407 protein-coding genes, 4 tRNA genes, 5 pseudogenes and 2 riboswitches (2 of these 418 running past the window's edge) are annotated in these 451,852 nt (G+C 66.6%); of the genes and pseudogenes, 189 read left to right on the forward strand and 227 right to left on the reverse strand.

Annotated elements, in window-relative coordinates; all coding sequences use genetic code 11:
• On the forward strand, positions 1-275 hold the 3' end of the coding sequence (locus tag ACZK3W_RS18955; RefSeq protein WP_049463230.1) for a carbohydrate kinase family protein. Its footprint begins 664 nt before the window's first position; the window shows 275 of its 939 coding nt (coding positions 665-939); its start codon lies beyond the left edge, outside the window; its stop codon occupies positions 273-275.
• Positions 276-412: 137 nt separating this feature from the next.
• Here ACZK3W_RS18955 and ACZK3W_RS18960 read toward each other — a convergent pair whose 3' ends face one another.
• The 4 genes from ACZK3W_RS18960 to ubiE all read right to left on the reverse strand — a co-directional run bounded on the left by ACZK3W_RS18960 (position 413) and on the right by ubiE (position 4,804).
• A complete protein-coding gene (locus ACZK3W_RS18960) occupies positions 413-1,036 on the reverse strand; it encodes an HAD family hydrolase (protein WP_125893461.1) in 624 nt (207 codons plus the stop codon).
• Complete coding sequence (locus tag ACZK3W_RS18965; protein ID WP_019337678.1) at positions 1,036-1,767, reverse strand: hypothetical protein; 732 nt, start codon at positions 1,765-1,767, stop codon at positions 1,036-1,038. The genes ACZK3W_RS18960 and ACZK3W_RS18965 overlap by 1 nt, the downstream gene beginning before the upstream one ends.
• 123 nt (positions 1,768-1,890) lie before the next feature.
• Positions 1,891-3,819 (reverse strand): M1 family metallopeptidase, encoded by a 1,929-nt coding sequence (locus tag ACZK3W_RS18970; RefSeq protein WP_125893445.1) that lies wholly within the window; start codon positions 3,817-3,819, stop codon positions 1,891-1,893.
• Between the two features lie 223 nt (positions 3,820-4,042).
• Positions 4,043-4,804: a bifunctional demethylmenaquinone methyltransferase/2-methoxy-6-polyprenyl-1,4-benzoquinol methylase UbiE gene (gene ubiE / locus ACZK3W_RS18975; protein ID WP_005411082.1), complete on the reverse strand. Its 762-nt coding sequence runs from the start codon at positions 4,802-4,804 to the stop codon at positions 4,043-4,045.
• An 80-nt stretch (positions 4,805-4,884) separates the two neighbouring features.
• Between ubiE and ACZK3W_RS18980 the strand changes: the two genes are divergently transcribed.
• The 4 genes from ACZK3W_RS18980 to ACZK3W_RS18995 all read left to right on the forward strand — a co-directional run bounded on the left by ACZK3W_RS18980 (position 4,885) and on the right by ACZK3W_RS18995 (position 6,683).
• The gene (locus tag ACZK3W_RS18980) at positions 4,885-5,337 is read left to right on the forward strand and encodes a nucleoside deaminase (protein ID WP_125893443.1); all 453 of its coding nucleotides are present in this window, start codon (positions 4,885-4,887) and stop codon (positions 5,335-5,337) included.
• A 198-nt stretch (positions 5,338-5,535) separates the two neighbouring features.
• Positions 5,536-5,796: a hypothetical protein gene (locus ACZK3W_RS18985; protein ID WP_329894140.1), complete on the forward strand. Its 261-nt coding sequence runs from the start codon at positions 5,536-5,538 to the stop codon at positions 5,794-5,796.
• Positions 5,797-5,871: 75 nt separating this feature from the next.
• Complete coding sequence (locus ACZK3W_RS18990) at positions 5,872-6,198, forward strand: hypothetical protein (RefSeq protein WP_014038526.1); 327 nt, start codon at positions 5,872-5,874, stop codon at positions 6,196-6,198.
• 62 nt (positions 6,199-6,260) lie between these two features.
• Entirely contained in the window at positions 6,261-6,683 is a 423-nt protein-coding gene (locus ACZK3W_RS18995) for a low affinity iron permease family protein (RefSeq protein WP_032129005.1), read from the forward strand.
• 142 nt (positions 6,684-6,825) lie between these two features.
• Here ACZK3W_RS18995 and smeF read toward each other — a convergent pair whose 3' ends face one another.
• From smeF to smeD, 3 genes are all read right to left on the reverse strand, one after another.
• Positions 6,826-8,226, reverse strand: a complete 1,401-nt coding sequence (gene smeF / locus ACZK3W_RS19000) for a multidrug efflux RND transporter outer membrane subunit SmeF (protein ID WP_478450184.1) — start codon at positions 8,224-8,226, stop codon at positions 6,826-6,828.
• 110 nt (positions 8,227-8,336) lie between these two features.
• Positions 8,337-11,459 (reverse strand): multidrug efflux RND transporter permease subunit SmeE, encoded by a 3,123-nt coding sequence (smeE, locus tag ACZK3W_RS19005; protein ID WP_049399247.1) that lies wholly within the window; start codon positions 11,457-11,459, stop codon positions 8,337-8,339.
• A 12-nt stretch (positions 11,460-11,471) separates the two neighbouring features.
• Positions 11,472-12,656: a multidrug efflux RND transporter periplasmic adaptor subunit SmeD gene (gene smeD / locus ACZK3W_RS19010; RefSeq protein WP_032129008.1), complete on the reverse strand. Its 1,185-nt coding sequence runs from the start codon at positions 12,654-12,656 to the stop codon at positions 11,472-11,474.
• A 227-nt stretch (positions 12,657-12,883) separates the two neighbouring features.
• On the opposite strand from smeD, the gene smeT reads away from it, so the two are divergent.
• The 3 genes from smeT to ACZK3W_RS19025 are packed head-to-tail and all read left to right on the forward strand — an operon-like array spanning position 12,884 to position 15,077.
• Positions 12,884-13,543 (forward strand): efflux transporter SmeDEF transcriptional repressor SmeT, encoded by a 660-nt coding sequence (gene smeT, locus ACZK3W_RS19015; protein ID WP_032129009.1) that lies wholly within the window; start codon positions 12,884-12,886, stop codon positions 13,541-13,543.
• The gene (locus ACZK3W_RS19020; RefSeq protein ID WP_049399243.1) at positions 13,540-14,049 is read left to right on the forward strand and encodes a MepB family protein; all 510 of its coding nucleotides are present in this window, start codon (positions 13,540-13,542) and stop codon (positions 14,047-14,049) included. The genes smeT and ACZK3W_RS19020 overlap by 4 nt, the downstream gene beginning before the upstream one ends.
• A 35-nt stretch (positions 14,050-14,084) precedes the next feature.
• Complete coding sequence (locus tag ACZK3W_RS19025) at positions 14,085-15,077, forward strand: Gfo/Idh/MocA family protein (protein ID WP_478450185.1); 993 nt, start codon at positions 14,085-14,087, stop codon at positions 15,075-15,077.
• Positions 15,078-15,131: 54 nt separating this feature from the next.
• On the opposite strand, the gene hslU is transcribed toward ACZK3W_RS19025, so the two are convergent.
• From hslU to ACZK3W_RS19070, 9 genes are all read right to left on the reverse strand, one after another.
• Positions 15,132-16,505, reverse strand: a complete 1,374-nt coding sequence (gene hslU, locus ACZK3W_RS19030) for an ATP-dependent protease ATPase subunit HslU (protein WP_014038532.1) — start codon at positions 16,503-16,505, stop codon at positions 15,132-15,134.
• A 102-nt stretch (positions 16,506-16,607) separates the two neighbouring features.
• A complete protein-coding gene (hslV, locus tag ACZK3W_RS19035) occupies positions 16,608-17,159 on the reverse strand; it encodes an ATP-dependent protease subunit HslV (protein WP_005411093.1) in 552 nt (183 codons plus the stop codon).
• 173 nt (positions 17,160-17,332) lie between these two features.
• Positions 17,333-17,533 carry a DUF3079 domain-containing protein gene (locus ACZK3W_RS19040; RefSeq protein ID WP_032129030.1) on the reverse strand — a complete coding sequence of 67 codons (201 nt, stop codon included), beginning with the start codon at positions 17,531-17,533 and terminating at the stop codon, positions 17,333-17,335.
• 77 nt (positions 17,534-17,610) lie between these two features.
• Positions 17,611-18,501: a tyrosine recombinase XerC gene (gene xerC / locus ACZK3W_RS19045; RefSeq protein WP_478450186.1), complete on the reverse strand. Its 891-nt coding sequence runs from the start codon at positions 18,499-18,501 to the stop codon at positions 17,611-17,613.
• Between the two features lie 13 nt (positions 18,502-18,514).
• Complete coding sequence (locus ACZK3W_RS19050) at positions 18,515-19,189, reverse strand: DUF484 family protein (protein ID WP_032129013.1); 675 nt, start codon at positions 19,187-19,189, stop codon at positions 18,515-18,517.
• Positions 19,186-20,037, reverse strand: a complete 852-nt coding sequence (dapF, locus tag ACZK3W_RS19055) for a diaminopimelate epimerase (protein ID WP_478450187.1) — start codon at positions 20,035-20,037, stop codon at positions 19,186-19,188. The genes ACZK3W_RS19050 and dapF overlap by 4 nt, the downstream gene beginning before the upstream one ends.
• Positions 20,030-20,302 (reverse strand): LPS translocon maturation chaperone LptM, encoded by a 273-nt coding sequence (gene lptM, locus ACZK3W_RS19060; protein WP_049399234.1) that lies wholly within the window; start codon positions 20,300-20,302, stop codon positions 20,030-20,032. Before lptM ends, dapF begins: the two co-directional genes overlap by 8 nt.
• Before the next feature lie 82 nt (positions 20,303-20,384).
• Positions 20,385-20,810 carry a YbaN family protein gene (locus ACZK3W_RS19065; protein ID WP_180838451.1) on the reverse strand — a complete coding sequence of 142 codons (426 nt, stop codon included), beginning with the start codon at positions 20,808-20,810 and terminating at the stop codon, positions 20,385-20,387.
• Between the two features lie 54 nt (positions 20,811-20,864).
• Entirely contained in the window at positions 20,865-22,976 is a 2,112-nt protein-coding gene (locus ACZK3W_RS19070; protein ID WP_134951027.1) for a S9 family peptidase, read from the reverse strand.
• 192 nt (positions 22,977-23,168) lie between these two features.
• Between ACZK3W_RS19070 and ACZK3W_RS19075 the strand changes: the two genes are divergently transcribed.
• On the forward strand, positions 23,169-24,356 hold the full coding sequence (locus ACZK3W_RS19075) for a pyridoxal phosphate-dependent aminotransferase (RefSeq protein WP_125893421.1): 1,188 nt from the start codon (positions 23,169-23,171) through the stop codon (positions 24,354-24,356).
• Positions 24,357-24,492: 136 nt separating this feature from the next.
• Here ACZK3W_RS19075 and ACZK3W_RS19080 read toward each other — a convergent pair whose 3' ends face one another.
• Positions 24,493-26,589, reverse strand: a complete 2,097-nt coding sequence (locus ACZK3W_RS19080; protein WP_125893419.1) for a prolyl oligopeptidase family serine peptidase — start codon at positions 26,587-26,589, stop codon at positions 24,493-24,495.
• 69 nt (positions 26,590-26,658) lie between these two features.
• Positions 26,659-26,985 (reverse strand): hypothetical protein, encoded by a 327-nt coding sequence (locus ACZK3W_RS19085; RefSeq protein ID WP_125893417.1) that lies wholly within the window; start codon positions 26,983-26,985, stop codon positions 26,659-26,661.
• Positions 26,986-27,112: 127 nt separating this feature from the next.
• Between ACZK3W_RS19085 and ACZK3W_RS19090 the strand changes: the two genes are divergently transcribed.
• Complete coding sequence (locus ACZK3W_RS19090; RefSeq protein WP_197615757.1) at positions 27,113-27,715, forward strand: lipocalin family protein; 603 nt, start codon at positions 27,113-27,115, stop codon at positions 27,713-27,715.
• 40 nt (positions 27,716-27,755) lie between these two features.
• On the opposite strand, the gene ACZK3W_RS19095 is transcribed toward ACZK3W_RS19090, so the two are convergent.
• From ACZK3W_RS19095 to ACZK3W_RS19115, 5 genes are all read right to left on the reverse strand, one after another.
• Positions 27,756-28,055 carry a HigA family addiction module antitoxin gene (locus ACZK3W_RS19095; RefSeq protein WP_049463234.1) on the reverse strand — a complete coding sequence of 100 codons (300 nt, stop codon included), beginning with the start codon at positions 28,053-28,055 and terminating at the stop codon, positions 27,756-27,758.
• Positions 28,056-28,065: 10 nt separating this feature from the next.
• Positions 28,066-28,344 (reverse strand): type II toxin-antitoxin system RelE/ParE family toxin, encoded by a 279-nt coding sequence (locus ACZK3W_RS19100; RefSeq protein WP_080356578.1) that lies wholly within the window; start codon positions 28,342-28,344, stop codon positions 28,066-28,068.
• 263 nt (positions 28,345-28,607) lie between these two features.
• Positions 28,608-29,297: a methionine ABC transporter permease gene (locus ACZK3W_RS19105; RefSeq protein WP_049399224.1), complete on the reverse strand. Its 690-nt coding sequence runs from the start codon at positions 29,295-29,297 to the stop codon at positions 28,608-28,610.
• Positions 29,294-30,301, reverse strand: a complete 1,008-nt coding sequence (locus tag ACZK3W_RS19110) for a methionine ABC transporter ATP-binding protein (RefSeq protein ID WP_032129022.1) — start codon at positions 30,299-30,301, stop codon at positions 29,294-29,296. The genes ACZK3W_RS19105 and ACZK3W_RS19110 overlap by 4 nt, the downstream gene beginning before the upstream one ends.
• A 200-nt stretch (positions 30,302-30,501) precedes the next feature.
• On the reverse strand, positions 30,502-31,398 hold the full coding sequence (locus ACZK3W_RS19115; RefSeq protein ID WP_071229057.1) for a DMT family transporter: 897 nt from the start codon (positions 31,396-31,398) through the stop codon (positions 30,502-30,504).
• 369 nt (positions 31,399-31,767) lie between these two features.
• Here ACZK3W_RS19115 and ACZK3W_RS19120 point away from each other — a divergent pair, with 369 nt between their 5' ends.
• Together ACZK3W_RS19120 and ACZK3W_RS19125 are read left to right on the forward strand one after the other, a co-directional pair.
• Positions 31,768-32,730, forward strand: coding sequence for an IS110 family transposase (locus ACZK3W_RS19120; protein WP_132808894.1), 963 nt, complete (start codon positions 31,768-31,770; stop codon positions 32,728-32,730).
• Positions 32,731-32,818: 88 nt separating this feature from the next.
• Positions 32,819-33,301 (forward strand): YajQ family cyclic di-GMP-binding protein, encoded by a 483-nt coding sequence (locus ACZK3W_RS19125; protein WP_006471121.1) that lies wholly within the window; start codon positions 32,819-32,821, stop codon positions 33,299-33,301.
• A 35-nt stretch (positions 33,302-33,336) separates the two neighbouring features.
• On the opposite strand, the gene ACZK3W_RS19130 is transcribed toward ACZK3W_RS19125, so the two are convergent.
• From ACZK3W_RS19130 to ACZK3W_RS19140, 3 genes are all read right to left on the reverse strand, one after another.
• Positions 33,337-34,431, reverse strand: coding sequence for a helix-turn-helix domain-containing protein (locus ACZK3W_RS19130; protein ID WP_317216858.1), 1,095 nt, complete (start codon positions 34,429-34,431; stop codon positions 33,337-33,339).
• Between the two features lie 157 nt (positions 34,432-34,588).
• The gene (locus tag ACZK3W_RS19135; RefSeq protein WP_423162471.1) at positions 34,589-35,716 is read right to left on the reverse strand and encodes an NAD(P)-dependent alcohol dehydrogenase; all 1,128 of its coding nucleotides are present in this window, start codon (positions 35,714-35,716) and stop codon (positions 34,589-34,591) included.
• A 17-nt stretch (positions 35,717-35,733) separates the two neighbouring features.
• A complete protein-coding gene (locus ACZK3W_RS19140) occupies positions 35,734-37,200 on the reverse strand; it encodes a benzaldehyde dehydrogenase (protein ID WP_032129026.1) in 1,467 nt (488 codons plus the stop codon).
• 193 nt (positions 37,201-37,393) lie between these two features.
• Between ACZK3W_RS19140 and ACZK3W_RS19145 the strand changes: the two genes are divergently transcribed.
• Positions 37,394-37,960 carry a DUF1415 domain-containing protein gene (locus ACZK3W_RS19145; RefSeq protein ID WP_032129027.1) on the forward strand — a complete coding sequence of 189 codons (567 nt, stop codon included), beginning with the start codon at positions 37,394-37,396 and terminating at the stop codon, positions 37,958-37,960.
• A complete protein-coding gene (locus ACZK3W_RS19150; protein WP_478450188.1) occupies positions 37,957-38,760 on the forward strand; it encodes an SDR family oxidoreductase in 804 nt (267 codons plus the stop codon). The genes ACZK3W_RS19145 and ACZK3W_RS19150 overlap by 4 nt, the downstream gene beginning before the upstream one ends.
• Positions 38,761-38,928: 168 nt before the next feature.
• On the opposite strand, the gene ACZK3W_RS19155 is transcribed toward ACZK3W_RS19150, so the two are convergent.
• Complete coding sequence (locus tag ACZK3W_RS19155; RefSeq protein ID WP_478450189.1) at positions 38,929-40,959, reverse strand: M3 family metallopeptidase; 2,031 nt, start codon at positions 40,957-40,959, stop codon at positions 38,929-38,931.
• 170 nt (positions 40,960-41,129) lie between these two features.
• On the opposite strand from ACZK3W_RS19155, the gene ACZK3W_RS19160 reads away from it, so the two are divergent.
• Entirely contained in the window at positions 41,130-41,534 is a 405-nt protein-coding gene (locus ACZK3W_RS19160) for a hypothetical protein (protein WP_049460886.1), read from the forward strand.
• A 58-nt stretch (positions 41,535-41,592) separates the two neighbouring features.
• Here ACZK3W_RS19160 and ACZK3W_RS19165 read toward each other — a convergent pair whose 3' ends face one another.
• Positions 41,593-42,705 carry a PLP-dependent cysteine synthase family protein gene (locus ACZK3W_RS19165; RefSeq protein WP_285301735.1) on the reverse strand — a complete coding sequence of 371 codons (1,113 nt, stop codon included), beginning with the start codon at positions 42,703-42,705 and terminating at the stop codon, positions 41,593-41,595.
• Between the two features lie 121 nt (positions 42,706-42,826).
• Here ACZK3W_RS19165 and gloA point away from each other — a divergent pair, with 121 nt between their 5' ends.
• Positions 42,827-43,345 carry a lactoylglutathione lyase gene (gene gloA, locus ACZK3W_RS19170; RefSeq protein ID WP_478450190.1) on the forward strand — a complete coding sequence of 173 codons (519 nt, stop codon included), beginning with the start codon at positions 42,827-42,829 and terminating at the stop codon, positions 43,343-43,345.
• Positions 43,346-43,437: 92 nt separating this feature from the next.
• Positions 43,438-43,866: a VOC family protein gene (locus tag ACZK3W_RS19175; RefSeq protein ID WP_478450191.1), complete on the forward strand. Its 429-nt coding sequence runs from the start codon at positions 43,438-43,440 to the stop codon at positions 43,864-43,866.
• A 67-nt stretch (positions 43,867-43,933) separates the two neighbouring features.
• Here ACZK3W_RS19175 and ACZK3W_RS19180 read toward each other — a convergent pair whose 3' ends face one another.
• Positions 43,934-44,365: a CBS domain-containing protein gene (locus ACZK3W_RS19180; protein WP_006394252.1), complete on the reverse strand. Its 432-nt coding sequence runs from the start codon at positions 44,363-44,365 to the stop codon at positions 43,934-43,936.
• Between the two features lie 447 nt (positions 44,366-44,812).
• Positions 44,813-46,651, reverse strand: coding sequence for a glutamine--fructose-6-phosphate transaminase (isomerizing) (gene glmS / locus ACZK3W_RS19185; RefSeq protein ID WP_478450192.1), 1,839 nt, complete (start codon positions 46,649-46,651; stop codon positions 44,813-44,815).
• 203 nt (positions 46,652-46,854) lie between these two features.
• On the opposite strand from glmS, the gene ACZK3W_RS19190 reads away from it, so the two are divergent.
• The 6 genes from ACZK3W_RS19190 to ACZK3W_RS19215 all read left to right on the forward strand — a co-directional run bounded on the left by ACZK3W_RS19190 (position 46,855) and on the right by ACZK3W_RS19215 (position 54,313).
• On the forward strand, positions 46,855-48,132 hold the full coding sequence (locus ACZK3W_RS19190) for an efflux RND transporter periplasmic adaptor subunit (protein WP_049399200.1): 1,278 nt from the start codon (positions 46,855-46,857) through the stop codon (positions 48,130-48,132).
• A gap of 35 nt (positions 48,133-48,167) precedes the next feature.
• Positions 48,168-48,893, forward strand: coding sequence for an ABC transporter ATP-binding protein (locus ACZK3W_RS19195; RefSeq protein ID WP_032129038.1), 726 nt, complete (start codon positions 48,168-48,170; stop codon positions 48,891-48,893).
• A gap of 10 nt (positions 48,894-48,903) precedes the next feature.
• Positions 48,904-50,205 carry an ABC transporter permease gene (locus ACZK3W_RS19200; protein ID WP_197616699.1) on the forward strand — a complete coding sequence of 434 codons (1,302 nt, stop codon included), beginning with the start codon at positions 48,904-48,906 and terminating at the stop codon, positions 50,203-50,205.
• 21 nt (positions 50,206-50,226) lie between these two features.
• A complete protein-coding gene (locus tag ACZK3W_RS19205) occupies positions 50,227-51,441 on the forward strand; it encodes an ABC transporter permease (protein WP_285301738.1) in 1,215 nt (404 codons plus the stop codon).
• 176 nt (positions 51,442-51,617) lie between these two features.
• Positions 51,618-52,964 carry a sigma-54-dependent transcriptional regulator gene (locus tag ACZK3W_RS19210; protein ID WP_032129058.1) on the forward strand — a complete coding sequence of 449 codons (1,347 nt, stop codon included), beginning with the start codon at positions 51,618-51,620 and terminating at the stop codon, positions 52,962-52,964.
• Positions 52,961-54,313, forward strand: coding sequence for a sensor histidine kinase (locus ACZK3W_RS19215; protein WP_049399192.1), 1,353 nt, complete (start codon positions 52,961-52,963; stop codon positions 54,311-54,313). The genes ACZK3W_RS19210 and ACZK3W_RS19215 overlap by 4 nt, the downstream gene beginning before the upstream one ends.
• A 47-nt stretch (positions 54,314-54,360) precedes the next feature.
• Here the strand turns inward: ACZK3W_RS19215 and ACZK3W_RS19220 are convergent, their stop codons facing one another.
• Together ACZK3W_RS19220 and glmU are read right to left on the reverse strand one after the other, a co-directional pair.
• On the reverse strand, positions 54,361-54,894 hold the full coding sequence (locus tag ACZK3W_RS19220; protein WP_478450193.1) for a GNAT family N-acetyltransferase: 534 nt from the start codon (positions 54,892-54,894) through the stop codon (positions 54,361-54,363).
• Entirely contained in the window at positions 54,863-56,230 is a 1,368-nt protein-coding gene (gene glmU / locus ACZK3W_RS19225) for a bifunctional UDP-N-acetylglucosamine diphosphorylase/glucosamine-1-phosphate N-acetyltransferase GlmU (protein WP_478450194.1), read from the reverse strand. Before glmU ends, ACZK3W_RS19220 begins: the two co-directional genes overlap by 32 nt.
• Positions 56,231-56,313: 83 nt before the next feature.
• Here glmU and ACZK3W_RS19230 point away from each other — a divergent pair, with 83 nt between their 5' ends.
• Positions 56,314-56,697, forward strand: a complete 384-nt coding sequence (locus ACZK3W_RS19230) for a GtrA family protein (RefSeq protein WP_164080126.1) — start codon at positions 56,314-56,316, stop codon at positions 56,695-56,697.
• A 198-nt stretch (positions 56,698-56,895) separates the two neighbouring features.
• Here ACZK3W_RS19230 and ACZK3W_RS19235 read toward each other — a convergent pair whose 3' ends face one another.
• From ACZK3W_RS19235 to ACZK3W_RS19275, 9 genes are all read right to left on the reverse strand, one after another.
• Positions 56,896-57,318 (reverse strand): F0F1 ATP synthase subunit epsilon, encoded by a 423-nt coding sequence (locus ACZK3W_RS19235; protein WP_005419509.1) that lies wholly within the window; start codon positions 57,316-57,318, stop codon positions 56,896-56,898.
• 113 nt (positions 57,319-57,431) lie between these two features.
• The gene (atpD, locus tag ACZK3W_RS19240; RefSeq protein ID WP_032129045.1) at positions 57,432-58,838 is read right to left on the reverse strand and encodes a F0F1 ATP synthase subunit beta; all 1,407 of its coding nucleotides are present in this window, start codon (positions 58,836-58,838) and stop codon (positions 57,432-57,434) included.
• A gap of 38 nt (positions 58,839-58,876) precedes the next feature.
• On the reverse strand, positions 58,877-59,740 hold the full coding sequence (atpG, locus tag ACZK3W_RS19245; RefSeq protein WP_094001056.1) for a F0F1 ATP synthase subunit gamma: 864 nt from the start codon (positions 59,738-59,740) through the stop codon (positions 58,877-58,879).
• Between the two features lie 97 nt (positions 59,741-59,837).
• On the reverse strand, positions 59,838-61,385 hold the full coding sequence (gene atpA, locus ACZK3W_RS19250; protein WP_032129047.1) for a F0F1 ATP synthase subunit alpha: 1,548 nt from the start codon (positions 61,383-61,385) through the stop codon (positions 59,838-59,840).
• A 44-nt stretch (positions 61,386-61,429) separates the two neighbouring features.
• A complete protein-coding gene (locus ACZK3W_RS19255; RefSeq protein WP_005411131.1) occupies positions 61,430-61,957 on the reverse strand; it encodes a F0F1 ATP synthase subunit delta in 528 nt (175 codons plus the stop codon).
• A gap of 2 nt (positions 61,958-61,959) precedes the next feature.
• Positions 61,960-62,430: a F0F1 ATP synthase subunit B gene (locus ACZK3W_RS19260; RefSeq protein WP_005419512.1), complete on the reverse strand. Its 471-nt coding sequence runs from the start codon at positions 62,428-62,430 to the stop codon at positions 61,960-61,962.
• Between the two features lie 106 nt (positions 62,431-62,536).
• Positions 62,537-62,842: a F0F1 ATP synthase subunit C gene (gene atpE / locus ACZK3W_RS19265; protein ID WP_005411133.1), complete on the reverse strand. Its 306-nt coding sequence runs from the start codon at positions 62,840-62,842 to the stop codon at positions 62,537-62,539.
• A gap of 73 nt (positions 62,843-62,915) precedes the next feature.
• The gene (gene atpB / locus ACZK3W_RS19270) at positions 62,916-63,716 is read right to left on the reverse strand and encodes a F0F1 ATP synthase subunit A (RefSeq protein ID WP_010481316.1); all 801 of its coding nucleotides are present in this window, start codon (positions 63,714-63,716) and stop codon (positions 62,916-62,918) included.
• A gap of 31 nt (positions 63,717-63,747) precedes the next feature.
• A complete protein-coding gene (locus tag ACZK3W_RS19275) occupies positions 63,748-64,113 on the reverse strand; it encodes a hypothetical protein (protein WP_006394654.1) in 366 nt (121 codons plus the stop codon).
• Between the two features lie 461 nt (positions 64,114-64,574).
• Between ACZK3W_RS19275 and ACZK3W_RS19280 the strand changes: the two genes are divergently transcribed.
• Complete coding sequence (locus tag ACZK3W_RS19280) at positions 64,575-65,393, forward strand: hypothetical protein (protein ID WP_010481314.1); 819 nt, start codon at positions 64,575-64,577, stop codon at positions 65,391-65,393.
• 444 nt (positions 65,394-65,837) lie between these two features.
• On the opposite strand, the gene lpdA is transcribed toward ACZK3W_RS19280, so the two are convergent.
• The 3 genes from lpdA to ACZK3W_RS19295 form a co-directional block, all read right to left on the reverse strand.
• The gene (gene lpdA / locus ACZK3W_RS19285; RefSeq protein WP_125893388.1) at positions 65,838-67,646 is read right to left on the reverse strand and encodes a dihydrolipoyl dehydrogenase; all 1,809 of its coding nucleotides are present in this window, start codon (positions 67,644-67,646) and stop codon (positions 65,838-65,840) included.
• Between the two features lie 107 nt (positions 67,647-67,753).
• A complete protein-coding gene (gene aceF, locus ACZK3W_RS19290; protein ID WP_478450195.1) occupies positions 67,754-69,472 on the reverse strand; it encodes a dihydrolipoyllysine-residue acetyltransferase in 1,719 nt (572 codons plus the stop codon).
• 113 nt (positions 69,473-69,585) lie between these two features.
• Positions 69,586-70,155: a DNA-deoxyinosine glycosylase gene (locus ACZK3W_RS19295; protein WP_478450196.1), complete on the reverse strand. Its 570-nt coding sequence runs from the start codon at positions 70,153-70,155 to the stop codon at positions 69,586-69,588.
• Between the two features lie 186 nt (positions 70,156-70,341).
• On the opposite strand from ACZK3W_RS19295, the gene ACZK3W_RS19300 reads away from it, so the two are divergent.
• The 3 genes from ACZK3W_RS19300 (at position 70,342) to glpK (ending at position 74,219) form a co-directional block, all read left to right on the forward strand.
• Positions 70,342-70,977 carry an OmpW/AlkL family protein gene (locus ACZK3W_RS19300; protein WP_032129052.1) on the forward strand — a complete coding sequence of 212 codons (636 nt, stop codon included), beginning with the start codon at positions 70,342-70,344 and terminating at the stop codon, positions 70,975-70,977.
• A 184-nt stretch (positions 70,978-71,161) separates the two neighbouring features.
• Positions 71,162-72,640, forward strand: a complete 1,479-nt coding sequence (glpD, locus tag ACZK3W_RS19305) for a glycerol-3-phosphate dehydrogenase (protein WP_478450197.1) — start codon at positions 71,162-71,164, stop codon at positions 72,638-72,640.
• A gap of 79 nt (positions 72,641-72,719) precedes the next feature.
• Positions 72,720-74,219, forward strand: coding sequence for a glycerol kinase GlpK (gene glpK, locus ACZK3W_RS19310; RefSeq protein WP_180837281.1), 1,500 nt, complete (start codon positions 72,720-72,722; stop codon positions 74,217-74,219).
• A gap of 95 nt (positions 74,220-74,314) precedes the next feature.
• Here the strand turns inward: glpK and ACZK3W_RS19315 are convergent, their stop codons facing one another.
• Entirely contained in the window at positions 74,315-75,109 is a 795-nt protein-coding gene (locus ACZK3W_RS19315; RefSeq protein WP_049399178.1) for a MetQ/NlpA family ABC transporter substrate-binding protein, read from the reverse strand.
• Between the two features lie 26 nt (positions 75,110-75,135).
• Positions 75,136-76,107, reverse strand: coding sequence for a helix-turn-helix transcriptional regulator (locus ACZK3W_RS19320; RefSeq protein WP_010481302.1), 972 nt, complete (start codon positions 76,105-76,107; stop codon positions 75,136-75,138).
• Between the two features lie 81 nt (positions 76,108-76,188).
• Between ACZK3W_RS19320 and ACZK3W_RS19325 the strand changes: the two genes are divergently transcribed.
• Entirely contained in the window at positions 76,189-76,791 is a 603-nt protein-coding gene (locus ACZK3W_RS19325) for a LolA family protein (protein WP_049399177.1), read from the forward strand.
• A gap of 107 nt (positions 76,792-76,898) precedes the next feature.
• Positions 76,899-77,675: a DUF481 domain-containing protein gene (locus ACZK3W_RS19330; RefSeq protein ID WP_010481298.1), complete on the forward strand. Its 777-nt coding sequence runs from the start codon at positions 76,899-76,901 to the stop codon at positions 77,673-77,675.
• A 115-nt stretch (positions 77,676-77,790) separates the two neighbouring features.
• Here the strand turns inward: ACZK3W_RS19330 and hemC are convergent, their stop codons facing one another.
• The 5 genes from hemC to mdoH form a co-directional block, all read right to left on the reverse strand.
• Positions 77,791-78,702 carry a hydroxymethylbilane synthase gene (gene hemC, locus ACZK3W_RS19335; protein ID WP_125893382.1) on the reverse strand — a complete coding sequence of 304 codons (912 nt, stop codon included), beginning with the start codon at positions 78,700-78,702 and terminating at the stop codon, positions 77,791-77,793.
• A gap of 641 nt (positions 78,703-79,343) precedes the next feature.
• Entirely contained in the window at positions 79,344-80,075 is a 732-nt protein-coding gene (locus tag ACZK3W_RS19340; RefSeq protein ID WP_125892358.1) for a LytR/AlgR family response regulator transcription factor, read from the reverse strand.
• A 10-nt stretch (positions 80,076-80,085) separates the two neighbouring features.
• Entirely contained in the window at positions 80,086-81,129 is a 1,044-nt protein-coding gene (locus ACZK3W_RS19345; RefSeq protein WP_185749935.1) for a sensor histidine kinase, read from the reverse strand.
• A 3-nt stretch (positions 81,130-81,132) separates the two neighbouring features.
• The gene (locus ACZK3W_RS19350) at positions 81,133-81,792 is read right to left on the reverse strand and encodes an alpha/beta hydrolase (protein WP_080291776.1); all 660 of its coding nucleotides are present in this window, start codon (positions 81,790-81,792) and stop codon (positions 81,133-81,135) included.
• 50 nt (positions 81,793-81,842) lie between these two features.
• Positions 81,843-83,768, reverse strand: coding sequence for a glucans biosynthesis glucosyltransferase MdoH (mdoH, locus tag ACZK3W_RS19355; protein WP_032128590.1), 1,926 nt, complete (start codon positions 83,766-83,768; stop codon positions 81,843-81,845).
• A 493-nt stretch (positions 83,769-84,261) separates the two neighbouring features.
• Between mdoH and ACZK3W_RS19360 the strand changes: the two genes are divergently transcribed.
• Entirely contained in the window at positions 84,262-86,307 is a 2,046-nt protein-coding gene (locus ACZK3W_RS19360; RefSeq protein ID WP_478450198.1) for a TonB-dependent receptor domain-containing protein, read from the forward strand.
• A 60-nt stretch (positions 86,308-86,367) separates the two neighbouring features.
• Here ACZK3W_RS19360 and ACZK3W_RS19365 read toward each other — a convergent pair whose 3' ends face one another.
• The gene (locus tag ACZK3W_RS19365; RefSeq protein WP_165929944.1) at positions 86,368-86,538 is read right to left on the reverse strand and encodes a hypothetical protein; all 171 of its coding nucleotides are present in this window, start codon (positions 86,536-86,538) and stop codon (positions 86,368-86,370) included.
• Positions 86,539-86,755: 217 nt separating this feature from the next.
• On the opposite strand from ACZK3W_RS19365, the gene ACZK3W_RS19370 reads away from it, so the two are divergent.
• Positions 86,756-87,142: a DUF2628 domain-containing protein gene (locus ACZK3W_RS19370; RefSeq protein ID WP_071227807.1), complete on the forward strand. Its 387-nt coding sequence runs from the start codon at positions 86,756-86,758 to the stop codon at positions 87,140-87,142.
• A gap of 95 nt (positions 87,143-87,237) precedes the next feature.
• Here ACZK3W_RS19370 and ACZK3W_RS19375 read toward each other — a convergent pair whose 3' ends face one another.
• The 3 genes from ACZK3W_RS19375 to ACZK3W_RS19385 all read right to left on the reverse strand — a co-directional run bounded on the left by ACZK3W_RS19375 (position 87,238) and on the right by ACZK3W_RS19385 (position 91,883).
• The gene (locus ACZK3W_RS19375; protein WP_125892354.1) at positions 87,238-89,769 is read right to left on the reverse strand and encodes a methyl-accepting chemotaxis protein; all 2,532 of its coding nucleotides are present in this window, start codon (positions 89,767-89,769) and stop codon (positions 87,238-87,240) included.
• A gap of 210 nt (positions 89,770-89,979) precedes the next feature.
• On the reverse strand, positions 89,980-90,873 hold the full coding sequence (locus tag ACZK3W_RS19380; protein ID WP_478450199.1) for an NAD-dependent epimerase/dehydratase family protein: 894 nt from the start codon (positions 90,871-90,873) through the stop codon (positions 89,980-89,982).
• A gap of 98 nt (positions 90,874-90,971) precedes the next feature.
• Complete coding sequence (locus ACZK3W_RS19385; protein ID WP_346485198.1) at positions 90,972-91,883, reverse strand: S41 family peptidase; 912 nt, start codon at positions 91,881-91,883, stop codon at positions 90,972-90,974.
• Between the two features lie 50 nt (positions 91,884-91,933).
• Here ACZK3W_RS19385 and ACZK3W_RS19390 point away from each other — a divergent pair, with 50 nt between their 5' ends.
• Positions 91,934-92,398, forward strand: coding sequence for a MarR family winged helix-turn-helix transcriptional regulator (locus ACZK3W_RS19390; RefSeq protein ID WP_032128584.1), 465 nt, complete (start codon positions 91,934-91,936; stop codon positions 92,396-92,398).
• Between the two features lie 5 nt (positions 92,399-92,403).
• Here ACZK3W_RS19390 and ACZK3W_RS19395 read toward each other — a convergent pair whose 3' ends face one another.
• Positions 92,404-93,888: a DUF4434 domain-containing protein gene (locus ACZK3W_RS19395; RefSeq protein ID WP_478450200.1), complete on the reverse strand. Its 1,485-nt coding sequence runs from the start codon at positions 93,886-93,888 to the stop codon at positions 92,404-92,406.
• Positions 93,889-94,095: 207 nt separating this feature from the next.
• Here ACZK3W_RS19395 and ACZK3W_RS19400 point away from each other — a divergent pair, with 207 nt between their 5' ends.
• The 3 genes from ACZK3W_RS19400 (at position 94,096) to ACZK3W_RS19410 (ending at position 96,460) form a co-directional block, all read left to right on the forward strand.
• The gene (locus ACZK3W_RS19400) at positions 94,096-95,352 is read left to right on the forward strand and encodes a M24 family metallopeptidase (protein ID WP_180837301.1); all 1,257 of its coding nucleotides are present in this window, start codon (positions 94,096-94,098) and stop codon (positions 95,350-95,352) included.
• Positions 95,345-96,019, forward strand: coding sequence for a CerR family C-terminal domain-containing protein (locus ACZK3W_RS19405; RefSeq protein ID WP_346485205.1), 675 nt, complete (start codon positions 95,345-95,347; stop codon positions 96,017-96,019). Before ACZK3W_RS19400 ends, ACZK3W_RS19405 begins: the two co-directional genes overlap by 8 nt.
• A 135-nt stretch (positions 96,020-96,154) precedes the next feature.
• Positions 96,155-96,460, forward strand: coding sequence for a KGG domain-containing protein (locus ACZK3W_RS19410; protein ID WP_032128582.1), 306 nt, complete (start codon positions 96,155-96,157; stop codon positions 96,458-96,460).
• Between the two features lie 10 nt (positions 96,461-96,470).
• On the opposite strand, the gene ACZK3W_RS19415 is transcribed toward ACZK3W_RS19410, so the two are convergent.
• Positions 96,471-97,943, reverse strand: a complete 1,473-nt coding sequence (locus tag ACZK3W_RS19415) for an MFS transporter (protein WP_478450201.1) — start codon at positions 97,941-97,943, stop codon at positions 96,471-96,473.
• A gap of 126 nt (positions 97,944-98,069) precedes the next feature.
• Between ACZK3W_RS19415 and ACZK3W_RS19420 the strand changes: the two genes are divergently transcribed.
• On the forward strand, positions 98,070-98,690 hold the full coding sequence (locus ACZK3W_RS19420; RefSeq protein ID WP_125892340.1) for a TetR/AcrR family transcriptional regulator: 621 nt from the start codon (positions 98,070-98,072) through the stop codon (positions 98,688-98,690).
• 15 nt (positions 98,691-98,705) lie between these two features.
• Here ACZK3W_RS19420 and ACZK3W_RS19425 read toward each other — a convergent pair whose 3' ends face one another.
• A complete protein-coding gene (locus ACZK3W_RS19425) occupies positions 98,706-99,056 on the reverse strand; it encodes a VOC family protein (protein WP_049423747.1) in 351 nt (116 codons plus the stop codon).
• A gap of 61 nt (positions 99,057-99,117) precedes the next feature.
• Positions 99,118-99,438: a thioredoxin gene (gene trxA, locus ACZK3W_RS19430; protein ID WP_125892338.1), complete on the reverse strand. Its 321-nt coding sequence runs from the start codon at positions 99,436-99,438 to the stop codon at positions 99,118-99,120.
• A 121-nt stretch (positions 99,439-99,559) separates the two neighbouring features.
• Between trxA (ACZK3W_RS19430) and ACZK3W_RS19435 the strand changes: the two genes are divergently transcribed.
• Entirely contained in the window at positions 99,560-100,183 is a 624-nt protein-coding gene (locus tag ACZK3W_RS19435; RefSeq protein WP_125892336.1) for a TetR/AcrR family transcriptional regulator, read from the forward strand.
• A gap of 77 nt (positions 100,184-100,260) precedes the next feature.
• On the opposite strand, the gene ACZK3W_RS19440 is transcribed toward ACZK3W_RS19435, so the two are convergent.
• Positions 100,261-100,461 (reverse strand): hypothetical protein, encoded by a 201-nt coding sequence (locus ACZK3W_RS19440; RefSeq protein ID WP_125892384.1) that lies wholly within the window; start codon positions 100,459-100,461, stop codon positions 100,261-100,263.
• 188 nt (positions 100,462-100,649) lie between these two features.
• On the opposite strand from ACZK3W_RS19440, the gene ACZK3W_RS19445 reads away from it, so the two are divergent.
• Complete coding sequence (locus tag ACZK3W_RS19445) at positions 100,650-104,006, forward strand: autotransporter domain-containing protein (RefSeq protein ID WP_478450202.1); 3,357 nt, start codon at positions 100,650-100,652, stop codon at positions 104,004-104,006.
• Positions 104,007-104,072: 66 nt separating this feature from the next.
• Here ACZK3W_RS19445 and cml read toward each other — a convergent pair whose 3' ends face one another.
• Positions 104,073-105,260 carry a CmlA/FloR family chloramphenicol efflux MFS transporter gene (gene cml, locus ACZK3W_RS19450; protein WP_125892332.1) on the reverse strand — a complete coding sequence of 396 codons (1,188 nt, stop codon included), beginning with the start codon at positions 105,258-105,260 and terminating at the stop codon, positions 104,073-104,075.
• Between the two features lie 198 nt (positions 105,261-105,458).
• On the reverse strand, positions 105,459-106,364 hold the full coding sequence (locus ACZK3W_RS19455) for a LysR family transcriptional regulator (protein ID WP_032128595.1): 906 nt from the start codon (positions 106,362-106,364) through the stop codon (positions 105,459-105,461).
• Positions 106,365-106,471: 107 nt separating this feature from the next.
• Between ACZK3W_RS19455 and ACZK3W_RS19460 the strand changes: the two genes are divergently transcribed.
• Positions 106,472-107,962 carry an MFS transporter gene (locus tag ACZK3W_RS19460; RefSeq protein WP_478450203.1) on the forward strand — a complete coding sequence of 497 codons (1,491 nt, stop codon included), beginning with the start codon at positions 106,472-106,474 and terminating at the stop codon, positions 107,960-107,962.
• An 85-nt stretch (positions 107,963-108,047) separates the two neighbouring features.
• Here the strand turns inward: ACZK3W_RS19460 and ACZK3W_RS19465 are convergent, their stop codons facing one another.
• Positions 108,048-108,500: a PA2169 family four-helix-bundle protein gene (locus ACZK3W_RS19465; protein WP_005419568.1), complete on the reverse strand. Its 453-nt coding sequence runs from the start codon at positions 108,498-108,500 to the stop codon at positions 108,048-108,050.
• Between the two features lie 554 nt (positions 108,501-109,054).
• On the opposite strand from ACZK3W_RS19465, the pseudogene ACZK3W_RS19470 reads away from it, so the two are divergent.
• Both ACZK3W_RS19470 and ACZK3W_RS19475 read left to right on the forward strand, forming a co-directional pair.
• Positions 109,055-111,891 (forward strand): annotated as a pseudogene (locus ACZK3W_RS19470) (TonB-dependent receptor).
• Positions 111,892-112,149: 258 nt separating this feature from the next.
• Complete coding sequence (locus ACZK3W_RS19475; protein WP_478450204.1) at positions 112,150-113,178, forward strand: hypothetical protein; 1,029 nt, start codon at positions 112,150-112,152, stop codon at positions 113,176-113,178.
• 8 nt (positions 113,179-113,186) lie between these two features.
• Here ACZK3W_RS19475 and ACZK3W_RS19480 read toward each other — a convergent pair whose 3' ends face one another.
• On the reverse strand, positions 113,187-114,080 hold the full coding sequence (locus ACZK3W_RS19480; RefSeq protein ID WP_253143463.1) for a DMT family transporter: 894 nt from the start codon (positions 114,078-114,080) through the stop codon (positions 113,187-113,189).
• A gap of 65 nt (positions 114,081-114,145) precedes the next feature.
• Here ACZK3W_RS19480 and ACZK3W_RS19485 point away from each other — a divergent pair, with 65 nt between their 5' ends.
• Positions 114,146-114,949 carry an AraC family transcriptional regulator gene (locus tag ACZK3W_RS19485; RefSeq protein WP_478450205.1) on the forward strand — a complete coding sequence of 268 codons (804 nt, stop codon included), beginning with the start codon at positions 114,146-114,148 and terminating at the stop codon, positions 114,947-114,949.
• Between the two features lie 7 nt (positions 114,950-114,956).
• On the opposite strand, the gene ACZK3W_RS19490 is transcribed toward ACZK3W_RS19485, so the two are convergent.
• Positions 114,957-115,373 (reverse strand): hypothetical protein, encoded by a 417-nt coding sequence (locus tag ACZK3W_RS19490; RefSeq protein ID WP_478450206.1) that lies wholly within the window; start codon positions 115,371-115,373, stop codon positions 114,957-114,959.
• A gap of 127 nt (positions 115,374-115,500) precedes the next feature.
• Between ACZK3W_RS19490 and ACZK3W_RS19495 the strand changes: the two genes are divergently transcribed.
• A complete protein-coding gene (locus ACZK3W_RS19495) occupies positions 115,501-116,142 on the forward strand; it encodes a glutathione S-transferase family protein (RefSeq protein WP_049461990.1) in 642 nt (213 codons plus the stop codon).
• Positions 116,143-116,163: 21 nt separating this feature from the next.
• On the opposite strand, the gene ACZK3W_RS19500 is transcribed toward ACZK3W_RS19495, so the two are convergent.
• Together ACZK3W_RS19500 and ACZK3W_RS19505 are read right to left on the reverse strand one after the other, a co-directional pair.
• Complete coding sequence (locus tag ACZK3W_RS19500) at positions 116,164-116,571, reverse strand: hypothetical protein (RefSeq protein ID WP_197615586.1); 408 nt, start codon at positions 116,569-116,571, stop codon at positions 116,164-116,166.
• A gap of 49 nt (positions 116,572-116,620) precedes the next feature.
• Positions 116,621-117,040, reverse strand: coding sequence for an H-NS histone family protein (locus ACZK3W_RS19505; protein ID WP_012512202.1), 420 nt, complete (start codon positions 117,038-117,040; stop codon positions 116,621-116,623).
• 118 nt (positions 117,041-117,158) lie between these two features.
• Between ACZK3W_RS19505 and ACZK3W_RS19510 the strand changes: the two genes are divergently transcribed.
• Positions 117,159-117,551, forward strand: coding sequence for a DoxX family protein (locus tag ACZK3W_RS19510; RefSeq protein ID WP_121504312.1), 393 nt, complete (start codon positions 117,159-117,161; stop codon positions 117,549-117,551).
• A gap of 24 nt (positions 117,552-117,575) precedes the next feature.
• Here the strand turns inward: ACZK3W_RS19510 and ACZK3W_RS19515 are convergent, their stop codons facing one another.
• The 6 genes from ACZK3W_RS19515 to dtd all read right to left on the reverse strand — a co-directional run bounded on the left by ACZK3W_RS19515 (position 117,576) and on the right by dtd (position 123,283).
• On the reverse strand, positions 117,576-118,262 hold the full coding sequence (locus tag ACZK3W_RS19515; RefSeq protein WP_329913775.1) for a hypothetical protein: 687 nt from the start codon (positions 118,260-118,262) through the stop codon (positions 117,576-117,578).
• A gap of 60 nt (positions 118,263-118,322) precedes the next feature.
• Positions 118,323-118,970 (reverse strand): hypothetical protein, encoded by a 648-nt coding sequence (locus ACZK3W_RS19520; RefSeq protein WP_369353370.1) that lies wholly within the window; start codon positions 118,968-118,970, stop codon positions 118,323-118,325.
• A 69-nt stretch (positions 118,971-119,039) separates the two neighbouring features.
• Positions 119,040-119,115 (reverse strand) — tRNA-Ile (locus ACZK3W_RS19525).
• A gap of 124 nt (positions 119,116-119,239) precedes the next feature.
• Positions 119,240-120,640: a type II toxin-antitoxin system HipA family toxin YjjJ gene (yjjJ, locus tag ACZK3W_RS19530; protein ID WP_285303466.1), complete on the reverse strand. Its 1,401-nt coding sequence runs from the start codon at positions 120,638-120,640 to the stop codon at positions 119,240-119,242.
• Positions 120,641-120,898: 258 nt separating this feature from the next.
• A complete protein-coding gene (rpoD, locus tag ACZK3W_RS19535) occupies positions 120,899-122,752 on the reverse strand; it encodes an RNA polymerase sigma factor RpoD (RefSeq protein ID WP_032128565.1) in 1,854 nt (617 codons plus the stop codon).
• A gap of 90 nt (positions 122,753-122,842) precedes the next feature.
• A complete protein-coding gene (dtd, locus tag ACZK3W_RS19540; protein WP_049401012.1) occupies positions 122,843-123,283 on the reverse strand; it encodes a D-aminoacyl-tRNA deacylase in 441 nt (146 codons plus the stop codon).
• A 60-nt stretch (positions 123,284-123,343) separates the two neighbouring features.
• Between dtd and ACZK3W_RS19545 the strand changes: the two genes are divergently transcribed.
• The 4 genes from ACZK3W_RS19545 (at position 123,344) to ACZK3W_RS19560 (ending at position 127,605) form a co-directional block, all read left to right on the forward strand.
• On the forward strand, positions 123,344-124,264 hold the full coding sequence (locus ACZK3W_RS19545) for a lauroyl acyltransferase (protein ID WP_049461974.1): 921 nt from the start codon (positions 123,344-123,346) through the stop codon (positions 124,262-124,264).
• Between the two features lie 87 nt (positions 124,265-124,351).
• The gene (gene ribA / locus ACZK3W_RS19550) at positions 124,352-125,488 is read left to right on the forward strand and encodes a GTP cyclohydrolase II RibA (RefSeq protein WP_032128562.1); all 1,137 of its coding nucleotides are present in this window, start codon (positions 124,352-124,354) and stop codon (positions 125,486-125,488) included.
• Between the two features lie 75 nt (positions 125,489-125,563).
• Entirely contained in the window at positions 125,564-126,064 is a 501-nt protein-coding gene (locus ACZK3W_RS19555; protein WP_032128561.1) for a PH domain-containing protein, read from the forward strand.
• Positions 126,061-127,605: a PH domain-containing protein gene (locus tag ACZK3W_RS19560; protein ID WP_336685172.1), complete on the forward strand. Its 1,545-nt coding sequence runs from the start codon at positions 126,061-126,063 to the stop codon at positions 127,603-127,605. Before ACZK3W_RS19555 ends, ACZK3W_RS19560 begins: the two co-directional genes overlap by 4 nt.
• 97 nt (positions 127,606-127,702) lie before the next feature.
• Here the strand turns inward: ACZK3W_RS19560 and ACZK3W_RS19565 are convergent, their stop codons facing one another.
• On the reverse strand, positions 127,703-128,761 hold the full coding sequence (locus ACZK3W_RS19565) for a CDP-glycerol glycerophosphotransferase family protein (RefSeq protein WP_049461970.1): 1,059 nt from the start codon (positions 128,759-128,761) through the stop codon (positions 127,703-127,705).
• Here ACZK3W_RS19565 and ACZK3W_RS19570 point away from each other — a divergent pair.
• Together ACZK3W_RS19570 and ACZK3W_RS19575 are read left to right on the forward strand one after the other, a co-directional pair.
• On the forward strand, positions 128,760-129,578 hold the full coding sequence (locus ACZK3W_RS19570) for a glycosyltransferase family 2 protein (protein ID WP_049401006.1): 819 nt from the start codon (positions 128,760-128,762) through the stop codon (positions 129,576-129,578). The genes ACZK3W_RS19565 and ACZK3W_RS19570 overlap by 2 nt on opposite strands.
• A 43-nt stretch (positions 129,579-129,621) precedes the next feature.
• Entirely contained in the window at positions 129,622-130,743 is a 1,122-nt protein-coding gene (locus tag ACZK3W_RS19575) for a glycosyltransferase family 4 protein (protein WP_032128558.1), read from the forward strand.
• 18 nt (positions 130,744-130,761) lie between these two features.
• Here ACZK3W_RS19575 and ACZK3W_RS19580 read toward each other — a convergent pair whose 3' ends face one another.
• The 4 genes from ACZK3W_RS19580 to def all read right to left on the reverse strand — a co-directional run bounded on the left by ACZK3W_RS19580 (position 130,762) and on the right by def (position 135,398).
• Positions 130,762-132,483: an ArnT family glycosyltransferase gene (locus tag ACZK3W_RS19580; RefSeq protein WP_478450207.1), complete on the reverse strand. Its 1,722-nt coding sequence runs from the start codon at positions 132,481-132,483 to the stop codon at positions 130,762-130,764.
• A 23-nt stretch (positions 132,484-132,506) separates the two neighbouring features.
• Complete coding sequence (gene rsmB / locus ACZK3W_RS19585) at positions 132,507-133,838, reverse strand: 16S rRNA (cytosine(967)-C(5))-methyltransferase RsmB (RefSeq protein WP_010481181.1); 1,332 nt, start codon at positions 133,836-133,838, stop codon at positions 132,507-132,509.
• A gap of 3 nt (positions 133,839-133,841) precedes the next feature.
• Entirely contained in the window at positions 133,842-134,765 is a 924-nt protein-coding gene (gene fmt, locus ACZK3W_RS19590) for a methionyl-tRNA formyltransferase (protein ID WP_032128555.1), read from the reverse strand.
• A gap of 120 nt (positions 134,766-134,885) precedes the next feature.
• Positions 134,886-135,398 carry a peptide deformylase gene (gene def / locus ACZK3W_RS19595; protein ID WP_008267110.1) on the reverse strand — a complete coding sequence of 171 codons (513 nt, stop codon included), beginning with the start codon at positions 135,396-135,398 and terminating at the stop codon, positions 134,886-134,888.
• 126 nt (positions 135,399-135,524) lie between these two features.
• On the opposite strand from def, the gene ACZK3W_RS19600 reads away from it, so the two are divergent.
• From ACZK3W_RS19600 to ACZK3W_RS19640, 9 genes are all read left to right on the forward strand, one after another.
• Complete coding sequence (locus ACZK3W_RS19600; protein WP_285303472.1) at positions 135,525-136,658, forward strand: LysM peptidoglycan-binding domain-containing protein; 1,134 nt, start codon at positions 135,525-135,527, stop codon at positions 136,656-136,658.
• A 130-nt stretch (positions 136,659-136,788) separates the two neighbouring features.
• Positions 136,789-137,916: a DNA-processing protein DprA gene (gene dprA / locus ACZK3W_RS19605; protein ID WP_329893346.1), complete on the forward strand. Its 1,128-nt coding sequence runs from the start codon at positions 136,789-136,791 to the stop codon at positions 137,914-137,916.
• A 43-nt stretch (positions 137,917-137,959) separates the two neighbouring features.
• Positions 137,960-138,433: a DUF494 family protein gene (locus tag ACZK3W_RS19610; protein WP_005411195.1), complete on the forward strand. Its 474-nt coding sequence runs from the start codon at positions 137,960-137,962 to the stop codon at positions 138,431-138,433.
• A 39-nt stretch (positions 138,434-138,472) separates the two neighbouring features.
• Positions 138,473-139,231 (forward strand): pilin, encoded by a 759-nt coding sequence (locus ACZK3W_RS19615; protein WP_049423390.1) that lies wholly within the window; start codon positions 138,473-138,475, stop codon positions 139,229-139,231.
• A 49-nt stretch (positions 139,232-139,280) separates the two neighbouring features.
• Positions 139,281-140,213 carry an RDD family protein gene (locus tag ACZK3W_RS19620; protein ID WP_049461963.1) on the forward strand — a complete coding sequence of 311 codons (933 nt, stop codon included), beginning with the start codon at positions 139,281-139,283 and terminating at the stop codon, positions 140,211-140,213.
• Positions 140,214-140,406: 193 nt separating this feature from the next.
• Complete coding sequence (locus ACZK3W_RS19625; protein ID WP_336685182.1) at positions 140,407-142,893, forward strand: DNA topoisomerase I; 2,487 nt, start codon at positions 140,407-140,409, stop codon at positions 142,891-142,893.
• A 139-nt stretch (positions 142,894-143,032) separates the two neighbouring features.
• Positions 143,033-143,623, forward strand: coding sequence for an L-threonylcarbamoyladenylate synthase type 1 TsaC (gene tsaC / locus ACZK3W_RS19630; RefSeq protein WP_478450208.1), 591 nt, complete (start codon positions 143,033-143,035; stop codon positions 143,621-143,623).
• Between the two features lie 43 nt (positions 143,624-143,666).
• A complete protein-coding gene (locus ACZK3W_RS19635) occupies positions 143,667-144,344 on the forward strand; it encodes a DUF4124 domain-containing protein (protein WP_049401000.1) in 678 nt (225 codons plus the stop codon).
• Positions 144,345-144,379: 35 nt separating this feature from the next.
• Positions 144,380-145,126, forward strand: a complete 747-nt coding sequence (locus tag ACZK3W_RS19640) for a hypothetical protein (RefSeq protein WP_478450209.1) — start codon at positions 144,380-144,382, stop codon at positions 145,124-145,126.
• Positions 145,127-145,219: 93 nt separating this feature from the next.
• On the opposite strand, the gene ACZK3W_RS19645 is transcribed toward ACZK3W_RS19640, so the two are convergent.
• Positions 145,220-145,996, reverse strand: coding sequence for an SDR family oxidoreductase (locus tag ACZK3W_RS19645; RefSeq protein ID WP_010481164.1), 777 nt, complete (start codon positions 145,994-145,996; stop codon positions 145,220-145,222).
• 111 nt (positions 145,997-146,107) lie between these two features.
• Between ACZK3W_RS19645 and ACZK3W_RS19650 the strand changes: the two genes are divergently transcribed.
• Positions 146,108-146,320 (forward strand): hypothetical protein, encoded by a 213-nt coding sequence (locus tag ACZK3W_RS19650; protein ID WP_125892184.1) that lies wholly within the window; start codon positions 146,108-146,110, stop codon positions 146,318-146,320.
• A 73-nt stretch (positions 146,321-146,393) separates the two neighbouring features.
• On the opposite strand, the gene sppA is transcribed toward ACZK3W_RS19650, so the two are convergent.
• The 4 genes from sppA to ACZK3W_RS19670 form a co-directional block, all read right to left on the reverse strand.
• Positions 146,394-148,316: a signal peptide peptidase SppA gene (gene sppA / locus ACZK3W_RS19655; RefSeq protein ID WP_049400998.1), complete on the reverse strand. Its 1,923-nt coding sequence runs from the start codon at positions 148,314-148,316 to the stop codon at positions 146,394-146,396.
• A 116-nt stretch (positions 148,317-148,432) separates the two neighbouring features.
• On the reverse strand, positions 148,433-149,797 hold the full coding sequence (locus tag ACZK3W_RS19660) for an MATE family efflux transporter (RefSeq protein ID WP_110713888.1): 1,365 nt from the start codon (positions 149,795-149,797) through the stop codon (positions 148,433-148,435).
• 239 nt (positions 149,798-150,036) lie between these two features.
• On the reverse strand, positions 150,037-150,615 hold the full coding sequence (locus ACZK3W_RS19665; RefSeq protein WP_293794621.1) for a DUF3106 domain-containing protein: 579 nt from the start codon (positions 150,613-150,615) through the stop codon (positions 150,037-150,039).
• Entirely contained in the window at positions 150,608-151,612 is a 1,005-nt protein-coding gene (locus tag ACZK3W_RS19670; RefSeq protein WP_293794623.1) for a hypothetical protein, read from the reverse strand. The genes ACZK3W_RS19665 and ACZK3W_RS19670 overlap by 8 nt, the downstream gene beginning before the upstream one ends.
• A gap of 412 nt (positions 151,613-152,024) precedes the next feature.
• On the opposite strand from ACZK3W_RS19670, the gene ACZK3W_RS19675 reads away from it, so the two are divergent.
• Positions 152,025-154,202, forward strand: coding sequence for a primosomal protein N' (locus tag ACZK3W_RS19675; protein WP_478450210.1), 2,178 nt, complete (start codon positions 152,025-152,027; stop codon positions 154,200-154,202).
• Between the two features lie 80 nt (positions 154,203-154,282).
• On the opposite strand, the gene ACZK3W_RS19680 is transcribed toward ACZK3W_RS19675, so the two are convergent.
• Positions 154,283-154,903: a glutathione S-transferase family protein gene (locus ACZK3W_RS19680; RefSeq protein ID WP_032129683.1), complete on the reverse strand. Its 621-nt coding sequence runs from the start codon at positions 154,901-154,903 to the stop codon at positions 154,283-154,285.
• A gap of 145 nt (positions 154,904-155,048) precedes the next feature.
• On the reverse strand, positions 155,049-155,828 hold the full coding sequence (locus ACZK3W_RS19685; protein ID WP_010481148.1) for an NYN domain-containing protein: 780 nt from the start codon (positions 155,826-155,828) through the stop codon (positions 155,049-155,051).
• Positions 155,829-155,951: 123 nt separating this feature from the next.
• On the opposite strand from ACZK3W_RS19685, the gene ACZK3W_RS19690 reads away from it, so the two are divergent.
• Positions 155,952-157,232: an NAD(P)/FAD-dependent oxidoreductase gene (locus tag ACZK3W_RS19690; protein WP_180837432.1), complete on the forward strand. Its 1,281-nt coding sequence runs from the start codon at positions 155,952-155,954 to the stop codon at positions 157,230-157,232.
• A 99-nt stretch (positions 157,233-157,331) separates the two neighbouring features.
• Here the strand turns inward: ACZK3W_RS19690 and ACZK3W_RS19695 are convergent, their stop codons facing one another.
• The 3 genes from ACZK3W_RS19695 to ACZK3W_RS19705 all read right to left on the reverse strand — a co-directional run bounded on the left by ACZK3W_RS19695 (position 157,332) and on the right by ACZK3W_RS19705 (position 158,552).
• The gene (locus ACZK3W_RS19695; RefSeq protein ID WP_121504292.1) at positions 157,332-157,769 is read right to left on the reverse strand and encodes a hypothetical protein; all 438 of its coding nucleotides are present in this window, start codon (positions 157,767-157,769) and stop codon (positions 157,332-157,334) included.
• Between the two features lie 4 nt (positions 157,770-157,773).
• The gene (locus ACZK3W_RS19700; RefSeq protein WP_293794626.1) at positions 157,774-158,205 is read right to left on the reverse strand and encodes a nuclear transport factor 2 family protein; all 432 of its coding nucleotides are present in this window, start codon (positions 158,203-158,205) and stop codon (positions 157,774-157,776) included.
• A 71-nt stretch (positions 158,206-158,276) separates the two neighbouring features.
• Entirely contained in the window at positions 158,277-158,552 is a 276-nt protein-coding gene (locus ACZK3W_RS19705) for a GIY-YIG nuclease family protein (RefSeq protein WP_032129686.1), read from the reverse strand.
• Positions 158,553-158,592: 40 nt separating this feature from the next.
• A riboswitch (glycine riboswitch) is annotated at positions 158,593-158,682 on the forward strand.
• A 13-nt stretch (positions 158,683-158,695) separates the two neighbouring features.
• A riboswitch (glycine riboswitch) is annotated at positions 158,696-158,799 on the forward strand.
• Between the two features lie 84 nt (positions 158,800-158,883).
• On the opposite strand from ACZK3W_RS19705, the gene ACZK3W_RS19710 reads away from it, so the two are divergent.
• The 4 genes from ACZK3W_RS19710 (at position 158,884) to ACZK3W_RS19725 (ending at position 167,082) form a co-directional block, all read left to right on the forward strand.
• Entirely contained in the window at positions 158,884-159,501 is a 618-nt protein-coding gene (locus ACZK3W_RS19710) for a trimeric intracellular cation channel family protein (RefSeq protein WP_005411215.1), read from the forward strand.
• A 284-nt stretch (positions 159,502-159,785) separates the two neighbouring features.
• Positions 159,786-160,952, forward strand: coding sequence for an MdtA/MuxA family multidrug efflux RND transporter periplasmic adaptor subunit (locus ACZK3W_RS19715; RefSeq protein WP_125892169.1), 1,167 nt, complete (start codon positions 159,786-159,788; stop codon positions 160,950-160,952).
• Complete coding sequence (locus tag ACZK3W_RS19720; RefSeq protein ID WP_293794628.1) at positions 160,949-164,026, forward strand: multidrug efflux RND transporter permease subunit; 3,078 nt, start codon at positions 160,949-160,951, stop codon at positions 164,024-164,026. Before ACZK3W_RS19715 ends, ACZK3W_RS19720 begins: the two co-directional genes overlap by 4 nt.
• Positions 164,023-167,082 carry an efflux RND transporter permease subunit gene (locus tag ACZK3W_RS19725; RefSeq protein WP_293794629.1) on the forward strand — a complete coding sequence of 1,020 codons (3,060 nt, stop codon included), beginning with the start codon at positions 164,023-164,025 and terminating at the stop codon, positions 167,080-167,082. Before ACZK3W_RS19720 ends, ACZK3W_RS19725 begins: the two co-directional genes overlap by 4 nt.
• 43 nt (positions 167,083-167,125) lie before the next feature.
• Here the strand turns inward: ACZK3W_RS19725 and ACZK3W_RS19730 are convergent, their stop codons facing one another.
• From ACZK3W_RS19730 to ACZK3W_RS19765, 8 genes are all read right to left on the reverse strand, one after another.
• Complete coding sequence (locus ACZK3W_RS19730) at positions 167,126-167,437, reverse strand: DUF5076 domain-containing protein (protein WP_080356512.1); 312 nt, start codon at positions 167,435-167,437, stop codon at positions 167,126-167,128.
• Positions 167,438-167,889: 452 nt separating this feature from the next.
• Positions 167,890-168,963: a 3-deoxy-7-phosphoheptulonate synthase gene (locus ACZK3W_RS19735; protein WP_049462798.1), complete on the reverse strand. Its 1,074-nt coding sequence runs from the start codon at positions 168,961-168,963 to the stop codon at positions 167,890-167,892.
• 295 nt (positions 168,964-169,258) lie between these two features.
• A complete protein-coding gene (locus ACZK3W_RS19740; protein WP_005414620.1) occupies positions 169,259-169,516 on the reverse strand; it encodes a hypothetical protein in 258 nt (85 codons plus the stop codon).
• Positions 169,517-169,628: 112 nt separating this feature from the next.
• Positions 169,629-169,967: a DUF6616 family protein gene (locus ACZK3W_RS19745; protein WP_049400985.1), complete on the reverse strand. Its 339-nt coding sequence runs from the start codon at positions 169,965-169,967 to the stop codon at positions 169,629-169,631.
• A gap of 63 nt (positions 169,968-170,030) precedes the next feature.
• Positions 170,031-170,774, reverse strand: coding sequence for a DNA alkylation repair protein (locus tag ACZK3W_RS19750; RefSeq protein ID WP_125892161.1), 744 nt, complete (start codon positions 170,772-170,774; stop codon positions 170,031-170,033).
• On the reverse strand, positions 170,771-171,271 hold the full coding sequence (locus ACZK3W_RS19755; RefSeq protein ID WP_293794630.1) for a MarR family winged helix-turn-helix transcriptional regulator: 501 nt from the start codon (positions 171,269-171,271) through the stop codon (positions 170,771-170,773). The genes ACZK3W_RS19750 and ACZK3W_RS19755 overlap by 4 nt, the downstream gene beginning before the upstream one ends.
• Positions 171,272-171,326: 55 nt before the next feature.
• Positions 171,327-172,355, reverse strand: a complete 1,029-nt coding sequence (locus ACZK3W_RS19760) for an LLM class oxidoreductase (protein ID WP_293794631.1) — start codon at positions 172,353-172,355, stop codon at positions 171,327-171,329.
• A 13-nt stretch (positions 172,356-172,368) separates the two neighbouring features.
• Positions 172,369-173,004, reverse strand: coding sequence for a glutathione S-transferase family protein (locus ACZK3W_RS19765; RefSeq protein ID WP_049462802.1), 636 nt, complete (start codon positions 173,002-173,004; stop codon positions 172,369-172,371).
• Positions 173,005-173,249: 245 nt separating this feature from the next.
• Here ACZK3W_RS19765 and ACZK3W_RS19770 point away from each other — a divergent pair, with 245 nt between their 5' ends.
• Positions 173,250-174,173 (forward strand): LysR substrate-binding domain-containing protein, encoded by a 924-nt coding sequence (locus ACZK3W_RS19770; protein WP_293794632.1) that lies wholly within the window; start codon positions 173,250-173,252, stop codon positions 174,171-174,173.
• 88 nt (positions 174,174-174,261) lie between these two features.
• Here ACZK3W_RS19770 and groL read toward each other — a convergent pair whose 3' ends face one another.
• Together groL and ACZK3W_RS19780 are read right to left on the reverse strand one after the other, a co-directional pair.
• Positions 174,262-175,911, reverse strand: coding sequence for a chaperonin GroEL (gene groL, locus ACZK3W_RS19775; protein ID WP_014038666.1), 1,650 nt, complete (start codon positions 175,909-175,911; stop codon positions 174,262-174,264).
• A gap of 81 nt (positions 175,912-175,992) precedes the next feature.
• Entirely contained in the window at positions 175,993-176,280 is a 288-nt protein-coding gene (locus tag ACZK3W_RS19780) for a co-chaperone GroES (RefSeq protein ID WP_006396661.1), read from the reverse strand.
• A gap of 357 nt (positions 176,281-176,637) precedes the next feature.
• On the opposite strand from ACZK3W_RS19780, the gene ACZK3W_RS19785 reads away from it, so the two are divergent.
• The 5 genes from ACZK3W_RS19785 to ACZK3W_RS19805 all read left to right on the forward strand — a co-directional run bounded on the left by ACZK3W_RS19785 (position 176,638) and on the right by ACZK3W_RS19805 (position 184,922).
• Entirely contained in the window at positions 176,638-178,428 is a 1,791-nt protein-coding gene (locus tag ACZK3W_RS19785) for an endonuclease (RefSeq protein WP_293794633.1), read from the forward strand.
• 68 nt (positions 178,429-178,496) lie between these two features.
• Positions 178,497-178,835 carry a divalent-cation tolerance protein CutA gene (gene cutA, locus ACZK3W_RS19790; RefSeq protein ID WP_006396762.1) on the forward strand — a complete coding sequence of 113 codons (339 nt, stop codon included), beginning with the start codon at positions 178,497-178,499 and terminating at the stop codon, positions 178,833-178,835.
• Positions 178,832-181,213: a protein-disulfide reductase DsbD family protein gene (locus ACZK3W_RS19795; RefSeq protein ID WP_125892151.1), complete on the forward strand. Its 2,382-nt coding sequence runs from the start codon at positions 178,832-178,834 to the stop codon at positions 181,211-181,213. The genes cutA and ACZK3W_RS19795 overlap by 4 nt, the downstream gene beginning before the upstream one ends.
• Positions 181,210-181,773 carry a TlpA family protein disulfide reductase gene (locus ACZK3W_RS19800; protein ID WP_107433205.1) on the forward strand — a complete coding sequence of 188 codons (564 nt, stop codon included), beginning with the start codon at positions 181,210-181,212 and terminating at the stop codon, positions 181,771-181,773. Before ACZK3W_RS19795 ends, ACZK3W_RS19800 begins: the two co-directional genes overlap by 4 nt.
• 626 nt (positions 181,774-182,399) lie before the next feature.
• Positions 182,400-184,922 (forward strand): PepSY domain-containing protein, encoded by a 2,523-nt coding sequence (locus tag ACZK3W_RS19805; protein ID WP_478450211.1) that lies wholly within the window; start codon positions 182,400-182,402, stop codon positions 184,920-184,922.
• A 78-nt stretch (positions 184,923-185,000) separates the two neighbouring features.
• On the opposite strand, the gene ACZK3W_RS19810 is transcribed toward ACZK3W_RS19805, so the two are convergent.
• The gene (locus ACZK3W_RS19810; protein ID WP_478450212.1) at positions 185,001-187,538 is read right to left on the reverse strand and encodes a methyl-accepting chemotaxis protein; all 2,538 of its coding nucleotides are present in this window, start codon (positions 187,536-187,538) and stop codon (positions 185,001-185,003) included.
• Between the two features lie 202 nt (positions 187,539-187,740).
• Between ACZK3W_RS19810 and ACZK3W_RS19815 the strand changes: the two genes are divergently transcribed.
• On the forward strand, positions 187,741-188,580 hold the full coding sequence (locus tag ACZK3W_RS19815; RefSeq protein ID WP_478450213.1) for an arylamine N-acetyltransferase family protein: 840 nt from the start codon (positions 187,741-187,743) through the stop codon (positions 188,578-188,580).
• Between the two features lie 91 nt (positions 188,581-188,671).
• Here ACZK3W_RS19815 and ACZK3W_RS19820 read toward each other — a convergent pair whose 3' ends face one another.
• The 3 genes from ACZK3W_RS19820 to ACZK3W_RS19830 are packed head-to-tail and all read right to left on the reverse strand — an operon-like array spanning position 188,672 to position 190,801.
• Entirely contained in the window at positions 188,672-189,043 is a 372-nt protein-coding gene (locus tag ACZK3W_RS19820; RefSeq protein ID WP_164081274.1) for a VOC family protein, read from the reverse strand.
• 22 nt (positions 189,044-189,065) lie between these two features.
• Positions 189,066-189,704, reverse strand: a complete 639-nt coding sequence (locus ACZK3W_RS19825; protein WP_478450214.1) for a response regulator transcription factor — start codon at positions 189,702-189,704, stop codon at positions 189,066-189,068.
• Positions 189,701-190,801 (reverse strand): sensor histidine kinase, encoded by a 1,101-nt coding sequence (locus ACZK3W_RS19830; protein WP_478450836.1) that lies wholly within the window; start codon positions 190,799-190,801, stop codon positions 189,701-189,703. Before ACZK3W_RS19830 ends, ACZK3W_RS19825 begins: the two co-directional genes overlap by 4 nt.
• Before the next feature lie 156 nt (positions 190,802-190,957).
• On the opposite strand from ACZK3W_RS19830, the gene ACZK3W_RS19835 reads away from it, so the two are divergent.
• The 3 genes from ACZK3W_RS19835 (at position 190,958) to ACZK3W_RS19845 (ending at position 193,709) form a co-directional block, all read left to right on the forward strand.
• Entirely contained in the window at positions 190,958-191,380 is a 423-nt protein-coding gene (locus tag ACZK3W_RS19835) for a DUF2141 domain-containing protein (RefSeq protein ID WP_277778249.1), read from the forward strand.
• A gap of 26 nt (positions 191,381-191,406) precedes the next feature.
• The gene (locus tag ACZK3W_RS19840) at positions 191,407-192,930 is read left to right on the forward strand and encodes a carotenoid oxygenase family protein (RefSeq protein WP_478450215.1); all 1,524 of its coding nucleotides are present in this window, start codon (positions 191,407-191,409) and stop codon (positions 192,928-192,930) included.
• A gap of 62 nt (positions 192,931-192,992) precedes the next feature.
• Complete coding sequence (locus tag ACZK3W_RS19845; protein ID WP_478450216.1) at positions 192,993-193,709, forward strand: ABC transporter substrate-binding protein; 717 nt, start codon at positions 192,993-192,995, stop codon at positions 193,707-193,709.
• Between the two features lie 72 nt (positions 193,710-193,781).
• Here ACZK3W_RS19845 and ACZK3W_RS19850 read toward each other — a convergent pair whose 3' ends face one another.
• Positions 193,782-194,681 (reverse strand): LysR substrate-binding domain-containing protein, encoded by a 900-nt coding sequence (locus ACZK3W_RS19850; RefSeq protein ID WP_478450217.1) that lies wholly within the window; start codon positions 194,679-194,681, stop codon positions 193,782-193,784.
• A 98-nt stretch (positions 194,682-194,779) separates the two neighbouring features.
• Between ACZK3W_RS19850 and ACZK3W_RS19855 the strand changes: the two genes are divergently transcribed.
• Positions 194,780-194,965 (forward strand): hypothetical protein, encoded by a 186-nt coding sequence (locus ACZK3W_RS19855; RefSeq protein ID WP_478450218.1) that lies wholly within the window; start codon positions 194,780-194,782, stop codon positions 194,963-194,965.
• Here ACZK3W_RS19855 and ACZK3W_RS19860 read toward each other — a convergent pair.
• Positions 194,962-196,509, reverse strand: coding sequence for an alkaline phosphatase (locus ACZK3W_RS19860; protein WP_478450219.1), 1,548 nt, complete (start codon positions 196,507-196,509; stop codon positions 194,962-194,964). The genes ACZK3W_RS19855 and ACZK3W_RS19860 overlap by 4 nt on opposite strands.
• A 120-nt stretch (positions 196,510-196,629) precedes the next feature.
• Between ACZK3W_RS19860 and ACZK3W_RS19865 the strand changes: the two genes are divergently transcribed.
• A complete protein-coding gene (locus tag ACZK3W_RS19865; RefSeq protein ID WP_478450220.1) occupies positions 196,630-197,424 on the forward strand; it encodes a D-alanyl-D-alanine carboxypeptidase family protein in 795 nt (264 codons plus the stop codon).
• 5 nt (positions 197,425-197,429) lie between these two features.
• On the opposite strand, the gene ACZK3W_RS19870 is transcribed toward ACZK3W_RS19865, so the two are convergent.
• Positions 197,430-198,023, reverse strand: coding sequence for a TetR/AcrR family transcriptional regulator (locus ACZK3W_RS19870; RefSeq protein ID WP_032129566.1), 594 nt, complete (start codon positions 198,021-198,023; stop codon positions 197,430-197,432).
• 16 nt (positions 198,024-198,039) lie between these two features.
• The gene (locus ACZK3W_RS19875; RefSeq protein WP_478450221.1) at positions 198,040-198,636 is read right to left on the reverse strand and encodes an NAD(P)H-dependent oxidoreductase; all 597 of its coding nucleotides are present in this window, start codon (positions 198,634-198,636) and stop codon (positions 198,040-198,042) included.
• A 126-nt stretch (positions 198,637-198,762) separates the two neighbouring features.
• On the opposite strand from ACZK3W_RS19875, the gene ACZK3W_RS19880 reads away from it, so the two are divergent.
• A complete protein-coding gene (locus ACZK3W_RS19880) occupies positions 198,763-199,296 on the forward strand; it encodes a hypothetical protein (protein ID WP_478450222.1) in 534 nt (177 codons plus the stop codon).
• 73 nt (positions 199,297-199,369) lie between these two features.
• On the opposite strand, the gene ACZK3W_RS19885 is transcribed toward ACZK3W_RS19880, so the two are convergent.
• Positions 199,370-200,197, reverse strand: coding sequence for an isocitrate lyase/PEP mutase family protein (locus ACZK3W_RS19885; RefSeq protein WP_478450223.1), 828 nt, complete (start codon positions 200,195-200,197; stop codon positions 199,370-199,372).
• A gap of 165 nt (positions 200,198-200,362) precedes the next feature.
• On the opposite strand from ACZK3W_RS19885, the gene ACZK3W_RS19890 reads away from it, so the two are divergent.
• From ACZK3W_RS19890 to accC, 5 genes are all read left to right on the forward strand, one after another.
• Positions 200,363-201,091, forward strand: a complete 729-nt coding sequence (locus ACZK3W_RS19890; RefSeq protein ID WP_049401742.1) for a DOPA 4,5-dioxygenase family protein — start codon at positions 200,363-200,365, stop codon at positions 201,089-201,091.
• Between the two features lie 350 nt (positions 201,092-201,441).
• A complete protein-coding gene (gene aroQ, locus ACZK3W_RS19895) occupies positions 201,442-201,891 on the forward strand; it encodes a type II 3-dehydroquinate dehydratase (protein WP_478450224.1) in 450 nt (149 codons plus the stop codon).
• Complete coding sequence (locus tag ACZK3W_RS19900; protein ID WP_080355197.1) at positions 201,888-202,313, forward strand: lysozyme inhibitor LprI family protein; 426 nt, start codon at positions 201,888-201,890, stop codon at positions 202,311-202,313. Before aroQ ends, ACZK3W_RS19900 begins: the two co-directional genes overlap by 4 nt.
• Before the next feature lie 53 nt (positions 202,314-202,366).
• Positions 202,367-202,846: an acetyl-CoA carboxylase biotin carboxyl carrier protein gene (gene accB / locus ACZK3W_RS19905; RefSeq protein WP_032129560.1), complete on the forward strand. Its 480-nt coding sequence runs from the start codon at positions 202,367-202,369 to the stop codon at positions 202,844-202,846.
• A gap of 10 nt (positions 202,847-202,856) precedes the next feature.
• Positions 202,857-204,224 carry an acetyl-CoA carboxylase biotin carboxylase subunit gene (gene accC / locus ACZK3W_RS19910; RefSeq protein ID WP_032129559.1) on the forward strand — a complete coding sequence of 456 codons (1,368 nt, stop codon included), beginning with the start codon at positions 202,857-202,859 and terminating at the stop codon, positions 204,222-204,224.
• Positions 204,225-204,353: 129 nt separating this feature from the next.
• Here the strand turns inward: accC and ACZK3W_RS19915 are convergent, their stop codons facing one another.
• Both ACZK3W_RS19915 and ACZK3W_RS19920 read right to left on the reverse strand, forming a co-directional pair.
• Entirely contained in the window at positions 204,354-204,728 is a 375-nt protein-coding gene (locus ACZK3W_RS19915; protein ID WP_010481078.1) for a hypothetical protein, read from the reverse strand.
• Entirely contained in the window at positions 204,725-205,690 is a 966-nt protein-coding gene (locus tag ACZK3W_RS19920; RefSeq protein ID WP_032129558.1) for a hypothetical protein, read from the reverse strand. The genes ACZK3W_RS19915 and ACZK3W_RS19920 overlap by 4 nt, the downstream gene beginning before the upstream one ends.
• 163 nt (positions 205,691-205,853) lie before the next feature.
• On the opposite strand from ACZK3W_RS19920, the gene prmA reads away from it, so the two are divergent.
• The 3 genes from prmA (at position 205,854) to fis (ending at position 207,977) form a co-directional block, all read left to right on the forward strand.
• Positions 205,854-206,774 (forward strand): 50S ribosomal protein L11 methyltransferase, encoded by a 921-nt coding sequence (gene prmA / locus ACZK3W_RS19925; protein WP_049463300.1) that lies wholly within the window; start codon positions 205,854-205,856, stop codon positions 206,772-206,774.
• A 42-nt stretch (positions 206,775-206,816) separates the two neighbouring features.
• Positions 206,817-207,587: a DUF3426 domain-containing protein gene (locus tag ACZK3W_RS19930; RefSeq protein WP_478450225.1), complete on the forward strand. Its 771-nt coding sequence runs from the start codon at positions 206,817-206,819 to the stop codon at positions 207,585-207,587.
• A gap of 114 nt (positions 207,588-207,701) precedes the next feature.
• Positions 207,702-207,977 (forward strand): DNA-binding transcriptional regulator Fis, encoded by a 276-nt coding sequence (fis, locus tag ACZK3W_RS19935; RefSeq protein WP_006397198.1) that lies wholly within the window; start codon positions 207,702-207,704, stop codon positions 207,975-207,977.
• A 185-nt stretch (positions 207,978-208,162) separates the two neighbouring features.
• Here fis and ACZK3W_RS19940 read toward each other — a convergent pair whose 3' ends face one another.
• The 6 genes from ACZK3W_RS19940 to ACZK3W_RS19965 are packed head-to-tail and all read right to left on the reverse strand — an operon-like array spanning position 208,163 to position 213,966.
• Complete coding sequence (locus tag ACZK3W_RS19940) at positions 208,163-209,161, reverse strand: phosphatidate cytidylyltransferase (protein WP_293799144.1); 999 nt, start codon at positions 209,159-209,161, stop codon at positions 208,163-208,165.
• Complete coding sequence (locus ACZK3W_RS19945) at positions 209,158-209,787, reverse strand: lysophospholipid acyltransferase family protein (RefSeq protein WP_032129554.1); 630 nt, start codon at positions 209,785-209,787, stop codon at positions 209,158-209,160. The genes ACZK3W_RS19940 and ACZK3W_RS19945 overlap by 4 nt, the downstream gene beginning before the upstream one ends.
• 13 nt (positions 209,788-209,800) lie before the next feature.
• Positions 209,801-210,238: a hypothetical protein gene (locus tag ACZK3W_RS19950; RefSeq protein WP_293799146.1), complete on the reverse strand. Its 438-nt coding sequence runs from the start codon at positions 210,236-210,238 to the stop codon at positions 209,801-209,803.
• On the reverse strand, positions 210,235-211,563 hold the full coding sequence (locus ACZK3W_RS19955; protein ID WP_478450226.1) for a phosphatase PAP2/dual specificity phosphatase family protein: 1,329 nt from the start codon (positions 211,561-211,563) through the stop codon (positions 210,235-210,237). Before ACZK3W_RS19955 ends, ACZK3W_RS19950 begins: the two co-directional genes overlap by 4 nt.
• Complete coding sequence (locus ACZK3W_RS19960) at positions 211,563-213,314, reverse strand: bifunctional alpha/beta hydrolase/class I SAM-dependent methyltransferase (protein ID WP_293799148.1); 1,752 nt, start codon at positions 213,312-213,314, stop codon at positions 211,563-211,565. The genes ACZK3W_RS19955 and ACZK3W_RS19960 overlap by 1 nt, the downstream gene beginning before the upstream one ends.
• A 34-nt stretch (positions 213,315-213,348) precedes the next feature.
• Entirely contained in the window at positions 213,349-213,966 is a 618-nt protein-coding gene (locus ACZK3W_RS19965; protein WP_478450227.1) for a CDP-alcohol phosphatidyltransferase family protein, read from the reverse strand.
• Positions 213,967-214,189: 223 nt separating this feature from the next.
• Here ACZK3W_RS19965 and purH point away from each other — a divergent pair, with 223 nt between their 5' ends.
• Genes purH through purD form a run of 3 tightly spaced genes read left to right on the forward strand, consistent with a single transcriptional unit; the run spans position 214,190 to position 218,010 of the window.
• The gene (gene purH / locus ACZK3W_RS19970; protein WP_478450228.1) at positions 214,190-215,773 is read left to right on the forward strand and encodes a bifunctional phosphoribosylaminoimidazolecarboxamide formyltransferase/IMP cyclohydrolase; all 1,584 of its coding nucleotides are present in this window, start codon (positions 214,190-214,192) and stop codon (positions 215,771-215,773) included.
• A 16-nt stretch (positions 215,774-215,789) separates the two neighbouring features.
• Complete coding sequence (locus tag ACZK3W_RS19975) at positions 215,790-216,668, forward strand: hypothetical protein (protein ID WP_071229356.1); 879 nt, start codon at positions 215,790-215,792, stop codon at positions 216,666-216,668.
• Between the two features lie 58 nt (positions 216,669-216,726).
• Complete coding sequence (gene purD, locus ACZK3W_RS19980) at positions 216,727-218,010, forward strand: phosphoribosylamine--glycine ligase (protein WP_478450229.1); 1,284 nt, start codon at positions 216,727-216,729, stop codon at positions 218,008-218,010.
• Positions 218,011-218,149: 139 nt separating this feature from the next.
• Here purD and rpoH read toward each other — a convergent pair whose 3' ends face one another.
• From rpoH to rhlB, 6 genes are all read right to left on the reverse strand, one after another.
• On the reverse strand, positions 218,150-219,025 hold the full coding sequence (rpoH, locus tag ACZK3W_RS19985; RefSeq protein WP_006397457.1) for an RNA polymerase sigma factor RpoH: 876 nt from the start codon (positions 219,023-219,025) through the stop codon (positions 218,150-218,152).
• A gap of 278 nt (positions 219,026-219,303) precedes the next feature.
• Complete coding sequence (ung, locus tag ACZK3W_RS19990) at positions 219,304-220,017, reverse strand: uracil-DNA glycosylase (RefSeq protein ID WP_478450230.1); 714 nt, start codon at positions 220,015-220,017, stop codon at positions 219,304-219,306.
• Between the two features lie 9 nt (positions 220,018-220,026).
• Entirely contained in the window at positions 220,027-220,869 is an 843-nt protein-coding gene (locus tag ACZK3W_RS19995; RefSeq protein ID WP_032129540.1) for a response regulator, read from the reverse strand.
• A gap of 7 nt (positions 220,870-220,876) precedes the next feature.
• Complete coding sequence (ftsX, locus tag ACZK3W_RS20000; protein WP_010481047.1) at positions 220,877-221,824, reverse strand: permease-like cell division protein FtsX; 948 nt, start codon at positions 221,822-221,824, stop codon at positions 220,877-220,879.
• A gap of 3 nt (positions 221,825-221,827) precedes the next feature.
• On the reverse strand, positions 221,828-222,514 hold the full coding sequence (gene ftsE, locus ACZK3W_RS20005) for a cell division ATP-binding protein FtsE (RefSeq protein ID WP_032129538.1): 687 nt from the start codon (positions 222,512-222,514) through the stop codon (positions 221,828-221,830).
• Between the two features lie 178 nt (positions 222,515-222,692).
• Complete coding sequence (gene rhlB, locus ACZK3W_RS20010; RefSeq protein WP_032129537.1) at positions 222,693-224,417, reverse strand: ATP-dependent RNA helicase RhlB; 1,725 nt, start codon at positions 224,415-224,417, stop codon at positions 222,693-222,695.
• A 510-nt stretch (positions 224,418-224,927) separates the two neighbouring features.
• Between rhlB and trxA (ACZK3W_RS20015) the strand changes: the two genes are divergently transcribed.
• The 3 genes from trxA (ACZK3W_RS20015) (at position 224,928) to ACZK3W_RS20025 (ending at position 229,012) form a co-directional block, all read left to right on the forward strand.
• Positions 224,928-225,257 carry a thioredoxin gene (gene trxA / locus ACZK3W_RS20015; RefSeq protein ID WP_005411275.1) on the forward strand — a complete coding sequence of 110 codons (330 nt, stop codon included), beginning with the start codon at positions 224,928-224,930 and terminating at the stop codon, positions 225,255-225,257.
• A gap of 228 nt (positions 225,258-225,485) precedes the next feature.
• The gene (rho, locus tag ACZK3W_RS20020; protein WP_029379723.1) at positions 225,486-227,228 is read left to right on the forward strand and encodes a transcription termination factor Rho; all 1,743 of its coding nucleotides are present in this window, start codon (positions 225,486-225,488) and stop codon (positions 227,226-227,228) included.
• A 209-nt stretch (positions 227,229-227,437) separates the two neighbouring features.
• A complete protein-coding gene (locus tag ACZK3W_RS20025) occupies positions 227,438-229,012 on the forward strand; it encodes a sensor domain-containing diguanylate cyclase (RefSeq protein ID WP_125895641.1) in 1,575 nt (524 codons plus the stop codon).
• A 34-nt stretch (positions 229,013-229,046) separates the two neighbouring features.
• On the opposite strand, the gene ACZK3W_RS20030 is transcribed toward ACZK3W_RS20025, so the two are convergent.
• From ACZK3W_RS20030 to ACZK3W_RS20080, 11 genes are all read right to left on the reverse strand, one after another.
• Positions 229,047-229,937: an energy transducer TonB gene (locus ACZK3W_RS20030; RefSeq protein ID WP_032130286.1), complete on the reverse strand. Its 891-nt coding sequence runs from the start codon at positions 229,935-229,937 to the stop codon at positions 229,047-229,049.
• A 61-nt stretch (positions 229,938-229,998) separates the two neighbouring features.
• A complete protein-coding gene (gene aceK / locus ACZK3W_RS20035) occupies positions 229,999-231,729 on the reverse strand; it encodes a bifunctional isocitrate dehydrogenase kinase/phosphatase (RefSeq protein WP_180838254.1) in 1,731 nt (576 codons plus the stop codon).
• A 168-nt stretch (positions 231,730-231,897) separates the two neighbouring features.
• Entirely contained in the window at positions 231,898-232,257 is a 360-nt protein-coding gene (locus ACZK3W_RS20040; protein WP_005419760.1) for a hypothetical protein, read from the reverse strand.
• Between the two features lie 53 nt (positions 232,258-232,310).
• Entirely contained in the window at positions 232,311-232,727 is a 417-nt protein-coding gene (locus ACZK3W_RS20045; protein WP_049401646.1) for a roadblock/LC7 domain-containing protein, read from the reverse strand.
• A complete protein-coding gene (locus ACZK3W_RS20050) occupies positions 232,720-233,268 on the reverse strand; it encodes a GTP-binding protein (protein WP_125895948.1) in 549 nt (182 codons plus the stop codon). The genes ACZK3W_RS20045 and ACZK3W_RS20050 overlap by 8 nt, the downstream gene beginning before the upstream one ends.
• The gene (locus tag ACZK3W_RS20055) at positions 233,261-234,226 is read right to left on the reverse strand and encodes a hypothetical protein (protein WP_125895949.1); all 966 of its coding nucleotides are present in this window, start codon (positions 234,224-234,226) and stop codon (positions 233,261-233,263) included. The genes ACZK3W_RS20050 and ACZK3W_RS20055 overlap by 8 nt, the downstream gene beginning before the upstream one ends.
• A gap of 308 nt (positions 234,227-234,534) precedes the next feature.
• Positions 234,535-236,757, reverse strand: a complete 2,223-nt coding sequence (locus tag ACZK3W_RS20060; RefSeq protein ID WP_125895950.1) for an NADP-dependent isocitrate dehydrogenase — start codon at positions 236,755-236,757, stop codon at positions 234,535-234,537.
• A gap of 916 nt (positions 236,758-237,673) precedes the next feature.
• Positions 237,674-238,186 (reverse strand): hypothetical protein, encoded by a 513-nt coding sequence (locus ACZK3W_RS20065; RefSeq protein ID WP_125895952.1) that lies wholly within the window; start codon positions 238,184-238,186, stop codon positions 237,674-237,676.
• A 44-nt stretch (positions 238,187-238,230) separates the two neighbouring features.
• Positions 238,231-238,524 (reverse strand): LysM peptidoglycan-binding domain-containing protein, encoded by a 294-nt coding sequence (locus ACZK3W_RS20070; protein ID WP_005419771.1) that lies wholly within the window; start codon positions 238,522-238,524, stop codon positions 238,231-238,233.
• A gap of 219 nt (positions 238,525-238,743) precedes the next feature.
• A complete protein-coding gene (gene queF / locus ACZK3W_RS20075) occupies positions 238,744-239,562 on the reverse strand; it encodes an NADPH-dependent 7-cyano-7-deazaguanine reductase QueF (protein ID WP_478445133.1) in 819 nt (272 codons plus the stop codon).
• Positions 239,563-240,181: 619 nt separating this feature from the next.
• Positions 240,182-241,501, reverse strand: coding sequence for a M20 family metallopeptidase (locus ACZK3W_RS20080; RefSeq protein ID WP_125895789.1), 1,320 nt, complete (start codon positions 241,499-241,501; stop codon positions 240,182-240,184).
• Between the two features lie 187 nt (positions 241,502-241,688).
• On the opposite strand from ACZK3W_RS20080, the gene ACZK3W_RS20085 reads away from it, so the two are divergent.
• From ACZK3W_RS20085 to ACZK3W_RS20130, 10 genes are all read left to right on the forward strand, one after another.
• Positions 241,689-242,930, forward strand: coding sequence for an efflux RND transporter periplasmic adaptor subunit (locus ACZK3W_RS20085; protein ID WP_125895790.1), 1,242 nt, complete (start codon positions 241,689-241,691; stop codon positions 242,928-242,930).
• 74 nt (positions 242,931-243,004) lie between these two features.
• A complete protein-coding gene (locus ACZK3W_RS20090; protein WP_125895791.1) occupies positions 243,005-246,238 on the forward strand; it encodes an efflux RND transporter permease subunit in 3,234 nt (1,077 codons plus the stop codon).
• A gap of 31 nt (positions 246,239-246,269) precedes the next feature.
• Positions 246,270-249,392: an efflux RND transporter permease subunit gene (locus ACZK3W_RS20095; protein WP_125895792.1), complete on the forward strand. Its 3,123-nt coding sequence runs from the start codon at positions 246,270-246,272 to the stop codon at positions 249,390-249,392.
• A 337-nt stretch (positions 249,393-249,729) separates the two neighbouring features.
• Positions 249,730-251,787, forward strand: coding sequence for a TonB-dependent siderophore receptor (locus tag ACZK3W_RS20100; protein ID WP_248858381.1), 2,058 nt, complete (start codon positions 249,730-249,732; stop codon positions 251,785-251,787).
• 129 nt (positions 251,788-251,916) lie between these two features.
• Positions 251,917-254,094, forward strand: coding sequence for a YccS family putative transporter (gene yccS / locus ACZK3W_RS20105; RefSeq protein ID WP_125895794.1), 2,178 nt, complete (start codon positions 251,917-251,919; stop codon positions 254,092-254,094).
• Between the two features lie 141 nt (positions 254,095-254,235).
• A complete protein-coding gene (locus tag ACZK3W_RS20110; RefSeq protein ID WP_125895795.1) occupies positions 254,236-255,030 on the forward strand; it encodes an SDR family NAD(P)-dependent oxidoreductase in 795 nt (264 codons plus the stop codon).
• Positions 255,031-255,169: 139 nt separating this feature from the next.
• On the forward strand, positions 255,170-257,059 hold the full coding sequence (locus tag ACZK3W_RS20115) for an MFS transporter (protein WP_125895796.1): 1,890 nt from the start codon (positions 255,170-255,172) through the stop codon (positions 257,057-257,059).
• A 183-nt stretch (positions 257,060-257,242) separates the two neighbouring features.
• Positions 257,243-257,530 (forward strand): CD225/dispanin family protein, encoded by a 288-nt coding sequence (locus ACZK3W_RS20120; protein ID WP_005419784.1) that lies wholly within the window; start codon positions 257,243-257,245, stop codon positions 257,528-257,530.
• A gap of 34 nt (positions 257,531-257,564) precedes the next feature.
• Positions 257,565-257,843 (forward strand): CD225/dispanin family protein, encoded by a 279-nt coding sequence (locus ACZK3W_RS20125; protein WP_032127177.1) that lies wholly within the window; start codon positions 257,565-257,567, stop codon positions 257,841-257,843.
• Between the two features lie 43 nt (positions 257,844-257,886).
• A complete protein-coding gene (locus tag ACZK3W_RS20130; RefSeq protein WP_006473646.1) occupies positions 257,887-258,312 on the forward strand; it encodes a DUF2752 domain-containing protein in 426 nt (141 codons plus the stop codon).
• A 583-nt stretch (positions 258,313-258,895) separates the two neighbouring features.
• On the opposite strand, the gene ampE is transcribed toward ACZK3W_RS20130, so the two are convergent.
• The 5 genes from ampE to ACZK3W_RS20155 all read right to left on the reverse strand — a co-directional run bounded on the left by ampE (position 258,896) and on the right by ACZK3W_RS20155 (position 262,606).
• Positions 258,896-259,783, reverse strand: a complete 888-nt coding sequence (ampE, locus tag ACZK3W_RS20135; protein WP_032127176.1) for a regulatory signaling modulator protein AmpE — start codon at positions 259,781-259,783, stop codon at positions 258,896-258,898.
• A gap of 134 nt (positions 259,784-259,917) precedes the next feature.
• On the reverse strand, positions 259,918-260,823 hold the full coding sequence (gene nudC / locus ACZK3W_RS20140; protein ID WP_125895843.1) for an NAD(+) diphosphatase: 906 nt from the start codon (positions 260,821-260,823) through the stop codon (positions 259,918-259,920).
• A gap of 146 nt (positions 260,824-260,969) precedes the next feature.
• Positions 260,970-261,362: an iron-sulfur cluster insertion protein ErpA gene (gene erpA, locus ACZK3W_RS20145; RefSeq protein WP_005419789.1), complete on the reverse strand. Its 393-nt coding sequence runs from the start codon at positions 261,360-261,362 to the stop codon at positions 260,970-260,972.
• Between the two features lie 31 nt (positions 261,363-261,393).
• Complete coding sequence (locus tag ACZK3W_RS20150; protein ID WP_006398829.1) at positions 261,394-261,858, reverse strand: bactofilin family protein; 465 nt, start codon at positions 261,856-261,858, stop codon at positions 261,394-261,396.
• Between the two features lie 4 nt (positions 261,859-261,862).
• On the reverse strand, positions 261,863-262,606 hold the full coding sequence (locus tag ACZK3W_RS20155) for a DUF6776 family protein (RefSeq protein ID WP_019336613.1): 744 nt from the start codon (positions 262,604-262,606) through the stop codon (positions 261,863-261,865).
• Positions 262,607-262,785: 179 nt separating this feature from the next.
• Here ACZK3W_RS20155 and ACZK3W_RS20160 point away from each other — a divergent pair, with 179 nt between their 5' ends.
• Genes ACZK3W_RS20160 through ACZK3W_RS20170 form a run of 3 tightly spaced genes read left to right on the forward strand, consistent with a single transcriptional unit; the run spans position 262,786 to position 267,534 of the window.
• Positions 262,786-263,403, forward strand: coding sequence for a DUF4126 domain-containing protein (locus ACZK3W_RS20160; protein ID WP_005411305.1), 618 nt, complete (start codon positions 262,786-262,788; stop codon positions 263,401-263,403).
• Positions 263,404-263,447: 44 nt separating this feature from the next.
• Positions 263,448-265,334 carry an EAL domain-containing protein gene (locus tag ACZK3W_RS20165; protein WP_049424052.1) on the forward strand — a complete coding sequence of 629 codons (1,887 nt, stop codon included), beginning with the start codon at positions 263,448-263,450 and terminating at the stop codon, positions 265,332-265,334.
• Position 265,335: 1 nt separating this feature from the next.
• The gene (locus tag ACZK3W_RS20170) at positions 265,336-267,534 is read left to right on the forward strand and encodes an ATP-binding protein (RefSeq protein WP_125895842.1); all 2,199 of its coding nucleotides are present in this window, start codon (positions 265,336-265,338) and stop codon (positions 267,532-267,534) included.
• A 58-nt stretch (positions 267,535-267,592) separates the two neighbouring features.
• Here ACZK3W_RS20170 and bfr read toward each other — a convergent pair whose 3' ends face one another.
• From bfr to ACZK3W_RS20185, 3 genes are all read right to left on the reverse strand, one after another.
• Positions 267,593-268,063 carry a bacterioferritin gene (bfr, locus tag ACZK3W_RS20175; protein ID WP_005419804.1) on the reverse strand — a complete coding sequence of 157 codons (471 nt, stop codon included), beginning with the start codon at positions 268,061-268,063 and terminating at the stop codon, positions 267,593-267,595.
• A gap of 143 nt (positions 268,064-268,206) precedes the next feature.
• On the reverse strand, positions 268,207-268,416 hold the full coding sequence (locus tag ACZK3W_RS20180) for a (2Fe-2S)-binding protein (RefSeq protein ID WP_005411309.1): 210 nt from the start codon (positions 268,414-268,416) through the stop codon (positions 268,207-268,209).
• Between the two features lie 108 nt (positions 268,417-268,524).
• On the reverse strand, positions 268,525-269,145 hold the full coding sequence (locus ACZK3W_RS20185; RefSeq protein ID WP_032127170.1) for an RNA pyrophosphohydrolase: 621 nt from the start codon (positions 269,143-269,145) through the stop codon (positions 268,525-268,527).
• A gap of 120 nt (positions 269,146-269,265) precedes the next feature.
• Between ACZK3W_RS20185 and ACZK3W_RS20190 the strand changes: the two genes are divergently transcribed.
• Both ACZK3W_RS20190 and ACZK3W_RS20195 read left to right on the forward strand, forming a co-directional pair.
• A tRNA-Met gene (locus ACZK3W_RS20190) sits at positions 269,266-269,342 on the forward strand.
• A gap of 55 nt (positions 269,343-269,397) precedes the next feature.
• Positions 269,398-269,472: transfer RNA gene (locus ACZK3W_RS20195), tRNA-Gln, on the forward strand.
• A gap of 283 nt (positions 269,473-269,755) precedes the next feature.
• Here the strand turns inward: ACZK3W_RS20195 and rpsI are convergent.
• Positions 269,756-270,148, reverse strand: a complete 393-nt coding sequence (gene rpsI / locus ACZK3W_RS20200) for a 30S ribosomal protein S9 (RefSeq protein ID WP_005411311.1) — start codon at positions 270,146-270,148, stop codon at positions 269,756-269,758.
• Between the two features lie 2 nt (positions 270,149-270,150).
• Positions 270,151-270,579 carry a 50S ribosomal protein L13 gene (gene rplM, locus ACZK3W_RS20205; RefSeq protein ID WP_005414692.1) on the reverse strand — a complete coding sequence of 143 codons (429 nt, stop codon included), beginning with the start codon at positions 270,577-270,579 and terminating at the stop codon, positions 270,151-270,153.
• Between the two features lie 197 nt (positions 270,580-270,776).
• On the opposite strand from rplM, the gene coq7 reads away from it, so the two are divergent.
• A complete protein-coding gene (coq7, locus tag ACZK3W_RS20210; protein ID WP_032127169.1) occupies positions 270,777-271,421 on the forward strand; it encodes a 2-polyprenyl-3-methyl-6-methoxy-1,4-benzoquinone monooxygenase in 645 nt (214 codons plus the stop codon).
• 82 nt (positions 271,422-271,503) lie between these two features.
• Here coq7 and ACZK3W_RS20215 read toward each other — a convergent pair whose 3' ends face one another.
• Positions 271,504-271,824: a DMT family transporter gene (locus ACZK3W_RS20215; RefSeq protein WP_125895840.1), complete on the reverse strand. Its 321-nt coding sequence runs from the start codon at positions 271,822-271,824 to the stop codon at positions 271,504-271,506.
• A gap of 168 nt (positions 271,825-271,992) precedes the next feature.
• Positions 271,993-272,787 (reverse strand): adenosylmethionine decarboxylase, encoded by a 795-nt coding sequence (gene speD / locus ACZK3W_RS20220; RefSeq protein ID WP_006473908.1) that lies wholly within the window; start codon positions 272,785-272,787, stop codon positions 271,993-271,995.
• Between the two features lie 149 nt (positions 272,788-272,936).
• On the opposite strand from speD, the gene crp reads away from it, so the two are divergent.
• Both crp and ACZK3W_RS20230 read left to right on the forward strand, forming a co-directional pair.
• The gene (gene crp / locus ACZK3W_RS20225) at positions 272,937-273,626 is read left to right on the forward strand and encodes a cAMP-activated global transcriptional regulator CRP (protein ID WP_010482649.1); all 690 of its coding nucleotides are present in this window, start codon (positions 272,937-272,939) and stop codon (positions 273,624-273,626) included.
• Positions 273,627-273,688: 62 nt separating this feature from the next.
• Complete coding sequence (locus ACZK3W_RS20230; protein ID WP_014038735.1) at positions 273,689-274,450, forward strand: sulfite exporter TauE/SafE family protein; 762 nt, start codon at positions 273,689-273,691, stop codon at positions 274,448-274,450.
• Positions 274,451-274,618: 168 nt separating this feature from the next.
• Here ACZK3W_RS20230 and ACZK3W_RS20235 read toward each other — a convergent pair whose 3' ends face one another.
• The 7 genes from ACZK3W_RS20235 to ACZK3W_RS20265 all read right to left on the reverse strand — a co-directional run bounded on the left by ACZK3W_RS20235 (position 274,619) and on the right by ACZK3W_RS20265 (position 282,697).
• Complete coding sequence (locus ACZK3W_RS20235) at positions 274,619-275,335, reverse strand: haloacid dehalogenase-like hydrolase (protein WP_125895884.1); 717 nt, start codon at positions 275,333-275,335, stop codon at positions 274,619-274,621.
• Positions 275,332-276,126 carry an indole-3-glycerol phosphate synthase TrpC gene (gene trpC, locus ACZK3W_RS20240; RefSeq protein ID WP_049401666.1) on the reverse strand — a complete coding sequence of 265 codons (795 nt, stop codon included), beginning with the start codon at positions 276,124-276,126 and terminating at the stop codon, positions 275,332-275,334. The genes ACZK3W_RS20235 and trpC overlap by 4 nt, the downstream gene beginning before the upstream one ends.
• Positions 276,127-276,200: 74 nt before the next feature.
• Positions 276,201-277,232, reverse strand: a complete 1,032-nt coding sequence (trpD, locus tag ACZK3W_RS20245; RefSeq protein ID WP_049401667.1) for an anthranilate phosphoribosyltransferase — start codon at positions 277,230-277,232, stop codon at positions 276,201-276,203.
• 16 nt (positions 277,233-277,248) lie between these two features.
• The gene (locus ACZK3W_RS20250) at positions 277,249-277,836 is read right to left on the reverse strand and encodes an anthranilate synthase component II (protein ID WP_125895885.1); all 588 of its coding nucleotides are present in this window, start codon (positions 277,834-277,836) and stop codon (positions 277,249-277,251) included.
• A gap of 2 nt (positions 277,837-277,838) precedes the next feature.
• A complete protein-coding gene (locus ACZK3W_RS20255; protein ID WP_049461246.1) occupies positions 277,839-278,618 on the reverse strand; it encodes an SIMPL domain-containing protein in 780 nt (259 codons plus the stop codon).
• Positions 278,619-278,685: 67 nt separating this feature from the next.
• The gene (gene trpE / locus ACZK3W_RS20260; protein WP_049424043.1) at positions 278,686-280,161 is read right to left on the reverse strand and encodes an anthranilate synthase component I; all 1,476 of its coding nucleotides are present in this window, start codon (positions 280,159-280,161) and stop codon (positions 278,686-278,688) included.
• Positions 280,162-280,339: 178 nt separating this feature from the next.
• Positions 280,340-282,697 carry a Tle-like phospholipase domain-containing protein gene (locus ACZK3W_RS20265; protein WP_125895886.1) on the reverse strand — a complete coding sequence of 786 codons (2,358 nt, stop codon included), beginning with the start codon at positions 282,695-282,697 and terminating at the stop codon, positions 280,340-280,342.
• Positions 282,698-282,802: 105 nt separating this feature from the next.
• Between ACZK3W_RS20265 and ACZK3W_RS20270 the strand changes: the two genes are divergently transcribed.
• Entirely contained in the window at positions 282,803-283,666 is an 864-nt protein-coding gene (locus tag ACZK3W_RS20270) for an ankyrin repeat domain-containing protein (RefSeq protein WP_260467381.1), read from the forward strand.
• Positions 283,667-283,681: 15 nt separating this feature from the next.
• On the opposite strand, the gene yegS is transcribed toward ACZK3W_RS20270, so the two are convergent.
• From yegS to ACZK3W_RS20290, 4 genes are all read right to left on the reverse strand, one after another.
• Positions 283,682-284,617, reverse strand: a complete 936-nt coding sequence (gene yegS / locus ACZK3W_RS20275) for a lipid kinase YegS (protein WP_032127162.1) — start codon at positions 284,615-284,617, stop codon at positions 283,682-283,684.
• A gap of 324 nt (positions 284,618-284,941) precedes the next feature.
• Positions 284,942-285,424: a GNAT family N-acetyltransferase gene (locus tag ACZK3W_RS20280; protein ID WP_125895888.1), complete on the reverse strand. Its 483-nt coding sequence runs from the start codon at positions 285,422-285,424 to the stop codon at positions 284,942-284,944.
• 59 nt (positions 285,425-285,483) lie between these two features.
• On the reverse strand, positions 285,484-286,158 hold the full coding sequence (gene rpe, locus ACZK3W_RS20285) for a ribulose-phosphate 3-epimerase (protein WP_032127160.1): 675 nt from the start codon (positions 286,156-286,158) through the stop codon (positions 285,484-285,486).
• Between the two features lie 30 nt (positions 286,159-286,188).
• A complete protein-coding gene (locus ACZK3W_RS20290; RefSeq protein WP_005411327.1) occupies positions 286,189-286,518 on the reverse strand; it encodes a J domain-containing protein in 330 nt (109 codons plus the stop codon).
• Between the two features lie 144 nt (positions 286,519-286,662).
• On the opposite strand from ACZK3W_RS20290, the gene ACZK3W_RS20295 reads away from it, so the two are divergent.
• The 8 genes from ACZK3W_RS20295 to ACZK3W_RS20330 all read left to right on the forward strand — a co-directional run bounded on the left by ACZK3W_RS20295 (position 286,663) and on the right by ACZK3W_RS20330 (position 294,861).
• Complete coding sequence (locus ACZK3W_RS20295) at positions 286,663-287,589, forward strand: phosphoribosylaminoimidazolesuccinocarboxamide synthase (protein ID WP_032127159.1); 927 nt, start codon at positions 286,663-286,665, stop codon at positions 287,587-287,589.
• A gap of 527 nt (positions 287,590-288,116) precedes the next feature.
• Positions 288,117-288,602, forward strand: coding sequence for an Mpo1 family 2-hydroxy fatty acid dioxygenase (locus ACZK3W_RS20300; protein WP_032127158.1), 486 nt, complete (start codon positions 288,117-288,119; stop codon positions 288,600-288,602).
• Between the two features lie 333 nt (positions 288,603-288,935).
• A complete protein-coding gene (locus tag ACZK3W_RS20305) occupies positions 288,936-291,767 on the forward strand; it encodes a monovalent cation/H+ antiporter subunit A (RefSeq protein WP_032127157.1) in 2,832 nt (943 codons plus the stop codon).
• On the forward strand, positions 291,767-292,159 hold the full coding sequence (locus ACZK3W_RS20310; protein WP_032127156.1) for a Na+/H+ antiporter subunit C: 393 nt from the start codon (positions 291,767-291,769) through the stop codon (positions 292,157-292,159). Before ACZK3W_RS20305 ends, ACZK3W_RS20310 begins: the two co-directional genes overlap by 1 nt.
• Entirely contained in the window at positions 292,156-293,691 is a 1,536-nt protein-coding gene (locus tag ACZK3W_RS20315; protein ID WP_049401675.1) for a monovalent cation/H+ antiporter subunit D, read from the forward strand. The genes ACZK3W_RS20310 and ACZK3W_RS20315 overlap by 4 nt, the downstream gene beginning before the upstream one ends.
• Positions 293,688-294,194 carry a Na+/H+ antiporter subunit E gene (locus tag ACZK3W_RS20320; RefSeq protein WP_049401676.1) on the forward strand — a complete coding sequence of 169 codons (507 nt, stop codon included), beginning with the start codon at positions 293,688-293,690 and terminating at the stop codon, positions 294,192-294,194. The genes ACZK3W_RS20315 and ACZK3W_RS20320 overlap by 4 nt, the downstream gene beginning before the upstream one ends.
• A complete protein-coding gene (locus ACZK3W_RS20325) occupies positions 294,191-294,475 on the forward strand; it encodes a K+/H+ antiporter subunit F (RefSeq protein ID WP_005411334.1) in 285 nt (94 codons plus the stop codon). Before ACZK3W_RS20320 ends, ACZK3W_RS20325 begins: the two co-directional genes overlap by 4 nt.
• Positions 294,472-294,861 carry a Na+/H+ antiporter subunit G gene (locus ACZK3W_RS20330; RefSeq protein ID WP_049401677.1) on the forward strand — a complete coding sequence of 130 codons (390 nt, stop codon included), beginning with the start codon at positions 294,472-294,474 and terminating at the stop codon, positions 294,859-294,861. Before ACZK3W_RS20325 ends, ACZK3W_RS20330 begins: the two co-directional genes overlap by 4 nt.
• 617 nt (positions 294,862-295,478) lie before the next feature.
• Here ACZK3W_RS20330 and ACZK3W_RS20335 read toward each other — a convergent pair.
• Complete coding sequence (locus ACZK3W_RS20335) at positions 295,479-296,444, reverse strand: sodium:calcium antiporter (RefSeq protein ID WP_032127153.1); 966 nt, start codon at positions 296,442-296,444, stop codon at positions 295,479-295,481.
• Positions 296,445-296,517: 73 nt separating this feature from the next.
• A complete protein-coding gene (locus ACZK3W_RS20340; protein ID WP_125894221.1) occupies positions 296,518-297,174 on the reverse strand; it encodes a hypothetical protein in 657 nt (218 codons plus the stop codon).
• A 125-nt stretch (positions 297,175-297,299) separates the two neighbouring features.
• On the opposite strand from ACZK3W_RS20340, the gene ACZK3W_RS20345 reads away from it, so the two are divergent.
• Positions 297,300-297,848 (forward strand): hypothetical protein, encoded by a 549-nt coding sequence (locus ACZK3W_RS20345; protein WP_125894223.1) that lies wholly within the window; start codon positions 297,300-297,302, stop codon positions 297,846-297,848.
• An 81-nt stretch (positions 297,849-297,929) separates the two neighbouring features.
• Here ACZK3W_RS20345 and hmgA read toward each other — a convergent pair whose 3' ends face one another.
• Together hmgA and hppD are read right to left on the reverse strand one after the other, a co-directional pair.
• A complete protein-coding gene (hmgA, locus tag ACZK3W_RS20350) occupies positions 297,930-299,237 on the reverse strand; it encodes a homogentisate 1,2-dioxygenase (RefSeq protein ID WP_125894225.1) in 1,308 nt (435 codons plus the stop codon).
• A gap of 104 nt (positions 299,238-299,341) precedes the next feature.
• On the reverse strand, positions 299,342-300,454 hold the full coding sequence (hppD, locus tag ACZK3W_RS20355) for a 4-hydroxyphenylpyruvate dioxygenase (protein ID WP_182266825.1): 1,113 nt from the start codon (positions 300,452-300,454) through the stop codon (positions 299,342-299,344).
• A gap of 129 nt (positions 300,455-300,583) precedes the next feature.
• Here hppD and ACZK3W_RS20360 point away from each other — a divergent pair, with 129 nt between their 5' ends.
• On the forward strand, positions 300,584-301,078 hold the full coding sequence (locus tag ACZK3W_RS20360) for a MarR family winged helix-turn-helix transcriptional regulator (protein WP_125894227.1): 495 nt from the start codon (positions 300,584-300,586) through the stop codon (positions 301,076-301,078).
• A 380-nt stretch (positions 301,079-301,458) separates the two neighbouring features.
• Positions 301,459-302,514 carry a PDDEXK nuclease domain-containing protein gene (locus ACZK3W_RS20365; RefSeq protein WP_125894229.1) on the forward strand — a complete coding sequence of 352 codons (1,056 nt, stop codon included), beginning with the start codon at positions 301,459-301,461 and terminating at the stop codon, positions 302,512-302,514.
• Between the two features lie 31 nt (positions 302,515-302,545).
• Here ACZK3W_RS20365 and ACZK3W_RS20370 read toward each other — a convergent pair whose 3' ends face one another.
• The 4 genes from ACZK3W_RS20370 to ACZK3W_RS20385 form a co-directional block, all read right to left on the reverse strand.
• Positions 302,546-303,685, reverse strand: coding sequence for a hypothetical protein (locus tag ACZK3W_RS20370; RefSeq protein ID WP_293793575.1), 1,140 nt, complete (start codon positions 303,683-303,685; stop codon positions 302,546-302,548).
• Positions 303,686-303,900: 215 nt separating this feature from the next.
• On the reverse strand, positions 303,901-304,506 hold the full coding sequence (locus tag ACZK3W_RS20375) for a thioredoxin family protein (RefSeq protein WP_125894233.1): 606 nt from the start codon (positions 304,504-304,506) through the stop codon (positions 303,901-303,903).
• A 19-nt stretch (positions 304,507-304,525) separates the two neighbouring features.
• Positions 304,526-306,025: a peptide MFS transporter gene (locus ACZK3W_RS20380; RefSeq protein ID WP_032127146.1), complete on the reverse strand. Its 1,500-nt coding sequence runs from the start codon at positions 306,023-306,025 to the stop codon at positions 304,526-304,528.
• A 181-nt stretch (positions 306,026-306,206) separates the two neighbouring features.
• Complete coding sequence (locus ACZK3W_RS20385) at positions 306,207-307,082, reverse strand: tryptophan 2,3-dioxygenase (protein WP_125894235.1); 876 nt, start codon at positions 307,080-307,082, stop codon at positions 306,207-306,209.
• Positions 307,083-307,417: 335 nt separating this feature from the next.
• On the opposite strand from ACZK3W_RS20385, the gene pdhA reads away from it, so the two are divergent.
• From pdhA to ACZK3W_RS20410, 5 genes are all read left to right on the forward strand, one after another.
• On the forward strand, positions 307,418-308,500 hold the full coding sequence (gene pdhA / locus ACZK3W_RS20390; protein ID WP_049461216.1) for a pyruvate dehydrogenase (acetyl-transferring) E1 component subunit alpha: 1,083 nt from the start codon (positions 307,418-307,420) through the stop codon (positions 308,498-308,500).
• The gene (locus tag ACZK3W_RS20395) at positions 308,493-309,560 is read left to right on the forward strand and encodes an alpha-ketoacid dehydrogenase subunit beta (RefSeq protein WP_019338598.1); all 1,068 of its coding nucleotides are present in this window, start codon (positions 308,493-308,495) and stop codon (positions 309,558-309,560) included. The genes pdhA and ACZK3W_RS20395 overlap by 8 nt, the downstream gene beginning before the upstream one ends.
• A 1-nt stretch (position 309,561) precedes the next feature.
• Complete coding sequence (locus ACZK3W_RS20400; protein WP_005411349.1) at positions 309,562-309,915, forward strand: SH3 domain-containing protein; 354 nt, start codon at positions 309,562-309,564, stop codon at positions 309,913-309,915.
• Positions 309,912-311,297 carry a dihydrolipoamide acetyltransferase family protein gene (locus tag ACZK3W_RS20405; protein ID WP_478450231.1) on the forward strand — a complete coding sequence of 462 codons (1,386 nt, stop codon included), beginning with the start codon at positions 309,912-309,914 and terminating at the stop codon, positions 311,295-311,297. The genes ACZK3W_RS20400 and ACZK3W_RS20405 overlap by 4 nt, the downstream gene beginning before the upstream one ends.
• A 216-nt stretch (positions 311,298-311,513) precedes the next feature.
• Positions 311,514-312,551 (forward strand): hypothetical protein, encoded by a 1,038-nt coding sequence (locus tag ACZK3W_RS20410; RefSeq protein ID WP_478450232.1) that lies wholly within the window; start codon positions 311,514-311,516, stop codon positions 312,549-312,551.
• Between the two features lie 28 nt (positions 312,552-312,579).
• On the opposite strand, the gene ACZK3W_RS20415 is transcribed toward ACZK3W_RS20410, so the two are convergent.
• The 3 genes from ACZK3W_RS20415 to ACZK3W_RS20425 form a co-directional block, all read right to left on the reverse strand.
• Positions 312,580-312,966 carry a VOC family protein gene (locus ACZK3W_RS20415; protein ID WP_107432650.1) on the reverse strand — a complete coding sequence of 129 codons (387 nt, stop codon included), beginning with the start codon at positions 312,964-312,966 and terminating at the stop codon, positions 312,580-312,582.
• A gap of 242 nt (positions 312,967-313,208) precedes the next feature.
• Positions 313,209-313,916: a helix-turn-helix transcriptional regulator gene (locus tag ACZK3W_RS20420; protein ID WP_478450233.1), complete on the reverse strand. Its 708-nt coding sequence runs from the start codon at positions 313,914-313,916 to the stop codon at positions 313,209-313,211.
• Positions 313,916-314,551 (reverse strand): Rossmann-fold NAD(P)-binding domain-containing protein, encoded by a 636-nt coding sequence (locus ACZK3W_RS20425; protein ID WP_478450234.1) that lies wholly within the window; start codon positions 314,549-314,551, stop codon positions 313,916-313,918. Before ACZK3W_RS20425 ends, ACZK3W_RS20420 begins: the two co-directional genes overlap by 1 nt.
• 105 nt (positions 314,552-314,656) lie before the next feature.
• Here ACZK3W_RS20425 and ACZK3W_RS20430 point away from each other — a divergent pair, with 105 nt between their 5' ends.
• Positions 314,657-316,195 (forward strand): GGDEF domain-containing protein, encoded by a 1,539-nt coding sequence (locus ACZK3W_RS20430; RefSeq protein WP_253144325.1) that lies wholly within the window; start codon positions 314,657-314,659, stop codon positions 316,193-316,195.
• A gap of 64 nt (positions 316,196-316,259) precedes the next feature.
• Here ACZK3W_RS20430 and ACZK3W_RS20435 read toward each other — a convergent pair whose 3' ends face one another.
• Positions 316,260-317,186, reverse strand: coding sequence for a DUF808 domain-containing protein (locus ACZK3W_RS20435; protein ID WP_180838785.1), 927 nt, complete (start codon positions 317,184-317,186; stop codon positions 316,260-316,262).
• A 244-nt stretch (positions 317,187-317,430) separates the two neighbouring features.
• Between ACZK3W_RS20435 and ACZK3W_RS20440 the strand changes: the two are divergent.
• A pseudogene (locus ACZK3W_RS20440) lies at positions 317,431-319,077 on the forward strand (ABC1 kinase family protein); the annotation flags it as partial.
• A gap of 245 nt (positions 319,078-319,322) precedes the next feature.
• Positions 319,323-321,428: a phosphoglycerol transferase I gene (locus ACZK3W_RS20445; protein ID WP_478450235.1), complete on the forward strand. Its 2,106-nt coding sequence runs from the start codon at positions 319,323-319,325 to the stop codon at positions 321,426-321,428.
• Positions 321,429-321,947: 519 nt separating this feature from the next.
• On the opposite strand, the gene ACZK3W_RS20450 is transcribed toward ACZK3W_RS20445, so the two are convergent.
• Complete coding sequence (locus ACZK3W_RS20450; protein ID WP_125894249.1) at positions 321,948-324,317, reverse strand: DUF3772 domain-containing protein; 2,370 nt, start codon at positions 324,315-324,317, stop codon at positions 321,948-321,950.
• A 147-nt stretch (positions 324,318-324,464) separates the two neighbouring features.
• Entirely contained in the window at positions 324,465-324,713 is a 249-nt protein-coding gene (locus tag ACZK3W_RS20455; protein WP_006399378.1) for a hypothetical protein, read from the reverse strand.
• 182 nt (positions 324,714-324,895) lie between these two features.
• Here ACZK3W_RS20455 and ACZK3W_RS20460 point away from each other — a divergent pair, with 182 nt between their 5' ends.
• The 3 genes from ACZK3W_RS20460 to ACZK3W_RS20470 all read left to right on the forward strand — a co-directional run bounded on the left by ACZK3W_RS20460 (position 324,896) and on the right by ACZK3W_RS20470 (position 327,220).
• Positions 324,896-325,390: a lipocalin family protein gene (locus ACZK3W_RS20460; protein ID WP_125894251.1), complete on the forward strand. Its 495-nt coding sequence runs from the start codon at positions 324,896-324,898 to the stop codon at positions 325,388-325,390.
• Positions 325,391-325,402: 12 nt separating this feature from the next.
• Positions 325,403-326,611, forward strand: a complete 1,209-nt coding sequence (locus ACZK3W_RS20465) for an NAD(P)/FAD-dependent oxidoreductase (protein ID WP_125894253.1) — start codon at positions 325,403-325,405, stop codon at positions 326,609-326,611.
• A gap of 126 nt (positions 326,612-326,737) precedes the next feature.
• Positions 326,738-327,220, forward strand: coding sequence for a hypothetical protein (locus ACZK3W_RS20470; protein WP_049400799.1), 483 nt, complete (start codon positions 326,738-326,740; stop codon positions 327,218-327,220).
• Positions 327,221-327,348: 128 nt separating this feature from the next.
• Here the strand turns inward: ACZK3W_RS20470 and ACZK3W_RS20475 are convergent, their stop codons facing one another.
• Positions 327,349-327,783, reverse strand: a complete 435-nt coding sequence (locus ACZK3W_RS20475; RefSeq protein ID WP_125894255.1) for a PepSY domain-containing protein — start codon at positions 327,781-327,783, stop codon at positions 327,349-327,351.
• Between the two features lie 151 nt (positions 327,784-327,934).
• Between ACZK3W_RS20475 and ACZK3W_RS20480 the strand changes: the two genes are divergently transcribed.
• The 3 genes from ACZK3W_RS20480 to ACZK3W_RS20490 are packed head-to-tail and all read left to right on the forward strand — an operon-like array spanning position 327,935 to position 330,200.
• A complete protein-coding gene (locus ACZK3W_RS20480) occupies positions 327,935-328,225 on the forward strand; it encodes a PepSY domain-containing protein (RefSeq protein ID WP_005411366.1) in 291 nt (96 codons plus the stop codon).
• Complete coding sequence (locus tag ACZK3W_RS20485) at positions 328,225-328,884, forward strand: response regulator transcription factor (protein WP_125894258.1); 660 nt, start codon at positions 328,225-328,227, stop codon at positions 328,882-328,884. The genes ACZK3W_RS20480 and ACZK3W_RS20485 overlap by 1 nt, the downstream gene beginning before the upstream one ends.
• Positions 328,881-330,200: a sensor histidine kinase gene (locus ACZK3W_RS20490; protein ID WP_125894260.1), complete on the forward strand. Its 1,320-nt coding sequence runs from the start codon at positions 328,881-328,883 to the stop codon at positions 330,198-330,200. The genes ACZK3W_RS20485 and ACZK3W_RS20490 overlap by 4 nt, the downstream gene beginning before the upstream one ends.
• 163 nt (positions 330,201-330,363) lie before the next feature.
• Here ACZK3W_RS20490 and ACZK3W_RS20495 read toward each other — a convergent pair whose 3' ends face one another.
• Positions 330,364-330,684, reverse strand: a complete 321-nt coding sequence (locus ACZK3W_RS20495) for a DUF6122 family protein (protein ID WP_019661547.1) — start codon at positions 330,682-330,684, stop codon at positions 330,364-330,366.
• A gap of 43 nt (positions 330,685-330,727) precedes the next feature.
• Positions 330,728-332,617, reverse strand: a complete 1,890-nt coding sequence (gene speA, locus ACZK3W_RS20500; protein WP_012512349.1) for an arginine decarboxylase — start codon at positions 332,615-332,617, stop codon at positions 330,728-330,730.
• A 191-nt stretch (positions 332,618-332,808) separates the two neighbouring features.
• On the opposite strand from speA, the gene speE reads away from it, so the two are divergent.
• Entirely contained in the window at positions 332,809-333,660 is an 852-nt protein-coding gene (gene speE / locus ACZK3W_RS20505) for a polyamine aminopropyltransferase (RefSeq protein WP_032127130.1), read from the forward strand.
• Between the two features lie 113 nt (positions 333,661-333,773).
• Here the strand turns inward: speE and ACZK3W_RS20510 are convergent, their stop codons facing one another.
• Positions 333,774-334,679 (reverse strand): aspartyl/asparaginyl beta-hydroxylase domain-containing protein, encoded by a 906-nt coding sequence (locus tag ACZK3W_RS20510; RefSeq protein ID WP_024957655.1) that lies wholly within the window; start codon positions 334,677-334,679, stop codon positions 333,774-333,776.
• Positions 334,680-335,115: 436 nt separating this feature from the next.
• On the opposite strand from ACZK3W_RS20510, the gene ACZK3W_RS20515 reads away from it, so the two are divergent.
• Positions 335,116-335,775, forward strand: a complete 660-nt coding sequence (locus ACZK3W_RS20515) for an RIO1 family regulatory kinase/ATPase domain-containing protein (RefSeq protein ID WP_125894262.1) — start codon at positions 335,116-335,118, stop codon at positions 335,773-335,775.
• Between the two features lie 157 nt (positions 335,776-335,932).
• On the opposite strand, the gene ACZK3W_RS20520 is transcribed toward ACZK3W_RS20515, so the two are convergent.
• Complete coding sequence (locus ACZK3W_RS20520) at positions 335,933-336,271, reverse strand: P-II family nitrogen regulator (RefSeq protein ID WP_005411374.1); 339 nt, start codon at positions 336,269-336,271, stop codon at positions 335,933-335,935.
• 155 nt (positions 336,272-336,426) lie between these two features.
• Here ACZK3W_RS20520 and ubiK point away from each other — a divergent pair, with 155 nt between their 5' ends.
• Both ubiK and arr read left to right on the forward strand, forming a co-directional pair.
• A complete protein-coding gene (gene ubiK / locus ACZK3W_RS20525) occupies positions 336,427-336,678 on the forward strand; it encodes a ubiquinone biosynthesis accessory factor UbiK (protein WP_049421110.1) in 252 nt (83 codons plus the stop codon).
• A gap of 126 nt (positions 336,679-336,804) precedes the next feature.
• A complete protein-coding gene (gene arr, locus ACZK3W_RS20530) occupies positions 336,805-337,239 on the forward strand; it encodes an NAD(+)--rifampin ADP-ribosyltransferase (RefSeq protein ID WP_125894264.1) in 435 nt (144 codons plus the stop codon).
• Positions 337,240-337,500: 261 nt separating this feature from the next.
• Here arr and ACZK3W_RS20535 read toward each other — a convergent pair whose 3' ends face one another.
• Both ACZK3W_RS20535 and ACZK3W_RS20540 read right to left on the reverse strand, forming a co-directional pair.
• On the reverse strand, positions 337,501-337,878 hold the full coding sequence (locus ACZK3W_RS20535; protein WP_125894266.1) for a hypothetical protein: 378 nt from the start codon (positions 337,876-337,878) through the stop codon (positions 337,501-337,503).
• Between the two features lie 75 nt (positions 337,879-337,953).
• Entirely contained in the window at positions 337,954-338,556 is a 603-nt protein-coding gene (locus tag ACZK3W_RS20540; protein ID WP_125894268.1) for a DUF998 domain-containing protein, read from the reverse strand.
• Between the two features lie 255 nt (positions 338,557-338,811).
• Between ACZK3W_RS20540 and ACZK3W_RS20545 the strand changes: the two genes are divergently transcribed.
• The 5 genes and pseudogenes from ACZK3W_RS20545 to ACZK3W_RS20565 form a co-directional block, all read left to right on the forward strand.
• Positions 338,812-339,672, forward strand: coding sequence for an OST-HTH/LOTUS domain-containing protein (locus ACZK3W_RS20545; RefSeq protein WP_293792092.1), 861 nt, complete (start codon positions 338,812-338,814; stop codon positions 339,670-339,672).
• Positions 339,673-340,146: 474 nt separating this feature from the next.
• The gene (locus ACZK3W_RS20550; RefSeq protein WP_125894272.1) at positions 340,147-340,503 is read left to right on the forward strand and encodes a hypothetical protein; all 357 of its coding nucleotides are present in this window, start codon (positions 340,147-340,149) and stop codon (positions 340,501-340,503) included.
• Positions 340,504-340,703: 200 nt separating this feature from the next.
• Positions 340,704-341,366, forward strand: coding sequence for an imm11 family protein (locus ACZK3W_RS20555; protein WP_071227692.1), 663 nt, complete (start codon positions 340,704-340,706; stop codon positions 341,364-341,366).
• Between the two features lie 41 nt (positions 341,367-341,407).
• A complete protein-coding gene (locus ACZK3W_RS20560) occupies positions 341,408-344,083 on the forward strand; it encodes an XVIPCD domain-containing protein (RefSeq protein WP_125894274.1) in 2,676 nt (891 codons plus the stop codon).
• A 206-nt stretch (positions 344,084-344,289) separates the two neighbouring features.
• Positions 344,290-344,502: pseudogene (locus ACZK3W_RS20565) on the forward strand (magnesium chelatase domain-containing protein); the annotation flags it as partial.
• 57 nt (positions 344,503-344,559) lie between these two features.
• Here the strand turns inward: ACZK3W_RS20565 and ACZK3W_RS20570 are convergent.
• The 6 genes from ACZK3W_RS20570 to ACZK3W_RS20595 form a co-directional block, all read right to left on the reverse strand.
• A complete protein-coding gene (locus ACZK3W_RS20570; protein ID WP_125894276.1) occupies positions 344,560-345,774 on the reverse strand; it encodes an ABC transporter permease in 1,215 nt (404 codons plus the stop codon).
• Between the two features lie 11 nt (positions 345,775-345,785).
• Positions 345,786-347,105 carry an ABC transporter permease gene (locus ACZK3W_RS20575; protein WP_478450236.1) on the reverse strand — a complete coding sequence of 440 codons (1,320 nt, stop codon included), beginning with the start codon at positions 347,103-347,105 and terminating at the stop codon, positions 345,786-345,788.
• 55 nt (positions 347,106-347,160) lie between these two features.
• Positions 347,161-348,765, reverse strand: coding sequence for an ABC transporter transmembrane domain-containing protein (locus tag ACZK3W_RS20580; protein ID WP_125894280.1), 1,605 nt, complete (start codon positions 348,763-348,765; stop codon positions 347,161-347,163).
• Entirely contained in the window at positions 348,762-351,503 is a 2,742-nt protein-coding gene (gene lanKC, locus ACZK3W_RS20585) for a class III lanthionine synthetase LanKC (protein WP_478450237.1), read from the reverse strand. Before lanKC ends, ACZK3W_RS20580 begins: the two co-directional genes overlap by 4 nt.
• 106 nt (positions 351,504-351,609) lie before the next feature.
• On the reverse strand, positions 351,610-351,732 hold the full coding sequence (locus ACZK3W_RS20590; protein WP_197573012.1) for a class III lanthipeptide: 123 nt from the start codon (positions 351,730-351,732) through the stop codon (positions 351,610-351,612).
• Positions 351,733-352,160: 428 nt separating this feature from the next.
• Positions 352,161-352,283: a class III lanthipeptide gene (locus tag ACZK3W_RS20595; RefSeq protein ID WP_221740460.1), complete on the reverse strand. Its 123-nt coding sequence runs from the start codon at positions 352,281-352,283 to the stop codon at positions 352,161-352,163.
• Positions 352,284-353,347: 1,064 nt separating this feature from the next.
• On the opposite strand from ACZK3W_RS20595, the gene ACZK3W_RS20600 reads away from it, so the two are divergent.
• A complete protein-coding gene (locus tag ACZK3W_RS20600; RefSeq protein WP_125894284.1) occupies positions 353,348-354,847 on the forward strand; it encodes a YifB family Mg chelatase-like AAA ATPase in 1,500 nt (499 codons plus the stop codon).
• Between the two features lie 221 nt (positions 354,848-355,068).
• Here the strand turns inward: ACZK3W_RS20600 and ACZK3W_RS20605 are convergent, their stop codons facing one another.
• From ACZK3W_RS20605 to yidA, 3 genes are all read right to left on the reverse strand, one after another.
• Positions 355,069-355,455 (reverse strand): hypothetical protein, encoded by a 387-nt coding sequence (locus ACZK3W_RS20605; RefSeq protein WP_121504208.1) that lies wholly within the window; start codon positions 355,453-355,455, stop codon positions 355,069-355,071.
• Positions 355,456-355,574: 119 nt separating this feature from the next.
• A complete protein-coding gene (locus tag ACZK3W_RS20610) occupies positions 355,575-357,893 on the reverse strand; it encodes a TonB-dependent receptor (RefSeq protein ID WP_125894286.1) in 2,319 nt (772 codons plus the stop codon).
• Between the two features lie 519 nt (positions 357,894-358,412).
• The gene (gene yidA, locus ACZK3W_RS20615) at positions 358,413-359,246 is read right to left on the reverse strand and encodes a sugar-phosphatase (protein ID WP_125894288.1); all 834 of its coding nucleotides are present in this window, start codon (positions 359,244-359,246) and stop codon (positions 358,413-358,415) included.
• A gap of 149 nt (positions 359,247-359,395) precedes the next feature.
• Between yidA and ACZK3W_RS20620 the strand changes: the two genes are divergently transcribed.
• Positions 359,396-360,058 carry an exopolysaccharide biosynthesis protein gene (locus tag ACZK3W_RS20620; RefSeq protein WP_049400821.1) on the forward strand — a complete coding sequence of 221 codons (663 nt, stop codon included), beginning with the start codon at positions 359,396-359,398 and terminating at the stop codon, positions 360,056-360,058.
• A 140-nt stretch (positions 360,059-360,198) separates the two neighbouring features.
• On the opposite strand, the gene ACZK3W_RS20625 is transcribed toward ACZK3W_RS20620, so the two are convergent.
• On the reverse strand, positions 360,199-361,509 hold the full coding sequence (locus tag ACZK3W_RS20625) for a PQQ-dependent sugar dehydrogenase (RefSeq protein WP_125895545.1): 1,311 nt from the start codon (positions 361,507-361,509) through the stop codon (positions 360,199-360,201).
• The gene (locus ACZK3W_RS20630) at positions 361,502-361,942 is read right to left on the reverse strand and encodes a DUF2231 domain-containing protein (RefSeq protein ID WP_049400823.1); all 441 of its coding nucleotides are present in this window, start codon (positions 361,940-361,942) and stop codon (positions 361,502-361,504) included. Before ACZK3W_RS20630 ends, ACZK3W_RS20625 begins: the two co-directional genes overlap by 8 nt.
• 310 nt (positions 361,943-362,252) lie before the next feature.
• On the opposite strand from ACZK3W_RS20630, the gene ACZK3W_RS20635 reads away from it, so the two are divergent.
• Both ACZK3W_RS20635 and ACZK3W_RS20640 read left to right on the forward strand, forming a co-directional pair.
• Positions 362,253-364,019, forward strand: a complete 1,767-nt coding sequence (locus ACZK3W_RS20635; RefSeq protein ID WP_125895546.1) for a S8 family serine peptidase — start codon at positions 362,253-362,255, stop codon at positions 364,017-364,019.
• Positions 364,019-364,612 (forward strand): S8 family serine peptidase, encoded by a 594-nt coding sequence (locus ACZK3W_RS20640; RefSeq protein WP_006399785.1) that lies wholly within the window; start codon positions 364,019-364,021, stop codon positions 364,610-364,612. Before ACZK3W_RS20635 ends, ACZK3W_RS20640 begins: the two co-directional genes overlap by 1 nt.
• Positions 364,613-364,739: 127 nt before the next feature.
• Here the strand turns inward: ACZK3W_RS20640 and ACZK3W_RS20645 are convergent, their stop codons facing one another.
• From ACZK3W_RS20645 to cyoA, 5 genes are all read right to left on the reverse strand, one after another.
• Entirely contained in the window at positions 364,740-365,330 is a 591-nt protein-coding gene (locus ACZK3W_RS20645; protein ID WP_478450238.1) for an SCO family protein, read from the reverse strand.
• A gap of 222 nt (positions 365,331-365,552) precedes the next feature.
• Positions 365,553-365,885: a cytochrome o ubiquinol oxidase subunit IV gene (cyoD, locus tag ACZK3W_RS20650; protein ID WP_006399830.1), complete on the reverse strand. Its 333-nt coding sequence runs from the start codon at positions 365,883-365,885 to the stop codon at positions 365,553-365,555.
• A 1-nt stretch (position 365,886) separates the two neighbouring features.
• Complete coding sequence (gene cyoC, locus ACZK3W_RS20655; protein WP_005414759.1) at positions 365,887-366,522, reverse strand: cytochrome o ubiquinol oxidase subunit III; 636 nt, start codon at positions 366,520-366,522, stop codon at positions 365,887-365,889.
• On the reverse strand, positions 366,519-368,495 hold the full coding sequence (gene cyoB / locus ACZK3W_RS20660) for a cytochrome o ubiquinol oxidase subunit I (protein WP_006474876.1): 1,977 nt from the start codon (positions 368,493-368,495) through the stop codon (positions 366,519-366,521). Before cyoB ends, cyoC begins: the two co-directional genes overlap by 4 nt.
• Positions 368,496-368,500: 5 nt before the next feature.
• Complete coding sequence (cyoA, locus tag ACZK3W_RS20665; protein WP_125895547.1) at positions 368,501-369,406, reverse strand: ubiquinol oxidase subunit II; 906 nt, start codon at positions 369,404-369,406, stop codon at positions 368,501-368,503.
• 183 nt (positions 369,407-369,589) lie between these two features.
• On the opposite strand from cyoA, the pseudogene ACZK3W_RS20670 reads away from it, so the two are divergent.
• From ACZK3W_RS20670 to ACZK3W_RS20685, 4 genes and pseudogenes are all read left to right on the forward strand, one after another.
• A pseudogene (locus ACZK3W_RS20670) lies at positions 369,590-371,007 on the forward strand (aminotransferase-like domain-containing protein).
• Positions 371,008-371,062: 55 nt separating this feature from the next.
• Positions 371,063-371,341: a hypothetical protein gene (locus ACZK3W_RS20675; RefSeq protein ID WP_253144116.1), complete on the forward strand. Its 279-nt coding sequence runs from the start codon at positions 371,063-371,065 to the stop codon at positions 371,339-371,341.
• On the forward strand, positions 371,341-371,940 hold the full coding sequence (locus ACZK3W_RS20680) for a DUF6436 domain-containing protein (protein WP_125895549.1): 600 nt from the start codon (positions 371,341-371,343) through the stop codon (positions 371,938-371,940). Before ACZK3W_RS20675 ends, ACZK3W_RS20680 begins: the two co-directional genes overlap by 1 nt.
• A gap of 9 nt (positions 371,941-371,949) precedes the next feature.
• A complete protein-coding gene (locus tag ACZK3W_RS20685) occupies positions 371,950-373,464 on the forward strand; it encodes an aminotransferase-like domain-containing protein (protein ID WP_293792186.1) in 1,515 nt (504 codons plus the stop codon).
• Between the two features lie 223 nt (positions 373,465-373,687).
• On the opposite strand, the gene ACZK3W_RS20690 is transcribed toward ACZK3W_RS20685, so the two are convergent.
• Together ACZK3W_RS20690 and ACZK3W_RS20695 are read right to left on the reverse strand one after the other, a co-directional pair.
• Entirely contained in the window at positions 373,688-374,989 is a 1,302-nt protein-coding gene (locus ACZK3W_RS20690) for an aminotransferase class V-fold PLP-dependent enzyme (protein WP_293792188.1), read from the reverse strand.
• Complete coding sequence (locus ACZK3W_RS20695) at positions 374,989-377,391, reverse strand: TonB-dependent receptor plug domain-containing protein (protein ID WP_478450239.1); 2,403 nt, start codon at positions 377,389-377,391, stop codon at positions 374,989-374,991. The genes ACZK3W_RS20690 and ACZK3W_RS20695 overlap by 1 nt, the downstream gene beginning before the upstream one ends.
• A gap of 201 nt (positions 377,392-377,592) precedes the next feature.
• Between ACZK3W_RS20695 and ACZK3W_RS20700 the strand changes: the two genes are divergently transcribed.
• The 3 genes from ACZK3W_RS20700 to ACZK3W_RS20710 are packed head-to-tail and all read left to right on the forward strand — an operon-like array spanning position 377,593 to position 380,239.
• On the forward strand, positions 377,593-378,420 hold the full coding sequence (locus tag ACZK3W_RS20700; protein ID WP_125895553.1) for an AraC family transcriptional regulator: 828 nt from the start codon (positions 377,593-377,595) through the stop codon (positions 378,418-378,420).
• A 13-nt stretch (positions 378,421-378,433) separates the two neighbouring features.
• The gene (locus ACZK3W_RS20705) at positions 378,434-379,513 is read left to right on the forward strand and encodes an alpha/beta hydrolase family protein (RefSeq protein WP_478450240.1); all 1,080 of its coding nucleotides are present in this window, start codon (positions 378,434-378,436) and stop codon (positions 379,511-379,513) included.
• Positions 379,514-379,567: 54 nt separating this feature from the next.
• Positions 379,568-380,239 (forward strand): VOC family protein, encoded by a 672-nt coding sequence (locus ACZK3W_RS20710; protein WP_293792195.1) that lies wholly within the window; start codon positions 379,568-379,570, stop codon positions 380,237-380,239.
• A gap of 1 nt (position 380,240) precedes the next feature.
• Here the strand turns inward: ACZK3W_RS20710 and ACZK3W_RS20715 are convergent, their stop codons facing one another.
• From ACZK3W_RS20715 to ACZK3W_RS20725, 3 genes are all read right to left on the reverse strand, one after another.
• Positions 380,241-381,647, reverse strand: a complete 1,407-nt coding sequence (locus tag ACZK3W_RS20715; protein WP_478450241.1) for a TPM domain-containing protein — start codon at positions 381,645-381,647, stop codon at positions 380,241-380,243.
• Positions 381,648-381,649: 2 nt separating this feature from the next.
• Positions 381,650-383,488, reverse strand: a complete 1,839-nt coding sequence (locus tag ACZK3W_RS20720; protein WP_478450242.1) for a M3 family metallopeptidase — start codon at positions 383,486-383,488, stop codon at positions 381,650-381,652.
• Positions 383,489-383,561: 73 nt separating this feature from the next.
• Complete coding sequence (locus ACZK3W_RS20725) at positions 383,562-384,074, reverse strand: hypothetical protein (RefSeq protein ID WP_478450243.1); 513 nt, start codon at positions 384,072-384,074, stop codon at positions 383,562-383,564.
• 82 nt (positions 384,075-384,156) lie between these two features.
• Between ACZK3W_RS20725 and ACZK3W_RS20730 the strand changes: the two genes are divergently transcribed.
• Entirely contained in the window at positions 384,157-384,783 is a 627-nt protein-coding gene (locus tag ACZK3W_RS20730) for a YiiX/YebB-like N1pC/P60 family cysteine hydrolase (RefSeq protein ID WP_478450244.1), read from the forward strand.
• A 54-nt stretch (positions 384,784-384,837) separates the two neighbouring features.
• Here ACZK3W_RS20730 and ACZK3W_RS20735 read toward each other — a convergent pair whose 3' ends face one another.
• The 3 genes from ACZK3W_RS20735 to ubiA form a co-directional block, all read right to left on the reverse strand.
• The gene (locus tag ACZK3W_RS20735; RefSeq protein ID WP_167796845.1) at positions 384,838-384,999 is read right to left on the reverse strand and encodes a hypothetical protein; all 162 of its coding nucleotides are present in this window, start codon (positions 384,997-384,999) and stop codon (positions 384,838-384,840) included.
• Between the two features lie 273 nt (positions 385,000-385,272).
• Positions 385,273-386,697: a short-chain fatty acid transporter gene (locus ACZK3W_RS20740; RefSeq protein WP_478450245.1), complete on the reverse strand. Its 1,425-nt coding sequence runs from the start codon at positions 386,695-386,697 to the stop codon at positions 385,273-385,275.
• Positions 386,698-386,863: 166 nt separating this feature from the next.
• Positions 386,864-387,757 carry a 4-hydroxybenzoate octaprenyltransferase gene (gene ubiA, locus ACZK3W_RS20745; RefSeq protein WP_111178112.1) on the reverse strand — a complete coding sequence of 298 codons (894 nt, stop codon included), beginning with the start codon at positions 387,755-387,757 and terminating at the stop codon, positions 386,864-386,866.
• 149 nt (positions 387,758-387,906) lie between these two features.
• Between ubiA and ACZK3W_RS20750 the strand changes: the two genes are divergently transcribed.
• Positions 387,907-387,983, forward strand: a tRNA-Arg gene (locus tag ACZK3W_RS20750).
• A 51-nt stretch (positions 387,984-388,034) separates the two neighbouring features.
• On the opposite strand, the gene ACZK3W_RS20755 is transcribed toward ACZK3W_RS20750, so the two are convergent.
• The 5 genes from ACZK3W_RS20755 to ACZK3W_RS20775 form a co-directional block, all read right to left on the reverse strand.
• Positions 388,035-388,496: an adhesin gene (locus tag ACZK3W_RS20755; RefSeq protein ID WP_125895559.1), complete on the reverse strand. Its 462-nt coding sequence runs from the start codon at positions 388,494-388,496 to the stop codon at positions 388,035-388,037.
• Positions 388,493-388,912: a hypothetical protein gene (locus ACZK3W_RS20760; RefSeq protein WP_125895560.1), complete on the reverse strand. Its 420-nt coding sequence runs from the start codon at positions 388,910-388,912 to the stop codon at positions 388,493-388,495. The genes ACZK3W_RS20755 and ACZK3W_RS20760 overlap by 4 nt, the downstream gene beginning before the upstream one ends.
• 154 nt (positions 388,913-389,066) lie before the next feature.
• Positions 389,067-390,422 (reverse strand): Gfo/Idh/MocA family protein, encoded by a 1,356-nt coding sequence (locus tag ACZK3W_RS20765; RefSeq protein WP_125895458.1) that lies wholly within the window; start codon positions 390,420-390,422, stop codon positions 389,067-389,069.
• Positions 390,423-390,487: 65 nt separating this feature from the next.
• The gene (locus tag ACZK3W_RS20770) at positions 390,488-393,463 is read right to left on the reverse strand and encodes a TonB-dependent receptor domain-containing protein (protein ID WP_293792221.1); all 2,976 of its coding nucleotides are present in this window, start codon (positions 393,461-393,463) and stop codon (positions 390,488-390,490) included.
• A 133-nt stretch (positions 393,464-393,596) separates the two neighbouring features.
• A complete protein-coding gene (locus tag ACZK3W_RS20775) occupies positions 393,597-396,956 on the reverse strand; it encodes a TIM-barrel domain-containing protein (RefSeq protein ID WP_293792223.1) in 3,360 nt (1,119 codons plus the stop codon).
• A gap of 322 nt (positions 396,957-397,278) precedes the next feature.
• Between ACZK3W_RS20775 and ACZK3W_RS20780 the strand changes: the two genes are divergently transcribed.
• The 6 genes from ACZK3W_RS20780 to ACZK3W_RS20805 all read left to right on the forward strand — a co-directional run bounded on the left by ACZK3W_RS20780 (position 397,279) and on the right by ACZK3W_RS20805 (position 404,693).
• On the forward strand, positions 397,279-398,433 hold the full coding sequence (locus ACZK3W_RS20780; protein ID WP_125895461.1) for an SIS domain-containing protein: 1,155 nt from the start codon (positions 397,279-397,281) through the stop codon (positions 398,431-398,433).
• Positions 398,426-399,364 (forward strand): ROK family protein, encoded by a 939-nt coding sequence (locus ACZK3W_RS20785; RefSeq protein WP_125895462.1) that lies wholly within the window; start codon positions 398,426-398,428, stop codon positions 399,362-399,364. The genes ACZK3W_RS20780 and ACZK3W_RS20785 overlap by 8 nt, the downstream gene beginning before the upstream one ends.
• Positions 399,365-399,380: 16 nt before the next feature.
• A complete protein-coding gene (locus ACZK3W_RS20790; RefSeq protein WP_346485373.1) occupies positions 399,381-400,715 on the forward strand; it encodes a D-tagatose-bisphosphate aldolase, class II, non-catalytic subunit in 1,335 nt (444 codons plus the stop codon).
• Between the two features lie 33 nt (positions 400,716-400,748).
• On the forward strand, positions 400,749-401,525 hold the full coding sequence (locus ACZK3W_RS20795) for a DeoR family transcriptional regulator (protein ID WP_012512390.1): 777 nt from the start codon (positions 400,749-400,751) through the stop codon (positions 401,523-401,525).
• Complete coding sequence (gene nagA / locus ACZK3W_RS20800; RefSeq protein WP_125895464.1) at positions 401,522-402,649, forward strand: N-acetylglucosamine-6-phosphate deacetylase; 1,128 nt, start codon at positions 401,522-401,524, stop codon at positions 402,647-402,649. The genes ACZK3W_RS20795 and nagA overlap by 4 nt, the downstream gene beginning before the upstream one ends.
• A gap of 241 nt (positions 402,650-402,890) precedes the next feature.
• Positions 402,891-404,693 (forward strand): MFS transporter, encoded by a 1,803-nt coding sequence (locus ACZK3W_RS20805; protein ID WP_125895465.1) that lies wholly within the window; start codon positions 402,891-402,893, stop codon positions 404,691-404,693.
• A 51-nt stretch (positions 404,694-404,744) separates the two neighbouring features.
• Here ACZK3W_RS20805 and ACZK3W_RS20810 read toward each other — a convergent pair whose 3' ends face one another.
• The 5 genes from ACZK3W_RS20810 to ACZK3W_RS20830 form a co-directional block, all read right to left on the reverse strand.
• Positions 404,745-405,161, reverse strand: a complete 417-nt coding sequence (locus ACZK3W_RS20810; protein ID WP_219630880.1) for a SecDF P1 head subdomain-containing protein — start codon at positions 405,159-405,161, stop codon at positions 404,745-404,747.
• A 50-nt stretch (positions 405,162-405,211) separates the two neighbouring features.
• Positions 405,212-405,763, reverse strand: coding sequence for an HdeD family acid-resistance protein (locus ACZK3W_RS20815; protein WP_049461697.1), 552 nt, complete (start codon positions 405,761-405,763; stop codon positions 405,212-405,214).
• A 58-nt stretch (positions 405,764-405,821) separates the two neighbouring features.
• Positions 405,822-406,517 carry a ComF family protein gene (locus ACZK3W_RS20820; protein WP_125895467.1) on the reverse strand — a complete coding sequence of 232 codons (696 nt, stop codon included), beginning with the start codon at positions 406,515-406,517 and terminating at the stop codon, positions 405,822-405,824.
• Between the two features lie 97 nt (positions 406,518-406,614).
• Positions 406,615-407,277: a hypothetical protein gene (locus ACZK3W_RS20825; protein ID WP_125895468.1), complete on the reverse strand. Its 663-nt coding sequence runs from the start codon at positions 407,275-407,277 to the stop codon at positions 406,615-406,617.
• Positions 407,274-408,617, reverse strand: a complete 1,344-nt coding sequence (locus ACZK3W_RS20830) for a chloride channel protein (protein WP_125895469.1) — start codon at positions 408,615-408,617, stop codon at positions 407,274-407,276. Before ACZK3W_RS20830 ends, ACZK3W_RS20825 begins: the two co-directional genes overlap by 4 nt.
• 341 nt (positions 408,618-408,958) lie before the next feature.
• On the opposite strand from ACZK3W_RS20830, the gene ACZK3W_RS20835 reads away from it, so the two are divergent.
• The 6 genes from ACZK3W_RS20835 to bioC all read left to right on the forward strand — a co-directional run bounded on the left by ACZK3W_RS20835 (position 408,959) and on the right by bioC (position 415,361).
• Entirely contained in the window at positions 408,959-410,365 is a 1,407-nt protein-coding gene (locus ACZK3W_RS20835; protein ID WP_125895470.1) for a hypothetical protein, read from the forward strand.
• 158 nt (positions 410,366-410,523) lie between these two features.
• On the forward strand, positions 410,524-411,567 hold the full coding sequence (gene bioB / locus ACZK3W_RS20840) for a biotin synthase BioB (RefSeq protein WP_125895471.1): 1,044 nt from the start codon (positions 410,524-410,526) through the stop codon (positions 411,565-411,567).
• A 67-nt stretch (positions 411,568-411,634) separates the two neighbouring features.
• Complete coding sequence (gene bioF, locus ACZK3W_RS20845) at positions 411,635-412,858, forward strand: 8-amino-7-oxononanoate synthase (RefSeq protein WP_125895472.1); 1,224 nt, start codon at positions 411,635-411,637, stop codon at positions 412,856-412,858.
• Between the two features lie 17 nt (positions 412,859-412,875).
• Complete coding sequence (gene bioH, locus ACZK3W_RS20850; RefSeq protein ID WP_125895473.1) at positions 412,876-413,655, forward strand: pimeloyl-ACP methyl ester esterase BioH; 780 nt, start codon at positions 412,876-412,878, stop codon at positions 413,653-413,655.
• A 29-nt stretch (positions 413,656-413,684) separates the two neighbouring features.
• Positions 413,685-414,464 carry an SDR family oxidoreductase gene (locus ACZK3W_RS20855; RefSeq protein WP_125895474.1) on the forward strand — a complete coding sequence of 260 codons (780 nt, stop codon included), beginning with the start codon at positions 413,685-413,687 and terminating at the stop codon, positions 414,462-414,464.
• Between the two features lie 12 nt (positions 414,465-414,476).
• Complete coding sequence (bioC, locus tag ACZK3W_RS20860; protein ID WP_125895475.1) at positions 414,477-415,361, forward strand: malonyl-ACP O-methyltransferase BioC; 885 nt, start codon at positions 414,477-414,479, stop codon at positions 415,359-415,361.
• 256 nt (positions 415,362-415,617) lie between these two features.
• Here the strand turns inward: bioC and ACZK3W_RS20865 are convergent, their stop codons facing one another.
• Together ACZK3W_RS20865 and ACZK3W_RS20870 are read right to left on the reverse strand one after the other, a co-directional pair.
• Positions 415,618-416,262 carry a YdcF family protein gene (locus tag ACZK3W_RS20865; RefSeq protein WP_185749975.1) on the reverse strand — a complete coding sequence of 215 codons (645 nt, stop codon included), beginning with the start codon at positions 416,260-416,262 and terminating at the stop codon, positions 415,618-415,620.
• The gene (locus ACZK3W_RS20870) at positions 416,247-417,209 is read right to left on the reverse strand and encodes a pyridoxal-phosphate dependent enzyme (protein WP_125895476.1); all 963 of its coding nucleotides are present in this window, start codon (positions 417,207-417,209) and stop codon (positions 416,247-416,249) included. The genes ACZK3W_RS20865 and ACZK3W_RS20870 overlap by 16 nt, the downstream gene beginning before the upstream one ends.
• 159 nt (positions 417,210-417,368) lie before the next feature.
• Here ACZK3W_RS20870 and ACZK3W_RS20875 point away from each other — a divergent pair, with 159 nt between their 5' ends.
• The 9 genes from ACZK3W_RS20875 (at position 417,369) to ACZK3W_RS20915 (ending at position 427,945) form a co-directional block, all read left to right on the forward strand.
• Entirely contained in the window at positions 417,369-417,854 is a 486-nt protein-coding gene (locus ACZK3W_RS20875; RefSeq protein ID WP_019337023.1) for a hypothetical protein, read from the forward strand.
• A 548-nt stretch (positions 417,855-418,402) separates the two neighbouring features.
• Positions 418,403-420,292: a tRNA uridine-5-carboxymethylaminomethyl(34) synthesis enzyme MnmG gene (mnmG, locus tag ACZK3W_RS20880; protein WP_049400865.1), complete on the forward strand. Its 1,890-nt coding sequence runs from the start codon at positions 418,403-418,405 to the stop codon at positions 420,290-420,292.
• A gap of 255 nt (positions 420,293-420,547) precedes the next feature.
• Positions 420,548-421,078 carry a gamma carbonic anhydrase family protein gene (locus ACZK3W_RS20885; RefSeq protein ID WP_032129113.1) on the forward strand — a complete coding sequence of 177 codons (531 nt, stop codon included), beginning with the start codon at positions 420,548-420,550 and terminating at the stop codon, positions 421,076-421,078.
• A 123-nt stretch (positions 421,079-421,201) separates the two neighbouring features.
• Complete coding sequence (locus ACZK3W_RS20890) at positions 421,202-421,891, forward strand: RDD family protein (protein ID WP_049400866.1); 690 nt, start codon at positions 421,202-421,204, stop codon at positions 421,889-421,891.
• Complete coding sequence (locus ACZK3W_RS20895; RefSeq protein ID WP_032129115.1) at positions 421,888-422,880, forward strand: stage II sporulation protein M; 993 nt, start codon at positions 421,888-421,890, stop codon at positions 422,878-422,880. Before ACZK3W_RS20890 ends, ACZK3W_RS20895 begins: the two co-directional genes overlap by 4 nt.
• Positions 422,870-424,486: a DUF4129 domain-containing protein gene (locus ACZK3W_RS20900; RefSeq protein WP_125895415.1), complete on the forward strand. Its 1,617-nt coding sequence runs from the start codon at positions 422,870-422,872 to the stop codon at positions 424,484-424,486. The genes ACZK3W_RS20895 and ACZK3W_RS20900 overlap by 11 nt, the downstream gene beginning before the upstream one ends.
• Positions 424,483-425,667 carry a DUF4350 domain-containing protein gene (locus tag ACZK3W_RS20905; RefSeq protein ID WP_049461684.1) on the forward strand — a complete coding sequence of 395 codons (1,185 nt, stop codon included), beginning with the start codon at positions 424,483-424,485 and terminating at the stop codon, positions 425,665-425,667. The genes ACZK3W_RS20900 and ACZK3W_RS20905 overlap by 4 nt, the downstream gene beginning before the upstream one ends.
• Positions 425,664-426,650: an AAA family ATPase gene (locus ACZK3W_RS20910; protein ID WP_005411535.1), complete on the forward strand. Its 987-nt coding sequence runs from the start codon at positions 425,664-425,666 to the stop codon at positions 426,648-426,650. The genes ACZK3W_RS20905 and ACZK3W_RS20910 overlap by 4 nt, the downstream gene beginning before the upstream one ends.
• Positions 426,647-427,945 (forward strand): DUF58 domain-containing protein, encoded by a 1,299-nt coding sequence (locus tag ACZK3W_RS20915; RefSeq protein ID WP_125895414.1) that lies wholly within the window; start codon positions 426,647-426,649, stop codon positions 427,943-427,945. The genes ACZK3W_RS20910 and ACZK3W_RS20915 overlap by 4 nt, the downstream gene beginning before the upstream one ends.
• 253 nt (positions 427,946-428,198) lie before the next feature.
• On the opposite strand, the gene ACZK3W_RS20920 is transcribed toward ACZK3W_RS20915, so the two are convergent.
• Both ACZK3W_RS20920 and ACZK3W_RS20925 read right to left on the reverse strand, forming a co-directional pair.
• Positions 428,199-429,377 (reverse strand): glutathionylspermidine synthase family protein, encoded by a 1,179-nt coding sequence (locus ACZK3W_RS20920; RefSeq protein ID WP_125895413.1) that lies wholly within the window; start codon positions 429,375-429,377, stop codon positions 428,199-428,201.
• Between the two features lie 7 nt (positions 429,378-429,384).
• Positions 429,385-429,957, reverse strand: a complete 573-nt coding sequence (locus tag ACZK3W_RS20925) for a DUF1190 domain-containing protein (protein ID WP_125895412.1) — start codon at positions 429,955-429,957, stop codon at positions 429,385-429,387.
• A gap of 312 nt (positions 429,958-430,269) precedes the next feature.
• On the opposite strand from ACZK3W_RS20925, the gene ilvD reads away from it, so the two are divergent.
• Positions 430,270-432,108 (forward strand): dihydroxy-acid dehydratase, encoded by a 1,839-nt coding sequence (gene ilvD / locus ACZK3W_RS20930; protein ID WP_049424111.1) that lies wholly within the window; start codon positions 430,270-430,272, stop codon positions 432,106-432,108.
• A 138-nt stretch (positions 432,109-432,246) separates the two neighbouring features.
• Positions 432,247-432,864 (forward strand): hypothetical protein, encoded by a 618-nt coding sequence (locus ACZK3W_RS20935; protein WP_125895411.1) that lies wholly within the window; start codon positions 432,247-432,249, stop codon positions 432,862-432,864.
• Between the two features lie 151 nt (positions 432,865-433,015).
• Here ACZK3W_RS20935 and dinG read toward each other — a convergent pair whose 3' ends face one another.
• The 3 genes from dinG to aroE all read right to left on the reverse strand — a co-directional run bounded on the left by dinG (position 433,016) and on the right by aroE (position 436,488).
• The gene (gene dinG / locus ACZK3W_RS20940; RefSeq protein WP_071228543.1) at positions 433,016-435,118 is read right to left on the reverse strand and encodes an ATP-dependent DNA helicase DinG; all 2,103 of its coding nucleotides are present in this window, start codon (positions 435,116-435,118) and stop codon (positions 433,016-433,018) included.
• A 167-nt stretch (positions 435,119-435,285) separates the two neighbouring features.
• A complete protein-coding gene (locus ACZK3W_RS20945; protein ID WP_006400655.1) occupies positions 435,286-435,639 on the reverse strand; it encodes a hypothetical protein in 354 nt (117 codons plus the stop codon).
• A 3-nt stretch (positions 435,640-435,642) separates the two neighbouring features.
• Positions 435,643-436,488, reverse strand: a complete 846-nt coding sequence (gene aroE / locus ACZK3W_RS20950) for a shikimate dehydrogenase (RefSeq protein ID WP_180838706.1) — start codon at positions 436,486-436,488, stop codon at positions 435,643-435,645.
• A gap of 48 nt (positions 436,489-436,536) precedes the next feature.
• Between aroE and ACZK3W_RS20955 the strand changes: the two genes are divergently transcribed.
• Positions 436,537-437,409 carry a TolB family protein gene (locus tag ACZK3W_RS20955; RefSeq protein WP_180838705.1) on the forward strand — a complete coding sequence of 291 codons (873 nt, stop codon included), beginning with the start codon at positions 436,537-436,539 and terminating at the stop codon, positions 437,407-437,409.
• Positions 437,410-437,559: 150 nt separating this feature from the next.
• On the opposite strand, the gene ACZK3W_RS20960 is transcribed toward ACZK3W_RS20955, so the two are convergent.
• The 4 genes from ACZK3W_RS20960 to ACZK3W_RS20975 form a co-directional block, all read right to left on the reverse strand.
• Positions 437,560-437,829 carry an SHOCT domain-containing protein gene (locus ACZK3W_RS20960; RefSeq protein ID WP_478450246.1) on the reverse strand — a complete coding sequence of 90 codons (270 nt, stop codon included), beginning with the start codon at positions 437,827-437,829 and terminating at the stop codon, positions 437,560-437,562.
• A gap of 32 nt (positions 437,830-437,861) precedes the next feature.
• Complete coding sequence (gene hemB, locus ACZK3W_RS20965) at positions 437,862-438,851, reverse strand: porphobilinogen synthase (protein ID WP_032129123.1); 990 nt, start codon at positions 438,849-438,851, stop codon at positions 437,862-437,864.
• 19 nt (positions 438,852-438,870) lie between these two features.
• A complete protein-coding gene (locus tag ACZK3W_RS20970; protein ID WP_010482217.1) occupies positions 438,871-439,788 on the reverse strand; it encodes a bestrophin family protein in 918 nt (305 codons plus the stop codon).
• 122 nt (positions 439,789-439,910) lie between these two features.
• Complete coding sequence (locus ACZK3W_RS20975) at positions 439,911-440,159, reverse strand: hypothetical protein (RefSeq protein ID WP_006475755.1); 249 nt, start codon at positions 440,157-440,159, stop codon at positions 439,911-439,913.
• A gap of 184 nt (positions 440,160-440,343) precedes the next feature.
• Here ACZK3W_RS20975 and ACZK3W_RS20980 point away from each other — a divergent pair, with 184 nt between their 5' ends.
• Positions 440,344-440,808: a hypothetical protein gene (locus ACZK3W_RS20980; protein ID WP_014038879.1), complete on the forward strand. Its 465-nt coding sequence runs from the start codon at positions 440,344-440,346 to the stop codon at positions 440,806-440,808.
• A gap of 1,014 nt (positions 440,809-441,822) precedes the next feature.
• On the opposite strand, the gene ACZK3W_RS20985 is transcribed toward ACZK3W_RS20980, so the two are convergent.
• From ACZK3W_RS20985 to ACZK3W_RS21000, 4 genes and pseudogenes are all read right to left on the reverse strand, one after another.
• Entirely contained in the window at positions 441,823-443,622 is a 1,800-nt protein-coding gene (locus ACZK3W_RS20985) for a DUF885 domain-containing protein (RefSeq protein ID WP_180838682.1), read from the reverse strand.
• 206 nt (positions 443,623-443,828) lie between these two features.
• Entirely contained in the window at positions 443,829-444,344 is a 516-nt protein-coding gene (locus ACZK3W_RS20990; RefSeq protein ID WP_293798438.1) for a cytochrome c oxidase assembly factor Coa1 family protein, read from the reverse strand.
• 25 nt (positions 444,345-444,369) lie between these two features.
• Positions 444,370-446,596: pseudogene (locus ACZK3W_RS20995) on the reverse strand (S9 family peptidase).
• A gap of 144 nt (positions 446,597-446,740) precedes the next feature.
• On the reverse strand, positions 446,741-447,430 hold the full coding sequence (locus ACZK3W_RS21000) for a glutathione binding-like protein (RefSeq protein ID WP_032129128.1): 690 nt from the start codon (positions 447,428-447,430) through the stop codon (positions 446,741-446,743).
• A 110-nt stretch (positions 447,431-447,540) separates the two neighbouring features.
• Here ACZK3W_RS21000 and ACZK3W_RS21005 point away from each other — a divergent pair, with 110 nt between their 5' ends.
• Both ACZK3W_RS21005 and ACZK3W_RS21010 read left to right on the forward strand, forming a co-directional pair.
• Positions 447,541-448,170: a TIGR00645 family protein gene (locus tag ACZK3W_RS21005; protein ID WP_032129129.1), complete on the forward strand. Its 630-nt coding sequence runs from the start codon at positions 447,541-447,543 to the stop codon at positions 448,168-448,170.
• 201 nt (positions 448,171-448,371) lie between these two features.
• Complete coding sequence (locus ACZK3W_RS21010) at positions 448,372-449,373, forward strand: energy transducer TonB (protein ID WP_125895406.1); 1,002 nt, start codon at positions 448,372-448,374, stop codon at positions 449,371-449,373.
• An 84-nt stretch (positions 449,374-449,457) separates the two neighbouring features.
• On the opposite strand, the gene ACZK3W_RS21015 is transcribed toward ACZK3W_RS21010, so the two are convergent.
• On the reverse strand, positions 449,458-449,712 hold the full coding sequence (locus tag ACZK3W_RS21015) for a hypothetical protein (protein ID WP_125895405.1): 255 nt from the start codon (positions 449,710-449,712) through the stop codon (positions 449,458-449,460).
• Positions 449,713-449,789: 77 nt separating this feature from the next.
• On the opposite strand from ACZK3W_RS21015, the gene ACZK3W_RS21020 reads away from it, so the two are divergent.
• Together ACZK3W_RS21020 and ACZK3W_RS21025 are read left to right on the forward strand one after the other, a co-directional pair.
• Complete coding sequence (locus ACZK3W_RS21020) at positions 449,790-450,587, forward strand: AraC family transcriptional regulator (RefSeq protein ID WP_071228552.1); 798 nt, start codon at positions 449,790-449,792, stop codon at positions 450,585-450,587.
• A 101-nt stretch (positions 450,588-450,688) separates the two neighbouring features.
• On the forward strand, positions 450,689-451,387 hold the full coding sequence (locus ACZK3W_RS21025) for a transposase (protein ID WP_125895403.1): 699 nt from the start codon (positions 450,689-450,691) through the stop codon (positions 451,385-451,387).
• 34 nt (positions 451,388-451,421) lie between these two features.
• Here ACZK3W_RS21025 and ACZK3W_RS21030 read toward each other — a convergent pair whose 3' ends face one another.
• A protein-coding gene (locus ACZK3W_RS21030) for an ABC transporter permease (protein ID WP_125895402.1) crosses the window boundary here: on the reverse strand, positions 451,422-451,852 show its 3' end. The gene runs 754 nt beyond the window's last position; only the last 431 of its 1,185 coding nucleotides appear in the window; its start codon lies off the right edge, out of view — the gene reads right to left on this strand; it ends in the stop codon at positions 451,422-451,424.

Genomic DNA, 451,852 nt, shown 5'->3' on the forward strand with positions numbered 1-451,852 from the left:
CGAAGGGCGCGGTCATCCACACCCCGGAAAAGAGCTACGACATCCCCCCGGCGCACGAGCGCCGCGTGGTCGACCCGACCGGCTGTGGCGACGCATTCCGCGCCGGCCTGATCTACGGCATCCAGAAGGGCTACGACTGGCTGACCATCGGCCGCATGGGCAACCTGATGGGCGCGCTGAAGGTCGAGCACCCGGGCACGCAGAACCAGCGCTTCACCTTTGACGAGTTCAACGAGCAGTTCAAGCAGCAGTTCGGTTACGCGCTGGGCGCGTAAACGAACTGCCCGCGCACCCGCTCGGTGGGTGTCGACCTTGGTCGACACCCTGTGCCCTGGTAGGTGTCGACCTTGGTCGACACCCTGTGCCCTGGTAGGTGTCGACCTTGGTCGACACTGCCGGCCAGCGGCCGGCACTACCCCTTCTGCTGCCAGGCGGCCAACAGTGCACGGCAATCAGCGAAATGCCAGTCGGCACTGCCCGGCCACGGGTTCTCCGGCAGGTTGACAAGCACGGTATGGGTGCCCGCGGCGCGGCCGCACTCCAGGTCGTAGGCGTGGTCTCCCACCATCACCGCCTCTGCCGCCGCGATGCCCCAACGCTGCAGGTGCTGCTGCAGGCCATCCGGCGACGGCTTGGGCACCGCTTCATCGCGGCCGATGATGTCGGCATCGTCGAACAACGCCCCGACCCCGATCGCGTCCAGGGTCAGCTTCGCCAGCGCATGATCGTTGCGGGTCAGGATGCCCAGCCGGCAGCCCGCCGCCGACAGCGCGCGCAGCAGCTTCACCGCACCCGGCGCCGGCAGTGCCTCCTCGGCCAGCGCACGTTCGTGATCCAGCAGCCACTCGCGCTTGGCCTGCGCCGGCGCATCCGGCAGCGCTGCGATATGGTCGAGGATATCTTCCTCCGCGGCGATCTGCAGCGCGCGGCGGATCGCGGCGAAGTCATGCACGGCCACCGTCAGTGTGCCGTCCATGTCGAACACCCAGTGCCGGATCGCGGACAACGCGTGCACTGCGCTGCCCGCCGCAACCATCACTGCCACCACTGCGGCATGCGGCTGGCGTCGACACCACCGGTTTCGAACACGGCAGTACGCGTGCCGCCGGCCTTGACCGGGAACTCGATGCTGATCGACTTGCCCTTGCGCGCCAGCTTCCACAGTGCCTTCTGGTCGGTGATGAACAGCGCGATGGCTTCATCGGTCTTCGGGCGCCAGGCCGCCATGGAAATCGGCTTGCCGTCGTCCACGGTTACTTTCACCGTGCACTGCGGGCAACGGAAATCGCCGGCCTGCAGCACCAGGTAGGCATGCCGCTTCCACTCCGGATGATCGCGGAACACCAGCTGCACCGGCTTGGCACCGCTGCCATCCACGTCCACCCGTTCCTTGCTGTAGATCTGCGCCGAGACCTGGTTGCCCTTGTTGCCCACCGGGATCTGGTTGTACTGCCACAGCGCCTGCATGCGGCGCAGGTCGCGCGCAGCATCGCCCTTGGCCTTGACCTCGTCGAAGCCGGCGGCGATGCGCTCGGCGGCGGCGGTGTCCTTGTACTGGTCCAGCAGCGAGGCGCCATGCAGGCGCGCACGCTCCCAGTCCTGTGCTGCCACGGCCATGTCGTACTGCTTGGCCACGTCTTCGGCCTTGGCTTCCTTCTGTGCCTGCACGGCGGCTGCGGCGGCTTCCTGCGCCTTGCGCTCTTCCTCGGGGTTGCTGCAGGCAGCCAGGGCCAGGGTGCAGGCGGTGAGCAGGATCAGTCGTTTCATGGCGGAGGTCCTTCGTGTTTTCGCATTTCTGTAGAGTCGAGCCATGCTCGACTGGCGCTTCAACAGCAGTCGAGCATGGCTCGACTCTACAAAAAAGCGCCGGGGGGTGCCCGGCGCTTTTTCTTACTTGGCTTCAGCCTTGGACAGCATGTCCTGCACCGAGCCGGTGGTGATCGGGTGGTATCCCGGCTTGGCCTTTTCGAAGGCCTGCTTGGCCAGCTCCAGCCCCTTCGGCGTCTTCACCAGTTCAGCGTAGATCGGCATGATCAGCTTGCGACGGCCGACGCGCTCGATGAACGCAGCGGCCCCTTCGTTGGCCTGCTCGTAACCGCTGCGGATTGCCAGCGGGTACCAGCGCATGGCGATCTCGCCATTCGGGGTGCCGGTGAAGTGGAACGCCTTGTCCAGCGTGGCCAGCTTGTCCAGCGGCTGGGTCGCGCCCAGGCCGTCGATGAAGCGCACCCATTCCTGCGTGCTCCAGTCGGCGATGACCTGGCTGCTCGGCACGGTGCCGGCGCTGGCAAACGCGATGCGCGCGGTATCGACGCTGCTGAAGTTGCGCGACTGCGCCTTGGCCGCGAACGCCGGGATGCCCGGCTCGTCCAGCCATGCCTTCAGTTCGGCCTCGGTCACTGCCGACGGATTCTTCGGCAGCAGGTTCTTCTTCAGGTACTCGACGAACTGGTCGGTGTTCGCGCTCTGGAAGGCGTGGTCATCGAACCAGCCACGCAGGAACGGATCGAAGGTTTCGCGGCCGAAGCGCTGCTCCAGGAATTCCAGGAACCACGAACCCTTGACGTAGGCGACCTGGCTGAGGGCTTCGTCGGGGTCACGCTCGTTCAGCGGCGGCAGCGCCAGCGCCTGGTCGGCCGGGCTCATGTCCTTCACTTCGGCCAGCAGGTCGGTCTGGTCGATCTGCTTCTCCATCTCGGCCATCTCCTTGCCGTACAGAGCTTCGGTGATGCGGCCCTGGACGTAGGTGGTGAAGCCTTCATTGAGCCAGATGTCCTTCCAGCTGGCGTTGGTCACCAGGTTGCCCGACCAGCTGTGCGCCAGTTCGTGGGCGACCAGCGAGACCAGCGACTTGTCACCGACGATCACGGTCGGGGTGGCGAAGGTCAGGCGCGGGTTCTCCATGCCGCCGAACGGGAATGACGGCGGCAGCACCAGCATGTCGTAGCGGCCCCAGCGGTATTCGCCGTACAGCTTCTCGGCGGCACCGATCATCTTCTCGGTGTCTTCGAACTCCTTGGCGGCCTTGTTGACCATGGTCGGCTCGGCCCAGACGCCGGAGCGGCCGGAGATCGGCTCGAACACCAGGTCGCCGGCGGCGATGGCCAGCAGGTACGACGGAATCGGCTGCGGCATCTTGAAGGTGTAGTCACCGTCACGCGCGGCCTTCGGATCGTTGTCGGCGCTCATCAGCACCATCACGTCCGGGCGCGAGACCACGTGCGCGCTGTAGGTGAAGCGCACGCTCGGGGTGTCCTGCAGCGGCACCCAGGAACGGGCGTGGATGGCCTGCGACTGGCTGAACATGAAGGGCAGCTTCTTACCCTCGGTCATCGACGGTGCCAACCACTGCAGGCCCGAGGCGGTCGGCGCGGTGTGGTAGGTCACTTCCACCTTGGCCGGCTGTTCCGGGGCTTCGATGGTCAGCTTGCTGCCGAACACCTTGTCAGCGGCGGCCAGCTCGAACTTCAACGGGCTGCGCGCGCCATCGGCAGCGACGGCCTCGACCTTGGACACGGTCAGCTCGCGGGTGTCGAGCACCAGCTGCTTGGCGTCCTTCTGCTTCCATTCCAGGGTGTAGGTGGCGGTGCCGCCGATCTGCTTCTGGTCGAAGTCCAGCTTCAGATCCAGCGCGATGTCCTTGATGACGACCTTGTCCGGCTCGGCGTACGAGCTTTCGTCGTGGCTGCGGTTCTCGGCGTTCACGGGGGCGGCGGGGGCCTTGGCGGCAGTCGGGGCGGCGGCGGGTGCAGCCGCCTCCTGGGAGCAGCCGGCGGCCAGGGCCACGGCCAGCGGAAGGAGCATCAGCGGATTACGCATGAATCGGGACCGTTACGGGGATCAGACCCCCAATGGTAACTCCCTCCGGCCCCGCAGGCGTTGCGCGGTGCGGGGTAATGGCGGGCGGGGCCGATCCTGCGCCTCCGGCGCATGCCAACCAAGGTTGGCTTCTACAGGTAGGTGCCAACCTTGGTTGGCACGGATCTTTCATCGCTCGCGGCCGGCGTGTGCCAACCAAGGTTGGTACCTACCAGAGCAGGAACTACAGCTTGTAGCCGGAGTGGATCGAGACGATGCCGCCGGTCAGGTTCTTGTAGTGGCAGCGCTCGAAGCCGGCCTGCCCCATCATCGCCTTCAGCTCATCCTGCGGCGGGTGCTTGCGGATGCTCTCGGCCAGGTACTGGTAGCTGTCCGAATCATTGGCGAACAGCTTGCCCAGCTTGGGCAGGATCTTGAACGAGTGGAAGTCGTAGATCGGCTTGAACCAGTCGGCGGTGACTTCGGAGAATTCCAGCACGCGGGCCTGGCCACCCACCTTCAGCACGCGGTACATCTCGCGCAGGCCAGCGTCCTTGTCGGTCACGTTGCGCAGGCCGAAGGCGATGGTCACCAGGTCGAAGCTGTTGTCCGGGAACGGCAGGGCTTCGGCGTTGCACTGCACATAGTCCAGGCCGAGCACGAGGCCGCGGTTGGTCAGGCGGTCGCGGCCGACCGACAGCATGCCGGCGTTGATGTCGCCCAGCACCACCGAGCCCTCGGCGCCGACGCGCTCCTTCAGCAGCGCGGCGATATCGCCGGTGCCGCCTGCCAGGTCGAGCACACGGTCGCCCGGCTTCACCTGCGCGGTCGCCACGTAGTAGCGCTTCCACGCCCGGTGCACGCCCAGGCTCATCAGGTCGTTCATCAGGTCGTAGTTGCGCGCGACCGAGGTGAACACCTGGCCGACCAGCTTCTGCTTGTCCTTGGCGGCGACGTCGCGGAACCCGAAATGGGTGGTACCGGCTTTGTAGGGGGATTCGCTCATGGCCCCGATTATCGCACCGCCGGGGGCCAGCGGCCACCCCTGCCCGTATCATGGCGGGCCACGACTTACCGGAGCCCCGCATGATCACCACGCCCGACTACCAGGCCCTGCTGCAGACCGCCATCGCCGAAGCCCGCCAGGGCCTGGCCGAGGGCGGCGTGCCGATCGGCGCGGCGCTGTACCACAACGACGGCCGCCTGCTCGGCTGCGGCCACAACCGCCGGGTGCAGGAAGGCGACCCGTCGGTACACGGCGAGACCGATGCGTTCCGCAAGGCCGGCCGCCAGCGCCGCTACCAGGACACCATCATGGTCACCACCCTGGCGCCGTGCTGGTACTGCTCGGGCCTGGTGCGCCAGTTCAACATCGGCACCGTAGTGGTGGGCGAATCGCGCACCTTCCAGGGCGGCATCGACTGGCTGCGGGAAAACGGCGTCAACGTGATCGACCTGGACAGCCAGGAATGCGTGGACCTGCTGGGCGGCTTCGTTGCGCAGTACCCGGAGATCTGGAACGAAGACATCGGTGAATGATCACCACGCAGTGTGCTGTTGAACCCGCTTAATGAACGCTTCAGTGCCGGCACGCCCTAGTGCTGGCAGCGTTTGCGGCCAATGCCGTGAACCTGTGCACAGTCAGCTGCGCTGCGTGCACACGCTGCGGTAACACCCCACCCGGCTGCCGCGCCTAGGGTGGGGTTACCGGGACTTCCTTCCCCGGCGGAGCCAGCCATGTGCGCGCACGCCGTACGCCCCACGCCCGAACCGATCCTCGACGCCATCCGCAAGCGCCTGCAGCAGCAGTACGCGCTGCACCAGCGTGGCGCCCTGTTCTGGACTGCCTACCAGGGCCTGCAGCTGGAACTGGTGCGCGGCCACCCGCTCGACCATGAGCGCCTGTGCAATGCAATGGCCGACATGGCCGAAGACCTCGGCGCGGTCGAGCATGCGCAACTGGTAGGCAATCGCAACGCCAGCTGCACATCGCGCTGACGCGGCTTCCACTGCCCCATCGGCCACACTCGGATGAACCCCCACTCCCTCTCCACTCAACCGAACTGGATTGTCATGCACGCCGAAGTTCCCACCATTCCCCCGGTCATCAACGTTGACGCCGAGCTTGACCACTGGCGCCGCCAGCATGCCGACGGCGCACTACCGCACAACTCGTTCGGCTCCTACGTGCCGTGGATCAAGTTCGCCTGTGATTCGCTGATCACCCAGCCGCGCGCCAGCAATGCGCAGCGCGACGAGATGTTCCAGACCCAGTACGCCCTGCAGATCATGCCGCGCCTGAGCGAAGCCCAGGCCCGCGAATTCGTCGACCGTTGCTGGCAGCACGTCTACCAGACCAGCCCGGTGCGCCTGCAGGACGCCCCGCGCCTGCGCGCCTGAGCTGCACAGCCCCTGCACGAGCCGCTGCCGATCATCCTCGTCACCTGAGTGGGACGACGACGATGAAAGCACGCAACCTGTTCAATACGATCGCCAAGAAGGCCGCGGCCGCCACCGGCTCGCCGTGGACCTTCCTGGCCGCGGTAGCGATCGTGGTGATCTGGGGCATCAGTGGCCCGGTATTCGGTTTCAACGACACCTGGCAGCTGGTGATCAATACCGGCACCACGATCATCACCTTCCTGATGGTGTTCCTGATCCAGCACACGCAGAACGCAGATACCGCCGCGATGCAGATCAAGCTGGACGAGCTGATCCGCGCGACGGCCGAAGCCAACAACGAACTGTTGGATCTGGAAGAACTGGACGAGGAGCGGCTGGAAGAGATCCGGCGCGAGTACGAGCAGATGGCGCGCGAAGCTGGCGACGCGCTGGCGCGGGTGCGCGCCTGCCACGCAGCGCGGCGCGACGATGAAGCGGTGTAGCAGCTCCTGAAATGACAATGCCGGCCCGCGGCCGGCATTACCCTCGATCTCCAGGTAGGTGCCAACCTTGGTTGGCACAGGGCCAGCCGCCTGCGCTGACGCATCCGTGCCAACCAAGGTTGGCACCTACCAGAAGCACTGCTTACCCGCGCTCGTGCCAGCCGCCGCCCAGCACCTTGTACAGGGTGATGCGGTTGGCCTGCTGGGCCAGCTGCGCCTGCAGCTGGGTCTGCTGCGCGTTGTAGGCGGTACGGCGCGCATCAAGCAGGGTCACGAAGCTGTCCAGGCCAGCGTCGTAGCGTGCCTGCGACAGGCGGTTGGCCTGTTCGGCCGCTTCCACCAGGCGCTGCTGTGAACTCACCTGCTCATCCAGGCTGACGTTCAACGCCAGCGCATCGGCGGTTTCGCGGAAGCCCACCTGGATCGACTTCTCGTACTGCGCCAGCGCAATGTCACGGTCCGCATTGGCGATGGCCAGATTGGCGCGCAGCTTGCCGCCCTGGAAGATCGGCAGCGTGATCTTCGGCAGGAAGCTCCACACGCGGGTGCCACTGTCGAACAGGTTGGACAATTCGCTCGAACCACTACCGATGCTGCCGGTCAGCGAGATGCTCGGGAAGAACGCCGCGCGTGCCGCACCGATGTTGGCGTTGGCCGCCAGCAGCTGGTGTTCGGCGGCCATGATGTCCGGGCGCTGCAGCAACACGTCGCTGGGCAGGCCGGCCGGCGGCGGTGCCAGTGCCAGCAGCTGCGGTTCGATGCTGTCCGGCAGCAGTGCCGGATCCAACTGGCCACCGGCCAGCAGCGCCAGCGCATTGCGGTCCTGGGCCAGCTGGCCACGCAGACGTGCAGCATCCGTACGTGCGGTCTCGACCAGGGTACGGGTCTGGGTCAGCTCCAGCGCCGAACTGCCACCACGCTCGTGGCGGGCCTCGGCCAGGCGCAGCGAATCCTCGTAGGTCTTCAGCGTGGCATCGGCGATCTTCAGCCGCTGCGCATCAGCCCCGTAGGTCAGCCACGCCGTGGCGGTCTCGGCCACCAGGCTCAGCTGCGCGTTGCGGCGGTTGGCGGCCACGGCGAAGTACTGCTGCAGCGCCGCTTCACTGAGATTGCGCACGCGGCCGAACAGATCCAGTTCGAACTCGGCTACGCCAACACCGGCGGTGAACTGCTCGGTGACACCGGCGTCGGTACCACGGCGGTCCATCTGGCCGGTGACGGCCACGCCGGGCACACGGTCGGCGCGCTGTACGCGGTACTGGCCGCGCGCGCGTTCAACGTTGAGTACGGCCACGCGCAGGTCGCGGTTGTTCTGCAGCGACTGGTCGATCACCTGCTGCAGGCGCGCATCGGTGAAGAAGTCGCGCCAGCCGACGGCGGAGACATCGGCCACCTCGCCCTGCGCGGCCTCGGCCGGCCACTGCGCCGGAATGGCCGGAGCAACGGCGGTGTTCTTCGGCACCAGGGTGGAGCAGCCGGCGAGCGCGAGCGCGGCGGCAATGGAAACAAACAGGGATGCACTTTTCATGGGAATGACTTCCATCGGTACTGCCGGATGGCAGGAGGTAGTGCCGGCCGCTGGCCGGCAACCTCGTTGGATTCACATCACGCGGGCAGTAGGTGCCGGCCAGCGGCCGGCACTACCGTTTCAGGTCACGTCGTGGACTTGCGCTTGAACACGCGCTGCACCACCACGAAGAACAGCGGCACGAAGAACACGCCGAGCACGGTGCCGACGATCATGCCGCCGAGCACACCGGTGCCGATCGCCTGCTTGGCACCGGAGCCGGCACCGGTGGAGATTGCCAGCGGCACCACGCCCATGCCGAAGGCCAGCGAGGTCATCACGATCGGGCGCAAGCGGTCGCGCACGGCGTGCATGATCGACTCGATCAGGCTGGCCCCCTTCTCCAGGTTTTCCTTGGCGAACTCGACGATCAGGATCGCATTCTTGCTGGTCAGGCCCACCGTGGTCAGCATCGCCACCTGGAAGTAGATGTCGCGTTCCAGCCCCTTGAAGGTATTGGCCAGCACCGCGCCGAGGATACCCAGCGGGGCCGCCAGCAGCACCGCGGTCGGCACGCTCCAGCTTTCATACATCGCGGCCAGGCACAGGAACACGATCATCAGCGACAGGGTGTACAGCAGCGGCGTCTGCGAGCCGGCCTGGCGTTCCTGGTAGGACATCGCCGTCCACTCGATGCCGAAGCCCGCCGGCAGCTGCTTGGCCAGCTGTTCGATCTCGGCCATGGCATCACCGGACGCGACACCCGGGGCCGGTTCGCCCTGGATTTCCATCGCCGACACACCGTTGTAGCGCTCAAGACGCGGCGAACCGTAGTCCCAGTGCTTGGTGGCGAACGCGCTGAACGGCACCATCTCGCCCTTGTCGTTCTTCACGGACCACAGATCGAAGTCCTCCGGCACCATGCGGAACGGCTGGTCGGCCTGCACGAACACACGCTTGACGCGGCCACGATCGACGAAGTCGTCGATGTACGAGCTGCCCCATGCGGCGGCCAAGGTACCGTTGATCTGGTCGATCGACAGCCCCAGCGAGGTCGCCTTGGCTGCATCGATGTCGATGCGGAACTGCGGCGTGTCTTCCTGGCCGTTCGGGCGCACGTTGGCCAGCTTCTTGCTGCCGGCGGCGAGGCCCAGCAGCTGGTTGCGCGCGGCCACCAGTGCCTCGTGGCCCTGGCCGCTGTTGTCCTTCAGGAAGAAGGTGTAGCCCGACGCGGTACCCAGTTCCGGAATGGCCGGCGGCGGGAAGGCGAAGATGAAGGCATCCTTGATCTGGCCCAGTGCCGCCATCGCGCGACCGGTGATCGGCATCACGCCATTGTCGGCGTCACGCTCGCTCCAGTCCTTCAGCTTGACGAATGCCATGCCCGCGTTCTGGCCCATACCGGCGAAGCTGAAGCCCTGCACCGAGAACACCGAGTCCACCGCATCCTTCTCGTTCTGCAGGAAGTGGTTTTCCAGTGCCGCGATCGATTCCAGCGTACGTTCCTGGGTGGCACCGACCGGCGCCTGCACCAGCGCCATCAGCACGCCCTGGTCTTCATTGGGCAGGAACGAGCTGGGCAGGCGCACGAACAGCACGCCCATCAGCACGAACAGTGCCGCCACGATGCCCATGAAGCGCCACGGACGGTGGATGATGCCGCGCACACCGCGCTGGTAGCTTTCGCTGGTGCGGTCGAAGCCGCGGTTGAAACCATTGAAGAAACGACCGGACCAGCCCTTGTGTGCGACGTGGTGCTCACCCTTCTTCAGCGGCTTGAGCATCGTCGCGCACAGCGCCGGGGTCAGCACGATCGCGACCAGCACCGACAGCGCCATCGCCGAAACGATCGTGGCCGAGAACTGGCGGTAGATCACGCCGGTGGAGCCGCTCATGAAGGCCATCGGCACGAACACCGCCGACAGCACCAGGCCGATACCCACCAGCGCGCCGGTGATCTGGCCCATCGACTTGCGGGTGGCCTCAAGCGGCGACAGTCCTTCCTCGGACATGATGCGCTCGACGTTCTCCACCACCACGATGGCATCGTCCACCAGCAGGCCGATCGCCAGCACCATCGCGAACATGGTCAGCATGTTCACCGAGAAGCCCAGCATCGCCAGCACGCCGAAAGTACCCAGCAGCACCACCGGCACGGCGATGGTCGGGATCAGGGTGGCGCGGAAGTTCTGCAGGAACAGGTACATCACCACGAACACCAGCACGATCGCCTCGATCAGGGTCTGCACCACGCCCTTGATCGACACGCGCACGAACGGGGTGGTGTCGTACGGGATCTCGGCCTTCAGGCCGGCCGGGAAGAAGCTCTTCATGTCCTGCAGCGCGGCATCCACGCCGGCCGCGGTATCCAGCGCGTTGGCGCCGGTGGCCAGGGTGACCGCCAGGCCGCTGGCCGGCTGGCCGTTGTAGCGGGTGACGAAGTCGTAGGACTCTGCACCCAGTTCGACACGGGCGACATCGCCCAGGCGCAGCTCGGCACCGTCCTGCGCACCGCGCACGATGATGTTGCGGAACTGTTCCGGGGTCTGCAGGCGCGACTGCGCATTGATGGTGGCGTTGAGCTGCTGGCCCTTGATCGACGGCGCGCCGCCGAGCTGGCCGATGGCCACCTGGGCGTTCTGTGCCTTGACTGCTGCGGTCACTTCCGCAACCGACAGGCCGTAGGTGTGCAGCTTGTTCGGGTCCAGCCAGATACGCATGGCGTACTTGCCACCGAACACCTGGATGTTGCCCACGCCCGGCACGCGGCTCAGACGGTCGACGACATTGGAACCGACGTAGTCGGCGATGTCGTTGGCGTCCATGCTGCCGTTCTCGGACACGAACGCGATGACGTTCAGGAAGCCCGAGCTGGACTTGGCCACGTTGATGCCCTGCCGCTGCACTTCCTGCGGCAGCAGCGGCATGGCCAGCTGCAGCTTGTTCTGCACCTGCACCTGGGCGATGTCCGGGTTGGTGCCGCTCTCGAAGGTCAGGGTGATGGTGGCCTGGCCGTTGGATGAGCTGTTGGAGGAGAAATAGATCAGGCCATCAAGGCCCTTCATGTTCTGCTCGATGATCTGCGTCACCGAGTCCTCGACCACCTTGGCCGATGCACCCGGGTAGGTGGCGCTGATTTCCACCGCCGGCGGTGCGACGTTGGGGTACATCGAGACCGGCAGCTTGAACAGGGCCAGGCCGCCGGCGAGCATGATGATGATGGCGATCACCCATGCAAAGATGGGTCGATCGATGAAAAAGCGTGCCATGGGGTTCTCCGCTTACTTCGCGTCGCCGGCCGGAGCGGCAGGCTGGGCGGCCGCTGCCGGCTTGGCCGGAGCAGCGCCCTTCTCGGTGGCCTTGACCGGCATGCCGGGGCCGATCTTCTGCAGGCCTTCGACAATCACCTTGTCGCCGGCCTTCAGACCGTCCTCGACCAGCCACTTGTCGCCGACCGTGCGGCTGACCTTGACCGGGCGCACTTCGACCTTGTTGTCCTTGTCGACCACCATCGCCGAGGTGTCACCCTTCGGATCGCGGGCGATGCCGGCCATCGGCACCAGCACTGCATCGCTGCGCACGCCGCCGCCGATCACCGCGCGCACGTACGTGCCCGGCATCAGCAGGCCGTCCGGATTGTCCACCTTCACGCGCAGGCCGAAGCTGCCAGTGGCCGGGTCGACGCTGACTTCGGAGAACTCCAGCGTGCCCTTGTGCTCGAAGGTGCTGCCGTCTTCCATCAGGATGCTGACCGGCAGCGTCTGGTTGTCCTGCAGGCGGCCCGCGGCCAGCTCACGGCGCAGCTGCAGCAGCTCGGCCGAGGACTGGGTCAGGTCGACATAGATCGGGTCCAGCTGCTGCACGGTGGCCAGCGCATTGGCCTGGCCGGCGCTGACCAGCGCACCCTGGGTGACGCTGGACTTGCCGATGCGACCGCTGATCGGCGCGGTGATGCGGGCGTAGCCCAGAGTGACGTTGGCCGCATCCAGCGAGGCCTTGGCGGCGCCGACGTCGGCCTCGGCCTGCTTCTGCGCGGCCACCGCGTTTTCCAGGTCCTGCTGGCTGACCGCATCAACCTTGGCCAGCTCGGTGATGCGCTTGGCGCTCAGGCGCGCGGCGTTGGCGGTGGCCTCGGCACGCGCCAGCTGGGCACGGGCACTGTTGGCCTGTGCGCGGTAGCTGGCGTCCTCGATCTGGTACAGCGGCTCGCCGGCCTTGACCATGCCGCCCTCGGTGAACAGACGCTTGGCGACGATGCCGTTGACCTGCGGACGCACTTCGGCGACCAGGAAGGCGTTGGTACGGCCCGGCAGCTCGCGGGTGAGGCCCACGGTCTCGGACTTCAGCGTGACCACGGTGACGTCACCCGGGCCCTGTTCGGGGGCCTGGGGTTGGCCGCCGCAGGCAGCCACGGTCGCGGCGATTGCCAGCGACAGTGCAAAGGGTCGGATTCGGCTCAGCAACATGACGGAAAGGCTCTTGAAGGAAAGGGTCTCAGCCAGCGCTGATACGGCGGACCCTCCACCAGCGAAGGTGAAGACCGTGCGAACAGCGCCCACCCGGGTGGAGTGGGAGCCGGACGGGCCTGCCACGCACACGACGGGAATGATGGGTGCGAAATATACATACATGCTTGTTTGTTTGTAAACCGGTACAATTCAGCCACGTTTCACCCGCACTCGTACCCACACCCATGGCCCGCAAGACCAAAGAGGACACCCAGGCAACCCGGGAAGGCATCCTTGACGCCGCCGAAGCCTGCTTCCATGAACACGGCGTGGCCCGTACCACGCTGGAGATGATCGGTGCCCGCGCCGGCTATACCCGTGGCGCGGTGTACTGGCACTTCAAGAACAAGAGCGAGGTGCTGGCCGCGATCGTCGAACGGGTGCACCTGCCCTTCATGCAGGAACTGGAGCGCACCTCCACCGACCAGCGCGACACACCGGTGCACGACCTGCGCGCAGTGATGATCCACTCGTTCATCGAGCTGTCCGAGGACGAACGCCTGCGCAAGACCATGGAGATCATGCTGCGCAGCGACGCCTCGGCCGATACCAAGGTGCTGACCGAAATGCAGCAGGCCGGCTTCCGCGATGCGCTGGACCGGATGGAGCGCGCCCTGCGCCGGGCCCAGGACCTGGGCCAGCTGCGCGAAGGCGCGGACCCGAAGATCGCCGCGCGCATGCTGCACGCCACTGTGCTGGGCGTACTGCATGGCGCGATGGTCGAACCGGAACTGATGGACCTCAAGCGCGACGGCATGCTTGCGCTGGACATGACCCTGGCCGCCTACGTGAAAGAAGGCGTGTTCGTGCCCGGAACGGTGCCCGAGCCGCTGCCGGAAGCATGAGCGGCATTGCTGCCGCCACTGCGGCACTGCACGATCTCTACCTGCCCGCAGGGCTGCAGTTGACCGGACCGATCGTGGCGGAAGCGGAAAGCGCAGAGTACGGTGCCTGCCGCTTTGCCCTTGAGGGTCACAGCATCGTGTTCCGCGTCGCGAAGATCACCCCCACCAAGACCGGCCAGTTCGTAACCCTGTGGAAGCGCCCCGCCCCCGGTTCTGATATCGCTCCATTGGATGCAGCCGATGCTGTGCACTTCGTGGTGATCGCGGTCTTCGACGGAACACAGCGCGGGCAGTTCATCTTCAGTCGTGACCTGCTGATCGAGCGCGGCGTGATGTCGCGCGATGGCGAGGGCGGAAAGCGCGCCCTCCGTGTCTATCCGCCGTGGAGCACGCCGACCGCAAAGGACGCGATCCGGACCCGGCAGTGGCAGCTTCGTTGCTTCCTGCCCACCGGCGCCGATGTCTCCGCCTCCGCCGGTGATCGATTACGCTCACTGTTGGGTTGAACCCGGCGGACCTTCCCTTTTCTGGACGCATCGTGATGATCCTGGACAACGTGGTATGGGGCTTCATCGGCTGCGGCAGCGTCACCGAGAAGAAGAGCGGGCCGGCCCTGGCCAACACGCCGGGCTCACGGGTGGCGGCGGTCATGCGCCGCAATGCGGCGTTGGCCGAGGATTATGCGCGGCGCCATGCGATTCCCCGCTGGTACGCGGACGCCGATGCACTCATCGCCGACCCGGAAGTGAACGCGATCTACGTTGCGACGCCGCCCTCCACGCACATGCACTACGCGTTGCAGGCGATTGCCGCGGGCAAGCCGGTCTACATAGAAAAGCCGATGGCCATGGATCACGCGGAATGCGAACGCGTGCTGGAGGCCAGCGCGCGCAGTGGCGTGCCGGTGTTCGTGGCCTATTACCGCCGCGCCCTGCCCCGCTTCGCGCAGGTGAAGCAGCTGCTGGACAGCGGCACGATCGGCACGCCGCGCAGCGTGCGCGCCACCCTGCACCGGCCACATTCGGCGAACGCTGCATCGCCGGACTTCTGGCGGACCAATCCAGCAATCTCCGGCGGCGGCCTGTTCGTCGATCTGGGCTCGCACACCCTGGACCTGCTCGATCATCTGCTCGGGCCTTTGACCGATGTGCGTGGCCTGGCCAGTTCGCAGGCAGGCGCGTATGCCGCCGAGGACAGCGTCTCGATGTGCTTCCGCACCGGGACGGGGGCGCACGGCATCGCGCAATGGAGTTTCTGCGCGTTCCGCCGCCAGGATGAAATCGAAATCACCGGCGATCGCGGACAACTGCGCTTTGCCACCTTCGAGGACGTCCCGGTGGTTCTGGAGACCGAGGCCGGCGTGCAGGCGTTCGACATCCCGAACCCGCCGTCGATCCAGCAGCCGTTGATCGCCACTCTGGTGGATGAGCTGCGCGGCAACGGCCACTCGCCATCGAACGGCATCAGCGCCGCCCGCACCAGCGCGGTGATCGACCAGGTGCTGCAGGCCTACCGCACACGGCACTCGCGCTGACTGCCAAAGCAGAAGGCCGCCTTTCGGCGGCCTCATGCTTTGCAGCGTCGGGCGTTACAGGATGTAGCGGCTCAGGTCCGGGTCCTGCACCAGCTCACCCAGGTGCGCATCGACGTAAGCGCTGTCGATGGCCAGGGTTTCGCCGTCGCGGTCCGGTGCCTCGTAGCTGAGCGAATCCAACAGGCGCTCCAGTACGGTGTGCAGGCGACGGGCACCGATGTTCTCCTGGCGCTCGTTCACCTGGAAGGCGATCTCGGCCAGACGATCAATAGCATCGGCAGTGAAGCTGACCTTGACGCCTTCGGTGGCCAGCAGCGCTTCGTACTGCTTGGTCAGCGCGGCCTTCGGCTCGGTCAGGATACGCACGAAATCACCCTTGCTCAGCGCACCCAGCTCCACGCGGATCGGGAAGCGGCCCTGCAGCTCCGGAATCAGATCGCTGGGCTTGGCCAGGTGGAACGCGCCCGAAGCAATGAACAGGATGTGGTCGGTCTTGATCGTGCCGTACTTGGTCGACACGTTGGAGCCTTCCACCAGCGGCAGCAGGTCGCGCTGCACGCCTTCGCGCGAGACGTCGCCACCACCCACGTTGTCACCACGCTTGGCAACCTTGTCGATCTCGTCGATGAAGACGATGCCGTGCTGCTCGCAGGCCTCGATCGCGGCAGTGCGGATGTCGTCCTCGTTGACCAGCTTGCCGGCTTCTTCCTCGATCAGCAGCGGACGCGCGGCCTTGATGGTCAGCGTGCGCTTGTGCGCCTTGGCGCCGCCGCCGAGGTTGGCGAACATCGACTTCAGCTGCTGGCCCATTTCCTCCATGCCCGGCGGGGTCATGATGTCCATGCTGACGTTGGCAGCCAGGTCGAGCTCGATCTCGCGCTCGTCCAGCTCACCGTTGCGCAGCATCTTGCGGAACTTGATGCGGGTCTCGTTGTCCTGCGCCGACGGTTCGTTGCGGGCGACTTCCGGATCGAAGCCGATGCCACCGCTTCGGCGCGGCAGCAGCGCATCGAGGATGCGGTCTTCGGCGCGTTCTTCGGCCTGGGTACGCACGCGCACCTTGGCCTGTTCGCGGTACAGCTTGACCGCGGTATCGGCCAGGTCGCGGATGATCTGCTCAACGTCCTTGCCGACGTAGCCGACTTCGGTGAAGCGGGTGGCTTCAACCTTGACGAACGGCGCGTTGGCCAGCGTGGCCAGTCGACGCGCGATCTCGGTCTTGCCGACGCCGGTCGGGCCGATCATCAGGATGTTCTTCGGCATCACTTCATTGCGCAGCTCGGGCACCAGCTGCATGCGGCGCCAGCGGTTGCGCAGGGCAATGGCCACGGCGCGCTTGGCGTCGTGCTGGCCCACGATATGCCGGTCCAGTTCCTGCACGATCTCGCGCGGGGTCATGGTGGCGGAGGAAACTTCGATCTTCGACATGGATGTGCTCACGGATTCATTGTCGGTAGTGCCGGCCACTGGCCGGCAACCAGGCACGCGTGCGGGGATCATGAGGTTGCCGGCCAGCGGCCGGCACGACCCTCACAGCTCCTCGACCACCACGTTGCGGTTGGTGTAGATGCAGATGTCGCCGGCAATGCCGATCGCTTCGCTGGCAATGGTGCGCGCATCCAGTTCGGTGTGCGCCATCAGCGCGCGCGCGGCCGACAGTGCATACGAACCGCCCGAACCGATGGCGATGATGCCGTCCTCCGGCTCGATCACATCACCGGTGCCGCTGATGATCAGCGAGGTTTCCTTGTCGGCCACCGCCAGCAGGGCTTCGAGCTTGCCCAGACGGCGCTCGGTGCGCCAATCCTTGGCCAGCTCGACCGCAGCGCGCTGCAGCTGGCCGTGCTTTTCCAGCTTGGCCTCGAACAGCTCGAACAGGGTGAAGGCATCGGCGGCGGCACCGGCGAAGCCGGCCAGCACCTGGCCGTCTCGGCCGAGACGGCGCACCTTGCGTGCATTGCCCTTCATCACGGTGTGGCCCAGCGTGACCTGGCCGTCGCCGGCAATGGCCACGTGCTCGCCGCGACGGACGCAGACGATGGTGGTGGCGTGGAAAACGTTGGGATTCTGACTGGGGTCCATGCGGCCTCCGATAGCTGTTCCCGGGACATGGGGACAGCGCCGGGTGCGATCAAGCCTGTGCGGATGGCTGCCGTTCAGCGCTTGGCCGCGCCCCATCGACAGGAGGGCGTCTTTCTGACGAGCGCATCGCAATGCGCGCGGATCCCACCGCCCGAACGTGGAACACCTGCCGTTCAGCGTTTTGCCTGCGACGGCCGATCCGGATTCGGCTCGATGCCCCAGGCGAGGTACCAGTCTTCACCCTGCGTCTCGATCGGATGCTGGGTGCGGCCGGAGCCATTGCCGCAGGCCAGGGCGTCAGCCGCGCAGTAGCGGTCGCAGCCCCAGCAGATGCGCTCGGGGTGTTTGGGATGCAACGGTATGGGCTTCGCCATGGTGGCGGTGTCCTCGTGGCCTGCGGCCACGATGCGCCGGTAGCGCCCGCCCTGCCCTGATCCAGATCAAGGACGGTCTATTCAGCCTTGTCGTCCTTGCTGCGACGCTTCGCACGTGGATGCGCGGCGTCGTAGACCTTGGCCAGGTGCTGGAAATCAAGGTGGGTGTAGATCTGGGTGGTTGCGATGTCGGCATGGCCAAGCAGTTCCTGCACACCGCGCAGGTCGCCGGACGATTCCAGGATATGGCTGGCAAAACTGTGCCGCAGCATGTGCGGATGCACGTGCTTGAACAGGCCCTGGCGCTGCGCCAGCTGGCGGATGCGGATCTGCACCGCACGCTGGCTGATCGGCCCGTTGCGACCGGGAAACACCGGTGAGGCCGGGCCGCCGCCACTTTCCGCACGCCACGCCTGCAGCGCTTCGCGTGCCGGCCGGCCGAACGGTACCCGGCGCTGGCGATTGCCCTTGCCCAGCACGTTGACCAGGCCGCTGTCGAAATCCAGATCCCGCCAGGTCAGCGCGCAGACTTCGCTCAGGCGCAGGCCAGAGGAATAGAACAGTTCCAGCAGCGCGCGATCACGGCGGCCGAGTTCACCTTCCGGTTCCAGCTCGACCAGCTGCACGGCTTCGTCGGCATCGAGCACCTGCGGCAACCGGCGCGGTGCGCGTGGCGCCTTCAGCGTCGCCGCCGGGCTGACCTCGATGCGTCCATGCTTCAACAGCCAGGCGTAGAAGCTGCGGCACGCCGACAAGCGGCGCTGCAGGCTCTTGGCCGACAGGCCTCTGCGGTGCTCATCGGCAACGAACTGGCGCAGCGCCTCGGCATCGAGTGCGTCCACCGCAACACCGCGCGGCTCGGCCCAGACCGACAACGCGTCCAGGTCACGGCGGTAGGCATCGAGCGTATGCACCGACATCCGCCGCTCTACCTGCAGATGCTGCAGGAAGGCCTGTACCGCGCTCATCGTCGTATCCTGCTCAGCCCGGGAAGCGCTTCAGGCCGGTGGCCAACGCATCGCCCATCATGCGCAGGAACAGCGTGCCCATGCCCGGGTAGAAGCGGTTCGGGTCGTGGCTGCCCACAGCAATCAGGCCCACGCCCGGCAACGGCAACAGCGCGGTGGTCTGCACTTCTTCGCTGCGCACGCCGTACAGGACGGCATTCTTTTCCGGCTGCAGGCGCCCGCAGATCGGCTCGCCGTCCTTCAGGCAGTCGCGGAACGGGCCCAGCTGCGCATCATCGGCGGCGATCACCTGCAGCCAGTCGGCCTGTTCCAGCCCGGCCACCGGTGTGTGCACCACCAATCGCACCAGGTCGCCGGCGAAATCTTCCTGCAGCGAGGCAGCCATCGCACGCAGGGTGTCGGCGGCGTTGTCCTGCTTCATCAGCGCCAGGGTCAGCTGATGCGTGCGCACTGCCAGGCGTTCATTGACCTGGGCGGTGGCACCCAGATCGGCCAACCGTCGTGCCAGCTCGCGGTTCTTCTCGCGCAGCACTTCCAGCTGGTAGCTGGCCAGCGACGCGGTCGGGCCATCGTCGCGTGGCACCACCAGGGTCAGGGCTAGGTCCGGGAACTGCTTGAGGAAGCCGGGATGTCGCCGCAACCACGCAGCGACTTCATGGGCCCCGAGCTTGTCGACGGTTTCGGTCATGCGATCCACTCCCCTTCGAAGACGAATGCGGTCGGGCCGGCCATCACCACCGGCTGGCCATCGCCCGGCCACTGGATGCGCAGGTCACCCCCGGGCAGGCTGATGCGCGCATCGCGCTGCAGGCGGCCACGCTGCATCAGGGTCACCGCAGCGGCGCAGGCGCCGCTGCCGCAGGCCAGGGTTTCGCCGACGCCACGTTCATTCACACGCAGACGTGCATGCGCCGGGTCCATCACCTGGGCAAAACCCACGTTCACCGAGCGCGGGAACGAGGCATGCTGCTGCAGCAGCGAACCGACGCGCTCGACCGGTGCTGCATCGATCAGGCCCACTTCGATCACCGCATGTGGATTGCCCATCGACACCGCGGCGAAGCGTATGCTCTCGCCCTGCAACGGCAGCAGGTACTCCTCGCGTGCATGGGCGAAGCCCACCAGCGGCACGTTGACCGGCTCGAACGCAGGCACGCCCATGGTCACCGCGAACTGGCCATCGCCCAGGGCCTTCACCCCATGACTGGCCAGCGGGCTGTCGATGACGAACTGATCCCCCTGCGCACTGCCCTCACGCACCAGCCAGGCCGCGATGCAGCGCGCGCCGTTGCCGCACTGCTCGGAGTTGGAACCGTCGGCATTCCAGATGCGGTACGACGCCACCGAGCCTTCCGCGCGCGGCGCTTCGATGGTCAGGATCTGGTCGCAGCCGACGCCGGTGTGGCGGTCGGCCAGGCGCGCGGCCAGTTCAGGCGTGGGCGGCGCAGTGCCGTCACGCAGGTCGATCACTACGAAATCATTGCCCGCGCCATGCATCTTGCTGAAGCGCAGCGCCTTGGAACCGGCCTTACTCATTCCCGCCGCCCACCTTCTTCGCAGGCGCAGGCGCCGGTTGCGTGGTCGGTGCAGCCGGCTCCACGGTCGTGGCCGGGGTGCCGCTGCCTTCGGTCTGCGCCGGGGTCGCTTCGGTAGCGGGCTCGGCAACCGGTTCGACGGTTTCTTCCACCGGCACCGGCTTCTGCGGCAGTACCAGCGGGCCCTTGTTGCCGCAGGCGGCGAGGAGCAGCAGCGAGGCCGCTGCCAGCGGAATCAGGATGGCGTTTCGATGGGGGATCTTCATGCCCCGAGTATAGCCATTGGCGGCTGAGCGGTTGGTGCAGGGGATCGGGTTGCCGGCCAGCGGCCGGCACCACCGCAGGCGTTCAATCTGCAGGCGGCGGCAGCGGCCGGGTCCACAGCCAGATCGCCACCACGGTCATGCTGCCGATCGAGAACCACTTCACCCAGGCGATCGGCACGCACCACAGCATGATGCCGGCGCACACTGCCATGGTGATCGTGGCCATCCACTTGCCGTAGCGGCTGACCGCCCCGTGTGCCTGCCAGTTGGCGATGGCCGGGCCGAAGCGCGGGTGCTGCAGCAGCCAGGTGTGCAGGCGCTCGGAACCACGCGAGGCAGCCCAAGCCGAGATCAGGATGAATACGGTGGTGGGAAGACCCGGCACGAAGATGCCGACGATACCGGTGCCCAGGCTGACGTAGGCCAGCAGCCACCACGCCCAGCGGAAACGCACCACGCGCGGTGGCGTGGCAGCATCGCGGGGTGCGGAGGGGTCGGACTGGCTCATGGCCGCAAGGATACCGGTTCGGGGTGCCAGGCAACGCCCGGCACCCCTGCACCATTACGGCTGGGCGATGCCCAGCTGCTGCAGCACGAACGCGTACGACTCGGACAGCTCGCGGTAGCGCTGGAAGCGCCCCGACTTGCCGCCGTGGCCGGCTTCCATGTTGGTGCGGAACAGGATCGGGTAATGGCCGGTGTTGTCGTCACGCAGCTTGGCCACCCACTTGGCCGGCTCCCAGTACTGCACCTGCGAATCCCACAGGCCGGTGCCCACGAACAGCGCCGGGTACGCCTGCTGCTTCACGTTGTCGTAGGGCGAGTAGGACAGCATGTAGTCGTAATACTGCTTCTGCTCGGGGTTGCCCCACTCGTCGTATTCGTTGGTGGTCAGCGGAATGGTCGGGTCGAGCATGGTGGTGACCACGTCGACGAACGGTACCTGCGCCACCATCACCCGGTAGTCCTGCGGCGCCTGGTTGGCCACGGCGCCCATCAGCAGGCCACCGGCGCTGCCGCCGGACGCGGCGACGCGATCCTTCGCCGCCCAGCCCTGTGCGACCAGGCCGCGGGTGACGTCGATGAAGTCGTTGAAGGTGTTCTGCTTGTGCAGCAGTTTGCCGTTCTCGTACCAGTCGCGGCCCATCTCCTGGCCGCCACGGATATGGGCGATGGCATACACCACGCCACGATCGAGCAGGCTCACCGCGGTCTGGTTGAAGTACGGATCCATCGACATGCCGTAGCTGCCATAGGCGTACTGGAACAGCGCGCCCTTGCCGTCCTTCTGGTAGCCCTTGCGGTAGACCAGCGACACCGGCACCTTCACGCCATCGCGTGCGGTGATCCAGACACGATCGGTTTCGTACTTCGACGCGTCATAGCCGATCACCGGCTGCACCTTCAGCTGGCGACGCTCGCCGGTGGCGGTGTTCAGCTCGAACACGGTGGTGGGGGTGGTCATCGAGGTGTAGACGTAGCGCAGCCACGGCGTATCGGCCTCGGTGTTGTCGCCCAGGCCCATCGAGTACGCCGGCTCATCGGCCTTCACGTAGTCGCTGCGGCCATCCTTGAACAGCAGGCGGATGCGTTCCAGGCCCTCGGAACGTTCGGCGATGGCGGTGTACGCATCGAACAGCTCGAAGCCTTCGATGAAAACCGCATCGTCATGCGCGATCCAGTCCTTCCACTGTGCGCGCGAGGTCGCATCGGTCGGTGCGGTGACCAGCTTGAAGTTCTTCGCACCGTCGTTGGTGCGGATCACCCAGCGGCCGTCGTAGTGGTCAGCGTCGTACTCCACATCGCGCTGGCGCGGCGCCAGTACGGTGAACGTGGTCGGGTCGCTGGCCGGCGCGTAGCGCTCTTCCGAGGACACAGTGCTGTGCACGCCGATGGTGATGAAGCGATCGTCGCGGGTGCGGCCGATGCCCATGTAGAAGCTGTCGTCCTTCTCTTCGTAGACGACGGTGTCGGCACTGGCCGGGGTGCCCAGCACGTGCTTCTTCACGCGTACGGTCAGCAGCGTTTCCGGATCGTTCTCGACATACAGCACGGTGCGGTTGTCGTCGGCCCAGACCAGGTCGCCGGAGCTGCCGGTGATCACATCGGGCAGCACCTTGCCGGTAGCCAGGTCCTTGAAGCGGATGGTGTACTGGCGGCGACCGACATCGTCATCGGCCCAGGCCAGCAGCTGGTTGTCCTGGCTGACTTCCATCGAGCCGACGCTGAAGTAGCCCTTGCCGGCGGCCATCGTGTTGACGTCCAGCAGGATTTCCTCGGCGGCATCCATGCTGCCCTTGCGGCGTGCGTGGATCGGGTAGTCCTGGCCGGTCTCGAAGCGGCTGTAGTACCAGTAGCCGCGCTCGCGCGCCGGCACACTGGAATCGTCCTGCTTGATGCGGCCGACGATCTCCTTGTACAGGGTGTCTTCCAGCGGCTTCAGCGGCGCCAGCAACTGGTCGGCGTAGGCATTCTCGGCCTGCAGGTAGGCCAGCATGTCCTTGTTCTCGCGCTTGTCGTCGCGCAGCCAGTAATAGTCGTCGTTGCGGGTCGCGCCGAACGGCGCCTTGACCACATGCGGATGCTTGGCGGCATCCGGCGGAACGGGCGGCGTGGCGGCGGTGGCAGTGGTGGTCATCAGGCTGGCAAGCAACAGGCAGAGGGTGGATTTCATGAGATAAGGCTCCTTGAGCCGCAATGCAATGGCGTCCTTGTGCTCGAGTCTGGGTTGCAGGAGGGTTGCGGGCAACCCTGCGGATCGTCATGGGTCGTGCTTGCCGCTGGCCGGCAACCTTGGGATAAACAGAGGCGGGTGGTTGCCGGCCAGCGGCCGGCACGACCAGGACGCGCGGCGTACCATGGGCACATGAGTACCCTGCCCCACACGCCGGGCTACAGCCGGCGCAGCCATGAAATCGCTCCGTTCCACGTGATGTCCCTGCTGGCCCGCGCGCAGGCGCTGGAACAGGCGGGCCACGATGTGATCCACCTGGAAATCGGCGAACCGGACTTCACCACGGCCGAACCGGTCGTGCGTGCCGGCCAGGCCGCATTGGCCGCCGGCCATACCCGCTACACCGCCGCACGTGGCCTGCCGGCCCTGCGCCAGGCGATCAGTGGTTTCTATCGCAGCCATTACGGGCTGGATATCGATCCCGAACGCATCCTGGTCACTCCCGGCGGCTCCGGTGCGCTGCTGCTGGCCAGCAGCCTGCTGGTCGATCCGGGCCGCCACTGGCTGCTGGCCGACCCCGGATATCCCTGCAACCGTCATTTCCTGCGCCTGGTGGAAGGCGGTGCACAGCTGGTTCCGGTCGGCCCGGACACCGCCTACCAGCTCACACCGTCGCTGGTGGAACAGCACTGGAATGCCGACAGCGTCGGCGCACTGGTGGCCTCCCCCGCCAATCCGACCGGCACCGTGCTGTCCGCCGACGAACTGGCAGCACTGTCGCAGGCCCTGCACGCGCGTGGCGGCCATCTGGTGGTGGACGAGATCTACCACGGCCTGACCTACGGCCTGGATGCACCCAGCGTGCTGCAGGTGGATGACAGCGCGTTCGTGCTGAACAGCTTCTCAAAGTATTTCGGCATGACCGGCTGGCGGCTGGGTTGGCTGGTGGCGCCGCCGGCGGCGGTGCCGGACCTGGAGAAGCTGGCACAGAACCTGTACATCAGCGCGTCGAGCATCGCCCAGCATGCCGCACTGGCCTGCTTCAGCGAGGAATCGATGTCGATCTTCGAACAGCGCCGCGAGGCGTTCCGCCAGCGTCGCGACTATCTGCTGCCGGCGCTGCGCGAGCTTGGTTTCCGCATCGAAGTGGAACCGCAGGGTGCGTTCTACCTGTACGCCGACGTCAGCGCGTTCACCGATGACGCGCAGGCGTTCTGTGCGCACTTCCTGGAAACCGAACACGTGGCGTTCACCCCGGGCCTGGATTTCGGTTTCCATCGCGCCAACCAGCATGTGCGCCTGGCCTATACCCAGGAAGTGCCGCGGCTGCAGGAGGCGGTGGCGCGGATTGCACGCGGGTTGAAGAGCTGGGGCGCCTGATCGATCTGCGCGAACGGCATCCACGCATGGCGTGGATCTACTGACCCAGCGCACGATACGTAGGTAGATCCACGCCATGCGTGGATACGTGAACCCAACGAAAAACGCCGCCCTGGGGCGGCGTTTTCCGTTCTGCTTACTTGCCGCCCAACCGCTCCCACAGGAAGCTGTAGGCCAGTGCGGACATGTGTGCGGCCTGCGCGTTGTTGGCTGCGCCGCCGTGGCCACCTTCGATGTTCTCGTAGTAGGTCACGTCCTTGCCGGCGTCGATCATCTTCGCCGCCATCTTGCGGGCATGGCCCGGGTGCACGCGGTCATCGCGGGTGGAGGTAGTGAACAGCACCGGCGGGTAGTTCTTCTTCGCGTCGAACAGGTGGTACGGCGAGAAGGTCTTGATGAACTCCCAGTCGCTGGTGTCCGGGTTGCCGTATTCGGCCATCCACGAGGCACCGGCCAACAGGTGGCTGTAGCGCTTCATGTCCAGCAGCGGCACCTGCACCACCACTGCACCGAACAGCTCCGGGTACTGGGTCAGCATGTTGCCGGTCAACAGGCCACCGTTGCTGCCACCCTGCACGCCCAGGTGCTTGGCGCTGGTGATCTTGCGCTTGACCAGATCGCGCGCCACCGCAGCCATGTCTTCATAGGCCTTGTGACGGTTCTGCTTCAGCGCTGCCTGGTGCCAGCGCGGGCCGTACTCGCCACCACCACGGATGTTGGCGACCACGTACACACCGCCCTTCTCCAGCCAGGCGCGGCCCATGCCACCGGAGTAATTCGGGGTCAGCGAGATCTCGAAGCCACCATAGCCGTACAGCAGGGTCGGGTTGGAGCCGTCCAGCTTCATCGCCTTGTCGTGCACCACGAAGTACGGCACGCGGGTGCCGTCCTTGCTGGTGGCGAAGTGCTGCTCGATCACCTTGCCCTTGGCATCGAAGAAGGCCGGCATGGTCTTCAACGTTTCCGGCGCCTGGCCGATCTCGGCCAGAGCCAGCGTGGTCGGGGTCAGGTAGTCGGTGGCGGTCAGCCACACCGCATCGCTGTCGTTGCTGTCCACTGCGCCCACCGCCAGCGTGCCAAAGGCCGGCGCGCCGACGAAGCGGCTGGTCTGCCAGCCATCGGCGCCCGGGGTCAGCACCGACAGGCGGTTCTTGACGTCATCCAGCACGTTCAGCACCAGGTGGCTCTTGGTCCAGGTGGCGCCGGCCAGCGAGGTGGTCGCGGTCGGGGTGAACAGCACCTCGAAGTCGCGCTTGCCGGCCAGGAAGTCGTCCAGCTTCGTCGCCAGCAGCGAACCGGACGCGTAGGTCTTGCCGCCCACGGTCCACGGATCGCGCAGTTCCAGGGTCAGCCACTGTTTGTGCAGGCCCTTCTCGGCCGAGTTCGGCGCGTCGATCTTGGTCAGCGTGCCATCGTCGCCACGCAGGTAGAGCTCGTTGTTGTAGAACGCCAGCGTGCGGCTGACCAGGTTGCGCTCGAAGCCCGGGGTGTCATCGTGCATCGCCGCGATGTACATGTCTTCCGGCTTGCCTTCGTACACCACGGTGGCCGAGGTCATCGGCGTGCCGCGCTTCCACAGCTTGGCCACGCGCGGGTAGCCGGAGGTGGTCATCGAGCCCGCACCGAAGTCGGTGTAGACGAACACGGTGTCGCGGTCGACCCAGTTGAGGCCGCCCTTGGACTCGGGACGGAAGAAGCCGTCCTTGATCCAGGTCTTGTTGGCCAGGTCGAACTCACGGGTGACGTCGGCGTCGGCGCCGCCGCGCGACAGCGCGATCAGGCAGCGGCTGTAGTCCGGGCGCAGGCAATCGGCGCCATGCCAGACCCAGTTCTCACCCTCGGCCTTGTTCAGCGCATCCAGGTCGAGCACGGTTTCCCACTGCGGCGAGGCCTTGCGGTACTCGGCCAGGGTGGTGCGCCGCCACAGGCCGCGCTCGTGCTGCTGGTCCTTCCAGAAGTTGTAGTAGTAGTCGCCGATCTTCTGCACGCCGGGGATCTTGGCATCGGAGTCGAGCACCTCGCGGATGCTGGTCTCCATCTGCTTGAAGGCCGGGGTCTGCGCCAGGCGCGCCTCGGACTTGGCGTTCTGTTCCTTGACCCAGGTCAGCGGCTTGTCGCCGGTGACATCTTCGAGCCAGGCGTAGCGATCGGTGTCTTCAGCGGCCACGGCGGTCCCCACCGAGGCAGCGGTCATCATGCCGGCCAGCAGGCAGGCGGAAGCGAGTCGAGACATTGCAGCTCCAGGCAGTCATAAGCCGTGGAACGCTAGCATGGATCGCCGCGGCCGCCCCCGTGTCGAAGGTCAGGCCGCGGCGGTGGAGCCGCGACGGCCTCGCGCCGTCCCGCCGCTACGGCGACGTGCCTGTCCACCGGTACGACGCGCCAGCCGCAGCCACGACAGGCGCGGCAACGGAAAGCGCAGCAACGCCCACCAGGCCACCAGCGGCATGCCCACCAGCCACATGGGTAGCCAGCCCAGCCAGGCACTGCTGCCGCGCGCGGCCGGCCAGACCAGTACCAGCGCCATACCGGCCAGGGCCAGCTGCTGCACGCTGCGCAGCAGGCGCGGGTCGGCACGCTCGAGAATGACGCGTTCAGTTGCAGAGCGGCGGACGGAACGTGCGTTCATGGGGCTTCTCCGGTGGACAATGCAACACAGCATGGGCAACCCCCTTCTCACAGGTTGCGACACCATTGACGGATCGCGTGCACACAGTCGACCATGCGCGTGCAAGCCCACTGGAGCCCGCTCCCGCATGACTTCGATCCGCCCGCTCTGCGCCGCGCTGCTGGCCCTTTCCCTGGCCGGCCCCGCCGTGGCCGCCAGTGAGCCGCCGTCGCCCCGTACCAGCGCCTCTGGTGCGGCTGCCCTGGACGCACCGATCGACCTGAAGCGCTTCATGGGTACCTGGTACGTGATCGGCCGCGTACCGAACTTCATCGAGCGCGGCCATGTGGCCAGCGTCAATAACTACGAACTGCGCGACGAGCACAAGGTCGGCATTACCTACCGCTACCGTGATGGCTTCGGCGAACCGCTGCAGGAAGTGCGTGCCCGCGCCAGCGTCGACCCGGACAGTGGCAACCACGGCTGGCGCACCTGGTTCTACCGCGTGGTGCCCACCCATTCGAGGGTGCTGGAAGTAGCGCCGGATTACTCGTGGGCGCTGATCGGCTATCCCGGCCGTGAAATGGCCTGGATCTTCTCGCGTACGCCGGACATGGACAAAGCCCTGTACAAGGAGCTGGCCGAGCGCCTGCGCGACGAGTACGGCGTGAACACCGACAAGCTCAAGCGCGTGCCGCAGCACCCGGAGCAGGTCGGCAAGCTGGGCTACGAAGTACCGAACGTGCGTTGACTGGATTGTGGCCGCGGACCTCGGTCCGTGCGCCCCGAATTCACGCTGCCCGCGGCTGTACCCGTCGCTCGATCTCGCTGCGCGTTGGCAATGTCTTGAGGTCGTAGGCCGCCTGCATCGCAAGCCAGGACGCGGCATCCCCACCAAAATGTCGCGCCAGCCGTGCCGCGGTATCGGCCGAAATACTGCGCTCCCCGTGCACGATGGCGTGCAGCCGTGTTGCGGGAACATCCAAGGCCCTTGCCAGCGCGTTCACGCTCAACGCCAGAGGCATCAGGAACTCTTCGCGCAGGATCTCGCCAGGATGGATGGCGCGCATGCCGTTGTGGGGACGCTTCATGGCGGGCACCTCAGTGATAGTCAACAATTTCCACGGCATCGGCACCGTTGTCAGTCCAGGTAAAGCACAGCCGCCACTGGTCATTGATACGCAAGCTGTACTGCCCTCTCCGATCACCTGACAGCGCCTCGAGTCGGTTCCCGGGCGGGCTGCGCAGGAATGCCAACGTCTGTGCCGAGTCGAGCAGCTGCAGCTTGCGCTCGGCAGCCCGCCGGATCGAAAGCCAGGCACGTGGACAGGTTCCTTCAAACAGGGCACGGGTCTGCTTGCAGCGGAATGAACGGATCATTCCGTAAAACGTATTACGTTGAACGGAACATACCAAGGAACGGGGTGTGCTGCCAGTCCCAGTCTGGCGATATCGATTCCTGATGGGTGTGGCGGCTTCCAGAGCCTGGCGCTATGACAGGCACACTGTTGAAGTTCTGCAGGTTCTGCAGGCTCTGCCGGCCAGCGGCCGGCACTACCGTTTCCAGGCAATGGGGTAGAGCCGGCCGCTGGCCGGCAGAGCGATGCACCGGGCGACGCCGGGGGCAGCGCCCCGGCGCCTCGTCATTTGCGGCTGTAATGCGCGACCAGGCGGTCGCCGAGCATCTGCAGCAACTGCACCAGGATCAGCAGCAGGACCACGGTAACCAGGGCCACGTCGGTGTGCGAACGCTGGTAGCCATCGCGGAACGCCAGGTCACCAAGGCCGCCGGAACCAATCGCACCGCCCATCGCGGTGAAGCCGATCAGCGCCACGGTGGTGACCGTCGCACCGGCGATCAGGCCGGGGCGCGCCTCGGGCAGCAGCACGCGGGTGACCAGCTGCCAGGTGGTGGCACCCATCGACTGGGTCGCTTCGATCACGCCACGGTCCACTTCGCGCAGTGCGGTTTCGACCAGGCGCGCGTAGAACGGCGCGGCACCGATCACCAGCGGCACGATCGCACCGCGTACCCCCAGCGACGTCCCCATCAGGAACAGGGTGACCGGGATCAGCACGATCATCAGGATGATGAAAGGCACCGAGCGCAACAGGTTCACCACCAGCGCCAGCACGCCGTAGGCGAACGGACGGCGCTTCATCTGCGGCGCGCCGAACAGGTACAGCAGCACGCCCAGCGGCAGGCCGATGGCCAGGGTCAGCGGCAGCGAACCGAGCAGCATCAGCAGGGTGTCGATGGTGGCCTGGCCGATGTCGGCCCACTTGCCCGCATCCAGGTGGCGGAAGAATCCGCCGGCAGTGGCGATGATCATCGACGCAGCTCCTCAACGTGCACGCCGGCAGCCACGAACGCGGCCTGCGCGGCGGACTGGTCACCGCCCACCAGGGCGACCACCAGCTGGCCATACGGGGTGTCCTTGATCCGGTCGATACGGCCGGACAGGATGTTGTAGTCGACCCCGGTCTCCCGCGCGACACTGCCGAGCAGGGGTTCGTAGGTGTCTCCGCCGAGGAAGGTCAGGCGCACGATGCGGCCACCGACAGCATCGAAATCACGGTGCAGCGCGCCTTCATCCACGTGCTCCGATTCGCTGACGAAACGGCGCGTGGTCGGGTGCTGCGGGTGCAGGAACACCCGGGTGACCGGCCCGGTCTCGACCATCTGGCCGGCGTCGAGCACGGCGACACGGTCGCAGACACGGCGGATCACGTCCATCTCGTGGGTGATCAGCACGATCGTCAGGCCCAGCTCGCGATTGATCTTCGACAGCAGCGACAACACCGAGGCGGTGGTCTGCGGGTCCAGCGCACTGGTGGCCTCGTCGCACAGCAGGATCTGCGGGCGTGTCGCCAGCGCACGGGCGATGCCGACGCGCTGCTTCTGGCCACCGGACAGCTGTGCGGGGTACTTCTGCGCATGCGCCTCCAGGCCCACGGTCTGCAGCAACTCGGCCACGCGCGCGTCGATCTCCGCCTTCGGCGTGCCGGCCAGCTCCAGCGGGAAGGCGACATTGCCGGCCACCGTGCGCGACGACAGCAGGTTGAAGTGCTGGAAGATCATGCCGATGCGCCTGCGCAGCGCGCGCAGGCCATCCGCGTCCAGTGCGGTGACATCCTCGCCACCGATCAGCAGGCGACCACCGCTGGGCTCTTCCAGGCGGTTGATCATGCGGATCAGGGTCGACTTGCCGGCGCCGGAATGGCCGATGATGCCGAATACCTCACCGGCCTCGATGGTCAGGTCCAGCGGCTGCAGCGCGCTGACTGCGCGGCCGGCAACGGCATAGGATTTGTGCAGGCGCTGGAACTCGATCACGGGCGTGGCTCACCGGCTGGGTGACGGAAGGGGGCGTGCAGCCTACCAGCGCAGGCGGTCGCGCGCCCGCGCCATGGGCCAGAATGTTATTCCTTTTGGTTCTAAGTCGCCCGCACCCGGTAGTGTCGGCCGCTGGCCGGCACCTGCAGCGATCCCTCCGGGGCAAGGAGTTGCCGGCCAGCGGCCGGCACTACCCCGGCTCAGGGATGATCCAGCGGCTTCGGCGGTTCCTGCCGGTTCACCCGCTCACGGTGCAGCAGGTACAGCCCCGAGGCGACGATGATCGCCGCGCCCACCCAGGTATAGCTGTCCGGCAGCTGGCCCCAGAAGGCCAGGTCCCAGCCGATCACCCACACCAGGCCGCTGTACTCCAACGGCGCGATCATCGACGCCTCGCCCAGCTGGAAGGCCTTGGTCAGTGCGATCTGACCGAGCGCTCCGGCCAGACCCATGCCGGCGATCAGCGGCGCATGCTCCAGCTGCAGCGGCACCCAGCCGGGAAGGGCCAGCAGGCCGGCACCGATGGCCATGATCACCAGGAACCAGACCACCATCGACTGCGAGGTATCGGTGCGGGTGAGCAGGCTGACCGTGATCGCCGCCACCGCATACGCGGTGGCCGCGGCCAGCACCATCAGCCCCGGCACCGAAATGAAGCCGTCCACGCCCGGCCGCAGCACCACCAGCACGCCGACCAGGCCGATGCCGATGGCCACCCAGCGCCGCGGGCCAACCCGCTCACCCAGCAACGGCACCGACAGCGCGGCGATCAGCAGTGGGGCAACGAAATAGATGGTGTAGGCGGTGGACAGCGGCAGGTCACGCAGGGCGAACACGAAGCAGCCGATCATCGCCATGCCGAGCCCACCACGCAGCAGGTGCAGGCCCCAGCGGCGCGGGATCAGCGAGCGCGGGCCGGCGCTGACCAGCACCCAGACCAGCACGAACGGCAACGAAGCCGCACCACGCAGGAAGGTCACTTCCAGGGTCGGATAGCTGGCCGACAGCTGCTTCATGCCAGCATCCATCAGCGAGAAACAGGCGACCGCAGCGACCATCCAGGCCACCGCACGCGAAGGGGAGCGTTGCACATTCATGGCCCATTATCGCCGACAGCACCGGTTTGTAGAGTCGAGCTTGCTCGACTGGCCGTTTTGTAGAGTCGAGCTTGCTCGACTGCTCTTCACAAAGCCGCCGAGCATGGCTCGGCGCTACAAGGGAGGGAGCCAGTCGAGCATGGCTTGTATGTTCCTCCCGGCTCCTACGAGGTATGTAGGAGCCAGGGTGGAGGGACCGTCAAGCATGCATCTGCGGATACTAGCCGACAGACGAGTCGAGCGATCCCCATCCCGCACACGAACGTCGATAAAGGATCGTACGGCCCCCAAAGGGAATCGTCGATGTAGGCAAGCTAACGTCGGTGCGGTACCACCCCAGCCCCTTAAAGATAGCTGGGAGCCGTACAAATGTCTGATTCTCTCGATATTGGCGTGGACGTGGACTCCAAGGAGTTCGTACCGGCAGTGGCCGACCGCAAGGCCGGCGACAGGATCGCCAACACCCGGGCCGGCATAGCCCAGTGGCTCAACACCTTGCCCCAGCGATGCCGGATTGGCATGGAGGCGACGGGGCGGTACTACGAGTTGTTGGCTCGGATGGCTGGCCAGGCAGGCCACGTTGTCTATGTGATCAATCCACGTCTGATCAAGCACTACGGCCGGGCGACGGGCTCGCGTGGCAAGACGGACGCCATGGACGCCGAAGCGATCGCCCGGTACGTGAAGAAGGAGAACGATCGCCTGCGTGAATACGTACCGCGTACCGATGAGCAGCAGCAGATGCACGATTTGCTGCGCAAGCGGCAGACGCTGGTAAAGACACGCGCGCGCCTGGAGCAATCCTTCGGGGTAAGCAAAAGTGCCCCCGGGGAGCTGTCAGATCTGTTCTGCGCTCTGGCTGGGACGCTGTCCGAGCTGGAAAGCGAACTGCAGCGCTTGGGTCGCGATGGAGAGCATGGCACGCTCTACAAGCGCCTGTTGACCATCCCTGGTATCGGCCCCGCCGTCGCCGCTCACCTGATTTACTACATGACGCGCTGGCCGTTGGCCAACGCCAACGCGTGGATCGCCTGCACCGGCCTGGATCCCCGGCCTAACGAGTCTGGCGGCAGAACGGGACGGCGTCGGCTGTCCAAACAGGGCGCGCCAGTGCTGCGCCAGATGCTCTACATGGCCGCCATGGGGCTCAAGCGGTGTCGTCGGGGGCAACCGCTCTACGACGAGCTGTCAAAACGCGGTCACCCCAGCACCGCCGTCTTCAACATCCTGGCCAGAAAGCTGGCCAGGATCGCCTGGGGTGTCTTCAAAAGCGGCCGGGACTTCGATCCGGCCATGCTGAAGGTGGGTCAAGCCTGCTTCCAGCAGGCTTGACCACGAACATAGGATCTCGACTCTACAAAGCGGGCATGCAGGCCGGCACGATAGAATGGCCACCACTGAATCCTGCGGAGCCTCGCCCATGCCTTCCTTCGACGTCGTGTCCGAAGTCGACACCCACGAGCTGACCAACGCCATCGACCAGGCCAACCGCGAACTGGCCACCCGCTTCGACTTCAAGGGCGTGGACGCCAAGTTCGAACGCGATGGCGATGTCATCAACCAGACTGCGCCGACCGAGTTCCAGCTCAAGCAGATGAACGACATCCTGCGCGCACGCCTGGCCGCGCGCGGCATCGACGTGCTCAGCCTGGAGTTCGGCGACATCGAAACCAACCTGGCCCAGGCCCGGCAGAAGATCACCGTCAAGCAGGGCATCGAGCAGAAGATCGCCAAGAAGATCGCGGCGGCACTGAAGGACGCCAAGCTGAAGGTGGAAAGCCAGATCAACGGCGACAAGCTGCGCGTGCAGGGCAAGAAGCGCGACGATCTGCAGGACGCCATCGCCGTACTCAAGGCCGGCAAGTTCGAGCTGCCGCTGCAGTTCAACAACTTCCGCGACTGATGCCCCCGCCGGGCCCTGCCCGGTGGACTACGCGGTCAATCGCGCAGCAGCTTGTACAGCGTGGTACGCGAGATTCCCAACTGGCGTGCGGCCAGGCTGAGGTTGCCGTCAGCGGCCAGGGCCGCGCGACGCGCGGCCTCACGCTGCTGGTCACGCAGCAGCGGCGCGCCTGGATCTGCCGGGGTGCTTCGCACAGTAGACCGGTGCGCCGCGCCCCGCGGCCCCTGCAGACGCTGCAGGTAGACCGCACTGCCCTCGCCCAGCCGGACCCGATGCGCTGCGCCCGGTTGCAGCAGCCGACGCCGTTGCGCCGCACTGGCACCGGCAAACAGCGCTTCCAGACCCAGCAGCGGCAACGGCCCGCGCCGTGGCAGGCCCAGCAGGCGCCGTGCAACGCGGTTGGCTGCACGCAGCTGGCCATCCTCCTGCACCGCCAGCAGTCCCTGCAGCGGTGACGCCAGCCAGCGCGGATCATGTTGCACGGCGAGCAGATGCACGTCGGTGAGGCTGTGGAACAAGCGATTTTCGCTGGCCAGCGCAGCCTGCCGGAAATAGCCCTGCAGCAGCGCGGGATCGCGCTCGCCAAGACCGGTGATATCGATCACTCCGCAGACCCGACCGTCGAGATCGTGCAGTGGCTCGCTCAGGCAGAACACCGGCGCGAACCGCTGCAGGTAGTGTTCGTTGCCGCGCACCAGTGCCGGCACATCGTCGGCCAGGCTGACCGCTGGCGCGGTGGTGCCGATCTCGGTCTCGCCCAGCTGTCGCCCGACCTGGATCGGCCGCAGCAAGGGAGCATCTTCCAGCCCGTGGGCCTGCTGCGCGATCACCATGCCGTCGCGGTTGGCGCAGAACATCGTCCAGCCACGCCCACCGAAGGCCGCCCAGAGCTGTTCCAGCTCCGGCTGCACGCAACGCGCCAGGCGCCGGTCATCGGGATGGGACAGATGGCGGCCATCGCCCAGCAGCGGCCGATAGTCCGGCTCCTGCCCCGGCTGCAGGCCCGCCGCGCGCGAACGCAGCCATGACTGCTGCAGCGGCAGCGGCAACACGCCCAATGAGCGCGCATCGCCGTCGGCGAAAGCGGCACGTGCCGCCACCAGTTGTTGCTGCCCGACTGTCGTGGCCATCATGGACGCAGCGTACACCCGCCAGCGGCAACGCCATGTTACGTCTCGGCAACGGAGCGTTTCCGTTTCAAGACGCGTTCAAACAAAGGGGCAGAGCCGTTATGGAAAACGGATCTGCCCCATGCCGGCCAGCGGCCGGCACAACCAACAGGGGAAACTACGCCGCGATGCGCAGCACCGGCTTCAGGGTGATGCCACGGGTGCTGTCTTCGGCCGCCTGGTTGATCTGTTCCAGCGGATAGAACTTCACCAGTTTGTCGAACGGGAAGCGTCCCTGCTGGAACAGGGTCACCAGCTGCGGAATGAACACCTGCGGCACACTGTCGCCCTCGACGATGCCGCGGATGCTGCGACCGCCGAGCAGCAGGTTGTTCACATCGAAACTGGCGGTGGTGCCCAGCTTCGGCGCACCGACCACGCCCATCATGCCCAGCCCACCGAGCGCTTCGATGCCAGCGGACAGCACGTCCGGACGACCGGTTGATTCCAGCGCGAAGTCAGCACCCCCACCCGTGATCGCACGCACCGCCTCGACCACATCGGTCTCCCGGCTGTTGACCACGTGGGTGGCCCCCAGCTCCAGAGCAAGCTCCAGGCGCGAAGGCACCACGTCGATGGCAATGATGGTGGTGGCCCCGGCCACCTTGGCCGCCATCACCGCGCTCAGGCCCACCGCACCGGCACCATAGCTTGCAAAACTGCTGCCCGACCGCACCTGCAGCGAGTTGAGCACCGCACCGGCACCGGTCTGGATGCCGCACCCCAGCGGGCCCAGCAGTTCCAGTGGTGCGTCATCAGGCACCTTGATCGCATTGATCTCGCGGGCCAGCGCGTAGGTGGCAAACGAGGACTGGGCGAAGAAATGATCGTGCAGCGGCTGGCCCTGCGCATCGGTGATCGCGGTATGGCCGTGGCCATCATCGCCACCGAAGTTCAGGGCGAAGAAATCCCTGCAGTAAGCACCGTGCCCCCCCCGGCAGGGATTGCAGTGACCACAGGCGCCGTAGGTCAGCACCACGTGATCCCCCGCCTTGAGGTCGCGCACGTTCGGGCCAACCGCTTCGACGATGCCCGCCCCCTCATGGCCCAGCACCGCCGGCAGCGGCACCGGATAGTACTGATCGCGCACGATCAGGTCGGTATGGCACAGGCCGGTGGCCACCACCTTCACCAGCACCTCGTCGTCCTGCGGACCGCGCAGCGTCGCCTGCTCGATGACGAAGGGCTGCTCCTTGCCGCGTACCACGGCGGCGGTGATCTCACGCGTTGCGTTGTTGTCGTTCATCGTGATGGCTCCTTCGATCAGATCGGGTAAGCGGGCGCTTCGCCCTTGACGGTCAACCACTGCCACTGGGTGAACTCCTCGCCGTTGGCCGGGCCACCGATGCTGGTGCCGTTGCCGGACGCGCCGACGCCGCCGAAGGGGTTGATCACCTCGTCATTCACGGTCTGGTCGTTGATGTGCAGCAGACCGGTACGCAGGCGCTCGCCGATCTTCAGCGCGCGGCCGACGTTGCTGGACACGATCGCCATCGACAGCCCGTACTCGCTGTCGTTGGCCAGGCGCACGGCTTCGTCGTCATCGTCGAACGGCACCACCACCGCTACCGGCGCGAAGATTTCCTCGCTGAAGGCCGGATTGTCGGCCGCAACGTTGCCGAGCACGGTGGGTGCGAAGAACAGCTCCCGGTGCGTGCCGCCCGCTTCCAGCGTGGCACCGGCCTGCACCGCCTGCTCGACCACGCGTGCAGCATGGTCGCGCTGGCCAGCATTGATCAGCGGGCCGATCGCCACGTCCTCACGTGCCGGGTCGCCTACCTTCAGCGCGTTGGCCTTGGCCACCAGTTTCTGCAGGAACGTGTCATGGATCTTCCGGTGCACCAGCACGCGGCCGGTCGCCATGCAGATCTGGCCCTGGTGCAGGTAGACGCCCCACGCGGTGTTGGCCACCGCCAGGTCCAGGTCCGCATCGTCCAGGATGATCAACGAATTCTTGCCACCCAACTCCAGCGAAACCTTTTTCAGGTGCTTGCCCGCCGCTTCGCCGACCTTGCGCCCGGCGGCGGTGGAACCGGTGAACTGGATCATCGCCACGTGCGGGTCACTGGTCAGCGCGGCCCCGGCCGCGCCATCGCCGGGCAGCATGTGCAGCACGCCTGCCGGCAGGCCCGCCTGCTCGAACAGGCGTGCGATCACCGCGCCACCACACACTGCCGTACGCGGGTCCGGCTTGAGAACCACAGCGTTGCCCAGCGCGATCGCCGGGGCCACCGCACGCATCGCCAGGTAGAGCGGGAAGTTGAACGGCGAAATGACCCCGACCACACCCAGCGGGCGGCGCCGCGCCAGATTCAGCTTGCCCGGCTCGGAGGGCAGGATCTCACCCGTGCTGCGCGACGGCAGTGCGGCGGCCTCGTGCAGCGCCTTGATCGTCACCTTGGCCTCGAAGCCGGCCTTCAGGCGGGTCGAGCCGCTTTCGCGCACCAGCCACTCGACCAGGGTGTCGATGTTTTCTTCGGCCAGACGCGCGGCCTTGCGCAGCACGTCGGCACGCTGTTCGTAGGGCGCCGCCGCCCAAGCCTGCTGCGCCTGTGCCGCGGCAGCCGCCGAACGCGCGATCTGCGCCGGGTCGGCCAGGCCGATCTCGCCCAGCTCCCGGCCAGTGGCCGGTTCAATCACCGGGTGCCGTTGCGGGGCAGCCTGCCAGTGGCCATCAAAGAAGGCGCCGGCCCAGAGGGCGTCCGGCAGCCACGGGGAAGATGCAGTCATGGGTGTCCTCCTGTGTCGTGCATCCATTCCACGCCCGTCGCCCCGGACTGGCAATCGGCCATCCATCGGTAGCGCGCAACGGTTTGAATCTTCAGGAATTTCCAGCTTCGCCACTGTCCAGTTCCTGCACAGTGGACAGCGCAGCACCGGCACACTGCCTACAATGGCGGCCCCGCCAGCCCACGTGCCCGCCATGACCGATTCCCACCTGCCCACCGATGACCCGATCGCCGCCACCCGCCTGTGGCTGGAGCGCATCGTCATCGGCCTGAACCTGTGCCCGTTCGCCAAGGCGGTGTACGTGAAGGACCAGGTCCGCATCGTGCTCAGCGATGCGACCACGCCGGAAGCGCTGGTTGAACAGCTGGCCGAGGAGCTGGTGCTGCTGCGCGATACGCCGGCCGAGCAGATCGACACGACGCTGATCGTGCATCCGCAGGTGCTGACCGATTTCCTCGACTACAACGATTTCCTCGACAACGCCGATGCGGCGATCGAGGCACTGGACCTGCAGGGCATCCTGCAGGTGGCCAGCTTCCACCCGGACTACCAGTTCGATGGCGTGGCCGCGGACGACGCCAGCAACTACACCAACCGCGCACCCTTCCCCACCCTGCACCTGCTGCGCGAAGACAGCGTGGCACGCGCGGTGGATGTCTATCCGGACCCGGACGTGATCGTCGAGCGCAACATCCAGACCCTGGACCGCATCGGCGTGGACGGCTGGCATCGCCGCCTGCGCGGCGAAGACCTGACGTGAGCACGGTGCCGCCGATCGCCGCATGGCCGGCCGCGCCACTGTCGGGCAAGGTTGTGCTGGTCACCGGCGGTGCCAACGGCATCGGCCGTGGTATTGCCCAGGCCGTACTTGGTGCCGGTGGACGCGTGCTGATCGGCGACCTGGACGTGGAGGCCGGAGAAGCGTGTCTGGCGGAATGGCAGCGCGGCGAGGATGCCGCGTTCCAGCGCCTGGACATCACCGACGAAGCCAGCGTGCGCGACTTCATCGCCGTGGCCCTGCAGCGTTTCGGCCGTATCGACGGACTGGTGAACAACGCGGGCATCGCCGGTCCACACGGCACAGAGTTGCAGGATATGGACTGGGACGAGTGGCAGCGCCGGCTGTCGTCACTGCACGGTGCATTCCTGTGCAGCAAGCACACGTTGCCAGCACTGATCGCCAGCGCCGCCGGTGCGATCATCAACATCGCCTCCACCCGCGCCTGGCAATCCGAAGCACACAGCGAAGCCTACGCGGCAGCCAAGGGTGGGCTGGTGGCCTTCACCCATGCACTTGCGATCAGCACCGGCCCGGCGGTGCGGGTGAACAGCATCAGCCCCGGCTGGATCGGCACCACTGCGTGGCAGGCACCCTCACGGCGCCACGCGCCGGAATACTCAGCCATCGACCATGCGCAACACCCGGTCGGCCGGGTCGGCCGCCCCGAAGACATCGGTGCACTGGCGGTGTACCTGCTGTCGTCGCTGTCCGGTTTCACCACCGGCCAGGACTTCATCGTGGACGGCGGCATGACCCGGAAGATGATCTACGCCGAATGACCCCAAGGCGCGACGCCCGGTAGAGGCCAACCTTGGTTGGCCTGGGCTTTTCGCCAACCAAGGTTGGCGCCTACCAAGGCGTTACGCCATGTCCGAACATTCCGGTAGATCCACGCCATGCGTGGATCGCGGTAACGTGCCAACCAAGGTTGGCACCTACCAAACACCTTACGCCATGCCCGAGTGGCGCAGCAGCGCGTCGATCTGAGGCGCGCGGCCGCGGAAGGCCTTGAAGTTCTCCGCCGCCGGGCGGCTGCCACCACGCGACAGGATCTCTTCGCGGAAGCGCGCGCCGGTTTCAGCCAGCGCCTGCGGCGCCTCCTCGAACGCCGCATAGGCATCGGCGCTCAGCACCTCGGCCCACTTGTAGCTGTAGTAACCGGCTGCGTAGCCGCCGGCGAAGATGTGGCTGAACTGATGCGGGAAGCGGTTCCAGACCGGCGGGTGGTTCACCGCCACTTCCGCGCGCACACGATCGAGCAGTGCCAGCACGCTGTCCTGCGCCGGCTCGAACTGGCTGTGCAGCAGCATGTCGAACAGGCCGAACTCCAGCTGGCGAACGGTGGCCATGCCGCTGTGGAAATTGCGCGCGGCCAGCATGCGCTCGTACAGCGCGCGCGGCAGCGGCTCACCCGTTTCAACATGCGCGGTCATGCCCTGCAGGTGGTCCCATTCCCAGCAGAAGTTCTCCATGAACTGGCTGGGCAGCTCCACCGCGTCCCATTCCACGCCGTTGATGCCGGCCACACCCAGTTCGCCGATGCGGGTCAGCAGCTGGTGCAGGCCGTGGCCCATCTCATGGAACAACGTGGTTACTTCGTTGTGGCTGAAGGTCGCCGGCTTGCCGTGGGCACCACGGCCGAAGTTGCACACCAGGTAGACCAGCGGCGTCTGCACGCTGCCATCCCCACGCACGCGACGGTTGCGGCAATCGTCCATCCACGCGCCACCGCGCTTGCCTTCGCGCGCGTACAAGTCCAGGTAGAACTGGCCAACCAGCGCGCCCTGCGCATCGACCAGGCGGAAGAAGCGCACATCCTCGTGCCACACCGGCGCGCTGTCCTCCTGCACGCGCAGGCCGTACAGCTGCTCGATTACCGAGAACAGGCCGCCCAGCACCTTCGGTTCGGTGAAGTACTGCTTCACTTCCTGTTCGGAATAGCTGTAACGCGCCTGCTTCAGGCGATCGGCAGCGAATGCCAGGTCCCAGGCCTGCAGGCTGTCGATACCGAGTTGCTCGCGTGCGAACTGTTCCAGTTCAGCACGGTCCTTGGCCGCGAACGGCTTGGCGCGCGAGGCCAGGTCGCGCAGGAAACCGAGCACCTCGGCCGGGTCCTGCGCCATCTTGGTGGCCACCGAATAGTCACCATACGAACCGAAGCCGAGCAGTGCGGCGAGTTCCGCGCGCAGGGCGAGGATGCGGTCGATGTTGCCGCTGTTGTCCAGCGTGTCATCGCCGAATTCGGACGCACGCTGTGCGCTGGCACGGTACAGGATCTCGCGCAGGTCGCGGTCCTCACCCCAAGTCTGCACCGGCAGGTAGCACGGCATCTGCAGGGTCAGTTTCCAGCCAGACTTGCCGTCCTTCTGTGCTGCGGCATGCGCGGCGGCCTTCACGTCTTCCGGCAGGCCGTTCAGTCGCGCTTCGTCCTCGATGATCAGCGACCACGCGTCGGTAGCGTCGAGCACGTTCTGCGAGAACTTCGCCGACAGTGCCGACAGCTCCTCCTTGATCGCCGCGAAGCGCTGCTGTGCCTCGGGCGCCAGCTCGGCACCGCCAAGGCGGAAGTCACGCAGCGTGTTGTCCAGCACCTTGCGCTGGGCCTCGTCGAAGCCCGCGGCCTCCGCGCTGGCGGCCAGCGTCTGGTACTGCCGGTACAACGCCAGGTTCTGGCTGAGCGCGCTGGCGAAGCGGGTCACCCGCGGCAGGTTGCTGTTGTAGGCCTCGCGCAGTTCCGGGGTGTTGACCACGCCCTGCAGGTGGCCGACCAGGCCCCAGGCGCGCCACAGGCGCTCGGTGGCATCGTCCAGCGGGGCAACGAAGGTCTCCCAGCGCACCGGCTGCACCTGCTCGGCCGTGCTGACGGCGGCTTCGGCCTCGGCCAGCAGCACGTCCAGCGCCGGCGCCACGTGCTCGGGGCGAATCGCCTCGAAGCGCGGCAGGCCGGAAAAATCGAGCAGGGGGTTGGCAACGGTCACGGCAGATCTCCAGGGTACGGGCCCGGCGGGCGGGCAGCATGCAGGATATGGCGCTGGCAGGCGGGGCTGACAAGGGGGCACGGCCCGGCATTCACGTCGGCCTTACGGTCCCGCGCTGAAGCTCTGGCTGCGGGGGAGTCCGCAGCGGTACGCACCGAACGAGGCCCTACATGGAAGGTCTGGCTGCAGTTGCATCCGCCTCACCGGCCCGGTCACTGGCATTGTCCGCCAGCCCGGCCGAACTGACCTGGATCGCCGCATTGTGCGATGCCGGCGACGACGCCCCGCGTCACCTGCATCAACTGCAGGCAGTGCTGCAGCAGGGCGGCACGTTCAACGATGCCCAGGAGTGGTACCCGTTCGAGGTGATCGAGCGCGGCGCCAGCCAACTGCGGCTGGGCCATGAGCGCGAGTTCGTGATCTGCGTGCTGCTGTGGCTGCAGGCGCTGGCCCAGGGCCGTGCCAGCATCCTGGACCCGAGCCTGCATCTGGATGATCGCGCGATGGACATCGAGGCCTTGCCCGATGCGCTGCGCGATGCAGTACTGGATGCGTTCACCGCGGCGGGGTACTGATCGGGGTACGACACACCGCTGCGCTCGCCGGGCATGGCCCGGCGGAAACGCCTGCCGGCTACAACGCTTCCAGGCTGCACCACGGCAGTTCGGGCAGTCCCTGCCCAGCCACCGCCGCTGCCAGCTGTGCATCGGCGCCGTCGACATCGATGCCCTGGCGCGCGTACCACGCCGGGTCGTAATAGCTCTGCGCGTAGCGCTCGCCACTGTCGCACAGGATGCTGACAATGCTGCCCTGGTGGCCCGCGTCTCGCATCCACTGCGCGGCCTGCAGCACACCGATGAAGTTGGTGCCGGTGGAGCCACCGACACGGCGGCCGAGCTGGCGGCTGACATGGCGCATCGCGGCCAGGCTCAGCGCGTCGGGCACCTTCACCATCGCATCGACGCTGGTCGGGATGAAGCTCGGCTCCACCCGCGGCCGGCCGATGCCTTCCACGCGCGAACCACCACTGCAGGTCAGGCCACGCCAGTCCTGCTCACCGGCCACGGCGGCCTGGTAACCGTCGAAGAACACCGACACTTCCGGGTCTGCACAGAGGATGCGGGTGTCGTGCCGGCGGTAGCTGACATAGCGGCCCAGCGTGGCCGCAGTACCGCCGGTACCGGGGCTGCACACGATCCATTCCGGAACCGGGCTGGGCTCCTCGGCCATCTGCTTGAAGATGGACTCGGCAATGTTGTTGTTGGCGCGCCAGTCGGTCGCCCGCTCGGCATAGGTGAACTGGTCCATGAAGTGGCCACCGGTTTCGCGGGCCAGCTTCTCCGATTCACCGTTGAGTTCGCAGGCGCGCTCGACCAGGTGGCAGCGGCCCCCGTGGAACTCGATGGCGGCGATCTTCTCCGGCGAGGTCGTGGCCGGAATCACCGCGATGAACGGCACCCCCAGCAGGCGCGCGAAATAGGCTTCGGAGACGGCGGTCGAGCCGCTGGAGGCCTCGATCACCGGCCGTCCTTCGCGCAGCCAGCCGTTGGTCAACGCATACAGGAACAGCGAGCGCGCCAGCCGGTGCTTGAGGCTGCCGGTGGGATGGCTCGATTCATCCTTCAGGTACACATCGATGCCCGCGAACCCGGGCAGCGCCAGCGGGATAAGGTGGGTATCGGCGGAACGGTTGAAATCGGCTTCGATCTTGCGGATGGCGGCAGCCACCCATTCACGCTGCGACATGGCGGGCAATGCTCAGAACGGAACGGTGCGATCCGCCCATTGTACGTCGCGGTGCCGTCAGGTAACGGCCGGTAGAATGGCCCATCCGGCCAGCAACGGCCCTGTCTGAAGGACCTCCCCCATGACCATTCCCGCCCTGCGCGATGTCCCCGGCGTCGCCGCCCAGGCCCCGGCCGAGACCACCGGCTTCGTGTTCAACCACACCATGCTGCGGGTGAAGGACATCACCGCCTCGCTGGACTTCTACACCCGCGTGCTCGGCTACCAGCTGATCGACAAGCGCGACTTCCCGGACGCCCAGTTCAGCCTGTACTTCCTGGCCTACGTACCGGCCGGCGCGGTGGTGCCGGAAGACGACAGCCAGCGCCGCGTGTGGATGGCCGGCCTGCCGGGCGTGCTGGAACTGACCCACAACCACGGTACCGAGAGCCAGGACGGCGCGGTCTACCACGACGGCAACAGCGACCCGCGCGGCTTCGGCCACATCTGCGTGTCGGTGCCGGACATCGAGGCGGCCTGCCAGCGCTTCGAGGACCTGGGCGTGACCTTCCAGAAGCGCCTGACCGACGGCCGCATGAAGAACCTGGCCTTCATCAAGGACCCGGACGGCTACTGGGTCGAGATCATCGCCAACGTCTGACCCAAAAAGGGGACGGAGGGGATTAAGTCGTTTCTGGCACTATTGGCTGGAAGCGACTTAATCCCCTCCGTCCCCTTTTTTGCGAGGTTCGTATGGAAACGATGGAACTGCACCGCGGGCGACTGATCGACCACATCCAGCTGGTCGTACGCGACCTGGCCGCCAGCCGGCGCTTCTACCAGGCGGTGTTCGACACGATCGGCATCCCGATCGCCGGCGAAGGCGAGGATTACTTCTGGGCCGATGAGCTGTTCATTTCCAGCGCCAGCAGCGAGGCCGCCGCCGGCCAGCTGACCGGCCGCCACCACCTGGCATTCCAGGCGCGCGACAGCGCCACCGTCGATGCCTTCCACACCGCGGCCACCGCCGCCGGAGGCAAGGACAACGGCGCACCCGGCGAGCGCCCCTACCATCCCGGCTACTACGGCGCCTTCGTGCTCGATCCGGATGGCAACAACATCGAAGTGGTCTATCACGGTCCGGCGAACTACAGTGCCGATTCGGTGAAGGTCACTTTCTGATATCACCGAAGCCGTGAACGAAGAAGCCGGGCAATGCCCGGCTTCTCTGCTTCCAGCGCTGCAGCCCTCAGTGGGCGGCCATGTAGATGTCCTGCAGCACGGCCTTTTCCAGCTCCAGCTCGCCCAGCAGGTTCTTCACGATGTCGCCCAGGCTGAGGATGCCAACCAGCAGGGTGCCTTCGGTGACCATCAGATGACGGCGCCGCGAGTAAGTCATCAGCGACATGGCCTGCTTCAGGGTCGCTTCCGGCGCAATGCCTTCCAGACCGGTGGACGGCAGGCTGGAAATCACCCGGCGGCCGGCCTGCGGGCCGTCGTCGGCCAGGGTGCGCACGATGTCCTTCTCGGAAATGATGCCGACCGGGGCATCGTCCTTCATCACCACCAGCGCAGCGATCTTGTTCGCGCTCATCTTGTGGGCGGCGGCACCGATGGTGTCTTCGGCGTCGATGGTGATGACAGCTTCTTTCTTGGATTGCAGGAGTTCGCGGACGTTCATTCTTGTTTCCTGGTGCAGGTCACTGAAGTCAAAAAAGTGTGCTCTTCCGATACGCCCCCTCCCCGGGAACAGACCTTTCAGCGCACGTCTGGCGCACCCGGCTGCCGCTTGGAATGGATCGGCAGACGATGTGCTGCAACGCGAACGAGGTGGGTTCAACCGCTCAACCCGGCCCTCGGTCAAATCGATTCTACGACTGCGACCATCGGTCACTACCGGCATCGATAGGACAGTTCGTCGTGGGAACCAACTGACGATTCAGAGAATGGCACCGCGGCTGAAACCGCCGCTGAATACAGGCGATGTCGCGCATTAAAGATTGATTGCCTGCTGCCGACAGCGGACAGAACACCCGGCGGCTGTCCCACTTGGCACGACCACCGGCGCAAACGAAAGGGGCCCACGTGGGGCCCCTTTCGCATGCAGCTTCCAGCGGTTCCGGCGGAGTTACTCCACCGTCACGCTCTTGGCCAAGTTGCGCGGCTTGTCCACGTCGGTGCCACGTGCCAGTGCGGTGTGGTACGCCAGCAGCTGCACCGGGATGGTGTGCACGATGGGGCTGAGCACGCCGGCATGGCGCGGCGTACGGATCACATGCACGCCTTCGGACTCGTTGAAGTTGCTGTCCTGGTCGGCGAACACGAACAGCTCGCCGCCGCGCGCGCGTACTTCCTGCATGTTCGACTTCACCTTCTCCAGCAGGCTGTCGTTGGGCGCGATCACCACTACCGGCATGTCCTCGTCCACCAGCGCCAGCGGGCCATGCTTCAGCTCGCCCGCCGGATAGGCCTCGGCGTGGATGTAGGAGATTTCCTTGAGCTTGAGCGCGCCTTCCAGCGCGATCGGGTAATGCAGGCCACGCCCCAGGAACAGTGCGCTGCTCTTGCGCGCGAAACGCTCGGCCCAGGCGGCGATCTGCGGCTCCATGTTCAGCGCGTGCTGCACGCTGCCCGGCAGGAAGCGCAGCTGCTCCAGGTAGTCCGCTTCCTGCGCCGCGTCGATGCGGCCATGCAGCTTGCCCAGCACCACGGTCAGCTGGAACAGTGCGGCCAGCTGGGTGGTGAAGGCCTTGGTCGACGCCACGCCGATCTCGGCGCCGGCACGGGTATAGCAGACCAGCTCGCTGGCGCGCGGAATCGCGCTTTCCGGCACATTGCAGATCGACAGCGTGTGCTTGTGGCCCAGCGACTTGGCGTACTTCAGCGCTTCCATCGTATCCAGCGTTTCGCCGGACTGGGAGATGGTGACGATCAGGTGCTTCGGGTTGGCATACGCGGCGCGGTAGCGGTACTCGCTGGCGATCTCCACGCTGCACGGCAGCCCGGCGATGGCTTCGATCCAGTAGCGCGCGGTCAGGCCGGCGTAATAGCTGGTGCCGCAGGCGATGATCTGCACGCCTTCGATGCCTGACAGCACGGCCTCGGCATTCTTGCCGAACAGTTCGGCCGGGAAACCACCGGCGTCGATCGCTGCCTCGATGGTGTCGCCCAGCGCGCGCGGCTGCTCGTGGATTTCCTTCTGCATGAAGTGGCGGTACGGGCCCAGCTCCAGCGATGCCAGCGATACGTCGGACAGGTGCACCTCGCGCTCGATCGGCTGGTCATGCTCATCGAAGATGCGCACGCCGTCGCGGCGGATTTCGGCGGTGTCGCCCTCTTCCAGGAAGATCACCTTGCGGGTGGCCGAGATCACCGCCGAAACGTCGGACGCCACGAAGTTCTCGCCCTCGCCCAGGCCGATCAGCAGCGGGCAGCCCATGCGCGCGCAGACGAAGCGTTCCGGCTCGGCGCGGCTGACCACAGCCAGTGCGTAGGCACCGGTCAGCTCCTTCACCGTGTGCTGCAGCGCCACCAGCAGGTCGTCGCCGTCCTTCAGGTGGTGATGGATCAGGTGCGCGATGACTTCGGTGTCGGTCTGCGACTCGAAGGTGTAACCCAGGGCACGCAGCTTCTCGCGCTGCTCCTCGTGATTTTCAATGATGCCGTTGTGCACCAGTGCCACGCCGTGGCTGATGTGCGGATGCGCGTTGGCCTCGGTGACACCACCGTGGGTGGCCCAGCGGGTGTGGCCGATGCCCAGCACTGCATTGAAGCCCTTGGCCTCGGCCGCAGTGGCCATTTCCGACACACGGCCGGTACGACGCACGCGGCGCACATCCGGCCGTTCGGCATGGTCGATCACCGCGATGCCCGAGGAATCGTAACCACGGTACTCAAGGCGCTTCAGGCCTTCGATCAGCACCGGCACTACGTCGCGATCAGCGATCGCACCCACGATTCCACACATGTCACGCGTTTCCTTGAAGACGATCGCCGCATTCTAGCCTGCGGGCCCGCGCTCCCCCTCCTGTCCGCTTAATGAAAGTGTCCGGAAAGGTGTCCGCGGACACCCGGACACTTCAGGGCGCCTCCCAACCCATTGACCCACAAGGAAATAAAGTTGGCACGCTACGTGCTTGGTACCCACTACCACCGTCAGGCACGCACCCGATGATCCGCGACACCTCCGCACAGGACCAGATCGTTTCCTCCGCCCCGGCCGGCACCACCCGCGCCAACTGGCAGCGTTACCGCTGGCCGGCACTGGGCGCCATCGCGCTGCTGGCCGGCATCGGCTGGGCCGTGTACGCCTGGTCCAACGCCAGCCGCTCCTACGACAGCAGCCGCGTGCGCATCGCCGAAGTGAAGCGCGGTGACCTGGTCCGCGACATCGCCGCCGACGGCCGCGTGATCGCCGCCAACAGCCCGATCCTGTACGCCATCTCGGCCGGTACCGTGGACCTGAAAGTCGTTGCCGGTGACGTGGTCAAGAAGGACCAGGAGCTGGCGGTCATCGACAGCCCGGAACTGCGCAGCAAGCTGGCCCAGGAGCAGGCCACCCTGGCCGGCCTGGAAGCCGAGGCCAGCCGCGCCGCGCTGGACGCCACCCTGGCCCGCGCCAAGTCGCGCAAGGAAACCGACCAGGCCACCATCGAGCGCCAGGCCGCCGACCGCGACCTGCAGCGCTACCAGCGCGGTTACGACGGCGGTGCAGTACCGCAGATCGATCTGGCCAAGGCCAAGGACTCGCTGAAGAAGGCCGATATCACCCTGGCCAACGCCACCACCGATGCCCGCCTGCAGAGCCAGGGCGCGGACCTGGACGCCCGCAACAAGCGCCTGCTGGCCGACCGCCAGAAGGCGGTGGTGGCCGAGGTGCAGCGCCAGGTGGACGCGCTGACCCTGCGCGCACCGTTCGACGGCCAGGTCGGCCAGGTGCAGGCCGTCCAGTCCACCAACCTGGCCGCCAATGCGCCCGTGCTGGGCGTGGTCGACCTGTCCAAGTTCGAGGTCGAGATCAAGGTGCCGGAGAGCTTCGCCCGCGACCTGGCGATCGGCATGCCGGCGCAGCTGACCGGCGGCAACGGCAAGCCGTTCCCGGGCGAGATCAGTGCGGTGTCGCCGGAAGTGGTCAACGGCGAGGTCAACGCCCGCGTGCGCTTCGCCAGCGCGCAGCCGGAAGGCCTGCGCCAGAGCCAGCGGATGTCGGTGCGCGTGCTGCTCGACACCCGCAAGGACGTGCTGAAGGTTGAGCGCGGCCCGTTCGTCGAACAGGGCAACGGCATCGCCTACGTGATGGATGGCCGCACCGCAGTGCGGCGTCCGGTGGAACTGGGCGTCAGCAGCCTGGGCGAAGTGGAAATCAAGTCGGGTGTGCAGCCGGGCGACCGCATCGTGGTCTCTGGCAGCGACCTGTTCAAGGACGCCGAACGCGTCTCCGTCAACTGATACCTGATACCTGAATCCTGGAGAGAGGACACCCCATGTACATGCTCGAAATGCGTTCGGTCGCCAAGGTCTTCCGCACCGAACAGGTGGAAACCCACGCACTGCGCTCGCTGGAACTGCAGGTCAAGGAAGGCGAGTTCGTCGCCGTCACCGGCCCGTCAGGCTCCGGCAAGACCACCTTCCTCAATATCGCCGGCCTGCTGGAAACCTTCACCAGCGGCACCTACATGCTGGACGGCCAGGACGTGAGCACGCTGGGCGACGACGCCCGCAGCCGCCTGCGCAACCAGAAGATCGGCTTCATCTTCCAGGGCTTCAACCTGATCCCCGACCTGAACCTGTTCGACAACGTCGACGTGCCGCTGCGCTACAGGAAGATGAGCGCCAACGAGCGCCGCGAACGTATCGAGAAGGCGCTGAGCCAGGTCGGCCTCGGCTCGCGCATGAAGCATTATCCGAATGAACTGTCGGGTGGCCAGCAGCAGCGCGCGGCCATCGCGCGTGCGCTTGCCGGCAGCCCGCGCCTGCTGCTGGCCGACGAACCGACCGGCAACCTGGACACACAGATGGCCCGCGGCGTGATGGAACTGCTGGAGGAGATCAACGCTGCCGGCACCACCATCGTGATGGTCACCCACGACCCGGAACTGGCTGCGCGCGCGCAGCGCAACGTGCACATCGTCGATGGCCAGGTGACCGACCTGGTGCGCGAGCCGGTGCTGGCCACCCCGCCGCGCCACATCGTCGCCGTCAACGAGTGAGGGCCCGACCATGTTCGCCTACTACGCCCGATTGGCGGTGCGCAGCTTCCGCCGCAACAAGGTACTGACCGCGCTGATGGTGATCGCTATCGCGCTCGGCATCGGCGCCTCGATGACCACGTTGACCGTGTTCCACGTGCTGTCCGGTGACCCGATTCCCGGCAAGAGTGACCAGCTGTTCTATGTGCAGGTCGAGCCGCGTCCGCGTGGCGGCTATACCCCGGGTGAGGAGCCTGAGGAACAGATGACCCGGCGCGATGCCGAGACCCTGCTGCGCGAGAAGCGCGGCGTCCGCCAGGCGATGATGAGTGCGGGCGGCGGCACGGTGGAACCGGAGCTCAGCACGCTCAAGCCGTTCTCGGTGGATACGCGCTGGACGTCGGCTGATTTCTTCCCGATGTTCGACGTGCCGATGCAGTACGGGCGCGCCTGGAGCAGCAGCGACGATGAGAGCCGCAGCCGCGTGGTGGTGCTGTCGAAAGCGATCAACGACAAACTGTTCCAGGGTGCCGACAGCACGGGTCGCGAGATCCGCCTGAGTGGCCATTCACTGCGGGTGATCGGCGTGATGAAGAAGTGGAACCCCGAACCCCACTTCTTCGATCTGACCACCGGCAACTACGGCAAGGATGAAGACCTGCTGGTGCCGTTCTCGACCGCGATGGACCTGGAGTTCGGCAGCAACGGCAACATGAACTGCTTTGGCGAGAATCCCGATGGCAGCAGCAACTCGATCAGCGCGCCGTGCAGCTGGATCCAGTACTGGGTAGAGCTGGACCCTGCCAAGGTCGAGGACTACCGCAGCTACCTGGTCAACTACTCGGACCAGCAGCGTGCAGCAGGGCGTTTCGAGCGTCCCACCAACGTGCGGCTTCGCCCGGTAATGGAGTGGTTGACGTTCAAGAACGCCGTGCCCAGCGACGTGCGCCTGCAGATGTGGCTGGCACTGGGCTTCCTCGGCGTCTGCCTGGTCAACACGGTGGGCCTGCTGCTGGCCAAGTTCCTGCGCCGCAGCGGCGAAATCGGCGTGCGTCGCGCCCTCGGCGCCAGCCGGGGGCAGATCTTCCTGCAGTGCCTGGTGGAAGCTGGTGCAATCGGCGTTGCCGGCGGTGTGCTCGGCATCGGCCTGGCCCTGCTTGGACTGTACGCGGTACGCCAGCAACCCGTGGACTACGCGGATCTCGCCCACCTGGACGGCAGCATGCTGCTGCTGGCCATCGGCCTGACCCTGTTCGCCAGTCTCGCCGCCGGTTTCCTGCCCGCCTGGCGCGCGATGCAGGTCACCCCGGCCATCCAGCTCAAGTCGCAGTAAGCACGAGTACGAGGACCTCCCATGGATATCCGCCCCATCCTCAGCACCCTGCGCCGGCACAAGACGGCCGCCGCCCTGATCGTGCTGGAAGTCGCCCTGACCTGCGCCATCGTCTGCAACGCCCTGTTCCTGGTCACCCAGCGCGTGGAACGGATCAGCCAGACCAGCGGCCTGGCCGAGAACGAACTGGTGTTCGTCCGGGTCAGCGGCATCGGCAAACAGACCAACGGTCAGTCCCGCACTCTGGAAGACCTGTCTGCCCTGCGTGCGGTGCCCGGCGTGACTGCCGCAGCCAAGGTCAACCAGCTGCCGTTCCGCCCGAACTCCTCCAATACCAGCGTTTCGCTTAAACAGGAGCAGGAGCGTCCGACCGCCTTCGTCACCATGTACATGTTCGGCGAAGGCGGACTGCCCACGCTTGGACTGCAGCTGACCGCCGGCCGTGACTTCCAGTCCAGCGAGTACAGCAACTTCGAGGACGCACAGAAGAACGCCTCGTCCAATACGGCGTCCTCGGTGATCATCAGCCGCACCCTCGCTGACAAGCTGTACCCGGGCGAGAATGCACTGGGCAAGACGTTCTACATGGGCAAGCAGCCGCTGCACGTGGTCGGCATCGTCGCCGCACTGGCAACGCCCACCGACTACAACAACAACACCACGCTGTCGATGGTGCTGCCGGTGCGAACTGATTTCACCCAGGGCCCCTATGTGCTGCGTACCGCCCCGGAACGGCGCGAGGAAGTACTCAAGGGTGCGATCGCCGCGCTTGAACGCAATGACCCCAATCGACTGGTGCGCGAGAAGGAGACCTACGAGGATCAGCGCAAGGACTACTTCAAGAACGACCGCGCGATGGTCGGTCTGCTGATCACCGTCTGCGTCTCGTTGCTGGTGGTCACCGCGCTGGGCATCATCGGCCTGGCCAGCTTCTGGGTGCAGCAGCGCAGCAAGCAGATCGGCATCCGCCGTGCGCTGGGCGCGACCCGCGGGCAGATCCTGCGCTACTTCCAGACCGAGAACTTCCTGCTGGCCACGCTGGGCATCGTGCTGGGCATGCTGGCGGCCTACGCGATCAATCTGGCCTTGATGAATCTGTACGAGCTGCCGCGCATGCCGCTGCTGTACCTGCCGCTGGGTGCACTGCTGCTGTGGGCACTGGGCCAGATCGCCGTGTTCGGCCCGGCCCGCCGGGCTGCGGCTGTCCCGCCGGCGGTCGCCACCCGGGGCACCTGAGGCTCCGCTCCAGACAGGCCGGGCCGTGTCGATGGCCCGGCCTCCGGCCTTCCCCGAGGGCCGCTCCTGCACAGCCACGGGTTTCGCTATGCTTGATGGGTGGCGCCGGGCTCTCCCGGTGCGTGGACACGAACGGCTCCAACGGCGCCGCCCATCCCTTTCTGCAGAACCGCTTGATGCCTGCGATCCTGATCATCGACGACAACGCCAGCGTGGGTACCGCGCTGGACGTGCTGTTCTCCCTGCACGACATCGACACCCTGCAGGCGCAGAGCCCGTCCGAAGGGCTGGCCCTGCTGGAGTCGCAGCCGGTCGACCTGGTGATCCAGGACATGAACTTCAGCGAGGACACCACCTCCGGCGAAGAAGGCGAGGCCCTGTTCGCGCAGATCCGCGCGCGCCATCCCGATCTGCCGGTGATCCTGCTGACCGCCTGGACCCACCTCAGCAGCGCGGTGGATCTGGTCAAGGCCGGTGCGGCCGACTACCTGGCCAAGCCCTGGGACGACCGCAAGCTGATGACCACGGTCAACAACCTGCTGGAACTGTCCGAGGCGCGCCGCGAACTGGACCGGCGCCGCAGCCGTGAACTGCGCCAGCGCAATGCGCTGGAAGAGAAGTATGACCTGTGCGGCGCGGTCTTCGCCGACCCTGCCAGCGAGCGCGTCATCGCTCTCGCCTGCCAGGTCGCACGCTCGGAACTGCCGGTACTGATCACCGGCGCGAACGGTGCCGGCAAGGAGAAGATCGCGCAGATCATCCAGGCCAATTCCCTGGTGGCCAAGGGTCCATTCGTGGCGGTCAACTGTGGCGCGCTGCCTTCGGAACTGATCGAGGCCGAACTGTTCGGTGCCGAGGCCGGTGCGTATACCGGCGCCAACAAGGCGCGCGAAGGCAAGTTCGAGGCCGCCGATGGTGGCACCCTGTTCCTGGATGAGATCGGCAACCTGTCGCTGGGCGGGCAGATGAAGCTGCTGCGTGTGCTGGAAACCGGCCGCTTCGAGCGCCTGGGCTCCAACCGCGAACGCCAGGTCAAGGTCCGCGTGGTCAGCGCGACCAATGCCGACCTGCCGGCGATGATCCGCGACGGCACCTTCCGCGAAGACCTCTACTACCGCCTCAACACGGTGGAACTGGTGCTGCCGCCGCTGGCCGATCGCCCGGGCGACATCGTGCCGCTGGCGGAGCGCTTCCTGACCGCTGGCAAGCCCCTGTCCAGCGCCGCCACCGCCGCCCTGCAGCGGCACCCGTGGCCAGGCAACGTGCGCGAACTGCGCAACGTGATCCAGCGCGCCGAACTGCTGGCCACCGGCAACCGCATTGAAGTGGCCGATCTCAATCTGCCGCGCGCAGCCGCCGCACCGCGCCCGGCCCCCAGTGCGGGCAATGACCCCGACCGCGCGCGCATCGAAGAGGTACTGGCGCGCAACCATGGCGTCATCGCCCAGGCCGCCGCCGAACTCGGCCTGAGCCGCCAGGCGCTGTACCGGCGCATGGACCGCCACGGTATCCCGCGCGAATGAAACGGCGCTCGTTCACTTTCCGCCTGTTCCTGCGCCTGCTGCCGGTGCTGGCGCTGGCCGCCGCGTTGCCGTGGCTGCTGGCCTACTGGATGGACCATGGTTGGGTGGTGACCACGGTGTCGGCGTTGATCCTGCTGTCGCTGATGTGGTGGACCCTGCGTCGCGCTACCGCCCCGGTGCGGTCACTGATGCGGGCCCTGGCGGGCACCACCAGCAGCTATCGCGACGGCGAATACAACTTCGGCGTGCACTGGCCCGGCAATGACGAGCTCGGCGACCTGGTGCAGGCACACCGCGAACTGGGCGATGTGCTGCGTGCACAGCGGCAGGGCCTGGTGCAACGCGAACTTCTGCTGGACACGATGGTGCAGAACACGCCGGTGGCGATGCTGCTGATCGCCTCGGGCGGTGATGGCATCGCCCGCGTGGTGTTCTCCAATCTGGCTGCGCGCAAGCTGCTGCATGGCGGCTGGAAGCTGGAAGGCCAGCGCTTGGAGGACGTGCTGGAACAGGTGCCGGTGGAGCTGCGCGATGCCATCGCCCGCGGTGGCGACAGCCTGTTCGCGGTGCATGCCGAGGGCGAGGACGGCGATGAGGACGACGAGCAGGTGTACCACCTCTCGCGCCGCGCCTTCCAGCTCAATGGTCGTCCGCACGACCTGCTGCTGGTGCGCCTGCTGACCGCCGAGCTGCGCCGCCAGGAAGTACAGACCTGGAAGAAGGTGATCCGGGTGATCAGCCACGAGCTCAACAACTCGCTGGCACCGATTGCCTCGCTGGCCCACTCCGGCGGTGTACTGGTGCAGCGTGAGCGCTTTGACCGGCTGCCGGAGATCTTCACCACCATCGAGGATCGTGCACGCCACCTGGAAGGCTTCATCCGCGGCTATGCGCGCTTTGCCAAGCTGCCGCAACCGCAGTTGCAGACCGTGCACTGGGCCCCCTTCCTGTCCAGCCTGCGCCAGCAGATCCCATTCGGCATGGAACGTGAGCCGGACGAGGAACTGAGCAGCCGCATCGACATCGCCCAGTTCGGGCAGGCACTGCTGAACCTGTTGAAGAACGCGCACGAAGCCTGCGCCGAAGCAGAACCGCCCAACGACGACGTACAGGTGCAACTCACGCGGCTGCCGCAGTGGCTGCGCCTGGACGTACTGGATCGCGGCAAGGGCATGAACGAGCAGGTGCTGCAGAATGCGCTGATGCCGTTCTATTCGACCAAGCGCAATGGTACCGGGCTGGGCTTGGCCTTGACCCGCGAGATCGTGGAAGCGCATGGCGGCCGGGTATCACTGCAGAATCGCGGCGATGGCGGGTTGTGCGTGTCGATCCTGTTGCCGGTGGGTTGAGCGGGTAGGTCCACGCCATGCGCGGATGTGCCGACCAAGGTCGGCACCTACCAAACCTGCCGCATCGCCACCCGCAGGTGCATCGGGAACCCGAGCGCAGCCTCTTCGGCCATCACCGCGCGCAGGCCATCGTTCCACTGCGCCTCGGGCACTACGTCGAATCCTTCGCTGGCATAGAAGGCCGCATTCCACGGCACATCGGACAGCGTGGTCAGCACCGCGGCCGCGTAGCCTCCCACCCTCGCCTGCGCCAAGGCATGGCGCAGCAAAGCGCGGCCGTGGCCACGCCGCGCGTGTGCGGGATCCACGTCCATCTGCAGCACATGGAATTCACCGCAGAGTTCGCCGGCCAGCAGGTAACCCGCGATACCACCGTCAGCCGCATCCACCACCCACAACTGGCCACGTTGAAGGCCATCCTGCAGCGTCTGCAGGTCCAGCCCATGGCCGGCGAACACCGTGTAGGCCGGGTGGCCCTTCAGCAGTTCGCCGGCACGTTGTTCAATTGCCGGCAGCATGCCGAGTTCGTCGGCATGCGGGATGCGTGGCTCAGGACTTCTTGAGCGGGCGCTTCCAGCCATCGATGGTTTCCTGTCGTGCACGTGCCAGTGTCAGCTTGCCATCCGGAGCGTCGCGGGTGATGACCGAACCGGCGGCAATCGTCGCGCTGTCGCCAATGGTCACCGGCGCTACCAGCGAACTGTTGGAACCAATGAAGGCGTTGTCGCCGATGGTGGTGGTCGACTTGTTCACGCCGTCGTAGTTGCAGGTGATGGTGCCGGCACCGATGTTCACCTTGCTGCCGATCACCGCATCGCCCAGGTAGGTCAGGTGGTTGGCCTTGCTGCCAACACCGAGGGTGACCTTCTTGGTCTCGACGAAGTTGCCCACGTGCACGCCGTCTGCGAGCACGGTCCCCGGACGCAGCCGCGCGAACGGTCCTACCAGCGCAGCACCTTCGGTGACCACGCCTTCAAGATCACAATGCGCGCGCACTTCGGTGCCCGGGCCAAGATTGACGTCCTTCAGCCGGTTGAAGGGGCCCACGGTGACGCCGTCGCCGAGCACGATGTGGCCTTCCAGAACGACATCGACATCGATCAGCACGTCACTGCCCACGGTGACAGTGCCACGGATATCGAGACGTGCCGGATCGCGTACGCGCGCGCCCTGCGCGCACAGCGCTCGCACCGCGCGGCGCTGCCAGGCACGCTCCAGCTGCGAAAGCTGCCAGGGATCGTTTGCCCCTTCGGCTTCCTGTGCGTCGGCCACCAGCGCCATCTCGGCCGGGGTGTACTCGTGCGCGGCAAAGGCGAACACGTCGGTCAGGTAGTACTCGCCCTGTGCATTGCTGTTGGACAGCTGCGACAACCAGCGCCGCAACGCGGTCGACTCGGCGGCAATGATGCCGGTGTTGATCGTGCGCACGCGCAGCTGATCGTCATTGGCATCCTTCTGCTCGACGATCGAACCCACCTTGCCTTCGGCATCGCGCAGCACGCGGCCATAACCGGTCGGGTCATCGACATCGGCGACCAGCACCGCCAGGCGACCCGGCTGCGCCAGCAGGTCGCGCAGGGTCTGCGCGCGGATCAGTGGCACGTCGCCGTACAGCACCAGCACCTGCGCGGCGTCAGGCACCTGCGGCATCGCCTGGGCCACCGCATGGCCGGTGCCCAGCTGCCGTGCCTGCTCAGCCCATTGCAGGTCGGGCTGGTCGGCGAAGTACTGGCGCACCGCTTCACCACCATGGCCGTAGACCACGTGGATCGCCGAGGGCTGCAGTTCGCGGGCCGCATCGATCACATGCGCCAGCATCGGCTGGCCGGCGATCGGCTGCAGCACCTTCGGCAGCACCGACTTCATGCGCTTGCCCGCGCCAGCGGCGAGGATGATGACGTGCAGGGGTTGGGTCATGGAAACGGCAGTCCGTGGTTCGTTGCCGATGATTCTAGAGCGTGGGCCGTTAACATGTGCATCCCACCTCCTTCACCGCACTGATGGGCCTCGTCCGCCAGGGAAGCACCTATCTCATCATCGGGCTCGTGCAGCTGCTGCTCGACTGGCTGGTGTTCGTCGCCGCGACCGCGCTGGGCCTGCCGGTGGTGCCTGCCAACATTGCCGGACGCCTGGCCGGGATGCTGCTGGGCTTCTGGCTCAACGGCCGTTACACCTTTGCCAACGCAGGTGATGCGCGCCTTGGCTGGCGTCGATTTTCACGCTTCTTCGGGCTGTGGCTGCTGCTGACTGCGACAAGCACGTTGCTGGTGAGCCTGGTCGACCACGCGCTGGGCCTGCAGTACACCTGGCTGGCCAAGCCGCTGGTGGAAGGCGGGCTGGCGTGCGTTTCCTTCCTGCTGATGCGCTACGTGGTCTACCGCTGATACGGCGCTGGGATCGGGATCGGGATCGGGATCGGTAGAGTCGACTGTTGGTCGACTGCTCTTCCATCAGACTGCGGAAATCCCGCGCTGCGCGCGATAGTCGACTGACAGTCGACTCTGCCCAGCCGACACTCTACCCCGCACAAACAAAAACGCCGGCACAGGGCCGGCGTTCTCGTGGATGCAGCGCGAGAAACCTCAGTGCTTGAGGTTCTTGCGCAGGCGCTCCAGCGCCTGCAGCTGGACGACGGCTTCGGCCAGCTTCTGCTGGGCTTCAGCCACTTCCATCGCTTCGCCGCGGTTGGCCAGGATGCGCTCGGCTTCTTCCTTGGCCTTGCGGACCGAGGCTTCGTCGATGTCCTGCGCGCGGATCGCGGTGTCGGCCAGCACGGTCACCACCTGCGGCTGCACTTCCAGGATGCCGCCGGAAATGGCGAAATCCAGCTGCTCGCCGTTCGGCGTGGTCACCACCACCTTGCCCGGCTTCAGGCGGGTGATCAGCGGCGCGTGCTTGGGCGCGATGCCCAGTTCGCCCAGCTCACCGGTGGCCACGACCAGGGTCGCTTCGCCACGGAAGATTTCCTGCTCGGCGCTGACGATGTCGCAACGGATCGTGCTCATGCAAATCTCTTCGCTGTTCGCGGCGGCGCAATGCCACCGTGGGAGTCCACCGGCGCGGGCGGTTGCCCGGCGCCGGCGTCAGGTCGGGCAGGATCGCTCCCGCCCGTCCCGGATCAGGCCTTCTCGGCCATCTTCTTGGCCTTCTCGACCGCTTCTTCGATGCCGCCGACCATGTAGAACGCCTGCTCCGGCAGGTGGTCGTACTCGCCATCGACGATGGCCTTGAAGCCACGGATGGTGTCCTTCAGCGGCACGTACTTGCCCGGCGAACCGGTGAACACTTCGGCCACGTGGAACGGCTGGCTGAAGAAGCGCTCGATCTTACGGGCGCGCGACACGGCCTGCTTGTCCTCTTCGGACAGCTCGTCCATGCCCAGGATCGCGATGATGTCCTTCAGTTCCTTGTACTTCTGCAGGGTCTGCTGGACGCGCTGGGCGGTGTCGTAGTGCTCGTGGCCGATGACCAGCGGATCCATCTGGCGGCTGGTGGAATCCAGCGGATCGACGGCCGGGTAGATACCCAGCGAGGCGATCGAACGCGACAGGGTGACGGTCGAGTCCAGGTGGGCGAAGGTGGTCGCCGGCGACGGGTCGGTCAGGTCGTCCGCGGGAACGTAGACGGCCTGGATCGAGGTGATCGAACCGTTCTTGGTCGAGGTGATGCGCTCCTGCAGGACGCCCATTTCCTCGGCCAGGGTCGGCTGGTAACCCACGGCGGACGGCATACGGCCCAGCAGTGCCGACACTTCGGTACCGGCCAGGGTGTAACGGTAGATGTTGTCGACGAACAGCAGGACGTCCTTGCCCTTGCCGTTTTCGTCCTTCTCGTCGCGGAAGTACTCGGCCATGGTCAGGCCGGTCAGGGCGACGCGCAGACGGTTGCCCGGCGGCTCGTTCATCTGGCCGTACACCATCGCCACCTTGTCGAGGACGTTGGAGTCCTTCATTTCGTGGTAGAAGTCGTTGCCCTCACGGGTACGCTCACCCACGCCGGCGAACACGGACAGACCGCTGTGCGCCTTGGCGATGTTGTTGATCAGTTCCATCATGTTGACGGTCTTGCCGACGCCGGCGCCGCCGAACAGGCCGACCTTGCCGCCCTTGGCGAACGGGCACATCAGGTCGATGACCTTGATGCCGGTTTCCAGCAGCTCGGTAGCCGGGGACTGGTCTTCGTACGACGGGGCCGCACGGTGGATTTCCCAGCTGTCGCTGGCGGCCACCGGGCCGGCTTCGTCGATCGGACGGCCGAGCACGTCCATGATGCGGCCCAGGGTGCCAGCGCCGACCGGCACCGAGATACCGCGGTCGGTGTTGGTGGCGACCAGGTTGCGCTTCAGGCCGTCGGTGGAACCGAGGGCGATGGTACGCACCACGCCGTCGCCCAGCTGCTGCTGGACTTCGAGGGTGATTTCGGTGTTGTCGACCTTCAGTGCGTCGTACACCTTCGGCACCGACTCACGCGGGAATTCGACGTCGACGACCGCGCCGATGATCTGAACGATCTTGCCCTGACTCATTGCTGCATCCTCTAAATGTGTGCTTTGAACGAACGCGGTCAGACTGCTGCCGCGCCGCCGACGATTTCGGAGATTTCCTGGGTGATCGCTGCCTGGCGCGCCTTGTTGTAGACGAGCTGCAGTTCGCCGATCAGCTTGTTGGCGTTGTCGCTCGCCGCCTTCATCGCAACCATGCGTGCGGCATGCTCGGAGGCGACGTTTTCCAGCAGTGCCTGGTACACCAGCGACTCGATGTAACGCGTCATCACGTGCTCGAGCACGGTCGCGGCATCGGGTTCGTACAGGTAGTCCCAGTCGTGGTGAGCGACCTGCTTCTCAGCCGGCGGCAGCGGCAGCAGCTGATCGAAGCTGGCCTTCTGCACCATGGTGTTCACGAAGCGGTTGTAGACCAGGTACACGCGGTCGATCTTGCCTTCGGTGAAGGCGTCGAGCATGACCTTGATCACACCGATCAGCGATTCCAGCTTCGGCACGTCGCCGATGTGGGTCACGCTGCCGACCATGTTGACCTTCACGCGGCGGAAGAAGGTCGAAGCCTTCTGGCCGATGGTCACCAGGTCCACTTCCGCACCCTTGTCCTGCCATGCCTTGGCTTCGCCCAGCATCTTGCGGAACAGGTTGTTGTTCAGGCCGCCGGCCAGGCCGCGATCGGAGGAGATCACGATGAAGCCGACCCGCTTGACCTGCTCACGCTCGACCAGGAACGGATGCTGGTAGTCGGTGCTGGCCTGGGCCAGGTGACCGATCACCTGCTTCATCGCCTGCGCGTACGGACGCGAGGTCTTCATCCGATCCTGCGCCTTGCGGATCTTGGAGGCCGAGACCATTTCCAGGGCGCGCGTCACCTTGCGGGTGTTCTGCACGCTCTTGATCTTGGTTTTGATTTCGCGTCCGCTTGCCATCTCTTGTTTCCCGTGGCGCGGGGCTGCTGCCCCGCGTTGTTCAACCGTTTGTCATCTGGTCCAGCGGAGCCAGAGGCTCCGCTCTACAGGACCGCGATTACCAGCTGCCGGTGGTCTTGAACTCGGCGATGCCCTTCTTGAAGGCACCTTCGATGTCGTTGTCCCAACCGCCGGTGGCGTTGACCTTGCTGACCAGCTCGCCCTGGGTGTTGGCGAAGTGGGCGTGCAGGCCTTCTTCGAACGCCAGCAGCTTGTTGACCGGCACGTCGTCGAGGTAACCCTCGTTGACGGCGTAGATCGACAGCGCCTGGTTGGCGATCGACATCGGCGCGTACTGCTTCTGCTTCATCAGTTCGGTGACGCGCTGGCCACGCTCCAGCTGCTTGCGGGTGGCTTCGTCCAGGTCCGAGGCGAACTGCGCGAACGCAGCCAGCTCGCGGTACTGGGCCAGCGAGATACGGATGCCGCCCGACAGCTTCTTGATGATCTTGGTCTGGGCCGAGCCACCGACGCGCGACACCGAGATACCGGCGTTCACGGCCGGGCGGATGCCGGCGTTGAACAGGTCGGTTTCCAGGAAGATCTGGCCGTCGGTGATCGAGATCACGTTGGTCGGAACGAAGGCGGACACGTCGCCGGCCTGGGTTTCGATGATCGGCAGCGCGGTCAGCGAACCGGTCTTGCCGGTGACCTTGCCTTCGGTGAACTTTTCGACGTATTCCTCGGACACGCGGGCAGCGCGCTCGAGCAGACGGGAGTGCAGGTAGAACACGTCACCCGGGTAGGCTTCACGGCCCGGCGGGCGCTTCAGCAGCAGCGAGATCTGGCGGTAGGCGACGGCCTGCTTGGACAGATCGTCGTACACGATCAGCGCGTCTTCGCCGCGGTCCATGAAGTACTCACCCATGGTGCAGCCCGAGTAGGCGCTGATGTACTGCATGGCAGCCGATTCGGAAGCAGTCGCGGCCACCACGATGGTGTGGGCCAGCGCGCCGTTCTCTTCCAGCTTGCGCACGATGTTAGCGATGGTCGAAGCCTTCTGGCCGATCGCAACGTACACGCACTTGATGCCGGTGCCCTTCTGGTTGATCACCGCATCGATCGCCATCGCGGTCTTGCCGGTCTGGCGGTCACCGATGATCAGCTCGCGCTGGCCACGGCCGATCGGGATCATCGAGTCGACCGACTTGTAGCCGGTCTGCACCGGCTGGTCGACCGACTTGCGCCAGATCACGCCCGGCGCAACGCGCTCCACCGGAGCGGTCAGGTCGGTGCCCAGCGGGCCCTTGCCGTCGATCGGCTCGCCCAGCGCGTTCACCACGCGGCCCAGCAGTTCCGGACCGACCGGCACTTCCAGGATGCGGCCGGTGGTCTTGGCGACGTCGCCTTCGCGCAGGTTTTCGTAGTCACCCAGGACCACGGCGCCGACCGAGTCGCGCTCCAGGTTCAGGGCGAGGGCGAAGGTGTTGTTCGGCAGTTCGATCATTTCGCCCTGCATCACGTCGGCCAGACCGAAGATGCGCACGATGCCGTCGGACACGCTGGTCACGGTGCCTTCGTTGCGCGATTCCGCGGCCAGCTTGACCTTCTCGATGCGGTTCTTGATCAGTTCGCTGATTTCGGAGGGGTTGAGCGTGGTTGCCATCGTCAAGTCCTAGTGCCGGCAGCGGGGCCGGACGTTAAATGAATTCAGTTAGCGAGCGCGGTCTGCAGACGGGCCAGCTTGCCCTTCAGCGAACCATCGATGACCACGTCGCCGGCGTCGATCACGGCGCCGCCGATCAGCGAGGCATCGACCGCGGTGGTCACGTCGACCTCGCGGTTGAAGCGCTTGCGCAGCGCGACCTTGATCGCGTCCAGCTCACCGGCCGACAGTTCGGCGGCCGAGGTGACGGTGGCCTTGACCACGTGCTCGGCTTCGGCGCGCAGGGCGTCGAACATGCCGGAAATCTCCGGCAGCAGCGGCAGACGATGCGATTCGGCCAGGATGGCCAGGAAGCGCGAGTAGGTCTCGCCGTGGGACACCGGCGCCAGCAGGGCGACGGCGTCGTCACGACCCAGCTCCGGGTTGGCGAGCAGGGCCGCCACGCGCGGGTCGGCGGCGACGTGGGCGGAGAACGCCAGGGCGTCCGACCACGGCGCGAACGCGCCTTCGTCGCGCGCGGTCGCGAACGCGGCGCGGGCGTACGGGCGGGCAAGCGTGAGGGCCTGGCTCATCCTTAGATCTCCGAGGCCAGCTCGTCGAGCAGCGCCTTGTGGGCGTTGGCGTCGATTTCGCGCTTGAGCAGCTTTTCGGCACCGGTCACGGCCAGCGCGGACACCTGCTTGCGCAGATCTTCACGGGCACGGTTGGCGGCGGCGTCGATTTCAGCCTGGGCCAGTTCCTTCTGACGGGTGGCTTCGGTGATCGCTTCGTTACGGGCAGCATCAACGATCTGGTTGGCACGTGCGTGGGCCTGATCGATGATCTCGTTGGCCTTGGTACGTGCTTCCTTCAGCGCTTCGTTGACCTTCTCCTGCGCCTGGGCCAGATCTTTCTGGCTGCGGTCGGCAGCAGCGAGGCCTTCAGCAATCTTCTGCTGGCGCTCTTCGATCGCGTTCATCAGCGGCGGCCAGATCTTGGTCGCGATGATCCAGATCAGACCAGCGAAGGCCAGCGCCTGCGCAAGAAGGGTGAAATTGATATTCATGGTTAGCTCGATCGCTGGTTTCGGGGTGGACGCGCCGCCGTAGCGGCGCATCCGGCCTTCATCCGAAACCGGGTGCATCAGCACCCGGTCGTCTCAAACCGCTGTATCAGCCGGCCAGAGCCTTGGTGACGGCGCCAGCGAAGGCAGCCGACAGCGGGTTGGCGAAGGCCAGCAGCAGGCCGACGGCGACCGAGATGATGAACGCGGCGTCGATCAGGCCGGCGGTGATGAACATGCGGACCTGCAGGACCGGGATCAGTTCCGGCTGGCGGGCGGCCGACTCCAGGAACTTACCAGCCATGATGGCCAGACCCAGACCGGCGCCCAGCGCGGCCAGGCCGATCATGATGCCGACGGCAAGGGCGGTGGAGCTCTGAATCTGCGCGAAGTTGGTCAGGACGGCGAAGTACATGGTTATCTCCAGGAACTTAAGTTGCTAAGGGTGATGAAACGGATGAAGGTTGAAACGCGTTGAAGCTTGAAACTCAGTGAGCGTCTTCCGACAGGCTCAGGTACACGATCGACAGCATCATGAAGATGAAGGCCTGCAGCGGGATCACCAGCAGGTGGAACAGCATCCAGCCGAGGCCGAACACACCACCGGCAATGGCACCGAAGAAACCGGCACCACCCAGCACCCAGATCAGCAGGAACACGATTTCGCCGCCGAACATGTTGCCGAACAGTCGCATCGCCAGCGAGATCGGCTTGCTCAGCCACTCGACGATGTTGAGGATCAGGTTGAACGGCATCATCCACTTGCCGAACGGCGCCGTCAGGAATTCCTTGATGAAGCCGCCCAGGCCCTTGGACTTGAGCGCGAAGAACAGCATCAGGAAGAACACGCTGATGGCCATGCCCAGGGTGGCATTGACGTCAGCGGTCGGGACCGGCTTCCAGTAGTGCACGCCCACCCATTCCAGCGGCTTGGCGATGAAATCGGCCGGGATCATCTTCAGCAGATTCATCAACAGGATCCAGAAGAAGATCGTGATGGCGATCGGCGTGACCAGCTTGCTCTTGCCGTGGTAGGTGTCCTTGGCCTGGCGGTCGACGAACTCCAGGCAGATCTCGACGAAGGCCTGCCACTTGCCCGGCACGCCGGCGGTGGCCTTGCGGGTGCCCAGCCAGAACGCGACAACGATCACCAGGCCCATCAGGACCGCGGTGAGGAAGGTATCGACGTGGATATGCCAGAACATACCCTCACCCTTGCCGACCGGCGCGGTCAGGTTGTGCAGGTGATGCTGGATGTAGCTGGTAGGGGTTAGAGCCTCGCCCGCCATGTGTCCGGAACCTTCAGTTAATTGAATTCTGTCAACGCCTGGCCATCGCCAGGACCTGGAACATCAAGCCGACGGCGATACCGGCCAACAGCGCCAATGCAGGCAGCTTGAAGACCAGGAACCCCACCAGCAGGACGCCGAAAACCACCACCCACTTGGCCACGATCGCAATGATCAGGCGAGCCATCGCCGAACCTGCGGCCAGTGCCCCACCGCCCAGTGCCATCCGTGCCGCCACCCAGCCACCGGCCGAAATGGCCACACCGGACGCCAGCGCGCCGAGGGCATATTTCGGACCTACCAGCAGGAAGGCCAGGGCCAGGACAGCCACTGCGGCCAGCGGGTAGACCGCGGCGCGCAGCATCAGTCGCCGACCCGCATCAACGGAGTTCAGCACAGGACGTCCCGCGTGGTTACAAGTGGAGGGCTGAGGCGACTACAGCAGGGGGGGCCTCATCGAGCCGCCAAATTATAGCAATGGGACAATTTGCGAGACAACCGCTCCCTGTTCATCCCGGGAGGCCGCAAGTTGCGGTAACGGTTACATTTTTGCGTGCCACCCCAGGGGACAATGACGTCCGTATGATGTTGCAGCGCAGCATTGAACTTTGGTCGCAGGCCGCGGAACTTTCACCGAATGCGCCGGTCCGATCTTTCGACCTGCCTGCAGCAACCTCGTCGACGCTCCGCCCCGCAGGTCCCACGATGGCCCCGAAGCCCGGCTCCGGGGCCATCTTTTTGCATCGTCGCGACAGCGCTGAACCGTGCACACTTCGTGGACCATACGTTCACGGATGGTGGACGGGCCTGTCCGGCACAGTGGTCTTCATTCTGATGAACCACTGCAAGGACTCTTCGATGCGCCCCGTACCCACTCTGCTCGCCCTCTCCCTGCTCGCCGCCGGCGCTTCGTTCGCCACTGCCGCCCACGCCGCTGAAGGCGACGACCGCTTCGCCCTGCGCCTGGGTGCGATGAACATCGACTCGGACAACACCCTTCGCGGCAAGACCAACGTCGCCGGCCAGGACATCGGCTTCTCCGAGGACTTCAAGCTGGGGGGCAAGGAATGGGAGCCGCGCATCGACGGCATGTTCCGCATCAGCAACCGCCAGCGCCTGCTGTTCAACTACTTCAAGTACGACAAGGACCGCCGCGAGACCCTCGGCCAGGACATCTCCTTCGGTGACGTCAACGTGCCATCCGGCAGCTTCGTCAAGGGCGAACTGAAGTACCAGGTCGCCAGCCTGGTCTATGACTACTCGGTGGTGGACACCGATACCTTCGACCTCGGCCTGCAGCTGGGTGCCGAGTACGCCAAGGTCAGCACCAAGGCCTACGCCGATCTGGGTACCGTCTACGAAGGCCAGTTCCTCAATGAGAAGACGGACGGCGTGGCGCCGGTGGTCGGTGCGCGCCTGAGCTTCACCCCGTCGGAAAAGTGGATGATCACGCTGCAGGGCCAGTATCTCAACACGCGCTGGGGCAGCTTCGATGACTACAAGGGTGACCTGAGCCGCGCCAACGCCATCGTCGATTACCGCTTCACGAAGAACTTCGGTGTGTTCGCTGGCTACGACTGGTTCAAGCTCGACGCGGACAAGAAGGGCAGCGATGGCACCATCGGCCTGAAGCAGGAATTCAAGGGCCCGGTGGCCGGCGTCAGCTTCGTGTTCTGATCCCCCGCCCCTTCCACGGCACACTCTCTCCTGGCGCGGCCTCCGGAACATCGGGGCCGCGCTTTTTCTTTGCATCGTCGAGCAGAGAAGCAGGTTGGTCGAGCGCTGGGGGAAGAGGGGCTTGCGTGCGAATGTCCCCCGGCACCGGCCTGCGGCCGTCACCTCCTCCTTTACTTCGCACGCAAGCCCCTCTTCCCCCGCGTGTCAGGCATCCAGGCGGGCCAAGCTGTGGCTCTCGACTATCCGCAAGCCGAGCCGCTGCGCGGGTGGCAGGCGTTTGGACAAAGTAAAGGAGGAGGCGACCGCCGCAGGCGGACGACGGGGGACATTTGTCCAAACGCCTGCCACCCGCGCAGCGGCCCCACCGCTCGCAAAAATCCGGAGCGGAGAAACAAAAAACCCCAGCAGATGCCGGGGCTTCTCGTTCGCGAAGGCGCGGGCGCCTTACTTCTTCTTCGGCATGTACAGATCGGTGATCGTGCCGTCGTAGATTTCCGAGGCCATCGCCACCGACTCGCTCAGCGTCGGGTGGGCATGGATGGTGTGACCGATGTCTTCCGCCTCCGCACCCATCTCGATGGCCAGGCCGATCTCGGCCAGCAGGTCACCGGCATGCACACCAACGATGGCACCACCGATGATGCGATGGGTCTCTTCGTCGAAGATCAGCTTGGTGAAGCCCTCGGTGCGGCCGATGCCGATCGCGCGGCCACTGGCGGCCCACGGGAACTTGGCCACGCCGACCTTCAAGCCCTTGGCCTTGGCTTCGGTTTCGGTCACGCCGACCCAGGCGATTTCCGGGTTGGTGTAAGCCACCGACGGAATCACGCGGGCCACCCACTCCTTCTTGTGGCCGGCAGCCACTTCGGCAGCCAGCTTGCCCTCGTGCGTGGCCTTATGGGCCAGCATCGGGTTGCCGACGATGTCGCCGATGGCAAAGATGTGCGGCACGTTGGTGCGCATCTGGCGGTCGACCGGAATGAAGCCGCGGTCGGTGACCTGCACGCCGGCCTTCTCGGCATCGATCTTCTTGCCGTTCGGCGAGCGGCCCACGGCCACCAGCACGCGGTCGAAGGTGCCCTGCGCCAGGGCCGGCGACTGGCCTTCCTCGGCGGCGTCGAAGGTCACGGTGATGCCCTTGGCATCGGCGGTGACGCCCGAGGCCTTGGTCTTCAGGTGCACTTCGATGCCCTGCTTCTTCAGGCGGTCAGCCAGCGGCTTGACCAGGTCCTTGTCGGCGCCCGGCATCAGCTGGTCCATGAACTCGACCACGGTCACCTTGCTTCCCAGCGCACCGTACACGGTGGCCATTTCCAGGCCGATGATGCCGCCGCCGACAACCAGCAGCGAGCCCGGCACTTCGGCCAGTTCCAGCGCGTCGGTAGAGTCCATCACGCGCTTGTCGTCCCACGGGAAGTTCGGCAGCTTCACCGCCTGTGAACCAGCAGCGATGATGCACTTCTGGAAGCGCAGCAGCTGGGTGCTGCCATCAGCCGCAGTGATTTCCAGCTCGTTGGCCGAGACAAACTTGCCGACGCCCTGCACGCTGCGGACCTTGCGCTGCTTGGCCATGCCGGCCAGGCCCTTGGTCAGCTGGTTGACGACCTTTTCCTTGTACTCGCGCAGCTTGTCCAGGGTGATGGTCGGCTTGCCGAACTCGACGCCGAAATCACCGGCGTGGGCCACTTCGTCGATGACCGCTGCAGCGTGCAGCAGCGCCTTGGACGGAATGCAGCCCACGTTGAGGCAGACGCCACCGAGGCTGGCGTAGCGCTCGACCAGCACCGTATCCAGGCCGACGTCGGCAGCGCGGAAAGCGGCGGTGTAGCCGCCCGGGCCAGAGCCCAGCACGACCATTTCGCATTCGATGTCGGCAGGCTTGCCGCTGGACAGCGCCGGCTTCGGCGCAGCCGGTTCAGCCGGGGCGCGGTGCGACGGGGTCACCGGCGGCTTGCTGGCCGGAGCGGCCGCTGCCGGGGCCGGCGCGGCGGCCTTGGCCGGGACTTCGGCGGCACCTTCGGCGTCCAGCACCACGACCACGGCGCCTTCGGACAGGGTGTCGCCCAGCTTGACCTTGATTTCCTTGACCACGCCGGCAGCCGAGGACGGCACTTCCAGGGTGGCCTTGTCCGATTCCAGGGTCACCAGACCCTGATCCTTCTTCACCGTGTCGCCGACGGCGACCAACACTTCGATCACCGGCACATCGCTGTAATCGCCGATGTCGGGAACCTTGACTTCAATCGTGGCCATGGTGGGTTTTCCTCGTGCCCGCGCGGCGGTACCGGCGGGCTGTCACTGCATCTGTTCACGCGGCCGCGCCAGGGGCGGCGGCCGCACGGTGGGGGCGAAGCGGTGCCTTACAGCAGCACGCGGCGCATGTCGGCCAGTACCTGCGACAGGTACGTGGTGAAGCGTGCGGCCAGGGCGCCATCGATGACGCGGTGGTCGTAGCTCAGCGACAGCGGCAGCATCAGCTTCGGTGCGAATTCCTTGCCGTTCCAGACCGGCTGGATGGACGACTTGGAGACGCCGAGGATGGCCACTTCCGGTGCATTGACGATCGGGGTGAACGCGGTGCCGCCGATGCCGCCCAGCGAGCTGATCGAGAAGCAGCCGCCACTCATGTCGGCCGGGCCGAGCTTGCCGTCGCGCGCCTTCTTGGCCAGTTCGCCGGTTTCCTGCGCGATCTGCACCACGCCCTTCTTGTCCACGTCGCGGATGACCGGCACGACCAGGCCGTTCGGCGTGTCGGCGGCAAAGCCGATGTGGAAGTACTTCTTCAGGGTCAGGTTTTCACCGCTGGCATCGAGCGAGGCGTTGAACTCCGGGAACTTCTTCAGCGCCGCGGCGCTGGCCTTGATCAGGAAGGCGAGCATGGTCAGCTTGATGCCGGCCTTCTCGTTTTCCTTGTTCAGCGCCACGCGCAGGCCTTCCAGGTCGGTAATGTCGGCCTGTTCGAACTGGGTGACGTGCGGGATCATGGCCCAGTTGCGGGCCAGGTTCGCACCCGAGATCTTCTTGATGCGCGACAGCGGCTGGACTTCGGTCTCGCCGAACTTGCTGAAGTCGACCTTCGGCCACGGCAGCAGGTTCAGGCCACCACCGGCAGCAACAGCAGCACCGCCGGCAGCCGGCACGCCACCGCTGAGTGCGGCCTTGACGAACTTCTGCACGTCACCCTTGGTGATGCGGCCACCCTTCTCGGTGCCGTTGATCTGCAGCAGGTCCACGCCCAGTTCGCGGGCGAACACACGCACCGCCGGGGTGGCATACGGCACCTTGGCCGGCAGCACGCCATCGGCGTTGAACTGCACCGGCGGGCTGGACGGGGTACCGGCCGAGGCGACCTCGCGGGCCGCCAGCTTGTCCGGCTGCGCCGGCACAGCGACCGGCTCGACCTTGGTGGCGGTCTCGGCGGCAGCCGGAGCGGCAGCAGCGGCTGCCTTGGTCGGCGCCGGCGCGGCAGCGCCCTCGGCCTCGATGATGGCGACCACATTGCCCTGCGACAGAGTGTCGCCGACCTTGACCTTCAGTTCCTTGACCACGCCAGCCACCGACGACGGCACTTCCATGGTGGCCTTGTCGCTTTCCAGCGTGACCAGGCCCTGGTCCTTCTTGACCGTGTCGCCGACGGCGACCAGCACTTCGATGACCGGAATGCCGGAATAGTCGCCGATATCCGGCACCAGCGCTTCAACCGCACCACCGCTGGCAGCCGGAGCGGCCGGCGCAGCTGCGGCCGGGGCCGGCGCGCTCTGGGTGGCGGCAGCCGGGGCAGCGGCCTTGGCCGGTGCCGGGGCGGCAGCCGCCGGCTTGGCGGCTTCGGCTTCACCTTCGGCCACTTCGATCAGGGCCACGACCTTGCCTTCGGACAGGCTGTCGCCAACCTTGACCTTCAGTTCCTTGACCACGCCCGCCACCGAGGACGGCACTTCCATGGTCGCCTTGTCGCTTTCCAGCGTCACCAGGCCCTGGTCCTTCTTGACCGTGTCGCCGACGGCGACAAGCACCTCGATTACCGGGATATCGCTGTAGTCACCGATATCGGGGACAAGTGCTTCCTTGATTTCGGCCATGGGGATAACTCCGGCAATCTGGTGTAGGGAAACGTCTATTGTGCGGCCAGCGGGGTCCAGCGCCAACCGTTACAGGTGTTTTCAGTACGCACGCAGCCGGGACACGCTGTTGCTCATGGGTTGCGGCCATGACCAGTCGGTAGCGTATTGTCCGGACGATGTCCGCTTGATGTCGCCAGTGCGTCGGCCACCGGCTGCCAGGCCTGGCGCAGGCGCGGCAGCGACCACGCCGCATTGGCCGGGCTGGTGGACGGCAGTGCCAGCAGCCTGGGCGGGGCCTCCAGCCGTGGCAGCACCCAGCGCTGGAACGCCTGCAGTGACGCAGCACCATTGCAGCCGATCAGCGTCAGCTCAGGGAGGGTGGCGATCAGTTCGGGCAGCGCATTGGCCACTTCCGTGCCACGCACGATGTCCGCATCCAGGCTGCCACGCCGCTCGCACTGACCGATCACATCCCACAGACCGATACCTGCGGCGTTCAACGCCTGCAGCCGCTGTGCATAGGCCAGATCCGCATCGAAACCGCAGATATCCGCCATCAGCGGCCAGAAGCGGTTGCGCGGATGGGCGTAGTAGCGCTGCTCCTGCAGCGACGCCACGCCCGGCATCGAGCCCAGCAGCAGCACCCTGCAATCCACGTTCACCTGCGCTTGCAGGCCGATGCACATCGTCGCCGCGCTCACATCTTCTCCAACTGAATGAATGCCACTGATGGCCGAAAACTCCATGAATACAGGCTTTTCGAGCTGATCGCTGAACAAGGAAAACTATTTTTTAACGTGCGTCGGATTCGATTCATGTTGGGGCGACTACGGTGTGCTCGCCCCGCAACCGGGGGCCCAAAACAAGAAACATTAGGAGATACCCCCATGCGCTCCATCCGTATCCTGAGTCTCGCCCTGCTGACCTCCGCCGCCTTCGCGCCGGCCGCTTTCGCCCAGGACAGCAGCAGCACCGACACCGCTTCGGGCAAGCATTTTGCCGTTGTTGGCGGCATCTCGCTGCTGGAACCGAAGAACGACCCGATCACCGGCGTGAAGAAGACCGATGGCGGCCCGGCGCCGACCGTCAGCTTCAGCTACTACATCAACGACAACTGGGCCGTTGAACTGTGGGGCGCCGCCGACAAGTTCGACAACAAGTTCAAGGGCCCGAACAACGCCCGCCTGGGCTCGGTCGAGCAGCAGCCGATCGCGCTGAGCGGCCAGTACCACTTCGGCCAGGCTGACAACGTGTTCCGTCCGTTCGTGGGCGTGGGCTACTACCAGTCGAGCTTCAGCAACGAGAAGCTGGGCAACGGCGCTGACACCGACATCCGCTTCAAGGATGCCAAGGGCGTGATCGGCACCGTCGGCGTGGACATGAACATCAACTCCACCTGGTTCGCCCGTGCTGACGCCCGCTACATGCGCGCCCGCCCGGACGTGAAGGTTGGCGGCGAGAAGATCGGCGAAGCCAAGATGGATCCGTGGACCGTCGGCTTCGGCATCGGCGCCCGCTTCTGATCCAGGCTGCAACTGCTTCACTGATGTAACGCGACGGGCCCTTCGGGGCCCGTCGTCGTTTCCGTCACCCGCGTTCTGTAGAGTCGAGCTTGCTCGACTGCCTTTCGTAGAGTCGAGCTTGCTCGACTTTTGCAAGAGCAGTCGACTGACAGTCGACTCTACACACACAGGATGCGGAGGCGCGATGCACGACGTCGACCTGCTGGTGATCGGTGGCGGTATCAACGGTGCCGGCATCGCCCGTGATGCCAGCGGCCGCGGCCTGCGCGTGCTGCTGTGCGAGCAGCACGACCTCGCTGCGCATACCTCCAGCGCCAGTAGCAAGCTGATCCACGGTGGCCTGCGCTACCTGGAACAGCGCGAGTTCGGTCTGGTACGCAAGGCCTTGGGCGAACGCGAGGTGGTACGCCGGCAGGCACCCTATCTGGTCCGCCCGCTGCGTTTCGTGCTGCCGTGGGAACCGCACCTGCGCCCACGCTGGATGCTGCGCGTGGGACTGTGGCTGTACGACCACCTGGGCCCACGCAGCCCGGCATTTCCCGCCTCGCGCGCCCTGGACCTTCAGCATGATCCGCTCGGCCCCTGGCTCTCCCCGGATCTGCGGCAGGCCTTCAGCTACGCCGACGCACAGGTCGATGACGCGCGTCTGGTACTGCTCAATGCCCTGGATGCTGCCTGGCGTGGCGCACAGGTACATGTGCGCAGCCGCTGCATCGAACTGCGCCCTGTGCAGGGCCGTTGGCAGGCCGTACTGGAATCCGCCGATGGCCAGCAGCATGTGACCGCGCGCGCCGTCGCCAACGCGGCTGGCCCATGGGCCGGTGGCCTGCTGGAGCAGATGGAGGCCCGCAGCGGCGGCCCCGCGCTGCGGCTGGTACAGGGCAGCCACATCGTGCTGCGCCGCCCCTGGCCCGATGACAGTGCCTGCCTGCTGCAGCAGCCCGATGGCCGCGTGGTGTTCCTGCTGCCGTTCACCCACGATCATCTGCTGATTGGCACCACCGACACCGACTACCGCGGTGACCCGGCGCGCTGCAGCGTGCTGCCTTCCGAGGTGAGCTATCTGTGCGCGGCCGCCAGCCGCTATCTGCGTGAGCCGATCACTCCGGAAGACGTGGTCTGGCAGTTCGCCGGTGTACGTCCCCTGCTGGCCGACCCGGACCCGCGTGCGGCAACGCTGAGCCGCGACTACCGCCTTCAGCTGCAGTCCAGCCCGGCGCCGGCGCTGCATGTGCTGGGCGGCAAGCTGACCACCTACCGGGTGCTGGCCGAGGAAGCGCTGAACCTGCTGCGCCCTGCCCTGCCACAGATGGGACCGGCCTGGACGGCAGGCGGAGACCCGCTGCCGGGCAGCGACTGGGGTGACGCCACACAGGCGCGCTCCCGCCTGCAGGCGCTGGCACCGTGGTTGCCCGTGGAGATCGCACGGCGTTGGGCCGAAGCCTACGGCAGCCGCAGCGCCGCCCTTCTGCAGGGTGCACGGGGCATGGACGATCTTGGAGAGGACTTCGGCGGCGGCCTGCATGCGCGGGAAGTGGCTTTCCTGCGCGACCACGAATGGGCCTGGGACGCCGAGGACGTGCTGTGGCGGCGGAGCAAGCTGGGGTTGCGGCTGGATGCTGCGCAGGTGGCGCGGCTGCAGGCGTGGATCGATAGACGGTAGAGTCGAGCTTGCTCGACTGACATGAAAAGCAGTCGAGCAGGCTCGACTCTACCAACACCATCGCTACCGGAGACGCTGCATGACGCCCCGCTACGTGCTGGCCATCGACCAGGGCACCACCAGTTCGCGCGCGATCCTGTTCGACCGCGCCGGCGACATCGTCGGCAGCGCGCAGCGCGAATTCGCGCAGATCTTCCCGCAGCCGGGTTGGGTCGAGCATGACCCGCGCGAGATTCTCACCAGCGTCTATGCCACGCTGACCGAACTGCTCAGCCGCGGGCAGATCGACCCGCGCCACATCGCCGCACTGGGCATCACCAACCAGCGCGAAACCACCGTGGTCTGGGACCGTGCCACCGGACAGCCGATCCACAACGCCATCGTCTGGCAGTCGCGGCAGAGCCACGCCATCTGCGAGCGGCTGAAGTCCGAAGGGCATGAGGCGCTGATCCGCGAGCGCACCGGCCTGCTGATCGATGCCTATTTCTCCGCCACCAAGGTGCGCTGGATCCTCGACCACGTGGAGGGCGCGCAGCAGCGTGCCGAGCGCGGCGAGCTGCTGTTCGGCACCATCGACAGCTGGCTGGTCTGGAACCTCAGTGGTGGCCAGGCGCATGTGACCGACTACAGCAACGCGGCGCGCACGCTGCTGTTCAACATCCACACGCTGGACTGGGATGACGACCTGCTGGCGCTGCTGGACATCCCGCGCGCGATGCTGCCGCAGGTGCGCGATTCCAGCGCGGTGTACGCGCATACCCGGCCGCAGTTCTTCTTCGATCACCCGATTCCGATCGCCGGCATCGCCGGTGACCAGCAGGCGGCGCTGTTCGGCCAGGCCTGCTTCCAGCCGGGCATGGTCAAGAACACCTATGGCACCGGCTGCTTCATGCTGATGCACACCGGCGCGCAGGCGGTGCGTTCGCGCAATGGACTGCTGACCACCATCGCCTGGGGCCTGGACGGGCGCGTGGAATATGCGCTGGAAGGCTCGATCTTCATCGCCGGCTCGGTGGTGCAGTGGCTGCGCGATGGGTTGCGCATGATCGAACGCGCCAGCGACAGCCAGGCGCTGGCCGCGCAGGTGCCCGACAGCGGCGGTGCTTACCTGGTACCAGCATTTGTCGGCCTCGGTGCGCCCTATTGGCGAAGTGATGTGCGCGGCGCGATGTTCGGCCTGACCCGTGGCACCCGCAAAGCGCACTTCGTGCGTGCCGCGCTGGAGTCGATGGCCTACCAGACCCGCGACGTGCTCGATGCGATGCAGTCCGATGCCGGTATCGCGCTGACCGAGCTGCGCGCCGATGGCGGTGCGATCGGCAACGACTTCCTGGCCGGATTCCAGGCCGACATCCTTGGCGTGCCGCTGCTGCGGCCGCGGCTGACCGAGACCACCGCACTGGGTGCGGCCTACCTGGCCGGCCTGGCGGTGGGGTTCTGGACCAGCCGCGAACAGATCGCCACGCAATGGGGCCTGGACCGGCGCTTCGAGCCACAGATGGAGGTGGCGCGGCGCGAGAAGCTGTATGCGGGATGGCAGCAGGCCGTGGCGGCCACCCTCGCCTTCCACGTCGACTGACGGTAGTGCCGGCCGCTGGCCAGCAACCCTATGATGTTTGGGGGCGCCTGGAGATTGCCGGCCAGCGGCCGGCACTACCACATGGCCAGCGGCCGTCAGAACGCCGGCAGCACCGCGCCCTTGTACTTGGTCTCGATGAAGGCCTTCACCTGCGGGCTGGTCAGGGCCTTGGCCAGCTTCTGCACGCGGGCGTCGTCCTTGTTGTCCGGGCGTGCGACCAGGAAGTTCACGTACGGCGAGTCCTTGCTCTCGATCGCCAGTGCATCCTTGGTCGGGTTGAGGCCAGCGTCCAGTGCGTAGTTGGTGTTGATCAGGGCCAGGTCGACCTGGTCCAGCACGCGCGGCAGCATCGCCGAGTCCAGCTCGCGGAACTTCAGGTTCTTCGGATTGGCGCTGATGTCACGCTGGGTCGACAGCGCGTTGGTCGGATCCTTCAGCTCGATCACACCGGCCTTGTGCAGCAGGATCAGTGCACGGCTGTTGTTGCTCGGGTCGTTCGGGATCACCACGTCGGCACCTTCGCGCAGCTCGGCCAGCGACTTGATCTTGCGCGAATACGCACCGAACGGCTCGATGTGCACGCCGATCACCTTCACCAGATCGGTCTTGCGATCGCGGTTGTAGGCATCCAGATACGGCTCGGTCTGGAAGTAGTTGGCATCCACCTGCTTCTGCACCAGCTGGTCGTTGGGCTGCACGTAGTCGTTGAACACGCGCACGTCCAGGTCCACGCCTTCCTGCTTGAGGATCGGCTTGACCACTTCAAGGATCTCGGCATGCGGCACGGCCGTAGCGGCCACCACCAGCTTCTGCGAGGGCTCGCCGGACTTGCCGCAGGCGGTCAGGGCCAGCGCAGCGGCGAGCAGGGGCAGCAACAGGGTCTTCTTCATGGGCGGAAGGGTTCTCGGGGGGAGTGTCAGGAGTTGTCGTAGTTGCTCAGGGCGAGCTCAAGCAGCGCCTTGGCCTGCTCGCGCAGCATCACCGGCTCGACGATCTCGGCATCCGAGCCGTAGTGCAGCACGTCCATCAGCAGCTCGCGCGAGACGCTGTACGGCACCTTCAGTTCATAGCGGCCATCGGCCAGGAAGCGGCCCTGCTGCTTGGAATGCCAGTGCTCGTCGGCCACCCAGCGGGCGGCCTTGGCGCTGAACAGGATGGTCGCCCAGCCCTTCGGCGCACCGGAGAAGATGCCGTAGCTGGCCCCGAGCTGCTCGTCCAGCTCGCTGTCGGCCACGTCGCGGGCGGTGCTGTCGATCACCCGCGCCTTGTGGATGCGATCCACGGCAAAGCTGCGCAGCGCCTCGCGGTCATGGTCCCAGGCATCCAGGTACCAGTTGTCGCGATAGTGGGTCAGGCGCTGCGGCGAAACGGTGCGCTTGGTCGGCTCGTCGGTGGAACGGGCGCGGTACTCGAACGCCAGCTGGCGGCGCTCCAGCACCGCCGAAGCCACGCTGCGGAAGCTGCCTTCATCGAACTTGCGGCCACGGTGCGGAATCACCCGCACCCGGTCCACCGGCCAGCTGGAAACGCCAGCCTGGGCCGCCAGCAGGCTCTCGATGCGCTGCTGCAGCGGTGCCAGCACCGAGGACAGCACGCCGCCGCCGGTCCGCGCCAGCAGGTGCTGCGAGGCCAGCAGGGCGTGCAGTTCCTCCGAACTCAGCCACAGGCCGGGCAGCTCGAAGCGGTCGCTCTCGTCGGCCTGGTAACGGAAGCCGGCTTCGCCGTCGCCCTCGATCGGTGCCATCAGCGCATCGCGCAGGAAGGCCAGATCGCGGTAGACGGTGGCACGGGAGCAACCGAGCTTGTCCTGCAGGGTCGCCACCGTCACCGGATAGCGTGCGGACTTGAGCAGACGATGCAGGGCGGTGATGCGTTCGTATCGGTCCATACCCCCGATTATGTCCGAGTCGCGGGTCTTGTGTGGGACGTTTGGGCTATCGTGGTCGCCCCCACCCCTCTGGAACACCCGATGCGCCGGTTGCCTGCCCTGTCCCTGCTGGCCTGCCTGCTGCTGGCCGCCTGTGATCGCGCGCCCGCGCCGGCCAGCACCGAAGCGCCCGTGCCTGCGGCGGATCCGGCGCAGGCGGTGCTGGGCGCCAGCCAGCGCTTCTCGGCCCTGCGCAGCTTCCACGCCGAACTGGAGGTGCTGGGCGCGCCCCAGCCGGTGCGCAGCGCCATGGACTTCGTCGCCCCCGACCGCTTCCGGGTGCAGACCCCGGCCGGTCCGCAGACGATCATCGGCGACACCATGTTCCTGCAGGCCGACGACGCGATCCGGCAGGTGCCGACCCCGCCGGGCCTGCTCGAGCAATGGCGCAACCCGCTGCCGGCCGATGCCCTGCCCGCCGATCTGCAGGCCGAAGACCTGGGCAGCCAGTCGCTGGACGGGGTCGAGACGCGTCACTACCGCCTGCGTGGCGCGCAGCCCGGCGAACGCCTGGAGTACTGGGTGGACGCGCAGGGCCTGCCGCGGCAGATCGTACGCAGCGGCAGCAGCAATGGCCGCAGCTTCCAGCTGCGCCTGCGCTATTCGCGCTTCAACGACCCGGCATTGCGCGTCGATCTGCCCTGAATAGGCGATCGCGGCAACGCCTGCTGAAGAAACCGTTTGGATCGATTCGGACCGCCATCACGCTTCCAGTATCATCACCGGCTGTCAACCGCTTCGGAGAAGCCCCGATGTCCCTGCGCGTGTCCCTGCTGATCCCCCTGCTGCTGTGCGCACCGCTCGCGTATGCGCAGGATGCCTCCGAACTGGCGGCGATGTCCTCGCCGTGGAGCGGCAGTGGCGGCGAGCTCGGTTTCGCTTCGGCACGCGGCAACAGCAGCACCGAGAGCTTCAACGGCCGCCTGCGCCTGCGCTACACCGATGGCGACTGGGTGCACAGCATGGACCTGGCTGGCCTGCGCTCCAGCTCCAAGGTGATCGAGACCCGCGACGACGGCTCCACCAGCCGCCGCAACAACACCACCGCCAACCGTTATACCGGCAGTGCCGGCAGCGCGCTGCAGCTGGGCGAGCACCGCCAGCTGACGGCCACGGTGCGTACCGAGCGCGATGACTTCGCCACCTACGACCGCCAGAGCTCGTTCGGTCTGGGTTACGGCACCCGCCTGTGGAACACCGAGCGTTTCTCGTTCGACGCGCAGATCGGCCCCGGTGTGCGCCGCACCCACAGCACCGAGGACGACCGCACCCGCACCGGCATGATCGGCCGCGGCCTGTTCGACATGAAGTACTCGCTGACCGACAACACCGACCTGGTCAACACCCTGCTGGTCGAGTCGGGTTCCTACAACACCTTCGGCCAGAACGACTTCGGTGTTTCGGTGAGCATGAACGAACATCTGGCGCTGAAGGCCGGCTGGCAGGCGCGTTACAACAGTGACGTGGCCGAGGACAAGCGCAAGACCGATACGCTGACCACGATGAACGTGGTCTACAAATTCAAATAAGAAACGGGCGCCAAAGGCGCCCGTTCTTCTTTCGGTAGTGCCGGCCACTGGCCGGCAACTGCATTCAATCGGAGCACGAGGTTGCCGGCCAGCGGCCGGCACTACCTGCGATGGCTCAGACGTTCAGCAGTTCGCCGGCACCGGCATCCAGCAGCATCTTCGCCACGCGCTGGCCCAGTGCTTCCGGGTCACTGGCCGGGCCGATCGCCTCGGCACGCACCGCACGACCATCGCTGGCACTGCCGACCAGGCCCTGCAGGTGCAGGTCGGTGCCCTGCCACTGCGCGATCGCCGCCACCGGCACGTGGCAGCTGCCATGCAGCGCGCGGTTCATTGCCCGCTCGGCTTCCACACAGGCGCGCGTTTCCGTGTCATCCAAGCCCGCAAACAGCGCCATCAGGCGCGCATTGCCACCGTCGCACTCCACCGCCACCGCGCCCTGCGCCGGGGCCGGCAGCCACTGCGGCGGTTGCAGGCGCGCGACGATGCGCGCGCCCAGGCCCAGACGCTCCAGGCCGGCCACGGCCAGCACGATGGCGTCGTAGCCACCGTTGTCGAGCTTGGCCAGGCGGGTGTTGACGTTGCCGCGCAGGTCCAGCAGTTCCAGGTCCGGGCGCAGCGCGCGCAGCTGGGCCTGGCGGCGCAGCGACGAGGTACCGACCCGCGCACCGATCGGCAGCGCATCCAGCGAGGCGTACAGGTTGGAGACGAAACCATCGGCCGGATCGTGGCGGGTCAGCATCGCCGGCAGCGCGAAGGGTTCATCCAGTTCCATCGGCACATCCTTCAGCGAATGCACGGCGCAGTCGGCCTCGCCACGCAGCATGGCCAGCTCCAGTTCCTTCAGGAACAGGCCCTTGCCACCGATGGCGGCCAGCGAGCGGTCCAGCACCTCGTCACCGCGGGTGCTCATCGGCACCAGTTGCACATGCAGGCCGGGGTGGGCCTGGCGCAGGCGATCGGCGACGTGTTCGCTCTGCCAGAGGGCGAGCGGGCTCTTGCGGGTGGCGATGCGGACGGTTTCCATCCGGTCATTATCGCGCCTTCGGCGCGGATACGGCCAACGGCGGAGACCCTCGTGGCTGGTGCGTCGGCTGGATCTATCGCGCTTGGCCGGGCGGGGTGGGTTCGCGGGGGACGCCGTGAATCCGTCCATGGAGGCTTGGCCGCGGCATCCATGCCGCGGACACCACCGCGAACCCACCCCGCCCGGCCTATGACAGTTTCCGTGCGCGCCAGCCACGGAAGATTAAAAGAAGAGCAGAGCAACAGCGGGTCGCTTCGCTCTGAGTCGAGCATGGCTCGACTCTACATTTCTCTCCCCACCCGATAACAACAATGCTTTTGCTGTCCGATGCAGTGGAGAACGAGAGGGTTGGGCCGGGGTGGGGTGGCGGGACCGTTGGCGCCATGGGCCCGAGGCATGCCTCGGGCGGGTTGGGCAGGACGCCCTACCCCGGTCTTGCCGTGTGCGCAGGATTGCGCACACGTGCAAGGCGCCATCGAGCTTACAGGGATGTACTTGCAGCGTGTCCCGCCACCCCACCCCGGCCCGACCCAGCACGTAGAAATACCGAGCCATGACCCGCTGTTGCTTTTGCTGTTGCTGTTGCTGTTGATCTTGATGTTGATCTGTAAGCAGTCGCGGCCGCAGGCCGCGCGGAACACTCACAGATGCCGCAGTTCCTGCTTCAGCGTCGCCACGCAGCGGCGGCTGACTTCCAGCGGTTGCTTGCCATGGCGCAATATCGCCTGCACCTGCCCACCCGTGCCACGACGCAGCTCGACCAGTTCGTGGCGCGCCACCAGGCAGTTGCGATGGATGCGGATGAAGCGGCTGGCGAACTCTTCTTCCAGCGACTTCAGCGACTCTTCGATCAGGTCTTCTCCGCGCGCGTGGTGCACCACCACGTACTTCTCTTCGGCCTGCAGGTAATGGATGTCGTCCAGCGGAATCAAGCGCAGGCTGCCGCGCAGGCGCGCGCACAGCATGCTGCGCGCCTGTTGCCCGCGGTGGTCCTGTGGCTGGCCATCGCGGCCGGCAAGGAACGTGCGCGCGCGCGCGATGGCCGCGGCCAGACGCTCGGCGCGTACCGGCTTCATCAGGTAATCAATCGCGGCCGCCTCGAACGCCGACAGCGCATGCGCATCGTAAGCGGTGCAGAACACCACCGCCGGCCGTGGCTCGAAGCTGGCCAGGTGGCGGGCGGCTTCCAGGCCATCCAGCCCGGGCATGGCGATATCCAGCAGGACCAGGTCCGGCTGCAGCTCCGCGCACGCGTGCAGGGCCTGCTCGCCGTTGCCGGCTTCGGCCACCACATCCACGCCGTCCTGCGCGGCCAACAGGCTGCGCAGGCGCTCACGCGCCAGCGGTTCGTCATCGGCGATGACTACCCTCACGATCGCTCCCTCACTGGATCGGCACTGTCACCTGGCAGGCATAGTAGCCCTCGCTCCAGCCAGCCGTCATCCGCGCGGCGCTGCCGAAGCGCCAGGCCAGCCGATGGCCGATGCTGTGCTGGGCATGGCCGGCACCGCGCGCCAGGGCCAGCCCGGGGGCCTGCGGGTCGGGCGCCGGATTGCGCACGCAGATCTGCAGTTCATTACCCTCGCGCATCAGCTGCAACTCGATGGTGCCACCCTCGGGCAGCCGCGAGATGCCATGCAGCACGGCGTTCTCCACCAGCGGCTGCAGTACCAGGCGAGGCAGGGGAAGATCCCAGGGCAGCGGTTCGTCGCGCTGCCAGCGCACCTGCAGGCGCTCGCCCAGGCGCAGTGATTCGATCGACAGGTAGCGCTCGGCCAGCTCGCATTCGTCACGCAGGGTGGAATCACCCTCGCCCGCCCCCAGCGCGGCACGGAACAGATCGGACAGGTCCAGCACCGCACGCTCGGCCACGACCGGGTCGCGATGCAGCAGGCTGGCGATCAGGTTCATGCTGTTGAACAGGAAGTGCGGGCGGATCCGCGCCTGCAGGGCATCGGCCTGTGCGCGTGCGTTGGCCTGTACCTGCGCGGCCCAGCGATCACTCACATAGAAGTAGCGCAGGGCCAAGGCAGTGATCAGCGCCGTCGTCGCCGCGCTGCCCAGCGTGAAGCGCCAGAAGCTGATGCCGCGGGCGAAGTTGTCGCCAAGCACCGCGTACAGGGCATGCACGATGCCCGCGCAGACCACCGCGATCAGCGTCGCCAGTGCGATGGCCGAGACCGCCCCCAGAACCTGTGGCAACCTCGACAACGCGTTCCGCAGCAGGCACAGGCTGGCCGTTACGGCCAGCGCCAGCCACAACGCGAAACCACTGGCCGACAGCAGTTCTCCCACGGTCCAGTGGCGGCTACCATCCGGGGCCAGGGCCAGCACCACCACCACCAGTTCGGCCAGGCCGAGCATCGCCGCCAGCCGCGGCAGGCGGCACAGTTCCGGCATCCAGGGCGGGGCGCTGGCCGGCGGCATGGGTCAGGCAGCGCCCAGGCGTTCCTGCAACCAGTCACCCAGCGCCTGGATCTCTTCGGCGCAGACCTGGTGGGCCATCGGGTAACTGTGCCATTCCACCTCCAGGCCCAGCGCCTGCAGTGCCTGCGCACTGTGTGCGGCCACCGCCTGCGGAATCACCGGATCGCTGCTGCCATGGGCCATGAACACCGGCACCTGCACGGCGCCTTCAGCGCGCTTTGCGCCGTCGGCTTCGGGCAGGTAGGTGGACAGCGCGATCAGGCCGGCCAGCGGCGCAGTGCGTGACAGCGCGGCGGTCAGGATGATCGCGCCCCCCTGCGAGAAACCGGCCAGGAAGATCTTCTCCGGCGCGATGCCACGCTCGATCTCGCGCGCGATCAGCGCATCCAGCTGCACCACCGATTCCTGCACGCCCACCATGTCGGCGCGCGATCGGAAATCCATGCCGACGATGTCGTACCAGCCGCGCATCGGCACGCCGTTGTTGATCGTGATCGGCCGTACCGGTGCATGCGGGAACACGAAGCGCAGCGCCGGCCAATGCGGACGCACCAGCTCCGGCACGATCGGCGCGAAGTCGTGGCCATCGGCACCGAGGCCGTGCAGCCAGATCACCGACCACTGCGGCGAGGCGCCGGTCTCCTGTTCCACCGTTTGCAGCATGATGCGGCTCCTTCAAGTTCGAGCCGCATTATGCCGCTGCCGCGGGACGATCAGTACAGCGGCGGTTGTTCGGCCGCTTCCCGGCGCAGCTGCGCGGCGCGTACCAGCACCGGCGGCGGGATGTTCTCCTCGGGGATATCAAGCAGGCCAAGACGGTGCAGGAAGGCGCCGGGGCCACGCGAAGACGTCAGTGCCACCACCGGTACCGCCAGCACCATGCCGATCACTACCGGCGCCATCCACGCGGCCAGCGATGGCGACACCGCCCAGGCCAGCATGCCCATGAAGGCGCCGAACACCCCCAGCCCACCGTAGCCACGGATCAGCGCCAGCCACGAAATGCCACCATCGTCACGCTGCTGCGCGTCCCACCCCGAATCGCGGCCGGACAGCACTTCGGCCACGCCGCGCGACTGCACGTACATCACCACTGGCGCCATCAGCGCGGCCAATACGGTTTCCACCAGCATCGAGACGAACGCGCGCAGGGCACCGCCACACCCGCGGCGGTCGACCGGGTCCAGCAGCATCGCCAGGTAACCCAGCACCTTGGGCAGCAGCAGCACCGCCATGGTCGCCGCGAACAGGCGCACCACCTGTTCCTCGTCCTGGGCCCGCCAGTACACGCTGGGCGACAGGTGCAGCAGCGCGTTGAAATCGATGCCTTCCTGGAACAACGGGATGGCGATGCCGATCAGCATCAGCATCGCCCACATCGGCGCGGTGAAGTAATGACCGATGCCGATCAGCATGTGCATGCGGCTGATCCAGTGCAGGCCACGGCTGCCGACCACCTTGCCGTGCTGCAGGTTGCCCTGGCACCAGCGGCGGTCGCGCACCAGCAGGTCGGTCAGGGTCGGCGGACCTTCTTCATAGCTGCCGCCCAGGTACGGCACCATGTGCGCGGCCCAGCCGCCACGACGCATCAGCGCCGCTTCGACGAAGTCATGACTGAGCACGTGGCCACCGAACGGCTTGCGCCCCGGCAGCGCCGGCAGCCCGGCCTGATCGGCGAAGGCGCGGGTGCGGATGATGGCATTGTGGCCCCAGTAATTGCTCTCGGCACCGTGCCACCAGGCCACGCCACGGGCGATCACCGGACCGTACACACGGCCGCCGAACTGCTGCATGCGCGCGAACAGGGTGCGCCCGCCGATCACCGACGGCAGGGTCTGGATCAGGCCGACGTCGGCGTTGTGCTCCATGCCCGCGACCAGGCGCACGATGCTGTCGCCGGTCATCAGGCTGTCGGCGTCGAGGATCAGCATCTGCGGGTAGGCACCGCCGAAGCGGCGGACCCAGTCGGCGATGTTGCCGGCCTTGCGCCCGCTGTTGTCGCCACGGCGGCGGTAGAACAGCCGCGCCTGGCCATCGGGCACGCGCTCGCGCAGTTCGGCGAACACCTGCTCCTCGGCCCGTGCGATGTCTTCGCGCCGGGTATCACTGAGCACGAAGAAGTCGAACCGGTCGAGCTGGCCGGTGGCGGCCACCGACTCGTAGATCGCCTGCAGGCCGGCCAGCAGCCGGCGCGGATCTTCGTTGTAGGTCGGCATCAGCAGCGCGGTGCGGCTGTGCACTGTCGGCAGTGGCTTGTCCGGGTCGATGCCGAGGCGATACCCCCGGTCGAACACGGCAGTCAGGAAGCCGGCCACGGCGCTGGCGAAAGACAGCGCGATCCAGGCGAACAGGCCGACAAACAGCACCAGCAGGCAGGCCTCGAGCACGCTGATGCCATTGGCCGACAGCACCCGCCACATCATCCGGGTAGCGATGGCGGTCATCGCCAGCGTGCCGCCGAAGATATAGAACCGGCGCAGGCCGATCAGCCGCGGCGAGGTGCGGTGGCGGCGAACCTTCAGTTGGCCTTCGCGCAGGGTCTGCTCGGGCATCTGCAACGGCGATTCGGCCGGCAGCAGCGTCCAGCCGGCATCAAGCCGGGACGTATCTGCTTCCGCATGGATGGTCTGCACCTCCATTGCCGCCTACTCCGCGCAGTCGGCACGGCCGGCCATCCCGGCCGGGCTGCATGCACCAAGGTTCCCGGCGCGCTTTCCCGGCGCCCGCACTTGTCCTGGCTGCGTCGGCGTCACGCCACGCAGTCGCTGTCTGTCACTACCGGAACCCACACGATCTCCAACGGGGCGGAATCGAAAATGCGGCTCAGTCTAGGGCGCCGGATGTAAGCCGAGTGCGAAGGTCTACGCCGGGATTTGTCCCCATTCAGCAAACAGCAGGCGAGTGCCGGGGCAGGGGAACGGATGTCACTTGGTCGCCCCAGGTACTGGATCGTAACAAACGCGAACGGTTATCATTTAATTAACCAGGCAGGTCACCGTCTTCCGCACGGCCGAGACCCACCCAGCTGCGCCGGTTCCAACCCAGCGCCCAACGACCCATGGAAGGGGGCTGCCTGCTGTCTGCGTGCGCCTGCTGCTTCCACCGGGTCCCCCTCCTCCGATGGAAGCCGTCATGTCCCTGTCGTTCCGTACCCCTTCCGCGCGCCTGCCGCGCACCCGCTTGGCCTGCGCTCTGGCCACCGCCTGCCTGCTGGCCCTGCCCGGCCTGGCCGCCGCAGAGGCCAGCGCCGATGCCTCCACCAAGGATCTGGATACCGTGGTGGTCACCGCCTCGGGCAACCAGCAATGGATCAAGGATGCACCGGCCAGCATCAGCGTGATCAGCCGCGAGGACATCGAGCGCCAGCCGGTGCACGACCTGGCCACCCTGCTCAGCCGCGTGCCGGGCGTGACCGGTGGCCTCAGCGCGGTCGGCGAGCAGTCCAAGATCAAGCTGCGTGGCATGCCGTCCAATTACACGCTGGTGCTGGTGGACGGCAAGCGCATGGGCAGCTCGGCCTCGACCAACTACCGTCCCGACCTCGGCCGCCAGGATCTGAACTGGATCTCGCCCGACCAGATCGAACGCATCGAGGTGGTGCGCGGACCAATGTCGTCGCTGTACGGCTCCGACGCCATGGGCGGCGTGATCAACATCATCACCAAGCGCATCGGTGATGACTGGAACGGCAGCGCCACCCACAGCTATACCCGCCCGGGTGATGGCAAGCGCGGTGATACCCAGCAGATCGGTGCGACGTTCTCCGGCCCGCTCGGCGACCGCTTCGGCCTGCGCATCGGTGCCAACAGCATGCGCCGCGACTCGGACCGCTCCAACGGTGGTGTCTATGGCAATGCCTACGCCGGCGAGAAGGACCGCAATGTCGACGCGCTGCTGCAGTGGAAGCTCAGCGATGCGCAGGAACTGTCGCTGGAAGCCGGCCACGGCGTGCAGCAGGCCTTCATCGACGCATCGCTGGAAAAGCAGGACGAAGGCGCCTGGGGTGCCAGCGAACTCAAGCGCAGCTCGCTGGCACTCAACCACGATGGCAAGTGGAGCTTCGGCAACTCGAAGCTCAGCGCGTACTGGACCGAGTACAAGAACGACATCGGTGCCACCGGCCGCTCCGAGGCCACCGATACCATCATCGAAGGCAGCCTGACCACGCCGTTCACCCTGGGCGTTGAACACCAGTTCGCCGTCGGTGGCCAGTGGAAGCGCCAGGAACTGACCAACACCGATACCATCGGCCGCGCGCCGATCGACTATGCCGGCAATGCCGTCAGCGGCTCCAACCTGGAAGTGGATACCTGGGCACTGTTTGTCGAGGACGAACTGAAGCTGCACCGCACGCTGGCGCTGACCCTGGGCGCACGCCTGGATCATCATGAGAAGTTCGGCAGCCACGTCAGCCCCCGCGCCTACCTGGTCTGGCACCCGGCCGAACAGTGGACGATACGTGGTGGTGTTTCCAAGGGCTTCCGCGCGCCCAGCCTGACCGAGAACTCGCCCAGCGCGGCCACCCAGTCCGGCGGCCGCGGCTGCACCTCGCTGATCCCGCTGGGCTATACCCGCGGTGGCTGCTACATGGCCGGCAACCCGGACCTGGACCCTGAAACCAGCACCAACCGAGAGATCGGCATCAGCTTCGACAATGACCTGTTCGATGCCGGCCTGACCTACTTCCATACCGACTTCAAGAACAAGATCGAGTACGCGCCCCTGGGCAAGTTCAACGGCATCTGGTGGACGCGCATGAGCAACGTGCAGCGCGCGCGTACCAGCGGCATGGAAGGCAACCTGAACTTCCGCTTCGGCGAGCAGTGGCGCTGGCGCACCTCGGCCACCTGGATGAAGGAAGCCAAGAACCTGACCACCGGCAGGAATCTGATCGATACGCCGGAGTTTTCCGGCTATTCGTCGCTGGACTGGACGCCCAATACGGTGTTTTCCAGCAGCCTGTCGGCGCAGTACACCGGCAAGCAGACCGGTACCGCCACGACCTTCCTCAAGGCCTACACCCTGTATGACCTGACCGCAGCCTGGAACGTCAACGAGGTACTGACCCTGCGCGGCGGCGTCAGCAACCTGGCCGACAAGAAGCTGTATGCGGAAGGCTCCACCGACTACTTCGTGGCCGGGCGCAGCTACTTCATGAGCATGACCGCGCGGTTCTGACCGGCGGCGCGCGCCGCGATCGCGCTGGCAGCACGCCAGCGCGATCGGCGGTGTTGCGGATTACTCGCTTTCCAGCGCGGCCGCGGCCGCGTTCTGCGTAGCGGCCGTGCGTGCACGGTCCATCGCTACCGCCAGTTGCTGGCGTGCGAGCAGTTGTTGTGCCTGCACCACTTCAGGTGTCGGCAGGAGCACCGGTCCCGGTGCGTTTTCCGGTATAGCAGGTGTGGTCATGCAACCTCCATGGACATCCCGCCGCCGCCCGGGTTCAGCTGGGGCGGCAGCGGAACTGCGCACCCTATCCTAAAAACAAGGCGGATGGGTGACGGTGCGGCGCCCCGCCGCAGGCCTGCACATGCCGGGCGCGTCACATTTTTGACGGTTGAGGGTAGTTTCCTGAACCGTCGGCCTCGTATCATGTAACCGTTTTCCTACAAGGACGTAATCGTCAATGAACGCCGTCGACCTCTCCCGCTTCAGCCCGAAGTGGCAGTTCCGCTTCAATTTCTTCCAGCAGCACGGCGCTCCGAAGGAGCCGCGCTTCAAGGAAGCCTGGAAGGCGCTGTCCTTCGGCGACCGCCTCAAGATCAACATCAACTTCTTCGCCTTCTTCTTCGGCTTCATCTACCTGTTCATTCTGGGCATGTGGCGCAAGGCGCTGGTGGTGATCGGCATCGGCCTCGTGCTGGGCATCGTGTCCCTGTTCCTGCCGGACATCATCGCGCGCCCGCTGTTCATCGCCATGAACTTCCTGGTTGCCGCCAGCACCAACTACAGCTACTACCTGGAGCAGGTGAAGGGCAAAGCCAGCTGGAATCCCTTCGAAGGCATGTTCTGACGCGATGCTGCCGCCGCACTCCGGCTTGGCATAGCATCAAGCAGAAATGAAGACGCCCGGCCTTGGCCGGGCGTCTTCATGTGCGCGCAACAGGATCAGGCCGCGCGGCGGACCGTAGCCACCGGCTCGGCCTGCAGGCGGAAGCGCGAGACCGCCACCGCCAGCTGCTCGGCCTGTTCTTCCATCGCACGCGCGGCGGCACTGGCCTCTTCCACCAGTGCGGCGTTCTGCTGGGTGGTCTCGTCCATCTGCACCACGGTCTGGTTGACCTGCTCGATGCCCGCCGACTGCTCGCGCGAGGCTGCCGAGATCTCGGCCATGATCTCGTTCACTCGGCCGACCTGGCCGACGATTTCCTGCATGGTGCGGCCCGCGCCGTGCACCAGCTGTGCACCGGCGCCGACCTGCGCCACCGAAGCGTCGATCAGCTCCTTGATCTCCTTGGCCGCACCTGCCGAGCGCTGGGCCAGCGCGCGCACTTCGCTGGCGACCACGGCGAATCCGCGGCCCTGTTCGCCGGCACGCGCCGCTTCCACCGCCGCGTTCAATGCCAGGATGTTGGTCTGGAACGCGATGCCATCGATCACCGAAATGATCTCGGCAATGCGCTGCGAGGAGGCCTCGATCTGTTCCATGGTCTGCACTACCTGGCTGACCACCTGCCCGCCTTCGCTGGCCACGCCCGCTGCGGAGCCGGCCAGGGTGTTGGCCTGCAGCGCGTGGTCGGCATTCTGGCGCACCGTGGAGGTCAGCTCTTCCATCGAGGCCGCGGTCTCTTCCAGGTTCGCCGCCTGCTGCTCGGTGCGGCGCGACAGGTCACTGTTGCCGGCGGCAATCTCACCCGCCGCCAGGCGGATGCTGGCCGCCGACTGCTGGATCTGGCCAACGATCTGGGTCAGCTGCTGCACGGTGCTGTTGGCATCGTCGCGCATCACCGCGAACACGCCGTGGAAGTCGCCCTGCATGCGCGCGCTGAGGTCGCCTGCGGCAATCGCGCGCAGCAGCGTCGACAGCTCGGCCAGGTTGTGGTCGCTCACCTGCATCATGGTGTTGAGGGTTTCCACCATGCGGCGGAAGTCGTGGTCGAAGCGCAGCGTGTCGCCGCGCACCGCGAAATCACCGGCTGCTGCGGCAGCGGCCAGCTGCTGGATCTGATCGTTGATCGCCGCCAGGTTGCTCTTGGTGGTGGCCATTGCAGCGGTGAACACCGCCTTCTCGCCCGGCAGCGCTTCCATGTCCACGCTCAGGTCACCCACCGCATAGCGCTGCATCACGTCGACCAGGCGCTGGGTGACGGCGTTGCTGGAGGCCACCAGCTGGTTGCTGTCAGCCACCATCCGGCCGTACTCACCCGGGAACGCCGAGGCGTCCATGCGGTAGCTGATTTCACCGGCGTCATGGCGACGCGCCATTTCCGCCTGCGCCGCCATCACCGACTGCAGCTGCCCCCGCATGCCCTGCATCGCGTCCAGCAGGCGGCCCACTTCGTCGTTGCTGCGTGCCGGCAGGGTGCTGTCCAGCTTGCCCGCGGCGACGTCGCCGGCCACGCGCACGGCTTCGGCCAGTGGGCGGATCGCCAACCGGCGCAGCAGCACATAGACACCGGCACTCAGCGTCAGCGCGGCCACCACGCCAACCAGCAGGGTCAGCCACAGCAGCTGGCGCGCCTCGGCCACGATCACCGCGTGCGGCATCACCACACCCAGTGCAAAGCGCTGCGGCGCATCGCCCACACGAAGCGGCACGTATACGCGCACGTTGCCGGCGGCATCCGGAGTGAAGGCTTCGAACCGGCGGTCGGCGGCGATGTCTGCCAGCATGCTGCGGGTCAATGCGTCGCCACGTGGCTTGCCGATTTCGGCGGCATTGGCCGAGGCCAGCACTACGCCATTCGGCGAGAGCAGTTCGACGCGCCCGGCGCCCATCGGCTTCAGCGTGGCCAGGTGCTTCTGCAGCGCCGCCAGCGAGAAGTCCACAGTGAATACACCGAGGAACCGGCCGTTTTCGATGATCGGCGTGCTCAGCGTGCTCATCAGCACCTGCTGGCCACCGATGTCGTAGGCATAGGGCTCGCTTACCTTCGCCAGCTTGTCGCGGCTGGGCACCATGTACCAGTCACCGGAGCCACTGGCCGTCTCGGTGTAGTCGGTCATCGTCGACTGCTGCGGCTTGCCATCGTGCCAGGCCCAGTAGCTCATGTAACGACCGGTGGCATCGTGCGCTTCAGTGTTGACGTACTCGGCATCCTTGCCATCGAAGGCGTCGGCCTCCCACATGGTGCTCTTGCCCAGCCACTCGGGGTGGGTGCGCAGCTGCTCGCCCAGCACGGCAGCCAGGCTGGCACGGTCCGGAACATCGCCGCGCGCGCGCTGGGCGAGCACGGCCTCGACCATGGCGTCGTTGCTGGCAAAGGCGGTGCCCAGATCGGCCGCGACCTGGCGGGCTTCGGCGGTGGCTTCGCTGGCCATGGTCTGGCGCGAGGCGTCGATCAGGCTGGCGCTGGCCTGGCGGTAGATCAGGAACGCAGTCAGGCCGAAGCACAGCAGCGCGATCGCAGCGGTGCCCAGCATCAGCTTGTGGGCGATGCTGCCCGGGCGGCGGGCAGCGGCGGAACGGGGAGAAGGCATGGAAGGATCCGCAAGGCAGTTCAGGACGACCGGCACCGCGAGGGCACCGCGCAGGTGCGCGATCCGTCGCGCAGGCCACCGGCCGCCGGGACACGCCCGGCGCTGGAAGCGCACCGGGTTAGCGGCCGCCTGCGAACGAGGTTGAGGCGGTCCATCTGCACATTCCTGAACCTGCTCAGGGTCGGGTCAGGAACCCGCCCCGCTGCCGCCCTACTCGGCCACGCGGTCCTTGATCCATTCCGCCCGCGGCAGCACCTCGATACTGCCAACCGCGTACTGCTGCAGCACGTCGTCCGGGCCGAAGCGCGGCTGCCAGCCCAATGTGCTGCGCACCAGTGCACTGTCGTAGACGCGGTCAATGCTCAGCGGCAGCGGCCAGCCACGGCGCTCGAACTCGGCCAGCAACTGCGGGGCGCGGCGGGCCAGCACCCTGCGCGGCTGGGTCGCCAGTTCCAGGCAATCCTCACGCAGGAACGGCGTCGGTGCGCAGGCAATGTAGCGTGCGAAGGCAGCGCCCTCATCGTGCAGCAGCGCGGCATGTGCGCTGGCCACGTCGCGCGCGTCGATGCCGCGGTGCAGGCGGAACATCGCCATCCGCTCCGGTGGCTCGGGGAAACAGCGGGCCATGCGCAGCACGCGCACGCTGAAGCCCGGCGCCGCAGCGGCTTCAGCCAACGCCTCGGCCTGCAGCTTGCTGCGATGGTAGATGGTGCGTGGCAGCGGCTCGGTATCTTCATCGATCCAGCGGCAACCGCCCGCCACCACCGCATGGCCATACAGCGCCGTGGTGCTGGTCAGCACGAAGCGGCGTGCACCGGCCTCGCGGGCAGCCTGCAACAGGTGTGCGGTCGCCTCCACATTGATCTGCTGGAATACCGCATCCGGCACCAGGCCGACATGGGGTGCATGCAGGGCGGCGGTATGGATCACCGCATCGACGCCCTGCACTGCCCGCATCACGGCCTGATGATCGGTGACATCGGCAATGATGCGGGTGGTGGCGAATGGGCTGCGATCCAGCCCCACCACTTCGTGGGCCGCCGCCAGCGCGCCGAAGATCGCACGCCCGATCCGCCCGGAACTGCCGGTCAACAGAATCTTCATTGAGTCCATTCACTCGAAGCGCCCGGGAACTACCGGGATGCATCGATTCTAGGCACGCTGCATGTCGTCTGCGATAGGGCGCGGTTGCAATTGTGCGTTCATTCTGGCGATGCCGATCGGGCGAGCAGCTGGCGGGCGACGAACAGCGGATCGTCACCGCCTGCTGCGTCAGGCGTGACGCCGGTGCGTTCCCAGTTGGTTCCGGTACGGAGGTTGATCGGCTGCCGGTCGGGAATGCTGATCTGATAGCCATCCGGCAGCAGCACAGGATCATCGAACATATGTGCCGCACCGCCACTTCGACTACCAACGACACGTGCCCGCCCCTGCGCCTGCAGCGAGTACGCGACGAATTCGGCAGCCGACCCGGTGCGGCGGTCGATCAGCACCACCAGCGGCTTCAGGTACACCCCCAGGCTCGCCGGTGGCAACGGTACCGGACTGCGCTGGCCACGGCGTTGCAGTGACTGCACCTGGGTGATCTCCGCCGCCAGCAGGGTCCGCACCAGCAGGTCCGCACTGCCGTCATCGCCACCACCGTTCTGGCGCAGGTCCAGCACCAGGCCGTCGGTGTCGGCCAGCAGGGTGAAGGCAGCAGCCAGCTTCGGCTGGGCCAGATCGAGCGGATAGAAGGTGCTCAGGCGCAGGTAACCGATGTTGCCTTCCAGCACCCGCACCTCGCGCACGCCCGCACCATTGCTGCGCGCATCCGCGCGCCAGGCCATCAGCCAGTCGTCCTGGCCGGCGCGGGCATCCACCCGCTCGACATGGAAGTGGCCATCGAACACGTCCAGATCCTGGCTCAAGCGTGCGCTGAACGCCTTAGGGTCCGCGCAGCTGTCCACATAGCGCTGCTGGGTGGACCAGCCGCGCACGGCCTCGGCAATGCGCGCGCCTTCGGCCACGTCCAGGTACTGCGCCTGTATCGCCGTGGCCGCCGCCTGCAGCACCGCGTCCTGGGCCGGGCAGGACGCCGCCAGCAGCGCGCCCAGCATCCACGAAACCGCCATGACCGCACCCCATGTTGATGATATGTAAGTGCTTATATATCATCGCCACCATGGATCTCCAACATGCCACCCTGGGAACACTGCTGCGGGCCCTGCTCGACCAGCTCGACCCGGCGGTCGAGCAGGCCTACCGCGACCTGAAACTGGACTACCGGCCGCGCTACACCCCGGTGCTGCGCACGCTGATGGCGCAGGGACCCTGCCGCATCAAGGATCTCGCACTGGCCTGCGGGCTCAGCCATTCGGCGCTCAGCCAGACGGTTTCAGCAATGGTGCGCGACGGCTGGCTGCACGCTGCGGTCGGTGAAGACAGCCGCGAGCGCATCCTGCAGTTGAGCCCGCGCGCGCTGCAGGCGTTGCCGGCGCTGCAGGCGCAGTGGCAGGCCACGGCACGCGCGGCGCGCAGCCTCGATGCCGATCTTGGACAGTCATTGGAGCAGGTGCTGCGCGACGCACTGCAGGCGCTTGAACAGCGGCCGTTCGCGCAGCGACTGCGTGGCACGCCCCAACGCTGAGGCGCTTACTGCTCGGCCGCCATCTCGATTTCACTGAGGAACGTCCAGCTGCCATTGGCCAACCGCAGCTCCAGCGTGCGGCACTGCGCGGCCAGCGGCGCGGCGTTGCCCAGCACGTATTCCTCTTCGGTCGAATCGCTCAGTCCGGCCTGGGTGAATGGCGCCGACAGCACACCGATCTTCACCGCAGCGGCGCCCGGCTCGGCACACATCACCTCCACAGCTGTCGGCGTGACGATGCCCCACGCCGGGCGGGTCATCGTATGCAGGCCGATCCAGTCCACCCTCCGGCGCTGGCCCAGGTCGATGGTGATGCTGGCGTTGCCATGCACGCCTACCCAGCCTGCATCCATCGGGTTGCGCGGATCCCCCACCCGACGATCGAACAGCTCGTGGCCACTGCTGTCCGGATAGTTTGCATCCGGCGCCACGCTGTAGCTGTAGGTGGTCTGCACCGGATCGACACTGTAGGACGCACCGAGCCCATACAGCCCGCGATAGGTGTTCATCAACCGCGGAGATTCGGCATAGCCCTGGCCGGGGCCGACCACCTCGGACATGTGGTACTGGTTGAGCCAGGCAACGCGCTTGCCGGCCGAACGCGCGCTCCACAACTGCTGGTTGATGCGCTGCACCGACGCGGAGCGATAGGCACCGGACAATCCGTTGCCGGTTTCCAGGAACAAGGGACTGCCATGGTTGAACAGTTCGATGTCGGCCCACAGGCCGCTGGCCCCCAGCGCCGCCGACAGCGCCTCGTAATACGCCTCGGTGGAATGACCTGGGCGATCCCACTGGAACAGGCGTGCATGCGAGGCGGCGCCGAGGCCGTCCTGCCAGATCTGCACATCCACGCCGGTGGCCGTACGGAACTGTGCAGCAGCCCGGCCCACGCTGGCCGGATCCACGCTGGATGACGCCAGGTAGGGGGCCACCATCACCGGCCGCGAGGGTGTACTGCCTTTGAGCGCCGTCACGATCGCACGGTAGAACGGCGCGCGATCAGCCGGCACCTGTGCTGGCTCGTCGGTGATGTACCAGCCAGCGAACGCCGGATGCGATCCGTACTGTTGGCCCAGCTGGGCCAGCGACTGCGCCGCATCCTGTGCCACGGCCGTTGCGTTCTGCCCCTGCCAGAAGGTGGCGCACTGCCCCGAGCTGTAGGTGGTGCCGACCACGACCTTCATGCCGCGCGCGGCCGCCGCATCGAGCACGGTGCCGAGCTTGCCGGGAAAGCCGGCAATCCATTCGAAATCCTGCACGCCGCTGGCGCAGCCGACGCCGGCACGGGTGGCACGCACCTGACCGAGGATGATCGTGTCGTTGCCCAGGTCCTGCAGTTCATCCAGGAACAGCGGCAACTGCGCGGCCGGCAGTTGTTCGTCGCTGCCCGAGTAGCCAACGTGGACGAAGCTGCCGGACAACAGGGGGCTGGCTGCATGGACCGGAGCGGTACAGGCCAGCACTGCGATCAATCCAATCCTGTTCATGTTCTACGTCCCTGTCGTGGCCAGGCGAGTGGCGTTGTTGCGCATCCTATCAACAGCAACGGTGGCCCCATCATGATCACCGACAACGCTGCGCAATCGCCGACTTCAGCTGCCCCCGCAGCAGCGCACGTGCAATGCCGATTCAAGCGGTTGATTCATTCAACTGCGTGATCGAGCCTGCGCGCTCCTTCCCCTGGAATACTCCTCATGCGCACGCCGCCCGCACCGCTCAGCCTGATGGAACGCGACCGCCGCTGGGCCCTGGCCCGCGACCTCATGGCCAGTGAACGCCTCGATGCCCTGGTTGTGCATGGCGACCGGGAAGCCGCCGCACCGGCCGGGTTCTCGCCGGACTGCTACTTCACCAATGACCGGCCCGGCTCGATCGTGGTGTTCGTCGGCGACCAGCCGCCACGGGTGTTCACCTTTGCCTCGCTGATGATTGCCGACCACCTGCAGGCCTGCCTGCGCGGCGACCTGCAGTGGATCGCACCCGAACAGCTGTGGGTTGGAAAATCCGGTCTGGAGGTTGGCCGCTGGCTGCAGCAATGTGGCCTGCACACGGCACGTATCGGCGTGCTGGGGCTGGAGCCCTATCCACCGTTCTACTTCGACGGCGCGATGCCCGCGCGCACCCTGCAGGGCATGCAGGCGGCGGTGCCGAACGCGGAATTCGTACCGGTATATCGTGCGTTCTTCCAGCGCGCCTCGGTAAAGAGCCAGGAGGAACTGGCGCTGATTGCGCATGCCGCCTGGATCGGTGAATCCATGAGCGAGGCGCTGCGTGCCACTGCTCGCCCCGGTGTTTCGGAAGCCGAACTGGTTGCCGCAGTGACCGCCGACTGTTTCTCGCTGGGGGGCTATACCGCCGAGGTGTTGCTCGGCTCGGGTCCGGAGTATGTGGGCTGGGGACCACCCGCCTGGCAGTATCGTGCGCAGCCGCCGCGCATTCTGCGCGATGGTGATCTGGTGTTGTCGGAGATCTTCGCACTGTACGGGCTGATGGAAACCCAGCATCAGGCCGCGGTTGCCATTGGCGAGGTGCACGACGACATCCATCGCGCCGCTGCCGTCGCACGCAGCAGCTACGAAGCAGGCCTGTCCGCACTGCGCGTGGGCAATACCTTCGGCGATGTCGTCGACGCGATGGAAGCGCCCCTGCTGGAGGCGGGTGGCTGGCACGTGCACCCGTTGGTCCACAGCCTCAACCCCTATGGACCGATTGGCTTCGGCCGTGCACCGGGCATCGAAGCGCTGCCGGAGGCCGCGCGCTATGCGCACATCGCGCCGCTGCCGACTGTCGGGCGCGAACTGCCCCTTCAGGCCGGCATGTGCTTCGCCTTCGAACCGAACTGTGCATTCGGCCGGCACATGGCCAACATCGGCGGTACGGTCATCGTCGGCGCTGACGCGGGTACCGCGCTCAATGAAAACTCGACACGGCTGATGCAGGCCGATGCCTGAGTTCATCGCCCATCTGCAGACACCGGCACGGCGGCGCGCGGCCGAGACGCGCAGCGGGCAGACCCGAGCCCGACTGCTGCACGCGGGGCTGCAGCTGTTCAGCGCGTTCGGCGTGGAGGGTGTGCGTACCCGCCAGCTGGTGGACATGGCCGGCTGCAGCCAGTCAGCCATTCCCTATCACTTCGGTGGCAAGCAGGAACTGTATGCCGCCGTACTGCAGCGCTGCGCTCAAGCCATTGCCGAGCGATTGCCGCTGCCGGCAACGCCACCCAACGGCGCGCGGCAGGCCGCGCAGCAGCTGCAGCAGTTGATGCGGGCATTCGTCCAAGCCTTGCTGTCGGCGCCGGATGCGGGTCCACGCACGCTGCTGTTGGCGCGCGAACAGATCCAACCGACGGCCGCGTTCGCCAGCGCCCACCGTACGCTGTTCGAACCCTTGCACACGACGCTGGCCGCGTGCGTAGCGTGCCTGCGCGGCAGCGAACCATCCAGTGTCGAGACGGTGCTGCGTACCCACGCCCTGCTCGGCCAAGCGATCGTCTTCGCGGTCTCCCATGGGGCTCTGCAGGCGCGACTGAACCAGGGAGCTCCCTTGGCAGACGTAGAGACGATCGCGTCGGTGGTCAGTGGCATGGCACTGGCGGCAGCGAAGGCAGCACCTGACTGAATGGCTGCGTGATCAGCCCCGTGCGCAGGGCGCGTGAAAACCGGGGCGAAGATGGCGACCTGGACTTAGCGTGCGATGGCCAAGCATGGATGCCGTCGTCTACGAAGGCGACGCCCACACCGCAGGAGATTTCACATGACTGAGCAGAACCCGCGCAGCTCCAACCGGGGTTTCGCATCAATGGACCAGGAAAAGCAGCGCGCGATCGCTGCCAAGGGCGGGCGCGCCGCACATGCCTCCGGCAACGCGCATGAATTCAGTCCGGCCGAGGCACGTGTCGCAGGCCGCAAAGGCGGCGAGGCGATCAGCCGCAACCGCCAGCACATGGCCGAGATCGGTCGTGAAGGTGGACACGCTCGCCACGCCAATGCGCGCCAGCAGCAACAACAGCCTCAGGAGATCGAACGCACGGCAGCGGGTCCGCAACGCCAGCAGGGCTGAATGCAGCGCGTCAAGCCGGTGCGCGCTGCCGATACAGCCCGAGCGCCGCAAGCAGGGCCAGCGCACCGGCCACAGCCATCGCCCATCCGAAACCACTGGCCATCGCACTGCGATACCACGTCAGCATCTGCGGCGTGGCGTGCATCGAGCCTGGTTGCAGGATCAGTTCGCGCGCCTGTGCCGCCAGCTCCCGCTGCCCGGCCGCCTGCGCGGACGCGGCGAACTGCTGCACGGCGCGCTGGCCCATCAGGCTGCCCAGCAGCGCGATGCCCAGGCTCATGCCTGCCTGACGTAACGCGTTCATCGTGGCTGAGGCAATACCCGCGCGCTCGACCGGCGCGCTGGCCATGACCGCCATGCCGGTCGCCGGCACTGCCAGCCCCATTCCAATGCCAAGCAGCACCAGCACAGCACTGGAATAGGCGTGCGAAGTAGCCGGTTCGAACGTGGCCATCGCGCACAGCGCCGCCCCGGCCAGGGCATAGCCCAGCACCAGCGCGGCGTGCAGCCCGAGGTGGGCGACCAGACGCCCGAACAACAGCGAGACGGCACCCATCAACAGGAACTGCGGGGCCAACTGGGAGCCTGCCAGCGCAGCGTTGTGCCCCTGCGCCTGCTGGAAGAACAGCGACAGGAAGAACAGGCTGGCATAGGCAGTGAAGCCCAGCACGAACGAGGCCAGGTTGAACATGCCGAAGCGGCGGTCGGCAAACAGGTCCAGCGGCAGCAATGGGCGTGCCACCCGGCGTTCGACGATGCCGAACAGGATCAACCCGGCAGCTGCCACGCCCAGCGCCAGCAGCGTCACCGGGGCCAGCAGGCCATGCGCGCCGATCGCGATCAGGCCATAGCTCAGCGCACCCAGGGCGATGACGCTGAGCAGCTGCCCGGCAGGGTCCAGCGCAGCGTGCTGCGGATGCCGCCGCTCCGGAATTCCCCAGGCGCCCAGCGCCAGTGCGAGCAGGCCCAACGGCAAGTTGATCAGGAAGATGCTGGGCCATCCGACGCGCTGTACCAGCACGCCTCCCAGCAGCGGGCCAAGCACCAGGGCCAGCGCACTGAACGCCGACCAGCCACCGATCGCACGTGCACGTTGGCGCGCGTCGGGAAACGCGTGGCTGAGGATCGGCATTGCGCTGGGAATCAGCAGCGCGCCCGCGATGCCCTGCACCGCGCGTCCAGCCACCAGCGTCGCAAGATTGCCGGCACAGGCACAGAGCAACGAGCCAAGAGTGAAGGTGGCGACGCTGAGCAGCCACATCCGCCGATGACCGTAACGGTCCCCGAGCGGCCCCGCCGACAGCATCAGCGCCGACAACGCGATCGCATACGCATTGATCACCCACTGCAGGCCGGCCATGTCGGTATTCAACGCCTGCTGCAGGGTCGGCAGCGCGACGTTGACGATGCTGATGTCCAGCGACGCGAGGAACGTGCCGAGGTAGGCGGCCAGCACCAGGGCCGGACGTTGGAAACGCTGCATGGGTGGATCCCGGGGGAGGACGTCCGCGCATCGTAGCCATTGACTGACCGTCGGTCAATGACTGGCGGTCAGTCAATGCCGTAGGACAGCTAGAATGGCCACCGTCGCACCCGGACCTTGCCCACCATGCAGACCCCAGCTGTCGCCAGGCCTCGCACCAAGCCCGCGGAAACCCGTCAGGAAGAACTGATGGACGCCGCGCAGGCACTGTTCCTGTCAAAGGGGGTAGACGCCACCACCATCAGCGACATCGTCGCCGCGGCTGATGTGGCCAAGGGCACGTTCTATACCTACTTCGCCTCGCGCACCGAGATCCAGCAGGCGCTGGCACAACGCTACACGCGGCAGTTCATGGAAGCGGTCGACCAGACGGTGCAGCAGCAGCCCGACGGCGATGGCGTGGCACGCCTGCGTGCCTGGATCCGCGCCAACATCGAGCTCTACGTGCGCACCCATGCACTGCACGATGTGGTGTACGCCAACCATCACCACCACCAGCGCGGCAATGCCGAACGCAATGCGATCCAGCAGCAACTGCTGGGCATCCTCGAGGCGGGCAACGCCGCTGGACTGTGGCAGCTTCCAGCGCCGCAGGTCACCGCCTCGCTGATCTACGCCGGCGTGCACGGCGCCGCCGACGACCTGATCGCCACGCCGACACAGGATGCCGATGCGTTCATCGAAGCCGTGCAGGCCGATTGCCTGCGCATGGTCGGCGTGCCACCAACCGGTGCCAAACGTCGCTGACGGGCTTTCTGCTGCTCAGATGTGGGCGAGGATGTTCAACAACCGCCCGAACGGGTCACGGACGAAGAAGCGGCGCACCCCCCAGGGCTCATCGGCGGGGCCATATTCCAGCGGGATGCCGGCCGCGCGCATGCGCTCCAGTACCTGTTGCAGATTGTCCACTTCTATCGACAGGTCCGGCACTGCGGTGCCGGATCCCCCTTCAGTGGCAAAGCTGACCTGCGCCAGCGCGCTACCCTCGCCGCCATGGGTGACGATCCAGCCGTGGTCCATCACCACCGGCATGCCCAGTAGCTCGCCATAGAACGCTGCGGCACGCGCAGGGTCAGGCGTGGCGATGTTGGCGACGACACGTTTGACGGCCATGTGCGGCGGCTCCGATGCGATTCCCCATCCTCGCCGCTGCGTGCATGGCCTGCAAGCGTGCTCAGCCCAGATGGCTCATCGCAAGCTGGGTGATCGCGCTCTTCGGCAACGCGCCAACGGTGCGGGCCACCGGCTTGCCATCGCGCACCACCACCATGGTCGGAATGCTCATCACGCCGAACTCGTTGGCCAGCGCCGGCGATTCGTCGATGTTCACCTCAGCGAAATGAACCAGTCTGTTCAACTCATCCGCTGCCTGCTCGAACATCGGCTGCATCACCCGGCATGGGTGACACCACTCGGCCCAGAAACGGATTACGTGCACGCCCGGCGCGTTGCGTACGGCCATGTCGAAGTTGCCGCTGGTCAACTGGCTGATCATGTTCAAACTCCCTGCATCAGTTATGGAATGGACGCTCCATAAGTTGAGTGCCACCGGCTGACTTGTCAATGAATTCTGGAATGACTAGTCTTTAAGTCATTCCCCTGACCCTGGCTTACTCATGGCGCGCACTGGCCGCCCCCGCGAATTCGACCGCGACGACGCTGTGGAACAAGCGATGCTGTTGTTCTGGGAACGCGGCTACGAGGCAACCACGCTCAACGACCTGCGCAGCGCGCTGGGAGGGCTTTCGCCTGCAAGCTTCTATGCGGCGTTCGGCTCCAAGGAGGCGTTGTTCGGCGAATGCCTGTCGCTCTACATGCAGTCCTGCGGCCAGTTGGCCACTTTGCTGGCGGACACCACCGACGGCCCACGCGAGGCGATGCGACGCACCCTGCATGCCGCTGTGACCGCACAGACCTCGCGCACCCGCCCGCGCGGCTGCATGGCGGTACTGTCCGGCCTGAACTGTTTCGAAGGCCATGAGGACATCGCCGCACAGGTCGAGCAGGCGCGCCGGCAGACCAGCCAGGCCATCACCGCCTGCGTGCAGGCTGGCCGTGATGTGGGCGAACTTTGCCCGGACGTCGACTGCACCGCGCTGGCCACCGCCTTCGACGTGTTCCTCAAGGGCATCGCCATCCAGGCCCGGGATGGGCGCCGTGCCACCGAGCTGCATGCTGCCGTGGATGCGCTGATGGCGATCTGGGACTGCAACGCACTGCGGGCCGCGCGCCAGCACTGATCGCAGGCGTCCGTTGCACTGAAACAGAAGAGCCCCGTCAATGACGGGGCTCGCCATCAGGTCTGCGTTGCCACTGCTTACACGGCGCCGCAGCGATCCATGACGCAACGATCGTATTCGTACTGGCATTCCATCGCGTCACCGCCACCGGACAGACAGGCCTGGTAAGCCTTCCAACAGGGAAGATCGCATGGCGGAATCGGCCCAGCCACAGCAACCGAACCGCTGCAGGTCAAGGCGAACACCGCACCCACGATCATTTTCCTGAAAGTACGCATCGACATCACTCCTTGATAAGCCTGGTGAGCCCAGGCCGGGCCACGGTAGCGAGGCCCTCGGGAGATGGAGTGAACGCCCGTGTCACGGAACATTAACCTGTTCATTAAATTTCCTTAACACCACTGGGGGTGATCGGCGCGCTGCGGGGTTAACGGCCTTGTTGTCCGTCAATCAAGGAAGTTGTCCGATGAATCACCCGCTGCACGGCCGTTCGTCCCACTCCCGTTCTCCCCTGCACAGCCGCCTCGCGCTGGCGGTCACCAGCACATTGCTGCTTGCCAGCACGTTGCCCGCCATGGCCAACGACTCATTCGAGGTCTGGCAACAACAGCGCCAGTTGCAGGCGGCCTGGGCGCAACCAGGCGTCGGCGCGTCCGCAGCACCGACGGCCACCACGCCAGCGGCGGCCAACACGTCCGTTCTCGGCAACCCCGGCGATGCAGCCAGTTGGCGCAGCGATGAATTCAACGCTGACTGGGGGCTGGGTGCGATGGGGGCCGATTACGCCTATGCACGTGGACTGACCGGCCAGGGCGTACGTCTTGCCCTGTTCGATTCGGGCTCGGCACTGGCCCATCAGGAATTTGCGGGGCGCAATACGTCCAGCATCACCATCGGCGCGGACTGCGCCACGCCAGGCGTGGTGGCCGGTACCGGTGCCTGCGAACAAACCCGTGGCGAGCAGCCAGGCTACAACTACTACGGCCTTGGCCCCGGCGTTCCCGCCGCACTGGCCGCACGCCTGATCGCGGCAGGCCAGCCCTATGGCTTCAGCTACGCCGACCACGGCACCCACGTGCTGGGTACCATCGGTGCCAACCGCGATGGCAAAGGCATGCATGGCGTAGCATTCGGTTCGAACCTGACCGCAGCCCGTGTGTTTGGTGATACCTACTATGAGTGGCGCCTGGATCCGGACAACTTCTATCGTCCGCGCGCGCTATATCGCACCGATCCCGATGACACCGCTACCTTGGATATGTATGCGCAGATCCAGGCGCAGGGCGTGCGCGCCATCAACCACAGCTGGGGTATCTCTACCCGCAACATGACTGCTGCCGCGCTGGATGCACAGTATGCAGCGATCGGTGACGGCTACGGCGTGTATGGCAGCATCTACGCCAACGATGGCGATGCCCCCTCCTCCACCCTCATCCAGGTGTGGTCGGCTGGTAACGGCAGTGGCGCCGTCGCCGGAATCACGGCCGCCATGCCGCGCTGGAGGCCGGAACTTGAACCGTACTGGCTGGCCGTGGCCAACGTCCGCCGGCCCAACGCTGCTGCGGGCGAAACCGACTACGTGATCGATGGCAGTTCCAGCATCTGCGGCGTTGCCGCCAACTGGTGCATCTCGGCACCGGGCACCGACATCCTGAGCACCATTGTGTCCGGTGATATCCAGGGTCGCGTCGAGAACACTTCCGCCTATGTCCGCCTGATCATCGACAGCGAGAGCACCCAGTACGTCTATGGCACCAAGACGGGCACGTCGATGGCGGCGCCACACATCACCGGCGCGCTCGGCCTGCTGATGGAGCGCTTCCCCTATCTGGACAACGCCCAGGTCCGCGACGTGTTGCTGACCACCGCACGCGACCTGGGTGCAGCAGGCATCGATCCGATCTACGGCTGGGGCATGGTCGACCTGCGCAAGGCCATCGAAGGCTACGGTTCGCTGCGCGTGGATACCAACGTGGTGATGAACCAGAAGGCCGGTGGCCTGAAGGTGTGGGAAGGCGATGCCTGGGATGACTGGACCAACGACATCGGCGGCCCCGGCAAGCTGACCAAGTCCGGCATCGGCTGGCTGCGCCTGAGTGGTGGCAACACCTTCAACGGCGCAGTGCTGCAGGACGGCACGCTGGAATTGAACGGCACCAACACACTCACGTCAGCGGTCGAAGTCCAGGGTGGCCAGTTCCTGCTCAACGGCTCGCTGGTCTCCACCGCCCTGAACACCACCGGAGGCGTGAGCACGGTCAGCAGCAGCGGCCTGCTGAAGGGCAGCAACCTGACCGTCAACGGTGGCGTGGTGTCCTTCAACGGCACGCAGACCGGCGGCACCACCACGGTCGGTGCCAACGGCCTGCTGAAGGGCATCGGCACGCTGGGCAACACCCGTGTGGACGGCATCATCGCGCCCGGCAATTCGATCGGCACGCTGACCATCAACGGCAACTACGTGCAGGGCGCAACCGGCGTCTATGCCGCCGAACTTGCCCCGGGTGGCCGCAGTGACCAGTTGCACGTAACCGGCACCGCCACTCTCGGCGGCACCCTGGTCGCACTGCCGGAGCCGGGTACCTACTACCTCGGCGAGCAGTTCAATTTCATCCGCGCCGACGGCGGTGTCAGCGGCCAGTTCGCGAAAACCGACTTCAGCGCGTTCTCGCCGTTCCTGCAGTTCAGCCTGGCCTACGGTGCCAATGGCACCCGTATCGACGTGGCCCGTGGCGCCTCGCTGGCCAGCGCCGCCACCACGCCGAACCAGCGTGCGGCCGCGGCGGTGGCCGATGGACTGGCGATCAACCAGGGCCTGCCCAAGCCGCTGACCCAACTGTTCCCGCAACAGGTGGGTGGCGTGCTCGATGGCCTCAGCGGCGAGCTGCATCCGGCCACGGCGCTGGCCCTGGTCGAGGGCAGCCGCTATGTGCGCGATGCCGCACTGTCACGTCGTGCCGGTGCCACCGCACCCGGTGCCGATGCGGGTGATGCCACCGGCGCCTGGGTGCAGGCACTGGGCGGCAACAGCAAGCTGGATGGCAACAGCAACACCGCGCGCACCGACGCCAACAGCAACGGCCTGCTGGTCGGCATCGACCGCGAGTTCGGTGGCTGGCAGATCGGCGTGCTGGCCGGTACAGGCCGCACCGACGTGAAGCAGCAGGAGCGTCGTGCCAAGTCGAAGATCGACAACACGCACTTCGGCGCCTATGCCAGCCACACCTGGGGCGGCTTCGGCCTGCGTGGTGGCGTGGCATGGAGCCGCAACGAAGTGAAGAGCACGCGTGATGTTGCCTTCGCCGGCTTCAGCGACAGCCTCAGCGCGCGCTACAACGCACGTACGCGCCAGGCCTTCATCGAAGCGGGCTACCGCTTCGGCAATGCGGAAGGCGGGCTGGAGCCGTACCTGCAGGTCGCCCGCGTGGAAGTGGACCTGAAGCAGATCAACGAGCGTGGCGGCGCGGCCGCACTGCACGGCAAGGTGGACGACACCGGCACCACCATCGCCACCGCTGGCCTGCGCTTCGACAAGGGCCTGAAGGCATCGTTCCAGCAGGACAGCTGGCTGCACCTGCGCGGTGGCGTGGGCTATCGCCGCGCCTTCGGTGACCGCAGCCAGGTGGCCAACCTGGCCTTCGCCAACAGCAGCAACACCTTTGCAGTCGAGGGCGCACCGATTGCCGACAACGCCGTCGTGGCCGAGCTGGGCCTGGCGGCGTGGCTGACCCCGCGGCAGCAGCTGGAGCTGGGCTACAGCGGCCAGTTCGGCAGTGAAAGCCGCGACCATGGCGCCACCGCACGCTGGTCTGTGCGCTTCTAAACACGTGCTCTCTTGACGGGTTGGGGCGGCCTTGCGGCCGCCCCCTTTTTTGCCCGCCACCCAGCGTTATGCGCGATGCCGCAGCGCGGCGGCACCTGCCAGGCTGGCAAGTGGCAACAGCAACCCATAGGCCACCAACGGCCACACGGTATCGCCGGGCAGCACGAGGGTAACCAGCGTGCCGATGCCTGCCACGATCAGGCTCTGCACGGCGTAGTACAGGGCCACCGCCGTACCTGACGCATCGGCGAAATCACGCAGCGCGCCGCTTGCAGCCACCGAAACCACCATCACCAGCCCCACCGCGATGCCCCACATGGGCAGCACCACTCCGACGAACGAGGGAGGCCGCGCTGCGGCCAACGCCATCAGCAGTACCCCGGCCACCATCACCCACAGGCCACGCAGGAAGGTACCGCGCACGTTCCAGCGGGCAATGCACACGTTCGCCATCCGCGCCGTGACGATCATCACCAGCGCCACCGTGGCGAAGGCCAGGCTGAACGACAGCGGCGAGTACTGCATGCGCCCGACCAGCAGCCGGGGCGCGACCGAGAAGAACACGAAGAACGTGCCCATGCCCGCACTGAAGCCCAGCGTGTAGACCCAGAACGCGCCGCTGCCGAGGATGCGTCGTACCGCGGGTCGCGACGCGTCCCGGCACTGCGGGCGGGTTTCCTGCCAATGCCGTACCGCGCGCATGCCGGCGATCATGCCCAGTACGCCGAGCAGAACGAAGATCGCGCGCCAGCCGAAGGCGCCTGCCAGCAGCGCGCCGAGGATCGGTCCCAGCGCCGGCACGAAGGCCAGCATCGAGGCAAACAGCCCGTACAGCGACGCGCCTTCGGCTGTATCAGCATACACATCACGCACCGTGGCAAAGGTCGCCACCAATGCCGCCGACGCCCCCACCGCCTGTACGGTTCGCCAGGCCAGGAATGCCGCGCCACTGCTGGACATGGCCAGCGCGAACGACGAAAGCGCGAACAGCAACGCCCCCAGCAACAGGACCGGCCGCCGCCCGATGCGGTCGGACAACGGGCCGAACAGCAACTGGCCGAGGCCAAGTACCAGCAGGTAGATGCTCAAGGTGAGCTGCACCAGCGTCGGTGATGTCTGCAATGCCTGCGGCATCACCGGCACCACAGGAAGATAGATGTCCATGGCCAGCGAGGCCAGGAGGTCGAACGGCGCCATCAGCACAATGGCCGATGGCAGCGGGTGGGCCCAACGCGGGGCCTGTCGATTGAACATGGGGAGTCTCCGCCCAGAGTGAATCCGGCGGTGATCCATCCAATTCGCGTGCATCGCAGGGATGATCACCGCAACAACGTCTGCATCGTTGTTGCGGCTCAGCGAACTGTCTGCGGACCGTTCCCGTTGTTCATGGTGTCCATCGAATGCGAATGCAGGTGGCACCAGTGTAGCAATCGTCCACCTGCCGCGCGGCGCTCAGGCCAGGGGCAACATGTCGATGCGCCTGCACGGTGTCTCCTTCACCTGCTCGATCAGCCGCCGCACCACTGGCGAAGTCTCTGCCCGCCGGTACTGCACAGCGATGGTCGAGACGATGGTGGGGCCCGCCAGTGGCAGATAGATCATTCCGGGCAGCACCAGCGTGCGTTGCAGTACCGATGGCACGATCGCCACCGAACCAACGCCGACCGACACCTCGGCCAACACCGCCGCCAGATGCCCGGGCTGGGAACGGATACGTGGAATGAACCCGCCGCGGCGCCCGACTTCCATTGCGCCCACCGGCTGCTCCGGCATGACGAAACCCTCCCGGGCCAATGACGCCGGCTGCACCGGCGACCGGGCCTGCGCCAGCGGATGGGTTTCCGGCAGGGCCACGCAGAACTGGTCTTCGACCAGGGTGTGTTCGCCGAAACTGTCGGGCACATCCATCGGAGGCCGGCAGAACACCACATCCACCCGTCCTTCCTGCAGCAGCTGCGGGAGCTCGCCCATCGGCCATTCGCTCACCTGCAGTTCCACGCCCGGGTAGCGGCTGCGGAACCGGCTGAGCTGATCCTGCAATGCTCCGGCATACAGCGCCGAGCCGACGTAGCCGATCTCGATCTTGCCGATCTCACCCCGCCCCGCGCGCCGGCCCAGGGTTTCGGCCTGTTCGAACCGGCGCAGCACATCACGGGCTTCCGCCAGGAACACCTCGCCTGCCGAGGTCAGCAGCACCTCGCGCCGGCCGCGGTCGAACAGGCGCGTGCCGAGCCGACGCTCGATGTCCTGGATCTGCACGCTCAGCGTGGGAGTGGCAATTCCCAGGCGCAGGGCCGCACGACCGAAGTGCAGTTCCTCGGCCAGGGTGACGAAGTACTCCAGGTGACGGCGTTCCATGGGCGGCATTTCGTTAGGTTAAAGCTAACGTAACCAGAAAACACCGAGAATGAAACAAACACCGATCATTGATGGAATGGCCGTCCTCCCCTTCCTGCGAGTGACCGGTGCCGCCCTCTCCTCCCCCTTCGCCTGCACGGCACACGCTGCCTGACGCGGTCCTGCTGGTGGCCTCGCTGGGCTGCACGATGACCGTGCTGGAGACCAATGCCGTCGCGGTCGCATTGCCCAGCATCGCGCGTGACCTGCACGCTGGATTCGCGGATATCGAGTGGGTGATCAGTGCCTACATCCTGTCCTTCACCTCACTGCTGCTGCCCGCCGGTGCTGTCGCCGACCGCTACGGCCGCCGCCGGGTGCTGCTGATCGGCATCAGCCTGTTCGCCCTCACCTCTCTGCTCTGTGCACTGGCGCCCGGTGCTGCCCTGCTCTACCTGGCGCGGGCTCTGCAGGGCATTGGCGCGGCCTTTCTGCTGGCACCCTCGCTGTCGATCATCGGCCACACGTACCACGAGGGGGCCGCCAAGGACACTGCATGGGCGTTCTGGGGCACAGCCATGGGCGTGATGATGGTGCTCTCACCGCTGATCGGCGGCGTGCTGTCCGCACTCTGGGGCTGGCGCGCGGTGTTCGTCGCGATCCTGCCGTTCCTGGGCCTGCTCGGCTACGGCACGCTGCGCTGGATACCCGAGTCGTCAGACAGCGTGGTCCGCCCGCTCGATCCACCCGGCATCATCACGTTCAGCGCTGCCATCTTCGGCATCGTGTTCTTCCTGGTGGAAGGACTGGCAGAAGGATGGACATCGGCCCCGGCGCTGATGGGGCTGGGCCTGGCCATCATCATGGCTGTTGCCTTCGTCATCGTTGAACGGGCACGGTCACATCCCATGGTCGATCTCGGGCTGCTGGCCAGTCCGCGTTTCGTCGGCGCACTCATTGCCATGGTCGGCTATTCGGTCAGCGCACAGGTGATGGCATCGATGCTGCCGCAGTACCTGCAGAACGGCATCGGCCTGAGCGTACTGGCTGCCGGTGCTGGCATGCTTCCGTTCGCTGCGGCGATGCTGCTGTTTCCCAGCGTGGGCCGGCGGCTCGGTCGCCATCTGACCAGTCCGGCGGTGCTGGCGATCGGGCTGTCGGTCACCGCCGCGGGCAATGCCGTGGCCGGACTGGCCGCGTGGCAGCACCTGCCGTGGCTGGCACTCGTCGCAATGGTGGTGATCGGTGCCGGCGGCGGCATCCTCAATGGCGAGACATCCAAAGCCATCATCGGCGCGGCACCGCGCGAGCGCGCCGGCATGGCCTCCGGCATCAGCGCGACCACGCGCTTTGTCGGCATCCTGCTCGGATTCACCGTACTGTCCAGTGCCTTGAGCCTGGGCATCCGCAGCGCACTGTCCGCGGCGGTTCCCGCGCGCAACGTACTGCCCATGGCCGATGCGATCGCTACCGGCACCTTCGCCGATGCGCGCACCGCCGCCTTCGCACAGGCGATCTACAGCCATGGATTTGCCAGTGCACTGTGGACGTCGGCCATCGCCGCGCTGCTGGCCAGCCTTGCGGTGTTGCTGCTGGGCCGTAGCACCACGCGGCGATGATGTTGGAGCGCTGGTTGCAAAGATGGCCGGGGCAGCCACGCTGCCCCGACCGTGGCGGCCCCGGGGAGAAGGCCGCCGATGATCGTCAGGCCGCCTTCATGGCGTGCTTGCGAGCACGCATCACGTTATGGCACTCCTGCACTTCAGGCAGAAGCTGGGTGACTTCCTGGCGCACGGCCGGCGGCAGTTCGTTATCCTTCAGCACGTCCTTGAACGCGCCAAGCAGCCGGTCTTCGGACTCTTCCAGCTCGGCCACGTAACCATAGTTGGTGTCGCCGAATGCAGCGCGGACCTTGCCATAGAACTGCTGCATCGAACCGACCACGGTGCCGTGCTCGGCCGGCTTGCCACCGCTGGCAGCAACGGAGCCACTCAGTGCGGCGACGATGCGGCCCTTGACGCCGGCAATACGAGTGAACAGGGCCGACAGTTCGGCATCCTTCACCTTGGTCGCAGCTTCCTCGTAGAACGACTTTCCGTCGCGGGCGATCTCGATCAGATCGTTGAGGCGGTGTTCGATGGTGGACTGGGTGCTCATGGAATCGCTCCTGTGTGCTCGATGGTCTATGGAGAATGACAGCGCGAGTGCGTTGCCTTCGGGACCACTGTGGAGGTTTGAATGTGCCGATTGGGTGAGTACGAATTGATGCATGCATCACCACCCTCAACGCGCCCTGACTCCTTCATCCCGTCGCATTTCCGCGTTCACAGTACCTGAGCAGAACGCCGACGATTCACCATGGCGCGATGACGATGATCAGCGTCACCAACAGTGCGATGGCAAGCACCAGCAACAGCACATGCCACTGCTTCCACGTGGGTCTTGGTTTGCCGGGGGTATTCATCGGATGTCTCCTGGAGTCTGTCATCAGCCCGCAGCCAGACTGAAGCAGAGCACCCTTGGTGCGCGTCGCGGTTTCGTGCATGGCCTGTGCATGAACGCTGTATCCGGCGCGCGACGATAACGCGTCCATAACGTAATCGAGTTGTAAACGGAGTGTTAGGTTCCTTCCGATTCCGCACAGCGGGATTTCAGATCGGTTTCCACGCAGCGATGCGGAAACCCATTCAACTGGATTTGGAGAGAGCCAAATGCACTACAAGTACACCCTGCTTTCCCTGGCAGTGGGCACGGCCTTGGCCGCGGCCTGGTCACCGGCCGCGCATGCGCAGGATGACAGCGATAGAACACCGAAGAACCTCGATCGCATCCAGGTTACCGGTTCGGCCATCCGCAGCGTGGATATCGAAACGCAGCAGCCGATCATCGCCATCACCCGCGCGATGATCGAGCAGCAGGGCTTCACCACCATCGCCGACCTGCTGCAGAACCTGACCTCCACCGGCGCGCCGACCATCTCTCGCGTGCGCGCGCGTTGGCGTCCGGCGAGAACGTTGGCGGCTACTACGTCAACATCCGCAATCTGGGTGCCACGCGCACCCTGGTTCTGGTCAACGGCAAGCGGCTCGGCGCGACCACCAGCGGCCTGCAGGATCTCAGCCAGATTCCGATGAGCGCGGTGGAACGCATCGACGTGCTGAAGGACGGCGCCTCCTCGCTGTACGGCTCGGATGCAATCGCTGGCGTGGTCAACATCATCACCCGCAAGAACTACGAAGGCCTGGAAGTGTCCATGCAGCACGGGCAGTTCAGCCAGGGCGATGGCAAGGACAGCACGTTCTCGCTGGTCACCGGCGCCCGTGGGGAGCGTGGCGGGTACACGCTCGCACTGGAATACCAGAAGTCAGACCCGGTGTTTGCCCGCGACCGGGAGTTCTCCCGGTACGGCGGCGCCGGCCCCAACTACCCGGGCGCGGACTGGAGCAACATCAGCCAGAACGGTTCGTGGTGCGACCCGGCGCTCTACAAGTGCAATACCGGTGATGCCGTATTCAAGACCCTCAATCGTGGCGGCGATCCGAAGAATCCGAACGACTACCACCCGATCACGCCGGCCGAGTTCGCCAACGGCAACGACCAGATGCACCTGCAGACCGGCATCGAGCGCCGCTCGCTGTTCCTGAGCACGGACTATGCGCTGACCGACCAGATCAAGTTCACTGCCGACATCGGCTACAACGAGCGCACCACCGACCAGCAGATCGCGGGCTACCCGTACCAGTCGACCAAGTTCGGCACGCCCCTGGACGCGGCCAGCGTATTCAACCCGCTCGACCACGGCATCGCGTTCAATCGCCGCCTGTGGGAAGTGCCGCGCACGACCGAAAGCAAGCTGAAGTCGCTGCGGGTTGCACCCAGTCTGTCCGGCTACTTCGAGCTGGGGACCAAGACGTACGACTGGGAAGTCGGCGCGTTGTTCAACCGCAATGAAGTTACAAAAACAGGCCGTGGCGACATGAGCCTGATCGCTTCCCGGCAGGCATTGGGGCCCTCCTACCTCGATGCCAACGGTGTGGCCCGGTGTGGCACGGCGGCATCGCCGGTCTCGGGTTGTCTGGCCTGGAATCCTTTGCTGCCGTTCGGGGTCGCGGGGGCTGGCTCTCTCTCCGATCCCGAACTGCAGCGCTTCTTGTTCCCGACGTTCAACGATACCGGCATCACCAAGACCCGCAGTTACTTCGCCAACATCTCCGGCCCGGTGATCGAACTGCCTGCCGGTGACCTGTCCGTCGCCCTGGGGTATCAGTACCGCAAGGAAGAAGGCCGCTTCGTGCCCGATGCCTTCGCCCAGTCGCGCCAGAGCACTGCACTGGGCGCATCCACCACCGCCGGTGACTACAGCCTCAACGAGTTCTTCGCCGAAGTGAACGTGCCGATCCTGCGCGACCTGCCGTTCGCCAAGGAACTGACCGTGAACCTGGCTACGCGCTACTCCGACTACAGCAACTTCGGCAGCACCACCAACTCCAAGGCGAGCTTCGCCTGGCGTCCGATCGAAGAGCTCATGATCCGTGGCACCTTCGCCGAAGGCTTCCGCGCACCGAGCATCTCCGATCTGTATGGCGGCCTGGGAACCAGCTTCGAAACCTATGTCGACCCGTGCGGCATCGGCGCCACCAACAGCGTCAACGGCAATGCCGCCTGCAACGCCGCCGGCGTCCCGCTGGGCTACCAGCAGCTGAACCAGAGCCTGAAGCCCTGCGCCAGCTATCCGTGCGCCACGCCTGACGAGTTCACCACCGGCTCCGATCCGAAGCTGCGCCCGGAAGAGTCCAAGAGCAAGACCGTGGGCGTGGTCTGGAGCCCGCGCTGGGTGGACGGGCTGGACATCAACCTCGACTGGTACAGCTACAAGATCACCAACATGATCATCCAGGACAGCGTCGACCGCATCCTGCGTGACTGCTACGTGCTCGGCAACGCTTCGCGTTGTGGCAGCGTCAAGCGCGCTGGCGATGGCCACATCACCAGCATGTTCTACGGTCTGGCCAATCTGGGCTCGATGGAAACCGAAGGCTGGGACCTGGGTATCCGCTACCGCCTGCCCGAGTTCTCGTTCGGCCGCTTCACCATCGACCTGCAGAACAGCTATGTCTCCAAGTACGACGAGGAGAACCAGAACTCGGCCGGCGATACGATCATGATGGGCCGGATCGGCCAGCCGGGCATTTCCCGCCTGCGCTCGAACCTGGGTGTGAACTGGCAGCTCGGCAACTTCAGCACGCAGTACACCGTGCGCTACTACTCCGGCATGGTTGAAAACTGCGTACCGAACCGTCCGTGCACCCTGCCCGACCGCTACGCCTACGGTGAACCGGATGCCCTGCGCAAGGTCGGCTCCAATGCCTTCCACGACATCCAGGTCAGCTACAAGCTGCCGTGGGACGGCACCGTGGCGCTGGGTTCGAACAACGTGTTCAACCACCAGGGCCCGATCATGTTCTCCAAGCCGTCCAGCTCCTTCCCCTATTACGGCGGCTTCGATATCGGCCGCACCGTGTACGTGAAGTACTCGCAGCGCTTCTGACGGGCAGGTCCGTGCTCGTGGCCGGCGGAAGGGGAGTCCGCCGGCCACGATGCACACCGCCTCCACCCAATCTCCATCGTTTTTCGACGGAATCTCCAAGGTTCCCGGCAACACTTGATGTCATGACGGCTAAGGAGCAGGACCGCATGGATCGCCACGCGCCCCGACACTGCACACCCGTCTCCAGGTTCACCACTGAATGTGACGGTGTGGCCGGGTTCCGATCTTCCGGACATGCCGCCGCAAGGGAAGTACGAGATGACGACGGCAGTTCGCACCGGCCTGACCGACCTGGTCGCTGACGCGCAGCGGTACCTGCGCAGGATTCTTCCCGGGCTCGCCTCGGCAGTGCATCCACTTGCTTCATTGCATGCCATTCCCCACGCGATGGCATCGCGCTACCACCTCGCCGGGCTGATGCTGTACGGGGAAACCCCCGCCATGCTCGCCGTGGCCCGCGAGCCGGGCGAATCCAGCACCCGTGTGATCCAGGATGTGCGCTGCCTGCGCTCTGCAGCGAATGCACTGGTGCTGTACGTATCGCCCTATCTCACGCCGACCCAGCGCCGCTTCCTGGTCGAGAACCACATCGACTTCGTGGTCCCGCACACCCAGTTGTTCGCGCCGAGCCTGGCCATTGAGTTCCGCGACGACCCCGATCATGAGAAGAAAGCCATCTCGCTGCTGCCTTCGGCGCAGGCCGTACTGATCCACGTGCTGCTGAGCGGCCAGTCGCGCTGGTGGTCGCCGCGCGAGATCAGTGCCGTCGCCGGCTACACCTCGATGACGGCGTCGCGCCTGTCTGCCGAACTGGTCGGTCGCGGCCTGGTTGAACGCTCCACCGGGGGCCGCGAGCGCTTCCTGAAGCTGGCCGGCAACCGCGACGAGGTCTGGGCCAGGGCACAGCCGTTCCTGCGTTCCCCCATCCTGAAGGAAGTGGATGTCTGCTGGGGCTCGACCGCCGAGGCACTCCGCGATGCGGGGCATCCGGCGCCGATGGCAGGCCTCGATGCGCTTGCTGAAACGTCACCGCCCCCGATCGGTGGCACCCGCGCACTGCACATCGATGCGTGGCGGTTGCTGGGCGCACTTCCCATGCCCGGCCCGGACTGCCTTCAGAGCGCACGGCTGCAGATCTGGGCCTATCCGCCGGCATTCACCAGTATTGGCGATGTGGTGGATCCGCTTTCGCTGTATCTCAGCCTGCAGGGCAAACGCAGCCATGATGCAGACGCGCTGCAACAGCGGGTGGAACAGGCGCTGAGCGGAGACACGTATCCCGCATGACCGAAGCCCTATGCGGGCTGCTCGCTCGGCACTGCGGCGGCGCGCCTGGCGCTGTACTCGGCGAACACCACGCCGGACACCGCCAGCAGGCCACCGCCCAGTACCCAGCCACTGAGCGATTCTCCCAGCAGCAGTACAGCCAACGCGGCGGTCACGATTGGCACCAGGTTGAAGAAGCCAGAGACGCGCGCAGCGCCCAGGCGTGACAGTCCGGTCATCCAGGTCAGCGGCGCCAGGATCGAAGCGCACACGGCGGCGAAGCCGATGCAGCCGACCGCCGTGAGGTTGTTCACCCCGGTGCCGACCAGCAGCTGTACCGGCAACAGGATCAGCGATGCAGCGATGGCCTGCAGGAACAGCGACTCCAGCACCGACAGCGGAATCTTCCAGCGCTGCATCAGCACGTTGTAGGCGGCGAAGGCCAATGCGCCGATCAGCATGATCGCGTCGCCGCGGTTCAGGCCCTGCGCCGCCAGCCGTGCCAGGTCGCCCTGCGAGACCACCGCCACCACACCGGCAGTGGAGATCACCGCGCCAAGAATGGAAGTGCCTCGCACCGGATGGCCCATGAACACGCGCGACAGCGCCAGCGCGATCAACGGAATCAGCGCCTGGATCACCCCCATGTTGGTGGCCGAGGTGAAGTGCGCCGCATAGTAGGCCAGGCACTGGTACATCACCCCACCCAGGCAGCCCAGCACCAGGAAGCGCCCGAGATTGGCGCGCACGGTCGGCAGGTTTTCGCGCAGACGTGGCAGCGCCAACGGCAGCAGGACCACCGCCGCGACCAGCCAGCGGAAGAAGCCGATGTCGATGGGACCGACCGAGCCCGAAGCAAGCTTGGTAACGATGGTGTTCGCGCCCCACAGCAGGCAGGCGAGGATCGGGAAAAGATAGTTCACGGAACGCGGGTGTACGTGGGGGATTGCCCAGCGTACGCTTGGCGCATATCGAGGACATCCCGAAAATGCGCCACACCGACCCCGGCTTGCGGCAACCGATGGAGCCAATCCCCACCTTCTGCCAGCTGCCCGGTCCGATCTACTTCCGGCAGGGTGCGATGGAGCCCACGGACTGGGGCACGCACAGCCATCCGTGGGGCCAGTTCAACTTCGTCGCGCAGGGTGTGATGGAGATGAAGATCGACGGCGAATGGATGGTGTCCCCGCCGTACTACGCGATCTGGATTCCACCGGGAATGGCCCACTACTCGCGCAACCGCTCGCAGCTGGCCTACCGCTCGGCCTATCTGTCGCCGGCCTTGTCACGCCGCTTGCCTGATCGCTGCCGTGCACTGGAAGTCAGCCCGCTGCTGCGCGAGCTGCTGCACGAACTGGCACGGCAGGGCGTGACCGATCCGCAGACCCCGGCCCAGCGGCGCATGGCCGCCGTGGTGATCGACCAGATCGTCAATGCCGCCGTACTGCCCAGCTTCCTGCCGATCGCCAGCAGCGATGCACTGAAGCAGGTGATGGCGTACATGGAGAAACACCTGTCGATGGCCGAATCGGTTGCCGAAATCGCGCTGCGCCACCACATGAGCGTGCGCAAGCTCGAACGCCTGGCACGTAGCGAGCTGGGCATGTCGCTCGGCGACTGGCGTGGACGGGTGAAGTTCGTGCGCGCCACCGAGGCGCTGTGCACCCGCCGGCCGATCAGCCGGATCGCCGAGGAGCTGGGCTATTCCGGCGTCAGCGCCTTCGCCGAGATGTTCAAGCGGCACGCGCAGTGCACGCCGGATCAGTACCGGAAGCTGCATCGGGCGGGGTGAGGCCGGCCTAGAGAGCGATCAGCAGGTCCACAAGCAGCCTCGGCAGGAACAAGGCGGCCAGAACGCAGGCAAACAGGATGAGAATGACCTTTGCCGTCAATGGGCGACGGCGGGGATTGCTGAAATAGAGGTGCAGATCGCGCAGTTCATCTTCCAGTCCCCTCCGCACGCCTGCGTTCTGTGTACCGGGTTCGAGCAGCTGTCGCTCAAGCGCCTTCAGGCGCTTCATCAGCTCACGCGGCGGTGTAGCCCGCAGGATCAGCTGATTGAGCTCCTGAAGCCGGCGCGACTGCGGCATCAGCGCTGCCACGAGATCATCCGGCGGAAGCTGTGAGACCCATCGCTGGGCGTCCGCATCCATCTCAGCCTGCAGCACATCGCGTTGCTGCTGCAGTTCGGCCAGGGAAGTGCGGCGCTGCCACATGAGGAGGCACAGGTGTGGTGGGTGGCGGGCAGTGTATCGCCCGCCGTCCCGGGAAGGGTGTCGATTTCCCGCCCCGTCGTTCGTCGGAACAGGAAAGGCAGGCCCTTCGACCTGCAGGAGTGCCACGATGTGCCCGATCCTCACCGCCTTCGCCACTTCCCCGGACCGCGGCCAGGGCCTGGCCCGTGACATGCGCGTGCGCTGGGCGCTGGAGGAGCTGGGCGTGCCCTACAACGTGCAGCTGCTCGGCTTTGCCGAGCTGAAGCAGCCCGCGCACCTGGCCCGCAACCCCTTCGGGCAGATCCCCACCTGGCAGGACGGCGGCCAGATCCTGTTCGAATCCGGCGCGATCGTGCTGCACCTGGCCGAGCAGCATGCCGGCCTGCTTCCTGCTGATCCAGATGCACGCATGCGCGCGATCATGTGGGTGTTCGCTGCATTGAATACGGTGGAGCCGCCCATCGTCGAGCGCTCGATGGCCTGGGTGCTGGAGCACGAGCAGCCCTGGTATGCGCAGCGCCTGCCGATGCTCGATGAGCGTGTGCGTATGCGGCTGGCGCAGCTGTCCGCCTGGTTGGGATCGGCGTTGTGGCTGGAGGGCGAGTTCAGCGCCGGCGACCTGATGATGGTTTCGGTGCTGCTGCGCCTGAAGAGCAGCGGCCTCCTCGATGAGTACCCGCAGGTGGTGGCCTATGTGGGCCGTGCAACGCAGCGCCCCGCCTACCAGCGTGCGTTTGCTGCGCAGCTGGCGGTGTTCCAGAACGCCTGACGCTACGCCCGTGGGCAGGCTTCAGTGCAGACTACGCCGACATGCGGCCTGCACCAGCATCAGCTGCGCCACCAGGATCAGCATCGCGCAACCTGACAGCAGCCACGGGTCGATATACCACTGCGCGTTGAAGCTGAAATCTCCGGCGGAAATACGCTTCCAGCCGTTGAAGTGCTGCATCGCCGCGACCACGAATGCGAAGCCGCCCGCGGTATACGACAACCACGGCACGATGAGGCCGCCCGGTCGTGCAAACAGCGTCAGCACACCCAGCACGCCGATGACCGTGCGCTGCACGCGGCAGTACGGGCAGACATAGGCCATCCCGCTCCATTCCACCGCCCAGGCCAGCAGGCTGACCAGCACCGCCGCGCCTGCCGCGATGTAGAGGACTCTGGGTGAGATCGTCATGCTGCCATCGTGTGCCATCCCGTGTTCCTTCGTTCAAAGACCCCGGCAGGGTAGCAGCGCGGCAGGTTCAATCCTTCTTGAAAACCGTGCGCTTGCCGATCGGGCTGCTCTTGCGCGCCGTCGGCCGGGCCAGGCCGGGAATCAGGAAGTCGGTCACCTTGTGGCCCTTCTGCACCTTGGACGCCAGCCAGCGCGGCATGCGCCCGCGGCCGGACCAGGTCAGGCGTTTGTACTCCGGGTCACGGTACTTGGCAGCCACTTTCCCGGTTCTGCGCCGTGCCGGTTTCCGGCGCGGTGCGGCCTCTTCGTTCGCCTCTCCGCCGAACAACTCTTCGAGGGTATACCCCGCTTCTGCTGCTGCGGCCTTCAACATCCGCCGTACCGCACTGGCCGGACGGCGGCTGGATATCAGCTGTTTCCGCTGTTCAGCGGCAACCACCAAGGCGCCCAGCTCCCGAAGGCTGAGCGATTCAATATCAATCGTCATGGGAGAAAGGTCTCCTGCGGACGGCCAGCTGTCAAGGCGCCTTGCCCTTGGCGTAGACACGGGCTTCACTGCCCGTGGGCTCCGATCGCCTTCGCCGGCCATCTCCGAGGACACCGACGTGAGCCACTCATCCCATTCGCTCGCTTACCTGCTTGCACGCATCCTGCTGATGGCGCTGTTCCTCATCTCCGGCCTGGGCAAGCTCGGTGATCTCAGCGGCACCCAGGGCTACATGGAAGCGATGGGCGTGCCCGGCATCCTGCTCTGGCCGACCATCGCCTTCGAGATCGGCAGCGGACTGTGCATCCTGCTTGGCTTCCAGACCCGGCTGGTGTCGATCGTGCTGGTGGGTTTCAGCCTGGTCACCGCTTTCATCTTCCATCACAACTTCGCCGACCAGACCCAACAGATCATGTTCCTGAAGAACCTGGGGCTGGCCGGTGGCTTCCTGCTGCTGGCCTGCACCGGGGCCGGGCGGTACAGCATTGATGGCAGGGGGCGGCGCGGGTAAGCGCCGATCGGCGACCCGCACGTGCTAGCGCCGAAGTTCAGCCTCCGGCGCCAATGCGTGGATCACCTTGCCCTGCGCATCGAGGAACTCGATCGCGCCGTAGCCTTCCGCAGTGACAGTCAGCCGCAGTCGCGTGCGGTCTGCCTTGTCGTTCAAGGCAATGGCCGGCGTGCCGTCAGGCCCGACCACCAGACCGATGCGGGTCGGTGCTTGCACCCCAGGAATCAGCTTGTTGCCCAATGCAGGCTCACGGATCAGTTTCGGCGCCTGGTTGATCGAAAAACTCACCGCACCATCGGGTGATACCCGCCAGCCGATCGCATCCATCGCCGGATGGTCCAGCGCAAGCACCGCCATGCCGCCGTCGACATCGGCGGTGCCGAAGCCACCGCGTTCGCTGCCTTGGTCGTCGTACAGCACCATGCCGGCCACATTGAAGGCGCGCTTGTACTGCAGGCCATCGATGATCGGTGCCGGTGTCTTTCCGGACAGCGTCATGCGGATCACCCCCGTGTCATCGACGATATCGATGCGCCGTGCGGTGATGCGCTCGTGGTCCGGTGTTGCTACGCGCGTCTGCGGTGCCTTGTCGACGATCAGGCGTTGCAGGGTGTCAACCGACGGGCGCTTGGGTGAGTCGGACGGCTCGGCAGCGGCAGGCAGTGCCGCAAGGGTAGTCAGGGCGACGAACATACGGGCACTGCGCTTCATGCGGGCTCCTTGTCGTACGGATCGGCGGAAGCCGCATCATGCCACCCTTGCAGCGCCCTCTCATGAGGGAGGCGGAGTTTCCGGCAGCTGGAGCCCCTGTGCCAGGGCGAATGCACGTGACGCGCGCCAGTACGCCTCAGGCGGCCTCTGCAGTTCGGGCCGGCTCCAGTAGTCATTGATGTGCAGCACGCTCATCACGTCGACCCATGCAGCGCGCGCATCGTGGACGCACATGCGCCAGCGATGATGCGGCGGAAAGTACGCGTAGTACTCAAGCGCCTGCCGCTGTGCCTGCTCTTCGTCAATCCCTGCCTGATGGATCAACGTCCACGCATGCATATGGCGCGCGTGCGCAAGCGCACCGAGATACTCATCCTCATCCAGCAAGGGAATCGGCTCGCCGCGCGCCAGGCACAGCGCGTCCGATTCGGTGTCGTACTCCAGCGACGGCTGCAACAGTTCCGGGTTCTGGTGCCAGTACCCTTCGCCCAGCACATGCAGCATCGCCCAATGCCAGGGCTCGTCGTGGAAGAGCAGTTCGTGCTCGTATTCGTGGCCGGCGGCCTGGTCCGGATAGCGTTCGCGTGCCTGTTCGATTGCCAGCGCTTCGGGAATCTGGCCGTAGCGCACCAGGCACCAGGCGAACAGATGCCGGCTGTCTTCGATTTCAGTGGTGAAGTCTTCCACCGGGGCGCGGGTGTCGGGCATGTTCGATCCTTGCGTGTGGATCAGATGTTGCCTTGAAGGCAGACCAGCAGCCGTTCATGCATGCTGGGTTGGTGGGCCCACCAGGATTCGAACCTGGAACCAAGGGATTATGAGTCCCCTGCTCTAACCGTTGAGCTATAGGCCCTGCGCAGCTTTACAGTGTAGTGGAGCCTGCGCTCAACCGGCTACCCGCCGGCGCCAAGACACACTGAAAAACCCTCAGCCATCGCTGCGCAACGCCACGCGCCCAGGCTTGCGCAACAGCTGGCTCACCCAAACCGCGCGCCCATCTCCCGCACCCGCTCGGCGTTCGCCCCCGCCAACGACCGCATTGCCGGCGACTGGATCCGCCCGTCAACAGCCACGCACTGCCAGAATGCTTCAGCCACCGGTGCCGCCCAGCGCAGATGCTGCAGATCACCACTGCCCAGCGGCGCGACCGGCGACAGCGGCTCGTCCGCGCGCAACACGCCCAGCTTTGACGGCGCCAGCGACATCGGCAGCATGTCGTAGACCGGCGCCAGCGGCAGCGGGCCGCGATCAATGAAGTGGAAGGCGATGTTGCCGTGGTGCATGTCGCTGTTGCCGATCAGCCGCCCGAACGCATGGCGTCGACCCATCGCCTGCACGGTGTCGGCCGTCAGCCAGCCTTGATCACGCAGTTCGGCGCCTGCAACCGGCCACGCTGGGGTGACCTCGCCGGTGAACGCAGACGATAGCGACAGCAGCGAGACCAGGCCTCGCCGCCCCAGCAGATCGGGCGTGCGGTCGAAGCGCTCGATTTCCAGGAAGGTGTGCGTGGGCGACTGCAGCAGTTCGCTGGACGCCGCGGCTTGTCCGGACTCGCGCAGGGCCTCAAGCGCCAGATGTTCGCAGACCAGCAGATCGCTCCAGCGCTGGGCGGCGGCGCCTTCATCGGGCTGCGCGAACTTGACCAGGACCGAGCGGCGCCTGCCGTAGTCCTCTACGGTGGCGGTGAACTTGGGTTGCTCGCCACCCGGCGAGGAGCCCACGTCCTCTCCGTCCAGCGCAGCACGCGCACGCTCGCGATACTGTGCAAGACGATCGTCGGCCGCAACCCGATCGATCGGCACCTGCAACGTCTCCATCGCCGCCTCCACGGCGGCGGTACCGAGCAGCAGATCGCCCGCTTCAGTCCCGCCAGCGGTTACCAGGGCCATCAACACATCGTCCGGTTGCCAGCTCTTGAGGTCCTTCGGCAGGCCGAGCGCCTGCGCACGGCCATGGGCGAAGCTGCGACCAAGAAATCCCTGCGGTCGCAGGTCATCCAGGTACCACGGCAAGTCAGGAAAGAAGGCGGCAACGTCACCTTCGGGCGCGCGTCGCAGGTTCGGGCAGTCAGGCCCGGCATCGACGTGGAAGCCGCCTCCTACCAGCGCAATTACCCGCCCCAGCTCCTCCAGCGTCGCATCTTCGCGCAACCGGTACAGCGGCCATTCGCTGCCGGCCCGGGTGGGCCGCCGCAGCGCATAGGCGGTTGCCCGGGTGCTGCCCATGCGCACCACCTGCGGGCCACTGGCGGCCACCAGCCGGCTGAGCGCCATCCGGTCCACCCCCAGACGTTCGGCCAGCGCCGCGGCAGGTAGCGGCTGGCCGGGGGCCAGCTGAGCGATCAGATCCAGTACCTGTGGGCGTTGAGCGCGTGGCATGTGCATTACGTAATACGAAATTTGTTACGTAATTAGCATCAAAAAAGCGGGACTGCAAGCGCGGCCGTGCACCTATGAGCTTGAAAATAATGGGCATATTCACGAAGAGCCAGCTTCGACGCGGGCCTTCCGTTACATTACTTGTTACGTAATCATAAGCCTCAGCCGAGCATGGGCCGGGCTTTGCAGGGATATGGTGGGCAAAGAAAAACCCCGCCGAAGCGGGGTTTCTCTCAACGCTTCAACAGCCGCTGGAAATCAATCGATATCCAGGAAGCTGCGCAGCTGCTCCGAGCGGCTCGGGTGACGCAGCTTGCGCAGGGCCTTCGCTTCGATCTGGCGGATGCGCTCGCGGGTCACGTCGAACTGCTTGCCGACTTCCTCGAGGGTGTGGTCGGTGTTCATGTCGATGCCGAAGCGCATGCGCAGCACCTTGGCTTCCCTCGGGGTGAGGCCGGCCAGCACATCGCGCACGGTTTCAGACAGGTTGATGTTGGTGGTGTTCTCGATCGGGGACTCCACGTTGGTGTCCTCGATGAAGTCGCCCAGATGGGAATCCTCGTCGTCGCCGATCGGGGTTTCCATCGAGATCGGCTCCTTGGCGATCTTCATCACCTTGCGGATCTTGTCTTCCGGCATGTCCATTTCCTTGGCCAGCTCCTCCGGCGTAGCCTCGCGGCCGTACTGCTGGAGCATCTGGCGGGAAATGCGGTTCAACTTGTTGATCGTCTCGATCATGTGCACCGGAATACGGATGGTGCGCGCCTGGTCGGCGATCGAGCGGGTGATCGCCTGGCGGATCCACCAGGTGGCGTAGGTCGAGAACTTGTAACCGCGGCGGTACTCGAACTTGTCCACGGCCTTCATCAGGCCGATGTTGCCTTCCTGGATCAGGTCGAGGAACTGCAGGCCGCGATTGGTGTACTTCTTGGCGATCGAGATCACCAGGCGCAGGTTGGCCTCGACCATTTCCTTCTTGGCCTTGCGCGCCTTGGCTTCACCGTAGGCCATGGCGCGGCTGATTTCCTTCAGCTCTTCCAGGTCCAGCTGGGTCAGCTTCTCGATGTCGATCGTCGCCTGCTGTTCGGCGATGATCTGGTCCTTCACTTCGCGCAGGGCCGAAGACCACTTCTGCTTGCGCTTCAGTGCGTCTTCCACCCACTCCAGGTTGGTCTGGTTGCCTTCCCAGGAGCGGATGAAGTCCTTGCGCGGCATGCGGGCGGTGACGGTGGCCAGGTTCAGCACGCGGCGCTCATGGGCCTTGATCGACGCCATGGTGTCGCGCAGCTGCTTGGTCAGCACGTCGGTCAGCGGCAGCGGCAGCTTCAGGGTGACGAACACCGCCGACATCTCTTCGCGCAGGCGCGGCAGGTTCTTCTTGTCGCCCTTGGTGGCGGCCTTCTTGAAGGCATTGAAGGCATCGCTCAGCGCCTGCATGCGCGCAGCGACTTCCTCCGGATCCGGACCGGTCGGTGCGGCTTCTTCCTCGCCACCCTCGACATCATCGTCCTCGTCCTCGTCGCCTTCGGCGTCGGCATCATCGCTGTCATCGGACGCGGCAGCGGCGGGCGCAGGCACTTCATCGGCCAGATCGTTGAAGCCGACGATCACTTCGGCCAGGCGCTTCTTGCCTTCCTTGTGGGCTTCGTAGTCGGTCAGCAGCGACTCGACCGAGACCGGGAACTGGCCCAGGGCGGCCTGGACCTGCGAAAGGCCTTCCTCGATGCGCTTGGCGATGGCGATTTCGCCTTCGCGGGTCAGCAGCTCGACGGTGCCCATTTCGCGCATGTACATGCGCACCGGGTCGGTGGTACGGCCACCTTCGGTGTCGAGCGCGCTCAGCGCGGCGGCAGCTTCTTCGGCCGCGGTGTCATCGACTTCGCGGTTACCGGTGTTGCCATCGTTGAGAAGCAGGGTTTCCACATCCGGCGCAACTTCATGGACATCGATGCCCATGCCGTTGATCATGCCGATGATGTCTTCGATCTGTTCCGGGTCGACCATGTCGTCCGGCAGATGGTCATTGACTTCGGCGTAGGTCAGGTAGCCCTGTTCCAGGCCCTTGCTGATCAGTTGCTTGATTTCGGATTGGGCAGGACGTTCGTTGGCCATGTAGTGCTCGCGCCACCGGCTAGGGAGAAATAGGGAACGTAGCATTATACCAGCCCGGGGCCCCGCCTGCCGGGCGGTGGTCCCGCAGGCTCAGGGCCTGAGAAGGAAGGTCACGGGACCGTCATTGACCAGGCTGACGACCATATGGGCACCAAATCGGCCCGTTTCCACCCCTGGCGCGTGATTTTCACGACAGATCTCGACAAATCGATTGAACCCGCGTTCAGCCTCGTCCGGCGGTGCGGCGCTGGTGAAGCTGGGCCGCATGCCCGAACGGGTATCGGCCGCCAGGGTGAACTGGCTGACCAGCAGCAGGCCGCCGCCGGTGTCGCGCAGCGAGCGGTTCATCTTCCCGGCCTCGTCGGCGAACACCCGGTAGCCCAGCAGGCGCTCGGCCATGCGCCGCAGCTGGGCCTCGGTATCGCCCGGTTCCATGCCCACCAGCGCCAGCAGGCCCGGACCAATCTGGCCGACCGCTTCGTCATCGACGTGGACGGCAGCCTGGCTGACACGCTGGATAAGGACGAGCATCGTGGGCTCCAATGAACGGGGCCGGCCACGATAGCAGCGCCCTTGGCTAAACTGGCGCAGATGAATCCGCAACGCAAAGCCCGGCTGGTCTACCGCGCCACCACCCTGTTCGCCCGCCTGCCCTGGCCGCTGCTGCGGGGAATCGCCCGTGCCCTGTCCTGGACCTGGATCAGTCTCAACGCCCGTGAGAGCCGCGTCACCCGACGCAACCTGGAGCTGGCCTACCCGGACCTGGACCGCGCCACGCGCGACCGCCTGCACCGGGAGCTGCTGCGCTCCACCGCCCTGCAAGCCATCGAGACCCTGCGCCTGTGGAGCCAGGCGCCGGCCGACAACCTGCGCCTGCACCTGAAGCAGCGCCACGGCGAGGCCCTGTACGACGCGGCCCTGGCCAGCGGCAAGGGCGTGATCGTGGCCGCACCTCACTTCGGCAACTGGGAGCTGCTGAACCAGTGGCTGGCCTCGCGCGGGCAGATCGCCATCGTCTACAAGCCACCGGAGGACGAGGCCAGCGATGCCTTCCTGCAGCTGGTGCGGGGCGGCCAGAACGTACAGCAGGTGCGCGCCGAAGGCCCGGCCGTGCGCCAGCTGTTCAAGGTGCTCAAGGACGGCGGTGCCACCGGCATCCTGCCCGACCAGCAGCCCAAGGCCGGCGATGGCGTGTTCGTGCCGTTCTTCGGCGTGCAGGCGCTGACCATGACCCTGGTCAACCGGCTGGCCGAGCGCACCGGCGCCACCGTGCTGTATGGCTGGTGCGAGCGCATCGGCCCGGACATGGAATTCGCCCTGCACATCGAACCGACCGACGCCGCCGTGGCCGACCCCGACCCGCAGGTGGCCGCCACCGCGCTCAATGCCGGCATCGAGCGCATTGCCCGCCGCGATCCGGCGCAGTACCAGTGGACCTACAAGCGCTATACGCTGCGGCCACCGGGCAGCGGCGAGGAAGACCCGTACGCGACCGAAGAGCATCCGCACTGACGGCCGCCGCACCCAGGCCCATCCGGCCCCTGCGACCGGCGGCCGCACCACGTTGAATACGACGCCGGCGCCCCCATAGAGACTGCGATGTCCGACTCCCCCGGTCCTGCCATGTCTGCTGCTTCTTCCCTGTTCGGCGATCCGGCCGCGATCCGCTGCGAGCGCGCGGTGGCCGAACTGCGTGCCGGTCGCCCGGTGCTGCTCCACGATGGCCAGGGCCAGCGCCTGGCGGTGATCGCGCTGGACAGCGCCACGGCCAGCAGCTTCGCTGCCTTCGCCAATGCCGCCCGCGAGCGGCACTACCTGTTCCTGACCGCCACCCGCGCCCGCGTGCTTGGCGTGGAGGCCCCGCAGGGTGCGCGCCTGCCGCTGGCCGGTGTTGCCTTCGATGCCCTGCCCTCGCTGGGCTACCTGCGTGAACCGGGCCCGATGCCGGACGGCTGGAGCGCCGGTGACGCCTTCGATGCAGGCGCGGTGGAACTGGCCCGCCTCGGCCTGTTGCTGCCGGCGATGGTGGCGGTGCGCCTGGACGCCGAAGACCACACCTTCGATGGCGCGGCCGAGGTTGCGCTGTGCGACCTGGCCGAGGGCGCAGCACATGCCGCGCATGACTACGAACTGGTGGCGCGTTCGCCGGTACCGCTGCGCGATGTCGGCATGACCACGTTCGCGGTGTTCCGTGGTGGCGTCGCCCAGCGTGACCAGGTCGCGATCATCGTCGGCGAACCGGATCTGTCGGCGGTGGTACCGGTACGCGTGCACTCCTCGTGCCTGACCGGCGACCTGTTCGGTTCGCTCAAGTGCGACTGCGGCGACCAGCTGCGGCGCGGCCTGCGCAAGCTGAAGGAACTGGGCGGCGGCGTGCTGCTGTACCTGGACCAGGAAGGCCGCGGTACCGGCATCGCGGCCAAGATGCGTGCCTACGGCTACCAGCATGACGGCCTGGACACCATCGATGCCGATGCACAGCTCGGCTTCGGCGCCGACGAACGGCGCTACGGCAGCGCGGTGGCGATGCTGCGCGGCCTGGGCATTTCGCGCGTGGCCCTGCTCAGCAACAACCCGACCAAGGCGCAGCGCCTGCGCAACGCTGGCATCGAGGTGCTGGACTGCATTCCGGTCACCGGCGAGATCACCGCCGAGAACGAGCACTACCTGCGCACCAAGGCTGATCGTGCCGGCCACATGCTGGATGTGGACGCGCTGATCCAGGCTGCCCAGTAACGCAGCCGACCTGCTACCGTCTGCGCGGTGCGGCCACGGCCGCCACCGCCCGCCCTGCCACCTGACGGAGCCCGCGTGACCGACGTTCCCCTTACTGCTCCGACCACCGATGCCTGGCAGTCGCTGCCGCGCCGCGCCGCGCGGCTGGCCGCACTGGAAGGTGCCTTCGGCGGCCTGTTTGTGCCGGGCCTGCCGCTGGCCGCAGCCGCGTGGTTCTTCGACCTGCCCGGCGGCCTGTGGACGGCCGCCCTTGGGCTGCTGATCGGCATCGTCTTCGGCGCCTGGCTCGGCCGCCGGCGCTTGACCCGCACCCGCTGGCGGCTGGATGCCCAAGGGCTGGGCCTGCGCCGCGACCTGATGTGGCAGCTGGAAACGCGCATCCCCATTTCGCGCGTGCAGCACCTGGACCTGCGCCGCGGCCCGCTGGAACGCCGTGCCGGCCTGGCCACGCTGATCGTGCACACCGCCGGGACCCGCATGAGCGCGGTGACCGTCAGCGGCCTGGACGAGGCGGATGCCGAGCGCCTGCGCGATACCCTGTCCCACCAGCTCGACCAGGACGCCGACGCCCTGTGAGCCTGCCACCGCCTCTGCCTGCAGCACTGCCCGCCGGTGGCGAGGACCACCGCCTGCATCCGTGGTCGTGGTTGTTCGTACTGTTGATGCAGTTGCGCCATTACTTCCTGCCGCTGGTCGCACTGCTGGTGTTCGGCCAGCGCGGCGACCGCGACCCGATGTGGGCGCAGCTGATTCCGCTGACGGCAATTGCCGCACTGGTACTGGTGTCGGTGCTGCAGTACCTCAGCTACCGCTACCGTATCGGCAGTGATGCGATCACCGTGCGCAGCGGCCTGCTCGCGCGCAACCGGCGCGAGATTCCGTTCGCGCGCATCCACAACGTGGAGGTGCGGCAGAACCCGCTGCACCGCCTGTTTGGTGTGGCCGAGCTGCGCCTGGAATCGGCCGGTGGCGTGCGTCCGGAAGCGGAGATGCGGGTGCTGAAGCTGGACCAGGCGCTGGCGCTGGAACGGCTGGTCCGCCAGCGCGGGCAGGCGCCGCAGGCCGCCGGCATCACCGAGCCCGACCCGGTTGCCAGCACCGCGACTGAGAACGAGCAGGTACTGCTGCGCCTGTCGAGCTGGGACGTGGTACGCATGGGCCTGCTCTCCAACCGCGGCTGGGCGCTGGCGATCGCCGCGTTCGGCGTGCTGTTCCAGACCGTGCCACGGCCGGTGATGGACGATGCCCTCCAGCGCGGTGGACGCGAAGCCTTTGGCTACGCCAGCCATCTGCACCCCGGCGTGACCGGTGCGTTTCTGCTGCTGGCTGCCGCGCTGCTGCTGGGCTGGCTGGCGCTGCGCGTGCTGTCGGTGGTGCTGACGCTGCTGCGCTACCACGGCTTCACCCTCAGCGAGCAGGACCGACGCCTGACCGTATCGGCCGGTCTGCTCAGCCGCACCCGCAGCAGCGTGGCGCGCCGGCGCATCCAGGCCTGGACGCTGCGCGAAGGTACTTTGCAGCGCTGGTTCGGGCTGCGTCAGCTGCGCATCGACAGTGCCGCCGGTGGCCCCGCGCGCGATGAGGACCGCGCCCTGCGCGAACTCGCGCCGCTGGCGTCCAGTACACGTTGTGAGCAGCTGGTGCAGCACCTGCTGCCGCAGCTGCAGTGGCCTCCGCTGCAATGGCAGTCCATTCCGCAGCGCGGCTGGTGGCGGCTGTGCCTCGGCGCACTGGTGCTGGTGCCGCTGCTGGCTGCGGCCGCGTACTGGCGCTGGGGCCCATGGGGCCTGCTGGTGCTGGCGTGGCTACCGGTGGCGCTGCTGGTCGCGCACCGGCAGATGGCACGCATGGGCTGGTACCTGGACGAACACTATGTGGCGGTGCGCGGCGGCTGGTGGAAGCGCTGGTGGCGCTGGGCCGAGCTGGACAAGGTGCAGGGCCTGCGCCTGCAACGCTCGCCGCTGGACAAACTGCTGGGCACCAGCAGCCTGCAGCTGGATACCGCCGGCGCGCATGGTGATGTGGCGCTGACGCTGCATCATCTGCCGCAGGCACAGGCCCAACAGGTGTTGGATCAACTGGCCGCGGCGCTGGCGCGGCGCAAGCTGCGCTGGTAAGCACTACAGGTCGTGCCGATCGCCGGCCGGCAACTGTCGCCATTCCCGAGGTTGCCGGCCAGCGGCCGGCACTACCGCGAACGGGGTCAGCGAGGCATCAGCGCTGCGACGGGCCCCAATACCCCAGGTCCTTGCGGATCTGCAGATCGCGCACCCAGCTGCCGAATGGCTTGCGCCGCAACGCACCCATTTCACCGGACAGGAAATCCTCGGTGGCCGCGATCACCCGTTCACTGGAGCGGCCATCGCGGTAAGGGTGGATGGCATCGGCGTAGCGCACGATTTCCGCCTGCAGCGCGGCGTCCGGGTGCAGCGCGCGCTGCAGCATCGCCTGCAGCTGCGCAGGATCATCGAAGTCGATCATGTGCGGCTTCGGCACGCGGTTGCGGAAGGTCACCACCGGCTTGTGCTGCACGATGAACTCCGAAACGATCGATGAGGTGTCCGACACCAGCACATCGGCGGCACGCTGCGCGGCCATCACCTGCTCCGGCTCGATGAAGCGGGCATTGGCACCGGCCAGCGCGCGGTAGCGTTCGAACAGTTCCGGTGGGCACTTCGGGTGCAGGGTCAGCAGCCAGTAGTGGTCACCGGCGGCGATATCAGCGGCGATCTGCGCATGCAGGTGCGGAGCCGCGCTGAGCCGCTCGGTGAAGGTGGAACCGAACAGGATCACCGGGCGGTCACCGGCCGGTGCGCGCAGCGCGGAACTCTCGCCTCCGTCATCGCGGAACAGCGGGTCCAGCTTCGGCCAGCCAGTCTCGGCCACGGCGAAGTGGCCCTGCAGGCTGGCGATCTCGCGGAACGGTGCGGTCGTGGCCGGCCCCTGCGTGCAGTACAGGTCGAACATGCCGCGCACCCGGAAGTGGCCGCGCGCACTGTCCCGCTTCTCCACGTTGAAGCCATGGAACAGCTGCACCTTGGCCCCCGAAAGGAAGGTCGGCACCCAGTTGGCCGCGCTGAACACCGCCCGCGGACGCATTGCCAGGGCCTGCTTCAGGCCCACGTTGGGCACCCCCGGCAGGCTGCTGCCGGCCGCGCCGTCCTCGAACCAGGCCGCCACCTCCTGCCCGGACGCGTGCAAGGCCTGCGCCAACGGGGCGAGAATAGGCAGCGCATAGCGCTCCGTCGCAAACAACAGGTACCCGGCCATCATGTCCTCCACGACCGCTCCCATCGAACGGCCTCGCATCTCGGCGTGCATTATCGCGTTCAACGAGGCCGGGCGCATCGGCGACTGCCTGGCCTCGCTGGCCTTCTGCGATGAGATCGTGGTGGTGGACTCGCAGTCCACCGATGCCACCGTAGCCATCGCCGAGTCCGCCGGTGCCCGCGTGCTGCAGCGCCGGTTCGAGGGCTTCCGCAGCCAGAAGGCGTTCTGCGTCGAGCAGGCCAGCCACGACTGGGTGCTGTGCCTGGACGCCGACGAGCGCATCAGCCCCGAGCTGCGCACCGCCATCGAGCAGGCCCGCGACGGTGGCTTCGGCGGCCAGGCCGGCTACCGCTTCGCCCGCCTCTCGGAGTACTTCGGGAAGTTCCTGCGCCATGGCAATGCCTACCCGGACCGGGTGATGCGCCTGTTCGACCGCCGCCGCGGCGGCTGGCGCGGCAAGCGCGAGATCCACGAGGCGGCCAGTGTCGACGGCAGTGTGGGCACCCTGCGCGGCGACCTGATCCACTATCCGTACCGGTCATTGCAGCAGCAGCTGGCCAAGACCGAGAAGTACGCGCGGATGATGGCCGAGCACGAGTTCGCACGCGGCAAGCGGGCCACGCTGGGCAAGCTGGTGCTGGCGCCGGCCTGGCGGTTCTGGCGCGGCTTCCTGTTCCGTGGCGGCTTCCGCGACGGCTGGCACGGCCTGGTCTACGCCTACGTCCGCGCCAACTACGTGCGGCAGAAGACCATCATGCTGTGGATGCTGGGCAATGGACAGGCGGTGGCCGACCCGGCGCCTTCCGCGGACCGGCCTTGACCACGCTGTGTCACACTGCGCGTGCGTTGCCTGAAGACCCCCCATGAAAATCCTGTACACCAACTTCCACTACGGCGACGGTGGCGGCCACACCACGTACATCGTCTCGCTGGCGCGTGCGCTGCACGGCCAGCACACGCTCCACGTCGCCGCGCCGGCCGACAGCCGCCTGCTGCGGACCATGGCCGATGAAGGCATTGCCCGCACACTGCCGGTTGCGTTCGGCAGCGGCCTGCCAACGCTGCCCCGGCAGCTGGCCGAACAGCGCGCGCTGCGCAGGCTGGTCCACGATGAAGGCATCGACCTGATCCATGTCAACGGTGCACGCGACCACCGCTTCGTGATGCAGGGGCTGCTGGGCATGCGCCGCCCGCCGATCGTGCTGACCAAGCACAACAGCAAACCCACCAATACCTTTGGCAATGCGCTGCGCGCACGCTGGGCCACCGATCGACTGATCGCGGTCTCGGCCGACACCAAGCGCCTGCTGGAACAGGGCCCGTACCGTCGCTGCCCGATCGACGTGGTCCGCAATGGCGTTGACCTGGAGCGCTACTCACCGCAGCCGGCCGGCACCGGCAGCGCGCTGCGCCAGCAATGGACGCAGGATCCACAGGCGCTGGTGCTGGTCAGCAATGCCGGCACCGACGATTACAAGGGCTGGATCGACCTGGCCCGGGCCATCGCACGGCTGCCCGATGCGGTGCGTCCGCATGTGCACATGGCCGTGGCCGGCCACCTGCCCAGCGCGCAGCAGCGCGAACAGGTGCAGGCGCTGGGCGAGGTGGCCGCGCAGGTGCACTTCACCGGCCTGCTGGCCGATACCCGCGTCCTGATCGCGGCCGGCGATGCTGGCTTCGTACTGTCCCATGACGTCGAGACGATCTCCTTCGCCTGCCGCGAGATGATGGCCAGTGCCAAGCCGATGCTGGTCAGCGACTACGCAGGCCTGCCGGAGAACATCGAACAAGGCGTCGATGGCTGGGTGGTTGCCACACGCGACATCGACGCCATCGCCGCCCAGGTACAAGCGCTGTACGCACAGCGCGATGCGCTGCCGGAACAGGGCCGCGCAGCACGCCGCCATGCACAGCGGGAGTTCGGCCTGCAGACATTCGCCGACGCCACGCTGGCCAGCTACCACGCCGCCCTGGCCAGCACCTGAGCCACGCTCCCCGAACGCTCAATCGGTGATGCCGGGCCCCTGCAGGCGGCGCTCGTGCTCGAGTTCCGCCGCTGACGGCCGGCAGTCGCCGGCGACCGCATCGGCAGGCACCAGCCACCAGCGGCGACGATTGGAAATGCCCGCCATCTCGGCCCGCGCACGATCGATGCAGGCCTGCATCGCATCCTCGTTCACCAGCAGCCAGCGTTGCTGCGGAACCAGCCGCTGCCAGCGCACGGCCGCCTGCAGCTGTTGATGCCAACGTGCTTCGAATCCAAAGGTGGCCGCCGGGCGATCGGCCATCAGCAGGTTCTGCTCTTTCCATGCCACCAGTCCCAGCTCGGCCTGCGGACCGATGCGTGCACTCACTTCACGCATCAGGCCACGGGCCGAGCTGGAGTCGTTCAATACCGGATAGCCGACCAGGCTGTACAGCACCCAGACTCCTGCCAGGGTAGAGGCCAGGGCAACGTGCCGACGCTGGCGCCCGCACACCCACAGGCTCAAGGCCGACCAGACCGCCATCGCCAGCGCCGCCCAGGCCAGCGCATCGGTGGCACCGGGAAGCAACCCGCGGCCATGGGTAAGGCGCACTTCGAAATCCGGATCACCCAGCAGCGCCAGCGCACCCACCAGCCCCAGCGCCAGTGCCAGCAACGCGGTGAATGCGCCCAGCACGCGCTGCACATCGCGCCGCCTCAGCAGCCCGGGCAGCAACGGCGCCAGCGCCAGGCAGAACATCGGCAATGCCGGCAGGATGTAGACGTCGCGCTTGCCGTGCGGAAGCGAGAAGAACAGCACGACCAGCAGCCACCAGGCCAACGGCAGCAGGTAGCGCGCATCGCGCCGGCGCAGCCGCCGGAACCAGGCCGGAAGCGCCCAGGGCAGCAGCAGGAACGCGGGAACCCACATCGACGGCATGATCGCCAGGAAGTACCACCATGGCTGGTGATGGTCCCAGGACTGCGTATAGCGCCGCGCGGTCTGCCGGAACAGGATGTCGTCCATGTAGGCGCGGTACGGCTCCGAACCGGTGGCGAAGCCTGCCAGCAGCATCGGCGCCAGCCACAGCGACACCGCCAGCAGGAAGGCCAACGGTGCCAGCCAGAAACGCAGGTCGCGCACGTGCAGGCGTACCCGCGGCCAGTGCAGCACGGATGCGACTGCCGCCGGCGCGATCATCATCAGCGCCAGCACGCCTACGCCCTTGGTGATCACACCGATGCCGGCAAAGAACCAGCCCAGCCACCACCAGCGCCAGGCCGGACCCAGCAGCAGATGGCGCAGCAGGCCGTAGTTGGCCAGGGTGATGAACAGCACCACCAGCGGATCGATCTGCGCCTTCTTCGCCTGGAAGGTGAAGTGCAGCGCGAACAGCAGTGCCCAGCCCGCGTACAGCCCCACCTGCCGCGTCCACAGGCGGCGGCCGAGATCGACCACGCACCACAGCGTGCCCAGCGCGGCCAGCAGCGAGGGCAGCAGGAACGCCACCCGCCAGTGGCCGACCAGGCTGTACATCGCCGCCTGCAACCACATCAGCATCGGCGGCTTGTCCGAATAGAGCTCGGGGCCGCGATGCGGGAACAACCAGTAGCCACTGTCGACCATCTGCTTGGCCACCAGCGCGAAACGTGGCTCGTCCGAGGGCCACGGATCACGGAGGCCCAGGCCGGCCCCCAGCACCAGCAGGGCCATCACCACCAACAACCACGTCTGGCGCGACGCGTGGGTTTTCAGCATGGGACTCGAAACGGCAGCGGGGGTCAGGCTGCTTTTAACAGACGCGCGTAGAAGAAACCGTCAGCATCGTTTTCACCCGGCAGCCGCTGGCGCGCCACCCCTTCGCAATCCACGCCGAATGCATCGCCCAGCGGCTGCGCCACGGCATCCGGATGCCACTTCAGGAACGCGCGCACCTGATCGATGTTCTCGGCGCGCAGGATCGAACAGGTGGCATACAACAGCACGCCGCCCGGGCGCAGCATCGACCAGCAGGCTTCCAGCAGGCGGGCCTGCACGCCGACCAGTGCATCGATGTCTTCGGCGCGACGGTGGAACATCACATCCGGCTGGCGGCGGATCACGCCGGTCGCCGAGCACGGCGCATCAAGCAGGATCGCGTCGAACGGCACGCCATCCCACCAGGCGCCCGGATCACTGGCATCTGCCGCCAGGGTCTGCGCATGCTCGCCCACGCCGGTACGGGTGTAGGTATCGCGTGCACGGGCCAGGCGGCGCGCGTCGATATCCAGCGCCAGCAGGCGCAGGCTGGGGTCGCGCTCGAGCAGGTGCGCCGACTTGCCGCCGGGGGCCGCACAAGCGTCCAGCACGCGGGCACCGGCCACCGGGGCCAGCGCATCGGCGGCACACTGCGCCGACAGGTCCTGCACCGAGATCGCGCCCTCGGCGAAGCCGGGCAGCTGATTCACGGCAACCGGAGAGGCCAGGCGCAACGCGTCGGCACTGAGCGGACTGGCTTCTGCGGCAATGCCGGCTTCGGCCAGCGCGGCCAGTGCCTTGTCACGACCGCCCTGCTGGCGGTTGGCGCGCAGCCACAGGGGCGCCGGTTGCAGGCTGGCGCTGAAGATCGCGTCGGCCTGTGCCGGCCAATCGCGTTCCACCGCATCGGCCAGCCATTCCGGGAAGGCATCGCGCGCTGGCTGCTCCGGGAAACCTTCGCGCTGCGCGCGGCGCAGGATCGCATTGACCAGGCCCGCCTGGCGCTCACGGCCCAGTGCACGCGCGGCATCGACGGTGGCCGACAGCGCCGCGTGCGCCGGCAGCTCCAGCACGTCCAGCTGGGCGAACCCGACCATCAGCAGCGTGCGCAGATCGGCATCACGCGCCGACAGCGGCTTCTGCATCCACGACTGCAGCGCCGCGTCATAGGTGCTGCGGCGGCGCAGGACGGCGAAACACAGGGCTTCCAGCAGCGCACGGTCGCGGCTGTCGGCCAGCTTCGGCAGCGCCCAGGCCAGTTCGGCCTTCAGCGAACGGCCACGGGTGAACACCTGTGCCAGCACACGTGCGGCCAGCATGCGCGTGGCCGCGCCCGGCGCCGCCTTGGCGACGGAGAAATCGTTCTGCTTCGACACCGCTTATGCCCCCACGCGCAGATCGCGGCGGGCGTTGAGGTAGTCGGCCGCAGTAATCGCCTTGCCACCTTCCCGCTGCAGCACACGCAGGCGCAGTGCGCCCTGGCCACAGGCGATGTCGATGCCATCGCGGCTGGCCGCCAGCACCGTGCCTGGCGCCTGGCCGTGGGCCTCATCCAGCGCCACCGCGCCATGGATGCGCACCCGCTCGCCAGCCAGCGTCGCTTCAGCGATCGGCCACGGATTGAAGGCGCGCACGGTGCGTGCCAGCGCCCCTGCATCCAGCGCCCAGTCCAGACGGGCCTCGGCCTTGTCCAGCTTGTGCGCATAGGTCACGCCCTGCTCCGGCTGCGGCCGCGCGATCGGCTTGATGCCGGCCCGCAGCAGGCCCAGGCCGTCGGACAGCACCTGCGCGCCCAGTTCCGCCAGCTTGTCATGCAGCTGGCCACCGGTATCGGTGGCCGCGATCGGCAGCTCCTGGTGCAGCAGCACCGGGCCGGTATCCAGGCCGGCCTCCATCTGCATCAGGCAGACGCCGGTCTTCGCATCGCCGGCCTGGATCGCGCGCTGGATCGGCGCGGCACCGCGCCAGCGCGGCAGCAGCGAGGCATGCACGTTCCAGCAGCCGTGGGTCGGAATGGCCAGCACCGCCTTGGGCAGGATCAGGCCATAGGCCACCACCACCATCAGGTCCGGCTGCAGGTCGCGCAGCTGCTGCTGGGCGGCTTCATCCTTCAGCGATTCGGGCTGGTAGACCGGAATGCCACGGGCCACGGCTTCAAGCTTGACCGGCGACGGCGCCAGGCCACGGCCACGGCCGGCCGGACGATCAGGCTGGGTGTAGACGGCCACGACCTCATGGTGGCGCGCAGCCGCGCGCAGCGACGACACCGCGAATTCCGGCGTACCGGCAAAGACAATCCTCATGGCTACCCCACTTGCAGGATGGATTCGTGCAGGAAAGAAAACGGCGCCGTCGGCCGGCGCCGTACAGCCCGCGCGCGTCGCGCAGGCACGGGCCACCCGATGGGCGGCCCGGATTGGCGATCACGCCACGTGCTTGCGCTGCTTGGCCAGCTTCTTGCGCACCATCTCGCGCTTGAGCGGCGACAGATAGTCGATGAACAGCTTGCCGTCCAGGTGATCCATCTCGTGCTGGATGCAGGTGGCCAGCACTTCGCCGGCTTCCAGCTGCTGTTCCTGGCCGTTGCGGTCCAGGTACTTCACGGTGATGGTATCGGCGCGGGTCACGTCGGCGAAGATGCCCGGAACCGACAGGCAGCCCTCCTGATACACCCGGCCTCCGTCCTTGGCGACGATTTCCGGGTTGATGAACACATGCGGTTCATTCTTTTCTTCGCTGACGTCGATGACCATGAAGCGCTTGTGCACGTCCACCTGGGTGGCGGCCAGGCCGATGCCCGGGGCGTCGTACATGGTCAGGAACATGTTGTCGATCAGTTCCTGGAAGGCCGGCGTGGTGACTTCGGCGGCTTCGATCAACGCAGCCTTGGTACGCAGGCGCGGATCGGGGAACTCGAGAATGGGGAGAAGGGCCATGGCTGTTTCCGGATAGGGGGCCGGCACGCCGGCATACGTCGCAGATTCTAGCTCCAACGCTTGCCTTGCGCCCCGGTTTCTGGACTATAGTGCGCGGACCTGTTGGGGAATCAGGGCTTCACACCTATGTTGCTTCGTTTTCGTACGGTCGTCGCCGCGGCGATGCTGACCGTGGCTGCCTATGCTACCGCCGTGGAAGTGAATGGCGGGCACCCGGACACCTATGTGGTCCGAAAAGGGGATACGTTGTGGGATATCGCCGCACGTTTCCTGCAGAAGCCGTGGCTGTGGCCGGAGATCTGGCAGGCCAATCCGCAGATCGCCAATCCGCACCTGATCTATCCCGGTGACGTGCTCAGCCTGGCCTATCTGGACCGGGTGACCGTCGCTGCCAAGCCCGGCCCGCGCCAGGAAACCCCGATCGATGCCATTCCGCTGGCCCAGGTCGAGCCGTTCCTGAAGCAGCTGAGCGTGGTCGACAGCATCGAGCAGCTACCCTACGTGGCCGGCCTGGAAGAAGAACGCCTGCGCGTCACCAGCGGCAGTGCGGTCTACGTGCGCCTGGCCGATGCCCAGCTGGGCCAGCGCTGGGCCGTGGTCCGCCCGACCGTGCGCTACGCCCAGCCCAAGCCGACCGAGGACCTGACCGCCAACGGCGACGTCACCCCCGGCAGCGGCAACCTGTGGCGGGCCTACAACGCCCCCAACCACCGCCGCGGCATACTCGGCTATGAGCTGGCCCAGGTCGCCACCGGCACCATCACCCATGTCGCCGGCGGCAAGGTCGAGGCGTCCACCCTGGTGCTGGACAAGAACGAAGGCGGCCGCGAGGTGCGTGCCGGCGACCGCCTGGTCCCGGTCGAGGCCAAGCCGTACGACCTGCAGTTCGTCCCCCATGTCCCGGCCGCCGGTGTCGAGGGCGTCGATGTGCGCGTGCTGGCCGTCACCGACATGTTCACCGCCGCTGGCCCGCGCGATGTGATCGCGATTTCCGCAGGTCGCGCACAGGGCGTGGACAACGGCACCGTGTTCTCGCTGTGGCGCCCGGGCCGCCACGTGGCGCACCGCATGAAGTACCCCACCTCGTCGCGCATGGACGATTCGCTCAGCACCGGCGCCGGCCGGGTTTCGCTGCCGGACGAATACGCCGCGCACGCCATGGTGTTCCGTACCTTCGACAACGTCAGCTACGCGCTGGTGATGCAGGGCGTGAAGCCGGTGCGCGTGGGGTTCAACGCACTGCACCCGGACGCGAAGTAACCAGTCCCGGGTTGCCCGGGCACTGCAGGTAGTGCCGGCCGCTGGCCGGCAGGCACCTCCGGCAAAACCTGACAGCCACATGCGAAGGCGCCCTAGGGCGCCTTTGTTGTATGCGCTCGATAGTGGGGAGATGACCAACCAAGCTGACGAGGCGCTGCTGCGCCTGTTGATGGCAGGCGGCGCGCTGGCGCCACGGCGGGCCCTGCTGCAGGCCGCAGGCAGCGCGGAGATTGCGATCGCGCAGGGCGCCGCGAACTGGCGCGCGCACGGCTGCACGCCCGAGCAGTGCGCCGCGCTGGAACGCCCGGACACCCGGGCCTGGGCCGCGGCACGGCGCTGGCTGGAAGACGACAACCAGCACCTGCTGGCCTTCACCGATCCGGCATTCCCCCCGCCCCTGCTGGATGTCCCCAACCCACCCCTGGCGCTGTTCATCGCCGGCGACCCCAGCCTGGCCTGGCGCCCGTCGGTGGCGCTGGTCGGCAGCCGCTCGCCGACGCCGGGCGGACGCGCCCTGGCCGCCCGGTTTGCTGGCTGCTTCGTCGAAGCGGGCCTGGCGGTGACCAGCGGACTGGCGGCAGGCATCGACGCGGCCGCTCACCAGGCCACGTTGGACGCCGGGGGCTGCACCGTGGCGGTGATCGGCACCGGCCCGGACCGGACCTACCCGGACAACCATGCCCGGCTGCAGGCCCGCATCGCCGCCGAAGGCGCGGTGCTCAGCGAGTACCTGCCGGGCATACCGGCACGCCCCGGTCACTTTCCAGCCCGCAACCGCCTGGTGGCCGGGCTGGCGCTGGCGACGGTGGTGGTCGAGGCCGCCCAGCGCTCCGGCGCATTGATCACCGCACGCCTGGCCGCCGAGGCCGGCCGCGAGGTCTGTGCCCTGCCCGGTTCGGTACTCAACCCACGCGCCGCGGGCTGCCACCGGTTGATCCGCGAGGGTGCCGCACTGGTCGAGCGCCCGGAGGAGGTCCTTGAACTGCTGGCGCCCGCCCTTCGCCAGCAGCTGCCGGGCTTGCAATCACGGCTCGCCACCCCCACTGAACAGGCACCGCCGGTACTCCTGCCGGCGCGCTGGGCCGACGACCCTGACTACCAGTGCTTGTGGCGGGCCCTGGACCACAACCCAAGCGGTATGGATTCACTGATCACGCGCTGTGGATTGACGGCGCCCCAGGTGTCCTCCATGCTGCTGGCCATGGAACTGGCGGGAATCGTGGTGTGCGTACACGGCCGCTACTGTCGAACTCCCTAGTTTCTTCACCTCCACAGCGTCGCGCGACGCAGGCCGAGGGGCAATGAAAGAGAGCATCCTGGACGTACTGCTGTACCTGTTTGAACACTATTTCAGCGAAGATGCGGACCTGATCCGTGACCGCGATTCGCTCCAGAACGGCCTGATCCAGGCCGGTTTCAGCCCAACCGAGATCAACAAGGCATTCGACTGGCTCGATGCCCTGGCCGCGCAGCGGCCGAGCGTGGCCCAGGCACGGGTCGATGGCCCCGTGCGCGTCTACCACGGCCCCGAGCTGGACAAGCTGGACGTGGAATGCCGTGGTTTCCTGCTGTACCTGGAACAGCACGGCATCCTCGACGCCGACCAGCGCGAGCTGGTGCTGGACCGGGCCATGGCCCTGGACCAGGACGAACTGGACCTGGACGACCTGAAGTGGGTCGTGCTGATGGTGCTGTTCAACCAGCCCGGCTCCGAGGCGGCGTACGCCTGGATGGAGACGCAGATGTTCATGGACGAGCCAGAACCCCTGCACTGACCGTACACTTGGGGGCATAGCGCATTCAGGAGCGTCCCCGTGAGCGAGTGGTTCCATGCAGAAGGCAACCGGCAGCAGGGTCCGCTGCCGGCGGAACAGTTGGTCGAGTTGTTCCGCAACAACCAGATCTCCCTGGACACCCTGGTCTGGCGCGACGGCCTGCCGCAATGGCAGCCGTTGCGCACCGTGGTCGACGAACTCGGCCTGATCGTGCCGGCGCTGGACGCTGCCGCACCGCCGGTGGAACCCGAGCCCGATCCGGAACCGGTGGCACCGCCTCCGCCGCAGCCGCCGGTACTGCCGCCGTCCACGCCCTACACCACCAGTGCATCGGCCACCGCCCTGCCGGCGCCGAAGAAGAAGCTGTCCGGCTGCGCCCTGACCGCCATCATCGGCGGCGGCCTGCTGCTGGTGCTGGTCCCGATCGTGGCCATCCTGGCTGCCATCGCGCTGCCCGCCTACAACGACTACACCGTGCGCGCCAAGGTCGCCGGCGCAGTGACCGCGCTGCAGCCGTTGAAGGACCAGGTGCAGCATTTCGCCGATGACGAAGGCCGTTGCCCCGGTGCCAACGACGCCGGCTTCCCGGCCCCGGGTGACTTCGCCCATGCAGGGCTGTCGGCGGTGAACATCGGTCGCTTCAACAATGGCCACTGCGGCATCGAAGCCACCCTGGCACTGCCCGGCAAGAGCCTTGATGGCGACCTGCTGTGGCTGGAATACGATCGCGACAGCGGCCGCTGGGAATGCAGTGGCGAAAGCAACGACAAGTACCTGCCGCCGACGTGCCGCGGCTGAGCCACGCGCACGTCAGCACCTCCAAGGATGATTCAACAGGGAACATGCAATGACTGAGTGGTACTACGCCGAAGGACAGCAACGCCAGGGCCCGCTGCCGGTCCAGGAGATCCGCCAGCGCTTCCAGCGCGGCCAGCTGAACCTGGACACCCTGGTCTGGCGCGAAGGCATGGCGCAGTGGGCTGCGCTGCGCCAGGTGGTCGACGAACTGGGACTGCAGACACTGGCCGACGCCAGCACGGCCACCGGCAGTGGCGGCTTCGACCTGCGTGGCGACTATGCCGCGATCGACAACGGTACGGCGCCACTGCCTGGCACCGGCGCGCTCAGCAGTTCGCCCTACAGCGCCCCTGCGGCGCTCGGCGGCGGCGGCCATGCCCAGCCGGTGATGGGCGGCGAAGTGGTCTACGCGGGCTTCTGGAAGCGCGTGGCGGCCTACATGATCGACTACTTCGTGCTGGCCATCCCCGGCGGTATCATCGGCGCCATCCTCGGTGTGGCGCTTGGTGCCAGCATGGGTGCGGTGGGCAGCGGCGAATCGGCCATCGAAATCGTGGCCCAGCTGGCCAGTGCCCTGATCAACCTGGCCATCGGCATGGCGTACTACACCTGGTTCCATGCCTCGCAGGGCGGTGCCACGCTGGGCAAGATGGCGGTCGGCATCAAGGTCGTGCGCAGCAATGGCGAGCGCCTGACCAAGGCCCGCGCATTTGGTCGCTACTGGGCCGCGGTGCTCAGCACCTTCACCCTCGGTATCGGTTTCCTGATGGCCGCCTTCACCGAGCGCAAGCAGGGCCTGCACGACATGATCTGCGACACCCTGGTGGTCGATCGCTGGGCCTACACCGACCAGCCGCAGCTGCAGCGCCGGGAGCTGGGCACGGTGACCGTGCTGGTGCTCGTACTGACCGGCCTGCTGTCGCTGGTGGGCCTGGCGCTCATGGTGTTCGCGGTTGGCTTCATCGCCAAGATGGCCTCATGAACGGCCATCCTCACGCCTGGCTGCTTGACATGGGCTGGCCGGGCGTGATTCCTCTAATAAGGTGAAACCTGAACGCCCGGCACATTACCGGGCGTTCAGTTTATGGATTTGCCCGTGGCCGCTTCACTAATGCGGCCGTTTGCTCCACCCTAGCGGCCCCTCTCCCCCGGTCCGCCCACAGACCTTTCCTGACATGCCCAAGCACCTGCTCATCGTCGAATCGCCGGCCAAGGCCAAGACGATCAACAAATACCTCGGCAAGGACTACACGGTCCTGGCCTCGTATGGGCACGTGCGCGACCTGATCCCGAAGGAAGGCGCAGTCGACCCGGACAACGGGTTCGCCATGCACTACGACGTGATCGACAAGAACGAAAAGCATGTCGATGCGATCGCCAAGGCCGCCAAGGGCGCCGACGACATCCTGCTGGCGACCGACCCGGATCGCGAGGGTGAAGCGATCAGCTGGCACATCGCCGAGATCCTGAAGGAACGCGGGCTGGTCAAGGACAAGCCGATGCAGCGCGTGGTGTTCACCGAGATCACCCCGCGCGCCATCAAGGAAGCGATCAGCCAGCCGCGCGCGATCGCCAGCGACCTGGTCGACGCCCAGCAGGCGCGCCGCGCGCTGGATTACCTGGTCGGTTTCAACCTGTCGCCGGTGCTGTGGCGCAAGGTCCAGCGCGGCCTGTCCGCCGGCCGCGTGCAGAGCCCGGCGCTGCGCATGATCGTCGAGCGCGAGGAAGAGATCGAAGCCTTCATCGCCCGCGAATACTGGTCGATCGCCGCCGAGTGCGCGCACCCGTCGCAGCACTTCAACGCCAAGCTGATCAAGCTGGACGGGCAGAAGTTCGAACAGTTCACCATCACCGACGGCGACACCGCCGAGGCCGCCCGCCTGCGCATCCAGCAGGCCGCGCAGGGCTCGCTGCATGTCACCGATGTGGCCAGCAAGGAGCGCAAGCGCCGCCCGGCGCCGCCGTTCACCACCTCCACCCTGCAGCAGGAAGCCTCGCGCAAGCTTGGCTTCACCACCCGCAAGACCATGCAGGTGGCGCAGAAGCTGTATGAAGGCGTGGCGATCGGTGACGAAGGCACCGTCGGCCTGATCTCGTACATGCGTACCGACTCGGTGAACCTGTCGCAGGACGCGCTGGCCGAGATCCGCGACGTGATCGCCCGCGACTACGGCATCGCCTCGCTGCCGGACCAGCCGAACACCTACCAGACCAAGTCGAAGAACGCCCAGGAAGCGCACGAAGCGGTGCGCCCGACCTCGGCGCTGCGCACGCCTGCGCAGGTGGCGCGCTACCTGACCGATGACGAGCGCAAGCTGTACGAGCTGATCTGGAAGCGTGCGGTGGCCTGCCAGATGATTCCGGCCACCCTCAACACCGTCAGCGTCGATCTGTCCGCCGGCAGCGAACACGTGTTCCGCGCCAGCGGCACCACCGTGGTGGTGCCCGGCTTCCTGGCCGTGTACGAAGAAGGCAAGGACAACAAGAGCGCCGAAGACGAGGACGAAGGCCGCAAGCTGCCGGCGATGAAGCCCGGCGACCGCGTGCCGCTGGAACGCATCCAGGCCGAACAGCATTTCACCCAGCCGCCGCCGCGCTACACCGAAGCGGCGCTGGTGAAGGCGCTGGAAGAGTACGGCATCGGCCGTCCCTCGACCTACGCCTCGATCATCCAGACCCTGCTGTTCCGCAAGTACGTGGAAATGGAAGGCCGCAGCTTCCGCCCGTCCGACGTCGGCCGCGCGGTGTCCAAGTTCCTGTCCAGCCACTTCACCCGGTACGTGGACTACGACTTCACCGCCAAGCTGGAAGACGAGCTCGACGCCGTCTCGCGTGGCGAAGAAGAGTGGATCCCGCTGATGGCCCGCTTCTGGGAGCCGTTCAAGGAGCTGGTGGAAGACAAGAAGGAATCGGTCGACCGTGCCGAGGCCAGTGGCGCGCGCGAGCTCGGCACCGACCCGAAGACCGGCAAGCCGGTCAGCGTGCGCCTGGGCCGCTTCGGGCCCTATGCGGCCATCGGCAGCACCGCCGAGGACGCCGAGGAGAAGCCGAAGTTCGCCTCGCTGCGCCCCGGCCAGTCGATGCACACCATCTCCCTGGAAGACGCGCTGGAACTGTTCCTGATGCCGCGCGCGCTGGGTGAGGACAAGGGCGAGCCGGTCAGCGTCGGCATCGGCCGTTTCGGCCCGTTCGCCAAGCGCGGCAGCACCTATGCCTCGCTGAAGAAGGAAGACGACCCGTACACCATCGACCTGGCCCGCGCCGTGTTCCTGATCGAAGAGAAGGAAGAGATCGCGCGCAACCGGATCATCAAGGAGTTCGAGGGCAGCGACATCCAGGTGCTGAACGGCCGTTTCGGCCCGTATATCAGCGACGGCAAGATGAACGGCAAGATCCCCAAGGATCGCGAACCGGCCTCGCTGACCCTGGCCGAAGTGCAGCAGCTGATGGAAGAAACCGGCAAGCCGGTGCGCAAGGGCTTCGGCGCCAAGAAGGCTGCCGCGAAGAAGGCCCCGGCAAAGAAGGCCGCGGTGAAGAAGGAAGCGGCGCCGAAGAAGGCCGCTGCAAAGAAAGCGCCTGCCAAGAAGGCCGCGGCAAAGAAAGCGGTGAAGAAGGCTGCCGCGAAGAAAGCCCCGGCGAAGAAGGCCGCTGCAAAGAAGTAGATCCACGCCATGCGTGGATGAGGGGGCGGACCAACGGTTCGCACCCACCATAAGCAGTCATTACCTACCGCTGATGCCGGCCAGCGGCCGGCACTACCGGGTGCCAGGGTCCACCCCTTCTGCACGCGGCAGGGGGATAATGAAGGCCCACGCCGGGCCGGTCGCCGCCATGAAAGAACTCACCCTGGACTCTGCTGTCGCCACGCTCCGCGCGGGCGGCGTGATCGCCTACCCGACCGAAGCGGTCTGGGGCCTGGGCTGTGATCCCTCGCACGAAGCTGCGGTGCACATGGTGCTGCGGCTGAAGCAGCGCCCGATCGAGAAAGGCATGATCCTGGTCGCGGCCGAACTGGCGCAGCTGGAAGGCTGGGTGCGGCTGCAGGTGCTGCCCGACGCCCGCCAGCGCGCGGTGTTGGCCAGCTGGCCCGGTGCCAACACCTGGATCCTGCCTGCCGGCCCGCGCGCGCAGCCCTGGGTCACCGGCGAACACAGCGGTATCGCGGTGCGCATCAGCGCGCACCCGCTGGTGGCCGAACTCTGCCGCGCCTGGGGCGGCCCGCTGGTCTCCACCAGCGCCAACCTGGCCGGCGAACCACCGGCACGCAGCCGCGAAGAACTGGACCCGCGCCTGCTGCGCCTGCTCGACGGCATCCTCGATGGGCAGACCGGCGGCCTGGCCCAGCCCACCCCGATCCGCGACGCGCTCAGCGGCAACGTGCTGCGCTCCTGAGCCGGCGATTGCGCTGCTGCGGACAATCACGCACCCTGCCGCCATGACCCTGCTGCGCGCCACCTTGAGCCTGTGCCTGCTGCTGCCGTGGACGGCACCCGCGGCCGAGGACGTGCGTGTCTACCGCTGCGTTGCCAGCAACGGTGCCGTCGCCCTGCAGGACAGGCCGTGCAACAGCGGCCGCCAGCAGGTGCGCGACCTGCAGCGCCCGCGCGATCCCGCTCCACGGGTGGTGCGCAGTGATGCCACGCCTCCGCCGCCCAGCGAAACCCCGGTCATCCGCGAGCGCGAAGTCCGCCACGTCTACATCCAGCCGCCGCAGCCGATGTACGAGTGCGTGAGCGAGGACGGACGGCGCTATACCAGCGACAACAACGAAGGCAATCCGCGCTGGGTGCCGCTGTGGACCAGTGTCTGGCTGCCGCACGGCCATCGTGGTCCAGCCTATCCCGGACCACGCCCGGCCATCGGCACGCCGATCGGCGAAGGCACGGGTTATCGGCGCCCCTCGATCGGCATGGACGTGCAGGTGCCGGCCGGCAGCGTGCTGGTCCGCGACAGCTGCCATGCGTTGCCACCACAGGAAGTCTGCGCACGGCTGAGTGACCGCCGCTGGGAGCTGGATCGCCGTTACAACAGCGCGCTGCAGAGTGAACGCACCGCCATCAGCAACGAACAGCGCGGTATCGATGCGCGCCTGTCGCGCGATTGCGAACGCTGAGCGCAGCACGCCGTCGCAGCCTGTACGCTGTGCGCATGAACCGAGTGATCTGGCTGCTCCTGGTGCTGCTGCCCGGAAGCGCGTTGGCCGAAGAGGGCGTGATCTACCGCTGTACCTCCAGCAGCAGTGACGTCCCTACCCTGCAGCGCACGCCGTGCGCCACCGGCAGCAAGCAGCAGGTGCTGCGCATCCCCGACCCGGCCAACTCGCAGCCGGCCGCCGCTGCGCCTGTAGCCGCCGAACCTGCATCCGCGCCCGTTGAAACACCCGCGCCGGTGCCGTCCGGACCGGCCGTTGCCCCTGCGGCCCCAGCACAACCACGACGCGCGGACGAAGGACGCACGATCATGGAAGCAGGCATGGTCGAACACGCAGGAGACGACCAGATCCTCGACAGCGCGACGCTGCGCCGCGATGCCGAGGCCCGCGCCGCGGCAGGTGACGGCCCACCGAAGCCGCCGCTTCCTCCGATCTTCCAGTGCACCGACAGCCAGGGCGGCGGCTACCTGTACGAGTACGAAGCCGCGCCCGGCCGCTGCGAGCTGATGACGGTACAGGGCCTTGGCGGAGTGACGCCGGTGAATGCCGCCAGCTGTGAAGTGGTGCGCGACCACTGCGAAGCGCTTCCCGAAGCGCAGCGCTGCGGTGGTTGGCAGCAGCGCTTCCGCGATGCCCGCGGCCGTGAGCGCTTCGCCGCGCCGGAGAACCGCGATACCGCGCGCGGTGAACGCGAACGGCTGCAGGGCGTGCTGGAGGCCAGCAACTGCCCGGTACCAGGGTGAGACCCACCGGTAGTGCCGGCCGCTGGCCGGCAACCACAGGATCTTCAGATGGTTGCAGTTGCCGGCCAGCGGCCGGCACTACCTGCTGAAAGATCAGAACCCGTAGCGCAGGAAACCGCCGTCCACCGCGATGCACTCGCCGGTGACATAGCTGGCCGCCGGCAGGCACAGGAAGCCCACGGCTGCGGCCACTTCCTCCGGCTCGCCGATACGACGCATCGGTGTGCGGTTGATCACTTCCTCGTAGTAGTCCGGGTCCGCCAACGGACCGGACGTGCGCCGCGTGCGGATGTACCACGGCGCCACCGCGTTGACCCGGATGCCATCCTCGGCCCACTCGACGGCCAGGTTGCGGGTCATCTGATGCATCGCCGCCTTGGTCATGCCGTAGACCACGCCGCTGCGCACATGGGTCAGGCCGGACACGCTGCCGACGTTGACGATGGATGACGACGCGTGGCGTGCCAGCAACGGATGTGCATAGCGCGACAGCTCGAAGGCCGAGAACAGGTTGGTCTCGAAGATCTTCCGCCATTCGTCCTCGGAATACTCCGTGGCCGCCTTGGTGACATTGCCGCCGGCGTTGTTGACCAGGATGTGCAGGCCATCACTATGATCCTCCACCCAGTCCAGGATCTGGCGGCGGTCCTCGTCGTCGGAGACATCGGCGGCCAGCGCATGCACCTGCATCTGCGGATACACGTCCAGCAGTTCGTCGCGCGCGGTCTCCAGCATGTCGATATCACGGCCGACGATCATCAGATCGGCGCCGAAGCCAGCCAGTTCATGCGCGATGGCCAGGCCGATGCCGGCGCTGGCGCCGGTGATCAGGGCGGTCTGGCCGTCCAGGCGCCACCGTTGCTGGGTCATGTGTTCTCCCGGGCCGCGCCCGCTGTGTTTCGATGCGGCAAGGATACGCGCTCACGGCCGCCCCCTACCGAGGATGCGACACTGCCCGCACGCCCATCACGGAGTGCCGCCATGCGCATCCTGATCCTGTTCACGTCCCTGCTGGCCACCGCGCTGCTGGCGGGCTGCCAGCGCCCACCGGCGCCGAACCCGGAAAAGCCACCGGTGCCCCGGGCGATGTCGCGCGCAATCAACGAACCGCTGGACCGCGCCAAGGGCGTGCAGAAGACCGTGGACGATGCCGCCGCGCGTGAGCGCAAGGCCGAGGCCGACGCGACGCAGTAACCCCGCAGACGAAAACGCCCGGCCGAGGCCGGGCGCTTCCAGTAGATCCACGCCGTGCGTGGATGGCTTCCGATCAGAACCCGCAGAAGCAGTACGCCAGCGCCTTCACCGGCGTGCCGTTGCCCTTCTCGCGGGCCGCGTTCTCGACAAAGCGCAGCTGCGTATCCACTTCCGGCATCGTGCGCGCCAGCACCATCCGCGCCATGCCCGAGTCGGACAGCATCCAGGCACCTGCACGGCTGCCGGCGAAACCGCTGACGAACTGCGCGAACGGCGTTGCCGCCTTCTCGATGTAACGCACGCGGTAGGCGTCAGCCTTGCCCAGCTTGGCGCGGCTGGCGGCATCGGCCACCGCATCCTTCAGGCCACCGAAGGCATCGACCAGGCCACGTTCCTTGGCCTGCGCACCGCTCCACACGCGTCCACGGGCCACTTCGTCGACGGCCTCGACCGGCTTCTTGCGGGCGTCGGCGACGCGGCCGGTGAAGTCGGCGTAACCCTTGTTGATCACCGACTGGATGACCTGGCCCACGGCCGGATCCATCGGGCGGGTGACATCGAACGCACCGGCGAAACGGGTGGTGCCGACACCGTCGGTGTGCACGCCGATCTTGTCCAGCGCGCGGCTGAAGTTCGGCACCATGCCGAAGATGCCGATCGAACCGGTGATGGTCGACGGATCGGCATAGATGCGATCGGCATTCATGCTGATCCAGTAGCCACCGGAGGCGGCCAGGTCGCCCATCGACACCACCACCGGCTTGCCGGCGGCCTGCAGGGCCACCACTTCGCGGCGGATCTGCTCGGAGGCGAACACTTCACCACCCGGCGAATCCACGCGCAGCACCACGGCCTTCACGTTCTCGTCGTCACGCGCGGCACGCAGCAGCGCCGAGGTCGATTCGCCACCGATGCGGCCGGCCGGCAGGTCGCCACCGCTGATTTCGCCAGCAGCCACCACCACCGCCACCTGCGGACGGCTGTCGACCGGGTTGCGGCGCGCATCGAGCTGGCCCAGGTAGGAGCCGAAGTCGATGTTGCGGAAACCACCGTCGGCATCGTCGTCAGCCACGCCGCGCTCGATCATCAGATCCTCGAATTCCTCGCGGGTCTTCAGCGACGTCACCAGCTTCTGCTGCAGGGCGAACTTGGCCAGGTCACCACCGGCAGCGGCGATGCCTTCCGGCAGCGTGTCGATGCCGGCGGCCAGCTGTGCCGGATCCAGGCGGCGGGCCTTGGCGATGTCGCCCAGGTAGCGCTGCCACACGTCGTTCATCCAGAACAGGTCGGCTTCCTTGGAGGCCGGCGAAGCGGCGTCGAGCACGTAGGGTTCGGCGGCGGACTTGTACTCGCCCACCTTGAACAGGTGCACGTCCACACCCAGCTTGTCCTGCAGGCCGGTGCGGAAGTACTGGCGATAGCGGCCCAGGCCCTCGAGCACCACCGACCCCATCGGGTCCAGGTAGACCTCGTCGGCCTGTGCGGCCAGCAGGTACTGCGACTGGCCCATGCTCTCGCTGTAGGCCACCAGCTGCTTGCCGGACGCACGCAGGTCCTGCAGTGCCGCGGCCACTTCACGCAGCGAAGCGAAGCCCGACGGCTGCAGCTTGTCCAGCTCCAGCACCACGCGCTCGATCTTCTTGTCTTCCTTGGCCGACTCGATCACCCGCAGCAGGTCGCGCAGCTGGATCTCTTCGGCACCGTTGTCGCCCACCGCCTTGGCCAGCGCGCGGCTGACCGGGTCAGCGCTGAACTGCTCGACCAGGCGGCCTTCCGGCGCGATCACCAGGGTAGTGCGGTCCTGCAGCGATTTGCTGGCACCGGCGCCCATGCCGGCGGCGATGACGAACATCACCAGCAGCAGGAACAGCAGGCCGAAGAACACCAGGTTGAGGATCAACCGGCGGGTGAAGTTCATGACGTCCCACAGCCCGATGAAGAAACTGGCGACGGGGTTGCGACGCGCCGGGGGCAGCGGGGGCACGGGTTGATTCATGGAACGCTCCGGATGGCTTCTTGCCGTGGTGCCAGCATAGCCGGTGCCGTGTGATGCGGCATCGGACACAAGTCAGGGGATCGCCCGCCACGGGTCATCGCGGCGGGCGGGGCGGATCAGGACAGTGCCGACTGGCCGATGCGCAGGCTGCTGCGACGCAGGCGCCAGCCCATCAGGATGGCGGCGGCGGTCAGGCCGACGATCAGGCCGATCCACATGCCCTGCGGGCCCATGCCCAGCCCCAGGCCGAGCCCGGCGCCGAGCGGCATGCCCAGGCCCCAGTACGCGAACATGGCGATGAACATCGGCACGCGGGTGTCCTTCAGGCCGCGCAGCGCGCCCGCCGACAGCACCTGGATGCCATCCGGGAACTGGAAGGTGGCCGCGTACAGCAGCAGGGTGGAGGCCAGGCCGGCCACCGCCAGGTCGTTGGTGTAGACACCGACGATGGCGTCATGGCCGAACAGCAGCACCGCTGCCGACAACGTCTGCGTACCCATGATGATCGCGTAGCCGGCCCAGGCCGCGCGCCGCACGCCGAAGCCATCGCCACGACCGACCGCATGCCCGACGCGCACGGTGGTGGCCTCGGCCACGCCCATCGGGATCATGAAGCACAGCTGGGCGACGTTGATCGCGATCTGGTGCGCGGCCGCTTCATTGGCACCGAGGCGGCCGATCAGCAGCGCGGTGACGATGAACAGGCCGCCCTCCATCAGCACGGTGATGCCGATCGGCAGGCCGGTGCGCAGCAGGTCCCAGATCGCCTTCCAGCGCGGTCCTTCGAAGTGCGAGAACAGCTGCAGGTGGGCGAAGCGCTTGGTGAACCACAGGTAGGTGGCGAAGGCGATCGCCTGCAGCCACATCATCACCGCCGAAGCGATGCCCAGGCCCTCGGCGCCCATTTCCGGGAAGCCGAGCTTGCCGTTGGCCAGCACGTAGCCCATCGGTGCCAGCACCAGCAGGCCACCGAAGCCGAGCAGCATGGTCGGCAGGGTCCAGTGCATGCCCTCGCTGAGATAGCGCATGCAGAAGTACAGGGTCAGCGCAGGTCCGCCCCAGCGCACCGCGTGCAGGAACGCGGTGGCCCCCGGCACGATGTCCGGTGCGATGCCGAACGCAGGCAGCAGCGGCGGCACCACGGTGAGGAAGGTGAACATGATCAGGCCCAGGCCCAGCGCCAGCCACAGTGCCTGGCGGAACAGCGGGCCGATCTCGCGCTCGCGGCCAGCGCCATGCAGCTGCGACACCGAGGCGGTGAGTGAGATCAGGGTGCCGATCGGGATCAGCATCGGCAGCCACAGCAGGGCGGTGCCGATGGTCACCGCGGCCAGGGTCGCCGTAGCGTGGTGGCCGGCAATGACGTTGTCGACGAAGGAGATCAGACCGGTGGACACATGCCCGAGCACAAGCGGCAGGGCGAGCAGACCGGTAGCGCCTACTTCCTTGCTGAAGCGCGGCGTGGAGGTTGCAGTAGACATAAGGTGCTTGACGCGAACTACGGTTGCGCGCGAAGGGCACAGGCACCGGGTTGCGGCCGGTCATCTTACGCGCGCAGCGCGCGCATTCCCATGACATGGCGTGAATGCTGGGTTCCGGCAGGCCCCGGCATCACGCGTTGCGATCGCGTTACGAACAGAAAAAGGGGACGGAGGGGATTAAGTCGTTTCAAGCCCGACTGTGCCGAATACGACTTAATCCCCTCCGTCCCCTTTTCTTTCTACTGCCCGGCCTGGCGCTTGAGCCAGGTATCGCGCTCGGCCGGCGGCACCGCGAGGAACGCGCCGCGGACCTTGTCGCGCTCCTGCGGTGGCGTGCGCTGTGCCACCAGGGTCAGTTGGGCCAGCTGCGCCGGGCTGAGCTGGCGCAGCACGGCCAGCGCGGCCTCGCGCTGTTCCGGCGGCACGAAGCCGAACAGGCCGTGCAGCTTGGGGAACTCCAGGCCCAGCTGCGGGCCCAGCCGCCAGCCTTCGCGGAAGGCCTGGTCCTGCGCCTGGAACTGCTGCCGCAGGCGCTGCTGCTGGTCGGCCGGCAACGCATTGAATCGCGCAGCGGCCTGACGGATCCGCTCACGCTCGCCCTCCGGCAATGCCCGCCATGCGGCGTAGTCGGCGCGGCGCTGGCGCTGCTGCTGGGCATCGAGCTGGGCGAACGTAGCGGGCGTCGTACCTGTGGTGGCCGGGGCCGCCGGTGAACTGCCCGGCACTGGCGGCGGCAGCGGCACGTTCAAGGTCTGCGGCGCGGCGGACAGCGACAACGGCAGGGCCAGCAGCAGGCTGGCGAATACGGTCTTATTCATCGGCAGCAGCGGTTTCCAGCGTGGCGCTGGCCGGCTCCGGCCGGCTCGGCTTGGATTGCGACTCGTCCACCGGCAGCGGGCCGCCCGCGGCGGTCCATGCATACAGATCGGCATCGGCCACCAGCGGATAGTCGCGGTCGGCCAGCATCGTGGCGTCGTCCGTCGCCTGCGCAGGGGTCGCGTCCGGCGTGGCATTGACCTTGCTCGGCGGCAGTGCTTCCACCGTGACGGGACCCGCCTCACCAACCACGCCTTCCGGCAGCGGTGCGTCGCTGCCGAACGAATGTCGCTGCCAATGGCGCCAGCCCAGCGCGGCGGCCAGCAGTACCACCACGGTTATCAGCAGGATCAACGGACCGCGCCAGCGCGGCTTGGCATTGGCGCGGCGGCGCTTGCCAGTGGCTGCAGCCCGCTCGTCGCGCTGCGGGGTGCGCCAGCTGGAGGTCGGCGCTTCACTGCTGTTCGTCGGTGCGGCCGGCTGTTGCAGCTGCTGCAGGCGTTTGACGGGCAGATCGCGGATGCGCAGCTGCACCTGTTCGGCCAGCTGGCGCCAGGCCGAGGCGTCGGGCTGGCCGTGCGCGTCACGCGGGCAGGCATCGGCCAGCAGCTGCTGGTAGCCGGCTTCGTCCTGGTCGAGCACGCGCGTGGCGATACCTTCATCCAGGCTGCCGCCCACCCGCAGCAACAGCGCCAGGCGCGGCAACGGTCCCATCTGGCCCAAGGCGGCAAGCGGCGGCTCCCACTGGCCGCCCACCGGCTCACGCAGCGCCTGGCGCTGGCCCAGCAGGGTCCAGAAGCGGGTTGGCCACTGCGCCATCGGCAGGTCACTGGCGACCGCCGCAAACGCGCGCATCACCGCCACCAGTGTCTGTTCGGCCCGGGCAGCATCGCCGCACTGCAGTTCAGCCACCACCAGGGCGCGGCGTTCAACACCTCGCAGGAACGCCGACAGCGCACCGGCCGCGGTCGAGGAAACAGGGGCGGGCACAGCCGTCATCGATCACTCCAAAGGTCTGCCCGCATGATAGCGGCAGGCCATCGGCGCCCGTAGGACTTGCGCCCACAGGCACTTCGTGCTGCAGGTTGTGCACAGCACCACGCTGCCTGCGCAGGAAACTGTGGCATCCAGCTGAATTCACTCTGTTTCAGCACTGTTTCACACTTAAGTAATTGATTTTGATGGATTTTAAAGTATGGCGATTTTTTGACCAACCGGAGCGTGAGGCCGTCGCCATCGGCCTCCTGCGCGCCCGCCGACCGGTAACGCACAGCGTTATCCACAGAACATGTGGATAAGACTGAATCTCCAATGGACACCGATATTTAGGTGACATTTATGATTCAACGGGCGCCGTCCCGCCGCCGCCCACCCCGCCATTCGCGCGCGCATGGCCCGGTACACTGGCCCGATGCTTTCACCGATTCCGACCCTGCAGGTCGCCCTGCCCGTCCCCCTGCCCCGCCTGTTCGACTACCTGTCGCCGGAGGGCGTGGCCCCCACGGTTGCGGTCGGCTGCCGCCTGAAGGTGCCGTTCGGCAACCGTGAGCTGGTCGGTGTGGTGGTGGGACACGGCCAGACCGACGACGGCCAGGGACTCCGCCAGGCGTTGGCCTGGTGCGACCCGCAGCCGCTGCTGCAGGGTGAGCTGTGGCAGAGCCTGCAGTGGCTGGCGCGCTACACCCACGCGCCGTTGGGCGAAGTACTCAGCACCGCCCTGCCCGGCCCGCTGCGCCACGGCGAGGCCCTGCCCGACACCCATCACTGGGGCTGGCAACTGACACCCGAAGGCCATGCCCAGCGCGGGAAGCTGCGCGCCGGCAGCCGCCCGCGGCAGCTGGCCGAACTGCTGGCCGAGGCCGTGGTGGATGAAGACGTACTGGGCGAACGCATGGAGGACTGGCGCACCGCCGCACGCAGTCTGTCCAAGCGTGCACTGGCCGAGCGCGTGGCGATGACGGTGGCACCGCAGCATGCGCAGCCGTTGCCCGGGCCCACGCTCAACCCGGACCAGGCCGAGGCCGTGACTGCGATCAACGCCGCCGACGGCTTCCAGCCTTTCCTGCTGGATGGCGTGACCGGCAGCGGCAAGACCGAGGTCTACCTGCAGGCGATCATCCATTGCCTGGCACAGGGCAGGCAGGCGCTGGTGCTGGTGCCGGAAATCGGCCTGACTCCGCAGACCCTGGCACGCTTCCGCGGCCGCCTCGGCATCGCCGTGCATGCGCTGCATTCGGGCTTGAACGATAACGAGCGCGCTCGCGTCTGGGCAGCCGCCTCACGTGGTGAAGCACGCGTCATTGTCGGCACCCGCTCGGCAGTGTTCACGCCGCTGCCGCAGGCCGGTCTGCTGATCATCGACGAGGAACATGACGGCAGCTACAAGCAGCAGGACGGCATCCGCTACCACGCGCGCGATTTCGCCCTGGTGCGCGCCAAGGCGCTCGGCATTCCCGTGCTGCTCGGCAGTGCCACGCCCTCGCTGGAAACACTGCACAACGCCTATGCCGGGCGCTACGCCCACCTGCACCTGAAGCAGCGTGCCGGCGATGCACGACCACCGCGCGTGCGCATCCTCGATGTGCGCAAACGGCCATTGCACGATGGCCTCTCGGCCGATGTTCTGGCCGGCATCGGCGAGCACCTGCAGCGTGGCCAGCAGGTGCTGGTGTTCAAGAACCGCCGTGGCTATGCGCCGGTGCTGCTGTGCCACGACTGCGGCTGGACCGCACCGTGCAACCGCTGCGATGCACCGATGACCGTGCATGGTGGCGGCCGCCGGCTGCAGTGCCACCACTGCGGTGCGCGGCAACCGGCGCCGCTGGCATGCCCGGCCTGCGGCAGCCTGGCGCTGCAGCCACAGGGCATCGGTACCGAACGCCTGGAAGAGCACCTCACCGCCGCCTTCGCCGATTTTCCGGTGGTACGCATCGACCGCGGCACCACCTCACGACGCGACGCACTGGAACAGCAGCTGGCGAAACTGGGTGACCAGCCCGGCATCCTGGTCGGCACGCAGATCCTGGCCAAGGGCCACGACCTGCCGAAGCTGACACTGGTGGTGGTGGTGGGCATCGACGAAGGTTTGTTCTCCGCGGACTTCCGCGCCAGTGAAAAACTGGCACAGCAGCTGATCCAGGTCGCTGGCCGCGCCGGCCGTGCACGTGATCCTGGTGAGGTCTGGCTGCAGACTCATCACCCCGGGCATCCGCTGCTGGAAACCCTGGTGAGCGGTGGCTACCACCCGTTCGCGCAGGCCGAGTTGAACCAGCGCCAGGCCGCCGGATTCCCGCCGTTCGCGCATCTGGCACTGATGCGCGCCGAGGCACAGCAGGTCGAGCATGCCAATGCGTTCCTGCTGGCGGCGCGGCAGTTGCTGGGCGAACAGAACGTGGTCGAGGCCTATGGGCCGATGCCGGCGCCGATGCCGCGGCGTGCCGGTTACCAGCGCACGCAGCTGTTGCTGTCCGCGCTTCAGCGGCCACCGCTGCATGGCGTGCTGGCCCAGCTGGTGCCGCAGCTGTATGCGCTGCCGGAGGCACGCAAGGTGCGCTGGTCGCTGGATGTGGATCCGACGGATCTGTATTGAGGCAGACGAACGCTAGCGCCGGGCCATGCCCGGCGGTCCTCCGCATACCACGCTCGCCGGGCATGGCCCGGCGCTACCCCTCAGGTCAGCGGCGACATCACGCCGCGCTGGTAGGCCGGGCGTTCGCGCAGGCGGGCGTACCAGTCGGCCAGGTGCGGCAGTTCCGGGCGCTGGATGGGCAGTTCGAACCAGGCATAGATCAGCGAGCCCAGCGGGATGTCACCCATCGCGAACGTCTCGCCCGACAGCCACGGCTGTCTGGCCAACGTGGCATCGGCCATCGCCAGGTAGTCACCGGCACGCACGATGGCGGCATTGATGCGCGCTTCGTCGCGGTCAGCTGGGGCGGTGCGCATGATGCCCCAGATCAGGTCGGTGTACAGCGGCGCCATGCGCGAGGTGCTCCAGTCCATCCACTTCTCGGCCTGGGCGCGTTCCATCGGGTCTTCGGCGTACAGCGTGCCCAGCGCGTAGCGCGCACTCAGATAGCGCACGATGGCATTCGATTCCCACAGCGGCAGGCCATGGTCTTCGATCACCGGCACCAGGCTGTTGGGATTCATCGCCAGGTACTCCGGCGTCTGCGTGCCGCCATGGCTGCCACCAACCTCGATGGATTCATACGGCAGGCCGATCTCCTCGGCGCACCACAGCACCTTGCGGACGTTACTGGAATTGCGGCGGCCCCAGATCTTCAACATGCGGGTTTTTTCCTTGCTGGCAATGCGAGCGGCAACGATACGCCTGATCGGAGTGGAGATGTGCGTGCCGGATGCGGGATCTGGCATCTGGGGCTTGCGGGCCAGCGGCCGGCACTACCGGTTCTTTTCCGGCCAGCGGCCGGCACTACCGGTTTTTCTTCGGCAGCGCGCGCACGTAGGAGGATTTGCCGTCCTTCTTCAGCTCGAACAGCCCGATCGCTGCCAGCAGGTCACTGAGCTTGCCGTAACCGTAGTTGCGCGGATCGAACGAGGCCTGGTTGCCGATCTGGCTGCCGACCGGGCCAAGGTGCGACCAGCCATCCTCGCCCTCGGCCGAGGACACCGCACGGCGCAGCATCTTCACCAGCCGCGTATCGCTGCGCATTTCCGCACCGCTCTTGCGTGGCCGGGCATCGTCGTTGGCAACAGGCTCGTTCGATGCCTGTTCGCTGGACGCCTGTTCGGTATCCGGCACGCTGGCATGGGTCTGGCCCAGCGCTTCCAGATAGGTGAACTTCGAGCACGCGTTGACGAACGGCTCCGGGGTTTTCTTCTCGCCGAAGCCATAGACCTTCACACCGTCGGTCAGCAGGCGCATCACCATCGGGGTGAAATCGGCATCGCTGGACACGATGGCGAAGCCATCGAGATTGCGCGCGTACAGCAGGTCCATGGCATCGATCACCATCGCCATGTCCGAGGCATTCTTGCCCTTGCTGTAGGCGAACTGCTGGATCGGGCGGATCGCATATTCGTGCAGCACGGCCTCCCAACCCTTCAACCGCGGGCTCTTCCAGTTGCCATAGGCGCGGCGCACGTTGGCCACACCGTAGCGGGCGACTTCGGCCAGGACCTCGTCGATCTTCGAGGCCGGCGCATTGTCGGCGTCGATCAACAGGGCGATGCGCTTTTCCGGTTCGCTCATGGGCTCCTCACGGGCGGTTGCCTGAACCCGAGTATCGCCGATCCATGCGGGCGCTGACGTGACAGGGCGCCATCGTGCGAAGATGCCAGGCGCTTCCCCCAATGCCCCCACTGGAGTGAGTCGATGAGTCGCGAGCGCGTTCCCCACCTGGTTGTTGTCGGCGGCGGTTTTGCCGGCCTCTGGGCCACCCGTGCCCTGGCCCGCGAGCGCATACGCATCACCCTGGTCGACCGCCGCAACCACCATCTGTTCCAGCCACTGCTGTACCAGGTGGCCACCGCCGGCCTGTCCGCGCCGGACATCGCCGCGCCGCTGCGCCACATCCTCGGCCACCAGCGCAATGTGGAAGTCCGCCTCGGCGAAGTGGTGACCATCGACAAGCAGGCCCGGCAGATCCGCATGGCCGATGGCAGCACGCTGGACTACGACAGCCTGCTGCTGGCTACCGGCGCCACCCACGCCTACTTCGGCAACGACCAGTGGGCCGATGATGCGCCCGGTCTGAAGACGCTGGACGATGCCATTGCGTTGCGCCGCAAGCTGCTGCTGGCGTTCGAGCGCGCAGAGGCGGAACCGGACCCGGCGAAGAAGGCCGCATGGCTGAGCTTTGCCGTGGTTGGTGGTGGACCTACCGGCGTCGAACTGGCCGGCACTCTGGCCGAGATCGCGCGGCATACGCTGCGCAACGAGTTCCGCCACATCGACCCGGCCAGCGCCAAGGTGCGGCTGGTCGAAGCTGGCCCACGCGTGTTGTCCTCGTTCCCGGAAGTGCTTTCGCTGAAGGCGCGCCGGCAGCTGGAAAAACTGGGAGTGGAAGTGCTGACCGGTACCCCGGTGAGCGACATCGACAGCCAGGGCTTCAAGCTCGGTGAGCATTTCGTGCCGGCACGCACGGTGGTCTGGGCCGCCGGTGTGGCCGCTTCACCCCTGGCGCGCACGCTGGACGTGCCGCTGGACCGCGCCGGCCGCGTGCAGGTGCAACCCGATCTCACCCTGCCCGGCCACCCGGAACTGTTCGTGGCCGGCGATCTGGCCGCACTGAACCAGGCCAACGGCAAGCCGGTACCCGGCGTGGCCCCTGCCGCCAAGCAGATGGGCAAGTACGTGGCCGAGGTGATCCGCGCGCGCCTGCACGGCAAGGCAGTCCCCGGACCGTTCAAGTACGCCGACTTCGGCAACCTGGCCACCATCGGCCGCATGGCCGCGATCGTGCACCTGGGCCGGCTGCAGTTGTCGGGCATCCTGGCCTGGTGGTTCTGGCTGGCCGCGCACGTGTTCTTCCTGATCGGCTTCCGCAACCGCATCGTGGTGCTGCTGAACTGGGCGGTGGCGTACTGGAGCTACCAGCGGAGCGCGCGCATCATCTTCGGTGATGATCAGGAAGACCGGCGACCCCGACGGTAGTGCCGGCCGCTGGCCGGCTGCTGCGCGGTCGGATCCCTTTCCGCAGGAAAGGGCTCTGACCCCGTCAACACCATCCACGCATGGCGTGGATCTACCGGTTCATCGGGCCACCCGCCGTTTCGACCAGGTGCGGCAGAAATCCTCCTTCCTCGCGGCATCAGCAATCTGCGCGGTACTCCAATGCCGGGTGATCCAGATTGTCAGTGCGGTACTGCTGAGATGCCAGCGCAGCATGTCGTGCCTTGGCTGCCGCATCAGGTGGCGGCGTGCAACCCAGAACGCTTCGCGCTCGACATCAGTCGCCTTCTTCAACGCTTCAGGATCGAAGAACCGCGTCGTGAAGCTCCAGGGATTCATCGGCTGGTATCCCGCCCGCGGTTCGCTGCTGCACGCGGCCACACCACTGGGCGTGCGGTCGGCCAAGTTCGGCCGGCCTTCCACCAGCGCCAACCCGAGCAGGTACAGCAGGCCAGGCAGCAGCGCGATGCCGGCGACCAGCATGACGACGCAGATCCATGCTTTGCCGGCGGCACGCATCGCTCTACTGCGCCTTTGGTTTCGCGTACCACAGTGCGTTGACGATGACCCAGCGCTGGTCGAAGCGCCCCATGTGGAAGTAGTCGACGAACCATGGGGTTTCCAGTCGCACCGAGGCGGCGTTGCCGGTCACGTCCAGCACCGTGCAGCGGCGGTCCCATTGATCCTTCGGGGTCTTCAACGCGCCCTGCTTCGTCAGCGCCACCAGTTCTTCCTTCGACATGCGGCGCAGGCCCAGGCGTTCGTCGGGCGTATCGCCGAGGACCGCGCGCTTGGCCAGGTCCGGGTGCAGGGAGCGGGCGACGCGCTGCGGGTCGGCTTCCAGCTGGCCGTCGACGTAGTCGTGGCAGGTGGCTTCAATGGCCTCGAGGGTGGCCGGATCGGCAGTGGGGCTCGTTGCTGCGGAAAGAGCGAACAGCAGGGCAATCGTGGACATCCGGGGCTCCAGCTCTGGGCGCGGGGTGATCATGGCATGGGCCAAGTGGCCCATCCACGCATGGCGTGGATCTACAGAAGCGTCTCGGCCGGTTCCTGCAGCCAGGCCAGCTTGCGTTCGCGCGGCTGCTGCTTGAGCTGCCACTCGGCCCGCGAGGCGGCAGCCCGGTCCGGGTACTCGCGCACGGCCAGCACGCGCAGCGGCGGCCGCGCCCGGGTGTAACGCGCGCCCTTGCCGGCCTGGTGGGCGGCGAAGCGCGCGTCCACGTCGGTGCTGATGCCGGCGTAATAGCTGCCATCCCGGCATTCGAGCAGGTACAGGAACCACGGGCGGAGGGACGGGGCCATGCCCGGATTATGCCGTGCTGCACTGCAGCGGATATACTGGCGCCCGAATGCAGGAGAGAGGCGCCGCGCTGGCGCCCGCCGAAGGCGCAGGCTCCCATGATCGCTCAGGCCGGTGGGCTGGAATCCCACCAACCATGCATTCGACTCGCCGAGCTGGAGAGAGGTCACCGGGCACGCCCGGGACGATCCGCCGAAGGGGCACGCGGCCTACGCCGCTGAACTCTCAGGCAAAAGGACAGCGGGAGCGGCACCGGTCATCGTCATCCCGTCATTGCGCAGGCAGTGGCGGTAGTCGCGCATGGCCGGCCCCACCGCGCCCGGAGCCTGTCCCATGCTGCTGTCCATCATCTACCTGATCGCCATTTCCGCCGAAGCCATGACCGGCGCGCTGTCCGCCGGCCGCCGCCGCATGGACCTGTTCGGGGTGGTCATGATCGCCTGTGTCACCGCCCTCGGGGGCGGTTCGCTGCGCGACATCCTGCTCGGCCACTACCCGTTGGGCTGGGTGAAGCATCCCGAGTACCTGGGCTTCACCGTGTGCGCGGCGCTGATCGCCACCTGGGTGGCGCGCTGGATGCACCACTTCCGCCGCACCTTCCTGGTGCTCGATGGCCTGGGCCTGATCGCCTTCACCCTGATCGGCTGTTCGATCGCGCGCGAGGCCGGCCATGCCATGCCGATCGTGCTGATCGCCGGCATGCTGACCGGCGCGTTCGGCGGCGTGCTGCGCGACATTCTCTGCAACGAGGTGCCGCTGATCTTCCAGAAGGAGCTGTACGCGATCATCGCGCTGCTGACCGGCGCGGCCTACCTGTTGCTGCTGCACTGGGGCGTGGCCGACGCCACCGCGATCCTGTGCTGCCTCGGCGGCGGCTTCGCGCTGCGCCTGCTGGCGATCCACTACCGCTGGGAAATGCCGAAGTTCGTCTATCACGACGAAGTGCATTGATTGTTTGTCGGTAGTGTCGGCCGCTGGCCGGCAACACGGCACACGCCCGCAGATTCCGGCAGGTTGCCGGCCAGCGGCCGGCACTACCGAATGCGTTGCATGACCATGGTCATACGGCATTGGCCGGGGTGATTGGCTACCATTGTCACCCCGTCGCTGCCGCGACGGCATCCAGCCACGCCGCGCCCGCGGCCCCGCCAGACAACTCCCTCCCCGCTGCCCGTGGTGCCGGAACGCGCCGACGGGCCCGCATGTCCCTGCGCGCGCAGGGCGCAGGATGCCCCATGTCTGTCGCCGAAAATTCCCGCTTCCGTCGTGCCCGCCTGTTGTGGGCGGTGCTGGCCATCGCCCTCGCCGCCCTTCTGGCGTGGTGGCTGTGGTCCCGGAATGGTGCCGGCAGCAGCGACGATGCACCCGGCAAGACGGTGCCCGTGCGCATCGCCCGCGCCAGCGCCGAGCCGCTGGTGCTGCGCCTGAAGGCGGTCGGTACGGTCACCCCGCTGCATAGCGTGGTGGTACGCAGCCGCGTGGATGGCGAACTGCTACGGCTGCATTTCCAGGAAGGCCAGCAGGTGAAGGCCGGCGATCTGCTGGCGCAGATCGACCCGCGCCCGTATGAAGTGAAGCTGGCACAGGCGCAGGGTACCCAGCAGCAGAATCTGGCCGAGCTGGAAAACGCCGAGCGCCAGCTGCAGCGCTACCGCGAACTGCAGAAGCAGAACTACGTGTCCGGGCAGGAACTGAGCGACCAGCAGAGCAAGGTGCGCCAGCTGCAGGGCCGCCGCCTCAGCGATCAGGCGTCTGTTGATGAAGCGCGCCTGCAGCTGCAGTACACCCGCATCACCGCGCCGGTCAGTGGCCGCGTCGGGCTGCGCCGGTTGGACGTGGGCAACCTGGTGCGCGCCAGCGATGCCGAAGGCCTGGTGACGCTGGCGCAGACCGCGCCGATCAGCGTGCTGTTCACCGTGCCCGAACCCGAGCTGCCTGCGCTGCTCGATGCCGTGCAGGCGCAACCGGCACTGGCGGTGGAAACCTGGGACCGCGAAGAACGCCGGCAGCTGGCCCGCGGCTCGCTGTCCAGCGTCGACAACCGCATCGATACCACCACCGGCACGTTGAAACTGCGTGCGCACTTCGACAACCACGATCTGGCGCTGTTCCCCAACCAGTTCGTCAACGTCCGCCTGCAGCTGGGCGAGCAGCCCGCGCTGCTGATTCCCGATGCCGCCGTGCAGTTCGGCAGCCAGGGCAACTACGTGCATATCGTCGACAAGGACAGCAAGGCACAACGCCGCACCGTGGTGCTCGGTCCAGCCGATGATGGACGCGTGGCCGTGCGCTCCGGGCTGGCCGCAGGGGACAAGGTGGTGATCGAAGGCATCGACGGGCTGGAAGACGGCACGGCGGTGGAGATCATCACCGAGGAGGCCGCGACCAAGGCCGGCGCATGAACCTCTCGCGCCCGTTCATCCTGCGCCCGGTCGCAACGACTCTCCTGATGGTGGCGCTGCTGCTGTCCGGCGTGCTGGCCTATCGCCTGCTGCCGGTGGCGGCGCTGCCGCAGGTCGATTACCCGATCATCCAGATCACCACGCTGTATCCGGGGGCCAGCCCCGAACTGACCACACGCACCATCACCGCACCGCTGGAGCGCCAGCTCGGGCAGATTCCCGGCCTGAAACAACTGTCGTCGACCAGTTCCGGTGGCGCCTCGGTCATTACCCTGCAGTTCGGGCTGGAGGTGTCGCTGGGTGTGGCCGAGCAGGACGTGCAGGCCGCCATCAACGCGGCGGGCAGCTTCCTGCCCGACGACCTGCCGGTGCCGCCGGTGTACCGCAAGGTCAACCCCGCCGACACCCCCATCCTGACCTTGGCGGTTACCTCGCAAGGCCTGTCGCTGCCGCAGGTGCACGATCTGGTGGATACGCGCATTGCCCAGCGCCTGGCGCAGTTGCCCGGCGTCGGCCTGGTCAGCCTGGCCGGTGGCCAGCGCCCGGCGGTGCGCATCCAGGTCAATCCAGCGGCGCTGGCCGCCAACAACCTGGGCATGGACCACATCCGCACCGCCATCGCCGCCGCCAACGTCAACCTGCCCAAGGGCAGTTTCGACGGCCCGATCCGCGCGGTGATGCTCGATGCCAACGATCAGATGCGCAGCGTGGATGAGTACCGTGCCCTGGTACTGGCCTGGCGCGACGGCGCACCGCTGCGGCTGGGCGATGTAGCCACCATTACCGATGGCGCCGAGAACCGGCAGCTGGCCGCCTGGAGCGGTACCACGCCGGCAGTGCTGGTGAACATCCAGCGCCAGCCCGGCGCCAACGTGATCGCCGTGGTCGAGCAGGTGCGTACGCTGCTGCCGCAGCTGCAGGCCACGCTGCCCGCCGGCGTGCAGATGAATGTACTGAGCGACCGTACCGAATCGATCCGCGCGTCGGTGCGCGGCGTGCAGAAAGAACTAGTACTGGCCATCGGCCTGGTAGTGCTGGTCACCTGGGTGTTCCTGCGCAATCTGCCGGCCACGCTCATTCCCAGCGTCGCGGTACCGCTGTCGCTCATCGGCACCTTTGCGGTGATGCTGCTGGCCGGCTACTCGCTCAACAACCTCACGCTGATGGCGCTGACCATCGCCACCGGCTTCGTGGTGGACGATGCCATCGTGATGCTGGAGAACATCGCCCGCCATCTGGAGGAAGGTGAAAGCCCCCGCGATGCAGCGCTGAAAGGCGCAGCCGAGATCGGCTTCACCCTGGTGTCGCTGACTGTTTCGCTGATCGCGGTGCTGATCCCGCTGCTGTTCATGGCCGGCCTGGTGGGTGCACTGTTCCATGAGTTCGCAGTGACACTGGCTGTAGCCATCGGCATTTCGCTGGTGGTCTCGCTGACGCTGACGCCGATGCTGTGCGCGCGGTTCCTGAAGCCGCACGCGAAGACTGCACATGCGCCCGATGTCTTCGACCGCGTCATCGGCCTCTACGACCGCCAGCTGCGCTGGGTGCTGCAGCGCCAGCCGCTGATGCTGCTGGCCACCGTTGCCACCCTCGCACTGACCGTGGCGCTGTACTTCGCCGTGCCCAAGGGCTTCTTCCCGGTGCAGGATGCCGGCCTGGTGCAGGGCATCAGCGAGGCACCACAGGCGATCTCGTTCCAGGCCATGCGCGAGCGCCAGCAGGCGCTGTCCACGGCCATCGAAGCAGACCCGGCGGTGGCCAGTGTGTCCTCCTACATCGGCGTGGACGGCAACAACGCCACGCTCAATACCGGCCGCCTGCTGATCGAGCTGAAACCGCACGGCGACCGCGATAGCGCCGCCGTAGTGATGGCGCGCCTGCAACAGCGCGTGTCGAAGATCCCCGGCATCACCCTGTACCTGCAGCCGGTACAGGAGCTGGGCATCGAAGACCGCATCAGCCGCACCCAGTACCAGTTCACCCTGACCACGCCGGATCTTGAAACACTGGAACGCTGGACCCCGAAGCTGCTGCAGGCGCTACGCCAGCAACCTGCACTGCGCGATGTCGCCAGCGATCTGCAGATGCAGGGCCGGCAGGCGCGCGTGGCGATCGACCGCGATGCGGCGGCGCGCCTGGGCGTAAGCGTGGAAGCAGTAGCCGATGCGCTGTACGACGCCTATGGGCAGCGCCAGATTTCGACCATCTTCACCCAGGCCAGCCAGTACCGGGTGGTGCTGGAGGCCGATCCTTCACGACAGCCCGGGCCGGAGGCGATCACGGGCCTGCGTGTGCGCAGCAGCAGTGGGCAGACCGTGCCGCTGGGTGCGGTGGCACGCGTGGATCTGGGCCCGACCGCCCTGCTGCGCAACCATGTCGGCCAGTTCCCGGCGGCCACGCTGTCGTTCAACCTTGCCCCGGGCGCATCACTGGGCGAAGCGGTGGAGGCTGTGCACGCCGCGCGCGCACAGGTGAACCTGCCGCAGAGCATCGAACTTCGCCTGCAGGGTGCCGCAGCGGCCTTCAGCAGCTCGCTGTCGTCCACACTGTGGCTGATCCTGGCTGCGGTGGTGGTGATGTACATCGTGCTGGGCGTGCTCTACGAGAGCTTCATCCACCCCATCACCATCCTCTCCACCCTGCCCTCGGCCACCGTCGGTGCGCTGGCGGCACTGTGGGTAAGCGGACGCAGCCTGGACCTGATCGCGGTGATCGGCATCGTGCTGCTGATCGGCCTGGTGAAGAAGAACGCGATCATGATGATCGACTTCGCGCTGGACGCGCAGCGCACACGCGGCATGTCACCGCGCGAGGCGATCCATCAGGCCGCGCTGCTGCGCTTCCGGCCGATCCTGATGACCACGCTGGCCGCGCTGTTCGGCGCAGTGCCGCTGATGCTGGCCAGTGGTTCCGGCGCCGAGCTGCGGCAGCCACTGGGCTGGGTGATGGTGGGGGGGCTGCTGGTCAGCCAGGTACTGACCCTGTTCACCACGCCGGTGATCTACCTGGCCTTTGATCGCCTGCAGCGTGGCCGTGCGACGTCCCCGGTGGCCGTTGACGAGGCGCGCGCGTGACCCCCATCGCGCGCCTGGCGCAGGCCTGCGTGCAGCGCCCGGTAGCGACGATCCTGCTGGCGGTGGCGCTGGTGCTGGCCGGCCTGCTGGCATTGCGCCTGTTGCCGGTGGCGCCGCTGCCGCAGGTCGATTACCCGGCCATTGAAGTCAGTGCCAGCCTGCCCGGCGCCTCGCCCGAGTCGATGGCAGCCACCGTCGCCACGCCGCTGGAGCGCGCACTGGGCAGCCTGCCCGGCATCTCACGCATCGACTCGGCCAGCACCCAGGGCCAGACCCAGATCGAACTGAAGTTCGTACTCGGCCGCGACATCGATGAGGCAGCGCGTGAAGTGCAGGCCGCCATCAATCTTGCACGCGGGCAGTTGCCCAGTGGTATGCCCGGCATGCCGCAGTACCGCAAGGTCAATCCCTCACAGGCACCGATCCTGGCGCTGGCACTGACCTCGGACACGCGTTCGCCAGGCCAGCTGTATGACCTGGCCTCCACCGTGCTGGCGCAGAAGCTGTCGCAGGTACCGGGCGTGGGCGAAGTGCAGGTGGGCGGCAGCGCCTTGCCCGCCGTGCGTGTCTCGCTGGACCCGAATGCACTGAACCATGCAGGCCTGGCGCTGGAGGACGTGGCCCAGGCCATCGGCCTCGCCAACGCCATGCGCCCGCTGGGTGCCGTGGGCGATGACCGCCAGCAGTGGCAGCTGGAAGCGCCGCTGCAGCTGCGCCAGGCCGCGCAGTACCGCGAACTGGCTCTGAAGGTGAGCGACGACCGCACGCTGCGGCTGGGCGATGTCGCCGCCGTTGCCGATGGCGTGGAAGACCGTTACGCCAGCGGCTTCCACAACGAACGCCCCGCCGTGCTGCTGATCGTCAGCCGCCAACCCGGCGCCAACATCATCGCCGCCGTTGATGCCATCCAGGCGCAGCTACCGCAACTGCATGCGCTGTTGCCCTCCGGCGTGGACATGCGGCTGGTGATGGACCGCTCGCCGGTGATCCGCGCCACCCTGCACGAAGCAGAGCTCACGCTGGTGCTGGCGATCGTGCTGGTGGTGCTGGTGGTGCTCGGCTTCCTCGGCCACTGGCGTGCAGCGCTGGTGCCCAGCGTGGCGATTCCGGTGGTGCTGTTCGGCACGCTGGCGCTGATCGCGCTGATGGGCTTCTCGCTCAATACGCTTTCATTGATGGCGCTGATCGTCGCCGCCGTGCTGGTGGTGGACGATGCCATCGTGGTGCTGGAGAACATCGCCCGCCATCGCGAACTGGGCGCCGACCGCTGGCAGGCGGCAGTACGGGGTGCATCGGAAGTCGGTGCCACGCTGCTGTCGATGAACGTTGCACTGGCCGTGGTGTTCGTCTCCATCCTATTCCTGGACGACTTCGTCGAACGCCTGTTTCGCGAATTCTCGTTGACCCTGGTGGCGGCCATGACGGTCTCTGTGCTGGTCGCGCTGAGCCTGGTGCCGATGCTGTGCGCACGATTGTTCGTGGATGCCGCACAGCAACCCTCGCGTTGGCAGCGCGGCAGCAACGCACTGTTCGAGCGCCTGCGCGGCGCCTACCTGCGCACCCTGCAGGCCAGCCTGCGCCGGTTGCGCTGGCCGCTGCTGGCGTTCGTGGCCGTGATCGCCCTCAACGCCTGGTTGTTCCAACAGGTGCCCAAGGGCATCGTGCCCAAGCAGGACACCGCGCAGCTGCGTGGCTTCGCGCGCGGCGATGACGGCCTGTCCTTCCAGGCCATGCAACCGAAGATCGATGCGTACAGGAAGCTGTTGCTGTCCGATCCGGCCATCGAGGACATCATCGGCTACATCGGTGGCAGCAACGGGGTCAACAACGCCTTCATCATGATCAAGATGAAGCCGCTGGCCGAGCGCAAGGTGTCCAGCCAGCAGGTGATCGACCGCCTGCGCGCGCGGCTGCCCAAGCTGCCCGGCGGCAATCTCTATCTGTGGGTGGACCAGGACATCCGCCTGGAGGGCGCCGGCAGCAGCGGCAAGTACGAGTTCCAGCTGCTTTCAGCCGATACAGCGCCCCTGCGCGAATGGGCACCGAAGGTGGCTGCCGCCCTGCGTGGCCTGCCCGAACTGGTTGACGTGGAAGCACAGGGTGAAGCGGGCATGCGCCAGGTGGTGCTGGATATCGACCGCGAAGCAGCCGCGCGCCACGGCGTGGACCTGCGCACGGTGGCCAACATGCTCAACAACTCCTTCAGCCAGCGCCAGGTCGCCACGCTGTACGACAGCCTCAACCAGTACCGCGTGGTGATGGAGCTGGACCCGAAGCACACCCAGGACCCGGGCACGCTGTCACGCCTGCAGGTGATCGATGGCAACGGCCAGCGCATTCCGCTGTCGAGCATCGCCAGCTGGCGCTATGGCATGGCACCGGACCGGGTGTACCACAGCGAGCAGTTCGCCTCGATCTGGATCGAGTTCGCACTGGCACCGGGCGTAGGATTGGAACAGGCCACGCTGGCGATCGATGGTGCGATGTCGAAACTGATGCTGCCGCGTTCGGTCCAGGGAAAACTGTCCGGTGAAGCCGGCGGGCTGGATCAGCTGCGCGCGCGCCAGCTATGGCTGGTGCTGGGCGCCACGCTGGCGGTCTACCTGGTGCTGGGCATCCTCTACGAGAGCTTCCTGCAGCCGCTGGTGATCCTGTCCACCCTGCCCTCGGCCGGTGTCGGTGCGCTGCTGGCGCTGTGGCTGTTCGGCAACGAACTGAACCTGATCGCCCTGCTCGGCCTGTTCCTGCTGGTGGGCGTGGTGATGAAGAACACCATCCTGCTGGTGGATTTCGCGCTGGCCGGCGAGCGACGCGGGCTGAGCGCGCAGGATTCAGTGATGGAAGCCGCACGGTTGCGCCTGCGGCCGATCCTGATGACCTCGCTGGCAGCGCTGCTGGGCACGCTGCCGCTGATGCTGGCCAATGGCGAAGGCTGGGAGCTGCGGCAACCGCTGGGCATTGCGATTGTCGGAGGTTTGCTGGTCAGCCAGTGGCTGACGCTGTACACGACCCCGGCGATGTATCTGGCGTTGGCGAGGATTCGGGCGAAGCAGTGAATGTGGGGCGGGGAATTCATCCACGCGTGGCGTGGATCTACCGTCAATGCCGCACGACGAACCCGCCGGACCGGCCGCTGGATGGCGCCTGCAGCTCCTCGTTGAAGGCTGCCTTGATGGCCTCGACCACCACGTCACGGTCCATGCCCTCACTGGTCACCAGCGCGTCGGCAACGTGCTGGGCAACGTCGGCAAGAATTCGCCCCCAGGCACGTTCTTCGCGGATGTCGGGGCGATCCTCGTACAGCCCCACTTTCAATGATGCATGCAGCCCGCGCTCAGCGATCCACACGCGAATCATCTCGACCGAAGATTCGTCGCGTTGGGCAGCTTCAGGGATGATCAGTTCTTTCATGGCGGCAGCCGCAAGGAGAAGTGATCGCGTTGTGGCCCACATCCATGCATGGCGTGGATCTACTGCGGACCTTGAGTAGAGTCGAGCTTGCTCGACTGCCGTTGGTGCACGTTTTTCCGCAGTCGAGCAAGATCGACTCTACGTGTCCAAGGCGGATCATCGCACTGTGCGGACTGGACCACTTGGCGTGCCGGGTGCGACCCGACGGGCCCGCGACAAATGTGGCCTCCAGCGGGTCGTAGCCGTCATTGCCGGGGACGGCGAATCGTCCACGCATGGCGTGGATCTACTGCCACCCCGGCGATGTACCTGGCGCTGTCGCTCATGCGCAGCGCCAGGCGCATCGCCGGTGCAGATGGGCCGGTCTCCAACTCCGACCGGCCCTGATCGCGGCCGCACCCCCGCAGGCGCTGGCCGCCATCCACACACGTGCCGCACTCAGGCGGCTTCCATCAAGCTGCTTCGGACACCTTCACGTCGCGACGGGCGCGCACGGCCGCAGCCAGTCGCTCCAGCACCGTCACGGTGGTGTCCCAGTCGATGCAGCCATCGGTGATGCTCTGCCCATAGACCAGCGGCTGGCCTTCCACCAGTTCCTGGCGGCCACCGACCAGATGGCTCTCGATCATCACGCCAACGATGCGCTGTTCGCCGTCTTCCAGCTGAACGGCGATGTCCTCGATCACCTTCGGCTGGTTCTCCGGGTTCTTCAGGCTGTTGGCATGGCTGGCGTCGATCATCAGACGCGTCGGCAACTTGGCCTTGGCCAGCACCTGGCAGGCCTCGGCAACACTGCCTGCGTCGTAGTTCGGTTGCTTGCCGCCGCGCAGGATCACATGGCAATCCGGGTTGCCGGTGGTCGACACGATGGCGGTACCGCCCTGCTTGGTGACCGACAGGAAGTGATGCGGATTGGACGCGGCACCCACCGCGTCAGCGGCGATCTTCACGTTGCCATCGGTGCCGTTCTTGAAGCCGACCGGGCACGACAGCCCCGACGCCAGCTCGCGATGCACCTGGCTTTCGGTGGTGCGTGCGCCGATGGCGCCCCATGCCACCAGGTCGGCGATGTACTGCGGCGAGATCACGTCGAGGAATTCGACACCGGCCGGCAGGCCGAGTTTGTTGATGTCGCGCAGCAGGCCGCGGGCGATGCGCAGGCCCTTGTCGATCCTGAAGCTGCCGTCCAGGTCCGGGTCGTTGATCAGGCCCTTCCAGCCCACCGTGGTGCGCGGCTTCTCGAAGTACACGCGCATGACGATTTCAAGTTCTCCGGCCAGCGCGTCACGCAGCGGCTTCAGGCGCTGGGCGTATTCAATGGCAGCGTTCGGGTCGTGGATCGAGCACGGGCCAACCACCACCGCCAGGCGGTCGTCACGGCCATGCAGGATCTGGTGCAGGGCCGCGCGCGAGGCGCTGACGGTGTCGGAGGCTTCATCGTCACAGGGCAGCATCGCCAGCAGCTGGGCAGGCGGTGTCAGCGGTTCGATGGTGCGGATACGCAGGTCGTCGGTGTGCGGGGGCATTGCAGGAGATCTCCGGAACGTTGGGGGTCCCCAGCGTGGCGGCATGAAAAAAGCCGCCAGGTTCGCTGGCGGCTTTCGGGAATGCGTCTGAAGCTTTCTTCAGGGTGAGCGCAGTCCTTCCTCCGCCAGTGGCTTCGGAAAGTAATACCAGTAAAAGCTGGTGGGGGCTGCGTTCATGGGATCTATTGATAGCACAGCTTTTGCGCAGTGCAAAATGTTTCATCCGCAACTGGGGACGCGGTTCAGCGAGGTGCGCACCAGCCATGCCTACGCGGCGGCAGCCACGCGAAGTTGCTCATTTACCATGCACTTCCACGTCCAGCAGCAGGCCCTCATGGATGTCGGCCCAGCGCTCCAGCACGCGATCCAGTTCCTGCCGGGCTTCGTCCAGCTGCTCGGGGTTGAGCAGGGAACGCGCGGTGTAGAGGTCGGAAACCAACCGCCGCAGGGCCGATTCCGGGATGGCCACCGACGGCCCCTCCAGGCCCGGCAACTGCAACGCCGGGCTGTCGCCAAGAGGGCCGAACAGCGTGACCTGGAGCGTGCTCTGCATGATCAACTTCCCTGCGGATGGACATGGGCAATGCACTGTTTACCGTGTCTGGGTGACAGGCGCATGTGCCTCCCATGCCGAGGCCCGGGATCTGCCGGCGTCTGCCGCCCCGCTACAGGGCGGCCAGGTCGGCCAGGTGCTGGGCCATGCTGTCCATCGCGCCTACCGCATGGGTGGTGGTGAAGTACGCATGCCAGCCGGTCGCGGCGATGCCGGCCACCAGCGCATCGACCTCCTCGCGGCTTGCACAGCGCCAGACCGCATAGAACTGCTCATCGCTGCCGTGCGGTACGTCCGTGGCAATGCGGCCCATCGCCAGCGGCGTGATGCGGGCTGGATCGAACTGCTGCATGCCGGCGCCAATACGGGCGAAGAAGGCATTCCGCTGCTCGGGCGGGAGTGCGGTCCAGGCAGGTGTGGCGGTGTAGAGCTCGATGAAGGTGTGCGACATGGTGGTTCTTCCTTGAGGTTTACGAGGTTGCGGGGTTGCGGGGTTGCCGGCCAGCGGCCGGCACTACCGGAACGAGCGCAATGCGCGTTTGCGGATGTAGGCGTTGGCGTCGCTGTGGCGCTCGTGCTGCCAACGCGTGCACAGCTCGCGCAGCCACTGCGGCTGAGTCTTGCCGGCGTCATTGAGCCAGTTGCCGACCGAATCCTGCACATAGCGCTCCGGGTCGTCAGCCAGTGCTTCCAACATGGGTAACGCAAGTTCCGGATGCTGCTTGAACAGTGCGATATGCGTGGCCCAGACACCGCGTGGGCGAAGCGCTTCACAGGCGAAGCGACGCAGGTACGGCGATGTTTCCTGTGTCCAGGGTTGCAGGTACTCAAGCGCCTGCATCGGCGCGGCAACGATGTCCGTGCGTAGCGCCAGCCACGCCCATTCGCGCACACCGAAGTGTGGGTCATCGGCCAGCGTGCGCATCTGCTGCAGCTTCTCTGCCAACGTTGCGCGGGCATCGCTGCCGACCAGATAGCAGGCCCAGCCACGCACGGTATCGGAGCTGTGATCCTGCCAGAACTCAGGCGCACCCTGCCCCGCCTCACGCAGCAGTTGCGCGGCCAGGGCCATGCGCAGCGTGATGCCCTTCTTGCCTGAGGCATCCCGCATGCGTTGCAGCGCTTCCGGTGCAGGCGCAGGCGCCACCACCTGCAGCAACGCGGCGAAATCCACTGCCAGGCATTCGGCCAGATGGGTGGTGGCAACGCGACCGGTGTTGAGTTCATGCAGGCGTTGCGCCGCAATCGCCGGGCTCATGCTGCAGACTCTCGTCCAGCATCGGTGTGCTGCCAGACCTTGTGCAGCAACCGCGACAGCTGCTGCTGTTCATCGGTATCCAGACCATTGAACAGGCCACCGATCCACTGTGTGTGCTGGTCAAACAGTGTCTCGGCCAAGCGTTTTCCCCGTGCGGTCAATACGATCTGCAGGCGACGGCCATCCCCAGCATCGCTGCGACGCTGCAGCAGTTCTTCGCGCTGCAGGCCATCGAGCAGGCCGCTGATGGTGGCGCGGGTCACGCCTGCGCGTTCGGCCAGCTCGTGGGGCGACAACGTGCCACCGGCCCCATGCAGCAGGAACAGCACGATGAAGCGACCCTCACTGAGCCCGTGTGGCGCCAGCCGGGTGGCGCAATCGTGGTCGATGGACGACGACAACGAGAGCAGCTGGAAGCACAGGCGCAGCTGCGCGACGTTGGCGTGGCCGCGTCGCTGCGCCTCATCCATCAGGGCATGGTGCTTGGTTTCGATCATCTCGTGATGAGCATATGATTAGGCGCCTAATCATATGCCATCCCCTTCGGCGTGGCTACCAGTCCATCACCTTCGCCGCCGGCCCGGGATGCGACGGGAACAACGGCAGTACCTCCTCGGCCAGCTCCTGCAGCACCTCGCCGGCAGGCCGCTCGGCGAACTGGATCCCCAGTGCGGCATGGTTGACGCCGGCCCGCTGCCAGGCCTGCAGCAGATCGATCAGACCCTTGCGGCCGGTGCGCAGGGTGAAGCCACCCCGCAGCGGCATGCGTGGATGATCCGGATCGTCCACCAGGTCGATCCATTCGTTGGTCATGTGCGGACGGAAGCCGCCGTCCGGAATCAGCGCGCGCCAGGCGCCGATCTTCGCGGCCAGCCGCTGCGGACCAGCGTTGTCATGGGTGGCCTCTGGGTAGGTCAGCCAGCCATCGGCATGCTGGCCGATCCATTCCAGTGGCTGGCGTGCGCCACCGGTGACGATCAGCGGAACGCGGCCACTGACCGTGGGCGGCAGCAACTGCACGCCCTGCCCGGCACCGGCATGTGTCATCCGCCCATCCGTGCCCGGTTGCAGCCAACGGCGCATCTCGTTCATTGCGGTGGCGAAACGCTCTCCGCGCGCCGCGTGCTCCAGTCCATAGGCAGGGAACTCCAGCGGTCGATCACCGGACGCCACACCCATCACCAGCCGCCCACCGGACAGCTGATCGATCGACGCCGCGGCCTTGGCCAGATCGATCGGATGGCGCAGTGGCAGCACCACGCTGCCGGTGGCCAGGGCCACGCGCTGTGTGCGCGCTGCCAGCCACGCAAGGTAGGTGAATGGATCGAACAGCTGCCCCGCATCGCCGAACAACGGATCGAACAGCGGTACGTCACGCACCCATACCGCAGCGAAGCCATGGCGGTCGATCTCCTCCACCAGCCGCGCCTGGCCCTGCAGCACGGCCATGTCGCCCTGGTAGAAGCGCAGCGGCAGGTAGATGCCCAGGGTCAGCGCGTCGGCGCGGAACATGCGCTGGTAGCCCGGATGCGTGGCAAAGACCGGCGCCGACGCGCCCGGCACTGCAATGGTATCGTTCATATGCGTCGCCTCCTTACGGTCCGGTGGCCGGCTCGGGCAGCTGCACGCCGCGCTGTACCGCAGGGCGTGCGGCAACCCGTGCGTACCACGCATCCAGATGGCGATGCCGCGACAAATCGATGTCGATGATGCGGGCGATGTGCAGCCAGCCGAAGTGGGCGATGTCGGCAATCGAGTAGTGATCGCCAGCCAACCACTCGCGTCCCTGCAGGCGCTGGTCGAGTACGCCGAACAGCTCGTCGCTCAGGCGGCGGTAGCGTTCGATTGCCGCGGAATCGGGCTGTTGTGCGAAATGCTCGAAGTGCACGCGCTGGCCGAGGATCGGGCCGACGCTGGCGGCATGGAACATCAGCCAGGTCAGCGTCTCCCAGCGCGCAGCCGGTTCGGAAGGCAGCAACGCATTGCCCTGTTCGGCCAGGTACATCAGGATCGCCGCCGACTCGAAGACAACGATGCCGCGCGCGCGATCTTCCAGCACGGGAATGCGGCCATGCGGGTTGAGCCGCAGGAAGTCGGGATGGCGATGTTCGCCATCGGCGATGTGGACGTGGTGAAGGCGATAGGGAAGACCCAGCTCTTCCAGTGCGATGGTGGCCTTGAAGCCATTGGGAGAACTGTCGGAGTACAGGTGCAGCGAAGGTTCGTTCATGGGAATCCTGGACGCAGGGAGCGACGGCATGCACCGGCCGTTGAAGGTGGCCGGGCGATGCGGGAACGGGCGCTGCAGCAGCCGTGCAGGCAGTCTAGGAAGGGCCTGAGTCGCGGGGAAACGATGTCTTCTGCACGGGGAGTTGAGCGGGGCTCAACGTGCGCGACGCGCGCGCGACAGGCTGCAGTGCGGTCGATATGCTGTCGCAGCGCGGCGCGTGCCGACGCGGTTACAGGAGAGTGGAGATGGGTGCGGTGCTGCCGCTGCTGAGCCTGCGGGCCTTCGTTGAAACCGGCCGACATGGCAGCCTGACCGCTGCCGCCGATGCGATGGGGGTGACACCTGGTGCAATCAGCCAGCAGCTTCGACAGCTGCAGGAGCGGCTGGGCGTGAGCCTGTTCGACCGCACCCGGCATGGCGTGGTGCTCAGTGCAGCCGGCGCGCGCGTGTATCCGGAGCTGCTGCAGGCCTTCGATCAGATCGCACAGAGCCTGCAGACACTCGAACGCTGGGAAACACGGTGCACGCTACGCATCAGCGCGGCACCGAGCTTCGCCGCACAGTGGTTGGCGCCGCGACTGGGCGGGTTCAGTGCGTTGCATCCGCAGGTGGACGTTCAGCTGGACTCGAGCGCGGCGTTGGTCGACCTGCGCCGCGACGGCGTGGACATCGCGATCCGTCATGGACTGGGCCGCTACCCTGGCCTGCATGCCGAGCATCTTCTGGCGCCGGTACTGCTGCCGGTGGCCAGTCCAGCATTGTTGGCCGGCGCACCGACGGTCAGCTCGGTACAGGATTGCCTGCAGCTGCCGCTGCTGCAGGACGCCGACCGCAGCGACTGGCGGCTGTGGTTCCAGGCACTGGATCTGCCCGTCGATGAACGACTGGAGCGCGGCCCTGCGTTCGATGACGACCTGTTGCTGATCCGCGCGGCGGTGGCCGGGCAAGGCATCGCCCTGGTGCGCGACATCCACGCGGCCGAAGAACTCGCCAATGGCCGGCTGCAGGTGGTGATCGACCAGCCCTGGCCACAGGCCTTCGCCTACTACGCGGTGACGCGTGCGGACGGCGAGGCCAACGCTGCGATACCTGCTTTCATGACCTGGTTGCATGCAGCACTGATGACGCCGCAGGAAGCAGGCACACACACCCTGCAGGACGCAGGATAAGTCGCTCGAAAAGCGATGCCATTGCAGCCGGCCACAAAAAAACCCCGCCTTGCGGCGGGGTTTTTCATTGCGGGGCGAACGTGGGGACTTAGAAGTCCATGCCGCCCATGCCACCCATGCCGCCCATGCCACCGGCGCCACCCATGGCCGGCTCGTCCTTCTTCGGAGCTTCGGCAACCATGGCTTCGGTGGTGATCATCAGGCCAGCGATCGAGGCCGCGTTCTGCAGCGCCGAACGGGTCACCTTGGTCGGGTCCAGGATGCCGAACTGCAGCATGTCGCCGAACTCGCCGGTGGCGGCGTTGTAGCCGAAGCTGCCGGTGCCTTCCTTGACCTTGTTGATGATGACCGACGGTTCTTCACCGGCGTTGGCCACGATTTCGCGCAGCGGGGCTTCCATCGCGCGCAGGGCGATCTGGATGCCGTGGTTCTGGTCTTCGTTGGCACCCTTCAGGCCGGCCAGTGCGGTGACCGCACGGACCAGGGCCACGCCGCCGCCCGGGACCACGCCTTCTTCAACGGCTGCACGGGTGGCGTGCAGGGCGTCGTCGACGCGATCCTTCTTTTCCTTCATTTCGATTTCGGTCGAAGCACCGACCTTGATCACGGCAACGCCACCGGCCAGCTTGGCCACGCGTTCCTGCAGCTTCTCGCGGTCGTAATCCGAGGAGGTGTCCTGGATCTGGGTCTTGATCTGGCCGACGCGTGCGTCGACGGCAGCCTTGTCACCCACGCCATCGATGATGGTGGTGTTTTCCTTGGAGACCTGCACCTTCTTGGCGCGGCCCAGGTCCTTGATGGTGGCCTTTTCCAGCGACAGGCCCACTTCTTCGGAGATCACGGTGCCGCCGGTCAGCACGGCCATGTCTTCCAGCATCGCCTTGCGACGGTCGCCGAAGCCCGGAGCCTTGACGGCCACGACCTTGACGATGCCACGGATGGTGTTGACCACCAGGGTCGCCAGCGCTTCGCCTTCAACTTCTTCGGCAACGATCAGCAGCGGCTTGCCGGCCTTGGCGACGCCTTCCAGCACCGGCAGCAGGTCACGGACGTTGGAGATCTTCTTGTCGTGCAGCAGGATGAACGGGTCATCCAGGTCAGCGGTCTGCGACTGCTGGTTGTTGATGAAGTACGGGGACAGGTAGCCGCGGTCGAACTGCATGCCCTTGACCACGTCCAGCTCGTTGTCCAGGCCCGAGCCTTCTTCAACGGTGATCACGCCTTCCTTGCCGACTTCCTTCATCGCGTCAGCGATGATCTGGCCGATCGACTCGTCCGAGTTGGCCGAGATGGTACCGACCTGGGCAATCGCCTTGTCGTCGGCGGTCGGCTTGGAGATGGTCTTCAGCTCGGCAACGGCGGCCACGACGGCCTTGTCGATACCACGCTTGAGGTCCATCGGGTTCATGCCGGCGGCAACAGCCTTGGCGCCTTCGCGGATCAGGGCCTGGGCCAGCACGGTGGCGGTGGTGGTGCCGTCGCCAGCGTCGTCGTTGGTGCGGGAAGCAACTTCCTTCACCATCTGCGCACCCATGTTCTCGAACTTGTCAGCCAGTTCGATTTCCTTGGCGACGGAGACGCCGTCCTTGGTGATGGTCGGTGCGCCGAAGCTCTTTTCCAGCACGACGTTGCGGCCCTTCGGGCCCAGGGTGGCCTTGACGGCATTGGCGAGAACGTTGACGCCGCGCACCATGCGCGAACGGGCGTCTTCACCGAAACGAATATCCTTGGCAGCCATTGCAATTACCTCATTGGTAGCGCCGGACGATGCCCGGCGGCTGGGATTTGGGGATCAGGTTGAAACAGGTCGCACCGAGGCTCAGCCGATGACGGCGAGCACGTCGTCTTCGCGCAGGACCTTGTACTCGACGCCTTCGCTCTTGTAAGAGCTGCCGGCGTACTGGCCGTAGATGACCTTGTCGCCGACCTTCAGCGACGGCGCGCGCACGCTGCCGTTGTCCAGCGGCTTGCCCGGGCCGACGGCCACGACTTCACCCTTGGTGGACTTTTCCTTGGCCGAATCCGGAATGACGATGCCACCGGCGGAGATTTCGTCGGCTTCGATCGGCTTGACCACAACGCGGTCGTGCAGCGGCTTTATGCTCATGAGAGACCTCTTAAGTTATTGATTGGTCTGAAAAAGTCTGGCGATGTTAGCACTCACCCCAGGTGACTGCCAGCATTGCTCGCGAAAAAGCCCGATGAATCGGGAGCAGGACAGAGATGGAGCTGGCCCCGGACCTTTCAAGGCCGCTCGCGGAAAAAATTTCTCTGCCCCGGGCCCACTCGATCTGCGCCCATGTGAAGGCCTGGATGCCGGTGCAACGCGGCAACCCTGTCTCTGGAATCCTCGACTTTTGGTGACTCGCGTCGCACTGTCAGATATCTGACGTTCATTTACGACAAAGTGTCACTGGATCGGCCTTAGGCTCGGCCGCGCATTCCCAATCACAAGGAGTAGTCGATGCGATTGCTGTCCCCGCTTGCCGCCGCCTGCCTGCTGGCGCTGGCCGCCGCGCCGGCCCAGGCCGAAGTCTTCATCAACGAACTGCACTACGACGACAGCACCGCCGCCGGTGACGTCGGCGAAGCCATCGAAGTGGTCGCTACCGCGGGCGAGGACCTGTCCGGCTACCGCCTCTATCTCTACAACGGCAGCAATCCTTCGGCCGCCACGGTCTACGCCAACAATCCGGTCCCGGCCGGCACCGCCGCGGGTTGCGGCAGCGCCACCCTGGCCGTGGTCAGCTACCCGACCAACGGCCTGCAGAACGGTCCGAACGACGGCATCGCCCTGGTCGATGCCAGCGGCAAGGTGGTCCAGTTCCTCAGCTACGAGGGCGCCATCACCGCCTCCGGTGGCCCTGCCGCCGGCATGACCAGCCAGAACATTCCGGTGGCCGAGACCAACAGCACGGCCCCGGGCACCTCGCTTCAGCTTGCCGGCAGCGGCAGCCAGTACGCCCACTTCACCTGGGCCGAATCGGCCAAGCAGACGTTTGGCAGCTGCAACAACGGCCAGACCTTCAGCGGGGGTGGCACCCCGGGCCAGAACACGCCGCCGTCGGTCTCCACCACCACCCCGGCGCAGGGCAGCAGCACCTTCCCGGCCGCCGCCGACCTGGAAGTGGTGTTCAGCGAGACGGTGAACCTGGCCAGCGGCGCCTTCGCCCTGAGCTGCGGCACCTCCGGCAGCGTGCCGTTGACCTACCCGGCCAGCGGCCGCAGCGTGAAGCTGTCCACCAACACCGCGCTGGTGGCCGGTGAAGCCTGCCGCTTCGACATCCGCGCCGCGCGCATCACCGACCTGCAGGGGGCGCACCCCGCCGCCGACAGCCGCATCGCCTTCACCGTGGCCAGCACCGGCGGCAATCCGGACCCGGGCAACCCGGGCGTGCCGGCCGGTTACTACTCCAAGGTCAATACCAGCAGCCCCAGCCAGCTGCGCTGCTCGCTGCACGCCACCATCAAGGGCCACACCGCCTACCCGTACAGCGGCTCGGGCACCAGCACCTGGACCATCCTGGAAATCGCCGACGAGGATCCGAACAACAGCGGCAGGATCCTGGATGCGTACCGCAACCGCAGCTACGCCAAGGTGACCGACCGCGCCGGCAGCGGCGGCGGCCTGAAGTACAACCGCGAGCACACCTGGCCGAACTCGCTGGGCTTTGCCAGCACCACCGGCGACAAGGGCCTGCCGTACGCGCCGTACACCGACACCCACATGCTGTACCTGACCGACGCGCAGTGGAACGCCGACCGTGGCAACAAGCCGTTCGGCAAGTGCGACGCCAACTGCGGCGAACGCGCCACCGAGGCCAACAACGGCCAGGGCGGCGGCAGCGGCGGCTACCCGGGCAACTCCAACTGGGTGCGCACGCCGGACGGTAACACCGGCACCTTCGAGGTGTGGGGCAAGCGCAAGGGCGACATGGCGCGTGCGGTGATGTACATGGCGATCCGCTACGAGGGCGGCAAGGATGCGGCCACCGGCCAGTCCGAGCCGGACCTGGAGCTGACCGACGACCGCAGCAGGATCGTCAAGACCAGCAGTTCGCCGGCCTACATGGGCCTGCTCTCGACGCTGATCGACTGGCACCTGTCCGATCCGCCGGATGATGCCGAGCGTGCCCGCAACGACGTGATCTACAGCTTCCAGGGCAACCGCAACCCGTTCATCGACCACCCCGAGTGGGCCACCCCGGCCCTGTTCACCTCGGCCAAGCCGGCCACCTGCCAGCTGGCCAACTGACCGCGCAACGCAGCGGTCCATTGCCGCCGCCGGGCCCTGACCCGGCGGCGGCCCTATACTCGACGGTCATGTCGACCGTCGATCCCGTCCTGCTGCTGTTGACCACCTGCCCGGACCGGGCCAGTGCCGAGCGCATCGCGCACGCGCTTGTTGGCGAGCGCCTGGCCGCGTGCGTCACACGGCTGGAGGGCGCGCAGTCGACCTACCGCTGGCAGGGCGAGGTCACTACCGACACCGAACTGCAGCTGCTGGTGAAGACCACCGCGAGCCGCGTCGATGACGCAATCGCCCGGATCGTCGAACTGCATCCGTATGAACTCCCGGAGTGCATCGCGGTCGAAACCCGGGCCGGCCTGCCGGCGTATCTGGACTGGATCCGGGCACAGACCCGGGAGGACACTGATTGAAGACTTTGTTTGCGCGTGGCGCCGCCCTGTGCGCCCTGTTGTGGCTCTCGCTGCCGGCCTTCGCGCTGGATGAGAAGGACCTGCTGCCGGTGGACCAGGCGTTCGCGCTGACAGCGACCGCCCCCGAACGCGGCCAGGTGCAGCTGCAGTTCAAGATCGCGCCGGGCTACTACCTGTATCGCCACCGCACCAGCGTCAAGGCCGACCCGGCCTTCAACGCCGGCGCGCTGCAGATGCCCAAGGGCGACAAGCACCACGACGATTTCTTCGGCGAGGTTGAAACCTATCGCGAGCGGCTGCAGGCCACCCTGCCCGGCACGCCGACCGACGCCGCCGGCACCATCAGCCTGGAAGTGCGTTACCAGGGCTGCGCCGATGCCGGTGTCTGCTACCCGCCGCAGAAGCGCGTGGTGCAGGTCACCCTGCCCGGTGCCGGTGCACAGGCCAACGCCCCGGCTGCACGCACCGGTGCGGCCAGCCCGTTCAACAACCCGCTGGCCGGTGCCGGCAACAGCGGCGGCCTGCGCCTGCCGGGTGCGGCCAGCAACAGCCAGGCGCTGCCGCTGCCGTCGGAGCAGGCGTTCGGCTTCGACGCCATCGCCAGCGACGGCAATACCCTGCTGCTGCGCTTCAGCCCGGCACCGGGCTACTACCTGTATCGCGACCGCACCTCGCTGAAGCTGGAAGGCAGCACCGGTGTGCTGGCCGACAAGCCGCGCTGGCCGGCCGCGCAGTCGCATCGCGACGAGCACTTCGGCGATGTCTCGGTCTACTTCAACCAGGTGGAAGTGCCGCTGCCGCTGCGCCGCTCCGTCGCCGATGCGGTCGACAGCACCCTGGTGGTGACCTTCCAGGGCTGCCAGACCGATGGCATCTGCTACCCGCCGATGACCCGCCGGGTGAAGCTGTCCATTCCGGCCGGGAAGGTCAGCAGCAGCGCCGACCAGGCGCCACCGCGCAATGAAGTGATCAGCCCGCTGCCCGCTGCCAACGGCGCACCACGCGAAGCCGCCAACGGCGCACCGCTGCGCCTGCTGCCAACCGTGCCCAATACGGATGCAACGGCCCCTGCTGCAGGTGACGGCACCGCCAGCCGTGAGTTCGCCGCCGATGCACAGGGTGACAACGCGCTGCGCACGCGACCGCCGGTGACCACGCCGAATCCGGACCGTTCGTTCGTATGGGTCCTGCTGCTGGCGCTGGCCGGTGGCCTGGTACTGAACCTGATGCCCTGCGTGCTGCCGATCCTGTCGCTGAAGGTCCTGAGCCTGGCGCAGAGCGGCGAAAGCCCGCAGCGCGCGCGCAGCCATGCCCTCTGGTACACGCTGGGCGTACTGGTCGCGTTCGCGGTGATCGGTGCGTTGATGGTTGGCCTGCGCGCGATCGGCAACGCCGTCGGCATCGGCTTCCAGCTGCAGCACCCGGGCGTGGTGGCGGCGCTGGCCTACATCATGTTCGCGGTGGGCCTGAGCCTGTCCGGCGTGTTCACACTGGGCGGCGGCATCGGCAACCTCGGCCAGTCGCTGGCCAGCCGCAGTGGCCCGGCCGGTGATTTCTTCACCGGTGCGCTGGCCTGCGTGGTCGGCAGTGCCTGCGTCGGCCCGTTCATGGGCGGCGCGATTGCCTACGCGTTCATTGCCCCGCCGCTGAAGGCGATGACCGTGTTCCTGTTCCTCGGCCTGGGCCTGGCGCTGCCGTTCCTGCTGATCGGCTTCGTGCCGGCGCTGGCGCGCCGCCTGCCCAAGCCGGGCCCGTGGATGGAAACGCTCAAGCACGTGCTGGCCTTCCCGATGTATGCCACCGTGCTGTGGCTGCTGTGGGTGCTGGGCAAGCAGCGCGGCGTGGACGGCATGGCGCTGGTGCTGGGTGGCCTACTGCTGCTGGCCTTCGGCCTGTGGCTGTTTGAACGCAACCGCTGGACCGGCTCGCGCGCCGTCACCCTGCTCGGCGTGCTGCTGGCGATCGGTGCACTGGTTCCGGCCTGGGGCGTGACCCAGCTGGCAGCGCCGGCGCGTGCCGCACAGGCGGCCACTGACAACGTGGTCGAATACTCGCCGCAGCTGCTGGATCGCCTGCGCGCCGACAACCGCGTGGTGTTCGTGAACATGACCGCCGACTGGTGCGTGAGCTGCAAGGCCAACGAGCGCGCCGTGCTGTCGCGCCCAGAGTTCAAGGAACTGCTCAAGCGCACCAACGCGGTGTACATGCGCGGTGACTACACCAACGTCGATCCGCAGATCACCACGTTCCTGGAAGAGCACAAGGCCGTGGGCGTGCCGCTGTACGTGGTGTACGGCCCCGGCGCACCGCCGACCGTGCTGCCGACCCTGCTGACCCAGGCGGTGGTCGAGGAAGCGCTGCTGCGCACCGCACGATGAAATGGCAACGGCCAGCGCTGCTGTGGACAGCGGTGCTGGCCGCCGGCCTCGGCCTGTGGGCCGGGCATCGATTGGCTCCCGCGCCGGCTGCGCCTGAGGCCATGCCAGCGGCGCCTGCGGTGGCGGCGGTGGCACCCGCCCTGCAGGTCGGCGACAGCCTGCCCGCGCTGTCGCTGCCCGATCTTGAAGGCCGACCGCTGGACCTGCGCCAGCACGCTACCGGCCGCCCGCTGTTGATCAATGTCTGGGCCAGCTGGTGCGCGCCCTGCGTTGAAGAAATGCCTGAACTGGCGCGCTTTGCCCACACCCAGGGCGACAACGGTGTGCAGGTTCTTGGCCTGGCGCTGGATACGCCGGAAGACGTGCGCGGTTTCCTGCAGCGGGTACCGGTGGATTACCCGATCGTGATCGAGACACCCGGGCCACGCGATGCCAGCGTGCAGCTGGGCAATACGCAGGGCCTGCTGCCCTACAGCGTGCTGTTCGATGCACAGGGGCGGCTGGTGAAGGCCAAGCTGGGACCGTTCGCCCACGGCGAGATCGACAGCTGGGTGAAGTGAGGGTGTTTTTTGCAGGGCTTGCAGCCCTGCACCCTGCTCAATGCAACGGCAACAGCCAAAGCCAAAGCGGGCATTCCGTGGGATGGCGGGGCGGTGTCGGAGTGCGGGGACGCTGCAAGTACGTCCCTGTAAGCTTGGCAGCCGCATCCATGCGGCTGACACCCCGCACTCCGACACCGCCCCGCCTCTGACAGATCTTCGCGGCTGTTGGTAGGTGTCGACCTTGGTCGACACATCTGTCAGATATCGATATTCAGAACGGAATCAGACCCCGTGCCGACCAACGGTCGGCACCTACCAAAGCAGAACGCCGTTCCGACAGATCGCAGGAAACTGTCGAAGGCGGGGTGGGTCCGGTTGAGGGGGCGTGAGCCGCATGGATGCGGCGACCGAGCTTACATGGACGTACTTGCAGCGTCCCCCTCAACCGGACCCACCCCGCCAACCCACGGAAAGCCAGCTTTTGACGTTGACGTTGCTCCGGCTTGTAGCGGGTGCAGGGCTGCAAAGCCCTGCAACAGAACCCTCCTTGACCGTAGCCCGTCCGCCACGGAGAATTCCGCGACTAATTCTCATTTGCTGTTGCGCAGGATGCGGGCGGCAGCCTTCCAGGCCCTCCTCCTTCGATGTTCAAGAACGTCCTGTTCCAACTGCACTGGCTGCTGGGCATCACCGCCGGTGCCGTGCTGGCCGTGATGGGCCTCAGCGGCGCCGTGCTGTCCTTCGAGGATGAACTGCTGCGGGCGGCCAATCCCGGCTTCGCCGAGATCGCCGAGCACCATGCCGACGGCCAGCTTCCGCTTGAACTCAGCGAACTGGTGCCGCTGCTGCAGACCGGCAGTGATCGCCCCCTGCAACGCCTGCGCGTGGATGCCACCGGGCAACGGCCCTCGGTGGCGCGCTTCGCCGGTGGCAAGGAACACTGGGTCTACTTCGATCCGTACACCGGCGAGCGCTTCAGCGCCCTGCGCGGGCAGGCGTTCTTCGATTTCGTCGAGGATCTGCATCGCCACCTCGCCGCCGGCGAGCGCGGCAAATGGATCACCGGCAGTTGTGCCATCGCGCTGCTGTTCTTCACCCTGTCCGGGCTCTACCTGCGCTGGCCGCGGCGCTGGTGGCACTGGCGCAGCTGGCTGGCGGTGGAATGGAAACGCAGCGGCCGTGGCTTCCTGTGGAGCCTGCACTCGGTGGTCGGCACCTGGGTGCTGCTGATCTACCTGATGAGTGCGCTGACCGGCCTGTGGTGGTCGTTCGACTGGTATCGCAGTGCCGCCAACACCCTGCTGGGCGTCGCACCGGCCGCCAGGCACAAGGTCGCCACCGACGCCGCCCTGAACCTGGAACGCATCGAAGCCACGCTGTACGCACTGCCCGGCGTGCGCACCGGCTACATCGACCTGCGCCTGCCGGAGAAGCCGGGGCAGGCACTGAACGTGCGGGTGATGGCCGGTGATCCGTCGCAGCGCGGCGGCCAGCATGACCGCGCGCATGATCTGCTGCAGCTGGACCCAGGCACGGGGGCCACGCTCGATGCCCGCCCCTATGCGCGCCAGGGCGCCGGCGCGCAGCTGGCCACCAGCGTGTTCGCGCTGCACTCGGGCAGCTACTTCGGCGTGCCCGGGCGTGTCGTGGTGATGCTCAGCAGCCTGGGCATGAGCCTGTTCTTCATCACCGGCTGGATGCTCTACCTGGACCGCCGCCGCAGCCAGCGCGCCGCGCGTGACCTGCGCCAGTCGCTGCCAGCAACGCCTGCCGATGGCGGTGGTACGCCGTGGCTGGTGGTGCATGCCAGCCAGAGTGGACTGGGAGAACAACTGGCATGGCGCGCCGCCGCGCAGCTGCAGGCGTCCGGTCATGCGGTGCAGGTGCTGCCACTGGCCCGCGTCGATGCCGCGCAGCTGGCACGCACCGCGCAGGTGCTGTGGGTACTGAGCACCTTCGGCGACGGCGAGCCACCGGATGCGGCGCGAGGCGCTGCACGACGGCTGATGGCACAGACACTCGACCTGTCAGGCCTGCAGTTTGGACTGCTGGCGCTGGGTGACCGACAGTACCCGCACTACTGCGGCTTCGGTCGCCAGGTTGATGGCTGGCTGCTCGGCAACGGCGCGCGCCCGTTGTTCGACCGCGTCGAAGTCGATGCCGCCTCGGTAGCGGCCTTGCGCCAATGGCAGCTGCAGCTGGGCGCGCTGACCGGCATCGTCACCGATGACAGCGTGCTGCCGGCGGCCACGCAGATGCATGAGTGGCGGCTGCTCGGCCGCGACCGGCTCAATCCGGGCAGCATCGGTGGTGCCATCTGGCGCATCCGTCTTGCGCCACCGGCCGCCGTGCAGTGGCAGGCGGGCGACATCCTGCATATCGCGCCCCGGCACAACGCACGGCACGCCAGCGCCGTGTTGAAGGCACAGGGGTTGGATCCGCTGCAGCCGCTGCTGGTGGACGGCCACCCACGCACCCTGCTGGCGCTGGCCAGTGAACGCGAGCTGCCCGAGGCCGACGCCGCGCTGGCGGTGCAGGATGCCTGCCTGTGGCTGTCCGGATTGCCAACGCTGCCCGGACGCGAATACTCCATCGCCTCCTCCACGAGTGATGAAGTGGTGGAACTGGTGGTGCGCCTGGTGCATGACCTGTCGGGTCGAGCCGGGCTGGGCTCGGGCTGGCTGGCGCTGCATGCCCCGGTCGGTGCCAGCATCGTGGCCCGTGTGCATCGCAACCCCGGTTTCCATCGCATTGGCGGTGTGCCGATGGTGCTGGTCGGCAATGGCACCGGCATCGCGGGTCTGCGCAGCCTGTTGCGCGAAGCTGCCCACACAGGCGAGCACGGGCACTGGCTGCTGTTCGGTGAGCGCCAGCGCGCGCACGACTTCCTGTTCGCCGACGAGATCGAAGCGTGGCAGGCCGATGGCCATCTCGCGCGGGTGGACCTGGCGTTCTCGCGCGATGGGGAAGGTGGTTACGTGCAGGATTGCCTGCGTGCCGCCACCGATGCGCTGCGCGAATGGATGCAGCGTGGTGCGGTGATTCATGTCTGCGGCTCGCTGCAGGGCATGGCCGAAGGCGTGGACCAGGTGCTGCGCGCTGCGCTGGGCGATGAGGTTGTGGAAACGCTGCTGGAGACCGGGCGCTACCGGCGCGACGTGTACTGAGCCACAAGGGTAGTGCCGGCCGCTGGCCGGCAGGATCATCGACGGTGCCGGCCAGCGGCCGGCACTACCGGAGCGGGATCAGGCCGCAGCGCGCGCCTGTGGCATCGACTGCAGACGGAACGCGCCCACGGCTTCTGCCAGGGCATGTACCTGCGCCTGCATCTGCGCGGTCGAGGCCCCCGCCTCTTCCACCAGACTGGCGTTGCGCTGGGTACTGGCCTCCATCTGCACGATGGTCTGGTTCACCTGGGCGATGCCGGCATGCTGGTCCTGCGACGCGCTGCGGATCCCGGCCAGCAGATCCGCCAGCTGCTGCACGCTGCCGACAATCTCGCCCATCGTGGTGCCGGCCTGTTCGGCCTGCTGGTTGCCCTGGCCCACACGCGCCACCGAATCCTCGATCAATCCCTTGATCTGCTTGGCCGCCTCCGCGCTGCGCTGAGCCAGCAGGCGCACTTCGGCAGCCACGACGGCGAAGCTGCGGCCCTGCTCTCCAGCGCGCGCCGCTTCCACTGCTGCGTTGAGCGCGAGAATGTTGGTCTGGAAGGCGATGCCATCAATCAGCTGGGTGATGTCACCGATCCGCCGTGAGGCTTCGCTGATGCCATGCATGGTTGCCACCACCTGGCCGACCGCCTCGCCGCCACGCTGGGCCACTGCCGCCGCGCCCTTGACCAGCGCATCCGCACGGCCCGCGGCATCGGCATTGCGGCCAACAGTGTCGGTCAGCTCGTGCATCGACGCTGCCGTCTCTTCCAGGTTGGCCGCCTGCTGTTCGGTACGCTGCGACAGATCATGGTGACCGGCGACGATCTCACCAACACCGGTGTCGAGGCTGGACGTGGCCTGCTGGATGCGGGTGACGATGCGGCCCAGTTGCGCGACGGTGGCGTTGGCATCATCGCGCATGCGCGCAAACACGCCCTGCAGTTCACCTTCCATGCGCACGCTGAGGTCACCGCGGGCCAGCGCGGCCAGAAGCGCCTGCAGATCGCCAAGGTTGGTCTCGAAGGTGGTCAACAGGCGATTGATGCTGGTCGACAGCGTACGCACAAAGCCCTGCTTCCCCTCCAGCGCGATGCGACCGTGCAGGTCACCGTGCGCGGCCGCGTCGACCAGGGCTGCCACTTCGGTTTCCAGCAGGGTTTCCAGCGCGCGACTGCGCCATTCCACCGCCACGCCGAGGAAATGCCCCTCGTCGACAATGGGATTGGCGATCAGCTGATAGCGGACACCGCAATGGCCGATCTCGCGTTCTTCGCGTTGTCGCACGCCGGCCAGGCTTACCAGTGCCGGATGAAGGCGCACCGCATCGCTCCCCACCAGATCTTCAACCTGGAGTTCAAACTGCTCCAGCAGCGCCGGATTGGCGTACGCCACCAGGCCTTCGGCATCGACCACCATCAGCCCGGTCTGCGCACTGTCCAGCGCCTGGCGCACCCGGGTGTTGCCGCGCGCCACAGCACGTTCGGTCTCGATGCGCGCGCGCAGGCGCTGCTGCATGTCGACCAGGCGTCGGGCCAGCTGGCCGATCTCATCGTTGGCGTTGTAGACGCGCAGCGTGGTGTCCAGGCGGTCGTCGGCGATGTCGCTGGCGAAACGCAGGGTGTCCTGGATCGGCTGGCGCACCGCACGCAGCACCAGCACCAGGCTGGTGATCAGCACGCCGGCCACCAGCAGCAGGGTCAGTGCGAACAGCACGCTCATCGTGCGCGCGCCGACCTGCTGGCGCGCCTGCGCCTTGGCCAGCGCTACCACCTGCGCCTGCTGGAAAGCGGCCAGCGCCGGCGCTACGCCCGCGGCGGTATCCAGCAGCGACTGCGCTTCCACATCCAGGCCGACGCGGGCCGCGGTATACCCCAGCAGGGCGCCTTGATAGCCCTCCATCCCGGTGCGCAGGGCGTCCTGCGCATCCGCGGGCAAGCCCGCCAGCGCGAGGTCGAACGGCAGCTTTTCCTCGCTGGCGCGGTCGGCGTGGGTGGAATCACCGTCGAGCAGCAGCAGGGCCTCCTGCCTACGCATCTTCTGCAGGGACAGCGCCAGCGACGGCCGCTGCAGCGCATCCACCTGTGCCTGCAGGGTTTCGGCGGCCTGCTGCAGCTGTGCAGCGAGGCCGGCCTCACCGCGGCCCATCTCGTCGACCCGTTCAAACAGGGCGGCGACACCCTGCGAGAACGCGTCGGCCGATTCGGTCAGCACCTGCAGCGCCTTGCGCCGGCCGGCGTCCATCGGCATCGCGCGAAGCGCCTGCAGGTCAGCCTGCAGGGCCTTCTGTGCTGCCAGCAACTGGCTGCGGTCAGCATCATCGAAACTGCGTGCATACTGGGTCTGCAGGCGGCGCGCTTCGGCCACCCGCGTGGACAGGCTGGCAGCCAGATCGCTGCCGCGCTGGTAGCTGGCCTGGCTGCGCGCGGCCAGGGCGTTGGCATGGCCAGTCCAGGCGTAGACAGCGGCGATCGCCACCAGCCCCAGGCCACAGACCCACAGGGTCGCCTTGAGCTTGTTGGCCACGCTGAGCCGGTGTGGTTGCAGCCACAGCAGCAGGCCGGGGGACGCCGAGCGCAACGTGGCAAGACGCGTGCGCAGGGACCGGAGGTGGGGGACAACGGCCGACATGACAGACTCCAGGCGGAAGGACGCACCTGTATCGGCCGGATTCAGGTCAACTTTAGGCCTTTTTTCGTCTGCGTCCCCCGTCACTGGCGGACGCGGTCTTTGTACCGGGTGCAGGCGACGGGGGCATGACACGGCCGCCGTGCTTGACCTCAACCCCGGTTGGGGGAGCACAGTGGACCTCCCTTCCCCGCCCGGTGCCCCCATGACGAGGCTCGATGTCCCCTGCTACCTGCAGCGCCTGCAGCTGGATGCGCCGCCACCACGGACCCTGGCCGGCCTGACCCTGCTACAGCAGCGCCACAACGCACTGCTGCCCTTCGAAACCCTCAGCTGCCTGCTGCGCGATGCGGTGCCGATCGACCTGGACAGCGTGCAGCGCAAGCTGCTTGACGAGCGCCGCGGTGGCTACTGCTTCGAGCTCAATGGTGGGTTGCTGGCGCTGCTGCAGGCCTTGGGCTTCGATGCCCAGCCATTGAGCGCGCGCGTACTGCTGGCCGCCCAGGACGGCGAACTGACCGCGCGTACCCATCTGCTGCTGCGCGTGCACGTGGACGGCGATGACTGGCTGGTGGATGCCGGTTTTGGCAGCCTGACCCCGACCGTACCGCTGCGCCTGCATGACCCGCAGCCGCAGGCCACCCCGCACGAACGCTATCTGTTGCAGCGGTTGGAAGACGGCGGTGATTTCATGCTGTCGGCCGAATCCAGCGACGGCTGGCGGGTGATGTACCGCTTCGATCTGCAGGCGCCGGCGCCGATCGACAACGTGGTGGGCAACTGGTACGTATGTACCCATCCCGATTCCAGTTTCCCCGGCCAGTTGCGCGCGTCGCTGACCGGGCCGGACTGGCGCCGCACCATCGGCAGCGGCAACTACACCGAGTACCGCCCCGAACAGGCACCGGACAAGCGCCCGCTGCATGATGTGGGTGATGTGCGCGACGTGCTGGAGCAGCGCTTCGGCATCCAGCTTCCGGACGACCCGCGGCTGGATCCCGCAATCAACGACTGGCTGCAGCGCTCACGCGCCGCGACGCTGTAGAGTCGAGCTCGCTCGACTGATGCATCTACGGCGACGTCAAAATCAGTCGAGCAAGCTCGACTCTACAGATGCGCGCACCGCAGCGTTGACGTTACGGCGCTGTGCGCGCCTGCAATGCGATACGGTTGCCTTCGCTGTCGCGGATCTCGGCCACGCGCCAATCGCCGGCATCGGCCGGGCCGAAGCGCAGCTCGGCTCCGGCCTGCAGCGCACGGTCGAGGCTGGCATCCAGGTCACCGACGCCGATGTAGATGCGCGCGCCCTGCTCGGAAGGCAGATAGTCCGCGCCGTGCACCAGCGCAATGCTGGCACCGGCGGCCTCATCGGAGAACGGCAGATAGGCCATCCGGCAGTCGTGCAGCACGATAGGTTCGTCCACCGCAACCTGCAGCCATCGCTGGTAGAACGTGATGGCCCGGTCCAGGTCAGTCGCCGGGATTTCCACATGCAGGATCGGGTTCACAGACACTCCTTGCCACCTCCACTCAGATGATGCGCAGGGTAATCGCCTTCAGGACCGCGCGGGTACGGTCGCGGGTGCCGAGCTTGTCGAGGATGGCGGACACGTAGTTCTTCACCGTGCCCTCGGCCAGGAACAGGCTGCGCGCGATCTCCTTGTTGCTGTAGCCCCCGGCCAGCAGGCGCAGGATTGCCACTTCACGTTCGCCGAAGGTATCGATGGGCGGCGCTTCATCGTGGAAGCGGTAACGCGCGCGCACCGGATCGGTACTGACCGGCAGCAGCAGGGTCTCGCCAGCGGCAACGCGTTCGATGGCCTCGCGCAGGTCGGCCGGCGCGGCATCCTTGAGCAGGAAGCCCTGTGCGCCGGCCTCGCTGGCGCGCAGCAGCAGATCACTTTCATCGAAGGTGGTCAGCAGCAGCCACGGCGTGGCATCGCCGCGCGCCCGCAGCTGGCGCAGTGCCTCGATCCCATCCAGCCCGGGCATGCGGATGTCACTGAGCACCACGTCCACGCGCTGCGTATCCAGCGCATCCAGCAGGGCCTGGCCATCCTCGGCCTCCAGCACCACGTCCACGCCCAGCCCCTGTAACAGGGCGCGCAGGCCGGCGCGGACCAGCGCCTGGTCATCGGCCAGCGCCACCCTGATCATGGCGGCACTCATGCCGGCAACCGCGCGGTCAGATGCATGCCGCCCTGCGCGGTTCGGGCCAACTCCAGCCGCCCCTGTACGGCCGCCAGGCGCTCGCGCATGCCGGCGATGCCATTGCCCTCGCGGATGCGTTCGGCGCGCTGGCCATCATCGCGGATATCGATACGCAACTGGGATTCCTCTTCACTGATCGTCAACCACACGGTGTCTGCATTGCCGTGCCGGGCGGCATTGGTCAGGGCCTCCTGTACCAGCCGCAGCACGGTCTCGGCCATCAACGGGTCAGCCACGCGCACCCCGTCGCCGATCTGCAGCTGCAGCTTCGGTCGTGGGAAGGGTGCGGCCAGCGCATGCAGCGCGGTGGCCAGATCGAGGCCGCGATCATCGCGCATCGACTGCACCACCTGGCGGATGTCGGCCAGCAACTCGCCGGACAACTGTTCGGCCAGCACCAGCCCTTCGCGACCGGCCAGCGCAGGGTCAGCGGCCAGGACGCGCAGGTTGAGCCGCATCGCGGTGAGCTTGTGCCCGGCCACATCATGCAGTTCGCGGGCCAGGCGCAGGCGCTCGGCATCGCGTGCACTGTCAGCCAGCAGCGCGCGGGTGGCCAGCAGGTCGGCATTGACCCGTGCAAGATCATCGCGGGCCAGCGCCGTGCTGCGCGCATAGTGCGCGGTCAGCGCGGCGAAGGCCTGGAAACCGCCATACAGCAGCACCACCAGCAGCGGCTGGCTGAAGCCGCTGTGGCGCAGCACGGCATACACCGCCAGGTTGGCCAGCAGCGCAACGCCCAGCACGAAGCGCGGCGGCCAGTGTTCGGCCAGCTGTGCAACCAGCACCACCAGCAGCACCGGGGCGGTACCAGTACGCGGCTGCAGTGCAACCAGCACAACCGCCAGCAGCGCCTGCAACACCGCAGCGGCGGCGCGCACGCGGGATGGCATCGACGCCCAGCCGTGCACCACGAACAGCAGCAGGAACACAGCAAGCAACAGCAGGCTCAGCCCGGCGCCACTGCGCTGCACTGCGAACGACAGGCCGACCACCAGCACGGTGACCAGGCCGGCGAGGCTGAGCGGACGCAACAGATGGCGGAACAGGCTGAGCATGGCCAGATGCTGACGGCCGCGCACGCCGGCGGCAATGGGTCCGGCGCAGAAAGTGACTTCTGGCACGTCGAATCGATGACCACTGGCCCTGAACCCGGTGCAGCGCCCCACGCAGACTGGCTCCACACCGCCTCACCCACTTCCGGAGCCACCGCCATGATCCGCACCGCCCTGCTCAGCACCGCCCTGACTGCCCTGGCCCTGGCCGGCAGTGCCCACGCCGCCGACCTGGCCGTGACCGTGCACGACGTCCGCGTGCAGACCGGCACCCTGCGTGCTGCGCTGGTTGACAGCGCGGCCGCCTGGGACGGCAAGGCCAGGCCCGTGCAGGCCCAGCAGGCGGCGCCCAGCGGTGACAGCGCCCGCTTCATGTTCAAGAACCTGCCGGCCGGCACCTATGCCGTACTGCTCACCCACGACGAGAACGACAACGGCAAGCTCGACACCAACCTGGTCGGCATGCCGGTGGAAGGCTACGGCTTCAGCAACAACCCGCAGGTGATGCGCAAGCCGACCTTCGACGAGGCGCGCGTCGACGTGCCGGCCGCTGGCACCGCCATCGACATCACCCTGCGCTGATACCCGCATCCAGACCCGAGGCCACCATGGACCGTCGCCGCTTCCTTCGTACCCTGCTCAGCAGCAGTGCCTGCCTGGCCCTGGGCGCCACCGCGCTGCGCAGCGCTCCCGCCTTCGCCGGCGACCCGGCGCGGTTCGCGCAGGGCATGCAGGAACACCCGTGGCTGCTCGGCTGGCGCAGCGTCGGCAGCGAAAGCCTCGGCCCGGCCACCGTGCAACTGCAGGGAAAGCTGCCAGCGGGCCTGGCCGGCACGCTGTACCGCAACGGCCCGGCCTGGACCGAGCGCGATGGCTTCCGCTACGACCACTGGTTCGACGGTGACGGCATGGTGCATGGCTGGCGCTTCAATGGTGATGGCAGCCTGACCCATCACGGGCGCATGGTCGCCACGCCGAAATTCACCCGTGAACAGAAGGCCGGCCGCTTCCAGTATCCGGCTGCCGGCACCAGCGTTCCCGGTGCGCTGGCAGTTCGAAACAACGACGATGCCAACGTGGCCAATACCTCGGTAACCATGATCAATGGCCGCCTGTTCGCGCTGTGCGAGTCCGGCTCGGCATTCGAAGTAGACCCCGATTCCCTGCAGACGCTGGGTCCGGTGACCTGGCGTCCGGACCTCGCCGCACTGCCGTTCTCGGCGCACCCGCTGCGCGACCGCGACGGCAGCGTCTGGAACTTCGGCTCGATCAGCCTGATGGGTGGCCATGGCCTGCTGGTCTGGCACATCGGTGCGAACGGCCAGCTGCGCAGCGCCAATGTGATCGAAACACCCGAGCATGGCTACCTGCATGCCTTCGCGATGACCGACCAGCACCTGGTGTTCGTGATGATGCCGTTCGATTTCACCGGCGCAGGCGGCAGCTTCTTCGAGCGCATGCAGTTCGCACCGCAGCGTCCCGTACGCATCGCGGTGGTCGCCAAGGATGCGCCGGACAAGGCGCAGTGGTTCGAAGCCCCGTTCGCGGCGATCTACCACTTCGGCGATGCGTTCACCCGCAATGGCGGCATCGTGCTGCGTGCAGTGCGCCACGACGACATCAATGAGGCGCGCTCGCCGATGAAGGAAGCGATGGCCGGTGATGGCGCACACGCTGCCAACAGTGGCGCCAGCCTGGTCGAGCTGCATCTGGACCTGCGTCGTGGCCAGGCCCGCTGGCAGCCGCTGGGCATCAGCGCAGTGGAGTTCCCGTTGTTCGACCCGCGCTCGGCGAACACACGTGGCGCACGGCTGTATGCGCCGACCATCGACGGCACGGCCAATGCGCCGTACTTCAACGCCGTGGCCGCGTTCGACATCGAGCGCGGGCGCCGCCAGCTGTGGAACTATGGCCCGGACATCATGGCCGAAGAGCATGTGTTCGTACCGCGCCCGGGCAGCCGCAACGCCGATGATGGCTGGCTGATCGGCACCCTGCTTGATCCGGTGAACAAGCGCAGCGGCCTGGCGGTGCTCGATGCCCGCCACCTGGACGACGGTCCGCTGGCACAGGCCTGGCTGCCCTATGCGGTACCACTGGGCTTCCACGGCACCTTCGCCGCGCGCGGCTGATTCCACGCCACGCGGACACCGTTATTGGCATGCTGGGTCTCCCCTGCCCCGTGGAGTCCCGCATGTCCCTGGCCGAACACCGAAGTACGCTGGCACCACACGGTTTCCTGTGCGTGGCGATCAACCTGGGCAACCCGGTGCTGGCACAGGGCGATGCGCGCTCACCGCGCGGCCCCTCACTGGAACTGGCTACCGCATTGGCGCAACGGATGGGGGTGCAGGCTCGCTTCACCTGCCACGATGCCGCAGCCTCGGTGGTCGAGGCAGCAGGCGAAGACGGCTGGGATCTGGCCTTCCTGGCCATCGATCCGGCACGTGCCGACCGCATTGCCTTTAGTGCCCCGTACCTGGAGATCGAAGGTACCTATCTGGTTCGCGCGGACAGCCCTGCGCAGCAGGTAGCCGACCTGGATCGCGAGGGGCTGCGCATCGCGGTGGGGCGTGGCGCGGCCTATGACCTGTTCCTCAGTCGCGAACTGCGCCATGCCACGATCGAGCGGGCGGAGACCTCGGCGGCGGCCATCACCCTGTTCGATCAGCAGCGCCTGGATGCCGCCGCCGGTGTACGCCAGCCGCTGGAAGCATGGGCGCAGGCGCATCCCGGCCACCGTGTGCTGGCCGACCGCTTCACCGCGATCCAGCAGGCAGTGGCGGCGCCGGCCTCACGCCCGGCCGATGCATTGCGGGCGTTGTTCGAGGAAGTGGAGGCGATCAAGGCAGGCCCGTTGCTTGAGGCAGCGTTCGCGCGTGCCGGGCAGGCGGTCACGCTGGTTCGGTGACTGTAGAGCACCAGCAGTCGAGCATGGCTCGACGCTACAGATCCAGATGCAATGGTCGAGCATGGCTCGGCGCTATAGATGTGCGTCTGCCATGTGCCGCACATGCTCGGCGGCCTGCGCATGCAGCCAGTCGCGGAACGCGAGGAAACCGCGATGGCTGGCCGAGCGCTGCGGGTACACCAGCCAATGCGGCCAGTCGGTCTTCAGGCGCAGGCTGGACAGTGCGACCAGCTGGCCCGAATCCAGCAGCAGCCGCGCCCGCGTCACCCGCCCGAGCGCTACGCCCACGCCATCCAGAGCGGCGCGATGGTGCGCCTCCGAATCATCCAGCACCGCCACGAAACGCGACGGCGGGCTCTGCCCGCTCAACGCGAACCAGGCGCCCCACGCGCCGTCCGGATCACCGAGCAGCGGCCACCGGGTCAACGGCACACGGTCAATGCCGCCCATGCGTTCGATCAGCGCCGGGCTCGCCATCGGCACCAGCCACTCGTCGAACAGCGGTTCCACCACCAGGCCCGGCCATTGCCCGCTGCCCAGACGCAGCGCGGCGTCGAACTGGCGCTGCCGCTCGAAATCAATCAGGCGTTCACTCGACTGCAGGTTGATCTCGATCTGTGGATGCTCGGCCACGAAGTGACCCAGGCGCGGCACCAGCCAGGCCGACGCCATCGACGGCACCGCGCTGATCGTCAGCACGTGCTCGGCACGTGCGGCATAGGGCTGGAAGGCTTCGTTGATCGCATCCAGATGCGGTCCGACCTGGTCGAGCAGGCGCTGCCCCTCAAGGGTGAGGGTGACACCACGCGGCTGGCGGATCAGCAGCGGCTGCCCGAGCCGTTCTTCCAGCTGCCGCATCTGATGGCTGAGCGCACTGACGGTCACATTCATCGACGCGGCGGCACGCGACAGGTTGCCGAGCCGGGCAGCAGCCACGAAGCCCTGCAGGGCATGGAGCGGAGGGCGGGACATCGGGCTTGAATTCCTCTCAAGGCATGCTTGCGGAAATGTCGCTTTTTGCCTGTCCATGCTGCCCGTATCGTGCAATCCACTCAAGTGGAGGCACGCTCATGAACATCTTCAGCGGCTTGTTGTTCCTGCACGGCCACGTGGCCAGCGCCGAGCTGGCACGCCAGCTGGCCAGCCCGTCGCCGACGCCGCCGCCCCGCACCGCCCCCGGTAGTGCCGGCCGCTGGCCGGCAACCTCGTCGACCGGGAAACCTGCCGCTGCCAGCCAGCGGCCGGCACACCCCTAACGCTGCAGCGCTTCCTGCACCGCGGCAGCCACGTCGGTGTTGTCGATGTAACTGCCGTCGTTCCAGCGCACGTGCTGACGGTAGCCGGCATCAACGCCCCGCACGCGCTGGCCCAGCAGCTCCGCGCCCGCGCCCTTGGCCCACAACGGCACCAGCGCATTGGAATGGTTGCCGGTGGGACGGAAGCTGATCCCGGGCATGCGCCCACGGCCGTTGTTGCGCACCGGCTCGAAGGCGACGTTCTGTGCATCCGGGCCCATCGGCATGCTGTTGTCGTGGTCGGTGGTGACGATCAGCAGGTTGCGCTCCCAGCCACCGTTGCGTTCGATCCACTCGATCACTGCTGTCACCGCGTCGTTGAACTCCACGGTTTCCTCGATCAGCCGGCCGTACTGCGGCTGGTCGCTGCACTGGCCGTAGTGCCATTCAGTGCCGCAGGCACTGGTATGGGCGGCCCAGTCGGTGGCGCCACCTTCCACCATCAGGAACAGGCCGTTGGACGAACGCTGCTGCAGGAATTGCAGCGCGCCACGGGTCATGGTCGCAAGATCCGGCACGCTGTCGATCTTCCTCACACCGGAAGGCGTGGCCGCATCCTTGCCCAGCACCTGCAGCTGGCGCGCCTGCTGCAGCGTGTTGGCCACGCGCGGCACGCCGATCAGCGGCCGGTCGGCCGGCAACCGTCCCTGCGCCAGCGCGGCGAACGCTTCCTTGCTGCGGATCAGGCGCCACGGCCCCGACGGATTGCCGCCGATGGTGCTGCCCGCTTCCAGCTGCTGCCAATCCTGCTGCGCCACCCATTCCCACGGGTTCGCGCAGCCCTCGGCCTTGGCCGCGCCGGCACTCTCGTCACAGGCGCGACCATCAACGCTGTAGCCCGGGCCTCCGGTGCCCATCACCAGATCCATATGCCCCTGCGCCAGCATCTGATGGGCGATGGCGTGATAGTTGTTGCGCGATTCGTTCTGCGCCGCGAACGCGGCCGGCGTGGCATGCGCGAACGGTACCGAAGTCACCACGCCGGTGGCCATGCCCAGCCGCTTGGCGCGCAGCGTATTGAACTCGACCGGATTGCCATCGTTGTTGAAGTTGATGGCGTTGTTGTAGGTCTTGATGCCCGAGGACAACGCGGTGCCCGCCGCCGCACTGTCGGTAGCCACCGCAGCCAGGTACTGGTAGCCCGCAAACGGCAGGTCCTGCGCAGGAACCGGTGTGTCATCCCAGGCCTTGCCCGCGTCGTAGCCCAGGGTCTGCGCGTTGTCGCGGGTCGGCTGGCTGCTGGCGTTCAACGGGAAGGTGGTTACCGCCAGGCGCTGCGGAAAATCCGCATAGGGCGCCCGTTCGCGGCTGCCGTATTGCCAGTAGGCGGCGGCGTCCCAGGTGCCCCAACCGGCGCCGTCGTTGATCATCACGATCACGTTGTGCGGGCGCGCTGGGCCGGGAGCAACAGCCTCGGCGCGCAGATTGGGCTGGCAGCCGCCAAGTGCGGCCAGCGCGAGCAGCAACGAAGAATGAAGCCAGCGGCGTGGAATGCGTGCAGTCATCGGGTGTCCCGTCGGGCCATCGGCGGCCCACAATGTCGATACGTTATATCGTTGCAATATTGCAGCTTCGTGCAGCCGCTGCACACTATCCTGCAGGCCCCCACTGCCATCCTCGTTTCCATGCCGTCTCCTGCTCCCGCGCGTGCACCGCTGTCCTCCATCACCCTCGATGCGGCAACGTTCGCGGTGATTCACCAGCACAACGCGGACATCGCCAGGCAACCGGCCTCGCTGACCAAGCTGATGACCGCCTATGCTGCGTACGAATGCGTCGAAGAGAAGGGAGGCGCGTGGGACGAAGCGGTCACCATCGCCGCCGGGGATGTGCACGCGGTGGCCGATGATGAAACGCGCATGGGCCTGGCGCCCGGTGAAACAGTCACCCTCGCGCGCCTGCTGGAAGGACTGATGATCGTCTCCGGCAATGACGCGGCGCTGGCCATCGCGCGCCATCTGGAGGGATCACAGCCTGCGTTCCTGGAGCGCATGAACCGGCACGCACGCCAGCTCGGCCTGCGCAGCAGCTGGTTCGCCAGCGTGTCCGGCATCACCACCCCGCACCATGCGTCCAGCGCGCGCGACATGGCGGTGCTGGCCGCCTGCCTGTTGAACGATCATCCGCAGATCCTGGCGATCACCGCGCAGCGCGTGTTCGCGCACGGCAGCTTCAGCCGCAGCAACCAGAACGCCCTGCTTGGCGATGACGGCGTGGATGGCTTGAAGACCGGCTACACCCAGGCCGCAGGCTTCTGCCTGGCCGCCACCGCCTGCCGGGCAGTGCCCGGGCGGGATCAGCCGGTACGCCTGATCACCGTGGTGCTGGGTTCTGAAAGCCGCGACGCACGCGATGCCCTTGTGCGCGAGCGGCTGGCCGCCGGGTTCGCGGCGCTGGCCGACAGCACCGCCGACGCCTGAGCGGCTCAGCGCCGCTTGACCGTCGCCACGATCAGCCGCTGCAGCTCGGCTTCGGCTGCGGCCTTGTCCAGCGCGCCTGCTGCCACGGCTTCGGACAGGGCTTCGGCCGCACCGAGAATCGCCCAGCGCCCGGCCAGTGGCACCGTGCCGTCGGCAGCAAACGGGCCCAGCCAGGCGTCGCAGTTGTCGATGAAATCCTGCTGGTAACGCCGCCGTACCTCGTGCAGTTCCGGAGCGCCCACCAGCGCGGCGAGGATGCCCTGCACTTCACTGCCCTGGCTGAGGATGCAGTCGATGTAGCCGGAGGCGATGGCCGCCGCACGATCGGCCAACTGCGCCCGTGCGCGGCCGATGCGCTCGTTGAACACCACCGTCTGGCGGCCGTCGTAGTCATCGTAGAGCGCGGCCAGCAGGCCGTTGCGGGTCACGAAGTGATCGTAGGCCACCGGCTTGGTCACGCCCGCGGCCTCGGCCAGCCGGCCCAGGGTCAACGCGTCGGTGCCTTCTTCACCAACCAGCGCCCAGGCCACGTCCAGCAACTGGCGGGCGCGTTGCTCGCGGGTCAATCGGCGGCGCGTGGGAGCGGCGTTGGCAGGCATCGGCGGAACACGGCGATCAGTGCATCGGAGTTCCGATTTTACGGCCGATCGCCAGCGCGGTCTGCAGATGCGTTTCGGCCGCACCGGTATCGGCATCCAGCAGCAGGTCTGACGTCAGCACGTGCGCGCCGCAGTAGTCGAAGATGCCCATGTCGATCTGCGTCTTCATCGCCGCGCCGTAGCCGCGCCGTTCGACCATGTCCGCGCCGGCCCCACCGATGCCGACCAGGTGCACGCGCAACCGCTGCAGCTTCTTCTGCACCTTGCCGTCTGCACCGTCCTGGTAGGCCCAGCCCTGGGTGAACACGCGATCGATCCAGCCCTTCAGCAGTGCGGGGAACGACCACCAGTACAGCGGGTAGACCAGTACCAGCGTGTCGGCAGCATCCAGCCGCGCCTGCTCGGCGGCGACGTCGGCTGGAGGTGCGCCGGTGCCACGGAACAGCGCCTGGTCGTGCGTGTTGAAGCGCGGATCGAAGCCTTCGGCCATCAGATCGGCATGGGTCACGGTATTGGCGGTATCCGTTGCGGTGATGGATTCGCCGATGCGCCTGGCGATGGCATGGGTCAACGCGGCGGATTCAGGATGGGCGGTAACGATGAGGGTGTGCATGGGGGATGTCCGGAATTCACTACCTACCAATAGTAGGTAATGACGCCCGGGACACCAGCGCCATGCGTGGGACGCTGTTTCCGCATCCGCCGTATAGTGCGGCGGTTCCCGCTGAGATACCCGACGATGCACCGATACCTGCTCGCCCTTCTGCTGGCCCTGCCGATGGCAATGGCCGTTGCGCCAGCGCTGGCCGGTGAGCTCAGTCCGGAAGACTCGGCCGCATTGCGCCAGGACGTGCAGGCGATGATGGGCGCATTCGCCCGCGGCGATGCCGAGTTGATCATCGCCCGAACCCATCCCGGCCTGAAGCGCCTGGCCGGGGGCGATGAGGCCTATGCGCATATGACTCGCGACACCCTGAAAGAGCTGCGCAAGACCGGGGTCACCATCATCAGCGACGAGGCCGGCGTGCCGGGCCAGACCTATGCAGCCGGTGATGAGGAAGTCTGCTTCGTGCCACGCCAGTCGCTGCTGCGCGTGCGCGAGGCGCCGATGCGCAGCACCTCGTTCATGCTCGCCGTGCGCCGCGTCGGCACAGCCCAATGGAGTTTCATTGACGGTGCTGCGTTGCTGGACAATCCCGCGCTGCTGCGGCAACTGCTGCCAGCGTTGGAGCCTGGGGTGACGCTGCCCAAGGGTGGGATGGAAGCGCTGTAATCGCAGGCGCATCCATCCACGCATGGCGTGGATCTACTATCCCTGCTGGTCTGGGACTGCACCGGGATTTCGCTCAACGGAACAGCGCGTTCAACGCGGCCCCGGAAGCCGCCTGCTGCAGGCCGTCGAAGCGTCCGGCCTGCACGATCGGCTGTGTCGCCTGCATCAGTCCGCCCCATGCAGCACGGGCCAATGCGCCGCCCAGGCTGACGCGGCGGACGCCGAGTGCAGCGATGTCCTGCAGGCTCAGCGGTGTCGGCCCACCGACCAGCAGGTTCACCGGCTTCGACCCTGCGGCGGCAACCACCGCGCTGATCTGCTCGCGCGTGCTGATGCCCGGTGCATACAGCACATCGGCGCCGGCCTCGGCATAGGCGCGCAGGCGCTGCAGGGTATCCGGCAGATCCGGCACGCCGACGAAGAAGTTCTCGGCACGGCCAACCAGCAGCACGTCGCCGCCCGCGCGGTCGATGGCTGCACGGGCAGCGCGCAGACGCTCCACCGCCTGATCGATCGGACGCGGCGGTGCATCGGCGACGCCGCTGGCATCCTCGATCGACAACGCCGCGATGCCGGTGTCGATCGCCGCGGCCACCGCCTCCTGCACCTTCTGCGGCGTATCACCGAAACCATCGCCGAAATCGGCGTTCAACGGCAGCGGCGTCGCTGCCGCCATCAGGCGCAGATGGTCCAGCGTGGCCTGCAGCGAAACCGCTCCGTCCGGCCGCCCTTCGCTCCAGGCACAGCCGGCACTGGTCGTGGCCAGTGCCTGGAAGCCCTGCCGCTGCAGGTAGCGCGCACTGCCCACGTCCCATGGATTGGGCAGTACGAAGCACCCTGCTGCATGCAGCTGGCGGAAGGCCGCGCGCTTGCGTTGGGTATCGGCATCGGGCGAGGTCATGGCGGGCTCCGGGGCGGCAGAACTGCACCCTAGCCCGCCCTGCAGCCGGGCTCAACGACGACGGGGCAAACCTGCATGAGGTGATGCCACCTGCTTATTGGACGCTGTGGATGCAGGTGCCCGAGCGTGCTTGCCTGCCCACACGATGCCGCCACGGAGCCCTTCATGCACCCGGACCCGCTGACCTTGATCGACGCCGGCGACGATGACGCCCACTGGGCCGACCTGCTTTCGCCCACACGCCGCCGCCTGATCGCATCGGCCGGTCTGGCCGCCGGCGGCCTGGCCAGTGCGTCGACCGCCGCCGCAGCCCCGCGCGGCGAAAGCACGGTGAACACCACCGAACCCGGGCGCCCCGGCTTCCGTGCCATCGTCCCGCCGCCGGTGAAGGGCAGCAGCCCCTGGGGCCAGGTCACCGCCAGCGAACCGACCCCGCGCCCAGCCAGCGTGCGTCCCGGGGAGGCCACCCTGCCCGCGACCCCACGTGCCTACACCGACATCAAGAGCTATCACGCGCATATCTACTTCGACGAGGACAGCTTCGAGAAAGCTGCGCTGCTGCGGCGCTGGGCGGCCGAGCGCTTCCCGGTGGAGCTGGGCAACTGGAACCTGGAACCACGCGGACCGCACGTCACCCCGTCGTTCTATTTCGGCTTCACCAACGACCTGCTGCCGGTGCTGGTGCCATGGCTGCAGCTCAACAGCCTGGGCCTGACCATCCTGATCCACCCCAATACCGGTGATGGCCGCGCCGACCATCTGTATTACGCGTTGTGGGTGAACCGCGCGCAGCCGGTGAACGCCTACAACTGGCCGGCACCGAAGCCGGGGGAACGGGAGCCCTTGGAGGAGGTGTTCCCGAACGTGGTGCCGACGGTGCCGCTGGAGACGTGAGCGGGTGCGTGGCGGGGGCGGTGGGTGGCGTGCAGCGCACCATGGGCTGCCCCTCGGTGGGTGCGTAGCCTGCTGCGCACCGAACTTCCTTCATCCACGCATGGCGTGGATCTGCCGCATCACCGCCCGTTGCGGCATCGGTCATCGCCCGGCCTGCCGCCATCGTCGGCCTACGTGCACGCATCCCCCAGCTGCACGGCGTTCAGCGCGCCTTGATCCAGCGCCCGCCATACGGCCGCAAGCCCTCCGGGGAACTTCAAACAACCGATTGAAACGCTGCAAACTTCGCCGAACTGGACAGCATCCGCCGGTTCCGCCAGACTGCCGCCCTTTCCCGTCTTCCGGATCCCATGGCGAAGCTGCTGGTCCTGCACGGCCCCAACCTCAACCTGCTCGGCACCCGCGAGCCGGAGGTCTACGGCCACACCACGCTGGCCGACATCGACCAGGCGCTGGCCGCCCAGGCCTCGGCTGCCGGGCACGCGGTGGAGAGCCTGCAGTCCAATGCCGAGCACGTGCTGGTGGACCGCGTGCAGGCCGCACGCGACGACGGAACCGCTTTCATCCTGATCAACCCCGCCGCCTTCACCCACACCTCGGTCGCCCTGCGCGATGCGCTGGCGGCGGTGGCGGTGCCGTTCATCGAGATCCACCTGTCCAACCCGCATACCCGCGAACCGTTCCGCCAGCACAGCTACTTCAGTGACAAGGCCGTGGCCGTGGTCTGCGGTTTCGGCGCCGACAGCTACCGCTACGCGATGGACGCGGCGCTGCTGCGCGTGCAGGCGGCCCGCGCGTGAAGATGCTCCCAAGAGTGCTTGCCTGCATCGTGCTGTGGGCCGGCGTGTGCGGCGCCAGCATCGCCGCCGAGCGCGCGGCCGCCGGCATTGACTGCGCGCAGGCGACCGGCGGCTACGAGCGCGACATGTGCGATTCCGATCGCCTGGATGACGCCGACAGCGCATTGAACGCCGTTTACGTCCAGGCGCGCGGCGAACTGAAGGCGCAGGCCGCCGATGGCAGCTGCAGCCGCTGCGCAGCGGCCGAACAGCAGCTGGTGAAGGCCCAGCGCATCTGGATAACCCTGCGCGATGCAGACTGCGAGGCAGTCTACGCCTTCAATGCAGACGGCACCTCGCGCAACCCTGCGAAGATGCAGTGCCTGATCACCCAGACGCGCGACCGTACGCGGCAGCTGCGCGAGTTCTACGAACTGCTTTGACCCGAGCGCGATGCGCTTCCCACCACACTGACATCAAGAGCAAAGAGGCCACCATGGATCTCCGCAAAATCAAGAAGCTGATCGACCTGCTGGAAGAGTCGAACCTGGCTGAAATCGAAATCAAGGAAGGCGAAGAGTCGGTGCGCCTGTCGCGCGCCCCGGTGGCCGGCTATGCCGCCCCGGTCGCCGCCCCGGTGTACGCCGCTCCGGCCGCTCCGGCGCCGCAGGCGATGCCGATGCAGTCGCCGACCGAAGCCTCCACCGGTGGCACCGCCAAGCCGGGCCCGGCGCTGCCGGAAGGCCACGTGCTGCGCTCGCCGATGGTCGGCACCTTCTACGCGTCGTCCGCCCCGGACAAGCCTGCGTTCGTCAGCGTTGGCCAGCAGGTCAAGGAAGGCGAGACCCTGGCCATCATCGAAGCGATGAAGATGTTCAACCCGATCGAAGCCGACAAGTCCGGCACCATCGTCGCCATCCTCGGCGAGAACGGCCAGCCGGTCGAATTCGACCAGCCGCTGTTCGTGATCGGCTGAGGGGCACGCCATGCTCGACAAAGTCGTCATCGCCAACCGAGGGGAAATCGCGCTGCGCATCCTGCGCGCGTGCCACACCCTCGGCATCCGCACGGTGGCCGTGCATTCCACGGTCGACCGCAACCTCAAGCACGTGGCCATGGCCGACGAGTCGGTCTGCATCGGTCCGGCGCCGTCGCCGCAGAGCTACCTCAACATCCCGGCACTGATCGCCGCGGCGGAAGTCACCGACGCCCAGGCCATCCACCCGGGCTACGGCTTCCTGTCGGAGAACGCCGACTTCGCCGAGCGCGTGGAAGAGTCCGGTTTCATCTTCATCGGCCCCAAGGCCGACACCATCCGCATGATGGGTGACAAGGTCGAAGCCATCCGCGCGATGAAGTCCGCCGGCGTGCCGTGCGTGCCCGGCTCGGGCGGCCCGCTGGGCGAAGACATCGTCGCCAACACCAAGATCGCCCGTGAGATCGGCTACCCGGTCATCATCAAGGCGGCCGGTGGTGGCGGTGGCCGCGGCATGCGCGTGGTGCACGCCGAAGCCTCGCTGAAGACCTCGATCGAAACCACCAAGAGCGAGGCCAAGGCCGCGTTCGGCAATGGCGAGGTCTACATGGAGAAGTTCCTGGAGAACCCGCGCCACGTGGAAATCCAGGTACTGGCCGACGGCCAGGGCAACGCCATCCACCTGGGCGAGCGTGACTGCTCGATGCAGCGCCGCCACCAGAAGGTGGTGGAAGAAGCGCCGGCACCGGGCATCACTGCCGAGCAGCGCGAGCAGATCGGCAAGGTCTGCACCGAAGCCTGCGTACGCATCGGCTACCGTGGTGCCGGCACGTTCGAGTTCCTGTACGAGGACGGCCGCTTCTACTTCATCGAAATGAACACCCGCATCCAGGTGGAACATCCGGTCACCGAAATGGTCACCGGCATCGACCTGGTGGCCGAGCAGCTGAAGATCGCCGCCGGCCAGAAGCTGTCGATCAAGCAGAGCGACGTGGTGCTGACCGGCCATGCCATCGAGTGCCGCATCAACGCCGAAGATGCTGAAACCTTCGTGCCGAGCCCGGGCACCATCACCGGCTTCCATCCGCCGGGCGGCCCCGGCGTGCGCGTGGACACCCACATCTACAGTGGCTACCGCGTGCCGTCGAACTACGACTCGATGATCGGCAAGCTGATCGTGCACGGCCCGGACCGCGAAACCGCCATTGCCCGCATGCGCGTGGCACTGAGCGAAATGGTGGTCGATGGCATCAAGACCAACGTCGCCCTGCAGCAGCGGATCATGCGCGACAAGGGCTTCCAGGCCGGTGGCCAGAACATCCACTACCTGGAAAAGCGCCTGGCCGAACGCAAGAACAAGCCGATCGCGCTGACCTGATCGGCGCCACGTGCTGGACATGAAAAGGGCGGGGATATCCCCGCCCTTTTCTGTTGCTGCAGCGCCGAGCCCATGCTCGGCTTGCCGGAAAGCTCAGCCGAGCGTGGGCTCGGCGCTACAGCAGGCGCATCAGCGCTTGTCGGCAGCTTCGGCCGGAATCTGCGAGTTCGCCAGCGGACGCACGCCATTGGGCGACGTCGGGTCGACGATCACCATGGTCTCGGTCGAACCATCCGGCCACACCACCTGGAAGGTGCTGCCCGCCGGCAGCGACGCGAACGGCATGCCGCTCTGCGCGCGATAGACCGCGGCCACCTGGCTGGCACCGGCACGGCGCACGTCTTCCTGCGCCTTCACCGTGGTCAGTTCCACCTTCGACAGATGCCGGTAGCGATCTTCATAGGTATCGATCATCAACAGGCCAACCGCGCCGGCCGAGTAGGCCACGAACAGGGCCACCCAGAACCAGAACTTGGCCCCGTGCAGGAATCGGCGGTAGTTCATTGCTCGTTCCTCTTTCCAACCAATCGCTTGATCCATTCCTTCATCTTCCCAGCGCCCTGCCGCGATACCGCAGCGTCATACACGAAATCCCGGAAATCCTGCGTACCATCCTGCGAACAGATCCCTCCGTTCGCACAAAAACTGTTGACCAGCACACTGTCTGCCCCACACGGTAGACCGAGTTCGCAGGCCGCAAGCCGCCATGCGAGTTCACTGAGCTGCTCGCCCGCCACCAGACCGTTGAGCGCGCGGTCACCCGAGGCGCGCACGCCCATGCCCGGTGCGATCGCCATGAAGGCCTCCGGGTCACGCGAGGTGCGCACCCGTTCAACCAGGTCACGGCGGTACTCGGGGCTGTCCTGCAGCGGTTCGCCCTCGGCGAACAACGCAGCCTCAGCAGCCAGATTGCCTTGTGCGGCCGCCTTGCGACGTTCGGACAGCACCAAGGCCGTGCCCAGCTTGTCGCCCGGCACGAAACCACCACAACGCTGCGCGACGCGTTCGCGCGCCTGCACCATCGCCGGTGCGGCGGTCAGGCCCAGCCCGGCCAGCACGTTGTTGTCCAAGCGGTAGCCACCCGGATCGACCGCGTACTGCGCGCAGTAGTCATAGACACGGCTGAGCATCCAGCGCGCCTCGTGGTTGCCTTCGTCCGCCTGGGCACGCAACCGCTGAGCATAGGCATACAGGTCGGTGGCGTCTTCGATATCGGCGCGGAGATCCAGGGGCAGCCCGGACGGCAATGCGTTGCCACGCTCGAAGGGTGCCAGGCGGCGCGCGAGCGCCTCCGGCATCACCGGCAGCGGCGCCGCACTGTCAGCGGCCGCGACCGCACCTGCCAGATCCGCCGACGCTACCGAAGACGTCGCAGCATGGCCGCTGGCCCGATAACCGGCCACGCCCAGCACGGCCACAGCCGGCAGTACGAGCAACCAGGTTTTCAGGGTCGGAGCGAAGGCCATCGGCGGCGGTAGGCGATGCGGCGCATAGGAAAGCACGAAGTTTAGCAAGGCCCGACGGGCCTGTCTGAACGGGCTTCGTTCATCTCGGAGCGGCATCTCAGGCAATACGGAGACGCCCCGATGGTCTAGCATGGCCCCCTTTCCTGCGATTGCCCCCACCACCATGCCGTTCCTGGAACTGACCCTGCGCTGCACCGAAGCCACCCAGCCCCGCTATGAAAATGCGCTGGAGGACGTTGGTGCACTGGCCGTGACCCTGCTCGATGCCGAGGCCGATACCAGCAACGAACAGGCCATTCTCGAACCGGGCGTGGGCGAGACCCCGCTGTGGGACACGCTGGTGCTGAGCGCGCTGTTCCCCGCCGACAGCAACGCGCTGTTGCTGCTGGCCGCACTGGAATCCTTCGATCCGGAGCTGGACTGGAGCAGCGGCAGCTTCCGCGCGGTCGAGGATGAAGACTGGGAACGTGCCTGGCTCGACCAGTTCCAGCCGATGGACTTCGGCAGCCGTACCTGGATCGTGCCGTGGAACCATGAACTGCCCGATGCCGCACAGGCCGCCGATGCCGCCGTGGTGCGGTTGGACCCGGGCCTGGCGTTCGGTTCGGGCACCCACCCGACCACCGCACTGTGCCTGCGCTGGCTGGACCAGTTGGCGGTCGATGGCCTGCTGCAGGGCCAGCGCGTGCTCGACTTCGGTTGCGGCTCGGGCATCCTCGCACTGGCCGCGCTGAAGCTGGGCGCCGCCGAAGCCATCGGCGTGGACAACGATCCGCAGGCCCTGGTCGCCACCGCCGACAATGCCGAGCGCAACGGCGAGCAGGCCCGCATGCATGTGTACCTGCCGCAGGACGAACCGGTCGCGACCTATCCGATCGTGGTCGCCAACATCCTCGCCTCGGCGCTGGATGCGCTGGCCGAACTGCTGGCTGCGCGCGTTGCTGCCGGTGGCCGCATCGCCCTGTCCGGCATCCTGCATGGCCAGGAAGGCGAACTGCTGCAGCGCTACGCAGCATGGTTCGACGATCTGCAGGCCACCCAGGATGGCGACTGGATGCGCATCACCGGCGTGCGCCGCGCCTGATCGTGGTTGAATGACCGCTGGATCCGAGCCCGCGCCCTGAGCATGTCCGAGCCGAACCCACCGCGCCGTCCCCTGGCTACCTTCCTGCGCACGACGCCGGAGGGTGAGCCTGCGCCTGCGACCGATGCGCGCATGCAGGACGAAGCCGGGCACGCAACGCCCGTGGAGCAGATGCAGGCCGAGCCCATCGACCTGGCACGCCCACCGGCGACAGAGATGCGACACAACGATGACGTTGTCATCGTTGATGAAGCAGCGGCCATCGAGCCGGCGCCGGTCGCGGTGCAGGCAACGGCGGTCGCCAGTGATGCCCCCAGCTTCCTCGGCAGCGCGCGCACGCGCACGCTGCCAACACCCCGCTGGCACTGGCTGCTGGTCGCCGGGCTGGCATTGCTGCTGGTACTGCAGAGCGTGCTGGCCGACCGCGCGCGGCTGGCCGCCGACGCCGGCAACCGCGCATGGCTGGGCACGCTGTGCGGCGTGCTGCGCTGCAGCCTGCCTGCCTGGCACGAGCCCACTGCGTTCACCATGACCAGCCGCGAGATCCGCCCCCTGCCGGGCCAGGCCGGTGTGCTGCAGGTGCAGGCCAGCATCCGCAATGATGCGCGCTGGGCACAGGCGTGGCCGGACCTGCGGTTGTCATTGTCCGATGCCGATGGCCGGGTGATCGGCAGCGGCGTGTTCACGCCCGCGCAGTACCTGGGCGAGAACCCCGGTGCAGCCCTGCTGGAACCGGGCCAGAGCGCGCGCGTCGCCTTCCGGTTGCAGGAGCCCGCTGCGTCCACCGTCGCATTCACCTTCGACTTCCTCTGACCGGGGAGAGGCGACCAGCCGTGGCAGGCCGGGCACGCTCGCGCTAGACTGGCCGCCACCACCTCGTCCGGCCGCGCGCTCCGCGCGCACGGGCCAACCGAATCGGGAACCCCCTTGAACGCTGTCCTTTCTCGTCCTGACAACAGTCGTGGCGCTGCCCGGCCACCGCTGCGTGAACACGTCGCCCAGTCCGTGCGCCGCTACCTGCGTGACCTTGATGGCTGCGATGCGGACGATGTCTACGAGATCGTGCTGCGCGAGATGGAGATTCCGCTGTTCGTGGAAGTGCTCAACCACTGCGAAGGCAACCAGAGCCGCGCCGCCGCGATGCTGGGCATCCACCGTGCCACCCTGCGCAAGAAGCTGAAGGAATACGGCATCAGCGCGTAAACGCGCACGAGGGTAGTGCCGGCCGCTGGCCGGCAACCCCATGAACGACGGCAGGATGTTGCAGTTCCCGACCAGCGGCCGGCACTACCGGTAGATCCACGCCATGCGTGGATGAAAGCCCGGCAGAGTAAACCGCCCCCGCCCGCCAGTAGATCCACGCCATGCGTGGATGGAAGCCGGCAGAATCAACCGCCGCCGCCGCCCGCCTTCCAGTAGTACCGCACCACATGGAAGAACACCGGCGCGGCGAAGCACACCGAATCCAGTCGGTCGAGCATGCCGCCATGGCCCTCGATCATGTGGCCCCAGTCCTTGATGCCACGATCGCGCTTGATCGCCGACATCACCAGGCCGCCCCAGAACCCCATCAGGTTGATCAGCAGCGACAGGCCGAACGCCTGCAGCGGCGTGAACGGGGTGATCCACCACAGCGCCGCACCCAGCGCACTGGCACTCAGCACACCGCCCACGAAGCCCTCCACCGTCTTCGACGGCGACAGCTTCGGCGCAATCAGATGCCTGCCCAGCAGCTTGCCCCATATGTACTGCAGCACGTCCGAAGACTGCACCACGATCACCAGGAAGGCGAACAGCAGCACGTTGCGCGACGGGTCATGGCCGGGCACGTGCAGGTTCAGCAGCAGCGGCACATGCGAGATGCAGAACACGCAGATCATCAACCCCCACTGCACCTTCGCGGTCCGCTCCAGGTAGTGCGTGGTATCACCGCCAATGGTCGACAGGATCGGCAGGAACAGGAACGCATAGACCGGAATCAACAGCGTGTACATGCCGTACCAGTCGATCCAGACCAGGTAGTACTGCCACGGCAGCACGATGTAGAACGCGGCCAGCAGCGCGTAGTAGTCGCCCGAGCGGGTCGGCGCCAGGGTGATGAACTCGCGCAGTGCGAACAGCGAGATGATCGCGAACAGCACGATCACCCCGGCACGACCGAAGAACAGCGCCAGCCCGACCACGATCGCCATCACCCACCACGCGCGGATGCGCGAGACCAGGTTGGCGATCACCGCGCTGGGCTGCCCACGCTGGCGCCAGCGCAATGTCTCGGCCACCAGCGTGGCCAGCACCAGCACCGCACCCACGCCAGCAAACAGCAGGCCGGTCTGCTGGCCGACACTCTGCGTGGCCAGGTCGCCGGACACATCGATCAGGAAGCTCATGCCCTGCCCCCGTTCGGCGCCAGGTCCAGCAGCGCCTGCCGGCTGCGGGCCAGGAAGGCGGCCTTGTCCTCGTCGGCCTGCAGCCGCAGCGGCGTACCGAAGGTGGCCGTGCACAGCAGCGGCAGCGGCAGGAACCGGCCCTTGGGCATCACCCGCTTCAGGTTGTCGATCCACACCGGTACGAATTCCAGCTCCGGGCGTTGCCGTGCCAGGTGATAGATGCCGCTCTTGAACGGCAGCAGCGGCTCTTCGCCCACGTTGCGGGTACCTTCCGGAAACAGAATCAGCGAGCAGTCTTCGTCCACCGCGTCACGCAGGGCCTGCAGTGGATCCTGCTGGCGATGGCCGGCCTCGCGCTCGACCAGCACGCCGTTGAACACCGCATCGATCAGGTAGCGACGCAGGCCATCGCGCTGCCAGTATTCGGCCGCGGCCACCGGGCGCACCTGGCGCCGCAGTGCCGGTGGCATCGACGACCAGATCAGCACGAAGTCACCATGGCTGGCGTGGTTGCCGTAATACACGCGCCGTTCGCTGGACGGCGCACAGCCGATCCACAGCGCGCGGGCGCCGGTCACTACATGGATCGCGCCACTGCAGGCGCGCGCAATCAATTCAGCGAACATCGGTCCCTCCCGTTCACGTCTGCGGCCACAACACGGCCAGCACCAGCAGTGCGAACTGCACCGCTGTCAGCAGGTACTGGCGCAGCAGCAGGCGGCGCATGCCGGCCCAGCGCGCGTCCCAGCCCCGCAGGGGCGCCTCGGGCGACGCGCGGCGCAGGCCGCTGTCCTGCAGCAGCTGATCAGTGCGGCGCGCGGCGGCATCGCCGTCCAGACGCTCATCGCGCAGCAGCTGCAGCAGGCTGGCGTCCAGCGCAACCCGCCACGCGTGGTACGTCTGGGCCACCCCTGCAGACATGCTGGCCAGCAGCAACCCTGCAGCGATCATCGCCAGGCCCGGCTCGGTGCCGAGCAGCAGCAATGCCACCAGCAGCAGCCCCAGCGACAGGCATGCCGGCCAACGCCCCTGCCGCAGCAGCAGCTGCATGGTCGCCAGATCGGGAACCGTGCTCATGCGCGCACTCCTGCCGCGTCGGTGATGGCACGCAGATGGGCCGTACCCAGCACGATGCCAGGGCGCGCAGCACGCACGATCGCCACCGCCGCGTCCGCATCGGCCGCACGACCACTGCGCAGCAGCCAGGCCGCCACACTGGCAGCACTGCGCGAATAGCCCAGCGCGCAACACACCAGCAGCGGTCCGTGCGCGCGCAGCCGCTCGATCGCCTCGGCCGCATCGCGCAGCTGTTCTGGCGTGGGCACCACCAGGTCCAGCATCGGCACGCTGGCATACCCGGCGCCCGGCGCGCGGCAGGACAGTTCGGCACAGGCATCGACCACGCCGACCAAGGGTGCCGGCAATGCAGCGCAGGGAACACGCCCCAGCCATACACCGTCCATCACCGGCACCGGCTGCGGCGCACGCCGCGTCCACAGCCGCGAATTGATCCAGGCTGCGCCCAGGTACGGCGCCAGCAGCCAGCGTGCCGCCATTGCCAGACGTCCATCGGCGCGCTTCTGGAACACCGCCGTACCCAGCCCGGCATAGGCCAGCGCCACCAGCAGCAGCGACACCACCGGCCACAGCAGCCACAACGCCGCCCCCCGCAGCAGGATCACCGGCACCAGCAGCACAACGGCCCCCAGCAGGTACAACCCCGCCAGGCGCCAGCGCCTGGCATCACGTGCCGTGCGCCACGCACGCAACGGTGGTGTGCCCTGCTCGGGCCACAGCCAGACGCACAGCCAGCCGGCCAGCAGGCCGGTCGGGATATCAATGAAATGGTGCTGGAACGTGGTCAGCACCGAAACGCCGATCAACAGCGCCCACACGTGCAGCACCCAGCGCCAGGCACCGTGCAGATACTGTGCAAACTTCACCCACAGCACGATCAGCAGCACGATGTGCAGAGACGGCGCCTGGTTGAACGGCTTGTCGAAGCCCAGCAGCACGTCGAACAGCCAGCCGAACACGCCGCCGATCTCCGGCCGCTCGAAGCTGAAGCGCAGTGGCCACAGCAGGAAGCAGCTCACGGCGATCAGCTGTGCACTGAACAACCGCAACGCATGCCGGTCCAGCTCCAACCGTTGCCGGCACAGGAAGAAGGAAACCGCATAGAACAGATCGATCGACCAGTACGGCACGATCGTCCACGGTACGAACGGAATCTGCGTTTCCCATCCGAACGCCATCACCGGCAGTTCGGCATGGCGGCCGGCCATCCAGTTGGCGAAGCCATAGCTGGCGAAGAAGAATGGGCCCAGCAGGGCCAGCCACAACAGGGCGCGCCGCCAGGGGCGCCCCTCTGCGGCCAGCGGGGATGCGGCGAGCGTCGCCATCACGCGGTCCGGCGCGCCAGCGACACCGTGAAGATGCCGAATTCGTCGATACGCTGCGCCACCTTCTCGAACCCGGCCAGGCGCACCAGCTCGTCCATTTCCTGCTGGGTACGGCGGCGCATCACCCACGCGGCGCCGCCACGGTGGCTGGTCAGTGCGCGTGCGATGAACTCCAGCTGCGGGTGCCACGGCTGGCCGGTATAGGCCAGGTAGCCGCCCGCCGGCACCGTCGCAGCAATGCCCTGCAGCGAGCGCAGCACCGCATCGTTGTCGGGGAACAGTTCGTACAGGCCCGATACCACGGCCAGCGTCGGTGCTGGATCGACCTTGGCCAGCTGTGCCGGGTCGAACGCATCACCCTGCTCGAAGCGCGCGATGTCGGCCGCCCCCAGGCGCTCGATCAAGGCCTGACCCTGGGTGACGTTCAGATCACTGAAGTCGCGCAGCACGATGCGCTCGGCGCGCTGTTCACCCTGGCCCAGCGCTTCCAGCACGTAGCGGCCATGGCCGGCAGCCACGTCCAGCACGCGCACCGGCGTGCTCTGCCCGCGCAGGCGCTGGGCAGCGTCGCGCAGCAGTTCCTGCAGGTGCTGGCCGCGAATGCGGATGCCGCGCCAGCCGATCGCATCCAGATAGTTGCGATCGACCATGCGCCCCAACGGGCCCTTGCCGCGCGCCTCATCGCGATAGATGTAGTCGAGCGTGCTGCCCGAATCGAAACCGGTCTGCAGGCCCAGCGCGATGCCTTCAGACAGCGTGCCACCGAAGCGCAGTCCACCGCGCACCACGCGCCAGCGCAGGTCGGGCAGGCTGTTGCGCTCTGGCGGCCAGGCCAGGATCTCCGATTCTTCGAAAGTCGGCCCATGGCGGTGCGCATCGCGCCGCGACAGTTCGCGCAGCGGCTCGGCGAAACGTGCCTGGATGAAACTGCGGATACGCGCCAGCGCCGGCGCCCGATCGCGCTCGCCCAGCGTGTCGTGGAAGAAGCCCGGCAGATGCACGCGCTCCTTGATCGGGCTGGACAGGCGCTCGTAGAAGCGGTCCTGCGGGCCACGGTGCACCACGAAATCCGAGCCGGACACCAGCAACTGCACCGGCACGCTGATCGCCTGCGCATCGGCGACGATGCGGTCGGCCGCTTCGTACAGGCCCAGCAACACGCGCACCGAGATCGGTCGGGTGATCAGCGGATCGGTGCGGTAGCTTTCCACCCGCGCCGGATCGTGGGTCAGCCACTGCGGCTTGACGTAGCTGTTGACGAAGAAATTGCCGCGCAGCTTCTGCATCAAGGCCAGGCCCGGGCGTGCGAACGGCACGTACAGCTTCACCTTGAACGCCGGCGAAGCCATCACCAGCGCGCGCAGGCGCGGCGCGTAGTCGTGCACCCAGGTGGCGGCGACCACCGCCCCCACGCTCTGCGCGATCACCACGATGTCCTGCACCGCGATGCCGTGCTCGGCACCGATGTGGGCGATGAAGCTGTCCAGATCGCGCACCAGCGCCGGGAAGCCCGGGGCATCGCCTCGTGCGCCGGGCGAACGCCCATTACCGCGTGCATCCCAGGCGAAGAAGGCGGTGTCGGGCAGGTCCAGCTCATCGACCAGGTGGGTGACCCGGCCAGAATGTTCATGGCCGCGATGCAGCAGCACGACAGCCTTGGTGGCTGGGGTCGCGGTGGTGCTCGCCCAGTACCGGTAGAACAGCGGCACCTGGTCGAAGCTGTGGAATTCCCGTTCCTGCGCCTGACGCATGCAATCTCCTGATTGTCTTTTTATATCTGCTTGATTAATTCGGCGAAACCGCCGCTTCCCGCAGTCCGCGACGGACGCGATTGATCATCGTCAGCACGCACAGCACCGCCATGGCCGCGGCCACGCCAGTGACAGTCATCGCAGCCCCCCAGCCGAACGCCAGCAGCAGGCCCAGCACGCCGATGACGAACGCGCGGTCGCTCTTGCCCATCGGGCCGTCATAGCGGCGGCTGGCACCGACCATCAGCCCCAGCACCCCGGTGTACTCGCTCAGGGCCGCCGTCCAGGCCAGCAGCCACAGCGCGTCCGGGCGCACGCCCGGCACGCTGAGCAGGCTCAGGTACAGCGCCGCGTCGGCGATCACATCGCACAGCTCGTTCAGATAGGCGCCCAGCCTCGACTGCTGGCCGAACTCGCGGGCCAGCATGCCGTCCACCGCGTTGAGTGCCATACGCAGCAGCATCCACAGCGGCAGCAGCAGGTACAGCAGGGGCTGGGCCGGCGCGCAGCACCAAACGACGGCAGCCACCAGCAGCGAGACCACGGCGGCGGCCACGGTCACCGTATTGGCGGTGATCCCCATGCGGTACAGACCGCGTACGGCTGGACGCAACAGGTCCTGGAAACGTCCTTTCAATGCATAGATCGACATGATCCGTACCCGCTGATCCTTGGCAGTGCGGGCACAGCCTACCCCATCGTCGGCAGATTCCGACAACCCGGCTCCGGTCCACAGCCCAGCCCCCGGACCGGTCCGGATCGATGTGCCCGACCCGGCCTTACGTCGATTGCCATGGCAAATTGCCCCTTCCAGCGCCCGCCACCGGCCCCCACCGCCTACAATATCGGCCCCGCTCCGCTGCCGATTCTGTCCCATGACTGCTGATCTGTTGCCCGTCCGCCGGGCCCTCCTCTCCGTTTCCGACAAGACCGGTCTGGTCGAGCTGGCCACTGCGCTGGCGGCACGCGGCGTGGAGCTGCTGTCCACCGGCGGCACCGCCAAGGCGATCCGCGATGCCGGCCTGGCCGTGAAGGACGTGGCCGACGTCACCGGCTTCCCGGAAATGATGGACGGCCGGGTCAAGACCCTGCACCCGATGGTGCATGGCGGCCTGCTGGGCCGTTCGGGCCTGGATGATGCGGTGATGGCCGAGCACGGCATCGGTGCCATCGACCTGCTGGTGCTGAACCTGTACCCGTTCGAGTCGGTCACCGCCAAGGCCGATTGCACCCTGGCCGACGCGGTCGAGAACATCGACATCGGCGGCCCGGCCATGCTGCGCTCGGCGGCCAAGAACTTCGCCCGCGTGGCGGTGGCTACCGATCCGTCGCAGTACGCCGAGCTGCTGGCTTCGCTGGAGGCCAACAACGGCCAGCTGTCGGCTGCCACCCGCTTCGCGTTCTCGGTGGCCGCGTTCAACCGCGTCGCCCAGTACGACGCCGCGATCAGCAACTACCTGTCGGCGGTCACCGCCACCGACGCTGCGGTGCCGGCGCGTACCGAGTACCCGGCACAGATGAACTCCACCTTCGTGAAGGTGATGGACCTGCGCTACGGCGAGAACCCGCACCAGAGCGGCGCGTTCTACCGCGACCTGTACCCGGTGCCGGGCACGCTGGCGACCTTCCAGCAGCTGCAGGGCAAGGAACTGAGCTACAACAACCTGGCCGATGCCGACGCGGCGTGGGAATGCGTGCGCCAGTTCGATGCGCCGGCCTGCGTCATCGTCAAGCACGCCAACCCGTGCGGCGCGGCGGTCGGTGCCGGCAATGGCGATGCCTACGAGCTGGCCTACGCCACCGACCCGACCAGCGCCTTCGGCGGCATCATCGCCTTCAACAAGCCGCTGGACGCCGCCACTGCCAAGGTGATCCTGGATCGCCAGTTCGTGGAAGTGCTGATTGCCCCGGACTACGAGCCGGCCGCGCTGGAATACGCACAGAAGAAGGCCAACGTGCGCGTGCTGCGCATCCCGCACGGCGACGGCCTGAACAACTTCGACAACAAGCGCGTCGGCTCGGGCCTGCTGCTGCAGTCCTCGGACAACCGCGGCATGACCCGCGACGAACTGAAGGTGGTCAGCAAGCTGGCGCCGACCGAGAAGCAGTTCACCGACCTGCTGTTCGCCTGGAAGGTGGCCAAGTTCGTGAAATCCAACGCGATCGTCTATGCCAAGGACAACCGCACCATTGGTGTCGGTGCCGGCCAGATGAGCCGCGTGTACTCGGCCCGCATCGCCGGCATCAAGGCCGCCGATGCGAACCTGGTGGTCGAGGGCTCGGTGATGGCCTCCGATGCGTTCTTCCCGTTCCGCGACGGCATCGATGCCGCTGCCGCCGCCGGCATCAAGGCAGTCATCCAGCCGGGCGGTTCGATGCGCGATGCCGAAGTGATCGCCGCCGCCGATGAACATGGCCTGGCCATGGTGTTCACCGGCGTGCGCCACTTCCGCCACTGATCCTGGAGCGACACGGATGTCCACAGTTTCAATGAAATCGCTGGCCGCCCTCGCCCTCGCGGGCGCGGCCATGCTGGCCGGCTGCAAGCCTGCTGTCGAGCCCAGCGCGAGCCCGAAGGCAGATGCGCCTGCGATGGCCCCCGCCTCACCGGCGCAGCATGTCAGCCGCACCGCACGACTGCAGGCTTTCCTGGTCCAGCGCTACGGCAGCAACGCCACGCTCTCCGCTGAATGGCGCGGCAGCTGGACCGACGATGGCGATACCCATGCGGTGGACTGGCAGGTCTGCGCGGAACAACCGGTGGTGAGCGGGGACAGCTGGCAGCAGTTGTTGGCCGTGTGCGGTGCGCTGGTCGATGGCGCGCACATCGACCCGGGAACCATCGAGTTCTTTGTGCTGCGCCCCAAGGGCGATGGCTTCGAGGTGACCAGCGAACTGACCGGCGAGCGCTTCGGTAGCGGCGGCCAGCCCGGCACCGCCAGCATCATCCGCGCCGGCAGTGACTTCTATGGTTTCCGCGTCGAGGACGGCTGGTTCGGGCAGGGCTTCTCGCTGCTCTCGCAGTCGCTGATCCTGCCGGGCCCGAACGGCCTGGTGGCCAGTGGCAGCGTGCGCAGCCATATCGACAATGACGCCCAGTACGAGTGCGACACGGTCGACGCCAGTACCGACCCGGACACCGCCAATGACTGCCGCACCCGCCGCTTCAGCATCGATTTCGCCCTGCGTTTCGACGACAGCGACCGGAGCGCGCGGGTCTGGCCGCTGCTGATCGACGAAACCGGCACCACCTGCGGTGGCAAGCAGGTCCGGCAGCAACACCGCTTCACCCTGGACCCGAAGACCTGGGCCTATTCCTTCCCCGAATCGCTGCGACGCGAAGGCTGCGAGTGAACCACGCGCGCCGCCGGGGATATCGATCTTCCCTTCCCACGCAATCTGGAATCTCGTGATGAACGTACTTGTCATCGGCTCTGGCGGCCGCGAACACGCCCTGGCATGGAAGCTGGCCCAGTCCTCCCGTGTCACCGAAGTGATCGTGGCGCCCGGCAACGCCGGCACTGCCAGCGAAGACAAGTGCCGCAACGTGGCGGTCAAGGTCACCGATATCGACGGCCTGCTGGCGCTGGCACAGGCCGAAGGCGTGGCGCTGACCGTGGTCGGCCCGGAAGTACCGCTGGTGGCCGGTGTGGTCGACCGCTTCCGCGCTGCTGGCCTGCGTATCTTCGGGCCGACCGCCGCTGCCGCGCAGCTGGAAGGCAGCAAGGCCTACGCCAAGGACTTCCTGGCCCGCCACGACATCCCCACCGCGTTCTACGCCGTGCACACCGACGTGGACGCCGCCCTGGCCTACATCCGCGAGAAGGGCGCACCGATCGTGGTCAAGGCCGATGGCCTGGCCGCTGGCAAGGGCGTGATCGTGGCGATGACCCAGGTCGAAGCCGAAGACGCCGTGCGTGACATGCTCTCGGGCAACGCATTCGGCGATGCCGGTGCCCGCGTGGTGATCGAGGAATTCCTCGACGGCGAGGAAGCCAGCTTCATTTCGATGGTGGACGGCGTGCATGCACTGCCGATGGCCACCTCGCAGGACCACAAGCGCGTCGGCGACGGCGACACCGGCCCCAACACCGGCGGCATGGGCGCTTACTCGCCCGCTCCGGTGGTCACGCCGGAGGTGCACGCCCGCGTGATGCGCGAGGTGGTGAACCCGACCGTGCAGGGCATGATTGCCGACGGCATCCCGTTCACCGGTTTCCTCTACGCCGGCCTGATGATCGATGCCAGCGGTGCGCCGAAGGTGATCGAATTCAACGTGCGCTTCGGCGACCCGGAAACCCAGCCGGTGATGCTGCGCCTGCAGTCGGATCTGGTGGAACTGGTGGAAGCCGCCATCGATGGCCGGCTGGACCAGGTGGAAGCACACTGGGATGCGCGCCCGTCGCTGGGCGTGGTGCTGGCCGCGAAGCCCTACCCGGAAGCACCGATCACCGGTGACGTGATTTCCGGCCTGGACGAAGTGCCGGCCAGTGCCAAGGTGTTCCATGCCGGTACCGCATTGGATGCACAGGGCCAGGTCGTCAGTGCGGGTGGCCGCGTGCTGTGCGTGGCCGCACTGGGCGACAGCGTGCGCAATGCACAGACGAACGCCTATGCGGGCGTGGCCAAGGTGACGTGGGCCAACGAGTTCCACCGCAACGACATTGGCTGGCGCGCGATCGCACGCGAGGGGTGAGGCCGGCGCCGCTGCCACGCATGGCGTGGCCGTACGGGCGCCACACCGCCGGGGTAGATCCACGCCATGAGTGGATGAGCCCCACAAACGAGAAAGGCCCGGCGATGCCGGGCCTTTCTTCGTTCCAACGCCCTCCCGCTTACGCGGTGAACAGCGCCTTCATCTTCTTCAGCGCATTGGCTTCAACCTGGCGGATACGCTCGGCCGACACGCCGTACTCGTCGGCCAGTTCCTGCAGCGTCACCTTGCTGTCCGCATCCAGCCAGCGGCGGCGGATGATGTCGCGCGAGCGCGCATCCAGCTCGGCCAGGCCTTCGCGCAGCAGCTGCATCTGGTTGTCTTCGCTGTCGGCACGTTCGTAGGCCATCGACGGGTCTTCGTCGTTGGCAACCAGGTACGCAGCCGGCGACGGCGGCGCGTGTTCGTTGTCCTCGTCGGTCGGCGCATCGAAACCGATATCGCGACCGGACAGGCGCGACTCCATTTCCATGACCTCGCGCTCGGACACGTTCAGGTCCTTCGCCACCGCGCTGACCTCAGCCGCGTTCATCCAGCCCAGGCGCGTCTTCGACTTGCGCAGGTTGAAGAACAGCTTGCGCTGCGCCTTGGTGGTGGCGACCTTGACGATGCGCCAGTTCTTCAGGATGAACTCGTGCATCTCGGCACGGATCCAGTGCACCGCGAAGGAGACCAGGCGCACGCCCATCTCCGGGTCGAAGCGCTTGACCGCCTTCATCAGGCCGATGTTGCCTTCCTGGATCAGGTCGCCCAGCGCAAGGCCGTAGCCGTTGTAACCGCGGGCCACGTGCACTACGAAGCGCAGGTGCGAATGCACCAGCTCGCGGGCGGCGTCCAGATCGTTGCCGTCGCGGAAGCGACGGGCCAGGTCCTGTTCGTCATCGACCGACAGCACCGGGATCTGGTGCACGGCACCGATGTAGGCGTCCAGCGAACCGAGCGCACTGGGAATCGGGAGATTGTTTGCCACAAGGGCAGTAGAGGTGTTCTGGCTCATAGGCACCCATCTTAGCAGTCCGGGATTTGGACTGCTAAAGGAGGAAAAAGTTCCAGCATCCTATTGATGCAACACTGGTCCCAAACAGAGCCCTACCGTAGCGCGATTTGATGACAGTGGCGAGCACGCTTTTCGGGATTCACAATCCCTTGGAATTCAATCAATTACCTGCTGGAAACCGGCCGATTCCGGTCAAGCGGAGCTGAACGGGCCGTCCGCAGAGCCCATTCAGGCCCGGAAACGTTGCCCGGCGTTCAGCCCCGGTCACCCGCCGGCGGTCAGAGCGCCGAACGCGGCGGCAGCGACCAGTCGATCGGGGCCTGGCCGCGGCGCTGCAGGTACTCGTTGGCCATCGAGAAATGCTGGCAGCCCAGGAAGCCGCGGTGGGCCGACAGCGGCGACGGGTGCGGCGACTTCAGCACACGGTGGCGGCGGGTGTCGATGACCTTGCCCTTCTTCTGCGCGTACGCGCCCCAGAGCATGAACACCAGGCCGTCGCGTTCGCGGTTGAGCACATCCACCACGTGGTCGGTGAAACCTTCCCAGCCACGCCCTTGGTGGGCACCGGCCTGGCCCTCTTCCACCGTCAGCACGGCATTGAGCAGCAGCACACCGCGCTGCGCCCACGGGATCAGGCAGCCATGGTCCGGACGCGGGATACCGAGATCGCTCTCGATCTCCTTGTAGATGTTCAGCAGCGACGGCGGCACCGGCACTCCGGGCGCCACCGAGAAGCTCAGCCCATGCGCCTGACCGCGGCCGTGGTACGGGTCCTGGCCGAGGATCACCACCTTCACCTGCTCGAACGGCGTGGCATCGAACGCAGCGAAGATCTGCGGGCCGGGCGGGAACACCGCCGCACCGCTGGCCTTGCGCTGGCGCAGGAAGCTGGACAGCTCGCGCATCTGCGGCTTCATCAGGTAATCGCCGACATGCTGCTTCCAGCTCGGCTCGAGCTGGATCGTCGGGGTGCCGGCTACTTCATCAATCATCACGCCACTTCATCGAATCAGGGGTCCATCGTTCAACCGGGCCAGGCGCAGCTGGAACAGCACCTTGGTGACCAGCAGGCGCTCTTCGATCGGCTTGAGCACCAGGTCGTTGGCACCGGACTGCAGCAGCCCGGTCTGGTTGTGCGGGTTGCCATCGCCGGTCATCACCAGCACCGGCAGGCGACGCTTGCCGTAGCCGAAGTCCACGCGCACGCGCTGCACCACGTCGCGACCGCTCAGTTCGCCCTTCAGGGTGACGTCGGTCAGCACCAGGTCGATGCGGTGGCGACTGCGGCCCAGCGACTCGGCAGTGAGCAGGGTGAACGCCTCTTCGGCGCTGACCACGTGCAGCACGTTCAACTGCTGGCGTTCCAGCATGCGCTTGGTAGCCTCGGCGACCACGCGGCTGTCCTCGATGTAGAGGATGGTGGCGCCGGGAATGGTCTGCGGCTGCACGTAGCCGCGGATGAAGGTCGCCAGTGCCTCGTGGCCCAGCGCCTTGTCGAAATAGTCGGTGACGTACTCGGTGAAGCGGCGCTGCTCCAGATGCTGCTGGGCATCGCCGGAGACCACGATCACCGGCACATAGGCCTGGCCTGCGGCTTCGCGGACCATCCGCGCCAGTGCCAGGCCGTCGCCATCACGCAGGGTCAGCGAGGTGGTCACCAGATCCACCGGGCCCTGCGCCAGCGCCAGCTGCGCATCCTCGATGCTGTCGCAGCCGATCACTTCCACGCCCGGCAGGTCGCGCTGCAGGACGTCGGCGATCAGTTTGCGGACCAGCTTTGACCCATCGACCACCATCACCCGCGTCGCGGGCCCTTCAAGGTGCTTCAGCGCTTGCGGTTGCATGCCGGTCTCAGGTATCGGTCGGGCGGGTCTGGCGAAGGAAATGGCCGGTCACCAGCCACGCGCCCAGCCAGCCCAGCAGCAGTGTGCCGAGCAGGACCAGGCTGCCATGCAGCAGGTCCAGGCCGTGCAGCACGAACGGGCTGCCGTAGCTGCGCGAGAGTTCGGCCAGCGGCACGCGCAAGGCAGCGCCGGCCGCAGCAATCAGGGCCAGCGCCACTGCGCCGGCACCCAGGCCATACCACGCGCCCAGGTACAGGAACGGGCGGCGGATGAAGCCATCGCTGGCGCCGAGCAGCTGCAGCACGCCGATCTCTTCGCGGCGGGCCTGGATGTCCAGGCGCACGGTGTTGCCGACCACCAGCGCGGCGCCCACGCCGAGCAGCACCGACAGCACCTGCACCAGCCGCGCACCGAACGCGAGCCAGGCATCCAGGCGCTGGCGCCACAGCGCATCGTGCTGCACCAGGTCGGCCTCGGGCAGGCTTTCCAGCGCGCGCGCCAGGCGTGCGTCGTCCTTGCCCTGGCCCGGAGTGATCACCAGCAGCGAGGGCAGCGGGTTGTCATTGAGTGCATCGATCGCCTCGCCGAGGCCGGCATCGCGCAGTTCCTGCAGGCCCTGCTCGGGCGTGCGCACGTTCACTTCGGCCACGTCATCGCGATCGCGCAGCTGGCCGGCCAGGCGCAGCGCGCCGGGACCATCGACGTTGCCCTTCAGGAACACGTTGATGTCGCGCGACTGCTGCACGCTGCCGGCGAACTGCTTGAGGTTGTCCAGCGCGATCGACAGGCCCAGCGGCAGGGCCAGCGCCAGCGCCATGACCATCACCGTCAGCAGGGTCGCCCACGGCTTGCGGCAGGCGCGGCCGAGGCTGAACACCACGCTGTGCACGTGGTGCTGGAACCAGACGCCCACACGCGACGGGGCGGCGGCTTCGCTGTTTTCGTTCTTCGCCATCGATTACTCCGCCAGGTCCTGCGGCGAGATGTCATCCACCAGCCGGCCGTGGTCAAGGATCAGCACGCGCTTGCGCATGCGGCGCAGCAGCGGCAGGTCGTGACTGACCACCAGCACGCTGGTGCCGCGCGCGGGCAGCTCGGCGAACAGGGCCATGATCTCCGCCGCCAGGGTCGGGTCGAGGTTGCCGGTCGGCTCATCGGCCACCAGCAGCTTGGGCTCACCGACAATGGCGCGGGCGATGCCGACGCGCTGCTGCTCACCGGCCGACAGCTGCGAGGGCAGCGCCTTCTCGCGATGGCCCAGGCCCATCCGCTCGAGCACCGAGCGCACGCGCTTGTTGATGTCGCTACGGCGGGTGCCGCGCAGGATCAGCGGCAGCGCCACGTTCTCGGCAATAGAGCGGTCCATCAGCAGGCGGTGGTCCTGGTAGACCGCGCCGACCGCGCGTCGATGGCGGGGCACGTCGCCACCGCGCACCTTCAGCAGGTTGCGCTCGTCGAACACCACCGCGCCGCGGCTGGGCCGCTCGTCCAGGTGGATCAACTTGAGCAGGGTGCTCTTGCCCGCACCGGAATGGCCGGTGACGAACAGCATCTCGCCCGGCGCGACCTCGAAGCTGACATCGGTCAGCGCCTCGTGGCCACCGGCGTACTGTTTGCTGACATTGTCGAAGCGCAGGACACTCATGCCCCGATTATGCAGGACCGGCGCGACGTCGTGGAGACGGTCATATGATCGGTAGTGCCGGCCGCTGGCCGGCAGCGGTGTGGGTTGCCGGCCAGGGTGGGTGCCGACCGTTGGTCGGCACACCGGTCAAGGTCACCCGACCAACGGTCGGGTGCTACCCGCTGATCGGCAGCGCCGATCAGCTGCCCGACAGCATCCGGCGGATCTTGCGGCCGATGCGGGTCAGGAACGAATCGCCGGTATCAGCAGCCGTGCGCACCGGCTTGGCCACCACCTGCACCGGGGTGACCGGGCTGGCGCCATTGCCGGCGGCGTTCTGCACACCCTCGGCACCTTCGACCGGACGGCCGTGGCGACGACGACGGCGCTTGCGCGGCTTGTGCTCACCGTCCACCGCACCTTCCGGTGCGCCTTCAGCACGCGGCGGGCGCGGCGGACGCGGGGCCTGCGCGGCAGCGCCTTCGGCACCGGCGGCCGGGGCGGCAGCGCCCTGCTCGCCTTCCACGCGCGGCTTGCGCGGGCCACGCGAACGGCGCTCGCCGCTGCGCTCACCGTCGCGGCCACCGCGGCCACCACCACTGCCGGAACGGCCGCCACTGCGGCCACCGCCACGGCGCTCTTCCTCGGCAGCGCGGGCTTCGCGCGCTTCGCGGAAGATCTGGCCGACGCTTTCGTTGTCCTCGCCTTCCTCGCCCGCAGCCGGGGCCGGGCGTTCCGGGCGCGGCAGCGGGGTCAGCAGTTCCTTGGTGACCGGCTCGGACGGAATCTTCTGCTCGATGTAGGCCTCGATGTCCGGCAGGCCCATCGCATAGCGTTCGCAGGCGAAGCTGATCGCATCGCCCTCTTCGCCCAGGCGCGCGGTACGGCCGATGCGGTGCACGTAGTCTTCGGCGTCGAACGGCAGGTCGTAGTTGTAGACGTACTTGATGCCATCGATGTGCAGGCCACGCGCGGCCACGTCGGTGGCCACCAGGATTTCCAGCTGGCCCTTCTGGAAGCGGTTGAGCAGGCTCTCACGCTTCTTCTGCGGCACGTCGCCGGACAGCACGCCGACGCGGTAGCCGGCCTTTTCCAGCGAACGGGCGACGCGTTCGACGAACACCTTGGTGTTGACGAAGACCATGGTGCGCGCGCCTTCGCTGCGCGACAGCAGGCCCAGCAGCAGCGGGATCTTCTCGTCGTCCGCCGGGAAGTAGATGCGCTGGCGCACGCGCGCGGCGGTGATGGTCTCAGCTTCAACCACCAGCTTCTGCGGTTCGTTCATGTGCTCGTAGGCCAGCTCCAGCACGCGGTGGCTGAGGGTGGCACTGAACAGCAGGGTCTGGCGGGTGGTGCGCTCGGGCATGCGGCGCAGCAGGAAGCGGATGTCCTTGATGAAGCCCAGGTCGAACATGCGGTCGGCTTCGTCCAGCACGCAGATCTCGCAGGCGTGCAGCGAGACCACCTTGTGCTGCTTCACGTAGTCGATCAGGCGGCCCGGGGTGGCGATGATCACGTCCACGCCCTGCTGCAGCAGTTCGCGCTGCTTGTCGTAATCCACGCCGCCGTAGACCAGGGCGAAACGCAGGCCCAGGTCGGAACCGAACTTCACTGCATCCTTGTGGATCTGGATGGCCAGTTCGCGGGTCGGGGCGAGGATCAGCGCGCGCGGATCCTCCGGCTTGCGGTCGGCCAGGGCCGGACGCGTCAGCAGGCGGTTCACGACAGCGACCAGGAAGGCCAGGGTCTTGCCGGTGCCGGTCTGGGCCTGGCCGGCAACATCACCACCGGGCAGCGCGACCGGCAGGGTCAGCGCCTGGATCGGGGTGCAGCGGGTGAATCCGGCTCCTTCAAGGCCGGCCTGCAGGGCCGGATGCAGCTCGAAGGAGGAGAAGGTCAAATCGGTCAGCGGTTTGTCGCTCATGAGTCCGTCTTGGTATGGCCGCCGGCCCGTGGGGCGGCTGGCACTTCATCGTCTAGGGGCACCGTCGCAAACTGCGGCCCCTGCGGCGGGTTGGCAGGCTGGGACCACCCGGTCCGCGCGCCGCACAATGCCCCAGTTTAACGCACTCGGGCCGGCAAACCGGAATGAGCTGTCTCATAAAGTCAAGAGACGGCACCCTTCACCCAGCCACACCGGACTTGAACGGCCCTGCCAGGGCCGCTGGTGTCGCCCGCTGCCAGCCCCATGTACAGGAAGACAGTGAAATCCGACACATACCAGGCATCGAAGCGATCACGATACGCTGGGTTCCAGCCGGCGCCTGTCCCCACCCTGCGATAGGGGTACACTGCCGGCCGTGAGCGTCCAGGCATCCCGCCGAACGCACCGCGGCAGTGCGCCGCGAGGCAACGACGAGGGTCGCGCCACCGGGCATGGCCCAGTTCACCCACCTCCGGCATGGCCGGGTGCAATCCAAGACGAGAAACCAAGATGAGCGACAAGGTTGTACATGTCGGCGACGCCGACTTTGATAGCGCAGTGCTGAATTCCAAGGAACCGGTGCTGGTCGATTTCTGGGCCGAGTGGTGTGGCCCGTGCAAGATGATCGCCCCGGCGCTGGACGAACTGGCCGATGCCTACCAGGGCCGCGCCAAGATCGCCAAGGTCAACGTCGACCACAACCGTGCGCTGGCCGCCAAGTACCACGTGCGTTCGATTCCGTACCTGGTCGTGTTCAAGGACGGCGAGAAGGTCGGCGAGCAGATCGGTGCGGTGGGCAAGGCCCAGCTGGCTGGCCTGCTGGACAAGGCCCTGGCCTGATCCTGCTGTTCTCCGGCAGCCGCCGACCGCGGCTGCCGGCGGGCGCCCCGCGCCCATGATGAATGCTGTTCCCGGCGACCCTTGCGTGGCGCCGCAGGCCGATGATAGTGTCGGCATATCCGGCCGCGTTCGCGTGCCGCACCCTCTGGACGCAGTTTCTTCCAGACCCATTCCCAACGTTCGCCGCCCCAGCCGGGCGCTCGCACCTTCAAGCGAGGAATAACGCTCTTGTCCGATAACACTTCCGAAACCGGCAGCGCCGATGCGCCCGCCGAAAAGCGCGTGCGCAAGCCCCGCGTGAGCAAGGCCGCCGCTCCGGCAGCCGCCGAAACCAGCGCCGCGCCGGCGCAGCCGACCCTGCCGCTGGCCGCCGCGCCCGAGGCACCGGCTGCTGCCCCTGCACCGAGCGCGCCCGCCGCCGAGGCCCCTGCCAGCAGTGGCGGTGGCGAAGGCGGTGAGGGTCGCGAATCCGGCCAGCCGCGCCAGCAGAACCACCAGGGGGGCGGCCAGAACCAGGGCCAGAACCCGTACAACCAGAACGGCCAGCAGGGCCAGGGGCAAGGTCAGGGCAACCGCCGTGACCGCTTCCGCAACCGCCGCGACCGTGACCGCAACAACCGCTTCCGCGACGATGGCCTGCCCAACGACGGCGGCGAGCAGCAGCCGTTCGTGCCGCGCCCGCACGCCAACGTACCCGAGGGCTTCCCGGTCTACTCGCTGAGCGACCTCAAGCGCATGCCGGCACAGAAGCTGCTGGAAATCGCCGAGCAGCTGCAGATCTCCGAAGGCGTGGCCCGTGCCCGCAAGCAGGATGTGATCTTCGCCCTGCTGAAGGTGCTGACCCGCCACGGTGACGGCGTTGCCGCCGATGGCGTGCTGGAAATCCTGCCGGACGGCTTCGGCTTCCTGCGGGCGGCTGAAGCCAGCTACCTGGCCGGCCCGGACGACACCTACATCTCGCCCAGCCAGATCCGCCGCTTCAACCTGCGCACCGGCGACCACATCTCCGGCCGCATCCGCTTCCCGAAGGACGGCGAGCGCTACTTCGCGCTGAACATCGTCGACACCATCAACGGCGAGCCGATCGAAGCGTCGAAGAACAAGGTGCTGTTCGAGAACCTGACCGCACTGTTCCCGCGCCGCCGCTTCACCCTGGAGCGCGGCAACGGTTCGTCGGAAGACATCACCGGCCGCATCCTCGACCTGATGGCCCCGCAGGGCAAGGGCCAGCGCTCGCTCATCGTGTCGCAGCCGAAGGCCGGCAAGACCATGATGATGCAGCAGGTCGCCACCGCCATCACCACCAACCATCCGGACGTGCACCTGATCGTGCTGCTGATCGACGAGCGCCCGGAAGAAGTGACCGAGATGCAGCGCACCGTGCGCGGCGAGGTCATCAGCTCGACCTTCGACGAGCCGGCCGCGCGCCACGTGCAGGTGGCCGAAATGGTCATCGAGCGCGCCAAGCGCCTGGTCGAGCACAAGAAGGACGTGGTGATCCTGCTCGACTCGATCACCCGCCTCGCCCGCGCCTACAACAACGTGGTGCCGAGCTCGGGCAAGGTGCTGACCGGTGGTGTGGACGCCAACGCCCTGCACCGCCCGAAGCGCTTCTTCGGTGCCGCGCGCAACGTGGAAGAAGGCGGCAGCCTGACCATCATCGCCACCGCGCTGGTCGACACCGGCTCGAAGATGGACGAGGTGATCTACGAAGAGTTCAAGGGCACCGGCAACAGCGAAGTGCACCTGAGCCGCCGTATCGCTGAAAAGCGCGTGTTCCCGGCCATCGACATCAACCGTTCCGGCACCCGCCGCGAAGACCTGCTGATCGAACCGGAGCTGCTGCAGAAGATCTGGATCCTGCGCAAGCTGCTGCATCCGATGGATGAAATGGCCGCGATGGAGTTCCTGCTGGACAAGATGAAGAACACCAAGTCCAACGACGAGTTCTTCGGTTCGATGAAGCGCTGATCCCTGGCGCTGCATCAGAAGAAACCTGCCGCTCGCTGCGGCAGGTTTTTTTTTGCCTGCAGGGCGACGCACTTCACTTCGCTGGCGCCCGCTTTTGGCGATAATCCGCGCGATACCCTGCCCGGCCCCGTGGGCCCGGCCACCGATTCCCGCTGTCGCCCCTTCCGGAGAACCGGTCGGGTCCAGCCTCCTGCCGGATCCGTCGACGCATGCGAACGCTGTCTCCCCGCCTCAACCTGGGCAAGCTGATCCTCGCCCTGGCCCTGCTCAGCGCCATCATCGCGCTGGCCAACACCCTGCTGGCCAGCTACCGGGTGCAGCGCGACCAGCTGGTCGGCAATACCCTGGAAGCCAACCGCGTCTACGCCACCAAGCTGGCCGAGACCACCCAGAACTTCCTGCTGGCCGCGCAGCAGCAGCTGGCCTATGCCGCGACCCGCCTGGGCGAGGACGACCTTGATCCGAAGCAGGCCCAGGATGAAGCCAGCCGCCTGCAGCTGCAGTCCAGCAGCTTCAACTCCTCGCTGGTGGTGGATGCCGACGGCCTGGTGATCGCCACCTCGCCGCAGACCCTGCAGCTGCAGGGTGAGGTGCTGCACAGTGTCGGCAACAACGCGGCACTGGCGGCGCGCCAGCCGATGATCAGCGATCCCTATCAATCGGCCACCGGCAAGCTGCTGGTGTCGCTGTCGCACCCGATCTTCGACCGCGAGGGCCGCTATCGCGGCTATGTCAGCGGCACCCTGTACCTGCGCCAGCGCAGTGCACTGCACACGCTGCTGGGCAAGCACTACTACCGCGACGGTTCCTACCTGTACGTGGTGGACCGCAATGGCCGCCTGCTGTACCACGCCGATAGCAAGCGGGTGGGTGACTACGTGGTCGGCAACCCGGCGGTGAAGGCCGTGGTGCGCGGAGAACGGGGCGCACAGCAGGTACGCAACAACCGCGGCGTGTCGATGCTGGCCGGCTATGCACCGGTGGCGGCCACCGGCTGGGGCATCATCGCGCAGCGCCCGACCGAGGCCACCCTGCAGCCGCTGTCGCGGTTGATGACCGCAGTGATCTGGAATGCAATTCCACTCGGCCTGCTGTCGCTGCTGGTCACCTGGTGGTTCGCGCGCCGCATTTCGATGCCGCTGTGGCAACTGGCGCGCAACGTGCAGGGCGGCGAGGACACCGGCAACGCGATCAACCACGTCAGCGGCATCCGCGCCTGGTACTTCGAGGTCGCCCAGCTCAAACAGGCGGTGCTGCACAGCTTCAATGCGCTGCAGGATCGTATCGGCACGCTCAACCGTGCCAGCCGCACCGACCCGCTGACCGGCCTGCTCAACCGCCGCGGGCTGCAACAGGCGCTGGATGCGCTGCAGGTGCAGGGCATTCCGTTCGCGATCCTGGCGCTGGACATCGATCGCTTCAAGTCGATCAACGACAGTTACGGGCATGACGTCGGCGACAACGCCATCGTCCACATCGCCGACCAGATGCGCCGCTACTCGCGCGACAGCGACATCCTCTGCCGCGCCGGCGGCGAGGAGTTCCTGCTGCTGCTGCCGGGCATCAGTACTGAATCGGCCCGCCAGGCCGGTGAACGCCTGCGCCAGCACATCGCCGACCATCCGTTCGAACCGGTCGGCACCATCACCGTATCGCTGGGCGTGGCCCACTTCCCCAGCTTCCACGTCGACGCCGAGCAGGCATTGCGGCTGGCCGACAAGGCCCTGTACATGGCCAAGGAACAGGGCCGCAACCGGGTGGTGGTCTACCCGTACGCGGACTGACGCGGAGCCGGGCTGCCCGGCTCCGCAGCGGGTCTCAGCCCTGCGCCAGCGGGGTCAGCAGGCGCAGGCCGCGCTTGGCGCCGTCCACCATGTAGACGCCGCCTTCCGGCAGCAGATCGCTGCCGACCTGCTCGACCGGGTCCGCCTCGCGCCACGGGACGGTCTGCCGCGGCCCCGGAATGAAGGCGCGCCAGCGGCCATAGCGTTCCGCCACTGCATTGGGATCATTGTTCAGGGCGAAGTTCACCGGGATGCGAACCGTCCAGCTGTCCCGGGTGCTGTCCTCGCCGGTGGTCGGCGGCTTGAAGGTCCACGTGCGGGCGGTGCTGACACTGGCTCTGGCCAGGATGTCGCGCATCTTCGCCAGGGTCCGCTCAGGTGCGACCACGGCCATGTTCACCTGCTCGGCGGCCACATCGGCCACCGTTCCGTCACGGGCCACCTTGACCAACAGCAGCACCTCACCCTGGCCACCGTTACGGTAGGCCGCTTCCGGGTAGCGCGGCGGCGTCATGTGCAGCTGGGTCACCGAATCGGTGGCCTTCGGATCGTACTCGCTGAAGTCGACACTGGTCATGCTGATTTCATAACCGCCATCGGCCGCAGCCTTGCCGCGCAGGCGAACGCGCAAAGGGGCCCGCGTGGCCACTGCCTGGCCATCGCGCAGCGTGGGCTCGAAGCGCCAGCCACCGATGGTGCCTTCCACGAAGGAGGCGATGCTCGGGGCCACCATGGCTTTCTGGTCCAGCACCAGCGAGCGGACCGCGCCCTCCGGCGTGACCTCGATATGACCGGACAGCACCATGCTCATTTCCGCAGTCGCACGTACAGCACGTGCGGTCTGCGCAGTGGCATCGCCTGCAAGCAGGGGGGCGCCGGCACCTACGGCCAACGCGAGGGCGAGAAACAGTGGGGAACGCATCATTGCCGGATCCTTGGTGATGAACGGCGAGCCTATCCCAGTCCCAGCCGCCATGACAGCCGGTTCACGCCAGCCGGTGTGCGCCCGCGTAGGGTGGCGTGTCCGGATAATCACCCCGGGCGAAGCGTTCCTGCAGGCCCTGCCACCAGCCCGGGTCGAACAGGTGCCGGTAGTGCTCGCGCACGGCTGCCAGCTCCGGAGCAGGCAGGCCCATGAACGGACCGAAGCGCTCGGGAAACACGTCGCGCGGGCCGACATGGAACCACGGCTCGTCGGCCATCGCTTCCTCTGGCGTGCGTGGCTGCGGCCAGGCGCGGAACACGCAGTCGCTGACCAGGCACAGCTCGTCATAGTCATAGAACACGGCCCGGCCGTGCCGTGACACACCGAAGTTCTTCGGCAGCATGTCGCCGGGGAAGATGTTGTTGCGCGCCATGTCGGTGATGGCCTGCGCGTAGTCGAGCACCGCCGCGCGCACCGCCTCGCCGGACTGCTCGCGCAGGTACAGGTTCAAAGGACGGAAACGACGTTGCACATAGCACAGTGCGACTTCGACCTCGTCGCCATCGACACGTACGCTCTGCGCGCACTGCTGCAGCAGCTCTTCCAGCAGGGCCGGCGCGAAGCGCTCGCGCGGGAAACGCAGGTGGCGATAAGGCTGCGCATCAAGCAGGCGGCCGACACGATCGAGATTGAACACCAGCGCGTACTTCTCTTCCACCTGCTGCCGCGACATTGCCTTGGGCCAGGCGAAACGGTCACGGATCAGCTTGAACACCAATGGATAACTGGGCAGGGTGAACACCGCCATGACCATGCCCGGCGTGCCTTCGGCATGCACCAGCCGTTCCTGCGGATGCTCGTTGAAGTGTCGGAAGAAGGTTCGGTAGCGCTCGGTCTTGCCCTGCTTGGCACGTCCCAGCACCGTGTAGATCTCGTCGATCGGCTTGCCCGGCAGCAGGCTGCGCAGGAACACCACCGCGTCGCCCACGGTGCCCAGGTCAGCCTGGAAGTAGCTGCGCGACACGCCAAACAGATGGGCGACATCACGGCGCCGGGTCAGCACCGCATCGGCACGCAGGCCGCGCGCATCGTTGACCAGGGCAATCACGCATGGCGAAAAGCGATGCTCGCCGAACACGCGGCCAACCAGGTAAGCGCGGCGCTCGCGGTAGAACACCGTGTCGAGCAGTTCGATGCTGCGTACCGGCGTGTCCCCCCAATGGGCGAGGTCGTCCTGCAGGCGCACGGCGATGGCCGCCGCACAGCGCAGCTGGTGCGCATAGGGGATGTCGAAACGGTAGTCGGCCAGTACGCGTTGCAGGGCCTCCACCGGCCGCGTCGGCGAGACCGCGTAGGTATGCCGCGCGACCGGATGGGTGATTGCATCGGAGGGCTCGACGTCGAAAGCAATGAATTCCAGCGCCGGGTCCACGCCGCGGGTAGCGAACAGGCGCCGCGACAGCGTGTTGTAGAAGGTCTTGTACAGCTCGGCGTCGATCAGGCCCTGCAGCAGCCCGCTGTACTGCGCGTGCACCTGCAGCCACAGCGCACGCTCGCCGATCGCGTCACCGGCGAGGCGGCGCAACGCATCCATCTGCTCGGCGATGCACAGGTCGTACAGGGCGATGCGCTCGACCGCATCCTGTCGCGCACCCGCCCAATCGCGCTGCTCGAAGCGCTGCCGCGCCCGCGCGGTGATCGCCGCGAAGCGGGCATGGTACTGCTCGAAACCATCGCGGATGGCACCGGCGATACGCGGCGCCAGCTCGGCAACGATGTCAGGCGTGGACATGCAGGGCTCATCCGGGAGGACCGGCTTCACCATACGCTGGCGTGGGGTGGCTTGTGTAGAGTCGAGCCATGCTCGACTGCTTTTGGCCGAAGTCGAGCACGGCTCGACTCTACAGAAGGCAGGGGCAGAAGCAGTCGAGCAAGCTCGACTCTACAACGCGCCGGCGGATCAGATCGCCAGTTCGGCCTCTACGTCCTGCACCTTGCGCCGCGCCAGCGCCAGGTTGGATTTGGTCCGGTCCAGCACGATGTAGAAGAACAGGCCCTTCTTCTTCGCCACCGGGCGCATGATGTGGTACGCCTTGCCCAGCGAGATCAGGATGTCCTCGATGCTGTCGTTGAGGTTCAGCGACGCGGCGGTCTTCATCTTGGCGCGGATCACTTCAGTGTTACCGGCGGCGGCCACTTCCATGTCCATGCCGGCACCGGCTTCGCCCAGCAGCATGCCGCTTTCGTAGTCGACCAGCGCCACTGCCTGCGCGCCGTCGATGCCCATCAGTGCGTTCAACGATTCATTCAATCCAGCCACGTCGCACCCCTTGTCGATGTTGGTTCGAGCCCCTCGTTCCCCTGCGGCCGGGCTCACGATCCGCCGAGTTCGGCCAGGATCGCCTGGCCACATTCCCTGCTCTGCCACAGCACCTGGCCGATCACGCTGCGCTGGTCGCAGGCCGCCATCAGCAGCAGCGGTGCGCGCCCTTCGGCCTGGATCGCCAGCATCAGCACCTTGCCGCCCGCGGCTTCCAGCATCAGCGTCTGCAGATCGCCCAGCAGCAGTTCGCGGCCAACTGCCGCGGCCAGCGCCAGCATCGCGCTGGTCATCGCCGCCAGCCGTTCGCCGCGCCCTTCGGCCCCGGCACTGACCAGGGCGAAGCCATCGACACTGGCCAGCACCACCGTGCGCACGCCTTCCACGCGCTGCTGCAGGTCCTGCAGCAGCGGCTGCAGGCGCTCACGCTGACCGGCATCGGGCAGTACCGCCATCTGCCCGTCAGCCATGCGCCGCCACCAGTGCGTACGCTTCCATTTCGCTCATCAACACATCCATCAGCAACAGTCCCTGTTCGCGGTCGCGGGCATCCACGGCCAGCAGCGGCAGTGGATGGTCGTCAAGGCTGGCACGGGCGGCCCAGTCATCCAGTGCGGCCTGCGGTGCCTGGTCCAGGTGGGTGACCGCCACCACCAGTGCCAAGGATGATGCGAACGGCTGCAGCACCTGCAGGTAGTCCTCCAGCTCGGTGGCCATGCCGGCACGACGCGCATCCAGCAGCAGCACCGCGCCACGCGCGCCCTGCAGCAGGATCGGCCACAGGAAATCGAAACGCTGCTGGCCGGGTGTTCCGTACAACCGCAGGCGTTCGCCATTGGGCAGATCGATGTCTGCGTAGTCCAGCGCCACGGTGGTGGACGCCTTGTCGGCGCCAAGGCGATCACTGTTGGCCACATCCGTGTCGACCACCGCGCCAACCGCGATGCTGCGTACCAGGGTCGACTTGCCGCTGCCCATGCCGCCCAGCACCACCACCTTGTGCTCACGCATTGCGTTCGCTCCCGCGCAGGTGCCGCCACAGGCGGGCAAGCAGGCCGTTGTCGGTGCGGGTGCCACCTGTCGCCATCAGCGGCGTCGCCGATGCAGTCTGCAGCTGCGCGTAGCCGCACAGGTAGGCGGCATGGATGAAATCGCGCACCGCCGCAGCCGGCAACTCGAGCAGCATCACGCACTCGTCAACCGTGCACGCGCGCTTGAGCAGCAGCGAACACAGGCGGAAGCCATCATGGTCGTGGCCCAGTACGCGGAAGTCCGGCCAGCGCAGCAGCTTCACTGAAGCGCCACGAAGGCGTTCGTCCAATGCCTGCCAATGGCGGCTGCGCTGTGCCCACTGCCACAGCAGCGGTCGCAGTGGCTGGCGTGGCCGCTCACCGGCCAGCGCCTGCAGGCGTGCGGGTGTCAGCGCATCCAGTTGCAGGTGTTCGAAGGCATCGGCCAGACGCTCCACCAGCGCCGCAGCCGGTTCCTGCAGCAGCACGGCCTGGTCGTGCTCCAGATCCATCAGCAGCAGAGGCCCGCTCGCATCACTCAACAGTGCCTGCCCCTGTCGCAGCGGCAGCCGCTCGCGCAGCAGGCGGGTGATGGCGTGTGCACCATCGGCAAGACGGATCGGTGCGGGTGCGTGCATGGCCATGGGCTCCGGTGCCAACTGCATGCGGCGCAGCGCGCGGCCGATGGCACCATCGTCAAGCACGTCCTGGTGCCCGTCGCCGTCACGCAGCTGGCCGCCGATATCCTCGATCCAGCACTGCAATCGCGGGCGTTGCTGGCGCATGCGCTGGGCCGCGTTGCGCAGTGCAGGGGTATCGCGGATGACCAGCAGGTCGCAATCGTCCAGATCCTGGCTGCGGCGGATCTGGCCATCCGGCAGTGCCGACGCCAGGCGCAGCCGTTGCAGCAGGGCCTGCTCGCCCTGGATGTCGGTTCCCACTACCAGCACGCGTGCCATCCGTGTTCCCCGAGCGACCACCTCCCCGGTGGTCTCGCGTCGCCAAGGCTAGGGCATTGCCAGCGAAGACCGTCGTGATCGACTGCTCAGATTGAAGGCGGTTGCAGACTGCCTCCTATCGTTTCTGCGACGGCCATCGCGGGCAAGTTTCATGCCCCTTTGACGGCATTCCGACAGCCGATGGATGTCACGGTTCTGGACCCCGGTAGATCGACGCCATGCGTGGATGAAGGGCCGCAGTAATCCTGGCCCAAAAAGAAACCCGCGCCGAAGCGCGGGTTCCGGTGTCACGGCCGAACGGCGATGGATCAGCCGCGCAGCTGCTCCAGCGCGGCGTTGAAGGTCGCGCTCGGGCGCATCGCCTTGCTGGCCTTGGCCACGTCCGGGCGATAGTAGCCGCCGATGTCCACGGCCTTGCCCTGCACTGCGATCAGCTCTTCGACGATCTTCTGCTCGTTGTCGGTCAGCGCCTTGGCCAGCGGGGCGAAGCGCGCCTTCAGTGCGGCGTCCTCGTCCTGCGCGGCCAGGGCCTGGGCCCAGTACAGCGCGATGTAGAAGTGGCTGCCACGGTTGTCGATGCCACCCAGCTTGCGCGACGGCGACTTGTCGTTGTCCAGGAACTGGCCGTTGGCTTCGTCCAGCGCCTTGGCCAGCACACGGGCCGCGGCGTTGTCGTAGCGGTTGCCCAGGTGTTCCAGCGACGCGGCCAGGGCCAGGAACTCACCCAGCGAATCCCAGCGCAGGTAGTCCTCTTCAACAAACTGCTGCACGTGCTTCGGGGCCGAACCACCGGCACCGGTCTCGAACAGGCCACCACCAGCCATCAGCGGCACGATCGACAGCATCTTGGCGCTGGTGCCCAGCTCCATGATCGGGAACAGATCGGTCAGGTAGTCGCGCAGCACGTTGCCGGTCACCGAGATGGTGTCCTCGCCCTTGCGGATGCGGTCCAGCGAGAACGCGGTGGCTTCCACCGGCGGCAGGATGCGGATGTCCAGGCCGGCGGTGTCGTGGTTCTTCAGGTACTGCTCGACCTTGGCGATGACCTGCGCGTCGTGGGCGCGGGCGGCGTCCAGCCAGAACACGGCCGGGGTGCTGCTCAGGCGGGCGCGTTCGACGGCCAGCTTGACCCAGTCCTGGATCGGCGCGTCCTTGGTCTGGCACATGCGCCAGATGTCACCGGCTTCCACGGCGTGCTCGAACACCACGGTGCCGGCATCGTCGGTGACCTTGACCACGCCGTCGGCGGCGATCTGGAAGGTCTTGTCGTGCGAGCCGTACTCTTCGGCCTTCTGTGCCATCAGGCCGACGTTCGGCACCGAACCCATGGTGGCCGGGTCGAAGGCGCCGTGCGCCTTGCAGTCGTCGATGACGGCCTGGTACACGCCGGCGTAGCAGCGGTCCGGAATGACCGCCTTGGTGTCCTGCAGCTTGCCTTCGGCGTTCCACATCTTGCCGGAGTCGCGGATCATCGCCGGCATCGAGGCGTCGACGATCACGTCGCTCGGCACGTGCAGGTTGGTGATGCCCTTGTCCGAGTTGACCATGGCCACGCCCGGGCGCTGCGCGTACTCGGCCGCCAGGTCGGCTTCGATCGCCGCACGGGCGGCTTCAGGCAACGACGGCAGGCGCGCAGCCAGGTCACCGATGCCGTTGTTGGCATCGAAACCGGCCTGCTTGAGCACGTCGGCATGCTTGGCCAGCACGTCCTTGTAGAACTCGTTGACCGCCACGCCGAACATGATCGGATCGGAGACCTTCATCATGGTCGCCTTCAGGTGCAGCGAGAACAGCACGCCCTGGGCCTTGGCGTCGGCGATCTGCTCGCCGATGAAGGCGGCCAGTGCCTTGCGGCTCATGACGGCGGCATCGACGATCTCGCCCGCCTTCACTGCGGTCTTTTCCTTCAGCACGACGGTGCTGCCGTCGTTGCCGTGGAAGGTGATCTTCAGCGCACCGGCGTTGGCCAGGGTGGCCGACTTCTCGCTGCCGTAGAAGTCACCGGCGGCCATGTGCGCGACGTGCGACTTCGAATCCGGCGCCCAGGCACCCATGCGGTGCGGGTGCTTGCGCGCGTAGTTCTTCACCGACAGCGGCGCGCGGCGGTCCGAATTGCCTTCGCGCAGCACCGGGTTCACCGCGCTGCCCTTGACCTTGTCATAGCGCGCCTTGTAGTCGCGCTGCTGGTCGTCAGCCGGGGTTTCCGGGTAATCCGGCAGCGGATAGCCCTGGTCCTGCAGTTCCTTGATGGCCGCCTTCAGCTGCGGCACCGAAGCGGAGATGTTCGGCAGCTTGATGATGTTGGCGTCCGGGGTGGTCGCCAGCTGGCCCAGCTCGGCCAGGTCGTCGCTGACCTTCTGCGCGTCGCTCAGCAGTTCCGGGAACAGCGACAGGATGCGGCCGGACAGCGAGATGTCACGGGTTTCCACCGCGATGCCTGCGGTGGAGGTATAGGCGTCGACGATCGGCAGCAGCGACTGGGTGGCCAGGAACGGTGCTTCGTCGGTCAGCGTGTAGAGGATCTTGGACATGGGGGACTTGGACTCTGTAGCAATGCTCAGGGGAAGGCCGGCGCCAGCGCCGGGCCACGTGCAACCGTGTCGCGCGCGAGGCCGGGCCCCGCGCTTTCCCCCGTCGCCGTCAGGGTGGGCGCGCGGCGGGGAAACCCCTGCATTGTCGCGTTTTCAGCCGCGCGGGGCAAAGCTGTGCCATACGCGGCGGTACTGGACCGCTGTGTTTCGTCGTTGGCTCGCTTCCGGTCAGGAAGCTGAGGCTTGATGGCTAATTCGACTTCTCGCTCGTTGAGGCACGCATGACCCACTCCGACAATCGCTGCCCCCACTCGGCACGCCTTGGACAGATCAAGGTCTGCGAGCGCTTGCTTTGCTGGAAGTTGCAGATTCGGAATCCCCCAACGACGGCGGCCAGGCTGGCGAGTTCATCAGCCGTCGCTGCAGAGCCTCGGATATGCAGCGAACCGGCGCCAGATGATCCGGGTCGAACGTAGACGTCGTACCGGGTGGAAGGTCCTTCCGCCCTTGCATACCCCGACACGACATATCCGCCGTCCGTGAAGCGCAGATCCGGCGTGCTTCCTGACGCAGGCTTTTCGGGGGCATCGCCCTCGTAGATCAAGGCGACTTCCCTACCTTCATGCCTGATGCGGTGCAGACCAAAGTCAACAGGTGCCTCGTAGGTCACGGACATGCCTGTTGGCACGCGCAGACAGGCGCCGTATAGGAAGTGGTCGCAGCTGTAGCTCCAGAGATTCGCGGGTCCCATTGCGAGTGTGAGCGCAATCCAGCTGAGCATGCTGTCCCCCGACCTGTCCGTGTTCCGTTCAGCGTACCCCGCTAGCCTCCCTAAAGCGGGCATCGCCCAACAAAAAAGGACGCAGCCTCGCGGCTGCGTCCATCGTGAGCCCTGCCGGGAGAGAGTCGGCAGGACTTACTTGACCTCGAACTCCTGCGGCGTTCCGGCCGCCTTGCCATCGACGGTGACTTCGGCGCGGTACTTGCCGGCCGGCCAGCCCTTTGCATTCTTGAACGTGACGTTGGTGGTTTCCGCACCGCTGGTGTTCAGGGTGGCGTTCTGTTCGCCGGCCACCTGGCCGTCCTGGTAGGTCAGCTTCGCGCCAACGGTGACGTTGTTGGCAGCACCGTCGGTCTTGACCGAGACGATGACGTCATCCTTCGGTGCGAACAATGCCGTCGTCGCAACCGACTTGTCGGCGGCTGCGGTCTTGCCGACGGTGACCGAGGAGACGCTGACCGCAGCGGCTTCGGCCATCGGCGGCGGTGCGCCGGTCATCGGCGCGGGAGCTGCAGGTTCGGCCGGGGTGGTCGCTGCCGGGGCGGCGTTGCTGTCGGTCGACTCTTCTTTCTTCTTGCAACCGACCAGGGCAACGCTGCCCAGCAGGGCGGCAATCAGGGCGGTCTGGAGCGGGGTGGTCTTGATCATTCGGGGTTCCTCCCAGGGATTGTCGGACGGCGTTCGATCGCCGTTTACTTCGGCGGCAGTTTCAGGGTCTGGCCCGGGAAGATCTTGTCCGGGTCGTCAAGCACATCGCGATTGGCTTCGAAGATCTTCTTCCAGGCATTGGCGTCGCCCAGATGCTGCTTGGCGATCTTCGACAGCGAGTCACCCTTCTGCACGGTATAGGTGCCGCCGCTGACAACGTCTGCGGTGCTGTCCACCGAAGCGCTGACGCCGGAGAAGTCCGCCTTCGGCACCTGCTCGGCGGTACTGTCGACACTGCCACTGACGCCGGAGAAATCGGCTTTCTTCTCGGTACTCATCCACAACTCCCGTCTGCATGACTACGTGATTCGCACGGTGCCATGGAGGTTGTTAAATGGGGATGGTGCAGATGTGAAGCCGCCCCCCGGGGCGGCTGAACAATCGGGGGAATAGACGCCCGGTAGTGCCGGCCGCTGGCCGGCTTGCGCTGGCCCTGGATGCGGGTTCCCTGCGGTTGCCGGCCAGCGGCCGGCACTACCCGTAATCGCCTGCGGCAGTTATTGCCGCAGTTCGCGGTAGGTCGCAGCGGGGGCGGCGATGCCGGGACTGGCACGCCAAGGGTTGATATCAAGGCCACCACGGCGGGTATAGCGCGCCTCCACTTCCAGCCACTGCGGCTGGCAGCGGGCGGACACCTCGCTGAAGATCCGCTCAACGCACTGCTCGTGGAACTCGGCGTGCTCGCGGTAGCTGACCAGATAGCGCAGCAAGCCGGCGCGGTCGATCTTCGCCCCGCGGTAACGCAGGCTGACCGTCGCCCAGTCCGGCTGGCCGGTGACCGGGCAGTTGGACTTCAGCAGCGACGAGACCAGGGTCTCCTCCACCACCTCGCCCGCGTCGGCAGTCAGAAAGTCCGCCTGCGGCGGGCCGTAGCAGTCGATCTCCACGTCCAGTCCGTCGATGGATTCACCGAGCGGCGTCTCACGCAGGCCCGGCAGGCCGAACTCGATCTGGACCGGCGCACCGGCGCAGGCAGACAGGTCGTCGACGATGCGCGCGCGCAGTGCCTCGGCGCTGTCGATACGGGTGCTGTTGAGGGAATTCAGGTACAGCTTGAACGACTTAGATTCGATCAGCCGCGGCGAGGTGCACGGCACCTGCACGGTGGCGACGGCGACCTGCGGCTTGCCACGCGTGTCGAGCCAGCTCAGCTCGAAGGCATGCCAGCGGTCATGGCCGACGAACGGCAGCGCGGCGTCGTCGAGGCCGATCTCGGCGCGGGCACCGCTGCGGGGGATGGGAAACAGCAGGCCGGGATCGTACTGCGACGGGTAACTGACCTCGCGACCGAGGCTGGAATCCTGTGGGGTGTTCATGGGGGCATTGTATCGCGCGGACGGCGGGCCTTCGGCCGGGCCGGCCAACGGCGGAGCCCCTCCGTGGTGGTTGTGTTGGATGGTCGCGAAAGGCGGTCTATCGGCCTGGCCGGGTGGGCAGGCGGGTCGGGGGACGCCGTTAACCCGTCCTTGGGGGCTTGGCCGCGGCTTGCTCGTGTGCGCTGTCCTGCGCACACGGCAAAACCGGGGTTGGGCGTCCTGCCCAGCCCGCCCGAGGCATGCCTCGGGCCCATGCCGCGGACACCCCCGCCCCGCCTACCCACCCGGCCCCTGACAGTTCCCTGCACGCGGCCACCACCACGGGAAAGATCAGAAAAATCAAAATCAAAAGCCAATCCTTCAGACATTCCGGATGTCTGCCCGTGTCGACCAAGGTCGACACCCACCAACAGCCGCGTGAACCTGTCGGGGGCGGGGCGGTGTGGGCCTGCAGGACCGTTGGCGCCATGGATGGCGCCATCGAGCCCCCATGGACGGGTTTACGGCGTGTCCTGCAGGCCCACACCGCCCCGCCCAACCAACAGAAATCCAGCACCGCTTTTGCCGTTGACGTTGCCGTTGCTTCGGCGGGTGCAGGGCGCAGCCCTGCCTGAAACCCTCACCCCGCAGGAGTGCCGGCACCGTTCAAGTAATCCAGGCTCACCTGCAGCAGCGCGCGCAGTCCCACATCCAGCGCCTTCTCATCCAGCAGGAACTTCGGTGAATGATTCGCCGGTGCCGTCGCCGGGTCGATGCCCACGCTGGTCGAACCGACGAAGAAGAACATCCCCGGCACTTCCTTCGCGTACAGCGAGAAATCCTCCGCACCCATCTGCAGCGGTGGCTCGTACACGTTGTCCTTGCCCACCACTGCCTGCAGGCTCGGCAGCATCTTCGCGGTCAGCGCCGGGTCGTTCACCGTGGCCGGATTGCCCTCCGACTCGTAGATGTCCGTCACCGCCTTGGCACCGTGCGCGGCGGCGGTGTGCTCGGCCACATTGCGCAGGTCGGCGAAGATCTGCTGCCGCATGCCTTCGTCGAAGGTACGGATGGTGCCGACCATTTCCACTTCATCCGGAATGATGTTGTAGCGGATGCCCCCGTTGATCGCGCCGAAGGTCAGCACCGCCGGCTGCTTGGACAGGTTGGCGCGGCGGCTGACGATGGTCTGCGCGGTGCCGACCAGGTCAGCGGTGGCCACGATCGGATCAACACCGTTCCACGGCGCCGAGCCATGCGTCTGGCGACCGATCACCTTGATCCCGAAACGATCCGAGGCGGCCATCAGCGGGCCACCGCGCACCGCGATCTGGCCGGCCTGCACGCTGGAGAACACATGCAGGCCAAACACCGCCTCCGGCTTGAAGTCGGCGAACAGGCCTTCCTTCAGCATCAGCGCGGCACCGCCCTCTTCCGGCGGCGGTGCACCTTCCTCGGCCGGCTGGAAGATCAGCATCACCTGGCCCGGCAGGTCCTTCTTCATCGACACCAGTGCCTCGGCCACGCCCAGCAGGGTGGCGGTGTGCGCGTCATGGCCGCAGGCATGCATCACGCCCACGGTCTGGCCGCGGTACTGGTCGGTGGCCTTGGAGGCGAACGGCAGCCCGGTCTGTTCGGTTACCGGCAGCGCGTCCATGTCCGCACGCAGCGCGATCTTCGGGCCGGGCTTGCCGCCTTCGATGATCGCCACCACGCCGTGGTGGGCGATGCCGGTCTTCGGCTTCAAGCCCATCGCACGCAGGCGCTTGGCGACCTCGGCCGAGGTGCGCGCCTCGCGGTTGGACAGTTCCGGGTGCTGATGGAAGTCGCGGCGCCATTCAACCACCTTGGCCTGCAGGCGCTGGGCAGCAGCGGTCACTTCGGGGCGTTGCCCGGCCTGGGCGTGGGCAACGGCCGGCAGGGCCAGCAGCAGGGCGGACAGCAGCAGCGAACGGCGCATCGCAATCTCCACAGCAAGAGGGGTCCAGCTGAATGTAGGGCAACACCGCCGCCACGGGAACCTCCGTGGCCGGATCCGGTCTTAGCGCCCGTCCCATCCGTCATGCAGGAAACGTGATGTGGCGCAGGTATGCTTTGCGCATTGCCAACCGGGGCCGCGCCCCGTCCAGCCCTCTTGGAGTCCTTGAATGTCACGTGTTTGGAAGATCGTGCTGCTGGTCGTGGCGGTACTGGTGCTGGCCGTGGTCGGCCTGCGCGTACTCGGCGGGGGCAAGGACAAGGCCGGTAGCCCGGCGGCAGCTGCGCGCCAGGGCGGTGAAGACCCGGATGCCGGCCCGGTGCCGGTGACCGTGGTGGATGCGGCACGCCAGGACGTGCCGGTCTATGCCAGCGCGCTGGGTACGGTGACCGCAATGAACACCGTCACCGTCAGCCCGCAGGTTGGCGGCCAGCTGATGAGCCTGAATTTCCGCGAAGGCCAGGAAGTGAAGAAGGGCGATGTGCTGGCGGTGATCGACCCGCGCACCGCCCAGGCCAGCTATGACCAGGCCGTGGCCTCCAAGCGCCAGAACGAGGCGCTGCTGGCCACCGCGCGTTCCAACTACCAGCGCTCGAACGCGCCGGAGTATCGCCAGTTCGTCGCCAAGACCGATCTGGATACACAGCGAAACCAAGTGGCACAGTACGAAAGCGCAGTCGCGGCGAACGAGGCCAGCATGCGCTCGGCGCAGGTGCAGCTGCAGTACACCAAGGTCACCGCGCCGATCACCGGCATCGCTGGCATCCGCGCGGTCGACGCCGGCAACGTGGTCAACGCCGGCACCGCGCTGGTCACGCTGACCCAGATCCATCCGATCCACGTGCTGTTCAACCTGCCCGAGCGCCAGCTCGGCGATGTGCGCCAGGCGCAGGCCGCCGGTGCGGTACCCGTCGCGGCACTGGACCGCGCCGATTCGCACGTGCTGTCCGGCGACGGCAAGCTTGACGTGGTCGACAACCTGATCAGTGCCGACAGCGGCACGTTCAAGGCGCGCGCGATCTTCGACAACACCGACAACGGCCTGTGGCCGGGCCAGTTCGTCAACGTGCGCATGCAGCTGCGCACGATTGCCGGTGGCGTGGTCATTCCGACCCAGGCCGTACTGCGTGGCCCGGACGGCGAGTACGTCTATGTGGTGCAGGGCGACAACACGGTGAAGATGCAGACCGTGCGCAGCGGCGTGGAAGTGGGTGACAGCCAGGTGCAGATCGCCGAGGGCCTGAAGGGCGGCGAGCGGGTGGTCAGTGAAGGCCAGTTCCGCTTGAAGCCGGGCAGCAAGGTCACCGCGCTGAAGCCGGGCGAAACCCCGGCGGTGCCGACCGAAGCCGAGCTGAAGGCCGCCGAGCAGAAGAACGGCGGCGGTGGCCGTCGTGGCGGCGGCCCGCGCTGAGCGCAGGCTACCGACCTCCCTCGCGCCGGCAAGCCTGCCGGCGCCGACATTGAAGTGCCAGCAAGGATCAGTCCGTGGGCTTTTCGACGATCTTCATCCGCCGCCCCATCGCCACCTCGCTGCTGATGGCGGGCCTGTTGCTGCTGGGCATCCTCGGTTACCGCAAGCTGCCGGTGTCGGCGCTGCCGGAAATCGATGCGCCCAGCCTGGTGGTCACCACCCAGTACCCCGGCGCCAACGCCACCACCATGGCCTCGCTGGTCACCACGCCGCTGGAGCGCCAGTTCGGGCAGATCTCCGGGCTGGAGCTGATGACCTCCGACTCGTCGGCCGGGTTGTCCACGATCATCCTGCAGTTCTCGATGGACCGCGACATCGACATCGCCGCGCAGGACGTGCAGGCGGCGATCCGCCAGGCCACCCTTCCCTCGTCGCTGCCCTACCAGCCGGTCTACAACCGGGTGAACCCGGCCGACGCGGCCATCGTCACCCTGAAACTGACCTCTGACACGCGCCCGCTGCGCGACGTCAACAATTACGCCGACTCGATCCTGGCCCAGCGCCTGTCGCAGGTGCAGGGCGTCGGCCTGGTCTCGATTGCCGGCAACGTGCGCCCGGCCGTGCGCATCCAGGTCAATCCGGCGCAGCTGTCGAACATGGGCCTGACCCTGGAACAGCTGCGCAGCGCGCTCACCCAGGCCAACGTCAATGCGCCCAAGGGCTCGTTGAACGGCAAGACCCAGTCCTACAGCATCGGCACCAACGACCAGCTGGCCAGCGCCGCCGAGTACCGCGACACCATCATCAGCTACAAGAACGGCCGCCCGGTGCGGCTGTCCGACGTGGCCGACGTGGTCGACGGCGTGGAGAACGACCAGCTGGCGGCCTGGGCCGATGGCAAGCCGGCGGTGCTGCTGGAAGTGCGCCGCCAGCCGGGCGCCAACATCGTGCAGACCGTCGAGCGCATCCGCGCGATCCTGCCGCAGCTGCAGGGCGTGCTGCCGGCCGACGTGCACCTGGAGATCTTCAACGACCGCACCGAGACCATCCGCGCCTCGGTGCATGAGGTGCAGTTCACCCTGATCCTGACCATCGGCCTGGTGGTGGCGGTGATCTTCGTGTTCCTGCGCCGCCTGTGGGCCACGATCATTCCCTCGGTGGCGGTGCCGTTGTCGCTGGCCGGCACCTTCGCGGTGATGGCCTTTGCCGGCATGTCGCTGGACAACCTCTCGCTGATGGCGCTGGTGGTGGCCACCGGCTTCGTGGTCGACGATGCGATCGTGATGATCGAGAACATCGTGCGTTACATCGAGCAGGGCAAGAGTGGCAAGGAAGCGGCCGAAATCGGTGCGCGCCAGATCGGCTTCACCGTGCTGTCGCTGACCGTTTCGCTGGTGGCGGTGTTCCTGCCGCTGCTGCTGATGCCCGGCGTCACCGGCCGCCTGTTCCACGAGTTCGCGTGGGTGCTGAGCATCGCCGTCGTGCTGTCGATGCTGATCTCGCTGACGCTGACCCCGATGATGTGCGCCTACCTGCTCAAGCCCGACGCCTTGCCCGAAGGCGAGGACGCACATGAGCGTGCGGCGGCGGCCGGCAAGCAGAACCTGTGGACGCGCACCGTCGGCCTGTACGAGCGCAGCCTGGACTGGGTGCTGGACCACCAGCGCCTGACCCTGGCCGTGGCCGGCGGCGCACTGGTGCTGACCGTGCTGCTGTACGTGCTGATTCCCAAGGGCCTGCTGCCCGAACAGGACACCGGCCTGATCACCGGCGTGGTCCAGGCTGACCAGAACATCGCCTTCCCGCAGATGGAGCAGCGCACCAAGCAGGTGGCCGAAGCGCTGCGCCAGGACCCGGACGTGACCGGCGTGTCAGCCTTCATCGGCGCGGGCAGCATGAATCCCACGCTCAACCAGGGCCAGCTGTCGATCGTGCTGAAGGAACGCGGCGAGCGCGACGGCCTGGACAAGATCCTGCCGCGCCTGCAGAAGGCCGTCGCCGGTATTCCGGGCGTGGCCCTGTACCTGAAGCCGGTCCAGGACGTGACCCTGGATACCCGCGTGGCCGCCACCGAGTACCAGTACTCGCTGTCGGACGTCGATCCGGCGACCGTGGCCACCCAGGCCACACGCCTGACCGAAGCGCTGCGCAAGCGCCCGGAACTGGCCGACGTCGACAACAACCTGTCCAACCAGGGCCGCGCGCTTGAACTGAACATCGACCGCGACAAGGCCAGCGTGCTGGGCGTGCCGATGCAGACCATCGACGACACCCTCTACGATGCGTTCGGCCAGCGCCAGATCTCGACCATCTTCACCGAACTCAACCAGTATCGGGTTGTGCTGGAAGTGGCGCCGGAGTTCCGCACCAGCACCGCGCTCATGGAACAGCTGGCCGTTGCCTCCAATGGTGCCGGTGCACTGACCGGCACCAATGCCACCAGTTTCGGCCAGGTCACCTCGTCGAACTCATCGACGGCTACCGGCATCGGCGCGCAGAACACCGGTATCACCGTCGGCGCGGGCAGCATCATTCCGCTGTCGGCACTGGCCGAAGGCAAGGTCAGCAGTGCGCCGCTGGTGGTCAGCCATCAGCAGCAACTGCCGGCAGTGACGGTCTCGTTCAACGTGGCGCCGGGCTATTCGCTGTCCGACGCCGTGCGTGCAATCCAGGAGACCAAGGACAGCCTGGACATGCCCACCCACCTGCATGCCGAATTCATCGGCAAGGCCGCCGAATTCACCGGCAGCCAGACCGATGTGGTGTGGCTGCTGCTGGCCTCGCTGGTGGTGATCTACATCGTGCTGGGCGTGCTCTACGAGAGCTACATTCACCCGATCACGATCATCTCCACGCTGCCGCCGGCCGGTGTCGGCGCGCTGCTGGCACTGATGCTGTGCGGGCTGAGCCTGTCCGTGGACGGCATCGTCGGCATCGTGCTGCTGATCGGCATCGTCAAGAAGAACGGCATCATGATGGTGGACTTCGCGATCGAGGCGCGCCGCGCCGGCGCCAACGCGCATGAAGCGATCCGCCGCGCCTGCCTGCTGCGCTTCCGCCCGATCATGATGACCACCGCCGCGGCCATGCTCGGTGCACTGCCGCTGGCGCTGGGCACCGGCATCGGCTCGGAACTGCGCCGCCCGCTGGGCATCGCCATCGTCGGTGGCCTGCTGCTGTCGCAGCTGGTCACCCTGTACACCACGCCGGTGATCTACCTGTATATGGAGCGCTTCTCCGAATGGCTGGCCCGCCGCCGCGAGCAGCGCGCACTGCGCGACGGTTCGCTGCAGGAGCCGCAGGCATGATCCACGCCCCGCTGCTGCGGGGGGCCGCACGATGAACCTGTCCGGCCCCTTCATCCGCCGTCCGATCGGCACCGCGCTGCTGGCCATCGGCCTGTTCATGGTCGGCCTGATCTGCTATCTGCGGCTGGGCGTGTCGGCACTGCCGAACATCGAGATCCCGGTGATCTTCGTGCACGCCAGCCAGTCCGGTGCCGATGCGGCAACCATGGCCTCCACGGTCACCGCGCCGCTGGAACGTCATCTCGGCCAGCTGCCGGGCATCGACCGCATGCGCTCGTCGAGCTCGGAAGGCAGCTCGCTGGTGTTCATGATCTTCCAGAGCGGCCACAACATCGATTCGGCCGCGCTGGACGTACAGACCGCGATCAATTCGGCGCAGGCCGACCTGCCCTCGGGCATGGGCTCGCCGATGTACCAGAAGGCGAACCCGAACGACGACCCGGTGATCGCCATCGCGCTGACTTCGCAGACGCAGTCGGCCGACGAGCTGTACAACGTCGCCGATTCGCTGCTGGCGCAGCGCATCCGCCAGATCAGCGGTGTTGCTTCGGTCGACATCGCCGGTGCCTCGACGCCGGCGGTGCGTGTGGACGTCAACCTGCGCCTGATGAACGCACTCGGCCTGACCGCCGATGACCTGCGCAACGCGGTGCGTGCGGCCAACGTGACCTCACCCACCGGCTTCCTCAGCGATGGCAACACCACCACCGCGATCATCGCCAACGATTCGGTGGCACGCGCCGCCGACTTCGCCGACCTGGTGGTCAAGACCCAGGGCGATGGCCGGGTGATCCGGCTGAAGGACATCGCCAACGTCTACGACGGCCAGCAGGATGCCTACCAGGCCGCGTGGTTCGACCACAAGCCGGCGGTGGTGATGTACGTGTTCACCCGCGCCGGCGCCAACATCGTGGAGACCGTGGACCGGGTCAAGGCACAGATCCCCGCGCTGCGCGACTACCTGCAGCCGGGCACCACGATGACGCCGTACTTCGACCGTACGCCGACCATCCGCTCGTCGCTGCATGAAGTGCAGATCACTCTGCTGATCAGCCTGGCGATGGTGGTGCTGACCATGGCGCTGTTCCTGCGCCGGCTGGCACCCACGCTGATCGCCGCAGTGACCGTGCCGCTGTCGCTGGCCGGTGCCGCGCTGGTGATGTACGTGATGGGTTTCACCCTGAACAACCTGAGCCTGCTGGCGCTGGTGATCGCGATCGGCTTCGTGGTCGACGATGCGATCGTGGTGATCGAGAACATCATGCGCCACCTCGACGAAGGCATGCCGCGGATGCAGGCAGCGCTGACCGGCGCGCGCGAGATCGGCTTCACCATCGTCTCGATCACCGCCTCGCTGGTGGCGGTGTTCATCCCGCTGCTGTTCGCCAGCGGCATGATGGGCGCGTTCTTCCGCGAGTTCACCGTCACCCTGGTGGCGGCCATCGTGGTCTCGATGATCGTCTCGCTGACCCTGACCCCGGCGCTGTGCAGCCGCTTCCTCAGCGCCCACGACCACACGGCGCCGCCGTCGCGCTTCGGCCGCTGGCTGGATGCCGGCCACGAGCGCATGCTGCGCATCTACACCGTGTTCCTGGATTTCTCTCTGCGCCATGCGCTGCTGCTGTCGCTGACGCCGCTGCTGCTGATCGGTGCCACCGTCTTCCTGTTCGGCGCGGTGAAGAAGGGCGCGTTCCCGCCGCAGGACACCGGCCTGATCTGGGGCCGCGCCAACTCCAGCGCCACCGTATCCTTCGAGGACATGGTCGCCCGCCAGCGCCGCATCACCGACATGCTGATGGCCGACCCGGCGGTGAAGACCGTGGGTGTCCGCCTGGGCAGCGGTCGCCAGGGCTCCAGCGCACAGTTCAACGTCGAGCTGAAATCACGCAAGGAAGGCCGCCGCGAAACCACCGCACATGCCCTGGCGCGACTGAGCGCCAAGGCCGACCGCTACCCCGACCTGCAGCTGCGCCTGCGCGCGATCCAGGACCTGCCCAGCAACGATGGCGGTGGCTCCAGCCAGGGCGCGCAGTACCGCATCTCGCTGCAGGGCAATGACCTGGCGTCACTGCAGGAATGGCTGCCCAAGCTGCAGGCGGAGCTGAAGAAGAACCCGAAGCTGCGCGACGTCGGCACCGATGTGGACAATGCCGGGCTGCGCCAGAACATCGAGATCGACCGTGCCAAGGCCGCCCGCCTGGGTGTTTCGGTCGGCGCCATCGACGGCGCCCTGTACGGTGCGTTCGGCCAGCGCCAGATCTCGACCATCTATTCGGACATCAACCAGTACAGCGTGGTGGTCAACGCCCTGCCCTCGCAGACCGCTACGCCGGCGGCGCTGGACGAGGTGCATGTGCGTGCGCGCAACGGCGACATGGTGCCGCTCACGGCGGTGGCCAAGCAGGTGCCGGGGCTGGCGCCTTCGCAGATCACCCATGAGAACCAGTACACGACGATGGACCTCAGCTACAACCTGGCGCCGAACGTGAGCATGGGCGAGGCCAAGGCGATCATCGACGCGACCGTGGCCGGCATGCGCATGCCCGGCGACATCCGCCTGGCTGATGACGCCGGCTTCGGCTTCAACTCCGACCCCAGCGACATGCTGATCCTGGTGTTTGCCGCGATCCTGACCGTGTACCTGGTGCTGGGCATGCTGTACGAGAGCCTGATCCACCCGGTCACCATCCTGTCCACGCTGCCGGCGGCGGGCGTGGGTGCGCTGCTGGCGTTGTTCGGCACCAGTACCGAACTGTCGGTGATCTCGATGATCGCGCTGGTGCTGCTGATCGGCATCGTCAAGAAGAACGCGATCATGATGATCGACTTCGCGCTGGTGGCGCAGCGGGAACATGGGCTGGCACCGCGCGAAGCGGCACGCGAGGCCAGCATCGTGCGCTTCCGCCCGATCATGATGACCACGATGGTGGCGATCCTGGCGGCGGTGCCGCTGGCGATCGGCCTCGGCGAAGGGTCCGAGCTGCGTCGTCCGCTGGGTATCGCGATGATCGGCGGCCTGCTGTTCTCGCAGAGCCTGACCCTGCTCAGCACGCCGGCGCTGTACGTGATCTTCTCCTGCCTGGCCGAGCGCTGGCGCGCACGTCGCGCACGCAGGCGCGAAGCGAAGCTGCTCAAGCGCGCGCAACGGGCGTAGAAGGGCCCATCCACGCAGGGCGTGGATCTACTGGTAGCGCCGGCCGCTGGCCGGTGTTCTCCGTACAGCCAATCTGCCGGCCAGCGGCCGGCACTACCGTGGGAGCGGATGGTGGGTACGAACCGTGGGCACGGATGGTGGGTGCGGACCGTTGGTCCGCATACCTCCGGGTTTGACGCACGGTAACGAAAAGAGAACAATTCTCATCCAGCCATGGTCCTGCGCCCCTTCGCGGCGCCCCGCTGCCATCTCCGGCCAGCCTGCGTGATCCCAGCCACTGCCCCTTCCCCCACCCGTGGGCGGATGGCCTGTGGCCGTCCGTCGAGGACCACCATCGATGCTGCCTTCCCGTTCTCCCCGCCTGGCCCTGCTGGCCATCGCCCTGTCAGCCGCCTGCGCTGCCCATGCCGAAGCGCCGGCCGTCAGCCGTAACGCCACCGATCTGGATGCGGTGAAGGTCACCGCCGAACGCACCCATACCGACGCTGGCGCACTGGGCGACCGCGCCCTGCGCGACACTCCGTTCGCGATCACCGCTGTTGGCCGCGAGCAGATCGAGCAGCGCCAGGTGGTCTCGCTGGGCGAAGCCTTCCTGCTCGACCCTTCGGTCAGCACCCAGGTCAGCGCCTATGCCAGTGGCTGGAGCTCGCCCATCCGCAACCGCGGGCTGGAGCTGAACTACGACAGCTACCGGGTCAATGGCCTGCAGGTCTCTTCCTGGGGCACCGAATGGCCGCTGGAAGTGATGGAACAGGTCGATCTGCTGAAAGGCCCGGGCGGATTCCTGTATGGCTTCGGCACCCCCGGCGGCATCGTCAATTACATCACCAAGAAGCCGACGGACACGCCCACCTTCTCCGCCCAGCTGGGCTGGCGCGAACAGGGCATCGTCAGCGGCGGCATCGACGTTGGCGGCCGCTTCGGCAACGAGCAGATGTTCGGCTACCGCTTCAACGCCTTCCAGGAAAAGGGTGAGACCTTCAACGGCGGGCATGTCGATCGCAAGGTAGGCGCGCTGTCGCTGGACGCGCGCCTGAGCGATGCGCTCACCTGGACCTTCGACGGAGTGTTCCAGTCGCGCGACCTGCGCGAGGAATCACCGCAGTACTACTTCCGTGGCCTGACCTCGTTGCCGCGGCCGATCGCCGGAGATACCGACAACAGCGTGCCCGGCACCTACTACGACACACGCTCCAGCCTGCTGTCGACCGGCTTGAACTGGCAGATCAACAGCGACTGGAAAGCCAGCCTGAGTTACGGCGTCACCACCTCGTGGAATGACGTCAACAAGATCTTCGCCTACATCGACGATCTCAACGGCGACTACGACGTCAACGTCTACGAACTGGGTGGCAAGAGCGAGTGGAAGCTGGCCCAGGCGATGCTGCAGGGCAGCTTCCGCACCGGCCCCCTTCAGCATCAGGTGGTGGCGGGCATCAGCCACCAGACCGGACTGGGGTGGGACCGCCCCTACGAGTGGAACCTGATTGGCCGCGCCAACCTGTACCAGCGCCATGCCATCCGCCACGACGCCGTTGGTTCGCGGGTGATGACCCGCGGCGACGAGACGGTGCAGCAGGCGGTGTTCGCAAGCGATACGGTGAACCTCGGCAGCGGCTGGTCGGTGCTGGCGGGCTGGCGCTACAACGACTTCGAAACCAAGGGGCGATACCACACCTACCCGGTCACCCCGACCTACGCCGTGATGTTCAAGCCCAGCGAGGCGGTCACCCTTTACGCCAGCTACATCGAGTCGCTCGAAGCGGGCAGCCGCGTAGGCAACAGCTACATCAACGCCGGTGACGTGCTCGATCCCACCATCAGCAAGCAGTACGAGATCGGGGCCAAGGTCGAAGCGGCGCGTTGGAATGCGAACGTGGCCGCGTTCCGGCTGGAACGTGGTGCCAACATCGATGAGCTCACGCCGGCCGGCAAGCGCCTGGTGCAGGACGGCATCACGCTGTACGAAGGCATTGAAGCCAGTGCCGACCTGCACCTCAACGATGCACTGACCGTCGGCGGCGGCGTGACCTGGCTGGATCCGACCTACGACAAGCTGTCCCCGGGCAGTGCCGCACAGGAAGGCAACCGCACCGCCGGTGCTGCGCGCTGGAGCGGGGTACTGCACGCCACCTACCAGCTGCCGTGGGTAGACGGCTTGGAAACCTACGCCGCCGTGCGCTACTACGGCGATGTCTGGTATGACGCCGACAACACCCTGAAGCTGCCTGACTACACGCTGGTGAATGCAGGCATCGGCTATCGCCTGCTGGCGTCCGGCCATCCGGTGACCCTGCGTGCCAGCGTCGAGAACCTGGCCAACCGGAAGTACTGGTCCAACGCCGGCGCCGGCCTGCCGCGCACGTTCGCGGTGAGCGTGCGCTGGGAGATGTAAGGTGCCGGTCCCCGCCGTCCATGCGGACGACGGGCCCGCACATGGACGGTGGGTGCGGACCGTTGGTCCGCACTCCATATTTCACCCCGCACCCGCAATAATGGTGGGAGACCCTTCCACCGAGCCTGCATGCCCGCCCGCGAATCCCGCCTCAGCCGCCTGTGGGCCCACGAAAAGGCCAGTTATGGCCTTCGGGTGTTCATCGCCCTGACCGCAGCGCTTGCCGTGTGCTGGCAGCTGGACGCGCTCACTGCCCTGCCCGGCGTGTTCCTCGGCATCATCGCCAGCGCCATCGCCGAGACCGATGACAACTGGTGGGGCCGTACCAAGGCGGTACTGCTGTCGCTGCTGTGCTTCTGCCTCGCCGCCGCTTCGGTGATCTGGCTGTTCCCCTGGCCATGGATCTTCATCGGCGCGCTGGCGCTGTCCACCTTCGGGTTGACCCTGCTGGGTGCGCTCGGCGAGCGCTATGCGTCCATCGCCCAGGCCACGGTAACGCTGGCGATCTACACCATGATCGGGCTGGAGCAGCATGGCGCCAGCGACCTGCACAGCGCGCTGGACGCGGTCAGCCACCTGCTGGCCGGTGCGGTCTGGTACGGCCTGCTGTCGATCCTGTGGACCGCACTGTTCGCCAACCGTCCGGTACGCGAACGCGTGGCGCGACTGTACGTTGAACTGGGCCGCTACCTGCAGTTGAAGGCAACACTGTTCGAGCCGGTGCGCGAGGCCGACCTGCAGCGTCGCCAGCTCGACCTGGCCGAACAGAACCGGCGCGTGGTCGGTGCATTGAATGAAGCCAAGACCGCGATCCTGGCCCGCTTCGGCCGTTCCGGGCGGCCCGGCGTGAACTCCGGCCTGTACCTGCGCCTCTATTACATGGCACAGGATTTCCACGAGCGCGCCAGCTCCTCGCACTACCCCTACGGTGCGCTGGTCGATGCCTTCTTCCACAGCGATGTGCTGTACCGCTGCCAGCGCCTGCTCGACCTGCAGGGGCAGGCCTGCGCACGGCTGGGCGAGGCGATCCGCCTGCGCCGTCCGTTCGTGTATGGCGAAAGCAACCAGCAGGCCGGGCGCGACCTGGCCGATGCGCTGGCCTATCTGCGCGACCAGCAGCGGCCGCAGTGGCAGCGACTGCTTGGCTCGCTGGATCTACTCGTGCACAACCTGCGCAGCATCGAGCGCCGCCTGCTGGATGCGGAGCGCTCCGAGGCCAGCCTGGACAACGTCGATACCCGCCTGCGCGACAGCAACCCGCACACCCTGCGCGAGATGGGCGTGCGCGTGCGCCAGCAGCTCACGCCCGGCTCGGTCCTGTTCCGCCACGGCCTGCGCATGGCATTGGCCCTGATCGCCGGCTTCGCGGCAATCCGCTTGTTCAATGCACAGAACGGCTCGTGGGTGCTGCTGACCATCGTGTTCGTGTGCCGCCCCAACTTCGGCGCGACCCGCCAGCGCCTTGCACAACGCATCGTCGGCACCGTGGCCGGCCTGGTGCTCACGTGGGCACTGCTGCAGCTGTTCCCGCAACTGCACGTGCAGCTGCTGATCGCGCTGCTGTCGGCGCTGCTGTTCTTCTTCACCCGCACCGACCGCTACCTGGTGGCGTCGGCGGCGATCACGGTGATGGCCCTGACCTGCTTCAACCTGATCGGCGACGGCTTCGTGCTGATCGTGCCGCGCATGGTCGATACGCTGCTGGGTTGTGCGATCGCCGCCGCGGCCGCCTTCCTGATCCTGCCCGACTGGCAGGGCCGGCAGCTGCATCTTGTGCTGGCGCGGGTGCTGGACACCGCCGCGCGCTATCTGGATTCGGTGCTGGGCCAGTACCGCAGCGGCATGCGTGACGATCTGGCCTACCGCATCGCCCGCCGCGATATGCACAACGCCGACGCCGCGCTGTCCACCGCGTTGTCGAACATGCTGCGTGAGCCCGGCCATGTGCGCCGCAATCTGGATGCCGGCTTCCACTTCCTGGCGCTGTCCAACACACTGCTCGGGCACCTGTCGGCCCTGGGTGCGCACCGCGACCAGGTGGACAGCTACGCCGGCGATCCGCTGGCGCTGGCTGCCGGTGAGCGCGTGCGCAAGGCGCTGCAGCAGCTGGCGACGGCCCTGAGCGCTCGGCAACCGGTCGCGGAAGAGGACAATGATGCCGACCGCGCGGTGGCCGCCGAACTGGAACAGATCGACGAGGCGATGCCGCCGAAGCTGCAGCTGATCCGCACGCAGATGGCGCTGGTGCTGCGGATGCTGCCGAAGGTGCGGGCGGCGGCGAATGAGGCGGTGACCAGCCTGACCTGATCCCTCATCGCTGGTCGGACATTCCATCCACGCATGGCGTGGATCTACTGCACCGCGTGCAACCGTGTGTTGCGTATGGCGATGCGCCCCGATCACGTTCCCGCGCGGATACTGGGCGATCCCTGCTCCCCCGGATTCCCCATGAAGATTGAACTCTCCGGCCGTACCGCGCTGGTCACCGCCTCCACCGCCGGCATCGGCCTGGCGATTGCCCAGGGCCTGGCCAACGCGGGCGCGCGGATCATTCTCAACGGCCGCAGCACCGACAGCGTCGAACGCGCCCGCCAGCGCCTGCTCGCCGCCGTTCCGGGTGCCGACGTGCTCGGCGTGGCCGCCGACCTCTCCGATGCGGCCGGCGTCGACACGCTGCTGACAGGCCTGCCCAAGGTCGACATCCTGGTCAACAACGCCGGCATTTTCGGCCCCGAGGACTTCTTCGAGACCGAAGACGCGACCTGGGAACGCTACTGGCAGACCAACGTGATGTCCGGCGTGCGCCTGTCGCGGGCACTGTTGCCGGCCATGGTCGATGCCGGCTGGGGTCGCGTACTGTTCATCTCATCCGAATCGGCACGCAACATTCCGGCCGACATGATCCACTACGGTGTCAGCAAGACCGCGCAGCTGTCGCTGTCGCGCGGCCTGGCCAAGCGCGTGGCCGGCAGCGGCGTCACCGTCAACGCGGTGTTGCCCGGCCCGACCCTGTCCGACGGTTTCGCGGCGATGTTCGAAGATGAACGCCAGCGCAGCGGCAAGCCACTGGAGCAGATCGGCCGCGAGTTCGTGATGGCACACCGGCCGTCTTCGGTGATCCAGCGCACCGCCACGGTCGAGGAAGTGGCCAACATGGTGGTGTATCTGGCCTCGCCGCAGGCCTCGGCGACCTCCGGCGCAGCGCTGCGCGTGGATGGCGGCGTGGTCGACGATATCGTCTGAGACCTATCAAGGTGTGCGGACCAACGGTCCGCACCCACAGTTGTGGGGCTTCAGTAGATCCACGCCATGCGTGGATGCATCCCGCCATGGTCCCGGCGGATAGGCAGGAATGCTAGGCTGCGCCGGTCAAGGAGGCTCCATGTCCGGTCACAACCAGTTCGCCCTGCTGCGCCAGCGCCGTTTCCTGCCGTTCTTCGTCGTCCAGGCGCTCGGAGCGTTCAACGACAACGTGTACCGGCAGGCGATCATCAGCATGTTGCTGTTCATGGCCGTACCGGAGGAAGAACTGGGGCTGTACGCCACGCTGGCACCGGCCATCTTCATCCTGCCGTACTTCCTGTTCTCGGCGCTGGCCGGGCAGATCGCCGACAAACTGGAAAAATCGCGGCTGATCGTGATCACCACCACCATGGAGATCGTGATCATGTCGCTGGCCGGCACCGGCTTCCTCACTCAGAGCCTGCCGGTGCTGCTGGTCGCCCTGTTCTGCACCGGCATGCAGTCGACCCTGTTCGGCCCGGTGAAGTACTCGGTGCTGCCGTCGGTGCTCAAGCCCGAAGAGCTGACCGGTGGCAACGGCCTGGTTGAAATGGGCACCTCGATGTCGATCCTGTCCGGCATGATCGTCGGCGGCCTGGTGTTCACCGTTGCCGGCAGCCACGGTACGGTGGTGGCGGCCTGCGCGATCATCGGCCTGGCGATCTGCGGCAACATCGCCGCGCGCCTGATTCCCAAGGTCGATGCCGGCGACCCGAACCTGAAGATCAACTGGAACCCGCTGCCCGAATCACTGGCGGTGCTGCGCATGGCGCGCCAGCAGAAGGCGGTGCGCAATTCAATCCTGGGCGTGTCCTGGTTCTGGTTCGTCGGCACCGTGCTGACCTCGCAGCTGCCGGCCTATGCCGTGACCAACCTCGGCGGTGAGCCGACCCTGTATATCTTTGCCCTGGCCCTGTTCTCGGTCGGCACCGGCATCGGTTCGCTGCTGTGCGAGAAGCTGTCGGCACGCACGGTGGAAATCGGCCTGGTGCCGCTGGGTGCGTTCGGCATGACCGCGTTCCTGCTCGACCTGTATTTCGCCCGCAGCGGCGAAGCGACCGTGCACGGACTGACCATCGGGACGTTCCTGCAGCAGCCGGGCAGCATCCGCATCGTCATCGACCTGATCGGCATCGGCCTGTTCACCGGCATCTTCGTGGTGCCGCTGTTCGCGCTGATCCAGAGCCGCACGCCGAAGGCGCAGATGTCGCGCGTGTTTGCGGCGCTGAACATCCAGAACTCCGGCTTCATCGTCGGCGCAGCCCTGCTGTCGCTGGCCGCGCACAAGCTGCTGCACTGGACCATCCCGCAGCAGTTCCTGGCGCTGGCCATCGCCAACGCACTGGTGGCGATCTACATCTTCACCATCGTCCCCGAATTCCTGATGCGCTTCCTCAGCTGGCTGATGGTGCGCACCCTGTACCGCCTGCGCCCGCACGGCATCGAGGCCAACGTGCCCGACGAGGGCGCCGCGCTGCTGGTCTGCAACCATGTCAGCTACATGGACGCACTGATCCTGTCGGCGACGATCCCGCGCCCGGTGCGCTTCGTCATGTACTACAAGATCTTCAACATCCCGGTGATGCGCTGGATCTTCCGGACCGCCAAGGCGATCCCGATCGCCGGTGCGCGCGAAGACCCGGCGCTGATGCAGCGCGCGTTCGATGACATCGACGCTGCGCTGGCCGAAGGCGAGCTGGTCTGCATCTTCCCGGAAGGCGCGCTGACCAAGGATGGTGCGATGGCACCGTTCAAGTCCGGCGTCGAGAAGATCCTCGAACGGCGGCCGGTGCCGGTGGTGCCGATGGCGCTGCGCGGCATGTGGTCGAGCATGTGGAGCCGGCGCGACAGCCGCCTGGGCCGCATGCGCGTGCCGCGCCGTTTCCGCGCCACCGTCGAGGTGGTGGCGGCAGCGGCCGTGGATGGCCACAGCACCAGCGCACCGGTGCTGGAGGCCCAGGTGCGGGCCCTGCGCGGCGATCACGCCTGACGAGATGGGCCCGCCGAGCGGGCCCAGCGGACTCCCCCACATACGTCATCGTCCAGTGGTGTACGCGACATGTCGTGACTGTAAACGCATACATGCAACGCAGGTTGCGGTAGATTACGCACCCACAAGGGGGGAGGTCCGGCCGATTCATCATGGCCGGCCACCAAGGAATGGAGTCTCGCTTTGAATCAACCACCACCGCTCAGCCGTCCGGTCTACATCCCCAACCATCTGGTCTGGGCGATCCTGACGACGCTGTTCTGCTGCCTGCCGTTGGGCGTGGTGTCGATCGTGTACGCCTCCCAGGTCGATGGCCGCCGCGCGGCCGGCGACCTGCCGGGGGCCTACAGTGCGTCGCGCAAGGCGGGCTGGTGGGCGGTGGCTTCGGCCGTGGCCCTGCCGGTCCTGTTGCTGTTGTGGTTCGGGCTGTTCGGCGGCTTGGCCGTACTGGGCGCTCTTTCCGACCAATGATTCACCACCACCACCCATCAAGGAGCTTGAACCCATGAATACTGCTACTCCGCAGGTCCCGAACAACCTGGTCTGGGCGATCCTGACCACCCTGTTCTGCTGCCTGCCGGCCGGCATCGTGTCGATCGTCTACGCCGCCCAGGTCAACGGCAAGCTGGCGGCCGGCGACATCGCCGGCGCCCAGGACTCCGCCGCCAAGGCCAAGAAGTGGGCCATGTGGTCGGCCATCGCCTGGGTCGTGCTGGTCGTGCTTTACGTGCTGTTCTTCGTTGTGCTCGGCGGCATGGGCGCGATGAGCAACGGCAACTACTGATACGCCTGGACGGATCCGGCGCCTGCGCCGGATCCGTTGTTGCATGTCCGCGCTTCCCGCTCGTTCCCGACTCGCCCGCTGGGCACCGCTGCTGGTTTCCGCCGGCCTGGCCGTGGGTGCCACGGTGGTGCTGCGCAACGTCAATCCGTATGTCGCCGGCAATCCCCTGCCGAGCTGCCCGCTGTACGCGCTGACCGGCCTGTACTGCCCGGGCTGTGGCAGCACGCGCTGCCTGTATTCCCTGGTCCACTTCGACCTGCCCGGCGCGATGGCGATGAACCCGCTGCTGGTCATCAGCCTGCCGTTCCTGTTGTTGATGCTGCTGAACATCGCCGGCATCCGCCCGCGTGTGCTCGACCCGCTGATGCGGGTGCTGGCCAATCCCGTGTTCTGGCTCTGGGTGCTGCCCGGGTATGCGCTGCTGCGCAACCTGCCGTGGGCGCCGTTCACCGCACTGGCACCGATCTAGGTTTCCAGCCAACGGCGCAGCCCCTCGTGGTGGGCGGCGTTTGTCGATCATGGGGTTGGCCGGGCGGGATGGGTTTGCGGGGGACGCCGTGAATCCGTCCGTGGAGGCTTGGCCGCGGCATCCATGCCGCGGACACCCCCGCAAACCCATCCCGCCCGGCCACGGACAGTTTCCGTGTGCGTCCACCACGGAAAAGAAAGAGAAGATCAAAAGCGAAAGCGGAAGCGGATCGCTTCGCTCTGCATCCACGCATGGCGTGGATCTACCGTGTCGACCAAGGTCGACACCTACCAACAGCCGCGGGAATCTGTCGGGGGTGGGGCGGTGTGGGGCTGCAGGACCGTTGGCGCCATGGGCCCGAGGCATGCCTCGGGCGGGTTGGGCAGGAGGCCCAACCCCGGTCTTGCCGTGTGCGCAGGACAGCGCACACGAGCAAGGCGCCATCGAGCCCCCAAGGACGGGTTTACGGCGTGTCCTGCAGCCCCACACCGCCCCGCCCAGCCCGCAGCAATCCTGCCGTTGCCGTTGCTGTTGCTGTTGCTGTTGCTTCTGCAGGTGAAGGGCTGCAAGCCCTGCAAAGCAACTACGTCACCCAGCCTGCAATCACCAGCAGGGCGAGGATCGCCAGCCACAGCAGCAGCATCCTCCACACCAGGCTCATCGCATCCCGCAGGTCCGGCAACCGCTGCCACACCGGCAACAGCCCCGCCTCGGTGTAATCGTGCGCATCCTCGCGCAGCTCGGCGTTGACGCTGGCCCGCGCCACCGCGCCGAGGAAGCCGATGTTGCCGGCCAGGCGCTCGCCGTGGGCCTGGCGCCAGGCCTTCCACGCCGTATCGAAGTTGCCCACCAGCGCCATCGAGAACGCCATCAGCTGCGCCACCGGCCACTCGATCCAGCCCAGCAGGCGCTGCGCCAGCGCCAGCGGCTCCACCGGCACGCGGGCGCGCATCGGGCTTTCCGCCATCAGTGCCAGCAACCGGTAGCCCAGCGCACCGGCCGGGCCCAGCAGCAGGAACCAGAACAGCACCGCGAACCAGCGCCGCAAGGCGTTGAGCACGGTTGCCTCGACCAGTGACGGAATGTCCTCGCGCAGGCTGCCACCGGCCGCCTGCAGGTTACGCACCGCGGCCTGGCGCGTCGCCGCGTCATCGGCATCGATGATCGCTTCGATATCGCGGTCCAGATCGCGCGGGCCCCAGCACCACGCCAGCACCGCCACGCCCAGCAGCAGCGACGGCAGGCCGAACAGCACCCCACGCAGCAACCACGCCAGCAGCGCCATCAGCAGCAGCGGCGGCAGCAGTGCCAGGGCAACGCCTGCCGGCCCCTGCCAAGCCTTGCCACCGCGCGCGTCCAGCCAGCCCAGCCAACGCCGGAAGCCGTCGAAACGGCGCAGCGAGGCGGCAGCGGCCGGGGCAACATGGCCCAGGGCCAGTGCCACCAGCACGGCGGCCAGAGTGGTGAACATGGCAGGTCTCCCTACGAAACAGAACGCTCGGCGTCGCTACCTTACCTGTCGCAGCGGCGCCCTCAGCGGTGAACCGGACTGTAACCCGGGCCGTGTTCAGGTGGCGGCAATACAGGCGCCACCGTCAGCCCCGCTCAGCCCTTCTGCTGCCGGTACCAGTGTTCGATCAGGCCGCGCGAAATCGAGATCGGCGGCGACAGGCGGATGCCCTGGCCATCGTCCACCACATCGCGTGCCAGTGCCGCGCCGACCTCGTCGGCACTGAACCAGCGCGCATCTTCCAGCTCGCCATCCACGGTCGGCAGGTCATCCTGCGCCTGTGCACGGAAACCGATCATCAGCGCGCCCGGGAACGGCCACGGCTGCGAACCGAGGTACTGGCAGGCGGTCACCCGTACCTTGCTCTCCTCGTGCACTTCACGCACCACGGTCTGCTCGAAGGTCTCGCCGGGTTCGACGAAGCCGGCCAGCACCGAGTAACGCCGCGGTGCCCAGTTCGACTGCCGGCCCAGCAGCAGCCGGCCCTGGTTTTCCACGGCGACGATCACGGCGGGATCGACACGCGGGTAGTGCTCGGTGGCGCACTGCCCGCAGCGGCCGACGAAGCCACCACGGGCAAACGCCACGGCGCCGCCGCACACGCCGCAGAAGCGGGTGCGCGAGTGCCAGTAGGACATGCCGCGGGCATAACTGAAGGCGGTCGCATCGGCCATCGGCCACAGCAGTGCGGCCTGGCGCAGGTCGAGGCGGCGCGGGGCCGTGACGGTAACGTTGGCGGCTTCGACCGAGAACCAGGCCTGCTCGCCACGCAGGCCAAGGAAGATCGCGGCACCGGGGCCGCCGCCGATGTCGGCGCCGGTCAGCGCCAGCGGCTGGTCGTCATCGCCGGTGAAGGCGCTGCCGTCCTGATCGAGCACGAGAATGCGCGCGCCCGGCCACAGGCGCGCCAGTGCATCGGCATCGTCGCGCAGGGCATCGGCGCGCTCCAGCGGTTCGCCAACGAAGGCGAAACCGGAAAGCGGCGAAGGAGTATTGGGCATCCGGCAAGCGTGCCGCCAATCGATGCAGGTGGCAAGTTCGGCGCTGTGCGCAATCTGCCGGTGTGGGCGTGCAGGCACAGCATCCACGCATGGCGTGGATCTACTGAGGTGCCAACCTTGGTTGGCACCTTCCGGCCACAGGCCTCTTACATGCTGAAGCTGCTGCCGCAGCCGCAGGTGGTCTTGGCGTTCGGGTTGCGGATCACGAACTGGGCACCGGTCAGGCTCTCGGTGTAGTCCACCTCGGCGCCCATCAGGTACTGCAGGCTCAGCGGGTCGACCAGCAGGGTCACCCCGCTGGTCTGTACCGCCAAGTCATCCTCGGCACGGTTCTCGTCGAACTCGAACCCGTACTGGAAGCCCGAACAGCCACCGCCTTCGATGTACACGCGCAGGGCCAGGTCGGGGTTGCCCTCTTCCTGTATCAGGGATTTGACCTTGGCGGCCGCCGACTCGGTGAAGTTCAGCGGGCGCTCCAGCGACTGGTAATCGGGCGCGGCAACCGGGGTGGCGCCGGGCAGGGAGACTAGCGTGCTCATGGTGTCAGCATGGGGGTGCCGACGATGGCTTTCAAGCCATCGCCTCGGCCAGCTTGCGGCGTGCGGCGGTGTCACCCTTGCCGCCATTGGCCTCATCACCTTCCGGGGCCGGCAGGGCCGCCATCGGGGCGCTGGCATGGATCAGGCGGCCGTTCAGCTGGGCACCCGCATTCATCTCCACCACCTGGTAATGGACATTGCCATTGACCCGCGCGCTCGGGGTCAGTTCGACCTTCTCGGTGGCATGCACGTCGCCGTCCAGGCGTCCACTGATGACCACCACCTGGGCACGGATCTCACCTTCGATCACGCCATGCTCGGCGACCGTCAGGGTCGCGCCACTGGCGCCTTCGGCGGCGATCACCTTGCCATGGATGCGGCCTTCCACATACAGGCCACCACTGAATTCCACATCACCGCGGATCACCACCTGGTTGCCGATCAGGGCATCCACCACCAGCTGGCCTTCACGGTTGGATTTGCTGCTTCCGAACATCTGCCTACTCCCCTTTGGCGGCCGGCGCACCGGCCTGTTTCCAGTCGAATACCTGGGTGGTACCCCCCGTACCACTCCCCAATGTCACCCGCACGCGTTGCGGGGTGAAGTCAGCCGGCAGCATCACGCTGCCGGTGAGCTGCTGGAAGTACCGGAACGAGTAATCCTGTCCCGGTACCTTGCTGCGCTGGTGCAGATCATCCCAGCTGATCGTGGCCAGCTTGCCGTTCTTGACGCCTTCCACGGTGAAACGCATCTGCCCCTGGCTGATGGCGCCGCGGTTGAGGTTCTGTGTCAGCACGGCGGTGTACTGCCAGGTGCCGGCCGCTTCCGGGCTGAACTCGATCGAATGGGTGTTCAGGCCCTTGCGCTGGCTGGTCGAACCCACCAGGCGCTCATAGAAGGCAACGTCGGCACGCAGGCCGGCGATTTCCTCATCGCGTTCGGCCAGCGAGGACTGCACCTCGGTGTTGGCGGCGCGGCTGATGCGGTCGGAGGCTTCCAGCGTGGCCTGCTTCTGGCGCAGTTCGGTCAGCTGCGCCTGCAACGTCTCGGCGCGCTTCTCGGCGGCCTGCAGGCGCTGGCCCTGTGCATCGCGCGGCGTGGCCATCCAGCAGCCACCCAGCACGGCCAGCACCAGGCTGAGCAGCCAGATGCCGCCGATCACCAGCAGGCGGCGACGGTCGGCCGGCGGTTGCGGCGCGCCGGGCAGGCGAACCTGCACGCGCATGGGAGGACGGTTGGTCATGGGTGGATTCCGGGGCATCGCGAGGGCGACACCGGTACGGCCCCTGTGGCAAACGACGGGCTAGTGTATGACAGGACGGGTGGGTTTCCTGCGCAGTGGCGAGCCACCGTCTGTGGCGTTCAGGCATGCCATCGTCGATAGTGTGGTCCCCTGCACAGTTCCGTCGCCGGAGCATCGCCATGACCGAAGCCCACCTGTTCGTGATCGGCATCCTGCTGGCCTGGCTGGCCGGCATCCGCGTCTACCTCACCGTGTTCGGTGTCGGCCTGGCCGGCCTGCTCGGCTGGGTCGACCTGCCGCCGGCCCTGCAGGCCACCGAATCGTGGTGGGTGCTGGGCACCTCGGCAGCGCTGGCGGTAACCGAATTCTTCGCCGACAAGATTCCCGGCGTCGACTCGGCGTGGGATCTGGTGCAGACCCTGGCACGCGTACCCGCAGGTGCCTTCCTTGCCGCAGCCACGCTGTCGCCAGATGGGCAGCTGGGCACCGGCGCACTTGCTGCCGGTGCCGGTGTCGCGCTGGCCAGCCATGGCCTGAAGGCCGGCACCCGCGCCCTGCTCAATACCTCGCCCGAGCCTGCCAGCAACTGGGTGGCCTCCGCCGCCGAGGACACCGTGGTGGTCGGTGGCCTGGCCCTGGCCCTGGCACACCCGTGGATCGCGCTGATCGTGGTGCTGGCCTGCAGCCTGGCCGGCGCGCTGCTGGTGTGGCTGGTCTGGCGCACCTTGTGGAAGGGCGTGCGCTGGCTGGCACGCAGTGCGTCGCCCGACAGTCCACGCCAGCCCGGTACCGGTTGATCGCCGGGCTTGTCGCATAATGGACGCGAACACCAGGAGCACCGATGGCCGCAAACGAATCCCCCGCGGGCGCCCGCCCGGGACGCGCTGAAACCCCTCCGGCCGATCATTGGCAACGCTGGACCGCTGAACCGGCGAGCGCGGTCGCCGCAGCGCCGGCCGCGGTTCCGCCGCTGGCCGCCTCCGACGCACCCGCATCGATCGGCAGCGCACCGCCGCCGTTGCCGGCCCCGGCCGTGCTGGCCGAGGCTGGCAACAACGACCAGGCGCCGCCGCCCTCCGATTCGCCCTACCGCGTGCTGATCGTCGAGGACGACCGCGCGCAGGCCCTGTTCGCACAGAGCGTGCTGCATGGCGCCGGCATGCAGGCGATCGTGCACAGCGATGCCGACGGCGCGCTGCAGGCGATCAAGGAGCATCGGCCCGACCTGATCCTGATGGACCTGCACCTGCCCGGCCTGGACGGCATGCGCCTGACCGCGCTGATCCGCCAGCAGCCTGGCCTGCAGTTGCTGCCGATCGTGTTCCTGAGCGGCGATCCGGACCCGGAACGCCAGTTCGAGGTGCTCGACAGCGGCGCCGACGATTACCTGAGCAAGCCGATCCGCCCCCGCCACCTGATCGCCGCCGTGGCCAACCGCATCCGCCGCGCACGTGCGCAGGCAGCGACCCTGCCTGGTGCTACCGGCGCACCGGCCACCAGCAATCCGGAAACCGGCCTGCCGACACGTCACCACGTGCTGCAGCAACTCAACGCCACCCTCACCCATCGCGACCGGGGCGGCGTGTTCTTCATTGAAGTGGCCAGCGCGCTGGGCCTGCGCGAACGCTATGGCTACGCCGCCTTCGAGCGCCTGATGGTGCAGGCCGGGCAGCGCCTGGCCGAGGCCGGCCATCCGCACCTGCTGGCACGCCTGAACGACAACAGCTTCCTGCTGCTGGCCCGCAATACCGATGAAGACAGCCTGGAAAGCATCGCCGCGACCCTGCGTGAGCAGCTCTCGGCGCGCGCCTTCGTGATCCGCGATGATGAATCGGTGCATCTGCGCGGCGTGGTGGGTTACGCGCCGCTGTCGCCGGGCTTCGACGATGCCAACGCCGCACTGGAAGCGGTCGAGCGCACCACCCTGCAGGCACGCCTGCTCAGCGCCGGCGTGGCAGGCCATGTACACCGCCAGGCCGTCACCGAACAGGAACACCTGGCACTGCTGGAGGGCCAGCTGGAGCTGGCCTATCAGCCGATCGTCGCCGTCGCCGGTGGCAACACCGCGCAGTACCAGCTGCTGCTGCGCCTGCGCCAGGCCGACGGCACGGTGCTGGCGGCCGGCCAGGTGATTCCCGCCGCCGAAGCGGCAGGCCGCATCGCCGACCTCGACCAGCAGGTGATGGACCATGCGCTGGGCCTGCTGGACCTGTACCGGCACGCAACGCAACCGCTGAACCTGTTCGTTTCGCAGTCGCTGCGCACCCTGCAGCGCGATGCCTTTGGCGACTGGCTGCTGGAATCGCTGCAGCAGCGTGACCTGCCCGGCAGTGCGCTGGTGATCGACGTGCGCCTGCCCGACGCGCTGATCCACACCGTGCCGCTGCAGCAGTTCTGCCAGCGCATGGCCGGCGCCGGCGTGCGCTTCTGCCTGAGCCAGTTCGAACCCAGTGGCGAAGCCGATGCACTGCTGACCCAGCTGCCGCTGTCGTTCGTGCGCATGGCCGCGCGTTTCTCCAGCAGCCATTCCAACCCGGCCACGCGCGAGGAACTGCGCAAGGCGATCGAACAGGCGCATGCCGCCGGGCTGCAGATCATCGGCCAGCAGATCGAGGACCCGCAGGCCGCGGCAGCGATGTGGGTCGGCGGCGTCGATTACATCCAGGGCAACATGGTGCAGTCGGCCGGCAGTGACCTGAACTTCGACTTCCACAACGCGGTGCTCTGAGGTGCCGCTGTGGGGCGTGCTGCTGGTTGCCCTTGCTGCGGCCGTCGCACTGCTGCTGTTGGGCATGCGCCTGCGCGCGCGCAGCCGGGCACTGGCCCAGCTGCAGCGCGAGCACAGCGCGCTGGCCGCCGAGCGCGACCAGCTGCGCCATACCACCGAACGCCAGGGCCAGCTGGAACAGCAGCTGCTGCAGGCCAAGCAGGCCGCCGAAGCGGCCGTGCTGGCCAAGGGCGAGTTCCTGGCCACGATGAGCCACGAGATCCGCACGCCGCTCAACGGCATCCTGCCGATGCTGGAGCTGATCGCGCGCGGGCCGCTGGGTGAGGACCAGCGGCAGATGCTGGCCACCGCTTCGGCCAGTTCACAGCAGCTGCTGCGCATCGTCGACGACATCCTCGACTACTCCCGGCTGGAAGCGCAGGCGCTGGAACTGGAGATCACCAGCTTCAACCTGCGCGAACTGCTCGATGGCGTGGTGCAGCTGATGCAGCGCGCCGCCGATGCCAAGGGCCTGTCCCTGGCCCTGCAGCTTGACCCATCGGTGCGCCTGCCGGTGCGCGGCGACCCGGTACGCCTGCGCCAGGTGCTGAGCAACCTGCTGGCCAACGCCATCAAGTTCACCGCCCGCGGCCAGGTGCAGCTGCGCGTGCAGCGCCTGGGCGAAGGTGCGGCCCAGCACCAGCTGCGCTTCGAGATCATCGACACCGGCATCGGCATCGATGAGGCACTGCAGGCACGCCTGTTCCAGTCCTTCAGCCAGGCCGATGCCTCGACCACGCGCATCTACGGTGGCACCGGCCTGGGCCTGGCCATCTGCAAGCGCATCATCGACCTGATGCACGGGCAGATCGGCGTGCAGTCCACGCCCGGCCAGGGCGCAACGTTCTGGTTCGAGATCCCGCTGCTGAAAGTACCCGGCGACCTGCCTGCGATGACGCGCGCCCCCGCAGCGCTACTGTTGTTCAGCGCCGATGCAACGCTGCAGGCACGCATCGAGCGCATCGCCGCCCACCATGGGCTGCAGGTGCAGGTGCTGGCACAGCTGGATGCCGTGGTCGAGCGCCTGCGCGCTCCCGCGCGGCCCGGACAACCAGCACCGGCATGGCTGATTGTCGATTCCCGCACCCGCCGCAGCGGCGAGGTCACGCTGCAGCAGGCGCTGGCCGAGCGCGGCGACGATGATGCACTGCAGGTACTGTGGCTGCAGGAAGACACGCCTGCACAACGCCCGCGCCAACGCCAGCTGCTCCCGCATTTCGATGATGCAGCCCTACATGCACTGCTGGCGGCGCCTGCCACGCCTGCCCGCCCTGCCGCCCTGCTGGCCAATGCCGAAGACGGCTTGCCCGCACCGACGCTGCCGCCATTGCACCTGCGCGTGCTGCTGGTGGAAGACAACACGGTCAACCGGATGGTGGCCGAGCATCTGCTGCGCGTGTTCCAGTGCGAGGTGCGCAACGCCGCCGACGGCAAGCAGGCACTGGCCGCCCTTCGCGAAGGCGGCGTGGACGTGGTGCTGATGGATTGCCAGATGCCGGTGCTGGACGGCTACGCCGCCACGCGCCGCTGGCGTGCGGAAGAAACGGAAACCGGGTGCTCGCGGTTGCCGATCATCGCGATGACGGCCAACGCCATGGCCGGTGACCGCGAACGCTGCCTGCAGGCCGGCATGGACGACTACCTGTCCAAGCCGATCGCACGCGCCACCTTGCATGCGCTGTTGAGGCGCTGGGGGCAGCGATCACGCGATGTCGTAGCGTCGAGCTTGCTCGACGGCGATGCATCCGGGGCCAGTGGGATCCCGCCAGCCGAGCATGGCCCGGCTCTACAAGAGACGAAAAGCCAAGCGGTGACGCAACCGGTGCTGGACCGTGATGTGCTGGACGAACTGCACGCGGTGATCGGCGATACCGCCCTCCAGATCGTCTCGGTGTTCCTGGAGGATGCGCCGGCGATGGTGCAGCAGCTGCAGCAGGCCGCGCAGAGCAGCGACGAGCCGCGACTGCAGGCAATCGCCCACAGCCTTAAATCATCGAGTGCGAACGTGGGGGCGTTGTCGCTGTCGGCAATCGCGCAGCGGATCGAGCACGAAGCCCGTAGTGGCAGCCTGCAGCGCCCCGCAGTGGCGGTGGCGCTGCTGGTTGCCGAATTCGCCCGGGCGCGCGTGGCGCTGACGGGCTACCTGGCACAGCATCGGTAGCGTCGAGCTTGCTCGACCATCGCCATGCTGATCACAGTCGAGCAAGCTCGACGCTACGTCACTCTTCCAGCTTGCTGAGCAGGTACTTCGGCTCGCCGATACGCTCGATCAGGTCGAGCTGGGTTTCCAGCCAGTCGATGTGCTCTTCTTCCGAGTCGAGGATCTTCACGAACAGCTGGCGGCTGACGTAGTCACCCACCGAATCGGAGTAGGCCACGGCCTCGCGCAGGGTCACTACGCCGTCGCGCTCCAGCGACAGGTCGCACTGCAGGATCTCGGTCGGGTTCTCGCCGATGCGCAGCTTGCCCAGCGCCTGGAAATTCGGCAGGCCTTCGAGGAAAAGGATGCGGTCGGCAAGCATGTCGGCATGCTTCATCTCGTCGATCGATTCCTTGTACTCGTGTTCGGCCAGCTCCTTGATGCCCCAGTTCTTCAGCATCTTGGCGTGCAGGAAGTACTGGTTGATCGCGGTCAGCTCGTTGTAGAGGACCTTGTTGAGGAATTCGATGACCTTGGTGTCGCCCTTCATGGGGGTGCTCCTGCACGCTGAAAACGCAGGCACTTTAACGCCTTGCGCGCGGCCGTGAAGGAACGCGAATCGTGCGCATTGGCCTGTGCGGCCGCACGTGAAGGATGCGAAAGCGCGGCGTCAACGCGCCGCGAAAGAGACGATCAGGCGACCTGGGCCAGACCGAGGACCGGCAGCGGCAGATCGTGGGTGGCACGCGCCTTGGCCAGCAGATCGCCGGCCATGTCCAGGCAGGAACCGCAGGTGGCACCACAACCGGTACGCATGGTCAGTTCGGCCACCGTGCTGACGCCATGGCTGGCGGCTTCGCGGATCTGGTGGTCGGTGACTCCGTTGCAGATGCAGACGTACACAGGCGTGAACCGGGCTGACAGGCCAAGAGTGGCCTGTTGGCTATTCCAATGGAAACGAGAATGGTTGTCAATCAGAGACCTGAACCATTCTCGATACGGTTCAGCCGGTCACGTGGCCGGACCATCGCCGGTGGCCTTCTTCGGCCAGTAGCCGCGGGTCCGTGGGCGCTTGCGTGGGCGGTCATGCCCGGCGGTATGGCCCGGCATCCAGGCCTCCGCAGCGCTCTTGGGCATGGCGGTCACGCCCTGCCCGGCCACCCCGCGCGCCAACGGCGCCAGATGTCGCAAGGCGCGCGCATAGACGCCACGCTTGAACATCACCACGTGCTCCACCGGGTACCAGAAGTCCACCCAACGCCAGTGGTCAAACTCGGGTGAGTCGGTGTGGTCCAGCTTCACGTGGGACTCGTCGCCGGTCAGGCGCAGCAGGAACCAGACCTGCTTCTGGCCGATGCAGACCTGCCGCTCGTTGCGGCGGATGGCCCGCGCCGGCAGCTTGTAGCGCAGCCAGCCGGGCGTTGCCCCGAGCACTTCCACGTGCTCAGGCAGCAGGCCGGTCTCTTCCTGCAGTTCACGATACATGGCCTCGACAGGCGTCTCGTCGGTATTCATGCCACCCTGCGGGAACTGCCAGCCGTCCCGGCGCACACGTCGTGCCCAGAACACCTGGCCGTCCTGCCGCATCAGCACAATGCCGACGTTCGGTCGATAGCCGTCCGGATCGATCACGATGCGGACTCCTAAAAAATCTACTGGTCGGGACTATCCCATGCCGCCTGTCGGCCCACAAGCACGATACAAAAGTGTTGACAGGGGCGATACACATCCGCAGAATAGCGGGCTCACCAAGGCTATGTAGCTCAGCCGGTTAGAGCACAGCACTCATAATGCTGGGGTCGGTGGTTCGAGTCCACCCATAGCCACCACACTGAAAATCAAGTTGTTTTTCAGCGTGAAAAGTGAGAAAATAGTTGCACGTTTTGCCCCGTCGCCAAGCGGTAAGGCACCTGACTCTGACTCAGGCATTCGGTGGTTCGAATCCATCCGGGGCAGCCAAACAAAAAAGAAAAAAGCCTGATCGAAAGATCAGGCTTTTTTCTTTTTTTGTTTGGTCACGCATCCCGCCTTATCCCCGCGCCTGTCGGCGCACCCCCTTGAACAACAAGGGGGCTCTTCTCCAGACAGAGACCGGGGTCAGGCATGCGGACCACGGGTAGTGCCGGCCGCTGGCCGGCAACCAGGAAATCCACGACCCCAGAACGACAAAAGCCCGGCCGAAGCCGGGCTTTTGCTTGTCCAACCAGCGGGCCCCCGAAGGAGCCCAACCAGGCGCGGTAGATCAGCGCTTGGAGAACTGGGTGGCGCGGCGAGCCTTGTGCAGACCGACCTTCTTACGCTCGACTTCACGGGCGTCACGGGTCATGAAGCCAGCCTTGCGCAGCTCGGACTTCAGGGTTTCGTCGTACTCGACCAGAGCACGGGCGATGCCCAGACGGATCGCACCGGCCTGGCCGGTGGTGCCGCCGCCAGCGGCGGTGACCAGGATGTCGAAGCTTTCGGTGTTCTTGGTCAGCTCGAGCGGCTGGCGCACGATCATGCGCGCGGTCTCACGACCGAAGAACTCGTCCAGCGGACGGCCATTGACGGTGATGTTGCCCGAACCCTTGCGCAGGAACACGCGAGCGGTGGAGGACTTGCGGCGGCCAGTGCCGTAGTTTTGAGTGATAGCCATGATTAGATATCCAGAACCTGCGGCTGCTGTGCGGCGTGCGGATGCTCAGTGCCGGCGTAGACCTTGAGCTTGCGGTACATCTGGCGACCCAGCGGGCCCTTCGGCAGCATGCCCTTCACGGCGATCTCGATCACGCGCTCCGGGTGGCGCTCCAGCGCCTGTGCCAGGGATTCGGTCTTCAGGTTGCCGATGTAACCGGTGAAACGGTGATACATCTTGTCCTGCAGCTTCTTGCCGGTGACGGCAATCTTTTCTGCATTGATGACGACCAGGTAGTCGCCGGTATCAACGTGCGGGGTGTAGACCGGCTTGTGCTTGCCACGCAGACGGCGGGCCAGCTCGGTGGCGAGACGGCCCAGGGTCTTGCCCTCGGCGTCGACGAGGTACCAGTCGCGCTGGACGGTCTCGTTCTTGGCAGTGAAAGTGCTCATGAAGAACTCTAGGTTAGGTCGGGCTCATTGCGGCGAAAGGCTCGCCGGAACTCTGCCACGCGTTGTGAAAAGGTGAAGCGTAAGAGGCGGGATTGTACGCAGGTCAGCCCCCCGTTGCAAGCCGGCCCTTGACCGGGTTGGCAGGGGGACGGGGTCGGGCGAGAATCGCGGGGTCTTCCGCCCCACCGTGTACCGCCATGACCGTGCTCCGCCAGATCACCCCGCTGGACCACCTGCTGACCGAGGCGCAGCGCGCCCTGGACACGGTGTTCGGCAACCCGCCGGCGGCCCGCCCCTATCCGGCTGCGGACACCGACGAGCCGGGCATGGACAGCACCGAACGCCGCCACGCGGCCGGCCTGATGCGGATCAACCACGTCGGCGAGGTCTGCGCACAGGGCCTTTACTTCGGCCAGGCGGCCGTGGCCCGCGACCCGGCCACGCGTGAACACCTGCTGGAAGCGGCCCAGGAAGAAACCGACCACCTGGCCTGGTGCGCCACCCGCCTGGGCGAACTGGACAGCCGTCCGAGCCTGTTCAACCCGCTCTGGTACGCCGGCAGCTACACCATCGGCACCCTGGCCGGGCTGCGCGGCGACGGCTGGAACCTGGGCTTCGTGGTCGAGACCGAGCGCCAGGTGGAAGCCCATCTGGACGAGCACCTGGTCGACCTGCCGGCCGGCGACCTGCGCAGCCGCGCGGTCATCGCCGTGATGAAAGAAGACGAGGCCCGCCATGCGGACCACGCCGAGCAGGCCGGCGCACGCCGCCTGCCGTTCCCGATCCCGGGCGCGATGGCGCTGGCTTCCAAGGTCATGAAGACCATCGCCTACCGCATTTGACCGGGGCGCCCCACCAACGGTGGGGGCCTCCCCAAGGGCACGGTGGGCCCGACGGTGGGGCCCGACCGTTGGTCGGGCCGCCTTAGTTGGGCGAGACCAGCTTCAGGCCGATCACACCGGTCACGATCAGGCCCACGCAGGCCAGGCGGGCCGGCGATGCGCTGTCGTTGAACAGGTAGATGCCCAGCACCGCCACGCCCATGGCGCCGATACCGGTCCAGATCGCGTAGGCGGTACCGACCGGGATGCTCTTCATCGCCTGGCTCATCAGGTACAGGCTGATCAGCGCGGACACGACCGTGGCAGCGGTGGGAAGGGGTTTGCTGAAGCCTTCGGAGTACTTCATTCCGAGGGCGAAACCGATCTCGAACAGGCCGGCCAGCAGCAGGTAGATCCAGGGCATGGGTGGGGGCTCCTTACCTTTTTTGAGAAAAACGAAACGGCCCGGTGTTTTCACACCGGGCCGTGGGTCGGTACATCACCGTGGAACTGTAACGCGTGCGGGGCACTGGTTCCACGGGGCGGGTCGTCCCGCCTGGGCGGCGATGCCTGCGGGCATCGCACATGGGGCTTACTCGGACAGGTTCCGGCCGTGGAACAGCTCTTCGATCTCGCGCTTGAGCAGCGCTTCGATCTTCATGCGCTCCTTGAACGACAGGTTCTTGGCCTTTTCCTCGAACAGGTACTGGTCCAGGTCGAAGTCCTTCAGGTGCATCTTCGTGTGGAAGATGTTTTCCTGGTAGACGTTGACGTCGAACATCTCGTAACGCGACTTGATGTTCTTGGCCAGGAAGTTCTGGATCGAGTTGATCTTGTGATCGATGTAGTGCTTCTTGCCCTTCACATCGCGGGTGAAGCCACGGACGCGGTAGTCCATGATCACGATGTCCGACTCGAGGCTTTCGATCAGGTAGTTCAACGCCTTCAACGGCGAAATGACGCCGCAGGTGGCCACGTCGATGTCGGCGCGGAAGGTGGCGATACCTTCCTGCGGGTGCGTTTCCGGATAGGTGTGCACGGTGATGTGCGACTTGTCCATGTGCGCGACCACGGCATCGGAGATCAGCTCCTTGCCGGCCTGCTTCTTGTCGATCACCGGTTCTTCGGAGATCAGGATGGTCACCGAGGCACCCTGCGGATCGTAGTCCTGGCGGGCCACGTTCAGGATGTTGGCGCCGATGATCTCGGCGACATCGGTCAAGATTTGAGTCAGCCTGTCGGCGTTGTACTCTTCATCGATGTATTCAATGTAACGCTGACGCTCCTCTTCGGTGCGCGCGTAACACACGTCATAGATGTTGAAGCTCAGCGCCTTGGTGAGGTTGTTGAAACCCTGCAGCCTCAGGCGAGGCAACGGCTTGACCACGGCGGTCGATTCCTGTGTAAGAAGGGAAAGGGGGAATTATGGGGCAAACTGTCCCCGGGGGGAACGTGAAGAGCGCTCACATCTGGCACACTGTTTGCCCTTAACAATTGCGCTGGTTAAGCTCCGCTATCGACCCCGTGAATCCGTTCATGCGCAGAGGGAGCGCTCCTATCGTGTCAACCGTGCGCCTAGCTAGCAGTCCACTGGCCCTGGATATCGCCACAATCGATCGTTTCCTGGCGCACAGCCACAGGCGGCGATACCCCACCCGTACCGACGTCTTCCGACCCGGTGACCCGGCGGGAACCCTGTATTACGTCATCAGCGGCTCGGTTTCGATCATGGCCGAGGAAGATGACGATCGCGAGCTGGTGCTGGGCTACTTCGGTGCCGGCGAGTTCGTCGGCGAGATGGGCCTGTTCGTTGAATCGGACCGCCGCGAGGTGATCCTGAGGACCCGTACCGCCTGCGAGCTGGCCGAAATCAGCTACGAGCGCCTGCACCAGCTGTTCCTCGGCCCGCTGTCGGCCGATGCCCCGCGCCTGCTCTACGCGCTGGGCCAGCAGATCTCCAAGCGCCTGCTCGACACCAGCCGCAAGGCCAGCCGCCTGGCATTCCTGGACGTTACCGACCGGATCGTGCGCACCCTGCACGACCTGGCGCAGGAGCCGGAGGCGATGAGCCATCCGCAGGGCAGCCAGCTGCGCGTCTCGCGCCAGGAACTGGCCCGCCTGGTCGGCTGCTCGCGCGAAATGGCCGGCCGCGTGCTGAAGAAGCTGCAGACCGATGGCCTGTTGCACGCCCGCGGCAAGACCGTGGTGCTGTACGGCACCCGTTGATCGTTGAGCACCCGGTGGGTGCGGACCTTGGTCCGCACTCTTTCACGCGCTAGGCTCGGTGCATGGAACTGAGCAGCGCATTCTGGTGGTTCATCCTCATCGGCCTGGGCGCCCAGCTGGTGGACGGCGCGCTGGGCATGGCGTTCGGCCTGGTGTCGTCGTCGGTGATGCTGGCCATGGGCATTCCGCCCGCGCAGGCCAGTGCAGCCATCCACACCGCCGAGGTGTTCACTACTGGCGCCTCCGGCGTGTCGCATCTGGTCGCCGGCAATGTCGATAAGCGCCTGTTCCTGCGCTTGGCGCTGCCCGGCGCCGTAGGCGGCGCCGTGGGTGCCTACGGCCTGACCCAGCTGCCCGGCGAGGTGATCCGCCCGCTCATCTACCTGTACCTGCTGGTGCTGGCCATCATCATCCTGGCACGTGCCGCCGGCCGCCTGATGCCCAAGGGCGAGGTCAAGCGGGTGCCCGTGCTGGGCTTCGTGGCCGGCTTCCTGGATGCCAGCGGCGGGGGCGGCTGGGGGCCGGTGGCCACCTCCACCCTGCTGGCCCGCGGCGGCCAGGCACGCACCACCATCGGCACGGTGAACGCGGCCGAGTTTGTGGTCACCCTGACAGTTTCAGCAACGTTCCTGCTGTCGATGGGGCTGCATCACCTGCAGATCGTGGCCGGCCTGCTGATCGGCGGCATGATGGCCGCGCCGGTGGCCGCACTGCTGGTGAAGCGCCTGAAGGAGCGCTGGGTGCTGGTGGCCGTGGGCGTGCTGGTGCTGGGCATCAGCCTGTTCCAGATCGGGCATGCGCTGACCGGGTATCTGGCGCGCTGAGCGCTCGCCGGGCATGGCCCGGCGCTAGCTGCACGGGATTCGGTAGTGCCGGCCGCTGGCCGGCAACCCCGCAAGCCCTTCCGCAATCATGAAGTTGCCGGCCAGCGGCCGGCACTACCGGGTCGCAGCCCGGCACTCCGTCATCCCATCCCCGGCGGATTCCGCGCGTTACGCCTTGTCACCGCCGCGGTCCACGCAGCCCCAGTTGAGGATGCGGGTGCCGGCCGGCAGCACGCGGCGGAAGAAGTCCACCCTGCCCGGCTTCGGGTTCACCACCACCGGCGCCTTGGCGGCCAGCAGCAGCGGCAGGTCGGCGGTGCTGTCGGAGTAGGCGATATCGATGTCGCCGTAGCCGCGCTCGCGCAGCATGCGCATCTTCTCTTCGTTGTGGCAGTGGCGGGTCGGGCCGACGCCACCCAGCCGTGGGCCGACCTCGGTGCCGATCACCGGTACGTCCTGGTGGGCGACGAAGGTCAGGATCGCGCGTGCCAGCTCTGGTGGCGCGCCCGTGGCAACCACCACGCGGTCACCCTTGGCCCGGTGCGCTGCGAACACCTCCAGCGCCTGTGGCAGCAGCTTGGCGCGCATCTGCGCCTCGTTGCGCAGCACATAGGCGTCGATCACCTTGTTGAAATCGCGCGCACGGTGCAGGCCGAAGCTGCCGATCCACACATAGACCGAAATGCCGGTACGGCGGGTCGGCAGCAGCGCCACCATCGGCCCGGCGATCGGCGTGACCAGCAGCGCCGCCAGCATGCGCAGCGGGTTGCGCTTGATCAGCGAAGCGAACAGGTGAGTACCCGAATCGCCATCGTAGAGGGTGTGGTCGAAATCGAAGACCACCAGCGGCGCATCGTCGCGCGGCGTCGGATAGTGCGTTTTCATGCCGCGAAGAATAGCTGACGCAGGCCCTCGCCCGGCTCTTCCACGCGCATGAAGGCTTCGCCCACCAGGAACGAGTGGATGCCGGCATCGCGCATCAGCGCCACGTCCTGCGGACCGAGGATGCCGCTCTCGGTGACCAGCAGGCGATCGCGCGGCACCGCCTTCTGCATGTCCAGCGTGGTCTGCAGCGACACCTCGAAGGTGCGCAGGTTGCGGTTGTTGATGCCGATCATCGGTGCCGGTACCTGCAGCGCACGCTCCAGCTCGTCGATGTCGTGCACTTCCACCAGTACGTCCATGCCCAGCGACATCGCCAGTTCGGACAGCGTGGCCAACTGCGTGTCGTCCAGCGCAGCGACGATCAGCAGGATGCAGTCGGCACCCAGCACGCGCGCCTCGTACACCTGGTAGGCGTCGATCACGAAGTCCTTGCGCAGCACCGGCAGCGTGCAGGCCTCACGGGCCTGCTGCAGGTAGGCATCGGCACCCTGGAAGAAGTCCACATCGGTCAGCACCGACAGGCAGCTGGCGCCGCCGAACTCATAGCTGACGGCGATGTCGGCTGGGCGGAAATCCGGGCGGATCACACCCTTGGACGGGCTGGCCTTCTTCACCTCGGCGATCACCGCCGGATCGCCGTTGGCCACTGCCGCCTGCAGCGCGCGCACGAAGCCACGTACCGGCGGGGCGCTGGCCACGGCGGCCTGCAGGTCCTCGAGGGGACGCTGGGCACGGCGCTGGGCCACTTCTTCGGCCTTGCGGGCCAGGATCGTCTGCAGGATGTCGCTCATCGTCTTCGATTCGGTGCGGGGGCGGTGAGGACGGCCATTATCGGCCATCAAGAGGGTCAGGCTGAACCGCGCGCTCAGGCAACCAGCGCGCGGGTGGTCTCTACATACTGCTGCAGGCGCTGGCGGGCGCTGCCGTTGGCGATGGCGGCACGGGCACGGGCCAGGCCGTCGCCGATGTCGCTGGCCACGCCGGCCACGTACAGCGCGGCGCCGGCGTTCAGGGCCACGATGTCCAGCGCCGGACCGGGCTGGTTGTCCAGCACGGCGCGCAGCATGGCAATGGACTGCTCCGGGCCATCCACGCGCAGGTTGCGGCTGGCCGACATCGCGATGCCGAAGTCTTCCGGGTGGATCTCGTACTCGCGTACCTTGCCGTCGCGCAGCTCGCCCACCAGGGTACCGGCGCCCAGCGAGATCTCGTCCATGTTGTCGCGGCCCCAGACCACCATGGCGCGCTCGGTGCCCAGCTCGCGCAGCACGCGTGCCTGGATACCCACTAAATCCGGGTGAAACACGCCCATCAGCACCGACGGTGCGCTGGCCGGGTTGGTCAGCGGGCCAAGGATGTTGAAGATGGTACGCACGCCCATCTCGCGGCGGACCGGCGCGACCACCTTCATCGACGGGTGATGGATCGGCGCGAACATGAAACCGATGCCGGTCTGTTCGATGGCCGCGGCCACCTGCGCCGGCTGCAGCTCGATGGCCGCACCCAGTGCTTCGACTGCATCGGCGCTGCCGGACTTGGACGACACGCTGCGGTTGCCATGCTTGGCCACGCGCGCACCGGCCGCGGCCGCGACGAACATCGCGCAGGTGGAGATGTTGAAGGTGTGCGAGCCATCGCCGCCGGTGCCGACGATGTCGACCAGGTGGGTGGTATCGGCCACCGGCACCGCCAGCGCGAATTCACGCATGACCGTGGCCGCAGCGGCGATCTCGTCGATGGTTTCCTTCTTCACGCGCAGGCCAGTGAGGATGGCGGCAGTCATCATCGGCGAGACATCGCCGCGCATGATCTGCCGCATCAGGTCGACCATCTCGTCGAAGAAGATTTCGCGGTGCTCGATGGTGCGTTGCAGGGCTTCCTGGGGGGAGAAGCTCATGGGAATGCTCCTGGGATCAGGCGGCCGGACGCTGCAGGAAATTGCGCAGCAGGGCATGGCCGTGTTCGGTGAGGATGGATTCGGGGTGGAACTGAACGCCCTCCACCGGGAACTGGCGGTGGCGCAGGCCCATGATCTCTTCGATCGAGCCGTCGTCGTTCTCGGTCCAGGCGGTCACTTCCAGCACCTCGGGCAGGCTGTTCTTGTCCACCACCAGCGAGTGGTAGCGGGTGGCCTGGTAACGGTCCGGCAGGCCGGCGAACACGCCCTTGCCTTCATGGCGGATCGGCGAGGTCTTGCCATGCATGATGTTGCCGGCGCGGATGACCGTACCGCCGTAGACCTGGCCGATGCCCTGGTGGCCCAGGCACACGCCGAGGATCGGCGTGGTCGGGCCCAGGCGCTGGATGAGTTCCAGCGACACGCCCGCTTCGTTGGGCGTGCACGGGCCGGGCGAAATGACGATGCGCTCAGGCTTCTGCGCGGCGATCTCGTCCACGCTCATCGCATCGTTGCGCACCACCTTCACCTCGGCGCCCAGCGTCTGCAGGTACTGCACGAGGTTGTAGGTGAAGCTGTCGTAGTTGTCGATCATCCACAACATGGTCAGGTTCCGTCGCTTATCAGGAAAATGGCGTATACGTTTTCGGTGTAGGTGATGGGGCCGGCTTCGATGGATTCGCGCAGGCGTGAGCCGGTGGTCTCGATCATGTCCATCTGCGCCGCAGGTGACGGCGGCGATGGCGGTGTCACCATGTCGTCGCTTCTGGGCCAATTGCCCGCCTGCACGCCATAGGCGAAGTTCGGCGCCACATCAGAGATGCTGTACAGCCCGCGCAGCTTCGTGCCGTAGGCATTGGCAAGGCCCTGCGCGGATTGGCGCGTCGACGCGGCGGCCTCACCCTTGAGTTCGCGCCGCAGCGCCACTTCGCCCGAGTAGGTCGGGGCCACGCTGCTGACCTGCAGGTTCTCGTTGGCCTTCAGTGCACCCAGCACGTCCTGCATCGCCTTCACGCTGGCGAAGCTGGCACGCAGCTGGCGCGACACGCGGGTGCCGACGAAGACCTGCCGGTTCTGCTCATAGCGCGTGGCCGGGCCGATCCGCAGATTGTCCGCACGCACGCTGCCCTCCACCGCCTTGTGCTGCTTGAACAGCGCCAGCACGCGCGCGACGTTGTCCTGCACGCGGCGGCGCGCGGCGTCGGCATCCATGTCGGTCTCTTCGATATTCAACTGCAGGCCGAACCGGTCGGGCATCACCTCGCGGCGCGCCTCGCCCTTCACCAGCAGGTGCGGCTGCGAGGGAATGGTGTTGGCCTGCGCCCACGCAGACGGGGCCATCGTGGCCAGCAGTGACGACCACAGCAATGCGCTCAGCAGCTTCATGCGGTACTCCTTGTCTTGAACGGGAACGGCGGAACGACCACGGCGCAGCGGCCGTGGCGAGGCAGGCTTACAGGCCCTTGGCGGCCTGGGCGACGGCGCGGAACAGCGCGCGGCCCTTGTTCATCGTCTCGTCCCATTCCTTGTCCGGGTCCGAGTCGTAGACGATGCCGGCGCCGGCCTGCACATACAGGCGGCCGTCCTTGATCACCGCGGTGCGGATCGCGATCGCGGTATCGGCATCGCCATGCCAGCCGATGTAGCCGATGCTGCCGGCGTAGACATTGCGCTTGATCGGTTCCAGCTCGCGGATCACTTCCAGCGCGCGGATCTTCGGCGCACCGCTGACCGTGCCGGCCGGGAAGGTGGCACGCAGCACGTCGGCATAGCTCAGGCCCGGCTGCAGCTGCCCGGTCACTTCGCTGACGATGTGCATGACGTGGCTGTAGCGCTCGATCACGAACTGCTCGCCCACTTCCACGGTGCCGGCCTTGGACACGCGACCGGCATCGTTACGGCCGAGGTCGATCAGCATCAGGTGCTCGGCGCGCTCCTTCGGATCGGCCAGCAACTCGGCTTCCAGCGCCAGGTCCTGTTCGACAGTGGCACCGCGCGGCCGGGTGCCAGCGATCGGGCGCACCGTCACTTCGCCATCCTGCAAACGCACCAGGATTTCCGGCGAGGAACCGACCACCTGCAGGTCGCCGACATCAAGGAAATACATGTAGGGCGACGGGTTCAGTGCACGCAGCGCACGGTACACATCCACCGGGCGCGCTTTGAACGGCACGCTCAGGCGCTGGCTCAGCACCACCTGGAAGATGTCGCCGGCACGGATGTATTCCTTGCTGCGCTGGACCGCATCGACGAAGCCTTCGCGGGTGAACCCGGAGACGAAATCGGACTCGTCCAGCACGTCGCTGTTGAGCGGTGCGGGATAGCCGGCCCCCGGTGCGCGCAGCTTGGCGGTCAATGCATCCAGGCGTGCCTGGGCCTGCTCGAACGCACCCTCGACACGCGGGTCGGCATGCACGATCAGGTACAGCCGGCCCTTGAGGTTGTCGAACACCGCCAGCTCGTTGGAATCCAGCAGCAGGATGTCCGGCGTGCCCAGCTCATCGCGGCCAGCCGGCGGGGCCAGGCGCGGCTCGATGTAGCCGATGCACTCGAAGCCGAACCAGCCAACCAGGCCACCGGTGAAGCCCGGCAGGCCTTCCAGCTTGGGCACCGAGTGGGCGCTGCGCAGCGCCTCGACTTCGGCGAACGGGTCGGCCACCTCGCGGGTGTCCACCACCTGGCCGTCTTCGCGCACGGTCAGCGTGTGGCCATGGAAGGCATACACGCGGCGCGCCGGCAGGCCGATGATCGAGTAACGACCAAAGCGCTCGCCGCCTTCGACGGATTCAAACAGGTAGGTATTGGGGCCGTCGGCGAGCTTCAGATAGACCGAAAGCGGCGTGTCCAGGTCGGACAGCACTTCACGGACGACGGGAATATGGGTGTGGCCTTCAGCGGCCTGCAGCTGAAACTGAGCGTGCGAGTTCAAGACGACTTTCCTTCCGGGACACAGCGTTATGGGGGCGGACGACGGCAACGGGCCACCATCGCCACCAACGGCGTGCGGAAGAAAGGGTATGCGGGGTCGTCAGGCTGGACACCCCTTGACTGTATCGCAGCCGGGGCGGGAGGGGAACCCCGTCGCGGCGTCGCGGTTCATTCGGCCATTAGCCCATCCGCCGGGCGTTCTCCTGGGCCTCCAGCCCCTGTTGCTGGGCCAGTCCGGCTGCCGTCGCCTGTTCGCGACCGGTGTTCAGGGCGTCAACCTGCGCCGTGCTCACGGCCAGCGACTGGGCCATGCCGGCCGCCACGTCCACATGCGCATGTCGGCGGTGGGCCGCCTGCAGATCCGGGGTGTCGACCGCGAATGCCCGCGTGCGGTCGTCACTGAGCAGCACATGGGAGATGGCCTGCAACCCTTCGCGCTTGGCCTGCACAGCCAACGCCCCGGCCAGCTGATCGCTCTGCAGGTTCGGGATGCGGCCATGTGCCACATCGAGGCCGTGCACGCCGGTCTGCGCGCCCTTGAACAGATGGAAATCGATGTGCCCCGGATCGTTCAGCGCGGGTATCTTCGCGCCCCCCTCCTGCAGCTGCGCATGCGGCCGTCCAAGCAGCTTGCGCGCGGCCGCCTCCTGGCTCGCGATTGCCGCGTCGAGACTGGGGTTCATCGTCTCGCTCATGCCATGCCGGTCCACCGACTCCCCCATGGTCGCACTGCCGCGCCCGATCACCCACGACGTCTTGGCCAGGTTGACCAGGTTCTGCGGCAGTGCCGGCGTGGGCAGGTGCGTGGCAATGCCCTTGTTGGCCATCGCGCCCAGCCCGACGGTGCCGGCCAGCACGGCCGGCGCCTGCGAGGTCAGCCCGGTGATCTGATGGCTGCTCCAGTTCATGCCCATGTGGAAAGTCGCGCCGTACACGGCATAGCCGTTGCGCAGCCCATTGGCCACGCCATGCACGCCCTGCTGCAGCTGGCCGCCCAGATGATGGCCGCCGGCACGGATGCGGCCGGCATCCGCCGCCGCTTCACGGGTGGCTTCACGGGCCTTGGTTTCGTGTTGATTGCGCGCCGCATCACCGTGCTCACGCATCTGTCTGGCCATGTCGTCGGCACCGAGCGCACCCAGCACGCTGGCCCCGATGTTCCAGCCGTAACTGCCCTTGGCCTGCACGCGGTGGCTGACCGATTCGACCAGACCCTGCAGCTCGCGCCCCTTGGCAATGACCGTCGCACCGCCTTCGATGCCCACCCGCATGCTCTTGCCACCGTAGTCGACCACGGTGCCGATCGCATTTCCCTGCAGGGTCGACGCACGCTCGACGGCCACGCCGGACAAGCTCATGCCCCGGCCCGCCAGCGCGCCGACCTGCTCGACATGTTCACCGGCAACCCGTCCGGCACGCATGCCGCGCGCACCTGCGATCAGCACCTCGGCCAGCGGGCCACCGTATTCGGCAAGCTGGCTTGGCGCTTCTCGATGGCGGCGATCCACCACCTTTCCGTTCACTTCGGTCTTGGCGTCCAGCAACAGTTCCATCCTGCCCGCGGCCACCGGAACATTGCGCAATGCCTCTGCCCCGGATTTCGACGCCAGCTGGTCAACCAGCTGGGCCGTGGCCGTCTGCGCACCCGCCGGCATCATCTCCTGCAGCTTGCGGGTAACCATCTGCTGCACGCCGGGCTGACGCAGCAGCTGGCTGGTCTCGCTGGCCAACAGGCCAAAGCCCTGCCGGTGATGCTCGTTGAGCCGCTTCAATCCATTCTGCACATCGTTGAGCACTTCACCCGAGGTCTGGTAGGTGTGCACCGTGTCGCGCGTGTTGAACACCGGCAATCCGTGGGATTTCGCGTAGCGATCGGCGGTGGCCGGATGCAGCCCCGCCGAATTGAAGGTGGTCGCACGTACACCGGTAACCGCCGAAGCGGCAGAGGCCATGCCGCCGCCAAGCGAATGACCGGCAAGTTCAAACTGGGTACCAGAGGTCTTCAAGCGACTCGCCAGTGCCATGGCCCGATCGTAGTAGTCGCTCTGCATGCCTACGCCCTGGCGTCCATTGTTGAGGAAATCCTCGCCTCCGGACTCACGCCGCCCGCCTTTCGCCCGGGGATCGATGATTTCGCCCGTTGAGCCCTTGAACACCAGCACCGGCTTGGCGTCATCACCGAACACCCTTTTGTCCGGAATGTAGATCTCTGCGCGAAAACCCGAGTCGTTCGGCCGCATCAGCTTCTTCAGGTCGGCCGCTCCCAGGCTGATGCCCGCCGCTTTGAGTGTGTCCGGGTCGGTCACGGCACTGGCTCGCGTCCACCCGACCGGCGGCTCACCTTTGCCCTTTGCCGAGGCATACACATCACCAGCAAGCGAACCCAGCTCGCGGGCGTGATAGGTCTCGCGCAAGCGCGCCGCCTCGGTGGCATGTCCACCTCCCTGCAGTTGCTCGACCAGGTGCTGCTGCGCCTGGACGCTCTTGGCGCGGGCCTGCAACAGGCGTTCCTGCTGCTCGGGATCGTGACCGCTCATGGCAGACTCCATTGCTCATCAGTGAAGACACGGTCATCCAGGACCTGCTGGAATGACCACGGCCAACGCTATCATCCCCCGAACGCGTCCATGTCAAGGGATCACATGCACCGTCACCCTCACAGTTCCTTTACGCCATTTTCCTGCCTGGCGCTGATGCTGCTGATGCTGCTGAGCGCCTGCGCGCGCACGTCTTCACATGGCGCGGAGCGCTATTTCGAGGGCAAGGCACTTGAACTGGCCATCGCCGCCGAACAGGGTGATGCAGCGACGATCACGCGCCTGATCAAGACCGAAGGCGTGAACCCCGACAAGGAGTTCTCGAAGCAGGATGGCATTCCGCTCATCGCGTGGCCGTTGCGCGCACAGAACCTGGAAGGCCTGCGCGCGATGCTCGACAACGGCGCCGACCCGAATGCACGGCGTATTGAAACGCTGGACGGCGAGACGTTCCGCCACAACAACGCCATGGTCTATGCCGCGAAGATGGACGATCCGCGCTACCTGGCCCTGCTGCTGGATCATGGCGGCGACCCGGACACGCGCACCTCCAACACCGAAACGCTGCTGTTCCAGGCTTTCATTTCCGGCAACCTGTGGAAGAACATCCAGCTGCTGGTGGAGCGAGGCGCGCACGTCAACGAATCCAACATCGGCCAGGCCGATACCGTTCTCAGCTGGTACACCGGCCGTGGCGGCTTCGAGCAGGCTTACTGGCTGCTTGAGCATGGCGCGGACCCCACGATTGCATCGCCGTCATCGGCGCAACCGGGCGCGCCCGATCGGATGGCCATGGTCGAAGCCATCTACTGGGAAATCGCCACACCGGACCTGCTGCCCTGGCAGAAGAAGTGCCAGCAGTGGCTGATCGATCACGGCATTGCCCGGCCGCCGCTGCCGCAGTACATCCGCGAGAAGCGCGAAGCATTCGGCTTCCCGGCGAAGGAGCAGGACATACCGCCGTTGTAGGAGTTCCGGTCCGGCTCAGCGCGGCTCGGACAACAGTGCACAGCCCACGGGCAGGTGCATCCGCACCCTGCCCGGTACGCACGCGATGCGGAACTGGCGCGCCTGTACCGGTTCGCCGTCCAGGTTGAGCGTCAACGGACGCTCGGATTCCACCTGCAGCCACGGCAGGCGCGCGCGCGTCGCCAGTTGTTCCAGCGCGGCCTGGGTGCCGGACTTCAGCATCTGGCCGAGCGTGGCGGTGACTTCACCTTCCAGCTCCGGAAGCACCGTCACGTCCAGCTGCCCATCATCGATCAGCGCCTGCGGGCACAATTGCTGGCCACCACCGGCCTGGCGGCCATTGCCGATGCCGAGCGCGATGAAGTCGCCTTCCCACGCGAAATCCGGGCCCGACAGGCGCGCATGGATCGGCTCGATCCGCCCCAGCTTGGCAATGCCGGTGATCACGTAGGCCAGCCCGCCCAGCATCTTCTTCAGGCCGGCATCGGTCTCCACCGTCACCTGCGTGCCGAAGCCACCGCTGGCGAGGTTGGCGCACCACCATTGCGTGCCATCGGCGTCCACGCGCAGCAGATCGATGGCATGCGGCGTGGCCTGCCCGATCAAGGCCAAGGCTGCCTTCGGCTCGGTCGGAATGCCGGCCGCAGTCGCGAAGTCATTGGCGGTCCCCATCGGGATCAGCGCCAGCGAGGGCAACGCATCTGCCGGCTCCTCACGATGCGCCAGTGTCTCGGCCACCGCGCTGAGCGTGCCGTCGCCACCGGCGGCCACGATCACGTCCACGCCATGATCGATCGCCTCGGCCACGTAGCGTTCGGCGTCACCGTCTTCCCAGGTCACCCGCACTTCCAGCTGCACGCCCTGCCCACGCCAATGACCGACCGCGTCGCGCAGCTCGTCATTGCCTGCGGATTTTCCGTTGAGGATCAGGCGCCAGCGCGGGGTGGTCATGCGGTGCTTCCAGGACGGGGGTGGCACAGGCTAGCAATGCGCCGTTTGTCCGCAGTGAATGTCACGCAGGTGTCATTCAGCTGCTGGAGAATGGAAGGCCATAGCAGGGACGACGGATGGAGGCAGGATCAGCCTCCCACGCATGCAGCGAGGCCACGCCAGTGATTGGCGTGGCTTTTTTTTTTGGTGCGTAGGGAGTGCGAACCAAGGTTCGCACCCACCGGGTTGCGGTTCGCGCACACCGGGCTGCGGTTCGCACACACCGGGTTGCGGTTCGCGCACACCAGGTGGGTAGATCCACGCCATGCGTGGATGCACTTCGCCTCAACCGTTGGCGAAATCGTGCAATGCCTGGCCCTGCAGCCGGTACACGGTCCACTCGTCCTGCGGCGTGGCGCCAGCGGCGGTGTAGAACTCGATGGCCGGGGTATTCCAGTCCAGCACCGACCATTCGAAACGACTGCAACCTTCGGCCACGGCCTGGCGTGCGATGTACTTCAGCAGCGCCTTGCCGGCACCGGCGCCGCGCTTTTCCTGGCTGACATACAGGTCTTCCAGGTAGATGCCCTTGCGGCCCAACCAGGTGGAGTAGTTGTAGAAATACACCGCATAGCCGATCGCTTCGCCGTCGACTTCGCAGATCAGCGCGCGGGCCGTGGCATCGGCACCGAACAAGCTTTCGGCGATGCCGATCTCGTCGGTCTGCACCGAATGCTCGGCCTTCTCGTAGATGGCCAGTTCGCGGATGAAATGCAGGATCAGACCGGCATCGGCCACAGTGGCCGGACGGATGTTCAACAGAGCCATGGGCGGAAAAGGGAGACGGAGGGAATCAGGCGAGCTTAATCCCCTCCGTCCCTTTTTTGTCAGCGTGCCGCAGCGACATTCGCGCGCATCTGCGCGATCACGTCCTGGTAGCTGGTCTTGGCGTTGAAGATGGCCGAACCGGCGACGAAGGTGTCGGCGCCGGCAGCGGCGATCTCGCCGATGTTGTCGGCCTTCACGCCGCCGTCGATCTCCAGGCGGATGTCCTTGCCGCTGGCATCGATCATCTTGCGCACCACGCGCAGCTTGTCCAGCGCCGAGGGAATGAAGGCCTGGCCGCCGAAGCCCGGGTTGACCGACATCAGCAGCACCAGGTCCAAGTCGTCCAGCACCCAGTCGAGGATGTCCACCGGGGTGGCCGGATTGAGCACGATGCCCGGCTTGCAGCCCAGCGAGCGGATCAGCTGGATGGTGCGGTGCACGTGGCGGCTCGCTTCCGGGTGGAAGCTGATGTAGGTGGCACCGGCTTCGGCGAAGTCCGGGATGATGCGGTCCACCGGCTCGACCATCAGGTGCACGTCGATCGGCGCGGTCACGCCGTGCTTGCGCAGCGCCTGGCAGACCATCGGGCCGATGGTCAGGTTCGGCACGTAATGGTTGTCCATCACGTCGAAGTGGACCCAGTCCGCGCCGGCGGCGAGGACGTTGTCGACTTCCTCGCCGAGGCGGGCGAAGTTGGCGGACAGGATGGAGGGGGCGATGAGGCAGTTGGACATGGCCGGGCCTTGCAACGGTAGGAAAGAGGGTCAGCGCTTGCGCAGGGTCTTGATGCGGTCGTAGGCGGCATTGATCCGCCGCGACTTCTGCTCGGCCTGCTGCTGCAGCTCGGGGGCGGCGCCGCCGAGCTTGTCGGGGTGGTACTGCGAGATCAGCTTGCGGTAGGCGCGCTCGACCTCGGCATCGGTGGCCTCGGAGGTCAGCCCCAGCTCCCGGTACGGGTTCTCCTTGTTCAGGCGGAACCAGTCCGAATCGAAGGCATGGCCGATCAACAGGCCGACCACCGCGCCAAACAACGGATTGGGCCGGAACAGCAGGGCGCCGGCGATGAATCCGAGCAGTTTTCCGTACCAGCGCATGGCGCTCCGGGGTCGGCCGACGAAATGGACGCTCATTTTACGTCACAGCGGGCCCGGACGGCTTTACACTAGGCCGCCCGCTGGTCAGCGGGCCCGCCGGGTCCGTTGGGCAGCAGCCGTATCGACAACGCCCCAGGAGTGCCCGTGCCAACCACGCTGTTGCAATCCGATCTCCCCGGCCTGCCCTTGCGCCATCGCGGCAAGGTGCGTGATGTGTTCGATATCCCGCGCGAGCGGCTGCCAGCAGGGACCCCGCCGGGCGACTACCTGCTGATGGTGGCCACCGATCGCCTGTCGGCGTTCGACGTGGTCCTGCCCGACCCGATTCCGGGCAAGGGCGAGATGCTCTGCCAGGTCTCCAACTTCTGGTTCGCCAAGACCGCGCACCTGATGCCCAACCACCTGACCGGCATCGACGTGGCCAGCGTGCTGCCCGAAGGCGTGGACCCGGCCCTGTACGCCAAGCGCGCGGTGGTCACCCGCAAGCTGAAGCCGGTGCCGGTGGAAGCGATCGCCCGCGGCTACCTGATCGGCAGCGGCTGGAAGGACTACCAGCGCACCGGCAAGGTCAGCGGCATCGACCTGCCCGACGGCCTGCGCCAGGCCGAGCAGCTGCCCGAGCCGATCTTCACCCCCTCGACCAAGGCCGCCGTGGGCGACCATGACGAGAACATCGATTTCGATGCGATGGTGAAGCAGGTCGGTGCCGAGATGGCCGAGCGCGTGCGCGATGCCACCCTGCGCATCTACAAGTTCGCCGCCGAATACGCCCGCGAGCGCGGCATCATCCTGGCCGATACCAAGTTCGAGTTCGGTACCGACGCCGATGGCCGCCTGTACATCATGGACGAGATGCTGACGCCGGATTCCTCGCGTTACTGGCCGGCCGACGAGTACGAAGTGGGCACCAGCCCGCCGAGCTACGACAAGCAGTTCGTGCGCGATTACCTGGAGACGCTGGACTGGGGCAAGACCGCCCCGGGCCCGACCATCCCGGCCGAGATCATCGAGCGCACCCGCGCCAAGTACGCCGAGGCGCTGCAGCGCCTGGCCGGGATCAGCGTCGACTGATGCCCTGCGCCCCCCGCCGGTCTGGCTGGGGGCGTTCTGAATGCGGTAGTGCCGGCCGCTGGCCGGCAACCTCGCGAACCTGCAGCCAGGCATGGCCTGGCTCTACTGCCGGTTGCCTGGGGTGGTGCCGGCCGCTGGCCGGCAACCTCGCGAACCTGCAGCCAGGCATGGCCTGGCTCTACTGACGGTTGCCTGGGGGTAGTGCCGGCCGCTGGCCGGCAACCTCGCGAACCTGCAGCCAGGCATGGCCTGGCTCTACTGCCGGTTGCCTGGGGGTAGTGCCGGCCGCTGGCCGGCAGCCTCGCAAGCCTGCAGCCAGGCATGGCCTGGCTCTACTGACGGTTGCCTGGGGGTAGTGCCGGCCGCTGGCCGGCAGCCTCGCAAGCCTGCAGCCAGGCATGGCCTGGCTCTACTGACGGTTGCCTGGGGGTAGTGCCGGCCGCTGGCCGGCAACCTCGCGAACTCGGCTATGCTCTGGATTGCCGGCCAGCGGCCGGCACTACCGTTGTCCGAGGAAGCAACGCAGCATGCAGACATCCACCGAGCTTGCGCGGCCGATCGACCGCTATTTCGCCAGCTACTCCGACGACCACCGCAATCTGATCAACCAGCGCATCCACGTGGTGGCGGTGCCGGCGATCCTGTGGTCGGTGGTGGCCCTGCTGTGGTGCCTGCCGCCGCTGATCACCTGGTTCCAGTACGGCATCTGGTCGGCGTTCGCGATGTTCAGCGCCTGGTGCTTCTACAACAAGCTGTCGCGCCCGCTGGGCATCGGCATGCTCATCCAGTTCTTCGTATTCGGCTGCCTGTGCAGGCTGCTGGAGGCCGAGATCGGCCTGCATAACCTGTTCTGGCTGGCGGTGGGCGTATTCGTGGTGGCCTGGATCGCGCAGTTCATCGGTCACAAGTTCGAGGGCCGCAAGCCCAGCTTCCTGACCGACCTGACCTACCTGCTGATCGGCCCGGCCTGGGTGATGGCCAAGTTCTACCGCAAGCTCGACTGGCGCTACTGACCTGCCCGTGGCCGACGCTGCCCCTCGTTTCCTGAACGGGCAGATTCCGTCACCCGCACTCCACGACGGCCCTGCCAGCCTGCACCGGTGATCCGTTCCCCACCTCCCGCCCGTCGACGGCAGCCCCTGTGCGACAGGGCCTGCGGTCTCCCTGCGTCGGCGTAGGGTGTCCCCCGAGAGCAACCGCGGAGGGACCGCAGCAACGTGATGCTGCGCTGCAGAAAAAATGAATCAGCGGACGTTACATGCAATTGATCGCTGTTCGATGGGTTTCGGCGACATTTCGCAGCCTGTTATCCTCCCTGACCTGCTCGTGAATCATGGATTCCCTGCATGCTCCCCAGCCTGCCCCTGCTGCTGGCCCTGCCGTTCCTGATGGCAGCGGCTGTTGCGGCCTTCCCCCGTAGTTCGCGCTCGACTGCTGCCTGGCTGGCGGCGCTGGCGCCGTTGGGCGGGCTGGCCATCCTCGGCTGGCTGACCCCGTCGGTGCTCGATGGCCAGGTGGTCCGCACCCTGGTGCCCTGGCTGCCGCAGATCGGCCTGGACTTCACCCTGCGCCTGGACGGCCTGGCCTGGATGTTCGCCGGGCTGGTGCTCGGCATCGGCGCGCTGGTGGTGCTGTATGCGCGCTACTACCTGAGCCAGCAGGACAACGCCCACCGCTTCTACTGCTACCTGCTGCTGTTCATGGGCGCCATGCTGGGCATGGTGCTGTCGGGCAACCTGCTGTTGCTGATGATCTTCTGGGAAATGACCAGCATCAGCTCGTTCCTGCTGATCGGCTTCTGGTCGCACCGCCAGGACGCCCGCGAAGGCGCACGCATGGCGCTGGTGATCACCGGCGGCGGTGGCCTGGCCCTGCTCGGTGGCGTGCTGCTGATCGGCCGCATCGTCGGCAGCTTCGACCTGGACGTGGTGCTGGCCGCCGGCGAGCAGATCCGCGCCAGCGCGCTGTACCCGTACGCACTGTTCCTGGTGCTGGCCGGCATCTTCACCAAGAGCGCGCAGTTCCCGTTCCACTTCTGGCTGCCGCACGCGATGGCGGCGCCGACCCCGGTCTCTGCCTACCTGCACTCGGCCACCATGGTGAAGGCCGGTGTGTTCCTGCTGGCGCGGCTGCACCCGGCACTGGCCGGCAGCGACCTGTTCTTCTACACGGTCAGCGGCATCGGCGCGCTGACCCTGCTGATCGGCGCCTGGAACGCGATCTTCCAGCACGACCTGAAAGGCCTGCTGGCGTACTCGACCATTTCCCATCTGGGCCTGATCACCCTGCTGTTCGGCCTGTCCACGCCGATGGCGGTGGTGGCCGGCGTGTTCCACATCCTCAACCACGCCACCTTCAAGGCCTCGCTGTTCATGGCCGCCGGCATCATCGACCACGAAACCGGCACCCGTGACATGCGCAAGCTGGGTGGCCTGCGCAAACTGATGCCATTCACCAGCGCGCTGGCGATCATCGCCTCGCTGGCGATGGCCGGCATCCCGTTGCTCAACGGCTTCCTGTCCAAGGAAATGCTGTTCGCCGAAGCGCTGACCGCCGGTGGCGGCCCGGGCGCGATGCGCACGGCCGTATCGATCGCGGCGCTGCTGGCCGGTGTGTTCGGCGTGGCCTACAGCCTGCGCTTCGTGCACGACACCTTCTTCGGCCCCGGCCCGCACGACCTCGACCGCGTGCCGCATGAGCCGCCGCGCTGGATGAAGGTGCCGGTGGAACTGCTGGTGGTGATCTGCGTGGCGGTGGGCATCGCCCCGGCACTGACCGTGGCGCCAGTGCTGCATGCCGCTGCGGCCTCGATCCTCGGCAACGCCATGCCCGAGTACAGCCTGGCCGTATGGCACGGCTTCAACCTGCCGCTGGCGATGAGCGCGATCGGCGTGGTCGGTGGCGTGGCGCTGTACTTCGGCCTGCGCAAGCTGATCAACCTGCACGGGGTGGAAACCCGCACCACCGGCCGCAACGTGTTCCATGCGCAGCTGGATGCCCTTTCCGCGCTGGCCATGCGCCTGACCAACGGCATCGCCAATGGCAGCCTGCAGCGCATGCTGCTGGGCCTGGTGCTGGTGGCGATCGCGGTCGCCGCCGCGCCGTTCGTGGCCAACCCGGCCTCGCCGAACTGGACCGCGCCGCAGCCGATCCCGCTGCTGGGCTGGGTGCTGTGGCTGGTGATGATGGCCTGCGCCGTTGCCACCCTCCGTGTCTACAAGCAGCGCCTGCTGGCGGTGCTGCTGGTCGGCGGCGTTGGCCTGATGGTGGCGCTGACCTTCGTGTTCCTGTCCGCACCGGACCTGGCGCTGACCCAGCTGCTGGTGGAGATGGTGACCCTGGTGCTGATGCTGCTGGGCATGAACTACCTGCCCGCGCAGTCCGGGCCGGAGCGGCCGCGCTGGCGCAAGCGCCGCGATGCGGTGATCGCGATCATCGCCGGCGCCGGCCTGGGTGCGCTGGCCTATTCGGCGATGACGCTGCCGCCGAACACCATGGCCGGCGAGCTGCTCGCCCGTGCCCTGCCCGAGGCCTACGGCCAGAATGTGGTCAACGTGATCCTGGTCGACTTCCGCGGCTTCGATACCTTCGGCGAGATCACCGTGTTCGGCATCGCCGCACTGGTGGTGCATGCGCTGCTGCGTCGCACGCGGATGGCGCCGGAGCAGATCATGCCCGGCCCACCGATCAAGCTGCCGGTGCCGGCCGACCTGGCGCAGATCATGTTCCCGCTGACCCTGACCGTATCGATCTTCCTGTTCCTGCGCGGCCACAACGCGCCGGGCGGTGGCTTCATCGCCGGCCTGGTGCTGGCGGTGCCGCTGCTGATCCAGTACGTGATCCAGGGCACCGCGTCGGTGGAGTCGCGCTTCGGCTTCGACTACATCCGCTGCATCGGCATGGGCCTGTTGATCGCCCTGCTCAGCGGCAGCGCGTCGATGCTGTTCGGCGTGCCGTTCCTGACCAGCGGCCACCTCGACCTGCACCTGCCGCTGATCGGCGACGTGCCGCTGGCGAGTGCGATCGGCTTCGACATCGGCGTCTATCTGGTGGTGTTCGGTGGCGCCATGCTGATGCTGTCGATGATGGGCACGATCAAGCCGTCGCGTACCCGCACTGCCCGCAAGGGTGAGATCGACCTGCAACGCCGTTCGGCACGCACCGGGGAGATGCACTGATGGAACTGGCCCTGGCTACCGCGATCGGCGTACTGACCGCCATCGGCATCTACCTGCTGCTGCGTGCGCGCAGCTTCGATGTGATCCTCGGCATGACCTTCCTGTCCTACGCCACCAACCTGCTGATCTTCGCCGGTGGCCGCGTGGTGCTGGGCAAGGCACCGGTGCTGCAGGAAGGCGTGGACAGTCACCTGGGCAACTACACCGATCCGCTGCCACAGGCGCTGGTGCTGACCGCGATCGTGATCGCCTTCGCGATGACCGCGGTCAGCATCGTGCTGGCCATGCGCAGCCGCAGCGACAACCACAGCGATCATGTGGACGCCCACGAGCCGGATGACGACCTGCAGGATGAGCGCATGCTGCCGCGCCAGGGAGAGGACCGCGCATGAACCACCTGGTGATCCTGCCCATCCTGATTCCGCTGCTGGGTGCTGCACTGTCGCTGTTCGTCGAACACCGCCGGTATGGCCCCAAGGTGCAGCGCGCGGTGGCCTGGACTGCCCTGTCGGCGCTGGCGCTGGCGGTGGGCCTGCTGTTTGCCGCCACCGCCACTGGTGAGATCAACGTCTACCTGCTCGGCGACTGGCCGTCGCGTCTGGGCATCGCGCTGGTGGCCGACCGGCTGTCGGCGTGGATGCTGCTGACCACCCTGCTGCTGGCCATTCCCTGCCTGCTGCATGCCTGCTCGGGCTGGGACCGTCGCGCACCACACTTCCATGCACTGTTCCAGTTCCAGCTGGTCGGCCTGAATGGCGCATTCCTGACCGGCGACATCTTCAACCTGTTCGTGTTCTTCGAGGTGATGCTGATCGCCTCCTACGGCCTGCTGCTCAGTGGCGGCCGCGGCCTGCGCATGCGCATCGGCCTGCACTACGTGGTGTTCAACGTCACCGCCTCGACCCTGTTCCTGATCGCACTGGGCCTGCTGTACGCCTCGCTGGGCTCGCTGAACATGGCCGAGCTGTCGCAGCGCATTGCCGAGGTGCCGCCGGCGCAGCTGACGCTGGTAAAGGCCACGATGGGCCTGTTGCTGCTGGTGTTCTGCGCCAAGGCTGCACTGATGCCGCTGTACCTGTGGCTGCCGGAAGCCTATTCGCGCGCACCGGCCGCCGTGGCCGCCCTGTTCGCGATCATGACCAAGGTCGGCCTGTACTCGGTGCTGCGCATCCAGATGCTGTGGTTCGGCGACGATGCCGGTGCGATGGCCGGCTATGGCCGCGACTGGCTGCTGTGGGCCGGCGTGGCAACGCTGGTGCTTGGCGGCCTCGGTGCGCTGGCCGCGACCCGCCTGCGCGTGCTGATCTCGTATCTGGTAATCGTCTCGGCGGCCACGCTGTTCATCGCCTTCTCGGTAGGCACGCCGCAGGTGCTGTCCGCCGGCCTGTACTACCTGCCACACAGCAGCTTCGTCGCCGCCGCACTGTTCCTGATTGCCGACCTGATCCGCCGCCGCCGCGGTGGCGCCAGCGACCGCAAGGAAGTGGTCGCGCCGATGCCGGGCAAGGAAACGCCGGCGGTGCTGTTCCTGATCGGCGCGGTGTCCGTGGCCGGCCTGCCGCCGCTGTCCGGCTTCCTGGCCAAGGCCGCACTGCTGGCCGGCATGCCGGCGCAGTACACCGCCCCGGTGTGGACGGCAGTGCTGGTAAGCAGCCTGCTGGTGATCATGGGCCTGACCCGTGGCGGCATCCGCCTGTTCTGGCGCGTGCCGCCGGTCGAGGCCGATGCACCGAAGCCGCGCAAGGCACGCCTGCGCCGGGTCGAGCTGTACGCGGCCTGCATCCTGCTGGCCTACGGCATCGGCATGACACTGGCCGCCGCGCCACTGATGCGCTACACCGACGCCACCGCCGCACAGCTGCTGCACCCCAGCGAGTACGTGCAGCAGTTGCGCGCGACCACGCCGGAGATCCGCCAGCCATGACCGCCCAGCGCTCCCTGTTCCGTCGCGTCATTCCCTCGCCGATGCTCAGCATCATGGTGGTGGCGTTCTGGCTGCTGATGTCCGACAGCTTCACCCTCGGCCAGTTCGTGCTGGGGCTGGTGCTGGGCGTGGTGGTGCCGCTGTTCGCCGCGCGCCTGGACCGCGAGTTCGCCCGCATCGGTACCCTGCGCCCGCTGCCCAAGCTGCTGTGCGTGACCCTGTGGGACATCCTGATGTCCAACATCCGCGTCGCCGTGCAGGTGCTGGGCCCGGAGAAGAACATCCATCCGGGCTTCATCTGGCTGCCGCTGGACATCGCCAACATCCACGGCATCGCCGCGCTGACCAGCATGATCACGCTGACCCCGGGCACGGTCTCGGCCGCGCTCAGTGACGACCGCAAGTTCCTGCTGGTGCACGTGCTGCACCTGGAGGACCCACAGGACCTGATCGATACGATCAAGCGCCGTTACGAGGCGCCGTTGATGGAGATCTTCCCATGACCGGTTTTGAAGTCATCCAGACCACCCTGGTGGTGTGCATGCACGTGGTCGGCCTGGCCATGCTGCTGGCCACCTGGCGCCTGCTGCGCGGGCCGACCGTGCCCGACCGCATCCTCGCGCTGGACACGCTGTCGGTGACCGCGATCGCCGAGCTGATGCTGTTCGGCATGTACCTCAACTCGCCGATCTACTTCGAGGCGGCGCTGATCATCGCCATGCTCGGCTTCGGCAGCACCGTGGTGCTGAGCAAGTTCGTGCTGCGCCGGGACATCGTCGAATGATCACCGCGATCCAGATCGGCCTGTCGATCCTGCTGCTGTTCGGCTGCTTCTTCATCCTGGTCGGTGCATTGGGCCTGGTGAAGCTGTCCACGTTCTTCAAGCGGCTGCACGCACCGACCAAGGCCAGCACGCTGGGCGTGGGCTGCGTGCTGGTGTGCTCGGTGTGCTACCACATCTTTCTCGGCCAGGACCCGCAGCCGCGCGAGCTGCTGATCACCGTGTTCCTGTTCATCACCGCACCGATCAGCGCGCACATGATGGCCAAGGCCGCGCTGTCGCTGCTGATGGAAACCCGCCCCAGCCTGCCCGGCAACGAGCCGGCTGCTGAAGAGCAGCTGCCGCCGCCGGAACCGGTGCGGGAAGAAGAAACCACGCAGAACCGGTGAATCCGGTAGCGACCGACCTTGGTCGGCGCTTTGTTTCCCTGAGTGCCAACCAAGGTTGGCAGCTACCGCATCATCGGTGGGTGGACCGGTGGGTGCCGACCGTTGGTCAGCACGGAGCCAACCGCATCCACGCATGGCGTGGATCTACCGACCGCAATGCCCGGTGGCGGCCGACCTTGGTCGGCGCTTTGTTTCCCTGAGTGCCAACCAAGGTTGGCAGCTACCGGGTGATCGGTGGGTTGACCGGTGGGTGCCGACCGTTGGTCGGCACGGAGCCAACCGCATCCACGCGTGGCGTGGATCTACCGACCACAATGCCCGGTAGACGCCGACCTTGGTCGGCGCTTTGTTTCCCTGAGTGCCAACCGAGGTTGGCAGCTACCGCATCATCGGCGGGTTGACCGGTGGGTGCCGACCGTTGGTCGGCACGGAGCCAACCGCATCCACGCGTGGCGTGGATCTACCGACTGCAATGCCCGGTAGAGGCCGACCTTGGTCGGCGCTTTGTTTCCCTGAGTGCCAACCAAGGTTGGCAGCTACCGCATCATCGGCGAGGTGACCGGTAGGTGCCGACCTTGGTCGGCACGGAACCAACCGCATCCACGCATGGCGTGGATCTACAACGCCGGTGCGCCCACCAGCAGCAGCTCCAGCACGAACCAGCCCGCGAACGCGACCAGCAGGATCGCGCCTTCGCCGCGGCTGATCTTCAGGTCGCCGCGCAGCATGGGGTACAGCACCAGTGCGAAGGCCAGCAGCGCCGGCAATTCCAGGCGCACGAACGAGGCCGGCAGCGCCAGCGGCTGCAGTACGGCCATCGCACCAATCACCAGCAACAGGTTGACCACGCTGGAACCCAGCACGTGGCCCAGCACCATGTCGCCATGACCACGGCGTGCGGCAGCAATCGCGGTTGCCACCTCCGGCAGCGCGGTACCGATCGCGACCGGCAGCAGACCGACCAGTAGCGGTGTCCAACCCAGTGCAGTACCGAAGTCCGCTGCGGCCCCCACCACCAGGCGTGCGCCCCAGTACAGGGCCAGCGCGGCGATCAGCACCCGCAGTACATTCAACGGCAGGCTGGTTCGGCTCAGTGCGGACTCGGCGATGGCTGCCTGCACCTCCGCACTCTCGCTGCGACCACGGCGCAGCAGCAGCACCTGCACCACGATGAAGCCGGCCAGCAGCACGCCGCCCTCCCAGCGTGCCAGGCCACCATCAAGACCGAACAGGATCAGCAGCACGCCGGCCGCCAGCAGCGACCACCACAGCACCGTCTGCAGGCGCGCGCGCAGCAGCAGTGGCGCAGCCATGGCCGCCACGGCCAGGGTCAGGCCCAGGTTGACGATGCTGCTGCCCACCGCGTTGCCCAGCGCCAGCTCCGGCTGACCGACCGCCAGCGCGCGCGCGTTGACCGCCAGTTCCGGCAGCGAAGTGGTCACGCCGAGCAGCAACAGACCAGCCGTGAACGGACTGGCCCCGAAGCGTTGCGCCAAGCCGGACACGGCCTTGACGATGGAGTCCCCGCCCAGCGCCAGCAGCAGCAGGCCGAGCAGGAACCAGGCAATGGCAATGGCGATCATCGAGCACTCCCCCTGCGGTCGTGGCGCGATTCTACGCTGGCCCCGCGCGCATGGCTGGGCCGTGGATCAAGGATCAGCCACAGCCTTCCACATAATCGACCTGCGGGGTCTGCCCGACCCTCCACGCACCGACCCGGCCGTCCGCACCGAGTGCGAAATCGATCACCGCCCCACCCTCCTGCGCCGGACGCACGCGCAGGTGCTGGGCCTTCTCGTCGTACTTGTCGGGGCCGACGTCAGCGCGCTCGGGGTAAAGCACCTGCAGCTCACCCAGGGTCATGCCGACCTTGCCGCCACCTGGTGCGGTGATGGCTGCGCTGCGCACGTCGTAGCGCACCAGCTTGCGGCCTTCGATCATCAGGCGGGGGTCTTCGGCATTCTGCGGTCGCAGGAAATAGCAGCCATCGTTGCTGTCGTCGGCCGGCAGCGGTTTGCCACTGGCATCGGTGCCCAGCCCCTGCAACGGCGCGCCGAAGCCACTGCGGACCTCAGCGATGCCGGCGCCCAGCTTCGCGCCGGCGAAGCCCTCCAGGTGCGCGGGACTGTCCTCGCGGCGGTCATTGGCTGGACGGGCTGCCAGATCAGGATCCGTCGACTGCGCGGGCCCGGTAGCCGAGGCGGTTTCGGCCGGGGTATCGCTGCCGCTGCCGGCCGCCCCCTGCCTGTCGGAGCCAGCACTGCAGGCGGTGAGCGAAAGGAGCAACAGACCAGCAAGCGGAAGGTGCTTCATCGGTGCGGTTCCCTGGCACGAAGGTGGCTGCACGCTAGCCCATCCTGTGTGCAGGCGCTGCATTGTCATCGCGGTTTCATCGCCTTCGTTCAGGCTCGGCGAGCACCGACCTGGCCGTCCCTTCCATGCAACCGCGCAAGACCGATCTCGCCCGAACCGCGCTGCAGGCCCACCGCGCGCCGCTGGACATGCGCCAGCGCCGGCTGCTGATCCTGTGCGACGGCCAGCGCACCATTGCCGACCTGACCGGCCTGCTCGGCCAGGACGCACCTGCGATGGTCATCCAGCTTGTACAGGCGGGGTACCTGAGCACCGGTACTGCCGCCACGGCCGCACCGCCGTCGCCGGCACCCGCGGCAGCGCCGGTTCCGCCCGCACCACCAGCCGCGGCACCTGCGGCAACTCCGGCCACCGCAGTGGAGCGCCGCCGCTCGCTGGTAGCTGCGCGCATCTACGTGCTGGGCATCCTGGAAATGCAGCGCCATCCGCAGGCGGCGGCGCTGTTCCGCGACCTGCAGCAGGCACGCGCCGAAAGTGAAGTACTGCAGGTGCTGCACTCGGCCATGCAGTTGCTGCCCGGGCTGACCTCGGAGGGCTACTGCCAGCGCGTGCGCCAACGCCTGCTGGAAGCGCTGCCGCTGGAGCACTGCGACGCGTTCGTCGAGGTGGCGTAAGCGCAGGTTCCGGCGGAGAACATTCACGCATGGCGTGGATGCGATCAGGATCCGTGCCGACCAAGGTCGGCACCCACCAAGCTAGCGGGACGACCGGAAGTTGTTGCGCAGGCCGTTCCAGCACTGCTGGTAATCGCCCTGGCGATGGCCGGCGGCCAGCGCCTGTGCGGTCGGGCGGATCACCGCGCGGGTCTCGAACATGAAGGCCATCGTGTCCTTGATCACATCGGCCTTGGACAGGTCCGCATTGGAAGCCTTGTCGAAGGTCGGCGCGTCCGGGCCGTGGCCGCTCATGCAGTTGTGCAGCGACGCGCCACCCGGCACGAAGCCCTCTGCCTTGGCATCGTAGGCGCCATGCACCAGGCCCATGAACTCGCTGGCGATGTTGCGATGGAACCACGGCGGACGGAACGTGTTCTGCGCCACCAGCCAGCGTGGCGGGAAGATCGCGAAGTCCATGTTGCTGGTGCCGGGCGTGTCGCTGGGCGAATGCAGCACCAGGAAGATCGACGGATCCGGGTGGTCGTAGCTGATCGAACCGATGGTGTTGAAGCGGCGCAGGTCGTAGCGGTACGGCGCGTAATTGCCATGCCAGGCCACCACGTCCAGCGGCGAATGGTCGATCGGCGCACGCCACAGGCGGCCCTCGAACTTGGCGATCAGTTCGAAATCACCGTCGACATCCTCGAACGCCGCGTGCGGGGTTTCGAAGTCGCGCGGGTTGGCCAGGCCGTTGGACCCGATCGGACCGAGGTCCGGCAGTTTCAGCAGCGCACCGTAGTTTTCGCAGATATAGCCGCGGCTCGGGCCATCGGGCAGTTCGACGCGGAAGCGCACGCCGCGCGGGATCACCGCGATCTGCTGCGGCTCGATCTCGATCACGCCCAGCTCGGTCAGCAGGCGCAGGCCGCCCAGCTGCGGCACGATCAGCAGCTCGCCATCGGCATCGTAGAAGTAGCGGCCGACCATGTCGCGGTTGGCGGCGTAGAGGTGGATGCCCACGCCGGCATGCGCATCGGGCGAGCCGTTGCCGCCCATCGTGTACAGGCCCTCGACGAAGTCGGTCGGCAGTTCCGGCAGCGGCAGCGGGCTCCAGCGCAGCTGGTTCGGCGAAGCAGGCTGAGCGCCGAAATCACACTGCAGCTGCGACTGCGCGAACGGCGTGAATTCGCCATGGGTCACCGCCGGGCGGATCCGGTACAGCCAGCTGCGGCGGTTGCTGCCGCGCGGCGCGGTGAAGGCGGTGCCGGTCAGCTGTTCGGCGTACAGGCCGTGGGCCACCTTCTGCGGCGAGTTCTGCCCGACCGGCAGCGCGCCGGCGACGGCCTCGGTGGCGAATTCGTTGCCGAAACCGGACTGGTAGCCGCGGGTGGTGATGGCGGTGGACATGGGGGCTCCTGAAGAACGGCGAGACCGGAACGGGAAGCAGCCGAGCATGGCTCGGCTCTACAGATGAGCAGGCGCCGGGCATGACCCGGCGCTACCGTTGAACGTTACAGCACGCCGCGGCGGATCTGATCGCGCTCGATGCTTTCGAACAGCGCGGTGAAGTTGCCTTCGCCGAAGCCTTCGTTGCCCTTGCGCTGGATGATCTCGAAGAAGATCGGGCCGATGCAGTTCTGGGTGAAGATCTGCAGCAGCTTGCGCTGGTGGGTTTCCGGATCAGCGTCGATCAGGATCTTGTTCTTGGCCAGGCGCGCCACGTCTTCACCGTGGTTCGGCACGCGCTGATCGATCACGTCGAAGTAGGTCTCCGGCGTGTCGAGGAAGTCCACGCCCTGCGCACGCATCGCTTCGACGGTCTCGTAGATGTTCTCGGTGAAGCAGGCGATGTGCTGGATGCCTTCGCCCTTGTACGCGTCCAGGTACTCGTTGATCTGGCTCTTCGGGTCGGACGATTCATTCAGCGGAATGCGCACGATGCCGTCCGGCGCGGTCATCGCCTTGGACACCAGGCCGGTCTTCAGGCCCTTGATGTCGAAGTAGCGGATCTCGCGGAAGTTGAACAGGCGTTCGTAGTAGTCCGACCACTGCTGCATGTTGCCGAAGTACAGGTTGTGGGTCAGGTGGTCGATGAAGGTCAGGCCGAAGCCCACCGGGTGCAGGTCGGCACCGGCGATCGGCTCGTAGTCGCCGTCGAAGATGCTGCCAGCGCTGCCGTAGCGGTCGACCAGGTACAGCATGCAGTCGCCGATGCCCTTGATGACCGGCGCGTTGACCGCCTTGCTGTCCGGCTTGAAGGCGATGGCTTCGGCGCCGTTGCCCAGCGCGGTCTGGTAGACCTCCTGGCCCGGCTTCTTGAAGCGGATGGCGAAGCCGCAGGCGCACGGGCCGTGCTTTTCGGCGAAGTCCGAGGCGAACGAATCGGGGTCTTCGTTGACCAGGAAGTTGACGTCGCCCTGGCGATAGACGGTAATCGGACGCTGCTTGTGCTTGAGCACCGCGCTGAAGCCCATCTTCCGGAAGTACTCGTGCAGCTCCTGGCCACGGCCGGCCGGGGCGGCGAATTCGACGAACTCGAAGCCGTCGATGCCCATCGGGTTCTCGAAGGTGGTGACCTGCATGCCGGGGTTGGGGTGCGAGGCGGTCGGGACTGCGGTATTCATGGCGTGGCTCCGAATCGGTACCGCATCGGTACAAACCAGGTGCGGGCAGGTAGGGACCCGGCGAGAATGCAGGGTCTGGACCTACCCCTTATAGTTACACTTGAAACCACCAGCAAGGTGCACCGCAACATGAGCCCCGCCGATCCCGTTTCGACCCGCCTGCGTTCCTCGCACGTCCTGCTCGACCTGGAACAGTTCCTGCCGTACCGGCTGAGCGTGCTGTCCAACCGGGTCAGCGGCAACATCGCCAAGCTATACGGCGATCGTTACGGTCTGGCGATTCCCGAGTGGCGGGTGATCACCATCCTGGCGCTGTACCCGGGCTCCTCGGCCAGCGAGGTCTCCGACCGCACGGCGATGGACAAGGTGGCGGTCAGCCGTGCCGTGGCGCGCCTGCTGGAGCGCGGCTTCATCAAGCGCGAGACCCACGGCGACGACCGCCGCCGCTCGGTGCTGGCGCTGTCGGCGGCCGGCTTCGAGGTGTACGAGACCATCGCGCCGATGGTGATCGAGATCACCCGCAAACTGATGTCGGTGCTGAGCGAAGAGGAAGAGCAGGTGCTGGAAAGACTGATCCTTCGCCTGGCCGGCGAAGGCCTGGAGCGGATGGGCGAAGGGGTCTGAAAGAAAAAAGGGGACGGAGGGGATTAAGTCGTTTTGGCCCCCAGATCGCGGGTTCCGACCCCGACCGGCAGCGGAACAGTGGCTGGGCGATTGTCGTCCGCCCCCTTTGATCTGACGGGACCCGCTCTTTGGCGGACTGCGGACCGACCGCAAACGATGCCATCGGACGCATTCCCCCCCCGCAGATCCCGTCCTGAAGTGTCGCCCTCGCCCGGCGACATTTCCGCATTGGCCCGATACGGCCCGTTTCCGCCAGGCTGGTGTATCGAAACGGGCTGATCCAGTGAATTCTCCTATTGGACTGCTCACGTGTGCGGCCTGACGGTAAACGTTCAACGGGTATCAGCCCGGCCATGGATCCACATCGGACGGGCCCCCTCATGGATGACTCGCATTCAACGCTGCCGCATGGCCAGAAATTGCTGGCCGATCTCAGAGAGCTGATCTGCGCGGCGCGCAACAGGATGCACAGAACCATCAACAGCGAGCTCACGCTGTTGTACTGGCGGATCGGGCGGCGCATCCACGCTGATCAGTTGAGGGGCCGACGGGCCCGCTACGGAGAGCTTGTCTTCACCCGGATAGCCAAGGCGCTGACGACCGAATTCGGTACCTCCTTCGGTGAAAAGAGCCTGCGCCGGATGGTGCAGTTCTCCACCGCATTTGCGGACGAGCAGATTGTCGTATCGCTGATACGACAATTGAGCTGGACCCACTTCATCGCACTGATCCCCCTGGCGGATCCGCTCAAGCGTGACTTCTATGCGCAGATGGCCGCCACCGAGGGCTGGAGTGTGCGCATGCTGCGCCAGCGCATCGATTCGATGTTGTACGAGCGCACGGCGCTTTCCAGTCAACCCGAGCAGACCATCGCCGATGAGTTGGCGGCACTGCGTGGCAACCAGCAGCTGTCTCCAGGGCTGGTACTGCGTGATCCCTACGTCCTGGATTTTCTTGGCCTGAAGGACAGCTGGGACGAGCAGGACCTTGAAAGCGCGATCCTTCGCGAGATGCAGGGCTTCCTGCTCGAACTTGGCACGGGCTTCAGTTTCGTCGCCCGCCAGAAGCGCATCCAGATCGACGGCGATGACTTCCACCTTGACCTGCTGTTCTACAACCGGCGTCTGCGCAGGCTGATCGCTATCGAGCTGAAGATCGGCGAGTTCAAGCCCGCCTATAAAGGGCAGATGGAACTCTACCTGCGCTGGCTGGACCGCTACGAACGTGAGGACGGCGAGCAGGCGCCGTTGGGCATCATCCTCTGCACGGGGAAAAAGGCGGGTCAGATCGAATTGCTGGAGCTGGATCGCTCAGGCATCCATGTTGCGGAATACCTGACCACGCTGCCCTCTCGTAAGGTCCTCAAGCAAAGACTGCAGACCGCCATGGAGCGGGCCCGGCAAAAGCTGCAGACCGCGGCACCCGGCCCCCTGTAGATCCACGCCGCGCGTGGATGGCGCTCATGCTTCAGCTCAGATGCTTGCGCCGCGCATGGATCCACGGCACCGCCAGCGCAGCGATGGCACCGCCGGCGAAGCCCAGCGATGCGGCAACCGTGGCCGCTTCGACCGCGCCCGGCAGCGCCAGCGCAGCAGCCACCAGCAGCAGCGACGGCAGGCCGACGAAGGTGCCCAGGAAGAAGTGCCAACGCGGTGACCAGGTGTTGAGCTGCAGCAGGCTGACCGGCTGCCAGGCGTCAGACGCGGTGTCTTCGGCGATTTTCGCCACGACCTTGCCCAGGTCCACCTCCGGTAGCGCACGCCCCTGCCGTGCGGTCGCCAGCAGTTCGGCCACCGCCTCCACCGGCGGGAAACTGGACGGCCACGCAACCGGCGCCGGCACGCCATAGGCGGTCAGCAGCGGCACGCTCAGCCACGGCGCCACCAGCGGGCGCATGCGGCGGCGGCCATGCACGCACCAGATCTGCGGCTGGCCGTGCGCGGTGACGCTGTACAGCGCCAGTTCGTTGGCCGGCGGGTAGCCGAGCATGGTCACCCGCGCGGCCAGGCTGTCCTGGCCCATCGCGCGCAGGAAGCCAGGACGGCTGCGCCCTTCCTGCATCCACGCCAGACCGAGTGCACCCACCAGATAGGCCTCGGCCACGTCCTTGCTGCCGACGGTAGCGCGTTCGTCACTGGCCAGGTACCAGGCCAGCGATTTCGGTTCGGCGACATCCTCCAAGCCCCAGCGGCTGTCGTCTCCCAGCACGTGGCGCACCGGCAGGCGCGCGGGCGCGGTTTCGCCACGTTCGCCGGGTTGCAGGAACGGCAGCACGCCCTGGATGAACGTGGACAGTTCGATCGCACGCACGCCTTGGCCCTGCCATTCCGGCGGCAGCAGCCCGGCCAGCTGGCCGTCGGCGGCCAATGCATCGAGCCGTGATTTCTGCTCGACCAGTTTCTGCACCGCCCCCTTCAGCACCACGTTGTCGGGCAGCGCGATCTGCGGCAGGCGGTGACGCGGCGGTGCCAGTTCAACGGTGTCCTCGCCGGTACCGGCGTCATCCAGCAACGCCTCCTGCGGCGGCAGGGTCACGCCCTCGCCTGCCCCAGCCTCGGCCAGGTCGCTGGCAGGTTCGGGCAGTCGTTCGGCGTGGTCGCTGTGCATGGGCGTTCCGGAAGGTTGCATCGACGGGATGTCGACTGAGGTCCTTGCCGGTAACGGCGTACGTGCGATGAAGTTGAGACGCCGTTTCAGAGAGTGTGACGGCGCGCGCAATCGACCCACGTCACGCGTGGATGTGCCTCAGTGCCGACCAACGGTCGGCACCCAACGGGGGTGGCGGTCAGCGGTCGGCATCCACCGAAGCGGCCGGCACTACCCTATTCCGGTTTGTCAGGTGCCCACTGCTTGAGGAACGCGGTCACGCGCGCGGGCTGGAAGGCTTCGCCCTTGCGCAGCTCGCCGGTCGCCTGCGACACCAGCAGTCCGCCATCGGCATCGAGTACCAGCAGGTACGGGTAGTCGCGTTCCATCATCGGGAACTGGGCGAAGAAAGCGGTGTTGGGCTGTTCGTCGCTGGCGTTGACCTTCACCCACACGTAGTGGGCATCGCGGAAGCGGCGCAGGTCGCCGTTGCCTTCCACCACCTCGTCCAGCGCCCGGCAGCGCTCGCAGGCGGCGTTGCCGACCTCGAGCAGGATGCGCTTCTTGCCGCGCTGGGCTTCCACCTTGGCGGTGGCCAGGTCGTCGGCGGGGTTGCGGGCCGGGTCGAACTGCGCGCCGAGCCCTGCGATGGCGGCGATGTCCGCCGCCACCGGGGTGTTGCCCGAGGCCACCGGTTCGCTGGGGTCAGCGACCGGTGGCTCGGTGGGTCGGGTATCCAGAGGCTGCGTAGGCTCGGCGGCGGCAGGCGGTTGCGGTTGGGAACAGGCGCCGATCAGCGCCACACAGACCACCACCACTGCACCACCGAGCTTGCTGCGCATGCCTACTACCCTCTCATCATCATTTGACGCCGTGCATCAGCTTGTTGATCAGCGGGGCGACCAGGAACAGCACCACGCCGGAGCCGATCAGGGCCCAGAACCCGAAGGTATACCCCTTCAGGGCCGACTCGACCGTCATGCCGCCTTCACCACTGACCACGCCAGCGAAGATGCCCGACAGGTTGTTGCCGATGCCGGTGGACAGGAACCAGCCACCCATGCCGAAGCCGACCAGGCGCACCGGGGCCAGCTTGGTCACCATCGACAGGCCGATCGGCGACAGGCACAGCTCACCCACCGACTGGATGACGTAGACCATGAACAGGGTCCAGAACGGGATCTTGCCGTCCACGACCATCTGCGACAGCGCGTACATCAGCAGGGCGAAGGCGGCGCCGTTGAACAGCAGGCCGAGGCCGAACTTGCGCGGAATGGACGGGTTGGCACGGCCCAGGGCCACCCAGATCCAGGCGATGATCGGCGCCAGGGTGATGATGGCCACCGAGTTGACCGACTGGAACCACGCGGTCGGGAAGGTCCAGTCACCCATCTGGCGGTTGACGATGTTCTCGGCCAGGAAGGTGAACGAGCTGCCGGCCTGCTCGAAGAACATCCAGAACATCACGTTGAAGGCGAAGATGATCAGCATCGCGATCACGCGGTCGCGCTGCACCTTGCCTTCGCGGATGCCCTCGACCAGCAGCAGGATGGCCAGCGCGGTGAACATCGCGCCCAGGATCCAGGCCAGTGCGGTGGCGCCGGTGGCCAGCAGGAAGTAGGCGACCGGGATGGCGACCACGGCACCGGCCAGCACCATGATGATGCGGCCGAAGCCTTCAGCGCCGGCCGGCGGTGCACCGATGCCCTTCAGGCCGGCACGACCGATGTAGAACCACACCAGCGAAATCAGCATGCCCACGCCCGAGGCGATGAACACGACCTTGTAGGACGGCATCGCGTCGGTACCGAAGACCTTGCGGGCCAGGTACTCGGTCAGCACCGGGGCGATCATCGCGCCGATGTTGATGCCCATGTAGAAGATGGTGAAGCCCGAATCACGGCGCTCGTCCTTCAGGCCATACAGCTTGCCGACCATGGTCGAGATGTTGGGCTTGAACAGGCCGTTGCCGACGATGATCGTGGCCAGGCCGAGCTTGAAGATGTGCTCCTGCGGCAGCGAGATCATGAACAGGCCGGCGGCCATGATGATCGCGCCGGTCAGGATCGATCGCTGGTAACCCAGTACCCGGTCGGCCACGTAGCCACCGAAGATCGCTGCGGCATACACCAGGGCCAGGTAGGCGCCGTAGATGCGGCTGGCGTCGCCTTCACCGGCAGCGCTGCCGTTGTAGAACTGGGCGACGATGTACAGCACCAAGGCCCAGCGGATGCCATAGAACGCAAAGCGCTCCCAGAACTCGGTCATGAACAGCATCCACAACGGGCGCGGGTGGCCCAGCGTGGTCTTGAAGTCCGGCAGCGCCGGCTCTGGGGTGTTCGCAGTGGCGTTTACGCTCATGCGGATTTCCTGGTTCGGTGGATGACGAGCACGTCCGATGTGCAGTTGGAGCAACGCGCGAGGATCACCGACTTCTGGCGTTCACGTCAAATACACGCCGTTTGAGGCAGGTGCCAGCCTGCTCCCTGAACTTGCATCTGAAACGATCCAGCCGCCGGCCGGGATCCAAGCTGAATACGGATCAGCCCTCTTCTGCCGGGGGCCCGGCCTGCAGGCTGGTCCGCACCTGGAACAGTTCGGGGAAGAAGGTCAGTTCCAGCGCCTTGGCCAGGAAGCCCACGCCGGACGAGCCGCCCGTGCCGCGCTTGAAGCCGATCACCCGCATCACGGTGCGCATGTGTCGGAATCGCCACAGCTGGAAGGCGGTCTCCAGGTCCACCAGGTCCTCGCACAGCGAATACTCGCGCCAGTAGCGATCGGTGTCCTGGTAGATGCGTTCGAAGACCGGCTGCAGTGCGTCATCGGCCACATGCGGCTGGGTCCAGTCGTGGGCCTCGTACACCGCCGGGACGGCGTGGCCGAAACGGGTCAGGTACTTCAGGAATTCCTCGTACAGGCTCGGCGCTTCCAGTGCCGTGCGCAGCTGCGCCTGGCCGGCCGGGTCGTGCTCGAACACCTGCAGCATCTGCGCGTTCTTGTTGCCCAGCAGGAACTCGATGTAGCGGTACTGCAGCGACTGGAAGCCCGACGACGGGCCCAGCACGTCGCGGAAGCCCATGTACTCGGACGGGGTCAGCGTTTCCAGCACCGACCACTGCTCGGTCAGCTGGCGCAGCACCTGCTTGCTGCGCGCCAGCACCTTGCGGCACTGCCAGACTTCATCGCGCTGCAGGAAGCCGATTGCGGCACGCAGCTCATGGCCCAGCAGCTTCAGCCACAGCTCCGAGGTCTGATGCTGGATGATGAAGAGCATCTCGTCGTGGTGCGGCGGGCTGGACAGCGGCTGCTGCGCGCTGAGCAGCTGGTCCAGCCGCAGGTAGCCGCCATAGGTCAGGCGTCCCTGCAGGTCGGTGTGGATGCCGGCTTCGAGATCGCGTTGGTTGTTGTCGACGGACATGGGCGGGACCAGATCGGGGGCGGCAAGGGTAGCGCGTTGCCGCCGCGCTGGCAGCCGCCGGGTCCATACTCGGGCGTGCGGTTGGCCGTGGAGCATCGGCCGATACCAGGCCTGCGCGTGGAACCGCCCAGGCCGTTGTACTGGCGGTCAGCCAGAGGCGTATTCTGATGCTTTGCAGCAACGACTGAATACGTTGTTGTTATTGGCCCCCCACCCGCCGGCAGGGGTAAAACGGGGAATCGCCGTGTTGCGGCGCAGGAAGGCTATTCCGTACGCGTTCCTTAACATGGCGATTCATATCATTTGTAACTTCTCTGTCGAAGGTGCAGTACGCAATGACGGTTGCCGCTGAATTCAAGATCGAATACCTGCAGTACCTGGATACGGACGGCAAGCTCGTCCGCGATGACCTGCCCGCGTCGCTGCGCGACCCCAAGGTCCTGGTACCGCTGTTCAAGCAGATGCTGTTCGTACGTACGTTCGACAGCAAATCCATCGCGCTGCAGCGCACCGGCAAGCTCGGCACCTACGCCGCCTGCCTGGGCCATGAAGCCGCGCACGTGGGCATCGGCGCTGCGATGCAGAAGGACGACGTGTTCGCACCTTCGTACCGCGAGTATGGCGCGATGTTCATGCGTGGCGTGCGCCCGCACGACGTGCTGATGTACTGGGGCGGCGACGAACGCGGCAACGATTACGGCGGCAACGCGGCCAAGGACTTCCCGTTCTGCGTGCCGATTTCCACCCAGTGCCTGCACGCCGCAGGCGCTGCGCTGAAGTTCAAGCTCAACAAGGAACCGCAGATCGCGGTGGCCGTGTGTGGCGACGGCGGCAGCTCCAAGACCGACTTCTACGCGGCACTGAATTCGGCCGGCGCCTATAAGCTGCCGCTGATCCTGTGCATCGTCAACAACGGCTGGGCCATCTCGGTTCCGCGTTCGGCCCAGACCGGTGCCGAAACGCTGGCGCAGAAGGGCCTGGCCGGCGGCCTGCACTGCCTGCAGGTGGACGGCAACGACCTGATCGCAGTGCTGGCGGCGATGGAGCAGGCGCGCGAACGTGCGCTGGCCGGCAACGGTGGCACCGTGCTGGAACTGATGACCTACCGCCTGTCCGACCACACCACCGCCGATGACGCGCGCCGCTACCGCGACGACGCCGAAGTGAAGGATGCCTGGCAGCGCGAGCCGATGCTGCGCCTGCGCAAGTACCTGATCAACGCCGGTGTGTGGAGCGAAGAAGAGGAAACCGCGTGGGTCGCCGAGTGCGGCACCCGCGTGGACGAGGAAGTGAACCTGTACCTCAACACGCCGGTGCAGCCGGTCGAGGCGATGTTCGACTTCCTGTATGCCGATCCGCCGCCGGACCTGCTGGCCCAGCGTGCCCAGGCGATCGCCCTGGAGAAGCGCCATGGATGAGATCAAGAACGGCGCGCCCGGCGCGCACACCAACGCCGCCGACAGCGCCGCCGTCGCGCGCGGAGAAGAGAGCATGACCACCACCCCCATCACCCTGATCGAAGCCATCACCCAGGCACTGGCCTGGGAGCTGGAGCACGACCCGTCGGTGCTGGTGCTGGGCGAGGACGTGGGCGTCAACGGCGGCGTGTTCCGCGCCACCGCCGGCCTGCAGCAGCGCTTCGGCTCCGAACGCATCCTCGACACCCCGCTGGATGAAACCACCATCGCCGGCCTGACCATCGGTCTGGCGGCGCAGGGCATGAAGCCGGTGGCCGAGGCCCAGTTCGACGGTTTCATGTACCCGATGGTCGACCATATCGTCTGCCACGCCGCCCGCCTGCGTTACCGCACCCGTGGCCGCCTGCACTGCCCGATGGTGCTGCGCGTGCCGTGGGGCGGTGGCATCCGCGCGCCGGAACATCACAGCGAAGCCAACGAGGCGATCTTCACCAACGTGCCGGGCCTGCGCGTGGTGCTGCCGTCGTCGCCGCAGCGCGCCTACGGCCTGCTGCTGGCCGCGATCCGCGAGCCGGATCCGGTGATCTACATGGAGCCCAAGCGCATCTACCGCCAGTACAAGGAAGTGGTCGTCAACGACGGCGAGGCCTTGCCGCTGGACGTCTGCTTCGTGCTGCGCGACGGCACCGACGTGACCCTGGTGACCTGGGGCGCGCAGGTGAAGGAAGCGCTGGAAGCGGCCGACAAGCTGGCCGGTGAAGGCATCAGTGCCGAAGTCATCGACGTGGCCACGCTGCGTCCGCTGGACTTCGCCACCATCGCCGAATCGGTGGCCAAGACCGGCCGCTGCGTGATCGTGCAGGAGGCCCCCAAGACCGCGGGCTTCGGCGCCGAAATCGCTGCGCGTCTGGCCGAGGAATCGATCTACGACCTGCTGGCCCCGGTCGAGCGCGTTACTGGCTACGACACCCACATTCCGCTGTTCCGCCTGGAAATGAAGTACCTGCCGAGCGTTGAGCGGATCGTGGCTGCGGCCAAGCGCGCGGTGGCGGCCGGCTGACATGCGGGCCCGCCTTCTGGGGGCTTACCGCAGCCAGTATCCCAACCCGCTCCGGTTCCACACCGGCCAGATCGTCGAAGTAGGTGTCCGTGACGAGGAATGGCCGGCGTTTGCCTGGGTACGCACCAACGATGGGCGCGCTGGATGGGCGCCCATCGCCTGGTTGCAGCTGCTGGACGAGGGTCGCGCCGAAGCGCTGTGCGACTACGACGCCCGCGAGCTGGATGTGGAAAGCGGCGAGATGGTGAAGCTTCATCACGAACACGGCGGGTGGTGGTGGTCCGAGCGCGCCAATGGCGCGACGGGTTGGCTGCCGGCCCGCGAACTGGAACTGCTGGAAGAGAACTGCAAATGAGCCAGACCAAGAACTTCAACCTGCCCGACCTGGGCGAAGGCCTGCCGGACGCGACCATCGTCGAGTGGTTCGTCAAGGAAGGCGATGTGATCAAGCTGGACGAGCCGCTGGTCTCGATGGAGACCGCCAAGGCCGTCGTCGAGGTGCCGTCGCCGTTCTCCGGCAAGGTGCTGAAGCTGTCCGGCGCTGCCGGCGACATCATCCCGACCGGCTCGGTGCTGGCCAGCTTCGAACTGGACCCCAACCTGCCGCAGCGCGCGGATGGCCAGGACACCGGCCACAGCCACGGCCATGCTGCACCGGCCGCGGCACCGACCCCGCCGCCGCTGCCGGCCGCTGCCGCACCGGTGGCCGCCGAAGCGGCCAAGCCCGCCGCCGCCGAGCGTGATGACGCCGGTACCGTGGTCGGCGCCATGCAGAGTTCCAACGCCGTGCACGCCGAGCAGGCGCTGGCCGTCGGTGGCGTCAAGGCCGTGCCGGCAGTGCGTGCCACCGCGCGCAAGCTGGGGGTGGACCTGTCCCGCGTACGCGCCACCGGCGCCGATGGCGCGGTGACCATGGCCGACGTCAAGCAGGCAGCTGCGGATGGCAGCGCAAAGATCGGTGCCGCTCCGGCGCCGGCCGCTGCTGCCTATGCCGCGCCGGCCCCGGCGCAGGTGTCTGCCCCGGTGCAGAGCGAAGCGCGCACCCCGCTGTCTGCTGCCGGCAAGCCGATGCGTACCCAGCCGCCGGGCGTGGTCGCCAAGGGCCAGCCGGAACCGCTGAAGGGCGTTCGCCGCAACATGGCGCGCGTGATGGCCGATGCGCACAGCAAGGTCGTGCCGACCACGCTGAACGACGATGCCGACATCCACGCCTGGCTGCCGGGCAACGACGTCACCGCGCGCCTGGTGCGCTCGATCGTGGTGGCCGCGCAGAAGGTGCCGGCGATGAACGCCTGGTTCGACGGTGAAGCGCTGACCCGCACCCTGCACGCCCAGGTCGACATCGGCATCGCCGTGGACACCGACGACGGCCTGTTCGTGCCGGCCCTGCGCAACGCCGACATGCTTGATGCACGCGGCATCCGCGAAGGCGTCAACCGCCTGCGCGAGCAGGTGGAAGCGCGTTCGATCGCCGCCTCGGAACTGAGCGGCTACACCATCTCGCTGTCCAACTTCGGCATGTTCGCCGGCCGCTACGCGACCCCGGTCGTGGTGCCGCCGTGTGTGGCCATCGTTGGTGCCGGCCGTGCCCGCCACCAGATGACCCCGGTGATGGGCGGCGTGGAAGCGCACAAGGTGATCCCGCTGTCGGTCACCTTCGACCACCGCGCGGCTACCGGTGGCGAAGCCGCCCGCTTCCTGCGCGCGATGATGGACGATTTGGCGCTGGCCAGCTGATCGGCCACCTTATCGGTGGGTGCCAACCTTGGGTTGGCACATGAAACTGATTGGTGGGTGCCAACCTTGGTTGGCACATGAAGTGGAGAAACGCCGGGCACTGCCCGGCGTTTTTTTGTGCCCGCTCCGTCGTGCCCCATCTACGCATGGACGTGGATCTACTGGGCTCTCCGACGGTCGGGCGAGAGCGCAAGGGAGCATTTTGAGAATAGTTGCATGGATTCCCAAGAGCAGCTCGATAGCATTGAGCCTCTCTGCAGACGTCGAATTTCCATGTTCGAGACACCACCCACACTCGAAGAATTCCTGAAGGCGGGCGATGATTTTTTCCGCGCCTCTCCATTCTTCTTACGGTTGACGAGGGATGAGGATCCGTCGGACGCGAACTGGGTCCTCAGCATCATCTTCCTGCGCTGGCTCGCTCGAAATCGCGCGTTCCTCGACGCATCGGTCGGCTCTACGGTGGCCGCCGCACCCTCGCCGGCAGATACCTTGGCATGCATCGAAGCTGCCTTCCAGGACGAAATCCCCGGCGCTGCGTTCGACCCGGAATTGTTGGAGTTCACCGTTCGCTACTTCTGCATGGCTGCCCCCTACTTGTCGGACTTCTTCTCGTTGTTCCCTCAAGACGCCATACCTTCGCCGGACGCCATGTGGGACAAACAGGAGCAGGTGTACGCAATTATCGACTTCCGTCTGCAGTCATGGCGCAATGGCGAGCCCATCGTCCGGGCGCTCATCTCCAAAACCGATCAACAAGGGGACGCCGAACCGGCTACGCCGCTGGACGCTGATGTCTGGATCTCAACGCTGGCAACGCTATCGGATGCTGCGGTCACCCGAGAAAGCTGCTGGGCATATGCCGACCACTTCTACAGGCCTCTGACGAAACCACCGTCAGTAGAAGTCGTCCTGGCAGTCATGAGGGAGTTCCTTCGATCCCCGCCGCATGACGCATCACTTCTTTGCTCGGTTGAGAATTTCCTGACAGAAATTCCCGTGCCACTGTATCTGGACGCATATGCAACCAGTGCCGCCCAACTCCTAGATATCGCGCCACAGCACGCACTGAGTCTCCTGGGCTATCCGTGCAGCGAGCTCGATCGCGATCAGATTCAGAATTTGATTTCAGCGATCAGACTTCGCAACCCACATCGCGACGTCATCCGCGAAATCGCTGAGCTGGCCGTTGAATGGAATGGTGACAATGACGAGCCCTTCGCAAGTATGGTGGCGGCAGCCAAGCAGGAATAGGAGCCGAGCGGAGCCGGCTCCCGCGCCATCAATCGCGCGCGACCATGCCTTCGGCACGGCTGTACACACGCAGACGGTGTCCATCCGGGTCTGCCCCGACAAAGGTATGGCCGAACTCCAGCGTCACCGGCGCCTGCAGGATCTGCACGCCGAGTGCGTGCCACGCATCGTGCATCTGCTGCACGGCCTCCGGGTTGGCGACCACCATCGCCAGTTCAGCGGCACCGGCCTGCGCAGACACAGGTGGCTGCACGTCGTCGCGTTGCCACAGGCCCAGTGCGGCGCCATCGCCGAGCAGGAACAGGGCGAAACCGGGCGACTGCTCGACCGGTGGCTTGCCGAGAATGCCGCTGTAGAACGTGGCGCTGGTGGCGACGTCGCGCACGTACTGCAGCAGGGTGCTGGGCGTGAACATGGGAAACCTCCGTTGTTGGGAGCGTTCATGGTGGTACGGCCCTGCTGACAGATTCTGTCAGTAGCCTCGAGCGTGATCGACTGCTGTTGCCTCTGCCCTGGTAGAGGTCGAGCTTGCTCGACTGCTGTTCGCGAAGATCAAAGGCGGTCGAGCAAGCTCGACCCCTACCAGGAGCAAAGAGCGAAGGCCCCCTCCCCCAGCAGCCGGAAGCAAAGCGCGGAAGCGGTCGAGCAAGCTCGACGCTACGAACGGTCCAGCCAGTCCGGTGCGATGCCCTGTGCCTTCTGCCAGCGCCGCAGCAGGGTGGCGCGCGGCACGAGGTAGCGATCCTCCAGCACGCGCACCTGGCGGATGCGGTCCAGCCGGAAATGGCGGAAGTCCTCGCGGCTCTCGCACCACGCCGCCAGCATCGGTACTTCATCGAAGTAGCCCAGTGCGAACGGCCAGACAATGCGCTCGCTGCGCTGGCCCTGTGCATCCTGGTAGCCGAACTTCAGGCGCCGCTGTGAACCCACAGCCCCACGCACGGCCTGCAGGCGTGCCGCCGGCATCTTGGCCGCAGCGCGCGAAGGGCCCACGCGCAGGCCACTGTCACGCAGCGCTTCGCGGCGCGCGGCAGGCAGCACATGCGCGATACGCGCCAGAGCGTCACGTGCGGCCTCGGCCAACGCTGGCTCGGTGCGCGCCGCGACCCAGCGCAGGCCAAGCACCAGCGCGTCGATCTCGGCGGGCGGCAGGGTCATCGGCGGCAGGGTATCGCTCGGTGCCAGCTGGTAGCCGACGCCAGCCTCACCCCGCAGGTCGGCACCCTGTTCGCGTAACGTCTCGATATCGCGGTACAGCGTGCGCAGGCTGATGCCGAGCGCTTCGGCCAGCACCTGCCCGGCCACCGGCCGTCGATGGCGGCGCAGCAGTTGTTGAAGCTGGGTCAGGCGCAGCGCACGCGACATCAGCCGACCAGCGCGCTCGATGCCACCACATGCTCACCCGGTTGCGGGGCCAGCGCGGCCTCGACCAGTGCCTTGGCGATTTCGCTGGCCGGGTTGATCCGCCACGCCCGTGGCAACACCGGCCCCAGCGCGCCGAACACCGTCAGCGCCAGGCGCTCGCCACGTCGCACCTCGGTGCGCTCGCCGCCGATCAGCCCGGGGCGGACCAGGGTCAACGAGTTGAAGCCCAGCGCGCGCAGGTCATGCTCCAGCTCGCCCTTCACCCGGCTGTAGAAGATCGACGACTGCGGGTTGGCGCCGGCTGCGGAATTCAGCACATAGGTCTGCGCACCCTGCGCCTGCGCCAGGCGGGCGAACGCCAGCGGGTAGTCATGGTCGATACGGTGGAAGGCCTCGCGGCTGCCGGCTTGGGCGATGGTGCTGCCGAGCGCGCAGATGACCGCGTCCACGCGCGTCCATTCGGCTGCGTCGGGCAGTGCATCGAAGGCCAGCACCGGGTTCTCCAGCTTGGCGTGGGCCACAGTCAACGGGCGGCGGGTCGGCGCGATCACGGCGCTGCAGCGCGGGTCGTCCAGCAGCCTGGACAGGGTCAGCCCACCAACCAGCCCGGTCGCCCCCAGCAACATCACGCGCATCACCACCTCCACTGCGGCATCCTGTCGCCCATCCTAGCCGTTCAAGCCGTCGGCGGCCGCGCCGATATGCTGGAACCAGTCCCTGCCAGCCCCAGGATTTGCTCCATGACGGACCAGCCCGACCACCGCCCTGCCCCCGGTACCGCCCTTGGGCCGCCGGCACGCGTGCGCGCGGTGGTGGACGATGGGCTGGGCGACCGCGTGGTGCTGCAGGGTGGCGGTGGCGTGGCCCTGCAGCAGCTGTTCGCCGGCGCCGACGCACCGGAGCCGCTGCTGGCCGCGTTCGCCAATGGCATGGCCACCCTGCCCGGCGAACTGGGCGACATGGGCGACCGCCTGCAGTCGGCGCAGGCCAGCGCCGATTGGCCGCGCTATGGGCGCGCGATGCGGCAGCTGATCGACAAGTACATCCGCACCATCGAACAGCATTCGCCGGATGGGCAGCCGGAAAGCCTGCGCCTGTCCGAGCAGCTGCGCCTGCTGCTGGGCGGCGCGGTGGTGGCCCTGCTGCAGCACGATCCGGACCTGCGCGAGCAGGCGCAGACGCTGGCCATGCAGCTGCGCCAGTGGCAACCGGGCACGGCGCTGGAACCGATCGAACAGGGCGTGCGCGAGCTCGGCCACCAGGTCGGCGTGCGTGCCGAGAGCTGGCAGGAGCAGCAGGCGCTGCTGCTTGAGCTGTTCGCGCTGCTGCTGGAGAACGTGAGCGAGCTGCTGGATGACCGCAGCTGGCTGCAGGGCCAGATCGCCGCAGTACGCCAGCTGCTGGACGGGCCGTTGGAAGCTGAGGCGGTCGAGCGCACCCGCGCCGAACTGCGCGAAGTGATCTACAAGCAGGGCCTGCTGCGGCAGGGCATCGACGATTCGAAGGCGGCGATGCGCGGGTTGATGGGCGAGTTCATCGAGCGTATGGACGGCATGGCCACCAGCACCGGCGAATACCACGACCGCATTGGCAGCTATGCGCTGCAGCTGCGCGAAGCGCGCAGCATCGCCGACCTCAATCAGCTGCTGCAGGACGTGATGCGCGATACCGGCAAGGTGCAGCAGCAGGCCGCACAGGCGCGCGATCACCTGGCCAACGCGCGGCAGGAAGTGGAGCGTGCAGAGCAGCGCATCGCCGAGCTGGAGCAGGAACTGCGCGCCGCCGGTGACCTGGCGCGCATCGATCCACTGACCCAGGCGCTGAACCGCCGTGGCCTGGACGAACTGCTGCAGCGCGAGCTGGCGCGCGCCGCGCGCAACAACTCACCACTGGGCGTGGCGGTGATCGATCTGGATGATTTCCACCAGACCAACGATGCGCACGGCCATGCCGGTGGCGATGCGCTGCTGCAGCACCTGGTAGCCGTGTGCAAGCTGCTGCTGCGCGCCACCGATGGCATCGCGCGGCTGGGTGGCGACGAGTTCGTGCTGGTGCTGCCGGAAACCCAGGGTGCCGACAGCATGGCCACCGTGCAACGCCTGCAGCGTTCACTGGCGCACCGCGTGCTGACCGTGCAGGACCAGCGCGTGCCGGTGCACTTCAGTGCCGGGTTGGCGCAATGGCAGCCCGGCGATGACACCGAAGCGCTGCTGCGGCGCGCGGATGACGCGCTGTATGCAGCCAAGCGGCAGGGCAAGAACCGGGTACAGGCGGGTTGATCGTGGAATGGGGTCAGATCCCTTTTCCGCAGGAAAAGGGATCTGACCCCGACGATCAGCGAGATTACTTCCCGCGCAGCTTCTGGAACCCGGTCACCGCCGCCAGCACGATGGCACCGGCGATGATGCCGACCACCATGTTGGCCGCAGCACTGATCAGCCAGCCCCACTGCCCTTCGCCACCCAGCGCCTGCACCGCGTGGTGCAGCGCCGGCACGTTGTGCACCAGGATGCCGCCGCCGACCAGGAACATCGCGATGGTCCCGGCCACCGACAGGAACTTCATCAGCCACGGCGCCGAGGCCACCAGGCCACGACCGAAGGCAGCAATGGCACCGCCCTTGCGCGACAGGTACAGGCCGACGTCATCAAGCTTCACGATGCCCGCGACCAGCCCGTAGACGAAGACCGTCATCGCCAGTGCGACCACGGCCAGGGTGACCACCTGGTTGGTGAACGGCGCGGTGGCGACCACGCCCAGGGTCAACACGATGATCTCGGCCGAGAGGATGAAGTCGGTGCGGATCGCGCCCTTCACCTTGTCCTTCTCCCACGCGACCATGTCCACCTGGGTATCGGCCAGCGCCTTGCGCCGCTCGGCCTGATGCTCGGCATCGTCGTCAGCCGAATGCAGGAAGCGGTGCGCCAGCTTCTCCACGCCCTCGAAGCACAAGAAGGCACCACCGATCATCATCAATGGCACGATCAGCGGCACGTTCCAGCCACGGCTGTGCAGCCAGGCCTCCAGCGCACTGATCGCCAGCGCCGCCGGTACCAGGATCACCTTGTTCACCAGCGAGCCCTTGGCCACCGCCCACACCACCGGCAGTTCGCGGTTGGCGTTGACCCCGGTCACCTGCTGCGCGTTCAGCGCCAGGTCGTCGCCCAGCACGCCGGCGGTCTTCTTTGCCGCGACCTTGGTCAGGACCGAGACATCGTCGAGCAGGGTGGCGATATCGTCGAGCAGGGCGAACAGGCTGGCACCGGCCATGGCGGATCCAAAAGAGGGAATGGGCGGATTCTGACCGATCCGGCGTGGGCTGCGGAAGAGATCGGGTTCACCGCATGCCTACCGCCCCCCGGCGACACTGCGAAATCCGGTAGTGCCGGCCGCTGGCCGGCAACCGCGCAGTTCCGGACATTGCCGGCCAGCGGCCGGCACTACCGTCTTTGCCGCATGGGAGTTCCGCTTGAGCAATCCGCCCACCGCCAATGGCAATCCCCCGCTGGTCAAAGGCATGAACCGGCGCAGCCAGATCCTGCGCCTGCTGATGCGCTACCGCCATTCGGGCGTGTTCTCGGGCATGAACCTGGACGCCGCCAGCAACCAGGCCGACGTGCCCGCCGATGGCAACCCGGAACAGTTCGTCAGCGACCTGGAGGCGCTGGGGCCGACCTTCGTCAAGCTGGGCCAGATGCTGTCCACCCGCCCGGACATGGTGCCGGTCGAGTTCGCCACCGCGCTGGAGCGCATGCAGGAAAAGGTGGCCGAGATCCCGGTCGAGCGCATCCATGCCATCGTCGAGCAGGAGCTGGGCGCGCCGGTGAACAAGCTGTTTGCCGCGTTCGATCCCGAGCCACTGGGCTGTGCCTCGATCGCGCAGGTGCATCGCGCGGTGCTGCACGATGGCCGCCAGGTGGCGGTGAAGGTGCAGAAACCCGAGGTCGCCGCGCAGCTGCGCTCGGACCTGGAGGCACTGCGCAGCTTCGCGCTGGCCGCGGACCATCTGACCCAGGTCGGCCGTCGGGTACGCCTGCGCGACTGGCTCAACGAGTTCGCCAAGACCCTGATGCAGGAGCTGGACTATCACGCCGAGGCCGAGAACCTGGCCCGTTTCGGCCGGCACCTGAAGCCGTTCCGGCGGCTGTGGATTCCGCAGCCGCTGTGGGATTACAGCAGCCAGCGTGTGCTGACCATGGAACTGGCCACCGGCGTGCGCGTAGATGCGATTCCCGATGTGCGCCGCACCGAGCAGTCGATGGACCCGCTGGCGGCGGCGCTGATCCGCGGCTACCTGGACCAGATCTTCGTGCATGGCGAGATCCATGCCGACCCGCACCCGGGCAACCTGCGGGTGATGCCAGATGGACGGCTGGCGATCTTCGACCTGGGCATGGTCGCGCACATGCCGCCGCGTCTGCGCGAGCGCCTGCTGAAGATCCTGTTCGCCGCGGTCGATGGTCGTGGCGAAGAAGTGGCCGACGACCTGATCAGCATCAGCACGCGGCTGGAGGCGTTCGACGAAGAACGCTATCTGCGCGAGACGGGCCAGCTGATCGCGCGCTACGCCGCCAGTGGCAGCTTCTCGGAAGGCCGCGTGGTGCTGGACTTGGTGCGCATCGCCACCGCCTGCGGCCTGCGCACGCCGCCGGAGCTGAGCCTGCTGGGCAAGGCCCTGCTCAACCTGGAAACCGTGTGCCGGTTGCTGGCACCGGACCTGGATACCCGCCGCATCGTCGAGCGCCAGCTGCAGCATGTGATGCGCGCACGCCTGAAGAAATCGCTGTCAGCCGCCAACCTCGCCAGCGAGGCGATGGAGCTGCAGCAGCTGCTGCGCGATGGGCCGCGCAAGCTGTCGGATATCATGGCGCTGTTGGCCGAAAACCGCCTGCAGATGAAGGTGACCGGCCTGGAAGAATCGCGGTTGATGGAGAACCTGCAGAAGATTGCCAACCGCGTGGCTGCCGGCATCATCAGCGCCGCATTGATCATGGCTGCGGCGATGATGATGAAGATCGACACCGGCTGGCACCTGTTCGGCTACCCGCTCATTGCGCTGATTCTGCTGTTCATCGGCGTGGTGCTCGGCCTTGGCATCGTGACCAGTGCATTGCTGTTCGACCGTCGTGCGCGGGCACGCGAAGAACGCGGGCATCGCTAGCGCATCAGCGAAAACCGCCGTATTCATGCGGTTTTTAATGTAATCAAACGAAGCCCTTCACGCTCGTTTTACCTTCTGAGCGCGATTGCGCGGGTGTTCTTTACAACAAACATTTCAGTCAGGTTCGTGCATGCACTATCGGGTCATCGGCCTGTCATGTGCATGTGCTTGTGGCAGCGTCGGTCGGATGGACACGCGTCGGTACGACGTCCATCACCACCACCCCGTCACTGCCGAAGCTGCCTATGCTCTGGATACTGCTGCTGTCGTTGTTGCTGCTGTGCTGGTTGTTCCTCGCGTCCGACAAGTGGGTGTGGTGGAAGGCTGGTGCATTCTCGCTGCTGCTGCTCATGCTCAGCGCGTGGTGGCTGATCGACAAGCTGTCCGGTGATGGGCTCAATGCCGCCACCCTGTACCACCTGGGCGCCGACATGGAAGGCGCCGGTGTCTCCGACTTCAAGGGCTATATCGCCGGTTTCATCGTGCTGGCGCTGGTCTCGCTGCTACCGCTGTTCGCCACGCGGGTGAAGCGCTGGCGCCGGCCCGGCCATGGTGGCGCATTGTTCGCCGGTTTCGCGGCCGTATGGGTGGCCACGATCATGATCAGCCCTCTGGCCCGCGACGGCCAGCGCCTGTACCAGCAGCTGCGCCCGGTCGACTTCGCCCGCATCGCCCCCGAGTACCAGGTGCCGACGCAGCCGCTGCAGCGCCCGCGCAACATCGTCTGGATCTACGGCGAAAGCCTGGAACGCACCTACCTGGACGAGGCCGTGTTTCCCGGCCTGATGCCCAACCTCAACCGCCTGGCGTCCGAGTCGCTGGACGTACGCGGCCTGGCTTCGGCCGAGGGCAGCGGCTGGACCATCGCCGGCCTGGTGTCGTCGATGTGCGGCGTGCCGCTGACCACCTCGCAGGGTGATGAGAACAGCATGGACCGCATGGGCAGCTTCCTGCCCAAGGCCGTGTGCCTGGGCGATTACCTGAAGCAGCAGGGCTATACCAACCACTATCTGGGCGGTGCCAACGGCCAGTTCGCCGGCAAGGGCCAGTTCCTGGCCAGCCATGGTTTCGATGAAGTGCATGACCTGGCGTGGTTCAAGCAGCAGAAGAAGATCGGCCGCATCCACTACTCGGCCTGGGGCGTGCACGATGACGTGCTGCTGGATACCGCCTACCAGCGCTTCGAGCAGCTCTCGCGCGCCGGTTCGCCGTTCATGCTGACCACGCTGACCATGGACACCCACCACCCGGCCGGTCATCTGCCGGTGTCGTGCAAGGGCGAGCGCTACCAGAGCCAGTACGGCAACATCAACATGCTCAACGCGCTCAAGTGCAGCGACCGGCTGATCTCGCAGCTGGTGCAACGTATCCAGGCCAGCCCGTACGGCAAGGACACGCTGATCGTGATCGCCTCCGACCACCTGGCGATGCCCAACGATCTGACCCACATCCTGACCCGGCAGAAGCGTGAGAACCTGCTGCTGTTCCTGGGGGAAGGCATTGCCCCGCAGCAGCTCAGCGCCGAGGCCGGCACCACCCTGGATTCGGGTGCGACCCTGCTCAGCCTGCTGGACCCGAACCTGAAGACGATGGGCTTCGGGCGTTCACTGATCGATACCCAGCGCGCGCCCAGCGCCAGCGTGGCCACCCAGCGTGATGGCGGCCGCGATTACCCACAGTACCTGGCCTTCGCCCGTTCGCTGTGGCTGGGCGAACCGACCCGCGAGCTGAAGATCGACGGCGATGACCAGGTGGTGGTCGGCCTGCAGCACGTGCAGCCGCCGGTGCTGCTGGAGTACGACAAGGACTGGGGGTTGAAGTCGGTATACCTGGAGAACACCTCGCGCCAGTTCGACGATGCCAACCCGGACAACACCCTGGCCTACGTCGACCGGTGCACCGCGTTCGAGGACGGCTCGGCCGACGGTGACTGGTGCGCCCTGCTGGTCAACCGCGACAACGGCATCAAGCTGTACCGCGACAACGACCTGCGTGGCGGCATCGCGGTGGATGCACCGCTGGACGCGTTCCAAGGCCCGCGCCCGAGCGTGCGCCAGGCGCACATGATCACCCAGAAGGGTCGTCGTACCCGTGCCGGCCAGTACATGCTGCAGCTGGTGGCGAGCACGCGCCCGGATCGCGGCTTCTGGATCGAGGCGGTGTCCTCGCAGCGCAAGGTGGTACTGGCGCAGCAGTGGGTGCAGCCCGATGCCAACGGCAAGATCAACGTGTCGTTCGGGCTGGACCACGAAGTGGATGATCTGGAGATCCGCGCGTGGTTGAACCATGCGGAGAAGCTGGCGGTGGATACGTTCGCACTGGTGCCATCCCGCAGCCGACCACGAGGATAGGGTTCTTTGCAGGGCTGCGCCCTGCACCTGCCGAAGCAAAAGCCGAAGCAACAGCAACGGCAACAGCGTGCATTCCGTGGTTTGGCGGGGTGGGTCCGGTTGCGGGGGACGCTGCAAGTACTTCCATGTAAGCTCGGTCGCCGCGTCCATGCGGCTCACGCCCCCGCAACCGGGCCCACCCCGCCTTCGACAGTTTGCTGCGGTCTGTTGGACATGCCGATGGGGTCAGATCCGTTTTCCGGAGGAAAACGGATCTGACCCCAGATTGATTTCGATATCTGACAGAAGTGTCGACCAAGGTCGACACCTACCGACGGCCGCAGGAATCTGTCAGAGGTGGGGCGGTGTCGGAGTGCGGGGTGTCAGCCGCATGGATGCGGCTGCCAAGCCTCCATGGACGGATTTACGGCGTCCCCGCACTCCGACACCGCCCCGCCAAACCACGGAATGCATGCTGTTGCTGTTGCTCTTGCGGTTGACGTTGATTCAGCGGGTGCAGGGCGCAGCCCTGCAGACCCTCTACTCCTGTGGATCGCGGGTGATGTGGATGTCGGTCGGGGTCGACAGCGGGATGTTCCGCTCCGCCAGGATGTGCAGCAGGCTGAAGTACAGATCGCTGCGGGTGGCATACACCTGCCGCGGGCTGGCCACGTACGCGAAGCTGTTGATGGTGATCTGGCCACCGGCAATGCTGTCGATGTAGACCGTCGGCGCCGGCTGCTTCAGCACGTTGGTGTGTGCGGTGTACGCATCCAGCAGCGCCTGACGCAGGCTGCCGACATCGGTGCTGGGCGGCACCGCGAACTGGATCTGGATGCGGCCCTGGTTGTTGCCCATCGTCATGTTGCGCACGGTCTTGGTGACCAGCTCGGAGTTGGGCACGATCAGCGTCGACTTGTCGCCCACCTGGATCTCGGTCGAGCGCAGGCTGATGCGGCGGATGTCGCCTTCCTGGTCGCCCAGCTTCACCCAGTCGCCGATCTTCACCGGACGCTCGGCCAGCAGGATCAGGCCGGAGACGAAGTTCTGGGTGATCACCTGCAAGCCGAAACCAATACCCACTGACAACGCACTGACGAGCAGCGCCAGCTTGGTCAGCTCCAGCCCCATCGCCGTCAACGCCCAGATCACGGCGAGGATGATGCCGACGTAGCGGGCGACGGTACTGACCGAGTTGCGCGCCCCCAGGTCCAGTTCGGTCTTGGGCAGGTAGGTATCGGTCAGCCAGCGCTGCACCAGCTGGGTGATCGCCAGGCCGGCCAGCAGCACCACAACCGCCAGCACAATCTGCATCGGCTTCAGGGTGGTTCCACCCAACGGAATGCCCGTGGTGAGCAGCGAAGAGAAGCGTTCCACCACCGCGCCGATGTTGCCAAACGGTGCCACCAGCGCCAGCAATGTGATCAGCACGACGATGGTGCGCAGGGCTGCAGAGAGCAGCACGCCGGCCTGCTCCAGCCGCGACACGCTCAGGCCGGTACTGAGCAGGATGGTCTGACCCACCTTGCTGTCGGCGTTGAGCATCCACGTGCTCAAGTCATCGACGAACTTGAACAGCAGCGTCGCCGCCAGCACCACGATGCTGCCGCCGATCAGCTGCTGGTTCACGAATTTGGCGAAGTTCAGGTAGCCCATCAATGTCGCGACGATGGCGGCCACCACCGCGACGTTGCCCGCCACGCGTGCCAATACCAGCCAGCTGCTGCGGCGCACCGGTGTGGCCGCGCCCACGCCATCGGCCTGCGCCTCCAGCTTGGCTTCGGCCTCGGCGGTCTGCCGCCGATGCAGGCGCGCCAGGGTCACCAGCATGGCCATGATCAGGCCGAGGTAGGTCAGCGCAATCAGGCCGTCCAGCGCCACCGTGGTGACGTCGCTGGTACGTGTGGCCTGATCGAGGGCGACCAGCACCGTGCTCAGCCAAGCCAGCGCCGCCGCGCACCACGCGTACTTGCGCAGTTTGAGTGCGGCGGTGTCATCCAGATTCAGCAACCGCCACGACGGACGCTTGGGAACCAGCATGCAGGCGCTGAGTGCAGCGATGAAGGCGGCGCGGAAGGTCGCGGTTTCCAACCCATCGGCCACCACCTGCAGGCGCGGCGCGATGGCATCGATCGCATCAAGCGCTGCCATCAGTACAACCACGGCATAGCCGGGCAGCAGTGTCCCCACCAGCAGCAGCCACATGGCCAGGCCGGAACGGCGCAGGCGACCGTCCGGCGCGCGCTCGGACTCCGCAAAGCGCCGCCCCAGCCTGCGCAGCCACAGCCGCAGCGGGAACATCATCACCAGCGCGGCCACCAGGCCCAGCAACGGCGTGCCCCAGCCATTGGCCCGGACGCCAGCGACAAACGTATCGCGCCCCTGCTCGGCCAACGGCGCGACGCGTGCGATATCGATCGGCAGGCGTTCGGCCACCTTGCTCCACAGTGCTGGAGACAACGGCGAGGCGACCTTCTTCCCCATGTCTTCGGCGCGTTGTGCAGTGCGCTGCTGGTCGATGTCGGCTGCCAGCTGCTGGGCACGCACGGCACTGGTCTTGGCCTGCGCTAAGGACGCGGCCAGGCCGTCGCGCTGCTTGTTGATGGTGCGCCGTTGTGCCGCCAGTTCAGGCGGCTCGGTGGTGCCCTCGGCAGGCGTGCCCAGCTGCGCCAGTTGTTCGTCGAGGCGGACGAGCTGTGGCTGCAGCTCCTTTTCCAGCGCCTCGGCGTCACGCCGTACCTGCGAGGCATTCTCGGACAGCATCGCCAGCGTCTCGATGGCAGCCGCATCACCACGCTTGCGGTCGACCTCCTTCAGCTTCGCATCGATATCTGCCAGCTGCTGCTTCGGCGTGGGCGCATCATCCTGTGCCAGCACCGGCGCGGACAGCAGGAGGGCAGTGCACAGCATCAGGACCCACCAGGGGCCCCGTGCACGGATTGATCGCAGGAAAGAAGACAAGCCAGCCACACCGGTTCGCGCGGACCACCGCGCCTGCGCGCGACTATACGGCAGAGCCGGTCAAGGGCGGATGGGTGGCCCCGGCAGCGTCGAGCATCAGTACTTCAGGCGCAGCTCTTCCACCGTGGGCTGCTGCAGCGCGTACCAGTCCTGGAACTCTTCCTCGGTGATTTCATCGGGCGCATACACCGCCACCGGGTGCCAGTCGTGGTCGGTCGGCAGCGGTTGGCGCGGGCCGGCACGCAGGCTGTAGGCCACGCCTTCGTAGTCGACCAGGTCATCGACCTGCGGCCACTGTTCGCGTGCGAACGCGGATTCACTCTTCAACAGGATCACCTGGTACATCGGCACCTCCACCTCGGTTGGATCAGGAAAACACGGCGCTGGCAGCAGGATACCGCCACGCCGGTGACAACGGGCGCTCCGCCGGGGCGACGGAACGTTCTGGACACGGCCATCGCCCCGGCTTCACCCGCCCGTGGCAAGGCCATCGGCATCGTGGAGGCCCACCCCTGCCACGACCGCCGATGACCGAGTACCCGCCGCTGAAGACCGTTGCCGACCTCAAGCTGCCCCGCTACCTGGGCACCTGGTACGAGATCGCACGCCTGCCGATGCGCCATGAACCGGAAGGCTGCACCGACGTGTCGGCGCACTACACCCTGCTCGACAACGGCAACGTCGGCGTCACCAACCGCTGCCGTATGGACGGCGAGGTCGAGGAAGCCACCGGCGAGGCCTGCGCCGTCGACAACGACAGCGCGCGCCTGGAGGTGAGCTTCCTGCCCAAGGGCCTGCGCTGGCTGCCGTTCGCCAAGGGCGACTACTGGGTGATCCAGGTCGCGCCGGACTACAGCGTGGCACTGGTCGGCAGCCCGGACCGCAAGTACCTGTGGCTGCTGGCCCGCGAACCGCAGCTGGACGCTACCGTGCAGGACCATTATCTGGCGGCCGCCCGCCTGCAGGGCTTCGATCTGTCCGAACTGATCCAGACCCCGCATACCGGCCAGCCCACGGCCTGAGTGACGCCACGCATGGACCTGAAGAGTGGCTACCCGTGGTGGGCGGTACGCAACGGCCTGATCCACGCCTTTCCTGCGCTGCAGCAGGACCTGCGCTGTGACGTGCTGGTGGTCGGCGGCGGCATCACCGGTGCGCTGATCGCAGACGAGCTGTCCCATCACGGCCACGAGGTTGCAGTGATCGAACAGCGCGACATCGGCTGGGGCAGCACCGCTGCCAGCACCGCGTTGCTGCAGTACGAGATCGATACCCATCTGCTGGAACTGGCGCAGCGCCATGGTCAGGACGCCGCCGCGCTTGCCTATCGGGCGTGTGCCGAGGCGATTCCGGCCCTGGGCGACGTGGCTCGCGGCCTGAAAGACGTTGATTTCCAGCGCATGGACAGCCTGTACCTGGCCAGCCGCCATCGCGACGTGCCGCGCCTGATGGCCGAAGGTGAGGCACGGCGCGGAATCGGCCTGGATGCCCGCTGGCTGGGCCCGGAGGCACTGCGGAAGCGCTTCGACGTGGACGCCGGCGGTGCCCTGCTCACGCGCCAGGCGGCGCGGGTCGATCCCTATCGCCTGACCTATGCGCTGCTGCAACGCGTGCGCCGGCGCGGCGGCAATGTGCATGACCGTACGGTACTGCACACGCTCACGCCCAGCGCGCGCGGGGTAACCGCCCTCACCGAGGACGGCGCCACGATCCACGCCCGCCACGTGGTGCTGGCAATGGGCTATGCCAACCAACGCTGGCTGCATCAGCGCGTCGCACGCAACCGCAGCAGCTATGCCTTCATCACCGACCCGATCGATGCGGACGTGCTGGGCCGGCTGCGCAACACGATGGTGTGGGAGAGCGCACGCCCGTACCTCTACCTGCGCGCCACCGGCGACCGCCGCCTGCTGGTGGGCGGGCTGGACGACGCCATCGACATCCCCGCCCGCCGCGACAGGCGCGTAGAGCGCAAGGCCGACAAGCTGATGAAACAGCTCCAGCACTGGTTCCCGCGGCTGGATCCGGTGCCCGCCTTCTCCTGGGCCGGCACCTTCGCCGAAACCGCCGACGGCCTGCCTTTCTTCGGCCCGCACGATCAGTGGGGGCCACGGGTGCATTTCGCCATGGCCTACGGCGGCAACGGCATCACTTATTCGATGATCGGCGCCCAGCTGCTGCGGGCCCGGATCGAGCGGCGCAGGCATGCGCTGGAAGGGCTGTTCGGGTTCGGGCGGCTGTGACCTGCAGCCAGGCATGGCCTGGCTCTACCCCAATCCGGCGCCGACAGGCATCATTCAAGCAACCCCTGCTAGCGTCGGCCTGTACCGCCGCGTGTTGCGTGGCCACCTGTCCGCTGGAGCGCCGTCATGATCCGCCCCCTGACCCTGCTGCTGTGCCTGGCCCTGCCGGGAACCGTGCTGGCCCAGTCCGCCGCTGGCGCCACCGCGCCGCAGGCCGCCGGCCTGGACCTGACGCTGCCGCAGGCGCCGATGCGCTACCTCAACGACCCGGCCCTGCAGCAGGACCCGCCGGGCACGTACTACGGTGACAAGAGCGGCCCGCGCGTGCACGACGACGCGAAGATAGCCGACGTCACCGACGACAAGGTCAAAGTGTCCGGCAGCTTCACCACCGGCATCGGCTATTCCAAGAACGGTGGCAACAGCCACTACAACGCCGCCACGCTGAACCTGAGCAAGAACTACACCACCGATGAGGGCAAGACCCACGGGGTCAACGTCAACATCCACGTGAGCGAAGGCAAGGGCCCGGGCTTCTACGGCCCGTACGGCGGCTACTACGGCCGCGGCCCGGGCTACTGGGATTACCCGCCGCCGTTTGGCTGGTAAGCGCCGCGTCGGGCCTGGGCCGACCAAGGTCGGCCGCTACCGCTGCACGTGTCCGGTAGGTGTCGACCTTGGTCGACACGCTTTCTCCCCGTGTGCCGGCCAGCGGCCGGCACCTACCGGCACGCGAATCAATCCAGCCAGCCATCGCGCTCGCTGTGCAGGATGCGGCCGTCATAGCCGCTCAGGCGCACCTCCACTTTCTGGTTGCGGGCATTGCGGGCTTCCAGCGACCAGGTCGCACCATCGCGTTCCAGCGAATGGATCTCGCGCAGGCCATGCGCCTGTGCCCGTGCCAGCACCTGCTCGGTGGTCAACAGCGCGCGGCCGCTGTGCTCGTCGAAGATCTCGCCGGTCTTGGGGTCAACGTAGACCTCGCTGAAGCGGCCATCGGCGCGGCTCACGTCAGCCTCCCACAGACCATCATCGCGTTCGATCTCGTGGATCTGGGTGTAGCCGGCCTTGCGCAGGGTCTGTTCGACCTGGGCCATGCCCAGCGGTGCAGCCTGTGCGGCCGGTGCGATGGCCAGCAGAGCAACAGTGGCGAGGGTGAGCGACTTCAACATGGGGGTTCTCCTGTTCGTGTTCGTGGCCGGACCATCCCGGCAGCGCCACAATGCCCCCCGTGGTTAACAGCTCCTTAGCCGGCACTGTTAGCCAGCTGTTAGTCACCCCCTCCACACTCGCGCCTGTTCCTACAGCCCTCCCTGCGCCCCGATGCTCTCCACCCTGCCCCTGCTGCTGGCCCTGGCCAGCGCCCCGACCGCCGCCGCACCGGCACAGGACCCGGCGCAGCAGGTCGCGCGCCGCGCCGTGCAGCAGGGCCGCTACGTGCCGCTGGAAAGCGTGGTGCGCGATGCGCTCAAGCGCTTTCCGGGCCAGCTGCTGGAAGTGGAGCTGGACGATGGCGTCTACGAAGTGGAGATCCTGCGCGGCGACGGCGTGGTAGTGGAGCTGGACTATGATGCGCGCAGCGGAAAGCTGCTGAAGACGGAGCTCGACGACTGATGCGCATCCTGTTGGCCGAAGACGATGCCGCGCTGGCACAGCGCCTGGTGCCCCTGCTGGAGCAGGCCGGCTACGTGGTGCACGTGGTCGCCGACGGCCGCCAGGCCGAGGAGATCGGCCAGATCGAAGATCTGCAGGCCGCCATCGTCGACCTGGGCCTGCCCGGGCTGGACGGACTGAGCGTGATCGAGCGCTGGCGCGGCAACGGCCGCAGCTTTCCGGTGCTGGTGCTGACCGCACGCGGGCGCTGGCACGACAAGCTGGCTGGGTTCGATGCCGGTGCCGATGACTATCTCACCAAGCCATTCCAGGCCGACGAACTGGTGCTGCGCCTGCGCGCACTGATCCGTCGCAGCCACGGCCACGCCAGCCCGCGCCTGCACTGCGGCCCGCTGCAGCTGGACGTCAACGCCGGCCGCTTTGAACTGGATGGGCAGGCGCTGTCGCTGAGCCCGCAGGAGTTCCGCCTGCTCAGTTACTTCATCCACCACAGCGGCCAGGTGATCGGCCGCGACCGCCTGGGCGAACAGGTGTTCGACTGCGGCCATGACCCGGACTCCAACGCACTGGACGTGCTGCTCGGGCGGGTGCGCCGCAAGCTCGGCATCGACCTGATCCAGACCGTGCGCGGCCAGGGCTGGCGGCTGGCCGCGCCATGAACCGGCAACCCTCGCTGCGACGGCGCCTGCTGCTGGCTGGCGGTGTCGGCCTGCTGCTGGTCTCGCTGCTGGCCAGTGCACTGCTGGGCGAGCTGTTCAAGCGCAGCGCGCGCGATCGCTTCGACCATGAACTGCAGCAGGACATGCTGACCCTGCTGGCGCAGGCCGAAGTGGATGCGGACGGACAGCTGCGCCTGCGCCAGGAACCGAATGACGCACGCTTCCAGCGCGTGTTCTCAGGTGCTTACTGGCAGATCGCCGGTGCCGATGGCCGTGTGCTGCTGCAGTCGCGCTCGCTGTGGGATGAAACCCTGCCCGTCACAGCCAGCGGGCCGGCCACGCGCAATCTGAGTGGGCCGCTGCAGCAATCCCTGCGCGCACGCGTGCAGCAGGTGCGCCTGCCACGCGCCAACGAACCGTTCGTGGCCGTGGTTGCCACCGATCGCAGCGCGCTGGATGCAGACGTTGCCGCGTTCCGCCAGCGTACTGCCATCGCGCTGGGTGTGTTGGTCGCGGCGTGGCTGGCGGTGCTGGCCAGCCAGGTGCACTTCGGATTGCGTCCATTGCATCGCCTCGGTGCACAGCTGGAACGGGTGCGGCGCGGCGACGCGCAGCGCATCGATACACAGGGGCTGGGTGCGGAGGTCGCACCGCTGGGCGAGGAGCTCAACGCGCTGCTGGAGCATCAGCAACGCATGGTCGCGCGCGCGCGCACCAGTGCACAGGATCTGGCGCATGCGCTGAAAACCCCGCTGAGCGTGCTGGCCACTGAGGCCGACGGCGACGGCGCGGACTGGCGCGCCACCGTACGCGAGCAGAGTGCGCGTATGCAGGCCAGCGTCGACCGTTACCTGGCCGCAGGGTTGGCCGCCGACCATCGCCAGCGCACCGACGTGGCGGCAGTCGCACAGGCGATGTGCCGGCTGATGGCACGCGTGCATGGCGAACGTGGCATCACGTTCACGGCGGCTGGTATCGATCCGGCACTGCAGTTCGCCGGTGCCAGTGCGGACCTGGAGGAGATGCTGGGCAATCTGCTGGACAACGCCGGCAAGTGGGCGAAGCAACAGGTGGACGTCACTGCAGACACCATCGAAGGGCAGTTGCGCATTGAGGTACGCGACGACGGCCCCGGGCTGGCCGCAGACGCGCTGGAACAGGTCACCCAGCGTGGCGTGCGCCTGGATGAGCGCGAGGGCAGCAGTGGGCTGGGCCTGGCGATTGTGGGTGATATCGCTGCCAGTTATGGCGGGCGGTTGGCACTGGAGAATGCGCAGCCGGGATTGCGGGCCACGTTGTGGTTGCCGGTGGCGTGAGGCGGCCAACCTGACGGCGGGTAGTGCCGGCCGCTGGCCGGCAACCACGTGATCACCGGGAACGCCCTGCGGAAGCCGGCCAGCGGCCGGCTCTACCAAGCGCCAATCCGACCGATCGCCGTGCACCGGGCAGGCGCCGACCAAGGTCGGCATCCACCCAGCATCAACGGTGATGCATCCACCAGCAATCAATCGCGTCCAGCACGATGTGGATGATCAAACCGATACCGAACAACCGCGTTCTCTTCGGCACGCACAGGCCTGCATACACGGCAATCGCGGGTGCGGTGTGCAAAGGATGGAAACCGATGCTGCAGCGGTTCGGTGCATAGATCGGATCGGCCAGCAGGTGGTCCAGATCGATGATCCAGCCCAGCAGCATCAGCAGCCACGCCGAGGCGAAGCGCTTGCGCCAGAACAGCCATGCCAGCAGGGCTGGCACGGCGGCATGCAGGAACAGGTGGAAGATCGCGCGCGCGCTCATCGGGGCCGGTAGCGCCGGGCCATGCCCGGCGTTCCCGTTGACCTCAGACCAGCGGTTCGTCGGACAAGTAGGTGTAACCGGTCAGGCCGGCTTCCAGCGCCTCCGACAGCTCCTGCGCACGTTCCGGCGACAGCTGCGCCTCGGCCACGCGCTGCGCATAGGTCGCACGCAGCTCGTCCAGGCGGTAACCCACGTAATCCAGCATCACGTCGGTAGTATCACCACGGCGCTGCTGGGTGATGGCGTAGCCATCGGCATCGGCCAGCACTTCCACCGCGTCGGTATCGCCGAACAGGTTGTGGATGTCGCCCAGGATTTCCTGGTAGGCGCCGACCATGAAGAAGCCGATGCGGTAGCTCTCGCCCGGCTTCATCTTGTGCAGCGGCAGCGAGCTGTCCAGGCTCTCGTTCTCGACATAGGTTTCCACCATGCCGTCCGAGTCGCAGGTCATGTCGGCGATGATGCCGCGACGGTCCGGGGTTTCGTCCAGGCGCTCGATCGGCACGATCGGGAACACCTGGTCGATCGCCCACACGTCCGGGATCGATTCGAACACGCTGAAGTTGACGAAGTACTTGTCGACCAGGCGCTCGTTCAGTTCATCCAGCACCGGGCGATGGCTCTTCTCGTCGTAGCTCAGGCGCGCACGCACGCCATGGGCGATGGCGTAGAACAGATCGTCGATGCGCGCACGCTGCGGCAGGTCGATCTGGCCCAGCGCATAGCTGGCCAGGCCTTCGGCGTGGAAGTGCTGTGCTTCCTGGAACAGTTCCACCGCCGGGCGCACGTCCAGCTCGTCGTGGATCTCGCGCAGGTGGCGGATCGCGGCCGGCTCGTCGTCGTGCTGGTCCGGCACGCGGCCTTCCTGCGCCTCTTCCACTTCCGAGACATTGGCGATCAGCACCGCGTGGTGCGCGGTCATCGCGCGGCCGCACTCGGTGACGATGCGCGGCGGAGTCAGGCCGAACTCTTCGCAGGCATTGGCCAGCGGCTGCACGATGTTGCTGGCATAGGAATGCAGGCCGTAGTTGATCGAGCAGAAGCTGCGCGAACGGGTGCCTTCATAGTCCACGCCCAGGCCACCGCCCACATCGACGTGAGTGATCTTCGCGCCCAGGCGCGACAGCTCCACGAAGTAGCGGGTGGCTTCGCGCATGCCGTTGGCGATGTCGCGCACGTTGGAGATCTGCGAGCCCATGTGGAAGTGCAGCAGGTTCAGGCAGTCGGCGTACTCGGTGTCACGCAGCGACTTCCACAGGTCCAGCAGCTGGCGCGGCGACAGGCCGAACTTGGCCTTGTCGCCACCGCTGTTCTGCCACTTGCCGGCGCCCAGCGAGGCCAGGCGCATGCGCACGCCCAGGCCCGGCTTCACGTCCAGCGCCTTGGACTCTTCCAGCACCAGCTTCAGTTCGGAAGGCTTTTCGATGACGATGAAGGTCTGCAGGCCCAGCTTGCGGCCGATCAGGGCCAGGCGGATGTACTCGCGGTCCTTGTAACCGTTGCAGACGATCAGGCCACCCGGGCGCGACAGCGCCAGCACGGCCATCAGCTCGGGCTTGCTGCCCGCTTCCAGGCCGAAGCCTTCGCCGTGGTGGCTGGCCAGGGTGCCGGCCACGCCGCGGGTCTGGTTGACCTTGATCGGGTACACGGCGGTGTAGCCGCCGCTGTATTCCCAGTCCTGCTGGGCCTGGCCGAAGGCCGCCTGCAGCTTGCCCAGGCGCTGGCCGAGGATGTCCGGGAAGCGGACCAGCAGCGGCAGCTTGGCGCCGGCCGCACGGGCCGCATCGACCACCTTGGGCAGCGACACCACCGGGCCGTCCGCCCCGGTCGGTCTCACCACCATGTGCCCGGCCTGATCCACGTCGAAGTAACCGTCCGCCCAATGCGGGATCGAGTAGGTCTTGCGGGCTTGGTCGAGGGACCAATCGGTCATTTCAGTCGGCCTTGTTGGCAATAAAGGGGGGGGCATGATAACGCCTATATGCCCACAGGTTCGTTATCATGCGCGCCCGCGCCCGTGACAGGTTCCAACCTGAACGGGCCGATCCGTCCGGATGTGGCATCTGTGCCACGCGGCCCTGCCCGCCAGCCCGGCTTCACCTCTCCGAACAGGACTGTTTTCAAATGACTGACAGCAACAACTGGTACATCGAGCACTTCGAGCGCACCGGCTCGGCCATCGGCTACCGCATCACCGGCAAGCTGGACGAGGTGCAGTCGCCGTTCCAGAAGATCGAGATCTTCCAGACCACCGACTGGGGCAACCTGATGACCATCGACGGGGCCATCATGCTGACCAGCAAGGACAACTTCTTCTACCACGAGATGATCAGCCACCCGGTGCTGTTCACCCACGCCGCGCCCAAGCGCGTGGTGATCATCGGTGGCGGCGACTGCGGCACCCTGCGCGAAGTGCTCAAGCACACCGGCGTGGAGAGCGTGACCCAGTGCGATATCGACGAGCAGGTCACCGTGATGGCGCGCAAGCACTTCCCGGAACTGTGCGATTCCAACGACGACGCCCGCGCCGAGCTGCTGTTCGACGACGGCGTGGCCTACATGGCCAACTGCCCGGCCGGCAGCGTGGACGTGGTGATCGTCGATTCGACCGACCCGGTCGGCCCGGGCGAAGGCCTGTTCAACAAGGCCTTCTACGAGAGCTGCTTCAAGGCCCTGAAGGACGACGGCATCCTGGTGCAGCAGTCCGAGTCGCCGCTGATGCAGCTGGACCTGATCAACGAAATGCGCACCGAGATGGGCAAGGCCGGCTTCGGCTCGTTCAAGACCCTGCCGTTCCCGCAGCCGTGCTACCCCACCGGCTGGTGGAGCGTGACCATGGCGCGCAAGGGCGACAGCAGCTTCGACTTCCGCCAGGCCGACTCAGCCGCCAAGACCTTCAACACCCTGTACTACACCGCCGCGCTGCACACCGGCGTGCTGGTGACCCCGCCCTTCGTGCAGGCGGCGCTGAAGTAAGGCGTGCCGACCAACGGTCGGCACCCACCCAAAAGAAAACCCGCGCTGGCAACAGCGCGGGTTTTTTCATGGTCCGGTAGTGCCGGCCGCTGGCCGGCAACCGCATGTAACGATCAGAGCGCCCAGATACCGGCGATCACCGCCACCACCAGGCCCCACTTGATCAGCTGGTAGGCCACCACGCTGCGCTCGCGCAGCGCCTTGGCCTTCAGGCGCACCTTGTAAACGCTGCCGAACGCCTTGTTGACGCCACCAGTCGGGTCACCCGGCAGGTTCGGCGAGGCACCACCGGCCAGCAGCGTGGCCGCCACCGCGCGGTTGAACAGGCCCGGCAGGCCGAAGCGCAGCGGACGGGCGATGTCGCAGAACAGGATCACGCGGTCATCCGGCGTCTCGTTGTGCGCGTGGTGGATGTAGGTCTCGTCGAACATCATCCACTCGCCGTCGCGCCAGCTCTTCTTGATGCCGTCCACTTCGATGTAGCAGCCGTCGTTGTTGGGCGTGGCCAGGCCCAGGTGCAGGCGCAGCGAACCGGCGAAGGGGTCGCGGTGCGGGCGCAGTTCGCTGCCCGACGGCAGCTGCGCGAACATCGCCGCGCGCACGTCCGGCAGCGACTCGAGCAACGCCGTGGTCTTGGGGCACATCGCCTTCGCCGACGGGTGCGACGGGCCGTACCACTTCAGGTAGAAGCGCTTCCAGCCACGGCGGAAGAACGAGTTGAAGCCGGCGTCGTTGAACGTGCTGGACGCAGCGATCTTCTGTGCATCGCGCAGCGCCAGCGCCTCGTCGCGGATCATCTGCCAGTTCTGGCGCAGCGGCTCCAGCTGCGGAAACTCCTTGGCCGGGTCCAGGAACGGCGTGGTCGGCACCTTCGAGAACATGTACATGACCACGTTGATCGGGGCCATGAAACTGGAGTGGTCCAGCAGCTGGCGCGACCAGCGCGCGCGGACCTTGCCACGGAAGTGGATGTACAGCACGCAGGCGACGAACAGCGCTGCAATGACGATTTTGATGATCAAAACACTTTCCTCCAGCCGCAGCCGGAACGGGAATCAGGGCGATGCACGGCCGGACGGCCAGCACCGGTGGGGACCGCGGCAGGGGACGGGGACGTGCCAGGAAGGGGCGGCCGCCGATGTCGCGAATTAACAGCTTATGGTCGGCAGGCCGTGCGTCGGGGTCAAGCTGGACGTGCGTGACGTTCAGCGGGCCGCGGATGAACGAAATAGAGCGAAACGCAACCTATTGATTTTGAAAGAATCATTGGCCAAGTGAGACATAATTGTCCGATTGGGCGCGACGAACTGTTCCAGCCACGACCCCGACATTTCTCCGACAAATCGTGGAATAGCGAACTGGCGAGTACTAAAATTAACGAAAACTTAGTAACTCCCTGTAACACCGGTTCGCTTGACGCTTTGCGCCACCCACCGGGTCGTCCGAGACCCCGACATGTATCTTCCCGCTCTGCCCCCCTCCTCCTGCGGCGATGACGCCGCCACCCCGCTGCTGCTCAAGCGCGGCGAACGCTTCCTGGCCCCCGACGTCTACCGCACCTGCCTGGACGGGCGCGAGGCGGTCATCAAGGATTACTCCCGCTACCGCGGCACCCCCGTTTCGCTGATTGCACGGCTGATGGTGCGCCGTGAAGCACGCATGCTGCAGCGCCTCGGCGGCTGGAAGCATGCCCCCGCACTGCTCGGCACGCTGGGTGGCTTGGCACTGGGCATGGAGTTCATTCCCGGCCAGACCCTGAGCACCGCACAGGCCGTCGGCAACGACGTGTTCGAGCAGTTGCAGCACGCGCTCAGCCGCCTGCACGCCGCCGGCATCACGCACAACGACCTGCATGGCACCAACGTGGTGGTCAGCAGCGGCGTACCGGTGCTGCTGGACTTCACCTCGGCCTGGCGGGCCCCGCGTTGGCTGCGCCGCGGCCCGCTGAGCCGGCAGATGCGCCGCAGCGACATGAAGAACCTGCTGAAGATCCGCCAGCGCGTAACCGGCCAGGCGCCGAGTGCCGCGCAGGCTGCACTGGTGGCCGACCCGGGTTGGGTCGCCGCCGTGCGGCAGGGCTGGAAGCGGTTCTACAAGTGGGCCAAGCGCCGGTAAATGCTTTGCTTTGGTAGGGGTCGAGCTTGCTCGACCGCTTTACCGCTCTTTGTAGAGTCGAGCTTGCTCGACTGAAGCGCAGAGCAGTCGAGCAAGCTCGACTCTACAAAGAGCAAGCCGAGCATCGGCTCGGCTCCACAACATCGCGCCGAACGGCTTACAACGCGTCCGCGTCCAGTTCCCCGGTACGAATACGCACCACGCTGCCCAGGTCGTACACGAACACCTTGCCGTCACCAATCTTGCCGGTGCCGGCGGCCTTCACGATGGCCTCAACCACGGCCTCAACCTGGTCATCGGTCACCGCCACTTCCAGCTTCACCTTCGGCAGGAAATCGACCACATACTCCGCGCCGCGGTACAGCTCGGTATGACCCTTCTGGCGACCAAAGCCCTTCACTTCCGTCACCGTGATCCCGGTGACCCCACGCTCGGCCAGCGCTTCGCGCACGTCATCGAGCTTGAACGGCTTGATCACCGCCATGACCATCTTCATCGTCTATCTCCTGTCTTCCGGCGTGGAGGATAGCGCCTGAACGCGGCCCGTGCGAAGCCGCCGCCGCCTGTCCGGGCGATGGGTGCCGGCAGTATCCTTGTGCCCGAATGGCCTGCCCGCGCCGGATGCACGGGCCCACCCCCACGGAGCACCCCATGATCGACCTGAACCACATCGATGACCTCGCCCGTCGCCTCAGCGACCTGGTGCCGCCGGGCCTGCGCGAATCGCGCGAGGAACTGCAGGCCACCTTCAAGAGCGCGCTGCAGGCCGGCCTGGCCAAGCTCGATCTGGTCACCCGAGAGGAGTTCGAAGTGCAGCGCGCCGTGCTGCTGAAGACCCGCCAGAAGCTGGACGCGCTGGAAACCGCCGTGCGCGAGCTGGAAGGGCGCGGCGCCGCAGAATGAAAAAAGGAGGCGCACCGCGCCTCCCGTTTACAGATTATTTCCCGGATGGGGCCTTGCAGCAAGGCCCGCCGGGCGCCCTAGACTCGCCGGCCTGTCGATCCGGCAGGACACGCAGGGGCAGTGCCGATGGCGCAGGACACCGAATGGACACCCGTTTCGCATGACACCTGCGACCAGGTCGCCGGGCCGTTCTACCACGGCACCCGCGCAGACCTCGCGGTGGGCGAGTTGCTGAGCGCGGGCTTCCGCTCCAACTATCGCGACAGCGTGGTGATGAACCACATCTACTTCACCACGATTGCCAAGGGCGCCGGGTTGGCTGCGGAGATGGCCAGGGGCGAGGGGCGGCCGCGCGTGTATGTGGTGGAGCCGACCGGGTCGTTTGAAGACGACCCGAACGTGACCAACAAGAAGTTTCCCGGGAACCCGACGCGGTCGTATCGGAGTGCGCAGCCGTTGCGGGTTATTGGGGAGATTGTGGAGTGGGAGCTTTATGACGCCGAGTTCGTTCGGCAGTTGAAGGCGTTTGTTGCTTCGGGGAGTGGGGAGATCATCAATTGATGGAGGAAGACGCCGACGGGGCACGTCGGCGTCTTCCTATCAACACGCTCGTGTGGCCCTTATCCGCGAATCGTGCCACACGGCATCTCATCCTCCAGTCGTCTCATCGCGGCGACCGCACCGGTATCACCTCAATCCGCAGGCTGTCCCTGGTCAGGGCAACCGATTCCGGATGAATCACCACTCCGCCCGGCTTCCCGTGTCGAACCCGCCGATTCCTTCTGCCGAGGAATCCGAAGATGCCAGCACCACCATCAGCACCTAGCTGGAGCGCATCATCGACCCAATGACGAACGCCGCAGTCAGGCCCGCCCAGGACAGTACCGCCACGACAATCAGCAACACCTTCCGATGCATCGCCTGCGCCTCATGCCGATATGGCGCCTTGCGGTCGTACGGCCTGATCAGCCCGAACAGCTCGCCAGAGACGGTCAGCGCTCCCAGCAGCAACAGGGCAAGCATGCAGAACCCGAACAGCGTTCCAACGCCGCTCACCCGGGCGGCGTCGGTTGCGGCATCGGAATGACCGGCAAGGGCCTCGAAGAACGTCCCCACCCAGCCGGCCAACAGCCCGGCCAGGATCCCGACGAACCCCAGATGGCTGAAAAGATGCACCCAGAAGCGGGCTGGAAGTTTCATCACGAGAGGTCCTTCATCCAGTCAGAAGTAGTGGGCCGGCCACCAATTGAACACATCAACCCGCATGTGTGCCCATCAGTGCTCGAGGTGCGTCTTCAGCTCGTTGGAATCCCTGCGCAGCAGATACAACGCCACCAGGAATGGCCACAGCGAGTTGATCGAAGAGAACAGGCGCTGGGTCAGCCCTCTGAAGCCCTCCGGATCCGCGCCGACCAGGTTCAACCAGAGGTAGACGATGCTCGCAATGCTCACCAAAGCGGTCACGGCGTACGCCCTTCGGTTGGCAGACCACGCGCTCATCTCGATGTGCGACATCGCAGGTGCAATGATGTTTGCGATACCGATGGTGTAGAAGCCGTGCATCGGATGGCCCATGGGCCAGAGCCCGTTGGTCAGCATGGAGACGCCAAAGATCATCCAGCAGATCGCGCCTACGGCAATCCGGCGACCGGACTCCCGCCATACCCCGATGGAGAACGCCACGAAGCCCACGCCGGAGCCGATGGCGGCAATCCTGCCGCAGACGCTTGCGAGCGTTGGCGCCTGCAGCAGCTCGCTGGCGTGTTGTGCAAGCGGGTTGTAGCCCGGCGCGAACACGGCGGCAACGCTGGTCCAGAACAGGAACCACGGAAGCGGGACCAGACCCGCAGACAGAAGAAGTCGATTGCCGCGTAACACGTGCAGTGATCCTTGTTTTGGCCTGCGCCAGTGGGTGGAATCCGTTCAAACGCCGCAGATCCCTCCTGCTGCGGACAGGACAGTTCCGGGTGACTACAGCGGTAGTCAGATTCTGCGTGACGCCCTGCGGGGTCAATAGGCAGAAAGTCACTCATGCCCGCAAGTGATGCAGTCAACAACCTCATCTTTCTGGTCCAGCCTGAGCTTCCACGATTTCTGGCTGTAAAGTCGACGTGTCCCATGCCCAGGTTTGCCATGCCCGCCGTCGACCAGAATGACATTGTCGGTGCACAGCACGAAGTGCAACGGCTTCTTGGCCGTTGCATTCTGCGACTTCAGCAGTGCGAGCAACTGATGAAGTCCATGCTCGCCTTTCAGAAGTTGTTCGGTACGCCGGAAACACTCCCAATGGCCTTGGACAAGCGCAAAGCAGAGATCAGCGGCAAGACAATGGGGGTGCTGGTAGGTCACCTGACTGCCGAATGCGTGGTCAAAGAGGGCAGCGAAGCCCCTGGCGGCCCATCGGGTTACGACAGCAATTCAAGCTTCGTCGCTCTGCACATGGGGCTAGAGTTTCCAGAGCAATCCCATGCAACGCTGCAAGCCGACCTGCACGATCTGGTGAACCTCAGGAACGTGCTCGTTCACCACTTCATTGAGCAATACGATATCCAGACTGTCGAAGGATGCCTGGAGGCACAGGTTGCACTCAGCCGTTCCTACGCTCAGATCGACCCCCAATTTCAACGGCTGCGTGCACTTGCGGCAGATGTTGCGCAAGGAGCGAAAGCCTTTGCGGAACTGGTTCACTCACCTCAGTTCCATGACCTTCTGGTCAATGGCATCGCGCCTGATGGTCAGATCCACTGGCCGCTCACAGGTATTGTCAGTGCGCTGAGACAGGCCTTCCGAGAACGGGCAATCGACGGCTGGGTGAATCTGGACACAGCCGTTCGCTGGGTAGCAGAGCACCACCCGGAACAAACCCCCAAGAAGTACGGCTGTGCCCGATGGCGGCACGTCATTCACGAATCTCGTCAATTCGAACTGCGCCACTTCGCGCACCACGGCCAGCTCGGGGCTTGGTTCCGCGAGCGGCCAGATTCGCCTGGCTAGCCAGGCGCCGCTCTTGGTAGTAGCAGCAATACGCTTTCGCCTACCAAGTACTGTCGCATTTGCCGTTCCCTGCGTCTCTTACGGAAGGTTCTGACGACTCCGTTCCAGAAGTGCCGCACCGCCTAGCACGCCAAGGCTCTCGCGGCTTCCGGCGCTATGCGACAATGCCAAAAGCGTCTCGGGTTTTGGCGGCATTGACCCCATCCCCTTGGCATTCCCAACTACATCAGGCAACTCTGGTATCGCCACCGAAAACGGGTGGCCGGGCCTCGAAAACCCGTTTTGTTGGGAAGTAGTTTGCGCTTGCCAGCCGGCACCACCGCGCGTGGTGCCGGCTGGCAATCCGTCTGCCGGCTATGGCGGGCGGGGCGTGGGGGTCTTGTACCCGCCGGTTCCCAACATCCGGTTTTCGAGCCACGCTCTGCCCGCCACCTTTATCGGTGGCGGCTTCTGCCTGCTTGCACGGAGCCCGCCATGACCACGCCGCCCTCCCCTCCCCCGCGCCCGATCCAGGAAGCGCCGTCACGCGCTTCGGCCCCAGACCGCAACAGCCTCATCGCCATCCTGCACGCCATCGGCGCGGGCGCTGCGGCCGACGGCCAGCCTTGGCCCGAGCGCCATCACCTGCGCAGCCGGCAGATGGCGTTGTCCGACGCCGACTGCGCGCTCACCGGCCAGCGTATCGTGCAGGAGATCCTGCTGGCGGCCGAGCGCACGCGCCAGAACGGCGAGCCGGAGCAGTACGTGGGCGACCGGGTGATGGAGGGGCTGGTGATGGCCGACCTCGCGCTGACCGCCTTCATCCACGAGCGGATGCGACCAAAGGACTGAGCGTGCGTATGGCGCGGCGTTTTCTGTCTGTGTGCGGAGTGACGAATGAATCGCAGCGCCCTCTTCTGCATTGTTCCGAACTTTCCCGGGATTCACGCGAATCGGACACCTCGGGCACCGTTTCGGCGCAACTTGTGGCTGCACTGAAGCCCAGCTAGCATCGGTCCAACGGCTTTCCCGTTCTGCCCCCGCATCCATAGATGGACGCCCCCGTGACCGAATCGACCGCCACTGAAGTTTCAGCCGAAGCCGCATCTCACAAGGGCGAATTCTTCCTGATCGACGCCGGCCTCCTGGGCAACAGCAGGGTTCCAGGCATAGAGATCGCCAACGAAGAGAAGCTGATCGATCCAGGGATGAATGTCGTCTCGCGTCCTGATGGAACGCCAGGCCAGTATCCGGAGCGCCCCCACCTGATTCATGTGCCCCAGAAGGGAGCAATGCCACGCGATCTGGAAGAGCTCGCTGGCATCTGGATTGTGTCGGAACCGTTGAAGCAGCTGTTTGAACGGATGGACCCCGAAGCGTTTGCCTTTGTGGCCTGCGACTTCAGCCTTGCCGACGGCAGCCCCGGCCCTCGGTACTACCTGGGCAATGTGCTGCGCAGGCTCGATGCCCTGGATGAAGCCGCTTCCCGCGTGAGGATCAAGCTCGATCACAATTATCAGACCGGCGAGGACGAGAAGCTTTACAGCCTCGTTGGAGGAGCCAGCCTGGTGTTCAAACAGGACGTTGTGGGCGATGCCCATATCTTCCGCCAGGATCGAATGGGCGCACCGCCCATCTGCGACCGCGCGATGTTTGATGCATTGGCTGCGGCCAACTTCTCCGGCGTACGGCTGCGTGATGTAGCCGATCTCTAAGACGAGCTCCTTCAAACGGATTCTTGAACGAGGTGGTGCGCATGGCCGACACGCCGGTTTTTCAGGGACACCATCTGATCGAACAGAATGCGTTCGAGCAAAGCCAACTGCTGAAGTCGCTTGCCAGGAGTGGTCATTTCACGCTCCACGGACCCGACAACATTCTCAACCTGCCCGCGAACCCCGCGCTGGCAACCCGCCTGGGTATTTCGCCACACTCAGGCGGCCCGTTGAGTGCGTACACGGATCAACTGAAGTTCGTTCTCGACGACCTCACGGAAACCTACGATGGCCGAACCCTGCTGGCGAAGGATTCTCCGCCGGATGTGCGCGCTGCCGCCGTCGAGCGTATGGGTGCCCGCATCCAGAACCTGGAATACACCCTTCGCGCCGGCATCCTCAACGGCGACCTGGTCACCAACACGCCCGAGAACATGACCGCGGCGGAAGCCAACGCCAAGATCCGCACCTTCTTCTCCGATCTGGACGGCTACCAGCGCACCCACGCCGCGCAGATTGCGGAACTGAAGACCCTCAACCCCTCCGAGTTGCGCTGGCGCGCTGTCACCCAGTCCGAAGCCAATGTGAAGGCGGCGCTGGATGCCATCGACGAACCCGGCAACTCGACCCTGAGCGAGCGCTGGGGTGGCCGCGCATCGATGGGCACCGCGATTCAGGAGGCCAACCAGGGCGGTCGCCTGCAGCTGACCGAGCACACCGCTGCCCGCGTACGCACTGCGTTCAACCCGGAGATGCCACTGACCATCGTGCGCCCTGGCCCGGCAAGCACGGCCCCGGAACTGGCTGGCTCTGCAGGGCGAGCGGGCGCTGCAGAAGGTGCCGCCGAAGCTGCCGCCGCGCGCGGACAGATTACCGGCGCCCGCGTACTCGGGGCCGCGGGTGTCGCCGCACTGGCCGTGGACTTCGCCATCACCGGCCACCGCGTGGCCGAATTGCGCAGCGAGGGCAACGACGCCGGCGCAAAATCTGCGGCCACCCACTTCGTGGGGCGCACCGCGGGCGGCTTTGGCGGCGGCTTCCTGTTGGGCGCAGGGTACGGAGTCGTTACCGGCTCGTGGACCGGGCCAGGTGCGCTGGCTACCGGACTGCTGGGCGGCGTGGCCGGCGGCTTCGCCGGTGAGTACTGGGCCCAGTACCAGGACAAGAAAGCCGTTTACACCCAGGTGGACCGCAGTGGCAACGAATGGAGCCGCGACCCGGAGGATTCAGAGAGCACCTGGAGCCGCAGCGTGCGCACACCGCAGCCCGACGGAAGCTACCGCGAGATCACGATGGTCGCCGGTGGCCGGCTGGTGGACGAGCTGAACTACAAAGCCGCCAACGACTCATATTCACTGGGCATGGCCAACCTGCCCAGGCCGCAGAACCCCTTCAAGCTCAATGCAGGCGGCGAGAGCACGCCGCCGCGCGAGCCGTTTGAAACCAACCGCCACTACGTGCGCAATCCGCACAACGGCGAATGGAACCTCTCCATCCACTCAATGATTGATGGACGCGTTCCCTTTGACTACAGCGTGCCCGTCGGCCCGGAAAAGTCCGGCCAACTGGAACGGGAATCGCAGCGCATCATTGCCCAGAACGCGGCAAACACGCCCGAGGCGCTCGCCGCCCGTTACCAGGTCGCGTTCAACCAGTACAACTGGCACGAGTTCGCCACCATTGAGCCGGTACCGGAGGTGATCACCAACGCGCTGACCCAGACGCAGCCCCTGCGCGCCTCCAACGGCGAGAAGTACACACAGGACGCCAACGGGCAGTGGCAAACGCCGGGTTTGGTGTATGGCACCAACCCGGCCGAGGGCAGCATCATCGAGGAGCTCAATCGTACGCGCCAGAGCCAGCAGGCCGGCGTACAGGAGCTGACGTCCATGGCCGACATCGCCCGGGCCAACCCCACGCCGACCGAGTACGGCCTGCGCAGCCAGGTGGTGGACGCCTACCGTAGTGCCGGCATTGTGCGCAGTGCCGAAGAGATTGATGACGCCGTAGCCGCCGTTGCCCAGGATCACGCACGCGCCGTGCCCGACTTCGGCACGTTCACGCTGCAGGTACAGAAGGATGGCTCGCTGGCCACACTGGCTGGGAAAGATGACGAGCGCATGCAGATCGTTTCCGTCACCACGCCAGAGGAGATTGCTCAGGCACACGTGCGGCGCACGACCTCAGAACAAGAGCAGCAACCTGCGGGCGTCGCACCGGACGCACCTTCGCCACACGCCTCCAGGCCTGCCACGCAGCACGACGCTGACGTAGACCGAGACCAAAGCTCGGTCCTACGTCCGGATGGCAGCAGGCTGCTGGAGCAGTTGCGCTCGTCGGTAGCCGTGCTGGATGAAAAGAACAACAAGCCGTGGGACCAGAGCAGCGACCGCCTGCTGGCCAGCGCCTACAGGCTTGCGGCAGACGCCGGGTTCAAGCCCGGCGACAAAGTAGACATGGCATTGAGTGAAGCCACCGAAACCCGTGCTGCGGGTACCACGCTGTTCGTGACGCGCTCCGGGCCGGGCGCGTCCTCGGACCCCGCCGCCAACCGGGTGCAGATGCCAACACAGGACGCCCTGGCGATCGCACCGGAGCAGCAGTATGCAGTGGCCAACCGGAGCCTCGACGCTCAGGATCGGGAGCAGTCGCAGCAGCTGGCGCAAGCGCAGGAGCGGCAGCAGGAAGAGAGCCGGCAGGGGCCACGGATGGGCTGATGGCAGCGGTTCTGGCTGATCAACGTCGATCCACTTGATACCGGGCGAGTTCCGGCGCTCACATTGCAGAGACTGGTCGCCGCATAGGAACAAGGCACGCTCCGGGCACCCGTCGGAATCCTCCTAGCTGCGTCGCCAACAAACCCCGATATCCCTGCGCAGAGCGCCTGCCACACCATCAAACATCCCTCCGCAGGAAGCCACACATGAGCCTGGCGCTGGTCCACAGCCGTGCCCGCGCCGGGGTCGACGCCCCGCTGGTGCGGGTCGAAGTGCATCTCTCTGGCGGCCTGCCTGTCACGCAGATCGTGGGCTTGGCCGAGACCAGTGTGCGCGAATCACGCGAGCGCGTGCGAGCCGCCCTGCTCTGCGCGCGCTTCGACTTTCCGCAGCGGCGCATCACGTTGAACATCGCGCCTCGAGCATGTCGCACCTTGGCGTCGTCGGGCTGCGGGCTCGGCTTCACCTAAAATGGGTCAGAGCGAGCGGATCGCCTCTAGGGGCGTGATTGCTGAGGCCTTCAGTGCCGGAACCAGGACCGCTGCTTGGCCTAGCAACCACAATGCTATAGCACTCACCGGCAAGTAGGCTGCCGGTAGCCTTGGCAACTCGTAGAACCGCATTAGGCCAATATTCATCGCGTAGGAAAGGACCAGTCCAACCGCAATGCCGAGACTGACGATCAGAAAATTCTCGATCTGGAAGTAACGCAGAATATCCGATCGCGTGGCCCCTAAAGCACGACGAATGCCGATCTGCTTCCGGCGCTGCTCTACCCAATAGCTGGCCAAGCCCACAATTCCCAATGCAGTGGCCCCAAGAAGGGCAATGATCACTGCGGCAAGCAACCCCATCATGACCTTGGCACCGCGAAAGTGGTCTGACCTGAGTTCAGAGACCGGGCGACTGGCAGAATGGTCAAAAACCACATCAGGTGCAGCCGCCGATATAGCCCTCCCTACTTGGCCAAAGATCTGCGGAAGATCTTCCGGATTGGCTCGCACCAGGTATCTGCCAGCGAGCCGAGGCCCGGCCAATGCTGGAACGATGAGCGACCAGTCATTGCCCAATGCCTCTCCCAATCCCGGTTGAGAGACAGCAAGGTGGTCGACGGTACCTATTACCGTGAATCGGGTATCCATGGCCCAAATGCTTTGGCCGATTGCGCTTTGCTCCGGCCAATAGCGATCGGCCAACTGCCGAGTCACCAGCACCGGGGCGTTGGATGGGACGTACTGCTCGATGGGCGCATACTCGGCCGGCTCCGGCATACGACCAGACACCACATTCAAACCGAGCAACTTCAGCGCCACAGCATCCCCAAGGTAGAAATCCAGAACACCGCCAGAGCGCTCAAGCGCTTCGTCAGTGTTCACACCGGCACGGACTCCAGGATCGCCAAAGGGAACAGCACTAATGGCGCCCACAGCCTCCACACCTGGAATAGCCCGGATAGCGTTCATCACACGGGCGTTGATGTCATGTGCGTCTTCTGCGCTGAATCCGGAGAGCTGGACGATCCCAAGTGACGACTCCTGAACGCCACTATCAAGGTTGAGCGCTCGACTCTTCTCCATGAACATGAAGATTGCGTTGCATAGAACTGCACACGCTAAGGCTATCTCAATGGTGATCAAGAATGTGGCCAATTTGTGCTTCTTCAGCGCCGCCACGATGATTCCAACTTGCATGGCACACTCCTTCAAAGCAGCTTCAGCTGGGTAACCGGCTGGATAAAACTCGCTCGATACGCGGGAATCGCACCCGCCAAGAGGCTTGTGAGCAAAGATAGAATGACTGTGACCAGAAACATTGCGATGTCCAGGTGCACCAGATCTGCGTATGCTACTGGCTGGATGCGTATCATCCACAAGCCAAGTAACGTTAGGAACAAGCCAAGCACGCCGCCCAAAGCACCGATTAGACCGGCCTCGACCAGACACTGCGTGAAGATAGCGACTCTGCTCGCTCCCAACGCGCGACGCAGGCCGATCTCTCCGCCGTGTCTCATGAACTTCGCAAGCAGCAAGCCGACTACGTTTGCGAGGCAGATCAGAAGGAACGCGAAGGCCAAAACCGTATGCACTTTTACGTCGCTGGGAACTACCTGATTGAAGTCCAGCCATTCCATCAGAGACCTCAACCGGGTGTTGTCGTCGTGCTTGATACGTCCAAGGCGCTTCTGCTCAGCTGCATAGTTACGGAGGAAGCGATCGTATCCCTGAACGCGCTCCGGACCACTCAACTTTACCCATAGCGCGACCGCGACACAGGGCGAGCTCTCGAGAACACCAGGACGATCTGGGGTAGCCCAACAGGTAAACGGTTGGAAGTCGCCCTCGTTGATCTCGAGGCTAGCTGAGAGAGGAAGAAACACATCGTCCGCTACACCGTAGAAGCCGGATGTCTCACCACCAGAGAAGCGCCCACCTCTGATCTTGTAGAACAGTGGGGAAGGACGCCATGGGCCTAGAACACCGATGATCTGAAGATTCGTATCTTTGACTCTTAAGCTCTGACCGACACTGTTGCGGCCGCCGAACAACTGCTGGTTGAGTCGATCTGAGATCACTGCGACACGGCTGCGACGCGCGTCATCCTCAGCACCCCAAGCGCGCCCGTACTGTAGCGGCACGTCGAACATCGCAAAGAATTCTGAAGTTGTTGAGATCGAAGAGATCATCAGCGGTACTCCGCCAGAAAACTCTGACCTAACCTTGACGGGATTGGATACCACCATCGCCTGGCTGTCCGCCTGCTTGGCCGACCATAGATCAAATGCGGTGCGGTAATCCATTACATCATAGGGCTCACGTCCTTTGGACTCTGGGTTCACATCAACTTGAGGGTAATAGATGTGCCCGCTCTTGCCTGGAAGAGGGTCTCCAGACAGGATGTGCATGACTGTGAGGGTTGTCATGCTCGCTCCGATGCCAACCGATATCGCCAGAATCACCAATCCAGTGATGACCTTGTTCCTTGCGGCGTTATGCAGCGCAACTTTCACGTAATAGCCAAACATCTAAGCAACCCTCCTGTGCTGTCCCACCTGTTCTGCGCCGGCCCATGGGGTCCGACTAAGCCTGCTGGACTGCGTTCTCATCCATAGTCCCAGCACTCTCTGACTCAAGCGCAAGAGTTGTATCAAACAGATTTCGGTACTCGATTCCGCCGTGCATGATCATTATCAGTATTTTGCCTTTCGTGATCGTCATGATCATATCCATGGCGATACGTTGGATGCCGGCGTCCAGGTTCGCAAGTGGCTCGTCCAATACATAGAGATCGGCCCTCTTGCTAAGTGCCATGGCCAAGGCAACCTTCTGTTGCTGACCCGCAGACAGCTGGTCAGGATAGGCCTCAAGAATCTCTGAAGAAAATACAGCCAGTGTCTTCAGAAGCTCTACGTCAACCCCAAGGTCCTTTATGGCGAGAGGAGGAAATGCGAGCGGCAGAGTGGATGAGCTGATTCGTGCAGGCAGTGAAAGACTGCCTGCTGTGGGCAGCAGGTGCCTCGCGAGGATGTTGGCAAGTGTGGTCTTTCCAGAGCCGTTGTCACCAGTGACGAGAACCCTCTGCCCCCGATCAATGACTGTGGATACATTTCGAAGAACGCTGGTTTGGCCGAAGCTAAAGGACAAGCGATCGGCTATGACACTTTCTGAATACCTAAATTCAGACGATTTTCGCAACTCAAGAAACCCTGAAACTCGATGAACCGTGGCGCCGTAGCTCTTCAGATCTGCCCAGTTCTTGAAGATGGCAATTAGGGTTGTAGCCGCACGCCAGAATGCGTTCATGAATGCAATGAACGAACCAAATGTCATCTTCTTCTGAAAGACAAATATCGCACCAACGAATATCGAGCAGACATCCGACAGAACCATCGTCAGATCACTTGCGCCTTGAAGTGTGCGCACCACCTTGAATCGACTGTAGCCTGCATCCAAGAGGCCGTGCATGCCTCTATCGAACGAACTCAACGTCTTGCTTGTCAATCCGAACGTCCCCACCATCTTCAGGCTTCCAACAGCTCTGGCAAGGACAACCAGAACCTGGGCTTCCTTTTCCCGCTCCGTAGATGTCAAAGCACTGATGCGTTTGCCGACCACCAAGCTGACAATCGTGGCAATTGGGATGATCGCGGCAAGAACTGCGAAGGCCTTCCATGAGATGTAGAGCAGTGCTATGACCAAGGCCACAAGCATGGAGATCTTGACTGCAACTCCTCTGACCAAGGCAAGCATTGGTACCAGACCATCCTTTACGTCAGATCTGATCCGCGAAATGTAGTATCCCACTCCGTTTCGCAGGAAGTCTTCGTAGCGTTCACTGTAGAAGACGCGCAGAAGTTCCTCACTGACTCGCCTCACAATGCGATTGTCCAATCGCTGCTGCCAAAGCGAAGTCACGTAGGCACCCACGTTGAGCGACACACCTAGCGCAAGATAGCCAAGGATCAGGTACATCAAACGCGAAAAATCGCCCCTCAACGACGCCTCATCAAGAATCGCCTTGATCAGGAGGGGGTGTATCAGACCTTCAAATGCACCAATTGCACAGGAGGTGATCGTCACCGCCACGTACTCATTCCGGTTCTCGCCTAGCAAACGCGAGAAGTCACGCCATGGTGTGTGGCCGCGGCCAGGATCCACCGCAGTGCTGCCGCTCGGCGTACTCATTCTTGTCCTATTCCCCACTCAGGCCCTTCCATGAGGGTAGGGCCCAGCTGATGGCCTGCCTGCACCTTCAAGAAGGGGGCGTCCAAGATGTCCAGACAGAATTCATCGGGATACGGCGAACTCAGTCGATGCAAGGCCCGGATAGCCCCAGCAACACCTGTGGCGTAGTCACAGGAAATGCGAAACAGGTTCTCTCCCGGTATCGCCGCTGTGTCATCGTCGCCAAAAACATAGATGTCGGTCAGCCCCTCATAAGGGCGATTGGCCAGATTCAGGTACTTTGCATCTCCTGAATACACATAGGCATCTACCAGAGTGTCTATCAATCCGGCAAGGCCGTAAATAAGACCCGAAAATCCGGAATACTTGCGGTAGAGATCCAAGGCCAGAGATTCAACTACATCCCAGAGACCGTACCTGATGGCGACTTTTATAATGCCTGCGGTACCCTGCTCCACGTAGGGTTCGTAGGTGGTTAGGCCAGTAGGTGCGGCGGCAAACGTGGTGATACCTGCCTCCAGCTCGTTTCCCTTCGACAGGTCGTAGGCCAGTGCCAACTCTCCTATCGCCCTCCACTTAGAATCGCCGGTCACTTGAGACAGCCGGAGGAAGAAAAGCGCCACTCCGGATTGACCATAGCCGAGTCCTACTCGAATGACGCCGTCGTCCTCCCAATAGATTCCGTTCTCCGTACGAACCGCAGATGATTTCAGCTGCAGACCGAGCTCTAAGGCAGTTTCCAGATAGTTCGTGCCTTGCGAGGCAAGAAAGGCTGCCAGATTCGCCATTCCGATGCCGGCTGCTCCGTAGTAGAACGAGATCTGGCCCTTCGGAACTGAACTTCTGTTGGCCATGTCAATGAAGCCAAGCCCGACAGAATCGTAGCCCATGGCCAAATGGGCCCATCCGATTCCCGCCAGCCCCGTCAGCACACCGGGCGCTGTGTTCGCCTCATGAAGACGTCCTGCATCCGAAAAGTGCCGCTCGAGTACTTCATTGGCCACCTCGGCACCGGCGCGTGTGAGTGCGTAGATTACGCCGGACGAACCAAATCCCAAGCTAGTTGCATTTGTGGAGAGAGCAAAGGGGTCACAAGGAAACAGCGTGTACTTCGAATTCAGTCGATAGTTCATCAGAACGAACCTAGACAACCGTTCTATCAAGTGCTCCACTGGCTCAGAAGAAGCCTCGCGCATACCGTACGGCTCATCTATTGAGGCTCCTACCTGTAGCCATTCTTCGGCCTCGCGAAGATCGATCCGTCCCTGCGCGAGACCACGAATCACATCGAGCACCGGGGTCCCTTCCCAGCCGATATCCTGGACGAGAATGGGAAGGACGTTGTCGAAGAGGTCGTCTCTGACATACGCCATCGCCACGATCGGAAACATGGAGTACATCATGATCGCCGAAACTGCGTACAGGTCATCCTCGATGCTGCTTACCTTTGTCCTGCTCTTCATCTTGCTTCTGAATCCAGGTGTATGGATGTCGTCGGATTCTCCATGAGACGGTCGGAATGCAGCTTCCAGGTCAATCAACCGCACCTCCAGGGATTCCTTCTTAACCAGAATATTTGGGGGTGACAGATCGCCAATAACCATTCCTGCCCTATGCGCCAGATCAACGACTCTGAAGAGATTAATGAAGATCGTTCGATACATCCCATAGAACTTCTCACTGTCTGCCACCGTTGGGCGCACCGTCATCAGCGGCGAGAACTGGAGCATGACCTGCCGCATGTCGAGAGCATCGAAATGCTCCTCAACGAGGTAGAAATTCTCCCAATCCCAGAACGAGTCCAAGACTGCAGGGGCGACTCCCAGCGGACTGAGGATGCTCAGATTCGACATCTCTCTTTTCAGGCGGGTGGTTGCATCTCCGCCATTTTCATAGAGCTCCACATGGGGCCTGGCCTCCTTGATGACGACTTGGCGACCGGTGAGAGTGTCCTTTGACAGGTACACTCCACCAGTGTTCGAGAAGCCCAGCGCGCTCTCGATCAAGTAGCGACCGTTGTTCAAGACCATCTCCCCTGTTTCCTCTTCCTCGGCAGGGAAGGGATCCTGAGCCCACTCAGGAGTCTCGAAGTACGGGGTCCGATGATCAGGGACATGGTCTCCTGACGGTGAAACAAGCATCGGGATCATTCTTCCCATGAAGTCCAGACGGTTCACTTGGATGATGCCGCCGTACCGGTAGTAGATACAGCGGCTGTCTTTGTAGCGCTTGTCGGACAGGATGTAAGATCCGACATTCGCCCCCACCTCTTGGTACATCAGCTCGATGAGTTCTTTGAACTCAGTCTCCGTATGTGGGTAGACCGTAATGAACTTCCCAGATCCACCTCGGGGCCAACGCTTGGATGTCATCATCCTCATCGTGCGGCAGTCGTTGGCGAACTTAAACTCCACATCACGCTGAAGCAGAAGCTCAGCAACACGCTGAAGAATCTGCTTGCAGTTATCTTCGATTGCTGACAAATGGATCTTCCAACCCTGAGCTGGAAGCGACCGCGAGCCAGACCTCGCGAGTGGCAAGACATGGGACCACACTCCGATCCGGCGAATGCCCCAGCCTTGCCCATGCGCCACTAGAAGCTGATCAACAATCGACACTAGCTCATCGCTCGGCCTGTAATGCTCGTAGTTCGGCTCGTAGAAGCGCTCGTCGCTGCTGATGAAGTTGACCTTGTCAACATGCCGCAGCTCGCGCAGCGTAGGTTTTCTGGAAGACATCACGCGCTATCCTTGGAGATGATCGGCCCGCAGTCTCCAACCGAGCACTGGCAGCCGGCATTGTCATGGGAGGGCGCCAGATATCCGGCGCCCTCCTCTAGGTCAACTACTGCAGTTTCTGCTCCTCCGTGGGGCCGCAGCATGAATGGGTCGAACTGGTAGAGCTGTTGCCCATCAGGCTTAACGAGGTATCCAGAGACAGGCGCTGCAGATTCAGTACACGATTCATTCTTTCTCTCCTTAGTGACTCAAGGTAGCGTCACTCTCCTTGGCTCATCGTCCCTGGATGAGCGCGCCCCCTGAGTTGGCACTTACTCACGACAGCTGGCGGATCACACGATCAGCTGACGACTCTTGTGTTAACGCTCTCCTTCCACAGGCGTGGCGCAGCAGCTGTGCTGGGAGCTGGTACAGCTGTTGGCAAGCGCAGACACGGTGCTTTCCACAAGCAGTCTCTGCAAGTTGAGAACTCGATTCAATGAAGGATCCTCTTTCTGATAGGAGATTCGCCGATGAGTCACTCTCGGCCATGTCGCTGGGTCGATAGCGTCGATGATGAATCCCTTGCGGTAGATCGATCAGATTGGTGTGGCAATACATGTGGTGTAGCCGGGACACCTAGGAAGCCGGCGGCGACACGTCATGCAGCGACAGCTATTACAGCCGCGGATCCTCTACGTTGCCATCACAGCAGCTGTGTGTGGAGCTGCTGCAGCTATTGCCCATCAGGCTGACATTGGTATCGAAGGCCAAACGCTGCAGATTCAGTACACGATTCATGACATTCCTCCTTGGTTGACTACGAATTTCCGATCAACCCCAGCCAAAGGTTGGGTAATCGGCGGCACACTGCGCATCTGAATGATCAGACGCGCAGATTGGTACGCGGAGAAGGATGGATAAGACCACCCCGGGGAGAAATGTTCCTGATCCCAGGAGATGGGGCAATTGAGCCTCTGAACTCACTCCATCACTTCTTCGCCATAGAAATTCCTCTCATAATTTTCATCGTGCACCGCCAACGGCAGGGAATGGCAGCACACATCATTGCTCCACATGTACTCACCAGAACCGGAAACTGATCCTTAGAGACTCACAGGCTGAGAACCGATTTCTCAACATGTTGAACGAGCGACTTACTTTCGGCCCGCCAGAGATACTGCATACCAGCGGCATCCAATTGCCAGACGCCGCACCGACATTACTGTCGCAATCTCCCTGATAGGCAGATAAGAACAAGGCATCGAACTTTTGGATTTCTACCGTTCTTCTCCGGATCACGATGGACTCAGTGTTGGATACTCTTCTGTCACCGACATCAATGAAATGACAATTGATTCTTCCTATCGGCGCTCCATTCCTTTCTCGCAGACTTGCAAACACCGTGATGTAAAGGGCTTTGGTCAGATCTTGAATTTCATATTCACCCATCAGCCGCGCATTGGGACATCTCATTTTCAGCCATATGCGTCACTTTGGCGGGAACAACTGTTGACGATTAGCGCTACTCGCCTTTTGGTCACGTGGACCCGTTTCTATGAGGCAACGCTTTGGAGCCGGAACTTGGAATTCCCCGAATCCATGATGTTCCATCAACCAAAGAAGATTCGCCTGTGCGTTCGTACACGATGATTCGGGCTTGCCCGGGACCCGACTACTGACTCCAACTTCCCACATCTCGATCAACGCCTACTTCAATGTCCAAAGTGACGGGCGTCGCTGCGTTGCCCATCACAACTTTCATTCAACGTTAGGGCATTTCCTAGCCGCGTCTGATGCAGTCCCCGATGGCTGACCGCCGATTGCTGTTGCACTATTCAATGTCTTTAAACGGGAAACCACACATGGGCCTGGCGCTGGTCTACAGCCGTGCCCGCGCCGGGGTCGATGCCCCGCTGGTGCGGGTGGAGGTGCATCTCTCTGGCGGCCTGCCTGTCACGCAGATCGTGGGACTGGCCGAGACCAGCGTGCGTGAGTCCCGCGAGCGCGTGCGCGCCGCCCTGCTCTGCGCGCGCTTCGACTTTCCACAGCGGCGCATCACGCTGAACCTCGCACCCGCCGACTTGCCCAAGGAAGGCGGCCGCTACGACCTAGCCATCGCGCTGGGCATTCTGGCGGCCAGCGGCCAGGTCGATCCGCAGTCGCTGCTGCAGTACGAATTCCTGGGCGAGCTTGGCCTGACCGGTGAACTGCGGCCGGTGGCCGGCGCGCTGCCGGCGGCGATTGCGGCGGCCGAAGCCGGACGCATCCTGGTGGTGCCGCCGGGCAATGCCGCAGAAGCTGCTCTGGCCGAGCACGCCGATGTGCGGGTGGCCCGTACCCTGCTGGAGTGCTGCGCCGGATTGGGCAATCCGCGCCTGCTGCCGCCCGTGGAACGCGTGGACACGACGCCATTGCCGCTGCCGGATCTGGCCGACGTGCGCGGGCAGGCGCATGCGCGGCGTGCATTGGAAGTGGCCGCAGCGGGTGGGCATCATCTGTTGTTGATCGGCAGCCCTGGCTGCGGCAAGACACTGCTGGCCTCGCGCCTGCCCAGCCTGTTGCCGGATACCGAAGAGACTGAGGCGCTGCAGCTGGCCGCGATTGCATCGGTGAGTGGCGAAGGACTGGACCCACGACGGTGGCGGCAGCGACCCTTTCGGGCACCGCATCACAGTGCCAGTGCGGCGGCGCTGGTAGGTGGGGGCAACCCGCCCTGCCCCGGTGAGATATCACTGGCCCACCATGGAGTCCTCTTCCTTGATGAGCTTCCAGAGTGGAACCGCAGCGCGCTGGAGACCCTGCGCGAGCCGCTGGAGTCCGGCCACATCCGCATCGCCCGCGCGGCACGCAGCGTGCAGTACCCCGCGCGATTCCAACTGGTGGCTGCGATGAATCCCTGCCCATGTGGCTGGGCCGGCGACCGCAGCAATCGCTGCCTGTGCAGTGACGAGCGCATCAACCGCTATCGCGCGCGGGTATCCGGCCCGTTGCTGGACCGTATCGACCTGCATATCAGCGTGGCGCGCATGGACGCGGTGGAGCTGCGGGAGAGTACGCCGCTGGGTGAGCCCAGTGCTGCGGTACGTGCACGGGTGGAAGCCGCGCATGCCCGGCAGCAGGCGCGTGGCGGGCTCAATGCCCATCTGCCACCGGCGGCGCTGCGTGCCTGTACGAAACTGAGCGAGGGCGATCAGGATCTTTTGGAGCAGGCGATTGAGCGCCTGCAGCTTTCTGCGCGGGCGATGCACCGGATTCTGCGGGTGGCGCGCACGATTGCGGATCTGGCGGGTTGCGAGGTGATCCAGACGGCGCATCTGGCTGAAGCGATCGGATACCGGCAGCTGGACCGGGGAAAGCCTTAGAAGCACCGGTTGGAGAGGACGTTGGTAGAGTCGACTGTTAGTCGACTCGCGCGCGAAGCGCGGTTTTCTGAGGAGCCGATGAGTAGAGCAGTCGACTGACAGTCGACTCTACCAAGAGCAGGTCATGGCAGCGGATGGGTCAATGCCAGAGCAGGTCACGGCAGCGGGCAACCAAAGCGGGTCATGGTCGCCCGGCGACGCCAAGGGCGTCTCCCCGCACATCACGCCGCGGAATCCACGCGCCCACGCTTCGCCAGCAACGCCACCCGACGGCTGACCAGCGCGTGCAGCTCCGCCAGCTCCGACGCCCGGTCAGCCGTCATGTTCCCGCCGAACAACACCCGCGACAACGCCGCCTCGTCGCTGTCGTGCGGGTGCTGCCACCGGTCCCGGTACACCTTCTGGCACACCAGCCAGGCCAGCCGCAGCCCCCCACCGGGCAACGGGCGGACCACACGCTCGTAGACGTGCCAGAACTGGTACTCGGCCTGCAGGTCGATCACAGGCGCCACGGACAGCGCCTGCCGGGGCCGTCCATGACTCCGTATGCCGAACAACGGTGATCGGGGGTTGTACTGAGCCATGCCGACAGCATGACCCAGCAACATTGTGGGAACCTTGCGTCGCCGCCAGAAAATCCCTGTTGATTGCGCAAGGCGGGTTTGTGGGCGGATCTGGGCACCTGCCTGGGGACCGCCAGGTGCATCCACGCATGGCGTGGATCTACTTAGAACGCCATCGAGGTGCTGAACATCAGCTGCCGGGGCGCGCTGCGCTGCAGGGTCTGGTAGTCCCCCGAGAACGACGAGCCGGCGATGGTGGCAGTGCCGATGTTGTGGCGGTTGAACAGGTTGCTCACGTCCAGCCGCAGTTCCAGGCCGGGCACCACGCTGTCCGCACCGAAGCGATAGGCGGCATAGGTGTTGACCTGCCAGAAGGTCGGCACGCGGATGTCGTTCTCGTAGGTGAAGGGCTGGCGCAGGTAGGAGGTGCTGGTGGCACCGAGGCGCCAGTCACCGAAGTGCGCGGACAGGTCGCTGACCAGCGAGATCTGCGGGTAGCCCGGTTGGGCGTTGCCCTTGATCGGGTACACCGTGTCGCCCACCACGAAATCGCTGTCGTAGTACGAACGGGCCACGGCCACGCCCTGGTAGAACTGCAGGTGGTCGGTCAGGTCGGCGGTGATGCCGAGGTCAGCGCCGATCACGTGCATCTTCGGCATCAGCCGCACGGTGTTGATCTGCGCGAACTGGGTACCAATGGCCGCCGACAGCAGGCGGTTGCGGATGTCGTTGTAGAACACGTCACCGGTGATCGTCAGCCGGTCGAAGCGATGCGACGCGCCGACGGTCAGATTCCAGTTCTTCTCCGGGCGCAGCGTGCCGGCCACGCGGTCGAACTCTTCCTGGTCGGTGATGGTCCACGCGGAGGCGGTGTAGCCGATGTTGCCGCGCTGCGCCACGCGATAGCCGTTCATGGTATTGGCCAAGTCGATGAAGGCGTCGGTGGATTCGGTCGGGCTCCAGAACAGCGAGACGTGCGGCAGGAAGTTGCTCTTCGCGCGCAGCGTGCCGTTCACCGGGCGATCCTTGGCATCACCCAGGCCGCCACCGCTGGTGCGGAAGTCCACGGCCTTGAAGCCGACACCCAGCTTCAGCGTGTCGTTCAACACGATGTCGTCCTGCAGGTAGAACTGGCGCGAGCGGGTCACCCAGCTCGATGCGTTGTCGGTCTTGAACGCAGGTCCGTACACATCGAACGGACCGGTGGCCTTCAGCGGCGGGCCCTCGCCAAGCAGCGGCTGCTGGTACCACTCGGTCTTGGCCGCGGCCTTGCTCTTCTCCTGCCAGAAACCGGCGGTGAAGGTGTGCGCGCCGGTCTCGAACTGCAGGTTGACCATGCCACCCAGCCGATTCACACGCGGCGTCTGCACCTGTTCGGAGAACGGTGCGCCGTTGGGCGACGGCACGGTCGGGTCGGTCAGCGTGGCCTGGGTGTGGCTGTTGGCGTTGTACAACTGCACGTTGCCGCTCAGCGCCGGGTTGATCTGGAAGCGATGGTTGATCGAGGACACGCGATCGCGGGTGATCTGGCCGGTGTCGTACGGGATCAGTTCGGACAGCTCACCGCAGGTGTAGGCGCCGCAGGACTTGTCCGCATTCTCCGGCGAGGCTACGTACCAGGCCCACGCGTAGTCCGGATAGAAGATGTCGGCCTTCCAGCCCAGCTTGCGGATCATGTCGAAGGAGATGTTGTTGTAGCCCCAGACCTTGGCCTTGCTGTCGGACAGGAACACGGTGAAGTCACCCCAGGCGACATCCTGCTGCAGCTTCAGGTCGCCGCGCAGGAAGTTCTGGGTGCCCTCGCCCTGGTACTTGTCTGCAGACACACGCTGCAGGTCGACCAGCACTTTCGGGCCATGCTCGCCGAGCTGGCCACTCTGCCCGGACACGGTGGTGACCAACGTGTTGTTGCTGCCCACGCCCTGCTTCACGCGCAGGCTGGGCGTGTCCTGCAGCTCGCGCAGGCGGTATTCCAGGCTGCCGCCGTTGACGCTGCTGGAGAACACGCTGACCGGTGCGCCACCGGGGCTGACCGTGATCGCGCCGATGCCATCGGGCACGCCCACGTTCACCACGCTGGTGCCGGTGAGCGAGAGGAAGCCGTTGTCGTTCAGTGGCACGCCTTCGAAGGTGATGCCCATTTCATTCATGCGGAAGCCGCGCACGAACAGGCTGGTGGCCGAGATATCCAGGCCAAGCCCATCGGTGGCGGTGTAGCTGGCGCCCGGTACCTGCTTCAGCATGGCCAGGCCATTGTTGCCGGTGACCATCGCGTCGAGGTCTTCAGCCTTGATGATGTAGCGGTTGGGGCCGACCACCTGGGTAGGCGCAACGGCCGCGCCGCGTGGCGTGGCGATGACCTGCAGGGCGTTCAAGGTGGTGGGGGTGTCATGTGCTGCGTCGTGAATCTCGGCGGCGTACGCAGGTGCGGTGATGGCCGTGATGATGGCCAGAGCGAGGCGCGTCGTGGGTGGGGTGTTCATGGGCAGATCCAGGGTGCAGGGAGAGAGCGGCGCAGGCGCACGCCCAGCGCGTTGCAGCACCGGTGTCGGCGCCCTGGCTGGCGATGCGATTGCGTTGAGGGAGTGACGGCGCGGTGCGCGCCGGTCAGCAGACGAAGGCGATCATCTGCCGTGGGATTCGATGGGGTGATTTCGACGTGCGAAATTCTTGCATCGCAGTGCCGCATTCGCCATTGCGCGGTGGTACAGCGCGGATGGCGATGGGGATGGGTGGGTTATACGTGGGTATAGCCTGGGCGTGGTGGGGGCCGACCTTGGTCGGCGCCTACGGTCTACGTATGCCAACCAAGGTTGGCAACTACCTGGGCAGAGGGAGCCTGGTAGAGGCCGACCTTGGTCGGCGCTTGCCGTTTGCGTGTGCCAGCCAAGGTTGGCACCTACCAGGGCGGATGGGACATGGTAGAGGCCGACCTTGGTCGGCGCATACGGTGTGCGTGCGCCAACCAAGGTTGGCACCTACCGGGGCGTAGGAACGCGCGGTTACTGCAGGACGAAACGCTCGATCGCGCGCGCCACGCCTTCGTCTGCATTGCTGGTGGTCTCGAACCGCGCCACCGCCTTCACCGCGTCGATGGCATTGCCCATCGCCACGCTGGTACCGGCGTACTGCAGCATGGTCAGGTCGTTCTCCTGGTCACCGATGGCCATCACGTTGGCGCGGTCGATGCCCAAGTGCTCGGCCAGCTTCTGCAGGCTTGGGCCCTTGCCGGCGCGGTGGTCGAACACTTCCAGGAAGAACGGTGCGCTCTTCAGCACCGCGAAGCGCTCGGTCAGTTCGCTGGGCAGGCGCGCGATGGCGGCATCCAGCACGTCGGGCTCGTCGATCATCATCAGCTTGATGAACGACATGGACGGGTCCATGTCGGTCACGCGGCGATAGGACAGCGGCATCCGCGAGAGATGCGAGTCGGCCACGGTGTAGTAGCTGATGTCCTGGTTGGGCGTATACATGCGCTGGCTGTCCAGCGCCTGGAAATGCACGCCCAGGTCGCGGGCCACCTGCTCGCAGAACAGGAAGTCGTCGAAGCTGAGCGGATACTCGACCACGGTTTCGCGCGTACCGATGCGCTGCACCAGGCCACCATTGCAGGCGATGCAGTAGTCGTCGTCGCCGGTGATGCCCAGCTCGTGCAGGAATGGTTCCAGGCCCGGAACCGGGCGGCCACTGGTCAGCACGATGTGCACGCCCAGCGCGCGCGCCTGCGCGATCGCCTGTTTGGCCCGCGCGGTGAGCGTGTGGCTGGGGTCCAGCAGGGTGCCATCCATGTCGATGGCGACCAGTTCGATGGTCGATTGCCTGCGGCCCATGTCCATTGCGTTCAACTCGTGCGGGGCACGCCAGTTTAACCCCTCATGCCCGGTTCACCTCTTTGCCCACGTTGGCCGGGATACTGCGGGAGCCTGTGCGTCCCCCACCGCAGGACGGCCCATTGACCGCCCTTCCCTGGAGAACCTTGCGACGCATGACCTACCGTGCCCCCGAAACCAATGACAGCGCGCCCCTGGCCCAGCAGATCGAGCAGATGATCGACGAGCTGCCCGGCGACCAGGTGAGCGTCGGTACCCTGCTCAGCGCGCTGGGCGATGAGGGCCTGCTGCTGATCGTGATCCTGCTCTCGGCCATCTTCATCATTCCGGTGTCGATTCCCGGGCTGAGTACGGTGTTTGGTGCCTCGATCCTGCTGATCGGCCTGAGCCGCGTACGCAACCGCCCGCTGTGGGTGCCGCAGAAACTGGCGCGCCGCGAGATCGCCACCGACAAACTGAAGGCCAACCTGGGCCGTGCGCTGAAATGGGTGCACCGCATGGAGCGCCTGTCGCGGCCGATGCGGCTGGCGGTGATGGTGCGCTCGAAGAAGATGATGCGCCTGAACAACCTGATGCTGGTGTTCGCGACCCTGCTGCTGATGGCGCCGGCCGGGCCGATTCCGTTCAGCAATACGTTGCCGGCACTGGCGCTGATGTCGTTTGCGATCGGCTTCATCCAGCGCGATGGTGCGGCGGTGGCGGCTGGTTATGGTTTCGTGGTGGCTACGGTGGTGTATTTCGGCGTGCTGCTGGGTGGCGTGGGGTTTGCCGCCGAGTCGGTGTTCAGTGGATTCCGCGCTGCGCCTTCGGAAATGTAGAGCCGAGCCCAGGCTCGGCTGCTTATGGTCTTCTGTAGAGTCGAGCCATGCTCGACTGCTGCTGGCAAAAGCAGTCGAGCATGGCTCGACTCTACAAGGGCCAGATCCAACGCAGTCGAGCGTGGCTCGACGCTACAGAACTACTTGGCTGACACCCGCCACACCACGTCGCCCACGTCATCGGCGACCAGCAATGCACCCTCGGCATCCATGGCCATGCCCACTGGCGCGCCCATCAGCGTCTTCTCGTCCTTCGAGGCGAAACCACTGACCACGGTCTGCGGCCGCCCGGTCGGCTTACCGTCCTTGAACGGTACGTAGACCACTTCGTAGCCGCTCAGCGGCGAACGATCCCAGCTGCCGTGTTCGCCGATGAAGGCGCCGCCGTGGTACTGCGCCGGCAGTGCCTGGCCGGTGTAGAACAGCAGGCCCAGCGGTGCCACGTGCGAGCCGATGGCGTAGTCCGGCGTGATGGCTTTCGCCACCAGGTCCGGCCGCTGCGGCTGCACGCGCTCGTCCACGTGCTGGCCGTAGTAGCTGTAGGGCCAGCCGTAGAAGCCATCTTCCTTCACCGAGGTGAGGTAATCAGGCACCAGGTCGGCACCGATCTCGTCGCGTTCGTTTGCCACCGCCCACAGCTTCCCGGTGCTCGGCTCCCAGTCCAGTCCGGTCGGGTTGCGGATGCCCGACGCAAAGATGCGGCTGCCACGGGTGGCGACGTCCACTTCCAGCACCACCGCGCGGCGGTACTCGACGGCCAGGCCGTTCTCGGTGATGTTGCTGTTGGAGCCCACGCCCACGTACAGCTTGCTGCCATCGCGGCTGGCCAGCAGTTCCTTGGTCCAGTGGTGGTTGATGGTGCTGGGCAGGTCGGTGAACTCGCGGCCCTTGTCGGACATGCGGGTTTCACCCGGCACGTAGTGGTACTGCACGATGTTGCCGGTGTTGGCCACGTACAGCGTGTCGCCGATCAGCTGGATGCCGAAGGGCGAATGCAGGCCTTCGATATAGACGTGCTGGGTCCAGGTGTTCGTTCCCGGCGTGCGGCGCAGCAGGGTGACCCGGTTGCCGCCCTTGCCGGCCTTGCCCGAGCGCGCCTTGACCTTGCCGGCGATCCACTGCTTGGGCGTGGTGACCGGTTCTTCGCCGGGGCCGTTGCCTTCCACCACCAGCACATCGCCATTGGGCAGCGTCAACAATCGCCGCGGATGCTGCAGGTTGGCGGCGATGCGTTCGATCTTCAGGCCTTCGGCCACCGTGGGTGACTGGCCCTCGGCCCAACCCACTCCGCGCGGCACCTGCATCGGCGGCATCAGGAAGTTCTTCGGTGTCGGCAGTGGTGGCTTCGCACCGGATTGGTCGGTGGGGTGGTACTCGGCCTTGCCCGCGCAGGCCGACAGCATCACGGCCAGCGCCAGGGCGCCCACGGTGGGCAGGATGTGCTTAGCCATGACGACCTCCCTGCAGCACCGGCGGCTGCAGTGACAGCAAGATCAGGCCCAGTGCGATCAGGGCCACGGTCAGCGCCGACAGGATCGTGCCCGGCACCGCGACGGCATAGGCATCGCGGCTGTGCACGAAGGCGTTCCAGATGGCCAGCACCACCGCGACCAGGTTGAGGAAGAAGTCGATGCGGTCGATGCGGGTGGCGGTGCCGTTGCGGCGCCAGACCGCGAACAGGTTGATCAGGCGCGGAATGATGGCGATCAGCAGACCGAAGGTGATCAGCCAGGCAGCGGCCTTGCCCCACATCACCTCGGCGCTGTTGAGATAGATCGCGTCGAAGATCAGCGCGCCGACGAAGAAGCCGAAGGGTATCGGGTTCAACAGGCTGAACAGCGTGGTGCCGAGGCCGCGATGGGCCTGGGCCAGAGGGTTGACCATCATCGTGCTCCGATGCGGAAGGGTGCACGGGCTGTAGTAGCACAGCCGGATGTGAGGGGGCGCGATGATGCCGGGTAGATCCACGCCATGCGTCGATACGCGTGCCAACCAAGGTGGGCACCTACCAGATGCGGGCCGCTGCAGTCGTCATTACCCCACGGCATAAGCGTTTGTGACGCAATCGGCACATCTGCAGATTGGGAGTGTGAAGAGGTAGGGGGTTGTTCGTTGTGTCGCGTTTGGCTCGTTGCGATGGGGCAGTTCCGCCCCGCCGTCCTGCCATGCCGATTCACAACAGAAGGATTCGTGTATGAAGCGACACACGCAACGCTCCGCGCCACCGCGCTCCGCGCGCCTGGCCCTTGCCACTGCCCTGGTGCTGGGCAGCCTGGCCGTCACCGCCCAGGCCCAGCAGGCCGATCCGCTGGCCGGGCGTCAGTGGCATCTGCTCAACACCGGACAGGCCGTACTGGGCGATACCCTGCCGGTGGCTGGCAACGATCTGAACGTGGATGGCCTGTTCCGCAATGGCATCCGTGGCCAGGGCGTCACCATCGCCATCGTCGATGACGGCCTGCAGATCGCACACCCGGACCTGGCCGCCAACGTTGCGGCGGTCGCGGGCAAGAACTTCGCCAACCAGAGCAACAACCCTTCACCGTCCAATCCCGACCGCGACAATCACGGCACCATGGTCGGCGGCATCGCAGGTGCAGTAGGTGCCAACAACCTGGGCGTGCGCGGCGTGGCATCGGCGGCCACCCTGAAGGGCTTCAACTTCCTGGCGTCCAATGCCCAGGGCAATTCGAATTCCAACATCGAGTACTCGTGGTGGGACGGCGCCGAAGTGGCCGACGTGGGGGTCTTCAACAACAGCTGGGGCTCCAGCCCGGGCAACCCCAACCTGCCGCTGGCCTACAGCCAGAACGACATCGCCGCCTATGAGCAGGCCATGTCCGGCACCCGTGGCGGCCGCGGTGGCATCTACGTGAAGGCCGCCGGCAACAACCACAACAACGGCGCACGCTCGGATGGCACCGACATCTGCTCGGCAGACACCAAGAACCGCAACACGGGTTGCATTCCGGCCGGCCGCGACCCGCGTAACAACCTGTTCAACGTGATCACCGTTGCCGCCGTGCGCGCCGATGGCGTGCGCTCGTCCTACTCGTCCACCGGCTCGGCGCTGTGGGTGTCCGGCTTCGGCGGTGAGAATGGTTGGCAGCGGCAGGTCGTGCCGGGGCAGCTGGCGATACGCTACGATCCGGCCATCCTCACCACCGATGTCACCGGCTGCGCGCAGGGCAGCAACAAGAACACGAGCCTGCGCAACACCTTGGACGGCGACCAGTCTGCCATCGACAGCACCTGCAACTACACAGGCAAGATGAACGGAACTTCGGCGGCCACGCCGATGGTGTCGGGCGTGGCGGCACTGCTGCTGGAGACCAACCCGAACCTGTCCTACCGCGATGTGAAGTACATCCTGGCCACCACCGCCACCCGCACCGATCCGAACCGGGCAGCGGTGACCCACTCCGACGGCCGCGTGCTGGTGCCGGGCTGGACGGTGAATGCCGCCGGCCGTGCCTACAGCAACTGGTACGGTTTCGGTGTGGTCAATGCGGCACGCGCGGTACAGGTCGCAGAGGACTTCCAGCCGCTGGGTACACTGGTGGATAGTGGCTGGCGCAACACGACGCGTACCGTGGCCATCGGCAATACCTCGGCGGCCGCGGCGCGCCTGACCTTCCAGCTCGCCAACGGTGCGCGCAACATCGAGAGCGTGCAGCTCGGCTTCCGCGTCAACCACAGCAACACCCGCCAGCTGCAGTTCGTGCTGATCTCGCCCAGTGGCACCCGCAGCGTGGTGCAGCCGGCATTCACCGCGATCGGCTCTGGCCTCAATGGTGTCCAGCGCAACTTCACCAACTGGGACCTGCTGTCCAGCAATGCCTTCCTGGATGAGAACGCCACGGGCACCTGGACGCTGGAAGTCACCGACCTGGGGCAGGCCGCGAACGCTGCATCGCGTGGCAACCTCGAATTCTTCAAGATCCGCGTTCTGGGGCACTGATGATGAAGACGACCATTCTGTTGAGCACCCTCGCCCTCGCGGCGATGACCACCACCGCCTGGGCACAGAGCTCGGGCCAGACACCTCCGGCGAAGACCTTGTCGACCGTAGACACGCAGCAGTTGAAGGCGGAGGCCACTGGCCGTTCGTTCAATGTGGGCGGCTCGCGCTTCCAGCTGGCGCCGTCGGCAACCGTGCAGCAGGCCAGCGGCGGTCAGTTCCGGATCACCACCGGGGCTGATGCCAGCGCGGCGGCCGTCGGCACCCGCAGCAAGCGGTCCACGGATGCGTCTACCGGTGTGGCCGCACGTGCGGATGCCGGTGCCAGCAAGTTTGCGGCCGCTGTCTCCAACGATGGCGCACCGGTCGTGGCGACCTCGCGGGTCAAGGTGTTCTTCACCGATGCGGCTTCGGCGCAGCGTGCGGCCACCGCCACCGGCGGCACCGTGGTGAAGGTATCCAAGGCCTCGGGCCGCGCGATTGTGGAGTATCCGTCGGTGAACGCGGCACTGGATGCGACCACCAAGCTGCTGTCGACCGCCGGCATCAAGGCGGCCGAGCCGGACGTGGTGCAGTGGGAAGAAACCAAGTAAGGCGTTGAGTGGTGCCCCCGGCCGGTTGGCTCTCCTGGCCGGCCGGGGGATTGGTGTGTGGGGGGTGTGCCGACCAACGGTCGGCATCCACCAGATTCATTCACCGCGTGTCGACCAAGCTCGACACCTACCGGGCGGCGAGCGTGTCGCTTTGCTTGAGGTGGCAGCTGGCCAGCGGGCCGTTGCCGGCGGCCGGATGGCCAGGCTCCAGCAGCAGGCGCTGCACGTCCGAGAACAGCTTGTCCACCGGCATGCCATAGGGCGCGAACAGGCGCAGACGGCCTTGGCGATCAAACACGTAGCCGCCGGCGATGTGGCTCATGGTGTAGGTCTCCGGTATCTGACCGGGTTCCTTTTCGTAGAACGCCTTGAAGTCGCTGGCCATCGCGGCCAGTTGTGCTTCGTTGCCGACCAGTGCGATCGCCTTGGGGTCGAACGCTTCCACATAGGTGCGGGCGACTTCGGGCGTGTCGCGTGCGGGATCGACACTGACGAACACTACCTGCAACTGGTCGGCATCCTTGCCCATCAGGTGCTTGACCTGGCTGAGCTCGACCATGGTGGTCGGGCACACGTCCGGGCAGCTGGTGAAGCCGAAGAACAGATAGGTCACCTGCCCCTGCAGGTCCTTCGGGCCACGCACGGTGCCGTGGCTGTCGGGCATCGACCACTGCTGGCCGAGCTCTTCGCAGGCGATGTCTTTCGAGTAGAAGTCCATGCGCGACTGCGCACTGCAGCCGGCCAGCAGGCCGACGGCCAGTCCTGCCAGCAGTGGCAGGCGGAAACGGGGGAGAACAACCAGCGGGCAACAGCAGCAGGACGCTTCACGGGTACCACCAACGCATACGCGGGCGGGGTCTCGGTCAGGCCTGCCCTTGGGGGAAAGAGGACGGAGGTGCCGGGGTGATCGCGCGGTCCATGCCGATCACCCCAGCCACGGTCAGTTGATCATCATGTGGTAGTGCATGCTCCAGATGATCCAGACCGACAGTGCGACGACGATGAACAGGATCACCAGGGTGAACACGAAGCTGGCCAGGTTCCAGCCACCTTCGGACTTGCGGTCCATGTGCAGGAAATAGACCAGCTGTACCAGGATCTGCGCCACCGCGAAGCCGACCAGCAGGAACAGCGTGAGCGGCCGCGACAGCACCGGGTTCATCACCAGCGCGAACGGCACCACGGTCAGCAGCGCGCACAGCACGAAGCCGATCAGGTAGGACTTGGTGGAGCCGTGCGCATTGCCGGCGCGCGAGGTTTCGACGTGGGCCATGTCAGAAGGCTCCGATCAGGTAGACGAAGGTGAAGACGCAGATCCACACCAGGTCCAGGAAGTGCCAGAACAGGCTCAGGCACGACACGCGGGTGATGTTGGTCGGGGTCAGGCCGCGGCGGTAGACCTGATGCATGACCACCGCCATCCAGATCAGGCCGCTGGCCACGTGCAGGCCGTGAGTGGCGACCAGCGCGAAGAACGCCGACAGGTAGGCACTGGTGCTGGGGCCTGCGCCTTCGTGGATCAGGTGCGAGAACTCGTAGATCTCCATGCCGATGAACGAGGCACCGAGCACGAAGGTCACGCCCAGCCAGCGCAGCACTGCCGAGGTATCGTGGCGATGCATCGCCAGCACGGCCTGGCCGTAGGTGATGCTGGAGACCAGCAGCAGGAAGGTCTCGGCCATCACGAACGGCAGCGAGAACAGCTCCTTGCCGGTGGGGCCGCCGGCGTAGGCGGTGCTGAGCACCGCGTACGAGGCGAACAGCGAACCGAACAGCACCAGGTCGGACATGAGGTAGACCCACATGCCGAACACCTTCATGCCGCCCTGTTCGTGGCCATGGTCGTGTTCGTGGTGGTCCTCGTGCGCCTGCGTGTCGCTGGCCAGCTCGGGGCGGGTCAACAGGTTCATGCGCGTACCTCCTTCAGCTTGGCCAGGTTGGCCGCTTCGGTGCGCGCCACCTCTTCGGAACTGACGTAGTAGTCCACGTCCTCGTCATAGGACCGCACGATCAGGGTCACGATCATCGCGATGAAGCTGGCTGCGGCCATCCACCAGATGTGCCAGACCAGGGCGAAGCACAGCACCAGGATCCAGATGTTGAGGATCAGCGGCACGCCGGTGTTCTTCGGCATGTGGATCGGCGCGTATTTCTTCGGCGGCGGCGGCAGGCCGCGCTTCTTCGCTTCGTGGAAGGCATCCAGCTCATCGGCCTTGGGCACCACGGCGAAGTTGTAGAACGGCGGCGGCGACGGCGTGGCCCATTCCAGCGTGCGTGCGTTCCACGGGTCGCCGGTCAGGTCCAGGTTGCGCTTGCGGTCACGCACGCTCACGTAGATCTGCACCAGCATCAGGATGATGCCCGCGAACACGAACAGTGCACCGATGAAGGCCGCGATCAGGTACGGCGTCCACGCCGGGTTGTCGTACTGGTTCATGCGGCGGGTCATGCCCATGAAGCCGAGCATGTACAGCGGCATGAAGGCCAGGTAGAAGCCGATCACCCAGCAGGCGAACGACCACTTGCCGAGGCGCTCGTTGAGGGTGAAGCCGAACACCTTCGGGAACCAGTAGGCGAAGCCGGCCAGGTAGCCGAACAGCGCACCGCCGATGATGGTGTTATGGAAGTGCGCGACCAGGAACAGGCTGTTGTGCAGCAGGAAGTCCGCGCCCGGAATGGCCAGCAGCACGCCGGTCATGCCACCGATGGTGAAGGTGACCAGGAAGGCGATGGTCCACAGCATCGGCACGCTGAACTCAACGCGGCCGCCGTACATGGTGAACAGCCAGGTGAAGATCTTCACGCCGGTGGGAATGGCGATGATCATCGTCATGATGCCGAAGAAGGCATTGACGCTGGCACCGGAGCCCATGGTGAAGAAGTGGTGCAGCCAGACGATGAACGACAGGATGCCGATCGCCAGGGTGGCGCCCACCATCGACTTGTAGCCGAACAGCTTCTTGCGCGCGAACGTGGCAGTCACTTCAGAGAAGATGCCAAATGCCGGCAGCACCAGGATGTACACCTCCGGGTGGCCCCAGGCCCACACCAGGTTCACGTACATCATCGGGTTGCCACCCAACGTGTTGGTGTAGAAGTTGAAGTCCAGGTAGCGGTCCAGGGTGAGCGCACCCAGCGCCACGGTCAGGATCGGGAAGGCGGCGATGATGATCACGCTGGTGACCAGCACGGTCCAGGTGAACACCGGCATCTTCATCAGGGTCATGCCCGGCGCACGCATGCGCAGGATGGTGATGAACAGGTTGACGCCGGTCAGCAAGGTGCCGATGCCCGAAGCCTGCAATGCCCAGATGTAGTAGTCCACGCCCACGCCTGGACTGAACTCGATGCCCGACAGCGGCGGATAGGCCACCCAGCCGGTCATGGCGAATTCGCCAACGCCCAGCGAGATCATCATCAACGCGGCGCCGACGACGAAGATCCAGAAGCTGAAGGCGTTGAGGAACGGGAACGCCATGTCGCGCGCGCCGATCTGCAGCGGCACGATGATGTTCATCAGGCCGACCACGAACGGGGTGGCCACGAAGAAGATCATGATCACGCCGTGCGCGGTGAAGATCTGGTCGTAGTGCTCAGGTGGCAGGAAGCCGTCACTGCCCGGGCCAGCCGCGGCCAGCTGCGCGCGCATCATCAGCGCATCGGCAAAGCCACGCACCAGCATGACCAGCGCTACCACCACGTACATGATGCCGATCTTCTTGTGGTCCACGGTGGTGAACCAGTCACGCCACAGCGGGCCCCACAGCTTGAAGTACGTCACCGCGCCAAGCAGCGCGAGGCCACCCAGCACCATGGCCGCCAATGTGACCACGACGATCGGCTCGTGCAGCGGCACGGCCTCCCACGTCAATTTACCCAACATGTTCGTTACTCCTGGGAAACCTGGGCACCACCGGCAGCGCCCGCCGGGGTAGCAGCAGCGGTGTTCTCACCAACGCCGATGAACTGGTCGATGACCTTCTTGAACAGCAGTGGTTCAACACTGGAGAAGTGCTGCACCGGTGCGTTCTTCGACGGCGCGGCCAGCGCCTTGAACTGCGTGAAGCTGAGGGAGTCCGGCGCGCTGCGTACCTCGGCCACCCAGCGCTCGAACTCTTCGTTGCTGCTGGCGGTGGCAATGAACTTCATGTTCGAGAAGCCATGCCCGCTGTAGTTGCCGGACATGCCACGGAACTGGCCAGGCTCGTTGGCGATCAGGTGCAGCTGCGTGCGCATGCCGGCCATCGCGTAGATCTGCCCACCCAGCTGCGGGATGAAGAAGGTGTTCATCGTCGAGTTGGAGGTGATGTTGAACGCCAGCGGGCGGTCGACCGGGAAGTTGAGCTGGTTGACCGTGGCGATGCCGAGGTCCGGATACACGAACACCCACTTCCAGTCGGTGGCGATCACGTCCACATGCAGCGGCTCACCGGCCACGTCCAGCGGCTTGTAGGGGTCCAGCTCGTGGGTGGACTTCCACACGATCACCGCCAGCACCGCGATGATGATCAGCGGCACGCCCCAGACCACGATCTCCACCTTGGTGGAGTGCGACCAGTCAGGCATGTATTTGGCTTTGGTATTGCCGGCGCGGTAGCGCCAGGCGAACACGAAGGTCAGCACGATGGCCGGTATCACCACGATCAGCATCAGGCCGATGCAGATCAGGATCAGGTCGCGCTGGGCGAGCCCGACCATGCCCTTCGAATCCAGCAGCACCCAGTCACAGCCCGACAGGCCGACGCAGGCCAGGGCGATCAGCGCCAGGCGGATGCGGTTCCAGCAGATATTCATTGGAGGTCAACCCTGTTGAAGAAGCGCGCTTGACCGGCTCGCCTGCGCGCAGCGCCCGGGCGTGGAGCGGCTACACTGTGGGTACGAGGTCGCCTACAAGCAGGCGAACCACTCCAATCAAGCCCATACAAGATACATCATTGTATGGACTTGTGCATCTGTACGTATGGAAAAAACTGACCGATGACGCCACCTGCCGCCGGCCGCCGCCTGAAACACCCCAATCGCACCTGGGTTCGCCCCTTCCGCGAGGGCGCCGGCCCGCTGTACCTGCAGATTGCCCAGCAGGTGCGCGAGGCGGTGGATGACGGCGTGCTGCGCCCGGGCGACCGCCTGCCGCCGCAGCGCGACCTGGCCCAGCAGGTGGGCGTGGACCTGACCACGGTCACCCGTGCCTTCGCCGAGCTGCGCCAGGCCGGCCTGCTCGACGCCCAAGGCGCTGGCGGTACCTTCATCGCGCTGTCGGCCGGCAACCGCAGCACCTCGGTGGACCTGAGCATGAACATCCCGCCGCTGCTGGGCAGCGCGCCGTTCGCACAGGGCATGGAGGCCGGTTTCCAGCACGTGGGCCAGCAGCTGGGCCAGGGCGAACTGATGAGCTACCACGTCGGCGCCGGCACCCGCGAGGATCGCGCCGCCGCGGTGCGCAGTGGCTGGCGCCGATGCTGGGGACGGTCGGTGCCGACCAGGTGGTGATCTGCCCCGGTGCGCAGACCGCACTGTGCGCGCTGATCCTGGCCCGCACCCAGCCGGGCGAGCTGATTGCCGCCGAGCAGCTGACCTACCCGGGCCTGCTGGCCGCCGCGCGCGTGCTGCAGCGGGGCGTGGTGCCAGTGGCGATGGACGCCGAAGGCATGCTGCCCGACGCACTGGAGGAGGCCTGCCAGCTACGCCGCCCGCGCCTGCTGTACCTGGTACCGACCATCCAGAACCCGACCACAGCGACGATGTCGGCACAACGCAGGCAGGCCCTGCTGGCGGTCGCCAAGCGCCACGACCTGACCGTGATCGAAGACGATCCCTACTGGTTGCTGGCCGGAGACGCCGCGCCGCCGTTGGCCGCGCACCGCGATGCCGACTGCCCGGTCTATTACATCTCCACCCTGTCCAAGTGCCTGGCCCCGGGCCTGCGCACCGCCTACCTGGTGGTGCCGGCCGGCGAGCCGATGGAACCGGTGCTGGATGCGCTGCGCGCGATCGCACTGATGCCGACCCAGTCGATGGTAGCGGTGGCCTCGCAGTGGATCCGCAGCGGCCAGGCCCAGGACATGGTGCAGCGCTTCCAGCAGGAACTGCGCGAGCGCCAGGCCATTGCCGCCCGTTACCTGCCGGCCCGCGCCCAGGCGCATCCGGCCGGCCTGCATGTGTGGCTGCCGCTGCCGCCGCGGCTCGACCAGTACCGGTTGATCCAGGCCGCACAGGAGCAGGGGCTGGGCATTGCCAGCTCCGATGCCTTCAGCGTGGAAGAACCGCCACCGGGCAACGCGATCCGCCTGTCGTTGGGCGGCGCGGTCGACCAGGGCGCGCTGGCCGGGGCGCTGGCCAAGCTGAACGAGATCCTGTCCGAGGCCCCCGAGGCACGCCACAACGCCATCGTCTGAACGGGGCGCATGGCGCTTTATCCATACAAGATGATATTTTGTATGCAATGTATGGATGAAGGGACGTGCATCGATGCGCGCCGAGAAAATGAAATTCCACCTGGTGATGGCCGGGTGCGGTGGCTTTGTGGTGTTGATGCTGGCCGCGCTGGCCTGGGTCTGCCTGCAGCCGCAGACCGTGGATGTGCAGGCCGCCGAACGCCACGCCATCGAGCAGTGCGTGCAGCGCAGCGAGGATCCGTCGCGTAGCGAGATCCAGCGCCGCGCGCAGGCCGATTCCTGCCGCGAGATGCGCAAGCAGTACGTGCACAAGTTCGGCCGGGAAGATTCCTGATGGGCGCAGCCGCGCCGCGTCGCCGCTGGCTGCTGCCGACGATGATCGCCCTCGCCTGCCTGTTCATGGCCGGCGTGGCAGCTGCGTTGTGGCAGTACTTCGGCTACAGCGCGCAGTCCACCTTCACCGAACAGGCCATCGTCTTCGACGATTCGCAGCTGCGCCTGCCGGCCGATCTGGCCGGTGATACCGGCAGCATCCGCGTGGTGCATTTCTGGGACCCGGCCTGCGGCGTGTGCAACCGCGAGACCGGTGCGCACCTGAGCTACCTGATCAGCATGTACCGCCGCGCCGGCATCGACTTCTATGCCATCCGCCGCCCGGGTACGCAGGGCGAGCTGCCCGAGCCACTGCGCAACAAGGTGATCAACCTGCCGACCATCGACGGCATCGAACACATCCCGGCCAGCCCCGCCGTGGCCATCTGGGACCGGCACGGCCACCTGGCGTACGCCGGCCCGTACAGCATCGGCATGGTCTGCAACTCGGCCAACAGCTTCGTCGAACCGCTGCTGGACAGACTGGTGCGCGGCGAGACCGTGCGCCCGAAAGGACTGCTTGCCGTGGGCTGCTACTGCCCCTGGCAGGCCAAGCGCTAAGGACGCGCAATGACATCACTGACGCTGGCCGGTGTGGCCCCCGCAAACAACAACGGCGGTCACCTGTCCGAACCGACCGATGGTTATGGACAGGCTCCCGCCGTTGGAAGCAACGATACGCCCCGACATGCTCCGTACATGCCGCGACCGGATGTCGCAGCCCGCGAATGGGTGCAGGACGTACTCGCGCACAGCGGGCCGATCTACCTGCGCATCGTCAACTCGCTGGAACGCACGGTGCGCCGCGGTGGTCTCGCACCGGGACAGCGCCTGCCTTCGCAGCGCGCGTTGGCACAGCAGCTCGGTATCGACCTGACCACGGTCACCCGCGCCTTCGATGAAGCACGCAAGCGTGGCCTGATCGAAGCGCGTGGACCACAGGGCAGTTTCATCGCACCGCCCAAGGCCGGCTTCGACCAGGTGGTAGACCTGAGCATGAACGTGCCGCCGGTGCCCGATGCCGACGCGCTGGCAGAGACGCTGCGCCGTGGTGCCGCCGCCGTGCTTGCACGCAGCAACGCGCCGAACCTGATGACGTATCACCTGGGTGGCGGCAACCCCACTGATCGCCATGCTGCGGCGCGTTGGCTGCAGCCGATGCTGGGCGCCGTGGATGACGACTGCCTGCTGCTGACCGAAGGCGCGCAGGTGGCGCTGGCGTCGATCCTGGTCAGCCAGGGACGCGACGACGACGCGATCCTCTGCGATGCGCTGGTCTATCCGGGCCTGCTGCAGGCCGCTGCCGCACTGGGCCGGCGCCTGCTGCCGGTGGACAGCGACGAACACGGCATGTGCCCCGATGCACTGGCCCGGCTGTCACGCGAAAGCGGCGCGCGGTTGGTCTATCTCAATCCCACCTGCCAGAACCCGACCGCACTGACCCTGCCGCTGCATCGGCGCGAAGCGCTGGCGCGTGTGCTGGAAAGCGAAGGCCTGCTGGCGATCGAAGACGATCCGTACTGGCATCTGGCCGAAGATGCGCCGCTACCGTTGGCAACACTGACCCCGCGTCATGTGTTCTACGTGGCGACGCTGTCGAAGGTGATCAGCCCGGGCCTGCGCACCGCCTTCGTGCGTTGCCCGAGCGCCGCGCATGCCGAGGCGATGACGGCCGCACTGCGGGCAACGCGGTTGATGGGCCATCCGCTGGTCTCGGCGTTGGCCAGCCAGCTGCTGCTGGATGGTTCGGCGCAGTCACTGCTGGCGCAGGTGCGCACCGAGGCGCGCGAACGCGTGCGACTGGCGCGATATCTGCTTGCGCCTTCGCTGCTGCAGCGCGCTGAAGGCCTGCATGCCTGGTGCCGGATACCGGCACCGTGGACCGATGCCACCCTGGTGCGTACCGCACAGCTGCAGGGGCTGGCGATTGCGCCGTCATCGGCGTTCTGCCTGCCGGGGGTATCGCACCAGAGCGGCGTGCGGCTGTCGTTGGGGCTGGCGGCGGATCGCCGGCAGCTGGAAAGTGCGCTGCGTCGCATCGATCGGTTGTTGTTGTCGGATGCGTTGCCGGCGATCGAGCGGTAGGTGGAGAGCATCCACGCATGGCGTGGATCTACGGGACCCGCTTCGGTAGATGCCAACCTTGGTTGGCAATGCCCGTGCACGCCATGCGTGGATGGAATGTGCCGGCCAACGGTCGGCACCCACCAGGCTGGGGGAGGATCGGTAGCGCCGGGCCATGCCCGGCGGAAGATTCCCCGGCACGGACGGAATGTGCCAACCAAGGTTGGCACCCACCAAAGCAGGGTCAGGCCAGGGCGGAGAGCGCCTGCACCAGCGCATCCATCTGCTCCGGCCGGGTGAACACAGACGGCGTCACCCGCACGCATGCGCCGGAGTCCAAACCGTCACGATGCGTGGTGAACACGCGATGCTCATCCAGCAGGCGCTTCTGCAGCGCGATGTTGTCGGCCACGCTGGTACGCCCGCGCAGGCGGAAGCTGGCCAATGCACTCGCCAACGCCGGATCCGGTGAGGACAGCACTTCGATATGTGCCATCTGCCGCGCCGGTACCGTCCAGCGCTCGCGCAGGTAACGCAGGCGCGCCTGCTTGTTGGCTACGCCGATACGCTGGTGCAGGGAAATCGCTTCCGGCAGCGCCAGGTAGGCGGCGAAGTTGACCGTACCGGTATGCACGCGACTGCCCACGCGGCCATCGTCGGTTTCACCCATGTAGGGATCCAGGTCGGCCACACGCCCCTTGCGCACGTACATCGCGCCGACGCCCACCGGCGCACCGATCCACTTGTGCAGGTTGATGCCGACGAAATCGGCCTTCAGCTGCGGCACCGCGTAGTCGATCTGGCCAAACCCATGCGCGGCATCGACGATCACATCGATACCGCGCGCTCGCGCGCGTTCGGCGATCTCCGCCACCGGCAGCACCAGCCCATGGCGATGGCTGACCTGGGTCAGCAGCACCAGCTTCAGGCGTGGCAGCCGCGCGAATGCGGCCTCGTAGGCCTGCAGGATCTGCGCGTGGTCGGGCACGGCCGGCAGCGCGATACGCTCGACCTGCACGCCGCGACGCTGCTGCAGCCAGCGCATCGCGCCGATCATGCTGTCGTAGTCGATGTCGGCGTAGAGCACCTGGTCGCCGGGCTGCAGACGGTTGTAGCCGCCAATCAGGGCCAGCATCGCCTCGGTGGCGCCGCGGGTCAGTGCAATCTCGTCGGCACCCACGCCCAGCAGCTCGGCCACCTGCCGCTGCACCGCCATGTACTGCGCCGGGAACTCACGACGGCCGTACCAGGCGTTGCCACGGTTCACTTCAGCGGTATGGCGCTGGTAGCTGGCCAGCGTCTCGCGGCCCATCGCGCCCCAATAGCCGTTCTCCAGGTGGTTCACTTCGTCGGTGATGTCGAAGTGGCTGGCCACGGAGGCCCAATAGCCTTCATCGCGGGCCAGCACGTCCGGCGCCACGGTCGTTGCGGGAATCTGCATGGGCGCAGCGTAGCGCGTGGCGGCCATGGCGGGCAGTGAAGACAGTGCGGCTGCGGCCGGCAGCAGGGTGCCGGCACGCAGCAGGGAGCGGCGCGTGCGGTCCATCAGAAGCTCAACCGGTACTGCGCGTACAGGTTGGCACCATCGGTGTCGTACGGCGCGTTCCGCGAGTAGACCAGGCCGCGGCTGGCCTGGAACACCGCCTCATCCGGATAGCGGTCCAGCACGTTGTCGGCCCCCACGCGCAGGCTGTGGTGCTCGTTGATGCGATAGCCCACGGCCAGGTCGAGGAAGCTCATCGCGCCGAAGCGCTGGTAGATATCGCCCACCGCATTGCCGCTGGCGTCGGTCCAGGCACCGTAGTAGCGCATGCGCGCCATCAGCGACCAGGCGCCGACATCCCAGCTGCCGGTCAGGCTGCCCTTGTGCTCGGGCAGGCGATCTTCGAACAGCACGCGTTGGGTTTCGTTGGTGGCCACCGAGGTGCTGCCGTTGTCCACGCGGGTGCGGTTGTAGTTGTAGGCCAGGGTCAGCGTCATGCGACCCGCGCCGAGGTCGCGCAGGTAGTTGCCGACCACGTCCACGCCGGTGGTGGTGGTATCGAAGTCGTTGGTGAAGTAGTTCACCGAGGTATAGCCCAGCGGATTGGGAGTACCAGCCGGAATGGCGAAACTGGCCGACTGGCTGAAGCGGTCGGTGAGCTTGATCTGGTAGACATCCACCGAGCCGGACAGGCCCAGGTCGGTGCGCCAGGTCAGGCCCAGCGACGCGGTACGCGATTCCTCCGGCTTCAGCGGCCTGGCACCGAGCAGCTGCGCCAGCGGATCGTTCGGCGACAGACGACCACTGGTGAAGATCTGCAGCGTGCGCGTATCCAGGCCCTGGGTGGTGCTGGTGGTGTTGAGCTGCGCCGGGGTCGGTGCACGGAAGCCAGTGGACACCGTACCGCGCAGGGCTACGTCCGGGGTAATCGCGAAACGCGCCGAGAGCTTGCCGTCCAGCGTGCTGCCAAAGCTGGAGAAGTCCTCGTAGCGGCTGGCTGCACCGATGCTCCAACGCTCACCCACTGGCACTTCCATATCCACGTAGGCGGCCTTGCTGCGCTGGCTCCACTGCCCGGCCTGGCTGGCCGAGAAGCCCGGCGCGCCGTTGGAGTTGGCTTCCAGGCCCGCCGCTGCGCCCGGCCCCACCGCGTACGAAGCCGGATCACCCGCGCGCACCTGGTAGGTCTCCTGGCGGAACTCACCACCGAAGGCGACGTTGATCGGCTTGGACAGCGCAGCCACATCCCACTCGTAGTTGAAGTCGGCGTTGGCGTTCTTCTCGGTCTGGGTCAGGCGGCCGAGATCGAATGCGGTCGGGCTGGCCGGGCCGAGCGAGGCGTTGATGGAGTTCTTCAGGCTGTAGTCGATGGCGTTGCGGCCATACGAGGCGCTGACATCCCAGCGCAGCTTCGGGGTGATCTCGCCACGCAGGCCACCGACCAGTTGCAGGTCGTTCTGGACGTTGCCGTACTGCGGGCTGAAGCCCACCGGATAGATCGAACGCAGGTTCCAGCCGGGGAAGATCGCCGTGGTGCGGTAGGCACCGGTGGTGGTGTCCGGATTGCGCCAGTTGAAATCGCCGACGCCATCGCTGTGGCTGTACAGGCCGAACGCATACAGCTCCAGCGTGTCATTGGCATTGGCTTTCACGTTGAAGCCGACACGGCGGCTTTCCAGTTCCGGCTGGCCCCAGCGCTGTACCGGGTTGGGCACGTCCAGATCCGGATGCGCGGCCTGGAAGGCAATGGCATCGGGGCGTTGGCGGGTGCGCGAGGTGGCGTCGGAGTTGGACGATTCGGCGAACAGCACCAGGCTGCCGTAGTCACCCAGCGACCAGCCGGTGCGTGCGCTGAAATCGCGCGAGGCGCCATCGCCCTGCGCGTACTGCGAGTAGCCGGCGGTGATCTCGGTACCGGGGCCATCCTCGAGAATGATGTTGATGACGCCGGCGATGGCGTCCGAGCCGTACTGCGCCGACGCACCATCGCGCAGCACTTCGATGCGCTTGATCGCACTGGTCGGAATCTGTGCCAGATCGGCCGCCTGCGCGCCACGGTTGCCGAGCAGCGCGCTGCGGTGGAAGCGACGACCGTTGACCAGCACCAACGTCTGATCCGGCGACAGGCCACGCAGCGTGGCCGGGCGCACGAACACCTGACCGTCCGCCATCGGCAGGCGCTGCACCACGAACGACGGCACCAGCTGCGCCAGCACGTCCTTCAGGTCGGTGGATTCAACGGACTTGATATCTTCCTTGGTGAACACGTCCACCGGCGCCAACGTTTCGAACTGGGTGCGGTTGGAGGCGCGGGTGCCGGTGACCAGCATCGCATCGAGCTGGGTGGGCGCCGCACGGCTGCCCGCCGGGGCATCGACCGCATCGGCCTCCGCTGCGATCGCGCCTCCTGCGCTGGCCATGGAAAGGGCGAGGAGGATGGAACGCGAAAGCTTCGAACGATGCACGGCAGGGCTCCGGGAGGACGCGACAGGGCCAGCACCTGCAGGGATATCGCAGGCCTGGACAAGGCGCGCAGTCTCGGCGCGATCTGTGAAGGAGCCATGACGTCAGTGCGACAGCTTGATGCCGCTTGAGCGCAAGAACTGCTAAACGCGCTGCCTGCCGATCCGCTACTGTGCCCGGCATCGGAATCGGGGAACGGCTGGATGAGCGCGGCAGGCAAGGCGTTGTGGTACATCGAAACCCATGCGGACCAGCCGTTGGCACTGGCCGATATTGCCGCTGCGGCGGGGCTGTCGCCGTTCCATCTGTCGCGCCTGTTCCAGGCCCGCACCGGCACCTCGGTGGTGCGTTATCTGCGGGGACGGCGCCTGACCGCTGCCGCGCAGCGGCTGGCCAACGGGGCGGGCGACATCCTGCAGGTGGCACTGGGCGCGGGCTACACCACCCATGCCGCGTTCACCCGCGCCTTCAGCGAACAGTTCGGGCAGACCCCGGAGCGGGTACGCGAACAAGGCACCGATGGGCTGGCGCTGGTGCAGGCGATCCGCGTGGACGATGCGCCGACTGCCTGCGGCGAAGCGCCGCGCCTGCTCGATACCCCTGCCTTCCAGGTCGCGGGTATCGGCATGCGGCATACCCGCGACAGCGGCGGTGCGATACCCGGACAGTGGGCGCAGCTCAACCGGGAATGGCCGACGCCGGCACCGATCAGCTTCGGCGTGTGCTGCAACAGTGATGACGATGGCGGCTTCGACTACATCGCCGCACTGCCGGCCAGCGCGGTGCCGAGCGTACCTGCGCACTGGCAACGCGTGGACATTCCGCCGCGCCGCTACCTGGTGGCCTGGCACGGCGGGCACATCTCGACCATCCGCTCGACCTGGTTCTGGCTGCTGGATCACTACCTGCCCGGCTCCGGGCTCAGCCTGGCCGATGCCCCCGATCTGGAACGCTACGACATGCGTTTCGATGAGCACAGCGGCAACGGCGGCGTGGAAATCTGGCTGCCGGTGGACGAACGCCCACGCTGACAAGGAGTTGAGGATGCGCATGACAGCCACTGTGATGGGAATGATGCTGATGGCCTCCGCGGGGGCCGCCAGCGCTGGCGAGCCTTGGAAGGCAGGCGAACGCCACGGCACCACCACAGTGGCCAGCGCCGCGGTTCGCGATGCGCAGCATCGCGACGCCCTGCGCTACACGGTCTGGTATCCCGCGTCCGCTGGCAGCACGGAAACCGCCCTGACCATCGGTCCGCCCGATGCGCCGCTGTTCGACGTCGGCCGCTCAGCCACGGATGCCCCGATCGCGGGCAAGCGCCTGCCGACCCTGCTGCTCTCCCACGGCAACGGCGGCAGCGCGCGCATGATGGGCTGGTTGGGCAAGGCATTGGCGCGCGCCGGGTATCTGGTAATCGCGGTCGATCATCCCGGCAACAACGGCGTGGACGAGATGACCCTGCCCGGCAGCGTACTGAGCTGGTTGCGTGCGGATGACCTGCGCGCGGCACTCGCTGCAGTACAGGCCGATCCGCTGCTGGGTCCGCATGTCGACCCTGAGCGACTGGGTGTGGCCGGGTTCTCGGCCGGAGGCTACACCGCGCTGCTGGCCGCCGGTGCACGCCCCGACCTGCAGCGGCTGTTGGCTTTCTGCCGCGCGCACCCGGATGACGGCGTCTGCCGGCCACAACAGGAAACCGCCACGCACACGATGGACGCGCGTGTTGCCGCTGCGGGCTCACCCGCGATGTCTCCCTGGATCTCCCACGCCAACGACTCGCGCGCGATCCCCGGCGTGCGTGCGGCATTCCTGCTGGCACCCGCGATCGTGCAGGCGTTCGCGCCCGAGCAGCTGTCCTCGCTGAGGCAGCCAGTGTCGATCGTGCTGGGCGAGGCTGACACGGTTGCGCCACCGCAGAGCAATGGCGAGGCTGCACAGACACTGATTCCGGGCGCTGTGCTGCAGCGTCTGCCGGATGTCGGTCACTACGACTTCCTGGCGGCCTGTACAGCGGTTGGTGTGCAGAGGTTGCCCGAGCTCTGCAGCAGTTCGGTTCCGAAGGCGGACACCCACGCGCAGGCAGTGGATGCCGCGGTGCGATTCTTCGCCGAAGCACTGCGGTAGTGGCCGCCGGGCATGGCCCGGCGCTACAGTGGGCGCATCCACGGAGGATCGGCCATGCGCCTGCTTCACCTCACCCTGCCAGTGTCCGACGTCACCACCGTCGCCGCGTATTTCCACGATGTGCTGCAGCAGCGCGTGGTCGGAAATCATGTGCACATCGGCTGGAGCACGATCGAACTGCAGCCGGCGGCTGATCATCCGGTCGGTGGCGTGCACCTGGCCTTCAACGTCGCGGACAACCGCTTCGGCGAGGCGATGACCTGGTTGCGTGAACGCACGCCACTGCAGCGCAATCCGGCGGGACTGGACTACTTCGCGCTGGAAAGCAGCTGGCAGTCGCAGTCGGTGTACTTCACTGGTCCTGACGGCCTGATCCTGGAACTGATCGGCCGCCGCCGTTTGCCGGCCAGCGCGCGCGAAGGTGCGTTCCACGGCAGCGAACTGACCTGCCTGAGCGAGGTCGGCCTGCCCAGCCACGATGTCGACGCTGTGCGCGAACAGTCCAGCCTGCGGTTCGGCCTGCAACCGATCAGCCCGCCTTCGTCGCAGTTCGCGCCAATGGGCGACGACGAGGGCCTGCTGATCGTGGTCGCTGCGGATCGTCGCTGGTTCCCCGAGCAGAAGGACCTGCCGAACGCGCGCGGCTTGCAGCTGCAGGTCGGCGACGTGGCCGGCCCGGGTGTTGTGGAGGACGCCTCGCTCGGCTGGCGGGTGCAGGCGACCTGAACTACCAGCTGCCGGACGCGCCGCCTCCGCCGCTGCGGCCGCCGCCTCCAGACCAGCTGCTGGAACTGCTCGACGACGAACTCGACGAGGACGACGAACGGGACGACGTGCGTTCGCGGGAGGATGAAACCCGGCCACGTGCGCGCTCGCCCGGCAGCATGGTGAACAACCACACGAAGTACAGCAGTACGCCGCACACCCCGGACACGATCATTGCCAGCAGCCGTGGATCGTCACCTTCGGCACGATGGATCGCCAGCAACGCGCCCGCGGCATAGCCGAGGGTCAACAGCACCAGCACCGTCATGCGCACGACGAAGCTGCCGCGATTCTTCTTCCAGCGTGTGCGGCAGGCCTGCACCAGCAGGAACACCATCAGGGTGACAACGCCCGCGGCGGACTGCAGCAGCAGGTGTCGGGCCAGGCTCGGTGGCAGCTGGCCACGAAGCAGCGCCTGTACCAGGAAGACTGCGCTGAGCACCAGCATGCCGCACAGGACGACGCGCACCCCGCGGCTGCGACGCCAGCACCAGCCGAGCAGGGCCGCCACCGGCACGCCCAGCACCATCACGAAGCACAGGCCCGGCAGCAAGTGGCGTGGCAGCAGCAACGCCACGGACAGCGCGCCTGCGGCAATCACCCCTGTCAGCAGCATCGGACGCCCCCAGGCCGGCAAGGTCGGCCAGGTTGGTTTTGGTGCCGATGCATTGGCGGCCAGTGCCTTGCGCCGCCGCTCCCGACGGCTGCCGCTGAAATCGTCCTCGGTCTTCGCCGGCGGGAGGGGCGGCGGCGAGCGCCACAGCCCGGCCAGGAAACCGGCCAGCAGGGTCAACGCCACCACCGAGTCTGCGCGTCGCCAGTCCGCAGGCAGCACATTGCTGGCCGACGGTTCTTCCCATGCCGGCAGGTCCTCGCCATCGATCAGCGCCACCATGATCTTCGTGCCATCGAGCACGCCCTGGTCGACATCGCCCTCACGGAAGCGCGGCACGATCGCGTTGTCGATGATGCGAGCGGCGTACGCGTCCGGTAGCGCTCCTTCCAGGCCATAGCCGGTCTGGATGCGCACGCGGCGGTCCTGCACCGCCACCAACAGCAGCACACCATCGTCGACACCGGCGCGCCCCAGCTGCCACTGATCGAACACCCGCTGTGCATAGGCCTCGATGCCTTCGCTGCCCACGCTGGGTACCACCAGCACCTGCAGCTGTGCACCTTTCCGCGCCTGCAGCTGCAGCGCCTGCGTGCGCAACGTGGCGCGGGTGTCGGCGGACAACGCGTTGGCGGCATCCACCACCGGATCGTCCAGCGCAGGTATCGGGGTGACCGCCGTCGCCGCCATGGGCAGCAGGCACAGCAGCAACAGCAGCCACACGGTGGCGGCCGCCTGCTGCAAGGGGCGCAGCATCTTCACGTTCCCTGCCCTGCCTCGATCCGCGCATGCAGCGCCTGCAGCTGTGCCGCCGTCTGGTTGAACACCTGCAGATCGGCATCCACCAGGGCCGCCCAGTCAGGCGCGTGCCCCAGCAGTTGCGCCACCTGCTCGTTCGGCGCGCGATCGAAGCCCTCACCAAGCACGGCGAGATAACGCTCACGGAACCCTTCCGGGTCGCGCTGGTCCTGCACATACAGCTGCACGGCCAGCAGCCCCGCATACAGGTAGTTCACCAGATAGTTCGGGTCTTCATACATCAGGCGCTTGCCGATCCAGGTGTTGCGCAGCTGCGGGTAGCGCTCCGGTTGCTGGCCGAAGCGCGCGAGCACCTGCCCGGTCAGCGCGTCCAGGTCATCGGCGGTGCCCAGCGTGCCGGCGGCAACGCCCTGGTAGATCGACTGCTCCAGTTGCGCTTCCTCGGAGGAGGTGAACAGCTGCAGCACCATGTCGTCCAGCAGCGACTTCAGGTAATAGGCCTTGGCGCGCGGGTCCTGTGCCTGCTGGTACAGCTGGTCGCGGAAGCGCAGCTCGTTGTAGATCGCGAACGCCTCGGTCAGCCACTGGCTTCCATTGCGCTGCAGCGGCGATGCGTGGCCACGCTGCATCCACTCACCGTGCAGCGCGTGACCGGCTTCATGGGCGATCTCGACGTCGCTCTCCAGATCCCCACTGCGCACACCGACGTACAACATCGCCGGCGCGCCAGGAGCGTTCACCGAGAACGCATCCTGGCTGCGATTGCCGCGCTCGGTGGCCAGGTCCATGCGCTGGTTGGCTGGTTCGAGCAGCGCGCGCAGTTCGGCGACGTACGCAGGCCCCAGATGCTGCATGGCATCGGCGGCGTTGTCGCGCAGCTGCGCCAGCGTCAGCACCGGTGGCGTGTAACCGGCATCGGGCACCGTGGTATCCCAGATCTGCGGCGCATCGATGCCGGATCTCGCAGCGTGGTGCAGCAGCATGTCCTGGTAGGCGCGGCGGTCTCCGGCGTGATGTTCGATTGCTACCAGCGTCGCATCCACTGCCGCTGTATCCAGACCCATGCGCTGATAGCCGTGTGCCGGCGCCGAGCCATCGCCCTGCAGGCGTGCGGCGGCGTCATTCACCTGCACCAGGCCCAGCAGCACCGAGGCCATCGGCTCACGGCGCGAGTGCAGGCCCTGCCAGTAACCCTTCCAGCCCGCTTCACGCAACGCGCGGTCCTGTTGCTGGGCCAGGGCCTGCCTGTCGTGCCCCGTGTCCCAATGCCGTCCATCGCGTGCGATCTGTGGATACTCGGCACTGCGCAGGATCTGCCCACGCAGGCGCGCGAAACTGTCCAGCGCCGGATCGGCCAGCGCCTCCACGGCCTCATCCAGCGCGGCATTGGCCGGGGCGGCAGCCTCCTTGAGCGCACGCGTACGCAGGAAACCGTAGGGCGCGGCCCACGCTGCGTCCACAGGCGCCTCGCGCAATGCAGCGCGACCGGTGCGGGCGATGCGGCTGCACAGCGCCATCACCTGGTCCAGCGCCTGTGCCGGGCGATGATCACGCGCGTTGCGGGCGGCCTGCAGGTGCAGGTAGCCGTGATGGCGCAGGCACTCTGCCTGCAGTGCCTCTGCCTGCCGGAATCGTTGCGCCGGTGCGATGCCCGCAGCATGCTGCAGGGCCTCCACCTGTCTGCCCAGCGTGTCACGCGCAGCCTGTTCGGCCGCCGCACTGGCGAAGTAGGCGCGGTCATCGGCATGCACCGACTGTGCCTGGGCGCCGCTGAAGGGGACTATCGCCAATACAGCGGCGAAGGCGGCGGTGGTGGTGCGCTTCCTGAAAGCCTGCATCGGCGTCTCCCTGCCTGGACCAGGCCTCGAGCCTAGCAGCCACTGGCCCGCCGCGCCTGTGCCGGATCAAGCTTCAGATCGACTCGTCCTCACGCTTGACCAGCGTCCAGCACGGCGTCAGCGCAAAGGTATAGGTCTGCTGGTCGCTGCTGTCCGGCGTGCGGATCTGCACCTGCCGCTGTCCATCGGCCAACCTGCTGACCTGCATTTCGCGGCCCTGCCCGGCCAATGCGGCTGGATCGGGCATCACCGGCCACTCGACATCGGCCAGCGCCAACCGGCTTTCCACCTTGCGCGGTTCCGGCTCGGCCTCGGCATCGATGTAGCTGTCCAGCAAAGGATCGGCAGTGGCCTTTTCCTGCAGCGTGATCTCGTTGCCGAAATGCTTCAGGAATGTATCGAATTCCGGGTGGGGGCATTCACTGCGTGCAGCCACAGGTGTGGGCTCGGCGGCAGTGATCGCCGGCGCCGCTGCGGCAGGCCCGGCTTCGCCCGCTGTCTGCGGTGGCTGCGGCGCTGGTGTGCAGGCAACCAGCACCACGCCACAGGCGAGCATCAGCAGTGCGGCAGAACGGTATCGACACATGGGCTCATCCTGAATCCGGTCCGGTCGCTCCATGCTACCGCGCGCCCTACAATTCCGGCATTCCGCCTGTCCGAGAGTCCTCATGCATCGCCTCCTGCTCCTGATCGGCCTGCTGCTGCCCGCCCTGTGGCCAGCGGTGGCGATGGCCGTCGATGTCCACGAAGGCGATCTGCTGTTCGTCACCGCCGGCCGCAGCGGCCTCAGTGCCGCCATCGACGATGCCACCGGCACGCAGGGCGCACCCAGCTTCGATCACGTCGCCCTGGTCGCCTCGGCACCGAAGGGCTGGGACGTGCTGCACGCCGACGAGAAGGGATCGCGCCGGCAATCGCTGATCGAGTTCCGCCAGGAGGCGCGCGCCAAGCAGCGGCAGATCGTGGTCTATCGCCTGCGCGCGCCGCAACAGGCGGCCATCAAGGATGCGGTCACCACCGCGCGTACGATGCTGGGCAAGCCGTACAACACGTCGTATGTGTTGAACGAAGACGGCTATTACTGCTCGGACTTCATCGAACGCGCCTTCCGTGCGCACCACGTATTCGCATTGCAGCCGATGAATTTCCGCAACCCGCAGACCGGGGAGATCGCCCAGCACTGGGTGGATCTGTACCGCGGCATGGGCATGGACGTGCCGCAGGATCAGCCCGGCACCAACCCGAACGACATGTCGGCGGCGCCGGTGTTGCAGCGCATTGGCGTGCTGGAATAAGCGAAGCCCCGCACGTGGCGGGGCTTCACCGGTCACTCCGCATGCACGGCGCGGTCATTCTTCTTCGTCGTTACCGCCCTGCTGCTGGTTCTGGTTGCGCTTCTGCTGTTCCTGTTGCTGTTGCTGCTGCTGGTCACGGCCGCGACCCTGCTGCTGATCCTGCTGGTTCTGCTGGCCCTGTTGTTTCTGGTTCGGGTTCTGGTTCTGCTGTGCCATGTCCGATCTCCAAAGCCACTCGCGGAATGCGGTGGACGTGGCCATCGTCTGCAGCGAATGGTTAATCACGCGTGGGGGGGTGGCTACATCTGTGTGTACACCCGTGAATGAACGCGCGGAAGCCCTTGTGGCACAAGCGGCTGAAGAATTCATGCGGGTTCGGCATGTGCTCATGAAGTCTTCAGCGTTTCGCGCATTCATGGCATTCGCTGCCGGAAACACGCGCTGAACAAGGTTGGCTTCCCGGCTCACGCAGGGAAGCCAATGCTGCATTCAGGGCATCACCGGCGGCACATACGCCAAGGTCATCCCCAGCAGCCACAGCAGGCCCAGCACCAACGGGATGTGCACCAGCAGCTGGATGAAGGTGAAGCCGACGATGTCGCGTGCCTTCAGCCCCAGCACGCCCAGCAATGGCAGCATCCAGAACGGATTGATCAGGTTCGGCAGCGCTTCGGCGGCGTTGTAGACCTGCACCGCCCAGCCCAGGTGTGCCTTCAGTTCGTTGGCGGCCTGCATCACGTACGGCGCCTCGATGATCCACTTGCCACCACCGGAGGGCACGAAGAAGCCGAGCACCGCCGAATAAACGCCCATCACCAGCGCGAAGGTATCGGTGCTGGCCACGTGCACGAACAGGCTCGACAGCCGGTGCGCCAGTGTCTGCCCGTCGCCACCGGCAGCGTGGGTGAGGATCATCGCGATGCCACCGTACAGCGGGAACTGGATCAGCACGCCGGTGGTGCTGGGCACCGCCTTGGCCACCGCGTTGAGGAAGCTGCGCGGCCGCCAGTGCAGCAGCAGGCCCAGCGAAATGAACAGGAAGTTGTAGGTGTTGAGGTTGGCGATGGCGGTGACCACCGGCTTGTTGGCGAACTCGTTGAACAGCCAGCCGAACGCCAGCAGCGAGAGCAGCACGGTCAGCAGCGGGCTGTACTCCAGCCATTCGCCCGGGCGCGTGCGGCGCTGCAACGGCTCCGGCTCGGCCTGCGCGGCGCCGGGGAAGTCTTCAGCGGTACGGGCACTGCCGGCGGCCGGTGCGGTCAACCAGGCGATCAGCAGCGAGACCAGGATCAGCACCGCGGTCAGTGCGATCGACTGCCACAGGAAGATGGTTTCGGTAAACGGCAGGACGCCGGTGATCTCGACCAGGCCCGGCGGCATGCTGGCCGGATTGGCCTGCAGCTGTGCGGCCGACGAGCTCAATCCCATGGCCCACACCGCACCCAGGCCGAGGTACGCCGAAGCACCCGCGGCGCGGTAGTCCATGCGCAGTTCGGTACGGCGCGCCAGCGCGCGCACCAGCAGGCCACCGAACACCAGCGAGAAACCCCAGCTGAGCAGCGAAGCGAGCATGCTGACCAGGCCCACGTACACCACCGCACCGCGGCCGGTGCGTGGCACCCGGGCCAGGAAGTCGATGAAGCGGGCGACCACCGGCGCGATGGCCACGGCGTAGCCACCGATGACCACGAAGGCCATCTGCATGGTGAAGGGGATCAGGCTCCAGAAACCGTCACCGAAGGCGCTGGCGGTGGCCTGCGGGGTCGAGCCGAAGCCCATCGCGGCCAGCGCGACGATGACCACGCCCAGAACCGCGAACACGTACGCATCGGGGAACCACTTTTCCGCCCAGGCGGCCGAGCGCAGCGCTGCGCGCGCCATCCAGCCGTCCTGTACTGCTGCCGTCGAGGCCATCGCCTACCCTCCCAGGTTCGATGGATCGATTCTGGGCGGTGGGGTGCGGCCTGTCAGCCACCTATTGGTCGTAGGTGGCGGAATGGTAGTGCCGGCCGCTGGCCGGCAACCTCGGGATCGCGCACGGGTGCAGCCGGCCAGCGGCCGGCTCTACCTCACCTTGGGCTCAACGCAGCGCCAGGTCCACGGCGATGCCGGCGAACAGCGCGGCGCCCACCCAGTTGTTGTGCAGGAACGCCTTGAAGCACGGGCCGCGCTCGCGGTTTCGGCAGATCCAGAACTCGTACACCACCAGAACGGTGGCCACCGCCACGCCGGCCAGGTAGTACCCACCCAGCCCGCCGCGCACGCCGACCAGCGCCATGGTGGCCAGGAACAGCGCGTACAGCACGCCCTGGATGACCAGGTCGAGATCACCGAACAGGATCGCGGTGGAGTGCGAGCCCATCTTCAGGTCGTCCTCGCGGTCGACCATGGCGTACCAAGTGTCGTAGGCGGTGGACCATAGGATGTTGCCGGCATACAGCAGCCAGCCCAGCATCGGCACCTCGCCCTGCACGGCGGCGAACGCCATCGGGATGCCCCAGCCGAACGACATGCCCAGGTAGACCTGCGGCAGATGGGTGTAGCGCTTCAGGTACGGGTAGCTGGCGGCCAGGAACACGCCGATGAAGCTGAGGCCGATGGTCAGCCCGTTCAGGGTCAGCACCAGGCCGAACGCCACCAGCATCAGCACGGCGAACAGTGCCAGCGCGGCACGGCCGCTGATTGCGCCGGTGGCCAGCGGGCGCGCCTTGGTTCGCTCCACGTGCGGATCCAGCCAGCGGTCGGCATAGTCGTTGATGACGCAACCGGCCGAGCGGGTCAGCCACACGCCGGCGGTGAACACGAACAGGGTCCACAGCGGCGGCAGGCCGCCCGCAGCCAGCCACAACGCCCACCATGTGGGCCACAGCAGCAGCAGCGTGCCGATCGGGCGATCAGCGCGCATCAGACTCCAGTAATGCCGCCAACGCGGCGTCGCCGGCGACTGCGGCGAAATGAGGGGGGTATCAGCCATGACGATAGGATACTCCTGCCCCTCTGGCAGGGCTTTGCCCATGGGGGGAGATTTGTTCGGCGAAACTGGATAGAATGCCGGTCCCGCACCGCTTCATGGCGCTGCGATGCCCGCTCCGGCACTGGTCGGTGGCGCGGCGGTTCTACAACGCGCCCGTAGCTCAGCCGGATAGAGTAGTGGCTTCCGAAGCCATTGGTCGGGGGTTCGAATCCCTCCGGGCGCGCCATCTTCCCCTGCTCGTACCCGTCACTCCGGGCCTCTCGCTTGCGCTTCCACGTCAACGCAGCTCAGGAGCGAACGGCATCGAGCGATGTGCGCAACCTTGAAGATCGCGCACGACGATGGAAAGCTCCTGCCCTTTCTGCACCGCACCGGGCAGGAAGGCGCCCTTGCCGTCGTACAGGAAGGTTTCAATCTCACCTCGTGCAACCATCAGGTCCGCAGCCGGCGGCTTGAGCTCTTCCAGAACAACACTGAAGGGACGCCAGGCAAGACCGTGTTCGTCGCGGATATCGGTCGATACCGCGTGTGCATGCGCCTGCCGATCCACGCTGGCCAGTGGCAGTCGTAGTGCCTGCGATCCCTCCGTACTGATCTGGAACCTGCCAAGGACCACGGCATCCACAGTTTCACTGCCGATGTAGGTGATCGTGGCCTCGGGGCACTGCACGGCATCGGCTGGGTGCGATGCACACGCGGCCAGGCTTGCGGTCAGGAGGGCAATGATCGGCCGGATCATGGGCTGGCACCTGGCACGTCGCTACCCTGCCCAGCGTTTGCAGCAGCGCGCGTAGTGGAAGCACCCGGCCTGCGCGCGTAGCTGTAATCCGGATCGCGGCAGGCGCGCATGATCGGACTTCGTGCGTGCCTGATTACGCCGGGGAACCAGCACAACGCCAGCACCACGGCCCAGATCACAGCCAACCAGAACCATCGGCCCAAGGCACAGGCCCAGATCATGGGCAATGCAGCCAGCAGCACGATGATCTGCGTATGCAGCAGGTAGAGCGTGTGCAGGCCCAAGCGGGGATCCGAGCGCAGCATCACGCCACATCCCCTGCATGCCGTCTTCGCCTGCCGTCTCGATGCGGAAAGCAGCGGGAATCGCTGCCCGGCAGCGCCGCAAAGTGGACAGGTGAAGGTCAGCAGGCGCATCAGGCAAGCTCCTCTCTGTCGATTGACATCAACTGCCGGGCACGAAGCCGAGCCTAGCATGGGCCTGTTAGGGGGCGCCGCAAACAGCAACGCCGGGCATGGCCCGGCGTTGTGTTCGAAACAGTCGAGCATGGCTCGACTCTACAAGAGCGAATCAATACTTGCCGTCAAACGCAAAAATCGGCTTACGCTGCTTCCACGCACCAGCGGTGAAGTCCGGGAACTCCAACGTCTGGAAGCTGTTGGCGATCGACTGCTCGCTGAGCGGCGTGATCGCACTCCAGGTCACCGCGTCATAGATATCGATCGGCATCGGTGCCTTGGCCTTCAGCGCCTCGACAAACGCGTGGATGACGAACCAGTCCATTCCCCCATGACCGGCGCTGGCAGCGGTCTCGGCATTCTGCTTCCACAGCGGGTGCTCGTACTCGTCCTGGTACTTCTTGAACTCTTCCCACTGGTGCGGCGGGCTGCGGCCTTCGATGTGGATCGAATGGTTCACATCCATCCACAGGCCCTTGGTGCCCTGCACGCGGAAGCCCATCGAGTACGGGCGCGGCAGCGAAGTGTCGTGCTGCAGCAGGATGGTCTCACCGTTCTCGCAGGCCAGCGTGGTGGTCACGATGTCGCCCAGCTTGAACTTCACCTTGGTGCTGGGGTGGGTGGTGCCGCCACTCTTGGCCACGGTGTATTCGTGCAGGCCACGCGCCTTGGTCGCGAAAGCGTTGATGTGGGTGAAGCGATTACCGCGGTTGATGCCGGTGTACATCGCGCACGGGCCGATGCCGTGGCTGGGGTAGAGCTCACCATTGCGCTCCACCGAATGCTCGGTGCGCCAGCGGGCTTCGCTCCAGCCCTTGGGACCGAACTCCACGCCGCTGTCGTAGGGCTGGTTCGGGTCACCGGAATTGAACTTAACGCCGCGCAGGTCGTGCTGGTAGCCGGCCTGCAGGTGCACCAGCTCGCCGAACAGGCCCTGGCGCACCATCTGCAGCGCGGCCATCACGTCACGGCGGTAGCAGACGTTCTCCAGCAGCATGTACGGGGTGCCGGTGCTCAGCTGGGTCTTCAGCACGTCCCAGTGATCCTGCAGGGTGATGCCGGCCACTACTTCACAACCCACTGCCACGCCGGCCTGCATCGCAGCAATCGCCATCGGCGCGTGGTACTCCCACGGCGTGGCAATGATCACGCCATCAATGCCCTTCTGTTCCAGCAGGCGCTTCCAGGCATGGGTGTCGCGGTCCTGGCCGTAGGTCTTCGGTGCCGGCTTGCCGGCCTTGCTGACCATCTCCACGGCGCGGCCAAGCATGATCGGCTCGATATCGCAGACGGCGACCACCTCGACGTCGTCGCGGCGCACCAGTTCCTTCAGCAGCACCAGGCCACGCATGCCGGTACCGATCATGGCCAGGCGCACCTTGCGCCCGCGTGCCCAGGCCGGGGTCTGCGGCAGCAGGCTGCTGGCGGCAACAGCGGCACTGGCCGCGATGAATTCCCTACGCTTCATGGCAAACATCTCTCCTCTTGGCAGCGTGCCGACCGAAGCCGGCACGCCAGGTCACGCAAACGGAATTACTTGAACCGGTAGCCGATGGTCACACTGTAACCACGACCGAAGATCGTTGCGTAGTCACTGGAGTCACCCAGGAAGCTGTTCGGGTCGTAGAACGGCAGGCGGTTGAACAGGTTCTTGACCGTGAAGCTCAGATTCCACGCATCATCCGGGCGCCAGGTGACGCTCATGTTGGCGGTCCACCACGACGGTGCACCGTCGCACTTGCTCTTCTGCAGGGCCAGGTAGCCGCCGGTGCAGGTTTCCTTGTTGTTGCTCTTTTCGTCGACCTGGTCGGTGGCCCACTTGGTGCCGCCCACATAGTTGACGAACATGCTGGTGGTGACCTGCTTGTAGGTCCAGTCGGCGTTGAGCGTGGCACGCAGGCGCGGGTTGTTGTAGTAGCCCACCACGTCGCCGTAGTACCAGCCGCTCGCTTCGTCCATGTAGAAGCGGTTTCGGTTGGCGATGGTGGCAGCCAGACCGATGTTCAGGTTGCCCCAGTCACCCAGCGAGAAGCGGCTGCGCGCGTCGATGTCGAAGCCGTCGATCAGCGTCTTGCCACGGTTCTTGTACTGGCCCACCACGCTGGCCACGTTGCCGGCGGAATAGCCTGGCAGTGCCGACGGGCAGTTCACGCCGCTGGCCGGGTCGGCACACATCGCCGCCAGCTGCGCCAGGTTGGCGCGGTCGCTGTCGGTGATCGGCGAGCGCGACGAGGAGATGATGTCTTCCATGCGGCGGTAGTCCGGCGCGACGATTTCATTGTCGCGGTAGATGAACCAGTAGTCGGCCGACACCGACAGCCAGGTTGCCGGCTCGTAGACGAAGCCGAGGGTGGCGATCTTCGCCTTCTCCGGCTTCAGGTCCTTGTTCGGCTGGGTCATGCGTGCCACGGTGCGACTGCAATCGACGTTCAGCATGGTCTTGCCCAGATCGACATCGCCCGGCCGCTGCGACTTCAGCAGCAGGTTGGCGATGGCGTTGGTCTCGTTGCAGCGCAGCTCGTCACGGTAGCCGCCGAGCTGCGCGAACACGCCGCCGTTGCCGGATTCGGCCAGGCTCGGTGCACGGAAACCGGTCGAGTAGGTACCGCGCAGCATCAGCTGATCGAACGCCTGGTACTTGAAGCCGATCTTCGGCGCGACGTTGGCGCTGAAGTTCGGGTACTTGTCCACGCGTACCGCCGCGTCCAGTTCCAGCTTGTCGGTGATCGGCGCCACGGTCTCGGCGAACAGCGCGTAGGTGTTGCGCTTGCCGTCGAACCAGGAGCCGCCCTGCTGGGTGATCAGGCCATTGGCCGCATCGGCGTTGCCCGGGGTATAGAAGGTCTCACGGCTGGCATTGAAGCCGAACGCGGCGCGCATCTCACCAGCCGGCAGCTGGAACAACGGGCCTTCGATCTTGCCGTCCAGGGTGTGCAGGCGGGTCCACGACTGGATGTCGAAGGTCGGGAACGCTTCACGGATCAAGGCAGCGTTGGCTTCGCTGATCTCGCCGAACTTGTACGCCGGGTGGTCTGAGATGATCACGCGGCCGGTACCCGGATCGATCGTGTACGGACCGAAGGCCTTCTCGAAGCCCTTGGTGTTGACGTTGATCGTCTGGTACGTGGTGGAGTGGGTGCCGGCACTGGCGAACGCGGTCTCCCAGTTCCAGTCACCCCTGCTGCCGCGCGCACCGGCCAGCACGCGGTAGCTCTTGTCGGTGTTGCGCTGGCCGAAGTAGTTGGCGCCGGCATCCTGCAGCAGGTAGTTCAGGCCGACCACACCGCCCATCATCGCCTTCATCTGCGGGCTGGCGTGGTTGTACTCGTTGTTCGGGCCCAGGAACGGGTACAGGAACTGGTTGACGTTGTTGCCGGTGTTGCGCGAGAACCAGCTGGTCGGGTTGCCGGTGGTGGTGCCGTAGGTGCGCGGCGTGCCGCCATTGGCGCGCAGGTCGATGTCGGTGTAGGTCGCCTCGGCGAAGATCTCGGTGCTGTCACCGACCAGGAAGGTGCCGTTGAGGTAGGCGGTGTTGCGCTCGGACTTGGCACCAGCGTCGATCTCGTTGTTCATCCAGGTTTCCCAGACGCAACGCGGACCGGCCGCTTCACTGGTCAGCACGTTCCGGCAACCCGGCGCAGCTTCCTGCACGCGGCGGCCGGTGACTGGATCGAAGGCGAAGTAAGTGCCCGGATTGAATTCACCCGGCTTGCTGCCCACGCCCAGGCGCAGGTTGTTGAGGTAGTTCGGATTGTTGACGTAGTACTGGTCGGGCCGCTTGTCGTAGAAGTCGCTGAGCGGGATCGCGTCGCGGCGGTACATGTTCACCGCGCCGTAGATGTTGAAGCGGTTCTCGGTCAGGTCACCGAAGCCGGCGGTGATGCTGGCCTGGCGCTCGCCGTAGGAGTCGATGCGCGACGAGGTGTCGTTGGTGAAGCTGACCTCGGCACCCTGGAAGTTGCGCTTGGTGATCACGTTGATCACGCCGGCCACCGCGTCGGTGCCGTACACCGCCGAGGCGCCGTCGGTCAGCACTTCCATGCGCTCGATGGCTGCAGCCGGGATCGCATCGATGTTGACGAACTGGGTCTGGAATCCTGCCGGCGCACCGTAGTACGACAGGCGACGGCCGTTCAGCAGCACCAGCGTGCCCTGTGCGCCGAGGCCACGCAGGTTGGCCTGCGAGGCACCATCGGAGCCGGTGAACAGCGAACGCGCATCCTGCTGCGCCGGGCGTGCGGCCGGCAGATTGTCCAGCACCTGCAGCAGCGTGCGCGCACCCATGTTCTGGATGTCCTGCTTGCTGATCACCTGCACCGGCGAGGCGGTTTCAACGTCGGTGCGGCGGATGTTGGAGCCGGTGACCTCGATGCGGGCCAGGTCGGTGGCCTTGTCCTTGCTCTCCTGGGCGAAGGCAGGAACGGTGACCGACAACAGCACGCCGGCAATGGCCAGCGTCAGCGGAGCGATCGAACGACAGGGGGGACGGTGGTGGCGTGCGGGCAACATCGGGGTTCTCTCCTGGCAGGGGTGCGGCGCAAAAAGTGAGCGCGTGGGCGTTCGGCGGGCAAAACGCTCCCGGGCCACGGCCATGAGGGCCGTAGTCGGAATGGGCGGGGGGAGGAGCGGTGTTACGTTGGAGTCATGGGGCGACGATGCTGGCGGAGTCGCCCTCCTGGCCGATCAGCACGGCATTGGCCCAGTTGGCACAGACCTGGGCGGGTTGGCTGCCCTGCGCACCCAGCGTGCGCAGGCTCAGGGTGGAAAGGCCACGGATGTCCAGCTCCGGCTTGACCACGCCGGGCGCCTTGACCAGGCCGCTGTCGTACAGCAGGCGGTTGTCACCCCAGACCTGGAACTGCAGGCCACCGGCAGTGCGGCAGGCGTCGTCGATGCCGAGGTCGGCGCGCAGCAGGTGCCAGCCTCCCTGCAGACGCAGGTCGATGCGGCTGTTGGCGCCGACGCCCAGGCCACGACGGAACTGCAGGCCGTTCATGCGCATGCCGGCGTCGCCACGGAACGACTGGTCGGTGCGCACCTGGCTGGCCAGCGCGGCCGGCACCGGCAGCTCGGAGAGATAGCGCTGCCGGGCCGGTCGCTCCGGTTCCTGGTGTTCAAGAATGTGGAAGGTGGACAAGGCGATCGGGCCGACATCGCGCGGCTGCAATGCATCGAAGGCGCGGGCGCTGCCCTGTGCGGCGGTCACCATCGGGTCGGTGCTGCTGGCGCCGTCGCCTTCGGGGTTCTGCACGCTCAGCACGCGGAAACGCAGCAGGCGACCCGCGTGGGCCGGGAAGTCGATGCGCTGCACGCCTTCCTTCAGCTGCAGGCGGCCGCGGGCGATCGGCTCGCCCCACTCGCCATTGCTGTCGCCGAGGTAGACCTCGTAGTCGCGTACCTGGCCGTGCTTCCAGTTCTTGTCGTTGCGCGGCGCGATGTCGATGCCGTCGATCATCCTGCGCTCGCCGAAGCCGATCACCCACTCGTGCGCACCGGTGCGCACGGCCTGGTTGCGCACGCTGCGGAACCAGGTGCCCGGATCATCATCGAAGGCATTCTCCAGCGCATGGCCGGGTTCTTCGGCCGGGCGGTTGACCACCAGCAGGCTGTCGGCCGGCAGTTCGCGGCCCAGCACCGGCGCGGCCGGATAGGCATCGTCGGCGGCCGCGGCAGCCACCGCGAAGTCCAGCTGCAACTGCAGCGGCTGGCGGATGTCCTGGGCGGCGGTGCGCACATGCACGGTGCCACGACGCTCCTTGGCATCGAAGTACCAGCCTTCACTGGCGTTGTTGAACGCAGCGGCATCGGCCAGCGCCGGCAGCGCGCGACCACCGGCCTGCACCGCGCGCGGCGCCTGGCGGCTGAGCACGCGCAGGCCATAACGACGCTGCGCCAGCTGGCCGTTGTACTGGCCCTGCACGGCATCAATCTGCACCTGCACCGGGCCGCTGCCCTGCGCCGGCGCCTGCACGCGGATCTGCTGCGTGCTCGATTCGCCCTGCTGGTAGCGGCGGGTGTTGCCGTCGTCTTCGTACAGCGTGTACTGCGACTCGCCCTGCGGGTACAGGTCGAACGTCACTTCATCGAGAGGCTTCTCGCCATCGAACAGCATCGACGGGTACATCGGCAGGATCGCACCGGCACGCACGAACACCGGCAGCGTGGCCAGGTCCACCTGGCGGTCGAGCTGGCGGCCATCGGCGGCGGCCTGCACGCGGCGGCCATCCCAGTAGTCGATCCAGCCGCCGGCAGGCAGGTGGATGTCGCGGCGCCAGCCACGGCTTGCGGCCTGGCTGCGATACACCGGCGCCACCAGCAGGTCGCGGCCGAGCAGGAACTGGTACTTGTAGGTTTCATCCTGCGCATGCGGATCGCGCGGGTTGTCCCACATCAGGCCACGCACCGGCGGTGCGCCAGTCTGCGCAGCCTCGTGCACCAGCCCGTACATGTACGGGGTCAGGCGCATCTTCAACTTCAGGTAGTCGCGGTTGATGCTGCGGTAGGGCTCGTCGTACCACCACGGGTGCTTGCGCGCGTTCGACGACCAGCCGCTCATGCCCATCAGCACCGGGGTGAAGGCCTTCCACTGCAGGTCGCGGGTGAAGGTCTCGGCGCTGCCGCCGAAGATCGCATCGACGTCGCCGCTGGCGTAGGCCATGCCGGACAGGCCCGAACCGACCAGCGTCGGTACGTGCCAGCGGATGTAGTCCCAGCTGCTGCTCTGGTCGCCGGTCCATGCCACCGCATAGCGCTGGATGCCGGCCCAGCCCATCACCGTCCACAGGAACGGGCGCGAATCGGAATTGTCGAGGATGCCATTGAATGCCTGGCGGTTGGCGTCCATTGCGAACTGGTAGCCCTTGCCGGTCCAGGCCACGTCCAGCTTCTGCACGCGGCTGCCGGCCTTGCCCACTTCCCAGGCGATCTTGTCGACGCCGTTCTCCGTCCACAGACCGGTGCGGAAACCGTACTTGGCCAAGCCCTTCACCGTTTCCGGCAACTGCTTGTAACCGCAGCCGTAACCATCATTGGGCAGGATCCAGCCACCGGGCATGTCGTGGGCGCGGTACTGCTTGGCCACGCTGTCGATCACATCCGGGGTGGTGCCGGTCGGGCCGTCGCTCCAGCCTTCGGGCACGGTGCCGGGCTTCTTGCTGTTGTCGCCGTCGTTGTAGCAATCGGCATCGCCGTAGGACAGCGCCCAGCGCGCCACCATGTTGGGGCGGCCGGTCAGCTGGGTGTAGCGCTCGATCAGTTTCGGCAGGTCGGCGCCGACGAAGTAGTACGCATCGAAGCGGTCTTCGCGGTGCAGCAGCGTGGCCTGGTCGGCCTCGCGCAGATCGTAGCTGCCATCACTCCAGGTATTGCGCAGCATGCCCCAGCCACGGCTGCTCAGCAGCATCGGCGCCGGGCTGGGGCGGTCGCCCTCTTCCCAGCCGCCGGAGTAGGACACGTCCAGCTCGCGGCCCTTGAACTGGTAACGGCCGTTCTGCTGGCCGCCACCGTAATAGCCTTCATCGGCCTGCGAGGACAACACCTGCACGCTCTGCGTGGCATCCAGGTCCAGCGGCTGCAGCTCCTGCCAAAGGGCGGTGGGTTGGCCGTTGTCCAAGCGCTCCAGACGCAGGCGCAGCGGCTGCCGTTGTACATGCAGCACCAGTGCATCGGTGCGCACGCGGATTTCCTGCACGTCTTCTTCCAGCTGCGCCCGCACGTTCGCCTTGGGCTGCGGCAGTACGATCGGTGCGGCCTTGTCACCTGCACCGGTGAGCTTGCCGTTGCGGCCGGCCTGCACGCGGATGATGTCGGTGGCCGGCAGCTCGATGCGGATGCGCGCGCCCTTGTCGGTCTGCAGGTCCCAGCCCTGCACGCCGTCGCGGCTGTCGCTGGCGCTGACCGAACGCAGGTTGCCGACGGGCTCGGCCCGGGCCGGCATGGACGCCAGCATCAATGCCGGCAACAGGGCCAGCATCAGCGGCGAGCGACGAACGCAGATTTCCACGCGGACTCCCAACCCGTTCACCGGGCGTTTCGAAAGCGATTGGGCCGACTCTAGGGCAGCGATTCGAAAGATGTCAACAAATTGAAAGGAAAAAGGAAGATATATTCCATTGAAACGAAAGTTGTTGCGCCGCAACACTTTGTGTAAGCGCTTGCAGGCGCCTGTTAAGTATTGTGCGATACGGCATTCGGCTCGTTCTTTCGTTTTTCGGAGCACTCCACGGCGGGAAAAGTCATCCCCCCATTTTCTTTCTTTTTACTTTCGCTATTTGACATTTCGAAAGAAAACACAGATGGTGCGCTGGCCCAACTGGAACCTCCGAATGGACGTCACCCTGCTTTCCGATGTGTCCGCCTGGCAGCGCCTTGGCGGAGCCGATACCGCTACCGAAATCGCCCAGCAGCCTGCGCTGTGGGACGCCCTCGCACAGGACCTGTCGCGTGCCCGCGACCGCCTGCAGGCCTTCCTCGGCGACAGCCTCAACGATCCCAACCAGCGCGTGCTGTTCACCGGCGCCGGCAGCTCCGGTTTCATTGCCGAAATGGTGGCCGATGCCATCAACGCGCAATGGCCGGCCGATGTGCGCGTGGTGCATACCACCAGCCTGCTGACCCACCCGGCGCTGTACCTGCAGCGCGAGCGCCCGACCCTGCTGGTCTCGTTCGGCCGCAGCGGCTCCAGCCCGGAAAGCGTGGCGGCGGTGGACCGCGTGCGCAGCGACGTGGATGACGCGCGCTTCCTCGACATCACCTGCAATGCCGATGGCGAACTGGCCCGTCGTGGCGCCGGCCGTGCCGATACCTGCACCCTGCTGATGCCGTCGGCCAGCTGCGACCGCGCCTTCGCCATGACCAGCAGCCTGACCTGCATGCTGCTGGCCGCACTGACCGTGTTCGACCGCTCGCCGTGGGATGCGCGTGTGGCGCGCCTGAAGCAGATCGCCGCGCTGGCCCGCGAAGGCCAGGCGCAGTGGGATGCACCGGTGGCGGCGCTGGCACAGCGCCCGTTCAACCGCATCATCTACCTCGGCAGCGGCCCGCTGGAAGCGCTGGCACGCGAGTGCGCGCTGAAGGTGCTGGAACTGACCGCCGGCCGCGTGCTGGCGCTGGCCAACACCCCGCTGGGCTTCCGTCATGGTCCGAAGTCGACGCTGGATGGCAACACCCTGGTGGTGGTGCTGCGCAGCGTGCAGCCACTGGCGCGCCGCTACGAACAGGACCTGCTGGAAGAACTGCGCCGCGATGGCGTGGCCGGCCAGGTGCTGGCAATCGGCCCGCATTCGGACATCGGCGCCGACGACGAGTACACCCTCACCGTACCGGCACTGGATGATCCCTGGCTGGCACCGGTGTGGCTGGGCTTCGCGCAGCTGTTCGCGCTGCAGCGCTCGGCTGCGCTGGGCCTGACCCCGGACAACCCGTTCCCGGACGGCACCGTCAACCGCGTGGTCAAGGGCGTCACCATCCACCATGGCTGAGCTGATCGCCCACGCCTGCTACGGCATCGACATCGGCGGCACCAAGATCGAGCTGGTGGCGTGCGATGCGGCGATGCAGGTCACCTGGCGCCGCCGCGTGGCCACGCCGCAGGGCGACTACGACGGTTTCCTGCAGGCGGTGGTGACCCTGGTCGCCGAGGCCGATGCCGCGCTGGGCCGCAGTGATGCGGCGATCGGCATCGCCCTGCCCGGCGTGCGCGACCGCCGCAGCGGCCGCCAGCTCAGCGCGAACGTGCCGGCGTTGACCGGCCACAGCGTGGCGGCCGACCTGCAGGCGCGCCTGCAGCGGCCGCTGCATTTCGGTAACGACCTGCAGTGTTTTGCCCTGTCGGAAGCACACGGCGGTGCCGCTGACGGCTACCCCAGCATGTTCGGCGCCATCCTCGGCACAGGCGCGGGTGGTGGCTTCTGCCTGCACGGCCGCCTGCTGTCCGGTTTCAACGGGCTGGCCGGCGAATGGGGCCACTGGAGCGTGCCCGGTCATCTGCTGCAGCGCCACGGCCTGTCGCTGATCGACTGCGCCTGCGGCCTGCAGGGCTGCGTGGAGCGCTATGTGTCCGGCAGTGGCGTGGCGATGATCGAGCGTCACCTCGGTGGCAGCGCCGCCGACGCCAGCGCGGTGATCGCGCTGGCCGAAGCCGGCGATGCGCGCGCGCGCAAGGCGCTGGACATCCATCGCGACCTGCTCGGCCACAGCCTGGCCGCGCTGGTGCTGGCGCTGGACCCGCACGTGATCGTGCTCGGCGGCGGTCTTTCGCAGTACGCGCCGCTGTACCAGCAACTGCCCGACGCCATCGCCGCCCATCTATTCAAGGGTGTGCAGGTGCCACCGATCGTGCCGCCACGCTTCGGCGATGCCGGTGGCGCACGTGGTGCTGCCCTGCTCGCCTGCCAACCCTCGTTTTCCTGATGTCCGGAGCCTGACCATGTCCCCGTTGCAGACCCTGCTTGCCTCCCACCGCGCCGGTGCCAACGTCGGCCTGTACAGCGTCTGCTGCAGCAACGAGCAGGTGCTGCGCGCGGCCATGCACGTGGCGCTGGCACACGGCACCGTGCTGCTGATCGAGGCCACCTCCAACCAGGTCGACCAGTTCGGCGGCTACACCGGCATGACCCCGCCGCAGTACCGCGATTACGTGGGCACGCTGGCCGATGAGGAAGGCTTCCCGCGCGAACGGCTGATCCTGGGCGGTGACCACCTCGGCCCGAATGCCTGGCAGAAGCGCCCGGCCGCCGAAGCGATGACCCACGCGCGCGTGCTGATCGAAGCCTACGTCGCCGCCGGCTTCCACAAGATCCACCTGGACTGCAGCATGTCCTGCGCCGATGACCCGGTGCCGCTGCCCGATGCCATCGTCGCCGCGCGTTCGGCCGAGCTGGCCGAGATCGCCGAACGTACCGCCGCCGAGCACGGCCTGCCGCCGCCGGTCTACGTGATCGGTACCGAAGTGCCGATTCCCGGTGGCGAAGCCTCGCTGGCCGAAGGCCTGCAGGTAACCACGCCGGCCGCCGCCGCACAGACCCTGGCCATCCACCAGCAGGCGTTCGACACGCCGCAGCTGCGCGACGCGTGGCAGCGCGTGATCGCGATGGTGGTGCAGCCGGGCGTGGACTTCGACCACAGCAGCGTGCACGAGTACGACGCGACCGCCGCCAGCACGCTGGCCGGCTTCCTCGAACAGCAGCCGCGCATCGTGTTCGAAGCGCATTCCACCGACTACCAGCGCGAAAGCGGCCTGCATGCACTGGTGCGCGATCACTTCGCCATCCTGAAGGTCGGACCGGCGGCGACTTTCGCCTATCGCGAGGCGCTGTTCGCGCTGGCCGCGATCGAGGCCGAGCTGCTGCCGGCCGCGCAGTGCTCGCGCCTGCCGCAGGTGCTGGACGAGGTGATGCTGGCGCAGCCGAAATACTGGCAGTCCTACTACCAGGGCGATGAGGCGGCGCTGCGCCTGCTGCGCAGTTACTCCTTCAGCGACCGCTGCCGCTACTACTGGGGCGAGCCGGCGCTGGTGCAGGCGGTGCAGACACTGTTCGGCAACCTGGAGCAGCACGTGCCGCCGCTGGTACTGCTCAGCCAGCACCTGCCGGAGCAGTACCGCGCCGTGCGCGAGGGCAGCCTGGCCAACACCCCCACCGCCCTGGTGCAGCACCGTATCGGCCTGTGCCTGGGCGAATACGCCCGCGCCTGCAGCGCCAACCAGGCCGGCCCCCGCACGCAGAATGCGGGCTCGGCTGCCGGCGTTCCTGCGAACGGCTAATCTCTACCTTTTCCCGCGAAACCGAGAATGGCCATGCGCAACACCCGCTCCCGCCGGCAACAGATCCTGCAGCTGCTGATCGAGCATGGCTCGGTGCAGGTGGCCGATCTGGTCGAGCGCTTCGGCGTGTCGGCGGTGACCATCCGTGCCGACCTGACCCACTTCGAGTCGCAGGGCCTGGCCAACCGTACCCATGGCGGCGCCACGCTCGTTCGTACGCCGCCGCAGGAACAGGACATCCACGAGAAAGACGCGCTGAACCTGCCGCTGAAGGAATCGATCGGTGCGCGCGCTGCGCGCCTGGTGCAGCCCGGCGACAACATCATCATCGACTCCGGCTCGACCACGATGACCCTGGCCCGCCACCTGCGCGCGCATCGCGACGTGACGGTGATGACCAACGGCCTGAATATCGCCTGGGAACTGGCCAATGCCGCAGGCATCACCGTACTGCTGACCGGTGGGCTGCTGCGCCAGCAGTCGCTGTCGCTGCAGGGCAGCCAGGCCGAGGCCAGCCTCAATTCGTACAGCTTCGACACCCTGTTCCTGGGTGTGGACGGCCTGGACCTGCAGTTCGGCCTGACCACCCACGACGAGGCCGAAGCCCGCCTCAACCACCGCATGGTCGAGCGTGCGCGCCGCATCGTGGTGCTGACCGACGCCTCCAAGTTCGGCCGCGTCAGCCTGCACCGCATCGCCCTGCTGGATCAGATCCACGCCATCATCACCGACGCCGGCATTGACGACGCAACCCGTGAGGGGCTGCAGCGGCTGGGCATCGAAGTGATCATCGCCGAGCCCGCCGCATGACCGACACCCGCACTCTGCATGGCCGCATCCTCACCCCGCTGGGTTGGCGGCGCGGCCACGTCCACTTCGATTCGCAGGTGCGCCAGCTGCAGGTGGATGACCACAGCGGTGCTGACGACCTGCAGCTGCCGGTGATCCTGCCCGGCTTCATCGACCTGCATGTGCATGGCGCGGCCGGCGTGGACCTGATGCAGGGCGGCGACGTGGCACGCACCATCGCCCGCACCCATCTGCGCTTCGGTACCACCACGCTGCTGGCGACCACCATGACCGCCGGGCTGGACGAGATCGAGCACGCGCTGCAGGGCGTGGCCGCCACCATGGCGGCACCCGATGCAGACGCCGCCAGCATCGTCGGTGTGCATCTGGAAGGACCGTTCATCAGCCCGCAGCGTCTGGGTGCGCAGCCCAACCGCACGATCGAGGCGACGCTGGCACTGGTGCAGCAGCTGCATGCGCTGGCTCCGATCCGGGTGATGACGCTGGCCCCGGAAATCGGTGAGCACACCGCGCTGATTCCCGCGCTCTCGGCGATGGGCATCCGCGTGCAGCTAGGTCACAGCGCCGGTACCTACGAGGAAGGCGTGGCCGCGCTGCAGGCCGGTGCCTCCGGCTTCACCCACCTGTTCAACGGCATGACCGGCGTCGATCACTATCGCCCGGGCATTGCAGCGGCGGCGTTGGCACATGCGCAGTACGCCGAGATCATTCCCGACCTGCAGCACATCCACCCCGGCGTGATCCGCCTGGCCGCGCGCGCGATCCCGCGCCTGTACGCGGTGACCGACGCCACCGCCGCCACCGGCATGCCCGATGGCGAGTACGCGCTGGGCGAACAGCGCGTGCACAAGTGCGGCGGCTGCGTGCGCCTGGCGACCGGTTCGCTGGCAGGTAGTGCACTGACCATGGACCAGGCGCTGCGCAACCTGGTGCAAGTGGGCCTGGAGCTGGCCGATGCCTCGCAACGTGTTTCCACCTTCCCGGCGGACTACCTGGGCCTGGACGATCGCGGCCGCATCGCGCCCGACGCCCGCGCCGACCTGGTGGTGCTGGACGCCGAACTGCGCCTGCAGCAGGTGGTGGTTGGTGGGCGGGTAGTCGATTTGAACGCCGCAAACGCCTGATATCTGCGTTTTTGTAGAGCCGAAGGCAATGGCAGGAGCCATTGCCAACGTCGCTTGCGACGGCCCGGAGGGTGCCGATCAGGACGATCGGCATAGCCATGCTCGGCTCACCGCGCGAAGCGCGGCATGGAGAACCTCAATATCGGAACGGAAAGCAGCCGAGCATGGCTCGGCTCTACATGAAGCGCGCAAGCGCAATGCCTCAGCCACGCACCATCCCCGTTATTCCAGGAATACGCCGATGACCGCAGCCGCCGCACCTGCCGTACCCGCTTCCACCGCTCCGCGCTGGCCCGTACGCTACCTGCTCTTCATCGGCGGCCTCGGTGGCCTGCTGTATGGCATCGACATCGGCATCATCGCCGGCGCCCTGCCCTATCTTGAAGCGACTGCCAGCCACGCGTGGCAACTCAGCAGCCAGCAGCTCGGTTTTGTTGTGGCTGCGGTGCTGCTGGGCAGTGTGTTGTCCTCGCTGTTCGCCGGCATGATTGCCGACCTGATCGGCCGCCGCGGTGCGATGCTGCTGGCCGGGCTGCTGTTCACCGCCTCAATCCCGATCATGGCACTGGCCTCGGGCTACACGCCCCTGCTGCTCGGCCGGCTGCTGCAGGGCATCAGTGGCGGCCTGATCGGCGTGGTGATTCCGCTGTACCTGGCCGAAGTGCTCAGCCCCGAGCGACGCGGGCGCGGCGCGGCCATGTTCCAGCTGCTGCTGACCGTTGGCCTGGTGCTGGCTGCCCTGATCGGCCTCTACCACGCGCACGCCGTGGATGCCGCCGCCGAAGCCGTGCGCTCACTGCCGGTCGCGCAGCAGGCGCAGGAGCTGTTTGCGGTGAAGGACCACGCCTGGCGCACCATCTTCTGGACCTGCCTGGCGCCGGGCCTGCTGTTCTGCGCCGGCATCTTCTGGTTGTCCGAATCGCCGCGCTGGCTGGTGCGTCGCGGCCGCATCGATGATGCGCGCCGCAGCCTGCAGCGCGTGCTGCCCGCTTCGGAGGTGGAGCCGACGCTTGCACAGATCCAGGCACCGGAATCGAGCAGCGGCAGCGGCAAGCGCGACCCGCTGCTCAGCCGCCGCTACGTGGTGCCTTTCCTGCTCGCCTGCGTAGTGCTGGCCTGCACCCAGGCCACCGGCATCAACTCGGTGCTGGCCTACGCGGTGAACATTCTCAACCAGGCGGGCCTGTCCGGCTCGGTGGCCAATGGTGCCGATGTGGCGATCAAGCTGCTCAATGCGGTGATGACCGTGGTCGCGCTGCTGCTGGTCGACCGCAAGGGCCGCAAGTTCCTGCTGATGCTCGGCAGTGGCGGCATCTGCGTGGCCCTGCTGGCCGCCGCCACCCTCTTCTTCCAGGCCGAACGCGGTCGCACCGACGTGCAGCCGCAGCTGCAGGCGGCGGTCAGCGGCGATGGCCTGCAGCTGGTACTGGACGATACGCAGTGGCAGCGCTTGGGCGCTGGCATCGACAGCGAAGGCCGGCCGATGCAGCTGACCGTCTCCTACGCCTACGGTGACTTCACCAACGTGCGCGCCCTGCGCAGCGACAACCTGACCGACCGCGAGCTGCGCATCGAGCGCGCCGGCACCGTGCAGCCCGACAGCGTGATCGGCGCGTTCTTCCGCAAACTGCACCTGAACCCGTTCGCCGATCCGGCCGCTGCAGCGCAGGCGCCGCTGCGCATCGAACAGGCCCGCATCGGCCCGGTACCGCCGCCGGCGCATGGCTGGGCGGTGGCCGCCTGCATCCTGGTGTTCGTCGCGTTCTTCGCGGTTGGCCCCGGCGTCTGTGTGTGGCTGGCACTGTCGGAGCTGATGCCGAACCGCATCCGCTCCAACGGCATGAGCATCGCGCTGCTGATCAACCAGTTCGTGTCGACCACCATTGCCGCGATTTTCCTGCCCACGGTCGGCCACTACGGCTATGCCAGCATGTTCGTGTTCTGGGCGGCGTGCACCTTCGTGTTCTTCCTGGTGGCCGCGTTCTGGCTGCCGGAAACCAAGGGCAAGTCGCTGGAAGAAATCGAAGCACGGTTCGCCCGGTAGCGGTCGACCTTGGTCGACCTCCGCGCGCAGCGCGGGTTCATGGTGCGCCCGTCATTCGCCGGTGATGTGCCTGGCCAGTTCCCGCGCTTCGGCAACGCTGGACAAGCCGCTCAGCATCATCGATTCGCCGAACGGCCCCTGCACCGTCGCCACCATCAGCACGCGGCCATCCACGCTGATCGCCGCACGCTGGCCCACCAGTGCCGCGGTGCCATCGTGGATGCGCTGATGCGCCTCCGGCCGATAGCGGATCTGCAGGCCCGGCTGCTTGCCTTCATCCAGCACATAGCGCACATCGGCAATATCCGCGCTGCCGGCAATCGGCGGCTCGCGCAGGGCGAGGGTCTCGCCCTGCCACTGCGCCGGCGTACCCTTGCCCGCCGCATCGACCGCACTCAGGCGCACGTCCACGCCGGGGCGTGGCGCATGATCCTTGCCTGCCAACGCACCGGGCGTAGCGCCCGGCATGCATCCGGTCAGGGTCAACGCCATGCCCAGCAACAGGGGAAGCGCAGCCTTCACTTCAGCTTCCGCAGCTTGAACGCCACCAGCACCTGCAACAGCCCGTACAGCAGGCTGCCGATGCCGATCCACAGCGTGGTCACCGCAACGCCCGCATACGGGTTGGCCGCGAACAGCACGCCCAGCACCACCGCCAGCACGCCACTGAGGATCAGCAGCCACTCGCCCTGGATCTGCTTGCGCACGCGGATCGCGAACACGATGCGATAGATGCCGGCCACCAGCAGCCACGCTGCCAGAAACAGCACCAGCACGCTGGCGGTGGCCAGCGGATTGATCACCGCCAGGATGCCGAAACCCAGCGAGGCGATGGCATACAGCGCCAGCCAGCCACGCGAGGCACCGCTGCCGCCGCTGACCAGTGCGAACAGGCTGATGACACCTTCAACGATGGCCATCACACCCAGCGTCCATGCCAATGCCATGGCTGCAGACAGCGGCCAGCCGATGGCGACGATGCCAAAGCCCAGCGCAACCAGCCCATACAGCAGGAGGATCCACCAGCTGCGCCCAACCGCCGACAACAAGGGAGACAAGGGGGAATTCATGGCCACTCCTTCGATCCGGAACCGGGCTCATCCTAGCCCCTGGTGATGAAGAGGGCGATCACGGCGCCCGCGCGCAGACCCATACCCGCACCTCGTCCGCTCCCACCCACCGCAGCGTCTCCGCAACCTCCATCACCGTGCTGCCGGTGGTCATCACATCGTCCACCACGGTCAGTCGCGGCGGCACCGGACCACGTACATCGAACGCATCGAACAGGTTTTCCCTGCGCTGTTCGGCCGTACGCTCGGACTGCGGCGCGGTATGCCGCCGCCGGTACAGCCCTTGCCAGACCGGCATCGGCAGCAACCGGCATAGCTCGCCCGCCTGGTTGTAGCCGCGCTGGCGCAACCGGCGATTGTGCAGCGGAACCGGCACCAGTGGCGGACACCACCAGGGCGGCGGCGCGCGCTGCATCAACTGCGCGAGCAGGCGACCGGCGGCGAGATCCTGATGGAACTTGTAGCGCACCAGCAGCTGGTCGACCGGTGGCAGGTACAGCAGGCTGGCATGGGTAGCGGCCTGCGGTGGCGCTTCCTCGCGGCAGCTGCCGCAGACGATCAGGGCGTTGTCGGGCAGCGGCAATGCACAGCGCAGGCAGGCGCGGCCGGCCCACGGCAGGTCGGCAAGGCAGGCGCGGCACAGGTCAAGATCATCGTGGCCCGGGTCGCCGCAGACCAGACACCGCAGTGGCAGGAGCACGCGAAGCAGCACTGCGGGCCAATCCGCCGGTAGAGGGAGGTAGGCAAGAGGCATACCCCAACCTGTCCGCGCAGCGATGCCGGAACCATCACCGGCAACCACACCGGACGGTCAGGAAAGCGGACGCAGTGCTGTCGGCCGTCTCATCGGGTCAGTCACGCAGCGATGCCCGCCAAGCCACCAGGGCGGCGGCGGCACGCTGGGTCCTGTACTCATCCGGATTGACGCCCATCTCATTGCGCGCCATGCCGGCAAGGGCCATACACAGTTCCTGTTCGCCTGCACCGCGCAGGAGCTGGGACTCGATGCGATCTGCATAGGCGGCGTACTCGCCACGGCAGTCCGGATTGGCCTGGATGCCTATTGGATCCCAAACATAGTGCAGGACTTCATCCACCGCTCGGCCCAGTGCACCGCGCCTGCGGTCTGCCGTCTGACCGACCTCCTTCCAGTGTGGCGTGTTGTGCAGTGCCTCGAACGGCATCGGCACCGGCGATAACAGGTAGGAGATACCGTCTTCGTCCTGCTTGACGTGCCAGACGCCAATTCCGACATCCGCCATGTGCTCCGACAGCGGGAAAACGAAGGCAGGCAGCCACAACAGCTCGATGCGGCCATCTCCCTGCCAGCCCAGTGCGGTGAACATCCCGGCTGCGGTCTCCCGGTAGGCCTGCGCGGCAGGCTCGCCGACCAGTTGCCCCGGATCCAGCATGAACACCCGGTTGTCGATGTACTCGACCACGCTGCCATGGAACTCGCGCAAGCGCTCGGGCGGGTAATCGATGACCTGTTCAGGGGCGATGGTGTAGCTCATTTCGTGAAATCCTTTCCGCTGGGAGGCGAGTGTGGCGCGACGGCGGGCATCATCAACAACTCCGCCAACCCGCGATAGATCGGCACGCGGCACACCAGCCCGGACACGCCACGAGCGATCAGCACCGTGGCCAGGATCGGCAGCAGCAGATCGCCGCTGTCGGTCAGCTCCAGCGAAATCACCGCCGAGGTCAGCGGTGCCTGGGTGACGCCGGTCAGATAGGCGCACATGCCTAACAGTACAAATGCACGCGGGTCCACGCCAGGCATCAACACCGCCAGGTTGTGGCCAAGGCCGGCACCGACCGCCAGCGCCGGCGAGAACAGGCCGCCGGGAATACCGGCCACGTACGATGCGAGATTGGCCAGCAGCTTCATCAAACCAAATTCATGGCCCACCATCGCCTGCCCCTGCACCAGGCTGCGCGCCTGTTCGTAGCCGGTGCCGAACGCACCTTCACCGAAGACCAGGGCCAGCAGTACCACCACCAGGCCGCAGCCTGCGGCCAACAGAACCGGATGTCGCTGCCGCAACTGGCCCAGCCAACGTGGGCGGCCCGCCGCACTCGCCAGCACCGCACGCGCGAACAAGCCTCCGAGCAGCCCGGCCACCACGCCACACAGCAGGATCGCCAGCCAGCCCTGGCCCAGCGGTAGCCGCGCGCTTACATGGCCGAAATAGGTGTAGTTGCCCAGCAGGCCCAGCGACACCACGCCGCCCACGATCACCGCGGTCAGCAAGGTGCCGGAGAAACGATGCTCGAAGCGGCCGCTGAGCTCTTCGATGGCGAAGACGATACCGGCCAACGGCGTGTTGAACGCCGCCGCGATGCCTGCCGCGCCACCGGCCAGCAGGAAGTGCGAGAGCTCGCGCGGGTCCTTGAAGCCGAACCAGCGGCCGAACAGGTACATCAGGCTGGCACCCACATGCACCGTCGGGCCCTCGCGCCCGACCGACGCGCCGCCAAGCAGCGACAACGAGGTCAGCAACAGCTTGCCGGCCGAGACCGCAGGCGAAAGATTGGTCCTGCGAAACAACTCATCCGGCTTGTCCAACGCGGCGATGACCTGCGGAATGCCGCTGCCCCGCGTGGGCTTCAGCACGCCCGCGGTCAACCAGGCCAACAGCGCGAAGATGCCGGGCGTAAGCAGCAGGGCCCACCACCGCGAGTGCGCGGTGATGCGCTGGAACAGATGGAAGGCCGCGTCGCTGGCCTTGGCGAACAGGATGGCCACCAGTGCCACGGCCACGGCGCCGCCCCAGAGCGCGGCACGGCGGCGCCAGGCCTCGCTGAGAACCAGCGCGGTGATGCGGCCGCGGAGGCGATGGAGATCAGTCATGGGGCAGAGTCTGCGCGCCAGCGCTTTGGTTGGGCAGCGGCCACTGTGGCCGAAGGCCTTGCAGGATGTGGTGAATACGCTCACGCGCCGGGAACCGCATGCTTTGGCAGCAATGGCATGCCGTCCCACATGCGTGAAGGCCGGCCGATTCCTGCCGGGTTCGTCCACCGCGCCTCGTGGAGGTAGCATTGCAGCCGCTGCCCTCTGGGGAGGGGTGCAGCTCCGCCGGCAACGAAAGGCCGCCACCGCTCGTCATCGCGGTAGCGCTTGCCAGCACCTGCGTGCCGACATCTGCGTGAATTGCTTCGTTCTCGACATCCTCAATGACAATGGAGTGTGAGATGAATGCCTACGACCCGCTGGATCACATCATCCATCTTCGTGATGGCACGCTGCAGGAATCAGACCTTCGCCGGATTGTCGGTCGCGCGCTGCAGGCTAGGTCACCTTCCGGAATCGTCATCCATGTACATGGCGGCCGCGTTTCGCAGAAGCGTGGACGGCGCATCGCAGAAACCCTGCATGACCCCTATGTGCGGGCACAGGCCTACCCCTTGTTCTTCGTCTGGGAAACGGGTGACATCGAAGCTCCGTTGAACAACCTGGGCGAGATCCTGGGTGCAGTACTCGCCAAACTGCTCTTCAGGAAAGTCCAGGACAAGATCCTTGAAAAGCTCGGCGGTGAACAGGCATTCACGCCCGGCATGAAGATCCTCAACGCCGCGCCACACGACGAGGAGAGCCTTTCGGCAGATCTCGCACAGGAGTTCGCTGAAGATCCCGAGGTGAACCAGGCCCTTGCCGAGGCCCGGGAGGATTACAGGGAGGCGACGCTGACGCCCGTAAACAAGATGCTGGCACATGAACCGCCAGCCGAACACGCGGCCATCGTCAACGAGCGCACGGCAATGGAACTGTTTGGCACTCCGTCACCCAACAAGGCCGTAGCATTGAACTGGATCGCGCTGGCCATCAAGGTGGCCAGACTGGTGATACGCGTTTGGCAACGCCAGCACAGTGGCCGGGGCCGGCCAGGTGCCGTCTCCGCCGTGATCGTGGAAGAAGTACTGCGAGAGTTCTATCTCGATGACGTGGGGCGCATCGGCTGGTGGAATCCCATGAAGAAGGATGCACAGGATTCATTCGACGGCCCGGCATCGGGTGGCGTCAGATTCCTGCGCGAGCTGCACAGGCAGTTGCAGTCCGAAGCCTCTGTTCCCCGCATCACGCTCGTCGGCCACAGCGCCGGCAGCATCTTCCTGTGCGAGCTGTTGGACCAGGCGGCGCAGATCCTTCCGGATCTGAAGTTCGACCTTATTCTCGAAGCGCCTGCGGTGACGTGTCGTCGGTTCGCGCGTGCCATCTCGAAGCACGAGGACCGAATCGGGAGGTTCCGGCAATTGGCGATGAAGGATGCCGACGAAGCCAACGAGCGCTCACTGTTCTTTCCCGGTTCGCTGCTCTACATCGTGTCCAACATCTTCGAAGATGCTGCCGATGAGCCTCTGCTCGGCATGGAGCGCTTCTTCACCCGGGAGAACGTCTATCGCAACTCTGCGGCGTGGGCAGACATCTCGGCCTGCCAGGCGTTCTTCGCCCGGAAGGGAAAAAGCGCGGTGAGCTGGTGGACCCTTGATGACCTCAATGCCGACCAGCGCGAAGGTTGGGGCCACGGCTACTTCGATGACGGTCCCTTCATCCTCGGCAAGGTGACCGCGTTGATCAGCGAAACACCGCACACGCCTTGATGCCGATCACTTTTCGCGCTCGACGACAGAAGCAACGCTCCGGGCGGGATCGCCCGGAGTGCAAACACTGTAAACCATGTGAACATGAATATTGTTGACAGCCTGCGCACGCCCACCCACACTGCCGCCCTCGCTCCACTCGTACCCAAGGTCCCGCCATGGCTGCCGCCATCCGCCACGACTGGCAACACGACGAACTGCAGGCGCTATTCGATCTGCCGTTCCCCGAGCTGCTGTTCCGCGCCGCAGCGGTCCATCGCGAGCACTTCGACCCGTCGCAGGTGCAGGTTTCCACGCTGCTGTCGGTGAAGACCGGCGGCTGCCCGGAAGACTGCGCGTACTGCCCGCAGGCGCAGCGCTACAGCACCGGGGTGAACGCGCAGAAGCTGATGGAGACCGACGCGGTGCTGGCCAAGGCACGCCAGGCCAAGGCCGCCGGTGCCTCGCGCTTCTGCATGGGTGCCGCGTGGCGATCGCCGAAGGACCGCGACATTCCGAAGGTGGCGGCGATGATCGCCGGGGTGAAGGCACTGGGCCTGGAGACCTGCGCCACGCTGGGCATGCTCAGCGGCGAGCAGGCGCGTGCGCTGAAGGATGCGGGCCTGGACTACTACAACCACAACCTCGACACCGCGCCGGACTACTACGATTCGATCATCCACACGCGCCAGTACCAGGACCGTCTGGATACGCTGGAGCACGTGCGCGATGCCGGCTTGAAGACCTGCTGCGGTGGCATCGTCGGCATGGGCGAGACGCGCGCGCAGCGCGTCGGCCTGCTGCTGGCGCTGGCCTCGCTGCCGGCACATCCCGATTCGGTGCCGATCAACAAGCTGGTACAGGTGGCGGGCACGCCCCTGCATGGCAGTGCCGAACTGGACCCGTTCGAGTTCGTGCGCATGATGGCGGTGGCACGCATCGCCATGCCGCGCTCGATGGTGCGGCTGTCGGCCGGGCGCGAAGCCATGAGCGACGAACTGCAGGCGCTGTGTTTCCTTGCCGGTGCCAATTCGATCTTCTACGGCGACAAGCTGCTGACCACCGGCAACCCGGAGAGCGAGCGCGACCTGGCGCTGTTCGCGCGGCTGGGACTGCAGCCGATGTCGGTGCAGGTGGATGCCGAGGGCCACGACCACGGCGGCACCGTGCACGCCGATATCAGTGCCGATACGCCCGGCTGTGGCTGCGCTCACGCGGCCTGAGACGGGCCGCAAGCAGGCGCCGCGGCAACGCGCTACCCTAGCCGCCCCGTCGACGCATTCAGCCACCATGGCCCGCCCCGACCTGACCGCCCGCCTCCACGCCCAGCGCGCCCTGCGCGATGCCCAAGGCCGTCGCCGCCCGCGACGCACGGTCAGCCGTCGTGATGGCGTGCGCCTGGAAGTGGACGGCCAGTGGCTGACCGGCTTCTGCAGCAATGATTACCTGGGCCTGGCCCAGCAGTTCAGCGTGGTCAATGCGCTGCAGGATGCTGCCGCGCGCGAAGGTGCTGGCGCTGGTGCCTCGCACCTGGTCTGCGGCCACCACGCCCTGCACGAGGCACTTGAACGCGAAGTGGCCGAGTGGCTGGGCTATCCGCGTGCGCTGCTGTTCGGCAGTGGCTTCGCAGCCAACCTGGCGGTGCAGCAGGCATTGCTGAGCGAAGAGAACGATGTCTGCGTGCAGGACAAGCTCAACCACGCCAGCCTGCTCGATGCGACGCGGTTGGCCGGTGCACGCCTGCGCCGCTATCCGCATCTGGATGCAGAAGGCGCGATGCGTCAGCTCAAGCACGCGCCCGATGGCGCGGCGATGCTGGCCACCGATGGTGTCTTCAGCATGGATGGCGACATCGCACCGCTGCGTGCATTGTCGCTTGTGGCACGCCTGCAGCAGGCGCTGTTCTACGTCGATGACGCGCACGGCGTGGGCGTGGTCGGTGATGGCCGTGGTGCCGTGGCCGCCGCCGGGCTGGGCGTGGACGACGTACCGCTGCAACTGGTCACGCTGGGCAAGGCACTGGGCGGTTCCGGTGCACTGGTACTGGGCCGTGACGACCTGATCGAGCATCTGGCCGAAACCGCGCGCCCGTACATCTACACCACCGCCGTGCCACCGGCGATGGCCGCTGCGGCGCTTGAAGCAGTGCGCCTGGCGCGCCGCGACCACTGGCGCCGCACCAAACTGACCGACCTGATCGCGCTGTTCCGCAGTGAAGCACGTCGCCACGGCCTGGACCTGATGGCTTCGGAAACGCCGATCCAGCCGCTGCTATGTGGTGATGATCATACCGCCGTGGCGATGTCCACGACGCTGGAACAGGCCGGCTGGCTGGTCGGCGCAATCCGCCCACCGACGGTGCCGGAAGGCAAGGCACGCTTGCGCGTCACCCTGTCCGCACTGCATACGCCGGAACAGGTGCGCGGCCTGGTGGAGGCCATCGCCAGCGCGCGCGACCGCGTGACCCTGGCCGTGCGTGAAGCCGCGCCACCGCCGCTGCCCGCTTTTGCCTGAGTTCCGTGTCGTTGCCCATGCATATTGAAGTGACCGGCCGTGGGCCGGACCTGGTTCTGATCCACGGCTGGGCCCTGCAGGGCGGTGTGTTCGCACCACTGGTGCAGCGCCTGGCGGACCAGTTCACCCTGCACCTGGTAGACCTGCCCGGCCATGGCCACAGCCGCGAGGACACCACGCCGCTGCGCCTGCCGTTCGTGGTCAATGCCATTGCTGCGGCCACGCCGCCGGCGGTGTGGTGCGGCTGGTCGCTGGGCGGCCTGTTCGCGCTGCATGCTGCCGCGACGCTGCCGAAGGTGCGCGGGCTGGCGATGATCGCGGCCACGCCGCGCTTCGTGCGTGGCGAAGACTGGCCGCACGCGGTGGAACCGGCGGTGTTCGAACAGTTCGGGCGCGAGCTGGCCAGCGACTTCGGTGGCACCCTGGAGCGCTTCCTGGCGCTGGATGTGATGGGCTCGGCACACGCCCGCGAGGAGCTGCGCACGCTGCGCCAGCGCCTGGTCGAGCGCGGTGCACCCACCGAACGCGCCCTGCTGGAGGGCCTGCGCCTGCTGGAAAGCACCGATCTGCGCGGCGCGCTGCCGACGCTGGGCAGGCCCAGCCTGTGGATCGCCGGCCAACGCGACCGGCTGGTATCTCCGGCGGCGATGCAGGCCGCCGCGGCACTGACCCCGGGCGGGCAGGCGCTGACCATCGCCCACGGCGGCCATGCGCCCTTCCTCGGCCATGCCGACGAGGTTGCCGCCGCCCTGCAACACTTCGTTGCCGGCCTGTCACCGGCCGATGGCGGACAATGAGCGCCTTCCGAATTCCGCAGGACTGACACATGGATCTGGGTATCAATGGCCGCTGGGCACTGGTCTGCGGCGCAAGCAAGGGGTTGGGCCTGGGCTGCGCGCGTGCGCTGGTGCGCGAGGGCGTCAACGTGGTGATCGTGGCCCGCGGTGAAGCCGCCCTGCAGGCCGCCGCTGAAGAGCTGCGCGCGCTGGCCGGTGCCGCCGAGGTGCGCGCGGTCGCCGCCGACGTCACCACCGAAGCCGGCCGCGTCGCGGCGCTGGCCGCATGCCCGCAGGTGGACATCCTGGTCAACAACGCCGGTGGCCCGCCGCCCGGTGATTTCCGCAATTTCGAGCGTGACGACTGGATTGCCGCGCTGGACGCCAACATGCTGGCGCCGATCGCGCTGATCCGCGCCACCGTCGACGCGATGATCGAGCGCGGCTTCGGCCGTATCGTCAACATCACCTCGTCGGCGGTGAAAGCCCCGATCGATTTCCTGGCGCTGTCCAACGGCGCGCGCAGTGGCCTGACCGGTTTCGTCGCCGGCCTGTCGCGCCGCACCGTGGCCCACAACGTCACCATCAACAACCTGCTGCCCGGCCAGTTCGACACCGACCGCCTGCGCGCCAACTTCGCCCACAGTGCGGGCAAGGACGGCGATGCTGGCGAAGTGGCCGAACGCCGCCGCCAACAGATTCCCGCCGGCCGCTTCGGCACGCCGGACGAGTTCGGCGCCGCCTGCGCCTTCCTGTGCAGTGCGCAGGCCGGTTACCTCACCGGGCAGAACCTGCTGATCGACGGCGGCGCCTACCCCGGTACGTTCTAAGAGACTTTCGCAATGCCGTCCCACTTCGATGCCCGCCACGTCCGCCGCGCGTTCGCGCGTGCCGCCAGCAGCTACGACGCCGCCGCCGCCCTGCAGCGCGAGGTGCAGTCGCGGCTGATCGAATCGCTGGACTACCTGGAAGCACGCAAGCCCGAGGTGGTGCTGGACATCGGCGCGGGTACCGGCCATGCCAGTGCGTTGATGAAAAAGCGCTGGCCGAAGGCGCAGGTGATCGCGCTGGATGTGGCGCTGCCGATGCTGGACCAGGCCAAGCGCCAGGCCGGGTGGTGGAAGCCGTTCCAGCGCCTGTGCGGTGACGCCGCCGCGCTGCCGCTGGCCGACAACAGCGTGGATGTGATCTTCAGCAACCTGTGCCTGCAGTGGGTGGACGACCTGCCGGCGGTGTTTGCCGGATTCCGTCGCGTACTCAAGCCGGGCGGCCTGCTGGTGTGTTCCACCTTCGGCCCGGAAACCCTGATCGAACTCAACGAGGCATTCGCGGCCGCCGATGACCGCCCGCACGTGAGCCGCTTCGCGCAGATCGCCCAGTTCGGCGATGCGCTGATGATGGCCGGCTTCCGCGACCCGGTGCTGGACCGCGACCTGTTCACCCTGACCTACGACGACCTGCCGTCACTGATGCGCGAACTGCGTGCGATGGGCGCGACCAATGCACGGGTGGACCGACGCCACACGCTGACCGGGCGTGGCCGTTTCGCCGCTGCGGCAGCGGCGTATGAACCGATGCGCCGTGCCGACGGCAAGCTGCCCAGCAGCTGGGAAGTGATCTATGCGCACGCCTGGGCACCGGACCCGGGCGCGCCGATCCGCGAAGGCGGGCATGACGTGGCCGCGGTGCCGGTGTCGGCGATTCCGATCCGGCGCAAGCAGAGCTGATCGTCCGGTAGTGCCGGCCGCTGGCCGGCAACTTCATGATTCCATGCTGGGCATCTGCCGGCCAGCGGCCGGCACTAACGCATTCCACACCGCACGCGAATCGCTCTGGTAGGTGCCAACCTTGGTTGGCACACCCCATCAGATCGCGGTGCCGCCAGCAGTGTGCCGACCAAGGTCGGCACCTACCAAAGGCGGGTATGGGCCGGCACGTGAACCGGGTAGCGCCGGGCCATGCCCGGCGAGCGCAGCGGCACCCTCAGGTATTGGCCGGCGAACTCAGCGGCGGGCGCACCAGGTCGCGGTGGAAGAAATAGATTTCCTGCACCAGGAAGCGCCAGCTGGTGTGGAAGCTGCGGAAGCGCGTGCTGGGCGTGGACGAGGCCAGCGCATCGATGCCCAGCGCCTTGCTCAGGCGCAGCGCGCGCGCCATGTGCAGCGGATCGCTGACGATGATCACCCGGTGCAGGTCGCGCTGGTCCATCAGCCGCTTGGCTTCAACCAGGTTCTGCACGGTATTGCGCGAGGCGGTTTCGATCAGGATCGCATCGTCCGGCACGCCATGTTTCAGCGCATAACGCCGCGCCACCTGCGATTCGGAAAAACGCGCACCGGTGCCACCGTAGCCGCCGGTGAAGATCAGCAGCGGCGCGTACTGGGCCTCGTACAGGTCCAGCCCATGCCGGATACGCTCTTCGAACACCGGTGACGGCTTGGCGTCATAGGCGGCCGCACCCAGCACGATGATGGCGTCGGCCTTGGCGGCCTGGTCACGCTCGCCGACCCAGACGATCCAGGCAGTCACGCCCAGCAGCCAGATCACCAGCAGGACAAACAGCCGCCACAGCCAGCCCAGCAGGCCGGTGCGAGGCCGCTGCCGGTCGCGGCTCAAGGCGACCCCCAGCGCAGCGCTGGCAGGTCGACGTTGCCGCCGGACAGCACCAGGCCCACGCGCAGTCCGGAGAAACGTTGCGGCTGCGCCAGCACCGCAGCCAGCACGGTGGCCGAGGACGGCTCAACCACCTGCTTGAGCACCTCCCACAGCAGGCGCATCGCGGCCATCGTCGCCGCGTCATCGACCACGATCACCTCGGCACTGGCCGCGCGCAGCAGTTCGAAATTGGGCGCGCCGATCAGAGTACGCAGGCCATCGCAGATCGTGTCCGGGGTGAACGCGTCCTGGCGCTCGCCAGCGGCCAGCGAGCGCGCGGTATCGTCGGCACCGGCCGGCTCGGCCAGCACCAGACGGGTCTGCGGGCTGGCGTGCTGCAGCGCCAGCGCAGTGCCGCTGGCGAGGCCGCCGCCGCCCACCGGCACCACCAGCACGTCGAACGGGCCGTCGCTGTGCAGCAGTTCCAGGGCGGCGGTGCCCTGTCCGGCCATCACCGCCGGATTCGTATAGGGATGAACCAGGGTCGCACCGGTGTCGGCCTGCACTTTGGCGCAGGTGGCCTCACGGTCGGCAATGGTCGGCGGGCAGTGCCAGAGCGTGGCGCCATGCCGGGCAATATTGGCCAGCTTGGCCGCCACCGCGCCTTCCGGCACCACCACATGGCAGGGAATGCCACGGGTGCGCGCGGCCAGCGCCAGGGCGGCGCCGTGATTGCCAGAGGAGTGGGTGACCACGCCGGCACTGGCGGAATCAGCCTCCAGCGACCACACCGCGTTGCAGGCACCGCGGAACTTGAACGCACCACCACGCTGCAGGTGCTCGGCCTTGAAGGCCAGCTGTGCCCCGGCCAGCGCATCGAGCGTGTGCGAGCGCAGCACCGGGGTCACGCTGGCATGCGGGGCGATCCTCGCGGCAGCAAGCAGGACGTCGTCGGCGCGGGGCAACAGTGAATCGCTCATGACGCAAGATTAACGTATGCCCCCGCGCTGGCGACCGGGACACAGGTCATGCCAGCATGCAGCCCTACGCCTCCATTCATCCTGGCCGGCGGAATTAAGGGCCGATTCAACGCTGGCGCCAGAAGCTGACTGCACACCCGTCCTCTGGGGGGACCCACCATGAAAATGCGCCTGATGCTTGCCGGTGGCCTGTTGCTGGCCCTGACCGGCTGCACCACCTACGACTATGTCGGCGGCGGCCGCAGCGGCAGCTACTACCACGGTGCGCCGTCGGTGGAATACCGCTACCCGGCCGGCTATCCCTACAACTACGGCCCCTACTACGGTGGCTATGGCGGCTACTACGGCGGCTACGGCAACCCGTATTACTCGCGCCCGATCTACCGTCCGCCGCACAACCACCGCCCGCCGCCGCGTCCGGGCAATGGCGGCGAGCACCGTCCGCCGCCGCCGTCGCGTCCGTCGTACAACGGGGGGTCGCCGTGGCGGAACATGGACTCCATGCGCCGCCCGCCGCAATCGAACGCCCAGCCGTCGGCGCCCCCGCCGCAGGCCCGTCCGGCACCGGCACCGAGTGCGCCGAGGATGAACGGTTCCCCCTGGCGCAATATGGATCGTGCGACGCAGCGCACAGTTGAGCGCTGAACCGTCTTGCATTTCACACGGTCTAAGCCGCAATCTACGCGGACAGTGACGGCCCGCGTCACAAAGTGACAAAAACGACACGGGCCGCCGCAAAAAGCTCTACGTCGATATCCGACAGGAACATCTGGATCCCCCCTGTTCCGGCCCTGTCGGATGTCGGCACCTCTGAAAACAGACGGCCCCGCAATGCGGGGCCGTTTGTTTTGTTGGGTCGCCAACCGGCGAGGGCCCCAGCATCAGTAGCTCCACGCCATGCGTGGATGGCGCCTTCCCGACAACCGCAAAAAAACAGGGCCGGACAGTCCCCCGACTGCCGGCCCTCTGCTCCCCCACCGTGCGCCTGTACCGGCCCCTGTTCCAATTCCGGTCACGGGCGCCTACGGCGCCAGCCACGGTGGGTGCTATTGGGTTATCTGCAAAAATCCTGCCAACTTTAGGGCTGATTTCGGCGCTGGCCGGCCGGCGGCGACGTCCCGGCCCCGAATGGCGCTAAAATCGCCACCCCGGCGCCGCCTCCGGCCGCGCCCGCCCCCAGCTGAACAGCCCCCATGAATCCGTCCTTCCATCGTTACGACGTCATCGTCATCGGCGGTGGCCACGCCGGCACCGAAGCCGCGCTGGCCGCGGCCCGCACCGGCGTGCGCACCCTGCTGCTGACCCACAACATCGAAACGGTGGGTGCGATGAGCTGCAACCCGGCCATCGGCGGCATCGGCAAGGGCCACCTGGTCAAGGAGATCGACGCCCTCGGTGGTGCGATGGCGCATGCCGCCGACCGCGCCGGCATCCAGTGGCGCACGCTCAATGCCTCCAAGGGCCCGGCCGTGCGCGCCACCCGCTGCCAGGCCGACCGCAACCTGTACCGCATGGCGATCCGCGCCATCGTCGAAGGCCAGGCCAACCTGACCGTGTTCCAGGCCGCCGTGGACGACCTGGTCATCGAAGGCGACGCCGTGCGCGGGGTCATCACCCAGACCGGGCTGCGCTTCGATGCCGAGGCCGTGGTGCTGACCGCCGGCACCTTCCTGGCCGGCAAGATCCATGTCGGCCCGACCCAGTACGCCGCCGGCCGCATGGGCGACCCGCCGGCCACCACACTGGCCGCGCGGCTGCGCGAGCGCCCGTTCCAGGTGGACCGCCTGAAGACCGGCACGCCGCCGCGCATCGATGGCCGCTCGCTGGACTACAGCGTGATGGACGAGCAGCCCGGCGATTCGCCGCGGCCGGTGATGTCCTTCCTCGGCTCGGTGGACGAGCATCCGCAGCAGGTCAGCTGCTGGATCACCCACACCACTGAACAGACCCATCAGATCATCCGCGACGCGCTGCACCGCTCGCCGCTGTACAGCGGCCAGATCGAAGGTATCGGCCCGCGCTACTGCCCGTCCATCGAGGACAAGGTGGTGCGCTTCGCCGAGAAGGCCAGCCACCAGATCTTCGTCGAACCCGAAGGCCTGGGCATCGTCGAGATCTACCCCAACGGCATCTCCACCTCGCTGCCGTTCGACGTGCAGCTGGAGATGGTGCGCAGCATCCGTGGCTTCGAGAACGCACACATCACCCGCCCCGGCTACGCGATCGAGTACGACTTCTTCGACCCGCGCGGGCTGAAGGCCTCGCTGGAGACCAAGCTGGTCAACGGCCTGTTCTTCGCTGGCCAGATCAACGGCACCACTGGCTACGAAGAGGCCGCCGCGCAGGGCCTGCTGGCTGGCCTCAACGCCGCACGCCAGGTGCGCGGGCTGGACGGCTGGTGCCCGCGTCGCGACGAGGCCTACCTGGGCGTGCTGGTGGATGACCTGATCACCCACGGCACCAACGAGCCGTACCGCATGTTCACCAGCCGCGCCGAGTACCGCCTGCAGCTGCGCGAGGACAATGCCGACCAGCGCCTGACCCCGACCGGCCGCGAAATGGGCCTGGTGGATGATCGCCGCTGGAGCGCGTTCGAGACCAAGCAGGCCGCCGTCGCTGCCGAGCGCGCACGCCTGGGTGCGCTGTGGGCAACCCCGGCCAATGCACTGGGCCGCGAAGTGAACGAGACACTGGGCGTGGCGGTCAGTCGCGAGACCAATGTGCTGGACCTGATCAAGCGCCCCGAGCTGGATTACGCCAAGCTGATGCAGGTGCCCTCGCTGGGCCCAGCGGTGGCCGATGGCAAGGTCGCCGAGCAGGTGGAGATCGGCGTGAAGTACGCCGGCTACCTTGACCGCCAGCGCGAGGAGATCGAGCGCCAGCAGCGGCACGAAGCCACGCCGATCGCTGAAGCCTTCGATTACGCGACGGTGCGCGGGCTGTCGGCCGAAGCGCTGCAGAAGCTGGAGCGCGTACGCCCGCAGACCATCGGCCAGGCACAGCGCATTCCGGGCATGACCCCGGCAGCGATCTCGCTGCTGCTGGTGCATCTGGAGCGCGCACGCCGGGGACGCGTGGCATAACACGAGCGCGATAGATGCCATCCACGCATGGCGTGGATCTACTGCAATGCTGCGCGCGATCCGCTGTTCCGCATACAGCATCGGCTACAGCTACGAACCGTAGCGGGTAGTGCCGGCCGCTGGCCGGCAACCGCAGAACTCCAGACATGACCTTGAGGTTGCCGGCCAGCGGCCGGCACTACCCTGCGGTGCGCGCGCGGCGTGCAGACCACGCAGGTATCATCGTCGTGAACGCCCTGATTTCCGGAGACTTCGATGAACCCGCTGCGCCCCTTCCGCGACAAGATGCCCGTCCTCGGCGAACGCGTGTACATCGATCCGGCCTGCACCATCATCGGCGACGTGGAGCTGGCCGATGACGTGTCGGTATGGCCGGGCACGGTCATCCGCGGCGACGTCAACCATGTGCGCATCGGTGCACGCACCAACGTGCAGGACGGCACCATCATCCACGTCAGCCACCACAGCCCGTACAACAAGGCCGGCTACCCGACCCTGATCGGCGAAGGCGTGACCGTTGGCCACGGCTGCATCATCCATGCCTGCACGATCGGCGATTACAGCCTGATCGGCATGGGCGCCTGCATCCTCGATGGCGCCCGCGTGGAGCGCCATGGCTTCGTCGGCGCCGGTGCGGTGATCGGCCCCGGCAAGGTGGTGGGCGAAGGCGAGCTGTGGGTCGGCAACCCTGCACGACCGGCACGCACGCTCAGTGACAAGGAGATCGAGGCGCTGCATTACTCGGCCGACCACTACGTGCGGCTGAAGGACGAATACCGGGGCTGAGCCCCCGACGCTGCCATGCGGCTCTGCTAAAGTCTTGGCCCGACCAGGACCTGTCGAGACCCCCATGCCTGTGGCTGCCCGCCGGAGAGGACTCCGGCGCCCACAACGAAGGCCATCGCGCTGATGGCCGCACCGATGCTCGATACCTACCGCGAGGTGGTGACGCCGGAGGGTGTGCCGCTGCAGTTGCCTGCCGCCGGCCCGGTACCGCGGGCGATGGCCTGGCTGGTCGATCTTGGCGTGCGCATCGCGGCACTGGTGCTGGTGTCCATTCCGCTGGCGCTGCTGGACAAGTTCGGCTCCGGCCTCTACCTGGTGCTGATGTTCCTGGTCTACTGGGCCTACCCGATCGTCTGCGAAGCGTTGTGGGGGCGCACGCTGGGCAAGCGTGCGCTGGGGCTGCGCGTGCTGTCCCGCGATGGCGCGCCGGTAGGCTGGATGGCGGCGATCACCCGCAACCTGCTGCGCACGGTGGACATGCTGCCGTTCGGCTATGCGCTGGGCCTGATCAGCAGCCTGTTCGATCCGCATGGCCGCCGCCTTGGCGACCTGGTGGCGGGCACCGTGGTGGTGCACGCACCCGCGCTGTACCTGCCACCGCCGCCGACCATCGACAGCGTGCTGGCCCCGCCGCAGCCCCTGCGACCAGAGGAACAGGCTGCGTTGATGGCCTTCGCCGAGCGCGCGCCACGGTTGTCGGCGGCGCGCCAGCAGGAGCTGGCCGGTATTGCCGAGCCACTGACCGGCACCCATGGCCAGGTCGGCGTGCTGCGCCTGTATGCGATGGCCAACTGGCTGCTGGGGCGGCGATGAAGCAGGAACAGTTCGTCGCCCGCTACCAGCAGGAATGGCAGGACCTGGAGCAGTGGCTGCTGCTGCGTGCTGGTGCCTCACGCCGCACGCGCCGCAAGGCCAGCGGCCTGGCACTGGACGACACCACCTTCCCGCAGCGCTACCGGCGGCTGTGCCAGCAACTGGCGCTGGCCCGCGAACGCGGCTACAGCCCGCAGCTGGTGCAGCGCCTGCAGCAGCTCATGCAGCAGGGCCACAGCGTGCTGTACCGCACGCCGCCGACGCGCTGGCGGGGTGCCCTGGAGTTCCTGGTGGCCGATTTCCCGCTACTGGTGCGCAGCCAGGCGCGCAGCATGTGGGTGGCGCTGGCGATGTTCGCGCTGCCGGCGGTGGCCTGCTTCGTGCTGGTGCAGGTCTATCCGGACCTGATCCACATGCTGATGGACAACCGCCAGATCGCCGAGATGGAGCGCATGTACGATCCCGCCGCCGAGCGCCTGGGGCGTGACAGCGGCACCGACTGGATGATGTTCGGCCACTACATCATGAACAACATCAGCATCGCCCTGCGCACCTTCGCCAGCGGGCTGCTGGCTGGGCTGGGCACGCTGCTGGTGCTGTTGTTCAACGGCGTGATCATCGGTTCGGTGGCCGGTCACCTGCAGCACATCGGCCATGGCGACCCGTTCTGGCGCTTCGTGGTCGGCCACGGTGCCTTCGAGCTGACCGCGATCGTGATCGCCGGCGGTGCCGGTCTGCAGCTGGGCATGAAGCTGCTGGCACCGGGTCGGCGCAGCCGCCTGGATGCACTGGTCGAAGGCGGCCGCATCGGCGCACGGCTGTGCCTCGGCGTCGCCTTCATGCTGCTGGTGGCCGCCTTCATCGAAGCCTTCTGGTCCTCGCTTGCCGAAGTACCAGCGTGGGGCAAGTTCAGCGTGGCCGGTGTGTTGTGGGCCGGCGTGCTGCTGTGGCTGTGGCGCGGCGGACGTGGGGGCGGCCATGCGCATTGACCGCCTGGATGTGGCGCTGCGCGCCCGCAGTGGCTGGGAAGCGATGGAGCTGGGCACCGCCCTGTCCCGCCGTCACGCGCGTGCGCTGTGGGGCAGCTGGCTGCTGGCCAGTGCACCGCTGTTCGTGATCTTCAACGCGCTGGGCTGGTGGCTGGATGCCTTCGGCTGGGCCTGGCTGGCGATGTGGTGGTGCAAGCCGCTGTTCGAACGCGCGCCGCTGTACGTGCTGTCGCGCGGCATTTTCGGCGAGCCGGTCGGCACGCTGGCCGCCCTGCGCGCGCAGCGAAGCTGGGGCAACAGCGGCTTCTGGGGCTACCTGGGCTGGCGCCGCTTCAGCGTGCTGCGCAGCCTGTGCCTGCCGGTGAACCTGCTGGAAGGCAACACACTGGGCCAGCGCGGCCCACGCCGTCGTGCGGTGGCAGCCGGCGCAGCGGGCGCGGCACTGGTACTGACGGTGACCTGCCTGGCGTTCGAAGCCGTGTTGGTATCCGGCGCGATCGGTGCGGTGTTCATGTTCATGCCACTGGAGCTGATGTCCGAATCGTGGCGTGCGGCGTGGGACATGATTGGCAAGGACACGCCGGCATGGGCACGGCTGGGCTTCAACCTGGCGTGCTGGCTGGCCTCGGTGCTGATCGGCCCGTTCTTCGTCGGTGCGGGCTTTGGCCTGTACCTGAACCGTCGAACGCAGATGGAAGCCTGGGACGTCGAAATCGCCCTGCGCCGCCTGCGCGAGCGGCTGCTGCCGGCAGCATCGACGCTGGCGCTGCTGCTGTGGCTGGCACTGCCGCTGGTGTCCGCACCGGTGCATGCGCAGGACGCGCAGACGGTCGCGGAGCAGGCAGGCGATGCCGAAGAGGACGAAGACAGTGCGGAAGAACCGGCCACCGCGGCCAACGACCCCGCCAATACGCCGGCAATGATCTTCGGTACAGCGCCGGTGGACACCGCCGGTTTCCGTCAGGCAGTGAACCGCGCCTATGAAGACCCGCTGCAGCGCCCGACCCGCCAGGTCACCCGCTGGAAGCCGATCGAGCAGGCCGAGGAAAAAAAGAAGGAAGACAAGCAGCTGCAGCGTGACACCAACAGCAAAGGTGAACGCAAAGCGCGCAAGGACGGCATCGCCTGGCTGGCACGGCTGGCCGAATGGGGCCTTTGGGGCCTGCTCGGCATCCTGCTGCTGGTGCTGCTGCTGACCGCGCGGCTGTGGCTGCCGTGGCTGCGTGGCAGTGGCCGGCGCAAGGCCGACGCTGCACCGAAGGTGCTGGAGGAGCAGGTGGAGTTGCCGGTGGTGCTGCCGCCGGACGTGGCCACCCAGGCCGGCCTGCTCTGGGACCAGGGCCGGCCGCGGCAGGCGCTGGCCCTGCTGTACCGCGCCAGCGTGCGCACGGTGGGCGAGCGCAGCGGTATCGCGCTTCCACCCGGTGCCACCGAAGCGCAATGCCTGCGCGCATCGCGACGCATGCCCCAGGCCAGCGACCGTGACCTGTTCGCGCGCATCGTGCGCATGTGGCAGTACGCCGCCTACGGTGGCCGCCTGCCCAGCCGCGCCGATTTCGATGCATTGGCCGATACCCTGCGCCAGCAGTACGGGTGGCAGGCATGAGTCCGCGCCTGTTCTGGTCGCTGCTGCTCGGTGCGCTGGTGCTGTTCGGCGTACCGCTGACCATCCTCTACCTGCGCACGCACGAGCGGGTGACCGAGACGATCCGGCTGCCGCCACAGGGCGAGGCCGCCTACAACCCGCTGTACGTGCTCGGCCAGGCCCTGCGCGCCGATGGCATCGACGTGCATTCGCGACCGCGGCTGGAGTTGCAGCAGATGACGCTGGGGCGCCACGACACGGTAGTGCTGCTGCAGGACAGCAGCGAACTGCCGCCGCCCGTCGCCAGCGCACTGCTGGACTGGGTCGACGGGGGTGGTCACCTGCTGGTACGTACGCCGCCGCCGGCCGAGGACGATGCCGGCAGCACGCAGGGCCCCCTGCTGGACCGGCTGGGCGTAGACAGCCTGTTCCAGCGCAGCGACTGCCAGGCCTTCCATGTCGACGACGATCCGGGCCACGTCGAATTCTGTGGTGGCCGCCGCTTCACCCTGGGGTTTGCGGCCAGTGCGCAGGCCGAACGCCGCTGGGGCACTGATCGCGACCTGGTGTTCGCGCGCCTGCGCCACGGCCAGGGCAGAGTGAGCGTGCTGGCCGACATGGAGTTCATGCGCAGCGAAGTGGACTCACCGGCAGCGCGCCTGGCGTCGGCAGGTGGCGGGGCCAGCGACGGCCTGCACGACGCGTCGCATCGCGACCTGACCCGCTACCTGCTCGATCCGAACTATGGCAAGGGTGCGGTCTGGCTGGTCTATGCCAGCCGCCCGCCGTCGCTGTGGTCGCGCATGTTCTATCAGGGCTGGCCGTTGTGGGTGCCGTTGCTGCTGGCCCTGCTGGGCTGGCTGTGGGGCCGTTCACAGCGCTTCGGCAGCCTGCTGCCGTCGCCGGTGCTGGAACGTCGTTCACTGCTGGAGCACGTGCGTGCCAGTGGCGAACTGCTGCTGCGCTTCGGTCACGGCATACGCCTGTACGAGGCCGTGCTCGCCCTGTTCCTGCACCGCCTGCGCCTGCGCGCACCGATTGCCGCCGCATTGGATGGTGCGCCGCGCGATCAGGCCATCGCCGAGCTGCTGAAGTGGCCGCAGGGCCGCGTCGCCAGCGCGCTCACGCCCCCACCGCCGCACGATTCCTCCGCCCTGCGCGAGCGCATCCGCTTGCTGCTCCAGATGAGATCCCTGCTATGACTGAAGTCCCCGAGCTGCCGGCGGCTGCCAACGCCCGCCTGATCGAACGCGTCGATGCCATCCGCGATGCCGTCGGCCACGCCTTCATCGGCCAGGCCGATGTGCTGGACCAGATCCTGGTGGCGCTGCTTGCCGGTGGTCACGTGCTGATCGAGGGCGTGCCCGGGCTGGGCAAGACCCTGCTGGTGCGCGCACTGGCACAGGCCCTGGAGCTGGATTACGGGCGTGTACAGTTCACCCCCGACCTGATGCCCAGCGACGTCAGTGGCCACGCGGTGTACGACCCGAAGAGCGAGAGCTTCAAGATCCGTCGCGGCCCGGTGTTCACCAACCTGCTGCTGGCCGACGAGATCAACCGCGCACCGGCCAAGACCCAGTCGGCGCTGCTGGAAGTGATGCAGGAAGGCCAGGTGACCATCGAAGGCAAGGCCTTCACCCTGGCGCCGCCGTTCATGGCGCTGGCCACGCAGAACCCGCTGGAGCAGGAAGGCACCTACCCGCTGCCGGAAGCACAGCTGGACCGCTTCCTGTTGAAGGTGCTGATCGACTACCCGCAGCTGGAGGACGAGAAGCGCATGGTGACCGCGATCACCAGTGGTCGTGCCGCCAGCGATTTCGACCTGAGCCAGGTGCCACGCGTGCTCGGTGCCGGCGAACTGCTGGAGTTGCAGCGTGCCACCGCGGCGATCACCGTCGATGACGAAGTGATCGACTACGCGGTGCGGATTGTGGCGGCCACGAGGCAGTGGCCGGGTATCGCGGTCGGCGCTGGCCCGCGTGGCAGCATCGCGCTGGTACGTGCCTCGCGCGCGCAGGCGGTGTTGGCCGGCCGTGACTTCGTCACCCCCGACGACGTGCGCGACATCGCGCGCCCCGCGCTGCGCCATCGCATCGCGCTGGCACCGGAACTGCAGATCGAAGGCCAGGACGCCGACGACGTGCTGGGTGCACTGCTGGCCAAGGTGGAAGCACCGCGCCGATGAGGCCGGCCCCGCTGCTGCTGGCGCTGCTGCTGGCCTGGGCCGCCCTGGGTGGCCTGGTGCTGGGCGGCCTGCTGCCGCGCTGGAGCTGGGCGCTGGCCGCGGTGGCGATTGCCGTGCCAGCGTTGATGGATCTGTGGCGGCAGACGCGGCGTCCATCGCCGCAGATCCAGCGTGAGCTGCCCGAAGCGCTGGCACTGGGCGTGCGCCGCGAGGCCGCGCTGCGGCTGCAGGCGGACGCATCGATGACGGTGCAGGTGTTCGACCTGGTCCCCGGCGGCTGGCCGCTGGAATCACTGCCGCAGCGCGTGCGCCTGCAGGCGGGCAGTGCTTCCACCCTCCACTACCACCTGCAGCCGCTGCAGCGTGGGCATTTCCGCTTCGAAGGCGTGCATCTGCGCATGCGTTCACCGTGGTGGCTGTGGTGGCAGCAACGCACGCTGCCGCCCGCACTGGACGTGCGGGTCTATCCGAACTTCGTGCCGCTCACCCGCTTTGCCCTGTTCAGTGCCGACCAGGCCTCGCGGCTGGTCGGTGCACACGTGAAGCGCCGCCGCGGTGAAGGCACCGACTTCCACCAGATGCGCGAGTACCGCATCGGCGACAGCCTGCGCCAGCTCGACTGGAAGGCCACCGCGCGTGCGCGCAAGCTGATCTCGCGCGAATACCAGGACGAGAAGAACCAGCAGCTGCTGCTGATGCTCGACAGCGGTCGGCGCATGCTGGCCAGCGAAGGCGGGCTCTCGCACTTCGACCATGCCTTGAACGCCTCGCTGGTGGTGGCCTACCTGGCGTTGCGCCAGGGCGACGCCGCCGGCCTGTTCGCCACCGGTGGCGAGCGCCGTTGGGTGGCGCCGCAGCGCGGCATGGGCACCGTCGAGCACCTGCTGCGCGCCAGCTACGACCTGCAGCCGCGCGCGGTGGCCACCGACTATCTGGCGGCCGCCACCGAAGTATCACTGCGCCAGCGTCGGCGGGCGCTGGTGATGCTGGTCAGCAACGTGCGTGACGAGGATATCGAGGACCTGCTGGCAGCGGTGCGCCTGCTGCAGCGCCGCCACCTGGTGTGCGTGGCCAGCCTGCGCGAACGCGAACTGGACGCTGCGCTGGAGGGTGACGTGCAGACCCTGGAAGACGCCACCCAGGCCGGTGCCGCTGCGCTGTACCTGCAGCAGCGCGCGAAGGCGCATGAAGCGCTGCGCAGCGAGAAGGTGATGGTGCTGGACGTGACCGCCGATGCCCTGCCTGGTGCGCTGGTGGAACGCTATCTGGCGGTGAAGCGCGAAGGGCTGCTCTAATCGATGGCGCCGGGCCATGCCCGGCGGCTCTGTCGGGACCGCTGCGCTCGCCGGGCATGGCCCGGCGCTACCGGCACATTGCTCTGGTTCGCAGCCGCTCTGGTAGGTGCCAACCTTGGTTGGCACAAAACCCAACCGCCGACCAAGGTCGGCCACTACCAATTGCGGTTGCCGGCCAGCGGCCGGCACTACCCATGTCGCCCTGCCACCGGCGTCGGTCGCCCGCGCCGGCCCTGGGGACGCTACACCGTCATCAGACGTAGATCCGCGTCGGCGCCTCATCAACGATCGCGTGCGGCACGAAGCGCGCGCTGTCGCGGGTGATCGCGCTGTCGTCCTCGCGGATACCGATGCCGCAGGCGTGGTCGCCCACCACCCAGCTTCCGATCAGCGGATAGCCGCCCTCGAAGCGGGTAAGCGGGTGCGCACGCTGGATGATCGCCGGGCCGTCGTAGGGACCGTCGCTGCGCTGGGTGCTGCCATCGGCCAGGTGCATCTCGATGTTCGCGCCTTCGCGCGAGAACAGCGGCTTGCGCACCCAGCCCGAGGCCAGCGTGCTGCCGTCATCGAAATGCGCTTCCAGCAGGTTCGGATGGCCCACGTTGCGCTGCCACAGCAGCGGCAGGATGCCCTTGTTGCTCAGCACCGCCTTCCACGCCGGCTCCAGCAGCTGCACGCCCGAACCGGGCAGCGCGCGGCCGAACTCTTCCGCCATCAGGTCTTCCAGCGGGTACAGCTTGAACAGCGTGCCGATCACCGAATCGTCCAGCGCGGTGAAGCGGCCGTCCTCGGACAGGCCGATATCCTCGATGGCGATGGCCTGGCCATGCAGGCCGGCCTGCGACGCACAGTCGCGCAGGTAGTCGACGGTGCCGCGGTCTTCTTCCGAACTGCCCACGGCGCTGAAATACAGCGGTGGCGGCAACTGCGTGGCCAGTTCGCCGAAACGTTCGACCAGCGCTTCGTGGATCGCGTTGAACTGGTCGGCATGCTGCGGCAGGCGACCGGCGTTGCGCTGGTCTTCCAGCCACTGCCACTGGAAGAAGCTGGCCTCGAACAGCGAGGTCGGCGTGTCGTAGTTCAGTTCGTACAGCTTGGCCGGGCCGGTACCGTCGTAGGCCAGGTCCAGGCGACCGTACAGATGCGGCTGGCGCTGGCGCCAGCTGTTGGCGATCCAGTCGCGGTAATGCGACGGAATCGCCAGCTGGTCCATCAATCGTTCGCTGCCGATGACATCACCGACCAGGTCCAGCGCCATCTGGTGCAGCTCGGCGCTGGGGTCTTCGATGTCCTGTTCGATCTGGCGCAGGGTGAAGGCGTAGTACGCGCTTTCATCCCAATACGGCTGGCCGTCGATGGTGTGGAAGCGGAAACCCGCTTCATCCGCACGTGCCCGCCACTGGGCACGCTCGGCAATCCGGATGCGCTGCATGGGTCGATCAGCCGCCGTAGCTGCCGCTGGTGCTGCGGCGTGCGCTGGTGTTGCCGAAGCCACCACGGCTGGCGGTGACCGCACGGTTCGGCTCGCTGGTGACCGGGGCCAGGCCGGCCTTGCCCGCGCCGATGCCGCTGGCGGTGTTCAGGCCACCGGTACCGCCCGGTGCCGGACGCGCCCATCCAGCGCTCTTGTCCTGGTAGGCCGGCGCCGCCGCCGGCGCCTGCGGCGCGAGGCCGCCGCGGTTGCTCAGCATCTGCGACATGAAGAAGCCCATCATCATCGGGCCGATGAACGAGGTACCGGCCGAGGTGTGCTGCTGCACGCACTGTTCCGGCTTGTAGTCCTTCTCGCAGGCTTCCTTGCTGGCGTACTTCGGCGCCGCATCGGCGGCCTGCTTCTGCGCTTCGGCGAAGGCATTGCGGCACGACGAGGGATCGCCGGTGGCCTCGGTGCAGGCCTCCACCGAGGTGTACAGGCCTTCCTGCACCTTCACCTCCGGCTCCTTCTGGCAGGCGGTGAACAGCAGCGGCGCAGCGCTCATCAGCAGCAGCGCGGTGGTGCGGGAACGTTTCATGGCCTCATGCCCTGTCGACGGATCAATGCCCCAATGATGCCAAATCCGGACCAGCAACCGGAATCGGCAAAGTCCGAAAGATGAACGGACTTTCATTTTCGTCGGGCATTGGGGTCAGAGCCCATCGCGCCGCGATGGGATCCGACCCCGGGCGGCGCACCGCTCTGGCAGGTGCCAATCTTGGTTGGCACACACGGCACGGCGCCGACCAAGGTCGGCATCTACCGAAAACGGGTGGTTGCAGCAGCAACCGAAAAAATTGGCCATGATCGGGCGACCCCCACGTTGTACGGCCCGCCCGTTCCGCCAGCCATGCCTGAATACCGCTCCCGCACCTCCACCGCCGGCCGCAACATGGCCGGCGCCCGCGCCCTGTGGCGTGCCACCGGCATGAAGGACGGCGACTTCCACAAGCCGATCATCGCCATCGCCAACTCCTTCACCCAGTTCGTGCCCGGCCACGTGCACCTGAAGGACCTCGGCCAGCTGGTCGCGCGCGAGATCGAACAGGTCGGCGGCGTCGCCAAGGAATTCAACACCATCGCCGTGGACGACGGCATCGCGATGGGCCACGACGGCATGCTGTATTCGCTGCCCAGCCGCGAGATCATCGCCGATGCCGTGGAGTACATGGTCAACGCGCACTGCGCCGACGCGCTGGTGTGCATCAGCAACTGCGACAAGATCACCCCCGGCATGCTGATGGCCGCGCTGCGCCTCAACATCCCGGTGGTGTTCGTCTCCGGCGGGCCGATGGAAGCGGGCAAGACCAAGCTGTCCGAGCACAAGCTGGACCTGGTCGATGCGATGGTGGTGGCCGCCGATGACAGCGCCTCCGACGAGAAGGTCGCCGCGTTCGAGCGCAGCGCCTGCCCCACCTGCGGCTCCTGCTCGGGCATGTTCACCGCCAACTCGATGAACTGCCTGACCGAAGCGCTGGGCCTGTCGCTGCCGGGCAATGGCACCACGCTGGCCACCCATGCCGACCGCGAGGCGCTGTTCCGCCGCGCCGGCCGCCTGATCGTCGAACTCTGCCACCGCTGGTATGGCGGCGAAGACCCGAGCGCGCTGCCGCGCGGCATCGCCACCCAGGCCGCGTTCGCCAACGCGATGACCCTGGACATCGCCATGGGCGGTTCCACCAACACCATCCTGCATCTGCTGGCTGCCGCGCAGGAAGCGGAGGTCGACTTCGACCTGACCCACATCGACGCGCTGTCGCGGCGCGTACCGCAGCTGTGCAAGGTGGCGCCGAACACGCCGAAGTACCACATCGAGGACGTGCACCGCGCCGGCGGCGTGTTCGGCATCCTCGGTGAACTGGACCGCGCCGGCCTGCTCGAAACCACGGTGCCGACCGTGCACAGCGCCAGCCTGGCCGAAGCACTGGAACGCTGGGACGTGGTGCGCAGTGACAACGACACCCTGCATACCTTCTTCAAGGCTGGCCCGGCCGGCATCCCCACCCAGGAAGCCTTCAGCCAGGCCACGCGCTGGCCGACGCTGGATGTGGACCGCGCCGAGGGCTGCATCCGTTCGCTGCAGCACGCGTATTCGCTGGAAGGCGGGCTGGCCGTGCTGCGCGGCAACCTGGCCATCGATGGCTGCGTGGTGAAGACCGCCGGCGTGGACGAGTCGATCCATGTGTTCGAAGGCCCCGCGCGCGTCTACGAAAGCCAGGACGCCGCCGTCGCCGGCATCCTCGCTGACGAGGTGCAGCCGGGCGAGGTGGTGGTCATCCGCTACGAAGGCCCGAAGGGCGGCCCCGGCATGCAGGAGATGCTGTACCCGACCAGCTATCTGAAATCGAAGGGGCTGGGCAAGCAATGTGCGCTGCTCACCGATGGCCGCTTTTCCGGCGGAACCTCGGGCCTGTCGATCGGCCATGTCTCGCCGGAAGCCGCCAGTGGCGGTGTCATCGGCCTGGTGGAAAACGGCGACCGCATCCGCATCGACATCCCGGCGCGCCGCATCGATCTGCTGCTGGATGAGGCCACGCTGGCCCAGCGCCGCGCCGACGCCGATGCCCGCGGCTGGAAGCCGCGCGCACCGCGCCCGCGCAAGGTCACCAGCGCGCTGAAGGCTTACGCGCTGCTGGCCACCAGTGCCGACAAGGGCGCCGTACGCAACACCGCGCTGCTCGGCGATTGATCCCCGTGCGGTAGTGCCGGCCGCTGGCCGGCATCTGCACAATGCGTCTGCAAATCAATGAGGTTGCCGGCCAGCGGCCGGCGCTACCCCTCCTGATCCGTTATGGTGGTCCAGGAAGTCACCAACACGGAGGTTGAGATGATGTTGCTTTCCTTTGCGCTGGCCACTGCCATGGGCACGTCAGCCGAACCGCCCAAAGCCCCGGACTGCAGCTACGACCGTGCCGCGATGCTGGCGATGGAACCTGGCCGATTCGATCAGGACCTGGCAGGTGGCTGGCGCCCGCTGGCCGACCGTGGCTGTACCCGCGAAGCGGCCGACCTGCTGTCCGCCTACGGCGCTCTGCCCAAGGCAGAAGGCAACGTCATCATCACCTGGCACGAGGGCCAGCTGCGCGCGGAGCTGGGGCAGACCGCGCAGGCGATCACGCTGATGGAACGCAGCCACAAACCCGTGAACGCGGGCGACCCGGGTTACTGGAATGCCTACGTGGACGGCATGGTCGCGTTCCTGCGCCAGGACCGCAGCGCCCTGGAGAAGGCTCGTGCGAGGCTGGTCGCGATACCGACGCCCACCGCGATGGCGGAGAACATCAAGGACGGTCGCTACCAGTTCACCACCGAAGGCGGGCAGCAGGTGCAGATGCCGTGGCCGCCCAACCTGGATGTGCTTGATGGGCTACTGCGCTGCTTCGGCAAACCCTACATGGAGGCCTATGGGCCAGGCTGCCGGACGCCTGAAACAGGCACCCGGTAACCACCAAGCGCCGCTGTCCGATCGTCAGCCCGTGCGGTAGTGCCGGCCCCTGGCCGGCATCTGTACAGTGCTCGCAAAAATGGGGACGGAGGGAATTAAGTCGTTTTTGCCATAAACGACTTAATTCCCTCCGTCCCCTTTTTGCTACCGGTCAGCCGATCACGCGCTTGAACGGTGGCAGCGCGTCGATGATGCGCTTGCCGTAGCGGCGGGTCAGCAGTCGCGAATCAAGAATGACCACGCGGCCGGTGTCGGTGGAGGTGCGGATCAGGCGGCCGGCGAACTGGGTCAGCGTGCGCAGCGCGTGCGGAATGGCGATCAGGTTGAAGGCATTGAGGCCACGCCCCTCGAACCACTCACTGAGCGTGGCGGTCTGCGGATCGGTCGGCACCGCGAACGGCACCTGGGTGATCACCACCGTGGTGCAGGCCTCACCGGGCAGGTCGAGGCCTTCGCCGAACGAATTCAGCCCGAACAGCACCGAGCCTTCGCCTGCCGCCACGCGCCGCAGATGCTCGTCGATCAGCCGGGTCTTGGACATCTCGCCCTGCACCAGCACCTGCTTTCGGCGCGCGGCCGACATCAGCCCGGCTACCTTCTCCATCTTCCAGCGCGAGGTGAACAGCACCATCGAGCCCTTGGCCCAGTCCAGTTCGGTGTCCAGGTAGCGCGCCACTTCGCGCGGGTGCCCTTCGCGGTCGTCCGGGGTGACCGGGAACTTCGGCACGATCAGCTCGGCCTGGTTGGGCAGGTCGAACGGCGACGATAGCGAGACCATCTCGGCCTCTTCCGGAATGCCGTTGTCGATCGCCAGCGACTGGAAGTCGCCACCGCCGGTCAGCGTCGCCGAGGTCATCACCACCGAGTCCACTTCATCCCACAGCAGCTTGCGCAGCACGTGCGCGGCCGACACCGGCGAGCCATGCAGCACCAGGTCGCCGTCGCGGGTGGCGGTGACCCAGCGCGCCATCGGCGGCGCGCCGTCCTTGTCCTCGCGGCGCCAGGCCTGCCACAGGTTGTACTGCTGCTCGATCATTTCCAGCGCCATGCCCAGGTTGCGCTGCAGGCGCTCGCGCGCGGCATCGTCCGGCTTGCCCTTGGCCACCTGCGCGGTGGCGGCATGCGCCCAGTTGTAGAGGCTGCGGGTGTCGTCGGCCAGCGCTTCGATCGGCTCGCGCCAGGCCTCGGGCAGACGACCATTGGCGGCGCGCCACATCGGTTCCTCGTCGGCCGGTGCCGGCATCCACACCCGCTCGACGTGGTCGCGGAACGCGCGCAGCTGCTTGGCCACGTTGCTGGCCACCTCGATCGCCTCGTTCGGCAACAGGTTGCCCAACCGATCCTTGTCGACCGCGCGGTAGGCGCCGGCGATCAGGATCTGCAGGCGGCCGGTGCGCTTGGCCATCTCGTCCAGCGCCAGGCTGGCCGCGCCCTGGTCGATCGCCACGTTGCCGATGTGATGGCCTTCGTCCAACACCAGCAGCATGTCCGACGGCGGGGCGATCAACGGCTGGCCGTTGTCGCTGTCACCGATCGACAGCGCCGACAGCAGCAGCGCGTGGTTGGTGACCACGATCTGTGCGTCGCGCACCGTATTGCGCGAACGCAGCACCGCGCACTGCGCCGAATAGGCACAGCGGCGCCCGGCACAGCCCGAAGCCGGCGTGGTGATGCGGCTGCGCAGGCCGGGGCTGATGGTCTCCGGCGCGTTGTCGATGTCGCCATCCCAGCTGCCGCCGGTGAAGGCATCGGTCAGGCGCTTGGCGATGTCCATCTCGATCGGCGCCAGCGGCCGGTCGAACAGCGGCGCGTCATCCTCGAACATGCCGCCCTGCGAGCCCTCGCCCTGCGCCTCGGCGGCGTTGCGCGTGCACAGGTAGCGGGTACGGCCCTTGGCCAGCGCCACGGTCGCTTCCAGGCCGGTGGCCTTGAGGAAATTCGGGATATCGCGCTCGACCAGCTGCGACTGCAGCGCCACGGTGCCGGTGCTGATCACCAGCTTCTTCTTGCTGGCCAGCGCGATCGGCACGCCTGCGGTGAGGTAGCCCAGGCTCTTGCCGACGCCGGTGGGCGCTTCGACCACGCCGACGCCACCGCTTTTCGACAGCGCACGCGACACCACGCCGATCATCTGGCTCTGCGAGCGACGGGTGGAGAAGCCGGGGGTATTGGCCTGCAGCGTCGTGTACGCCTTGCGGATCGCGTCCTTCAAGGTGTCATCGAGCGTGCGCGGAGCGGCGACGGTTTCGGTCACGCCGGGAAGTACCGTGGCTGGATCAGGCCGGTCATTGTCGCATGGCCGGCCGCGTTCACCGTCGCTGGCACCCTGAACGGGCCAGCGACGACGCCAGGCGGCGGTCACGGTCCGATGGGCGGACCGCCCAAGGGCCAGATACGCCGGGCATGGCCCGGCGCTACCGGTCAGGATGCCGGGATCGTGCGGGTACGCAGCAGGCGCACCAGCGCCCACACCAGCAGCACCACGCCGATGGCCTCGACCATCGCCAGCGCGAAGTGCAGCACGCCAAGGATGGCACTCATGCCCGAGATGGCGTCGAAGTTGCCGCTGTTGATCAACCACATCGGCAGGATGCCGGCGGCCATGCCGCCGAGGCTGGACAGCAGCAACAGCACCAGGCCGACCAGGGCGCCGGTGCGGGTGGCATCGCGCGGTGCGCCGACCACCCAGACCAGGCCCACGCACAGTGCGATCAGCACCGGCAGGCGCACGCCCACGATGCTCAGCACCGTCACCATCAGGGTCGTGTTGTCCATCGATCAGTCCTCGCCGGCCAGCACGGCCGAGCCCTGCCGCAGCGTCTGGTAGACCTCGTCGGTCTGCGGACGCACACCGTGCCACTGCAGGAAGCTCTCGGCGGCCTGCTCGACCAGCATGCCCAGGCCATCCACGGTATTGCGGCAGTTCGCTGCGCGCGCCCAGGCCAGGAAGGCGATGGCGGCCTCGCCGTAGTTCAGGTCGACGGCGGTGGTCATCGAGTTGACCAGCGACAGCGGCAGCTTGAACTCGACGTCACGGTCGCGGCCGGCCGAGGTGGCATTGACGATCAGCTCGAAGTCGCCCAGCTCGCGCAGGTCTTCCCAGTAGCGGCTGATCGCGCGGCCCGGCTCGCCCATGGCGTCGATCAGTTCATCGGCACGTTCCGGCGTGCGGTTGACCACCACCAGTTCGGTGATTCCAGCATCGAGGAAGGCCGGGGCGACGCTGCGCGCGGAGCCACCGGCACCGATCAGCAGCATGCGGCGGCCGCGCAGGTCCAGGCCGTGGCGGTCGGTCAGGTCGCGCACCAGGCCGATGCCGTCGGTGGTGTCACCGTGCCAGCGGTCGCCCTTGCGCAGCAGCGTGTTGACCGAACCGGCGCGGCGCGCACGTGCAGTCAGCGTGGTGCACACCGAGAACGCGGCTTCCTTGTGCGGCGAGGTGACGTTGGCGCCGACGCCGCCCTCTGAGGCGAACGCCTCCAGGCCGGCCAGGAACGCATCCGGGGCCAGGTCGATCGCGCGGTAATCCACCGCGATGCCTTCCTGGCGACCGAACGTCGCGTGGATCTGCGGCGACTTCGAGTGGGCAACGGGGTGTCCGAAGACGGCGTAACGGTCGGTCATGGAATCCTCAAGCTGGCTAGACTGATGCTCTTTCGTGCACGGACCCGGATGATGCGCATCACCCCGCCCCTGCTGGTGCTTGCCGCCAGTCTACTCTCTGCCCCCGTGGCGATGGCGTTGAACGAGTACGGCATCGAAGGCATGGGCGTGGTCTCGACCCGTGCCGACGAGGGCCGCGCCACGATCAGCGCCGATGGCCAGCGCATCGTTTTCGCCCGCCGTGGCGAGGCCGGTTGGGGCCTGTGGGAGGCGCGCGTGGTGGACGGCCGCTGGCAGCAGGCGCAGGCCTTGCCGGTAGGCGTGGCCGGTGAAGCCCATGATCCCTACTTCAGCCGCGACGGCCGCTGGCTGCTGTTCGCGGCCGGCCGCGAGGGCAAGCTGGCGCTGTATCGGGCCGCTCTCGCCACCGATGGCCAACTGGGTACCGCGCAGCTGCTGGCGGGCGACGCGGGCCGCCGGGAAGAGCGCGGGCCGGCCCTGAGCGCGGATGGCAGGCAGCTGTTGTTTGCCCGCCAGCAGGGCCGTGGTGCCGGCTGGGACCTGTTCGTGGCGACGCTGGATGCGCAGGGACTGCGTGGCCCGGCCAGCGCACTGAGCGCGTTGAACAGTGCCGACGACGAGACCGACGGCGACTGGCTGGGGCATGACGGCGCCGTGGTGTTCAGCCGCGGCAACGGCACGACCACGCAGGTGTGGAGCAGCGGCTGTGCGTGGACCGGTGCGGCGCTGCAGCCATTGGGGCTGTCGTTCAACCAGGCCAGCGGCTGGACCGGCGCGCCGGTGATCGACAACGCCAAGCCGGGCGAGATGATGGTCGCCAGCAGTGCGGCGAAGGCACCGCGTGCCGGTGGCGTGGATGTGTACCGGTTGGCGGTGCCGAAGGTGGTGGCGGTTGCGGGGTGCGTGCCGGGCGCACGGTGACGGCAAACGCCAACCAAGGTTGGCGGCTACCAGGGCGATGGAGGCGCCAGGTGCGTGCGGTAGATCCACGCCGTGCGTGGATGGCCGTTTGGTAGATGCCAACCTTGGTTGGCATGCGGGAAAGTGCCAACCAAGGTTGGCACCCACCCGTCAGCGCGACAACACCTTGGCGCGCTGCTGCTCGTACTCGATCTCGCTCAGCTGGCCATTGTCCTTGCGCTGGTTCAGCGCGGCCAGTTCGGCCTGCACGCTGTCCGGCAGGGCCTGCTCACGGGCCACGCGGCGCGCGGCGGAGAGCTGCTCCGGCGGGCGCTTGCCGGCCCGCCAGGCGGCGATGAAGACACCGACGATGATGGCGCCGAACACCAGCGTACCGGTGCCCCAGATCAGCCATTGCATCCACCCCAGTTCGGGTCCCATCGCGCAGTCCTCCGTCTATCGTGGCGCTATTGTCAGCGCTCGCGCAGCCATCGCGCCACCTGCGGCGCGAAATAGGTCAGCACGCCATCGGCACCGGCCCTCTTGAAGCCCAGCAGCGACTCCAGCACGCAGGCGCGCTCGTCCAGCCAGCCGTTGGCGAAGGCGGCCTTCATCATCGCGTACTCGCCACTCACCTGGTAGGCGAAGGTTGGCACGCCGAATTTCTCCTTCACCCGGCGCACCAGGTCCAGGTACGGCATGCCCGGCTTGACCATCACCATGTCGGCGCCCTCTTCCAGGTCCAGCGCGATCTCGCGCAGGGCCTCGTCGCCGTTGGCAGGGTCCATCTGGTAGGTCTTCTTGTCGGCCTTGCCGAGGCTGGCGGCGCTGCCCACCGCATCACGGAACGGACCGTAGAACGCCGAGGCGTACTTGGCCGAGTAGGCCATGATGCGCACGTTGATGTGGTTGTCGGCATCCAGCGCACGACGGATCGCGCCGATGCGGCCGTCCATCATGTCCGACGGCGAGACGATGTCCACACCGGCCTCGGCGTGCGATACCGACTGCTTGACCAGCGCCTCGACGGTGATGTCGTTCAGCACATAGCCCTTGTCGTCGATGATGCCGTCCTGGCCGTGGGTGGTGTACGGGTCCAGCGCCACGTCGGTCATCACCCCCAGTTCCGGGAAGCGCGACTTCAGCGCGCGGATCGCACGCTGCGCCAGGCCGTCCTCGGCCCACGCCGCCGATGCATCCAGCGACTTCAGCGACGGGTCGATCACCGGGAACAGGTCGATCACCGGAATGCCCAGCTCCAGCGCCTCTTCGGCCACCTTCAGCAGTTCTTCGATCGACAGCCGCTCCACGCCCGGCATCGACGGCACCGCGGTGCGGCCAGCCAGTTCGTGCACGAACACCGGGTAGATCAGGTCGTCGGTGGTCAGCGTGTTCTCGCGCATCAGGCGGCGCGAGAACTCGTCATGGCGCATGCGGCGCGGGCGGTAAAGCGGGTGGGACATGGCAGGCTCCGAGGAGTGGCTATTGCAACAGGTAGCCCTGCGGCAGCAGGGGTTCGGGCAATGGGCGTTCGCCGAGCGCGTCGAGCTGGTCGATCTCGATCGTGCGCACCAGCGCGTCCAGCGGCAGGTCATTCGGCTCCAGGCCGAACGGGTCTTCCATTTCTTCGCCCAGCTGGTCCAGGCCGAAGAAGGCATAGGCCAGCACCGCCGACAGCACCGGCGTGCCCCAGCCCAGCGAACTGGCCAGGCCGAACGGCAGCAGCACGCAGAACATCCACGCGCAGCGGTGCAGCAGCAGGGTGTAGGCGAACGGCAGCGGTGTGGTGAGAATGCGCTCGCAGCCGGCCTGGATCGACGACATCGCGTGCAGGCGTTCTTCCAGCTGGGTGTAGAGGATCGGGTCGAGGTCACCGGCACGCAGGGCCTGCGCCAGTTCCGCAGCGATCATCGAGAGCAGCGCGTCGGGCACGTTCTCGCGCTGCCCGAGTTGTTCGCGCTGGCGCTTGTCCAGCCACGGCAGGGCCATCAGCGCCACGATGCGCCCGCGCAGGCGACCGGCCAGTGCATGGGCGAAGGCGGTGGTGAGGTAGGCGATGCGGCGGCGGCGGCCGGTGTCATCGGCCAGCAGCAGGTTCACCTGGCGGGCCAGCGAGCGCGATTCGTAGACCAGCTGGCCCCACAGCTTGCGGCCTTCCCACCAGCGCTCGTAGCAGGCGCTGTTGCGGAAGCTGAGGAAGATCGACAGGACCAGGCCGAGCAGGGTGAACGGCGTGACGGAAACGCGTTCGATGCCGGTGGGCGGCGCCAGTTCCACCACCGCAGCCACGGCAATGGACAGGATCAGGATGGCCAGCACCTTGGGCGCGATCGCTTTGACGATCGAACCGCGCAGGATGTAAAGCAGTTGCCAGCCGTGGGGACGGGGTCGGATGATCATGGGGCAGCCGCGCCGGGCGCGGATTCACAGGCACGCGGGGGGCTCGCGCAGCCATTCATTGTACGCCCCTGCCCGGCCATGGGCCGTGCGCCTGCGACGCCCTGTCGCACCCGGGTGCGGGCTCAGATCACGCCGCCACCCAGGCCGAGGCGGAGGATGCCCACCACCACCACGATGCCGTTCAGCACCAGCCCGGCCCAGGCCCGGCCACGCTTGCTCGGGTGGGTGAACAGGATGCCGAGCGCGGCGATGACCGCGCCCACCGCAGCGAACGGGATCAGGAACCAGTTGCCCCAGCCCAGCAGTGGAATCAGCGCCAGGATCATCCACAACAGCGCCAGTACGCCCCACAACAGACTGATCACACCCATGCCGCTCTCCCGCAGTTGGTTCCTGCCCCAACCATAGACGTTCCCGCTGCCGCCGCCTACTGCCATTGGCGGGGCTGTCACCCCCGCCGTGCTAGCGTGCTGCCGTGCGTGCCCTGGCCCGGGTGTTGGCGCCGATTCAGAGTGGCCCGCCGATGATCGCAACCAGTCCTACAGGGGTCGTGCCATGAACATCCGTTGGGCCGCGTTGGCGGCCATCCTGCTGGTCGCCGCTGGCTGTGCCAGTACCTCCAAGGTGATGCTGGGCCGCGCCCGCGCACCGATCGATCCGGCGCTGGTGCAGATCTATTCGACGCCACCGGCCGGTTCCCAGGAAATCGCCCAGCTGGAATCGGCGTCCGCCGTCGGCTTCGGCACCCAGGGCCAGACCGATGCCGCCGTGGCACGCCTGAAGCGTGAGGCCGCCGCGCTCGGCGCCAATGGCGTGGTGTTGATGGGCGTGGGCAGCAGTGGCTCGCCGGTGGGCATGTCGGTCGGCGCCGGCACGTTCGGTTCGCACGTCGGTGGCGGCGTCGGCATCGGTATTCCGACCACGCAGAAGCGCGCCGCCGGCGTCGCGATCTGGGTGCCGAATCCGGCACCGCCCGCGCGGTTGCCGACACAGGTGATCACACCGCAGCCGCAGCGGTGACCCGAGAGGGTCACCGCCGGTAGTGCCGGCCGCTGGCCGGCAACCTCAGAAATCCTCTTCGCCCAAGGGAAATGCCGGCCAGCGGCCGGCACTCCCCCTGCAACAACCGACGTATCGCTCTGGTAGGTGCCAACCTTGGTTGGCACGAAACCCACAGCGCCGACCAAGGTCGGCATCTACCAACGGCGCTTGCCGGCCAGCGGCCGGCACTACCCCTGCAACAACCGACGCATCGCTCTGGTAGGTGCCAACCTCGGTTGGCACGAAACCCGCGGCGCCGGCCAAGGTCGGCATCTACCAACGGCAATTGCCGGCCAGCGGCCGGCACTACCCCTGCAACAACCGACGTATCGCTCTGGTAGGTGCCAACCTTGGTTGGCACGAAACCCACAGCGCCGACCAAGGTCGGCATCTACCAACGGCGCTTGCCGGCCAGCGGCCGGCACTACCCCTGCAACAACCGACGCATCGCTCTGGTAGGTGCCAACCTTGGTTGGCACAAACCCACAGCGCCGACCAAGGTCGGCATCTACCAACGGCAATTGCCGGCCAGCGGCCGGCACTACCCCTGCAACAACCGACGTATCGCTCTGGTAGGTGCCAACCTTGGTTGGCACGAAACCCACAGCGCCGACCAAGGTCGGCATCTACCAACGGCGATTGCCGGCCAGCGGCCGGCACTACCCCTGCAACAACCGACGCATCGCTCTGGTAGGTGCCAACCTTGGTTGGCACGAAACCCACAGCGCCGACCAAGGTCGGCATCTACCAACACCGGTTGCCGGCCAGCGGCCGGCGCTACCCCTGCAACAACCGACGTATCGCTCTGGTAGGTGCCAACCTTGGTTGGCACGAAACCCACAGCGCCGACCAAGGTCGGCATCTACCAACGGCGATTGCCGGCCAGCGGCCGGCACTACCCCTGCAACAACCGACGCATCGCTCTGGTAGGTGCCAACCTTGGTTGGCACGAAACCCGCGGCGCCGGCCAGTGGCCGGCACTACCGGTGATGCTCAGCGCTTGTACTTCGGCACGAACACCTTGTTCACCGCATCGGCCAGCTGGTCCGGCGGCAGCAGGCCCTGGTCGAGCAGGAAGTTGTTGAACGCCAGGCGGTCGAACTTCGCGCCCAGTGCCAGCTCGGTCTGCATGCGCAGTTCCAGGATGCGGGTGTAGCCGTAGAAATAGCTGCCGGCCTGGCCCGGCATGCGCACCATGTAGCGATCCAGTTCCTGGGTGGCCATCGCCTTGGACAGGCCGACCTGCTCGATCAGCACGCGCTCGCCGTTGGCGCGGTCGGTCAGGCCGAGGTTGAGCATCGGGTCCAGCATCGCGCGCGCAGCCCGCAGCAGGCGGAACTGCAGGGCGATCATCTGCCCGTCCAGCGGCTCGTACGGCACCATCTCGGCTTCGGCATACAGCGCCCAGCCTTCCACGTTCACCGAATTGAACGCGAACATCGTGCGTGCCAGCGAGACGCCGCGCTCGACCATGGCGGTGAACTGCAGCTCGTGGCCGGGGCGGCCTTCATGCGCGCTCAGCGTCCACGCCGCCGCGCCGAAGTTGAAGTCGTCGTACTGCGCACCCGGACCGGCGGCCGGATTGCCCAGCGGCAGCACGAAGGTGCCCTGCTGCCCGGTGTTGTTGACCAGCGGCGCCGGCAGGAAGTGCGGCGCCGGGCTGGCGGCGCTCTCGGCGGCCGAACCCAGTCGCATCTGCATGGCACGCTTGGGCACGTCGACGATGGCGTGCTCGCGGATCAGCGGATCGATCGCGTCGATCACCTTGCGGTAGTGGCCTTCCAGATGATCGTCGGCGATCTTGTCAGCCTTCAGCGCGCGGATCACCGCCACCGGGTCGCTCGGGTCGGCCACCTTCAGGCCCTTGTCCTTCGCCACCAGCGGCGCCAGCTGCTGCATCGCCGATCGGGTTTCCATGAACTCCAGCTGCGCGCGCTGCATCAACAGCTTCGGGTCGATGTCGATGCCGACCTGCTTGAGCTGGTAGGCGTACAGCGGCGCCGGCAGGCGTGCGTCGGCACGTGCCTTCGGCAGCACGGTCGTGCGCGTCCAGGCGGCGTAGTCCTTCATCTGCCCGGCCAGCGCCTTCATTGCTTCATCGGCACCGGCGATCTGGTACTTCTTCAGCAGCGACTCGATACCGGTGATGTAGGTCTCGACGTTGTCCAGCGACTGCTGCACTTCGATCTTCGTCGGCTGCAGCAGGCTGCTGTCCTTCAAGCGCTCTTCATAGCGCTGGCGCGCCAGCGTGGTGAAGGCGGTGCCGCCCGGCTGCAGGCCGGCGTAGGCCTTGAGGCGGTCGAGCGCCTTGGCCCGGCGCTCGGCCGGCACCTGGTCGGACAGCAGCAGGTTGAGGCCGCTGAACACCGTCTGCGGCGCATCGCTCCACGGCAACAGGTACTTCTCGTTGAGCTCGCTGCCTTCGATGTTCTGGCTGGCGGCGTGGATCATGATCTCCAGGTCCTGGCGGACATTGGGATCCTGCTCGGTGGCCAGCTTCGCCTTCAGTTCGTCGCGGGCCTTGGCCATCGCGGCGCGGTAGCGCTTGCCGTTGTCCGGGCCGAGGTCGGCCACCTTGTCGTCGTAGCCGGGAACGCCGAAGAAGCCGGTTTCCTCCGGCTGGAACGGACCCTGTGCATCAAGCAGGATCTGCGCCAGTGCATTGCTGCGGGCCACCCAGGCCGGGCTGGCAGGAGTGGCGGCCTTGGCGGCGGGTGCAGCCAGCGCCGGCGGTGCGGACAGCAACGGGGCGGCAGTCAGGGCCAGGGCAACAGCGAGCGCAATCGGCTTCATGGGACACTCCAGCAAAGGGTTGCCCGCAACTTACGCGCTCACGGCGATGGCGACAATCGGCTGGAGGTCACGGCGCGGCTGATGGGTAGAGTCGACTGTCAGTCGACTATCGCGCGCAGCGCGGGGTTTTTCAGGCGTCTTGTGGAGAGCAGTCGACTAACAGTCGACTCTACATGGCCGCCCTTACCCGGCCGCGCGACCTGCGGTCACAGCGCGGCGGTCAGCGGGCATTCGCCACGCTCACGGCAGGCCTGCAGCTCGCACTCCCCCGCAGCCTCGTCGTCATCCAGTGCAGTCAGGTCGAAGGTCTGCTTGTCTTCGGCCAGTACATACATCACCGGGTAATCCCAGACTTCATCGCGACGGCTGCCCTGCACGAACAGCCGGCCGTGCGCATGCGGTCCTTCCAGCGCAACGGTCAGGCCGACGTCGCGCTGGCCGTTCATCGCGGTCTGCATGCTGCCCAGCGGCATCGATTCGATATGCAGCGGCTCGCCAAAGGCTTCCACCAGTTCAATACTGCAGCCCGCGCGTCGCAGCGCCTCGCGCATCGGCGGGCTCTCGCGTGCCGCCTCGCTCCAGCGCAGCACGCTCCAGGTCACCACACCCCCTGCACCACCCAGCACCAGCACCACCATCAACGGCATCGCCCAGCGCCAGTGGCGGCACCACCAACCGGCGGATGCCGGGTCATGGGCGGGAATCGGCGGTGGCAGGGTCATCGGCGGGCTCCTTCCCGTTGCTGGATCAGGGCTTGAGGCAACGTCCCAGGAAGGCTTCGGCCACGCGGTAGCGATGCAGGGCATCGGCGCCGGACAGGCCATGCTTGGCACCCGGGTAGGTCATCAGCTCGAACGGCTGTGCACGCTTCTGCAGCGCACTCATCAGGCTGGTCGAGTTGGTGAACAGTACGTTGTCATCGGCCATGCCGTGGATCAGCAGCAGCGGCGAGCGCAGGCCGTCGATATGGGTCAGCACGCGCGCTTCTCGGTAACCCGCTTCATTGCGCGCCGGCAGATCCATGTAGCGTTCGGTGTAGTGGCTGTCGTACAGGCCCCAGTCGGTGACCGGCGCACCGGCCACGCCACAGGCGTACTGGTTCGAGGCCTTGGCCAGCAGCATCAGGGTCATGTAGCCACCGTTGGACCAGCCCTGCACGCCGATGCGCGCCGGGTCCACCCACGATTGCTGCTTCAGCCAGGTCACGCCGCGCAGCTGGTCGGTCACTTCCACCGTGCCCTGCTTGCCGTACAACGCGCCACCGAAGTCACGGCCACGGCGCGGGGGTGCCGCGGTTGTCCAGCGAGAACACCACGTAGCCCTGCTGGGCCAAGTACTGGTTGAACAGGTGGTCGCCACGGCCGGGCCAGCTGTCGGTGACGGTCTGGCTGGCCGGGCCACCGTAGACGTACACCGCCACCGGGTAACGCTTGGACGGATCGAAGCCGGCCGGCTTGATCAGGCTGTAGTTGAGCGGGGTCTTGCCGTCGGCCGCGGTCAGCGTGCCGAACTCGATCGGGCGCTGTGCATCGCGGTAACGCGCATACGGATGCTTCGGGTCCGCCAGATCGTTCTCGAGCAGGGTGGCGATCTTCTCGCCATTGGCGCGGAACAGTTCGATCTGCGGCGGCGTGGTGCTGTTGGACCAGCTGTCGACATAGACGCTGGCATTGCGGGCGAAGCTGGCGCTGTGCATGCCCGGTGCCTTGGACAGGCGCTGCGGCTCACCGCCCTGCAGCGACACCGCGTAGATCTGGCTTTCGCGCGAGGTCTCGATGCCGGCGCGGAAGTAGGCCTTGCCAGCCTTCTCATCGACCGCCAGCAGTTCGTCCACCGGCCAGTTGCCGTGGGTCAACGCGGTGGCCTTGCCCTTGCTGTCGATGCGGTACAGATGCTGGAAACCGGTGCGCTCGGACGACCACAGCACGCTGCCGTCATCGAGGAAACGCAGGCTGTTGTGCAGCGGCACCCAGGTCGGGCTGGTCTCGTGGGCGAGCACGCGCTGGCGATTGGAATCGAGCGCCACTTCCACCAGGTCCAGCTGCTTCTGGTCGCGCGACTGGCGCTGGAAGCTCAGGTGCTGCGCATCGCGCCAATCGACACGAGCCAGATAGATGTCCTGTTCCTTGCCGAGGTCGACCCAGCGCGGCTGCGCATCGGCGGCCGGTGCGATCACGCCCAGCTGCACGCGCACGTTGGCGTCGCCCGCGGCCGGGTAACGCTGCTCGATCACGTCGGTGCGGTCGGCGTAGACCTCGTAGCGCTTCTGCACCGGCACCGGTGCTTCATCGATGCGCGCGAAGGCGATGGCCGAATCATCCGGCGCCCACCAGTAGCCGGTGTGGCGGTCCATTTCCTCGTCGGCGACGAACTCGGCCACGCCGTTGCCGATGGTGGTGCTGCCGTCGCGGGTGAGCTGCAGCTGCTTGCCGCTGGCCAGGTCGATCACCCACAGGTTGCGGCCGCGGATGAAGCTGACGAAACCGCCCTTGGGCGACAGCTTGGCGTCGGTGGCGAATCCTTCACCGTGGGTCAGCTGGCGCACTGCGGCCTGGCCCTGCTGCTTGAGGTCGTACAGGTACAGCTCACCGCCCAACGGGAACAGCAGGCGCTGCGCGTCCGGCGACCACTGGTAATCGACGATACCGGTCATCGCGGCGATGCGCTGGCGCTCGCGGCGGGCCTTTTCCTCATCACTGAGGGTCTCGGTGCCGGGCAGCACCACCTTCGAATCCACCAGCAGGCGGGTCTGGCCGCTGCCGATGTCATAGGTCCACAGGTCCAGCTGGTTGCGGTCGCTGTCCTTGCCGCGCAGGAAGCTGACCTGCGAACCATCGGGGGCGACCTTCGGCTTCATCAGGGTCGGGCCGGAAAGCGGCAGCGGGCCGGTGATGGCTTCCAGGGTCAGCTTTTCAGCGTGGGCGGCGGTACTGGTGGCGAGCATGAGGGCGAGCGAAGCGAACAGGTGGCGCATGGAGGATCCCGGCAAACGGCAGGTCCGCCACCGCGATGGACGCGGGGCGGTCGTCCCCCATCCTAACCAAGCCCGTGCGGGAAGGCAGCATGACCTTCTGCCCATGAGGCATGCCGACCAACGGTCGGCACCCACCGTTCCGGGTCAACGCTGGCCGAACAGGTGCTTGCGCTCTTCGTCGCTGAGCGGCTTGCCGGCGTTGGGGTTCACCTGCTGGCGCAGGGCATAGGCGCGCTGGGTGGCCGGGCGTGCAGCAATCGCTTCGTGCCAGCGCTTGAGGTTCGGGAACGCGGCGAAATCCACCGGCAGCTTGTCGTAGGCGCCGATCCACGGGTAGCTGGCCATGTCGGCGATGGTGTACGCGTCCCCGGCCAGGAAGGCGTGCTGGGCCAGGCGCTTGTCCATCACCCCGTGCAGGCGGCGCACTTCGTTGTCATAGCGCTCGATCGCATACGGGATCTTCTCCGGCGCATACACATTGAAGTGGCCCATCTGGCCGCTCATCGGACCCAGGCCAGCCATCTGCCAGAACAGCCACTCCAGGGTGGTCACGCGGCCGCGCGGGTCGCTGGGCAGGAACTGGCCGGTCTTCTCGGCCAGATACAGCAGGATCGCGCCGGACTCGAACACGCTCTGCGGGGCGCCGCCATCGGCCGGGGCGTGGTCGACAATCGCAGGCATCTTGTTGTTCGGCGAGATCGCAAGGAATTCCGGCTTGAACTGGTCGCCCGAGCCGATGTTGACCGGATGGATGCGGTACTCCAGGCCGGCTTCTTCCAGCAGCAGGGTCACTTTGTGGCCGTTCGGGGTGGGCCAGTAATACAGGTCGATCATGGCGGCGGCTCGGGGTGCGGAAAGGAACCTGAAGTCTAGTGCGAGAGTTGGGTTGGCACCGTCACGACGGGCCGGTAACCTCGCGGCTCCCCCGAAACGCACTGTCCTGCATGAGCCACAGTCCTCGCCCCCTGTCCCCGTTGTCCTCGCTGATCTTCGCCTCGCGCTGGCTGCAGCTGCCGCTGTACCTGGGCCTGATCCTTGCCCAGTGCGTCTACGTGTTCCTGTTCGGCAAGGAACTGTGGCACCTGCTGTCCCACTCGGTCTCGATGGGCGAACAGCAGATCATGCTGATCGTGCTGGGCCTGATCGACGTGGTGATGATCTCCAATCTGCTGGTGATGGTGATCGTCGGTGGCTACGAGACCTTCGTCTCGCGCCTGCGCCTGGAAGGCCACCCGGACCAGCCGGAATGGCTGAGCCACGTCAACGCCAGCGTGCTGAAGGTGAAGCTGGCAATGGCGATCATCGGCATCTCCTCGATCCACCTGCTGAAGACTTTCATCGCCACCAGCGCGCTGAAGGGACTGCCGCTGTGCAAGCCGGAACAATGGGCAGCAGCAGTGTCGTCGGCTTCGACCAGCTTCTACAACGCTGGTGTCGATACCTGCACGACCATGACCCAGGAAGGCGTGCTGTGGCAGACCATCATCCACTGCGTGTTCATCCTGTCGGCGATCGGTATTGCCTGGACCGACAAGCTGATGTCCAACAGCCACAGCAAGTCGCACGACCACTGATGCGGCAACCGGCAGCGATCCTTCGCCGCTGCCCCATCCCGGCCCCTGCCCCTTGTACGCGGCGGTGGCCGGGATGCTAGATTGCACCCTCGCCGTTGCCGGCGGTGGCGTCGGGAAACGTCATCGTTCCGCGCCCGGACCACAGGTCCCGGCCATGCGTATCAATGATTTACGTCACGTCGTCTTCTAGAGGGGAGCAGGATGTCGCACGTCTCAACGATCACCGCCGCGCGCCGGTGGCTGCCGGTTGCTTTGGCACTGGCGCTGGCCGCCTGCTCGGGAAAGGAAGAATCTGCAGCACCGGCCCCGGCCGCCGCACCCGCCGCTGCTGCACCGGCCGCACCGGTGGTCGCCGCCAAGGTGCAGTCCATGGGCACCGAACAGCTGCGTGAATCGGCCAGCCAGGCATTGCGCGAGAACCGCATGTACGCGCCGGCCGGCGACAACGCCATCGAGTACTACCTCGCCCTGCGCGACAAGACACCGGACGACGCGTCGGTGAAGAGCGCGCTGACCGACCTGCTGCCCTACACCCTGATCGCCGCCGAGCAGCACCTGGGCCGCGAGGACTACACCGAGGCGCAGCGCCTGGTGGCACTGATCGAGAAGGTGGACGCCTCCGCTCCCGCCCTGCCGCGCCTGAAGGAAGGCCTGGCCAAGGGCGTGGAAAATGCGGCCAAGCGCAGCGAGACCGAAGCCGAGAAGGCCAAGAAGGACGCCGAAGACCGGACCAAGCAGCAGGCCGAACAGCAGCGCCTGACCGAGCAGCGCGCCAAGGAAGCCGATGCGGCCAAGCAGATTGCCGCGCAGCAGGATGCCGCACGCCGCGACAACGAGCGCCAGGAGGCCGAGCGCCAGGCCGCGGCCCGTCGCGATGCCGAACAGAAACAGCAGCAGGCCGCCGCCCAACAGGCCAGCGCCGCACGCCAGGCAGCCGCCGCGGCAGCTCCCACCCTCCGCCCGGTCAGCACGCCGGCGCCGCGCTATCCGGCCGAGGCACTGCGTTCGGGAACGTCGGGCGAAGTGCTGGTGGAGATCACCGTCGGTACCGACGGCTCAGTGGTCAGCGCCCGCGTGCTGCGCGCGACGTCGGGACGGACCTTCGACCGCGAAGCCCTGAACGCGGTCAAGCGCTGGCGCTTCGAGCCGGTCAACGCGCCGGTCACCACCCGCCGCACCCTGGTGTTCGCACCGGGCGGCTGACCGCAAAAAAGGGGACGGAGGGGATTAAGTCGTTTCTGCCACCTCCATGACGCCAAGGCCCGGTCCGTCCGGGCCTTGTCCGTTTCAGGCAGCGCCATCAATCAGGCGCTGCAGCGCCGGATCGCGCGCAGCCAGCACCTGGAACAGGCCCAGCGCGTGCAGGCCCGGCAGCAACGCACGCAGGTCAGATTCGGCTGTGGCGCGGGTGGCATCATCGCTGGCGGGATCCTGCCAGTCGCGGACGCTGGCCAGGAAAGCACCCACGCTGCCCTTGCGCACGGTGAGGCCATTTACCTGCACCTCGTTCTGATGGTCCGGAAGAATGTCCTGTGGCTGCATGGGGAAGCGCTCCGTTGAAGTGGGCTCCAGTGTCGGAGCCCGGACGCGACGTTTCTGCCGTATAACTGCCAATTGATATGGCAGATCAGACAACCACCGCATTGATTGACCCGGCGCTGGCCAATGCCGCCGACGGGCCTGCATTGCTGGGGGCGCAGCTGCGCCTGCCGGGTCCGCGCCGCACGGCACGCCACCAGCACGCCCGCGGGCAGCTGCTGGGTGCACATCAGGGCCTGCTGCGGATCGAGGTCGGCGACCTGCACTGGCTGCTGCCGGCGGGTCATGTCGCCTGGATACCACCTTCGCTGCCCCACGCACTGGCCAGTACCAGTGCGTTCGACGGCTGGAGCCTGTACTTCAGCGCGCAGGCCTGCACCGACCTGCCTGCAGCCCCTCGCATCTTCCAGCCGGGGCCGCTGCTGCAGGCCGCGGTGATTCGGGCGCTGCAGTGGCCGCATGTTCCACTGGATGCCACACAGGCACGACTGGCCGGTGTGATCGCCGATGAGATTGCCGCCAGCAAGCCTCTGCCGCTTGCCCTGCCACAACCGCGTGACCGGCGACTGCAGAAACTTGCCGCCGCACTGGCGCGCGCACCGCACGACAACCGCAGCATCGAGGACTGGGCCGCCAGCAGCGGTCTGTCCAGCCGCAGCCTCGCCCGCCATTGGCTGGCCGAGACCGGCCTGTCGCCAAGCCAGTGGCGGCAACGCCTGCGGGTGCTGCTGGCACTGCCACGCCTGCTGTCCGGCGAGCCGGTGATCAGCGTCGCGCTGTCGATGGGCTACGACACACCCAGTGCCTTCATCGCCGTGTTCAAGCGCGAGATGGGGGTGACGCCTGCGCGGTATGGAAAAGGGGACGGAGGGGATTAAGTCGCTTCTGCCCTCCCCCACATCAACTCGCGGCATCGCCTGATGCCCTTCGCGGTCACGGAGGCGGCAGGCTGATGATTCCTTGAACCCCCTGAACTGCCATGCCTCGACAAGCACGCCTGATGTTGGCCGAACAGCCGTATCACGTAACCCAGCGCGGTGTGAACAAGGGGGCGATCTTCGTTGACGATATCGACCGCCAGCTGTTTCTGCACCTTTTGCACAGCGCCTTCCTGAAGCATCAGGTCGCGCTGCATGCCTATGTATTGATGGGCAATCACGTCCATCTATTGGCCACACCCTCCACTCAGGCCGGCTTGGCCAACGCGATGCGGATGCAGGGCAACAACTATGTCCAGGCGTTCAATCAGCGGCATGAGCGCAGCGGACCACTCTGGCAGGGCCGCTTCCATTCTTCGATGGTGGACAGCGACGCCTATCTGCTCAGCGTTTATCGCTACATCGAACTCAATCCGGTTCGTGCAGGCAGGACAGGCGCCCCGGAAGATCACCCATGGTCGAGCGTGCATGGAAACCTGCAGCGCCGCGATGATCCGATGCTGACAGAACACCCCGCCTTTCAGGCACTGGCCTCGACCAAGCGACAGCGGACGACGCTCTATGCGCAGTTCCTGCGGGACGTGAACGCGTCCGCCGACCTGCCGGCAATACGCGCGCACAGTGCCGGGCAGCATCCGTTGGGAAATGCAGCTTACCTGCGGATGGTGGAACAGACACTGGGCCGCCCCGTGGTGCTGCGCAAGCGGGGGCGCCCTCAGAAAAAGGGGGCGGAGGGTTAAAAACGACTTAATCCCCTCCGTCCCCTTTTTGCAGTCAGCCCGAGATCGCCAGACGCTCGTTGTGGTAACGGCGCACGGCGGCGAACCATAGCACTGCGGCCAGGCCAAGGCTGGCGCCGAGATAGATCGCCCACACCGCAGGCGTGATCGTCTCGTGGCGGATCACCTTCAGCAGCATCTGGTTCTGCGACAGGAACGGCACCGCGTACTGCCACAGCTCGCTCTTCAGCGGGTACGCCACCAGTGCGTAGCCAGGCATCATCGGCAGCAGCATCAGCCAGGTCATGTGGCTCTGCGCTTCCTTCATGCTCTTGGCCGCGGCCGACAGGAAGGTCAGCAGCGAGGTGCCGATCATCAGCATCGGCAGCATCACCAGCAGCATCTGCAGCATCGAACCGACGTTCATGTTGAACTGGCGGCCGATGTTGCCGGGCGCGATCTGTGCGCTCACCTTGAACGCCACCA

The organism is Stenotrophomonas sp. 80084_Sma (assembly GCF_056481995.1).

Excerpts from the sequence above, each read along its gene's own strand:
- ACZK3W_RS19040 (WP_032129030.1), bottom strand. The coding sequence starts at position 17,533 with ATGGCGAAGCCCATACCGTTGCATCCCAAACACCCCGAGCGCATCTGC.
- ACZK3W_RS19860 (WP_478450219.1), bottom strand. The coding sequence starts at position 196,509 with ATGACTGCACGCATTCCACGCCGCTGGCTTCATTCTTCGTTGCTGCTC.
- ACZK3W_RS18970 (WP_125893445.1), bottom strand. The coding sequence starts at position 3,819 with ATGCGTAATCCGCTGATGCTCCTTCCGCTGGCCGTGGCCCTGGCCGCC.
- ACZK3W_RS20380 (WP_032127146.1), bottom strand. The coding sequence starts at position 306,025 with ATGAGCGTAAACGCCACTGCGAACACCCCAGAGCCGGCGCTGCCGGAC.
- ACZK3W_RS19620 (WP_049461963.1), top strand. The coding sequence starts at position 139,281 with ATGACTGAGTGGTACTACGCCGAAGGACAGCAACGCCAGGGCCCGCTG.
- ACZK3W_RS20370 (WP_293793575.1), bottom strand. The coding sequence starts at position 303,685 with ATGCACAGCGACCACGCCGAACGACTGCCCGAACCTGCCAGCGACCTG.
- ACZK3W_RS20385 (WP_125894235.1), bottom strand. The coding sequence starts at position 307,082 with ATGTCCGTCGACAACAACCAACGCGATCTCGAAGCCGGCATCCACACC.
- ACZK3W_RS19830 (WP_478450836.1), bottom strand. The coding sequence starts at position 190,801 with ATGCTCAGCCTGTTCCGCCATCTGTTGCGTCCGCTCAGCCTCGCCGGC.
- ACZK3W_RS20600 (WP_125894284.1), top strand. The coding sequence starts at position 353,348 with ATGGGCCTGGCGCTGGTCTACAGCCGTGCCCGCGCCGGGGTCGATGCC.
- ACZK3W_RS20790 (WP_346485373.1), top strand. The coding sequence starts at position 399,381 with ATGTCCCCGTTGCAGACCCTGCTTGCCTCCCACCGCGCCGGTGCCAAC.
- ACZK3W_RS19800 (WP_107433205.1), top strand. The coding sequence starts at position 181,210 with ATGAAATGGCAACGGCCAGCGCTGCTGTGGACAGCGGTGCTGGCCGCC.
- ACZK3W_RS19405 (WP_346485205.1), top strand. The coding sequence starts at position 95,345 with ATGCCTGAGTTCATCGCCCATCTGCAGACACCGGCACGGCGGCGCGCG.
- ACZK3W_RS20095 (WP_125895792.1), top strand. The coding sequence starts at position 246,270 with ATGAACCTGTCCGGCCCCTTCATCCGCCGTCCGATCGGCACCGCGCTG.
- ACZK3W_RS19475 (WP_478450204.1), top strand. The coding sequence starts at position 112,150 with ATGACGACGGCAGTTCGCACCGGCCTGACCGACCTGGTCGCTGACGCG.
- ACZK3W_RS19760 (WP_293794631.1), bottom strand. The coding sequence starts at position 172,355 with ATGAACGATACCATTGCAGTGCCGGGCGCGTCGGCGCCGGTCTTTGCC.
- arr (WP_125894264.1), top strand. The coding sequence starts at position 336,805 with ATGGCGCAGGACACCGAATGGACACCCGTTTCGCATGACACCTGCGAC.
- cml (WP_125892332.1), bottom strand. The coding sequence starts at position 105,260 with ATGTTCAATCGACAGGCCCCGCGTTGGGCCCACCCGCTGCCATCGGCC.
- bioB (WP_125895471.1), top strand. The coding sequence starts at position 410,524 with ATGGCTGCCGCCATCCGCCACGACTGGCAACACGACGAACTGCAGGCG.
- ribA (WP_032128562.1), top strand. The coding sequence starts at position 124,352 with ATGTCCGACTCCCCCGGTCCTGCCATGTCTGCTGCTTCTTCCCTGTTC.
- ACZK3W_RS19420 (WP_125892340.1), top strand. The coding sequence starts at position 98,070 with ATGCAGACCCCAGCTGTCGCCAGGCCTCGCACCAAGCCCGCGGAAACC.
- ACZK3W_RS19435 (WP_125892336.1), top strand. The coding sequence starts at position 99,560 with ATGGCGCGCACTGGCCGCCCCCGCGAATTCGACCGCGACGACGCTGTG.
- ACZK3W_RS19440 (WP_125892384.1), bottom strand. The coding sequence starts at position 100,461 with ATGCGTACTTTCAGGAAAATGATCGTGGGTGCGGTGTTCGCCTTGACC.
- bioC (WP_125895475.1), top strand. The coding sequence starts at position 414,477 with ATGCCGTCCCACTTCGATGCCCGCCACGTCCGCCGCGCGTTCGCGCGT.
- ACZK3W_RS20770 (WP_293792221.1), bottom strand. The coding sequence starts at position 393,463 with ATGTTGCCCGCACGCCACCACCGTCCCCCCTGTCGTTCGATCGCTCCG.
- ung (WP_478450230.1), bottom strand. The coding sequence starts at position 220,017 with ATGATTGATGAAGTAGCCGGCACCCCGACGATCCAGCTCGAGCCGAGC.
- ubiE (WP_005411082.1), bottom strand. The coding sequence starts at position 4,804 with ATGAGCGAATCCCCCTACAAAGCCGGTACCACCCATTTCGGGTTCCGC.
- ubiA (WP_111178112.1), bottom strand. The coding sequence starts at position 387,757 with ATGGCTGATACCCCCCTCATTTCGCCGCAGTCGCCGGCGACGCCGCGT.
- bioH (WP_125895473.1), top strand. The coding sequence starts at position 412,876 with ATGCATATTGAAGTGACCGGCCGTGGGCCGGACCTGGTTCTGATCCAC.
- ACZK3W_RS19175 (WP_478450191.1), top strand. The coding sequence starts at position 43,438 with ATGGAAACGATGGAACTGCACCGCGGGCGACTGATCGACCACATCCAG.
- pdhA (WP_049461216.1), top strand. The coding sequence starts at position 307,418 with ATGACGGTTGCCGCTGAATTCAAGATCGAATACCTGCAGTACCTGGAT.
- ACZK3W_RS19755 (WP_293794630.1), bottom strand. The coding sequence starts at position 171,271 with ATGATCGAAACCAAGCACCATGCCCTGATGGATGAGGCGCAGCGACGC.
- ACZK3W_RS19975 (WP_071229356.1), top strand. The coding sequence starts at position 215,790 with ATGTCCACAGTTTCAATGAAATCGCTGGCCGCCCTCGCCCTCGCGGGC.
- ACZK3W_RS19640 (WP_478450209.1), top strand. The coding sequence starts at position 144,380 with ATGAACCGAGTGATCTGGCTGCTCCTGGTGCTGCTGCCCGGAAGCGCG.
- queF (WP_478445133.1), bottom strand. The coding sequence starts at position 239,562 with ATGAACACCCCACAGGATTCCAGCCTCGGTCGCGAGGTCAGTTACCCG.
- ACZK3W_RS19695 (WP_121504292.1), bottom strand. The coding sequence starts at position 157,769 with ATGCGTGCCGCCGGCAAAGCATGGATCTGCGTCGTCATGCTGGTCGCC.
- ACZK3W_RS19345 (WP_185749935.1), bottom strand. The coding sequence starts at position 81,129 with ATGCCGCCGGCCAGCGCCCCGCCCTGGATGCCGGAACTGTGCCGCCTG.
- ACZK3W_RS20030 (WP_032130286.1), bottom strand. The coding sequence starts at position 229,937 with ATGATGCGTTCCCCACTGTTTCTCGCCCTCGCGTTGGCCGTAGGTGCC.
- ACZK3W_RS20795 (WP_012512390.1), top strand. The coding sequence starts at position 400,749 with ATGCGCAACACCCGCTCCCGCCGGCAACAGATCCTGCAGCTGCTGATC.
- ACZK3W_RS19065 (WP_180838451.1), bottom strand. The coding sequence starts at position 20,810 with ATGAGCCAGTCCGACCCCTCCGCACCCCGCGATGCTGCCACGCCACCG.
- ACZK3W_RS20620 (WP_049400821.1), top strand. The coding sequence starts at position 359,396 with ATGACCTACCGTGCCCCCGAAACCAATGACAGCGCGCCCCTGGCCCAG.
- ACZK3W_RS20460 (WP_125894251.1), top strand. The coding sequence starts at position 324,896 with ATGACCGAGTACCCGCCGCTGAAGACCGTTGCCGACCTCAAGCTGCCC.
- ACZK3W_RS20555 (WP_071227692.1), top strand. The coding sequence starts at position 340,704 with ATGGACGCCCCCGTGACCGAATCGACCGCCACTGAAGTTTCAGCCGAA.
- accB (WP_032129560.1), top strand. The coding sequence starts at position 202,367 with ATGGATCTCCGCAAAATCAAGAAGCTGATCGACCTGCTGGAAGAGTCG.
- ACZK3W_RS19360 (WP_478450198.1), top strand. The coding sequence starts at position 84,262 with ATGTCCCTGTCGTTCCGTACCCCTTCCGCGCGCCTGCCGCGCACCCGC.
- rpoD (WP_032128565.1), bottom strand. The coding sequence starts at position 122,752 with ATGGCCAACGAACGTCCTGCCCAATCCGAAATCAAGCAACTGATCAGC.
- ACZK3W_RS19855 (WP_478450218.1), top strand. The coding sequence starts at position 194,780 with ATGAACATCTTCAGCGGCTTGTTGTTCCTGCACGGCCACGTGGCCAGC.
- ACZK3W_RS19740 (WP_005414620.1), bottom strand. The coding sequence starts at position 169,516 with ATGCAGAGCACGCTCCAGGTCACGCTGTTCGGCCCTCTTGGCGACAGC.
- ACZK3W_RS19710 (WP_005411215.1), top strand. The coding sequence starts at position 158,884 with ATGCTGCTGTCCATCATCTACCTGATCGCCATTTCCGCCGAAGCCATG.
- ACZK3W_RS20975 (WP_006475755.1), bottom strand. The coding sequence starts at position 440,159 with ATGGGTGTGATCAGTCTGTTGTGGGGCGTACTGGCGCTGTTGTGGATG.
- erpA (WP_005419789.1), bottom strand. The coding sequence starts at position 261,362 with ATGAGCACGCTAGTCTCCCTGCCCGGCGCCACCCCGGTTGCCGCGCCC.
- ACZK3W_RS19500 (WP_197615586.1), bottom strand. The coding sequence starts at position 116,571 with ATGGCACACGATGGCAGCATGACGATCTCACCCAGAGTCCTCTACATC.
- cyoD (WP_006399830.1), bottom strand. The coding sequence starts at position 365,885 with ATGGCCCACGTCGAAACCTCGCGCGCCGGCAATGCGCACGGCTCCACC.
- ACZK3W_RS19665 (WP_293794621.1), bottom strand. The coding sequence starts at position 150,615 with ATGAATAAGACCGTATTCGCCAGCCTGCTGCTGGCCCTGCCGTTGTCG.
- ACZK3W_RS19145 (WP_032129027.1), top strand. The coding sequence starts at position 37,394 with ATGACCGATTCCCACCTGCCCACCGATGACCCGATCGCCGCCACCCGC.
- ACZK3W_RS19100 (WP_080356578.1), bottom strand. The coding sequence starts at position 28,344 with ATGATCCGTTCATTCCGCTGCAAGCAGACCCGTGCCCTGTTTGAAGGA.
- ACZK3W_RS19955 (WP_478450226.1), bottom strand. The coding sequence starts at position 211,563 with ATGGCGACGCTCGCCGCATCCCCGCTGGCCGCAGAGGGGCGCCCCTGG.
- hemC (WP_125893382.1), bottom strand. The coding sequence starts at position 78,702 with ATGGAAACCGTCCGCATCGCCACCCGCAAGAGCCCGCTCGCCCTCTGG.
- ACZK3W_RS20945 (WP_006400655.1), bottom strand. The coding sequence starts at position 435,639 with ATGGACAACACGACCCTGATGGTGACGGTGCTGAGCATCGTGGGCGTG.
- accC (WP_032129559.1), top strand. The coding sequence starts at position 202,857 with ATGCTCGACAAAGTCGTCATCGCCAACCGAGGGGAAATCGCGCTGCGC.
- ACZK3W_RS21005 (WP_032129129.1), top strand. The coding sequence starts at position 447,541 with ATGAGCCACAGTCCTCGCCCCCTGTCCCCGTTGTCCTCGCTGATCTTC.
- ACZK3W_RS19715 (WP_125892169.1), top strand. The coding sequence starts at position 159,786 with ATGTCTGTCGCCGAAAATTCCCGCTTCCGTCGTGCCCGCCTGTTGTGG.
- ACZK3W_RS19660 (WP_110713888.1), bottom strand. The coding sequence starts at position 149,797 with ATGTCTACTGCAACCTCCACGCCGCGCTTCAGCAAGGAAGTAGGCGCT.
- ACZK3W_RS20485 (WP_125894258.1), top strand. The coding sequence starts at position 328,225 with ATGCGCATCCTGTTGGCCGAAGACGATGCCGCGCTGGCACAGCGCCTG.
- ACZK3W_RS19395 (WP_478450200.1), bottom strand. The coding sequence starts at position 93,888 with ATGAACAGGATTGGATTGATCGCAGTGCTGGCCTGTACCGCTCCGGTC.
- ACZK3W_RS19680 (WP_032129683.1), bottom strand. The coding sequence starts at position 154,903 with ATGTTGAAGATCTGGGGCCGCCGCAATTCCAGTAACGTCCGCAAGGTG.
- ACZK3W_RS19685 (WP_010481148.1), bottom strand. The coding sequence starts at position 155,828 with ATGAGCGAACCGGAAAAGCGCATCGCCCTGTTGATCGACGCCGACAAT.
- yegS (WP_032127162.1), bottom strand. The coding sequence starts at position 284,617 with ATGACCACCCCGCGCTGGCGCCTGATCCTCAACGGAAAATCCGCAGGC.
- ACZK3W_RS20230 (WP_014038735.1), top strand. The coding sequence starts at position 273,689 with ATGGAACTGAGCAGCGCATTCTGGTGGTTCATCCTCATCGGCCTGGGC.
- ACZK3W_RS20935 (WP_125895411.1), top strand. The coding sequence starts at position 432,247 with ATGATGTTGCTTTCCTTTGCGCTGGCCACTGCCATGGGCACGTCAGCC.
- ACZK3W_RS20710 (WP_293792195.1), top strand. The coding sequence starts at position 379,568 with ATGCGCCTGCTTCACCTCACCCTGCCAGTGTCCGACGTCACCACCGTC.
- ACZK3W_RS20635 (WP_125895546.1), top strand. The coding sequence starts at position 362,253 with ATGAAGCGACACACGCAACGCTCCGCGCCACCGCGCTCCGCGCGCCTG.
- ACZK3W_RS19940 (WP_293799144.1), bottom strand. The coding sequence starts at position 209,161 with ATGAGCTTCCTGATCGATGTGTCCGGCGACCTGGCCACGCAGAGTGTC.
- ACZK3W_RS20560 (WP_125894274.1), top strand. The coding sequence starts at position 341,408 with ATGGCCGACACGCCGGTTTTTCAGGGACACCATCTGATCGAACAGAAT.
- ACZK3W_RS19370 (WP_071227807.1), top strand. The coding sequence starts at position 86,756 with ATGAACGCCGTCGACCTCTCCCGCTTCAGCCCGAAGTGGCAGTTCCGC.
- ACZK3W_RS20475 (WP_125894255.1), bottom strand. The coding sequence starts at position 327,783 with ATGTTGAAGTCGCTCACCCTCGCCACTGTTGCTCTGCTGGCCATCGCA.
- yjjJ (WP_285303466.1), bottom strand. The coding sequence starts at position 120,640 with ATGCCACGCGCTCAACGCCCACAGGTACTGGATCTGATCGCTCAGCTG.
- aroQ (WP_478450224.1), top strand. The coding sequence starts at position 201,442 with ATGGCGAAGCTGCTGGTCCTGCACGGCCCCAACCTCAACCTGCTCGGC.
- ACZK3W_RS19390 (WP_032128584.1), top strand. The coding sequence starts at position 91,934 with ATGGATCTCCAACATGCCACCCTGGGAACACTGCTGCGGGCCCTGCTC.
- ACZK3W_RS19960 (WP_293799148.1), bottom strand. The coding sequence starts at position 213,314 with ATGCGTCAGGCGCAGGAACGGGAATTCCACAGCTTCGACCAGGTGCCG.
- ACZK3W_RS18995 (WP_032129005.1), top strand. The coding sequence starts at position 6,261 with ATGAAAGCACGCAACCTGTTCAATACGATCGCCAAGAAGGCCGCGGCC.
- xerC (WP_478450186.1), bottom strand. The coding sequence starts at position 18,501 with ATGAGCGCGGTACAGGCCTTCCTGCAGCATCTGCAGGTAGAGCGGCGG.
- rhlB (WP_032129537.1), bottom strand. The coding sequence starts at position 224,417 with ATGAGCGACAAACCGCTGACCGATTTGACCTTCTCCTCCTTCGAGCTG.
- ACZK3W_RS19875 (WP_478450221.1), bottom strand. The coding sequence starts at position 198,636 with ATGCACACCCTCATCGTTACCGCCCATCCTGAATCCGCCGCGTTGACC.
- ACZK3W_RS19050 (WP_032129013.1), bottom strand. The coding sequence starts at position 19,189 with ATGACCGAAACCGTCGACAAGCTCGGGGCCCATGAAGTCGCTGCGTGG.
- ACZK3W_RS19365 (WP_165929944.1), bottom strand. The coding sequence starts at position 86,538 with ATGACCACACCTGCTATACCGGAAAACGCACCGGGACCGGTGCTCCTG.
- ACZK3W_RS20550 (WP_125894272.1), top strand. The coding sequence starts at position 340,147 with ATGACCACGCCGCCCTCCCCTCCCCCGCGCCCGATCCAGGAAGCGCCG.
- ACZK3W_RS20640 (WP_006399785.1), top strand. The coding sequence starts at position 364,019 with ATGATGAAGACGACCATTCTGTTGAGCACCCTCGCCCTCGCGGCGATG.
- glpK (WP_180837281.1), top strand. The coding sequence starts at position 72,720 with ATGACGCCCCGCTACGTGCTGGCCATCGACCAGGGCACCACCAGTTCG.
- ACZK3W_RS20630 (WP_049400823.1), bottom strand. The coding sequence starts at position 361,942 with ATGGTCAACCCTCTGGCCCAGGCCCATCGCGGCCTCGGCACCACGCTG.
- ACZK3W_RS20265 (WP_125895886.1), bottom strand. The coding sequence starts at position 282,697 with ATGAGCGGTCACGATCCCGAGCAGCAGGAACGCCTGTTGCAGGCCCGC.
- ACZK3W_RS20490 (WP_125894260.1), top strand. The coding sequence starts at position 328,881 with ATGAACCGGCAACCCTCGCTGCGACGGCGCCTGCTGCTGGCTGGCGGT.
- lanKC (WP_478450237.1), bottom strand. The coding sequence starts at position 351,503 with ATGTCTTCCAGAAAACCTACGCTGCGCGAGCTGCGGCATGTTGACAAG.
- atpE (WP_005411133.1), bottom strand. The coding sequence starts at position 62,842 with ATGTACTTCGCCGTCCTGACCAACTTCGCGCAGATTCAGAGCTCCACC.
- ACZK3W_RS20580 (WP_125894280.1), bottom strand. The coding sequence starts at position 348,765 with ATGAGTACGCCGAGCGGCAGCACTGCGGTGGATCCTGGCCGCGGCCAC.
- atpG (WP_094001056.1), bottom strand. The coding sequence starts at position 59,740 with ATGGCAAGCGGACGCGAAATCAAAACCAAGATCAAGAGCGTGCAGAAC.
- ACZK3W_RS20080 (WP_125895789.1), bottom strand. The coding sequence starts at position 241,501 with ATGCGCCGTTCGCTGCTGCTGTCCGCCCTGCTGCTGGCCCTGCCGGCC.
- mdoH (WP_032128590.1), bottom strand. The coding sequence starts at position 83,768 with ATGGAGGTGCAGACCATCCATGCGGAAGCAGATACGTCCCGGCTTGAT.
- aceF (WP_478450195.1), bottom strand. The coding sequence starts at position 69,472 with ATGGCCGAAATCAAGGAAGCACTTGTCCCCGATATCGGTGACTACAGC.
- atpA (WP_032129047.1), bottom strand. The coding sequence starts at position 61,385 with ATGGCAACCACGCTCAACCCCTCCGAAATCAGCGAACTGATCAAGAAC.
- ACZK3W_RS19315 (WP_049399178.1), bottom strand. The coding sequence starts at position 75,109 with ATGAAGAAGACCCTGTTGCTGCCCCTGCTCGCCGCTGCGCTGGCCCTG.
- ACZK3W_RS20480 (WP_005411366.1), top strand. The coding sequence starts at position 327,935 with ATGCTCTCCACCCTGCCCCTGCTGCTGGCCCTGGCCAGCGCCCCGACC.
- rpoH (WP_006397457.1), bottom strand. The coding sequence starts at position 219,025 with ATGAGCCAGAACACCTCTACTGCCCTTGTGGCAAACAATCTCCCGATT.
- ACZK3W_RS20455 (WP_006399378.1), bottom strand. The coding sequence starts at position 324,713 with ATGTACCAGGTGATCCTGTTGAAGAGTGAATCCGCGTTCGCACGCGAA.
- ACZK3W_RS19490 (WP_478450206.1), bottom strand. The coding sequence starts at position 115,373 with ATGTGGCAGCGCCGCACTTCCCTGGCCGAACTGCAGCAGCAACGCGAT.
- ACZK3W_RS20445 (WP_478450235.1), top strand. The coding sequence starts at position 319,323 with ATGCTCTGGATACTGCTGCTGTCGTTGTTGCTGCTGTGCTGGTTGTTC.
- ACZK3W_RS19325 (WP_049399177.1), top strand. The coding sequence starts at position 76,189 with ATGCGCCGGTTGCCTGCCCTGTCCCTGCTGGCCTGCCTGCTGCTGGCC.
- ACZK3W_RS19850 (WP_478450217.1), bottom strand. The coding sequence starts at position 194,681 with ATGTCCCGCCCTCCGCTCCATGCCCTGCAGGGCTTCGTGGCTGCTGCC.
- ACZK3W_RS20110 (WP_125895795.1), top strand. The coding sequence starts at position 254,236 with ATGAAGATTGAACTCTCCGGCCGTACCGCGCTGGTCACCGCCTCCACC.
- ACZK3W_RS20785 (WP_125895462.1), top strand. The coding sequence starts at position 398,426 with ATGGCTGAGCTGATCGCCCACGCCTGCTACGGCATCGACATCGGCGGC.
- ACZK3W_RS20160 (WP_005411305.1), top strand. The coding sequence starts at position 262,786 with ATGACCGAAGCCCACCTGTTCGTGATCGGCATCCTGCTGGCCTGGCTG.
- ACZK3W_RS19190 (WP_049399200.1), top strand. The coding sequence starts at position 46,855 with ATGATCCGCGACACCTCCGCACAGGACCAGATCGTTTCCTCCGCCCCG.
- ACZK3W_RS20765 (WP_125895458.1), bottom strand. The coding sequence starts at position 390,422 with ATGAAGCGTAGGGAATTCATCGCGGCCAGTGCCGCTGTTGCCGCCAGC.
- ACZK3W_RS19930 (WP_478450225.1), top strand. The coding sequence starts at position 206,817 with ATGTCCGAGCCGAACCCACCGCGCCGTCCCCTGGCTACCTTCCTGCGC.
- ACZK3W_RS19280 (WP_010481314.1), top strand. The coding sequence starts at position 64,575 with ATGCGCCCCGTACCCACTCTGCTCGCCCTCTCCCTGCTCGCCGCCGGC.
- ACZK3W_RS19515 (WP_329913775.1), bottom strand. The coding sequence starts at position 118,262 with ATGAAGCGCAGTGCCCGTATGTTCGTCGCCCTGACTACCCTTGCGGCA.
- ACZK3W_RS20595 (WP_221740460.1), bottom strand. The coding sequence starts at position 352,283 with ATGAATCGTGTACTGAATCTGCAGCGTTTGGCCTTCGATACCAATGTC.
- ubiK (WP_049421110.1), top strand. The coding sequence starts at position 336,427 with ATGATCGACCTGAACCACATCGATGACCTCGCCCGTCGCCTCAGCGAC.
- ACZK3W_RS19565 (WP_049461970.1), bottom strand. The coding sequence starts at position 128,761 with ATGATGGCCGGGTACCTGTTGTTTGCGACGGAGCGCTATGCGCTGCCT.
- trpD (WP_049401667.1), bottom strand. The coding sequence starts at position 277,232 with ATGAGCTTCTCCCCCCAGGAAGCCCTGCAACGCACCATCGAGCACCGC.
- ACZK3W_RS19810 (WP_478450212.1), bottom strand. The coding sequence starts at position 187,538 with ATGTCGGCCGTTGTCCCCCACCTCCGGTCCCTGCGCACGCGTCTTGCC.
- ACZK3W_RS19385 (WP_346485198.1), bottom strand. The coding sequence starts at position 91,883 with ATGGCGGTTTCGTGGATGCTGGGCGCGCTGCTGGCGGCGTCCTGCCCG.
- ACZK3W_RS19135 (WP_423162471.1), bottom strand. The coding sequence starts at position 35,716 with ATGAACGACAACAACGCAACGCGTGAGATCACCGCCGCCGTGGTACGC.
- ACZK3W_RS19090 (WP_197615757.1), top strand. The coding sequence starts at position 27,113 with ATGACTTCGATCCGCCCGCTCTGCGCCGCGCTGCTGGCCCTTTCCCTG.
- ACZK3W_RS20450 (WP_125894249.1), bottom strand. The coding sequence starts at position 324,317 with ATGCTGTGCACTGCCCTCCTGCTGTCCGCGCCGGTGCTGGCACAGGAT.
- glpD (WP_478450197.1), top strand. The coding sequence starts at position 71,162 with ATGCACGACGTCGACCTGCTGGTGATCGGTGGCGGTATCAACGGTGCC.
- smeD (WP_032129008.1), bottom strand. The coding sequence starts at position 12,656 with ATGTTGCTGAGCCGAATCCGACCCTTTGCACTGTCGCTGGCAATCGCC.
- ACZK3W_RS20335 (WP_032127153.1), bottom strand. The coding sequence starts at position 296,444 with ATGATCGCCATTGCCATTGCCTGGTTCCTGCTCGGCCTGCTGCTGCTG.
- ACZK3W_RS20070 (WP_005419771.1), bottom strand. The coding sequence starts at position 238,524 with ATGAGTACCGAGAAGAAAGCCGATTTCTCCGGCGTCAGTGGCAGTGTC.
- ACZK3W_RS19570 (WP_049401006.1), top strand. The coding sequence starts at position 128,760 with ATGTCCTCCACGACCGCTCCCATCGAACGGCCTCGCATCTCGGCGTGC.
- ACZK3W_RS20955 (WP_180838705.1), top strand. The coding sequence starts at position 436,537 with ATGATGCGCATCACCCCGCCCCTGCTGGTGCTTGCCGCCAGTCTACTC.
- fmt (WP_032128555.1), bottom strand. The coding sequence starts at position 134,765 with ATGAGGATTGTCTTTGCCGGTACGCCGGAATTCGCGGTGTCGTCGCTG.
- ACZK3W_RS20590 (WP_197573012.1), bottom strand. The coding sequence starts at position 351,732 with ATGAATCGTGTACTGAATCTGCAGCGCCTGTCTCTGGATACCTCGTTA.
- ACZK3W_RS20810 (WP_219630880.1), bottom strand. The coding sequence starts at position 405,161 with ATGCCGGGCGCTACGCCCGGTGCGTTGGCAGGCAAGGATCATGCGCCA.
- ACZK3W_RS19765 (WP_049462802.1), bottom strand. The coding sequence starts at position 173,004 with ATGAACGAACCTTCGCTGCACCTGTACTCCGACAGTTCTCCCAATGGC.
- nudC (WP_125895843.1), bottom strand. The coding sequence starts at position 260,823 with ATGCCCAATACTCCTTCGCCGCTTTCCGGTTTCGCCTTCGTTGGCGAA.
- ACZK3W_RS20690 (WP_293792188.1), bottom strand. The coding sequence starts at position 374,989 with ATGGACCGCACGCGCCGCTCCCTGCTGCGTGCCGGCACCCTGCTGCCG.
- ACZK3W_RS19580 (WP_478450207.1), bottom strand. The coding sequence starts at position 132,483 with ATGCTGAAAACCCACGCGTCGCGCCAGACGTGGTTGTTGGTGGTGATG.
- ACZK3W_RS21020 (WP_071228552.1), top strand. The coding sequence starts at position 449,790 with ATGGCAGATCAGACAACCACCGCATTGATTGACCCGGCGCTGGCCAAT.
- ACZK3W_RS20645 (WP_478450238.1), bottom strand. The coding sequence starts at position 365,330 with ATGGACTTCTACTCGAAAGACATCGCCTGCGAAGAGCTCGGCCAGCAG.
- cutA (WP_006396762.1), top strand. The coding sequence starts at position 178,497 with ATGTCGACCGTCGATCCCGTCCTGCTGCTGTTGACCACCTGCCCGGAC.
- tsaC (WP_478450208.1), top strand. The coding sequence starts at position 143,033 with ATGAAGGCCCACGCCGGGCCGGTCGCCGCCATGAAAGAACTCACCCTG.
- dapF (WP_478450187.1), bottom strand. The coding sequence starts at position 20,037 with ATGAGTAAGGCCGGTTCCAAGGCGCTGCGCTTCAGCAAGATGCATGGC.
- ACZK3W_RS19505 (WP_012512202.1), bottom strand. The coding sequence starts at position 117,040 with ATGACGATTGATATTGAATCGCTCAGCCTTCGGGAGCTGGGCGCCTTG.
- rpe (WP_032127160.1), bottom strand. The coding sequence starts at position 286,158 with ATGTCCAACTGCCTCATCGCCCCCTCCATCCTGTCCGCCAACTTCGCC.
- ACZK3W_RS18960 (WP_125893461.1), bottom strand. The coding sequence starts at position 1,036 with ATGGTTGCGGCGGGCAGCGCAGTGCACGCGTTGTCCGCGATCCGGCAC.
- ACZK3W_RS19880 (WP_478450222.1), top strand. The coding sequence starts at position 198,763 with ATGCACCGATACCTGCTCGCCCTTCTGCTGGCCCTGCCGATGGCAATG.
- ACZK3W_RS20495 (WP_019661547.1), bottom strand. The coding sequence starts at position 330,684 with ATGAGCGCGCGCGCGATCTTCCACCTGTTCCTGCATGCCGCCGTGCCA.
- ACZK3W_RS20835 (WP_125895470.1), top strand. The coding sequence starts at position 408,959 with ATGAATGCCTACGACCCGCTGGATCACATCATCCATCTTCGTGATGGC.
- ACZK3W_RS20165 (WP_049424052.1), top strand. The coding sequence starts at position 263,448 with ATGGCCGCAAACGAATCCCCCGCGGGCGCCCGCCCGGGACGCGCTGAA.
- smeT (WP_032129009.1), top strand. The coding sequence starts at position 12,884 with ATGGCCCGCAAGACCAAAGAGGACACCCAGGCAACCCGGGAAGGCATC.
- ACZK3W_RS19255 (WP_005411131.1), bottom strand. The coding sequence starts at position 61,957 with ATGAGCCAGGCCCTCACGCTTGCCCGCCCGTACGCCCGCGCCGCGTTC.
- ACZK3W_RS20025 (WP_125895641.1), top strand. The coding sequence starts at position 227,438 with ATGCGAACGCTGTCTCCCCGCCTCAACCTGGGCAAGCTGATCCTCGCC.
- hppD (WP_182266825.1), bottom strand. The coding sequence starts at position 300,454 with ATGAATACCGCAGTCCCGACCGCCTCGCACCCCAACCCCGGCATGCAG.
- ACZK3W_RS19120 (WP_132808894.1), top strand. The coding sequence starts at position 31,768 with ATGTCTGATTCTCTCGATATTGGCGTGGACGTGGACTCCAAGGAGTTC.
- aceK (WP_180838254.1), bottom strand. The coding sequence starts at position 231,729 with ATGTCCACGCCTGACATCGTTGCCGAGCTGGCGCCGCGTATCGCCGGT.
- ACZK3W_RS20395 (WP_019338598.1), top strand. The coding sequence starts at position 308,493 with ATGGATGAGATCAAGAACGGCGCGCCCGGCGCGCACACCAACGCCGCC.
- def (WP_008267110.1), bottom strand. The coding sequence starts at position 135,398 with ATGGCCCTTCTCCCCATTCTCGAGTTCCCCGATCCGCGCCTGCGTACC.
- ACZK3W_RS20715 (WP_478450241.1), bottom strand. The coding sequence starts at position 381,647 with ATGCTGCGCCCCTTGCAGCAGGCGGCCGCCACCGTGTGGCTGCTGTTG.
- crp (WP_010482649.1), top strand. The coding sequence starts at position 272,937 with ATGCGCAGAGGGAGCGCTCCTATCGTGTCAACCGTGCGCCTAGCTAGC.
- ACZK3W_RS20705 (WP_478450240.1), top strand. The coding sequence starts at position 378,434 with ATGCGCATGACAGCCACTGTGATGGGAATGATGCTGATGGCCTCCGCG.
- ACZK3W_RS20465 (WP_125894253.1), top strand. The coding sequence starts at position 325,403 with ATGGACCTGAAGAGTGGCTACCCGTGGTGGGCGGTACGCAACGGCCTG.
- ACZK3W_RS19650 (WP_125892184.1), top strand. The coding sequence starts at position 146,108 with ATGCGCATCCTGATCCTGTTCACGTCCCTGCTGGCCACCGCGCTGCTG.
- hslV (WP_005411093.1), bottom strand. The coding sequence starts at position 17,159 with ATGGACCCCAGTCAGAATCCCAACGTTTTCCACGCCACCACCATCGTC.
- ACZK3W_RS20720 (WP_478450242.1), bottom strand. The coding sequence starts at position 383,488 with ATGCAGGCTTTCAGGAAGCGCACCACCACCGCCGCCTTCGCCGCTGTA.
- ACZK3W_RS20625 (WP_125895545.1), bottom strand. The coding sequence starts at position 361,509 with ATGGCTAAGCACATCCTGCCCACCGTGGGCGCCCTGGCGCTGGCCGTG.
- ftsX (WP_010481047.1), bottom strand. The coding sequence starts at position 221,824 with ATGGCGAAGAACGAAAACAGCGAAGCCGCCGCCCCGTCGCGTGTGGGC.
- ACZK3W_RS19455 (WP_032128595.1), bottom strand. The coding sequence starts at position 106,364 with ATGGAACGCCGTCACCTGGAGTACTTCGTCACCCTGGCCGAGGAACTG.
- ACZK3W_RS19745 (WP_049400985.1), bottom strand. The coding sequence starts at position 169,967 with ATGTCGCACACCTTCATCGAGCTCTACACCGCCACACCTGCCTGGACC.
- ACZK3W_RS19835 (WP_277778249.1), top strand. The coding sequence starts at position 190,958 with ATGATCCGCACCGCCCTGCTCAGCACCGCCCTGACTGCCCTGGCCCTG.
- sppA (WP_049400998.1), bottom strand. The coding sequence starts at position 148,316 with ATGAATCAACCCGTGCCCCCGCTGCCCCCGGCGCGTCGCAACCCCGTC.
- ACZK3W_RS20570 (WP_125894276.1), bottom strand. The coding sequence starts at position 345,774 with ATGCAAGTTGGAATCATCGTGGCGGCGCTGAAGAAGCACAAATTGGCC.
- ACZK3W_RS19885 (WP_478450223.1), bottom strand. The coding sequence starts at position 200,197 with ATGACCTCGCCCGATGCCGATACCCAACGCAAGCGCGCGGCCTTCCGC.
- ACZK3W_RS20545 (WP_293792092.1), top strand. The coding sequence starts at position 338,812 with ATGCCCGCCGTCGACCAGAATGACATTGTCGGTGCACAGCACGAAGTG.
- ACZK3W_RS19495 (WP_049461990.1), top strand. The coding sequence starts at position 115,501 with ATGTGCCCGATCCTCACCGCCTTCGCCACTTCCCCGGACCGCGGCCAG.
- ACZK3W_RS19130 (WP_317216858.1), bottom strand. The coding sequence starts at position 34,431 with ATGGCCACGACAGTCGGGCAGCAACAACTGGTGGCGGCACGTGCCGCT.
- ACZK3W_RS20895 (WP_032129115.1), top strand. The coding sequence starts at position 421,888 with ATGAAGCAGGAACAGTTCGTCGCCCGCTACCAGCAGGAATGGCAGGAC.
- ACZK3W_RS19610 (WP_005411195.1), top strand. The coding sequence starts at position 137,960 with ATGAAAGAGAGCATCCTGGACGTACTGCTGTACCTGTTTGAACACTAT.
- ACZK3W_RS19995 (WP_032129540.1), bottom strand. The coding sequence starts at position 220,869 with ATGCAACCGCAAGCGCTGAAGCACCTTGAAGGGCCCGCGACGCGGGTG.
- ACZK3W_RS21010 (WP_125895406.1), top strand. The coding sequence starts at position 448,372 with ATGTCGCACGTCTCAACGATCACCGCCGCGCGCCGGTGGCTGCCGGTT.
- ACZK3W_RS19690 (WP_180837432.1), top strand. The coding sequence starts at position 155,952 with ATGAGTCGCGAGCGCGTTCCCCACCTGGTTGTTGTCGGCGGCGGTTTT.
- ACZK3W_RS20735 (WP_167796845.1), bottom strand. The coding sequence starts at position 384,999 with ATGGCACAGCAGAACCAGAACCCGAACCAGAAACAACAGGGCCAGCAG.
- ACZK3W_RS19445 (WP_478450202.1), top strand. The coding sequence starts at position 100,650 with ATGAATCACCCGCTGCACGGCCGTTCGTCCCACTCCCGTTCTCCCCTG.
- ACZK3W_RS20740 (WP_478450245.1), bottom strand. The coding sequence starts at position 386,697 with ATGGCCTCGACGGCAGCAGTACAGGACGGCTGGATGGCGCGCGCAGCG.
- purD (WP_478450229.1), top strand. The coding sequence starts at position 216,727 with ATGAACGTACTTGTCATCGGCTCTGGCGGCCGCGAACACGCCCTGGCA.
- ACZK3W_RS20050 (WP_125895948.1), bottom strand. The coding sequence starts at position 233,268 with ATGCGTGAGCACAAGGTGGTGGTGCTGGGCGGCATGGGCAGCGGCAAG.
- ACZK3W_RS19700 (WP_293794626.1), bottom strand. The coding sequence starts at position 158,205 with ATGTCCACGATTGCCCTGCTGTTCGCTCTTTCCGCAGCAACGAGCCCC.
- ACZK3W_RS19750 (WP_125892161.1), bottom strand. The coding sequence starts at position 170,774 with ATGAGCCCGGCGATTGCGGCGCAACGCCTGCATGAACTCAACACCGGT.
- ACZK3W_RS20290 (WP_005411327.1), bottom strand. The coding sequence starts at position 286,518 with ATGCGCTGGTACGGAAAACTGCTCGGATTCATCGCCGGCGCCCTGCTG.
- ACZK3W_RS20085 (WP_125895790.1), top strand. The coding sequence starts at position 241,689 with ATGTCACGTGTTTGGAAGATCGTGCTGCTGGTCGTGGCGGTACTGGTG.
- prmA (WP_049463300.1), top strand. The coding sequence starts at position 205,854 with ATGCCGTTCCTGGAACTGACCCTGCGCTGCACCGAAGCCACCCAGCCC.
- bfr (WP_005419804.1), bottom strand. The coding sequence starts at position 268,063 with ATGAAGGGCGACACCAAGGTCATCGAATTCCTCAACAAGGTCCTCTAC.
- rplM (WP_005414692.1), bottom strand. The coding sequence starts at position 270,579 with ATGAGCACTTTCACTGCCAAGAACGAGACCGTCCAGCGCGACTGGTAC.
- ACZK3W_RS19410 (WP_032128582.1), top strand. The coding sequence starts at position 96,155 with ATGACTGAGCAGAACCCGCGCAGCTCCAACCGGGGTTTCGCATCAATG.
- ACZK3W_RS20305 (WP_032127157.1), top strand. The coding sequence starts at position 288,936 with ATGCTCCCCAGCCTGCCCCTGCTGCTGGCCCTGCCGTTCCTGATGGCA.
- ACZK3W_RS20915 (WP_125895414.1), top strand. The coding sequence starts at position 426,647 with ATGAGGCCGGCCCCGCTGCTGCTGGCGCTGCTGCTGGCCTGGGCCGCC.
- ACZK3W_RS19215 (WP_049399192.1), top strand. The coding sequence starts at position 52,961 with ATGAAACGGCGCTCGTTCACTTTCCGCCTGTTCCTGCGCCTGCTGCCG.
- aroE (WP_180838706.1), bottom strand. The coding sequence starts at position 436,488 with ATGACCGACCGTTACGCCGTCTTCGGACACCCCGTTGCCCACTCGAAG.
- ACZK3W_RS20680 (WP_125895549.1), top strand. The coding sequence starts at position 371,341 with ATGGGCGCAGCCGCGCCGCGTCGCCGCTGGCTGCTGCCGACGATGATC.
- ACZK3W_RS19945 (WP_032129554.1), bottom strand. The coding sequence starts at position 209,787 with ATGTTCGCTGAATTGATTGCGCGCGCCTGCAGTGGCGCGATCCATGTA.
- ACZK3W_RS19200 (WP_197616699.1), top strand. The coding sequence starts at position 48,904 with ATGTTCGCCTACTACGCCCGATTGGCGGTGCGCAGCTTCCGCCGCAAC.
- ACZK3W_RS20520 (WP_005411374.1), bottom strand. The coding sequence starts at position 336,271 with ATGAAGATGGTCATGGCGGTGATCAAGCCGTTCAAGCTCGATGACGTG.
- ACZK3W_RS20815 (WP_049461697.1), bottom strand. The coding sequence starts at position 405,763 with ATGAATTCCCCCTTGTCTCCCTTGTTGTCGGCGGTTGGGCGCAGCTGG.
- ACZK3W_RS19815 (WP_478450213.1), top strand. The coding sequence starts at position 187,741 with ATGACGAGGCTCGATGTCCCCTGCTACCTGCAGCGCCTGCAGCTGGAT.
- ACZK3W_RS19730 (WP_080356512.1), bottom strand. The coding sequence starts at position 167,437 with ATGAAAGAACTGATCATCCCTGAAGCTGCCCAACGCGACGAATCTTCG.
- ACZK3W_RS20725 (WP_478450243.1), bottom strand. The coding sequence starts at position 384,074 with ATGTGTCGATACCGTTCTGCCGCACTGCTGATGCTCGCCTGTGGCGTG.
- ACZK3W_RS19080 (WP_125893419.1), bottom strand. The coding sequence starts at position 26,589 with ATGTCTCGACTCGCTTCCGCCTGCCTGCTGGCCGGCATGATGACCGCT.
- ACZK3W_RS19870 (WP_032129566.1), bottom strand. The coding sequence starts at position 198,023 with ATGCCTGCCAACGCCGCTCCCACGCGCCGCCGATTGACCCGCGAGCAA.
- ACZK3W_RS19180 (WP_006394252.1), bottom strand. The coding sequence starts at position 44,365 with ATGAACGTCCGCGAACTCCTGCAATCCAAGAAAGAAGCTGTCATCACC.
- ACZK3W_RS20250 (WP_125895885.1), bottom strand. The coding sequence starts at position 277,836 with ATGTTGTGGATGATCGACAACTACGACAGCTTCACCTACAACCTCGTG.
- ACZK3W_RS19025 (WP_478450185.1), top strand. The coding sequence starts at position 14,085 with ATGATCCTGGACAACGTGGTATGGGGCTTCATCGGCTGCGGCAGCGTC.
- ACZK3W_RS19105 (WP_049399224.1), bottom strand. The coding sequence starts at position 29,297 with ATGATCATCGCCACTGCCGGCGGATTCTTCCGCCACCTGGATGCGGGC.
- trpC (WP_049401666.1), bottom strand. The coding sequence starts at position 276,126 with ATGAGCGACATCCTGCAGACGATCCTGGCCCGCAAGGCCGAAGAAGTG.
- ACZK3W_RS20610 (WP_125894286.1), bottom strand. The coding sequence starts at position 357,893 with ATGAACACCCCACCCACGACGCGCCTCGCTCTGGCCATCATCACGGCC.
- ACZK3W_RS19260 (WP_005419512.1), bottom strand. The coding sequence starts at position 62,430 with ATGAATATCAATTTCACCCTTCTTGCGCAGGCGCTGGCCTTCGCTGGT.
- groL (WP_014038666.1), bottom strand. The coding sequence starts at position 175,911 with ATGGCTGCCAAGGATATTCGTTTCGGTGAAGACGCCCGTTCGCGCATG.
- ACZK3W_RS19735 (WP_049462798.1), bottom strand. The coding sequence starts at position 168,963 with ATGCCCCCGCACACCGACGACCTGCGTATCCGCACCATCGAACCGCTG.
- ACZK3W_RS20300 (WP_032127158.1), top strand. The coding sequence starts at position 288,117 with ATGCAGACATCCACCGAGCTTGCGCGGCCGATCGACCGCTATTTCGCC.
- ACZK3W_RS20730 (WP_478450244.1), top strand. The coding sequence starts at position 384,157 with ATGCATCGCCTCCTGCTCCTGATCGGCCTGCTGCTGCCCGCCCTGTGG.
- dtd (WP_049401012.1), bottom strand. The coding sequence starts at position 123,283 with ATGCTCGTCCTTATCCAGCGTGTCAGCCAGGCTGCCGTCCACGTCGAT.
- ACZK3W_RS19070 (WP_134951027.1), bottom strand. The coding sequence starts at position 22,976 with ATGAAATCCACCCTCTGCCTGTTGCTTGCCAGCCTGATGACCACCACT.
- ACZK3W_RS19020 (WP_049399243.1), top strand. The coding sequence starts at position 13,540 with ATGAGCGGCATTGCTGCCGCCACTGCGGCACTGCACGATCTCTACCTG.
- purH (WP_478450228.1), top strand. The coding sequence starts at position 214,190 with ATGACTGCTGATCTGTTGCCCGTCCGCCGGGCCCTCCTCTCCGTTTCC.
- ACZK3W_RS20410 (WP_478450232.1), top strand. The coding sequence starts at position 311,514 with ATGGATTCCCAAGAGCAGCTCGATAGCATTGAGCCTCTCTGCAGACGT.
- ACZK3W_RS20700 (WP_125895553.1), top strand. The coding sequence starts at position 377,593 with ATGAGCGCGGCAGGCAAGGCGTTGTGGTACATCGAAACCCATGCGGAC.
- ACZK3W_RS19890 (WP_049401742.1), top strand. The coding sequence starts at position 200,363 with ATGCACCCGGACCCGCTGACCTTGATCGACGCCGGCGACGATGACGCC.
- ACZK3W_RS19210 (WP_032129058.1), top strand. The coding sequence starts at position 51,618 with ATGCCTGCGATCCTGATCATCGACGACAACGCCAGCGTGGGTACCGCG.
- ACZK3W_RS20235 (WP_125895884.1), bottom strand. The coding sequence starts at position 275,335 with ATGAAAACGCACTATCCGACGCCGCGCGACGATGCGCCGCTGGTGGTC.
- ACZK3W_RS20060 (WP_125895950.1), bottom strand. The coding sequence starts at position 236,757 with ATGTCCAAGATCCTCTACACGCTGACCGACGAAGCACCGTTCCTGGCC.
- ACZK3W_RS19095 (WP_049463234.1), bottom strand. The coding sequence starts at position 28,055 with ATGAAGCGTCCCCACAACGGCATGCGCGCCATCCATCCTGGCGAGATC.
- ACZK3W_RS19575 (WP_032128558.1), top strand. The coding sequence starts at position 129,622 with ATGAAAATCCTGTACACCAACTTCCACTACGGCGACGGTGGCGGCCAC.
- ACZK3W_RS19350 (WP_080291776.1), bottom strand. The coding sequence starts at position 81,792 with ATGCTGCAAACGGTGGAACAGGAGACCGGCGCCTCGCCGCAGTGGTCG.
- smeF (WP_478450184.1), bottom strand. The coding sequence starts at position 8,226 with ATGGAAGTCATTCCCATGAAAAGTGCATCCCTGTTTGTTTCCATTGCC.
- ACZK3W_RS19160 (WP_049460886.1), top strand. The coding sequence starts at position 41,130 with ATGGAAGGTCTGGCTGCAGTTGCATCCGCCTCACCGGCCCGGTCACTG.
- ACZK3W_RS19380 (WP_478450199.1), bottom strand. The coding sequence starts at position 90,873 with ATGAAGATTCTGTTGACCGGCAGTTCCGGGCGGATCGGGCGTGCGATC.
- ACZK3W_RS20365 (WP_125894229.1), top strand. The coding sequence starts at position 301,459 with ATGGATGACTCGCATTCAACGCTGCCGCATGGCCAGAAATTGCTGGCC.
- ACZK3W_RS19320 (WP_010481302.1), bottom strand. The coding sequence starts at position 76,107 with ATGGACCGATACGAACGCATCACCGCCCTGCATCGTCTGCTCAAGTCC.
- ACZK3W_RS20830 (WP_125895469.1), bottom strand. The coding sequence starts at position 408,617 with ATGACTGATCTCCATCGCCTCCGCGGCCGCATCACCGCGCTGGTTCTC.
- ACZK3W_RS19770 (WP_293794632.1), top strand. The coding sequence starts at position 173,250 with ATGGGTGCGGTGCTGCCGCTGCTGAGCCTGCGGGCCTTCGTTGAAACC.
- ACZK3W_RS19670 (WP_293794623.1), bottom strand. The coding sequence starts at position 151,612 with ATGACGGCTGTGCCCGCCCCTGTTTCCTCGACCGCGGCCGGTGCGCTG.
- bioF (WP_125895472.1), top strand. The coding sequence starts at position 411,635 with ATGGCCCGCCCCGACCTGACCGCCCGCCTCCACGCCCAGCGCGCCCTG.
- ACZK3W_RS19415 (WP_478450201.1), bottom strand. The coding sequence starts at position 97,943 with ATGCAGCGTTTCCAACGTCCGGCCCTGGTGCTGGCCGCCTACCTCGGC.
- ACZK3W_RS20215 (WP_125895840.1), bottom strand. The coding sequence starts at position 271,824 with ATGCCCTGGATCTACCTGCTGCTGGCCGGCCTGTTCGAGATCGGTTTC.
- ACZK3W_RS20420 (WP_478450233.1), bottom strand. The coding sequence starts at position 313,916 with ATGTCGCGTGCGCTGCGCCTGACCCAGCTTCAACAACTGCTGCGCCGC.
- ACZK3W_RS20855 (WP_125895474.1), top strand. The coding sequence starts at position 413,685 with ATGGATCTGGGTATCAATGGCCGCTGGGCACTGGTCTGCGGCGCAAGC.
- glmU (WP_478450194.1), bottom strand. The coding sequence starts at position 56,230 with ATGACCCAACCCCTGCACGTCATCATCCTCGCCGCTGGCGCGGGCAAG.
- rpsI (WP_005411311.1), bottom strand. The coding sequence starts at position 270,148 with ATGGCTATCACTCAAAACTACGGCACTGGCCGCCGCAAGTCCTCCACC.
- ACZK3W_RS20535 (WP_125894266.1), bottom strand. The coding sequence starts at position 337,878 with ATGAAACTTCCAGCCCGCTTCTGGGTGCATCTTTTCAGCCATCTGGGG.
- cyoC (WP_005414759.1), bottom strand. The coding sequence starts at position 366,522 with ATGAACCTGTTGACCCGCCCCGAGCTGGCCAGCGACACGCAGGCGCAC.
- hemB (WP_032129123.1), bottom strand. The coding sequence starts at position 438,851 with ATGTCCCACCCGCTTTACCGCCCGCGCCGCATGCGCCATGACGAGTTC.
- ampE (WP_032127176.1), bottom strand. The coding sequence starts at position 259,783 with ATGTTCACCACTCTGGCCGCCGTGCTGGTGGCACTGGCCCTGGGCCAT.
- ACZK3W_RS19825 (WP_478450214.1), bottom strand. The coding sequence starts at position 189,704 with ATGAGTGCCGCCATGATCAGGGTGGCGCTGGCCGATGACCAGGCGCTG.
- ACZK3W_RS19205 (WP_285301738.1), top strand. The coding sequence starts at position 50,227 with ATGGATATCCGCCCCATCCTCAGCACCCTGCGCCGGCACAAGACGGCC.
- ACZK3W_RS19300 (WP_032129052.1), top strand. The coding sequence starts at position 70,342 with ATGCGCTCCATCCGTATCCTGAGTCTCGCCCTGCTGACCTCCGCCGCC.
- ACZK3W_RS20125 (WP_032127177.1), top strand. The coding sequence starts at position 257,565 with ATGAATACTGCTACTCCGCAGGTCCCGAACAACCTGGTCTGGGCGATC.
- ACZK3W_RS19915 (WP_010481078.1), bottom strand. The coding sequence starts at position 204,728 with ATGAACTACCGCCGATTCCTGCACGGGGCCAAGTTCTGGTTCTGGGTG.
- ACZK3W_RS19195 (WP_032129038.1), top strand. The coding sequence starts at position 48,168 with ATGTACATGCTCGAAATGCGTTCGGTCGCCAAGGTCTTCCGCACCGAA.
- ACZK3W_RS20970 (WP_010482217.1), bottom strand. The coding sequence starts at position 439,788 with ATGATCATCCGACCCCGTCCCCACGGCTGGCAACTGCTTTACATCCTG.
- ACZK3W_RS19965 (WP_478450227.1), bottom strand. The coding sequence starts at position 213,966 with ATGTCGATCTATGCATTGAAAGGACGTTTCCAGGACCTGTTGCGTCCA.
- ACZK3W_RS20470 (WP_049400799.1), top strand. The coding sequence starts at position 326,738 with ATGATCCGCCCCCTGACCCTGCTGCTGTGCCTGGCCCTGCCGGGAACC.
- ACZK3W_RS19465 (WP_005419568.1), bottom strand. The coding sequence starts at position 108,500 with ATGAGCACCCAGTCCACCATCGAACACCGCCTCAACGATCTGATCGAG.
- ACZK3W_RS19720 (WP_293794628.1), top strand. The coding sequence starts at position 160,949 with ATGAACCTCTCGCGCCCGTTCATCCTGCGCCCGGTCGCAACGACTCTC.
- ACZK3W_RS20605 (WP_121504208.1), bottom strand. The coding sequence starts at position 355,455 with ATGTTGCTGGGTCATGCTGTCGGCATGGCTCAGTACAACCCCCGATCA.
- ACZK3W_RS19865 (WP_478450220.1), top strand. The coding sequence starts at position 196,630 with ATGCCGTCTCCTGCTCCCGCGCGTGCACCGCTGTCCTCCATCACCCTC.
- ACZK3W_RS20320 (WP_049401676.1), top strand. The coding sequence starts at position 293,688 with ATGACCGCCCAGCGCTCCCTGTTCCGTCGCGTCATTCCCTCGCCGATG.
- ACZK3W_RS20315 (WP_049401675.1), top strand. The coding sequence starts at position 292,156 with ATGAACCACCTGGTGATCCTGCCCATCCTGATTCCGCTGCTGGGTGCT.
- ACZK3W_RS20875 (WP_019337023.1), top strand. The coding sequence starts at position 417,369 with ATGAAAATGCGCCTGATGCTTGCCGGTGGCCTGTTGCTGGCCCTGACC.
- ACZK3W_RS20900 (WP_125895415.1), top strand. The coding sequence starts at position 422,870 with ATGCGCATTGACCGCCTGGATGTGGCGCTGCGCGCCCGCAGTGGCTGG.
- ACZK3W_RS20755 (WP_125895559.1), bottom strand. The coding sequence starts at position 388,496 with ATGATCCGGCCGATCATTGCCCTCCTGACCGCAAGCCTGGCCGCGTGT.
- ACZK3W_RS19625 (WP_336685182.1), top strand. The coding sequence starts at position 140,407 with ATGCCCAAGCACCTGCTCATCGTCGAATCGCCGGCCAAGGCCAAGACG.
- hmgA (WP_125894225.1), bottom strand. The coding sequence starts at position 299,237 with ATGTCCACCGCCATCACCACCCGCGGCTACCAGTCCGGTTTCGGCAAC.
- ACZK3W_RS20405 (WP_478450231.1), top strand. The coding sequence starts at position 309,912 with ATGAGCCAGACCAAGAACTTCAACCTGCCCGACCTGGGCGAAGGCCTG.
- ACZK3W_RS19600 (WP_285303472.1), top strand. The coding sequence starts at position 135,525 with ATGTTGCTTCGTTTTCGTACGGTCGTCGCCGCGGCGATGCTGACCGTG.
- ACZK3W_RS19545 (WP_049461974.1), top strand. The coding sequence starts at position 123,344 with ATGAATCCGCAACGCAAAGCCCGGCTGGTCTACCGCGCCACCACCCTG.
- ACZK3W_RS19950 (WP_293799146.1), bottom strand. The coding sequence starts at position 210,238 with ATGAGCACGGTTCCCGATCTGGCGACCATGCAGCTGCTGCTGCGGCAG.
- atpB (WP_010481316.1), bottom strand. The coding sequence starts at position 63,716 with ATGGCGGGCGAGGCTCTAACCCCTACCAGCTACATCCAGCATCACCTG.
- ACZK3W_RS20280 (WP_125895888.1), bottom strand. The coding sequence starts at position 285,424 with ATGGCTCTGTTGAACATCCGTCCGGCCACTGTGGCCGATGCCGGTCTG.
- ACZK3W_RS19780 (WP_006396661.1), bottom strand. The coding sequence starts at position 176,280 with ATGAGCATAAAGCCGCTGCACGACCGCGTTGTGGTCAAGCCGATCGAA.
- ACZK3W_RS20065 (WP_125895952.1), bottom strand. The coding sequence starts at position 238,186 with ATGATCAAGACCACCCCGCTCCAGACCGCCCTGATTGCCGCCCTGCTG.
- ACZK3W_RS20685 (WP_293792186.1), top strand. The coding sequence starts at position 371,950 with ATGACATCACTGACGCTGGCCGGTGTGGCCCCCGCAAACAACAACGGC.
- ACZK3W_RS21025 (WP_125895403.1), top strand. The coding sequence starts at position 450,689 with ATGCCTCGACAAGCACGCCTGATGTTGGCCGAACAGCCGTATCACGTA.
- ACZK3W_RS20255 (WP_049461246.1), bottom strand. The coding sequence starts at position 278,618 with ATGAAGCTGCTGAGCGCATTGCTGTGGTCGTCACTGCTGGCCACGATG.
- trxA (WP_125892338.1), bottom strand. The coding sequence starts at position 99,438 with ATGATCAGCCAGTTGACCAGCGGCAACTTCGACATGGCCGTACGCAAC.
- ACZK3W_RS19085 (WP_125893417.1), bottom strand. The coding sequence starts at position 26,985 with ATGAACGCACGTTCCGTCCGCCGCTCTGCAACTGAACGCGTCATTCTC.
- ACZK3W_RS20360 (WP_125894227.1), top strand. The coding sequence starts at position 300,584 with ATGAGCCCCGCCGATCCCGTTTCGACCCGCCTGCGTTCCTCGCACGTC.
- ACZK3W_RS19705 (WP_032129686.1), bottom strand. The coding sequence starts at position 158,552 with ATGGCCCCGTCCCTCCGCCCGTGGTTCCTGTACCTGCTCGAATGCCGG.
- ACZK3W_RS20925 (WP_125895412.1), bottom strand. The coding sequence starts at position 429,957 with ATGAAACGTTCCCGCACCACCGCGCTGCTGCTGATGAGCGCTGCGCCG.
- speE (WP_032127130.1), top strand. The coding sequence starts at position 332,809 with ATGACTGACAGCAACAACTGGTACATCGAGCACTTCGAGCGCACCGGC.
- ACZK3W_RS19645 (WP_010481164.1), bottom strand. The coding sequence starts at position 145,996 with ATGACCCAGCAACGGTGGCGCCTGGACGGCCAGACCGCCCTGATCACC.
- lpdA (WP_125893388.1), bottom strand. The coding sequence starts at position 67,646 with ATGGCCACGATTGAAGTCAAGGTTCCCGACATCGGCGATTACAGCGAT.
- ACZK3W_RS20905 (WP_049461684.1), top strand. The coding sequence starts at position 424,483 with ATGAGTCCGCGCCTGTTCTGGTCGCTGCTGCTCGGTGCGCTGGTGCTG.
- ACZK3W_RS19845 (WP_478450216.1), top strand. The coding sequence starts at position 192,993 with ATGTCCCTGGCCGAACACCGAAGTACGCTGGCACCACACGGTTTCCTG.
- ACZK3W_RS19520 (WP_369353370.1), bottom strand. The coding sequence starts at position 118,970 with ATGCCCGACACCCGCGCCCCGGTGGAAGACTTCACCACTGAAATCGAA.
- ACZK3W_RS19140 (WP_032129026.1), bottom strand. The coding sequence starts at position 37,200 with ATGACTGCATCTTCCCCGTGGCTGCCGGACGCCCTCTGGGCCGGCGCC.
- ACZK3W_RS19375 (WP_125892354.1), bottom strand. The coding sequence starts at position 89,769 with ATGCCTTCTCCCCGTTCCGCCGCTGCCCGCCGCCCGGGCAGCATCGCC.
- ACZK3W_RS20960 (WP_478450246.1), bottom strand. The coding sequence starts at position 437,829 with ATGGGACCCGAACTGGGGTGGATGCAATGGCTGATCTGGGGCACCGGT.
- ACZK3W_RS20325 (WP_005411334.1), top strand. The coding sequence starts at position 294,191 with ATGACCGGTTTTGAAGTCATCCAGACCACCCTGGTGGTGTGCATGCAC.
- ACZK3W_RS20890 (WP_049400866.1), top strand. The coding sequence starts at position 421,202 with ATGGCCGCACCGATGCTCGATACCTACCGCGAGGTGGTGACGCCGGAG.
- ACZK3W_RS19840 (WP_478450215.1), top strand. The coding sequence starts at position 191,407 with ATGGACCGTCGCCGCTTCCTTCGTACCCTGCTCAGCAGCAGTGCCTGC.
- ACZK3W_RS19425 (WP_049423747.1), bottom strand. The coding sequence starts at position 99,056 with ATGGCCGTCAAACGTGTCGTCGCCAACATCGCCACGCCTGACCCTGCG.
- trxA (WP_005411275.1), top strand. The coding sequence starts at position 224,928 with ATGAGCGACAAGGTTGTACATGTCGGCGACGCCGACTTTGATAGCGCA.
- ACZK3W_RS19785 (WP_293794633.1), top strand. The coding sequence starts at position 176,638 with ATGCGATTGCTGTCCCCGCTTGCCGCCGCCTGCCTGCTGGCGCTGGCC.
- speA (WP_012512349.1), bottom strand. The coding sequence starts at position 332,617 with ATGACCGATTGGTCCCTCGACCAAGCCCGCAAGACCTACTCGATCCCG.
- ACZK3W_RS20780 (WP_125895461.1), top strand. The coding sequence starts at position 397,279 with ATGGACGTCACCCTGCTTTCCGATGTGTCCGCCTGGCAGCGCCTTGGC.
- ACZK3W_RS19485 (WP_478450205.1), top strand. The coding sequence starts at position 114,146 with ATGCGCCACACCGACCCCGGCTTGCGGCAACCGATGGAGCCAATCCCC.
- yidA (WP_125894288.1), bottom strand. The coding sequence starts at position 359,246 with ATGGACATGGGCCGCAGGCAATCGACCATCGAACTGGTCGCCATCGAC.
- ACZK3W_RS20885 (WP_032129113.1), top strand. The coding sequence starts at position 420,548 with ATGAACCCGCTGCGCCCCTTCCGCGACAAGATGCCCGTCCTCGGCGAA.
- ACZK3W_RS19330 (WP_010481298.1), top strand. The coding sequence starts at position 76,899 with ATGTCCCTGCGCGTGTCCCTGCTGATCCCCCTGCTGCTGTGCGCACCG.
- ACZK3W_RS20435 (WP_180838785.1), bottom strand. The coding sequence starts at position 317,186 with ATGGCCGGTGCCAGCCTGTTCGCCCTGCTCGACGATATCGCCACCCTG.
- ACZK3W_RS20425 (WP_478450234.1), bottom strand. The coding sequence starts at position 314,551 with ATGCGCGTGATGTTGCTGGGGGCGACCGGGCTGGTTGGTGGGCTGACC.
- ACZK3W_RS20990 (WP_293798438.1), bottom strand. The coding sequence starts at position 444,344 with ATGACCCTGCCACCGCCGATTCCCGCCCATGACCCGGCATCCGCCGGT.
- ACZK3W_RS18980 (WP_125893443.1), top strand. The coding sequence starts at position 4,885 with ATGATCACCACGCCCGACTACCAGGCCCTGCTGCAGACCGCCATCGCC.
- ACZK3W_RS20055 (WP_125895949.1), bottom strand. The coding sequence starts at position 234,226 with ATGGCACGCGTGCTGGTAGTGGGAACCGACATCCAGGGCGAGCAGGCC.
- ACZK3W_RS21015 (WP_125895405.1), bottom strand. The coding sequence starts at position 449,712 with ATGCAGCCACAGGACATTCTTCCGGACCATCAGAACGAGGTGCAGGTA.
- ACZK3W_RS20760 (WP_125895560.1), bottom strand. The coding sequence starts at position 388,912 with ATGCGCCTGCTGACCTTCACCTGTCCACTTTGCGGCGCTGCCGGGCAG.
- ACZK3W_RS20985 (WP_180838682.1), bottom strand. The coding sequence starts at position 443,622 with ATGAAGCCGATTGCGCTCGCTGTTGCCCTGGCCCTGACTGCCGCCCCG.
- ACZK3W_RS20045 (WP_049401646.1), bottom strand. The coding sequence starts at position 232,727 with ATGGCTGACGGGCAGATGGCGGTACTGCCCGATGCCGGTCAGCGTGAG.
- coq7 (WP_032127169.1), top strand. The coding sequence starts at position 270,777 with ATGACCGTGCTCCGCCAGATCACCCCGCTGGACCACCTGCTGACCGAG.
- ACZK3W_RS20115 (WP_125895796.1), top strand. The coding sequence starts at position 255,170 with ATGTCCGGTCACAACCAGTTCGCCCTGCTGCGCCAGCGCCGTTTCCTG.
- ACZK3W_RS19125 (WP_006471121.1), top strand. The coding sequence starts at position 32,819 with ATGCCTTCCTTCGACGTCGTGTCCGAAGTCGACACCCACGAGCTGACC.
- ACZK3W_RS18985 (WP_329894140.1), top strand. The coding sequence starts at position 5,536 with ATGTGCGCGCACGCCGTACGCCCCACGCCCGAACCGATCCTCGACGCC.
- ACZK3W_RS20310 (WP_032127156.1), top strand. The coding sequence starts at position 291,767 with ATGGAACTGGCCCTGGCTACCGCGATCGGCGTACTGACCGCCATCGGC.
- ACZK3W_RS20805 (WP_125895465.1), top strand. The coding sequence starts at position 402,891 with ATGACCGCAGCCGCCGCACCTGCCGTACCCGCTTCCACCGCTCCGCGC.
- ACZK3W_RS20100 (WP_248858381.1), top strand. The coding sequence starts at position 249,730 with ATGCTGCCTTCCCGTTCTCCCCGCCTGGCCCTGCTGGCCATCGCCCTG.
- nagA (WP_125895464.1), top strand. The coding sequence starts at position 401,522 with ATGACCGACACCCGCACTCTGCATGGCCGCATCCTCACCCCGCTGGGT.
- ACZK3W_RS20980 (WP_014038879.1), top strand. The coding sequence starts at position 440,344 with ATGAACATCCGTTGGGCCGCGTTGGCGGCCATCCTGCTGGTCGCCGCT.
- ACZK3W_RS20400 (WP_005411349.1), top strand. The coding sequence starts at position 309,562 with ATGCGGGCCCGCCTTCTGGGGGCTTACCGCAGCCAGTATCCCAACCCG.
- ACZK3W_RS19235 (WP_005419509.1), bottom strand. The coding sequence starts at position 57,318 with ATGAGCACGATCCGTTGCGACATCGTCAGCGCCGAGCAGGAAATCTTC.
- atpD (WP_032129045.1), bottom strand. The coding sequence starts at position 58,838 with ATGAGTCAGGGCAAGATCGTTCAGATCATCGGCGCGGTCGTCGACGTC.
- dprA (WP_329893346.1), top strand. The coding sequence starts at position 136,789 with ATGACCAACCAAGCTGACGAGGCGCTGCTGCGCCTGTTGATGGCAGGC.
- ACZK3W_RS21000 (WP_032129128.1), bottom strand. The coding sequence starts at position 447,430 with ATGATCGACCTGTATTACTGGCCCACCCCGAACGGCCACAAAGTGACC.
- gloA (WP_478450190.1), top strand. The coding sequence starts at position 42,827 with ATGACCATTCCCGCCCTGCGCGATGTCCCCGGCGTCGCCGCCCAGGCC.
- hslU (WP_014038532.1), bottom strand. The coding sequence starts at position 16,505 with ATGTCGAAGATCGAAGTTTCCTCCGCCACCATGACCCCGCGCGAGATC.
- ACZK3W_RS19805 (WP_478450211.1), top strand. The coding sequence starts at position 182,400 with ATGTTCAAGAACGTCCTGTTCCAACTGCACTGGCTGCTGGGCATCACC.
- ACZK3W_RS20415 (WP_107432650.1), bottom strand. The coding sequence starts at position 312,966 with ATGTTCACGCCCAGCACCCTGCTGCAGTACGTGCGCGACGTCGCCACC.
- ACZK3W_RS20515 (WP_125894262.1), top strand. The coding sequence starts at position 335,116 with ATGTATCTTCCCGCTCTGCCCCCCTCCTCCTGCGGCGATGACGCCGCC.
- ACZK3W_RS20345 (WP_125894223.1), top strand. The coding sequence starts at position 297,300 with ATGCAACCGCGCAAGACCGATCTCGCCCGAACCGCGCTGCAGGCCCAC.
- ACZK3W_RS19230 (WP_164080126.1), top strand. The coding sequence starts at position 56,314 with ATGGGCCTCGTCCGCCAGGGAAGCACCTATCTCATCATCGGGCTCGTG.
- ACZK3W_RS18965 (WP_019337678.1), bottom strand. The coding sequence starts at position 1,767 with ATGAAACGACTGATCCTGCTCACCGCCTGCACCCTGGCCCTGGCTGCC.
- ACZK3W_RS20575 (WP_478450236.1), bottom strand. The coding sequence starts at position 347,105 with ATGTTTGGCTATTACGTGAAAGTTGCGCTGCATAACGCCGCAAGGAAC.
- ACZK3W_RS20330 (WP_049401677.1), top strand. The coding sequence starts at position 294,472 with ATGATCACCGCGATCCAGATCGGCCTGTCGATCCTGCTGCTGTTCGGC.
- ACZK3W_RS20150 (WP_006398829.1), bottom strand. The coding sequence starts at position 261,858 with ATGTTCGGAAGCAGCAAATCCAACCGTGAAGGCCAGCTGGTGGTGGAT.
- ACZK3W_RS18990 (WP_014038526.1), top strand. The coding sequence starts at position 5,872 with ATGCACGCCGAAGTTCCCACCATTCCCCCGGTCATCAACGTTGACGCC.
- ftsE (WP_032129538.1), bottom strand. The coding sequence starts at position 222,514 with ATGAGTGTCCTGCGCTTCGACAATGTCAGCAAACAGTACGCCGGTGGC.
- ACZK3W_RS20340 (WP_125894221.1), bottom strand. The coding sequence starts at position 297,174 with ATGAAGCACCTTCCGCTTGCTGGTCTGTTGCTCCTTTCGCTCACCGCC.
- ACZK3W_RS20870 (WP_125895476.1), bottom strand. The coding sequence starts at position 417,209 with ATGAGCGATTCACTGTTGCCCCGCGCCGACGACGTCCTGCTTGCTGCC.
- ACZK3W_RS20820 (WP_125895467.1), bottom strand. The coding sequence starts at position 406,517 with ATGCCTCTTGCCTACCTCCCTCTACCGGCGGATTGGCCCGCAGTGCTG.
- ACZK3W_RS19635 (WP_049401000.1), top strand. The coding sequence starts at position 143,667 with ATGACCCTGCTGCGCGCCACCTTGAGCCTGTGCCTGCTGCTGCCGTGG.
- ACZK3W_RS19920 (WP_032129558.1), bottom strand. The coding sequence starts at position 205,690 with ATGGCCTTCGCTCCGACCCTGAAAACCTGGTTGCTCGTACTGCCGGCT.
- ACZK3W_RS20910 (WP_005411535.1), top strand. The coding sequence starts at position 425,664 with ATGACTGAAGTCCCCGAGCTGCCGGCGGCTGCCAACGCCCGCCTGATC.
- ACZK3W_RS19075 (WP_125893421.1), top strand. The coding sequence starts at position 23,169 with ATGAGTACCCTGCCCCACACGCCGGGCTACAGCCGGCGCAGCCATGAA.
- ACZK3W_RS20430 (WP_253144325.1), top strand. The coding sequence starts at position 314,657 with ATGACGGACCAGCCCGACCACCGCCCTGCCCCCGGTACCGCCCTTGGG.
- ACZK3W_RS20130 (WP_006473646.1), top strand. The coding sequence starts at position 257,887 with ATGTCCGCGCTTCCCGCTCGTTCCCGACTCGCCCGCTGGGCACCGCTG.
- ilvD (WP_049424111.1), top strand. The coding sequence starts at position 430,270 with ATGCCTGAATACCGCTCCCGCACCTCCACCGCCGGCCGCAACATGGCC.
- ACZK3W_RS19675 (WP_478450210.1), top strand. The coding sequence starts at position 152,025 with ATGCTTTCACCGATTCCGACCCTGCAGGTCGCCCTGCCCGTCCCCCTG.
- ACZK3W_RS19220 (WP_478450193.1), bottom strand. The coding sequence starts at position 54,894 with ATGGCTGGAAGCGCCCGCTCAAGAAGTCCTGAGCCACGCATCCCGCAT.
- glmS (WP_478450192.1), bottom strand. The coding sequence starts at position 46,651 with ATGTGTGGAATCGTGGGTGCGATCGCTGATCGCGACGTAGTGCCGGTG.
- cyoB (WP_006474876.1), bottom strand. The coding sequence starts at position 368,495 with ATGTTGGGTAAATTGACGTGGGAGGCCGTGCCGCTGCACGAGCCGATC.
- ACZK3W_RS19400 (WP_180837301.1), top strand. The coding sequence starts at position 94,096 with ATGCGCACGCCGCCCGCACCGCTCAGCCTGATGGAACGCGACCGCCGC.
- ACZK3W_RS20920 (WP_125895413.1), bottom strand. The coding sequence starts at position 429,377 with ATGCAGCGCATCCGGATTGCCGAGCGTGCCCAGTGGCGGGCACGTGCG.
- cyoA (WP_125895547.1), bottom strand. The coding sequence starts at position 369,406 with ATGAATATCTGCTGGAACCGCATCCGCCTGGCGCTGATCGCCCTGGCC.
- ACZK3W_RS20270 (WP_260467381.1), top strand. The coding sequence starts at position 282,803 with ATGCACCGTCACCCTCACAGTTCCTTTACGCCATTTTCCTGCCTGGCG.
- ACZK3W_RS20675 (WP_253144116.1), top strand. The coding sequence starts at position 371,063 with ATGAAGGGACGTGCATCGATGCGCGCCGAGAAAATGAAATTCCACCTG.
- yccS (WP_125895794.1), top strand. The coding sequence starts at position 251,917 with ATGCCCGCCCGCGAATCCCGCCTCAGCCGCCTGTGGGCCCACGAAAAG.
- smeE (WP_049399247.1), bottom strand. The coding sequence starts at position 11,459 with ATGGCACGCTTTTTCATCGATCGACCCATCTTTGCATGGGTGATCGCC.
- ACZK3W_RS20825 (WP_125895468.1), bottom strand. The coding sequence starts at position 407,277 with ATGAGCTACACCATCGCCCCTGAACAGGTCATCGATTACCCGCCCGAG.
- ACZK3W_RS20375 (WP_125894233.1), bottom strand. The coding sequence starts at position 304,506 with ATGCGCAGCAAGCTCGGTGGTGCAGTGGTGGTGGTCTGTGTGGCGCTG.
- mnmG (WP_049400865.1), top strand. The coding sequence starts at position 418,403 with ATGAATCCGTCCTTCCATCGTTACGACGTCATCGTCATCGGCGGTGGC.
- ACZK3W_RS19165 (WP_285301735.1), bottom strand. The coding sequence starts at position 42,705 with ATGTCGCAGCGTGAATGGGTGGCTGCCGCCATCCGCAAGATCGAAGCC.
- ACZK3W_RS19115 (WP_071229057.1), bottom strand. The coding sequence starts at position 31,398 with ATGAATGTGCAACGCTCCCCTTCGCGTGCGGTGGCCTGGATGGTCGCT.
- ACZK3W_RS20155 (WP_019336613.1), bottom strand. The coding sequence starts at position 262,606 with ATGACCAACCGTCCTCCCATGCGCGTGCAGGTTCGCCTGCCCGGCGCG.
- lptM (WP_049399234.1), bottom strand. The coding sequence starts at position 20,302 with ATGAAGATCCCCCATCGAAACGCCATCCTGATTCCGCTGGCAGCGGCC.